Genomic DNA, 407,651 nt, shown 5'->3' on the forward strand with positions numbered 1-407,651 from the left:
GAACAGCTGATTTGCCTTACTGCTTTAAAATCCCTCTTCCATTTCGCCGGATTCTTCTCTTTCTTCCTTGTTGTCGCGGTTGCGTTGGTTGCCTTCGCGGTTTATACGGTATGTAAAGCCCACATACACCATCTGCGTCTGGCGCTTATTGCGGTTTATCATTTCAAAATCGGGACCATAGCTTAGGAAGTTAAACTCGCGGGTATCGAAAATATCGGTTACACGCAACGAAACGGTTCCCTGCTTCTTAAGCACATCTTTTTTTATGCCTAAGTCTACGCCATACATCTGCTCCATGCGCCCTTGTATGGTCACCATAGGAGCACGGTACTGACCTGACACCTGAATGGCCATGTCTTTCCAAACCGTCATGGTAGAGTTAAGCTTGGTGTTCCAGCTAAACTGGTTGTTGCTCAGTTCGGTATCGCCACGGCTATCGTTAAGCTCAGTACGGAAACCGGAAACACTGCCGTTTAAACGCCACCAATTCGTGAAAGAGTGTGTAGCCACCACTTCTGCACCATAGTTAGAGCCGGTGTTGAGGTTGATAAAGGAAGTAGTAGTAACGCCGGTTTCAGGGTTGAACTCCCGGAAACGCTGTACCTGGTTAGAGGTACGCCGGTAAAAAAGAGAGGTGTTAAGCGAGGAGTTCTCCCAATAGCGAAGATGCCCCAGCTCCAGCGAATTAATAAACTCCGGGTTGAGCCTTGGGTTCCCGAAGCGGATGTTGAGGGGGTCAGTATAATCGATAAAGGGGTTCAGGCTTCGGCTACGGGGCCTGTTAATGCGACGGCTGTAGCTAAACTGCACTTTGTTATCCTGGTTAATGTCGTGCGTTACAAAAACACTCGGGAACAAGCTGAAGTAGTTGTTGCGGTACACCTCCTGCTGCGTGCGCTGATCGGAGGTAGTAAGAGTTTGCTCGGCGCGCAGCCCCACCTGGTAACTTAAGCTGTTCCATTTGCTGCTGAAATTGCTGTACAAGGCATGCACCTGCTCGTCGAACACAAAGTGGTTGCTGCGCAGTTCATCATTTGCCCATTGCCCAAAAGTGTTGTCGAAGTTGAAGAAGGTATTGTCGGTGTCCATGCGCTGAATAGAGGTGCGGTAGCCGGCCTCCAGCTTCGTTTCTTCCGAAATAGGGTGCACGTAGTCTGACTGCAGCACAATGCGCCGAAACATATTGTCGGCTGCGGTACGCTGGAGCAGCGGAAGCCGGTCTGCCACCTCATACTGCTCTTCAAAATTGCTGAACTCATCCTCCAGGTGGTTGGTATAAATAAAATCGGCTGTCAGCTCCTGCCCTTTACGCTCAAACGTCTGGCGGTAGCCCAGCACGTAATCCATCGAAAAGTCTTCTTCGCGGTCGGCGGTGGTGCGGGTCTGGGCTGAATCTAAGGCCAGACTTTGGCCCAGGAAGCGATACAGAATTCGGTTAGTGCCCCGTTCCTTGCTGGTGCGGAGCAGGGTGGAGGCAGAGAGGGTGTGCTTCGGCGTCAGGTAGTAATCTGCTCCGAAGCGGATGTTGTGCGACACGTCGAGGTTGGTTCTCGTCTGGTCCTGATCCAGAAAGCTGAGCCTGTCGGGTGTGGTGCTGTTGGGGAAGTAGGTGGTACGGAAACTGGAGCTATTGCCTGGTCGGTTCTGTTGCCTGAAATCGTAGCCCCCGTTTAGCGATAGCTTGTTGTGGCGGTAGTTCAGGTTAAGGGAGGTGTTGTAGTTGTCGTAGGTGCCGGCGTTCAGCGAGACTACTCCGTTCATGCCGGAGGTTTTGTCTTTTTTCAGAATCAGGTTAATAATGCCCCCTGTGCCTTCCGGATCGTATTTAGACGATGGGTTGGTAATGATCTCGACACGGTCTATCATGTTGGCAGGTATCTGATCAAGGCTAAGGTTGGCAAGGGCGGTGCGCTTACCGTCTACCAACACGGTTACATTGCTGCTGCCACGCATGCTCACGTTACCGTCTATGTCTACCTCTACAGAAGGAGCGTTTTGCAAAGCTTCTGCCACAGAACCGTTTTCGGCGGCAATATCCTGGCTGATATTCACTACCTTTTTATCCAGCTCAAACTGCACGAGCTCCCGCTGCGACACTACCTCCACGGCTTTCAGGGTGGTGGCTCTGGGGTTCATGCTAATGGCGCCCATTGTTGCCTCTGGCGCCTCCTGCGATACGGAAACGCTCGAGAACCGGGTGGGGTAGCCCACAACTGTGATGCGCATAAGGTAGCGCCCAAAAGGCACACGCTCTATTCTGAAGAGACCGTCGAAGTCGGTGTTGGCACCTGTTACAAGGCTGGAGTCTGCAGGCGTTAATAAGACCACGCTAGCCATGCCCACAGGTTCTTTGGTGCTGCTGTTTATGACTGTGCCTGACACACTGCCTGTTTGCTGCTGTGCAGATAAGAGATGCGGAGTGCTGGCAAGAAGGCAGAAGGTAATAAAAGTATAAATCAGTTTCATAGGAATGTATGCTGGTAAGCTCAATGGGAGAGCTATGGGTTTAACACGTACTGCAGGGCGAAGTAGGAGCAAAGGCGCAAATTCAGCCGGAAATCAACCTGAACAAAAAAGGAGATTGTATTCTTGCTGTCGAACTTATGTAAGTAAGACAGGAATACCATCCATAAGTTTAACGGGAGTACCTCTATTTTGTGATATTTATTGGTAGCCGCCGTGTTTGTTCCCGTGAAGCAGGGAAAGAGCTTAGTGGCAGGAGCAGAAAAGCAGCAGAAGCTCTTTTAGAAGATAGCGAAATAGAAGAAAGCTTAGCTATAGTCTACCTGCTCTGGCTGCTACTCTTAGCATGTGGAAGGCAGGAGTAACAGCCAGAGCAGGTAGACATAATAAGATTGTATGTATTGGAAGAGGTATTTAACGAATAGATTTGCTCAGGAAGTCCCACACGACCACACCAGTGGCTACTGAAATGTTGAGCGAGTGCTTGGTGCCAAATTGCGGGATTTCCAGCACCGTATGCGAGAAGCTTACCACTTCCTGCTGCACCCCAAACACCTCGTTGCCCAGCACAAATGCATAATGCTGCTCCGGCTCCGGCACGAACTTATGCAGCATGATGCTGTTTTCGGCCTGCTCCACCGACACGATTTTATAGTCCTGGGCCTGCAGTTGCTTTACCAGTTCCAGCGTACAAGGCACATGCTCCCATACCACCGACTCCGTGGCGCCCAATGCGGTTTTTTCTATATCGCGGTGGGGTGGGGTGCCGGTAATGCCACAGAGGTAAATCTTCTCCACCATAAAGGCATCAGCCGTTCTGAAAACTGATCCTACGTTGTTCAGGCTCCGCACATTGTCCAGGATCAGCGTGAGCGGCAGTTTTTTCTTATTCTTAAAGTCCTCCACCGAGTCGCGGTTGAGTTCATCCATTGAGAGTTTTCGCATCTTAAAACACAGGCTTCTGAAGACAGTGGTGTCAATATCTAAAACACATGCCTTCTCTTCTTTAAAATCAAGAAGCTGCCACAGTAAACAGCCTTCTGTGCAAAAGTCCGAGGAACAGCTGAGAATTCATAATCTTGTTTTTGAGACACTGGGTGGTGCGGAGCTTCCGGGGAGCAAAATTGCCTCCGGAAGGCCATTTCCATTCGAATAATTTCCCATAAAATCCCCGGTTTTCATTCCGATGCTCTTGCGAGCCTGTTATCTTTGTAAACCAGGCTGTGCAAGAGCAGCCAACAATCAATAGAAAACAACCAACAACTAGTAGCATGAAAGGTGGAGAAAACAGTACCGTTACCCCGTTGATGAAGCAGTACAACGCTATTAAGGCGAAACATCCGGGGGCGATGCTGCTTTTCAGGGTGGGCGATTTTTACGAAACCTTTGGCGAAGACGCCATCAAGGCCAGCAAGATTCTCGACATTGTGCTGACCAAGCGAGGCAACGGCTCTGCCTCCGAAACGGCTCTGGCCGGTTTCCCGCACCACTCTCTCGATACGTACCTGCCCAAGCTGGTGCGAGCAGGGGAGCGGGTAGCCATCTGCGACCAGCTCGAAGATCCGAAGTCGGTGAAGGGCATTGTGAAGCGGGGTGTGACGGAGCTGGTCACGCCCGGCGTGTCGTTTAACGACCAGGTGCTGGAGCGACGCAGTAACAACTACCTGGCGGCCATTCATTTCGGCAAAAAAGAAACTGGCATTTCCTTCCTCGATATTTCTACGGGTGAGTATATGACCGCCCAAGGCGACAAAAGCTATATTGGGAAGCTGCTGCAGAGCTTTTCGCCGGCCGAAGTGCTGTTCTGCAAGCGCGAGAAAGAAACCTTTTTTGAAAACTACGGCCCTGACTTCCGCTACTATGCGCTGGAGGAGTGGGTATTTGCCCACGACTTTGCCTACGAGTCGCTTACCCGTCACTTTGGCACCACCTCGCTTAAAGGCTTTGGTGTGGAAGGCATGTCGGCAGCTATTATATCAGCAGGTGCTATTCTGCATTATCTTTCCGAAACGCATCACAAGGAAGTCAGCCATATTGCCACGCTTTCACGGCTCGAAGAAGACAAATACGTGTGGCTGGATCGGTTTACGGTGCGCAACCTGGAGCTGGTGTACCCGCAGCACCAGGAGGGGGTGCCGCTGATACACGTGCTCGACCAGACGGTAACGCCGATGGGGGCAAGGCTGATGAAGAAGTGGGTGGTACTGCCACTGAAGGATGTGGCACAGATAAGACGACGCTTGAACACCGTGGAGGCGCTGACGCAGCACAGCGAACTGCTAGGCGAGCTGACGCACCACCTGAAACAGATAAACGACCTGGAGCGCCTGATCTCGAAAGTGGCCGTGCGCCGCGTAAACCCCCGGGAGCTGATGCAGCTGGTAAAAGCCCTCGATGCCATTGAGCCGATACAGCAAAGCCTGGCGATGAGCGATATACCGGCCCTGCAGAAGCTGGCGGCACAGCTGGCCCCCTGCGATGGGCTGCGGCAGGAGATCAAGAAGATTCTGCGCCCTGACGCGCCGATGCTCACCAACCAGGGCAACATGATAAACGAGGGGGTGCACGAGGAGTTGGATGAGCTGCGAGCCATTGCTTTCTCAGGCAAAGATTACCTGGCACAGCTGCAGCAACGCGAAATGAAGAACACTGGTATCAGCTCGCTTAAAATTGCCTATAATAAAGTGTTTGGTTACTACCTGGAGGTAACGCACGCGCACAAAGACAAAGTGCCTGCCTCCTGGATACGGAAGCAGACGCTGGTGAATGCGGAGCGCTACATTACCGAGGAGCTGAAGACCTATGAGGAGAAGATTTTGAATGCCGAAGAGCGCATCTACACCATCGAGTTCAGCCTTTTTAACGAGTTGGTGCTCTACGCTGTGGATTTTGTGGCGCAGGTACAGCAGAATGCCCGCGTGGTTGGTATTATCGATTGCCTCAGCTCTTTCGCCAGCATTGCTTTAACAAACAATTATGTGAAGCCGGAGGTGAGCGATGCACACGTGCTCGACATCAAAAAAGGTCGTCACCCGGTGATAGAGAAGCAGCTGCCACTGGGCGAGAGCTACGTGCCCAACGATATCTACCTCGACAACGAAGAGCAGCAGATCATCATTATTACGGGGCCTAACATGGCGGGTAAAAGCGCCCTGCTGCGCCAGACGGCCCTGATTGTGCTGATGGCCCAGATCGGTTCTTTTGTGCCCGCAGAGGCTGCCTCCTTAGGTATTATCGACAAGATCTTTACACGGGTGGGCGCCTCGGATAACCTCTCCAAAGGAGAATCGACGTTTATGGTGGAGATGACGGAGACGGCCAGCATCCTGAATAACCTCTCGGACCGCAGCCTGGTGCTGATGGACGAAATCGGTCGCGGCACCAGCACCTACGACGGTATTTCCATTGCCTGGGCCATTGTGGAGCACCTGCACAACCATCCCAAATGCAAAGGCAAGACTTTGTTCGCTACCCACTACCACGAGCTCAACCAGCTGGCCGAAGACCTACCACGCGTGAAGAACTACAATGTGTCGGTGAAGGAGGCTAATGGCAAGATCCTGTTTATGCGCAAGCTTGTGGAAGGCGGCAGCGAGCACAGTTTTGGTATACATGTGGCGCAGATGGCCGGTATGCCGAACAGTGTGGTGCTGCGGGCCAATGAAATTATGCACCACCTGGAGCAGGATAAAATTTCTCACCCGGAGCAGCAACCCGACATGCAGGCGGTGCCGAAGAGCAGCTACCAGCTCAGCATGTTCGAAGCTCAGGACCCGCAACTGCAGCGCCTGAAGGAAACGGTAGAGCAGCTCGACATCAACACCATTACCCCGGTAGAGGCGCTCCTGAAGCTAAACGAGCTGAAATTATTGCTCGAAAAGAAAAAAAGAGACAGAGTTCGGTAAGGAAGGCAGAGGGTTGTAAAGCTCTTTCTGCCTCCGGAAGCCTATTTTGATTAGAATAATTTGGCCAAGACCAGGCCAGGTTAACCAAATGTTTCCGGGGTGTGAAATTTTTCTGCCTGAAAATCAATGAGAAATGAAAAAGTAAAAGTTTTTTTTGCGCAGGTCCTTGACAAGTGAGATTTTGTCTATATCTTTGCATCACTAAATCACTACAACGGTTTAGGGAATGACTAAAAGCGGGAGTAGCTCAGTTGGTAGAGCGCGACCTTGCCAAGGTCGAGGTCGCGAGTTCGAACCTCGTCTCCCGCTCAAATAAATGCTAAGATAAAGACGTTGTGCTGAACAACGTCTTTATTTTTTGAAGAAACCACTTCGGACGTTGCTCCGAATGGCTGCCGGGATGGTGGAACTGGTAGACACGCAAGACTTAAAATCTTGTGAGCGCAAGCTCGTGCGGGTTCGATTCCCGCTCCTGGTACAGAACCCCTCAAAAAGGGAAAACAAAACAAAAGAAAAGAAAAACCCGCTTTAAACACTGTTTAGGTGGGTTTTTTCATTTTCAGCCCTTTCTTACTTTCCTTTGTTTAGCTCATGTTTTGTTACTTTTTGTTACTCGTTTGTTACTCGGGCAACATAGCCTATCAACTATTTTATTATATTTGATAATAAGAGAATACAAAAGCATAGCAAGTGAAAAAGAAAGCCACCAAAGAACCTGTAAGGCTAAGAGAGAAAAAGCTGAACAATGGCAACCTGAGCCTGTACCTGGATTACTACAATGCAGGAGAAAGGCAGTATGAGTTTTTAAAGCTCTATCTGATGGATAAGCCAAAAACAGCCTTAGACAAACAGTCTAATCAGGCCACTTTAGAACTTGCACAAAGAATAAAGGCCAAAAGAACAGAGGAGGTGCTGCTGGGAAACTTTGACCTGCAATCAAAGAGCCTGAGCGCAACCGATTTTATAAAGTTTTATCAGGCCTACATCACGACTTATACCAAAGCCGATAACAGGGTACTATCTGCCAGCTTAAACAAATTTAAAACCTACCTGAAGGAGGCACACGGCAAAGAAAAGCTATCCTGTAAAGACCTTACCCAAAACCTGGTATTAGGCTACAAAGATTATTTAGAAACTAAGCTGACAGGTGAAAGCCCACAGACTTACTATAACCGCTTCAAGAAAGTGGTAAAGCATGCCATTAGGGAAAATCTGTTTTCTAAAAGTCCACTGCCTGAAAATATAAAGTTCAAAGGCGGGGGCATGAATAAAGGGGTGCTGAGCCTGGAGGAGGTAAGCCTGCTATCTAAAACAGCATGTGGCAGCGAGGTAATAAAACGGGCCTTTCTGTTTTCCTGCAACACAGGTTTAAGGTTTGGAGATATTAAAGCCCTGCAATGGCAGGATATAAGCGGTACTGAGCTAGCCATTAAACAGAATAAGACACAGGAGGTAAACCGGCTTAGCCTTAATCAGAATGCTTTAAAACTGGTAGGGGAGAGAGGCAACGGCAAAGACCTGGTATTTCCTTTGCCCTCTTTTGAAGGCTCAGCCAAAACTATAAAGAATTGGGTAAAGCGGGCGGGCATAGATAAGCGGATTACATGGCACAGTGCCCGCCATTCCTTTGCTACCAATATCCTGCTCTTAGGCTATGACATTAAAACCCTTTCCAAGCTCTTAGGGCACACTTCTATACAGCACACTCAAAGTACCTCAGCATTGCAGATGAGAGAAAGACACAGGCTGTAAACGCTTTACCGGACTTGAATTTTTAGATATGCCTAATAGAAATTATACTTATCAGGATTGGGTTGAGGGGAAAATACAATACCATAACTTTACAGTTTTCACAATTATTGAAGGGTTTGCTGAGGAGGATCTACACAAGATTTTAACAGAACAAACAATAGCCTATCTAAAAGGTTTGTCTAATGCATTTGAAACAATAAAAACAAATTTCAAAGGTCATTATGAAGAATCACTTTTAAAAGAAAATTATCTCAATGAATATATTCAAAATTTAGAAAGGATATTAGAGTTAATAAAAGTCAACCATGACATTATCATAACTCAAGCTTTAAATACTATGCAGGATGGAAGGTTTGGTTTAACTAAGGCTGAAGTCGATAAATTTAACTCTTCTGAAGTATTTGATAAACAGATGCAAATTTTGTTAGTCAATTTTGAACATGTATTTGATGAAGAGGAACCCGAGCTAGAGGAGGAAGATAAAGCGCCATTTATGTATATACTCAGGGCAAATTTTTACAAATGGTTACTTTGGTTTAGAGAGCAAGAATCATTAGTTAAATATGAGCCTGGAGTAAATCTACAATCTGGTGGTGACGTTTTAAACTATACAGTTAAAAAGTTATTAGGAGATAAGAAAACCTATGAATGGCAGGGTAAGCCAGAAGAACCTATAACACTTTATAGCTTACTAATAAAGGATGGGTATTTACCTGCTGAAACAGATTTAAAAAATTTCAAGGCCTTATTTTCAGGTAAGAATATAAACAGCATTGAACCTTTACAATGGCTTAAAAATAAAAATCTTTTAGCCTACCTAATAGATCAGCTATATGATATGGGTAAACTGCCTGATGATACAAATTACTGGAGCATTGCAGAGGCCTGCTTTATTCACACTAAAAACTTAAAGCAACAGAGGATAAACTACCAGAATAACAAACAAGGTAAACCAAAAGGCTACAGTAAAATAGATGCTTTGCTTAAACAGTTTACTAGCACTTTACCAGTAAACCCTCAGTAAACACCGGTCTATTCTTTTACTTTCCCGCTTTGCCTTTCTTTACATTATCAATTGATATTTAAAGGAAAGGCCTTTCCATTTCACAAATTCTTTAACATAAGAAGAAATGGAATTACAACATTTAGAGGAAAGACTAAGGAACATAGAAACATTGCTCCTTAGCCAGAAGATTGTATTGAATTTTGATGAGGCGGCAAGCTATACCGGCTTATCTAAAAGCTACCTGTATAAGCTAACATCTACAGCGGGTATACCTCATTTTAAGCCACAGGGTAAGCACATCTACTTTAATAAGGCTGAGGTAGATCAATGGCTGCAAAGGAACCCTACAAAGCCCTTAGATCAGGCTGATATAGAGGAGCAGGCACAGACTTACATCACGCTCAAAAAGATGGGAGGTGTAAGATGATAGCAGCCTATTATAAGTTTGAATGCCTATCAGATAGGCTTAAGCTCCTTAACAAGATCAGAAGCAAAGCCAGATTAGACTGTACTGCCTGCACCAACCCTACAGGTTATGCAGGATTGAAAGACTTTGTTAATCACAAAGGGCAAAAGTACCTATTTAAAATACCTGCCAGAGAGTTTGTAAAAGCCAATAGCAAACGGTTAGCTGAATGGGCCTTAACCAATGGTAAGTACAACTTATCTAGTATCTACTTTGAGGATACAGATTTTCCAGAGTATGGGTATGGCTATCCTAATGCTAACAGGCTACTAAGTAACAAAGAGCCTAACCCGCTGTTCCCTTACAGGAACGATTGCTATCTGTTTATAACCAATGCAGACCTAACCCAGATAGAGGTACTTGTTTTTCTGAATGGCAGGAATCATGTATCAGGGTATTACCAACGGCTGATAGATGGTGATTTAGATAAGGAGCTGCAAAGCCTCAGAGCACAGGCTAAGCTGTTCTATAATTATGAAAGTGCTTTATAGTAAGTGGTACACATTGATAGATTTTATCAAAAGCAATGTATGATACTACTAAGCTATTCATAAGCCAGGAGCAGGCAGGCAGTAATTTAGTAGACTGCCTGCCCTACCTTACCAACCTATCAGAAACCTATAAGCAGCAAAGCGGGCAAACCTATGTTACAGGCAACGCAGGAAATTTAAGAGTATGTGTATCAGGGTATGGTATAAGCATAGCAGGCAGTTTACCCAAATTCTATGCTGGTACTAACCTGCACACCCTGAACAGAGGAGATTGTAAGCGGGCATTTGAAATGATGGCCGATACATTGCACCTGCCTGTACAGAAAGCCAATGTATCAAGGTTAGATTTTGGACTGAACCTGATAACCCAATACAAGCCTGAGCTATACTATCCTTATTTAGGTCAAAGCAGCTATTATAACCGCCTTACACAGCCAAAGAGTATAAGCTATCAGAATAAACTTAGGAGTAAGAAGTTTTACAATAAAGTTGCAGAATGTAAAAGTACTGGTGTGGCTATACCAGAAGTTTATCAGGATAAGCACCTGCTAAGGTATGAGGTGTGCTATATGCAACGCCTGCCAAAGCAGTTTAACCAGGCAATCATAACACCGAACACCCTGACAGATGAAAGCTTTTATATGGGTATGTATGATCGTTGGTATAAAGAGTATAGTGTAATAGAAAAGAAAGGGTTATTAAATATGGATACCAGAAAGATAAACACCCCTGATGATTACTTAAAGCAGCTATTAGGTTTAGCAATACAGGAAAAAGGCTTAGAGGCAATCCTACATCATGTGGAGGTACTAAGAGAGCAAAACACCTTTAAACATGCTGCCTACTATTCAAACCTTAAAAAGGCGCTCAAGCAGCTATCTAATAGCAGCACCTATTCAGAAACGCCTGAGCTGCTACAGGAGCTAAATAAGAAAGTAGCCAGAGCAAAGCAAAGTTATAGGTAGGGCAAAAGCAGCTAATAACTTAGCAAAACTTAACATTTGCTCATGTGTAGGGGGGAGGTTAGTTACTTTTCCTGCTCCTAAAGCTATACCGCATGGTAAGCCCTTGTGTGTGCGTGCAATGGTGAAAGTTTTTTTATGGCAGGGGGACATCTGCTTAAGTCCTAGCCTGTAAAATCTTATACCGCATAATAAGGGTTTTTACCTGTAGCCAACAAAAAAGTAAAGGGGGTACAATAACAGTGAAAAAACAGTGAAAAGCAGTCAAAGTTCCCTAAGGATTTAGGTTTTAATTTTCAGCAAAACACCTGCAAAATGGCAAAATTTCCAACATTCCCGACCTTGTATGATAATGTAATAGCCGTTTCTATAATGAAGCTCAGAGAGTGGGGCTATCTAAAGCCAGATCAGTATAAAGCAGGTACTTTAAGCTGGAGCACCAACGGCAGAGAAACAGGCAGTATAAGTATTAAGGTAAACACCTGCACCGATGGCCCTTACCTGGAACTGAACTACAAGCACAGAGATAAGCCGATAAACTATACAGTAGATTTGGTTTCTGTGCCCTCTAACATAGGTAAGGGGGTGGTGTGGTATTTCCTTTGCCCTCATACCGGCAAGCGGTGCAGAAAGCTTTATTCTGTAGGTGAACGGTTCCTGCACCGTGAAGCCTTTAGGGGCTGCATGTATGAAACCCAAACCTACAGCCACAAAGCCAGAACCCTAAACAACCTGTTTGATAAACTTTATGGAGTAGACAAACTCTATATGCAGCTAAGGCAAAAGCATTTTAAAAGCCACTATGCAGGCAGGCCGACAAAGAAGTATTTGAAACTCATGCAGAAGATAAGGGAAAGCGAGCGGTTTACTTATAGGGAGAAGGAGCTACTGTTGATGGCATAAATCTCCTGTAAGAAAGTGATCATCACAATTTACTATAGCTTAGTTGCTTCAATATTGTTAGTATGCTAATAGAATTGTCTTTATATATTGACAATCTAATGCTAGAGTTTCCTCGTTTTTAATACTGATTTACAATTTTAGCCGCTTTTCTAGCTCCTTTGCAAAGTGTGCTGAAAAAGTATTTGCACCACGTGTATTTAGATGGTTTTGATTATAGAAATATTCTGTGCTTTCACAAATACTTGAGTCTGTATAATCAAAGAATAATCCCGGATCTGCAAGAGTACTTATTTGCTGTACAACCTCTTTTAGGTTAGAAAAGTGTCTTTGTCCAGAGACATGCATTGGCATAAATACAACAATGACTTTTCTTTCCCTACTGTTCAATTGTTCTTTTAGTATTTTGAAGTCATTTAAAAGCTCAGGAGAGAGTTTGATCTTTTGAACGTGTGCAGGCTTGGCTGTATCTGCGTTCCATGCTGCTTTATGAGGAACAAAACCAAATAATGAATCTACAGGAGTTCTCGAAGTTAAGTGACTTCTTAAGCCAAGTAGTGCGTTCTTATAGTATGTATGTGTATATTGGGTGAAAGCATAAAAAGGTATAGATTTTACCTTATGCACATTTTCATTATCAATCTCATAAAGAGATTGATAAATATTGTCATTATTGATAAAAGCATAAAATCTGCTTGGCTCTGTAAGTTGATTAGTCTTGATGAAGTCAAAATATGTTATGCCAAAGACAATATACTTAGCATTTTCTGAAAAAGCATTTACTTCCTTTACTAAGCCCTTGTACTGTTGAAATCTAGTTCCATCAACAGCGCCATTGAAAGAATAAAGCCCTAGTTCTTGACTTAATAATGGAGAATTAAAACCTACCTCAGCCACTGATGATCCAAAGACCATAAGGTCTGGATCTACTTTGTGTAACATAATTTGATTTATTTTCCCTGTTTGGGCATCAGTTGAATGCTTAACTCCCCACTTCAAGGTGTAGTCAATTGTGGTTAATAATATAGCAAAAATGCCTAAAAATAGGAGAGGCTGTACAAATGGAAGATATTTCATATTAAAATTGGAAATAGATGAACTCATTTGTCTCGAAATAGCCAAAGATTAGAATTGAGAGTAAGAGTATATAAAAGCTTGTCCAGCGGATGACAAGAGGAAAACGATTAAAAAATATGGCCGGTGAATGCTTACTTCTTGTTAAAAATTCTAAACTAATGAAGAAAAAAACGCCGCTGCACACCATTAGAAACTTCCACTGTGGTAATCCAAGATAGAGAGATTGCCCTCTTATTAATTTGTAAACTTGAGGGTTTTCAAGATTTAGATGCTTTATAATATACAAAGCATCGCTGATGTTGTTGGCCCTGAAGAACACCCACGCTAAGCACACCAAGGAGAAAGTAGTGGCCACTTGAATGATCCTGTAAAGGCCTTGGTACTTGTCAAGTCTTAAAATTTGCACCAGCAAATCTCTCTTCTTTGCCGTCATAAGCCCAAAGACCTGGTAGAAGCCATGCAGGGCACCCCACACGATGAAGGTCCAGTTGGCCCCGTGCCATATGCCACTAACCAAGAACACTATAAAAATATTATAGTACCAGCGCCACTTCAGTACCCTGTTACCACCAAGAGGAATATAAAGGTAGTCGCGGAACCAAGTGGAGAGGGAGATGTGCCAGCGGCTCCAGAACTCCCTGATGGACTTGGAGAAATAAGGTCTCCTGAAGTTTTCCATCAGCCTAAAGCCCATCACCTGCGCCGCGCCAATGGCAATATCAGAGTAGCCCGAGAAGTCGCAGTAGATCTGGAAAGCAAAGAACACGGTGGCGATGATAAGAGGGACACCCTCATAGTCTGTCGGGTTGTTGTACACCTGGTTCACCATCACGGCCAGGCGGTCTGCGATCACTACTTTTTTGAACAATCCCCAGGCCATCAGCTTCAGGCCATCTGTAACGCGCTGATAGTTGAACTCGTGCTTTTCCCTAAGCTGACTTAGCAGGTTCCCCGCCCTCTCAATCGGCCCCGCCACGAGCTGAGGGAAAAAGGTGACAAAGAGGGCAAAGATGCCAAAGTGTTTCTCAGCCTTGATCCTGCCATAGTACACATCTATCGAGTAGCTCATAGTCTGAAAGGTGTAGAAGGAGATGCCCATCGGCAGGAGCAGCTCAAAGGCAGGCGCGGCATAGGCTACATCCAATACCTCAGCCAAGTCCTTGGCGGCGGCGTTGAAGAAGTTGTAGTACTTGAAGGTGAACAGGATGCCCAAGTTAGACAGGAGGCTGAGCCACAGCCACGGTTTCCTTTTTGCCCTGTTCTCCTCACTGTGCCTGTCCATCATGTTGCTGCACAGGTAATCGATGAGCGTGGAGATGACAAGGATAATGGCATAATCCGCGCGCCAGAACATGTAGAAGGTGTAGCTGGCAATGAGCAGAACTAACCACCTGAAACGATGTGGGAACAGGAAGTATAGGAGAACTACTGTCGGGAAAAAGACAAGGAACTCGAATGAGTTGAAGAGCATAGGAAAATACAATAAAACAACTGCAAAATTGAGGTAATAATATTTTAAATCAAAACACCTTAATCTAAAGAGGAAAAAATTTATCTCACATCGAGTTATCTACCCAAAAATGTAGAAGTTATAAATGGCCTTTATTTCTATCAATGTTTCAAGTACCTAACTTTATCAGATCGGAACACGAGCGCCTTGATAAATAAGATTGGAATGGTAGGACTAGATAAAACTTGATATTCACGCATATTAATAGAGGTAATAAAAAACAGTATTTTCTGTTACTCTATGCATTTTTGTTACCAGTTTGTTACTCGTTACTCAGAACATGAATATAAAATACTGATAGATAATCACATGCTGGAAAGATTGTGTACCCGCTCCTGGTACAGAATACTTTAAAAAAGCCGATTATACTCCAAAGTATAGTCGGCTTTTTTATTTTCCACTAAAATATAAACCATCTGATAATTAACTATATTTAGAAGAAAATCTTAACAGCTTTAGCCGGTGCGTAAAGAATTGCAAAACCAGTTTGGTAAGTTGTATTATGTGGTGGGGTATCAGCAGAGCCGTGATACTATCAACACCATCTGGCACGGCTATGCTTCTAAAAATGGTATAAAAAAGGCGTGGGCTGTAGGGCTGGAATTGCTGCAGGAAACGAAAAGCCCTTATAAGCTCAACGACAACACCAGCCTGACTGGTCCGTGGAGCGATACGATAGAGTGGCTGAGCAAAGAATGACTGCCTAAGGCTTTGGAGGCAGGGCTGCGGTATCTGGCACATGTGGCCACGCCAGGGTCCTTTGGCGCAGAAGCAGGCCAGGTGATGCAATTTGGTGAAATAGGCCAACAACTTACTTATGCCATGTTCGATAATCGAATGGATGCCCTAATCTGGCTAAAGTCCTGCCAGGAAAAGGAAAGTAGGTTGTCTGGTTCAAAATTATTCTAATCAAAATACCCTTCCAGAGCTAAACTTGGTTTTGTCGGCCTTAGCTTAGTTCAAGGATAGATCTCTTACGTATAATTTCGCGTCCCTTTGTGACTTAGGCCAATTCTGCTGCTTATCTTGCTTCATGATCTTCGACTTCCGACTAAAAGTGTTTTATACCGTTGCCCGTAAGCTTAGTTTTACTAAGGCCGCTAATGAGCTCTTTATAACACAACCTGCCGTTACCAAACATATAAATGAACTAGAGCACCAATTGGGGGTGGGTCTGTTTAAGCGGCAAGGTAACAGTATTTCTATTACCCCGGCAGGGCAAATACTGCTGGAGCATGCACAGAAAATATTCCAGATTTATGCTACTCTGGAGAATGATCTGGTGCAACTAACTAATACTTCTGGTGGCAACATTCATATTGGGGCTAGTACTACGCTGGCCCAATACGTGTTGCCTAAAATCCTGGCCTTGTTCAAATCCGCTCACCCGGCCATACAATTTACCTTTACCACCGGCAACAGCGAGCAGATTGAGCATCAACTTATTCATGAGAAAGTAGATATTGCTATTGTGGAAGGCATTTCGCACCACCCGCAGATTATGTACGAGCCTTTTGTGAAAGACGAGATTGTGCTGGTGACGCGTACCAACGGCAGGTTTGCCAAGAAGAATGAAATAAAGCCTGAACACCTACTCTCGATGCCGCTCATATTCCGGGAACACGGATCTGGTACGCTCGACGTTATTTACAAAGAGCTCTCTAAAGCCGGTATTCACCCCAAAGACCTGCTCACCGAAATCCAGCTCGATAGCACCGAGAGCATTAAGCAGTACCTGCTCCATGCCGACTGCGCTGCCTTTCTCTCCATTCACTCTATAGGGGAGGAGCTGCAACAGAACAAACTCAGCATTATCGATATAAAAGGCATCGATATTTATCGCACCTTCCAGTTTATTACACTGCATGGACAAACTTCAAAAATGGCTCAAATTTTTAAGCGCTTTTGTGTGAGCCAGTATAACCTAAAGTAATTCCGGATTAGGTATTGTAATTGGTAAAGCAGCAGCTAAAGCAGGAGATTTGTAGTGTTAAATTAGTCTGCAAAGCCATGAAGGTTATAGTTAAGTGTCCGGAGGTATTACGATATGTTGCGTTTGCGGCGGTTTTGATAGTGTGTATGGCGCCTGTTGTAAGTGCCCCAGTGGCGCTAGTGCTAGGCTTTGGCTTTTCGTTTCTGTTGGGGCATCCGGCCCCGCACCTGAACCAGAAGGCTATTAACTGGTTGCTCAAAGCATCGGTAGTAGGCCTAGGGTTCGGTATAAATGCTACTGGTGCGCTGGCGGCAGGCAAACAAGGTTTTGAACTTACACTATACTCTGTGCTGGTAACTTTGGTGCTTGGTGCGCTTATCGGGAGGTTTCTGCACCTGGCTCCAAAAGTATCGCACCTAATTGCATCTGGCACGGCTATTTGTGGCGGAAGCGCTATTGCGGCACTGGCTCCGGTGCTGCGGGTAAACGAGAAGGAGATGTCGGTGTCGTTGGGCACAGTTTTTCTGCTGAACGCAGCCGCACTGCTTGTTTTTCCGGTGCTGGGCCATTGGCTGCACCTGAGCCAGTTTCAGTTCGGCCTGTGGAGCGCCATTGCCATACACGATACCAGCTCGGTAGTAGGAGCAGCCAGTGCCTACGGCGCTGAAGCTTTGGAGGTAGCCACTACCGTAAAACTTGCCCGTGCCTTATGGATTGTGCCTGTTGCCTTTGTTTCTTCATTTGCTTTCCGGACGGGCAACCGCCAAGTGCAGCTGCCCTGGTTTATCGGGTTATTTGTGGCAGCGGTGCTCTTTAATAGCTTTGTGCCGGGTGTTGCGGCACTGGGGGAGCAGGTGGTGTGGCTCTCGAAAGCGGGCCTTACGGTGACGTTGTTTCTGGTAGGTGCCGGTCTGTCTGTAGATAAGATAAAAGCAGCTGGCTGGCGGCCTCTGTTATTAGGTCTTATGCTTTGGGTGTTGGTGGCGGCTGTATCGCTTTGGGGTATTCTGCTGCTCTAGTGGCTGAATCAACTTGTGAGTAGTGATTATGTGGACTTACTTAAACAACAGCTATTCTTTTGTCATTCTGGAAGAATTTCTTGTGGGCGAGAGGCACAAGCAGCGGCTACTGGCTTGGAAGTCTAAGTTTGCATAGCTGCTACTAATGCTGTGACTGCAATGTGAAGCTATTGTATTGCCTGAGTCTTGGTTCTTTTTGTCTTGATACAAAAAGAACCAAAAAATCAAGACGATTTTGAACTCGCTGAACTGCTCAAACAAAAAATCGTCTATTGGTGCACCTGGCAAAGGTGTTCGCTTCGTTGCTACCTGCCGCAAAATTGTTGGATTGGCAGTTCCTGCACAATTCAAATTATTCTAATGAAAATGGCCTTTCGGAGCTTTTAAGGCAGTTAGGCTATCGGACCAGTTCCTGGGTTTTGTTGGCGTCTATGGCTATTAAAATGAAGAGCAGGATGGTGAAGGACCACAAGGAGGAGCCGCCGTAGCTGAAGAAAGGCAACGGAATACCTACTACCGGAGCCAGGCCAATGGTCATGCCCACGTTCACTAAAAAGTGGAAAAAGATAATGGAGGCTACACAGTAGCCATAGGTGCGACCAAAGATGGATTTTTGGCGTTCGGCTATCGTTACAATCCGGATGAGCAGCAGCATGAACAGCGCAATTAAGACGGTGCTACCAACCCAGCCATGCTCCTCGCCGATGGTACAGAAAATAAAGTCAGTGCTCTGCTCTGGCACAAAGTCGAATTTTGTTTGGGTTCCCTCCAAAAAGCCTTTGCCCCAGAACCCACCGGAGCCAATAGCAATTTTAGACTGCGTTACGTTCCAGCCAAAGCCAAGCGGATCGGCTTCAGGGTTTATAAGGGCTTTAATACGGTTCTGTTGGTGAGGCTGCAGAATATCATTCACAAAATAATCTACACTAAACACCATACCCACGATCAGGAGCAGCAGGGCGAGCATGGTTTTAAAGCGCTTCAGCAGGCGGTAATCCAGCCAGGTAGCTAATGCCATGAGAGCTGTAATGCCAATTATCAGGTACAGCTTTGGCACCAGCAGCGTCATGATAAAGATAAACGCCGCGGCCCCTCCAATTATCAGAATCAGAGGCGACATACCCTCACGGAAATAAGCCAGCACAAAGGCAGCAAACACGAGCGCAGAGCCTGTCTCGTTCTGAAGTACTATAATGGCAGGAGGTACCAGGGTGATAGCAGCCAGAATCATGTGATCTTTAAACTGCTGTTGCCGCAGGTTAGCTCCGCTCAGAAACTTAGAAGCGGCCAGCGCAGTGGCAAATTTGGCAAGCTCTGCCGGCTGCAGGCGCACGCCACCGCCCAGGTCGAGCCACGACCTTGATCCGGCAATGGGGTTGGCTACGGCCAGTGTAAAGAGCAGCAGCAGAATGACAAAGCCATAAATAGGATAAGCGAGGTGCTCGTATATCTTATAATCTACGACCAACATCATAATAATAAGCAGCACTGATGTTCCCATCCAAAGCAGCTGCTTGCCCGAGTTAATATCAAAACTGAAAATGTTCACAATATTATCAGGGCTGTACACAGCGGCGTAGATGTTCATCCAGCCCAGGCCCACGAGCAGCAGGTATAGCAGTATTGTAATCCAGTCAAGGTTGCTGGTGATCCTGCGCGTGGTGCGCTTGCTGCTGGGCGTTACTACTTTGTATTTAGAAGAAACTCTTGGCTCCACACCCATTGCCTAGTTCGATTTGATGTTCATGTATTCCCGGCTCAACACCCATTTCTCCTGTTCCTTAATGGTGACGGTGTCAGTCAGGTACTTTTCAATCATTAAGCCTGCTATTGGAGCGGCAGACTGGCCTCCCCACTTTCCGTGCTCCACATACACGGCTATGGCAATTTTAGGTTTTTCTTTAGGTGCAAATGCCACAAATACGGCATGGTCGGCCCCCTGCGGGTTTTGTGCCGTACCTGTTTTTCCGCAAACCGTTATGCCTACCTTCTGCAGGTTGGCCCTACGGGCTGTACCCGCCTGCACTACTGCTGTCATGCCTTCTATAATGGGTTCAAAGTGTTTGGCATCAACGGTGGTGTAGTGTTTTTTCTGATATTCAGGCAAGGGCTCTCCGTCTTCGCCCACAGCCCTGATAATATGCGGATCTATGTAATAGCCTTTGTTGGCAATAGTTGCCATAAAGTTAGCCATTTGCAGTGGCGTTACCCCCAGTTCTCCCTGGCCGATGCTCAAAGAGTAAATAGTAGAGAACTTCCAACGGTTTTGGCCATAGACCCGGTCGTAAAGGGCAGGGGAGGCTACAATGCCAGTTTTTTCGTTTGGTAAATCGATGCCCAGCTTTTTGCCAAAACCGAAGCTCAATACCTGCTCCCGCCAATCTGCCAGGCCAATAGATGTATCGCGGAACGTGTTTTTAGACTTGCCCTGGTTTATTAGCGCCCGGTAGGCCTGGTAAAAGTAAGGGTTGCAAGAGTGCTGAATTGCCCCATACAAATTGAGCGGTGAGGGGTGGTTGTGGCAATTCACCAGCGATTTTATACAAGCGTACTGCGTGTTAGGGTTTATTACGCCTGCTTCGAGGGCAATGAGTGCCTGAGTCAGTTTAAAAATAGAGCCAGGAGGATTGCGGTCAGCCATAATCGGGCGGTTGAACATAGTTTTGTCCTTGTCGCTCAATAGGGCCATGTAATTTTTGCCGTATTCCTTGCCGGTAAGCAGGTTCGGGTCGTAAAAGGGTGCAGATATATAAGCCAGGATTTCGCCAGTGGCCGGTTCTATGGCTACTATACTTCCTTTAGCACCGTTCATCAGATACTCCCCATAAGCCTGCAGATCCAGGTCGATGGTACTTACCAGGTTTTGTCCTGCAAGTGCCAACGTATCGTAGGCGCCATCTTTAAAAGAGCCTTTCTCGATGCCGCGCACGTTCACCATTTTATATTTAACGCCGCGCTTGCCCATCAGAAACTTCTCGTACTCCAGCTCAATGCCGCTCTTGCCAATGTAGTCGCCGGGGCGATAGCCTCTGTAGGAGGTGTCGGCCAACTGGTTCGGACTTATTTCGGCAATGTAGCCGAGCGCATGCGAAAGGCTCTGGTGCGGATAGCCGCGCATGGTACGGGCATTAATATAAAAGCCGGGGAAATCGATCAGGTTGTCCTGTATCTGTGCAAAGTCTTCGGTGCCGAGTTTCTGGAAGAAGATTGATGGTTTTCCCCAGGAATAAGCCCTGGCCTTTTTCATGCGTTCGCGTGCATCTTCGAGCGTTATGTCGAGCAGCTGGCAGAGGCGTAGCGTATCTATTTGCTTTGCCTCCTTGGGCACCACCATCAGGTCGTACACGGGTGTGTTCTGCACCAGCAACTGCCCGTTCCGGTCGTAGATCAGCCCACGGAACGGGTATTGGATTATGGTTTTGATGGCATTGGTCTCAGCTGCCTGTTTGTAGCTGCTGTCCACCACCTGTATGTAAAACAACCTGATGGCGTAGACGATGCCTACTACCAGGAAGATAGTTTGTATGACGTACTTTCTGTTTTCCAAATAATTCATCTATTCGCTCTCTTTACCGAGAAGAAAAGAAGTTGAATAATTAACATGCCCACTGTGGTGTAAAGTGAGCTGGTTAAAATTTTTATGACCGTAAACCATGCCTCCTGTAACGTAAACACCTCCAGGAAGAACACAAAGGTATGATGGACCAGGATCAGGATAAAGGCATAAGCCAGAAACCATCGCCACCCCATCAGGTGTATGTTTACTGTGTCGTTGGTGTCATAACCATCCCGTGGCGTGAGAAGGTTCAAAACTGGTGCCCTTAAAAAAGCGAGCAGCACACTGGCACCGGCATGTATGCCCATGGTGTCATAAAAAATATCTACCGAAAAGCCCGCTATAAATCCAAGCAGCAGAATCCAGGTGCGGTTGGTGTAGATGGGGAGAAACAGCAGGAAAGCCACATAAATAAAACAGAAAGCGGTGGCATATAACACCAGGCTGTCCATGAGCAGCACCTGCATGGCTACAAACAGTACAAACTGCACAATATGTATTGCTCCGAACTTACTCGTCATGGGGAGGTATTCCTGCGTTATTTTCTAAAGTTTCCCGCTCCTCACGTTGCGGACTTTCTACTACATATACATAAGACAGCTGCGCAAAATCCACCGATAGCTGCACCTTAATGGTATAAAAGCTCCTGTCCGGCTCCTGCTCCACATTGCTGATGGTACCAATCATAATACCTTCCGGAAACACTGTTGCAAAACCGCTGGTAACAATGGTGTCGCCTATGGCAGGTTTAATGTGAAGCGGAATATAGTCCAGGATAGCTGTGCGGTAGTCGCCACCAGTCCATTTAATGGTACCCATGGTGTTGTCTTTCTTTATTTTAGCCGAAATCAGCATCTGGGAGTGCAGCAGAGAGGTTACGGTAGCAAAATGCTCCGAAACTGTTTTAATGCGGCCTACAGCACCGTTAGAAGCTATAACGCCCATGCCGGGCTTAATGCCATCGGCACTGCCGACAGACAGCGTAAGATAGTTATTGGTACGCCTGATGGAGTTGTTAATAACCCGGCTCGCATGCAGAACAAACGGATTAGACATGGTGGTGTCGGAGGCGGTATAAAGCATGCCTGAAAGCTCTGCCGTGCTATCGCCTTGTTCTGCCATCCTTTGTCGCATGAGCTCCTCGCGAAGATTGGCATTTTCGCTGGCAAGCATGCTGTTTACAGAGGCTAGCCTGAAATAGTCGGTCACGCTGCTTTGCACCTCCAGCACCCGACCTACATAGGTGCTGGCGGAGTTAAAGAATGCGGCACCCTGGTAAGTGTTGTAGCGCACAACCATGTACACGCAAAGTATCTCCAGCAACACGAACACCAGGAACGCACGGAACCGATATATAAAAGCAAAGAGATTCCGCATGAGCGCCTGTTACGTCAGCAGTACGTTTTTAAAGCCTTCGATGTCTTTTATGGCAGCTCCTGTGCCTCTTACTACTGCTCTGAGTGGGTCTTCGGCAATATGAATGGGTAGTTTGGTTTTAGCAGCCAGGCGCTTGTCAAGTCCCCGCAGCAGGGCACCACCACCTGTCAGGTGAATGCCGTTGTCGTAGATGTCGGCAGATAACTCGGGCGGAGCAATTTCCAGCGCCTTCAGCACTGCTTCTTCGATCTTGGAAACAGACTTATCGAGGGCGATGGCGATTTCCTGATAAGTTACCTTTATAACCTTTGGAATACCAGTCATCAGATCGCGGCCACGGATTTCGTAGTCGGCCGGAGGGTTTTCTATTTCAGTAAGAGCAGCGCCTACTTCTATTTTAATTTTCTCGGCCGAGCGCTCTCCTATCAGCAGGTTGTGCTGGCGGCGCATGTAATCCAGAATGTCTTTTGTAAACACATCGCCTGCCACTCTGATAGACTGATCGCACACAATACCGGAAAGGGCAATAACGGCAATCTCGGTGGTGCCACCACCAATATCTACGATCATGGAGCCGATGGGCTGCTCCACGTCTATGCCGATACCAATGGCGGCTGCCATTGGCTCCTGTATCATCCACACCTCTTTGGCGCCGGCGTGCTGAGCAGAGTCACGAACGGCCCGTTTCTCAACTTCTGTAATGCCCGACGGAATGCAGATAACCATGCGGTGCGAGGGCTGAAACAGCCGACGACCCGTATCGATCATCTTAATCATGCCCCGGATCATTTCTTCTGCCGCGTGGAAATCGGCTATTACACCGTCTTTTAGGGGGCGGATGGTGCGGATGTTCTCGTGTGTTTTTTCGTGCATCTGCATCGCGTTCCGGCCGATGGCAATTACTTTGCCACTGGTGCGGTCTACCGCGATGATAGATGGTTCGTCAACTACAATTTTATCGTTATGGATGATTAAGGTATTGGCCGTACCCAAATCTATGGCTATATCACTAGTCAGAAAATTAAAAAGTCCCATCTTAAAGAAGTGCAGGCATGCAGATACCTCTGTTATATTTAAAAGATACGATGTTCGTAAACAAAAACTTGCGGCAAAATTAGTGAAATTAAGCGGAATTAATAACCAACATTGCTTCTGGCGCTTATTTATTAATTATTTCTGCTAAGGGATAGCTGTCATTGCCGCCGCTTTTTGTTCAGAAGGGGGGACCTTCTCTGAAAAATTCTATTTCTGATCAATCATAAAACGAGCGCTCTGCTGAAGGCCTGGGTCCTTCCTGACTACAAAGCCCTCTGGAAGAGGTTTTTCATTAGCAGAATTTGCTGGTTTGGGTTTGGAGAGGCAAGGATATGAATTTGGGGAAATAAAAACGTGTGTTGCTATTTAGAGAGTTATAGGTGGTACTACAAGACACTAAACTGGCCACAGTGAGTGAAACTGCTGGTAAAGGAGCTTGTTGTGCTGCAGTTTTTGAAATTGATCAGGTATGCAGCGCATACTTTACCTTATAAGAGCCTGGTTAGCCTGGATACTAGTTCAGAAACCTCTTTTGTGGCAGTATTACAATCTGCTCTAAATATGCAGGAACAGATGCCATGAAAGAAAGCGAAACAGCCGCTTTGGTGGGTGCCATAAAAGAATCGCCCCTCCCGGCAGCAGGGCCAGGAGGGGCGACAGAATAGTATTTTGATTCTTGAAATTAGTGTTTGAAATGGCGAACACCCGTCATGACCATGGCCATGTTGTGCTCATCGCAATAGGCTATTGAATCTTTATCTTTAATAGAACCGCCTGGCTGTACTACTGCTTTTATGCCTGCCTGGTCGGCGATCTCTACGCAATCCGGGAAGGGGAAGAAGGCATCAGAAGCCATAACAGTTTTGCTTACATCGAAGTTAAAGCTTTTTGCTTTCTCAATGGCCTGGCGCAGAGCATCTACGCGCGAGGTCTGGCCTACGCCGCTGCTAAACATCATTTTATCAGTAGCCAGCACAATGGTGTTAGACTTGGTATGCTTGCACACTTTAGCAGCAAACACAAGGGCTTTTTTCTCTTCGGCTGTTGGTTCGCGTTTGGTAACAGTGGTAAAGTTGGCCTCGGTTTCTGTTTTCAGATCTTTGTCCTGCTCAATAACACCGTTCAGGAGCGTTTTAAATTGCTTTGTAGAGAGCTCTACCGGCTTTTGCTTCAGCAGGATGCGGTTTTTCTTGGAGCGGAGCAGTTCCAGGGCGTCTGCCTCAAAGTCTGGCGCAATAAGTACTTCAAAAAACAGCTTGTTCATTTCTTCGGCGGTGCCGAGGTCTACGGTTCTGTTGGTGATGAGCACCCCGCCAAAGGCAGACACAGGGTCAGAAGACAGCGCCAGCAAATAAGCCTCTTTAATGGTGTCGGCGGTGGCGCAACCGCAGGCATTGGTATGCTTAAGTATGGCCACGGCAGGTTCTTCGAACTCAGCACCAAGGGCTACAGCCGCATCTACGTCTACCAGGTTGTTGTAAGAAAGCTGCTTTCCGTTCAGCTGCTCAAACAGGTCTTCTAGCTTGCCAAAGAAAGTGCCTTGCTGGTGCGGGTTCTCGCCGTAACGCAGCGGTGTGGCCTGGCGTACGCTTTGCTTAAACACCTGCTCCTGCCCACCCTGGTTCAGGTAGTTAAAAATATGGGTATCGTAGTGCGAAGAAATATCGAAGGCTTTGGCGGCAAAACGCTTGCGGTCTTCGAGGGTAGTGGCGCCATCTTTTGCCTGCAGCAGCTCAACCACCTCGTCGTACTGGTCGCGCGACGACACAATAAGCACATCTTTAAAGTTTTTGGCAGCAGCGCGAATCAGGGAAATGCCACCAATGTCAATTTTCTCGATTACGTCGGCCTCAGCTGCGCCCGATGCTACGGTTTCTTCGAAGGGGTACAGGTCTACTACCACCAAATCGATGGGCGGTATCTCAAATTTCTCCCGCTCAGAAAGATCGGAGTCGTTGTCGCGGCGGTGCAGAATGCCTCCGAACACTTTAGGGTGCAGGGTTTTTACACGACCTCCGAAAATAGAAGGATAAGCAGTTAGGTCTTCTACGGCAACTACAGTAGCACCTTGTTCTTCCAGAAAAGTTTGTGTGCCACCAGTGGAGTAGATCGTAACACCGTTTGCCTTTAGTAGCTCTACAAGCGGCTCCAGACGATCTTTGTAATAAACTGATATAAGCGCGGACTTAATTTTGGTAGTATCCATATTGTTAAATGCGTTATTTTTTCTTCTTTTGGTTTTGCCAGGTTAGGGAAGGAGGCAGCAGCCGGTATTACTGCTTGAGCAAAAGCTCCTCCACCACCTTTGGCAGGTGTTCATGCTCCAGCTGCAGCACGCGGGCTGCCAGCTCTTCGGGGGTGTCGTGGGGCAGCACCGGGCATCGGAACTGGCTTACGAGGTCTCCTTTATCATACTCCTCGTTCACGAAGTGGATGGAAATACCCGACTCGGGCTCCTTTGCCTGCACTACTGCCGTGTGCACATGTATACCATGCATGCCTTTGCCGCCATAATTGGGCAGCAGGGCCGGGTGTATATTTATGATTTTATTCGGGAAGGCCTGTACAATGTGCTGCGGCACCAGCCACAGGAACCCGGCCAGCACAATCAGGTCGGGTTTAAACTCCTGAAGTTGCTGCAGTACTTTATCGGAGTTAAAAAAGTCTTCTCTGGAAAAGAAAAGAGCCGGGACATTAAATGTCTCGGCTCTTGTTAGGGCATACGCATTCGCTTTGTTAGAGAAAAGTGCGGCCACACGTATGCTGCTGTGGTGCTCGAAGTACTCCATCAGGCGCTGTGCATTGCTACCCGAACCCGAAGCGAAAATAATTATATTCTTTTTATCTGGTTGTGCCAAGATTACAAGTCATGAATTTTGGCGCAAAGATAGTGTTTATCTTTTAACATTCTTCATCTGTGGATTGGGAGATTTTAAGATTTGGCAAAGGCCATACTGCAACAGGAGCCGCAAAAGCCTCCGGAAGGGCCATTTTATTAGCAGAATTCGATTTCAGGTTGTTAGCTGTTGATTGTTAAATGGCTTAATGGGCAAATTGTTAGATGGTTTGTTCGTGTAAGAGTAGTAAGGCCCCGCCGCGTACGCAGCTCCTACAAGCATCTGGGCGAAGCAGAGCAAACGTAAAGCACCTGTTTCAAGGTAAATCTAACATCTAAAGTCTAGCATCTAAAATCTTCAAAAAGCCTCCGGAAGGCCTTTTTCATTAGAAGAATCAGCTTGCTTATTGCCCGCTGCTTTTTGTTTTAAAGGACCAGGTAAAGCGGAAGCTGGCTACCTGGTCGCCAGCTTCGTCGGTGCCGGTGGAGGTGGCGGTAACGATCTGGCCTTCGCCAGTGATTTTGGCTCTTTCTACCGTTTGGCATATCTGCTCCCCGTCTTCACACCGAAACGTGATTTTCCCGACTGCCTTTTTGGTGAAACTAGCCTCCATGTGCACCAGCAGCATAGAGATAGCCGGCTGGGCCTGATGTATGTGCAGCAGGCAGAGCACCCCTGTCGAGAGTTCGGCGGCCATGCTCAGGCAGGCAAAATAGATAGACCGAAACGGATTTTTATTCAGGTACTTAAACGGTATGGTGGTGGTGGCTTCCGTTTGGGAGAGGGTGGCAATGCGTACCTCTGCCAGGTAGGCCATAGGCAGCTTGGCCAACATGAAAAGCCGCATTTTGGCGGGGGAGGTAATCTTTTTTATGAAAACCTCTTTTGCATTGGGTGAAGGCATAAGACCAGGTGTTACACATACAAAAATGCAGGCCAAACAGCCGCTGCTAACATGGTACGTCGTCTGCCAGAAAAAGCAACAGTATAGCCTTACGAATTTGCCACCTGCTGGCTACAGGCTTTGCAGAGCCCCTCGGCAGAGAAGTGCAGCTTATCTACTTTATAACCTGATGGCAACTGCATAAGTGGAATGTGTACTTCGCTAATGCAAAAGGTTTGGTTGCAGGCGGTGCAGCTAAAGTGGATGTGGTTGTCGAAGTGCTGGTGCTGCGTACAGGCCTCCTGACAAAGCGCATATTTAATGGCTCCGCTTATATCGTTTATACTGTGCAGCAGTCCCTTCTCCTTAAAAGCATACAAGGTGCGGTAAATGGTTACGCGGTCGTAGCGGTCGTTCAGGGTCTGCTCAATGTCGGCGTGTGCCAGGGCGTGGTCGTTGGTCAGGAATAAATCCAAGACGTCCAGCCGGCACTTCGTGTTCCGAAGTCCGTAGGTCTTGATCAGTTCTTGAGCTTGTTTCATCATGTGTTTAAGAGGCCTTCTTTGCAAATATACGAGCATTCGCGGAGGCCTGAAAAGTCTTTGTTCATTCTGTATGAGAAAGTTGCGGAAACAACTAATTTTTTAACATAAAAAGATTGCACTTAATTCATACACATACAAAAAACCCTCGTATAGGAGGTTTGATATATATAGGCACAAAGCATTGAAAAAGTATTCCATTGCTGGACTTCTATCGTTTTTTACATGTAGGATAATTATTATAGGTTAAATTTTTAAATTCTGATTGAATGATGACAAATTTACGTTCCTTTTCTCTCTCAGCGGTCCTGCTGCTGATCTTTTTAGTAGGCTTTGTACCGGCAACCATCGCGCAAAGCGTTACTTCAACCCTTAACGGAAGAACATTTGATGTGCGCCAGCAGGTAACATTCGATGTGGCAACAACTCAAGGTACGGCTCCGGCCAATACCAATGTTAAGCTGCGTTTTACTCTGATGGGTAACAACGCTACAGTGTTGGGTTCTAAAATTCAGATGCAATACATGGAAGGCACCACTTGGACGAACCTTCCTTTTACAGACGGAGTGGCTACGTTAGGCCCAGATGCTGGTTTTGCCCTGACAAATGCCACCAGACAGTTTAGAGCTACTTTCGAGGCTGCCGGTAAACTTGGTTTCAGAGTGGACATTATACCGGCTGCAGGCGGAGATCCTCTAGCAGGAACCGACGTTATATTTGACGTAAATGCTATTTCGGCGCCTACCTTAAATACCTCGCTCGACCAGTATGATCCCGGTGAGATCACATCTGGCCGCAACAGGGAGTTTAGAATATACTACTCAGCCGGCGATAGAACTGCCGATATGGTTTATATTAAATATGTATTTGCCAATCCTGCGCAACGCGATAAAGTGCGTTTATATATTGCCCCTGACGAAACGGTAGAGCCTCTCCAGTTTATTGAGTTTACCAAAGACGAGGAAGGCAACTTCCTTTACCAGCCTGAAGGTGGTTTTCCGCTTACAGGAACCTCCACCAGCCAAGCTCATATGCTGATGCGGGTATTTTTTGCAGAAGCCGGTTCATACACTTATAACGTGCATCTTGTGCATATAACAACTGGGGTGGTAGTAGCCACAAAAGAAGAGACAGTCATTATATCGGAAGGGGCCGCTATCTCCAGCACGCTGAACAATAAAGAAAATGTGGCGAAAGAAGTTGATACAGATTTTGCAGTAACTATAGCACAAGGCGGAGAGGCGGATGGTCCTGTTCGCATCAAATTTACGTTAGACAATCCGGAGCAGGCTGGTGCAGTAACCCTGATGGCAGAAACAGCAACGCCAGGCGAGTATGCTCCTTTGGTGCCTGTAGATGGTGCTCTGTGGTATGGTCCGGAAGCTGGCTTTGCACTGGCAAACTCCACAATTAACTTCAGAATAAAGTTTGCGGAGGCTGGTACATATAACTACAAGATGGAGCTGGTTAAAATGACAAGCAACCGCCGGGTACTAGCTGTAGCCGAAGAAACGATAGAGGTACTGACAGTTGCCAGTGCAAAAGATAAGATCGAGAATAGCCGGATCGTTACTTACCCAACCGTTTCTAACGGTGCTGTAAGAGTAGAGCTTGGCAATGTCCGCGATGCTCAGATAGCGGTGGTAGATATGCTAGGCAAGACTGTAATGACGATCGACCGTGCCAGTGGTACCGCTGAAATTAACACCATGCGCCTTGCCAATGGTATTTACTTTGTAAGAGTAATGAAAGGCAGTGAAGTAGCTGTGAGCCGCTTTATTGTTAGATAAGTTGTTTTGTGTTTCGATAAGTAAAAAAGGCCGGGGCTTTCCCCGGCCTTTTTTTATATTCTTTCCTGCGTTACGAAGCATTCAGGGCAAGCGACTTTATGGTTGGCTTCTCTCCATGCTTTATCATCCAGGAATAGTCGTGTGGGCGAGATCTGTCAGAAGCAGCTACTGGCGGTGTGATCTGCGTTGGCACAGGACCTGTTTTATCCTACGGCACGGATACCAATTATTCTAATGTAAATGACCTTCCGGAGGTGTTTACGCTAAAAATTGCCAAGGGGGATTAATTTACGAGCAGCATTGATAGAATGCCGGTGAGCATCAGAAACTTGCCTAAGTTGCTAAGGTAGGTGAAGTCGCGTTTGCGGTCGGCACGTACCAGTTTCACCAGAAACCAGATACCTGGCACAAACGCCAGCAACAGCATGTAAACCTCAAAATAAACGCTGGTAGTAGGATGAAAGACAACCAGCAGAATAAAAGCCATGAAAATAGCGATAATAGGGTACAGCACCAGTTTGGTGTTGGCAAGCCCGGCCACTATGGGTAGGGTGCGGCAGTCAAAAGAGGCGTCGCCTTTTACATCTTCCATGTCTTTTACTATTTCCCTGATGAGCGAAATGATAAATGCAAACACAGCATACCCAATCGTAATTTTGTTAAGCTTATCGGCATAAACGGCTACTATAAGTAACATAGAGGCGCCCAATAAAGCTATAGCGATGTTCCCGATAAGAACCATTCTTTTAAGCTGGGCAGAGTAACCCCACAGCAATAGCACAGCCCCCAGGTTTATAAGCCCTACTGGCAGTGAGAGGTAGAAGCCCATCAGCACCCCTAGCGTAGACAGCAGGAAGTGCCAGCCCATGGCAGGCCGCCTCCTGATGGATTTGCCAATAACCAGCCGTTCCGGTTTGTTGATGGCATCTATTTTAACATCGTAGTAGTCGTTTATAATATAGCCTGCAGCAGCCACAAATACCGTGGAGAGGGTAAGGACCATAAAGCCTACATCCAGTAAGCGGCTCCAGTTTATCTGCCGCGAGAGAAGACATGCCTGTACCAGCGCCTGACACAGTATGATCAGGATAAGGTTCGGAAACCGGATAAGACTCAGAAACTCTTTCAAGGCGGCCTTTAAGATAAAGAGGTGTATGCGCTACAAAGGTAAATCAGGCACAACTGCATCACAAGCTATTTTAATGCTCATAAAAAAAGCCCCTTCAAAAAGGAGCTTTTCTCTAAACGGATTGTATAGTTCTTCTATAACCTTTGAATGTTTACGGCATTAACACCTTTCTTTCCTTCTTGTGTATCGAAGGCAACACGGTCATTTTGTTGAATTTCTAATCCATTTAATCCGGTAACGTGCACAAAGTAATCTTCGTTTGTCTCGTCTTCAGTAATGAAGCCGAAACCTTTTGATTCAATAAAAAACTTAACTTTTCCTGTTTTCATAAAAAAAATAAATTTAATAATTATTAACTGCGGGTAAAATTAGAATAAAAAACTATATATGCAAGCACTTATAGACAAAAATTTGCATTGCGTTAAGAAAATTTATAACAAAGCTACCATGCATCCTGCGCCTTCATTACCTTTTCAATCAATTCCCGTACTGCACCTTTGCCTCCGTCTCTAGTAGAAATAAAAGTAGCAATGGCTTTTATGTCGTCGGCAGCATCGGCGGGGCAGGCTCGTAAGCCGCATCGCTGCATTACTTCAAGGTCTGGCATGTCGTCGCCCATATAGGCAACTGTGGCAGGGTTAATGCCTTGCATATACATGTAGTTTTCAAATACATCTACTTTGTCTTCTACTCCCAAAAAAATGTCTTCTATATCCAGCGACTCCAGCCTTATTCGCACTCCAGGCTCATTTTTGCCTGAAATAATTGCTACATCGTATCCCTGGCGTATGGCGTGCCGAATGGCAAAACCATCTTTAATATTAAAGGCGCGCACCTGCTCCCCATCGGCAAAAGCATATAGCAAACCATCGGTAAGTACGCCATCTACGTCAAACACAAAAGTATTGATGCGTGTAAGATCTGGTTGAGTAATAGACATGTGAAGAAAATTAAGGTGTTGAGACTGGAATAAGGTGAGACAAATACAGGTTTTACGATACTAAGGTATTGACTATTTAGTGCTTAGCCTGTGGCACTACTGCTATATAGGGCAAGTTAAATTTTTTTAAAAAAACGCAAAAAAATAAAGGTCCTTTACTGGAAAGAACCTTTAAAAACAGAGAATTTCTCTGATAAATACTGTGCTGAAGAAAGCAACAACCAGGAGTTACCTATTCGTTGTTGTCGCGCCATTCATACACCCATTTTGCCTGAATCTGCTCTAGGTGACCTTCGTTTGCTTCTTCGCGTTTGCCTTCGAAGTTGGGTAACGAGAGTACCCATTCAATTAGCTCGGTAAACCGGATGCGGTAAATTTTTGATTCTGTAAAATCATCGCCGAACTTTTCGTACAGGGCCATGGCTACATCTTCGTGGTCGGCCCAATGCATGGGTGGTTCATAGCTCTTGTTCATATATTTTTTATCTTTAATGTAAAATCCGAAACTACTCTTTTAAAAAATGGCGGTTTAGTGCCCCAGAAAATCCTGCTCTGGAATGGTTACTACCAGGTCTTCGTTGCCTTGCACTACACACTGGCAGGCCAGGCGGGAGTTCAGGCGCGGATCTATAGCCCGGTCTATAAAGTCTTCTTCCTTATCTGTAATTTCAGGCAGGTCGTCCATGCCAGCTTCTACATATACATGGCAGGTGCTGCAGCCGCATACGCCGCCACAGTTATGTTGCAGTTTTATATTGTTGTTCAGGGCCACGTCCAGCACCGACTCGCCTTCTACTGCCGCGTGAGTTTGGTCTGGAGAGCCGTCAGCAAACTTAAACGATATATTAATAACTTTCATTTGTCTTGGTTTTAGACTGCAAAGTTATGAAACACGTGGCCGGAATCAAAACCGGGCTTTTTCATAGCTCCATCTTATACTGTGACTTGCGTCCTGTAGATGCGCTGGCCAACTATTATTCTTGTTGCTGGCTGGCCTGAGCCTCTATGCTTTGGCTTATAATCTTATAAATCTGGCTATATAAAGGCTGCTGCTGCAGGAGTGCCAGGTGTTCGGCCAGCACATTGTGATCGCCTCGCACAGCCGGGCCTGTTTGCACGGTAAAAGGAGGAAAAGCCGCAGCCTTGTCAATAGTTTCGTGTATGAGTGGTTGAAGGAGTGTATGGGGCAGGTTTGCCTGGCGGAGCAGTTCTTGGCTGATGCCAAACAGATGGTTTGTAAAGTTGCAGGCAAACACAGCCGCCATGTGCAGTTGCTTGCGGGCAACCGACGACACCACGTGTACCGTTGGGCTCAGGCTGTGCGCCAGTTCCTCCAGTTCCTGCAGCGTTTCTTTATCTGGTGCTTCTACTAAAATTGGAATGCTTTTAAAATCAACTGGTTTTGCTTTAGAGAACGTTTGAAGCGGATAAAAGACGCCGGTTCTAAGATTTAGTTGCTGCCCCAGCGCTGTTAGAGGCTGCGACCCGGAAGTGTGCACCAGCAGGGTGTTTGGGGGTAATTGCAGTTGCTGAGCTATCTGCGCCAGCACGGCATCCGGCACGGCCAACACAGCCAGGTCTATGGAGGTATTATGCAGGTCGAGATGCGGCAGAGGAGTAGCAGTTGGTAAGGTAGCTGCCAGTTCCTCTCTATGAGCAGCTGTGCGGCTATATACATAGCTGATCGTATGACCTGCCGCCGCTAATGCCTGCCCTAGGTGCCAGGCCACGTTTCCGGCCCCAATCATGGCAATCTTTTTACTGCTTTGTTGCATAGGTTTGTTTTTCAGGAGCTAAAATAAACATTTTGGCTGTAGCAAGAGCAGTAGCTATTGTGTCTGCAGCGGGAGGCTCAGAATTTGTGCTCCCAATCTGTTTCTTCTAAGCTGAATATTTCGTTTACTGTGCTATTAAAAATGGCAGCTATCTTTAGTGAAAGCAAAGTGGAGGGCACAAATTTTCCTATTTCAATGGAGTTAATCGTTTGCCGCGATACGTTTACTTTTTCTGCCAGATCTGCCTGTGTCAGGTTCATTTTTGCCCTTTCGACCTTAATCAAATTCTTCATAAACAGGGTTAAACTTTAAGCAGGTATGTTCTTACATAAAAAATGGAGACAGCCAGGGCAAAAACTAAAATACTGAAATGGCTGATCATTTCCAGCTGCCAGCTTATCAAGCCTTTTGTAAACATATACCCGGTTAGGTGCGCCGCTATAAAAGCCAGTAAAAAGGCAATAGTCATGGAGCTGAAACGAAGGCTGGAAGATCGCTCGTCTTCTGTCTTTTCTTTGGATATGAAGACAAAAAACAGGCCCATCAGCAGAGGAACTTCTGCACCAGGTGTACTATCTAGCAACATGGTCGGAATGCCGAGAGCTACTAAAGCAATCCCGGCATATTTTAAATAATGCGATGTTAATAATGGAGAGGCCATAGCAAATCTGTTTAAGTGGATGATGTACTGAATGTACAGATTATTTGTCAAAATGTCAATTTTGTTTTACATATTAATTGAAAAGGTTTTTCATTCTGTCATCCTGAAAGGATCTTGTGGGCGAGAGGCAAAAGCAATGGCTACAGGTAATAGGGCAGTCTTAGATTGTATAACTACTACAGCTGTGGCAGTAACATCTCAGTTAGCACCTTTGGCAAAGGTTATTGCCCTTTAGTTTTCTGTCGAGGCTTTATTTAAAAGTTTAGGTAGCTTCTGTATAACCCAAATTATTCTAATAAATCTGGCCTTCCAGAGCTTTCCCTAGCAATATATGGCCTAGAGTTTTTCTACAAACAGCAGTGTTTAGAGGCATCCACAATTTTGAATTGACTAGGCACATTTGGCGCACCGGCTCAATTCTTCTAATGAGATTAGGCTTCCAGAGCTAAAAAGTGGCTTAGGTGAGTTGGTAGTTTAGTTGTTAGACACAAAAAAAGCCCTTGCCATAGTAGCAAGGGCTTTCGAAAAACCAAGTAGTATTAAGCTACCTGAGCTCTTGGTTTATTTTTCTGTTTTGCCGTTGGGGCTTTACCACCGTCACCGCTGCCTTCCTGCTTGCGTCGCACAATGGCCATTACAAAACCAATAGACATTACAATAGTACCTATCCAGAGAATGTTAACAAACGGCTTCTCCATGGCCTTCAGAATGATCCAGTCTTTTTGAGAGGCGTTTACACCAATCGTAAATGTGTTCTTTTCTGTGTTGATGTTCATGAATGTAATACGCAGACCCAAGTCTTCGATGGTTTCCGGCACGCGGCCCATCATCTGGTCTTTAATCATGAGCACAGGGTGCGCGTGGTACTCTTTCCGCTCACCAAGTATTTTCATGTCGGCCTGAACAGCCACATCGCCAGCACCCATTTCTACACCAGGTACTTGTGGTATGCGTTCTATGCCGTTAAATATAGCCACATAGTCGTTTAGAATAAGTGTGTCGCCTGCCGAAACTTCATGTTCCTGCAGTTGCCCCCATTCTCTTTCTTCCGGTGCTATAGACGAAACATGTGTGTACAAGTCTTTGTCGGCAAAGTGCTGGATGTCAGGAGAAGCAAGCAGTCCCATGTTTTCGTTTACCTGAGCCCTTGGATAAAGCGTAAAGGATTCTTCTTCGTTGCTGTATTCTACCTCGAAAAAGGTGTTCTCAGGTGAGTGTAGCTCCAGAGTATCGCCTGTTTTGTAGTACACCTTGTCTTTCGTTCTGATGTTGCCGCGTGCAATGGCTACGTACTCGTCGTCGGTGCGGAAAAGAAGCTCTTTGCTTACATAGCCGGGAACACCTTTAACTTCCATAAACTGACCGTGGTAGCTCACTTTGTATTTGCCCATTTGCGTGGGAGCGTTACGCCATAGCAGCACGTTGTCGCGGTTAATTTCGTCAGGGAACTCACGGGAGTAAAGCAGTCCGGAGCTATTCTGAGAAATAATATTAGAGTAGCCGGAGGAGAACAGGATACCGATCAGCATGAGGGCAATACCAATATGCGCCACAGCTCCTCCCGAGAGGCTAACTTTCTTCTGAGCCAAACCTGCTATAATACTACCATTAGCCAGTACAGCAAACAGTGCAGTTACGAATAATACAATGTAAACCGGGTTATCGAGTTTGAAGGCAAACACATCAAACTTATTCGAAAGAATGATAACGAGGCTGGAGAGCAGCAACGTGAACATGAGCGGCAGTGTTATAGCATCTTTAAAGCTATTTTTGTTTGCCTTTTTCCACCACAGCAGCTGCCCTACACCAGTTAACACGGCAATAGCCACGCCTGCCCACAACTGGAACTTGGTGTAGTGCTCAATTTGATCGGCAGGTAGCGCCGCATTAGATTCGATCCCGATAAAGCCCAGGAAGGAGTTGTAAACCGGTATAGACGTAGTAGCCAGCACCTGAAAACCTGCCAGACAAAGCACTGCTGCTCCAATAAACACCCAAAACTCTGCACTGTAAGTAGAAAGCTCTTTTTCAGTGGAAGGAATTTGTTTCCAACGGTATACTAACAAGGCAATAGCTAGTACAGTAAAGGCAGCTAGGTAAGTGAACAGCTGACCAGAAAGACCTAAGTCAGTGAAGGAGTGCACAGAGGCGTTACCTAAAATACCGCTTCGGGTCAGGAAGGTTGCGTACAGAATGAGCAGGAAAGAGGTAATAACCAGAACAAAGGATGCGCTCAAGCCTTGTTTGCTGCGGCGGAAGGCGATCATAGTATGAATGGCGCCTACCAGCACCAGCCACGGAATATAAACAGCGTTCTCAACAGGGTCCCAGTTCCAGTAGCCACCAAAGTTCAGGGTTTCGTAGGCCCAGTAAGCTCCCATCATAATACCAATACCTAACGATACGGCCGCAAAATGTGACCATGGCAGGGCGTGCTTTACCCAGTCAGTAAACTTGCCTTTCCAGAGGCCTGCAATTGCAAAAGCAAATGGAACCAGCGTAGCGGCAAATCCCAGGAACAGCGTAGGCGGGTGAATCACCATCCAGTAGTTTTGGAGCAAGGGGTTCAAGCCAGTACCATCGGTTGGCACAAAGTTCGGATCCATTTTAAACACAGGCGCATCGGTCATAAAGTCGCGCATAAGTATAAAAGGAGAGGAGCCAAGCTTAAAGTTGCCAATCACAACCCCTAGAATCATGGAGGTCAGGAAGATTTGCACAAAAGAGAAGATAGCCATAACCGGCGCTTCCCAGATTTTGTTTTTGCGGGAGGAGCGCATGAGTACCAGCCCCAGTGCCACATGCCAGAATGTCCAGAGCAGGAAAGATCCTTCCTGGCCCTCCCAGAAGCAGGAGATCATGTAGTAAACCGGCAGGTGGTTAGAGGAGTGGCTCCAGGCGTAATAATATTCGTAGCGGTGCTCGTAAATAATATTGAATAAGCAGAAGATAACAGCTACTACAGCAAAGGCGTGGACGTAAAAAGCGCCTCGGGCCAGGTTGCGCCAGCTGGTATCACCTGAGGCTTCGGCTTTTTTGCCGGAAGCCATAAAATATGCATAGGAGGCTACTATAGCTGCCACAAAAGCAACGATTACACTTGCATGGCCAAGGTCCCCGATCAGCGTATTTATCATTTTGATTAGTTAAGAGTTAAAAGTTAAAAGTTAAGAGTTGTTTAATAGAGAGCTAAGAGGAGGAGAGGTGGTCATATCTAAAGTTCATGACCAAAACTCAAAACTTTTAACTCATAACTCTTAACCAAATTAAAGGCTTGCTGTCACTTCCTTCTCTACATACTTAGAAGGACATTTTAATAAGATCTTATCGGCTACGAACACTTGGTTTTGCATATTGCCGGTAATAACCACTTGCTCCGAACGCTCAAAGTCCTGTGGTTTGGGCTGGAAATAAACTACCCGCTGCTCTACCCGGTTGGTGTCTACTAATGTAAAGGTGAAGTAATTAGGATCTCTTGTGGGATCGTATTGCATGCCCACTATATGACCTTGAGCATCCTTCTTGAGTCGACCCACTACGTGTACCTTAGTGTCATCGCCATCATTTGCACGCTCAATGGCCTCGCCAAAAGAAACGTAGGTACTGGCGTCGCCTGCTGTTGACATAATAATGCCAATTGCCATGGCGATTACGATCATCCCGATGATATGTGACTTTTTCATCTGTCTTTGGTTAGTTGGTGCTCTTGCTCCGATTGCTTAACACCTGGAATTATAATTTAAATCCATGGTGGGCGGCATTTTTAATTAATTATTGCTGTATTGTTAGCCTCTTTCTGGTTTCTGTTAAAAGGTCTGTTACCAAGTGAGGAGTGGAGGAGATCAGGCTTATTGGTTACCGGTTTACTACCTCGTCTTTCACCTGCCGCTCCAGCTTACTGACTTTGCGGTCCAGCGAAATGAGGTAGATAAGCACGCCCCCCAGCAAGGTGAGTATAACTACTACCACCACGTAAATTTTTCCGTCGCGGCGCAGCACATCAGCCATTTCTACCTCTGGTTCGGCTATAATGGTAGTGCCTTCGCTTTGTGCAGGTTGAGCCTGCACGGTGGCTCCGGCACCTAACCAGGTTCCCAACAGCAGGAACCACAACGATAGTATTCTAAGCAATTTCATATAAGCGTTGTCTGAGTATTTCAAGTCTTGATTTAATGTTCACAATCCAGATGCCAAGGAGTGTCCAGCCCAGTACGGCCGGGTAAAATACCAGGCGCAGGCGGCTGTCGAGGTCATAGGCGTTAAAGCCGGGGTTACCACCGTTACCCGGATGCAGCGAGTCGGTGAGGCGGGGCAGGATGAACAGCAGCGGAATAAGAGCTGCAAAGGCAAAAATGTTGTACACAGCGCTAATGCGGGCTCGTTGCTGCTGTTCCGCAAATGAACTGCGCAGCACCAGGTAGGCAAAGTAAATAAGTAAGCCAATAGCGGCTCCGTTTTGTTTAGGGTCGTTGCTCCAATATTCGCCCCAGGTAAAGCGGGCCCACTCCATACCGGTAACAATGCCCAATACGCCAAACAAAATGCCCACCTTAGCCGATTCGTAAGCTATTATGTCGTTTTTGATAGACGGGTCGCGGAGGTACTTAATAGAGTACACCACCGACACGAGTAAGATCAGGATCATGCCAAACCACATGGGCACATGAAAGTACAGGTTCCGAATGGTTTCGTTGAGGATAGCCAGCCTTGGCACCTCCGAAAGCAATCCTGCCACCACCGAGAACACCAGCAGCAGCACCGTCAATATTTTCCACCAGTTCTTCATTTCAGATGTTAGATGTTAGCCATTAGATGTTAGACAACGAGAGCTCTTATGTTTAGCTTCTTCTGTACTACCCTAATTCCTTCATCTTTTTTTCTATCTTTCAGTTATAATTGTATTCTTTAGTAACAGCTTTTCTGCTTTTATCTTCTATTTCAGAACAACTTTCTGAAAGAAGCCTCGCCTCAAGTTTATCTCAATTCCTTATTTCAACTATCTATAATCTAATTTCTAGTATCTACTGTCTTATTAAGAACGCCAAAGGTACGGGAATAAGATATAAGAAACAGTGACCACTATCATGTTTATAGCCAGTATCGTGAACAGTTCGTCGAGGCTGGCGCTACGGTCTAACCCATCGATTGCATTTTTAGACATCTTGATGAGCATGAGCAACATAGGGACTATAACCGGGAAGCTTAGCACCGCCATCAGGGTACCGTTGTTGGCTGCCTTAGAAGCTATTCCTGAGATCATAGTGAGTGATGTAGAAAAGCCTATAGCCCCCAGCAAAATAGTAAGCAGGAACATAGGCACATCCTGCACCGGGTTTCCCAGCACAAAGGCATAGAACACAAAGCAGATCAGGGCCAGCACCAGCATGAGGCAGCTGTTATACAAAATTTTCGACAGGATAACCCCTTGCGGACTTACAATGGAATAGAAGTACAGTAAACGCCCTCTGTTTTCTTGGACAAAGCTTTTAGCGATAGCATTCACCGATGTAAAAAGCAGAATAATCCAAAGTACTGCGTTCCAGACTGGCACCGTGAGCACATTGGAGCGGAGTCCAAAGCTGAGGTAGCAGACAAACACCGTGCTGCCTACGTACAGGAGCATGCCGTTAAACGCATACTTCTGCCGCATTTCCAACAGGAAGTCCTTCCGCATCAGGAACAAAATCTCTTTTAGCAGCACTTTTTGTAAATTTTTACAAAGTTACAACACAAAAGTATGCTTTCTTACTTTTTATGCTAAAATCGGCATTGGGCAGTAGGTTTGGGTAGTGTTTGAGCTGAAACTCAGCTTTTGTAGGATTTTAATAAGTGAAGGCTGTGCAGTAGTCAATTTATTGTTGCTCTAACTTCTTTCTTTCATGCCTTTTGGGAGGGGGTTATGGGGGAGAGGCAAGAGCAGTGAGCTTTTTGGTCTAAGTCGGCATAGTGGCTTTTCCTGCTGTGACAGCGGAATGAAGCTATTGCATAGCTGGCTTACTTGTTCTTTTTGTCTTGATACAAAAAGAACCAAAAAAATCAAGACGATTTTGAACTCGCTGAACGCTCAAACAAAAAATCGTCTATAAGTGCACCAGGCAAAGGTGTTCGCTTCGTTGCCTCCTGCTGCAAAACAATATTTAAGAATGCTTCAGCGAAATTCTTCTAATGAAATGACCCTTCCAGAGGCTTTGTCTAGATTTTAGATCCTAGACTTTAGATACTAGATTTTTTCTGAAGCTGATTTTAAGTTTCGATCTGCTTCGGCCAGACGCTCACGGGAGCTGCCCACACTGCTAGAAGGTTTTACAAACGCATTTTCACATCTTTAAATTATCAAATGAAGAAGTATCACATCTGCACATTGCCACTTTAGCATATTAACAAAGGCCTTCCGGAGGTGTTTGCGCTCAAAAAAGAAAGGGGCGCTCGCAATGGCAAGCGCCCCTTTCTTTTTAGTCTTTCTTTTTCTTCTTCTTTTTGTGGCGGAGCACTTTGGCGTCGCGGTAAAAAATAATTTCTTCGGCAATGTTGGTGATCTGGTCCCCGACACGCTCTATTTTTTTAATGATTGAGAATAGAATCAGCCCTTCGTTAATTTTAGAAGGGTCTTCCATCAGGGTTTTAGCTATAATGCCGTCTGCCTTGGCGTAAATTTTATTTAAAACCTTATCGCGTTTAATCAGCTGCTTGGCTAGTTCTGTGTCGTCGTTCAGAAGGGCTTTGCGGCAGTCGGTAAGCATGGCTTTGGCTTCGTCGTACATTTCGGTGGTACGGGTTTCAGCAAAAAGCTGGGCATCCAAAGGAGAACTTAGTTTTTGTACAAAGTAAGCAATGCCTTCCGAGTCGTCGCCAATGCGCTCTAGGCTGGCGTTTATTTTAAGTGTTGCCAGCATCAGGCGCAGATCAATGGCCACGGGCGTGAATAAGGCCAGCACGTTTTCGCTCATCCGGTCGATCTTTACATCGTAATCATTCACCTTTTTGCCCAGTTTTATCACTTGTTTAGCCAGCTCGTGGTCTACAGTGGCCATGGCTTGCTGTCCGCTCTGAAACTGATAATCTACCAGATCCCACATCTCCAGCAGCTTTTCTTTTATGCGCTTAACTTCTATATCTATATGAGACATTGTTTTGAATTTTGAATGAGAGAATGAGTGAGTGAATTTTAAATGTTTGAATGAATGATTGGGAGAATTTCATTCTCGAGCATAAGATGAAAGGGTAAAACTGATGTGCATTTCAAAATTTATACCTACTCACCCATTCACTCAATCATTCATTCAAAACTAAAAGACTACCCAAACCGGCCTGTGATATAGTTTTGTGTACGGGTATCTTTGGGACTGGTAAAGAGAGTTTTTGTTTTTGCGAATTCTACTAGCTCACCCATGTAAAAAAAGGCAGTATGGTCGCTTACTCGGCCGGCCTGCTGCATGTTATGAGTTACTATTATAATGGTGTAGTCTTTCTTGAGCTCGTAAATAAGCTCTTCTATTTTAGCTGTGGAAATAGGGTCGAGGGCGGAAGTAGGCTCATCCATAAGCACAACAGAAGGCGAAATGGCCAGAGCGCGGGCAATACAGAGACGCTGCTGCTGCCCCCCCGAAAGTGCCAGTGCCGATTTGTGGAGCTTGTCTTTTACTTCGTCCCAGAGGGTGGTTTGGCGGAGCGTTTTCTCTGCTGTTTCCTGCAGCAGGTTTTTGTCGTTTATCCCCTGAATCTTGAGGCCATAGATTACATTCTCGTAGATGGTTTTCGGAAAAGGGTTAGGCTTCTGAAACACCATGCCCACTTGTTTGCGCAACTCATCTACCCTTACTTCTTTTTTGTAGATGTCCTGGTCATCGAGCAAAATCTGGCCTTCTATCCTGAAGCCGTCCACATAGTCGTTCATGCGGTTGAGGGTACGCAGAAAAGTAGACTTTCCGCAGCCCGAGGGACCGATGAAAGCTGTTACCAGATTTTCTTCCATGGCCACGTTGATGTTTTTAAGGGCCAGAAAATCGCCATAGTAGGCATTTAAATTAATTGCCTCTAGCTTGTTATTTTTTTTGCTCATGGTGCTCTATTACCACTTTATACGCTTCTGCCACTTGTGGCGAAGGTAAACAGCGATTCCGTTTAAAATAAAGGTAATGAATAATAAGACAATAATGGCGGCTGCAGCATTGGTGGTAAACGCCGCCTGCGGCCTCGAAATCCAGTTAAATATTTGAATGGGCAACACCGTAAACTCATCCATAGGCGAGGCAGGAGCAAAAGGCACATAGGCCAGGGCGCCTATTACAATAAGCGGCGCTGCTTCACCAACTGCCCGTGAGAGTGCTAAAATCACCCCGGTCAGGATTCCGCCAAAAGAGGCCGGTAATACCTGGTGCCACACTGTTTGCCATTTAGAGGCTCCCAGGGCAAAAGAGCCGTCGCGGATGCTCCTGGGTACTGCTTTTATAGCCTCGCGTGTGGTTACAATGACAATGGGCAGTATGAGGAGCGAAAGCGTGAGTGCACCTGCCAGCAAGCTGCCTCCCAGGGCCATTAACCGCACAAAAATCTCGAGCCCCAGCAAACCATAAATTATGGAGGGCACGCCGGCCAGGTTGGCAATGTTTATTTCCAGCAGAGTAGCCATGCGGCTTTTCTTGCCATATTCTTCCAGGTAAATACCTGCGGCTATGCCCAACGGAAAAGCAATAACGGTGGTCATGAGCAGTATCCAGAGGGTACCGATCCAGGCGGTGTAAATGCCGGCCCGGTGTGCTCTGCGCGAGGGCAGGTTGTTCAGGAACTCCCAATTAATGCGGCCAAGGCCATCTATCAAAATATCGATTAAGAATATTGCCAGTACGGCCAGCCCTATAAAGGTGCAAAAAATGCCGAATACCTGAAATGCCTTATCTTTTAGCCTGTTTCTGTCTGAGTTAGTCATATTTCTCCTGGTATTTCCTTTTGATCCAGAAACTGATATTATTAAGGGCAAACGTGAACACAAAGAGCGTAATGCCTGCCGCAAAAATGGTTCGATACTCCAGTGAGCCGTGCGGCACATCGCCCAAGCTTACCTGCACAATGTATGTGGTGATGGTCTCGATAGGTACCAGTGGGTTCAGCGTGAGGCGGGGCTGCTGGCCGGCCGCAATAGCCACGATCATGGTTTCGCCAACAGCGCGCGATATGGCCAGGATAATAGATACCAGAATGCCTGATGAGGCAGCAGGCACCATCACGCCAAAAGAGGTTTGGAGGCGCGTTGCACCCATGCCGTAAGCCGCTTCGCGCAACGATTTGGGCACGGCGCTTATGGCATCCTCGCTAAGCGAAGAAATCATTGGGATAATCATAATGCCCATGACCATGCCTGCCGATAAGGCGTTGAAACCTGCCAGCCCCGGTATAATCTGCTGCAGAGCAGGTGTAACTACTGTAAGGGCAAAAAAACCATACACTACTGTCGGGATGGTGGCCAGGATTTCGAGCAAGGGCTTAATAATGGCTCTGAATCGGGCATCGGCATACTCGTTTAAGTAAATGGCAATGGTTAGCCCGATTGGGAGTGCTACGGCTATGGCAATGGCTGTGGTCAGGAAGGTGCCAGACACCAAAGGCAGAATACCAAACCGTTTTACATCGAACAGCGGTGTCCATTCGGTGTCGGTTAGGAATTCTACTACAGACACTTCGGAGAAAAAAGCCAGCGACTCCGATAGCAGCACCCAGATAATACCTATCGTAACCAGTATGGTGATGGCTGCAGATAGCCAGAGCAGGCTTTCTATTATTTTTTCAGATATTTTCACACGTTGTAAAGGCTAGTTGTCAGACTTTCTGAATTTGTAAGGAGGTATATATTCAACTTGAATTAATCTTTTGTGCTTTTAAAGCAACCTGGGCACAATTTACCATCTGAAGCAAGCAATTATTCTAATTAAAAGGGTCTCCCAGAGGTGTTATAAGCTGTTTTTGTGCCTGGTTGGCCGCTTTCTCCCAGTTAATATAAAATGGTTATGGTTGCTTTTTGCGAGCTTCTTCTACAAAGGCGGCCAGTTTCTCCTGTTCCTCTTTGTATTTCTCTGGTGGCATTGGAATATAACCTACTTCTTTACTTAATTCCGGCACCTGCTCAAAATAGAACTGCAGAAAATCTACTACGTGCTGCTTTTGTGCTGCAGTAGAGTTTACATAAATAAAGAGGGGGCGGGAGAGAGGGGCATAGGAGCCATCTTTTACGGTTTCTATGCTAGGCATAATGGCACCTGCGCCATTGCTGTCGTCTTCGTCGTTGATAGGAACAGCCTTTAGTTTGGCCTTATTCTCTTCGTAGTAAGCAAACCCAAAAAAGCCCAGGGCATAAGGGTCTGTGGCAACGCCCTGCACCAGCACATTATCGTCTTCACTGGCGGTGTAGTCGCCGCGGCTGGAGTGGCTCTTACCCACAATGGCTTCCGTAAAGTAATCATATGTACCAGATTCCACACCGGCACCATACAGGTGAATTTCCTGGTTAGGCCATTCCGGCCGTATCTGGTTCCAATGGGTAATTTTGCCTTGCGCTTCTGGCTCCCATATCTTTTTGAGTTCAGCAGCGGTCATGTCTTTAACCCAGGTGTTGCGTGGGTTCACCACCACCGTTAGCCCATCGTAAGCCACCGAAAGCTGTAGAAATGCAATGTTATTGGCGTGAGCATCGGCTGCTTCAGACTCTTTTATGCTCCTGGAGGCATTGCTGATATCTATTTCGCCGCGCGAAAATTTCTTAAAGCCACCGCCCGTGCCCGATACGCCAATGGTAGTGCGCACATTAGGAGCGGAGTAGCGGTATTCTTCGGCCACAGCCTCTGTAATAGGGTATACTGTGGAGGAGCCATCGATAGATATATTGCCGGTGAGACTGAAATCAGCGTCCTCTTCGTATTTAGGTCCGCAGGCGCTAAAAAGTAGCAGGTTGCTGAAAAGCAGCGCCGCCAATGGCCTTACAAATTGTAGTTTAATTTGCGCCATAAAAATGGTGGGTGAATTTTTGTAGAGATTAGTTTTAAAAGAAGCGTTTGTGCCTAATGTCCGGAATTTACTACTCTGATACTCCTAAGTATGCCAAGTAGTTATGTATAGGTGGGCTGTTTGTCGGGATCTTAGCGTTAGAGGTGCTACTTTTAGGTAATTGTTGCCTGGTAGTGGGTATTTTATTGTTTGTTATCTTATTAAGAATTTTGCCTTTAGAGCAAACTGTAGGTTGCGGCACAAAAGCAGCAAAAGTAGTCTTACTGCTTTCGTCCTCAAGTTTATGCAAGTTAAATTATGCTAATCAAATTGCCCTTCCGAAGCCTTTTCGTGGCTTATTTGGTTAGGGGTAATGTTAGAAGTTAAACTGAGCCTGCAGCCTTAGCCTGTTACCAGCCTGTCTGTTAAAGTTGTTGCCGGTCATATCGCCTGGGCCGTTGTAAATGGTAGTGGCGTTGCTGATGCTTCTGTCGCCTATGCTATAGTCGGCCACCAGTTCAAAGTTTTTGAAAGGCTGCCACTCTGCTCCAATTTCTGTTTCATACACCCGGTGGGCAGTGGCATCGCGCTCGTGCTTTTTACCGCCCTGGTAATACTGTACTTTCACAAACGGAAGCAGCAACTGGTCGCCAATCTTTATTTTATAAATGGTTTGCGCATAACCACCTTTCAGAGGCTTTACCATTACCGATTTTGTGGCAGCATCGTACTCCGGGCCACGGCCAATGTTGTACTCTGCCTGAAAGCCGAGTGGTTGCGGAAAAATAGAGATAGAGCCTGCCACACGCTGGTCGGTGTATTCTGGCAATACGGTAACACCAGTAGAAACCTGATCGGGAGTAACCACATATTTGCCAGTGTAAGCTTGAATACCAGGTTCTATAAACTGTCCGCTGGGGAGCTTAAAGGGATAGGTCATGCGGGCCACCATGTGCAGGCTGTTGTTCGCCTCCGGACGGTTGGCAGTCTGGCCGTTGTAAACACCAAACCCGAACATACCATAATCGCCAGCGCCTTTGTACTCGGCATTTGCCAGTTCGTTCAGGCGGGCACGTATTTCAGGAGGAGTCCAGTAAAAGAATACACCTAAGTCGCGTTCATTAGCCACGGCGCTGTTAAGGGCATCGTTTCGGTCGAGTACAATACGGTTGCTGCTCGACTGCATATTTTCGAAACCATACGGCACCTTGCTCTGGCCTATGCGCAGCCTGAAAGCTTTCTCTTTGTCTAGCGCTACATCAAAGTAGGCATCGCGGAGTTGTACGAAGTTGAGTTTATCAGAGCCCGGTGCCGAAGCAAGATCAGGTTGTATATAAATAAAAACCCGCTCGTGCACATTGCCACTGAAAACAAGGCGAGCCCTTCTGATAAATATACCACCGCCTTCGCCAAGCGATTTGTCGCATTGGTCGCACTTAAGCAGGGGGTTGGTTTCTAAGAGGCGGTTATATCGAACCTGCGCGTAACCACGCAGGTTAATAATTTCTGACCAGTTCTTTTTTTTGGCGGCACCCTCTTCAGGTGCCTTAGCGGCTTGGGTAACAGATTGAGTGGTGTCTGATTGAGCAGAGGCCGTGGTAGTGGCTCCGGCAATATACACCATTCCTATCGCAAGGATAGTATGTACTATCTTCCTTAAATTCATTGTGGGTGAGATTTATTGTTTATTTTATCCTGCTGCGGGGTCCAGTCGCGTCAGTAATAAATCTAAAGCTGCATCAGCTAGTCAGGCTGTTATAGCTTTGGTGGCACAAAGGTCTCACTCCATTATTAGTTGTTTGTTACCTCAATGTTATCTTAATGTTAAGCTTCTGCAGGAGGAGCTGTAAAAGGGTTTGTTTTAGCTTGTAGGTTAATTCTGAATGAGTTAAGTGAGTAGCTGCAAAAGCGATGGTAGGTTTGCAGTATAGTTGCTACTAATTAGGAATTTGCTGATAAGGTACATACCGCCACTCATAGGTGGCTTTGCTGTATTTCAGTCGGTCATCGGGCCATTCTACAAAAGCACGGTTATCTGCGTAGCTTTCTATGCTTCCTGTTTTTACCATTTCGGAAAACAAAGCTCTGCCTTTTTCTCTTATTTCTTCAGCTTCCAGAATAGGTGTGTTGTATAATTCCTCGAAATCGATGATGCGGCCTCTGCTGTTTTTGCGGAAACGGCCGCCAACTCCTCTTTGTACAGGGCCTTTTGCACTTCTGGCAGGACGGACCATGAAAAAGTAGTGGGTGCTGTCGTCGGCGATGTAATACCTGTCCAGCTCATATTTAGGAAGAAAACTGATGTAGTGCTTCCGGTATATTGGTTTAAACCGGTTGAGTCCACTCACATTTTTGGGAGGAACTCCAACATAAGTAATAAGGTTTGCTTTGAGCGTATCCTGCTGTTGCTGTGTAGGGTAGTAATTTGTTACCTGGTATTTGGGATCTGTAGAACAATTGGTAAATAGGATGGTAATAAAGATAAGAAGTGCAGCAGTTAGAGTCGGTGCTACTAGTTTCATACGGTATTAAATTGGTGAGAAGGATATTGGTAAAACAACAAAAAGCCGGATTTAGCCCGACTTTCTGTTGTTAAAGAATTAATTTATTACTTAAGATATTCTCTGGTGGCGGCATCCCATGCAGCCCAACCTTCTGTCCAGTCAACGGTGCCAAATGCGCCACGGTATTCTACAGATTCAAAACCTGTAAGCTCAGCAAAGCTGGCACCGCTCATTAACATTGAGCCAGCCGTAGGCGTTACCTTAGGAGTACCTAATTCAAACAGGCTGCCATCTATACCGGCATCTTGCCATTTAGCTAGCATTTGGTTGTTTTTGTCAGCTGCCATAAACCAGGCGTTGATATCGAAATCGGCTTGGTTGGTAGTTAAGGCTTTACCTCTAGGTGCATTTGGGTGCTGTGCTACTGAGCCATCTGCCGATGCAGAACCATAGCCGTTGCCTCCCCATCTGTCTACACCAGCAAGAATGGTGTTTTTAACCTGAAGTTCATTGTTGGTAGCATTTTGAACTGTAGAGCTACCGTCAATGTAGATACCGTTTGGATATCCGGTGATGAAAGAATTATAAATTTTGATTTTCGTGTTTCTGCGAAGGTGAGCACCATTCTGGAATTGTGTATGCAGGGCAGTGGCAGTAGTTGCCTTACCACCTAAAATGGTTGCATTAGAAACCTGAGGAGCAGTAAAAGGTGTGTTAGTTGAGCCGTCGCCGTCGTTATCAACTTCGAAGCCATTAGAGCCAGACTGGTCAGCAGCTCTTGGGTCACGAACTCCTAAGATAAACTGCAGGCGGCCTGTGTAACCGGCATCCATATCAAAATCGTCGTCAAGACCTCTGTAGGCGATCAGGTTTTTAGCATTAACAGTACCACCGAACCACTCAAACGAGTCGTCGAGGCCATAAGAGCACATAATGTTCTCTATTTTAGTGCCACGGCCTACGCTACCCATTGTTAATGAGTTAACCTCTTGGTTCGGGTTGATCGGAATACCTGCATACTCGATTCTTACATAAGTAAGTTCACCAGAATTGTCGTCGTCGTTAGTGCCGCCATAAAATGCGCCGTAGCCTCCTTCAAGTTCGCCTACACCAGATGGCAGGTTGTTATGCGCAAAACCGCAAATTACTACACCACCCCAGTCACCTGGCTCACGTAAGCCTGGTGCACGCTCAGATGTAAATACAATAGGTTTCTCCTTTGTACCTTTGGCTATGATCTTACTGCCACGTTGTATTATAAGAGTGCCTTTGCTTTCTCTGTCGCCAATAATTACAGTACCAGGCTCTATAGTTAAAGTAGCTGTAGCCGTTGGCTGCCCTGTAACAACTGGATCTGTTCCAACCCTTACATAACCGTTCAGTCGATAGATCTTATCTGCTGTCCAGGTGGTATTCTGTGTAATATTGCCTGCCTGAATTTCAACAATCTCGCCTGGGCCATCAACTCCTGGTGTAATTTCTTCTACATCGTCGTCTTTACAGGCTCCTAAACCGACTGCAAGAGCTATAAAGCATACTTTCGAATAGGTCGCTAGTCGCTGCATGAAGTCTGACTTGCGCGCATTCGTTGTTTGTGAATTTTTCATTTTGTTGGTTATTATATTGGCTTTTGTGATAGCTAAATTACCTTGGTTATATTAAGAGGATGTTACCTCAACAATACTATACTGTTAATTCTGTGGATTAAAGCTGGCGCTTGCCGAAGCTGTAGCTGATACCGATATTGATGAGCTGGCCTGGGTGGAACCGTGCAAAAACCTGATCTGTTTTTCTGTCTAGTTTACCGTCTTGGTTGCCATCCTGCAGCAGGAGCGACTCTTGGTTAAAGATGTCGACAATACCAATCTTAGCCTGGAAGTAAGGAGTGAATTGTTTGCTTACAGATATATCCAGTACGCTTCTTGGCATCTCGTATATATCAGGGTACTGCTCTGTACCTACTATAAATATGCGGCGACCGATAATGTTGTAGTTAAGGTTCACCTGTATTCCGGAAGCAATGTTGTTGTAGAAAAGGCCGGCATTGGCAATGTATCTTGACTGGCCCTGCAGCGGGCGGTTGTTCGACTGGCCTAATGTTCTGGGGTCATCACCTAACTCTACTTCGCTGGAAATGTAAGAGGCATTCATCAGGAGGCTTAAATCATCCAGAAAAGACGAGTTAGATAAACCTGCGAATGATTTTTTTACATCTACTTCAACGCCGCGGCTATAGGCACTTTGCGCATTCAGGAAGCCAAACACCTTAGCACCACCGGAACCACCTTGTCCGAAGAGAGCTACACGTTCTATGGCATCTTTGAATTGCTTATTAAACACGCCTACACTTATCAACTCGTTTGCCGAAGGGTAAAGCTCCCAGCGCAAATCCATGTTCTGGATGCTTGCAGTCCTTAAACCTGGTTCGCCTTTGATGGTAGAGTTGAAGTTGAAGTCGTAGAAGCTGAATGGCGCTAACTCTCTGAATTCCGGTCTGTTTACTGTAAGGCCATACGCTGCTCTTATCAGCATCTTATCGGTGAGGTTGTAAGAGACGTTTGCAGACGGAAGAACTTTGGTAGTGGTGTTGTTTGTGTCTTCCCCGTTCAGCTTCATAATATTGTTCTCGACACGTGCCCCTACTACTGCTGTTATTTTAGTGCCAACAGGAAGTGTTAAGGAGGTATAAGCCGCAGACAGGGTATTAGAAGCTTTGTAGCTATCAGTAGGGTTAGATTGCTCGTCGATCTTTAAACCTGTGGTATTGTTAATGTTTTCCGGCAAGAAAATCTGCTCCAGTGGCAAACGCCAGAGAGGGTTTTCTTGCTCATAGCCGGCAGAGCTACCAGCTACATAGCCAATGTTCCGGGCCTGAAAGTTTCTGCTTTTGTTTTCGAAAAACAGTCCTGCATTCAAAGTCGGTTTTATAGCCGCAAACACCGAAGAAGATGAACCAAGGTCAAGTTTCTGGCTGTAGTTTACTGCACCGCTCACACTGTTCTCATTCATTTCGGAGAAGAAGCGGCCTAAGAAATCCGGTGATACACCTCTACCTACATAGAGAATCGATTCTTGTTGCGGATCGTCTCCTGCCTCCAATTGAATATCACGACGGTACCGGCGGTAATCTGGCTGGTCACTTCCGGAGTGGTTGTAGGCTAGGGTCCAGTCTAAGGTTCGTGTATCTCTAAAGTCACTGTCAACGCTTAAAGTGTGCTTGCCTGTTAACTGGCCAACATACATGTTTCTGAATATCTGGTCGAACGCGCCGTTTTCAGGAATGTAGTTGAACTCACGGTGCAGGCCAGTACGGTCAACAAACTGAGTGGTGCTTAGCTGGTTAAACAGGTTCTTGAACTCAATTGTATTTTGATTATTGAAACGGAAAGCCCAATTATGGATGAGGCCTGTTCTGATGTTCTGAGTATACTGCACATCGTCGTAGTGGTAAATAACATCAGGCTGATCATTTATAAAGTCGTATCGGTTGTGGTCGTTACGGTCGATGTTAAATGTTGTAAGGGAGTTGCTGTAGTTTATGGCTGTAATATTACCTACTTCAATATCGCCGATGTTAAATCTTTTGTTATAGGTTAAGCCAATGCGCTGATCCGGAATAGCTACACGTTCTCTGGGTGCCCAGTTGTTTCGGAGCGATCTGCCCCATTTTTGTAGTTCATCTGGCGAGTTTATACTTCTCACATTGTTAGGGAAGCCGTTTGGTAGGTTTAAGTAGCCATCGTTAAAGCCAGTCCAGTGTAAGTTGCCAGTTTCTTGCTGTTTAAAGGTGTTAAAAGTAGTGCCATTGCGTATGCCAATGGAGTAATCGAGCACTACGCTAGATTCTGGGGGAATGCTTTTCGTGAATATTTTTACAGCGCCACCGGCAAAGTCTCCAGGAAGCTCAGGTGAAGGGCTTTTGTAAACAAAAATTCTGTCTATTTGAGAGCTAGGTACTGTGTTGAAGGCAAAAGACCGCACATCTGTTTCCATGCTGGGTGCGAAGGTGTTGTTCAGGAGCACACTGTTATAACGGTCACCAAGGCCACGCACCATAATAAAACGGTCGTTGAGAATGGTAACACCCGGAACCCGCCTTACAACCTGCGCCGCATCCCTGTCTTGGGAGCGGGCTATTTGCTCGCCGGAAATGGCACTTACCACCATTTTGGCCTCACGCATTTCTGCCAGAACGGCCGCGTCTGTGTTGCGAATTTTTTCACCTATTACTACTACCTCCGAAAGGCTGGCGGTGTTCTGCTCCAGTATGATATTAGATGTTGCCGTTTTACCCGCTGTTACCACAATACTTGGAATGGTTTTGGGGCTATAAGAAAGGCTGCTTATTTCTAAGGAGTACGTTCCGGCCGGAACATTGTCGATGCGGTAACTACCGAAAACATCTGTGGGAGCGCCAAAGCTGGTGCCAGGTATCTTTACGATAGCACCGATAATCTCTTCATTTGTTTCGGAGTCTTTAACGGTGCCTTGGATGCTGCCAGTCTGAGCCTGCACCAAAGTAAAACTCATGAAGAAAAGAACTGTTAATGTGGTGAGAATTTGTCGCATATTAGTCTAGTTTTAATGCGACAAAGGTAGATGCGTTATGTTATCTGAATATTAATAATAGATTATGTTTGAATTATGGTTTATATATTGTGTTGGAATAGTTATATAAAAACCCAACTATTTGGTAAACAGTAAATTAAATACAACGGGTCTTTCTGTCTATCATATTAAAAGAGGTTACAAAAGCACAATCCTGACTTTACATTGAGCCTGTAAGAATACATAGCAGATAACAATATCATAATTTTTGAATAACTTCTTGTTAACCTTCTATCGATAGCTTTGCAGCATATATTAATCCTTCCTCAGAATATCTAGATCTGAAAGCATTGATTGCAAATTTATGGGTGAGAAGTAATGCTGCAATCGTAGTGGAGTGGCTTAGTCTCCCACTCTACGGAGAACCCGCCGAAAGGCGGGTTCTTTTTTCATCGCCTCCAATCGTTATCAGCAAAGGCTTATTCTCATTTATCTTACTGCTTCCTGCTTTTTGTGTAGCCTGCATAGTCTTATCAGCCCCCTGTGTGTTAAAGCAAAAAACTGCTCCGGAAGAGCATTTTCATTTAAGTAATTTCGAGAGGCAAAGTGTGGCACTCTACTTTCAAATTCTTCTAATGAAAACGCCCTTCCGGAGCAGTTCTGTTAAGAAAAATGGCTTGGCCTAAATAAGCTTTGCTGGCGCTAAGTAACCTTCTTAAAAATCGGACATAGGTGCACCGCCTCCACAGCCTCTTAGCAGAAAGAAAACAACTACTACCAGTACTATTAAAACAAGGCCGCCCATTCCGCAGCCGCCTCTTCCTCTTCCTCCACCCCGTCTGCCGCCTCCTAATAGCCTGCTCAACAGAAAAAACTTTAGTAATCCTCTTAGCATAGTTTTATGTTATTGCATTATTAAAATGTTCTTATAGCATTGCGCCTGCTACTCCAGTAAAGCCGGGCCGTTGCAATGAATAAAGAGTACGCAACATAAAAGGGAGCGTTGCCAGAGTAAGTACTTACCATGGCAACGCTCCCTTTTTAGTCAGAGCTCCGCAAATGCAAAAACTAGCTAATCGGCACCTTTCTCAGGACAGCTTCTATAAAATCTTTTGTTTTAATGTTGTCGGCTTCGGCTTCGTAATTAAGTATGATGCGGTGGTTCATTACATCATATGCTACGTCTTTTATGTCTTCCGGTAATACGTAGTCGCGTTCATCGAAGTAGGCCACTGCTTTAGCTGCGCGGTTTAAGGCAATACTGGCTCTGGGCGATACTCCAAACTGAATATAATCCGCAAACTCGTTTAGGTCGTATTCGGCCGGGCGGCGGGTGGCAAATACCAGTTCTATGATGTACTTCTCTAGCGTCTCCGAGATCTGCACCTGGTTAATTTCGCTTCGTATCGCAAATATGTCTTCTTTAGAAAGAACCTTGGCTACCGTATCATTAAACGACATGTTGGCCATGCGACGCATAATTTCAAGCTCATCGGCCTTTTTGGGGTAGTCTATGTATACTTTCATCATAAACCGGTCTACCTGCGCCTCCGGTAGCGGGTAAGTTCCTTCGTGCTCCACAGGGTTCTGTGTGGCCAGCACCAGAAAGGGCAGGTCCAGGCTAAAGGTAGTTTCCCCAATAGTCACCTGCTTCTCCTGCATGGCCTCCAGCAAGGCCGATTGCACTTTGGCAGGAGAGCGGTTCACTTCGTCTGCCAGAATCAGGTTTGCGAAGATTGGCCCCTTTTTTACCTCAAACCGTGAGGCATTCTGGTTATAAATCATGGTGCCGATCAGGTCGGAGGGGAGCAGGTCGGGCGTGAACTGGATGCGCTGGAAATCGAGGCGCAGCACTTTGGAGAGAGAGTTAATCGTTAGAGTTTTAGCCAGGCCAGGTACTCCTTCCAGCAAGATATGTCCGCCGGTAAACAAACCGATCAGCAGCCGGTTCACCATATAAGATTGACCAACCACCACTTTCCCCATTTCACTGAATACCTGTTTAATCTTCTGCTGATGGGCTTTTACGTTATCCTGGAATAGTAAATCTTCTGCTGGCATGTTTGCTGCGGTATCGGGTAAAACTTTTTAAAGATAATGATAATCGGGCATCTAAACCAACTACGAGATAGGAGGGGCAAAAGTATAGAGCAAAAAAAAACGCCTTGAGGCGCTGAAAGGATAACGGTATCAGTTGAAGTAGTGGCAGATGGTAAGGAGGCGAAACGGATCAGGCTGCCATGTCCTGGCACTTGTGTGGTGCCGTAGATTCTTGTGGGTTGAGTTTACTCATTCTAACTTTTTTTGCCTGGCGAACCATTTCTATGAGCTTTTCAAGCTGCGACTCCTCCACATCTATCGGTAACACCATAGTAGTAGAGGTAGACTTAATATGGATGCGGCGGTAGCGGGTCATTACATAAAGCATAATGAAAAAGCCACTTATTAAAGCAAATGAATCATTTATATACACGAATAGGGCAGCCGCAATGCTCAATCCGAGGTAAAGCTCCTTTCCTGTCGTTTTTATTTCCCAATCAGTAATGTCTTCCAGCATAATAGAGGTACTACCTCTAAAATCCCAAGGCTCGCGATTCTGTATAACCCGATGGGTGGTAAGGGCAAGCTTTTTATCTATCGTTTGAATAAGGTATTGCTCTCCATGAATAAGCCTGTTGCGGGCTATACGCGATGGAGCGTAGAGTTTGTTGATTTTATGAAAATGTATTGGCGATAGTATCACAAATTATTTTTTATTTACTCTTATGATCCACTAAGTCATTAAATGGTTGCAAGCAATAAAGAATAATGTAAAATAATTCTTAAGCCGAAAGCGTGCTGCCAGTTAAATTATACATGCTAAGAGTAGACTTACCTTTTGCCCTGACTATACAAATGGTTTTTTATCATGTATTCAGTAAGCGGTGCTAATAAAGAATCCATACAATTGCTCTGTCGCAGCTTACATGAAAGAAGGTCTTGCCTGTTGAAACACAAACAGACAATTACAAAAGAAAGTACATAGCCTAAAGGTAGGCTAATTTTTTTTTATATGAGTTGTTTTGGAATTTAAATATAAATTATGTTATTAATTCAATTCCAGTTAAGGTTATTCCAGCTTTAAATTACCTACTATATTTAAAAACTAACCTCTAAGCTACTTGTAGCTTAGAGGTTAGTTAACTATGCCGATAAATAAAGATCTCCCTCATGGCCATGTGCACGCTGGTTCTTGAAGCGAGCAATGTCAGATTGCATAGCTGTGTAAATCTCCAGAATTTCTTCCGACTCTTCTGTTAAAGGCTTTATGTGTTCTGAGAGCAACTTGGCTGCCAAAGGGTAAAATTTAGAATCATCGGTGTTGGCGGCCTTCACTTTAAAATTGCTGACAGAAGTTTCGAGTTTTTTAAGAATAGGAAACTGCGCCTTATACTCCTGAATAGTGTCACGAAGTTTCTCCCTTATCATGAGGTATAGATCTTCCTCAAACGTCATCCCAAAATCATCGTCCTCTTCCTCATCGTCGAAGCTGAAATTGGCATCCTCATCAAAGTCAAAATCGTCTTTCATAGTAGTCTAAAAGTTAGTCAGGTTGATATTACGAGTTTAAAGGCTCTTTGTGTCGATGAACTAATATATTTTAATGGAATTACTTTCGTGCTTACAGTACCTGTCTGCTAACTAACATGCATATTTAATATTTCAAACGCATATATACAATAGATATGACGCTAAAATAGCATAAGGAATTCACTAATAAATACTTAAAGGCAGTTATTTCTTTCCTGTTTCAGGCAAAAAGATATGTTCCATAGCCTGAAAGAGCTGAGTTTCAGGCTATGGAATTGGTTGTTAGGCAAATTTTCGTTCTATCAGGTGCAGCAGCTTGCTTACATGTTCCTGCTTTTTGCTCCAGTCGTACTTTGATGCCAGTTCCTGGGTCACATAACGTTTGGCCTCTTCAGGGTGGGCATACTCATCCAGCTGTTTTATGGCCTGGTAATAGGTCATGTTGTCGCCATCGAATAGCTCATTTATAAAACTGAATCGCTGGTTTATGGAGATGGAGTTTTTCAGCGACTCAATTTTTCGGTTGCTGTGCGAGTCGGCTAGCGAGGTTGCTGCAGTGCCTTTGTAAAAGTTCTCGTTCAGGGTTGGCCGTTCGGCTGTTTTAAACCGCTCATTCAGGCTGTTCTGGCCTTGAGCAGGCTTAACTGCTGTTACCGTTGGGGCAGAAGCTTCACGCTGAGCAGTATGTATAGGGGCTACCACATCCTTTTCTTCCAAGGGAGCTGCTGGTGTTGGCTTTGCCTCCTGTGGCGGTGCGGACACGGCGATTGTGAGCAGATCCTGCTCGCTTATCGGCAACAGGGTATTAAACTTAGGCAGTACCTCCTGCAGTGGTGTACGGCTGTTTACATTTGCGTTTATGTAGAGCCTGAACCGGCTCAGAATATAGTCGCGATCGCGGTTAGAGGGCGATAGGGTATCTATAAAGCCGGCAATAAGCGGCTTGTCGAGGTCTATGTATTTCAGGTTGTCCTGGAGTTTAGGCAGGGTAATTTCTTCCTGTATACGCAGAAACTTTTCCTCAAAAACAGTAGCCGGTGCAAGCACCATTAAAAACGTGTCGTAAATAGCCTTCTGCAGCAGCGGTTCAAAGGCATTGCGTTTCATCAGAATCTTACGCGATACTACATTCATAAAGTTCACCAGCGCCTCCTTTACATCCTCGTGCTCATAGTCGAAGTACGGGCTGCGCAGGTTGGCCATTTCGTGGTGCCATTTCATCAGGAGCTCCTTTATCACAAAAAGATTCACCTGTTTGATAGTGGTAAAACCAAGAAGCTGAGGGCCGTTAACAGTGTCGTGAGAGGCAAAGTGGCGGTCGCAAAGCAGATTTGCCAGGTCTTTGCTATAACGCTCTAGGTGTAATTGATTATATTTGTCTTCCATTTTAGGTTTACATTCTGCTGTAAACTGTAAATATAGAAATAATATGCCAAAGTTGACTGTGCAAAACCTGGCACATAAAGAGGTGGAAGTGGCAAGCGGACAAACCATTTTTCAGGCCTTGCAGCAGGCAGGCATAGACTGGATGCATGCCTGTGGAGCCAAGGGCCGCTGCACAACCTGCCGCCTGGTTGTAACCGAAGGAATGTCGCAATTTGGCACCCTTACAGCAAACGAAACCCGCTACCGCGACAACGGCCGGCTAAAGGAAAATGAGCGACTTATGTGCCAGGCTACTCTCCAAGGCGATGCCTCTGGGCGGGTGCCGCTGCAAACACAGCTGCCACACCTGCGCTACGCAGAATCAAGCTAGGAACGGAGGCAAAGCAGAGGTAAATAAGTAAGCCCCGTGTCTGAGCTCAGAGCACCAGGCATGCTTTCTGACCTCCGGAAGGGCATTTTCATTAGCAGAATTTGGTTGCCGATTGTTAGGTGATGATTGCTGAATGGTTTAATGGCTGACAGGTAATAGCTTGTAAGGCGTCGCAGCGTGCGCAGCTCCTGCGAATGTCTGGCCGAAGCAGATCGAAACTTAAAATCAGCTTCAGAAAAAATCTAGTATCTAAAGTCTAGGATCTAAAATCTAGACAAAGCCACTGGAAGGCCATTTTCATTAGATTAATTTGCAGGAAGTAAAAATTGAGCAATAGCTCGTCGTTGTTTACAATCCAGAGTTAAAAAGCTGGAATCTAAAATCTTTTAGCAGATGTTTATAGAACCGCGCGTTGGCAACGAAAACCACGCACACAGGAGGGGGTGGATTGAAGTAATTTGTGGGTCGATGTTCTCCGGTAAAACGGAGGAACTGATTCGCCGCCTCAACCGGGCAACCATTGCAAAGCAGAAAGTGGAGATTTTTAAGCCAACCATAGACAAGCGCTACCACGAGGTAGATGTAGTGTCGCACAACGCCAATGCCATTCGGTCTACGCCCATCGATTTTGCCCAGGATATGCTGTTGCTCGGCGGCAGCTGCGATGTGGTAGGAATAGATGAGGCTCAGTTTTTCGATAATGGCCTGGCAGAAGTTTGTGTAAAACTGGCTAATAGCGGCGTACGGGTAATAGCTGCCGGCCTCGATATGGACTACCTTGGTAAACCGTTTGGTCCTATGCCCGACCTAATGGCCGTAGCAGAGTATGTAACCAAGGTGCATGCCATTTGCGTGCAGTGCGGCGACATTGCCACTTACTCTTTCCGAAATGCAGTATCGGAACAGCAGGTGCTGCTGGGCGAAACAGAATCATATGAAGCCCGGTGCCGGCACTGCTTTCTCGAAGGCAGAAAAGCAATAAAATAACAATTCAAGCCCAGGTACGGCCTTTGTCGAACTGTGGCTATACTATTTTTTTGATTTATCTGTTACTTATCTACTTGGGCGGCCTTGTAAATTATTTGTGCTGATGCATTTACCATTTCAGGCAGAACATGTTTACCTTTAGAAGTGCAAAAAAGGTTCTGCATGGCAAGGGGCACAAGCCAAAGTATGCGCATGCTTTTTAAGCAGTAGCCAGGCCAGGAATCCTGCTGAGCAGATATTACGCAGCCAGAACCAGAGATGAAGAAATTTTTACTGAATACTAAAGTTAGGCCCTTGCTCCGGCTCCCGTTTCAGGTGCTCATGCTCCTTAGCCTGCTGTTTGGCAGCTCTGGCGCATTGCAGGCGCAAAGTAGGTTAGCCATAGGAGCCTGGCAGGTGCATGTGCCGTATCAGCAGGGAAGAGCCATTGCCGAAACGCCAGATTACGTATATTGCGCCACCGAAAGAGGCCTTTTCTTTCTCGATAAGGAGTTTAACTCCGTCCAAACGCTCTCCAAAGTCGATGGCTTAAGCGAGCAACGCATCAGTTCGCTGCGCTACGACAACGATACCAAAACCCTGGTAATCGCCTACACCAATACCAACATCGATTTACTGCGCGGCAACCGCATCATTAACATCAGCGATATTTTCAGGAAAACAATTGCCGGCGAAAAGACTATACGGCATATTTATATTCATAATAAACTGGCTTACATTTCCTGCAGCTTTGGAGTAGTGGTGTTGGACCTGGTAAAGCTGGAGATACGGGATACCTACAGTAACCTGGGCCCAGCTGGCGAAATGTTGGATGTAACAGCCACGACCATTCTAAGAGACAGCATTTACATAGCTTCAGACAAAGGAGTACTTGCCGCAAAGCTAAGTGGCACCAACCTGCTGGATTTCAACAATTGGAAAAGCCACAATAATGGGTTGCCCTGGCAAGGAGTGGCCACAACTGTTGTATCGTTTAACAACAGCGTGGTAGCCGGAACTGCCGAAAACGGTTTGTTCAGGTGGGGCGGCAATACCTGGGTGCCAATAGCTACCGCTCCGGTTACAGATCTCCGCAGTTTAAGGGCAACAGCAACCTACCTGGTAGCAACAGCTGGTGCCGGAGTTATGCTACTGAATACTGCTGGCGAAAGCACTACGGTAACGAACGATCTCCTGCGTGTACCGCAGGAAGCACTTGTAGGCGAAGGAAATAACTTGTGGGTGGCAGATGGTATAAACGGTCTCGTGAAAAGTTCTGTAACAGGAGCAGAACTGGCTGCTTTTGCTCCCAATGGCCCTTACTCTGGTAATAGCTTCAGAGTATATGCTGTAAATGGCCTGGTGTATGTGTTGAGCGGAGGCTATAGCGAGTCTTACTTGCAGAGCGAGCTATACGATGGCTTTTTCGAGTACCGAAACGGGGAGTGGAAAAACTTCAACAGCTATATATATCCCGATAGAAACCAATATCCTGGCGGAAAAGATCTGGTAACTGCCGTCTACAACCCAGTTACAGACAAAATGTACTTTGGCAGCTTTGGCAATGGCTTGCTGGAGTGGAATGGCTTAGGGCAATCTAAGCTTTATAACGGGCATAACAGCACCCTGGTAAGTGCCAGCAGTGCCGAAGATAAAACACAGTATGTGCGTGTTACGGACCTTGGCGTTGACCGGGAGGGTGTATTATGGGTTACGAACAGAAACCACCAGGTTGGAGAACCTAGCCTACATGCACTTTACCCTGATGGGCGCTGGGAGGCGTTTAACCTGCAGGTTCCGGATGCCTCGCGGTTCGACCAGTTGCTCGTAGACGACTACGGCAACAAGTGGCTTTCCATAACCAGGCGTGTTTTTACCCAAGCTGGCCTCTATGTTTTTAACAGCCAAACCAATGAGCGAAGACACGTTTCGACGGGAGCAGGCACGGGAGGTTTGCCCGATGGTTTTATATACAGCATGGCCAAAGACCTGGATGGCGCAATCTGGATAGGAACTGCTGCCGGTGTAGGTGTTTTCTACAACACGGATCCCCGCACCATTTTTTCGAACCAGACTTTTGATGCCTACATTCCGATTATTAACAGAAGGCCTCTTTTAGATGGACAGACCGTGCGCTCTATTGCAGTAGATGGAGCCAACCGCAAATGGATGGGAACCGATAACGGGCTCTGGCTCTTTTCTCCTGATGGCGATAGCCTGGTGCATCATTTTACAGCTCAAAACAGCCCGCTCCCATCAGACAAAGTGCTGTCGGTGGCGGTGGAGCATAAAACCGGCCAGGTGTTTGTGGCCACCGATGCCGGAATAGTGTCTTACAGCGCAGGTGCCACTATTACCGAAGGTACTCCAAATTGTGCCACTGTTTTCCCAAACCCGGTAGAGCGCAGCTTTAGTGGTCTTATTGGTATTTCGGGACTGCCAAACAATGCAAGTGTGCGTATAACCGATGTGGCAGGTTCGCTGGTGTACAAAACACAGGCCACCGGCGGCACTGTAACCTGGGACGGACGTAGCTACAATGGCAAGCGAGTAAAAGCGGGCGTATACCTAGTTATGAGCTCCGATCGTGATGGTGCGCAAGCCTGCATCAGTAAAATAGCCGTACTCGAATAAATGCTGGTTAAAACTAGAGGTATTGTCCTGAATTATATCCGGTTCCGGGAAACCTCCATTATCGCTAAAATATACACAGAGCAGCTGGGTGTGCAGTCGTACATCGTAAACAGTGTGCGCAAAAAAAACAGCGGCTCCCGCATCGCCTTGTTTCAGGCCTTCACCTTGCTCGATATGGTGGTGTACACCTCGCACAAGGGCGGAATAACACGCATTTCTGAATACAGGTCGGCATATCCTTTCATCTCCATTCCTTTCGACATCCGGAAAAGCAGCATTTTGCTTTTTCTCTCAGAAATGGTATCGCGCACGGTAAAGGAGGAAGAAGAGAATCCGTCGCTGTTTGCTTTTTTGTACCAGTCCATCATTCATTTTGATGAGCTGCAAACTGGTTTCGAGAATTTTCACCTGGTGTTTTTGTTGCAACTGAGCCACCACCTGGGCTTTGGCCCGAGCTCCGGTGCCGAAATCGTAGAGCAGGTGGCTTTTTCATCGCATGCAGCAGGAGCAGCAAATGCGCCTACCGTGCTGGCGCTGCAGGTTTACGAAACCTTCTTCGATCAGTTAATGCGAACTCCCAATCAGGCAGGTATTCCAAACGGTAAAGTAAGGCGGGAGCTCCTCTCGGTGCTAATCCGGTATTACCAGCTGCACGTAGAGAAGTTGGGCGAAATTAAATCGCTGGCCGTACTCTCGGAGGTGCTGTCGGAGTAGGAGAGGGGGGAAGGCACCAATTGACATGATTGCTTCAACAGAGGCCGCAAAAAAAAAGAAGAGGCCACTCCAGGAGCAGCCTCTTCTTTTTGATTTTAAATATGTTGTACTACCGCTTTCTCAATACCTTCATCTCAAATATGAGCACCGCGTTGCCTGGAATAGAGCTGTAGCCACGAGGGCCATAGCCTAAATGAGAAGGAATATACAAAAAGGCTTCTTCTCCTGGTTTCATTAGTTGCAGACCTTCATTCCAACCTTGAATTACTCCATTAGGCCCAGTTGCTCCTACTGTTACACTAAAAGATGAACCACGGTTATAGGAGTTATCAAACTCATTGCCGTATATGTTCCTTCCAATATAATGCACATCAGCTATGTCGCCTACCTTGAGCAGGTCGCCTGTACCGGGTGTAATGTTCAGGTAATAAAGCCCGCTTTCGGTTCTTACAACCTTGGTTGTATCTACATTGTTCGCCCTGAAATACTGCCGGATCACCTGCTCATCTTTTATCTTCTGTCCTTCAGTATCGAACACATAAGGATTTTGAGGCTCTTTACATGCCGAAAAGGAAGCAGCAACAAGTAGAAAGAAGAGCGCTTTTAGTAAAATGCTTTTCTGGCTGGTATTGGTTAAAAGGGATAATACACGCATATTAAAAAAGTATTTATTGTTTCTCTACATCAACTAGCTCAATATCGAAGCGCAGGATAGAGTTGGCCGGCATGTCTGGGCCTTGCTCACGTGCACCGTAAGCTAATGGCGAAGGAATAAGCAACGTAGCTTTGCTGCCTTCTTTCAGCTGTGCAATGGCATCGTCCCAACCCGGAATTACCTGTCCGCGACCTAACGGGAATTTGAAAGGATCGTTCCCTTCAGAAGTTTCGAGCTGCTTACCGCTCAGGTTAGACAGCTTGTAGTGTACTGATACCAGGTCACCTGCTGCTGCCTGCGGGCCTTGGCCAGCTTGTGTTACAGTGTAATATACGCCAAGCGGCGACTTTTGCACATTAGATAACTTCTGCTCCTGTACATACTTCTGAATAAGGGTGCTGTCGGTTTTCAGCTGGGCCACCATGGCACTATCAGATTTCAGGTTTTTCAGCATTTCGGCATGTTCCTGCTTCTGCATGTTTTCCATTACTTCCTGCTGGTAAGCCTCGGCCTGGTCGCGGTTCATAACGCGGTCTACTTTAACAAAGTAAGTAAGATCAGAGCCTTGCTTTATAAATGGAGGAAGCGGTTGCTTGTAAGTATGCGCAAAAAGAGAGTCTGCATTAATCTTGAAAACAGCACTGTCACCGTCAGAAAGCATCATCAGGGCTTCTTCTAAGCCGCCTTTCATGCTTGGCTCCACAATAGGTAGCATGGCCGGGAAAGCAGGCTTTTGAGTACGTGTGTCTACCAGAACAGAGTCTTCGGCATTTTTCAGAGTCATATGAAAAGAGATGATCTGACCCATGCGGGCGCCGGAGGTGTCGGTGTCGGCTACTTTGCCTTTTGCCTCATATTCCCCTTTGTCATTTAATTTATAGATTTTGTATTTCAGTCCGTTTGCTGAAGTCTGAAATTCATCTTTTTTGTTACAAGCCTGGAACAAAAGTGCACCAGCTATAACTGGCAACAAAAGTTTGGTTTTAAATAGCATTGCTTATAGGTTGAAAATTATTTGTTTTAATTGTTGCTGCTAAGCAGTTCGTTTTTATAAAGTGGGAGCAGGCTCTCGAATTTTGCTACAGTGGCATCCAACGATTCGTAAGATATGCCGCCGGCCGCGTTGCGGTGGCCGCCTCCGCTAAAGTGCTGGCGCGCAAATTCGTTTACCGAAAAATTGCCAACCGACCGGAACGACATTTTTATCGCTTGGCTCCGATCTATAATGATGGCAGCAAACACAATGCCTTCAATAGACAGCGCAAAATTTACAAGCCCTTCAGTATCGCCGGTTTTGGAGTCGTATGCCTTCAATTCTTCAGCCGTAATGGCAAAATAGGCCGTGTTGTACTCGCGTAGCACCACCAGCTTGTCTTTTAAGGCATAACCCAGAAAGCGCAGGCGCAGTTCCGAGGAGCTGTCATAAATAAGGCGGTGAATGTTAGAGGTATTTACTCCTATATGCAACAGGTCGGCAATAATAAGGTGCACGTTTTTGGAGGTGCTCGGGTGGCGGAAAGAGCCGGTGTCGGTCATAATGCCAGCGTATAGGCACTCACCAATTTGAGTATCTATCATGTCGGCATCGCCCATGGCCTTAATCAGGTCGTATACCAGTTCGGCGGTTGCGGCGGCAGCGCTGTTAGAGTAGTCCAGGTCGGCAAAGTTCTCGGGTTCCAGGTGGTGGTCTACAAGTACTTTTTTGCCTTCGGCTTGCCGAATATACTCACCCATTTCATTAATGCGGGAGAGAGCCGAAAAGTCGAGGCAAAAAATCACCTGCGACTCAGAGATGATGCGGCGCACCAGGGCGTCATTCTTATCGGAGTACACCAGCACATCTTCGTTGCCATGCATCCAGGCCAGAAAGTTAGGGTAATCGGAAGGGGTGATCACCGTTACGCGATGCCCTTTCTTTTTAAGGTAGCCTGCCAGACCCAGCGATGACCCCAATGCATCGGCATCCGGTTTGTGGTGTGTTGTGATCATCACCTCTTTAGGCTCTTTTAAAAGCTCTTTTAGAGCATTAATATCGTGCATACAGCCAGTTATAACTCCTCTGATTAATAAGGAAATAAGTTACAAATTTGAGAATAAATAACTTCTAATGCAATTAAATTGCTCCTACAGGCTCTTTTACACGCTTATTTTATGGCCCGCCGGCATCTTACCTTTGTGTAAAGTAAACGCCAAAACTAGGTTACTATTGGTAGAATTCACTACTTTTGCAGCGCTATTGGGCAGGCACCAAAACGAGTATCTACTTAAAAATTATAACGAATAACAGAAATGGCAGGAAACAAAACATTTACCATGATTAAGCCAGATGCAGTGGCTGAAAACCACATTGGCGGTATCACTAAAATGATGGAAGAAGGCGGGTTCCGTGTAGTAGCGATGAAAAAAACGCAACTGACTGAGGAGCGTGCCGGACAATTCTATGAAGTGCACAAAGAGCGTCCGTTCTACGGCGACCTTGTAAAGTACATGTCGTCTGGACCAATCGTGGCCATGATTCTGGAGAAAGACAATGCTGTAGAAGATTTCCGTAAGCTGATAGGCGCTACAAACCCTGCCCAGGCAGAAGAAGGCACCATCCGTAAGGTATATGCCAAGTCTATAGAGGCAAACGCTGTACACGGTTCCGATTCTGATGAGAATGCGCAAATAGAAGGCGATTTCTTTTTCGCTGCTGACGAGCGTTTCTAGTCAAAAATAAGGTACATAAAAAAGCCCACTGCACCAGGTTGTGCAGTGGGCTTTTTTATGTACCTTATTTTAAAAATATAACGCAGCTATGAAACATCTCTACTGCCTGGTAACCTTCCTGCTGGTACTGCCCTTAGGTAGTTGCCAGACAACAACTCCCGAACCAGACTTCTCCGGAGTGCAAAACCTAAATTTCACCATCACAGCCAAATCGAACCTTCTGCTCAGTGCCGATGCGATTTCGGTTCATCCCACCATTTTCCAGGATATGGTATATGTAGATGTAAGTTCGCTCGGGAACGACCCGGTGGTGGTGTATGTGTCGGATGAAAAGGGGAAGTACAGCAAGAAAATAGAGTTGCCACAAGGAGCAGGCGAATACCACACAATGATTAACTTCCAAGGCATGCCAAAAGGCATTTATGTGAGCGAAGTGCATTTCAACGGTAAGGTGAGCCGGTATAGGTTAGTAAAAGCAAATTAGCAGGATGAGAACGATTTTAACCATACTGGCCCTGACTATTTCGGTGATGACCTACGGACAGCAACTTAACTGGGGCCTTACAGGCAGAGCAGGCGCAGTAGCAACCAGTACTAAAGCCAGCCAACCAGTCGCGAACGCACCTGGAGCAGACTACACCTATAAAACAGGACTACAACTAGGAGTAGGAGCTTGGGCAGAAGTATCGGCAGGAGAAAGAGCTGCTATACAACTCATGCTTTTGCCAACCATCAGGAGGCAGCATGCCGGCGAAATTTATGTGCTGGACCCAAACCGGAACCCCATGGCCGATGCCAAATCGATTAACCTAAGCCTGATGGCGGCCATTAGTGCACTTTACCTGCACCAGCTCACCGACCGGTTTTCTGTTGGTGCAGGCATAGGCACTAATGTGCACCTGCAAACCAAAACAAAGGTGCACTTAGATGGCGCGCTTTTTATAGGAGGCGAAGACGTAAACGAAGTTTACAATAATTATAGCTACAGGCGCTTCCCGGTTTACTTGCCACTAGAGCTGCAGCTAAAGCTAACTGAAACCACGGCGCTTGTGGGGCAGTTGCAGGTAGGGGTAAGTAACAAACTGGCTGCTTCCGAAACTGACTTTAAAGAGCGGGATCGTGTGCTGCAGCTAGGCCTTAACTACAGGCTACACTAACACTAGAGGTATTTTGCACTCTTTTAGCTTTGGAAGGTAATTTTAATTAGAAGAATTCAGTAGCACCAATCCATTTAAACAGGCAGCGGCAGGCTCTTCTTATGTGTAGAGCCTGCCGCTGCCTGTTTTGCTACAAAGCGCTTACCTCGGAATTACAAACTGCTGGCCTGGTTTAATCAGGTCGGGGTTAGAGCCGATAGTAGCTTTGTTTGCTTCGTAAATCTTTTTCCAGGCGCCAGCATCACCATAAAACTTCTTGGCAATTTTAGAGAGTGAATCGCCGCCCGAAACAGTGTACACATCCTGCTTTGGGGCTTCAGCCTGTGGGGCTGCTTGTGGAGCCGGTTGTGTAGCAGCCGGAGCTGCCGCCGGTTGAGGAGCTTTGGCCGGAGCACGTTTTATTGGCTCTTCTTTTCCTTTCTTAAAAAAATCACTTAGTCCCATATGTAAAATAGCTTAAATCAAAATTATACGATTAAATGTACAGGTTTTGTCCTGTTACATACTTGAGTAATACGCCAACTTTTGTAGTTGGTTCTGATGAGGTATGGTTCAGGCAAAGTTGTGTGCTCGTACTAACTTAATCGTAGTTTTACCCGTAATCACTCACAGCCTGTACTGCTTAGGTGGCTGCAGGCAAAAGTTATATTACTAAACTTGCTAACTATGGAAAATTTGAAATCAAGAATGAGCCAATTGTATACTACTTTGTTTGCCATGCTAATGCTGGTGATGGTAAGCTGTGGTGGAAACGAGAAAGTAGGCACACAAAATATGATATCGGGTAACAGCAGCAAAACCTGGAAAGCCGAGAAATCACTTAATGCCTCCGGCGATAAAGAAAAGCTGACAAAAGAAGAGAAGGCGGAAACTATGCAGTTTTACTCCGATGGCAGATTTGCCCTTGGTGGCGGCGGTTCGCTGCAAACAGGCACCTGGTCGTTTGATCAGTCGGCTAAGCGGCTTTCGCTGCAGTTTCAGGGAGACGATGTATCGGAGAATTTTGATGTTGAGCAGCTCACCGAAAAAGAGATGCGCCTGGTAGGACAAGATGGAATCAAAATGGAGCTAAAGGCCCAGTAATACGTATAGCACAAATCAAAAGAATGAAGCAGCGGCTGGCAGAAATGTTAGCCGCTGTTTTGCGTTTGTACAGGTTTGCCAGCATTAACAGTATGGCGGTTCTGTTAAAACACCCCTTGCGTAACTAGTCCTTATTTTACCTCCGGAAGGCCCTTTTCATTAGAAGAATTTTTAAGAAAGCTAATCCCAGAAAATGTTTTGCAGCGGGAGGCTACAAAGCAAATACCTGAGCCAGGTGCACCCATTGACAATTTTTTGTTTGAGCGTTCAGCGAGTGGGGGTGGAGGTGCCCCCTTTAGACAAAATCGTCCTGATTTTACTTGTTCTTTTTGTATCAAGGCAAAAAGAACAAGTAAACAGGCAATGAAACTGCTTCACCCCGCTGTCACAGCTATGCAAGTGCTATACGAACTTAAACACAAAAAGACAGCTATTGCTCATACTTCTCGCCCACAAGATCCCTTCAGGAAGACAAAAAGAAGTAAGCGGTTGTGCTACTCACTACCACACAAATACCAAAGGATACTTGCTGCTGGCGCGGCATTTTATTTAGAGAGCAGGTGGCGAAGTGAGAGCAGGCCCAAAACAGGGCCAATAGCCAATATAGGTAAAACAGCATGCGGCGGAAATGACCTGAGCAGGTGCGCCATCAGCTGTATGCTGCCAATGGTAATGGCAAAGCCGATAGAAATGACCACCGTAATGGCGGTACCAACCAGGTGAATCGGAGCTGTTTGGGCTGTAAGCGTAGAAAGCTGTGGTGAGTCTCCGGCCGCCACTACACCCCAAGCCAGCAAAAACAGCAGGATGAGTACTGGGGCCTGGGCCTGTAGCACCACCACCGATAGCAGGCAGCACAAGCCCGACAGCAGAAGCTGCCAGAAAGCTACTTTGCTGCTCCCCCAGCTTTGTGACAAATAACCTCCGCCCACACAGCCAATAGCGCCGGCGGCTATTACGGCAAAGCTCCACATAGAAACCTGCTCCGCCGGCAGGTGCGGCAATGCAAAAGCAATAATAAAAGGAGCAAATGCCCAGAGTGTATACAACTCCCACATGTGCCCGAAATAACCAAAGGCAGCATTACGAAACGCCCGATCGCGGAAAGCGAGCAGCAGGTTAGCAGCCTTGAAAGCAGCGCCCTTTTTAAGGTAAGGCCCGTCAGGAACGAATGCATACATGAGTATACCACCGGTAGCTGCCAGTCCGCTTACCAATAGCAGGAGCATGCGCCAGGGAAGTAACGTATCAAAGGCCCTTAAGAAATGCGGAAAGGCTGTGCCCACCACCAGTGCCCCCACCAGGTAACCAATAGCTCTGCCCAGACCCTGGCTGTACCAGCCAGCCGCTATCTTCATACCAACCGGGTAGATGCCTGCCAGCAGGAAACCTGTAAGCGCGCGTAGCACCAACACACTTGCCAGGCTACCGGCAACGACCGGCACCAGCGCATTGGCGCCAGCGCCGAGCAGCGCGCAGAGCAGAAACAGGAGTCTTGGAGAAATTCTGTCGGCCAACGAAAAAAAGGCAAAGAACAGCGTACCGAAAATAAACCCCAGCTGCACGGCGGATGTCAGTGGACCCAGCGCTGCATCCTGCAGGTTCATAGCCTGTTGTAGTTCCGGCAGCACCGCGTTGCCGGCAAACCACAGAGAGGTGCCGGCAAACTGCGAAAACACAATGGTGGGTAAAATGCTTCTGGGGGTAGAGGCTCTCTGCAAAGTTATAGGTGCATAAAAACGGAACGATGATACTGACCTTAAAGCATTTATGCCTGACTGCCCGCGTAAATGGTTTCGGCGAATTTCTGCAAGGCCTGTTGTGTTTCGGTTTTGCGTTCAAACATGCCCATATGGCCTGTTTGGCCCAGAAAATGCACGGTGCTATTGTAAGGCAGGTGGCATTGCTCCAGCGCTTTTTCCAGCGGTACGGCACCGTCTTCTTTTCCAAAGATAAACTGAACCGGTATGGCTAGCTCCTGCAGCACCTGCGTGCGATCGGGGCGGTCGCGCATGGCTGCCAGTGCGCCTGTTATAACTTTTTGTGGAGTCTGTTTGCCGATGGTTTTCATCAGTTCAATTTCGTTTTTTAACTTTTCGCGGTTGCCTCTGAAAAACAGTGGTTCAATAAACGGGTTGATAAAATTATCGACCCCATGCTGCTCTACATACCCTATGGTCTTGTTGCGGTTTTCTTTTTTCTCGTCGGTATCGGGTAGGGCGGAGGAGTGGAAGAGGCAAAGGCCCTTGAGTCGGTCTTCGTATTTTTCGGCAAAAGCCATGGTTACATAACCGCCCATAGAGTGCCCCACCAGCAGGCATTGCTGCACCCCCAGCTCATCGAGTTGCTGTTTTACGTCTTCGGCCATGCTCTCCATGCTGTAGCTGCTGTTGTTTTGGGTATTATTGCCGTGGCCGGGCAAATCGAGGGCTATCACGCGGAAGTGTTGTTGCAGGGGCTGCGTAAAAGCCTCCCACACCTGCTTGCTCTCGCAGAAGCCATGCAGAAATACAATGGTATGGCCTGAGCCAGTGTCGGAGTAGGTTTTGTTTTCCATAGTGGTGATGTTCTTGAAAGTGTAAATTAAAAAGATTTCTGCAGAAATAGCAGGAGCCTCTTGCAGGTTACTGCTATGGACTCATCCTGAGCTTTGCCAGCTTCAGACAGAATTCTGCTAATGAAAATGGCCTTCCGGAGGGAAAAAATGGCTTTCTACCTCTGGGTACCAACAGTGCCTTTCCTAAAACCAGAACCGCCAGCACTTCTGCAGTGCTGGCGGTTCTGGTTAGTTTATAACTCAGTCAAAGCTTTATAAGCTCTTATAATTATGTTTTTAGATTTTAATTTTTACACGAGCGGCCACCAATTCCCGTACTGCTGCTTCAATGGCAGCAGGGTCGAAACCAGCTTCGTGGTGCAGTTCTTCCTGTGAGCCATGCTCAAATATTTTATCGGGCATGCCAAGGCGTTTTACCTGGGCGGTATAGCCATTATCGACCATAAACTCTAACACGGCACTGCCAAAACCACCTTGCAGACAGCCATCTTCAACGGTTATTACTTTGTCGTATTTGCTAAAGATGTGGTGCAGCAGCTCCTCATCTAGTGGTTTGGCAAAACGCATGTCGTAATGACCAGGCGTAATACCTTCGAAGCTTAGCTTTTGGCAAACGCTTACCGCATAATTGCCAATATGGCCAAAGGTAAGCAAAGCTACTTCTTCGCCTTCCTGTACGGTGCGGCCTTTCCCAATCTCAATTGCCTCCAGCGGGGTGCGCCACTGTGGCATTACACCTTCGCCACGTGGGTACCGAATGGTAAATGGTCCTGCCCCTTCCTGAGTGGCTGTAAACATAAGGTTGCGTAATTCCTGCTCATTCATGGGAGCCGAAACTACCATGTTCGGAATGCACCGCATAAATGCAATGTCGTAAGCACCGTGATGTGTAGGGCCATCTGCTCCTGCAAAACCTGCGCGGTCGAGACAGAAAACCACCGGGAGGTTCTGCAGGCACACATCGTGCACTACTTGGTCGTAGCCACGCTGCATAAACGTGCTGTAGATGTTGCAAAACGGAATAAGACCTTGTGTAGCCAGGCCTGCAGAAAACGTAACCGCATGTTGCTCGGCAATGCCTACATCAAAAGCACGATCAGGCATGGCCTTCATCATGATATTGAGCGAGCAGCCAGATGGCATGGCAGGTGTTACACCCATTACCTTCGGGTTCTGCTCGGCCAGCTCTACAATGGTGTGGCCGAATACATCCTGGTACTTAGGAGCCTGAGGTGTGTCGTACTGCTTCTTGTATATTTCGCCTGTAATTTTATCAAACAGGCCAGGTGCATGCCATTTAGTTTGTTCTTTCTCGGCCTGGGCAAAGCCTTTGCCCTTGGTCGTCAGAACATGCAGTATTTTAGGTCCTGGTATATGCTTCAGGTCGTTGAGGACAGAAGTCATATGGTGGATGTCGTGTCCATCTATAGGTCCGAAGTAGCGGAAGTTCATGCCTTCGAACAGGTTACTCTGTTTCATAAGAGCCGCCTTTACGCCGCTTTCTACCTTAGACAGTATTTGCTGGGCATTAGGACCGAACTTGCTTATTTTACCGAGTATGTTCCATATTTCATCCCGCATTTTATTATAGGTGCGGGAGGTGGTAATATCGGTGAGGTATTCGCGGAGGGCACCTACATTGGGGTCTATGCTCATGCAGTTGTCGTTGAGCACTACCAGCAGGTTGGCGTTGGCTACGCCAGCATGGTTAAGTGCTTCAAAGGCCATGCCGCCGGTCATAGCGCCATCCCCGATTACAGCTATATGCTGTCGTTTGTTTTCGCCTTTGTACTGCGAGGCTACCGCCATGCCCAGGGCTGCTGAAATGGAGGTGCTGGAATGGCCTACGCCAAAGGCATCGTACTCGCTCTCTTTGCGTTTAGGAAAGCCGGAAAGGCCGCCGTATTTGCGGTTTGTATGAAAAATATCTCTGCGACCAGTTAAGATCTTATGGCCGTAAGCCTGGTGGCCCACATCCCATATCAACTGATCGTAAGGTGTGTTAAAAACATAATGGAGCGCTGTTGTGAGCTCTACCACACCCAGGCTGGCACCAAAATGCCCGCCATGAATGGAAACCACGTCTATGATATATTGGCGCAGCTCCTGACATACTTGCAACAATTGCTCCTCCTTCAGTTTCCTGAGGTCGGCAGGTTTGTCTATGGAGGCAAGCAGCTCTCCTGGTTTAAGAATCATAGAATTGTCTTTATAGACTGCTAACAAATAATTTCAGCAAAAGTTTGCGCTGGGCAGGCTTCGTTTGTATGGCAGTAATCTACTTTTATAGTCAAAATGTAAAGTTAAATAAATTTAACAATATGCCATTCTTAAAACTGTCTTTCCTCTTGCAGTACTTTTTAATCCGGCCGGCCAAAGCAATGTGTTTCAGTAGCTTTTGGCTAACAAATGTTAAAGTATACAGGCCTTGTGGCATAATAGTTTAAATCCTGAATTTTAAAAGAACTCCCACTGTTACGAGAGCCGGTTGCTACCGTTATACTGAAATTACTTATTTTTGTAGCAAGTGTAGCATGTTACGCTTAAATAAAAGCTATATAGGTGAGTTTCGAGATAAAATTACCGTTGTTTGAGGGGCCGTTCGACCTGTTGCTCTTTTTTATTGAACGTGACGAACTGGACATTCATGATATTCCTATCTTCCAGATAACAAATGAGTTTGTAGGCTACATACGGCAACTGGAAAAGCTGAACATTGAGGTCGCCAGCGATTTTATTCTGACGGCGGCTACACTTATGCGCATTAAGGCCAAAATGCTGCTGCCGCGCACCGAAAAAGACGAAGAAGGCAACGAAATTGATCCGCGCCAGGAGCTGGTGCAGCACCTGCTCGAGTACAAACGGTTTAAAGACATTATACCCGACCTCAGCACCATGGAGGAGCAACGCCTGGCCCAGGAAAACCGTGGTAACATAAACGAGGAGCTGCAGCAGATTGCCAATGCCAACCACTTCGAGTATGAGTTGCAGGACCTGAGTCTTTACAAGATTATGCGCGTGTTCGACAAAGTAATGCGTCGCTTTGAAGAGGAGCAGAACCACCCCCGGCACACCGTTATTACCTATCCCTATACCATCGAAGACCAAAAAGAGTATATCCTGCAGGCAATAAAAGCACGTCAAAGCATGTCTTTTTCAGAAGTTATTTCCGCTTTTCCTAATAAAATTGGTATGATTTTTAACTTCCTGGCCATACTGGAAATGCTGCAGCTCAACCTGATAGGCGTAGAAGTTGGCGATGGCTTTAACGACTTTGTACTTAAGGTAGCAGCGGGAGAAGCAAACCAAGTAACAGAACTGCGCTTGTAGGAACACGTTATACTGTAAAACTGCTGGGTAGCCAGTGTTTCTCAAATCAGAATCTTTTAGTTTCTTTGCCTGCCACTTACAAGTAGTTGCTGTCGTAGGCAGGTGACCACTACACCTACATGGACCAGAATAAAAAGACAATACTCAAGAGTTTCAGCCCTGTTAAAGTCCTGATCCCGGTTTTGCTTGGTCTGGCGGCTACAGCCTGGCTTTTTATTAAGGACGATCGGCTGAGCGAGCTGAAGGGCATAACGCAGGCGCACCCAGGCTGGCTTCTCGCCGCCGTGCTCGTGCTCATTATCCGCGACCTGGGCTACATGTACCGCATCAGGAGCCTCACCGATAAGTTTTTGACCTGGCGCAACAGCCTGGATGTAATTATGCTCTGGGAGTTCGCTTCGGCTATAACACCCTCGGTGGTAGGTGGTACTGCTGTAGCTACTATTATCCTGAACAAAGAAGGCATACCCCTTGGTAAGTCGCTGGCTTATGTCATGTTCACGGCTGTGCTCGACAACATGTTTTTTATTGTGGCGGCGCCGCTGGTGCTGCTAGCTACACAAGGGCAGGTTTTCCCCACTTTCGATCTGGAGCCTTCTTTTGCGGCGAACTTGCAAATGGCTTTTTACATTAGCTATGTACTTATTGCTGTGTATACCCTCATCATGATCTATGCGCTGTTTGTAAGGCCTCGAGCGTTTAAGTGGCTTCTGCTAAAAGTAACCTCCTGGGGTTTTCTGCGCAGATGGCGGGTAAATGCTTTTCAGCATGGCAACGAAATTATGTGGGCATCACAGCAGCTCAAAGGCAAAGATTTCAACTACTGGGCCCGTGCCATTATCTCTACCGTGTTTGTGTGGAGCGCCCGTTATTTCCTTCTCAACTGCCTGATCGCTGCCTTTACTGATGTAACAATTGGAGAGCATATGCTCATTTTGTCGCGCAACCTTATCTTCTGGATTGTAATGCTTGTGGCGATAACTCCGGGTGGGGCAGGTATTGTAGAAATGGCTTTCCCGAGCTTTTTCGGCAGCTTCCTGGGGCGCTTCAGTACTATTGTGGTAGTGTTATACCGTTTAATTACCTATTACCCTTACCTGCTACTGGGCTCTGTTTTTCTGCCAAGGTGGGTAGCAAAAGTATTTGGCAGAGCAGTAGCAGAGAAGGAGTTGCGCCACTAAGCACCACTCCGGGCCAGCATGGCAACCAAATTATTCTAATGAAATAGGCCTTCCAGAGGCAAATGTGGGTGTTTTGTCCCTATAGTGGTCACGATAAGTTTCAGCTATGCAAGTAATTGTTGTAGGAGGAGGAATAGGTGGTTTATGTGCGGCACTTGCGCTTCAGAGAAGTGGCATAACGGCTACCGTATATGAGGCAGCTCCGGAACTGAAGCCGGTGGGCGCAGGGGTAGGCCTGGCTGCCAATGCGATGCAGGGCCTTTCTCGTTTGGGAGTGGCAGAGGCAGTGGTAGCACGGGGCAAGCAACTGGAGGCGCTTAATATTTTTGATGAGCGCGGCAACATCATCAGCAACATGGATACCCGCCCGCTGAGCAAAAAATATGGCCTAAACAACTTTGTTATACACCGGGCCGACCTGCATGCTGTGCTGCACCAGCACCTGCAGCCTGGCTCGCTCTACCTGAACAAGCGTTGCCTGCAAGTGCAGCAGCAGGGGGAGCAAGTGGTGGTAACCTTTACCGATGGCTCCAAGGCAACTGCCAATCTGCTTATTGCCGCAGATGGCATACACTCACTTATACGACAACAGCTCTTGCCGCAGCACCAGCCCCGCTATGCCGGTTACACTTGTTGGCGTGGCATTGTCGAAAATCCGGGTGTGGCCATCAACAACATGATTTCTGCTGAAACCTGGGCACCTCAGGGGCGGGTAGGCATTGCGCCGCTGCAGCACAACACCATTTACTGGTACGCTTGTATAAATGCACCCGCTCAAAATGAACATATGCGCCAGCTTACACCGATGCAACTGGCGGAGCATTTCCACGATCTGCCGCCTGCTATACCGGCCATACTGGCTGCCACAAAGCCTGAACAACTCATCTGGGGCGATATTGCCGACCTGAAGCCGCTGAAGCAGCATGTTTACGGGCGCGTGGTATTGCTGGGCGATGCGGCGCATGCCACCACGCCTAACATGGGCCAAGGCGCCTGCCAGGCTATAGAAGATGCCGTGGTGCTGGGGCAATGCCTGCAGCAGGAGCAGGATGTTGCCTTTGCCTTACATCATTACCAAAAACGCAGAATAGCCCGCACGTCCAAAGTTATCCGATTGTCACGTATACTGGGGGAGGTGTCGCAGTGGGAGAACCTGCTTTTGCGCCAGGTGCGCAATTCCGCGTTCCGGTTCTCGCCAAAAGTGCTCACGCAGAGTCAGATGGAATGGTTGTATCAGGTAGATTTTTAAGAATGGCTGCCTACAACTCTGCTTTAGAGGGTGGGAGAGAAGACAGCAGGTGCTACGAAGATGGAAACTTATCTGGACTAGAACTCCTAATTATACCTCCGGAAGGGCATTTTCATTAGAAGAATTTAATTCTTGCAACAGCTCATAAAAAATATATTGCGGCAGGCAACAACAGAGTGATCACCTCTACCAGGTGCACCATTTGAGGCTCCACTGTTTGAGCGTTCAGCGAGTTTGGAGCATCTTGATTTTTTTGGTTCTTTTTGTATCAAGACAAAAAGAACAAAGACACTTGCAATGAAATAGCTTCACTCCACTATCCCAGCAATAGCCGCAACTATGTTATCTTAGACTGACATTGCAGTTGCCTCTCGCTCACAAGAACCTTATACAGGATGGCAAAAGTGGAGTGAATCTAGCGTCAAGAATTTATAAATTACCGCACAACTTGAGTTAAAATGTTGCTGATGTTAGCACTCGGCGTCTAATACGTTCTTAACGTCAATCTTATCTATATATGGGTCTAGCACGGCCACTGCATTTGCCGATTTCTTAAACGTGCTGATGACCTGCGCCTCCTTCCCGGCCCAAAGCTCCACAAACAAACCATTTAAGGAGTAAAGAGTTACCTGCCATCCGTTGTAAGTTCGTCGGGCCAGCAAGGTTCCGTCTTTCGCTAAAGATTCGGTCTGGCTTCGTAGCGGAAGCCTCTCAAACATCGAATATTCCAAAGTGCTAAACAATTATCGTCCGTTATAAATAAGTTTGAAGGCGGGAAATTAGTTTCATTTTTGGCTTTCTTACATACTTATCTGCTTCGGATTTGCCGTGCATGCCGCTCCTGCAGCATGGAGTTATGGCTTGGCCAGTTTACAGTTTAGCTTACAGGTTGTTTTTTCTTTTTCAGGCTGCTTACCAATGCCACTACTTTGGCAATAACAGCACCTATTACCAAACCTGCTATAGCACAAGCCAGTGCTTTGGCAATCCAGGCCAGAACCGGTACATTTTCCAGCGCATGCTCCAGGTTATGCAGCGCGTGGCTTGTAAAAGGAATGCCATGTGCAATAATTTCTGCTCCTACCCACAACATAGCCACTGTTCCGATATACCCAAGTGCCTTTAAGAAACCAGGCATAATTTTAACCAAACCCTGCCCAAATTTCCTGACCTGCGGATGGTGATTTTCTTTGGCCATGTGCATGCCAATATCATCGGCTTTTACAATAAGCCCTACAAACCCATAAACAGCAATGGTAATAAAAATGGCCACAGCCAGCATAACGGCTATCTGAGTTGTTAACTCTTTGTCGGCTACCGTAGAATACGTAATAGCTACAATTTCCGCAGAAAGAATAAGATCGGTACGGACTGCTCCTTTTACTCGTGTTTTCTCTAATTCTTCGGGTGTAATTACCTCTACTTCTTCGCTGGAATGAGACTGGTCATCAGCATGGTGTTTGCTAAACATGGAATGCACTTTTTCATAGCCCTCGAAACACAGAAAAGCACCCCCTACCATTAAAATTGGACTTATAGCCCAAGGCGCAAAGAAACCAAGTAGGAGGGCTGCCGGGCTAAGTAAGATCACCTTGTTGAGCAGCGACTTTTTTGCGATCTGGTATATAATAGATAGCTCCCGCTTAGGGTCCAGGCCCACTACATATTTAGGGGTAACAGCAGTATCGTCTATAACAATACCTGAGACCTTACCTGTGGTCTTTGCCACCTGGGCAGGTACATCGTCTAAGCTGGCCGCACTGACTTTTACCAGGGCAGCTACGTCATCTAATAAAGCGAGAAGTCCGGAAGCCATTGATTGCTATTTTAGGTTTATTTGCCTGCTACTAAACAAGAAAAGTACCTTGCCATAACGGCCCCGGTGCTTTAAAGTTTAATATGCAATACATAGCAAGTAAAGCATAATTTGCCGGACTTATACTACTAAGAGAGCATCAGTAGAAAAATTTTCAGTGTAAAGTACCTGAATAATGAGGCTGTGTTTTTTTTGCGCCTGGCACAGTGCCAGAAGGGATTGCCAGGAAAGCGGAATAAAATCGGATGTGGAAAGAGAGATTTATCTGCCCTAATAAGCGTTGAACTGACAGAGAAGTGGGTTATACCGGTGAATTAAACAAAAAAGCTGCCCTGTTTCCGAGGCAGCTTTTTTGTTATTAAAATGTTGTTGTTCCTTAAAACTGACACCAAAAGGTTTAACTTCTAAAATTAAACAAGCTCGTGCTTCATCAGGTACTCTGCAATTTGCACGGCGTTGGTAGCGGCACCTTTGCGAAGGTTATCGGCTACAATCCACATGTTAACGGTGCGAGGCTGCGTTTCGTCCAGGCGAACACGGCCCACTAACACTTCGTCTTTGCCATGGGCATCTTTTGGCATAGGGTACTCCAGGTTCTTCACGTTGTCTACTACTTTCACGCCTTCTGTCTCGTTCAAGATGCGGTAGATGTCGTCCAGAGAGAAATCTTTTTCAAACTCCACGTTTACCGACTCAGAGTGACCACCCATTACTGGTATGCGCACTGCTGTAGCCGTTACACGAATAGAGTCATCGCTCATGATCTTCTTAGTTTCGAGGATCATTTTCATCTCTTCTTTGGTGTAGCCATTGTCCTGGAACACGTCGATGTGTGGCAGCACGTTCAGGTCGATAGGGTATGGGTATGCCATATCGCCTTCTTTGCCGGCACGCTCGTTCATGAGTTGGTCTACAGCGTTTTTGCCTGTGCCCGTTACCGACTGGTAAGTGCTTACCACAATGCGTTTGGCCTTCAACTCCTGGTGCAGGTTGTTCAAAGCCACTACCATTTGAATAGTAGAGCAATTGGGGTTAGCTATAATTTTATCTTCTTTGGTCAGTTCTTTAGCATTAATCTCCGGCACCACCAGCTTTTTGCTAGGGTCCATGCGCCAGGCAGAAGAATTATCTACTACCACGGTGCCCACTTCGGCAAATTTAGGAGCCCACTCTGTAGATGTGCTGCCACCAGCTGAGAAAATCGCAATTTGCGGGGCAGCCGCAACTGCGTCCTGCATCCCGATAACCTTTATCTGTTTACCCTTAAACTCCATCTGTTTACCAACAGATCTTTCTGAAGCAACTAACAATAATTCATCCACCGGGAAGTTTCTTTCTTCCAGCACTTTCAAAATTTCGCCGCCAACAAGTCCTGTGGCGCCTACAACTGCTACTTTCATGTTTAAAGTTTATAAATAAATAGATAAATGGTTTTTATGTGTTAATGTAATGGATGTAGTTTTAGTTTAATATAGAGCTATGTTTTTGGCAAAACGCCAGTACTTTAATCTTATCTGTTTTAGAACTTCAGTTCCTCCGCCAATTTAAATTTTGGCACTATAACCTTACAGGTTACCATACCAAAATTACACCGTCTCCCGTAAAAGTCCCAAAGCAAACAGCTTTTCTTTATAAGCTATCTTTAGCGTGCCTATCGTTGAGCGAGCAGGTCGGGCTTTCGCCTGTACTTCTCGCCCCTGCAGGCTGGGGGCGTGCGGGTTGCAAAGTAAATAAGTTTTCATCACAAATCTACACATGAAACAAACTTTACTCATTCTCTTTCTGCTATTTCCATATTTTTTGAGCGCCCAGCTCCTCGAAACCTTCTCAGATGGTAACTTAAGCCATAACCCCACCTGGTCTGGCAACACCGAGAGCTTTATAATTAATGCGGCGGGGCAACTGCAGAGCAATGGTCCCGCCGTTACGGGCTCTACGCTGGTACTCACCACACCATTGCAGGCCGTAACTGGTACGGTATGGGAATTTTGGGCTAACCTGCGACTAGCCACCTCCTCCGGAAACTACGCCGATATTTTCCTCATCTCCGACTCCGATGACTTGAGCGGCAACAACAGTGGCTATTTTGTGCGCATTGGTGGCACCCCCGACGAGGTAAGCCTTTTCAGGAAAGACAGGGGCAGCAATCCTGTTTATGTGATAAACGGACAAGACGGCACCATTGGCAGCAACACCAACAACGTAGTGCGGGTGCGGGTAACGCGTAGCATCAGGCAGGAGTGGCACCTGGAAATTGATCTGACGGGGCAGGGACAGAGCTATGTGAGCCAAGGCACCGCCACCGATGCCACCTACACCCGCTCCGGCTACTTTGGTATTCTGCTCCGCTACTCCTCCGCCAACAGCCGCAACTTTTATTTCGACGATATTCGCGTAACTGACACTGCTCCGCCTGTTTTAGAAGCTGCCCAAACATTGAGCCCAAACCAGTTGGAACTACGCTTTAACGAGCCGCTGGCTCAGCAGCAGGCCATCAGCACTGCCAACTACACCCTTAACGGCAACCTGCAACCCACAGCTGCTACTCTAACCGAGGCTGGTACGGTGCAGCTGCAATTTAGCCAGTCCTTCAGCTCGGGCACCAACATCATCAGTATTGCTAATCTCTCCGACCTCTACGGCAATACCCTGGCAGAGCCGGTGCAGAGTAGTTTTTCTTTTGTGCTGCCTCCGGTGCTGCCCGGTTACAACGAGTTGCTGATTACCGAAATTATGGCCCGCGAATCTCCGGCTGTTGGTTTACCTGCTCAAGAGTACATAGAACTTTACAACCCCACCAACCGGGTACTAACGCTGCAGGGAATCCGGTACTCCGATGCCACTTCTACTACCACGCTTCCGAATGTGCAATTGCAGCCGGGGGAGTATGCGGTGGTGGTGCCGAATAACCAGGTGCAGCACTTTACACAGTTTGGCCGCGCCATCGGCATCAGCAATTTCCCGAGCCTGAACAATACCGGCGAACTGTTGCAGCTCCGACAGCCCAATGGCCGCCTGATCTATGCCGTCAGTTACAGCGATACCTGGTACAAAGACAACACCAAGCGCAACGGAGGCTGGAGCCTGGAGATGATAGACGTAGGCAACCCATGTGCAGGCATCGATAACTGGATGGCTTCTACTGATCCGCGAGGTGGCACACCGGCTCAACCAAACGCTGTTGCCACTTCTAACCCCGACACTACACCGCCCCAGCTTTTAGATGTAACAGCCACTGCCCCCGACAGGCTTCTGCTCCGCTTCAACGAGCGGCTCGACAGCGCACAGGCAGCAACGGTTGGCCGCTACAGTCTTAGTCCGGCTCTTGGGGTTGCCAATGCACAGGTGCAAGGGCCATTGTTTACTGATGTGGTACTGCAACTGGCAAGCCCACTACAGGAGCAGCAGCTGTATAGGTTGTCGGCAACCGGCATGGTAGACTGTGCCGGGAACCTGAGCAACCAGCCCTTGCACGCAAGCTTTGCTTTGCCCTCTGTGCCTGAACCTGGCGACGTGGTTATAAACGAGGTGCTTTTTAACCCACGCACAGGAGGCGTAGATTTTGTGGAACTCGTGAACCGCAGCAGCAAGTACCTGAACCTGCAGAACTGGCAACTCGCCAATGTCAGCAACGACAGCGTAGCTAACCGCCGCACCATTACAGGCGCCAACTACGTGCTGGCACCGGGGCAGTATGTGGTGCTCACCTCTAATCCTGAAAACATCAAAATGAATTACCCTGCTGGCCGCGAAGAAACATTTTTGCGTATGGCCAGCCTGCCGGCTTACCCCGATGCGGCCGGTACAGTGGTGGTGCTGCAACCCAATACCCGCATTGCTGATCGCTTCGATTATAACCAAAACATGCACTTTGGCCTGCTCGATGACCTGAATGGTGTGTCATTGGAGCGGATACGGCTGGAGGGACCAACCACTGGCAGTAATTTTCATTCGGCTGCCAGTGCCGTAGGCTATGCCACTCCCGGTTACCTGAACTCGCAGGCGCAGGAACAAATGGCGGCAGCCAACATTTTTAATGTAGAGCCTAAAGTATTTACACCCGATGGCGATGGCCTGCACGATTTTACCACCCTTAACTACAGCACCGATAAAACCGGCTTTATGGCCAACATCACCGTTTTTGATGAGCGAGGCCGCGAAATTCGTAAGTTGGTTCGGAATGAGTTACTGGCTACCAATGGCTTTTTTCGATGGGATGGCTTACGTGAAGACGGTACCAAAGCCGCTATCGGGTACTACCTGCTCTACATAGAGCTCTTCGACCTGGAGGGCCGAAAAAGTGTGCACAAGGAGAAGGTGGTAGTGGGAGGAGTGTTCAATTAGTTAAGAGTTAGAAGTTATGAGTTAAGAGTTCTAAATGGGAAAGTCACTCTCAGTAAAACCATTTAACTATCAACCAAATCAGATTATTCTAATAAAAAAGGCCTTCCAGAGGCTGATTTACATCCGGAAGGCCTGGGGTGACAGGTTCTGTTTTAGTTACTAGTGCTCTTGTATCCAAGGAATAATTGATTCCAGCATAGGTATAAAGGCGGTGCCGTGCGTGCCACCTTTTATAGGAAAGAATTCTACTTGTTTGGCACCTCTGGCTTTAAAGCCATAAAAGGTGTCTTTTGAATTCTGGAAGGGTACAATATCGTCGGCGGTGCCATGGTAGAGCCTGGTAGGGCTTTGAGGTGTCCAGTTAGTGAGGCTGTTGTCCTGCAATGCCCTTTTGAGGGTTTGCTCCCCGTTTGCTTGCAACAAGCCTTGGTAGAAAGATGGTGTAAACAGCTTTTGGGGGTCGCGCGGCAGTTCACGGTTAATCATACTACCGCTGTTGCTTCCGTTAAACAGGTTCGGCAGCTTTGTCGCATACGGCTCCTGGAACATCTCGGGTAGCGGGCGCTGCCAGTTATTGGTCTGGTTGTAAGCCTGCAGCACGTAGGCCAAGTAGGCAGGATAAGTATACTCTTTACCGGAAGTAATGTCGCCCAGCATAGAGGTTAAGTCATAGCCTCCAGCGCCTGCCGCCGATGCCGTAATTTTCAGGCCATGAGCAGGGTTCGTTTCAATCTCTTTCTGTGCTGCCAGTGTAACATAGCCTCCTTCTGAATAGCCTACCAGAAACAGCTTGTCGTTAGCGGCGATCTGCTGCTCCTCATAAAACTCTTTTGCACCTTTTATCATATCTACTACAGCCAGGGCAGAGTGCTTTTGGTCGTAATAAGGGTGAAACAGGTTCTGGGATTCTCCAAACCCAAGAAAATCGGGAATAAGCGTAATATAGCCAGCTGAGGCAAACAACTCAAACCCGGAAAGACCGGAGAAGTGTGTAGGTGCTTCGTTGTGTGCGAAAATGGTACCGTGTTGCGCACTCAGCACTGGAGCCGGTTCAGCCATGCCAACCGGTACACACACCAGGCCAGAGGCATTAACTTGTTTGCCCTGGTAAGTAGTTTTATACACTAGCTTGTAAACCGATACACCGTACTTTACCTCCTTCTGGTAAGCTGAGTACTGGTGTTTGGGTAACAGCGTTTGCAGGGTGTTCAGTGGAACAGAAAGCAGCAGCGTAGACGACACATAATGAGCAGGCTGCGTATCGGTTGCTACAGGCGCTGGTTCACTGGCTGAGGTGTTGCAGCTTGTAAAAGAGAAAAAGCTACTTATTAGAAAAATATAAAGTGCAAGTATTTTTATCACGTTTCTACAGGTTCAGGTTGTTTGACTGTTTATAACATCCTAGACCCTATAATCGTGCCATTTGCCTGCTGATGCTGCAGAATACTTTTAAGGCATTTTAGCATGCGGCAATCTTGCCTATTTGCTATTTGGAGTGGGCAAAGCAGCAATAAACTTAGCCATGTACAGGTGGAAAAATTCCTGCTTCTGCTGTTTATTCGGTAATAGATCTTTGGAAGGCAGCAGGAGAGGAGGCTGACAAACTTCTTTTAAGGCAATTATGCTATTGTATCTGTACGACTGTTGGCTCCCAAAAAGTACTTCTTCCAGTTTTATTCTTTTTGTCATCCCTTTGGGGTCTTGTGGGTGAGATCCGTAAGCAGTGGCTAATGGCGTTGGAGTCTAAATTCGCATAGTTGCTGTCTCAGCTTTGGTAGCATCGTGGAGCTGTTGCATTGCCAGCTTCCTTGTTCTTTTTGTCTTAATACAAAAGAACCAAAAAAATCAAGACGCGAAATACTCGCTGAACGCTCAGGCAGTTTAGCGTCATTAAGTGCACCTGGCTCAGGTCTTCTCTTCGTAGCCTGCTGCCGCAAAACCTTGTTTTTAGTTAGTTTTAACTGAAATTGTTCTAATTAAATTAATCTTCCAGAGGCTTGAGAAAGGCATACTGCCTTAGGCTTGCTGAACAAAGCATCCCTCTTTTAAGCCATATTTTTTTGGCGGAGCGAGGCTACAGCATTATGCTAATGAAAATGGCCTTCCAGAGCATTTAATGTCCTGAAGTATATTATGACTTTGCTTGTGCGTTGGCCTTTATTGTGTCTGAATTTCGCCAGCTGACCAGTACAAGAGTGTTTTGGCTTTGGCATATTTGGCGCGAAGGGCAAATAATTTAAGCTGGGCCTCCATATATTTTACTTCGCGAGAGTTTACCAGAAACAGAGAACTCTCGCCGCTTTGAAAGCGGGCGACCTCACCCTGGCGCAGTATTTCGGCGTTGGCCACCATTTGCTCCTGCAACCTTATTTGCTCTTCCAGCGACAGCCATTCGTTAAAGGCTGCCAGTAATCCGTTTTCTACTTCGCGCACGGTTTGCACAAATTCCATGCTGTTAACCTGTTGCTTGGCTTTGGTGAGCTGCAGTTTGCCACGCTCCTCCCGTAGAAAAATAGGCAGACTGAAACTCATTCCGAGCTTATAATTTGCATTCATATGCTGACGGTCGAACATGTCGGTGTTTCGGTAGAAGTCATTTTGCAGCACGTTGTACTCCACATTTAGCTTTGGTTTGAGCTTATCGGCGGCAAACTGCTGTTCTATTTGCAACTGTTCTCCCTTCAGGCTGAGTTTGCGCAGGTCGGGGTGATTCACCTTGGCAATTTCAAGCAGTTGGTTCAGGGAATCTTGTGGCAGGGAAGTTAGTTCGCTCCCAGTAAGCGATGGTACTGTGCTTTCCTGTAGCTCCAGGGGTACCTCATTGTCGGCCCAAAGGTGTGTAGCTGCCATTAGGCGGGCATTGTTATAGTTGAGCTGTGCCTGTTGCAGCATTACCTGCCGGTTCTGTACCTCTGTTATCGCCTCTACTGTGTCTATAGCGGCAAGATCTCCTTCCTGCACCCGTGTCCGGACCGCCTTTAACCTAAAATCGGCCAGTTCCAATGCTTCCTCAATCAGCTGTACCTCACGGTAATACTGCAGCCAGTCCCAGTAGTCTTTGGTTACCTGCAGCAGCAGTTTATTTATCAGCTTTACACGGTCGGCCTCTGCAATTTGCTGCATCAGGCGGGCCTGGCGCACAGTGGCACGGCGGGCATCTATAAACAAGCCCTGGCCCAGAGGCACCGAAATGCCGGCAAAACTAAGTCCATCGGGAGGAGTGCTGCTTTCCGGGTTCAGGTAGTTGCCGGTTGTTTGGTCGTAGCCGGCAATAAGCTCAGGCCCGAACCACAGCGGCACACGCAAAGCATTGTTCCAGAGGGTGTAATACTCTTTTCCGCCAAATTCTTTCTTGTAAAGTTTGCTGCTGATAATGGGATCAAAAGCACCACGGGCCATCCGCAGCTCCTGCCGCGCCTGCTCCGTAAGCAAGGCTGCCTGAGAGGCCACCGGGTGATATTGAAGCACCAGCCGGTGGAAGTCCTGCAGCGTAAGCTCCTGTACTGTATCCTGTGCTGCCTGCGCCTGGCTTTTGCCGGCGCTCAAGAGCAGGAAGACCAGAACTGGCAGCCATATCCGTTTAAGAACTATATTTTTCATCTCTGACTTGTTAGTCATATTTTCCATCTGTATCAGAAGACTTCTTGCTTTCGCTGCCTGTAGTACTGGTGTCGCCGGTATAGTCTGCCGGGAAGCTATTGAGCTGACGCCATATTTCGTACCAGATAGGCACTGTGTTTAGCATGGCCCAGCCATATACACCAGACCCTACCCGCAGGGCATCTGGCCAGGGTTCCTGGTCCGGGTCTGGTACTACTAGCATGCGGTATTGGCCGTTGGTGCCGGTGTTATCTAAAACAGCCACAATGCCACCAAAGGTACCAAAACTAGCACCCGGCCAGCCAGAGAATACCAGGGCCGGCCAGCCTTCAAACTGTAACCTGATGTCGTCGCCGGGTTTGATAAGAGGTAGGTCGAGCGCTTTTACATACAGCTCTGCAGCCATTTGTGAGTTATAAGGCATGATGGTGGCAAGAGGCTCTCCTTCTTTTATGGTTTCGCCTATACCTGCTTTAAGGGTTCGCACCACGTTACCATCTTGCGGGGCCACAATGTGGTAGTACTGGCTGCGGACTTGTGTGCTGCTCAGCTCACTTTGCAGTTTGCTTACCTCCGCCAGGGTTCCGTAGAGGTAGGAGCGGGTAGAGCTGAGTTCTGCTTCTGCCTTCGCAATTTTATCGGCATATTCAGCTTGCAGAGAACTTAACTCAGTACGGGCATTTTGCAGCTCGGCACGGGCCGCATCAAATTTGTTTATGCCCGAAAGCAGCTTGGCTTGCGACTCCTGCAGTTTTAACCGCCTCGCCTCCAGTTCGGTAAGCGATTTAAGGCCTTGGTTGTAGAGGGTCTCCTGCCGGGCAAACTGTGCTTCGGCAATGGCCAGGTCGGTGCGTTGGGCTACTACATCCATGCTGTCGCTCTGCAGCTTTAGGCGCGCCTGTTCTACTTTGTTGCGGCCTTTCTGCAAACTAAACACAAGACCTTCACGGAGTGCTTTTATCTGCTCCTGCATGGCCTGCATTTTTGCCTCGGTTGCGGTGGCTGCATCGCGTTTGGCCTCGGTTTGTTCTCCCAGCCTAATAATCAGGTTAGGGTCCATGTATTTTTCTTTTATTTCCGAAATGCTCACAATGGTATCGCCTTTTTTTACAAAGGCGCCTTCCATGATGTGCCATCTCTCTATTCGACCGGCTATGGTCGCTTGCACCGTCTGTGGCCTATCCTGAGGTGTAAGGGCGGTTAGGGTGCCTTCTGAGCGAATGTTCTGGGTCCAGGGCAGAAAGAGACTAGCTACTACAATGACAAATATTGCCCCAATCCAGTAGGTGAGAATACGGCCCTGGCGTGGGGTGTTCACCTGCGACATGGCAGACAGATGCTGGTACTCGGCCTGGTGCTGATCTTTTTTTACTTCTGTGGCCATTGTTTAATAGGTTACGTCTGTAAGTTCTTTCATAATATCGAGTTTGCGCATTTCCTCGAAGCTGCCTGAGGCTACCAGCTTGCCATCCTGCAGCAGCAGGGTGCGGTGGCAGAGCTGCATCACATCTTTGTCGTTAGATACCATTATTATGGTCCAGTCGAATTCAGCGCTAGTGAGTAGCCGCAGGAAGTGCATTTTATCTGCTTTTGGCATGCCAACCCAAAAATCGTCTATGATGAGCAGGCGTGGACGCTGCACTACGCTGCGTGCCATTACGATTTTGCGGGCTACACTGCCTGGCAAACGCAGGCTTCCTCCTGTTAAGGTGGTATGGAGCCCATCAGGGAGCGAATGCACAAAAGGCGACAGCCCGGAAAGCTCAATCGACCAGAGCACATCTTCCAGCGGCAGGTCCCGGCCCAGAGTAATGTTTTCGAGCAATGTGCCATCAAACACCTGCTCCTTAGACATGTTATCGCCAATAAGGCTACGCAAATTGCCTATGTGCAAATCGCGCAACGAAACATTGTTATAAGCAATACTACCTTTGTAAGAGGGGTACAGCCCCAGGATAAGGCTTACCAAAGTGCTCTTACCAGAGCTATTGTAGCCTGAAAGACAAATATGTTCCGATGAGTTTACCTCGAAACTAACATTGTCTATCACATTTTTTCCGGAATTTGGAAATCTGTAGGTCAGGTTGTCTATTTTTAATTTAAAGCCTCCGGACAGTGGCATGTCGCTTAGCTTGAGTCCTTTTGGCTCCTCCAGGGGCAGATCTGTTACTTGGCCAAGTTTATCGAGGCTTGTTAGTACATCATATACTGTATCGAGCTTAATGATTAATTTTTCTACCGCTGTCATAATCAAAATGATTACGATTTCAGAAGCTACAAACTGCCCTATGTTGATTTCCCGTTGCACCACCAGTATACAACCTAGTGTCAACAAGCCGCCGGTTATAAATGTTTTAAAACCCACAAAGCTGAAGTACTGCGTCATGAGCACACTAAAGTGCTCTTTCCGCACTTTCAGGTAACTGTTTACATAGCCATTGGTGCGCTCCATAGGCAGGTTGGTGTGGCCTACTAGTTTAAAGGTACTCATGGAGCGGGCCAGCTCCTCGAGCCAGGCGGCAGTTTTGTATTTGTACTTAGATTCTATAATGCTGGTCTCAACACCTTTATCGCCTGTCCACCAGATGATGGCGACAAGCGTTATGATCAGAATAAAGCCCAGAAAAATAAAGTAGGGGTGGTAGAGCGAAAGCAGAATAAGGCCAAATACAATCTGAATAGCCGCAGTCGAGAAATCTGTGAGGATTTTGGCCAGGCCTTTCTGCAGGGTTACTACATCAAAAAAACGGTTGATCAGCTCTGGTGGGTAATATTTGTATAAAGCTTCCGGTTGTATACGCGGAATACGAAAAGCAAAGTCGAAGGCGGTGCGTGCAAATAATCGTTGCTGAATGTACTCTACCAGCCATAGCTGCATTACCTGTAAGCCTCCTACAATCAGTAAGGCAACTACAATAAGCGCGATGAGCACTACTACTGAAACCGAAATTTGACCACTAGACACAAAGCCAATGATGCTCTGAATGCCAAGAGGGAGCGAGAGGCTGATAAGTCCAGCCGCCATAGCATACACATACAAGTAAATAATCTCTCTTTTCTCAAGAGATAACAAGTTCAGGAAGCGTTTTATTGGCCTAATGCCTTTTTTGTTGCTGCTCATCTTATTTTGTTAGTTAACCTTAGGTGGTTCAATAGCAGAAAAAACAAGGTGTTTCAGAAACACCGAAGTTTCGCCTTCTATATGCTTTGCTCCGCAAATTTCGGTGAGGGAAGGCAGGTGGTGAGCAAAAAATATTTGCTGGTGAGCCGCCTCTAATACCGTGCTCATAAGCGCGTGCGGGTAAGGATAGCCAGGATTAATGTCCTGTACCATGTGTGCCAGCCGGTCGCAGAGCCGTTTAAACTCCAAAAAGTAGCCTTCCTTGTTTTCCGTGTCAACTTCTTTGGTATGATAAACTTTTGTTGATTCGGCTGTTACGATGCGGTAAAGCATACGCTCGTCTATATAATCTACAGATGGATCGTCTGCTCTTCCTGCCGTAGTGAGTGCCACCATGGCACGGGTCAGGCGCTCGCGCGGGTCGTCGATGTTCTGTATCCGAAAGGTAACGCTGTAGTTGAGCCAGGCCCAGTACCACGACACCAGGTATACCAGCAGTTTATGCTTGTTTTCAAAGTATCGGTATACAGAAGCCTCCGTAGATCCTATCTCAGCTGCCAGCTTTCTGAAGGTAAAGTGCTCAAACCCGAGTTCATCTATCAGCCTTACACTCTCACTAACAATTTTCCGACCTAACTCGGTACTCTCCGGCTCCCGCAGATAAGATTTGTGTGTTAGCTTAATATTGATGCTTGTTGTTGTCATGCTGCTTTAAAGCAAAGCCATTCTATTATTTCTGGATGCAAAGATAATAAAGTTGTTATTTGTAATAGTAATGCTATCATAAAAGTTTCACTAACTATCAAAAAAACTTTTTAATGCTTATTTAAGTGATTATTTCGTATAAATATGGTATGAATTTTATATTTAATTTGCTTATTCTTTAGCTTAAAATACAGCCGCCATGACAACCATAACAGAAATTGCCCCGGATGTTTACAGGATCAGTGTATTTGTACCTGATTACAACATGCAGTTTAACCACTTCTTAATTAAAGATGAGGAGCCTATGCTATACCACGCTGGTATGCGCATGATGTTCCCGCTGCTGCAGGAGGCGGTGGCGCGGCTAATAAAGCCAGAGCAATTGCGCTGGGTAGGCTTTAGCCATTTTGAAGTAGATGAGTGCGGCGCTTTAAACGATTGGCTGGAGGTTGCTCCCCATGCACAGGCCGTTTGCAGTGAAATTGGCGCTTTGGTGAATATGAGCGATTTTGCCATTAGACCGGCCAGGGGCCTGAGCAGGGCTGATGTGCTGGAAACGGGCCGTTATCGCTACCGGTTTATTCCTACTCCTCATCTACCACATGGTTGGGATGCCGGTGTGCTCTTCGAAGAGAAGTCAAAAACCCTTTTCTGTTCCGACCTTTTTCACCAGGATGGTAACGGGGTGGCTTTAACTGAGCACGACATTCTGGGAGAGGTGCGCGCCTCGTTGCGGGCCGGACAATCTTCTCCCTTACCAGATTATATGCCGTATACCTTTAAAACCAAAACCATGCTGGCTGAACTGGCCAGCCTGCAACCCGATACATTGGCCATTATGCATGGCTCTTCTTTTAAAGGCCAGTGCAAACAAGCCTTGCTGGACCTAGATAACATAATGAAAGAAGAGCTCGGGGAAGAAAGAATGGAGGCGAAGAGCTAGGGTGCTGTGTGGAGCAGGCGGCAAAACGCAGCAGATGCCAAAAAGAAGCATTACCTTTGTAACCTGCCACTGCCTATGGTACTATATTATAAAGGCAGCAGCCACGCATAAACACCGTTACCATGAAGTTTGAAGACTACCACATCTCCGATGAAATAAAGAAAAGCCTGAGCAAACTGGGCTTCGTAAAGCCAACAGATATTCAGTTTAAAGCTATACCGCCCATTATGCGCGGAGAAGATGTGCTGGCTATTGCCCAAACCGGCACCGGTAAAACCGCTGCCTTTGCCATACCCGTGCTCGACTTGTTGCAGTACGACAAAAACAGGCGGCGCGAAGACGGTATAAAATGCGTGGTAATGGTGCCCACCCGCGAGCTGGCATTGCAGATAACAGAAGTCTTCAATCAAATTGGGCGGCATACCCGCGTAAAAACATTTTGTGTATTTGGCGGGGTAGAGCAGGGGCCGCAAATAGAGAAGCTGGAAGCTGGCATAGATGTGCTGGTGGCCACACCTGGCCGCCTTTTCGACCTGGTAAGCCAGGGCCATATTCGATTGCACCGCGTGGAAATTCTGGTGCTCGACGAGGCTGATCACATGCTCGACCTTGGCTTTATTAAAGACATTCGCCAACTGATAACCAAACTGCCGCGCAAGCGCCAAACGCTGTTTTTCTCGGCTACCATTAACGAAACTATTAAGGAGCTGGCTTATTCGCTCGTTAACAAGCCGGTGCGTATTCAGATATCTCCTAAAGATCCTGTGTCTAAAAATGTAGACCACTCTGTGATGTATGTGGAGATGGATGACAAGCGGTTTTTTCTGGAGCGCATCGTAAAAGAAAATCCCGAAAAGAAGATTTTGGTGTTTGTGCGTACCAAAGTGCGGGCCGAGCGCGTGCTAAAGGCTATGGAGCGGGTAGAAATTACCAGCATGACCATCCACGGCGACAAAGAGCAGAAAGATCGCCAGAATGCTATGAAGCAGTTTAAGAAAGGCGACGTAAAGCTTTTGATAGCCACAGACGTGAGTGCACGCGGTATTGATATACCTAACGTGGATTATGTGGTAAACTACGACCTGCCAGATCAGCCGGAGAGCTATGTGCACCGGGTAGGCCGCACAGGCCGTGGCACTCAAAAAGGCATTGCAGTAACCTTCTGCAGCCCGGAGGAAAAGCCGATACTGGATGAGATACAAACCTACCTCACCAAAGACATTAAAGTGCTAGAAGTTAACCGCAACGATTACGAAGCTACCATCGATTTTAGTGCCGCCGCCACCTACGACTGGAAGGGGCTCCTGAAAGAGGCAGAGGAAAAGGAGGCCCTGGCTAAAATAGAGAAATCTAAACGAGCCAAGAAAAAGGCGAAAGGCAAAAAGAAGTAAAGGCAACGCTTCTGATGGCCTAAGCCCTTGAGGCTGAAGTGCTCTTTATGCCTCCGGAAGGCCTAATTCATTAGCAGAATTAAAGTGCTGCTTGTTTAATGGCTAAATTGTTAAAGGGTTGGCATAAAAAGGAGCACGAAGAACTCGTAGCGCACGCAGCTCCTGCGAGTGTCTGGGCAAAGCAGAAACTGAGTAGCAGCCTGAGAAAATCTAGTATCTAGTGTCTAACATCTGTAAAAAACCTCTGGAAGACCAAAATCATTAGAATAATTAGTAGCGATAAGGATTAGGCTATTTGCCGGAGTAGTCTTTAGCCTGCTTCTCCATTAGCCGCTCTATCCAGAAAATCAGGAGCAGGGCTACCAGGTTAATGCCAATAAATTTCTGGCCAGTTTCGGAGCCAATGCTGAACTGGAAAGAGGAGAGCGCCATGCGGAACTTTACTGTCCAGGAGCCCACCATGTCGAGCCCGAAGCCGAGGCGTAAACCTGCTACATATTGAAAGCTGTAGGCACCAAAAGAAAAATAGAGTACCTGCAGCACTTGGTTTACAAGCGAAAGCGTGAGCCCTCGCCTTGGCCGGCGCCACAGCAAAACACCACACAAAATCGAAAAAGCATAGAGCCCGCCTGCAAACAGCGACAGGCGCAGTACAGGAACAGTTAGCACCAGGTCTCCCCGGAAGAGCACCCACAGGGTGAGTAGAATGCCTGCCACACCGCCCACTAGCTGGTAAAGCGCCAGTGCTCTCAACTGATTTTGTGTTTTATTTCGCACTATACCTAATCGTTCAATACTTGTTTAAACAGCAATTAAGCCTCAAAGGTAAAAAAATGCTGAGAGATTAGGCTTATTGTGTATTTATAAATGTCTGGGTAAAGCTGGCAGCACTGTAGTGCTCTGGCTTAGACTGAGGCTGTTTTCCAATAACGTAGTGCAGGCAGGTTTACTTAATGGTGCGGAGGGTCGATTGTACAAAGCCGTTGTCGTAGCAGTGGTTGCTTTCTACCTGCAGTTTCTGTTCCTGCACTCCTTCTGCAAAAAGCGGAATGCCTTTGCCGAGCAATATCGGAATGTAAGTCAGAATAATTTCGTCGAGGAGGCCGGCGTTGAGTACGAGCGTGTTTAGTTGTCCGCCGCCAATTAACCAGATATCTTTGCCGGGTTGCTCTTTTAGCTCCTTTATAAAAGTAATGGCATCGGTGCTTACAAATTTTACGAACTCTGTGTCTTTGTTTTCAGATGATCTCGAAAACACATAGTTGGTTTTGTCGGGGTAAGGGAAAGGCATATCGAATCCTAACACAGCTTTGTAAGTACTGTTGCCCATTAGGGTTGTGTCGATGGTTTCTAGGAAGCTGCTATAGTGAAAGTCTTCGCCGGGTAAGGCAAATTCCGCATCATGAAGCCACTCCACGTTTCCATCCGGGCGGGCAATATAACCATCGAGACTGGCGGCTATATATAAAATAATTTTTCTCATTATTCGGTTTTCATAATTGTTAGGGGTTTGTTAGTATGAACATAGAGATTTGCAGCTGCGCTCGTACCATTGTACCCCATTCTGGGGCCAAAAGCTACAGCACATAAAGCTGGCTGCCTAGGGTGGTTCTTATATTTTGCCTTCTGCCTGCAGCTTTTTTACTACCTTTTCGGCTACCTGCTTGCCCAGTTCCTGCCCCATCTCCATCGACTCTTCCATAATTTGCGGAATAGCGGTAATGGTTTTTTTGCCCACAGGTGTCTGGTAAAATTTTATCAGCTCCTTTACTTCCTCATGGCTATAGTGCTTGTCGTAGATAGGAGCAATGTTGTTCATAATCAGTTCCGTATTAAACTGTTTCTGAAACTCGGTAAAAAACTCTTCCGGTATGTTGGGATTGCTGCTTTTAAGTGCCTGCATATTGGTATTAAGGGCCTGAATGCCCAGTTCTGCGGCTCCGGTAATTTCTAAAAGTCGTTTAATGTCTTTTGCTTTGGCGCTGTCTTGGCCATAGGCGTGGCAGGAGAGCAGGAGCACTACAAGCACAGTAAGAAATGTTTTCATAAAAGCGGATAAAAAAGTTTCATATGATCTGCTTCTGTGCCCGTAGTTGGCATAAAGAACTTATCAAATTAAAACATTTTTTTTATAAAATTTCATGATTTATTTTCTTTATTAAGGCAGGAGAAGCCGAAATAATTTAATAGAAAAATAAAATGAAGTGTGGGGCCAAATCAGGAACAACTGCTTGCGCGAATCTTTTTACTCAACCAAATATACCCTCTCTTGCGCCTGTGAAGGTCAGTTATTAAAGCATTTTAATTTAATTAGATGTAGTGGCTGGCTTTTTAGCTTTCCGGAGCACTTTGAGGTATGCTATAAGGTGGTCCATTTCTTCTTCTGAAATAGTATTCTTTTTAAATGCTGGCATGGAGCCCAACCCTTGGCGGATCTGAAGGCGCATGGCCATGCCGGGGGCAGGTTTGTTGTTAATGGCTGGTCCTAGCCCAGCTTCGCCGCCTGGGTGGCATTTCTGGCAATATGCATGGTACACCACTTCGCCTGCTGCTATAGCCGGCTCCGAAACAGGTACGGGCGCAAAATGGGGCTCGCCTCGTTTGGCAGTGCCACAGGCCAGTACAAATACCAGCAAAACAAGTAAGGCTTGTGCGGCTGCTCTCATGGTTGTGCTGTTCGGGTTATCTTCCATACTACTCCAGTGTTTTGCTGTGGCTCCGGTCCCTGCTTCGTCATTTTCATTATACCAAAATCCACCACGTATAGCGCCTGGCCATCCGGAGAGAACTTGGCTGCTATAGGACGCTCCAGGCCACCGTTGCCCAGCTTTGAGGCAGGTCCGTTTTTCTTGCCTTTGTTTACGGCAAAATCTGACATCACACCTGTGTTCACATCTACACGCACTATTTTATAACCCACTGGTGCCATTACTTTGCCTACATCAGGCGCCATGTCGCCAAATTGTGCTACAAATGCCTGTCCGCCAAAGCCAAAAGAGGCGTTTCTGCAAAAGTCGAAGCCGTTGGAGGAGGAGTGCACACCTAAAGTAGCAGCTGGCGCAGGAGGCTGGTTTGGGTGGTGGGCCAGGAGAGGGGCAGGTGCTTTATCTCCTGGTTTCTCGAACCGCTTGCCGTTAAAGGGCTTGCCACCAGCAAAATCGGGCCAGCCGTACCACCGGCCGGGCTCTATGGCCCAGAGGTAATCGCCGGTGCCCCACACAGGTCGGCTGCCCCTGCTGTCGTAGCTGTTGTCGGTTACAAACAGGGTACCGTTTTGGGCGAAGGCAAGGCCATAGGGGTTTCGTAAGCCCCATGCCACCAGTTCCAGCGGGCCACCCGTTACCGGCAGGCGCATAATGGCACCCGAGCAAGGCAGCTGCCCCTGTACCACCTGACCGGCAGTAGTAGCGGTGCCAAAGGGAACATAAGCGCCGGTAGATGCTTTATCTGAGGCTGCTTCTGTGAGCGGGTTGTCGCTTTCGAAGTTCTGGCCTTTGAGTACAATGTCGGCACAGGGTATATCGTGGAAATCAGGATAGCGCTTTAGCCAGCCATAATGGTAGTTATCGGGGCCGGCTATGGCTGCATTGGTAGCAGTGCCTTGCCCGAAGTAGAGGTACCCATCTGGCCCAATTACCGGGCTGTTGGTATGATGATCGCCACGGCTTGGCAAATTATCTACTAAGGTGCTAAGGCTGCCATCCGGGGATATGCGTAAAATTTTGCCTCCTTCCAGTTCTCCGCCCTCAGCTACGTAGAAGTTGCCGTTATAGAAAGTCACGCCGTTCCAGGGGCCGTTTTTGTCGCCGGTAGCAATCGTTGTGGTTTCGCCGGCAGGGCCGATGCGCAGCAGCCTTGGTGGCAGCCAAACTTCACCGTACGAGTAGCCTGCCTCTAGCACATGCACCTGCCCCTGTTCGTCAGTAGTTACGCTTGTCGGGAAGGTGAGGCCGCTGGCAATGGCTTCGATCCGGTACCCGGCGGGAAGGGCAATGTCGGTGGGTTGTATGATTCTGGTATTGGAGGAGGTGGCACCTTGCCCGCCGCCTGATGAGGGCGAGAGGCGATAGCAGCTTAACAGTAATGCCGGAGATAATAGCAGGAGTAAGCAGCGATGAAATCTGATTTGCATATGACAGCTGAAAAGTATAACTTATACCACTTTAACTACCTTACGATAGCACTTTTTTTAAGTTAACTTGTATCAGCACCTGTTTTCTGCTCCCGATAAACCAGTACTGGCACGCAAACGCTACCTGCTGGAGGCGGTGTGTTGGGTAGCAGGCCTTACAGCGCTGGCATTAACAGATCCTGAGGAAAAGCATTTGTTCAGCTTTTGCCCCATGAGCTGGTTCTGGGAGGGTGGCTGCCTGGGTTGTGGGCTGGGGCATGCCATTGGCTTTTTGTTCAGAGGAATGCTGCTGGCCTCGTGGCAGGCACATCCGTTAGGCATTCCAGCTTTGTTTATGCTTGTTTGGCGCGTTTTCGTTCTCTTAAAAAATTACCTGTTTCTTCGATCTTTCCACCTTACCTAAAATAAAATTATGATTAACATTTTAAACCTGATGCCGGAGCTGGAACCTGATGAACTGGCTTTTATTCAAGGTATTACCCGAAACATGACGGAAGATCAGATAAAGCAGTTCGTGGTTATTTACCGCTCACGCAGAAGAGAGCCGATGTTGATTCTGGCTACCACGCTGGTTGGTTTTTTTGGTGTGGCTGGCATTCAGCGGTTTCTGACAGGGCAAATCGGTATGGGAATCCTGTATTTCTTTACGGCCGGACTATGCTTTGTAGGTACTATCGTAGATTTGATAAACTATAAGCGTTTGGCGTTCGAGTATAACATAAAAGAAGCGCAAAAGGTACAAGCGATGATTGGCGCTTATTAACCTATTTGCCTTTAACAAGCAAAGCCCTTCCAGTTGAATATCGGCTCCGGAAGGGCTTTTTTATTTGAATAATTCAGTTGTGCGGTAGCCGACCGAAATTCATATTCCTCCTTTTGTTATTCTGAAAGGATCTTGTTGGCGAGAGCCATCAGCAAAGGCAATGAGCTTTTTGGTTTAAGTTCGCATAGTTGCTTTAATTGCTGTGACAACAGCTCCAAATCCAAGGCCCCTTCCCCTAATAGTTTAGCGTCAATCTGTGCACTTGGCAAAGGTGTTTGCTTCATAGTCTCCTGCCGCAATAAATTAGTAAAATCAGTTACTGTGCAACTTAGGTTATGATAATTACTCCACAATTTGAAAAGGGAGTTAGCGTACCCGCACAAAGCTGGTGCGGAAGCTTTGGTTGCTGTCGTCCAGCTGCAGCAGGAAGAAGCCGGCGGGTAAATCGGCAATCTGTACCCGTATTTCTGCGTTGCTTTGGAGAGATTGCCGACTCACTAGTCTGCCGGTGCTGTCGTAAATGGTGGCGGAGGTGGGAGCAAACTGCAAATCTGATACAAAGAGGTAGCCCTGGCTAACCGGGTTCGGGTAAACTTTTTGTGTGGTTAGCTGCCCCTCAGGCACCGACAGAGCCAGGTTTCGTTCAATTTTAAGCACTGTCTCCGGAATCCAGCGATTTGGGTCTATCTGAATACCGGTCACTTCGCCTGTTACGGCTATTTTATGCTCCATCAGCGGCTGGTTGTGCGGCAGCCTTACCAACTGGTCGCCGGTGGTGGTGCTGATGAGGTATTCGACATCGAGGTTAAAAAATGGCGTTACTTCAGAACTGCTGCTTTGCTCGGATACCAACAGCAACTGGTCGCCGAGCTGGTTCCACTCCACGGCAAACTGCGGGTGGCCTTCCCCTTTGTACCATTGCTCAAAAAAGTAGCCGAGGTCCATGTCTGCTGTTTCTTCGAGTACGCGTTGCAGATCAGCGGTGGTGGCGGCTGTGTTGCGGTGCTGGGTCTGGTAATTTTGCAGTGCCCGAAAGAACAGTTCGTCGTTGTTAAGCACGTAGCGCAGCAGGTGAACTACAGCCGCACTTTTCTGGTAAGTAAGCCTGTAGTCGAAAATACGGCTTACGATGGTCGTGTCGGGTACAAAAATGCTGCCGCCCGGCTGCTGCAGTACCACATTGTGTGCATTCTGAATCCAGTTGGCAGCCACGGCTGGGTTAAATTGCTGCAAGGCCAAATATTCGGAGTAAGTGGCGAAGCCTTCGTTCAGCCAGATGTCCTGCCAGGTGGCACAGGTTACGTTATCGCCAAACCACTGGTGGGCTAACTCGTGCGCGGTGAGGGTAAAGGTAAAGGTGCTTTGCGTAGTCATGGTCTGGTGCTCCATACCGCCACCCATAGGTGCCATGCTGTGGCCGTATTTCTCGGTGGCGAAGGGGTAAAGTGTAAACAGCTCCGAAAAATACTCCAGAAACGGCACTGTTAAATCTATCTGCGACTTAAAGGCATCTAAGGCACCGCCCCGGTATACATAGTTCAGGATGGGCACAGGAGCTGCGGCCCCTGCAGGGTTCGCGTAAAGCAGGTACTCTTCGTAGTTAGAAACCGCCACCGATATAAGATAATAGGCAATAGGATATTCCGATTTCCACTCGTGGCGTTTGCGGCCGTCGGGCAGGTCGACAACACGGGTAAGCAAACCGTTAGATCCTACTTTGTTGTCGGCGCTGGTGGTGATAAACACATGCACGGAGTCGGCTTTGTCAGTTAGTACTTGCTTGGTAGGCCACCATTCGTAGGCAGAGTAGGGTTCGCTCAGGCTCCATGTTACCTGGTTTCGCCAAACTGGTTCGGTGGCGGAACTAAAGCCGCTACCTATAGCGGCATTACCCACCGGAGCGGTGCCCCGGTAATACACAACAGCTGTAAGCTTATCAGGGGCCGAGACCGGAGTAGCGAGCTTAACCGATACCTCTCCGGCAGAGCGACTGATGCTGGTCTGCCGGCTGCCGTTAACCACCACAGAATCGATCTGGTAAACCTGGTGCAGCTCAAATGCAAAGGTATCTAGGCGAGCGGTGGTGAGGTGGGCAATGGTGGTTACGTTGCCTGCAATGGCCGTGGTGTTTCGCTCCAGCTCCAGATCCAGCTTGTAAAAAGTGACATTATATTGGTTCATGCGCTGTACATGGCCTGGCGCTGCTATGGCTTTGCGTTCTAAGGACCTTATCCGGCCAAGAGAGCAGACTTCGGCATCCTGAGCATGAGCTGGCAGCCAGCAAGCTAGTAGTAGCAGGAACAGAAAAGGAAAGAAGACAAAGTTTTTCATACAGGCAGGGTTTTGTCATTCAAACAGGCTCTCTACGAAGGTGTTAACTGCTGTTACGCAAGTTGGAAGCGAAATGCTGTAGCAGAGTCTTCACTTTTAAATTATTCTAATGAAAACAGCCTTCCGGAGGCAAAATGAGCTGCTAGCAGTTAGGTGCCAGTACTCTGCTTTTGTACTTCGTTGTTAAGTTGCTATGCTCAAGCTTGAGGTAACCGGCAAAAGCATGCAAAGACTAATTTTATTTTCAGGATGCGGCATATTGTGCTAATTTAAGGGTTTGTAACAGAAAAGTGTATGGCGGTATTTACGATTAGCGAAATTAATATTTACCCTATCAAATCATTAGGTGGAGTAAGTCTGCAGCGGGCGCAGGTGGAGGAGCGTGGTTTCCGGCACGACCGGCGTTGGATGCTGATCGATGCCGACAACAACTTTCTGACCCAGCGGCAACATGCGCAGATGGCTTTGCTGCAGGTGGCATTGCAGGAGCAGGGGCTGGAGATAAGCCATAAGCAAGGGCTGTTGGAGCCACTGCTGGTACCGTTTGGGCAAACAGAGGGACCTGCCTTGCAAGTTCAGATCTGGGACGATACCTGCACTGCTTTGGAGGTTAGTGCTGCTGTAAGTGCCTGGTTTACCGAGGCGCTGCAGATGCCTGCCAGGCTCGTGTACATGCCCTCTGACTCGGAGCGGAAAGTAGACCCCAACTATGCGCAGGAGAACGAGATTGTAGGCTTTGCAGATGGTTACCCGTTTCTGCTAATCGGGCAAGCCTCGCTCAACGACCTCAACAGCCGTTTGCAGGAGCCTGTACCCATGAACAGGTTCAGGCCGAATCTGGTCTTTACGGGTGCTGCCCCTTTTGCCGAAGATGAGTTCGATAGCTTTAAGATCGGCCAAATCAGTTTCAGAGTATCCAAGCCATGCGCCCGCTGCATTGTAACTACCATAGACCAGGCCTCTGCCGAAAAAGGTGCGGAGCCCCTGAAAACGCTGGCCACTTACCGGGTTATAAATAAAAAGGTAATGTTTGGTCAGAACCTGGTGCACGAGGGAGCAGGCGAACTGCAGCTAGGCGATGAACTTGTTGTAGAGAAGTGGAAATAAGCTGCACTGCTGTAAGGAGGGTGATCGCTCTTAGAAAACACTATATTAAACATTTTGCTTGTAAGGGAGTTTTTTCAGATATTGAAATTTAGATTTCTTTCAGCTTTCTGACAGCCCTTAACAATTGTACTTGTTACATAAAGGAGGAACCGTAATGCGGGAGAAGCCGAAGGCTCAACAGGCATCATGCCTTTAATAGGTGAAAACTGCTCCGGAAGGCCTTTTTTATTAGAATAATTGTGAGGGCTCATTTCATGAATAAAAAATTACTTCATTTCCTGATAGGTGCAGGCTGTTTTGCATCGGGTGCCTTTGCCATGAAGACAGCGGAAGATGCAAAGCTTACTGTAAGCATGCTTCAAAGTGCACAGCAGCTGATCGGCCTTCGGTTTACCGATGCAAAACTCGACACGGCTATTTCGGATTTGGAAGACTACAAACAGGGGTATGAGCGAATCAGGCAGCAACCGCTGACAAACGATGTGGCCCCCGCCCTCATCTTTAATCCTTTGCCAGTAGGGTTCACCTTCGATCAGAAAAAAGAAAAGTTTGAAGTTAAAGCGCCCAAAGGTGTAAAGTTGCCCGCTGACAAACAGGAGCTGGCCTTCTACAGCGTGCCGCAGCTGGCAGAACTGATCCGCACAAAGCAGATCTCATCGGTAGAGCTAACCACTTTCTTTCTGCAACGCCTGAAAACCTACGGTCCTACGTTAGAATGCATCACCACCTTAACAGAGGAGCGTGCTTTGCGGCAGGCGCGGTTAGCTGATCAGGAAATCAAAGCTGGTAAGTACAAAGGCATGCTGCATGGCATTCCGTTTGGAGTAAAAGACCTGCTGGCCACCAAAGATTATAAAACCACCTGGGGCGCCATGCCTTACAAGGACCAGCAGCTAGACCTGGATGCCACAGTGGTTCAACGCCTCGAAGCAGCAGGAGGGGTTTTAGTAGCTAAGACCACGCTAGGCGCACTTGCCATGGGTGATGTGTGGTATGGTGGCAAAACCCGTTCTCCCTGGGACATAAAACAAGGCTCGAGCGGCTCTTCAGCAGGATCTGCCTCGGCGGTAGCAGCTGGTTTATTGCCCTATGCCATCGGAACCGAAACATTGGGCTCTATTGTGTCGCCATCTACGGCATGTGGTACTACTGGCCTGCGACCAACATATGGGCGCGTGAGCCGCCACGGAGCCATGGCGCTAAGCTGGTCTATGGATAAAATAGGACCCATTGCCCGTTCTGCTGAAGACTGTGCCATTGTGTTTAATGCCATTTACGGTCCCGATCCTAATGATTTGTCGCTGCACGATGCTCCCTTTAACTACAATGCCAATATTAACCCCAGGAAACTTCGGGTGGGGTACCTGAAAAAAGATTTTGAGCGGGATTATGAGTTCAAGGAAAACGACAGGCAAGTTTTGGAGGTGCTGCGTAAAGCGGGCATAGAGCTGGTGCCGCTGGAGCTGCCAAACATGCCGGCCAGAGACCTGACCATGGCCATTGCCGTAGAAGGAGCTGCCGCCTTTGATGAATTGACCCGCAGTGGCCGCGACAGCCTGTTGGTACAGCAGCATAAAAATGCCTGGCCCAATATATTTCGGGCTGCCAGGTTTGTGCCGGCAGTAGAGTACCTGCAGGCGCAGCGGGTGCGTACCCTCCTAATACAGCAAATGCACGAGCGCCTAAAAGAGGTCGACGTGTATATCAGTCCCTCGTTTAGTGCTAACCTTACCATCACCAATCTTACCGGTCATCCTTGCGTGGTGGTGCCCACGGGCTTCCAGGAAAATGGCATGCCTACCACCATTACGTTTATGGGGCAGCTTTTCGGGGAGGCGAAAGTGCTGGCCCTGGCTAAATTTTTTCAGGACCTAACCCCCCACGAGGAGCAACATCCGGCTCTGGCTTTTAATAAGGTTACCAAGTAAGACTTTTATATATTTGTGTCTGTTGCACATGCCGTACGTGCTGCGGCCACAGAACTTGCTCCCATACTTTACACCTACATCAGTTCTATTTTACATTATGTTATTAAACAGAATTACCCTTGCCATTGTCTCCTTGCTTTTAATTAACCTAGGTGCAGCGCAGGCACAAGAGGGGCAAATGGCCCTGAGTGTTGAAAAAATCATGCGCGACCCTAAGTGGATGGGGACCTCTCCGAGTAATATCTTTTGGTCGGAAGATGGCCGAAAAATCTACTTCAACTGGAATCCTGAAGGCCACCGCCGAGACTCGCTTTACAGTGTGGCAACCGACGGAAAAAACATACGCAAAGTAAGTGCGCAGGAGAGGCGCAATCTGCCCGCCACCAATGGTCGCTACAACCGGGCAAAGACCAAGAAAGTGTACGAGAAAAATGGCGACATCTTTCTGCTTGACATAAAATCCGGCAAAGTGCAGCAGCTAACAAACACAGTGGAGCACGAAACAAGCCCTTCGTTTAGTTTTGATGAGCAAAAAGTAGTGTTTCTGAAAGAGAACAACATGTATGCGTGGCAGCTTCAGAATGGCCAGCTAACACAGCTCACTGACTTTCGGAAAGGTAAAAAACCAGCCGACGGTGAAAGTAAAGACTCTCAGAAGAAATTCCTCCGTGAGCAGCAACTGGAGCTGTTCCAAATAGTGCGCGAACGCGATGCCGACAAAAAAGCGACGGAGAAGCAGGCAAAGTTAGATAATCCTAAACGTCCGAAGGAAATTTACATAGAGGAAAAAACCGTAAACAACATCGTTTTAAGTCCGGACGAGCGGTATATCACCTATCGCCTGGTTAAGCGGCCTGCAGATGCCAAAGTCGCCATTGTGCCAGACTTTGTAACAGCCTCCGGCTATACCGAAGATATTAATACCCGCACCAAAGTGGGCGATGCACAAGTGGCGTCTGAGTTCTTTATCTACGATAATACGCGCGACACAACTTTTGCGGTGCTGATGCATAACGTAGCCGGAATAGATGAGCAGCCTGCTTACCTGAAGGAGCAGAAAGGAACTGCAACAGAAGACGCAGGCAAAGGAGTTAAGCCAGCCATTCGTGCCACAACCTTATATGGCCCTTACTGGTCTGATAACGGCAAAAATGCCGTGGTAATAGCTCGTTCTGCTGATAACAAAGACCGCTGGATTCTTTCGCTCGATCCTGCTACCGGCAAGCTAGGCTTACTGGATCGCCAACACGATGAGGCTTGGATAGGAGGTCCTGGTATAAGCTACGGCCCTGGCGATATTGGCTGGTTTCCCGACAATAAGCACATTTGGTTTATTTCCGAAGAAAGTGGCTATGCTCATTTATATAAATGTGATACCCAATCTGGCAAAAAGCAGGCCTTAACCAGTGGCAAGTTCGAAGTTTCTAACGTATCACTTTCGCGTGATAAAAAGAGCTGGTACTTTATTGCCAACAAAGTTCATCCTGGGGAGCAGCACTTTTACCGTATGCCGTTGCAGGGAGGAGAAATGCTGCAACTTACTACCATGCCTGGTTCCCACGAAGTAACCCTTTCGCCAGATGAGAAGACACTAGCAGTACGGTACTCCTATACCAATAAACCTTGGGAACTTTACCTACAGGACAACAGGAAGAATGCCACTGCGCGGCAGATAACAGCATCATTATCAGAAGAGTTTAAATCCTACAACTGGCGCGATCCGGAAGTAATTGCTTTTAAAGCACGTGATGGAGCTGATGTTCATGCCCGGGTATATAAGCCAGCCACAGCTCAGGCTAATGGACCTGCCGTAATTTTTGTGCATGGTGCGGGCTATCTGCAAAATGCGCACAAGTGGTGGAGCTCCTACTTCAGGGAGTACATGTTCCATAACTTTCTGGTGGACCAGGGATACACAGTCTTAGACATCGATTACAGGGGCAGCGCCGGCTATGGCCGTGATGTGCGTACAGGTATCTACCAGTTTATGGGCGGAAAAGACTTAACGGATCATATAGATGGAGCCAAGCACCTGGTTGAAAAATATCAGGTAGATCCAAAACGTATTGGAATTTACGGTGGCTCCTATGGTGGCTTTATTACACTTATGGCTATGTTTACAGAGCCAGATGTATTTGCAGCAGGGGCTGCGTTACGTTCTGTTACAGACTGGGCCCATTACAACCACGGCTATACTTCCAATATTCTGAACACACCGCAAACCGATAGCCTGGCCTATGCCAAGAGCTCGCCCATTTATTATGCAGATGGATTGAAGGGAGCATTGCTCATGTGCCATGGCATGGTAGATACCAACGTACATTTTCAGGACATTGTACGGCTCTCGCAACGGCTCATTGAGTTGGGTAAAGATAATTGGGAACTGGCGGTTTACCCTATAGAAGATCATGGATTTACGGAGCCAGCCAGCTGGACAGATGAGTACAAACGTATTTATAAGTTGTTTAAACAACATTTAATGCCATAACAGTAGTTGTATATTGCTATGTTTAATTAGAGGTTTATGCACATCATTAAAATTTGTGCAAAATTATTTAGAGGGCAACCTCATGCTTAAGTGAAACAACTTCTTCCTGAAAATGCAATTTTTGCAATAATATGTCTGCTTAGATGCTCTTATTTGCAAATAATAAATTTTTGGGGAGAAGTTTTTTTCTGCTAAATATTAAGCAGAGGTAACCTGAGAATATTTTTCCCGTAAAGCTAATATCCATCCCGTTATTTTGCCTTTTTTTAGTCCTATAAAGGCTATAAGGATTAGGAGAGATGCTTCTTTCATTACTTATATAATAAGTGTTATTTATTTTTTAAAAAGAATGTTAAAATTGACCCCGCGGCTTTTATGCTTTTGATGTCAAGTTTTACAACAGAATCATATTGAAAGTAAGTAGATAGAATCTTTTAGTTAACGATTAAACAGTATTTTTCTGAATAATGTAATATTTGCAATAATTTTTTTATGAAAATCTTGGTTTTGTTGCGAGTTCATTAATTCAAGAAATACTGAATATCAATCAATATTCTTTGTGTAGTTATAATTAAAATTATTTAACTATGAAACACATGTTACTCTTGGTGAAATTTCCTGGTTTAGAAAACTTCTTTTCTCCTTACTGATCCCATCTACCACAATAAATTGTTTCTTCCAGAGAAAGGATAATTAAATTTTATTACTAAGTATGCTGAGTGAGTAAATCAGCAGTATCCACGTTCGGAAGAACCTGAAAAATAGTGTGGTATACTGCTGATATTTATGCAGTTGCTTACCTATAGATTCTTTTAGAGCTGACTAATATCAGAATAAGAACCTGGCTCCATTCCAACATTGACTTATCCTATCTAAAGGATATTTTCATTATAATACAATAATAAAAAGAAGAGGCATTAATTGAACTAATATCTTAATTTACTACAAGGTATAAACAAAAACTTACTTTAAGCTGGTTTTAAAGTTCATCTGAAGCCTAACCATCAAAAGGTGTATGGGCATTAAAGTCTTTTGTATACTCCTCTGTCAAGCCTCAGCTGTAGCTGCCCATGAGGCTTGTTTATAACTAAATATTTGCATAGTTATATATTTTAATGATTCTCATTATAGTTTTCAGTTTAGTAAAGCTGCTTCTTATCGAACAGCTGTGGTTTCAATCTATTTCTTCATCTAAACAATCGTTAAATGAAAAGAATTTTATGCTTATGCCTTGTGTTGGTGGCTGTGCTGCTGCAGGAGGCAATGGCCCAAAGTAGGACCGTAACTGGTACAGTTACAGATCAAGCTACGAACGTGGGCCTACCAGGAGTTAATGTTCTGGTAAAAGGGACTACTATAGGTACAGCTACGGATATTAACGGCAATTACTCATTAACTGTGCCTGCCGAGGCTACTACACTGGTATTTCGTGCCATTGGCTATACTGCAGTAGAGCGTAGCCTTGGTGTAGCTACCACTATCGACGTTTCTTTAAGCGTGGATGCCACCACGCTGGGAGAAGTAGTAGTAACAGCTTTAGGTATTGAGCGCAACAGGAATGAACTTGCCTACTCTGCGCAGCAGGTTAGTGGTGAGCAAGTTACCCGCGTTAGAAGCTCGGATTTTGTTAGTACACTTTCTGGTAAAGTTGCGGGGCTCGATATCCGCTCAAATAACACCATGGGAGGTTCAACCAACGTTGTGATTCGCGGCTACTCCTCCATTACAGGTAATAACCAGGCGCTTTTCGTGATAGACGGTGTGCCCGTAAGTAATGCGAACACGAACACCAATGCCAAAATAGCGCAGCAAAATCCTCAGTATGGTAATCAGCAGTCTGGTGGCATAGGTACTGACTTTGGAAACGCCGCAGCCGATATTAATCCGGATAACATAGAGTCAATTAACGTGCTAAAGGGTTCAGCGGCAACAGCCTTATACGGTTCTCGTGCAGCAAATGGAGTAATTATGATTACCACCAAGAAAGGCGCAAAAAATAGCCTGAACATTAATATAAACAGTGGTGTTACCTGGAGCCGGATCGACAAAAGCACATTTGCCAGATATCAGAAAGAGTATGGTGCAGGCTATTTCGATGCTTTTCGTACTTCCAGAGATTTAGGAAGTGGGGTTGGTCCTGTGGTGCGTTTTCAGGACGATGCTTCTTACGGACCAGCTTTTGATCCGAGTCTGTTGGTTTACCAGTGGGATGCTATTGACCCCTCTTCTCCTAATTATGGCAAAATGACCCCTTGGGTGGCGGCAGAAAATGATCCTAGCACCTATTATGAGACAGGCGTTAACTCGAACCAAAGTATTGTGTTAAGCGGTGGTGGCGACAAAACAACCTTTAACTTAGGCTATACCCGTAACGACATAAAAGGAAACCTGCCAAACAGCTCTATCGACAAAGACCTGATTAACTTTACCGGAACATATGAAGCTACCAGCAAACTAACCGTAAGTGCATCGGGTAACTACTCCCGTGTTGTGGGTATGGGAAGGTACGGCACAGGCTATAACGGACGTAACCCGAACCAGCAGTTCAGGCAGTGGTGGCAAACCAACGTAGACCTGAAAAAACAGAGAGAGGCTTATTTTAGAAATCGCAGAAATGAGACCTGGAACTGGAATAGCACCAACACAGGCCCTATTTACTCCGACAATCCATACTGGACCCGCTACGAAAACTATTCTAACGACAGCCGCGATAACTTTTATGGCTATGCCTCCGCCACCTATAAGTTCACCGACTGGTTTAGCGTAATGGGTAGAGCTACCTTTAACACCACAGCTGACCAGCAGGAAGAACGTGTGGCCATAGGCTCTGCCGATTTAAGCCAATACACCCGGTTTAACAGAACTTTCAATGAATCGAACTTCGACCTGTTCCTTAACTTTAACAAGAATATATCCGATGACATCAGCTTTACGGGTTTACTCGGTACAAACCTTCGCCGCGACCGTATGGCCTCACTTCGAGCCAGTACAAACGGAGGGCTGGTGGTGCCAGGTTTTTATGCGCTGTCGAACACAGTTAACCCAATAAACCCGCCACTAGAAGAACTGGAAAGAAGGGGTGTTGATGGTGTTTTTGCAAGCGCAAACTTTGGCTTTAAGGAAATGGTGTTCGTAGAATTGGCAGCTCGCCAAGATAAGTCCACAACCTTGCCGCTTAACGATAATACCTATTTCTACCCGGCTGCCGCTGCCAACTTCGTTTTTTCTAATGTATTGAAAACATCTTGGTTGTCGCATGGTAAAATTAGGGCAAACTATGCCGAGGTTGGCAACGATGCACCACCATTGAGCTTATACGATATTTACTCCGCTCAACCAGGTTTTGGTTCTATTCCTATATTTTCGCTCCCAAATATCAAAAACAATCCGGGCTTGTTGCCTGAAAGAAAGAAAAGCTTTGAGGCTGGTTTAGAGGCAGAATTCTTTAATAGCTTATTCGGCTTTGATCTTACTGTTTATAAAGAAAATACAGTAGATCAGATTCTGCCGGTAAGTACATCTGCTGCCAGTGGGTATACCCAGCGATTTGTAAACGCCGGAAATGTAGAAAATAGAGGCATTGAAGTTTCTGCCTTTATATCACCCGTTCAAACTGATAACATTACCTGGACTATGAATCTGAACTTTGCACGCAACAGAAACAAGGTGCTAAGTTTATACGAAGATGTGGAGAATATCCCGTTGGCAACCTTCCAAGGAGGTGTGTCGAGCAACGCTGCTGTGGGGCAGCCTTATGGAGTGCTTAGAGGAAACGATTTTGTTTACATAAACGGACAGAAAGTTGTTAACTCCGACGGGTACTATATGTTATCTAGCCGCGCAGATCTTTTTATTGGCAACCCAAACCCCGACTGGATGGGAGGGTTTAACAACTCACTTAGATTTAAAGGTGTTACGCTTTCCTTCCTGATAGATGTTCGTAAAGGCGGCGATGTGTTTTCGCTGGACCAATGGTACGGCGAGGCAACAGGTTTGTATCCTGAAAGCGCTGGTTTGAATGATAAAGGTAATCCTTCTCGTCTGCCTGTTGAAGAGGGCGGCGGGATTTTGTTACCAGGTGTAAAAGAAGATGGTAGTCCGAACGATATTTATGCTGAAAACCAAGACGGTGACGGACTAACCCCTTTTGGCTACGCCGCCAATAACTATGAAGGCGCGCCTAGAGCAATGTATGTGTACGATGGTAGCTTTGTTAAACTGAGGGAGGTGGCTCTTTCTTATGCCCTGCCACAAAGTGTTGTTAGCAAAATCGGATTTGTAAAGGGTATTGATCTGCAATTGATCGGCCGCAACTTATGGATTATCCATAAAAACATGAAGTATTCTGATCCGGAAGAAGGGTTGAGCTCTGGCAACGTGAGAGGATACCAGAGTGGTGCATATCCAGCTATAAAAACATACGGATTCAATGTTAGATTAAATTTTTAATTGCTAAAAGATGAAGAAAATCCTAATAAGCATATTGTCGCTGGTACTAATGGTATCATGCGTTGATGATCTGGATGATTATAATATTGACCAGAAGCAACCTACAACTGCTCCCCCGGTTACTTTATTTACCGGAGCACTTAAAAACCTGACAGATGTTTTGACAACTCCTAATGTGAATACAAACAACATTCGTTTTTACGTGCAACACTGGACGTCAACTCAGTACCTTGATGAGCCACGTTATAACATGACTTCCCGACTAATTCCTCAAAACTACTGGCAGGCACTGTACCGCGATGTGTTGGCAGACTTAAGAGAGTCGAAAAGATTAGTGCAGGAAACTGAGGTAATTCCTACCTATCCACAGGAAATGAAGGACAATCAGTTGGCACAGATTGAAATAATGGAAGTGTATACCTGGTCTGTGCTGGTAAATTCGTTTGGAGATGTGCCTTATTCTGAAGCCCTCGATCCGACTAACTCTTTGCCTGCGTACGATGATGCCCAGACCATTTACAACGATCTGATGGTTCGCCTGAACATGGCCTTAGGTATGATAGACACTGAGGCTGCAGGTTTTGGAACTGGCGATGTGCTTTATTCAGGTTCAATGGATAAATGGTCGAAATTCGGCAATTCCTTAAAACTTAAATTGGGCATGGTACTGGCTGATGTTGACCCAACACAGGCAAAGGCTTTGGTAGAGTCTGCTGCACCTCTTGTGTTCACCAGTAACGACGATAATGCCAGATTCCCTTACTTACCCTCAACGCCTAACAACAACCCTATTTCTTCGAATGTAAAAGGGCCGCTTACAACCAGGGAAGATTTTGTAGCTGCGAACACACTCGTAAATGCTATGAATGAGCGGAACGACCCAAGAAGACCGCATTACTTCTCACAAGTGAATGGGCAGTTTATTGGTGGAGAGTATGGTTTCCCAAATACTTACACTTCTTTCTCTACAGTAAGTCCTAAAATTGCTGCGCTTGATTTCGAGGCGTTGTTACTGGATTATTCAGAAGTAGAGTTTTTATTGGCAGAGGCTGTTGAAAGAGGGTACACAGTGCCAGGCGGAAGCGCAGCAGATCATTACAACAAAGCTGTTACTGCCTCTATTGAGTATTGGGGTGGAACCACTGCCGAAGCAACAGCGTATCTGGCGCAGCCAAGTGTAAATTATGCATCGGCTCCTGGTGACTGGAAGATGAAAATCGGTACGCAGAAGTGGATTGCCTTATACAACCGCGGGTATGATGCCTGGTTAGAATGGAGAAGACTAGATGCTCCAACTTTATTGCCACCGGCTGTAGAAGGTGCTGGCACCTTGAGTATACCTACTCGACTAATCTACCCTATAAACGAAGGTACGCTAAACGGCCCTAATCGCGAAGCTGCCGCAGCAGCTATAGGGGGGGATGATCGGACGACTCGTCTCTTCTGGGATGTGCAGTAACATAACCTAGTAACATCTATTTAAAAGCCACCGGTAACCGGTGGCTTTTTTTTGCCCAGCAAGCAAATAAGCTGGTTGCCTCATTTCGGCTAACTTCCTTTATAGTATGACTGTTTTAGATCGTGTTACAATCAGGTTTTTTTAAAACATAGTTTGATCAGGAAGCTTATGTGAGGAGCAGGGCTCGAAAGGCTATCATAGATGTTTTTTCTAGCTATATCAACTATATGCATAAAAGCTAAGGCGGTTTAACAGCTGCAGTTGTATTAGTTGCAGCTGTTTTTAAAATAGATTATATTTTTTAGAAATTCTGAAATGATCAGAGACTGGTACTGCGGCTGGTGCATAACACAAAGCATGCTGACCTTACAATGCGAAAACTGATTATAAATTACAAGAGATTTTAGTTTGCTGATGTTGCTAGCGGAATAGCATGCTAATGGATCTACAGTTTTTGACACTAACACCTTTATTTGCTAAATAAGCATGTTTTATATTTATATAATTATAAATGTGATTTATAGGGCACAAATAAAAGTATTGTGTATAGACTATTAGCAGAGTTTTGAGTGATCCACGAAAAATGGTCTTTATCAAAAATGGCCCTAGAAATAAAGGGTGGTATGGACCCTGTTATCAACAATTCTCTGTATGAGGGTGTTAAAATATAATGTAAAACAGTTATAACTTGTTGATTAAACAATTTTTCACTCTTAAAATAGGTGCCGACATCATCAACCTTAGTATATTTGATGCAAATGCTACTTGTGCTAATAGTGGAATAATTTTATTACTGTTAACGAAGTTATAAACCTCAACATTGTGCTATGTATTATTTCGTGGCTTGAGGTGGGATTGCACTGATTTTTAACAATTTTTTATATTTTGGTTCGGTCTGATTGTCAACGCTTTACAATTTCTTAATATATAACCCTTTTTTCCCTCTCTAATTAGATCTAAAGTAAGCGATTCGTTTCAGTATAAAATTATATTATTTTAGAAGTAAAAATGAAATAACAAACGTTAGTTATTTAGGAATTGCTTAAAAATTAACGTTTGTATTTGAAAATTTTTGAATTTTCAGTCTGTGACAAAAAAATTATTAATAAGTTTTTAAATTGGTTATTGCTTTATATATTTGAAAAATAAACTATCCTATCTTAAACATTTTACAATCTAAACAACTCAAGTATGAAGAAGAGTATACTACTCAATTTCATTTTTGTGTTTGCGCTTGTCGTTCAGGCGTTTGCACAGGGTCGGACAGTTACAGGTACTGTAACTGATCAGGCCACGGGGCAGGGACTTCCCGGTGTCTCCATTCAAGTAAAGGGTACGACGACAGGTACTGCTACTGACATTGATGGCAATTTTTCTGTTGCTGTGCCTTCAGAGAATCCTACTCTTATTTTCCGTGCTATTGGTTACCGATCAGTAGAGCGTGCGGTTGGTGATGCTTCTACTGTATCTGTTGTACTTTCTGTAAACGCAGAGCAGCTGAATGAAGTAGTAGTGACAGCACAAGGTATTGAAAGAGATATACGCTCGTTAGGTTATGCCACACAAAGCGTACAAGGAGATGCTGTTGCACAGCGTTCTGAGCCAAACGTTCTTAATACCCTGCAAGGTAAAGTAGCAGGTGTTAACATCACTAGCTCATCTGGTGCTCCTGGTGCTTCTACTAACATCAACATCCGTGGTATCACTTCTTTCAATGGTAGCAATCAGCCACTCATTGTAGTAGACGGTATTATCTTTAGCAACGATGTAGACAATTCGCAGAACACTCTGTTTGGTTCGCAGCCATCTAGCCGTCTTTCTGATATCAGCCCTGAAAGCATTGAGTCTATCAACATTCTGAAAGGACCTGCTGCATCAGTACTATATGGTTCAAGAGCATCTGCCGGTGTAATTGTAATCACAACCAAGAGCGGCAGAGGTATGAAAGGTAAAACAGAAGTTACTTTCAACTCATCTGTTAACTTTCAGAACATTGCTTTCTTGCCAGAACTTCAGAACCAGTACGGCCAGGGAACTCAGAATAACTACGTAAATAACTCTACGAATTCTTGGGGTCCACGTTTTGGAACTCCTGGTTTAGAAAATGTAACTACAGTTTGGGGAGAGTCGGTGCCTTATCAGGCTTACCCAAATAACATTAAAGATTTCTTCCAAACAGGTAAACTTCTTCAAAATTCACTTAACATAGCTGGTGGTGACGAGAACAACAACTTTGCCACCTCTCTTTCCAGCACATTGCAGGAAGGTGTTGTTCGTGAAAGCGGTTTCGACAGACACAGTGTACAAGTAGGAGGTAACTCTAAACTGAACAATGGTATTAAAGTTGGTGGTACTGTTACGTATGTGAAGACATCGCAAAAAGGTGCTACTATGGGTAATGGAGGTAGTGCATTTGGTCAGATTACCCGTGTGCCAAGGAGCTTCAACTTAATGGGTATGGATCACCTAGATGAATTTGGTAGAAGCGTTTACTTTTTAGATGGGCAAAATCACCCACTTTGGAGTCTAGAGAATGAGTTCTTTGAAAGCAATGTTGACCGTGTATTTGGTAATCTTTCTATAGGATATGATTTTACAGATTGGTTGAATGTAAGCTACCGTGTAACTGCTGATACATACACTGACACAAGACGTCAGGTGTTAAGAATAGGCTCTGCAAGAGCCCCACAAGGCCAAATCGATCAAGACTTAAGAACAAGATCAGAACTTAATGGTGACTTACTCATCACTGCTCGTAAAAACGACATCTTTACAGAAGGACTAAATGCTAGCTTATTGCTTGGCCAAAATATCAACCAGCGATCTAACAAAGAGTCTGGCGTAGTTGCAGAATCTTTAACTGTTCCTGGTGGTTTTGATAACGTAAGCAGCGGCCGTGTATTCAATAACTCTTATGAGGAAAATTTCAGAAGAAGACTGATAGGACATTACGGACAGTTATCGTTAGACTATAGATCTTACTTGTTCTTGGAACTTTCTGCCCGTGTTGACCAGTCTTCTACTTTACCTGCAGCTAATAATGCCTATTTCTACCCATCTGCTGCGTTAAGCTTTGTGCCTACAGAAGCTTTCAATATTGAATCAGACATTCTTTCTTATGCTAAAGTTAGAGGTAACATAGCGCGCGTTGGTCGTGATGCAGACCCTTATTTATTGCAAACATTCTACACTCGTTCAACCTTTGGTAATAACTTAGCTAGTATCAACTTCCCTATTTCTGTAGGAGGAACAAGTATCCCTGGTTTCCAAGTTGATTCTAGAATAGGTACAATGAACCTAAAGCCTGAATTTGTAACTTCTTATGAAGCAGGTTTAAACTTAGGTTTCTTCAACAACCGTGTTGGTGTAGACTTTACCTACTTTAATGCTACCAGTACAAGTCAAATTTTTAACGTAGCTATTTCAAATGCATCTGGTTTCGATACCAGAACTACCAATATTGGCGAGATGAGAAACAGAGGTATTGAGCTTCAGTTATCAGGTACGCCAATCAGAACAAGTGACTTTGAGTGGGATATTATGGTAAACTTTACACGTATCCGAAACAAGGTACTTTCTATTTCTCCTGGTGTTGACAACTCTACTATTACTGGTAACTCATTTATTGGTATTGCTCCTTCTATCGCAGTAGGTTACCCTTACGGTGTGGTTATTGGTACTGCTAATGCCAGAAATGATGCTGGAGAACTTTTGGTAAATGGTTTGACCGGTGCCTTTGTACCTGGTGTAGCGGGTCAAGTTATATCTAACCCACAAAAAGATTATGTTGCAGGTATTACAAACACTTTTAGCTACAAAGGGATTAATTTGTCTGCTCTGTTTGATATAAATAAAGGTGGCCAGATCTACTCTTTCTCTCAAGTAGATTTACGACAAGGTGGTCATGCTGAAAGAACCGGTGTTGATCGCGATCAGCCACGTATTTTACCTGGTGTTATTGCCAATGCTGACGGGACTTACCGCCCTAATAACATCCAGGTTTCTTCTCAAGCTTACTGGACTAACTTAGGTGGCCTTGCTTCTGAAGGTGCTGTATTTGATGCTACCGCTTACAGATTAAGAGAAGTTTCTTTATCTTATTCTCTGCCAGCTAACTTGTTAACTAAAACTCCATTTGGTGGTGTTACTCTGGGTGTAAGCGGAAGAAACTTATTACTATATGCTCCAGGTTTCCCTTCAGATCCTGAGATCAACACTCAAGGTGCCGGTAACATCCAGGGTATGGACATGAACGGTATACCAACAACTAAAAATTACGGTATTAACCTTCGCGTAACATTTTAATTAAAAGGACCTATATGAAATTTTCATTGATAAATAAAAATATATTAGTCGGGGTAACACTTGCTCTTTCGGCATCATTAGTCTCTTGCAAAGACTTCTTGGATATCAACGAAACTCCGAATTCTCCTCTAGCAGTTCCTCCTACTACACTGCTTCCAACTGGTTTGGCTGGATCAGCATTTGCTAATGCAAACGAGTTGAACCGTTTTACAAGTGCCATTATGAGTGTAACAGCAGGAGTACTTGGGAGTCCAGCAACTTATGACATTTATAATACTAATGGAGCTGATTTTGGTAACCAATGGCGTTTTGAAATCTATGGCGGCGCTTTAGTAAATTACAATGAATTAATTAAAGCAGCCGAATTGGAGGGCTCTCCTGCCTATATAGGGATAGCTAAAATCATGAAGGCTTATACCTACTCTATAGCTACTGATGTTTGGGGTGATGTTCCTTATTCTGAAGCCTTGCAAGGAGATGCCAATACCCAGCCTGCTTTAGACTCACAGCGTGATATTTACTTAGGAAATGAAGCGGAAGGAATTCAAAGCTTGTTTGATTTGGTTAAAGAAGGTTTAGCTGATCTGGAGCTGGAAAGTGCTACTAAACCAGGAACAGATGATCTAGTGTATGGTGGCAATATGGATTACTGGAAACGCGCTGGAAATACGCTATTGCTTAAACTTGCAATGCAAATAAGCAGAGTTGAACCAAATGTTGCTAAACAAGTTATTTCTGATGTAATCGAAGGAGGAAGTTACATTGTGAGCAACGAACAGAACTTAGCTGTGAAATTTGGTGGTCAAGTAGGTAGTCAGAATCCTATCCACACTTACACTAATGTGTCTTCATTTCGTAATGATCAAATGATCAGTACCCGCTTTCGTACGCTGCTTCAAGATATGAAAGATCCACGAGACACATTGTTTATTACACGACCTACTGGGGAATTTGTAACAATTGATAATGGTTTCAGAGGTACAGCTCCTGCTGCTGCTAACCGATCAAAGTTTGGAACATTCGTAACAGGTGGTGACGGATCAGCACCTGTACGCTTACTAACTAACTGGCAGCGTGCTTTCATTTTAGCTGAAGCTGCAATCCGTTTAGGAACTGCCGGTGATGCTCAAGCACTTTATGAAGAAGGTATCAGAGCATCAATGGCTGCTGCTGGTGTTACTACAGCTAATATAGACGCTTATTTTACAGCTAACCCAACTGTTGTAACATTGGCAGGAACTGATGAGGAAAAAATTGCTCAGATTATTACTCAGAAGTACATATCCATGGTAGGAAATGGTGTTGAACAGTGGAACGACTGGAGAAGAACCGGTTATCCAACGCTTGCGCCTCACCAAAACGCAGTTGGTATAGATGGTACCAGACCAGTTAGAGCACAGTATATCGACCAGGAAGTGGCCCGTAACCCGAACTTCCCAGATAATATATACTCTAATGTTCGAGTATGGTGGGATATTGATTAATTATAACTAATAATTAAAGAAAAAGATGAAAAATATCATAATCATATTAATGCTTTTAGCCACTGTTACGCTATCTTCTTGCGATAAAGAATACGGTGTGTTTAACAGCGATAATAGACCTGCAGTGCCTATAACTTTTCCTGGTGCAACTACTTACGGGTTTAACCCTTATATCACGCATTCTATATCAGGAGGTGGAAATATTACTTTCACACTTTCTATTCCAGAAAACAGTGGTAGAACAATCAGAGAGATTACGAAAGTAGTAGGAGGTGCAACTGCTATTAACGCTGGTACTGTAAACAATGCAGTAGTTGGTGGCACTGGTGCTACTGCTGCCTATAACACTGCTGCAATTCCTGGAAACGGAACTACAGCTACGTTTACAACTACACTGGAAGAGTTTGCTGCTAAGACAGGTGAAGCTGCTAAAACAGATGCAAATAAACTAATTAAGCCAGCTGGCGAACTTGCTTTCATGTTCCTGGTAACGCTGGATAATGGTGAAACGATCATACCAGTACAGGTTAGAGCTAGACTAGTGCAATAGTTTGCTTTAGTTATTACAAAGTAAAAAAGGCTGCCCCTAAAGGGCAGCCTTTTTTACTTTGTAATAAGTTTTCCTTGCTTCAGAAGTAGGTTATCAGGCGCCTTAAGTTCTAACTATAGAATATATTATCTTGTAACTAATTGTTATAGGTTGTCATATAATTATTATATACATTACTTATCTGATAAACTTTACGTATATTATCTAAGTTATAAATTATTTAAGTATTTCTGGCTTCTAGGTATAAACCAGAAAGGTATTTTCTCGTAAAGCAGATTTTCACCTCCCGCTACTAGTCTATTACTGATATCCCAAGTCGCCTTTGCCTGAGTTAAATAATTCCGTATTTATCAGATAAACCAGGCAAAGTGAGTTTTTGTAGAGATCATAATGCTGATGTACTCACTGCAGTTCTAATTTAGGTAAATAAAACATGTTCGCATGTCCATTACTTAGGAAGCAATCTTAATTCTTGTCTCCCGCTCATTTTAATACCGTGTTCGGACCTAAAGCGCCAATAGTGTAATGGCTTTAATAAAAGCTTTTTAAAATTGCCTACTGCTATTGGAGAATTTCCTATCCTTAATTCAAAATACTATACTTTTTTATCTATATGTACTAATATGAAGAAGAGTGTACTGCTCAATTTCATTTTTGTGTTTGCGCTTGTCGTTCAGGTGTTTGCACAAAGTCGAACAATTACCGGAACTGTAACGGATCAGGCTACAAGGCAAGGCCTTCCAGGAGTATCTGTTCAAGTTAAAGGGACTACAATTGGAACCGCTGCCGACATAGATGGCAACTTTTCTCTAAGTGTTCCTCCGGAGGGATCTGTACTGGTTTTCCGGGCTATAGGCTACCAGGTATTGGAGCAGGCAATAGGAGATGCCTCGGTGGTAAATGTAAGCCTCATAGTAGATGCAGAACAGTTGCAGGAGGTTGTGGTTACAGCGCTTGGCCGCAGGGAAGAAGAACGAACTCTTGGATATGCTACGCAGCAAATAAATTCTGAATTGCTAACTCAAGGGCGTGATAGAAGTGCCTTAAATGCATTGCAAGGCAAAGTTGCCGGAGTAAACATCCAAAGCCAGGGTGGAGGGCCAGGTTCCTCTACTCGTGTTGTTATTCGTGGTGCTAAGTCAATTTCGCAAAACAACCAGGCTCTGTTTGTTATAGATGGAATTCCTATTGATAATAGCTCTCCCAACAGTACGCCCGGTGTTGGTGATAACCTTAACAATGGGGTCGATGCCGGTAACCGCGCCAATGATATTAATCCAGATGACATTGAATCAATTAATATTCTAAAAGGACCGGCAGCCGCTGCGCTTTATGGTGCCCGGGCTGCCAACGGAGTAATTATGATTACTACCAAATCCGGAAGGAATACTAACAGAAAGGCGGAGGTCAGCTTTGTATCGTCTTATCTGATTGAAGACGTGCTCCGGTATCCTGCCTTTCAGAACCAATACGGACAAGGATTTTTTGGTGGGCCAGATCTGTTGGAAAACACCAGTTGGGGACCACGATTCAATGGCCAGCTATTGCCATGGGGGCAGGTAGTTAACAATCAGCAAAAAGTTAAGCCTTATGTGGCATTGCCGGATAATATAAAAGAGTTTTTTGATTATGGTTCTAACTCAACCAATAGTTTGTCTTTATCAGGTGGTGGCGAGAAGGCAACCTATTATGCTTCTTATTCTAATACGCAGCAAAAGGGCATTGTGCCTGGTACAAAGTATAACCGTAACACGCTTGCCTTTAGAGGTTCTGCTACTTTGGCTAACAACTTTACTTCTGCTGTCTCTATAACCTACACAAAATCTAATGGCGACTTTGCCATGACAGGCCAGGGAAATTCAGTATTTAACCAGATTGTTCAGACGCCGCGCGACATTCCGGTTCGGGAGCTAGAGGACTTAACAAGTCCATTTAACGATGAAGAAGGCTTTTACTCCCCTTATACCATAAACCCTTATTGGGCTGTAAGAAACCAGACGTACAAAAACGATGTAGATCGCATGTTTGGGAATGTTACATTAGGTTACAAAGTAAATAACAACTTAAACCTGACTTACCGTATAGGTACCGATTTCTTTACTGACCGCCGCAAGCAGTTCTTGGCTATTCGGGATGTAGTGGGGCAGAATGCATCTACGCGGGATAACGGTATGTATACAGAGAGGCAGATCTATAACCGGGAAACAAACTCTGACCTGATGATTTCTTATAGCCGGGATCTAACAGAGAATCTAAGTTTGGAGGTATTAGTTGGGAATAACATAAACCAGAGGTCTGGAGATGATTTATTTGCACAGGCAGATGCGCTGGCGAATAACCAGTACCAGTCGCTAAGCAATATTGTTGGAACACCACTGGTAACCAGTACCCGAGAAATGCGCAGGTTAGTGGGGGTGTATGGCTCTGCTAAGTTTGGCTATGGAAACTATGTTTGGTTAGAGTTCACCGGCCGTAACGATTGGTCGTCCACACTTCCAATAGGTAACAATAGCTTCTTTTACCCATCCATAAACCTGGCATTTGATGCCGCTTCAGCTTTGAATTTAAATGAATCTACTCCTATAAATTTTGCTAAGCTTCGGGCTAACTATGCCAATGTAGGTAATGATGCCCTGCCTTACAGTACGCGGTCTGTTTTCGTGTCTGGTAATATTTCAGATGGTTTTGGCGGTACAGATCTGAACTTCCCGTTTGCCGGTATACCAGGTTTTGAGGTAAGCAATGTGATAGGAAACTCCCAGCTAAAACCAGAGAACACTAGTTCCTGGGAGATTGGAGCAGATTTGCGGCTTTTCAACGAGCGCGTAAGAATAGATGCTGCCTACTACGATTCTAAGTCTACAGACCAGATTATAAATGTACCTCTTTCTTTTGCAACAGGGTATGGGTCTGCTTTTCTGAATGCAGCAACTGTTAGAAACAAAGGGATAGAACTATTGGTAGGAGGCATGATCATTGAAACAAGCGACTTCTCCTGGGATTTAAGTGTAAACTATACTAAGAATAAGAACGTGGTAGAGGATGTGTATGGCGGTAATGAAATTTCGTTGGGAGGTTTAATTGCTGCATCGCTCATGATCACAGAAGGTATGCCGTATGGCATGTTTAAAGCAGACGACATTAGGCGAGATCCACAGGGGCGGATTGTAGTAAATGAAACAACAGGCAGACCACGCGTGGCAGATGAACCTACCTACCAGGGCAGCATTCAACCAGATTGGCAAGGGGGGCTTGTAAATACGATGACCTACAAAGGGATTAGGCTTTCTGTAGTTTTGGATACACGCCAGGGAGGAAAAATATATTCCCGCACACGCGCCACTCAACGTTTTGCAGGTACTGCTCCTGAAACACTGTACAACGACCGCCAGCCATTTATTATTCCGAACTCTGTGGTACAGGTAGGAACAACAGGAGAGTACATAGAGAATACCACACCAATTACCAACGACAACCTCTACGATTATTGGGGAAACCTGCCGGAGGGGTCGAACATCATTGATGCCTCTTTTACAAAGCTGCGGGAAGTAAGCTTATCTTATAAGCTGCCTGCTGCCATAACTGAAAAAACCTTTTTCGGCAATATAGAGCTGGGTGTATCTGGCCGTAACCTGATGCTGTGGACTCCTGAAGAGAATACTTATATCGATCCGGAAGTGAGCAACTTTGGCAATGGTAACCTGCAAGGCTATGATTATAGCGGTACGCCTTCTACTCGTTCCTGGGGTGCTAACATCAGAGTCACTTTTTAAGACAATCGAATCAAAATCATGAAAAGTAAAAGATATATACTGGCTACTGTATTAACAGTTTTTCTAAGCCTCACGTCTTGTGACAATTTTCTGGATATAAATGATGACCCCAACAACCCTCCTTCATCTACACCTGCACTAACGCTGCCAGCCGCGCAAGGTGAAGTTGCCTATATCTTGGGGAACCAGTTTCAGTTCCTGGGCAATTTTTTCGCGCAGCACTGGACGCAGGCCGGAGGTGCAAACCAATACTGCGACTTGGAGCTGTATCAGATGACAACTTCAGACTACGACACGCGCGTGTGGGCGGAACTGTACGCGGGGGCACTTAACGACTTTAGATATATTGCTGATCAGGGCGAAGAGGGAAATAGTCCGAATTATGCTGCCATAGGCCAGATCATGCAGGCCTATACTTTTCAGGTAATAACAGATGCCTGGGGCGATGTACCGTTTACGTCAGCGCTCGAAGGCATACAGAACCTGAACCCTGAGTACCAGACGCAGGAAGAAATTTATAATAGCCTGATTCCATTGCTCGATGAAGCCATTGCTAAAATTGATAATAACGCTCCTACTCCAGGGAGCGATGACCTGGTATTTGGCGGCAACATGGACCGTTGGAGAAGGTTTGCCAACACCCTAAAACTCAAAATATTTATCCGGCAAACCTATGTGAGGCCTTCTGTGGCCAGTGCAGGCATACAGGCAATGTATGCAGCAGGTGCTGAGTTTCTTGGAATGGGAGAAACAGCGGCTGTTGCGTTTGTGAATCAGACGCAGAACAGAAATCCATTCTTTCAGACACAGGTCACTTTTAGAGGGGGCGTAGACGTGGTAGCCAGTAATACCGCCCTTAATTATCTGCAAACAACTGGCGATCCAAGACTCGACAATTTTTATGCGCCGGCACAGACAGGTACAAATGCAGGCACTTTTGTAGGTTTTGATCAGGGCGTGGAATGTACGCCAGCCAGGACCGGTGCTCAATCGAACACTGTTTCTAAACCGGGGCCTGCTGTTGCAAGTGCCACCACAGCTGTTCCTTTTATTACGGCAGCTGAAAGCTATTTTCTGCAGGCAGAGGCCGCAGCCCGGGGCTGGACAAACGGAACCGGTAATGCAAGCGAATTGTATGCACAAGGTATTAGAGCCTCTTTTAATTATTTAGGCGAAAACGTTGCCGGAGTAGATGCCTTGCTGCAGAACCAAAGCGTAGCCTACCCTGTAGGTGCACCTGTGGAGGAGCAGGTAGATCGGATAATTACTCAGAAATGGTTGTCGTTTAATGGTACGCAAGGGTTCGAAGCCTGGACAGAATATAGAAGAACAGGATATCCAAGTTTTATAGAACTATCAGCGGCAGCTTCAGAAAACGTGATTCCAAAACGGATACTTTATCCGAACACAGAATCTATCCGAAACCAAAGCTACCCGGGCCTGAAGGAAATTTCAGTTCCGGTTTGGTGGGATGTTAAAGACTAATGTTAAACTCTTTCTGTCTGTAAAAACATGAAATACGAAAATAAAATAATAGTATCGGCTCTGGTGCTATTGTCCTGTTTCTCCTTGTTGGGTTGCGACAAAGATGATGACACAGCAAATATTTCCTTTATTACATCCTATCCAGACTTCGAGATGACAGGTGGGACAGTTTTTTTGGTGAAAGGCGAAGAATACGTTGAACCCGGCGTAGTGGCAAGCGAGGGTGGTGAAAATATTCCTGTTACGACTTCTGTTGTTGGAAGCCCCTATATTGATCCTGCCCAAACTGATCCGTCTCTGGTAAGCTATACAAACTCCATAGATACGAATGTGCCAGGTATATATATTATTACTTACTCGGCTACAAACTCAGATAATTTCTCAGCAAGCACCTCCCGTACTGTATTTGTGTTAGACGCTGCTCCGGATCCTTCTGTTGATCTTTCCGGCCACTACACGAGTGGTACTTCTCCTGCGTCTGATATCACCAAAATTGGCGATGGTGTTTTTTATGCGACCAATTTTTGGGGAGGAGGCAGTACCGTGGTACTGGACGGGTATATTCTCACTTCTGATGGCATAAATTTAAATGTGCCAATGCAAGAGAGCCTGGTGCCGATATACGGGTACGGTACGCGCCTGGCAGATGGCACCCTGGATTTGCGCATGACGAGGCCAACTTTTTCACCTCCTCTTATCGATCAGGTAAAAGTCTGGGAAAAAGAATAAGTACAGTGGAGGCATCAATTGCAACATTAAATCCTGACATATGAAAATCAAGAATTTACTTATACTCCCTATATTACTCTCCGTCGGTTTTCTGGCCGCTTGCGACGACGACGATGATCCAAAAGTGGAATACACCTCTACCTACCCGGTTTCTGGCGACTGGACAGTAACGTATAAAGTAGAAACCAGTCCCGGTGTTTTTGAAGATATCTTTGATATTGGCGAAACAGAACTGTTAATTTATAATACTGCAGAAAACAATGGGCAGCAAATCTGGATAGATGATCATGGTAATTTCTGGACCTTTAAGGTGAAAGCAAATGTAGATATGGCAAGCCTGACCTTCTCAGGTAATGAATTAATTAATCAGGAATATGCCTCACAAGTAACAATTGCTGACGGCAAGGTGATGAAGGACGCCACTATGGTTAGTGGAGCAAGAACTGATAGCATTTACTTTAAGGTCTCGTTCAGCGACGACGAAGAACCCTATGGTACCATTTATCATGTGTCCGGCCACCGAGGTACAGGTTTTGAATAACTCGGCTATGCCAGAGCAGGAATTATGGGTTTAACTTTTCCTAATGGTTCCTTCTCTGGCTACTGGTTAATTGCTAACATAGATACCTTGTTGGCAATAAATCCTAATTATTCTAATGAAAATGGCCTTCCGGAGGCATTTATGGGAATCAAGAACCAAGGTCTCCTACTAATAGCTTGCATTCTAAACTAAAACCCTATGCCTTAGGGAGGCCTTTGTTAAATGTATCATAGTTGCCTCTCAGGCATAATTCCGGTAAGCGCTACATATTCTTTAGGCATTCATTAGGCCTCAAGGTTCTGCAGCGGAGGCTTATTAGATGCCTGCATAATACACCCAGTTTAAGAAACATCCAGAGGAAAAATAGTCTATAATGCCTCCCGAAAGCTATTTTTATTAGAATAATTTATTCTATTCATGTACTGGTAGATCCGTTAGAACCTGTAGCCCAAGGCTGCTCCGTCGTAGCGGTACCCCATAAAGTTGCCCATAACAGGAGCAATGGACAATCCCATCTTGTTGGTTTTCTTGTGAAGTTGAGGAACCAGGATACCTGCTGCTGCACCCAATGTATATCCTATTATGTTATCGCTCAGGAAGTGTTTGCCTGCTCTTAAGCGCAGGTAGCCTACAGTAGCAGGCACAGCAGCAGCTGCAGCCCAAACATAAGGTCTTGCAGGCGAATCGGGGTTAAAGTCATGGAATATCTTGGCAAAGAAGAAGCTAGCACTGGCAGAAGCAGCTGTATGACCTGCATAAAAGGAGTTTCTGGAGTTAGCCCGCATCTTCTCCGCCATATCTACATCGGCACTGTAAATCATAGGGCGGGTACGAGGGTTTAAGCCGTTTGTCATGGTAAACAGTGCGCCAGTTACGGCCATAGTTTCTACATACAAGGCGAATACCTGGCCAGCATTGCTCCTGATATTATCGTTCATTACCCATAGAAAAGGCATGGCGAACGACGTATAAAAAGGTATGTCGCTTAAAGTTTTAGCCTGCTCAGAGTCCCATCCAGCCGAAAACCGGTCAAAGCTGTTCACATCGTTTCGGTTTAGCTGGCCTATTTGTTCCTGCGTTAAGCCTGCTTTATCCTGCATTAGAGTTAAGCCATAATAACTAAGGCCCATGCCAACAGCCGTAACAGGTCCGTCTACTTTCCAGTTGGTTTTATAAGGTGAGTTATCCTGTGCCTGAAGAGAGAAACCACATGTTAATAGTAATAAGAGTAGAAGTATGTTCAATTTCATGATAATGTCATATATATAGTGAATTTAACGTTTGTGGAACGTGTAAAGAATAAAAAAGTTTATAGAAGAAGTCTTGGGAGGAATGCTAATGCTTGAATTACAGAGGTAAGGTGTTATGAACCAAGAGACAGGTGTGATGAAAGCACAATAATAAGAGAACTGAAGAGGTGCGACAAGAAGGCATAGCATCTTTTATCTGTTAGATTAGTATGAGTAGATAGTTAAAAGATAAAGGCAGAATATTTAATAAGAATCTTAGTAAGATAATAGGAATGACTATGACTATAAAATGTTTAAAGTCTGCTTTAATTGTTATAGCTTTGCATATCCTGCGAAGTGAGAACCTTGTAGTTGTTTAACAGTTTTAAATTATTTGATAATGCCATATTTATTTACTTCTGAGTCCGTATCAGAAGGACACCCAGATAAGGTAGCTGACCAGATATCAGATGCCTTAATTGATAACTTTTTGGCTTGGGATTCTGATTCCAAAGTAGCCTGTGAAACACTGGTTACAACTGGTCAGGTAATTTTGGCAGGCGAGGTAAAATCTAAAACCTACCTGGATGTGCAGCGCATTGCGCGCGACGTAATCAGGAAGATTGGTTATACCAAGTCGGAATATATGTTCGAAGCAAACTCATGCGGTGTGTTATCTGCTATTCATGAGCAATCGGCAGACATAAACCAAGGTGTGGATCGTGTGAACAAGCAGGAGCAGGGTGCCGGTGACCAAGGCATGATGTTTGGCTATGCCACCAGCGAAACCGACAATTACATGCCGTTGGCGCTTGACCTGGCTCATAAAATTTTAATTGAGCTGGCTGCCATTCGTCGTGAAGCTACTCAGATTGATTATCTTCGCCCCGATGCCAAATCACAGGTTACTATCGAGTACAGTGATGATCATAAGCCCATCCGCATCGATTCTATTGTGGTATCTACGCAGCACGACGACTTCGACACAGAGGAAGCCATGCAGCAAAAAATACAGCGCGATATTGTTGAAGTACTGATACCAAGAGTGAAGAGCCAGCTGAAAGAGGAACTGCAGGCGCTCTTTACTGACAAAATAACCTATCACATTAATCCGACTGGCAAGTTCGTAATAGGTGGCCCGCACGGCGATACAGGCTTGACCGGTCGTAAAATTATTGTAGATACCTACGGTGGTAAAGGTGCACATGGTGGTGGTGCTTTCTCAGGCAAAGATCCATCAAAAGTAGACCGCTCGGCCGCATATGCAACACGCCATATTGCAAAAAACATGGTGGCAGCAGGAGTAGCTGACGAGGTGCTGGTGCAGGTTTCTTACGCCATTGGTGTGAAAGACCCAATGGGCATTTACGTAAACACCTATGGCACAGCTAAAGTAGATCTTTCAGATGGTGAAATAGCGAAGTTGATAGGAGAGGTATTTGACATGACGCCTTATGGTATAGAAACACGCCTGAAGCTACGGAATCCTATTTATTCTGAAACAGCAGCTTATGGCCACATGGGCCGTAAGAATGAAACTGTCACCAAAGTGTTTGAAGGGGCAAACGGAGAGAAAAAGGAAGTGGAGGTAGAGTTGTTTACTTGGGAAAGCCTTGACTTTGTAGACAAGATCAAAGACGCTTTTAGACTGTAATATAATCCTTTTAATAAAAAAGCCCTTCCTGGAGAGAAAATGATCGTTTTCAGCTCCGGAAGGGCTTTTTCATTAGAAAAATTGGTTTCAGAATATTAGAAGAGAAGTTTTATCTACCATAAAAACAGCGAGGCTGCCCTTTCTTGGGCAGCCTCGCTGTTTTTATGGATTTACAGCTCTTAGTGAGCCAATTGCTTTTCTTTGAATTTTTTGAGTTGGCGACGCATGGCATCTACAGCGGCATCAGCGGCAGCCTCGAAAGACGGCGCATTCTCTTGCGAGAAAAGGGTGCTGCCTGGTACAAAAAGTTTAATTTCTACGGTCTTCGTATCGCTACCGTCTGTATTATTATGCTTCAGAAACACTTCACCTTCCACAATGCGGTCGTAAAACGTTTCTAGTTTATTTACTTTCTGTGTCACAAATTCGGTAAGCTGAATGTCAGCATCGAAATGGATGGAATGCATCTGTAGCTTCATAGTTATAAAAATTAAAAGTTTAACTTATGCCTTTGGGTGAGCTTTCTCGAAAATTGATTTAAGCTTTTCTATAGAATTATGTGTATACACCTGCGTGGCCGCAAGGCTGGCATGCCCTAATAAATCCTTTATCGCATTGAGGTCAGCACCCTTGTTTAAAAGATGCGTGGCAAAGGAGTGCCTGAGCACATGTGGGCTATTATGTTCTGAGGTAGTGATCAAGCTAATGTATTTCTTTACAACACGATAAATAAACTTCGGATATAAAGGCCGTGCTTTAGATGTAACGAGCAGTTTTTCGGAATTGTTATCCGGGATGGCGCTTTTCTTCGCCGCCAAATATAGTTCTATAGTAGTATGAAGCGAGTCGTTGATCGGGATAATCCGCTCTTTATTGCCCTTGCCAAGCACCCGCACCGTGCGGGCATGCAAGTTTACATCTTGGTGTTCAATTCCGATTAGTTCAGCCAAACGCATGCCGGTGCCATACAGAAATTCCAGGATCAGCTTGTCGCGATGTCCTTCAAAACTGTCTTCAAACTCAAATGTATCCAGTAGGTTGTTAAATGGTTGTTCCGGCACAAAGCCAGGCAATTTTTTCGAAGCCTTGGGGGCTTTTATGCGGAGCATGGGATTTACCTGTATGCGCTGCTGCGACAACAGAAATCTGTAATAGGAGCGAAGGCAGGCTATTTTGCGGTTAATTGAGCGTGCCTCCAGGTGCTTTTGCACTAGCGAGAGGAGCCATGACCTTATGATGGCATGATCAGCCTCGGCCGCATCAGTAATCTGATACACCTCTTGCAGGTATTCTGCAAATTGGCCAAGGTCTGTATGGTAAGAGGTAAGCGTATGAGGGCTGTAACGCTTCTCATACTGCAGGTATTTGAAAAATAAATCCATAAATTAGTGCGCTGGGCAGTACACTAATTTATGGAAAAATATCTATAGTACCAGTAAAGACTAGTAGTTATCTTGAGCGAAAAGTGTTTGCTTGTATTTAGCTCTTTCTTTCTGCTTTCTCTTGGAAACAGACGGCTTCTCAAAGAAAGTTCTAGCTCTCAGTTCTTTAAGAACACCAGTTCTTTCAAATTTCTTCTTAAATCTTTTTAAAGCGCGGTCTACCGACTCGTTGTCTTTTACGTTTACAATAATCATATTTTTTTATTTCTTCTTCAGATATTAGGGTTGCAAATTTACGCAAGGTTTTACTTAAAAATCAATAGATTGGCAAAATATTTTAGCCTACCTATACAATTTAATCCTTACACTAGGCTAATTGGCCTAATAGCAACTTTATTCAGACGGTTTTTTACTAATTTGGTTACTTCAGAATGGCTCTGGCTATAACAAGTTTCTGTATTTCGCTGGTTCCTTCGCCTATGGTGCACAACTTTGCATCGCGGTAAAACTTTTCGGCCGGATAATCTTTGGTAAAACCGTAGCCTCCAAAAATTTGCAGCGCTTCGTTGGCTGCACGCACTGCCACCTCCGAGGCATAGTATTTGGCCATTGCCGATTGCTTATTTACATCGAGCCCCCGGTTTTTCATGTCGGCGGCCTGGTAAGTTAGCAACGAGGCTGCCTCAATTTCGGTAGCCATGTCGGCTAGCTTAAATGAAATACCCTGAAACGACGAAATAGGTTTGTTAAACTGCTGTCGCTCCTGCGAGTAAGCCAGCGCCGCCTCACAAGCTCCCTGCGCAATGCCAAGCGACAAGGCCGCAATGGATATACGGCCACCATCCAATACTTTCATGGCTTGTATAAAGCCCTCTCCTACGTTTCCAAGCACCTGGTCCTGGTGCACACGGCAGTCCTGAAAAACAAGCTCTGTGGTTTCGGAGGCGCGCATGCCCATTTTGTCTTCTTTGCGGCCTGCGCTAAAGCCGGGAGTGCCTTTTTCAATTATGAAGGCGGTCATGCCCCGCGAGTCGCCAGTTTCGCCAGTACGCACGATCACAACAGCTACCTGCCCCGATTTTCCGTGTGTAATAAAGTTTTTAGCCCCATTAAGTACCCAGTAGTCTCCATCCTGCACAGCCACCGTGCGCATGTTGCCGGCATCTGAGCCCGTGTTGGGCTCGGTCAGGCCCCAGGCACCAATCCACTCGGCACTGGCAAGCTTAGGCAAGTACTTTTGTTTCTGAGCTTCGTTGGCAAACTGCAGGATGTGGCCGGTGCAGAGAGAGTTGTGGGCTGCCATGGAGAGGCCAATGGAGCCATCTATTTTAGAAAGCTCAGCAATGGCCGTTACGTACTCCAGGTAACCGAAGCCGGAGCCGCCGTACTCGGTAGGTACCAGTACCCCCATCAGCCCCAGTTCTCCAAGCTGTTTAAAAACGTCTACCGGAAACTCCTGGCTCTCGTCCCACTGGCGCATGTAAGGCCGTATGTGTTTGGTGCCAAAGTCCCGGATCATGTCAGCGATCATCCGCTGATTTTCTGTAGTCGATAGTTCCATTTGATCTGATGTAGTTTAAGTGTAGAGGCAGAATGAGCGTGTGCCTGCAATTTATTTCTGGACTATACATTTTTATGGCCAAACCGTGCCGCAGAAACATTTTTGGAACAACTTTAGCAGTCAGAAATAAAATACAACCAAGCCCTGGTCGCGTATATAACGGCAAGGTGCTCAGGCTTGTTTAGCCGTTTTAAAAATTAACGTAAACTGCTTCATCTTGTAGTAAGTATAGAGGATATTAAAAGAATTAGTCCTTTATATTACTGGTGGGCTTAAGGACTGCGAATAGATTTTGCTTATTTTGGCAAAACGTATAATTGCGATATATTACATATATATTTGCGTAATGGTAACAACCTTACAGTAAAGTTTAATTTCGCTTTACAAACAATTTCTTTCTGTTTGAATTTGTGGCGAAACGGCTTTAAAAGACAATGTCTGTATAAAGTTGGATGCTTTTATTGGCCTGCCGGTATGCAATGGTTTTTTGCACCCTTATGTGCAGGTGAAGCTGGTGTTGGTACACTAATATTGTTAGATGATACAGTTTTTAAAAGACTTATTTGGTGCTGCTGTGGAGGAGGCTTCTCTGGCATGCCTTGAAGTGGATATGCATTCCCATATCCTGCCCGGCCTCGACGACGGTGCAGAGAACCTGGAGCAGTCGCTCGAGTTGGTAAGGGCCATGCATGCGCTGGGCTACAGAAAGCTAATCATGACGCCGCACATTATGAGTGACTTTTATAAAAACACACCAGCCGGTATCAGAAAGCAGCTCAAGTTGTTGCAGGATGCCGTGGCCGAAGCTAAAATTGAGATGGAACTTGCCTGTGCCGCAGAACATTATCTGGACGAAGGTTTCATCAAAAAGCTGGAAGCAAAAGAGGAACTTCTTACCTTCGGCGAAAAGTACCTGCTGTTCGAAACATCGTTCCTGAACGAACCTCTTAACCTGAAGGAAGCTGTGTTCCTGATGCGAACACAAGGGTATAAGCCGGTGCTGGCGCACCCGGAAAGATATTCCTATTTTCATGGGAAGTATAACGAGCTGATATCGCTGCGCGAAAAGGGCGTGCTCTTTCAGATTAACATGAACTCGCTGGTAGGGTACTATTCCGGATCAGCCAGAACCATTGCCGAACGGCTGGTAGACGATGGCATGGTAGACTTTTTAGGAACCGATGCACACACCATGAAGCATATTGCTTCTTTGCAGAAAGTATTAAACTGCAAATATATTCATAAAGCGCTGGCTCTGAAGCTGCGTAATAACCAACTGTAAGCACCCCCTGATATTTTGGCTATGACGGTATTTGTGACAGGTGGCAGTGGCCTGCTAGGCAGCTATTTAATTCCGGCGCTGGTGGCGCAGGGGTATGTTGTAAAAGCGCTCTACCGTGGCAGCATACCGGCCATAGCAGGAGGTAGAGACGTTACCTGGCTTGAGGGGGATGTTCTGGACCCTAGCCTGCTGCGTGAGGCGCTGAAAGGCGTGCAGTACGTGTTTCATAGTGCCGGACTGGTATCGTACGCCCCTCAGGATGAAGAACTGCTGAAGCAGGTAAACGTGGAGGGAACCGCTAATATAGTAGATGCCTGCCTGGAAGCTGGTAACATAAAGCTCTGCCACGTTAGCTCCATTGCGGCCATCGGGCGTTCCAAAACTGCTCCGGTGCTCTCAGAAAAAAATAAATGGGATCAGGCGGAAGAGCATTCGGCCTACGCCAGCTCCAAATATTTTGGCGAGCTGGAAGTGTGGCGTGGCGTGGCAGAAGGCCTGAAAGCGGTTGTTGTAAACCCCTCTGTTATACTAGGCCCCGCAGACTGGGGCCGCAGCAGCACCCGGCTGTTTAAATATGTATTCGACGAAAAACCATTTTACACAGTAGGAAGTGCTAATTTTGTGGATGTGCGCGATGTAGTGGACGCCATGATAAAACTGACTTTCTCGGATATTTCGGCAGAAAGATTTATATTAAACGCAGAACAGATGGAGTATAAAACATTCTTTGAGCAGGTGGCGCGCTGCTTCGGTAAGAAGGCTCCATCCCGAAAGGTTATACCTGCCCTGGCAGAGGTAGTTTGGCGACTAGAGCATGCCCTTGCTCTGGTTACCGGCAGGAGGCCCTTGATCACCAAAGATACGGCACGGGTATCGGGCAAAAGCCATTTGTTTAGCAACGAGAAAGTAAGACAAGCCATAGATTTTGAGTTCAGGCCATTGGGGGAGACCATTGCCTGGTGCTGCAGCCAACTGCTTTTGGCTGGTAAGCGCTCTGAAACAGCAGAGGCACTCTAAACTATTTGCTGTCATAAAATGTAATAAGAAAAAGCTGCTTTTAGGGCAGCTTGTTGGATTTTGGAGATGAAAGAAAACTTTGATGAACACAGCGAGGAGCTGGAGCTGATACAACGCTTTGAGCAGATGCTGGGAAGTAGTGAAACTGCTTTTTTCGACCTCAACGACTTTGAATATATAATTGACCATTACACGGCCAATTTCGATTATAAAAAGGCAATTCTTGCCTGTGACTCCGCGCTTGCCCAGTATCCTTTTTCAAACGAGCTACTGATAGACAAAGCGCAGTTGCTGGCTATGTCCGGCAGTTTTGATGAGGCGCTTACGCTTATTGAGCAGGTAGCAGAAGTAGAAATGCAGAACCCCGACGTGTTTCTGACCCGCGGTATCATTTACACCCAGCGTGGCGATTACCGCGATGCCATAGACCAGTTTAAAAAAGCTTTGGCCTTTGCCGAAGACCGCGACGATATCTACTTTAATATTGGCCTTGCTTATCAAACCTGGGGCAAGTTTACCTCGGCCATTAAGTACTATAAAAAGTGTATTGCCCTAAACGTAGAAAATGAGGCGGCTATGCAAGAAGTCGTTTACTGCATGGAGATTACCGGCAGCATGCGCGAAGAGCTTCCTTTTTTTCAGGAGTTTGTAGATGCCGATCCTTACTCGTATGTAGCTTGGTTTAACCTGGGCAATGTGTACAACAAGCTGGCTAACTACGACAAAGCCATTGCCGCCTACGACTACTCCACCATTATAAAGCCCGATTTTATTACGGCTTATAACAACATGGCCAACGCCTATGTGTTTTTGGGGCAGTATACCAAGGCTATTGAGGCTTTTAATGCTATGTTGGAGCACGGCACGCCATCGGCCGAAGTGTACTGCAATATAGGCGAGTGCTACGAAAAGCTGAGCCAGTGGGATTTGTCGCGGAGGTATTACCAGAAATCCATCGACCTGGATCAGACCATGGATGAAGCCTGGTTCGGCATTGGCATTATTCTGGATGCGCAGGGAAAATGGTACGAGGCAGTGCATTTTTTCAGGAAGGCAGTAAACCTCTACGAAGACAGCGTGGACTATTGGGTAGCCCTGGCCGCAGCAGAGTATCATGTAGGGCATGTGGTATCGGCGCTGGAGAGTTATGAGCGCGCCGCCGAAATTCAGCCCGGCGACAAAGACATTTACCTGAACTGGTCTATCATTTTGTTTGAGCAGGGAAATTTCGAAGAGGCCACCGACATTATTTTAAATGCCATAGAACTGCAACCAGACGAAGCAGAGCTATATTATAGGGCTTGCGCCTACATGCTTTCTGCAGGAAAATACAAGGAAGCGTATAATTATTTGGAAAATGGTTTAATTTTGGATTTCAATAAACACAAATTGCTGTTTGAGTTCTTTCCTGAGCTCGAGTCGCAGCGTGCTTTAGCCCGATTAATTGACCAGTACCGCAAATAGAACTAAATGAATTATACCCTTAAAAACGTGCCTCAGCGCGAGCCGAAACCTCGTGAGAGGGGTTTTACCATGGCAATGGACAAAGGCCTGAGCATTCGTGAAGTAGAAGACTTCATAGAAGTAGCCGGCGAGTATGTTGATATTGTAAAACTTGGCTGGGCTACGTCTTACGTAGTGCCTAACCTGCAGAAAAAGCTGGATGTTTTTAAAGCGGCCGGTATTCCTGTTTACTTTGGAGGCACGCTTTTCGAGGCATTTGTTATTCGCAACCAGTTCGACGATTACCGGCGGGTGCTCGACAAATATAACATGACCTTTGCCGAAGTATCGGATGGTTCGTTAGAGATGGATCATGATAAAAAATGTGAGTACATTCGTACGTTGGCCGAGCAGGTAACGGTGCTGTCGGAGGTAGGGTCTAAAGACGATGCCAAGATTATTCCGCCTTACATGTGGATAAACCTGATGCAGAAAGAGCTGGATGCTGGTGCTTGGAAAGTAATTGGCGAAGCCCGCGAAGGTGGCAACGTAGGCCTGTTTCGATCTACAGGTGAGGTAAGAAGCGGTTTAGTAGAGGAAATTCTGACGAAGGTGCCTTTTGAGAAAATACTTTGGGAAGCACCTCAGAAAGCGCAGCAAGTGTGGTTTATTAAACTGCTGGGAACAAACGTGAACCTGGGCAACATCGCACCAAGTGAAGTGGTGCCGCTGGAAACTATCCGCCTTGGTCTGCGTGGCGACACCTTTTCCCAGTTTTTAGATTCAGATACCACCAGCCTGATATAGGAGATTATTATAAAATATCAGTTTAAAAGAATAAATTGCCCGTCGGAATAAGGACGGGCAATTTTTTTGTGGTCTTATGCTGCTTTTGCCTTGCTTGTGGAGGAACACCTGAACAGCCAATTTTCTGCTTGGGTGAGCAAGAATGGGCTCAGTTGCTTTTTCCAATGCTTGAATAATTAGGAATCCTTGGCTTGAGGCAGCTGAAAAAGTCTCCGGAAGGCCATTTTCATTGGAATAATTGCCATTTGGCGCAGCAAGTAGGCAAACATGTTTTTATTTCAGGAAAGTCAACTATAAGGTCAGCAAATACAAACTAAATAGGCCTCGCGCCTAAGTTATATGACAAATACATCATCTATCAAGAACAGGAAATATACCGACTCGAAAAGCAGGTCGCTTAAAGAGTATCTGTTGCTTTTCTCTAAAGGCGCCATGATGGGAGCTGCCGATGTAGTGCCAGGTGTGTCTGGTGGTACAATTGCTTTTATTACGGGTATCTACGAGGAGTTGCTGGGTTCTATCCGGTCAGTAAACGGAGAGGCTGTGCGCCTGCTGTTTAGGTTTAACCTAACTGGTTTCTGGAAGCATATTAACGGTACTTTCCTGCTGGTGCTCGTATCAGGCATTCTTTTTTCGGTGGCTTCCTTGTCGCGGCTTATCCTGTACCTGCTCGATAAGCATACGGAAATGCTGTGGGCCTTCTTTTTCGGGCTGATAGTAGCCTCGGCCGTAGTGGTAAGTAAAAAAATAACCCGTTGGAGCGCCGGAGTTATAGCGGCCGGTATCATTGGCACCGTGGCCGCTTATTTTATTACGGTGATGTCGCCTACGCAAACACCGGAAGCTTACTGGTTTATTTTCCTGTCGGGTGCCATTGCTATTTGCGCCATGATTTTGCCTGGTATTTCAGGTAGCTTTCTGCTGGTGCTGCTGGCTAAGTATGAGTTTATTCTGAATGCTGTAAAAGAACTGCGCGTAGATGTGGTGGCTACTTTTGCCGTAGGTTGCGTGGCTGGTATTCTGGCTTTCTCGCACGTGCTCAACTTTATGCTCAAGCGTTTCCATAACGTAACGGTAGCCTTGCTTACAGGCTTTATGGTAGGATCGCTGAACAAAGTCTGGCCCTGGAAAGAGACTATCCAAACCTACACCGACCGGCATGGCGTGGTAAAACCGCTGGTGCAGGAAAATGTGCTGCCAACCGATTACCTGCAGGTAACAGGGCAGGAACCGTACTTGCTGTATGGCGTGTTGCTGGCAATAGTAGGTTTTATGCTCGTTTACCTTATCGACCGCCTCACCTCCGACAATACCAAGCAGGTTTAGTTCTGATCTCGTCAGGCCGTTTCATTAAACAAGACTGTACAATGCGAAAATTTGGATTAATAGGGCGTAAGCTAGGGCACTCTTTTTCAAAGCGGTATTTCACCGAAAAGTTTGAGCGCGAAGGTATAACAGGTGCCGCATACGAGTTGTATGAGCTGGCCGAGATACCGGAGTTTCCTGAACTGCTTCATCGGGAGCCGGAACTGGTGGGGCTAAATGTAACAGTACCTTACAAAGAAGTGGTTATTCCTTTTCTGGATGAACTTGATCCTGCCGCTGCCGCTATTGGTGCCGTAAACACTATTTGGGTAGAAGGTGGTAAAACAAAAGGCTATAATACAGATTTCATTGGCTTTAAGCAGACGCTGGAGGAGTTTTATCCGGTAGCGCAGCAGGGGCAGGCCTTGGTGCTGGGCACCGGTGGTGCGGCCAAGGCTGTATTAGCTGCGCTCGATGCCCTCGGTATTGGCTATAAAATAGTGTCGCGGAGCGCCAGTACCAGCGCTATGGCATACGAAGCAGTAGATACAAAGCTGCTTTCAGAGTATCAGCTTATCATCAACACAACGCCGCTCGGCATGTACCCGGCTACAGATGCTTGTCCGCCACTGCCATACGAGTCGCTTACGCCGGCCCATTACCTCTACGACCTGGTGTACAACCCGGAGCAAACGTTGTTTATGCAAAAAGGAGCACAAGCCGGTGCTCAGGTTACAAATGGCTTGGCTATGCTTTACCAACAGGCAGAAGCCGCCTGGAGCATCTGGAATACCAGACAAGCCTAAAGCTTTTTGCGCCAAAAGGCGTCCGGAAGAGCATTTTCATTAGAATAATTTGGTTGCCGGTTGATGATTGTTAAATGGCTTAATGATTAAATTGTTAAATGGGTGCTTGAGGATAAACCGTAAGACCTCGCGGCGTGCGCAGCTCCTGCGAGCGGTTGGGCAAAGCAGCGAGAAGGTAGAGCTACTTAAGTAAAATCTATCATCTAGTATCTTTAATCTCAAAAAAGCCTCTGGAAGGCCATTACCATTAGAATAATTTGCACTCTAGAGCCTTATGGACAGCATAAGGAGAACATCTTGATTTGTCCTGTGTTATTTTTTAAGAGTCTGTGTAACATTTCTTTCCTCTTTCTGCGTACCAGTTAGAAAGAAAGATACTTTATGATGCACTTAGATACTCTTAAACATAAAACGCAGGAATTTAACACTTCCATTTACGCCATTTACTTATCTTACCGCGACAGCCGAGTAGGCTGGCCGGTGCGCCTGCTACTGGCATTTGTAATAGGATATGCCATTAGCCCGATTGACCTTATTCCCGATCTTATCGTGTTGTTTGGATTCCTGGACGATGTAGTGGTGGTGGCCCTGGGGCTGAGCCTTTCCTGGCAAATGCTGCCGAAGGACGTGGTAAACGAAGCGCGCCTCCAAGCTTATGAGGTTATGAACAAACCCGAATTTAGCGAGGGGCATCGCATTATTGGCTATGCCTGGATACTGGCTGTTACTGTATTGGCTGTGTTTGTGTACAAAATACTTTTCCTGAACATGCTATAACATCACTTCAAGATTAAGCTTAGCTGCTTAACCTTCTTAGAGTACTAAAAACGCCCGGCTTCGCTAGGAAGCCGGGCGTTTTATTTTAAAATCAAAAAAAACAAGTTTGTATAATTATTCTTTTTAATATAATATAAAAAGGAAAAATTATTGTTGATTTCTATACTAATTTAGTATATTTGGAAGTTCCTGCTATTGATGCGACAAAAAGCATAGAATCCCCATAAATTTCAGAATAAATTTCAGAATATTTATTTGATCACTTGCAACCCTTTGCTCCTAATATGGCTCATAGGTATGTAAGTCGTAATGAAGGCCGCATTTGAAACTTTTTAGTAAGCCAAAGTCAGACGAGGAGAAACTCTTGGAGGGGTGCATTGCCGGTAAGCGGGAAATGCAACGGAACCTCTATGACCTCTACTCTAAAAAGATGATGGCTATTTGCCTTCGCTATGCACCTACAAACTTTGAAGCCGAGGATATTATGCAGGAAGGGTTTGTAAAGGTTTTTGCCAATATTCAGAATTTTAAAAAGGATTGTCCACTGGAGTTCTGGATCAGACGCATCATGATCAATACTGCTCTGAAACATTTGCGGCAGAAATCGCTGCTTACCGTTTCACATGAAACGGAAGAAGTTGCCAGCATCAGCTCCGACACCTATAACCTGACCGGCTATAGCTTGGACGAACTGATGGGTATCATCCAAAGCCTGGCTCCCCGTTACCGGATGGTATTTAACCTGTACGCCATCGAAGGGTACAATCACAAGGAGATCGGCGAGATGCTAGGCATCTCGGAAGGAACTTCTAAATCGCAATACTCACGTGCCAGAGCCATATTGCAGGATATGCTGGCGCGACAGGAACATAAAATTAAAGAGCATGTCATCAGCAAATAAACAAGAGCGCGGATCACTGGAAGAGCAGTTCCGGAGCCGGATGCAAGACGCTGAGGCTTTGCCTACTCCGGACCTTTGGGCGCGGATAGACCATGACCTGACGGTAGCTGAGAACAAACGCTATAAAGAGCGTTTTGTCATGTACCGGCAATTAGCTGCCGCCTGTTTTGTGCTGTTTATGCTGGCCGGTGCTTTATGGTACTTCCAGATAGGCAACCAGGCTATAGAGCCTGTAGGAACTACAGACCCACAAATGGCCGCTAACAGCACCAGCACCCGACCAGATGCAACAGCTAACAACGAGCTTACCACAGAAACAACCGTGCCGGCACAACCTCAGGCGCAGGCAGGAGCTATTGCCGCTGTAGAGCAAGACAACACGAAGCTAGCACCTGCGTCTGCCGAAGAGAGTTATAAAAGCAGGACAGCAACAGGAAACGGCACTGCACAACGAGCAGCGGCTGTAGCTCCACCTAAAGCCCGGCAGCTACAGCAGGAGGGGGGCAATGATCTTGGCCAGCCAACCTATGCCTCCGCAATAGAAGCAGAACAACCAGCCGAACTGCAGGAAATATCCGTGCTGCCAATTGTTCCCGATACCAAAAATACAACATCAAAAGTGCAGTCGGTGGTGGTGCGGCAGCGGTTGCCGCAGGAGAAAAGCCTCTCGTTGCCCGAAGCACTACAAGCACCTGGAGAGCCGCAATATAAAACACTAGCTGCCGCCTCCATGCTGGAAAAAGACGAAAAAGAGAATGCGGTGGAGAAGTCGATTGGCAAATCCAGCGATAAGAAACAAGCCTATGCTAACGCCTCCGACAGCCGCTGGAGTGTAGGCATGGCTTCAGGGCCTTCCTACTTTAACCAGAACATAGGCCTGCCAGAGCAGATGATGCCAGCTGTTATGCATAACAGCTTTGCAGCTACCGGCCCGACTGCCGATGCTTTTTCAGCCAGAAACATGGAATCTGCCCGCGAAGAGTACGATGAAAACACTGATGCCGCCTTTTCTTATGGTATGGAAGTACGCGCAGGTTTTCGGTTAACCAAAAAGCTGAAGCTGCTGTCGGGGCTGGGGTTCATCCAGAACTCAGCACGTACCAAAACCAGCTTCATTTTCAGGCAGTTCTGGTATAAACCCACTACCCGTGAGCCCTACGAGTTGGTGTCTACCATCTTTATGCCATCGCTTACTAATGGTTTCTCGCCAGACTCTATAGCAGTGGAGCAGACAAACCCGTTTTATGTAAATTACCAGTACCGCCAGATTACGGTACCAATTGGGTTGCAATATGAAGGTGAAATTGGCAGTAAAGGCTGGCACTGGTATGCTTCCGGTGCGCTGGCTGCTAACTTCTTAACAGAAAGTAAAATTTCCACCACTTCCGATAAAATACCAGATTTTAGCTATAACAATAACAAAGGAGAAGTGTCGCCATTCCGGAAAGTACAGTTCTCGAGTAATATTGGGGCAGGCATAGGCAAGCATATAACTGAGTCGGTCTCAGTGGTGGTGGGACCTGAGTTCCGCAGCTATTTAAGTTCTATGCTGGCTAACCCAGACCAGGCACTGGCGCCACAAGGCAAACCCTACTCTATTGGTGTAAACCTGGGCGTGCAGTACATGCTGGGGCAGAATAAAAAATAAAAATTTTAAGACGCTTGCAACCAATAGGTTCTTAACCGGATCATAAAGATAAAGAAGGGGCTACCAGCCAGTACCTGTCAATTTTAAAGCTATGAAAACGATACTTGACTCTTTTGTCGCATTGGCAGAAGCCGCAAACTTAAACCTGCTTGGTTGGTATCTGCTGTTGGCCCTCCTTTTGTTCTCCGTGCTGCAAGCCGGGTAATTTCTTTAGAGCAGCTGGTACGGCTACAGTAATTTCAGCTGTTTCCTTCTAAGCTTTTTACTAATTTTTATGATATCAACTCAACCTAAACAAACCGTATATAAAACCGGAGTTTTACGGTTACTACTATGAGAAAAACCGCTTACTGGCTTTTTGCAGCCATTATTTTAACACTAGGTGTTTCGGGATGCATGGAAGGCGACGACGTTAGACCAGCATTAATGTCTGAGGAGGTGCAGCTGGCAGTGCAGGGCAAGTGGAGCATAGAACGCATTGAGTCGCAACTCTGCCGCGACAACAACTGTACTTCCGAAAGTTACACCGGCAATACCACGGATTACTTTGAGTTTAGAGCCGACAGTGCCTTTCTGGTGCGTTTAGACGCTTATAACAAATCTTACAACACTGCTTATAAATTAAATTACCGCGTTAACCCAGGTTTTATTCTGCTTAACTCAGGCTCCTGGAATGGCCGTTTCGAGGTAAAAGAAGTGAAAGCTTCTAAAATGGTGCTTATTAACTCTTTTACAGGCCAGGATCCTAAAGCTATTTTTACAGACACATATTACCTGTTCCGATAAATAAAGTTATATCCTGCGCATTGTAATGCCAGCTAAAACAACCTGCATGAACAAGAAATTAAGAAGCTCTATGGTGGCTTTACTGCTTGTATTAAATGTTGCATGCGATCGGAAGGATGATTTAAATGGATACGAAGTCCGCTATAAGCAAAGTTTAAGCAAGTGGCAGGAGGTTAAAATGCAGCAAGGTAATTCATATACTTACAACGTTAACTTCGTGTCGTGGTCAGGTTTTGGCAACACAACTAAAATAACAGTAGAGAATGATCTCGTGACCGGCAGAGCCTACCAGGCCTTCAGAATAAATGAAACGAATGGGGAAAGGGAAGTGATAGGTTCTTATACTGAAAACCAGTCTACCTTAGGATCGCATGATACTGGAGCGCCCCTTCTTACTATAGACGATTTGTACCAAAGCTGTGCTAGAGATTACCTGGTAGTTGATAAAAAGAAAAATATGATTTATTTCGAGATGGATGCAGCTGGCTTACTCCAGGTGTGTGGCTTTGTACCCGAAGACTGCATGGATGATTGCTACGCCGGCATCAGAATTGATTCGCTTGTATGGTTATAAACTTTTGCTCCCCCTGCCCATAATTGCTGCCAGCCGTGCTACAATGGCAGCGGCCTTAAGTTGGATAATAAACTGCTGCGCCATTACCGTTTTGCGCCATTAGTACAAACTAAAACTATGAAACCTACTTTTTACCTAGCATTGCTCTACCTCTGCCTGTCGTTGGTGGTAATCAGCTGCTCAGAGAACGAGCCTGAACCTGTCGCCTGTATGCAGGCTGAGGTAGTACACGCTGATTGCGAAACCGGGTGGTATGTGCTGCGCCTTCTAAACGAAAGCTCTACCAGCCAAGGGCATAGTGGCCGCTTTATAGGGCAAATTCGTGGAGGTTTGGTAACAACAGATAACTTGCCCGAAGCTTATAAACACAACGGCATGCGGCTGGAGTTGGCGCTGGAACTCAATGCCGAACTCAGCCCCCGTTGCATGGCGACCTCTGTCATGTACCCGGCAGTACGCGTTACGCATATTTGCTCCGGCAACTCAGATAAGCACCTGCATCTCCAGCCAACTGTGTCGCAGGCGAATCGCTTGTTATCTAGAATTGCCTACTTAATTGCATAGCAAATACACATTGCTTAAATCCATCTGCGCAAATTCTTCTAATCAAACTGGCCTTCCGGAGGCTTTTTTCCAACATAAATAACTAGGGTTTCAGGCAAAAGAACATCCTGGTTTTCTGAAAACGATTTGTGATTAGGGTGATGTAGTTTCTAAAAGCTTGCCGGGAACGGCAAGCTTTTTTTATGCAGGTGCCTTGTTAGCCAAGGCCAAAGGTCGCGGACTGGTAGATACGGACGGATTACCCTATAGCCTTGAAGCCTAGAAAATTCTCTGGAAGGCGTTTTTTATTGGGAAAATTTAGCTGGAAGTAATTTTTATAAGGTATTGCGGCAGGAGGCTACAAAGATGATACACCTGCCAGATGCACCATGTGACGCTAAGCAGTCCGAGCGTTAAGCGAGTTTTCGCATCTTAATTTTTTTGGTTGTTTTTGTATCAAGACCATAACCGTCAGGCTAAGAATTAAATAGTTATGTTAATGCTATTGTAGGTAGTCCAGGTGCACTTTTTTAGGTCACTCTGTGCCTGTCGAAGAAACTAGTGGAATAGACTTTATGGCATGACGAGCGTAGCAAGAAATGCCTTAACCAGCCTCCTTGTATCCCTTAGTTCCTTCGACAAGCTCAGGACAACTCTCTTTTGTAAGCTTAGCCTGACGGCTATGGTATCAAAACAATAAGAAGAAGGAAGCAGGCAATACAAAAACTCCGATGCGCTATCACAGCTGAAACAGTTACTATGCAAACTTAAACGACCAAGCCAGTAGCCTTTGCTCATGGTTCCGCCCAAAAGATCCTACTAGGATGACAAAAGGAGGGAGAGGCAAAAAGCGAGTGAATTTATTTACAGTGGCAAATGACAACAAAATTGGAGTAACAACCTGCTTTGCTATTTTAATTAGCACAAACTGAGTAAAAGCTAAACTTACCTGCACCATTTGGTGTTATACTGTATCTTTACACTTCGTAAAAACAACGCATGAATTTTCAGCTAACATCAGAATTTCAGCCTACTGGCGACCAGCCTAAAGCCATCGCCCAACTCACGGAAGGATTAAACCGGGGGGAACATGCGCAGGTGTTGCTGGGTGCCACCGGTACAGGTAAGACCTTTACCATGGCCAACGTCATAAAAAACGTGGAGAAGCCGACGCTGGTACTTTGCCACAACAAAACACTGGCCGCACAGCTGTATGGCGAATTCAAACAGTTTTTCCCTAACAATGCCGTCGAATATTTCATCTCCTATTACGACTACTACCAGCCGGAGGCATACATTGCTTCTTCGGATGTGTTTATAGAAAAAGACCTCCAAATAAACGAGGAGATAGAGAAGCTGAGGCTGCACACAACCTCTGCGCTGCTTTCGGGCAGGCGCGATGTTATTGTGGTGGCGTCGGTATCCTGCATCTACGGTATTGGTAACCCCGAGGAGTTTGGTAAAAATGTACTGCACCTGGCACCAGGGCAGCGGTTTAGCCGTAACAACCTGCTTTATACCTTTGTACAGATCCTATACAGTCGCACCGAAGCCGAGTTCACACGTGGAACATTTCGGGTAAAAGGCGATACGGTCGATATTTATCCGGCTTACGCTGACTTCGCGTACCGTCTTTATTTCTTTGGCGATGAGTTGGAGCAGATTCACCGCATCGATCCGGCATCAGGTAAAAAGCTATCTGATGAGCAGGCCATAACCCTTTACCCGGCTAACCTCTTCGTTACCGGCAAAGATACCCTGAACCAGGCCATACACGAAATACAGTACGACATGGTGGCGCAGCACGAGTACTTCCTGAAAGAAGACCGGCCTGTAGAAGCCAAGCGTATCAAAGAGCGCACCGAGTTCGACCTAGAAATGATCCGTGAACTAGGCTATTGCTCGGGCATTGAGAACTACTCCCGCTACTTCGATCGCAGATCTCCCGGTGCGCGCCCATTCTGCCTCCTCGATTATTTCCCGGATGATTTCCTGATGGTGATCGACGAGAGCCACGTAACTATACCGCAGGTGCGGGCCATGTGGGGCGGCGACCGTTCCCGTAAGGTGGCGCTGGTGGAGTATGGTTTCCGGCTTCCGGCTGCCATGGATAACCGCCCGCTTACTTTTAACGAGTTTGAGAGCGTTATGCACCAGGTGGTGTTTGTTAGCGCCACGCCCGGCGACTACGAAATTCAGAAATCAGAAGGCGTGGTGGTGGAGCAGATTATCAGGCCAACTGGCTTGCTTGATCCGGAGATAGACATAAGGCCAAGCGCTAACCAGGTAGACGATCTGCTAGATGAAATAGATGAGCGCATTAAGCGGAAGGAGCGGGTGCTGGTAACCACGCTGACCAAGCGTATGTCGGAAGAGCTTTGCAAATACATGGAGCGACTCAATATCAAAGTAAAATACCTGCACTCCGAAGTAAAAACACTCGACCGGGTAGAGATACTGCGGGAGCTGCGCATGGGCGATATAGATGTGCTGATAGGTGTGAACCTGCTCCGCGAGGGGCTGGACTTGCCGGAAGTAAGCCTGGTAGCTATTCTGGATGCCGACAAAGAAGGTTTTCTGCGCGACCAGCGCTCGCTCATTCAGACGATGGGCCGTGCTGCCCGTAACGCCGGTGGCCGTGTGATTATGTATGCCGACCGCATGACTGGCTCCATGCAACGCGCCATCGACGAGACAAACCGCCGCCGCGCCACGCAGATGGCCTATAACATAGAGCATGGCATTACACCGCGCACTATTCTTAAATCGAAAGAAGAAATATACGACCAGACTTCTGTGGCCGATGCGAAGAAGCGGGAAGTAAAAATGTATGTTGGTCCGGAGGAAGTATCGCTGGCAGCAGAACCGATCGTGCAGACCATGAAACGCGACGAACTGGAGAAGCTGATCAAGAAAACAGAGAAGCAAATGGAAGCAGCCGCTAAAGACCTAGACTTTTTGCAGGCCGCCAAGTACCGCGACGAACTAGCCGATTTGCGCAAGCTGCTCAAGTCGAAGCGAGATTAAAGTTTTTTGAATAGCGAAAGCCGCAACCTTAGGTTGCGGCTTTTTTTTTGTTGCTCCTCTGGCAGTAGCTTCTAGTTTGCTTTTTAATGAGCTGTATCATAGCTTCGGCTTCGCTTAAACCTGCCACCATGAACAAATTCTCACAATTTTTATTTGCCACTGCCTTAGGCTTTCTGGTTTCGTGCCAGTCCTCAAATTCCAAAACCGAAGCTGATAATGCCGAGGCAACTTCTATATCCGCCGAAAGTTATGGTACGTATGTAGCTGCTTTAGCTGCCGATGAACTGGAAGGCCGCAAGCCATTTACCAGTGGTGAGAAAAAAACACTCGATTACCTGCAGCAGGAGTTCAGGGCGCTGGGGCTGGAGCCCGGCAACGGCGATAGTTTTCTGCAGGAGGTACCCATGGTAGAGGTAAGCACTACCGCTGCACCAACCATGACAATTACCGGGGCTAAAAACATGCAGCTGCAGGGGCTGCAGGATTATGTAATCTGGACCAGGAGAACAGAGGTGGCTATTTCGCTGCAGAAAGAAGATGTTGTGTTTGCCGGTTTTGGTATAGTAGCCCCGGAGTACAACTGGAACGACTATGCCGGTCTCGATGTAAAAGACAAAGTAGTGGTGGTTTTTGTAAGCGACCCGGGTTTTTACTCCCAGGACTCTACTTTCTTCCGGGGCAAAACTATGACCTACTACGGCCGCTGGACCTACAAATTTGAAGAAGCCGCGCGGCAGGGAGCAAAAGGATGCCTGATTATACACGATACCGCACCGGCTGGCTATGGTTTTCAGGTGGTGCAGAATAACTGGAACGCCTCTAAGCTCTACCTGGACCCACGCGGCAAAAAAAAGTATAACTGTGCCATGGAAGGCTGGGTGAGCAAGCCAGTGGCAGAGCAATTATTTGTTGCAGCCGGCATGCAATATGCGTCGGCTTTGGCGGCAGCTGGCAAAGCCGGTTTTAGGCCCCAGGCCATGAACCTGAAGCTAAGTACCTCTATGGCTGTAAAGACTAAATTCGACAAAACGTACAATGTTATCGCTAAAATAACAGGCGCAGCCAGTCCAGATGAAGCCATTATCTACTCCGCCCACTGGGACCACCTGGGCATAGGCAAAGCCGATGAAAAAGGCGACAGCATTTACAATGGCGCTGTAGACAATGCCACTGGTGTTGCCAGCCTCCTCGAAATTGCCAAAGCATTTAAAAGCCTGCCACAGAAGCCGGAGCGCAGCGTTGTATTTCTGTCGGTAACGGCAGAGGAGCAGGGGCTGTGGGGATCTGACTTTTATGCCGAAAACCCGGTTTTTGCCAAGGAGAAAACTGTGGCTAACATCAACGTCGATATGCTTATTCCGTCTGGCAAAACAAAGGATATTGTGTTGGTAGGAAAGGGGCAATCGGAGTTAGAAGACATCCTGGCCGAGGAAGCTGAGAAAGTAGGACGCTACGTAGCCGACGAAGCCACGCCCGAAGCAGGTCTCTACTACCGCTCCGATCATTTCAACTTCGCCAAAATAGGTATTCCTGCTATGTTTACAGCAGCTGGCATAGACGATGCGGAACAGGGAAAGGAGTTTGGCAAAAAGCAGCAGGAAAATTACGTAGCCAACATCTATCATAAACCTTCCGATGAATACAGCACCGATTGGAAATTGGATGGTGCCGTGGAAGACATGAAGCTTCTTTTTAATGTAGGCAAACGCCTGGCGAGTTCTGCAGTATGGCCCGGCTGGAAAGCAGGATCTGAGTTTAAAGCAGTAAGAGAGGCTTATAAAAAGTAAATTATTCTAATGGAAATGCCCTTCCGGAGTCAAAAACATACCTTTTAGCTCCAGAAGGGCATTTTGTGTTTTATCTCCCCGCCTTCAGTCGATCCTCCGTTTTAGAGTATCCTTTATTAAATTTTACATAGTTTATCAGTTGGTTTATGTTTTTGATAAAAGCCTGGGTGGAGATGTAGAGTTGATCGGAGGGGTCGCGAAAAGGCGAAGTATCTGTTTCGTCTCCTACAAAAGCATCGTGGTACTGGTCGGTTGGGTTCTGCTTCCTGCCTTCGCCAGTGTAAGGATGACTGATAGAAGCATGTTTTACTAGCCAGCGGTTTTGGTCGTCGAGGGTACTGATGAGCTCACTTACCTGGCCCTCGGTAGGCAATTGGCTTGAGGAGTAGCGGTTGAGGCTGTAGAACGTCTGGGGGGTGCCTGATTCAGTAAAAGCCGCTACCTTAAGCGGAGAGTTTTTAGTGGCTTCTTCAGGAGGTAAGGCTTTTAAACGTTTGTATTCTGCTTTCAGGCGGTCGAGGTCGAGTGTTTTTTTTCCACGGTAGTGCGAGAGCAGGTTTTTGTCGTCGTAGTCGTAATAGTAGTAGCCGTACTTTACATTAGACCCTTTGCGGTGCACAAATACCGGCTTGTTCGTATCAATCTCTACAAAAGTAGGATGGGTGTATTGGTTGTTATCAGTCATCTTTTTCGGTAACCGCGTTTTCTCCAGCCACTCTATGGCATCCGGAATGCGGGTTAAATATTTCGACTCGCCGGTGTACTCGTAAAAGCGCAGCAGGAGCATGACGTTGCCGTAGGTAGTGGTAGGTAGCAGCATGGCCGGCTCGTAGGTGCGGGCACCGGCTGGCTCCAGGTTCATGTTGTATTGTTGGGCCCAGCCACCGCTGCCGTGCTGCGAGATCAGGTAAAAGTTCATGCCGCGTTTTATCGGCTCCAGAAAGCGCTCTTCGCCAAGGGTCAGGTAACACTGGATCAGGAAATTGATGTTTTCCCAGATCACATCATCGTTAAAAGTAAAAAAAGAAGAATAGTCAGGCAGACCGTTTTTGTTGAAATCGTATTTGAGGGGGTAACGCTGCGGCCAACCTCCCAGCGGGTACTGGCTTTCCAGAATAAAGGAAATGGCCTTGTCTAATGCCGGTTTGTATTCCGGTGCCATTTTCGTGAGATACATGCGCAGCAGAAAACGGGCTGCATCGGAGGTAATATCGTCGTCGAAGGTGGCGTTGCCGTAGTAGTGCTGAAATTCCTCCAGGCGCCAGCCATTTTTGCCGATGGTGTTGTACCATTGCTTCAGCGACCTATCCCCGGCAAAATCGATCATGTAGTTCCAGCCACCCTCTTTACTCTGCCCCCAGACAATGGCCGCTGTTGCCTTTGCTGCTGCCTGGTAATAATACTCATCGCCGGTGGCCTGGTAGGCATCTAAAAAAGTGTGGCCCATACTTACTGTGCCCGGTCCCTGCAGCCACACCATAGTTTTGTAGGCTTCCATTTCTCCCCAGCGCCGTGATAAATCCGGCATGTAAAACCACACGTAGCCACCGTTGGTGCTTACCTTATCCACCATGTATTTTGATGATCGTAGCATGGCATCTTCTGCTGCCTCTACTAAACGAGGCGTTTGTGCTATGGTGGCAGTAGGCAATAGCACTACCACGGCAAAGATGGTAAACCAGCCTGTTAATTTCCGTATTGTCATAATCTTATAAGAAAAATAGGAGGATTAAAATGCGCTTGCATGGGTACCGCTTTTAATTTACAAAATAACTAACATTAGTTATAATATGATTTTAAGTTTTCCTGCTCAAAATGCCTCTAAGGTATGTGGGATTATAGCTATGAATTACTACAGAAAAATTTAGAGGCGAATTATTCTAATGAAAAAGGCCTTCCAGAGGAGATTTGATCTTGGACCGACCTAGGGTAAGGGTTCAAAACAGCGAGATAACATAGCAGTACAACCTCAAGAAGCTGTTCTAAAACTGCTGGTAATCAGGCTTACGCGAAGTCATTTTTAATTTTCAATTAGACTATGTGATAGCTTAAGAAAGTTGGGCAGTAAACCAACAAGCAGCTACCTAAACGTGTTGCTGCTTGTTGGTTTACTGCCTGTTAGTTGTAATTCGGGTTTTGCTTTAACTGCGGGTTTGCTACAATCTGCTGGGCCGGTATCGGGTAAAGTCCTCTCCAGCGTGGGGTAGTGGTGGTTTTAAACTTCCAGGTCGAGTCGAAGTAGGAACCGAACCGGATCATGTCGCGGCGTCTGTGTCCTTCCCATATAAATTCGCGGGCTCTTTCGTTCTCCAGGTCCTGCAATGTCAGCGACTGTAGTTCTGAGGCATTGCTTCTTCTGCGCACCTGGTTTACCAAAGTTAAAGCCTCACCGTTGTTACCTGACCTGAAAAGAGCTTCGGCTTTCGTTAGCAGCACGTCGGAGTAACGCATCAGCACAATGTCGTTGCTGGCGTTGTTGCCCACAAAGTTGCCATCTGGTATGTATTTCAGCACTCTATAGCCTTCGTCGAGCGTTGCGTTGCGGAAATCAACAAACGGAATGAGCACCAGTTGCTGCTTGGTGGCCGGGTCTATCAGCGGCGAACCGTCAGGGTACGTCTGCGGACCATGAATGATGTAGTTACGCCGCACATCGTTTTGCTCATAACGCTCCAAAGCTACCTCGAAGGTGCTGAAACCACCTGCTGGCGCAAACGGCAGATTATAACTCAGCTGGTGCAGCGGGTGCAAGGCGCCACGAACATAAGAGTTACCGCCGGCATTCAGGGCAGCATCAACAGAGAAAGAAGAAACCAGCTCGCGGGAGGTGTGGTTGTTGCCGGCAAAACTGGTAATGAACTGAGGCTCCAGAATATATTCCCCTGAATTAATAACCAAGTTGGTCATTTCTATAGCATCCTGCCAGCGAGGCGTGCCGGTAAATACTTCGGCATTGAGGTACACAGAGGCCAGAGCTGCCTGAATAGCTTCTTTCGTAAAGCGAGGGTAATAACTGGCCCGGTTTACGTCCTTTATAGAAGGGAGGTCGGCTATGGCCAGTTTCATTTCTGCTTCCACAAAGTTAAAGACCTCTTGCCGCGTGTTGGTAGTGGGCAGGTTGTTAGGGTTAATGCGGGCTTCGGTAAAAATGGGCACATTGCCCCAGAAGTCCATGGCGTAAAAGTAGGCATAGGCACGCAGAGCTCTTGTTTCTGCTATTAATGGCGTCAGGTCGGCGGCGCGCGGCGACTCTTCCAGGCTTTCCATAACAGCGTTGGCGGCTCCTATTACACCAAATACCGTTCCCCAGGCACCATTGTTCTGCGTGTTCTGTGGCAACACATTGTGCACTGTAAACTCATGGTGAACACCGCCATCGAACCAGCCACCGTTTGTTCTGGCTGCAATTATAAACTCATCGGTCCCGTTTTCTGATAGGCGCCAAACCGTAAGATAATTCGGGAATGCCGCCATGCGCTGGTAAACGCCTACCACCGACGATAAAGCTTCTTCTTCGGTTTTGTAGTAATTATCGGGCGAGAGGCTTCCGAACTGCTCCTCATCCAGATCAGAGCAACCCACAAACGATACACATGCGAGCGCTACCAGGTACTTTATTTTCGAGATATATCTTTTCATAAATCTGAGTCTTGCTAAGTTAGATTAAAAGGTCACGTTTGCGCCAAAGCTGATGGTGCGGGCTCTTGGGTAACCCAGGTAATCGATGCCAAGTGGTGCTACGCCACCGCCGGTTACATCGGAGTTCACCTCAGGGTCGAGGCCGGAGTAGCCGGTGATGAGCAGCAGGTTTTGGCCAGTCATAAACACGCGGGCATTGCTCAGGAAGCCAATGCTCTCCACATTAATGTTGTAGCCAAGTGTCAGGTTGTCGAGGCGTACAAAAGAGCCATTTTCGATCCAGCGCGATGAGTAATTCTTAGGCTGGTTGCGGGCAACACCAGCATCAATGGCACTAGCCAACACGTTTTTGCCGGGCAGGTTGTTCAGGTAAGACAGGTTCAGCGCTGTCAGGTTCAGTACATCGTTGCCCTGCGAACCTCGAATGTTGAACATCAGGTCAAGGTTTTTGTAGGTGAAGGTGTTGTTAAAGCCGAAGATAAAGTTAGGCTGCGCATTGCCGATAATGCTACGGTCTGGCCCGAACTGCTCCACGCCATTCTCCACACCAAGAAACGTGCGGCCATAAAAGGCACCCAACGGCTGACCAGGTGTAATAAGCTGCGCATTATTGCCAGACAGACCGGAGCCCTGCACTGGTGCAAACGGTATTTCATCGGTGCTCCAGGTGTCGTTAGAGAGGCTGAGGATTTTGTTTCGGTTGGCGCTCAGGTTCAGGTCAGTTCTCCAGGAGAAGTTGCCTTTGTCGAACACGCGGCTCCCGATCTCAAACTCGAAACCTTTGTTCTCCACACTGCCTACGTTTGCCAGTTGCGTGCTCACCACCGATGGCGATGGTATTGCAAAGCGCAGCAGCAGGTCTGTGGTTTCTTTTCTATAATAATCTACTTTACCATAGATGCGGCCACTCATAATCTGGAAATCGACACCAACGTTAAGCTGTGCAGTTTGCTCCCATTGCAGGTTGGGGTTAGCGTACTGCTGTGGCAGCACAATGGTGCGCCGTACGCCACCTACCACATAGCCTTGGGTGCTGGCACCCAGTGTGGTAATGGAGTTAAGGTTTCCAATTTCCTGGTTGCCGGTAACGCCATAGCTGCCCCGTAGTTTCAGGTCGCTTATAAAGCTACTGGGGAAAAAGTTTTCTTCAGAGATTCTCCATGCCACAGAGGCCGACGGGAAAATGCCCCATTTATTACCCGATCCGAATCGGCTGGAGCCATCGCGACGAACCGTGGCTGTTACCAGGAACCTGTCAGCGAAGTTGTAGTTAATGCGGCTGTAGTAGGAGATGAGCTTATTGCTTTCTTTGTAAGTGCTCAGTTCCAGGACATTGCTGGCAGCCTGCAAACTGTTCCATTTAAAAGCATCGGAGATGAAGCCAGTGGCACGCGCTCTTATACCTTCATCGGCAAAGTACTGAAACGAGTAACCTGCAATGGCATTAATAGAGTGTTTGCCAAAATCCTTCTGAAAGTTAAAAGTCGTCTCCAGCAAGTTGGTCCAGTCTTTTGTAGATTGGGTATTTGCTAAACCATTTACACCTGCTCCAAGGGGGCTGGCTTTGTAAATGTAGGAATTCCGGCTGTTATCCTGGTAGGTATGGCCCAGGTTGAGGTTCACACTCAGCGGCCCTACAATCTGGTAGGTGGTAGAGAGGTTGCCTAAAAAGCGCCTGGCAATACGTTGGTCGTCTATTTCATCGGCGTAGGAGATCGGGTTTACCGTGAACAAGCTGACGTGGTTAAACTCGCCCTGCTCGTTGTACACCGGGAAAGTCGGGTTAAACACATAGGCATCGTAGAGCATATTGGTGCCGCTCTCGCCACCTACTGTGTTAGAGATAGGAGCCGTTTGGGAGTTGATTTGCCCGGCCGTTACCCTCAGGTCGAATCCAAGTTTGCCATCCAGGGCGTTGTGATTTACGTTGACGCGGGCGTTTAACCTGTCGAGGTCGGAGCCTAGCACCACACCCTCTTGCGAGCCATAGCCAAGGGAGGCGCGGTATTGTGTGTTGGCGCTACCACCGCTCAGCGAAAGATTGTGGTCGTGGGTGATGGCGGTTCTGAAAATCTCATCCTGCCAGTTCATATTCGCGCCAAGGTCGGTTATTGTAAGGCCGAGGTCGCTGGTAGCCTGGCGGTACTCGTCGGCGGTAAGCATATCGAGCCTGTTCGGCACCGTGGAAATGCCTACCAAGGCGGAGTAGCTGGTTTGGGTACGGCCCTGAGCACCTTTTTTAGTTGTGATAACAATAACACCGTTTGCACCCCTGGAGCCATAGATAGCAGTGGCAGAGGCATCTTTCAGCACTGTTACCGATTCAATATCGTTCGGGTTCAGCGTCATGAGCGGGTTTACGGGTTCCTGGTCAAAAATATCGCCAACGTTGTTTTGCCGGGTGCTGGGTGCCGTGGCAATAGGTACACCATCTATTACATAAAGCGGCTCGTTAGACCCTGTAACAGAGGTGCCACCCCTGATTCTGACTGTGTTGGAGCCGCCTGGCTTACCGGAGTTCTGCGAAATTTGCACACCCGACATTTTACCCTGAATGAGCTGCTGCGGGCTTTGCTGTGGACCTTTGTTAAAATTTTCGGCACTAACGGAAGTTACCGAGCCGGTTACGTCTTTCTCTTTCTGTGTTCCATAACCTACGACCACCACTTCGTCCAGTGCTTTGGCATCGGTTGCCAACGTTACATTAATAGTGGAGCGATTGCTAACAGAAACCTCCTGCGTCTGGTAACCAACAAAAGAAAAAACAAGCGTTCCGTTTCCGTCAGGCACGGTAAGGGAGTAACTGCCATCTATAGAGGTAGGGGTGGCTATGGTGGTACCTTTTAATAATACCGTTACGCCTGGTAAGCCTTCGTTCTGGGCATCTGTTACTCTACCTGTAATCGTTAGCTGTGTCTGTGCCGGTGGGTTTAGGTTCTCGCCTGAAGCAGGATTGACTGCGTTTGCAGCCCGGGCGGTAAAAACAAGCAGTACCTGCATCAGGAGAAGCAGCAAAGCTCCTCTCGGTATTACTCCTAATTCGTAGTAAGAATTTTTTTTCATAAAGTTAAGAGTGTTTAGTTAGACAATAGGTAAGGTAATGGCTGATTGCAGATGGAGTGGTAAGCGTAAGGTATATGTTGAGTATTATCAGATAAGGTTATAACTGAAGCCGCCATACCTGGAGTAGGAGGCAGTATGGAAAGTAATGAGAAGAATGGTTGTTGAAACAAAAAAGCTTGCGGTAAGGGCACGGCATTGGTAGAAATTGCCATGGGAAGGATACTCAACCAAGGTGCTGCTTTCTGCATGATTATCAGGCTTATGGTAGGTTAATTAAGCTGAAACTTCCTAACTGGAGTTCTCCTTAAACATAAATAAAAATAACGAATATTAGTTAGTTTAATTAAAAGAAATTTATATATGAATTTCTGGTTATAGGTTCGAGGTTTTAACTTAAATTAACTATTGTACCCTTCAGAGGCAGCAGAGGCAGTTTTTGCAAGTATTTTATCTGCTAGGTATTTGCAGATAAATAATAGAAGTAGCGAGACACAAAAAAAGGCACCACTTGTTTTGGTATTACAAGCCTAAGCTTTTAAAGTGCTTTTTTAGCTCTGGAAGTACAAATTGATTAACATAATTTGCGGATGTATTTTTTTAAGTTTCAATGAGTGCACGTCTCCTCTTCTTGAGAAGCCTGCGGATTTTTAAACTTTGTGCGCTCATAGGTGGGGCTGTAAAGGGTCAGACGAAAGCCTTCAGGGCTAAGCGTTATGAGCGGTTTCAGAGGAGCTGCTCCGGGCATTGTGTTGCCAGCTTTTACATTCGTATTCATCCTTGGGGAGAGGTAAAGACTTGGCGTTATTTGGCCAAAATCTTTCCAGAAGGCCATTATTATTAGCAGAATTTACCTCATCGTGGCACCTTAGGCTTCATATATGCGGCAAAATTGACTGTTTGGTTAAAATCATTAAGCTGTTGTGCCCATACCTGCTTTGGGATTTAAATCTAAACTAGCATTGCTTGGAAGTGCTCTTAAGCTTAGGCCCAAAGCGCAGAAAAGGTCAATGCTTAGTTTCTTTTGAAATTCAGCGTGTAACCGGTGGTCCATTCTATAAAGTCGGCTTTACCACCATGTGCTTTGATAGAGACTCCTGCAAAAAAATCTTTATATACATTGTATCGCACACCTATTCGCAGGAAATATGGAGTGTTTTCGCCGGTAAATTTATTTTGGTGGAGGTAGTAGCCCGCATTGCCATTAATATACATGCGCGAAGTGAGCAAGTGATCGATGTAAAAGGCAGGACCACCGGAAAAAATTGCACTCAGCTTGCCTGCTTCCTCACTGGCCACCACAGGGTCGTTCGCAGCAGCAGAATAGAAAACGTTTGCGCCAGCTCCCATACGCCACTTATATCCAAAGAATTTACTCCAGAAAATACCTGCTGTCGATTTAAAATAAATGTTTGAATTATCTCGGTCTAATTGCTTTGCACCCAAGGCATAGCTCAGGTGTAACTGATGCTCTTTTGAATTGACCGGTACAGCTCGTTTGGTAAAATCTATTGCCCGGTTATCAGGAATGTAGGTGAGCGCGAATGTTAGTGGCAAAAGGTTGATACCTGTATTTGGTAAACGCAAAGCGCCATTTGAGAAATGATGAAACGTAATGCCTGCTCCCAATTGCAAATGCTTGTTGAGCATATAATTTGCTTGTGTTCCGAAATCTATAAAAACATTGTTTTTGCTGCCTATAATGAGGTTTAAAGGATTTTCGTCTTCATTATAAGGGTTAAAACGCCCCGATAAACCAAGCGAAATGCGGTAATTAAAATTCCAACGGCGATGCTCCCTTGGACTGATGGGAATGGAGACAAAGCCATAGGCAGCAAACGGATTACCAACATAGTCCAGGCCAAAGGTGCTGGAATACAGCCCAAACCCATAAACCGGGTAGTTGTACAGTTGGTGGTACAAGTCACCACCCTGCTGTGTTTGCCAGCCAATTTTGAGATTGAGCGCATTGTAATAGGCATCGGCAAGAGACTGTATGGTTCTGTCGTTTCTGGCAATAACACCGCCACTTTCGTGTTCCAGTTGAATAATGATTTTTTTCTTATCTGAAGAAGAAGTTAAGCTATCTGGCTGGGTCCAGAACCGCGGGTGCACCTGCGCCTGCAGGCTATATGGTAAAAGAAAGAAGACGTTGAGAAGGAGGAAAATGCTTGTTTTAGATGAGGAAAGAACGCGTAAAGTTGAATAGAGCGACATGTAGCATTAAAAAATATTGGACTATAAGGGTTAGCTCACAAAAAAACGGAAGTCTACCCTTAAAGTCCTTGCTATAATTGATTGAATGTGAATTAGTATAAAGCTGATGAACAGGTTCTGTTTTGATGCACAAGCTGTTTGAGTGCACAATTTACTACTTTTATACTGGTGCTTTTTTAATTTATTTCTAGTCGGCCCGGGCTTTGCAGTTTTAATAATGCTTTTTGATGCGTATAGAAATCCATATGATATGTTCCACATTCACACTACATATATATCAGGTGGTCTGGAAGGTGAGGCCATTACTGTAACAGCAGCAGCCAATTATCCTCACTTGGTTTTGTGATAACTGTGCCTTTTTTCAGTCTTTTGGGAAGTACTGCTGCCTGCGTTTCGCCGGTGCGGGGATCGAACCAAGTTCCGGTGTATACCTTTTTAGCTAGTTTCTGTTGCAACTGCATGCCGGAGCCGCTAAGAGAATAGAATAGCACTGTCTGCTGCTTAGGGTCGGATAGCGTCCAGTTCTGCGACGCGTTTGCCAGTACACCATCCTGTGGGTTCAGGTGCATCAGTTTATCGGCGAGGAAGGTTTTTACAAAAGCATCTAAAGGCGTGGCATCTACTATTCTTCCTTGCCGGTGACCAGCGGCTGGGTTAACGGTAAGCACCTGCGCCGCTCCGGCCATCAGTGCCGGAATAGGACCAACATCGTTGTGCCAGGCTACAATGGCTTTCTGCGGAAACTTGTTGCGGTATTCGCGTACTTGGCGGTAAGCTTGCTCTGGTGTGGTCGGGTCAGGGAAGTCCAGCCCTTTGTTGAATTTCTCCCGCACCATTTCCCGAAAAGCCAGATTCTTTCCGCCTTCCGGAGCCCAAAGTGTGCCATCGGGAAGGTACTGCCAGTAGCGCATGTCTATTACAGCTATTTGTTTATTAAGCTCCGGATCGGCCAGAATAGCATCTGTAATATCCTTGCTGGTGCCAATTACCAGCCGCACCTGCTGGTTATGCTGTTTCTCCCACTCTGCCACGGTTTGCTGAAAGAACTGCTGGAACACGAGCGGCCCGAAAAACTGGAAACCAGTACCGAAGATAATGTTCTCTGTCGTGCCTAACTGGTCGAGCACGTGCAGGATGTAAGCCCGGTGCAGTTCGCGTAAATGCGGATTGGCCGGGTCGTAAAATTCGTTGGCCAGATGAATACGCTTGTTCTCATCCAAAGGCGGCGGCTCAGGTAATCCGGTGGTATTGATGTTGTTAGCAGGCCGCCACGGAAAATCGACCCAATGGGCGCCTACTTCGAGTAGGTTGTGCGTGTTGTAGAGGTGGTGGTAGAGCACAATGCCGTGCTGGTCGCTTAGTTTGGCAAATTCTCGGAGCCGCTTAAAATACCAAGGGTTGTACTTGGTAAGGTCGTACTGGCTCAGGCCATCCCAGGCTCTGCCACGGCCACTCCGCTCCCAGGGTATTTCCAGAAAAGGCGCCCACACATATGCATCTGGTCGCTCTGCCAAGGTATGGTCGTCGCGGCGACGGTCGTACCACAGGCCGGGAGGACCGCTCTGGTAGAAAGGCGTTCCTTGCTGTACTACGCGCGCTGCCAGTTTGGGCAGGTTCTCGGTATGACCTGGTCCTTCGCGGCCTGGCATAAAGCGGGTGATGCTCACGCCGCCATCTAAGGCATTGCCTGGAGCAGGGTGCCCCAGCCACCAGGCATCGTTTACGGCACCTCCCCACATAGCCTTACCTGCCACTACAAAACGGCCATTCACAATTTCAAGTGCTTGTGTAGGCGGTGCAGTCTCAGCGGGTGCTGCAGGAATCTGAGCGGCGGTAAAGGCCGGTAGGTCGGCTGGTGAAACTGAAGTTGCTGGAGAAGCAGCTTTTAGAGCAGCAAGTGCTTGTCTGCCTAATCGGGCAGCCAGTTGCCGTTCGTAGAGTGGCTGCGGTGCCGTTACAGCAAGTACAGGTGCTTCGGCCGGTCCTTTAGCCTGTATATCGGAAGCTTTGCAGTTCCAGATAAAAGAGTTGGCTGCTGTCCAGCCTCCACCTTGTGTGCTGTTGAGGTCGTAGGTGAGATGAATGCCCGCCCCATTTATCTGCACCTCTTCGTACAGCACACCTGATGCCCAACTTTCGAAAGTGCCACTATAGCCGTGGGCATTGGTGGCGGTACAGCGCAGAAACACGTTAGGTCCGGCAGCGGTAAGAGCCGCGGCAAAGTCGTTGAAGCCGGCATCGGCAGTACAGTTTTGCACCAGCGCCTGCTGGCCCTCTACCAAAAAGCTAAATCTGCGGTAACCTCCGATCTCTGCCACCGGTTGCTCGCTCCGGCAATTTGCCACGGTTACACGCCTCGCACCCGGACCGGTATGCACGGCAGAAGAAGCAAAATGGCGAGCCGTTACGTTCCGTACCCACGCGTCCTCCACATGGTTCAGAAAAACACCAAACCAGGCATGCGATTCGTCTTTCGGATTAGCTTTGTTGAAAGTGCTTTCCAGCAGCAAGTTCTCCAGCCCCACCCGCTGCACCGGCTCCTGAGCTGTCACTTTCGCTACAGTGCCGGAACCATAGCGTTTTTCAAGTGCTGTGGTGATGGGCGCATCCAAGGCAATCTGTTTCTTAGTTATATCGATGGCGGTAATCCGGCGGTGCCAAACCAAATCCCGTGAGCCAGCTGGCCAGCGAAGGCGCAAATCGGCAAAGGCACCTTTTATGGTATCACCGCCAACAGCCGTAATCCACTCTTTGGTGCTGGGTCTGGTTACAATCACCAGATCTCCTACCTGTAGCCCCTGCACTTTTTCTAGCGTTAGAATTCTTCCACCTGCCGCTACCATATCGTCCGTTACAGCTATAGCCACATTGCCTTTGGGTGCCTCCGCATTGCCCACTACAATTAAGGCACGCCTGTCGGTGCCAGTGGCTACCAGCGTGGTGGCATTGTTGCCGCTGCCACGCACTACAATGCCGCTGGCTTTTACCTGTAGCTGCCCTTCTACCAAAAAGCGGCCCACTGACAGCTGCAAAGCTCCCCTAAGCCCGTTGGCCTGAGCTGGCAAGGTGGCGAGTCGGTCTATGGCTGCCTGCAGCAGTTTGGTGTCGTCGCCACCTGTTGGACTCACCGTGAGCACCGCTGGCACAGCCGGTATGGCGACTCCGCCACCACCGTAGCCTGCATAAGAAAAATCTATGGCAGGAGTAGGGGCCTGTGCCGTAGTCGGCTTTGATTGAAGAAACAAGACAGGAATTAGAAAAAGTAAGAACAGTTTGTTTAAATGCATGGGCTTGAGGTGTTGCTTTTGCCGTTAATGGATGTTGCGCAAAAAAATACTAGATATAAAACATTCTTTCCTAAGGAACTGCAATGTATCAAAAGCTCATCTGGTAAGGCACATCAACTTTCGGGCAGCTGGTTTGAGCTTGTAGTTTGCAATTTGCATAATGTAAGTACGAGCTACAAGCTACAAGCTCGCACCAGCAAACCATTGCGTTAGCTCAGGTTTTGGCTTCTGTAAAGAAAGCTTCAAATAGAGTACCGCTTTTACGGTTCTATCATCACCTGATAAGTTACAGAATGATTCTGTTAGGACTCTATTTTTCTGAATGTTTTGTTCAGGAAGTTGAGCGTGTACTGAAAAGTTGATTCGAACCAGGGGTGTAGCAGCCAGAACGGATGTGGCGTATCGGGTATGGTATGCTCTTCGGTGTAAATGTTATGCTTGTTCAGCTTCTGAATCATTTCGCCGCGGCCAGCATGGTAGTAGGGGTGCATGCTGTTGATGAAGAGCGTGGGGACGGTATTTTTTCCGGCGTGTGTCAGTGCCGAGGCTTCATTCTAATTATCTGAGTTTTCTCCGTAGCTACCGCTCAGCCACCAGCTGGCAGCACCGGCTTTACCTTCTCTACAAACGGATACTTGGGTTTAACCTTTACATAGGTGCTATGTACGGTAAAGGAGGTGTCGCGCGGCACAACAGGTTGCTGGGCTGCTGCCAAGTAAGGCAGTAGCAATAGGAGAAGTATGATTTTATACTTGCTAATCATCCAACTGAACTGTATAATTAATAATTCTTTTTATAGACTGCTTAATTTGTTATAAACTCAAATTATTCTATTGAAAATAGCCTTCCAGACCTTTTTTGCTGTGGAAGTGCTAAGAGGTTAGGGTGTGCGTGTAAGAAAACGGAAAACATATAAAAGGCTGGTTTCCAGGGTCCTTGTCACCTTAACAGCCAGCCTTTTATATGTTTGCCTGTTGGTTTTGCTACTCCTAAATAGTACTGCATGAGCAAGGTTGTTTTTCCTGATTATTAGCCGGTGTGGTATAAGGCACTTTTATCATATACAAAGAAACTGTTTGTATGAGTCACCTCTGTTTTTTAATTCTGTGCCTTGCTGTAATAGGGTAGTTGTAAGGTAGAAAAGGCACAATAGCTGGCGGTTTGCGTACTAACTTTGTACTTCAACTTATAGCTTGTGAACGAAGACAAATTTACTTTCCGGCCTGGTACGCCAGAGGATGCAGATATGCTGGCTGATTTGGGATGGCGTACTTTTGAGGAAGCGTTTGGGTCATATAATAACCCGGAAGACATGCTTGCCTACAAACCTACTATGTATAGCCCCGAGCTTCAGGCAGAGGAGCTGACCGAAGATGTTACGGAATTTATAATAGTAGAAGCCGACGAAGTACCGATTGCCTACATGAAGCTGAACTGGGATGAAGCCCCTGAAAAGATAAGAGGTCGCAGACCAATGCAGATAAGTCGGTTGTTCCTGCTTCAGAAATGGGTAGGCAAAGGCCTTGGCGACAGGTTAATGCAGATGGCGCTGGAGCGGGCAAAGCGAAGAGGACATCAGGTCGTGTGGCTAACGGTGTGGTCTAAGAATGAGCGTGCGCTGCGCTTTTATCACAAACATGGCTTTAGAAAGGTAGGAGAGCTGGATTTTTATCTGGGAACAGAGGTGCAACTCGATTACTATATGCAGCGGGAAGTGTGAGGCTAATTCTGCTTACTAAAAAGCAGCCATTGCTGCTCTCTAATTCTTAAAAAATTTGCTTATCGTCTGATCTGCCTTAAGCTTATATTTTTGCGGCAGTTGTAATAAAAACTGAACTACTTGTGGCTCCAGTACGAATAGCCTTTGGAGATAGGAGGGTTTGTGAGTTCAAAAGGCTGGTTAAACCCTGGTCTGCCCCAGATAAGGGGCAGAACCAGGACCAGGTAATTTTTCATAGTTTTAAAAAGGTTGGGAGAGTGTGGTGCAAAAAGCAGGGCTTAGGTGTTGCCTATGCCAGCTGCTTTGTATATGTAAGAGCCGCATATGCCGAACAGGGTTGCAAGCACCTGAAAAAATATTTAATAAAAAGATAGATGGGAACTACAGTTCTGGCAATAAAAGCAACGAAGCAAGCAGTAGATAGCAGATTATTCTAATGATTAGGCCTTTTCAGAGGCCTAATGAGCACTTAGGTGCCTAGGGGTGCAGGACTTTTTTCTTTTTAAGCTACTGTGGCACGAACGTACTCGCTCGCGCCACAGTAGCTTATGACCAAAATAATAAATCCATCCTCATTGCTTTCCAATAACCGAAGTTAAAAAGGTTATAGGGTAGGGTTTAGCCAAGGAGCTGCAGCAGGCAGCGTAGATGATAACCTCAGTGCCAAAACAATTTCAATCACTCACTCACTCAAAATTTCCTTACAGCAACAGCATTCCTTTTTCGCGTAGAGTAAACCAGGCGGGGGAGTTCAGGAATTCAGTGAAGCTAAGGTGCGCATCGGCCGGATAACTTTCTTCCAGTTGTTTTAATGTAACGGTTCCCTGCTCCTCTGCGCAAAGTTCCTGTATAATGTCGAATAGCCATTGCCCAATAGCGGCAGTTGTTTTTACTTCAAAATCTTCGGCTTTTTCGTAGAACGTGAGCACGCTTCGTTCCACTGTTTCACCTTTTCTCGCCATCATGGTAAAATCGATAACAGGAACGTGCCCCAGCCACACCACACGAGCATTTTTGCGTTCTGCGTCTGCTTTGCCTGGTGCCGCTATGGCTTTGTAAATGAGGTCGCGCGACAGCTTAGTGCGAGGCACTTTAAAATCGAACCAGAACGAAAGTGGCTCATCCAGCGCCACTCCATGCATGTAATTGTAAATAGCCTTTGCCAGACCTGCGCCAAACAGTTCATGGTCGGTGCCCTGCGGGTCTTCGTGCCACAGATCGTTGTCGGCAAAGTCGCCTGCTTCAGGGCCTATTTTTACCACACCATATTTCTCAGGGTTTTTGCCAACCGGGCTGTGGGCTGTCATGCTAAAGCGGTGCCAGTAACCCGACTGTATCACATTGTTCTGAAACAGCTGCCGCACCACCTCCAGCGAGTCGATGGTTTCCTGGGCAGTTTGGGTGGGGAAGCCGTACATGAGGTAGGCGTGTACCATAATACCAGCCTGGGTAAAGCCATCGGTTACACGGGCTACCTGGGCAATGCTCACGCCTTTCTCCATCAGGGCGAGGAGGCGGTCAGAAGCAACTTCCAAACCACCAGACACGGCTATGCAACCAGACGCAGCAAGCAGTCGGCACAGGTCAGGAGTAAAAGTTTTCTCGAAGCGGATGTTGCCCCACCATGTTATTTTTACGCCACGCCTGATCAGTTCCAGCGCCAGATCGCGCAGTGAGGCAGGGGGAGCTGCTTCGTCTACAAAATGGAAGCCGGTCTGGCCGGTTTGTGAAATTACTTGCTCAATACGGTCTACGAGTACAGTAGCTGGAGCTGCCTCGTAGCGCGAAATATAGTCGAGGGTGATGTCGCAGAAAGAGCAGCGTTTCCAGTAGCAGCCGTGGGCAATAGTAAGCTTGTTCCAGCGCCCGTCGCTCCAAAGCCGGTGCATCGGGTTTATCACATCAATTACTGACAGGTACTCCGTTAGCGGCAAATCGCTGTAGTCTGGCGTGCCCAATTCTACGTGCGGAATGTCTTTGTCGAGGCAGCCGTTGATGTACTCTACTTTTCCGTTGAGCAGCAGGAAGGTGCGCTGCAGAAAATCTACCTGGCGCTGTCCCTGCAGGTGCTCCAGCAACTTTAGCCAGGGCCCTTCGCCATCGTCGAGCGTAATAAAATCGATATACTTAAATATGCGTGGCTCGCGCAGGCTGCGGAGTTCCGTGTTAGGGTAGCCACCGCCCATCAGAGTTTTGATGTGGGGGTATTTTTCTTTAATGTGTTTTGCCAGCAGCAGACCACCGTACAAATTGCCTGGAAACGGTATGGAAAAACCTACCACATCTGGCTGTACTGCCTGCAGGCGCTCCTCCAGCAATTCCAGCAGCATTTCGTCCACGAGGTTAAGGGGGCCTTGCAGCGCCTGCTCCAGCGGGTCGAACGAGGTGGCCGACATGGCTAATTTGTCTGCGTAACGGCTGAAAGCGAAGTAGGGGCAGATCGTTTCCTTTATCAGGTCGCCCAGGTCTTCGAGGTAGAGGGTGGCCAGGTAGCGGGCGCGGTCGGTAATGCCCATGGTGCCAAAGGCCCAGTCGATATCCTCTACCTGGTCGAAACGTGCCGCCTCAGGCAAATAGCGGCTGTAGCTGATCTGCTGGGCCAGGGTATTGTCTTTGTTCTGCAGAAACCGGATGACCGGCTCAATAGTCTGCAGGTATTCCCGCTTCAGGCGCAGCATGCGCAGGCTATTATCCGAAAGTTCAAAATCACCTGCTTCTATGGCTTTAAAAATCCGGCTGAGGCCTGTGCGGGAGAACATGCGTAACACCAGCTCAATGCCAAAGTCTGCCTGTGCCACAGCAAAGCCACGCCCAGTTAGAAAACCCTTTATGTAGGCTGTAGCCGGATAGGGCGTGTTGAGCTGCGTGAGTGGTGGGGTCAGGAGCAGGATAGTTGGATTCTTCAAAGCAAGTCTTAAAAATAATGTTGTAACGCAGGAACCAAAAAAGTTACTGCTGCTGTTTCTCTTTCACTAACAGCAATCCTATGCCACAGGTTCATATGCAATTATTTACAGGTATTTTGATAAGGTGAAAAACTCAAATAAAATTAAGTTCTGGGGAACCTTATTGATGCCGGAATGATTGTACCTGAGCAAGAAATCAATTATTCAGTTATATTTGTAATTTCTGCAAAATTAGAGAATAGATTGCTTTTATCTCAACTTTCCAACTTTTATCCACTTCAAATTTATTTCATTTTTCTTTCATGAAAAAAACATTGCAATTATTCGTAATGGCTGTGCTCATGCTGGGTGCCGCTTCTTGTGACCTTGTAGAAGACCTTGTTGTTGTAGATAAGGCAGGAGACACAAAATTTACTTTTGATGTGAACGAGGCTGCAGGTACACAGGCTTTTTCCAGAATTAAAAAAGTAGACATGAGTGTTCCTGCTGATCAAAAGAGTCTGATTAAAGAGGCTAAGATTAATAGCATTACAGTTCGGGTACCATCTTTTACAGGAACAGAATCACAAATTTTGTCTGATTTAGAGTTGTTTTATGTTGCTACTGGTGCGACAGACACGTTAAGAGTAGGTACAATAGCAGATATAGATTTGTACCTACTAAATAAGGAAGAAAGGATAGCCTTTGTAGCGTTTGATGACAAGGCTCGTGACGATATGAAATTAAAAGAAATTCTAGCTGCCGACGGGTCAGTTACATTTAAGCTTGTAGGTAAAAATAATTCAAAAAAAGCTATTAAGACCAGACTTGAATTTACCGTTAATGCTACCGTAACAGCTCAGCCTTTAGCAAAAAATTAAGTAGATTGTAGATTATGTATCAAGAGCGGCCCGTGTTCAGAAGAACCCGGGCCGCTCTTGGTTTTATCAAATCTGAGTACAGTGACCAAACCAAAAATGTGATGCTGACTCAGAAGCAGTTGCTGCTACCAAACCTTGTTTTGCCTCTGTTAATGGTAATATACCGGCGGTAGAGAAGCAACTCTTACTTTTTCAGGTCCCTCAATTTATTTACAGCATAATTTACACCTGGTACTATGCCAAGGGCTGTAACGGCAATCAGCATAAACAGCACGAAGAAAGAGCGGAACCACCTTGTGAAAAAGTCGGATGCTATGCCGAAGGTGTACAGCTCCATGGCCGAAGCCAGCAGCAGACTCAGGATAACAATGACCAGCAGCTTCAGTTTAAGTTGCTGTGGTGTGAAAGACTTTTTCATGGGCAACGGTTCTATGTGCTGCAAAGGTACTGCACAAGTGCCTGCTTTTATAATCAGGAGTGTCCTTTTTCTGCTTCCTCTTCTTCGGTAGTGCTTGTTGGTGCAGAGGGCGAAGGATTTTGTTCCTTTCCCTTATTATTTTCTAAATCTGACTTTACTTTTTCTACATCCGAAGAATCGTCTTTGGTGTTTTCCTGCATTGGTTTATTATCGTGGGTATTTTGTTTCATGGCTGGTTTTGTTAAAGTGTACAGTCTGTTTTACATACGTTTAGCGGGGGCAACAGATACATCGCTAACTCTAAAGGCGCTGTGGTCGTACACGGAGAACAGCTTGTTTGCCTCTGGCAGATGAGCTGAAATAAAACGTTCATCAAAAGAGAAAACAAAACTATGCATACATCAAACATAAAGACGGCCCTGCTGGCAGGCACATTTGTTGCCTTTTCGGGATTAGGATTATCTGCTTGTAACACAGGTACAGATGCAGGTGAAACAAACGTAGAAAGAAGTGAAATAAGAGAGACGGAAGAAACCGCAAGACAGAGCCGCACTTCGCGCGACACAGCCGATTTTGAGCACCACTATGACCACACCGACCACCCCGATAGCGTGGCTCTCGGCGATGGTGCCTATAACCAGGATGGTAAGAGAGATAAAAGAGGAGAGTAATAGCGATATGATCTACCTCATTTAACTGTGTGTAGAGCTGTCTGCCTCAAAAAGAAAGAGGATCCGGAACCGCATTTTATATCTGTGGTTCCTGATCCTCTTTCTTTGAACTGGGATATGAAATTATCCTAATGAAATGGCCCTTCTGGAGGCTTTTTGAGAAATTATGGCTAATAGGCTGTGGCTCTGGGCGCTCAAGGCCACGGGGCCTCGTCTTTGGCCATCGTCTCTACTAATCTAATTGGTAAGCAAAAGCTAATAAGCAATAACACGCAACACCCTAATTCTTCTAATAAAAAGTGCCTTCCGGAGGCTATTTTTGATTTTAGACGCTAGACCTTTACTTTGTTAAGAGTTAAAAATCATTCACGCCTTCAAAAACCACTCAAAGATTTATAATCCTATCTGAAAACGAAGCCGTTGGGGGCAATGCCTACGCGGAAAGAATCTACTACAGCGCCAGTAGTGTTATAGCGAACTACCCAATCATCGGAACTATAGTTTGGTGCTGTGCCAATGTAGATGTAATTGCTGGCAGGGTCTACGCCTATACTATTAGAGCTTCTGTTAATGAGAGGGGTTGAATTTAAGGTGTTAGTGCTTATATCCTGTTGATGGATTTTGCCGTTGTAGCTGTATAAAAGCTTGTCCTTGGAACTGTTGATGGCCAATCTGCCAGAAGAAGCCGTGTTGCTGGCAAAAGTAAGGGTGTTGGTAACTGTGTTACTACTTAAGTTGATTTTGGCAAGTGCTCCGGCTGTATGCTGTGACTTGTCTACTCTCCAGTCTTTCATACCAGAGCTAAGCGCCCAAAGATTATTATCTCGGTCAACAACTAGGTAGCTTGGTCCGTGTGTAACAGGAATGGTGGTTTCAACTGCATCGGAAGAAGTGTTTATTACACTTATAAAATCACCATTAGCATGACCTACATATACTTTGCCTCCAGCTATTATCAATTGTTCCGGGTTTACACCTACTTCAATAGTTTTGGTTACAGTTAAGGTATTTAGGTCTATAACAGCCACTCTGCCATTATTATCGAAGCTTACCCATTCGGTAACATAGGCTTTTTGGTTGTCAAGGGCAGCAAAATAGCGGGGCATCTCCAGCCCACTTATTTCTCCTTCGGCCTTGAAGGTGTTGGCATTGGCCACCACTACTTTTTGGCTATTGTTCATCACCATGTAAGCGCGGTCATTGTAAACAGCAATGCTTTGTAGTACATCTCCCAGTACCTGTCGATCATTCTCTTTGCTGAAAATGTTGTTCTCAACGGTGCCATTGTTGCGGTTATAGTAGCTTACAGAGGCGTTGGAAGCCGTAAAAGCACCTTCGTTAGAAATAAGGACAGCATTCTCAGCATAGGTGCCTTTTGGCCTGGAGGCTTTATCTTCGCAACTGCTCAGGGCAAGCGTGCCAGCTGCCAGTGCAGTAGTCATAAAAATGCTGCGGAAAGAAGTAAATCTTTTCATTGTTTAAGGTTTAGTATAGTTTAGTTATGGGATTATAAAGCGAAGGTTGAGGGTGTAGGCACGCGGCGGCATGGCTCTGTTGACCATGGTCTGATACTCAGTGTTGGTTACATTGTCGGCGCGCAGGGTGCAGTGGAGGCTGCCAGGGCCAAGATTAAACTGCCGACCCAGTGCCAGCCCCAGCAAGGCAAAGCCAGGCATGCTGCTGGAGTTGTTGTTATTTGTAAAGCGCTCGCTATTATAGAGCAGGTTGCCGGTAAAGGTCCACAAGCGCCAGGCGGCATCGGTGGAAAAGGTAACCTTGTGCAGCGGCACGTAGGGCAGTTGCCTGTTTAGCTCAGCGGCGGAGCCCTCATAAGACTTTATTTGCTGGGTGGAGGTAAGGGCGTAGCCAAACGAGAGGCCTGGCCGGAATTCACCTACCACGGTAGTGGCTCTGCTGCTCAACTCCAGGCCCTGCGAACGTACCTTATGCAGGTTCAGCGGTGTCCAGTACCCAAACCCAGATTCTGCCCAAAGCACCCAATTATCTACGAGCATATAAAAACCAGTAGCTTCCGACTCCAGCGTAAAATTGCCTTTGCTGTAGGTGTGGCGCAGACCACTTTCGGCTTGCCAGCCTTCCTCCGGCTTCAGCAGCGGGTTGCCGCCTGGTCTCCAGAAACGTTCGTTCAGAGTTGGTACCCGATAACTGCCCGATACATTTCCTTTTAAGTAAAACTGGTGTTCTCCTAAGTTCATGAACTGCCAGTTGGCTCCCAGAGTAGGAGTAGGTACCGGGTTGTAGCCTTTTATAAACGCTTGGCGCAGGTTCAGGCTCAGGGCCAGCCGTGGGGTGGGGTCGTAGCGGAAGAGCAGAAAGGCAGCAGCACGGTCTTCTGAAACCTGGCCACCGTAGCCTTGCACATCGGCTGCAAAATGTTGCAGGCTTAGGCCGCCCCGCAGGCTCCAGCTCTGGCCATAGGTATAGGTTTGCTCCGCTTGCAGCTGATAGGTGTTAATGTCGGTTACAGAATTGTTGCTAACATCTGTGTAGTGCAGGAAATCAGAAAAATAGGCTGCTTTTACCGTTGTTTCGCCAATGCGGCTGGTATACCCGAACTCGGCCATCAGGCGCAGGTTCTTATCGAGTTGCTCTGCTTTGTTGGCGGCTGCTCCCATGGCGGGTTGCAGTTGCCGGTGGGTGTAGGTGTACCAGCTCCGGAAGGCAAGGTAACTTCTGGGTGCCAGCTTCCACTTTAGGTCCTGTGTTAGCCCTTTCTGTTGCACCCGTGCATGCTCCTGGCGTGTTTCTGGTGCTCCAAAGCGGCCAAGGTCGTGGTAAGTGAAGTTGTTCTGCGCCTCCTGCCAATAGCCGCTGGCTCCCACAGTTAACTTGTTGCTGCTGTAGCGCACGGCGGCGTTGCTGAAATAGCGCCCAAAGCTGCCAACTTCCTGTTGCAACTCCGCCCCAATTCCTTTTCCTGCTTGTTCCGGAGATTGAAGCAGCACTGCGCCCCCAATGGCACCGTTACCGTAATGGGCTCCTGCTGCTCCATGTTGCACTGCCACACTCCCGATTCCGCTTAAGGGCAGCGTGGCAAAATCGTTCTGGCCCAAAGAGGGCATGGCAATATTAAGCCCGTTCCAGAGTACAGCGGTGTGCGAAGCAGAAGTGCCCCTGAAAGAGACACTGGAGATGCCGCTGGCTCCATATGTTTTGAGGTACAGGGGAGTGCGGGTCTGTAAGGCTTCGGCAAGAGTGCCGGAGGCATAAGTGCGCAGGTAGCTGCTGTCTAGAGTACTTACCCGACTACCGGCCGCAAAAACCTCGGCTGGTTTGCCAAACACCTCCACCGCTTTTAGCTGGTAGATAGAGGTATCCTGCTGCGCCCTTGCTATTACGGCAAGACAACAGAAAACCATCAAAAAAAGTACACCACGAATGGTAAATTGTTCCACTATACATCCGCTTAAATCCCGAAGCATGCAAAAGGGGGTACAGTGGCAGGAGTAGCTAACGCAGGTGAAGGCGCTGGCCGTGCCGCTTTTTTCCCGAAAGCATACGACTATTCTAATCGAACTGGCAGGTCTCCTGGCTCTCTTCAGTTAGTTCGCCTTCCCATCCTGGTTGCAGGACAGTGGCTGTGGTTGTGAACTAACCCTTTGTCGAAGATTACAGTTGCGGGAACAGCGCAGGTATTCCACCTGCTTCCCTTTTAAGGCTCGTGCTACGGCAGGTAGTAGTACAAGCCACCAATCTGGGTGCAAAGGTAGGAAACTGTTCTGATTTAAACTGAAATTAAAATTGATGCGAGGCATAGCCTTGTGCCTCAGCAGGCATTAAATACCTCTGGAAGGCTGTTTTTATTAGAAGAATTGAGTCGGTTGTTGATTGCTAATTGTTGAGCTGTTAGTTTTTGATGATTTCTAATTATTAAATGGCTTCATGGTTGTTTGGGAGGGGGGGAGCTTTGGATGAGTGAGACAACAATGTTCCTCAATCAAATCATGGACCCCTGACTCAAAAACTCCCAAACTCTTCTGAAGGATATTTTTATTCTAATAATTGCTGCCTTGTTGATAGTTGGTTTGCGGGATTCTGATGGAGTGAATCAGTGTATGAGAGAAGAGGACTTGTTTCTGAACCAAACTACTATAACATCCTGATCATCGTTTTTCCGTCATTTCAAATTTTTTAATTTGGCGAAGCTATATCAAACACAAGTGGCTAAGTGCAGTATACAGGAGCTAAAACAAAAACAGTTCAAATGATAACCGGAGAAAAGCTTCCTCTTTCTTTTTATACCCGCCCCAACGTGGTGCAAGTGGCGCAGGATCTGCTTGGCAAATACCTCTTCACGAACATAGGCGGCATGCTTACAGGAGGCAGAATTGTAGAGACAGAAGCTTATTCAGGAGAAAACGACCGCGCCTGCCATGCTCACCTTAACCGAAGAACGCAGCGCACCGAAATTATGTACCAGCAGGGCGGTGTGGCTTATGTGTACCTGGTGTATGGCATCTACCATCTGTTTAATATCATTACGAATGTAGAAGGCAAAGCCGATGCCGTGCTCATACGTGCCATAGAACCCACACATGGGTTGGAGGAAATGCAACTCCGCCGAAATATGCCTGTTGTTAAACCAAATCTGACCGCTGGGCCTGGCGTGATGAGCATTGCCCTCGGCATCAGCAAAAAACACTACGGCACTAACCTGACAGGCGATATTATTTGGGTTGAAGATAGAGGAGAGCAGGTACCTCCAGAGAAGATATCCATTGGCCCGCGCATAGGCATAGATTATGCCGGAGACGATGCCCTACTGCCCTGGCGCTTCTGGCTAAAAGAAAACAAATGGGTGAGCCGTAAAAAGTAATTCCCATTTTATTGGATTAAATATCTATTGGAGAATCAGAATTACCGCACCAAAGTTAATCATAGGAAGGGTAAACAAACTAACTTGTTATTCTGTTAAACCAGTTGAAAAGTAAGACGCGAAATCAGTGCCTTGCATGGAAGTATTTTAGGCACAACAAGATAGCAAGTGGCCAAATTGTGCTTAACCATTGGGCATGGTTGCGCGTTCACCTATTTATTATCCACTAAAAAAGAAAAAAAGCATGGTAAAAATTGCACCTGTTTTAGCAGCATCACTTCTTATATTAAATGCCTGCAATAGCGGCACAAACGACGCAAGTAAACAAGAAGCCATCGGGAACGAGGCACCGGGCCAACCTGTAGAGACCAGAGAGCAGGATGCTGGTTATGAGCCGGCGTTTCCGGGCCAAACCCGTGCACCAGGCGTTAAAACAAATACGGCCTATGAAGTTCGGGTGCTGACCGACCAGCTAAAAAAACCTTGGGGCATTACTACTCTACCTGACGGTCGTTTCCTTATTACAGAAAAAGAAGGAACTATGCGCCTTGTGTCGCAGGATGGGCAGGTAAGCGAGAAAATAACGGGCATACCAGAAGTGGACGCAAGAGGCCAGGGTGGGTTGCTAGGGCTGACCCTCGACCCAGAGTTTGCCTCTAATAGAACCATATACTGGGCTTTTACAGAGAAAAGAGAAAACGGGAACTTAACATCGGTGGCAAAAGGAATGCTCTCCGCCGACGATAAACGCATAGAAAAAGCATCAGTCATTTACCGCGCCACACCAGTTTACGATGGCGATAAGCACTTTGGAGGTCGTGTTATATTCGATAAAGAAGGTAATCTTTACCTGACTACCGGCGAACGTTCCGATAAAGAAACACGTCCGCAGGCACAGGACCTTAATTCAGGATTAGGTAAAATAATCCGCATTACCAAAGAGGGCAAACCTGCTGCCGGTAATCCGCAAACAGGTTCCAGGCCTGAAATTTATTCCTATGGCCACCGCAACGTGCAGGGTATCGACTTCCATCCTGAAACAGGAGCGCTTTGGGTTTCTGAAATGGGCCCTCAAGGCGGAGATGAGCTGAACCTGGTGGAAGCTGGCAAAAATTATGGCTGGCCAGATATTACCTATGGCATCGAGTACAACGACGATAAAATAAGCGGCGGAGCTACGCAGAAAGAAGGAATGGAGCAGCCCGTTTATTTCTGGGACCCTGTTTTATCGCCAAGTGGCATGACGTTCTACAGAGGCGATGCTATACCGGAATGGAAGAACAATTTGTTTATTACCGGACTCAACAGCCACCATATAGCACGCATTGTGCTCGAAAATAACAAAGTAGTGGGCGAGGAGCGTATTGCAGCCGATCAGCAGCAAAGGTTCAGAGCCATAGCAGAAGGCAATGACGGAGCACTCTATGCCGTAACCGATGAAGGTAAATTGTATAGAATTGGCAAGTAAGTAACAACACCGGATCAACATTAAGATTTATAAATTAGCAACATAAAATCTATTGTCCCTTTTGTCATCTTGTAAAGATCTTGTAGGCGAGAGTCATCAGCAGTAGCTACTGGCTTGGTTGTTTAAGTTCGCATAGCTGCTGTTCTTGCTGTGACCTCATAGTGAAGTTGTTGTATTGCTGTTGTCTTTGTTCTTTTTGTCTTGATACAAAAAGAACCAAAAAAGTCAAGACGATTTTGTCTAATGAGGGCCATTCCCCCAACAAAAAATCGTCAACGGGTGCACCTGGCAAAGGTATTTGTCCTATAGCTTACTGCCTCAATACATTGGTTTAGGTTAGCCTTCCGCTAAATTATTCTAATGAAAAAGGCCTTCCGGAGGTGTTTCTAAGTTTTTTGAGTCAAGGGTCTTGGAACAGTTTAAGATTAGGCTTAGTACCTCATTCAAAATCCTCTCATTCAACAACCACCAACAAAAGGCTACTTATACAAAAAGTATGGAAAGAAATATAGAGGTTTTAGTTTTTGCCAAAGTACTGTATTTGCCTTTGCCCAAAATTATTTTATAAAATACTACTATATGTTAGCCCTTGTGTTTTTTGGCAAGGTATTTATTCTATATAAATAAAGGATAATACTATTAAAGATACAAGGTAATGGAAGCACTAAAAAAGTTGCGGACACTATGCCTGATGGCATTGGTAGCCGTTAGTTTGCTAGGGGCTGGCGAAGCAGTGGCACAGGGCGGTGCGGTCGTTTCGTTCCAGACCTTTTACGATGAGCTGGCACCGTATGGGCGCTGGATTCATAACCCTGCACATGGGTATGTGTGGGCACCTAATGTAGAGCCAGGGTTTCAGCCTTATGCTACTCGCGGCCACTGGGTGATGACGGAGTTTGGCAACACATGGGTATCGGACTACCGCTGGGGATGGGCTCCGTTCCACTACGGCCGCTGGCTGTACGACGACTATTATGGTTGGCTCTGGGTTCCGGGCCACGAATGGGGCCCTGCCTGGGTGCACTGGCGAACCGGTGGCGACTACTATGGTTGGGCGCCTTTAGGGCCAGGCATGTATGTAAATGTTTCGTTTAACATACCCATGGCACATTGGGTGTTTGTGCCCCGGCGTTATATTACCAGCCCACGCATCTACAGATACTGTGTGCCCCAAACCCATGTGGTAAACATTTACCATAACACCACCATTATAAACAACTACTACACCAATAGCAACCGCACCTATGTGTACGGCCCGCGCACTCACGATATTGAGCAGCATACCCGAAAAAAAGTGCAGGTGTACCAGGTAAATAACGACAGCCGACCTGGCCGCCCGGTGGTAGACAGAAGTTCAGTGAGAATGTACCGACCTGAAGTAGCATCTGAAAGACCAGCACGTAACGAGGCGCCTACTCGTGTGGTAACCAGAGAAGCTGGCCGACCAGATCGCAGCACAGTAGGCAACGCGCCAGAAAGAGTTGAAACAGGACAGCGGGTAGAAGGCAGAAATAATGCGACTCGTGAAAACCTGACCGGCACAAGGCCTGAGCGGGGAGGCAATGCAACAGGCAACACGCCTATAGAACAAATAGATACAGGTAGTGCTCCTGAAAGGGAATTAAACAGAACCTATCAGCCAGAAATGCAAAGGCCAAGCCGAAGTTCCGGAACAGGAAATACTACCCGGCCTGAGGGTGTTATTAGAAACGAAGGGGAACAGCGTATTATCAGAAGTCCTCAAGCCTCTCCAGGCACACGCGAGCAAACACCGGCCAGGCAAATGGAGAGTCGTCCGAACATGGAAACACCTACTCGCAGAGAACAGCCAGCCATGCAGCCACAGCGACCTCAACGGCAGGAGCGGCCTGTTATGCAGCAGCCAGCCCCACAACGGTCGGAGGAGCCTCAACGTTCTGTACAGCCTCAGCGAACAGAGCAGCTTCAGCGGTCGGTTCAGCCACAGCGTTCAGAGCAACCGCAACGATCTGTGCAGTCGCAAAGCCAGCCGGAGCCGCAACGACCAACGACAGCACCAACGCAACGGCCACCTGGTGGAAGTGGGCGCCCAACAAGAGGCCAGTAAGCGTAAAGCAGCTACCTAAAAACAAGAGCCGCACCTGCTAAAGGTGCGGCTCTTGTTTTTAGGTAGCTGCTATGGCTAGCATTATTTTTGTTTCTCTTCGTCTTGCTCGTTATCGGTGCGGTTTTGAGGCGTATAGTTATTAGCGCCTTTGTCGCCTTCTGAATTTTTTTCCAAGCTGTTAGACGTATCCTTTTTGTTGGCTTTGCTGGTGTCAGAAAGGTTGGCTTTGTTTTCTTTATTTTCTTTATCGTTATTCATGATGTTTTCATTTTGGTACAGGTAGTTTATACGAACTAAGTATGAAGCAGTTGGCTTTACTGTTGCTTCTACTGTAGGTCTCTTATTTTCTCAGATCGTTCTGCTCTGCTTTCCTGCTCTGGTTAGCTCCCTGAATAGAGGGCATAGCTCCTCCGCTCATTTGGGTATCTGTTGGATTAGAGGTGGTATCAGCATCCGGTGGTGTGGGAGGTGCAGTCGGTTTATTTTTGGCTGCTTTGTTTGGTTCTGCTTGCTGCTGTTTGTCTTTCATAGGAGTTTTTATTAGAGGTATACCTACTTTTACGTATCAAACACGCAGCGGTAATACCTCTTCTCCTGAAACAAGGCATAAAAAGTAGAAGGGGCCTGTGAGCATTTATTCCCAGCTCCAAATGTCGGGGGCTGTCTCAAAAAAAATTTTTGATCACTCTTTTATTGATGCCTCTTTTCCTTTAGTTAGGTGCCCTAAGCACAGCAATAGCTAAGGCTTTTCGCAGATCAGCACCACTGGTTTCTGGTGCATATCAGTGGTAAAGAACAAGTATTTTTTCCCACCCTCTTTTATGCCTGTCTTGCGTCTAATCTCTGCCACACTCTCAGGGAAATTGCGAGCGGTGATATTTGCTTTTTTATCAGGTAACAGGCGGAGTAACTCTTTTTTGTTATATCGATTGGTGCTGAGGCAGCGGAAGATGCGGCCAGGAAACTGAAGTAGGAGAGAATTAGAAGTATATAAGTGGCTGTTGGGGTGTAGTTTTTCCAGTTGGTATGTTTGCGCCAGATATTTGTAAGCACCTGCTTTCAGAATAGCTGTGTTAGGCTCGTAAATATACGCTTTTGCATCGGCATAGCTTACTGCTGCAGCTTGTTCCTGCTCTTCCGAAAACGATATGCTTTGCACCTGCCCGCCTGGCAGCAGATTTACAGCGGTTATCTCAGGATGAGTTTCGGGAGTATTTTTTAACAGGTAAAGCACCTCTTTACACTCGTTCTGCACAGCCACTACCCAGACCTTTGTAACCAGTTGCAGTTGCTGCAAGGCAAGGTCAATATCGAGCATGGGCGAGGTTTTTAGAAACACGGCATGCGCTTTTTGCAGCAGTGTAGGCAGCAGGTGTAATACATCTGGCTCGCAGTCCTGCAACAGGTGCACCCGCTCATCGCGTCCTCCACGCCGGGCTGGATCCAAGTACATCACATCTGCCAGCCCATCAAAATTTTGCAAAAAACTATCGGCCGTGGCAGGCACTGCTTGTATGTTGTGGGCCTGTAGCAAGGCAAAATTGTGAGCTGCCACTTCCGATAAATCCTGCTGCTGCTCTACATGCAGCACGCGGGCAAAGTTTTTGGCAAAAAAGTAGCTGTCAACGCCGAAGCCTCCGGTGAGGTCTATTAGTAACTGGCCGCTCACCAGGGAGGCTTTATAGGCAGCTGTAGCCTCAGATGAGCTTTGCTCCACTGATAGCGCCACCGGAAACACAAGATCCGGATTTGCAACCCAGGCAGGAAGTTTAGAAGCAGCCTTTTGTCGTGCCTGTATTTGCTGCACCAGCTCCAGTACCGGCAATGCCGGGTAGCGGCTGGCCTGAAGCATCAGGCGAGATACTTGTTCCTGTTGATGCTCTTGTATAAACTGCTTTTCTTCCTTTGTAAAAAGTCGCATTGGATGGGGCGCGTTATAAAATAGGTGTTAGGTTGCTAGGTAAAACAGATTAGCCTAGCTGCCTTTGCAGTAGTTGGTTTAGGCTAAGTTACTCAAGATGTATAAAAGAACTGCTTGCAAATATATCAAATAGAGGCAGGGTTCTGTTTCGTAACCGTAGCTTTAAGTCTGCCACAGCGTTTACTCCTGTAGATGCCGGTGTTAACACTGTGGTACTTGCTGTTGCAAATATAACATTGGAAAGCAGTGCCAGATATATAGTGCTTGCGCAGGGCTTTATAAACTCTGAAGCTGGGCATAATAATAGCGAAGGAGCAGGCGCTAGTAAAAACAACAAAATGTTAGTTTGAAATTATTCTAATGAAAAAGGCCTTCCAGAGGCATTTGAGACTACAAAAAGTAAAGCACTGCCTAGTTACATGTCATAATATCATTTATTTGTACTGCAGAAACAAGAGCGTTAGTCCTTATTATGCTGGCGTTTTGGTGTATGTGCAGGCTTGGTGGCACGTGTGGGCATAGGGAATTATTTTTTGCTGCTTTTAAGGATCTGTTAATTGATAGTTGTGGGCTAAGGTAGTGAGTAATAAATTGACATTCAGTCATCTAGTAAAATGTCTGTTGCCTTGTTTAACCTGATTATCTGGAGTTATCCACGTAGTTTTATATGAATTGAGCAACTAATTGCTTAATTTTGTGTTATCAGATGAAAACATATTAACATGATTGATACACAACTTTCTTATAAAGTAAAAGATATTTCGCTAGCCGAATGGGGCCGGAAAGAAATAAGACTCGCGGAGGCAGAAATGCCAGGCCTGATGGCAATTCGTGAAGAATATGGCCCAAGCAAGCCACTTGCCGGAGCTCGTATTGCAGGTTGTCTGCACATGACAATACAGACGGCTGTGCTGATTGAGACATTAGTAGAATTGGGAGCCGAAGTTACCTGGTCTTCTTGTAATATTTTTTCTACCCAGGACCATGCAGCGGCTGCCATAGCTGCAGCAGGTATTTCTGTTTATGCCTGGAAAGGAATGAACGAGCAGGAGTTTGACTGGTGCATTGAACAAACGCTATTCTTTGGCGAAGACCGTAAGCCCCTGAACATGATCCTGGACGATGGTGGCGACCTGACCAACATGGTGCTGGATAAATACCCGGAACTGGCTGCTGGAATTAAAGGCCTCTCTGAAGAAACAACTACAGGTGTACACCGCCTGTACGAGCGCGTTAAAAATGGCACGCTGCCAATGCCTGCTATCAACGTAAACGACTCTGTTACAAAGTCAAAATTCGATAACAAATACGGTTGTAAAGAATCGTTGGTAGATGCGATCCGTCGTGCTACTGACGTGATGATGGCTGGTAAAGTAGCGGTAGTAGCTGGTTACGGTGATGTTGGTAAAGGCTCTGCGGCTTCGCTTCGTGGTGCTGGTGCCCGGGTTATTGTAACAGAAATTGACCCTATTTGTGCGCTGCAGGCTGCTATGGATGGCTTTGCTGTAAAGAAAATGGTAGACGCTGTGAAAGAAGCTGATATTGTAGTTACTGCTACGGGTAACTATGGTATTATCGGAGAGCAGCATTTCCGCAGCATGAAAGACAAGGCTATTGTTTGTAACATCGGTCACTTCGACAACGAAATAGACATGGCTTGGCTGAACAACAACTATGGTCATACCAAAGACACCGTAAAACCGCAAGTCGACCTGTACAACATAGAAGGCAGGGACGTTATTGTGCTGGCAGAAGGCCGTTTGGTAAACCTTGGCTGTGCCACTGGTCACCCGTCATTTGTAATGTCTAACTCTTTCTCGAACCAGACTTTGGCTCAGATCGAACTTTGGACTAACAGAGAGGCTTACGAAAATAAAGTGTATACGCTTCCTAAGCACCTCGACGAAAAAGTAGCGAACCTGCACCTTGCTAAAATTGGTGTGGAACTCGACGAACTGACACCTGAGCAGGCTGCTTACATTGGTGTTGAAGTTCAGGGACCTTTCAAGCCTGAGTACTATAGATACTAGTCTTTAGTTGAGACTCAGAATAATCAAAAAGCCGGTGCAAACGCACCGGCTTTTTGTATTTATAGAATTCTTTTAATAAAAACGGCCTTCCAGAGCTCTTTATCAGAAATCAGAGTCAAGGGCTAGATTATATTAAACCTCGACATAAGTGTTTTTTTATACGATTTGCCAATCGGAATATCGCCTTTTGAGAAAACCACAGAGTTTTCTTCCAGTGCTTCTATTTTATCGAGGTTGGCGATGTAGGAGCGGTGCACACGTACAAAGTTCTGCGCCGGCAGCTTGTGCTCCATGTCTTTTAAGGTGGAACTTACCAGGTATTTTTGGTCAGCTGTTACAATAAAAGAGTAGTTGTCGTAAGCCTCTACCCACAGAATATCGCTGTAAAGCACTTTTATGATGCGGTGCTTCACCTTTACAAAAATATAGTCGGTGGCAATTTCCTGTTCCTTATGGCTGGTAGGAGCAGGTGCATCTTCTGTTTCTTCGGCCTTATGGTCGTGCTTGTACAAGGCAATTTCGATGGCCGATCGTAAACTTTTTAAGTCGAATGGTTTTACCAGGAAGCCATCTGGCTCTGTTTTCTTGGCTCTGTCTATAGTAGCTTTGTCGGCATAGGCAGTTAGGAATATAAACGGGATTTTGAATTCATTTTTAATGCGCAAACCAATATCAATACCATCGGCTTTGCCGCGGAGGTTAATATCCAGCAGAACGAGGTCAGGTTTAGTATCCCGAATCATATTGATGGTTTCTTCCCCTGAATCAATAGCACACGTTTCGTAACCCAACTCCTCTAAGCAGGCAGCCAAGTCCTCTGCAATGATTACCTCATCCTCTGAAATAAGAATTTTAGGTTTAGTCATAATATTATGTTCTTACATGTATTATCTACGTAAGGTTATATATTAAAATATAAAGTAGATGTTGCACCTTGCTCGTTCCGCAGCTCCAGCTTCCCGTTCAATTTTTTTATCAGAGAGTTTACTAGTCTCAAACCAAAAGAAGTCGCACTTTTAGGATCAAAATCTGTTGGCAGGCCAATCCCATTATCTGCAATTACCAGTTTGTGTGTAGTAAGCGTGTTTCGTGTAAGCCGTATGTGCAGCCACCCTTTTTGCCCGTTTGGGAATGCATATTTTAACGTATTGGAAACTAGTTCGTTTACGATAAGACCCAGCGTAATGGCTGAATCTATGTCAACTTTTAAATGCGGAATATCCAGCTGCAGGGCCACTTGCTCAGGTTTTGTACCAAAAGAAGAGTAGAGTCCATCGCAAATGCCTTTAAAATAAGTGGCAAGATCTATTTCAGCCAGGTCTTCGTGCTGGTACAGGCGCTCGTGCAATATGGCCATGGACTGTACCCTGTTACGCAGGGCCCGCATTACCTGTATAGACTCCGGGTCGTGTACATGGCGAGTCTGCAGATTTAATAAACTTATAACAATCTGGAGATTATTTTTTACACGGTGATGAATTTCCTTTAAAAGCGTTTCTTTTTCTTTGTTTTTTTCTTCGAGTAAGCGGGTGCGGTGCTGTACCCGTAGCTCGAGCAGTGAGTTTTGCTTTACCAGGTTTCGTTCGCGAAGGCGGATAAGGGTAATAAAAGCCCCTGCCATAGCCAATAGCAGCACCCCAATAAACCACTCGCGTTTCCAGACGGGAGGAGCAACTGTAAAGGCATAGCTAACGGCAGTAGGTGTCCAGTAGCCGTCGTGGTTACGTGCCATTACCTGAAAAGTATAATCGCCAGGGCTCAGGTTGGCGTAGGAAGCATAATTTTTTGCTGTTATAGCAGACCAGTTGTCCTGGTGGCCGAGCAACCGATACTGGTACCGTACGTTTTCGGGGTTGGTAAGAGAAATTCCCTGATAGCTGAAAGTAACGTGGTTCTGGTCGTAACGGAGACGCAGATCCTGGGGCAAGCCAGTGGCAGTATCGGTTTGAAAGCCGAGCTCCTGCCACTTAGCGGATTGCATAAACAACTCTACAGAAGTTATATAGGTGTTGGGAGACACTGTGTTGCCTTTTTCGAGCTGAGAGTTGTATTGGGTAAGGCCGCGGGCAGTGCCAAACCATACCGCTCCATCGGGAGTTTGCGTAATAGTGTTGCGGCTCACTTCTCTGCCTCTAAAACCCTCGTTGGCAGTATATATTTTAAACTGAAGCTGTTGTCGCTGCTGAAAGGGAGTGAGTTCAGCCTTTAATACACTACGGCTGGTACCTGCCCACAGCACGTTCCGGCTATCTACAAACAAGCTCAAAATGCTCTCGTCGGCAAGTCCATTAGTGAAATGGTGAACTCTGGGTTGTTGCTGCTCAAAACGTAAGGTTAAAATTCCCTGGTCGTAGCTGCCAAAGTAGAGGTTGCCAAGCGAGTCTTCGGCCATGGTGTACACGTCACGAAACTTAAACTGCTCCAGCTCCGGTGCTTCTTCCATTATACCGTTTTTCTCTCTGAATATGCCATTTTCGGCTGTCGCCCATAGGTTGTTCTGATTGTCGAGATGCAGTAAAAATACCTTTCCCATTACCTGCTTCTCCGGAGTTGAGAACCTGCCGTTGGTATAACTGGCAACGCCTCTGGCTGTGGCAAACCATATAGTCCCTTTGTTATCGGTAAGGCTGTGAAAAACTTCGTTTGCGGGCAAACCGTCTTTTGTTGTGTAATGCGTAGCCCGATTTGGCTGTATTTCATAGAGGCCATTGCTGGTGCACACCCAAATCTGACTCTGATTGCTGGTACGGATGTCGTACAATATTGTGCCTTTGGGCCAAAGATCTTCCTTGAGCCAGTGCAGTTTTTGCTCTTGCATAAAAGCGGCATGTCCATCTTCGGTGCCAAACCACAGTTTGTCTTTTGCATCTTGCGATAGGGCAGTTACCCTAAGTTCTTTGATAATGCCAAAGTCGAAGTAGTGCGTAAACCAGGGGGTGCGGTACTGCTGTAGCCCCTGCCCATCCGTCCCGATCCAGATGTTCCCTTCAGTATCGTTGAGAAGGGTGGTAATATGATTTGTTTTGAGGCCGTTGTTCTTGGTAATGTGGTCGAACTTGTTTCCGTTGTATTTCAGAATGCCTTCCTGTCGAAGACCAATCCAAACATGCTGGTCAGCGTCTTGGGCAAAGCAGGTCACGTCTGGCTGCTTAATGCTGGCAGGTAGGGTTAAAGGCTCAAACTGGCCTTCCCTAAAAATAGACACACCTTTGCTGGTGCCAATCCAGATGCTCCCGTCTTTTTGCTGCTGCATAGAGTTTACCTGGTTGCTGGGTAGCTGGTTTGTTTGTGCTGTTACTGGAATAACACGTTGCTTACTGCTCACAAATAGGCCAGCAGCAGCGCTACCTGCCCATACCTCTTCGGCTGCAGTGCATAGCACAGAGGTATAAGCCTGCGAGGGAAACTGTTCGGCTCTTACAAAGGCAGGTCCCTGGTTATAAAAGATGCCCGCCTCTGTGGCTGCCCAAACCTGCCCTTTGGCATCTTCAGCCAACGCGTAAACAGTACCCACGCTTGGAGCATTGGTAAACAAAACGGGCTTGAAGCTCTGCCCATTGTAAACCATGATGCCGCGCCTGGCCGTGCCAATCCAAATTTGCTTGTGGCTGTCTTGCAACAGGCTGGTAATATGGTTACTGCTCATGCCCTGGCGCTTGGTATAGGTAGTAAACGACAGCCCGTTAAATTGGCTTATGCCACTACGGGTGCCAAGCCAGAGTTGCCCCTTATGGTCTTGCAGCATAGCATTGACCTGCGATTGTGGCAAGCCGTGTTCCTGTGTCCAGTTACGGAAATTGTATTGCTGCGCCAGCCCCAGACCAGGACAACAGGAAAACATAAGTAGCCATAGTAGCCACCTTGTTATGTGCCCTTTGCAGCGGCTGTTTTGCATTCTACAGTATATAGGTATGTGTTTAGTTTCATAGAAGCACTATAACTACTGTTTAGTCATACGGCTAAAAGACTATATAGTAATTTAAGTTCTGAACTAATTGTGAGGTACTTAGCTTCGGGAGATAAAATAGAAATTAATTGCTTCTTTTCTAAATTATTCTAATGAAATAACCTTTCCTGCAGTTATTCTACTACTATTTAGTCTTGCAGTTCCTGATGTTAGAATAGTTTTCTCAGTGATTACCGACCTGCCGTTGCTCTATAGAAATGTCGCTCTTGGCAATTAATTAGCCCTTTTATCTCCGGAAGGCTGTTTTTGTTAGAATAATTTAGAAACAGCGGCTTTCATTAACTTGCTGCGTCTGACAAAAGAGTGTACTGCTGCAGACTGGCAATAATTCTTTTTAAGTATACAGGCGCGGGTAAGGTAGAAACGAGAAAAAAACTTAATTATTTTAGTTAGCCACGTAACCTCATGTAAAAAGTCTGCGTATAAGTGTTTGGCTAAAAGTTGAAGATTAAATTTATATCGTAAATTTATTTTCGATAAGGAAGTCTCTCTGGAAACGGAGAGACTTTTTTTTGTGCCTATCCAAAAAACTTTATAAGGTGGAGACAGTCCTGGTGTTGTAATATGCCCAATTATAAGCTGGCGAATTGGTATAAACACCCAGAATTTGTTCCTTTGCTGCCAGAGCTTTTAATAACAGATGAAAGTAAACCTATCCGTTGTCATCATCACTTTTAACGAGGAGTTGAATATTGGCCGCTGCCTGGATTCGGTGGCAGAAATAGCAGACGAAATAGTGGTTGTCGATTCTTTCTCAACAGATAGAACAAAAGAAATATGCCTGGAGCGGGGGGTAAAGTTTGTAGAAAGGATTTTTGATGGTTATGTAACGCAGAAAAACTTTGCTAATTCACAAAGCAGTTTCCCGCACATACTATCTCTGGACGCGGATGAGGAACTGACGGACGAATTAAGGCAGGAGATAAAGGTGCTGAAACAAAATTGGAACAAAGACGGCTACTATTTACCGAGACTCACTAATTACTGCGGCACCTGGGTGCAGCACGGCGGTTGGTACCCGGATAAAAAGCTTCGACTTTACGACAGAAGACTAGGGAAGTGGGAGGGGTTGCTGCTGCATGAGGAGTTTAAAACCACCAATCCTAAATCAGTGGGCGTGCTGCAGTCTAACCTGCTGCACTACTCTTATCATAGCATAAAGCAGCATCTGGATCAGGTCAATTTTTTTACAGAAATAGCCTTAGAAGAGATGAAGCGTAGAAATAAAACTACTTCGGTGCTGACCTTGCTCGTAAAGCCGCCCTTTAAATTCCTGAAAATGTATTTTCTGCAGCTGGGTTTTCTGGATGGATTTGCCGGTTTCTGCATATCCGTTATTTCCTCCTATGCTGTATTTGTGAAATATGCAAAGCTTTACCTTTATAACAAGACCAGAGCCTGATGAAGACTATACTCATAAGCAGACCTGATGCTATAGGCGATGTGGTGCTCACATTGCCTATGTGCGGCTGGTTAAAGCATGTGCTTCCTGGTTGCCGGATTTTGTTTCTGGGCTCAACTTATACTGCTCCCGTAGTTGCCTGTTGCGAACATGTAGATGACTTCATCAATGCCGATGAATTACTGGCACTGCCGGAGCAAGAACAGGTAGCGTTATTAAAGGCCAAATATATCGAAGCAATTATACATGTGCTTCCTAATAAGGCCATTGCCCGGCTCGCGAAGAAAGCTCGGATTCCATTGAGAGTTGGGACACGTAACAGATGGTTCCATTGGCTTACCTGCAATCGGCTGGTGGCCCTGAGCCGGAAAAATTCTGATCTTCATGAAAGCCAGCTAAACCTTTTGTTGCTTAAGGGGCTAGAGGTCAATGATTTCCCTGCTTTTTCAGAAGTACATCAATATGTAGGTTTTACTAAAGTAGGTGCTTTGCCAGGTTGGGCACAAGAAGTATTGCATCAAAAGCAAACAGAGAAACTTAATATTATTCTGCATCCAAAATCTAGAGGCAGTGCGCGGGAGTGGGGTATGCAGCATTACGGCGAACTGGCTCGGCAACTACACCGCCTGGGGCATCGCGTATTTATAACGGGTACAGCCAAAGAGGGAGAGCTAATTAAAGATTGGCTACAGGAACATGCTGCTTTCGTTACAGACATGACCGGTCGTTTTGCACTGTCAGAGTTTATAAGTTTTACAAAAGCGGCAGATGGTATAGTGGCTGCCAGCACTGGCTCCCTGCATATTGCAGCGGTCGCGGGTGTGCATGCCTTAGGACTGTATGTACCTATGCGGCCTTTGCACCCCGGGCGTTGGGCACCACTTGGCACAAAAGCCGAATACCTAGTTAAGCCCGTAGGCTGTAACGACTGCCGAAAAGCACCCAATACCTGCCATTGTATAAATGAGGTAAGTCCTGGTGCGGCTCTAAACCGTATATTAACTTGGAAGTCCCATATTGGATAGGATATATAGATACTTGTATTGAGATATATCAATGACAGGTAACTTTTTTGCGCCAATTTTGTATGTAGTCCTATATAAGTGTCCTTTGTTAAGGATATATAAAAAAGGGGCATATCTTTGTAAATAAGATATGCTTGATTCACTTACGCAAGTACAAACTTTAATTAAATGAGCGAGCAAACAGGTAAACAACTTAGTAAAGAGGAAAAAGATGCACGGTTTGAGGCCGAGCTACTTCCTGTATTGGCCCCTCTGTACAACTTTGCCTACAGACTGACCTTAGATGAGGATGATGCCAATGATCTGGTGCAGGAAACATATCTAAAGGCATATCGCTTTTTTGATTACTTCGAACAAGGAACTAATGCAAAAGCATGGCTGTTCCGAATCCTGAAGAACTCCTTCATTAACGAGTTCCGCAAAAAAAGTAAACAGCCCGCAAAAGTAGATTACAGCGAGGTAGAAGGATACTACAACACCGACGACGTAGAGGGAGAGGGAGGCGTTGCCACCACAACCGATATGCGCACCGAGAGCGTTCAGGACCTGATAGGAGACGAAGTAGCCAGTGCCCTGAATGCATTGCCTGTCGATTTCAGGACTGTTATTATTTTGTGCGATCTGGAAGGGTTTACCTATGAAGAAATGGCTAAGATTTTGGATATACCGATCGGAACGGTACGATCCAGGCTGCACCGTGCCAGGAATTCTCTGAAAGAGAAGTTGGAGGAATATGCGAAAAGCATGGGATATAACAGTTAAACCAAAAATATTTTAAGAGTTTGAAGTTAAGATGGAAACAGAATTTACAGAAGTGTACCAGAGAATGTCTGACGAAGGCAAGGAGACAGAGTGTGAGAAGGTAGCAAATATCTTAGATCTCGTTATAGATGGAGAAGCAAGTTCCGATGAGCAGCACTATTTCAATTCCCATATTGAAGAATGTGTCTCCTGCTTTGAAAGCCATCAGAAACAAAAGCTTCTGAAAAGCATTATTAGTGGGCATTTAAAGCGTGTTATCGTTCCTGAGCAGCTTGCCCATTCAATTAAGGTCAGAATCCAAGAAACTGTATAACACCCCTAATGCAAGGAAAAATTATCATCTTTTCGGCCCCCTCCGGTGCCGGCAAAACTACCATTGTAAAGCACCTGCTGCAGGTGAATCCTAAATTAGACTTTTCCATCTCGGCCTGCACCCGCGACAAACGCGGCCGCTCCGAGGAAAACGGGAAAGACTATTATTTTATTACACCCGAAGACTTTAAAAAAAGAATAGAAAACGACGAGTTTGTGGAGTGGGAAGAGGTGTATGAAGGCGCCTTTTACGGCACTTTGAAATCTGAGATAGAACGCATTTGGGCGAGCGGCAAATATCCGATACTGGATGTAGATGTTAAAGGAGGACTAAGTATAAAAGAATTTTACAAAGATAATGCACTGGCTATTTTCGTAAAGCCACCCTCAATAGAGGAACTGGCTAAGCGACTGACTGCCCGCAACACCGACTCCACTTCCAGCATATCGAGTCGGGTATTTAAGGCTGAATTTGAACTCCGTTTCGAAAACAAATTTGATAAGGTTATTGTGAACGATAATCTGGAGGAAGCCTTCGCCAAGGCCGAGAAACTGGTAGCAGAATTTTTGGATACAGAGCAGGCATAGCATGAAGGTTGGGCTCCTCTTCGGCTCTTTTAATCCGATACACATCGGGCACATGCTGCTGGCGAACTTTATGGCAACTAACACCGACCTCGATACGGTTTGGTTTGTAGTATCGCCGCAGAATCCATTCAAACAAAGCAACACACTGCTGCACGAGTTCGATCGGCTGCACATGGTGTCTCTTGCTATCGGCGACAACCCTGATCTGGGCGTGTCGAACATAGAGTTTCAGATGCCCAAGCCGAGTTATACCATCGATACGCTAACTTACCTGCAAGAGAAGTACCCGAGCTATGAGTTTGTGCTGATAATGGGCGAAGACAACCTGGTTGGCTTTCCGAAGTGGAAGAACTATGAGAGTATTCTGAACTACCATCGGGTATATGTGTACCCCCGCTCCGGTTCTGCCACCACCGACCTTACCACAACGCTTCCGAACATTACCTTTGTAAAGGCTCCTGTGCTCGATATATCAGCCACCTTTATCAGAGACTGTATCAGGCAAGGGAAATCGGTGAGGTATATGTTGCCCGATGAGGTAGCAGCTTATATAAAGGTTCATAAACTTTACTTATAATGCCACCATCAAAGGCCCGGCAGCTTCTAGGAAGCTGCCGGGCCTTTTGCTTTGCAAACCGCACCTGCATTGTATAGAACGAACCTTATAGCGAGGGGCATCAAAATATCTCCCGAAGGGCATTTTTATTAGAATAATTAGAGACGATAGGCTATAGGTGAAGGAGGAAAGTACTTATTTAATTTAGTTAATGGGCAGTAAATGTAAGTACGCTCTGGTCCGTGTTATAAGAAAGTCCGTTTAAGTTTATTGGCTTGAGCATAACATACTTAAGCGTAAAACGAATTTACACCCAATATAAATAACAATGAAAACCTATAAAGTATTAAAAACCGCAGATGCTGAAGCTTTTGAGACCAATCTAAATGAGTTGGCAAAGGTGGGCTGGAAGGTAGTTAATGCTAACCTGGCTTTTGCCGGAGACGCAGACAACACAACCATTTATTTTGCCTTACTCGAAAATGCACCCATAGATGATGAACTAAAACAGCTAATAGAAGAGAATACAGACGAAATAGAGAGTCTTGGCCTTAGTCCATCTGCTAACTAAGCCTAAGAACTTAAGAGCAAAAATCGCCTCCAGAAGCTGTTTTTTATTTGAATAATTTGTGAAAAGGAAGAGAGCTAGAATAAAAAGAGGCGGTCCTCATGCAGCATTGCATGGGGCCGCCTCTTTTTATTCTAGCTACTAAATATTATGTATCTCGTTGAGAAAAATTAATTTAATAAATGCTGCTGCAACTCCAGAAAGATTCAAAAGTTCTTATCGGGGTGCTATTTGCTGACGGTGTTTTAAAGAATATTTCATAGGGGCACCTCTTAGTATAAATAATGATAACTTTAGATATAGGGAGCCTTTGTAAAGCTTACGAAAGTTTTTGAAGAAGTATAAACCTTTAAAGAGTAGGTAAGCCAGGTAGTTGTTGTGCTTTCGATGGTAGTAGAGTAGCGAAATATAATACTCTTTTTCGATATCATAACTGCGGGAGGTGCTTTGGCCCATGTGGTGAACGAATTTGGCTTCTGGTACCAGGTAACAGCTGTATCCCTTGTCTTTTAGCTTGCGGGCCAGGTCTTCTTCTTCGCAGTAGAGAAAGTAGTTCGTGTCTAAGCCACTTACTTCCGACAACTTTTTATAATCTACAAATAGGGCGGCTCCTGTTAAAAGAGGAACTTTTAAAGGCTGTGTATAAGTCGCCTTCTTTTTAGGATACGACTCTTTATTGAACAGTCGCACTATACCTGAGCCAAATAATTTCAGGCTAAGTTCAGGCAGATAGTTAAACGAGTGGTGAGGCGAGAGATCTGTGTTAAACATTTGTCCACAAGCTATGGCAGCCTCAGGATGTTGTTGCATAAAATCATACAACATGCTGAGGTTATCGTTAAGTAGTTCACAGTCGTTGTTCAGGAAAAAATAATATCCTGCCTGAGCATGCTGTAAACCAAACATGTTGCCACCAGAAAACCCTAAGTTTATTTTGCTCCGGTAGATACCAACTTTATTGTTGTCTTTCAATGCCTCTTGTAAATGCTCATATGCCGCAATCTGAGAGTTATTGTCTACCACCACAATTCCATATTCAAAGCTTTCTGGTGTTTTTTCCAGAATGGAATTAATACAACTAATGGTGAAGTCAGTTGAGTTATAATTAATAATAATAACAGCTACTTTTTTCATGAAGAAAGGGTTGAGCAAGAGCAGACCTTAATATATTAGGTAATAGAGGAAAGCATTATACTCTTGCAAAGTTTTTACGCAAATCTACCTAGGCAAAAATAAGTACAGTTTATAAATGCCCTCTGCGGCCTGCTGTAATGCGTAAATTGTATAGATGGTGTGATTCCTTTTCGCTGAACTTAGTTATACTTAAATTCAATGAGACAAAGGTGAAAGTATATATGGTGATATTTATTAAAAAATAGTGCTTTGAGGTAGGCCATTTTTCAGGCATCGTAACACCAATAAAACAAACAGGAAGTCATTCAAAAGAAGACTTCCTGTTTGTTGTCAGAACTCTAAAGAAGATTTATACCGTCATGATTTCGGCTTCTTTCTTCACCAGCAGTTCATCTATTTTAACGATGTACGTATCAGTCAACTTCTGTACTTTCGTTTCTGCATCACGTACTGCATCTTCAGATGTGCCTTCTTTCTGCAACTTGCGTAGCGAGTCGTTCACATCTTTGCGAATGTTGCGGATACTGATTTTGCCGGCTTCAGTCTCGTTCTTTACCTGCTTTACCAAATCACGACGTCTTTCCTCTGTAAGGGGCGGAATGCTTAGACGGATGCTATCGGCATCATGCATGGGGTTGAGGTTCAGGTCACTGTTTTTAATTGCTTTACCAATCTCTGCCACCATATTCTTCTCCCAAGGCTTAATAATAAGGGTGCGGGCATCAGGTGTAGATATATTAGCTACCTGAGAAACCGGGGTAGGAGAACCGTAGTAATCTACCCGAAGATCTTCCACCATAGCCGGTGAAGCTTTGCCGGCACGTATCTTAGTCAGTTCTGCGGCAGTGTGCTGAACTGCTTTTTGCATAGACTCCTCTGCTTCGCTGAGGTAAAACTGAATTTCTTCCGTCATATCAATTTTATCTTAAAGTTCTTCTGATGAAACTAATTGTCTGTACTCTGCCCTGTTTTAAGTCAGAGTAGTTTGTAAGTAACGTCCTATTCAGGTTTAACAGCTAGCCCTAAACAACTTCGTCCATACTTACCAATGTGCCTATTGGCTCTCCCTGTACCAGGCGCTTCAGGTTGCCGCCTTTGTTCATGTCGAATACGATAATAGGCAGATCGTTTTCTTTACATAAGGTAAAGGCTGTCATGTCCATTACGTTTAGGCCTTTTTCAAATACCTCTTTAAAGGAGATGTTCGAGTAAAATATAGCATCGGGGTCTTTTTCAGGGTCAGCTGAGTAAATACCATCTACACGCGTACCTTTTAGCACGACATCGGCCTCCACTTCAATTGCCCGTAAGCTGGCTGCAGAGTCTGTTGTAAAATAAGGGTTTCCTGTGCCGGCTCCAAAAATAACCACGCGTCCTTTTTCGAGGTGGCGCACAGCTCTTCTGCGTATATAGGGCTCGCAAACTTGCTGTATGTTCAGGCCGGAAAGAAGCCGGGTAAATACGCCAAGCTTCTCCAACGCGCTCTGTAGAGCCATGCTGTTGATAACCGTGGCCAGCATGCCCATGTAATCGCCCTGCACACGGTCCAGGCCTACCTGCTCTGCCTGCACCCCTCTGAAGATGTTGCCTCCTCCTATAACGACCGCCACTTGTACTCCAAGCGCCGAAACTTCTTTAATTTCTTGGGCATACTGCATTAATCTGTTAGAATCTATGCCGTATTGTTGTTCCCCCATCAGCGCCTCACCGCTAAGCTTTAGCAATATCCGTTTATACTTCACGATTATATGTGTATTTATGATTTCAAAAGATCATGTTGTGTACGGGCGTTATGCTGCCCGGCTGGCAACATCTATAAAATTAAAATAAAATCAGCACTTGATTTTTCTCCACGTTCTGGCGTACAGCCACTTTTACTTCTTTTACTACGCCGTCGCCCGGCGATTTCAGAATATTTTCCATCTTCATCGCCTCCAGAATCATAATCGGGTCTCCCTTCTTTACTTCCTGCCCCGGCTGCACTTTAATCTCAAGTATAAGGCCAGGCATAGGAGCTTTTACATCGTTTATTTTCTGAGCGTTAGTATTGGCCATTCCCATTTTGTCAAGCAAGAGGTCGAACTGGTCTTTAACACTGACAGTTTGCACCACACCGTTTATTTTGAGGATAAACGTTTTAGCCTGGTAATCTGCCTCAACAAGTTCAGCAGTATAAGACTTATTGTCTTTCAGGATGTGAAAAGTGTTTGGTCCGATAGGGGAGATGTCCCAGTTGAAAGGTGTTCCGTTAAGATGTACTGCATCTTTCTGTATCGTAACCTGCCATGTTTTGTCGTTAGCGGTTTTTACCTGGAGCATCGTGTAAATCTGGTTTCGGAGCTTAAAGATAATTGAATTATCAGAGTATTTTTAGAAATTGGAGCCAAAATTAAATCAATATACTATGAATCAAAGATTTTTGAGTGTTGTTGGCATGGCCGCAATGGTCGCTTTCTCGGCTGGTTGCAGCACTTCTAAAAGCATAAAAACCCCTACTGAAAACAACATTGTAATAACCGATACAGCCCCAGATACTGCAACTGTGCCTGTATGGGCTCCGAAGAAGCATAGTTTTAATCCCTCGCGTACGCGCCACCACGACCTGTTGCACACCAAGCTTCGCCTCCGCTTTGATTGGGAAAAACAGCATGTACTGGGGCTGGCTGAGCTTACCCTGAAACCGTACTTTTATCCGCAGCAGCAGCTGGTATTAGATGCCAAGGGCTTTGATATTCATAGTATCCACCTGATGAAGGGTTTCGATGGCACGCCTCTAAAATACGCTTACGACGGCATGAAGCTTACCGTTGACCTTGGCCGTATCTTTACCCGCGACGAGAAATACGTTATTGAAATCGACTATACCGCCAAGCCCAACGAGCTTGCCTCTGGTGGCAGTGATGCCATAACCGACGACAAAGGCCTCTATTTTATAAATCCGTTGGGTACCGAACCCGATAAGCCACGCCAGATCTGGACCCAGGGAGAGACTGAAGCCAGCTCGGCTTGGTTTCCGACCATAGATTCCCCAAACGAGCGCATGACTCAGGATATTTACCTTACTGTTGATACAAAGTATACTACTCTCTCCAACGGTTCCTTTATCTACTCCAGGCAAAATGCAGACGGCACTAAAACAGATTACTGGAAAATGGAACAGCCGCATGCCCCTTACCTGGCCATGGTAGCGATTGGGGAGTTTGCGGTCGTGAAGGACAAATGGCGCGACAAGGAAGTGAACTACTATGTGGAGCCAGCCTATGCACCTACTGCCAAGAAAATATTTGGGCACACGCCAGAAATGATGGAGTTCTTCTCTAAGAAATTAGGAGTTGATTTTCCGTGGGTAAAATATTCGCAGATTGTGGTGCGAGACTTTGTGTCTGGTGCCATGGAAAACACCACTGCCTCCGTTTTTATGGAGGACCTACAATTGACCGAACGTGAACTAATAGACAAAGACTGGGAAGGAATTATTGCCCACGAGCTTTTTCACCAGTGGTTTGGCGACTATGTAACTACTGAATCTTGGGCAAACCTGCCCCTGAACGAATCATTTGCCAATTATTCGGAATTTTTATGGGCAGAGTATAAGCATGGTGCCGATGCCGCTGCTTACTTGCAGATGGAGGAGCTGAGTCAGTACCTGGCCGAATCTGAGACAAAACGAGAGCCGCTTATCCGCTATTACTATGGCAACCGCGAGGAGATGTTCGACAGCCATTCCTACGCAAAAGGTGGAAGGGTGCTGCACATGCTCCGCAAATATGTTGGCGACGACGCTTTTTTTGCCTCTCTTAACCACTACCTAACAAAGCACAAATTCTCCGATGTGGAAATAGCAGAGCTGCGTATGGCATTCGAAGACGTGACAGGCGAAGATATGATGTGGTTTTTCGATCAGTGGTTTATGAACCCAAGTCACCCAGAGCTGAAGGTGCAGCATAGCTACTCCAATGGGCAGCTTAATATACAGGTGACGCAAACTCAGGACACTGCCTATGCGCCTGTTTACCGCCTGCCTCTGAAGGTGGCTGTTTGGGCACAAGGAAAGCGCACTGAGTACCCTATAGAAATAAACAAGGCCGCTCAAACATTCCAATTTACGGTACCGACACAACCTCAAGCTGTTGTTTTTGATAGTGAGCAGCAGCTGTTAGGAGTTATAAATCATAACAAGTCTGATGCTGAACTGATATACCAGTACAACAATGCAAAGGAACTGAGGTCTCGCTACGAAGCCTTGGTGAAGCTGGAAGAGAAGCTGGAGAATACGGAAGTTCAAAAGTTAATGCTGACAGCGCTGAAAGATGAGTTCTGGTACATCAGGAGCTTAGCAGTAAATGCCCTAGTTGGCCTAGATACAGAAGCTGCAGGGGCTTTTGCTGACGATGTAAAAGAGATTGCCCGTGCCGATAAGAAAAGCTCTGTACGTGCCGATGCTATACTAGCGCTGGCAACCTGGGGTGGCGATGACCTGGTGCCGATGTATGAGCAGGCTATGGCAGACAGCTCATACCAGGTAGCAGCAGCTGGTATATTGGCTTATGCAGGTACCGGCGCAACCGACACAAAAGCTAGGCTAGCTAAACTCGACAAAGAAAAGAATGAAGATGTGGTGCTTTCGCTGGCGGCATACTATGCGGTGCAAGGAGGAATGGATAAGTACGATTGGTTTTTAAAGCAGGTAAAACAGAGTAGAGGGACTGGGCTTTACTACTTGCTGCAGAGCTTTAGCGCGTTTTTAGCTGCCAATGAGCAGGCAAACACACCTGAAGTAATAAAAATTTTAGGAGACATGGCGCTAAATCATAATTTGTACTATGTAAGGCTTGGAGCTTACCAAGCTTTGGCGGTTATGTCTGATCGTCAGGAGGTAAAGGAGCTGCAGGAAAAAATAAAACAGAACGAAAAAGATGAAAGGCTGCTTAATATGTATAGCAGGTAAGGGTGGTTTAGAAAAAAAAATAAGTTTTTTTTAGCCGAATAGTTGACTGTAAAAGAAAAGTAGTTAATTTTGCATCTCCTTAGAACGAACAGCGGGTTAAACGCAAAAAGTTCTGAGGAGATGTTCTGCTAAATTTTGTATTGAATTAGCAATTGGGGAGATTCCAGAGTGGCCAAATGGGACGGACTGTAACTCCGTTAGCGCGAGCTTTCGAAGGTTCGAATCCTTCTCTCCCCACATTTTAAAAGTCAGGTAATGGCTTGTTTGGTTTTGAAGCGGGAGTAGCTCAGTTGGTAGAGCGATAGCCTTCCAAGCTATAGGTCGCGAGTTCGAACCTCGTCTCCCGCTCAACTCAGATGGTGCTGTCCGGTTGGATTTATGGAAAACAAGGAAAAGGAATTTCATGCGAATGGATTTCCTTTTTACTATAGGTTCAGTTTGTGGTTCTTAAAGAGTTGAAGGCCGACGTAGCTCAGGGGTAGAGTACTTCCTTGGTAAGGAAGGGGTCGTGGGTTCAATTCCCATCGTTGGCTCAAAGTCCGTTACGTGTACATTTAAAACACAAAACACTTAAACGTTTTAACCTTAATTTAAATCATACAATGGCTAAAGAAACATTTGACCGTTCCAAACCGCACGTAAATATCGGTACTATTGGTCACGTTGACCACGGCAAAACAACTTTGACTGCTGCCATTACTACAGTATTGGCTAAGAAAGGTCTGGCTACTCTTCGTGACTTCTCTTCAATCGATAACGCTCCTGAAGAAAAAGAAAGAGGTATTACTATTAATACTTCACACGTTGAATATGCAACTGAGAACCGTCACTATGCACACGTTGACTGCCCAGGTCACGCTGACTACGTGAAAAACATGGTTACAGGTGCTGCTCAGATGGACGGTGCTATTCTGGTGGTTGCGGCTACAGATGGTCCTATGCCACAAACTCGTGAGCACATCCTTCTTGCTCGTCAGGTAGGTGTTCCTCAACTGGTTGTGTTCATGAATAAAGTGGACATGGTTGACGATCCAGAACTTCTTGAGCTTGTTGAGATGGAAATCAGAGAGTTGCTTTCTTTCTATGAGTTCGATGGTGATAACATCCCAGTAATTCAAGGTTCAGCTCTTGGTGGCTTGAACGGAGATGACAAGTGGGTGAAAACTATTGAAGAATTAATGGCTGCTGTTGACAGCTTTATTCCAATTCCTGCTCGTTTAACAGATCTTCCATTCCTGATGCCAGTTGAGGACGTGTTCTCTATCACTGGTCGTGGTACTGTTGCTACAGGCCGTATCGAGCGTGGTGTAATTAACTCTGGCGAGCCAGTTGAGATTCTTGGTATGGGTGCTGAGAACCTTAAGTCTACTGTTACTGGTGTTGAGATGTTCCGTAAAATTCTTGACAGAGGTGAAGCTGGTGACAACGTAGGTCTATTACTTCGTGGTATAGAGAAATCTGATATCCGTCGTGGTATGGTTATCTGTAAGCCAGGTTCTGTGAAGCCTCACGAAGAATTTAAGGCAGAAGTTTACGTTCTTTCTAAAGAAGAAGGTGGCCGTCACACTCCATTCTTTAACAAATACCGTCCGCAGTTCTACTTCAGAACGACAGACGTAACTGGTGAAATCATTCTTCCAGAAGGTGTAGAAATGGTTATGCCTGGTGATAACATCACAATCACTGTAAAGTTGATCAACAAAGTAGCTATGGAGAAAGGCCTTCGTTTCGCTATCCGTGAGGGTGGTAGAACAGTAGGTGCTGGTCAGGTTACTGAAGTACTTGTTTAGAAAAATAAAACCCGTTCTTAAGAATATTTTTTAAGAACGGGTTTGTTTTTGTAAATAGAATGAATAACTTTGCACTCCATTTCAAAAGTGGCGTGCATTTTTTTACGGGTGTAGCTCAATTGGTAGAGTAGTGGTCTCCAAAACCATTGGCTGGGAGTTCGAGTCTCTCCACCCGTGCAACTTTAAAATCAGTAAAGCGAAGGCAATGAGTAATATTAAAAGCTATATAAACGAAACAGTAGAGGAGATGAGAGACAAAGTCTCATGGCCTTCTTATTCTGAGTTGCAGAATAATTCTGTGCTTGTGTTGATAGGCTCTTTGGTATTTGCTCTGGTTGTAGGCGCTATAGATTTTGTTTTCGATAGCTCGCTAGAGTGGTTTTACAACCAATTTTAATAAGTAGCTATGGCTGATTTAAAATGGTATGTAGTGCGCGCGGTAAGTGGTCAGGAAAAGAAAGCAAAAGCTTATCTGGAGAATGAAATCATCCGTCAGCATTTGGAAGAATATGTTCCACAAGTGCTGATCCCAGCCGAGAAGGTGTATGAGATGCGCGGAGGTAAGAAACGAATCAGAGAGCGTAATTTCTTTCCAGGATATGTGCTGGTAAATGCAGATCTTTCTCATGGTGAGGCAGAGCATATTATTATCAGTACTCCAGGAGTAATAGGTTTTCTAGGTTCCAGTGAAGGGGCTCTTCATAAGAAACCGGTTCCGTTGCGTCAGTCAGAAGTGAACAGGATCCTTGGGACCGTTGACGAAGCAGAGGAGCAAACAGAGGTGCTGGATACGCCATTTATTGTTGGAGAGTTAGTGAAAGTGATGGATGGTCCTTTCAGTGGATTCTCAGGTACGGTAGAAGAGGTATTTGAAGAACGTAAGAAACTGAACGTGATGGTGAAGATCTTCGGTCGAAATACACCGGTAGAACTGAACTACATGCAAGTAGAAAAAGAATCGTAGTTTAATTTAAATAATGGCAAAGGAAATAAAAGGTTACCTGAAAATTCAGGTAAAGGGAGGTGCTGCGAACCCATCGCCACCGATTGGACCTGCACTTGGTTCTAAAGGTCTTAACATCATGGAATTCTGTAAGCAATTTAATGCCAGAACCCAAGATAAGCCAGGACAAGTGTTACCAGTATTGATTACAATTTATGCAGACAAGTCCTTCGACTTCGTTATTAAAACGCCCCCTGCACCTATATTGTTAATGGATGCTGCTAAAATTAAGGTAGGTTCTAAAGAGCCTAATCGAAACAAAGTAGGTTCAGTTACATGGGATCAGGTAAGAGAAATTGCAGAAATTAAGATGCCTGACTTGAATGCGTTCAAACTGGAATCAGCTATGAAAATGGTAGCTGGAACAGCACGCAGCATGGGTATCACAGTTTCTGGAAATGCTCCGTGGAACGAATAATAACAGTTAAAGGATAATGGCGAAGATTTCAAAAAACAGAAAAGCAGCTTTAGCCAAAGCTGACTTATCAAAAGAGTATTCTTTAACAGATGCGGCTTCAGTTGTAAAGGATATTACCTTTACAAAATTTGATGCCTCTGTTGATATAGATGTACGCCTAGGCGTAGACCCCCGCAAAGCAGATCAAATGGTGAGAGGTATTGTTACACTTCCTCACGGTACTGGTAAACAAGTTAAAGTATTGGCTTTAGTTACTCCTGACAAAGAGCAGGAAGCGAAAGATGCTGGTGCTGACTTTGTAGGCCTTGACGACTATATTCAGAAAATAGAAAAAGGCTGGACTGATATTGATGTTATCATCACTATGCCAGCTGTAATGGCTAAAGTTGGTCGTTTAGGTAGAATATTAGGTCCTCGTAACCTGATGCCTAACCCTAAATCTGGTACAGTAACGCAAGATGTTGCAAAAGCAGTAAAAGAAGTAAAAGCTGGTAAAATCGATTTCAAAGTAGATAAGACTGGTATTATCCACACTAGTGTAGGTAAAACTTCATTTACAGCTGAACAACTTGCTGCAAACGCTGCTGAGGTTATCTCAACTCTAAACCGTCTGAAACCATCATCAGCGAAGGGTACTTACATCAAGAGCATTACATTGTCCAGCACAATGAGCCCGGCCGTAATCGTTGACAAGAACGCAACTATCTAAGAACATGACCAGGGAAGAAAAAGAAATAATTGTACAGGATCTGAGCGAGAAGTTAGCGAACACTAACTATTTCTATATCACAGATGCTTCTACCATGTCTGTAGCTAGCATCAACCAATTCAGACGACTCGCTTTTGAGAGAGGTTTAGAATATAAAGTTTATAAAAACTCTCTGATTAAGAAAGCGCTCGATACTTTAGAAGCCGACACCACAGCTTTAGAAGGTGTATTAAAAGGTTTTTCTGGTATTGTGTTTTCAACTGAAGCAGGCAATGCTCCAGCTAAACTGATTAAAGATTTTAGAAAGAAAGGTAATCCTCTTCCATTATTGAAGGGCGCCTATATCGATGCAGGTATTTATGTTGGCGATGATCAGTTAGACGCCTTAACCAATGTTAAGTCTAAATTTGAACTCATCGGTGATGTTATTGGTTTACTTCAATCACCAGCTAAAAATGTTGTTTCAGCATTACAAAGCGGTGGAAGCAAATTGGCAGGTATCTTGAAAACTTTATCAGAAAAAGAATAATTTAAAAACGTAATCAATAAGTAACTTTTAATTTCAATAAAAATGGCAGATTTAAAAGCATTCGCTGAGCAGTTAGTAAACTTAACTGTGAAAGAAGTTAATGAACTAGCTACAATCCTTAAGGACGAATACGGTATCGAGCCAGCTGCTGCTGCTCCAGTGATGGTTGCTGGTGGTGGTGCTGCTGAAGGAGGAGCTGCTGCAGAAGAAAAAACTTCTTTTGACGTTATCCTTAAGTCAGCAGGTGCATCTAAACTAGCAGTTGTTAAACTTGTAAAAGAACTGACTGGTCTTGGTCTGAAAGAAGCGAAAGAATTAGTAGACAGCGCTCCTAAGGCCTTAAAAGAAGGTGTAGCTAAAGACGAAGCAGAATCACTGAAAAAATCTTTGGAAGAAGCTGGTGCTGAAGTAGAGGTTAAATAATCTCACTTTATCAACATACCGAAAACAGGTAGACCTGGCAAGTTCGTCAGGTCTTTTCCTGTTTGTATATGGATTCAAATTTTGAATCCTTTTTTTGCACATAATGTTTCAACATTAATGTGTTTAGGTCAAAATGTAAACGTTAAAATTCAATGTCTTTGGCTAAGAATAAAACGAAAGAGCGAATCAATTTTGCTTCTATAAAGCATGTAATCGACTATCCTGACTTTTTAGATGTTCAGTTGCAGTCGTTTCAGGACTTTTTCCAGCTGGAAACTCCAGCAGAAAATAGAGCTCAGGAAGGTTTGTTCAAAGTGTTTGCTGAGAACTTTCCTATATCTGATTCACGAGAAAACTTCGTTCTGGAGTTTATCGATTATCATATAGATCCTCCAAAATACTCTGTTGATGAGTGTATCGACAGGGGGTTAACGTATTCTGTGCCACTTAAGGCTAAACTTCGCCTTATTTGCAACGACGAAGATAACGAAGATTTTGAAACTATTGAGCAGGAAGTTTTCCTTGGAAACATTCCTTATATGACCGAAAGAGGCTCCTTTGTGATCAATGGAGCTGAGCGTGTTATTGTTTCTCAATTACATAGATCTCCAGGTGTTTTCTTTGCGCAAAGTAAGCATACAAACGGTACAAAACTATATTCTGCCAGAATTATTCCGTTCAAAGGTTCTTGGGTTGAGTTTGCAACAGACGTCAATAACGTAATGTATGCCTATATCGACCGTAAGAAGAAATTCCCTGTTACTACTCTATTACGTGCTATTGGTTACGGAACAGACAAAGATATATTAGATCTGTTTGGCCTTTCCGAAGAAATGCCTGCAACCAAGGAGAACTTAAAAAATGCCGCTGGAAGAAGACTCGCTGCAAGGGTATTAAGAACCTGGACAGAAGACTTTGTAGATGAAGACACAGGTGAAGTAGTATCTATCGATAGAAACGAGGTTCTTTTGGAGCGTGACTCTGAAATTACTGCCGAAGATATCAATATCATTTTAGATTCAGGTGTACAGTCGGTGATCCTACACCGCGAGAATGTTAATATCGCGGATTATGCTATCATCTACAATACACTTCAGAAGGATAACTCAAACTCTGAAAAGGAGGCGGTAGAGCAGATTTATCGTCAGCTACGTAACACAGAGGCTCCAGATGAAGAAACAGCACGGGATATTATTCAGAAGCTGTTCTTCTCAGATAAACGTTATGATTTAGGAGAAGTTGGCCGCTATAGAATCAACAAGAAACTAGGTCTTGACTCAAATTGGGATGCCAAGGTACTTACGAACGAAGATATTGTTCTGATTGTGAAATACCTAATTGGTCTTATCAATTCTAAAGCAGTTGTAGATGATATTGACCACTTAAGTAACCGTCGTGTAAGAACTGTAGGCGAGCAACTCTATGCTCAGTTTGGTGTTGGTCTTGCACGTATGGCACGTACTATTAAGGAGCGTATGAATGTGCGCGATAACGAAGACTTCAAGCCTGTTGATTTGATCAATGCACGAACACTGTCTTCTGTTATTAATTCCTTCTTTGGAACGAACCAATTGTCTCAGTTCATGGACCAGACAAACCCTCTTGCAGAAGTAACACACAAACGTCGTGTTTCCGCTCTCGGGCCAGGTGGTCTATCAAGAGAGCGTGCTGGTTTTGAGGTACGTGACGTTCATTATACCCACTATGGCCGTTTGTGCACAATTGAAACGCCAGAAGGTCCAAACATTGGTCTGATTTCTTCACTATGTGTGCATGCGCGTGTGAATCATATGGGCTTTATTGAAACTCCTTACCGCAAGGTAGAAGAAGGTAAAGTTAACATAGATGGCACTGTAGAGTACCTTACTGCTGAAGAAGAGGATACTCACCATATTGCTCAGGCAAATGCCATAATAGATGAGAACGGTAACTTTGTTAACGACAGAGTAAAAGGTCGTTTTGAAGGTGACTTCCCGGTTGAGGAGCCGAATACTTATTCTTATATGGACGTTGCTCCTAACCAGATTGTATCTGTAGCTGCGTCACTTATTCCATTCTTGGAGCATGATGATGCTAACCGTGCCCTGATGGGATCGAACATGCAACGTCAGGCCGTGCCACTGTTAAAGCCTCAGGCTCCTATAGTAGGTACAGGTCTGGAAAGGCGTTCTGCTATAGACTCAAGAGCACTGGTAATTGCAGAAGGTGATGGAGAAATCGATTTCGTTGACTCTACAAAAATCGTTGTGAAATACGATCTGACAGAGGAAGAGAAACTGGTTGCTTTTGATGCAGAGTACGTTACTTACAAACTGATCAAATTCAGAAGGACGAACCAAGATACTTGTATAAACCTGACTCCTATCGTGTACACTGGTCAGCGTGTAACGAAAGGTCAGCCTTTGTGTGAGGGTTATGCTACTAACAACGGTGAATTAGCACTTGGAAGAAATCTTCAGGTTGCTTTCATGCCTTGGCAAGGATACAACTTTGAGGATGCTATCGTAATTTCAGAGAAAGTTGTTCGTGATGATGTGTTTACTTCTATTCACATAGAAGAATTTGAGCTGGAAGTACGCGAGACAAAACGAGGTGAAGAAGAGTTAACTTCTGAAATTCCAAACGTAAGTGAGGAAGCAGTTAGAAATCTTGATGAGAATGGTATTATCAGAATTGGTGCTGAGGTTACAGAAGGAGATATTCTAATCGGTAAAATTACTCCTAAAGGTGAAACTGATCCAACTCCGGAAGAGAAACTGCTTCGGGCCATTTTCGGTGATAAAGCAGGTGACGTGAAGGATGCCTCGCTTAAAGCACCACCGTCATTAAACGGTGTTGTTATAGAGACAAAGCTTTTCTCAAGACCTAAAAAAGATAAAAACCTTCGGGCCAAGTCTAAGAAAGAGGTTGAAGAGTTGAAGGTGAAGTATTCTAAAGATTTAACAGCTATCAAAAATGTGATGGTTGATAAATTAGTGGCTTTACTGGAAGGTAAAACAACCAACGGCATCAAGCATAAATTTGGAGATGAGATCTTGACCAAAGGATCAAAATTCTCCAGAAAGAACATAATTGAAGCGCTTTTCCCTGAAAAGAACCCATATAAAGACGAGAGTAATTACGCGGTTCCTGAAGAGGTGAATATGTTCAAGGATTTGATCCTTGAGAATTGGACGGAGGATGAGAAGGCTAATAGCATGTTGGTGGAGCTTGTTAAAAATTATAACAAGCGTCGTAACATTACCTCTGCACATTTCAAACGTGAGCGATTCACTTTAGAAGTAGGAGATGAGCTACCAGCTGGTATAGTTCAACTTGCCAAGGTTTACATCGCGAAGAAGCGCAAGCTGAAAGTAGGTGATAAAATGGCGGGACGTCACGGTAACAAAGGGGTTGTAGCCAGAATTGTACGGGAAGAGGATATGCCATTCCTGGAGACAGGAGAGCCTATGGATATTGTGCTGAACCCACTAGGTGTACCTTCAAGGATGAACATTGGTCAGATTTATGAAACTGTACTTGGATGGGCTGGTAAAAAATTAGGAAGAACATATGCTACTCCTATTTTTGACGGCGCTACCGAAGAACAGGTTTCTGCTGAACTGGCAGAGGCTGGGTTACCTCATTTCGGTCGTTCGTACCTGTTTGATGGTTTATCCGGCGACCGGTTCGACCAACCTGTTACAGTAGGTGTAATTTACATGCTGAAACTTGGTCACTTGGTAGATGATAAAATGCACGCCCGTTCTATAGGACCATACTCCCTTATTACGCAGCAGCCACTTGGTGGTAAAGCGCAGTTCGGTGGTCAGCGTTTCGGTGAAATGGAGGTGTGGGCACTTGAGGCCTTCGGTGCGTCGAACGTTCTCCAAGAAATCCTCACAGTAAAATCAGATGATGTGATTGGTCGTGCGAAAGCTTATGAGGCCATTGTGAAGGGTGATGTATTGCCAAAACCAAATATACCGGAATCATTTAACGTACTGATTCATGAGTTAAGAGGTCTGGCATTAGAAATCACGTTGGAATAATAAAATGCACTAAGCGCTGCGGCAAAAGCCAAAGCGCTTAGTGCACTTTATACTGTATAGCTGTGTAGCATATCATTGTATCGACATTATTATAATAATATGGCATTTGCAAAAAATAAAAAATTAACTCAGGACTTCTCTAAAGTAACGATAAGCCTTGCTTCGCCAGAGTCGATTCTGGAGCGTTCAAATGGAGAGGTAACAAAGCCTGAGACCATCAACTATAGAACCTATAAGCCTGAGATGGGCGGATTATTCTGCGAAAGAATATTCGGACCTGTTAAGGACTGGGAATGCCACTGCGGGAAGTATAAAAGGATCAGATATAAAGGCATTATCTGCGACCGATGCGGTGTAGAAGTGACTGAGAAAAAAGTTCGTAGAGAACGCATGGGCCACATAGAGCTTGTTGTACCTGTAGCGCATATTTGGTACTTCAAGTCTCTTCCAAATAAAATTGGTTATTTGTTAGGTTTACCTACAAAGAAGCTTGACCAGATAATTTATTACGAAAGATATGTAGTTATTCAACCAGGTATGCTGGCAGAAGACGGCGTGAATGTGCTTGACTTCCTGACAGAAGATGAGTATCTGGATATGATAGATAAGCTCCCACGCGAGAACCAGGTTCTGGATAACAATGATCCAAATAAGTTTATCGCTAAAATGGGTGCGGAAGCCCTTCAAATGCTGCTTGAGCGTACGAACCTCGATGACTTGTCATATGAGCTTCGTCATGCAGCAGCTCATGAGACTTCACAGCAACGTAAGGCAGAAGCTTTAAAAAGACTGCGTGTTGTAGAGGCATTCCGTGATGCTACCACAAGAATCGAAAACAGACCAGAGTGGATGATCATTCGCATGGTGCCTGTTATACCACCAGAGCTTCGCCCACTTGTTCCTTTGGACGGTGGCCGATTTGCTACATCCGACTTAAATGACCTATACAGACGTGTTATCATCCGTAACAACCGCCTGAAGCGTCTTATTGAAATCAAAGCACCTGAAGTAATTCTTCGTAACGAGAAACGCATGCTCCAGGAGGCTGTTGACTCACTGTTCGACAATTCACGTAAAGTGAACGCTGTGCGTGCAGAAGGTAACAGGGCACTGAAGTCACTCTCTGACATGCTGAAAGGCAAGCAGGGGCGTTTCCGTCAGAACTTACTTGGTAAGCGTGTTGATTACTCAGGACGTTCAGTAATTGTGGTTGGTCCTGAACTGAAACTTCATGAATGCGGTTTGCCAAAGAATATGGCTGCTGAGCTTTTCAAGCCTTTCATTATCCGTAAGCTGATCGAAAGAGGTATAGTTAAGACAGTAAAATCTGCTAAGAAGATAGTGGATCGTAAAGACCCTGTTGTTTGGGATATCCTGGAGAATGTGCTTAAAGGCCACCCAGTACTTCTTAACCGTGCTCCTACACTCCACAGATTAGGTATACAGGCATTCCAGCCAAAGCTGATTGAAGGAAAAGCAATTCAGCTGCATCCATTGGTGTGTACTGCATTTAACGCTGACTTTGACGGTGACCAGATGGCGGTACACGTTCCACTTGGACCTGCTGCCGTACTGGAAGCCTCTATGCTGATGCTGGCATCGCACAACATCCTAAATCCTGCTAACGGTGCTCCTATTGCTGTACCTTCCCAGGACATGGTACTTGGCTTATATTATGTATCGAAAGGAAAGCGTAGTACAGAGCACGAAAAAATTGCTGGCGAAGGCATGAGTTTTTACTCAGCTGAAGAAGTAATCATTGCTATCAATGAAGGTAGACTTTCCAAGCAAGCTTACATAAAAGTAAGAACGAAAGTTAAAGATGAGAAAGGTCAGTTAGTTACAAAGTCAATTGAAACAGTAGCTGGTCGTGTTATCTTCAACCAGTTTGTACCGGAAGAAGTAGGCTTTGTAGACGAATTGCTTACAAAGAAAAAATTACAGCAGATTATCTCTAGAGTCTTCAAGGAAACGGGTATGGCCCGCACTGCGCACTTCCTAGATGATATAAAAACGCTTGGTTTCCAGTCGGCTTACAAAGGTGGTCTGTCAATGGGACTCGGTGATATTCAGATACCTGCTGAAAAAGATAAGCTGGTAAACCAGGCTAAAAAAGAAGTAGATGCTGTTTGGGCTAACTACTCTATGGGTCTAATTACAGATAATGAGCGCTACAACCAGGTGATTGATATCTGGACTCGTATCAACAACCAAATTACAGAAACGTTGATGCGTCGTCTGGAGAATGATGACCAAGGCTTCAACTCTATCTTTATGATGATGCATTCCGGTGCCCGTGGTTCCAGAGAGCAGATTCGTCAGTTAGGTGGTATGAGAGGTCTAATGGCTAAGCCTCAGAAATCTCTTCAAGGTTCAGTAGGCGAAATCATTGAAAACCCAATTCTTTCAAACTTTAAAGAAGGTCTGGATGTTATTGAGTATTTCATCTCTACACACGGTGCTCGTAAAGGCCTTGCAGATACAGCCCTTAAAACTGCAGATGCTGGTTACCTAACTCGTCGTCTGGTAGACGTGTCGCAGGATGTAATTGTAAATGAAGAAGACTGCGGTACTTTAAGAGGTCTGGAAGTAAGTGCGCTGAAAGACAACGAAGATATTGTAGAATCGCTTTCTGAGCGTATTCTTGGACGTGTAACAGTGCATGATGTATATGATCCTATTACAAATGATCTGATTGTTGAGTCTGGATCTGAAGTAACAGAAGAGGTAGCACGTGCTATTGAGAATACAGCTATTGAAACGGTGGAGATCCGCTCTGTGTTAACCTGCGAGTCTAAACGAGGAATTTGTGCTAAATGCTATGGCCGAAACCTGGCAACAGGATTTATGGTGCAGAAAGGTGAGGCAGTAGGTGTGATAGCTGCTCAGTCCATCGGAGAGCCTGGTACACAGTTAACATTACGTACATTCCACGTAGGTGGTACTGCATCGAATATTGCGGTAGATGCTACTATCAAAGCTAAATTCGCTGGTAAAATTGAATTCGAAGATGTTCGTACAATTGATACCATCAACAACGAAGGTGATTTAGTGAAGGTAGTAATGGGCCGTTCAGGTGAAGTCAAAATTGTTGATCCTAATACCGGTAAATTGTTTATTAGCAACCACGTGCCTTATGGTTCATTTATAGTGGTGAATGATGGACAAATGGTGGAAAAAGGAGACCAGATCTGTAGCTGGGATCCATATAACGCCGTTATTCTTTCAGAGTTCGATGGGGTAATTACATACGAGTCAATTATAGAGGGTGTCACTTACCGAGAGGAATCTGATGAGCAAACTGGTTACCGTGAAAAGGTAATCGTGGATACTAAAGATAAGACGCAAAACCCTGCTATCATAGTTAATCCTGCAAACGGTGAAGCCAAAGGTTATAACATTCCGGTTGGTGCTCACTTAACAGTTGAAGACGGTGAGAAGATCAAAGCTGGTCAGATACTTGTGAAGATTCCACGTGCCATTGGTAAAACAAGAGATATTACAGGTGGTTTGCCGCGCGTGACAGAATTGTTTGAAGCACGTAACCCGTCTAATCCGGCAGTTGTGTCTGAGATTGATGGTGTAGTAACATATGGTAGTGTGAAACGTGGTAACCGCGAAATTTACATTGAGTCGAAAGATGGTGTGAAGAAAAAGTACATGGTGCCACTTTCAAAACATATCCTGGTGCAGGATAATGACTTTATCAGAGCCGGTATGCCTTTATCAGATGGAGCAATTACGCCTAACGATATCTTAAGTATACAAGGACCTGGTGCCGTACAAGAGTACCTAGTAAATGAAATACAAGAAGTTTACCGTTTGCAAGGTGTAAAAATCAATGATAAGCACATTGAGGTGGTTGTACGCCAAATGATGCAAAAGGTAGTTGTATTAGAGGCTGGTGACACAAGCTTCTTGGAACATCAGGTGGTTGACAAAATTACCTTTATGGAGGAAAACGATCGTATTATCGACATGAAGGTGGTAGAGGACGCTGGCGATTCAACTAATCTAAAACCAGGACAAATTGTTTCTGCTCGAAGACTGCGAGACGAAAACTCTAGCTTGAAGCGAAGAGACTTGAAACTAGTAACTGTTAGAGATGCACAGCCATCTGTATCAAGACCGACACTTCAAGGTATCACACAGGCATCCTTAGGAACGCAGAGCTTTATTTCGGCTGCATCATTCCAGGAGACAACTAAAGTGTTGAGTGAAGCGGCTATCAAAGGTAAAGCAGACGAATTGCTAGGTCTTAAAGAGAACGTTATTGTAGGACACTTGATACCAGCTGGTACCGGTTTAAGAGAGTACCAACGACTTATAGTTGGAAACAACGATGAGTATGAATCATTAATAGAATCAAAAAAATCTGCATCCAGGTCTAAACAGCAGGAGTTGCAGAACAAATAAGCATAACAATGGCAGAGGATCTTCAAAATCAGAACCAGATAAATATTGAACTTACGGAAGAAATTGCCGAAGGTCAATATGCCAACCTGGCCATGATTGCTCATTCGAGTAGCGAATTTGTGATTGATTTTATAAGACTCATGCCAGGTTTGCCAAAGGCAAAAGTTAAATCAAGAATTATTATCACCCCAGAGCATGCTAAAAGATTATTGGCTGCTCTGGCTGATAATATTCAAAAATTTGAAGCAAGCTATGGCGAAATTAAGCAGGCGAATGAGGCTCCATCTTTCCCAATGAATTTTGGAGGAACAATAGGCGAAGCCTAAATCACTAAGAATTAATGAATTAAAATTTGAAAATGCAGAGAGAAATTAATACCTTTGCAAACCAAATTTTTGAGTAGAAATATCGATAATTAACAGATTGTAAATGCCTACTATACAGCAATTAGTAAGAAAGGGAAGAGAGAAGTTAACTTCAAAATCTAAATCTCCTGCCTTAGATTCATGTCCTCAAAGACGTGGCGTATGTACTAGAGTATATACAACTACTCCTAAGAAGCCAAACTCCGCTATGCGTAAAGTAGCCAGAGTAAGACTTACAAACGGAAAGGAAGTAAATGCTTACATCCCAGGTGAAGGACATAACCTTCAGGAACACTCTATAGTGTTGATTAGAGGGGGTAGAGTAAAAGACCTTCCAGGTGTTCGTTACCACATTGTACGTGGAGCCCTGGATACTGCCGGTGTTAGCGGACGTCTGCAAAGCCGTTCTAAATATGGGGCTAAACGACCAAAACCAGGTCAACCAGCAGCCGCAGCAGGTAAAGGTGGTAAGAAAAAATAATTAATAGTTTTTAATACAATGAGAAAAGCAAAGCCTAAAAGTAGAGTTCTCCTTCCTGATCCAAAATATAAAGAGACCCTGGTAACACGTTTCGTTAACTATTTAATGGAAGACGGTAAGAAAAGTGTTGCATATGGTATCTTCTATGATGCTGTAGATCTAGTAGAGCAAAGAACCAAAGAAAGCGGATTAGAAACCTGGAAGAAAGCATTGAATAACATCATGCCGAGCGTAGAGGTGAAAAGCCGTAGAGTTGGGGGAGCTACATTCCAAGTGCCGACTGAGGTTCGTCCGGACCGCAGAGTATCTCTGGGTATTAAGTGGATGATTTCTTACTCTCGTAAGAGAGGTGAGAAAACCATGAAAGATAAATTAGCTGGTGAAATCATTGCTGCTGCTAAAGGAGAAGGTGCTGCCGTTAAGAAAAAAGACGATACGCACAGAATGGCAGAAGCGAATAAAGCATTCTCACATTTCAGATTCTAATAATGGCAAGAGATTTAAGATATACTAGAAATATTGGTATAGCGGCGCACATTGATGCTGGTAAAACAACAACAACCGAGCGTATTCTATACTATGCAGGGGTAAGCCATAAAATAGGTGAGGTTCATGATGGCGCAGCTACCATGGACTGGATGGAACAGGAGCAAGAAAGAGGTATCACCATTACGTCTGCTGCTACTACCGTTAATTGGAATTACAGAGGCGAAAAATACCACGTTAACGTAATTGACACTCCAGGCCACGTAGACTTCACTGTTGAAGTAAACCGTTCACTGCGTGTATTGGATGGTCTTGTGTTCTTATTCAGCGCAGTAGATGGCGTAGAGCCGCAGTCTGAAACTAACTGGCGTTTAGCAGATAACTATAAGGTTGCTCGTATCGGGTTTGTTAATAAAATGGACCGTTCAGGCGCCGACTTTTTGGCTGTTTGCAAGCAAGTAAAAGAGATGCTTGGCAGTAATGCTGTTGCACTTCAATTACCAATTGGTGCTGAGGATAATTTCAAAGGCGTAGTTGATTTGGTAAACTTCCGTGGTATAGAATGGAATGAGCACGATAAAGGTATGACCTTTACTGAAGTGCCAATCCCAGAGGATATGCTGGAAGAAGCTGAAGAGTATAGAGAAAAGCTTTTAGAAGCAGTAGCCGAGTACGATGAATCTTTAATGGAGAAATACTTTGAAGATCCTAGTTCAATAACGGAAGATGAAATACTTACTGCTCTTCGCGCTGCTACAATCGATCTAGCAATTGTGCCAATGTTGTGTGGTTCTTCCTTTAAAAACAAAGGGGTGCAGACAATGCTGGATTATGTTATGGCACTTATCCCATCTCCATTGGACCGTGATAACATCAAAGGTATCAATCCAGATACAGAGGCAGAAGTATCACGTAAGCCTAGTGTAAATGAGCCATTCGCCGGTCTAGCATTTAAAATTGCAACAGACCCTTATGTTGGCCGTCTTTGCTTTGTAAGAGCCTATTCTGGGGTTTTGGAATCAGGATCTTATGTTTTTAATACCAGATCTAATAACAAAGAGCGTATCTCCCGGATTTTCCAGATGCATGCTAATAAGCAAAATCAGATTGATAAGCTGGAAGCAGGAGATATAGGTGCAGTTGTAGGCTTCAAGGATATCAAAACAGGTGATACATTGTGTGACCAAAGTGCCAAGATAGTTCTTGAGTCAATGGATTTCCCTGAACCGGTTATTGGCTATGCAATTGAGCCAAAAACTCAGGCTGACTCTGATAAAATGGGTATGGCTATTGCTAAACTTATTGAGGAGGATCCAACGCTACAGGTGAATACTGATGAGGAAACAGGTCAGACGATTCTTAGAGGTATGGGTGAGCTTCACCTGGAGATTATTATCGACAGGATGAAGAGAGAATTCAAGGTTGAGTTGAACCAAGGAGCACCTCAAGTAGCCTATAAAGAAACAATCACTAAATCTGTTGAGCATAGAGAGGTGTTCAAGAAGCAATCTGGTGGTCGTGGTAAATTTGCAGATATCGTGTTCGAAATGGGCCCGCGTGAAGATGGTAAACCAGGACTTGAGTTTGTAAACGCCATTGTGGGTGGTGTGATTCCGAAAGAATTCATCCCAGCTGTTCAAAAGGGTTTTGAAGAAGCCATGAAAAATGGTATTCTGGCAGGTTTCCCAGTTGATTCGATGAAAGTGCGTTTATTCCATGGTTCTTACCATGATGTTGACTCCGATGCATTATCCTTCGAACTGGCAGGTCGTCAAGGCTTCAAAGAAGCAGGTAAGCAATGCGCACCGAAGCTCCTAGAGCCAATTATGTCTGTAGATGTAGTAACTCCAGATGAGTATACAGGTCCTGTAACTGGTGACTTGAACAGAAGAAGAGGTTTAATGAAAGGTATGGATACAAAAGGAACTGCTACGGTAGTTAAAGCTGATGTTCCACTTTCTGAACTGTTTGGTTATGTAACAGACTTGCGAACCATTACTTCAGGTAGAGCTACTGCGTCACTTACTTTCTCACATTATGAGCAAGTACCACAAAACCTGGCAGATGGTATCATTGCAAAATTAAAAGGAACTGCAGCTAAATAGTAGTAGAAATAATGAATCAAAAAATTAGAATCAAACTCAAGTCTTACGATCATAACCTGGTTGACAAATCTTCTGAGAAGATTGTTAAGGCAGTTAAAGCTACAGGTGCTATTGTAAGCGGACCAATTCCTCTTCCAACAGAGAAAGACAAATTCACTGTTCTTCGTTCACCACACGTGAACAAGAAATCTCGTGAGCAGTTTCAGCTTTGTACATATAAGCGTTTAGTAGATATTTACTCTACAAGCTCAAAAACAGTTGATGCATTAATGAAGCTAGAACTACCTAGTGGTGTTGATGTAGAAATCAAAGTTTGATAAATCTCACATAGAAAAGAAAAAGAGAACCGAGAAATCGGTTCTCTTTTTTTTAGTACATGATTGATAATAAATATTTTAAGTAAAGGTTGCAAAGGAAAATAAAATTTCACTATCTTTGCACTCCCTTAGCGAAACTGAAGGGAAACAAAATATAATTTCCATCTAAATAAAAAAGTCGAATGCCTGGAATTATCGGTAAAAAAATCGGAATGACAAGCCTCTTCACTACAGATGGTAAATACACGCCAGTAACGCTTATTCAAGCAGGACCGTGTGTAGTTACTCAAGTGAAGACAATAGAGACTGACGGCTACCAAGCTGTGCAGTTAGGCTATGGCGAGAAGAAGCTGAAGAGAGTAACGAAAGCGGAAGCAGGTCACTACAAAAAAGCTAATACCTCTCCTAAAAAGAAAGTAGCAGAGTTTGATGCAGAAGGATTATCCTTAAATCTTGGAGATCAGGTTGATGTGAATCTTTTTGTAGAAGGAGAATTTGTGGACGTAGTTGGTACATCAAAGGGTAAAGGTTTTCAAGGCGTTGTGAAACGTCACAACTTTGCTGGTGTTGGTGGTCAGACTCACGGTCAGCACAACAGAGCGAGACACCCAGGATCTATTGGCGCTTGTTCTTGGCCTTCAAGAGTATTTAAAGGCATGCGTATGGCAGGTAGAATGGGTGGTAACAGGGTTACGATCCAGAACTTAACTGTATTACGTGTTATTGCAGATAAAAATCTGTTAGTTGTTAGTGGCTCTATACCAGGTGCCAAAAATTCTTACGTGTTAATTGAGAAATAAAATGGAGCTTTCTGTATTTAATATCAAAGGTGAAGATACAGGTAGAAAGGTAACCCTTTCTGATGCTGTATTTGGTGTTGAGCCAAATCAGCATGCTATGTATCTTGACGTGAAGCAGTATCTGGCGAACCAGAGACAAGGGACACATAAAGCAAAAGAGCGAAACGAAGTAGCTGGTTCTACAAAGAAAATTAAAAAGCAAAAAGGTACAGGTGGAGCCCGTGCTGGTAGCTTAAAAGCTCCTCACTTTGTAGGTGGTGGTAGAGTGTTTGGACCAAGACCAAGAAACTACTCTTTCAAACTTAATAAGAAGTTGAAGTCTGTTGCCAGACTTTCTGCTCTTTCTCTGTTGGCACGTGACAATAAAGTGGCATTAGTAGAGTCTTTCTCGCTGGAAGCTCCTAAGACAAAAGAGTTCAGAGGGATCCTTAACAACTTAAAGGCAACAGGTAAGACTCTTCTTTTGACTTCAGCAGTAGATCAAAATATTCTTCTTTCGAGCAGGAATCTTCCTAAAGTGAAAGTATCTACTGTTACTAATGTTAATACTTATGATCTTCTTAACACCGAGAAACTTTTATTGGTGGAAGATTCAGTAAATAATTTAGAAAACCTCTTTAGCGCTAAATAATGAACGTTCTTAAAAGACCGCTTGTAACGGAAAAATACGCTGCCATGAACGAGGTTGGTAAGTATGCTTTTGAGGTAGCTAAAACTGCCAATAAGGTTGAAATCAGAAAGGCAGTAGAGAAACTTTATGGGGTTACCGTTGAGAAGGTAGCGACCATCAAAACGCTCGGCAAGTTAAAAACAAAGCACACTAAGTCTGGTGCAGTAACAGGCCGTACGGCATCTATTAAAAAAGCAATCGTGACCGTGAAAGAAGGTGATATTATCGACTTTTACAGCGGCATATAATTTTAATACACAATGGCTTTAAAAAAATTAAGACCGACAACACCAGGTCAAAGGTTTCGAGTAGCCCCAGCGTTTGATGAAATCACAACCGCTACTCCGGAGAAATCTTTGTTGGCACCTATAAAAAAATCTGGTGGACGTAACAATTCTGGACGTATGACAATGCGCTACCTTGGTGGTGGTCATAAGCAGAAATACAGAATTATCGACTTCAAAAGAACAAAACATGGCGTACCTGCAACTGTTAAAACAGTAGAGTACGATCCGAACAGAACAGCACGTATTGCGCTATTGCATTATGCTGATGGTGAGAAAAGCTATATTGTAGCTCCTGCTGGAATACAGGTAGGTACTATAGTTGTTTCTGGCCCTGGTATTGCTCCAGAAGTAGGTAACTGCCTTCCTTTAGCAGAAATTCCTCTAGGTACAATTATTCATAACATCGAGCTTCAGCCAGGTAATGGTGCTGTTCTGGCCAGAAGTGCTGGATCTTATGCACAGTTAGTGGCTAGAGAAGGTCGTTATGCAACTATCAAACTTCCTTCTGGCGAATTGCGCATGGTACTAGTTACATGCCAAGCTACTGTTGGTACAGTGTCTAACTCGGATCACATGAATGTGAAACTAGGTAAAGCAGGTCGTAACAGATGGTTAGGTAAGCGTCCAAGAGTTCGTGGTGTAGCTATGAACCCAGTTGATCACCCTATGGGTGGTGGTGAAGGTAAGTCCTCAGGTGGTCACCCAAGATCGCGTAAAGGCTTATACGCTAAAGGTTTAAAAACAAGAAAGCCTAAGAAGTATTCAGAACAGTTTATAGTTAGTAGAGGAAAGAAAAAATAAATGGCTAGATCATTAAAAAAAGGGCCTTATATTGACTATAGGCTTGAGAAAAAAGTTGGTGTGTTGAACGACTCTGGCAAAAAGTCAGTTATAAAAACCTGGTCTAGAAGATCGATGATCTCTCCAGATTTTGTAGGTCACACATTTGCTGTACATAACGGGAATAAATTTATTCCAGTTTATGTTACTGAAAACATGGTAGGACATAAGTTAGGCGAATTTGCCCCTACCAGAAACTTTAGAGGTCACGTTGCTAAAAAAGATAAAGGCAGGAGATAATAATGGAAGCAGTAGCAAAATTAAATAACGTGCCTACTTCTCCTCGCAAAATGAGATTAGTGGCAGGTTTAATACGCGGTAAAAGCGTAACAAAAGCACTTGGATTACTTAAGTTTGAACCTAATTCTGGTGCAGAACGAGTTGAGAAACTCCTTCTATCAGCATTAGCAAACTGGCAGCTGAAGAACGAAGATGCTCGTGTTGAGGATGCAAATCTTTATGTGAAAGAGATCTTTGTTAATGAAGGCAAAATGCTAAAACGTCTTCGTCCAGCACCTCAGGGTCGTGGTCATAGAATCAGAAAAAGATCAAATCATGTGACAGTAATCATCGATAGTTTAACCGATGAGCAACTAGAACAGCAGTCAAAGAAATCTAAAAAAGCCACTAAGTAAGAATTATGGGACAGAAAGTAAATCCAATCGGTTTTCGACTCGGAGTTATCAAAGGTTGGGATTCAAACTGGTATGGCGGTAAAGATTTCGCTGAGAAACTGGTTGAAGACGAGAAAATCAGAAAATACATTTTAGCACGTATCCCTAAAGGCGGTATTTCTAAAATCATTATTGAAAGAACTCTTAAGCGCATTACTATTACAATCAATACGGCTCGCCCAGGGGTGGTGATTGGTAAAGGCGGACAGGAAGTAGACAAAATCAAAGAGGAACTTAAGAAGCTTACAAATAAAGATGTGCAAATTAACATCTTTGAAATTAAGCGTCCCGAGTTAGATGCAAAATTGGTTGGAGAGTCAATTGCCCAACAATTGCAAGCTCGTATCTCTTTTCGTCGTGCTATGAAGCAAGCTATTGCTTCTGCTCTGCGTGTTGGTGCTGAAGGTATCAAAGTGCAGGTATCAGGCCGCTTAGGTGGTGCTGAAATGGCAAGAACGGAGCACTATAAAGAAGGAAGAACTCCTTTGCATACGCTCCGAGCCGACATTGATTATGCTCTTTCTGAGGCGCAGACTGTATACGGAAAGCTAGGGATCAAAGTATGGATCTTTAAAGGTGAAGTTTACGGTAAAAAAGACCTGACTCCGAACGCTGGAATTGAAAGCAAAGGTGGACCTAGTTCACAAGGTGGTGACCGTGGAGACAGACGTGGAGGTAACCGCAACAAAAAAGATGGTGCCGGTGCTCCAAAGCGCAACAACAAGCGTCGTCAATAATTGATTGATAACATTAATTTATTTTAGAAATGTTACAGCCTAAAAGGACTAAATATAGAAAAATGCATAAAGGCCGCGTGAATGGTCTGGCTCATAGAGGCAGTACTATTTCGTTTGGTTCCTTTGCAATTAAATCACTGGAAGCTTCTTGGATCACGAGTCGTCAAATTGAATCTGCTCGTATCGCAATGACCAGAGCCATGAAACGTGAAGGTCAGGTTTGGATAAGAATTTTCCCTGACAAGCCAATTACTAAAAAACCTGCTGAGGTTCGTATGGGTAAGGGTAAAGGTTCTCCAGAATATTGGGTAGCTGTTGTTAAACCAGGTACGATTATGTTCGAATCTGACGGAGTAACCTTAGAAGTTGCAAAAGAGTCTTTAAGACTTGCTGCTCAAAAGCTTCCGGTAAAAACAAAATTTGTAGTACGTAGAGATTACGTTGAGAAATAGTTATGAAAAATTCAGAGATAAAGGCTTTATCTTCAGAAGAGCTGAAAGAGAAGCTAAGCGCTGAGAGCTCTAATATGCAAAACCTGCGTTTTGCACATGCCATATCTCCACTGGAGAACCCAATGAGAATACGTGAGACTAAGCGTGTAATCGCCAGACTGAATACAGAGATTCGTCGTCGTGAATTAGAAGCTAACTCTTAATTACTTAAATGATCATGGAAGAGAGAAATCTTAGAAAAGAAAGAAGTGGTAAGGTTGTTAGCAACAAGATGGACAAATCTATCACTGTACTTGTGGAAAGCAGAATGAAACACCCTATGTATGGTAAATTCGTTAGCAAGTCCACAAAATTCATGGCTCACGACGAAAAGAATGAATGTAACATTGGAGACACTGTTCGCATTCAAGAGACTCGTCCGCTTAGCAAGAACAAGAACTGGCGTTTAGTAGAAATTATAGAAAGGGCGAAATAAAATGATACAACAGGAATCAAGATTAACTGTGGCTGATAACAGCGGTGCCAAGGAAGTTCTTTGCATCCGTGTGTTAGGCGGAACTGGTAAGAAGTATGCTTCTATCGGTGATAGAATAGTCGTAACTGTAAAATCAGCTCTTTCTTCTGGTAACGTTAAAAAAGGAACTGTATCTAAAGCAGTTATTGTAAGAACTAAGAAGGAGGTTAGAAGAAAAGACGGATCTTATATCCGTTTTGATGATAATGCTGCTGTGTTGCTTAATGCAAACAATGAGCCACGTGGTACTCGTATCTTCGGACCGGTTGCACGTGAACTTCGTGAAAAACAATTTATGAAAATTGTTTCGTTAGCACCTGAAGTTCTTTAATCCCTAATTCAGAATCAATAATGAATAAGAATAAACTTCATGTAAAAACTGGCGATACAGTTAAAGTAATTGCTGGTGACGAACGTGGCAAAACAGGCCGCATTGTTTCTGTTAATATTGAAAAACAGAAAGTAGTAATCGAAGGTTTAAACCTGGTTACAAAACATACTAAGCCAAGCGCTAAAAATCCGCAAGGTGGAATTTCAAAGGTAGAAGCTCCAATACATGCGAGCAATGTAGCAATAGTGGATCCTAAATCAGGCGAAACTGTTAAAACTGCCAGAAGAAAAAATGGCGAAGGTAAAACAGAGCGTTATTCTAAAAAGACAGGAGAGGTAATTTAATATGGCTACTGCAAGATTTAAAGAAATATATCAGAAGGAGGTAGTACCTGCCTTGAGAGAAAAGTTCCAGTACAAGAACGTAATGCAGGTGCCAAAGCTTACCAAAATCTCCATTAATAAGGGTATCGGAGCTGCTGTTGCGGACAAAAAACTTGTTGATATTGGTGTAGAAGAACTTACTACCATCACAGGTCAAAAAGCCGTTGCAACAATTGCTAAAAAATCTGTTTCGAACTTCAAGTTGCGTGAAGGTATGCCAATTGGAGCCCGCGTTACATTAAGAGGGGAGAAAATGTATGAATTTTTGGATCGTCTTCTAACAATTGCGCTTCCTCGTGTACGTGACTTCAGAGGCGTTAATGATAAAGGTTTCGACGGCCGTGGCAATTATACACTCGGTGTTAAAGAACAAATTATTTTCCCTGAAATCAGTATTGATAAGATCAAAGCTATAAGTGGAATGGATATCACTTTCGTAACGACAGCTCAAACTGACGAAGAGAGTTATGAACTTCTTAAAGCGTTTGGTATGCCTTTCACTAATATCAATAAATAATCACAATGGCGAAAGAAGCAATAAAAGCAAGAGAGCTTAAAAGACAGAAATTAGTAGCCAAATTTGCTGCTAAAAGAGCTGAACTTAAAGCTAAAGGAGACTACGAAGGATTAGATAAACTGCCTAAGAATGCATCTCCTGTTAGATTACACAATCGTTGCAAGCTTACCGGGAGACCTAGAGGCTACATGAGGAAATTTGGTATTTCGCGTGTTACTTTCAGAGAGCTCGCTTCTGCTGGTAAAATTCCTGGTGTAACTAAATCTAGCTGGTAAAATTTGCGACAAGATTACGAAAATTGAAAAATATTTTTGTATCTTTGCGGCTCGCTTATAAAAAAGCAATTATTAAAAGTATGAACTCAGATCCAATAGCAGATTATTTAACTAGACTCAGAAACGCTATCAAAGCGAATCATCGGGTTGTTGAAATACCATCTAGCAATATCAAAAAAGAGATTACGAAAGTACTGTACGAGAAAGGATATATTCAAAGTTACAAATTTGATGATTCCGGAGTACAAGGTACCATCAAGGTCGCTCTGAAATACAATCCTAGCACTAAGCAATCTGCTATTGTGAAACTAGAGAGGATAAGTAAGCCAGGGCTTCGTAAATATGCCGGTCATGATAACCTTCCTAGAGTTTTAAATGGTCTTGGTATCTCTATCTTGTCTACATCTAAAGGTGTTATGACTGAGAAAGAAGCCAGAGACCAAAATATAGGTGGTGAAGTTTTGTGTTACGTTTATTAATTAGGAGGATAGACAATGTCACGTATAGGAAAATTGCCAATCAACCTGAGTAATGGTATTGAAGTTTCAGTTTCTGATCAGAACCTGGTAACTGTAAAAGGTCCTAAAGGTACTTTATCGACTCAGGTTGATAAAGATATCATAGTAAAACAAGAAGAAAACCAAATTATTGTTGATCGTCCTACAGAGCAAAAGCGACATAAAGCAATGCATGGCCTTTATCGTTCCTTGATTAACAACATGGTAGAAGGTGTAACTAAAGGATATCAGGAGAAGCTGGAACTTGTGGGTGTAGGTTACAAAGCTGCTATGCAAGGTAAGGTTCTTGAGCTATCCCTTGGTTACTCTCACAATATTTTTATGACTATGCCTGAAGAAGTATCAGCAACTGCTGTTACGGAAAAAGGTAAAGCTCCAGTTATTACATTGGAGAGCAACGATAAGCAACTGATTGGTCAGGTTGCTGCCAAAATCAGATCACTGCGTAAAGTAGAACCTTACAAAGGTAAAGGTATCCGCTTCGTTGGTGAAGTTGTAAGAAGAAAAGCTGGTAAGACAGCATCTAAATAATCATCATCATGTCTGCTAAGAAAGTACAAAGAAGACTCAGAATTAAGCAAGGTATCAGAAACAAAATTTCTGGTACCGCTGAAAGGCCAAGACTATCTGTGTTTAGAAGTAATAAGTTTATTTATGCACAGCTAATTGATGACACTACTGGTGTAACACTAGCTGCTGCCTCTTCAGCTAAACTTGATGATGCTGCTAAAGCCAACGTTGAAACCTCAGGTAAAGTAGGTAAAGCAATTGCTGAGAAAGCACTTGAAAAAGGTATTACACAAGTTGTTTTTGACCGTTCAGGATATCTTTACCACGGCAAAGTTAAATCATTGGCAGAAGGTGCTCGCGAAGCAGGTCTTAAATTCTAGAAAGTTATGATAAAGAATAATATTCGTAGTGTGAAGGCTAGCGAAATCGAGCTGAAAGAAAAAGTAGTAGCTATAAACCGCGTAGCCAAAGTAGTAAAAGGTGGTAGAAGATTTAGCTTTGCTGCCATAGTTGTTGTTGGTGATGGTAACGGTGTAGTAGGCTATGGCTTAGGCAAAGCTAATGAAGTAACGGATGCTATTGCCAAAGGTATTGATGATGCTAAAAAAAATCTGGTTAAGGTTCCACTCTATCATCATACTGTACCTCATGCCATGGAAGGTAAGTATTCTGGTGGTTTTGTTTTAGTTAAGCCAGCTGCAGCGGGTACTGGTGTAATTGCCGGTGGTGCAATGCGTGCTGTTTTGGAAAGTGCTGGTATCAAAGACGTACTTTGTAAGTCAAAAGGATCCTCTAATCCACATAACGTGGTAAAAGCAACTTTTGATGCTCTTTCTAAAATGCGCGATCCATTGGCTGTTGCTCAGCAACGAGGTGTTAATTTACAAAAGGTATTTAACGGTTAAGGGAGATGGCAAAAGTTACTATAACTCAAGTAAAAAGTATTATAGATAAACCGAAGAACCAAAAGCTAACAATACAAGCTTTAGGTCTTGGTAAAATCAGCAAATCAGTAACTGTTGAATTAACTCCTCAGATAGCTGGTATGGTTAACAAGGTTCAACATTTAGTAGAAGTAAAAGACATATAACATGTATTTAAGTTCATTACAACCTGCAGAAGGATCTGTAAAGACCAGAAAGAGAATTGGTAGAGGTACTGGTTCAGGTAGAGGTGGAACTTCTACAAGAGGTCACAAAGGTGCTAAATCACGTTCTGGATATTCTCAGAAATCAGGTTTTGAAGGTGGTCAGATGCCACTGCAAAGACGTGTTCCTAAGTTTGGTTTCAAGAACATTAATAGAGTAGAATTTAAAGCCATTAATCTAGATGTTCTTCAGTCTCTTATTGAGTCTACTGAAGCAAATGTTCTCGACTTTGAATTTTTCAAATCACATGGATTAGTGTCTAAAAATGACAGAGTGAAGATTTTAGGTAGAGGTGAGATCATTAAGGGTGTGGAAATTCATGCACATGCGTTTTCTCAATCAGCTACAGAATCTATAGAAAAAGCAGGCGGTAAAACAGTAGCTTTATAAATATTCGTATGAAGAAGTTTATAACAACATTAAAGAACATTTTTGCTATTGAAGATTTAAGGATTAGAATTCTTAATACCTTAGGTTTCATAGCTATTTTTAGATTAGGTTCTTTTGTTGTTCTGCCAGGCATAGATCCTAACCAACTTAAAGCTAATACAGGCGGGTTATTCGGCTTGTTGGATACTTTCTTAGGTGGTGCATTTAGCAATGCATCCATCTTTGCGTTAGGTATCATGCCTTACATATCAGCTTCTATCGTATTGCAGCTATTGACTATAGCCGTTCCTTATTTTCAAAAAATGCAGAAGGAAGGGGAATCTGGTCGTAAGAAAATTAACCAGATTACCCGAGTTCTCACCATTGTTATTACCCTGGCTCAAGCGGTTGGGTTTGTAGCTACCATTAACTCGGAAGCTATTGCGATAAACACGACTCTGTTCACCGTCCTTTCTATGATTGTTCTTACCTCTGGTACCATATTCTGTATGTGGCTAGGTGAGAGGATTACAGATAAAGGTATAGGAAATGGAATTTCAATGCTTATAATGATTGGTATCATCTCCAGGTTCCCAGGAGCTTTAGTAGCAGAGTTTATTTCTAATCAAGCATTTGTGTTTTTAATTGAATTAGCTGTTCTGTTCTTTGTTGTGATGTCTGTTGTGATGCTTACACAGGCAATTCGCAGGATTCCAGTTCAATATGCTAAGCAAGTAGGAGGGAGCTCTCTATACTCCGGCCAGCGTCAATTCATTCCAATGAAAGTGAATGCGGCAGGTGTAATGCCAATTATTTTTGCTCAGTCTTTGATGTTCCTTCCATCTATGGTGGCATCTATTTGGGCTGATACTAATGAAACTGCTAACTATATAGGTTCTACTTTCTCGGATTTTACTTCATGGCAGTATAATCTTGTATTTGGTTTGATGATCTTGATATTCACTTATTTCTATACAGCAATTAGTGTAAATCCAAACCAAATTGCAGATGATTTGAAGAGAAGTGGTGGATTTGTTCCTGGAATAAAACCAGGAAGAGCAACATCAGAGTATATAGATGCTATTTTAACTCGAATTACACTACCTGGCGCCATTTACCTTGCCTTAGTAGCTATATTTCCTGCAATAGCAATGTTGTTTGGAGTAACAAGAGAGTTTTCACAATTCTTTGGCGGTACATCTCTGATCATTATGGTGGGTGTAGTTTTGGATACCTTGCAGCAGATCGAGAGTTATTTACTAATGAAACATTATGATGGCATGATGAAATCTGGAAAGCTGCGAGGTCGAACGGAGAATATTGCCATGGTATCCTGATAAATGGTTTATTACAAGAACGAAGAAGAAATTGAGCTACTTCGCCAGAGTGCTTTGATTTTAAGCAAAGCACATGGCGAAATAGCTCTTCTTATAAAAGAAGGTGTCACAACTGCGGCTTTAGATCGTAGAGCTGAGGAATTCATTAAAGATAATGGGGGGCAGCCCTCTTTTTTGAACTATAATGGTTTCCCTTACAGTTTATGTATTTCTGTTAACTCCACAGTTGTACATGGAATGCCAAGTAAATATGCCTTAAAAGATGGAGATATTATTTCCGTAGATTGTGGTGTTTTTTACAAAGGTTTTCATAGTGACTGTGCTTATACACATGGAGTAGGTAATCTGGCTCCTGAAGTAAAAGATCTTCTCACGGTAACTAAGGAGTCTTTGTATAAAGGAATTGAGAAAGCAGTTGTAGGATCGAGAATTGGAGATGTAAGTTTTGCAGTGCAACAACATGCCGAAAGTCACGGTTATACTGTAGTTCGGGAATTAGTAGGGCATGGCTTAGGACGAAATCTTCATGAAGGCCCAGAAGTTCCTAACTATGGTAAACGAGGTCAAGGGCTTAAACTTCAGAATGGTTTAGTTATTGCTATTGAACCAATGATCAATTTAGGTGCAAGGCAAATTGTTCAGGAAGATGACGGCTGGACAATCAGGACCAAGGATAATAAACCTTCTGCCCACTTCGAGCACACGGTAGTGGTAAGAAAAGACAAAGCAGAGATTTTAACAACTTTTGATTATATACAACAAGTTAATAACTAATAAATGGCGAAACAATCCTCTATCGAACAAGACGGGACTATTGTAGAAGCATTATCTAATGCAATGTTCCGGGTAGAGCTCGAAAATGGTCATCAGGTTGTTGCACATATTTCCGGTAAAATGAGAATGAATTACATCAAAATTTTACCAGGTGATAGGGTTAAACTGGAGATGTCTCCATATGATCTTACTAAAGGCAGAATTGTTTATCGATATAAATAAATACAATGAAAGTTAAAGCATCAGTTAAAAAGCGTAGCGCTGATTGTAAAGTTATCCGCCGTAAGGGGAAACTTTATGTTATCAACAAGAAGAATCCAAGATATAAACAAAGACAAGGATAATTAAAGAAGTATGGCTAGAATAGCAGGAGTAGATATTCCGGATAATAAAAGAGGTGAGATTTCATTGACGTATATCTTTGGTATAGGTCGAAAGTTGTCTCAGGCAATTCTTACTAAGGCCGGGGTGGATCTTGACAAAAAAGTAAAAGACTGGACTGAGGATGAAGCCAGCGAGATCAGAAATATTATAGCAGCTGAGCACAAAACAGAAGGTGTGCTTCGTTCTGAAGTGCAATTGCACATCAAGCGTCTGATGGATATTGGTTGTTACAGAGGTTTAAGACACCGTAAAGGTCTTCCCGTTCGTGGTCAGCGTACCAAGAATAACACCAGAACTAGGAAAGGTAAGCGTAAGACAGTTGCTAACAAGAAGAAAGCTTCTAAATAATATTTGATCATGGCTCAGAAAAGAAAAGATAAAGCTAAGAAACGTGTAGTAGTTGTTGAATCAACTGGCCAGGTACACATTAAGGCTTCTTTTAACAATATTATTATCTCAATAACCAATAATGCAGGACAAGTAATATCTTGGGCTTCTGCTGGTAAAATGGGTTTTAAAGGTTCTAAAAAGAACACTCCTTACGCTGCACAAATGGCAGCTTCAGATTGCGCTAAGGTTGCTCATGACCTGGGTATGCGTAAAGCTGAAGTTTTTGTTAAAGGCCCTGGTGCAGGTAGAGAGTCCGCTATCCGTACTGTGCAAAATGCAGGTATTGAAGTAACTACTATCAAAGATGTTACTCCTCTACCACACAACGGATGTCGTCCTCCAAAACGCAGAAGAGTTTAATTTATCTCATTACGATTAATTAATTATGGCAAGATATACTGGTCCTAAAAGCAAAATCTCCCGCAAATTCAACGAAGAGATTTTTGGCCCAAGCAAAGCATTAAAAAAGAAAAGCTATCCTCCTGGGCAGCATGGTCGTGGCAGACGCAAAAAGCAGTCTGAATACGCTGTACAGCTGGCTGAGAAGCAAAAAGCAAAATATATCTATGGAATGCTGGAGAAGCAGTTTGCGAACTTATTCGACAAAGCACATAGAAAAGGTGGTATCACTGGTGAGAACCTTTTAGTATTACTGGAGTCTAGATTAGATAACACAGTTTATCGTTTAGGTATTGCTCCTACTAGAAGATCTGCTCGTCAGTTTGTACTTCACAAGCATATTACAGTGAACGGTGAAATTGTTAACATTCCTTCTTACAGCTTAAAAGTAGGTGATGTAGTGGCAGTTAGAGAAAAATCTAAATCTCTTGAGGCTATTACTACAAGCCTTACTGTACGTAATGCACGTGCGTTTAGCTGGTTGGAGTGGGACGGTGCCCAAATGGCTGGTAAATTTGTGTCTGCGCCACAACGCGACCAGATACCTGAGAAAATTCAGGAGCAGCTGATCGTCGAGCTTTACTCTAAGTAAGCAGCTTAATCAATTTTTAACCTTTAACACTGCAAGTATGTCAATATTAGCATTTCAAATGCCAGAGAAAGTTGTAATGGAAAAAGCCGACGACTTTCATGGTTTATTTGAATTCAAGCCGCTTGAAAAAGGTTACGGTGTAACCATCGGTAATGCTCTGCGAAGGATCCTGCTTTCTTCATTAGAAGGATATGCAGTTACTAGCATACGCATACCTGGTGTACTGCATGAGTTTTCGTCTGTTGAAGGCGTTGTTGAGGATGTTTCTGACATTATCCTTAACATGAAGATGGTTCGCTTCAAAAAAGTAAGCGACATGGTGGATGATAAAATCACCGTTACCATCAGTGGTAAAGATACTTTCACTGCTGGCGATATCGATAAGTTTACATCCAGTTTTGAAGTATTGAATCCTGATCTTGTTATCTGTAACCTCGATAAGAACATGACTTTAGAGGTGGAGCTTACTGTTCAAAAAGGCCGTGGTTACGTGCCAGCTGAAGAGAATAAGCCTGCAGATCAAATCTTTGGACTTATTGCCATCGATGCTATTTTTACTCCAATCAAAAACGTGAAGTTTAGCGTTGAAAACACTCGTGTGGAGCAAAAGACGGATTACGAAAAACTTGTGCTTGATATCCAAACTGATGGATCTATTCATCCGGAAGATGCGTTAAAAGGTGCCGCCAATATTTTGATCCAGCACTTTATGCTCTTCTCTGACAATACAATGACTTTTGAAACAGCTAAGCCTGAGGAAGAAGAAGTTGTAGATGAAGAACTGTTGCATATGCGCAAAGTTCTGAAGACTTCTCTTCAGGATATGGACTTATCTGTTAGAGCATATAATTGCCTTAAAGCTGCAGACATTAAAACTCTTGGCGATTTGGTAACGCTTGATATCTCTGATATGATGAAATTCCGTAACTTTGGCAAGAAGTCTTTAACAGAGCTTGAAAACCTTGTTCAGGAAAAGGGCTTAACCTTTGGAATGGACCTTTCTAAGTACAAATTAGACGAAGATTAATAATCATACGGCATAATTCCCGATCCCTGTTCAGGTTGATCGACGGTATGCACGTGCACAATTTATAATAATGAGACACGGTAAAAAAGTAAATCACTTAGGAAGAACCGCTTCACACCGTAAGGCAATGCTGTCTAACTTGGCAGCATCCCTTATCATGCACAAGCGCGTATCAACTACAGTAGCTAAAGCTAAGGCACTTCGCAAGTATGTGGAGCCTTTGCTTACAAAATCTAAAAGCGACACTACGCACTCCAGAAGAACTGTTTTTGCCTATTTGCAAGACAAGGAGTCTGTAAAGGAACTTTTTGATATAGTATCCGAGAAAATTGCTGCCAGACCAGGTGGTTATACCCGCATTCTGAAAACTGGTTACAGACTTGGTGACAACGCAGAAATGTGTGTGATTGAGTTAGTAGACTTTAACGAAGACATGCTGGCTGCAACTGCTGCAACGGCTGCTGGAGCTAAGAAAACTCGTCGTCGTGGTGGTAAGAAAAAAGGAACTGAAGGAACAGAGGCTGCTGCTGATGCTACTTCCACTCCTGAAGTTGAATCTACTAATGATGAAACTAAAAGTGCAGAATAAGCATTTTTATAAATAATTTGAAAGGGACACGGCGGAAGTCGTGTCCCTTTTTTATTTTTGCATGAAATAATAAAGATGAAGAAACAAACAACCACCGATGCAATCCTTCTTTTAGAAGACGGAACCGTTTTTAACGGCAAAAGCCTGGGACTTATTGGAACAACTGGAGGCGAGTTGTGCTTTAACACGGGAATGACCGGCTATCAGGAAATTTTCACCGACCCATCCTATTTCGGCCAGATCGTAATAACCACTGTATCACATGTGGGGAATTATGGTGTGCAGGCTGAAGAGGTTGAATCTGGAAATGTTCAGATAAAAGGCTTGGTATGCAAAGACTTCTCTCATTTCTTCTCTAGAAATACAGCAGAAGGCTCTCTTCAGGAATATTTTGAAAAATCTGGTATTGTTGGAATCTGCGAAATAGATACAAGAGCGCTTGTGCGCTACATTCGCGATAAAGGTGCGATGAATGCCGTTATTTCTTCTGAGACTACTGATTTGGAAGTTCTGAAGGAGAAATTAAAAAGTGTTCCTAACATGAAAGGCCTGGAGTTGTCTTCTCATGTGAGTACAACTTCTGATTATGAGGTAAAACCGGAGAATGCAAAATATAGAGTAGCTGTTCTAGATTTAGGTATTAAAAAGAATATAATTAATAACTTAGTGTCGCGGGGCTGCGAAATAAAGGTATTCCCTTACAATACGCCATTCGACGAAATGGAGAAATGGAATCCTGACGGGTATTTTATCTCTAACGGCCCTGGTGATCCGGCTGCAACTACTGAAGCTGTATTGAGTGTTAAAAGAATGTTGGAAGATGAAAAACCTTTGTTTGGAATATGCTTAGGACATCAGGTACTGGCGCAGGCAAATAACATCCCTACTTACAAAATGCACAACGGCCACAGAGGTCTCAACCACCCAGTAAAAAACCTAATTACCGGCCGTTGCGAAGTAACTTCTCAGAATCATGGTTTTGTGGTAGATGGGGAGGCTCTTAAAAATCATCCTCAAGTAGAAGTAACACATATCAACCTAAATGATAATTCCATCGAAGGTATTCGTGTGAAAGGTAAACCAGCCTTTTCCGTACAATATCACCCTGAGTCATCTCCAGGTCCGCACGACTCTGAATACCTCTTCGATGACTTTGTTGCATTATTAGAACAAAATAAGTAAAACTTAAAAACGAAAACCATGAGCTTAATCACTGACATCAAAGCGAGACAGATATTTGATTCAAGAGGTAATCCTACGGTAGAAGTAGATGTAATAACAGAAACTGGTGCACTTGGTCGTGCTGCTGTTCCTTCCGGAGCATCTACAGGTGTGCACGAAGCAGTTGAGCTTCGTGACAACGACAAAAGCAAGTACATGGGCAAAGGCGTATTACAGGCTGTGAAGAATGTAAACGATAAAATTGCCGAAGAACTGGTAGGATTCTCTGTTTATGAGCAAAACCTGCTCGACAAGATCATGATCGAGTTAGATGGTACTGCGAACAAAAGCAATTTAGGTGCTAATGCCATTTTAGGTGTTTCATTGGCAGCGGCTCGTGCTGCTGCGCAGGAGTTGAACATGCCACTTTACCGCTATGTAGGTGGTGTGAATGCCAATACGCTTCCTGTGCCTATGATGAACATCCTGAACGGTGGTAGCCATGCTGATAACTCTATCGACTTCCAGGAGTTTATGATTATGCCGGTTGGTGCTTCTTCTTTCTCCGAAGCGCTGCGTATGGGTACAGAGGTTTTCCATCATCTGAAAAATGTACTCAAGAAACAAGGACTTTCTACTAACGTAGGTGATGAAGGTGGATTTGCACCAAACATTGCTTCTAACGAGGATGCTATTAAAGTGGTAATTCAGGCTATCGAAACAGCTGGTTACAAGCCAGGCGACGATTTCATGATCGCTATGGATGCTGCCAGCTCTGAGTTTTACAATGCCGAAACTGGTCATTATCACTTCAAAAAATCTACTGGCGATAAGCTTACTTCTTCTGAAATGGTTAGCTTCTGGGCTGATTGGGTTAAAAAATACCCAATCATTTCTATTGAAGACGGTATGGCAGAAGATGACTGGGATGGCTGGAAGCAGCAGACAGTTGCTATCGGAGACAAATGCCAGCTGGTAGGTGATGACTTGTTTGTAACCAACGTAACGCGTCTGCAGCAGGGCATAGATCAGAATATAGCAAACTCTATCCTGATCAAAGTAAACCAGATCGGATCGCTTACAGAGACTATCAACGCGATTAACCTGGGCTTACGCCATGGGTATAAGAGCGTAATGAGCCACCGTTCAGGCGAAACAGAAGACAATACTATTGCTGACTTAGCAGTAGCATTGAACACAGGTCAGATTAAGACTGGTTCAGCTTCTCGTTCTGATAGAATGGCCAAATACAATCAGTTGCTTCGTATAGAAGAAGAACTAGGTGAAACAGCTTATTTCCCTGGAAAGAAGTTCTAATTACCGAACCTGAAAAATAAATAAGGCTAAGGCTGTGGGTTGTAAGGCTCACAGCCTTATTTTTGTATAAGTACCAAAAGTAGAGCGAGCTATGAAGAGGCATATACCTAAATTTTTCCGGAATTTTTATTTTGTAACCACGGCACTTTTTTTGGTTTGGATGTTCTTCTTTGATTCGAATGATTTCATTACGCAGTATCGCATGAGTAAGCAGCTTAGCGAGAAAGAGGAAGAGAAACAGTACTACCTCGATAAGATAGAGGAGGTTGAGAAAGACCGTCGGGAGCTGATGAGCAACCCGGAACTGCTCGAAAAATTTGCACGTGAAAAATACCTGATGAAGCGCCCTGGCGAGGATGTCTTTATTATTGTGCCTAAAAAGAAAGAATAACCCTTCTGTGGCCTAGACCCTTTGATTCCCAAAATACCTCCGGAAGGCTCATTTCATTAGCGGAATTTAAGTGCTGGTATTGGCCGAACTGTAATTATTAAAAAGAGAGGAAGACCTTGCAGCGGCCGCAGCTCCTGCAAGCGTATGGGATAAGCAGAACGAAAGAAGAGTACCTGCCTGATAGAAATAAAATCAAGTATCTAGCGCTTAAAATCTCTGAAACGCCTCCGGAAGGCCTTTTTCATTAGCATAATTTTGTGGTTGCTTTGTTTTCAGCTGAAAGGGTGGAATCCGCAAAGCACCCGTTTCTTTGCAACATAGTCTGCAACCAACCAATTCCTCCTCAGCAAAAAGCACCTTCGCGGCCCTGTCTTTTCCTCTGCAAACCTCACTTCCCAAATTATTTGTAACTTTACACCATCATGCTGTTGCTTAAGTAGTAGCGGCTTCATATATACAGATACTATGGCAAAAGTTGCAATAAACCTTTCTACGGGCGCGCTTCAACAAGAAGAGGTAATTGTAGGAATAGATTTGGGAACCACCAACAGTCTGGTTGCCTATATACATCCCGAAGATAAAAAAGCGATCGCGATCAATGACCAGGGGCGTGGCACCATTGTGCCGTCGGTGGTGCATTTTCCTAAAAGCGGTGAGGTGCTGGTTGGAAACGAGGCAAAAGAATATCTTATAACAGACCCGGCTAACACTATTTATTCTGTTAAACGCCTGCTGGGCAAATCTTACAAAGACCTGGGTGAGCACAAAGAATATTTCGGGTACAAAATAATCGACGACGACAGCGAAGGCTTGGTGAAAATCAGGGTAGGAGACAGGTTCTTTTCCCCTATAGAGCTTTCGGCTGAAATACTGAAGGAGCTGCGCGAGCGGGCAGAGCACTCTTTAAAAACACCTGTGAACCGGGCCGTTATTACCGTGCCTGCCTATTTTAACGACTCTCAGCGTCAGGCTACCCGCGATGCAGGCAAACTGGCTGGGCTGGAGGTGCTACGCATCGTTAACGAGCCAACAGCGGCCGCTTTGGCCTATGGTATTGGTATTGACCCTGCCGAAGAAAAAACAGTAGCTGTGTACGACCTTGGCGGCGGCACCTTCGATATATCTATTCTCAGTATTCACCAGGGCATTTTTGAAGTCCTCTCCACCCACGGCGACACCTACCTGGGAGGCGATGACATGGACCGCGCCATTATCAACCATTGGATAGAGGAAAACCAGCTGCTGGCCGATACTGTAAACACCGATAAGAACCTGTCGCAGGAGTTGCGCCTGAAAGCGGAGGAAGCCAAGAAAGCTCTTAGTTCGCAGGAAGTTTATACTAGCAGTATTCTCGGTAAAATCAATTGCCACCTGGAGCGCCATACCTTCGAAACCTTGATTGCCCCCATTGTGGCTCGCACCATCGAGAGCTGCCGCCAGGCCATGGCCGATGCAAAGCTAACAGCCGAGCAGATAGACGCCGTTATTATGGTAGGAGGGTCCACGCGTGTTCCGTTGGTGTATGAGTCGATTTCCGGTTTCTTCGGAAAATCCGCAAACAACACGCTTAACCCCGACGAAGTAGTAGCACTGGGAGCAGCCATCCAAGCCGACATATTGGCCGGAAACCGTAAGGACATTCTCCTGCTGGACGTAACGCCGCTTACCTTAGGCATAGAAACCATGGGTGGCCTGATGGATTCCATTATTCCCCGCAACTCAAAAATACCGACCAAAGCAGGCCGTCAATACACTACTTCGATAGATGGGCAGGTAAACATGAAAATATCAGTCTACCAGGGAGAGCGCGATCTGGTAAAAGAGAACCGTAAACTAGCCGAGTTCGATCTGAAAGGGATTCCTGCCATGCCGGCCGGTTTCCCGAAAGTAGATGTTAATTTCATCCTGAATGCCGATGGCATTTTAAAGGTAGAGGCAGTGGAGCTACGTTCTGGGGTGCGCCAGGAAGTAGAAGTAAAGCCGCAATATGGTCTTACCGATGAGCAGGTGGAACAGATGCTGATGGACTCCATTACCCACGCCCGCGATGATGTTTCTGCCCGCATGGTAATAGAGGCCCGCACCACCGCCGAGCAGATGCTGTACCAGGTGGAGCGCTTCCTGGAGAAAAACGGGGAGCACCTGACTGAAGAAGAAATAACCCTGACCAGAACCAACGTGCAGAAGTTGAGAGATGCCTTGCCAACCAACGACAAGGACACCATTCTGCGAGCCGTAGATGTGCTGGAGGAGCAGACCAGCCCCTTTGCAGAACGTGTTATGCAGATCTCTATCAAAAAGGCGATGGCCGGAAAGAAGATAGAATAAACCACTTGTTTTAAATGTTAAAAGGCTTTCCTCTCGGTGTGCAGCACCAGAAAGGAAAGCCTTTTTTATGGATATGACTTCCAGAATTATTTTAATGAAAGTACCCTTCCGGAGGTAATTTGGAACTAGACAGGCCGAGGGTTAACTGAAAAGCTTAAGCACATACTGGAGCAGGTTCACGTTGAGATAAAGCAGCGTAATGGCCACGATGATTCCTACCAGCACACCGGCGTAAGGAGCATCCTGTTCGCGCACCTGCCTTATACCCCAGTACACATACGCGACCAGGGCCAAAGCGCCATAAACCAACAAAAGCACCTGCACCCCTACCAGCACCTGCACCGTGGCAATGCGCCAAAAATAGTTAGTAGCCAGCCAGACTACATTTAGCAGCCAAACCAGCAGGAGCATAAAAATGCTGCGGTTGGTGGAGCTAAGCCCCAGCCTGATCAGAAGCTTGCCTGCTGTGCCAGTTGCCATTGCCAAAACCTAGAATTGCACACTAAATCTTTTCCCGAGCTCCTCCAGGTCGCGCTGTACAGGCGCTAGCAACGGAATGCCTTTTTTAAGGCGGCTAGCTGTTATTTCGCGTTCCGGGTCACCGGGAATCAAAACTGCTTTCTGGCCCTTCTTTACCTTTGCGTTTCGGAAAGTGGCAATCCAGTTATCCATGTGTTGTTTAAACTCCTCGGCCGGACGGAAAGCATCTACGCGCATGGCACCCAAAAAGTGACCAATGCCTTGCCCCACCAGGTTATCGGCTACTGGCAAAAAGCTTACAAAAGGAGGTACCCAAGGGCCATAGTTCGCACCCGACAGCACCGCCGAAAAAATATCTACCACCGATGAAAGCGCGTAGCCTTTGTGGCTACCATGCAGTCGGTCGCTGCCCAACGGCAACAAGGCGCCTCCCTCTTTCAGGGCATGGGCGTCTCTTGTAGCCTCACCATCGCTGGTCTGGATCCAGCCTGTAGGGGCTTTCTTCTCTTTGCGCTGCAGAATCTCCAGCTTACCATTGGCAGCTGCGGCTGTTGCCAGGTCGGCTACAAAAGGTGGCTGATTTTGTGTAGGTATGGCTACCGCAATAGGGTTAGTGCCAAGCATGCGCTCGGTCGAAAAAGTAGGAGCAACCAGTGGCGAGGCATTCGTCATGCTAATCCCAATCATATCGTGCGAAAGGGCCTGCATGGCATGGTAGCCGGCAATACCGTAGTGGTTGGAGTTTTTTACTGAGACCCAGCCAGTTCCCACTTTCTCCGCCTTAGCAATGGCAATATCCATAGCACGTGGAGCTACCACAAGGCCCAGACCTGCGTCGCCGTCTACGGTGGCGGTGCTGGGCGTTTCGTGCACTACCTGTATATTGGGCTTCACATTTATACGCCCCGCCTCCCACAGCCTCACATAACCACTAAGCCGGGCTACGCCATGCGAATCAACGCCTCGTAAATCGGCCTCTAAAAGTACAGTGGTGGCTAGTGCTGCATCGGCAGGAGGGCAGCCCATGCTCAGAAATATGTTCTGGGTGAAATCAAATAATTGTCGGTAAGAAAACATAGTGTTATAAGGGTGCATTTCAGCATGCAAATTAATAATTATTTACACTGATCAGGCAGTAGTCTGAAGATCTTCCTGTTAGTCGATAGAAATTGCCTGTTCTTCTAGGAGAATCTGGTTTTTTATATATTTATAATATAAACTGCAGATGTGGAACAGATTTTGTCTTTTGCTCAGGTAGTTAAAGACCATCACCATGAAACAAGCTCTACTTCTGACCTGGCTATTTCTGACTGCAGCCGTGCTGCAGGCGCAGACAAAGCTGGCATTCGATGAAACCCTGCCAGAAGCCTACCTGATTAAAAAAGGAACCAGCAGCTCCACCAGCCAAAACAATATTAACAGTATGGTTAACCTGCTGCAGGGTAATGTTACCACCCAAACCGGCGGCAGACCAAACCGTGTGCCGGAGTTCGTGGTGCGGTTCAGCCAGCATGCCCGCATTACCGACCAAGGAGATAAACTGCATGTAAAAGTGCTGCTTAATAAGTTTTCGGTAACAGGCAATGTAAACTACAAAGGCTTTGATATCGGCAAGGCACTCTACCCTGAAAAACTGACCTATAAAATTAAACATCTGCAGGGGCAGCAAGTGCTGAAGACCTACACCGGAACCCTTCCTCTGGATAGGGAAGAGGTGATACTGCTGGATGTAACCGTGCCAGACACAGCAACAGGAGCCAGCTACAAACTGGTGGTAGAAGAAAAGGAGCTGCAGTACTCTGGCAACAGCCTGAACAGGTTGCAGGAGCACTTGAACCTGATTCATGAGTATTATGCAGCAGATGCCACGCTTAATACAGTGCAGCAAAATTTAAATAAAATCAATCCCGGTGATGTAGATCGCATTATGCAGCACGATCGTAATCTGCGCGATATAGAATCCATCTTTGCCTCCTTACATACAGGAGCCTTCTACAAAAAACTGAACCTGAAACAAACCGACCCGCTACACCTGATCATTCGTTTAGACCGATTTGAACAGCAAATGTCAGAAAGTCGCAAAGCTATTGCTTTTGCTATTTCTACCCTCGATCAGCAGTTTTATAACAAAGGTATCAGTCTGATGAGTAGTGGCAACAGACGTGCTGCCCAGGAGTATTTTCTACGCTCTGTGGAAGTGAACCCTAACTTTGCGCCTTCGCACCTGGAGCTGGCCCGCATCGATTTTATGAATGGCCATATAGGGGAGGCAACTGCCAGAACAAAAGACTTGCTTACTAAAATGCGCATCGATCCGCAAACGCAGCACCAGGCCTTAGGACTTGCCCACGACATTTACAGCACCTATATAAACGAAGGTAACCACCTCACCAGCCGTGGCGACTACCGTACTGCCATGGCCGCCTATGCTGATGCCCGGGCCATGTGCAGCACCATAGGAGGGGTGCGCTGCAACATGCCTGCCCTGAACGATGGTGAGGGGCAGGCAATATATGGTGTTTACAGAAGCATAATAGACGAAGGCAAGCGCCTGCTGGCTGCCAACAACCTGCAGCGTGCAGAAAAGGTGGCAGGCGCGGCAATGGCTTTTCAGCGGCAATACGATTTTGTGCTACACGATGCACCGGAGGCCTTAGAACTGCAGAGCCAGGTGAAATACCAATACTATGTGCTTTTCATCGACAAAGGAAAAACCTACCTGAACGAGCGCAACTTTGCTAATGCCCTCAGCCAGTTTGAGGCGGCACTGGAAATGGAGCAGCAGTATGGTTTTCAGCGGGTGCCGGAGTTAGGGCAACTGGCGCAGCGGGCGGCAAAACCTGTGTTGCTGGCTAACCTGAACCAGGGCTATGAGCGGGCTGTTAGCAACAGGCTCACCGATGCACGTGCTGTGGCTTCGGCTGCCGTTGCCATGCAGGCACGCTATGCACTGGAGCACGATGCAGAGGTGCTAAGCAAGTACAACCTGCTGCGCGACCGCATCTCTACTCAGGAATGCATCAACAGTCAGACAGCTTACGATGGGCATATTCAAAGAGCAAAAGAACTTATCCGCGACAAAAAATATCTGGCTGCCGACAAGGCCTATGCCGCCGCTCTTCATGCTGCCGAGGCAAATACGCAATGCGGTGTTGCTACCTATTCGGCATTAGATGGACGGACAGAAATAGCCGCTGCTGTTACCTACCAGCGCATGCAAGAAGACATAAACCGTTTTGTTGCCAGCACCAGGTACATCGAAGCAATTGAGCGCTACAATGAGTCAGAAAAATATTACCTGGCCAACCAGGTAAACCGATTTGGTCTGAACCATATTTCCTTGCTGAATTTTGCGAAGAACAACACCAAGCAACCTTTTACCGCTGCTGTTGCTAATTATTTTGCATCGAAAGGAGAAGAAGCCATTAGTATTCAGCTGCTAACCACGCTGCTGGACAAGGGCTATGGCACCGGTAAAACCAAAAAGCTGCAGCAACAAATTGGCATGCAACTCGCCCTGAAGGATGTGCAGCTAAATGTGCAGGAAAATGCTAAGCTGGCTGCCGCAAAACACACCCAAAATCACAAAAAGCTAAAGCAACTGGCCAAAGCCTACGAGAAGGAGCGCAAGCATTTGGCGAAGGGTTAAGTTTTTAATTTTGAATGAGGGAGTGAGTGATTTTTTCTAAACATTCTCTCATCCTCTCATTCAAAATTTACTCATTCCCTCATTCAAAATTAAATCCAGCACCCCTTCCTTTAGGGCAAATGCCGAAACCCGTATTTCCTCTAACTGATACTGCTGTAGCACAAAGTCGATTACAATGCCTGCCACCACAATCATATCGACGCGCATTTCCAGCATACCGGGTATGGCCAGGCGCTCGGAGTGGTTCTTATGGAGCAGTTGCTGGTAAATTTGGTAAAAATCAGATAGTGCCAGGGCAGAGGCGGGTGGGGGAGAAGCTTCTTTACGCCAGGAGTTGCCCTTGCTCTGCGCATCTATGTCGCAGAGTGTATCGAAAGTGCCGGAGGAGCCTACTAGCACAGTTGGTTTATGTAAGGCAACAGCCTCCGTGAGCGGCTGCAGTTTTTCCTGCAGGTATGCTTTCTCAGCGGCTACACTTTCCGGAGCTATGGGGTCTTGCAGGAAGAACTTGTCCATGAGGCGCTGTGCCCCAATTTCAAAGCTTCTTTTCCAGAAAATGTTATGCGCATTACAGATAATAAACTCTACACTGCCACCGCCTATATCTATAATCAGCGCGGTCGATTCATCTAACACACCGGCTGATCTTACACCGTAGTAGATTAGCTCTGCTTCGCGGTCGCCGTCTATTACTTCTACCAGTATGTTTGTCTGTTGCAGAATATCCTGCACAAAAGCCTCTCCGTTGGCAGCGCTGCGCACCATGCTGGTCGCCATAGCCCGTACTACCTGCACCTCATGCGCATCTATCTGCCTCCTGAAATCTTTTAAAGTATCTAAAGCGCGTGCATAGGCAGCAGGGGCAATAGCTCCGTTGCTGATGCCCCCCTGGCCGAGGCGCACCGGCAGCTTCGTCTTTACCAGATCTTTTAGCGAGCCATCTGCACCTACCTCCGTTATCTGCAGGTGAAAGGTGTTGGTGCCCATATCGATAAGAGCTATTCGTTTATTCATTTCTGAAGTGAGAGAATGAGTGGTTGAGAGAATACAATGTCTACTAAAACACTAAATAGTATTTGCCGTGGCCGGGCGAAATTATTGTAATGAAAAAGCCCTTTCAGAGAAAAAACCGGCAAAATCAGCCAAGGGGTAGCCTCGAAAATAGAATCTCCTATTACACTTGCATCTGAAATCTATAATCCATCATGTAACTCAGGATTTAAACCTGAAAAACGTGCCGAGTGGCAGTTTGCGCTCTCCCTTGTCCTGCAGGTAAATTTCGCCTAATTCTTCGTTTTTGATCTGCTCGCCAAAGGTCTGGTGCATCAGGTTCTCCAGTATCAGAGCTGAAAAGCCGAGGGAGTACAGGTTTATGAGCAGGAAGTAATCGGTTTTATCGAGCATCTGGTGGCAAAGCTTTATGAGTTCATTCAGCTCGTCTTCCAGTTGCCACTTTTCCCCGTTCGGGCCACGGCCATAGGCAGGTGGGTCCAGTATAATGCCGTTGTAAGTGTTGCCGCGCTTCACCTCACGTCGTGCAAACTTCATGGCATCTTCCACAATCCAGCGAATGTTGTCGAGGTTGCTGGCTTCCATGTTGTCGCGGGCCCAGAAGTTTACTTGTTTTATAGAGTCGAGGTGCGTAATGTCGGCTCCGGCTGCTTTGGCTGCCAGGGAGGCGGCACCGGTGTAGGCAAACATGTTCAACACTTTTGGCGGCTTGGTTTGCAGGCTGCGGGTGGTATCGTAAATAAACTGCCAGTTAGCATCCTGCTCAGGGAACAGCCCCACATGCTTAAACGAAGATAGCCCCAGCCGGAAGCGCAGCTGCATATCTTTGTACTGGTAGTTGATGTGCCACTGCTCCGGCATTCCTTTTTTCAGCTGCCACTGGCCCTTCTCCGAGCTGCCTTTGTCGCGCTTAAACACAGCCTGCGCCAGACGCTGCCACTCCTGCTCTGGCAGGTGCTTGTCCCAGATTGCCTGCGGCTCCGGCCGTGCCACATAATAAGCTCCAAAACGCTCCAGCTTTTCGAAATTCCCAGAATCTACTAGTTCGTAATCTGGCCAGTTTTCGGATGTTAAAAAGGAATACATATCTTTGTGAATTATTTCTGACAGTGTGCAATATTTGGTAAAAGTACTACTATTACCTTGAACCTGAAAAAATGCACGCAACAGCTGTTTTAATTGTTTCAAATTTATGGCAATAAGCTTTTTTAAATATCAGGGTACGGGCAACGATTTTGTGATGGTTGATAACCGGAAACATAACTTCCCTGCCGAAGACGAGCAATTGGTAAAAAACCTGTGCGACCGCCGCATGGGAGTGGGGGCCGATGGCCTTATTCTATTACAGGATCATCCGAGCTACGATTTTGAGATGGTGTACTACAACGCCGATGGCAGGGTAGGTTCTATGTGTGGCAATGGTGCCCGTTGCACGGTTCGTTTCGCCAGACACTTAGGCGTAATCGAAGATGTGGCTTGCTTTTTGGCAGCTGATGGCGAACATCAGGCCAGTGTGGAGCGCGATCTTATTCATCTGAAAATGAATGATGTAAACGGCGTAGAGCGAATCGGAGACGATTATTACCTAAACACCGGCTCCCCGCACTATGTACGATTTGTAGACGATGTGCAGGCACTGGATGTGTACAAAGAGGGCAAAGCCATTCGGTACAACGAGCGTTTTGCAGAAGTAGGAACGAACGTGAACTTTATCCAGCAGCTTTCGGAAAACGAATTTTTTGTGCGCACCTACGAGCGTGGTGTAGAAGACGAAACACTTTCCTGTGGTACCGGTGTTACAGCCTGTGCGTTGGTGGCAGGTTTGCGTGGCATCAAAGGGCCGGTTAAAATCAAAACATTAGGTGGCGACCTTGAAGTTAATTTTCAGCACGAAGCAGATAACTTCCATCATATTCACCTGATCGGACCGGCCAAGCAAGTATTTACCGGCACCGTCGCGTTATAATTAGTTACTGTAAATCCAGATCGATATGTTGCTAAAGTCAGCCCATGTTTACCTTCGGGCTTTAGAACCTGTAGATCTGGATTTTTTATTTGACCTCGAAAACGACACTAGTGTGTGGCAGGTTGGCAATACCCTCATGCCGTACTCCAGGTTTGTGCTGGAGCAATACCTCGAAAATGCCACTCAAGATATTTTTACGGTAAAGCAGCTGCGTCTTGTTATCTGCACCCACCACCACAGAGCCGTGGGGGCCATCGATCTTTTCGATTTTGAGCCGCAGCATCAGCGCGCAGGAATTGGCATTGTGGTTTCCGGAGCCGAACGTGGTAAAGGATATGCGGCTGAGGCACTAAAGGTATTGTTAACGTATTGCCAACAGATTCTGCAACTCCACCAGGTATACTGTTCGGTAACCGCCTCAAACGAAGCAAGCCTGCACCTGTTCAAAAAAGCTGGCTTTACAGAAATAGGAGTCCGGAAAAATTGGCTGCGCACACCTGCTGGCTGGCAGGATGTAATCGAATTTCAGAAGTTGCTCTAGAAAAGGCACAAGACTTTTTCAGCAGAAGGTTTTTGAGTCTAGAGACTTAAGTAAATTTAGATTGCGCGACAATTCTATTTAATTGTATTGCGGCAGGCAATTACAGGGCAGAAAAGGCAGCCAAGTGCACAAATTGAAAATAAACTGTTTGAGCGTGCAGCGAGTGGGGGTAGGGGCCCTTGATTTTTATTTTCTTGATTTTTGGTTCTTTTTGTATCAAGACAAAAAGAACAAGTAAGCCAGCTATGCAATAACTTCAGCCTGATGAAGAGGTAAACAGCAGCTATGCGAACTTAGAATAAACTGCCAGTAGCAGAAGCTATTGGATCTCGCCCACAAGATCCCTTAGGGATGACAAAAAGTGTAGCTGAAGAAGAAAAGAAATCTGCTACCACACAACCTGAATTATTCTAATGAAAATACCCTTCCAACGGATTTTTACCTTACTTCAGGCTAAGGCTCTTTAGCCCGGAAACTTTCCCGCCAAACATAAATCTCTCGGTTAGAGAACTTCTGCCACATTGCCCCATGTTACCAATATTGTCAGGAGAGAGGCAAGCCCCTGCAAATGAAAAACAAGCAGGGTTTTTTCTTTCGGAAAATCTGACAGTTGTCAGCAGAAATCGCAACTTGGTATTGTTTTCGTACTGATAGTAAGATATATCAGAAAAACACCTTATTTTTGACGATATTGCGATTAAAGATATTCATTTAAATACTCCTATAGAATGCTTGATTTTTTCGGTAAAACCGTTGCGAAACTATTCGGAACAAAATCCGACAGAGATATAAAAGAGGTTGTACCTTACGTAACCAAGGTGAACGAAGAGTTTGCCAAACTGGCCAGCCTCACAGATGACCAGTTACGCCTGAGAACAACCGAGGTAAAGGGCATCATCGATGAGCGCTTAAAGCCGATAGATGATCAGATTGCTGGCCTGCATAAGCGTGTGGCAGATGAGCCGCAACTAGACATTGTGCAGAAAGAGAATATTTTCTCTGAAATTGATGAGCTGGAGAAGAAACGTAACAAAGAGCTGGAGGTAGTACTGCTGGAAGTGCTGCCAGCCGGTTTTGCTATTGTTAAAGAGACAGCTCGCCGCCTGAAGGAGAACAAACAATTAGTGGTAACCGCCACCGACATGGACAGAACCATAGCGGCCCGCAAACCAAACGTGCAGATAGAAGGCGACAAAGCCATCTGGGCAAACAAATGGCTGGCTGCCGGCAACGAAGTTACCTGGGACATGCTGCACTACGACGTGCAGCTGATAGGTGGTGTGGTATTGCACCAGGGTAAAATTGCGGAGATGGCCACTGGTGAGGGTAAAACATTGGTAGCAACTCTTCCGGCCTTCCTGAATGCACTTGCTAAACGTGGTGTGCACGTGGTAACGGTAAACGACTACTTGGCTAAGCGTGACTCTGAATGGATGGCGCCGCTCTTCGAATTCCACGGTCTGACCATCGACTGCATCGACAGGCACCAACCTAACTCCGAAGCCCGCCGCAATGCCTACCGAGCCGACATTACCTATGGCACCAACAACGAATTCGGTTTCGACTACCTCCGCGACAACATGTCCAGGGAGCCGCAGGACCTGGTACAGCGCAAGCACCATTATGCCATGGTCGATGAGGTGGACTCTGTATTGATTGACGACGCTCGTACCCCACTTATTATTTCTGGTCCGGTACCTCGTGGCGATGAGCATGAGTTCTACCAACTGAAGCCACGCATTGCTATGCTGGTGGAGGCACAGCGTAAAGTGGTCAACAATTTTCTGACAGAAGCTAAGCGCCTGATCAAAGAAGGAAATACCCAGGATGGCGGTCTTTCGCTTTTCAGAGCGTATCGCGGTCTTCCTAAAAGTAAGCCGCTGATCAAGTTTCTGAGCGAAATGGGGAACAGGGCTGTTATGCAGAAAGTAGAGAATCACTACCTGCAAGATAACTCCCGCATGATGCCGGAGGCCGATGAGCCGCTATACTTCACTATCGATGAGAAGCATAACCAGATAGAACTAACCGAGAAAGGCATCGACCTTATTACCGGCCAGGGCGAAGATCCGAACCTGTTTATTTTGCCAGATATTGGCATGGAGATCGCCAACATCGAAAACAACAAAACCCTGAACGAAGAAGAGAAGCTGCATGCGAAAGAAAAGCTGATCGCCGACTTCCAGGAAAAAACCAAGCGTGTGCACACTATTAACCAGTTGCTAAAAGCTTACACGCTGTTTGAAAAAGACACGGAGTACATTGTAACGCCCGACCACAAAGTTAAAATTGTAGATGAGCAAACAGGTCGTGTAATGGAAGGCCGTCGTTACTCCGATGGTTTGCACCAGGCTATTGAGGCGAAAGAGAACGTGAAGGTAGAGGATGCCACCCAGACCTATGCTACGGTTACACTGCAGAACTACTTCCGTATGTACCACAAATTAGCTGGTATGACCGGTACTGCCGAAACAGAGGCAGGTGAGTTCTGGGACATCTACAAACTGGATGTGGTGGTTATACCAACCAACCGCCCTATTTCCAGGAAGGATGAGCACGACAAGGTATATAAAACCACCCGTGAAAAATACAATGCCGTAGCCGACGAAATCGTAGAGCTTACTCAAAAGGGTCGTCCGGTACTGGTAGGTACTACTTCGGTAGAGATTTCGGAGCTGCTAAGCCGCATGCTGACGCTTCGTAAGATTAAGCACCAGGTACTGAACGCGAAGATGCACCAGCGCGAAGCTGAGATTGTGGCCGAAGCTGGTAAGCCAGGTACTGTAACCATTGCCACCAACATGGCCGGTCGTGGTACCGACATTAAGCTGGCTCCTGAGTCTAAGGCTGCCGGAGGTTTGGCGATTGTTGGTACAGAACGTCACGAATCCAGACGGGTAGACCGTCAGCTTCGTGGTCGTGCCGGTCGCCAGGGTGACCCAGGTACTTCTCAATTCTTTGTGAGCTTGGAAGATAACCTGATGCGCTTGTTCGGTTCCGACCGTATTGCCCGCCTCATGGACCGCATGGGCCTCGAAGAAGGTGAAGTGATTCAACACTCCATGATTACCAATTCCATAGAGCGTGCGCAGAAGAAGGTAGAAGAGAATAACTTCGGGCAGCGTAAGCGCCTGCTGGAATACGACGACGTGATGAACGCACAACGTGAAGTTGTGTACAAGCGCCGCCGTAATGCCTTATATGGTGAGCGTCTGGAGCTTGATATCTGGAACATGATCTACGACATCAGCGAAGACCTGGTAGTTAATTTCAAAAACACGGTCGACTACGAGAACTTCGAACTGAGCATTATCCGCATTTTTGGCTATAACACTGCCATTACGGAAGATGACTTTAAAGCAACGCAGGCAAACAAACTGGCCGAGCGATTGTATAATGAGGCTCTGAGCCACTACCGCACTAAAAACAAGCAGATAGCGGAGCAGGCTTACCCGATCATCACCGATATTTACCAGAACCGTGGACCGATGATCGAGAACGTGGCAGTGCCATTCACCGATGGCAAGCGCCAGTTGGCAGCTGTGGCGAACCTTACCAAAACGTATGAGTCGCACGGTGCAGAACTGATCCGAGCCATGGAGAAGATTATTACGTTAGGTACCATCGACCAGGCCTGGACCGACCACCTGCGTCAGATGGATGACCTGAAGCAGACAGTGCAGAATGCTGTGTACGAGCAGAAAGACCCGCTCTTGATTTACAAGTTTGAGTCATTTGAGCTGTTTAAGCGCATGATTGGCAAGGTAAACGAAGAAACTGTTTCGTTCCTGTTCCACGCCTTTATTCCGATTCAGGCACCGGAGCAGGTGCAGGCTCCTCGTCCGCAACCTAAGCCTAAGGCACCGGTACTGCATGAGCAGAAAGAGGAGGTGCACTCATCGTTGGAAGGCAGCGATGGTTCTACCTCTATGCCAGCGCCAGAACCACAACGCGTTATGCCAGCTCACTCCCAAAAAGTAGCAGGTAGAAACGATCGTGTGAGCGTGCAATACAGAGACGGCCGCGTAGTAAAAGACGTTAAGTTTAAAACGGTGGAGAAAGATCTGCTGGATAATAACTGTGTTATAATAGAAGAATAAGATGCCATCGCAAAAAGCCACTATGCCCAGTTGGGTGTAGTGGCTTTTTTGTTTTCATAAAGCCGATGGCACTATGTATGGCTACATGTATAGCTCCTGAAGGCCAAAAACGGTAGCATAATTTAAGAAAACATGTCCGGATCCGATTTAGCTTCTTATATCGATCATACTATACTCAGACCTGAGGCAACCGCCGAGCAGGTAGAGCAGCTGTGCCAGGAAGCCAGTTTTTATGGTTTTGCGGCAGTGTGTGTAGCGCCCTGTTATGTGCAGTTGGCACAGAAGCAGCTTGGCCCGGGAAGTTTGGTGAAGGTGGCTACCGTGGTAGGCTTTCCACTGGGTTACCAGCACCACAAGGTAAAGCTCCTTGAAACACACCAGGCCATTGAGGACGGTGCCAATGAAATAGATGTGGTCATGAACCTGTCTGCTTTCAAATCAGGAAATTACCAGGAAGTGCAAAATGAATTGGAGGACCTGGCCAAGTTCTGCCATCTGAAGGGAGCTGAGCTAAAAGTAATTATAGAAACCGCTCTGCTCACAAACGAAGAAATTGTAAAAGCCTGCGAACTTTGTGCAGCAGCCGAAGCAGATTATGTAAAAACATCGACTGGTTTTGCGGCAGCCGGTGCTAAAGTAGAGCATCTAGAACTTATGCGGCGTTCGTTGCCGCAGCATATCAAGATTAAGGCGTCTGGCGGCATCAAAACATTTGCCGATGCCGAAGCGTTAGTCAATGCAGGAGCGGACCGCTTAGGTTGCTCTGCCAGTATTCAAATTGTAAAGCATGAATAAAGTAAGTAACCTGCTGTATGCGCTGCTCTTTTTGCTGTTAACAGCATGTGGCGCCAGTTCCCGTACCAGCACCAGCGATGCTGGCAAAGTAACAGGCAAAACCAGAGTAGCCGAAGACCTGAGCGAGTACCGCCCAACTTACCCTGAGGCAGATATGGCAGGCGGTGGCGGTGCTGCTCCTTTAACGCCCACCAGCCATGTCAATAATAAGGTAGCCGCCCTGATGGATACAGTGGCCAGCGTTAACAGAAGTGTGAAATATGCCCAAGGCTATCGCATTCTGGCATACAATGGCTCAGAACGTCAAACTGTTATGGATCTTCGAAAAGCTATAATAGCCCGTGTTCCGCACGAAAAGGATTACCTGACATACCAACAACCCAACTTTAGATTAAAAATTGGCGATTACTTTTCTCGCATAGAGGCCCAACAAACTCTTAATCAGATCAGAGACTTGCTTCCCAATGCACAGATTGTTACAGATCAGATTAATATTAATAAATAAAGTAATCAGAAGCAGGTTTTGTTTTGAATATTATAAAAACGTTGTGATTTATCGTATGGATAACACAACGTTTTTTTATTTTGCAGTAAATGCTTAAATATATACTTTCAAGACTAGGCGAAGGGCGATAAAGGCAAATTTTTCTAATAGAATTGCCCTTCCAGAGGCAAAAATGCCCGTATCGGATCCAAGCCTTGAGTAAAGTAAATAACTAAGCACCTGAAGGCAGTAGCCTCATTAGCTCTAAGCCGGAATAGATGTGGCTCTTCCGGATCACTTACAAATTTCACCAACCCCTATGTCATTGTTAGCAGAAAAAATAAAGGAACTTGCCCGCACTTACGCCCCCCATACAATAAACCAACGACGGCACTTGCATGCCAACCCGGAGCTGTCTTTTCAGGAGCACAACACAGCAGCTTATGTAGAGCAGGAACTTAATAGCTTAGGCATCGCTACAACCCGGCTGGCCGAAACAGGTGTGGTAGCTGTAATCGAAGGAAAAAATCCTGCCAGTAAAATTGTCGCCCTACGCGCCGATCTGGATGCACTGCCAATAGTGGAGCAGAATGAGGTGGAGTACAAATCTAAAAATGAAGGAATAATGCATGCCTGTGGCCACGACGTGCATACGGCATCGTTGTTGGGAGCAGCCCGTATTTTGCAGCAAGTGCGGGAGGAGTTTGAAGGAAGTATCAAATTAATCTTTCAGCCGGGTGAGGAGAAGTTTCCGGGTGGGGCATCTGTTATGATAAAAGAAGGCGTGTTGCAGCAGCCTGCTCCGGAGAGTATTATGGGGCAGCATGTATTCCCGATGCTACCAGCCGGTAAAGTCGGGTTTCGCTCCGGCATGTACATGGCCAGTGCCGACGAAATTTATATCACCGTAAAAGGCAAAGGAGGCCATGCCGCCATGCCCGAACAAAACATAGACACCGTGCTCATGTCAGCGCACCTGATTGTAGCGTTGCAGCAGATTGTAAGCCGCCACGCCAGCCCTAAAATTCCAACGGTACTATCTTTTGGGAAAGTGGAGGCAATGGGCGCAACCAATGTAATCCCGAATGAAGTAAAGATACAAGGCACTTTCCGCACCATGGATGAAACTTGGCGGAAGGAAGCACATAAGCGAATTAAAAAGCTGGCAGAGGGCTTATGCGAGAGCATGGGCGGCAGCTGCGACATCGATATTAAAAACGGATATCCTTACCTGAAAAACGACCCGGAGCTTACTGGTCGTGCCCGTGGGGCGGCAGAGGCTTACCTTGGAGAAAGTAATGTAGTGGACCTGGACCTGTGGATGGGGGCAGAGGATTTTGCCTATTACTCGCAGGAAGTGGCTGCCTGCTTCTATCGCCTTGGCACCCGTAGCGATGAACGCGGAATTACTTCATCTGTTCACACCCCCACCTTTGATATTGCCGAAGAAGCCTTGGAAACAAGTATTGGTTTAATGGCTTGGCTGGCTCTGCAGGAATTAGAAAGTTAGTTGTAACCATCGTTTTTGATCTCTAAACTAGAACTTCTTGAGCACGTCCGAAGTCTTAGAATATCAACTGCCTTCTGGCTTGCTGGGTCGCAAGCACACATTGCGCCTTACACCGGAATACGTGGCGTATGAGGCTGGCAACAAAAAGTCGGGTCTTTTCACTAAGGTAGAGAAAGACAGCATTGCAGATATCAGGCAGGATATGAACTGGATTATCTGGTATAGGTTTTATGTGGGGTGTGAGTTCAAGATCGATATTAAGACCAACGACGACAACGTGCTGAAGATTAACTTTACCAGCTATTTTAATAAGACAGGAACTTATATTCAGTTATACAACGAAATCACAGATCACCTTCTCAAGTATTTTCTAAATGAGAAGGTGATGCTGCATGTGCAACAGCTTCAAAAAGGCAAGGTAGTGGAGTTGCAGGAGGCACGGTTATCGAAACAGGGAATTGCACTAGCTGCGGAGGAAACACTGCTAACCTGGGAAGAGGTGCGAGTAAAGCTTTATCCTAACTTCTTTGTCATTTATAAGCACGATAATCCTGAGATATACAAACAAGTGTATTACTATGCCTGGGAAAGCGAAGTATTGCTGGGCGTTATAGAGCATATAATAAACGACGAGGAAGCATCTATAATAGCAGAATGAAAAAGCTGATACACCTTATTATCCTGAGCCTTCTTCCTTCTTTCGCCTTTTCCCAGAGCAAGGTTACAAGCTCTTCAGCTTTTTGGCCGGAATGGCAGCTAACGTCTAGTGTAGGCGAGGCCGGTATTTTATTTTTCCGGAACCATTACCGCATTAACGCCGATGCCCGCTTTAACGACCTGGCTAGTGCCGGCCCCTTCACTAGCTTTGAGCGGGTGCAGTTAACTCTTGGTTACGAACATGCTTTTACAGATCACTGGCGCGGTGGTGCCTTAGTGAGGTATGCTATTGAAAATTATCCGAAATCTTTGTTTTATACGGCCTTTCTGAGGCACTATGGCAGCATAGGCAGTTTGTTCTTTAACAAGCAGGGCATGTTCGAGTATGTCGCACAGGAAAGTCAGGACCCTTTTGGCCGTTACTCGTTAGCCGCAGAACTTGGCAAACGAATAGCAGTAGGAAAAAAATACCTGACTCCGGCTTTATCTTATGAGTTGCTGCTGCGGAGAGAATTTGGTGAGCAGGCAACTACGGCAGATGAACGCACCATCGACCGCACCAGGCTTCGGCTGAGTATAACCTATGAGCTTACCGAACAGCTGCGCTTCACGCCCTTCCTGATGCGCCAAACAGATTATTATTATGTACTAGTTCCTCCTAAATACGATGAAAACAACCAGTTGATAGAAAACGGCTATACCACCAAGCGTAATAGGATTTCTCCGATAATTGGTCTGGAAGTGAAATACAATATCAACAGCCCCGCAAATCCTGCCAGTTTTACTTATTAATGCATTATAAAGCTGAAAGTAAGTCAGCTGCTTACCTAAAATTTATGCAAAGTTATGACATTATTTCATGAATTTATAAGATAATTAGAATGGCATGTTTTTTACTGTATGTTGAGTGTTAACAATGTAAAACACAACATAAAATATAGGAGGTAATATTATGGCACTTACAAGAAACAGTGGCCTTCAATATGATATGCCACAATCATTCAGCTCAATGTTAGACAGATTCTTTAATGAATCTTTGAACACAAGAAGCGTTTCAGCTTTTACTCCTTATGTAGATGCCTGCGAAACCGACAAAGGCTTCGAATTGGAGTTAGCGCTGCCAGGATTACGTAAAGAGGATATCTCCATAGATTTTCAGGAAGGTAAACTCACCATTTCAGGGGAGCGCAAGCTGGAGAAAAAAGAAGACAATCGCCGTTACCATATGATCGAGACACAGTATGGCTCTTTTACAAGAACATTCTACCTGCCAGATAATGTGAATCCCGATCAGATTAAGGCGCAGTTAACAGACGGTATTCTGCATGTGTCTGTTCCGAAAGACGAGCAGAAAACCATGAAACGGCAGATTAAAATCAGTGCCGAAACTGACTCTAAAAGCACCCAGAAGCAGAAAAGAGTAGCAGAGGTCTCTGAAAATGGTGCTGCTGTTAACTCATAATTCAAACTGAATAAAAGAGGGGTCGAAATTTCTGGCCCCTTTTTTGTTTAGTTTAAATTACGTATACTAGTAGTTAGTAGAAGGCGCGCAGTAGGGTTTACAGCAGTAAAAGTCTCCGGAAGGCCTTTTTTATTAGAATAATTGCTGAAGAACCCAACCTGTTAATCTTTCTGAAAAACAGCAGCATAAGTGCCCTATACTATCGTATAAGATAGAAGCGTTATAGATTTTATAATATAGGCCATTTTCAATATTAATAACCAATAAAGTATTTTAAGATATTCATGAAGACGAAACAGTTTATTGTTGGCTTAACGCTTTCTGCCATGATGGGTGGCGGTGTTGCCGTTGGCAGCTACAAGCTGCTCGAGAACAACACGGCTCAGACTGCAGGGCAGAAAGAGGAGGTGCAATACCCCAATGTACGCTACACCAGTAGCATGCGCAGCAGCGAAATAGCCGTTCCCGAAGGACTTAATTTTATAAAGGCTGCCCAGGTTTCTACTCCGGCAGTAGTACATATTATGACAGAGTATAAAACACGTACTGCCGACCGTTATAATAGTCCTATGGAGCCGTTCCTTCGCGAGTTCTTTGGCGATGGGTTTGGTGAGCGTGCGCCCCGCTCGCCACAAATGGGTTCTGGCTCAGGAGTTATTATTGCCTCCAACGGGTACATTGTTACGAACAACCACGTTATCGACAGAGCCGATAAAATACAAGTGGTATTAGACGACAAGCGTACTTTCGAGGCTAAATTGGTGGGCACAGACCCTACCACTGACATTGCGTTGCTCAAAATTGAAGAAGACAAATTGCCAGTGGTGCGTTATGGCAACTCCGATGAACTGCAGGTAGGAGAGTGGGTGCTGGCAGTAGGTAACCCTATGAACCTGACCTCTACCGTTACAGCCGGTATTGTGAGTGCGAAAGGGCGTAACATTAACATTTTGCGGACCAGCGCCAACAAAGACATGAGCATTGAGTCTTTTATTCAGACAGATGCTGCTGTAAACCCAGGTAACTCCGGTGGTGCGCTAGTAAACCTGAACGGTGACTTGGTAGGTATTAACACAGCCATTGCTTCGCAAACAGGTTCTTTTGCTGGTTATTCTTTTGCTGTGCCATCTGCTATCGTGAGCAAAGTGGTAGATGATCTCCTGAAGTATGGCGAAGTGCAACGTGCCTTATTAGGTGCATCTATTCAGGAAATAGATGCTAATTTGGCGAAAGAAAAAGGCTTGAAAACATTGAATGGTGTTTACATTGCTGAAGTACAGGAAAACAGTGGCGCTAAAGAAGCCGGCTTAAAATCTGGTGACGTGGTAACAGCTGTAAACGATGTTAAAGTTAGTAAATCGTCGCAGCTGCTGGAGCAGGTTGCCCGTTACCGCCCTGGCGACAAAGTAAAGGTAACCTACTTGCGCGATGGTAAAGAACGCTCCGCCAATGTAACGCTCAAAAACCTAAACAACAGCACCGAACTGGTAAAACGCAGCAATGCTAAAGCGGTTACCTTCGATGGTGCCAGCTTTGAGCCTGTGAGCAAGCAGGAAATGAGCAAACTAGGCATAGACGGTGGTGCTAAAATTTCAGGCATCAGCAATAGCAAGTTCCGCGATACAGGTATGAAAGATGGCTTTATCATCACTAAAATTGGCGATAGCATCGTAAACGTACCAGAAGACGTTGAAAAGCACTTGAAGAACTTCCAAAGTGGCGTAGTTTACATAGAGGGTGTTTATCCGGATGGCCTGAAAGCCTTCTACCCAATAGGTAAATAGCAGCTTGCGTTATGTAGTATAATAGAAAGCTTCCGCGTAATTGTGGAAGCTTTCTTGTTTTTATAGCTTTGTAAAGGACCTCATCTCAAAAGTAAAACTTATGAAACAGACCATAGATGCCCTCCCGATTACCAAAACCATGACCGACGTGCTGGAACAGCTGGGAGTAAAGGAAAAGAACCCTGCCTACAGCACAGGTTTGGTATGGGGCGGCCACAACGGAAAACAAACCAGGGAAATCTATTCGCCTGCCGACGGCAACCTGATTGCTGCTGTAACCATGGCAGATGCCGAAGCTTATGAGCAAGTGGTGAAGCAGGCGCAGGAGGCCTTTGCTTACTGGCGAAAGCAGCCTGCTCCCAAACGAGGTGAGGTTGTACGCCAGATCGGTAACAAGCTCCGCGAAAACAAGGAGGCCTTAGGTAAACTGGTAAGCTACGAAATGGGCAAGATTTTGCAGGAAGGCTTGGGCGAGGTGCAGGAGATGATCGATATCTGCGATTTTGCCGTGGGACTATCGCGGCAGTTGCACGGTTATACCATGCATTCTGAGCGGCCTGAGCACCGCATGTACGAGCAATATCACCCGATTGGTATTGTGGGCGTAATTTCGGCCTTTAACTTTCCGGTAGCTGTCTGGAGCTGGAATGCCATGCTTGCCGCCGTATGTGGCGATGTCATTATCTGGAAGCCATCGGAGAAAACACCGCTCACAGCCATTGCCTGCCAACATATAATTAAAGAGGTGCTGGCAGAGAATGAGTTGCCTGAAGGAATATTTAACCTGATTATCGGTGATGCGGAAATAGGAAGCCTGATGGCGCATGATACACGAATTCCGCTGGTGTCGGCTACAGGTTCTACGCGTATGGGCAAGAAAGTAGGAGAGGCGGTAGGAGCCCGTTTAGGTAAATCGCTTCTTGAGCTTGGGGGCAACAACGCGATTATTCTTACTGAGCATGCCGACCTTGAAATGGCGCTGCGAGCCGTGGTGTTTGGAGCCGTAGGTACCTGTGGCCAGCGCTGCACCTCTACCCGCCGGCTTATCATTCACGAGAAGATTTATGATCAGGTAAAAGAGCGGCTTTTAAAAATTTACCCTAACCTGCCTATCGGCCACTCTCTCGATAATACCACATTGGTAGGACCTATGATCGATAAAGATGCCGTACAAGCCTTTTTAAAGGCGCTGGAAGCAGTGCAGCAGGAGGGAGGCAAACTTATTGCCGGAGGCAAAGTTCTTGCCGGTAAGGGCTACGAAAACGGCACCTATGTAACACCTGCCATTGTAGAAGCAGAGAACCACTATGCCACGGTGCAAGAAGAAACCTTTGCACCAATATTGTACCTGATCCAATACAGCGGCGAGGTAGAAAATGCCATCGAGCTCCAGAATGGCGTACGGCAGGGGCTGTCGTCGGCCATATTCTCCACTAACCTGCTGGAGACAGAAGCCTTCCTCAGCCATTGGGGCTCCGACTGCGGCATTGCTAACGTGAACATAGGTACATCAGGTGCTGAGATAGGTGGCGCCTTTGGCGGTGAAAAAGATACAGGTGGTGGCCGCGAGTCCGGTTCCGATGCCTGGCGTGTGTATATGCGTCGCCAAACTAATACTATTAACTTTGGCAGGCAGCTGCCTTTGGCGCAGGGAATCAAATTCAATATAATGGATTAAATGGAATGGGCTGATTCGTTAATGTACTGATGTGCTAATTGGGAATTTCATCAGCAATACCTGGCAGTATAGTAACTACTATTTATGTTGTTCTAAAAAGGGCAAATTATGCTAATGAAAACGCCCTTCCATAGCGTTATTTGTGTGTTGAGGCCTTAGGGTGCATCAAGCTGATTTATAGTACCGACAGGAAAAGCTGGCTGAGAAGTCAGCTTTTCCTGTTTTTGTGCCTGTAGGCTTATACTGTAATTAGATGAAGTGGGCTGTAGAAACAGTAAAAAAGGCGGGTTCAAAAAAACACGGTAAATTTTTGCAACTTGATGCAACTTCTGGTCAATCTCTTTGTCTTTAGTGTGAATGTGGGAAAGAAGGAGGAAGAAGCGATAGAAAAACTGAACTGTCACCTGTAGAAGTGTAAAAGAATAATCCGGACAATCTTGGAAACACTCCGCTATCAAGATGTAAACACGCCCGTAATTGAGCGATGCAAGGCAGGTGATAACCGTGCGCAATATGAGCTGTATAAACTCTATGCCAAGGCTATGTTCAACGTAAGTATGCGCATTACAAACGATTATGCCGAAGCGGAAGATGCCTTGCAGGAGGCCTTTATCAGTGCTTTTAAAAACATGCACACTTATAAAGCGGAAGCCTCTTTTGGGAGCTGGCTAAAAAAGATTGTTGTAAATGCGGCCATTAATACCATCAGGAAGAGGAGGGAAGAAGTCGTGCCACTAGATGAAAGAATAGTGGGAGAGGTAGCCGACGAAGTGCACGAAGACGAAACAGTGTGGCAGGTGGAAAAAGTGCGCAGGGCCATACAACACCTGCCAGATGGCTACCGTGTGGTGCTGAGCCTGTATCTGCTAGAGGGGTACGACCACGCCGAAATAGGAGAAATACTCGGTATCACAGAGTCTACTTCGAAATCGCAATACAGCAGAGCCCGAAAGAAATTATTAGAGATTATGCAAGAGCCGCAACTAATGGCACACTAAGCATTTAAGTAAGACAATGTTATAAACATGAAAGATAGCCTCAAAGATTTTGTAAAGCAGAACCGGGAGGAATTCGATGTATTTGAACCCCGGCCTGAGCTATGGCAGGAGATATGCAAAGAACTGCCGGCAACCCAAAAAGAAGCCAAAATGATCCGGTTCACTTTTGGGGAGAACACCAGCTTTAGCACCGATTTTGCTTTTATGCGTATTGCGGCCGCCGTGCTGCTGCTGCTGGGCTGTGGCCTTACTTTGTTGCTCACCAAGCAGAATATGGGCACGAATGCTCGCACCGTGGCGGCGACAGAACAAGTGCCTATAAGCCGAATTGCTCCTGAACTGATAGAAGTAGAAGCTTACTACACCAGCCTGATCAATAGTAAGAAAAACGAACTGAGCGCCTACGACCTCAAAGTGCTGGGCCTGGACGAAGAACAGAGTATAGACCGTGAGCTGCAACGCCTCGACAGCAACTACAAAGAACTTAAAAACCAATTATACACTACTCCAAACACCGAAAAAGTAATGGGTGCCATGATCCAGAATCTGCAGATACGGATTGAGGTATTGAATCGCCAACTAGAGGTGCTGGAGAAAATTGAACAATTGCAACAAACGCAGCGAATAAATACCCAAAGCAATGGAACCACGAATCTATAAAATGTTTAAATTTTTCACTCTCCCGCTGTTGCTCATGCCTGGCCTGATGGTGGCACAACCAGCTTCGACCTGCGATCAGCTTACCAAATTGCAGGAATCAGTGGAGCCTCTCATAGCAAGCCTGAGCGACCTGCAGCACTTATCGGAGTTGTCGGAATTGAAGCACCTGGGCAACCTGTCTAAGCTGAGCGAACTACAGGCACTGAGCAATCTGGAGCATTTGGATGTTATCGTAAACAACCCGGAAGGTCCGATTCTGAGCGGGGCAGCAGCAGCAAATTTTGATTCCGAAAAACAGAGAACGGTTGAAAAAACGTACAAGGTTAGTAACTCCGATATGCTCTCTATTCAGAACAAGTTCGGCAAAGTACATGTAAACACCTGGAATCGGAAAGAAATACGTGTGGTTGTAACCATAATCAGCCGGGCCAGCAACGAGCAGAAAGCACAGGAAACTCTGGATAACATAAGAGTAACAGAAAGTCGGGATGGCAAAACCATAGCCTGGAAAACCGAACTCGCTCCAGTAAAAGTACAGGGCAACAACCAACGCAGCTTCGAAATAAACTATGTTGTTTCTATGCCCGCCGATAATCCATTAACAGTAACGAATAGTTTTGGCGATGTGTACCTGGCATCTTTTAAGGGAAAAGCAGATATAACTGTAAAATATGGATCTCTTAAAACAGGACAGTTGAGTAATGCATCTAACAGCGTAAAAGTGGCTTATGGATCTGCTAATTGCGGGTTTATTAACGGAGGAGCTGTAGACATTGCCTATTCTTCCATGGATTTGGAGGGCACAAACGGCTTGCAGGGTTCTTCTAAATTCAGCAGCATGAAAATTGGCAGCCTGCACCAAGACCTGGACATTAGTTTAAAGCACGGTTCATTGCGCGTAGATAATATCAGCAAAAGTGTAAATAGAATTAGCGTAGACGGAGGTTTCAGCCCTATTGCACTTAACTTCGATGACAATTCCTCTTTCAACTTCGATGTGAATGTGCAGTTTGGTAATTTTAATTTTGATAAAAACCTGGTCAATGTTTCTTCGCTCGAAAAAAGCCATACCTCTGCCGCCTACAAAGGCAAATATGGTAACGCAGCATCTAAAGCATCTGTTAACATTGTGTCGAAATACGGCGATGTGAAGTTCACAAAATAGATCGACCGCGTTACTTAAAACAACAAAGCCAGCCTCGTGTTGGCTTTGTTGTTTTAAGCCCTATACATATACATTTCAGCCCTCAGCAGGTTAGGCCTTCTTTTGTCTCCGGAAGGCCAATTTCATTAGAAGAATTGGTTGCTAATTGTTGATTGTTAAATGGCTGACCAATGATAGCTCAAAGAACTCGCAGCCTGCGAGTGTCTGGAAAAGCTGAAAAAATCAAACATATAAAGTCTAGCATCTAAAATCTCCAGAAACCCTCCAGAAGTCTGTTTTCATTAGAAGAATTTGTGAAGCCCCCTCGCATGCTGTCTGATTTTAAGCCAGAGATTAATTTTCAGCGTAATTGTTATCCCAAGATGTACTAAGAGATACTCACCGAAAGTTATATATTTGGCTATGGCATCAGATAAAACCGCTTTTAACTCTTCTAAAGCGCCGGAACCTGTCGGGCTTTACCCGCATGCACGCCGGGCAGGTAACCTGCTGTTCTTATCTGGCGTGGGGCCCAGACAGCGCGGCTCAAGCCAAATACCAGGCGTGGAACTCGACGAGGAAGGGAATATTTTAGCTTACGACATAGAAAAGCAGTGCCACGCGGTTTTTCAGAACGTGCGTTATATTCTCGAAGATGCTGGCTCAGACTGGAACAGCCTAGTAGACGTAACAGTTTTTCTGACAAACATGAAGGCAGACTTTGCGATCTACAACCGAATTTATGCTGAGTACTTTCAGGATAATCGTCCGTGCCGCACCACTGTAGAAGTAAGTAAATTGCCTACACCTATTGCCATTGAATTAAAGTGCATTGCGATTATTAATACTGCATAGGTGGGCAAGCATATGTGCTTTTAATAATATCGTACTATTTTTTAGCTAGTTAAAAATCTCATTAGTGAATCAAAAGAAGATCGAATATTTTACCGAACGCGCAAAAAGTTTAGAAGAGCAGGAACGCAAAGCAGCTTCTAAATTGGGGCTGGTATCGTGGCTGCGGGTGGCTGTATTTGTGGCAGGCGCTTTATTGGCCTGGTATTTTTTCAGCGCAGATCAGAATACAGCAGGTGCCATTAGCCTAGTGGTTGCTTATGTGCTGTTTGTTGTGGTTTTACGATGGCACACGCGCCTCGATTATACTTATAAGCAATACATGTTGCTGCGCCAGCTTAATGAGGAAGAGGCGGAACGTTTGGGAGGTAACCTTCAGAAGTTCGATGGTGGGGCCGCTTATATCAACGATCAGCACCCCTACACCTCCGATCTCGATATTTTTGGTCATAACTCTCTTTTTCAGTTAATAAATCGCTCTGTTTCGGGCATAGGCAAAAATAAGCTGGCGAACTGGATGCAAAAGGCAGCGCCGGTAAACGAAATACTAAAGAGGCAGTCTGCTGTTGGTGCACTGGCACAACCTGCGCAACTCGACTGGCTACAAAACTTTATAGCCAAATCGCGACACTATAAGCATACAGAGGCAGCAGCAGCTCATTTTATAGAGTGGCTACGGAAAAGTAATTTCTATAAAGAGCACCCTATCCTAAAGCTGCTCCTTTTTGTGCTGCCGGTGCTTACGCTGGGGGCCATCGTGGCCTGGTTTATGGGTTACTCAGGTTACATAGCAGCCAGCTTTCTGGCTGTGCAGTACCTGGTGAGCTTCAAATATACGGCCGCGCGCGATGAGTATTATGATAAAAGCATTGGCATGTACGAGGCTATCCGCAGCTACAAAGACCAGTTGCAACATATAGAGCCTGAGAAATTTAAAGATCCCTACCTGGAGGAGCTTAGAGGGCAGCTCTTCCACGATGGGGCCATGGTATCGGGCTGTATCAGCAAGTTGTCTACTATCATCGATTACTTTTCGTGGCGATTGAGCACACTTATGAGTTTTTTCCTGAATACTATCCTCATGTGGGATTTTTTCTGGATGTATAGACTAGAAAGCTGGAAACAGAACCGTCTGGACCAGGTAGAGCATTCTTTTGAGGTGCTGGCTACCTTTGAGGCGTTGGCAAGTATTGCTTCGTTTCAGGTGGCTAACCCCGATTATGCAGTGCCGGAGTTAAGCAGTGTGCCCTTCAAGTTCAAAGCAGAGGAGTTGGCGCACCCACTCATCTTTACGGTGAGCCGGGTGGCAAATAACTTCGAGATGCAGGGTGCCGGTAAAACGATGGTGGTAACAGGGTCTAATATGTCGGGCAAAACCACCTTTCTGCGTACGGTAGGCATCAACATCGTACTGGCATTAATGGGCGCACCAGCCTGTGCCGATAAGCTTAAAGTAGCGCCTGTGCAGGTGTACACTGCCATGCGCACTGCCGACAACCTGGCCGAAAACACGTCTTCTTTTTATGCGGAACTCAAGCGGTTGCGTATTCTCCTGCAAATGACGGAAGAGGAGCAGGAGCCTGTGTTTTATTTGCTGGACGAAATTTTGAAAGGTACTAATTCCCGCGACCGACACGCCGGCGCTATGGCCCTGATCCGGCAATTGCACCAGCGGAATACCTCCGGCCTCATCTCCACCCACGACTTGGAATTGGGAGCTATGGAGCAGGAGCTAACAGGAAGCGTAGAAAATTACAGCTTTAACAGCACTATTGAAGGCGATAAAATAATTTTTGATTATACCTTGCAGCGCGGTATTTGCCGTAGTTTCAACGCCAGCAAGCTCATGCAACTTATGGGCATTGCCATTGAGGAAGAAACAATATAAGCCTAAATAGGGCGACTATACAATTTAGAGGCACCATATAACAACTGATATAACAATGAGAGTAGTAGCAGATATTCCGCACCCTGATCTAAAAATTACCCTGCTGGCCTGGAACAGCAAATACTTAATTAAGTTTGAAAAAGGAGACTTTGAACAGACTTACAAAGTGAGAGAGATGGATGTAGTTGGAGATGAGGGAGCCAAAGCCCTGATAGACGAGGATTTTATAGAAGCAGTTGAACACCGGTTTTTAGCTATGCGCGATGCCTTTGTTTCTACTATGCGTAGGCATAATTGATTAAACGATATTAGTGTATGGTGCCAGCACCAGCCATGACATTAAATAAAAAAGGCCCGCTTTTGGCGGGCCTTTTTTATTGCAATTGTATAAGAAATTAACCGATAGCAACGCGCTTAAAATCAGTTACTTTCAGGCCTTTGCTAGTTTTCTCCAGTAACTGAGAAATGCTCAGAGATGAGTCTTTTACGAACTCCTGGTTCAACAGCGTATTTTCTTTGTAGAATTTGTTCAGCTTGCCTTGTGCAATTTTCTCTAACATAGCTTCTGGCTTGCCTTCAGCACGAGCTTGCTCTTTACCGATTTCTATTTCACGCTCAATGGTAGCAGCATCAACACCGTCTTTGTCAAGAGCGATAGGCTTCATGGCTGCAATCTGCATGGCAATGTCTTTACCAACTTCAGTTACATCAGTGCCGCTGGTGCTGTCAAGAGCTACTAATACCCCTAATTTACCATTAGAGTGGTTGTAAGCAACTACTTTCTCAGCAGAAACAGACTCGTAAGCTACTACGTCAATTTTCTCACCGATTTTACCCATCAGGTCAGTCAGGTGGTCTTGCAGCGAACGGCCATCAGCCTGAGGAGCAGCAAGTAGTTCTTCTTTAGTAGCAGCGTTAGTAGAAACAGCTGTTTCCAGAACTGTTTGTGCTAATGTCTGAAAGTCAGCTACTTTAGATACAGGCTCAGTTTCGCAGGCAACAGCTACTACTTTACCAGTAGAACCATCTTCGCTTACTTGCGTCAGCACGATACCTTCTGAGGTAGCGTTATCAGCACGTTTGCTGGCAATTTTCTGGCCTTGCTTTCTTAAAATATCTTTAGCCGCTTCAAAGTCGCCGTTTGCTTCTGTCAGCGCTTTTTTGCAATCCATCATACCGGCTCCGGTTTCCTGGCGGAGTCTGTTTACGTCTTGTGCTGTAATAGCCATGCTTTCTTATAATTAGAAATTAAAAATTATAAATTAGAAATTCTTTTGGTGAGAGAGACAGTATGTTAAATGATTTTTATCTTTTGAAATTCTACCATTTAATGACTTCTAAATCCCCTAAAACAAACTGAACATTGAAGCAGGTTCGCTCAATGTTCAGTTTGTTGTAATGGTGCAATAGGAGCGATTGACTATTGTTCGTCTGCTTCCTGCTTGGCTTTGATGCCTTCTTCTTCAGAACGCTTGCGCTCAGTCTCTTCTTTGTCTACTTTCCGCTCAGACAAACCTTCTTCAATAGCCTTACCCATGATAGACACGATAAGAGAGATTGATTTAGAAGCATCGTCATTTGCAGGAATAGGGAAGTCAACCAGCTCAGGGTTTGAGTTTGTATCGCAAACTGCAAACACTGGTAAGTTCAGCTTTTGTGCTTCTTTAACAGCAATGTGCTCACGCTTTACGTCTACTACAAACAGGGCTGCAGGTAGTCTGGAAAGGTCAGCGATACCACCCAGAACACGGTCAAGCTTCTCACGCTCACGAGAAAGCATCAGCTTTTCGCGTTTCGCCAGAGCAGCAGACTGGATAGGGTCTTTCATCATTTTGTCGATAGTCGACATTTTCTTTAAAGACTTACGAACAGTGGCAAAGTTGGTAAGCATACCACCTAACCAACGCTCTGTAACGTAAGGCATTTTAAGTCTTTTTGCTTCGTCTGATACGATTTCCTGTGCCTGCTTTTTAGTAGCCACAAACATAATCTTACGGCCAGACTTGGCGATGTTCTTGATCGCATTCGTAGCTTCCTCAAGAGAGGCTAACGTTTTGTTCAAGTCAATAATGTGGATTCCGTTCTTCTCCATGAAGATGTACGGAGCCATTTTCGGATCCCACTTGCGGGTAAGGTGGCCAAAGTGAACACCTGCCTCAAGTAATTCTTTATAATTAGTACTTGCCATCTTGTTGATACACCTTTAATATTAACGTTTACTGAACTGGAATGAACGACGCGCTTTGCGTTTACCGAACTTCTTACGCTCTACCATGCGAGGATCTCTGGTGATAAATCCTTCTTTACGGAGAGCTGACTTAGTCTCGGCATTCTCTACTACCAGTGCTTTAGATATAGCAAGTCTGAGTGCTTCAGCCTGGCCGCTTACACCACCACCTTTTAGATTGGCTTTTACATCGTATTTGCCAATTGAATCTAAGGTTTGAAACGGCTGATTCACAATAGTCTGTAATACTTCGTTAGGGAAGTACTGCTTTATATCTTTACCGTTAATAGTGATATTCCCTTGCCCAGGCGTCAGGTATATGCGCGCCACCGAGGTTTTTCTTCTACCAGATGTATTGATAACTTCCATTAATATTAGATGTTGAAGGTTAATTCTTTAGGCTGCTGAGCTGCAAATGGATGCTCGCTTCCTGCAAAAACATGAAGATTTCTGAATAGCTCACTGCCTAGTCTGTTCTTTGGTAACATGCCTCTAACAGCACGCTCTACCAAAAGAGTAGAAGATTTAGCCTTAAGCTCACGAGGAGAAGTTTTTCTCTGACCGCCTGGGTAACCAGTGTGTGTCAGGTAATACTTCTGATCCCATTTGCGACCTGAGAAACGAACCGCATCAGAATTGATAACGATTACGTTGTCACCGCAGTCAACGTGAGGAGTGTAAGAGGGTTTGTGTTTCCCCTTCAGGATCTTGGCAATTTCAGATGCCACACGACCCAAGTTTCCTTGCCCTGCGTCTACAATCACCCAGCCTTTGTTGGCTGTTTTCTTGTTAACGTACTGGGTTCTATAACTTAAATGATCCATTAATAGTGGTTGTAAGCGATTTATTAAAAATTATTATTATATTCTTCGGTTCCTGAAAAATGGTCACAAAGATACAAGTAGTTTTTTTGATATGCAATAGTACTCCTGAAATATACTGTGTAACAGGCAAATACTGCCTGAACCTTGGACCTCCGGAGACAAAAAACTCTTTGGAAGGCTGTTTTTATTAGAATAATCTGGTTGATTGCTGATTGGTAGGTGTTAGTTGCTATATGAACGATTGGCCGATTGAAGATTTAGAAATGGAGAGCGTAGGATTCTGCATGAGTGACCAAGCGAAGGACATCTACATACTAATATAGGTCAAGCGTTTGAAACCTGCCAAAACCCCTTGGAAGGCCTTTTTCATTAGAATAATTGCAATCCGGTGCTAGGCCACTGCCTTAGTAACTACCACCAACCGGTCGGTTATTCAGGTTTGCCTTTGTAGAAAATTTTGGTAGCCTGGTAGGGGCAGAAGAGGCTGCCGAGGTATCGGTGAGGGCTTGCATAAACGCTATCAGGTCCTGCTTTTCCGGCTCTGTTAAATGGAGTGGGTCGCCGGGCAGCGTTTGGTTTGGTACATTTAGCCCAAGTCCAATGCCTCCACCTAAATCATAAAACTCCACCACTTCTTCTAAGGTAGCAAAAGCACCATTGTGCATATACGGCGCTGTAAGAGCAGCATTCCGAACGGTTGGTGTTTTAAAGGAATGTTTCCAGGCATCTGCTGGTATTACGCCAGCTTTTCCTATGTCGCTGTCGAGGCTTGGGTGTGCAAAGTCGGCGGTGGCAGGTACACCTAACACTTCCGTTTCACTTTCGGTAAACCTGGGCGGTACGGTGCCATTAAACACCGGGGCAAAGTGGCATGTGCCACAGGCGGCTTTGCCCATAAACAGGTTAAAGCCACGTTTGGCAGAAGCCGAAAGCTGTTCCGTTTCATGCCGCATGTACCTGTCGAAAGGCGCGTTCAGCGCCACCAGACTTTGCACATAGGCGGCAATGGCGCGGTTAATGGTGGTTACGGTAAGCGGGTTACCAGACTGTTCAGAAAAAGCCTGCTTAAACAATTGCTTGTATGCTGGGCTTTGCTGAAGCTTTTTCTCTACCTCTTTATAATCGCCATGTAGCTCATCTGAGTTAGCCACTACACCCGGCACCTGGTCCTGCAAAAACTGGGCGCGGCCATCCCAGAAATAAGCTGTACTGAAAACAGAATTGAGCAAGGTCGGGGAGTTCCGTTTTACATTCCCTTTAAAATCGAAGGCTATGCTACGGGCAAGGCCATCGGCGAAGCCTTTCTGCGGGGAATGGCAACTGGCACAGGAACGCTGGTTATTTGCCGAGAGCACCGGGTCGAAGAAAAGCAGTTTGCCTAGCGCTGCCAGTTCCGGCTTCTGCTCTCTCCGGTCTTGCTTGGCATAATAGCCTGCCTGCAAAAAACTCTCGCTGAAGAGGCTGGTGGCAAGGTCATTTACAGGTTTAGTTGTAGAAGCTTGCTGTTGTAGGAGTTCCTGTTGCAAGGCAGTGAGCGCGGCATAGGCAGGATCGGCTAGTTCTCTTACAAAGTGTAAGCGGTCGAAGGACTCGAAGTGGGGGTGTTGCTGCAGGTAAGCGATGGCCTGTTGCAGTTTGTCGGAGGCTGTGTTGCTATGTGCTCTGGCTGCACCGGTGGTAGTTTGTCCGTATCCCTGCACCACCGCCAGCACTGGTTGCAGCGCAGTGGCAGTGTTTTCAAGAGCCTTGTCAGCGGCAGGTTCATCAAAGCCTGTAATGCCCATGGCCATTGCCCGTACCAGTTCCTCCTTCAGGCTTTCCAGAAGCTGTTTGTCGATTAGCGATAGCTTGGGCAGGCTAGTCGAAAACAGCAGAATGTTTTCTTCAAGGGTAAAGGCCAGCACCAGGGCTTCTTCTGCTGTTTCTTCCGTTAGGTCTTCTGCAAAAATTAATTCTTCCAGTACCTGTAATCCTTCTGGCGGAAAAGTTCTGAAAACCGGCTCGGCAAACTGCAATGTCTGATAATGCTGCTGTTCTACCACCACTCGTGGCAGCGGCGCACCGTTCAGGTTTTTGGCAATGTGGGGGTCCAGGTACTCCAGCAAATACTCTACTTGTTTATAGGCGGTTTCGGTCATGGCAAAGGCTGCCTGCACAGCTTGTACAGTTGCCTGTTTTTTCTGCAGAAGTTGCAGCGTGGCGGTGAGTTGCTTTGCCTGCTGCTGCAGCTGGCTTACATCTGCTACAAATGTCTGCTTTACCGTGCCTGCTACTTTACTGTAGGGCGATGGCTGGGTGGTGAAAGAACTGATGGCGGCGCAGAAGAACATGCCGACACTAAAAAGTAAAAGAGAAGACTTCAGGTTGGTTCTTTTAGTAAGTCTCTTGTTCATTGAAGCCAGGCTGAATTGGGTGAAATGCCAAAGAAAGCAGCTGCCTGTTACCTGAACATGATGCTAGGATTATGATGGTGTTACCACGACTCTCCGTATTTCATTTCTCAGTTATTCCCGCCCTGGCGAACTACGCAATAAATGCTGCCAATGTTACAGGAGTGTCAAGAAAAAGTTAATTAATCGTTACTTACATAAAATTAATGTGGTGTATAGCTAAATAACAATAAGATAAGGTGGTGCTAACCTGCAGGTAATGCATCCATGGTTGTTTTGGGAAATCAAAATAGTATGATAAACTAATACAGCTATGAACAAATTCTACAAAGGCTTGCTGTTAGCTGCTCTTGTTTCGGCAGGAACGTTCGGCAACCACACGGTACTGGCGCAAATGCAGTCCTACACCTACTCCGCGCGTATTGCTTCGAGCTCCGACGATGCAGAAGAGGCTGAATCGGGCCAGATGTACCTTAACAGCTCAGACCTGGAACTGGTGTACGACGATTACCAGAATGCAGGAAACCAGACAGTTGGTCTCCGGTTCCAGGGTGTTAACATTCCGGCCAATGCGGTTATTACAAGAGCCTATGTGCAATTTGCAGTAGATGAGTTACACTCAGCGGCTGCCAACCTGCTTATTAAAGGCCAGGCTGCCGATAATGCCGCTGATTTTACAACATCCAGCCATAACATTTCATCGCGCGCCTTAACGACTGCCGGTGTTACTTGGGCACCTGCTGCCTGGACAACTGTAAACCAGGCTGGTGCGGCTCAGGCAACTCCAGAGCTTAAAACTGTTGTGCAGGAGATCGTTAGCAGACCAGGCTGGCAATTCGGAAATGCTCTATCGCTGATTATTACAGGCACTGGCCGCCGTAACGCACACGCTTTTGATGGTTCTGCTGGCATGGCTCCACAACTGGTTGTTGAATTTCAGTCTGATAACATGCCCAAACCGGTTACTAATGTTACCTGCGACCCCGCCTCTTCCAGCACCATTGGTTGCTTTACTTCGGTAAAACCAACGGGCCAGACTCAGTTGATGACCATCCCGACAGAGACGCACACGTTTCAGTTGATCGCTAAAACAGGCCAGACCCAGTATACAGCTGGTGGTACCGGCACTATACCCGGCAACAACGACTTTACGGCGTATGTGGGTAAAAACGGAAGCAGCAAAGAAGGCTACCTCTCTATAAATCACGAAAACTCTCCCGGAGGCGTATCTATGCTGGATCTTAGCCTGAATGAGAAGACCATGTTGTGGGAGGTGAACGAAGTAAAGAAAGTAGATTTCTCACCGCTGGTACGTACAGTTCGGAACTGCTCCGGTGGTATTACACCGTGGGGTACTGTTATCACTTCTGAAGAAACAACAAGCTCAGGCAATGCGAACGGGGATGGCTACCAGGATGTGGGCTGGCAGGTAGAAATAGACCCTGCAACAGGAGAAATTGTTGATTACGATGGCGACGGTAAACCAGATAAGCTTTGGGCGCTTGGCCGAATGAACCACGAAAATGCCGCGATTGGCACCGATAGCGTAACAGTGTACCAGGCCGAGGACGGCGGAAGCAGCTGTGTGTATAAGTACATAGCCAACAAAAAAGGCAACCTGTCAGAAGGTACGCTTTATGTGCTTAAACGCGATAATGCTGCTGCCACTACAGGTACCTGGGTAGTAGTACCTAACACAACCAAGGCAGAGCGCAATAACACCGGTAGTCTGGCTGCCTCGGTAGGTGGCACCAACTGGAGTGGTCCGGAAGACATTGAATTTGGCCCTGATGGCAAGATGTACTTTACAGCAAAAGGAACCGGTATTATCTGGCGCTTTAAAGATAACGGTACATCTGTTTCAGAAATAGAAGCCTGGGTAACGCCTAAAATGTACCCAGTAACTCACAAAGACGGTGTGCAGAACGAGAACTGGGGAACTGGTATCGATAACCTGACTTTCGATGGCGAAGGAAACCTGTGGGCGCTCCAGGATGGCGGTCGTAACAACCTTTGGGTAGTGTACCCCGACCACACACCAGAGAAACCAAGCCTGAAATTGTTCATGACTACGCCAGCTGGCTCAGAGTCTACTGGTCTTACTTTCTCTCCTGATTTCCGTTATGGCTTTATCTCGTTGCAGCACCCTAGCAGTGGCAACACAGCTACCCTTACAGATGCTGCCGGAAACCCAGTGCAGTTTAACCGCGACGTTACGCTGGTGTTTGCCCGCAAAGAATTTTTAGGAGCCGAAGCTGTGGTGCCAACCTTTGAGTTAGGCGAAGACCTGACACTTTGCCAAGGCGACTCTGCTGTACTTACGGCTTATGAAGGAACCGATGCCGTTGTAAAATGGACAGGTGCTGCTTTGGCTGAAGAAATAGAAGGAGCTAGCTTAACGGTAAAAGCACCTGGTATGTATTACGCTACTGCCTATGCCAACAATGGCCGCACCTACACCGATAGCCTGGAAGTTTCCGTGGAGGAACTGGCAGTAGACCTGGGATACAGAATTCCGCTTTGCAATAAGTGCACCGTTACCCTCGATGCAGGCGCAGATTACAGCAGCTACCTGTGGAGCAACGGTGCAACCACACAGACACTCACTGTAGATACTCCGGGTACATACTCGGTAGAAGTAACCAGCGCCAATGGTTGCAAAGCTACAGGCTCTGTAGAGGTTATCAAGAAAAATGGAAATGGCAACGACCTGGTGCCAGTTAAACTGATACAAGTGTACCCAAGCCCGTTTGTAGATGGCACCAACATCAAAATCAGTATGCCGGAGCAGGCAACAGTGGTACTGGAAGTGCACGACATGAAAGGCAAACTGGTGCAGACCCTGTTCAAAGGTATCATGAAGGTAGGTGATCATAGCTTCGAGTTTACACCAACAACTCCATCTGAAAATGGTATTTACCTGGTGCGTTTCCAGGTGAACAACCAGAAATCTACAACTAAAATAGTGCAGGCTGAAAAGTAATCTCACATAACTATTTTAGAACCGAAGGCTACGGAATTTGTCCGTAGCCTTCTTTTAGTTAAAATCAGGTGCTGGAAATAAGTGAAGAATAGCGTATGAAAACATTTTTGAAAGCAGGCTTACTGGCCCTAGGACTAGCTTTTTGCCAAGCTCAGCCGGTGCAGGCGCAAAACAGGCTGCTGCCTCAGTCAGAGCTGGCTTCTGCCAAAATTTATTTTAATGTAGAAGAAGCGCTCCAGGAAAAGCAGCAGGTGTATGTACTCAACATCAGGCAGCAACAGTACTACAGCTTTACCCCCGACCTCTGCGACCTGGTGAACCTGCAGTTCGTTAATGCCATGAAAAACAAGATAGCAGAGCTGTCGCCGGAGGTAGGCAACCTACAGAACCTGCAGGAGGTGAACTTTAGGGAGAATGAGCTGCGGGAATTGCCTGCATCTTTCTTCGAACTCCGAAACCTGAAAACCATTGATTTTGGCTACAACCATTTCTCAGAGATGAGTGCAGGGTTCGGAAAACTTCGGAACCTGCAGGTGCTGCAGCTCAACCAGAACAAAATCGGGACAGTAACGCCAGAAGTAAAGCACATGCGCGCGCTCCAGATGCTCGACCTGAGCTATAACCACCTTGAGGCGCTTCCTGCAGAAATCGGGAAAGTCCGCAGCCTAAAGGAGCTGACACTAACGCAGAACCAGTTACGGCAACTGCCAGCCACTATTGGCCAACTGAAGACGGTGCAAAGCCTGGTGCTCGACTTTAACCAATTGTCTGAACTGCCAAAGCAGATTGGTAATCTTAAAACTCTGCAAAGTCTGTTGCTCGGCCATAATCAGCTGAAGGAGCTGCCGGAGTCGATAACGAAGCTGGAGAACCTGCAGTTGCTGGACCTGAGCTATAACCAGCTTACAACTATGCCCGCCAACCTCAGCAAATTAAAAAGCCTGCAAACCTTGCTGCTGGCAGAGAACAATTTTTCTGATGCTGAGAAAGAACGGATACGGCAGGCGCTACCAAACACCTTTATCCATTTCTAACAAAATAAATCTATGAACAAAAGCCGGAGCGGCTGCCCATCTCAAAGGCAGTCGCTCCGGCTTTCTTAATTTTAGACGCTAAACTTTTATTAGTTAAGAGTTTAAGGTTATGAGTTAAAAGTTAGGCAAAGTTTGAATACGTGCTCATCTTCTCCACTTCAATACTTTAAAATGCAGGACTAACCTACATCTCCACATTTCCAAATCTCCAAATTTTCTAATCTCCTAATCAGCAACTAACAATCAGCAATTAAATTATTCTAATGAAAACAGCCTTCCAGAGGTTTTATTGGAAAAATGTGCTAAGGGTTTAAGCCGTTTCTTACAACCTTCTGCTTTTGCCATCGTCTGTTTAATTTCAGCGAAGACTTAAAAACGAAGCCATGCAAGCCATACTTGTTAAAACACCCGGAGGACCGGAGCAACTGCAGCTAGGGGAATACCCAAAGCCGGAGCCAAAGCCGCACGAACTGTTGGTAAAAGTACATGCCACCGCTCTGAACCGCGCCGACACCTTACAGCGGCAGGGCAAATATCCGCCACCGGCAGGAGCCAGTCCGTTGCTGGGACTCGAGCTAGCAGGTGAGGTCGTGGCAGTAGGAGAGGAGTGTAAAACTTTTAAACCGGGCGATAAGGTATTTGGCTTGCTTCCGGGAGGTGGGTATGCTGCGTATGCTGTTATAGATGAAGCTATGGCCATGCCTGTGCCGGCAAACCTGTCTATGGAAGAGGCTGCGGCTATACCAGAAGTGTTCCTGACGGCTTTTCAGGCGCTGGTGTGGCTAGGCAAGCTGCAGGCCGGTGAGCGGGTGCTGCTACATGCCGGCGCGAGTGGTGTGGGTACAGCTGCCATTCAGCTGGCAAAAGCCATGGGCGCAACCGTGCTTGTAACGGCCTCAGCTGAAAAGCACCAGGTTTGCCTGGAGCTCGGAGCCGACAAAGCCATAGACTATAAAAACAGCTCTTTTAAAGAAGAAGTACTCCGCTACACCCAAAACGAAGGAGTAGATGTCATTGTGGATTTTATTGCCGGACCCTACTTCTCCGATAACCTCGATTGCCTTCGCACCGATGGGCGGCTGGTGATGCTGGCGACCTTAGGTGGCGGTAAAGTAGAAAACCTGGATGTGCGGAAGATTCTGGCAAAGCGCCTGCAGGTAACCGGCTCCACCCTCCGTTCCCGCTCACGTGCCTACCAGGTGCAGCTCACGCAGGAGCTAAGCGCCTTTGCTTTAGAAAAATTTAAGACCGGCGAGCTAAAGCCAGTTATCGATTCGGTTTACAGCTGGCAACAAGCAGCAGAGGCACACCGGCACATGGAAGGAAACAAGAACACCGGCAAAATTGTGCTCAAAGTGCTGGAGAATTCTGAATGAGAGGCTGAATTTTTAATTCCTAACGACATGAAGGCGAATTCCATCCTGCTGCTAGCATAGATGCTTCTATGATGTTTATATACTTAATGGTTTGTTTTTGTATAAGTTTGGTTAGTACGCACGAATTGGCACACGTTTAGATATCATACCTAACTTAGGTTAATGGTTTTTAGCCTGAGTTACAAATGTGCGCCATTGACTTTGTGTACATTATTAGCGGGCGTTACTTTATTTAAATTCAGGACTTTTTATATATATTTTTTTTTCAAGGTGATTAATGGTTGCTCCCTTTTCTATATGCAACTCTACTACTTCACCATTGGGTTGCTTTACTATAACAGCAACTTTTGCCCACTTCATAAGAATTGTTTCTTTGATCAAACCACTTGTAAGGATTTCTGTAGAAGTTTTTAAAATTAAATCTGGATTGATTATTATTTCATACTCATTAAGGTGATACGGCCACTTTGTATCCACAACATTCCAATTTTCATCAAATATGTAATAAGAAATTACGCCTTCTGCTTGTTCATGCTCTACATGTAGGAATTTCCCATGTAAATAAAATCTAACTTTATAGCCTTGTAAGATTTTTTCATAATAGCCATTGGGTTTGACTGTTTCAAAATCTTCTTTTTCTATGAAAATAGCTCCAGTACTCAATTGCTTATTAAGTTTCTTACCTGCTTCAGTTTCAGCATTGGTTTTCCAAGTCTGAAGAATGTCACTAGTATATTTTTGAGTATCTCGATCTATTAATCTTGAACAGCTTTGGCAAAGCCATATACCATTATCAATATCTTGTCTTTCTTGAGAGGTTAAACTCAAATTAAAACGTGGACCACCTTCAGCGGCCGCCGAAATATGTGCAGCCACTCCAATACTTGTAATATTATTCTTTTCAGAATTTGGACCAATCGTTGACATTCTACAATCAGGGTTAGAACATATAAAGCCAACTCTTTTAGCTAGTATATCTCTGGTTTTAGGTGAAAAATCATCTCTCATTAAGCTATTGATTTATAAAATGTGCTTCCTTTCTACTAGTTATGTCAAAAATAAAAATTATATTAATTTATTATCTTAATTATAAACTGCGATAAGATTTTGTCTTAAATCCTTGATTGTAATATATGGCAGGATAAACAATCTTGTTATGTTTATCCTGCTATATAGGGAGTGTACCTGTTAAAAGGTTTATTTATGTAAGCGTGATATGATATTTAAATATTTGTTATGGCTTATCCTCATTAGTTGATACTCATAAATCTCAAGTGCTAGTAAATGATAAGGTATGTTTTCAGAACCAATCTTATCAGGTCTCTACTGGTTACAAATCAGAAGAAATGATGCTAGCCAAACTTATATTAGATAAAGGCACCATCGCAATACCGTTATTCAAATTAAAAACACCCTATCCTGTAACAGCTGCTCCAACCAAAGCAGCTGTTACAGGATAGGGTGTTTTGTTATAGCAACTAATTCTAGACCTTAGCTATAAGCCTGCAGCTGCTTTACCAGCACGGCAAAATCTTTTGGGTAAGGCGCTTCGATCTTGATTTTTTCGTCGTTCAGGAGCGTGAAGCCGATGTTGAAGGAATGCAGGGCAAACCGTTTGATAAGTGGTTGCTCCTCTGTTTGCTGCTTTAAGTTAAATTTGCGCTTGAGGCTGCTCAGGTACAAAGGTTCTCCGCCGTACAACTCGTCCTGCACAATAGGCGCTTTTAAATAAGCTAGGTGCACACGTATCTGGTGCAGGCGCCCCGTTACCGGCACGCACTCCACGAGCGTATGGCGACTAAAGTTTTCGATAGTGGTAAAGTAAGTATCAGCTGGTTTGCCTTGCGGGGCGAGTTTAGCGACCCCTTTTGCACTTGGCATAATGTTTCGGCTTACAAGCTGGTCTTCGAACTTGTGCTGCCCCCACACCACCGCATGGTACACTTTATAAACCTCGCGCGCCTCAAACTGCATAGACAGGTGCCGGTATGCTTCCGGGTTTTTGGCCAACACCAGACAGCCCGAGGTGTCTTTGTCGAGGCGGTGGCAGGCCTGCAGGTCAGGGTTGTACTGCCGGGCAATTTTTAGAAGGTTAGTGGTGTTGGGCGTTCTGTCTTCTAGGGTAGCCAGAAAAGGTGGTTTGTTTACAACCACAAAATCTTCGTCTTCGTGTATAATCAGGTCTTTAAAAACCGGGTATTTCATCTTTTCTACTATAAAACCAGGCACAGCCTACAAACATGCTGTGCATTCCTGCAAAGATACGTAAATTTCAGATGCCCGATATTTTGTAATTGCTGAGTACTGGGCCGGTTACAACTACAGGTGTAAGGTTATCCCCTTCATTTGAAGCAAGTCCTCTCTACTAGTAGCTCCTGAAATATCTGTTTCACCTGTTTGGTCACATCTTTTTAAGGGTTTGTCACATTTATTTTCTTACCACAAAACTTACCTGTAAGATTGTAGCAAGAGAAACAGAAAACATGATGCAATACAGAAAAACAGAGTTTTGGGTAGTAACTGCCATTATCATCTTCCTTATTTTCAGCTTTGTGCAGGAGGCAGCGGCCGTGCTAAACGAATACGACTACAACGACATTCCTCACTATTATGGGTACCGTTTCTTTGAAAACGGATTGAGGTTCGACATGCTGCAACACCGGACTTACCCATTAATATCTTATTGCTTCATTATTTACTTCTCTTTCCTGCTCATCAACTTTTACATTTACCCTAAGCTGTACTCCAAAAAGGACATCACGCTAACCCTAGTGCTCGCCCTACTGTTGTACACCGCCGCTGTATTTTTGTTTTCTGTTACCGACACGTGGTACAAAGGGTATATGCAAGTGGGCTTCTGGTACTTTTTTTTGAAGAACCTGGTGCTGGTTGTGGTGTTGTTTGGCGGCATTGCGCTGTATATTTATTTAAAAGATACTGTTTTACGCACTTATACCATTCATACTGCCGGTAGCAAAACATTTGCTTCGGCCATAAAGCAGGAGGTGCGGGTGGTAGGAGGCATTTGGTTTGGTATTCTGCTGCTCTTTGTGATCTCTTTTGATGATAGTGAGGCACGTACTTTGGGAGCATTTTGGTTTGCTATGGTGCCTTATGCTTATTTGCTGTATGCGCTAAACAGGTACTGGCTCCTGCCGGAGTATGAGAAAGACAAAAAGCAGTTCTGGAGTTATTTTACCAAGCTGCTCTCTTACTCGCTACTGCTGTTCCTGCCCTTTGTACTGGTTTTCAGCGCGCTGATATATGAATTTGAGCCAGGTATGTTTGTGGCAAATTGGGTTGGGCAGCTGCTGGTAATGGGTACTCTTTCGTGGCTGGTGTACAGGCGCAATAGGCACGATGTGAACCAGCTAATTACCCTTAAAAAGGAACTAGGGCAAACCACGGCCGATCTGCAATTTCTGCGGTCTCAGATTAACCCGCACTTTTTGTTTAATTCCCTCAACACCCTTTACGGCACTGCCCTGCAGGAAAACAGCGAGCGTACAGCCCAGGGCATACAAATGCTTGGCGACATGATGCGCTTTATGCTGCACGAGAACCACCAGCACAAAATATTGCTCACCCGCGAGCTCGAGTACATGCGCAACTACATCGAGCTACAGTCGCTGCGGGTTTCTACTACCCCCGATATTGTGATCCAGACAAGAATAGAAGATGTGCTGGATGAGAAGTTTATTGCTCCTATGCTGCTTATCCCGTTTGTGGAGAACGCTTTTAAACACGGCATCAGCCTGAAGCAAAAGTCGTGGATTAAGGTAACGCTGCGTTACGACCAGGGCAAGCTGTACTTCGATGTTTATAACAGCACGCACAGCAGGCTGGAGCAGGACCCCGAAAAAGACAAATCGGGTGTGGGGCTGGAGAACGTGAAACAGCGCCTGGCCCTGCTGTACCCCGATCAGCACGAACTTGTAATAAGAGAGACTGCCGAAGAATTTTTTGTGCACCTTACCATCCAACTGTAGCGGCATGAAACTGTTGGCAACAAGAATAATTTAAACTGTATAGCATGAAAAGAATAAGTCAACTATTGATCCTCCTTGTGTCTTTAGTGGCAGGGAGTGTACTTGCAGGAAATTATAGTAGTGCAGGTACTCAAAATCATTCTTCCGCAGCATACGAAGCCGGTTTGGGTAGTAAGCTTTTTCAGTCAATTCTGATTCGGCCAAGGGTGTTTTCGGTTGCCTATGCGCAACTTCATGCTTTTTACATAGAATATAAAAACAGACTTAGCTTAACTGATGTATACTATAATGAGCTAAAAGGCGATGTTAGCAGTATTGCACAGCAGCATGTGTCGAGCTCACCTCAGGTGCTGCATACATCGGCTGCCGATGATGCTGTTCAGGATTTTGTGGTAGGTGCGAGCATCAAAACGTATCAGCTGCTTAGGGCCACCGCTCAAATAGTTTTTTTAGAAACCCGCAACTAAAAGAAGCGAAATAACAGGCAAACATGAAGGCAATTGCAATAGACGACGAGCCGATGGCGCTGGAGGTAGTGCGTTCGCATGCAGCCAAAGTTCCTTTCCTGGAGCTGGAGGCTTGTTTTACAGATGCTTTTAAGGCGCTGGAGTATCTGCAGAATGAGCCTGTAGACCTGCTGTTTCTGGATATTAAAATGCCCGATATTACCGGGTTAGAATTTGTGACCAGTCTGCAGAAAAAGCCGCTGGTAATTTTTACCACGGCCTACTCCGAACATGCCGTTATCAGTTTTGAACTCGACGCTATTGATTACCTCCTCAAGCCTTTCTCGCTGGCCAGGTTCGTGAAAGCTTGTAATAAAGCTCAGGAGCTGCTGCTGTTGCGGAGCCATACGGCCACTCCCAAAGATTATCTCTTTCTTAAAATCGGCTACGAACAGGTAAAGGTGCATTACAATGAAATATTGTATATGGAGGCCGCTGGTAACTATATTACGTTTGTGCTGGAGAGCAAGCGGCTGCTATCGCGCATGACCATAGCCGAACTAACCGAGATGCTGCCTGCCGATAAGTTTACCCGTGTTCACCGTTCTTACATTGTCGCCAAAGACAAAATCGACAAAATAGAACGCCACCAGGTTTGCCTCCAAGGCAACTATGTGCCTGTAGGGGCATCTTATCTGCAGCAACTGCAGGTATAGCGTTAACTCAATTCTTCTAATGAAAACGGCCTTCCGGAGGCTTTTCAGAGATTTTAGATAGCAGATGTTAGATACTAGACTTTTTTCTCCAACTGTTTACCTTCTAACTGCTTTGCCCAGACCCTCGCAGTAACTGCGCACGGTGGGAGGTATAATAGGTTATGCTAAATCAATTATTTAAAATTGTAACCTTCAAGCCATCAAACAACCAGCAACCAAATTCTTCTAATAAAGAAGGCCTTCCAGAGGTGTTTTATGCCGGATTTAGGTTTGGCTAGCTTATCAGGTTTTTGCTTTCAGGAGTTTAAAGCGGAGGGTGGTGCCTTTTTCTATTTCGCTTTTTACGGCGATAAAGGAGCGGTGTGCCTCTACAATGTGTTTGCAGATGGCCAAGCCTAGCCCTGTGCTGGTGGTATCGCGGGCGCGGCTTTTGTCGATGCGGTAAAAGCGTTCAAAAATCCGGTTTATGTGCTCTTCTGCTATGCCTGTGCCATCGTCTTTCACGGTGATGGTGTATCTTTTGCGATTCTCTGTAAAGGAGATCCAGATGTTTCCGTCTTGCCTGCCGTATTTTATGGCATTGTCTACGAGGTTTACAAAAACCTGGCAAATGCGGTTCCGGTCGGCATAGAGCATAATCTTTTCTCCCGGGTCAGCTTCCAGGTGAAGGGTAATGTTACGCGATGCTGCTTTTTGCTCCAGCTGCTCAAACACTTCCTGTACCAGCTCCACTGCATCGAAATTCTTTTTCTGCATTTTCACCACGCCCTTTTCGAACTGCGAAATACTGATCAGGTCCTGCACCAGGGTGTCGAGGCCATCAAGGCTTTTCGCTGCTTTCTGCAGAAACTTGTCGCGTACTTTCGGGTCGTCTACAGCGCCATCCATAAGGGTGTGAATAAAGCCTTGTGCGGCAAAAATAGGTGTTTTCAGCTCATGAGATACATCGGCCAGAAATTCGCGGCGCATGGCCTGCAGTTGCTTTAGCTCGTCTATCTCCTGCTGCTTGCCTTCAGCGAGTTGATAAATCTCGTCTTTTATTTTTTTGAGCGGATCGGCGGTGAAAGTGGAGCGGGTTTCTACTTTTTTAAAATCCTGTTTGCGGAGTTTTTCGAGACTGGTGTACAGATTTTTTATTTCGCGGAACACCAGCGCCTCGTACGACAGGTAAAATAGGAAAAAGGCCGAAATGCAAAAGCCAACCAGAGCTACCACTACTCCCTCTGCCGATAAGTATTCGACAAAAGCAAGAAAGGCGGTGAGCATTGCTGCTACCGCCAGTGAAATAAGAATGGCAAGCGTACGTGAGTTTAAATTCATGTAATTATTAGCGTAGCACAGTAACCCTGAAGATACTTATGTTACGCCAGAATAAAAAGTAAATTCAGAATAGATTAATAAAGCTTTCCCCTTATCGGAATAGGCCATTCCCATATGAATTATTCTAATGGAAATGGCCTTCCGGAGGTATTTTAAAGCTTTTTAGCTAAGGCTGCTGTATGGCAATCAGTCAGTGTTGAACTTGTAGCCTACACCTTTTATAGTTCTGATATTGTCTTCGCCTATTTTTTCGCGCACTTTCCGGATGTGCACATCTACGGTGCGGGCAATTACGTACACATCGCTGCCCCAGATGTTGTTGAGCAGCTCTTCGCGGGTAAACACTTTGTTGGGTGTGGCAGCTAAGAAAGCGAGGAGTTCAAACTCTTTTTTAGGAAGTGTTATTTTGGTGTCGCCTTTGTAAACGGCAAAAGAGGTGCGGTCTATGCGCATGCCACCAATTTCTATTACCTGGTCTTGTTCCTCCTGCTGGGCATCGCGGCGGGCAAAAGCAGCCAGGCGGCTAAGCAAGGCGCGGGGCTTAATGGGTTTGGTAATAAAGTCGTCGGCACCGGCATCAAACGCAGCTACTTCCGAAAATTCTTCGGAGCGGGCTGTTAGAAAGATAATATGCGTCTGACGGAAATCTGGCATTTCGCGGAGGAGTCGGCAGGCGGCAATGCCATCCATTACAGGCATCATCACGTCCATCAATATTACATCCGGTTTAAAAACGACGGCTTTGTCGATAGCTTTTTGTCCGTTTTCGGCTTGCTGAACTTCGTAGCCTTCTTTTGTTAAGTTATACTCCAGGAGTTCCACGATGTCAGGGTCATCGTCTACTACTAAGATCTTATAGTTTAATGCTGTTTGCACACTAACGCGTTGTTGTGGATGTTGCATGTTTAGTCTGGCTGTCTCCATCGCTTTTTTCTGTTTAGTAGAACAGTGGGATGTACTGCTTCTGTAACAAAGATACAGCAGTGTTAGCCAGAATATGATAGGTTTACCAAATCTTAATATTTTCTTAACATAGCGCCTTCGGGGCCTATTTTAAGATGTATAAAAAAGCCAGCCGCATGTGGCTGGCTTCGTTTAGTTTTTGGCCAGGTAAATTTTATGCTTCAGGTTTTTGTATTCGTATAGATCTACTTTAACGGACCCTACAAACATGTTGGCTTGGATAAGTACCGGTATTTTGTTGTTGTCGTCGGAGAGGTAAACCGAAATGGCGTCTTCGCCCTGGAACAGTTTGTTATTAGGCATTTTGGGTACCAGCTTTATGGCCTTTATGTTGCCTACTTTGGTGCTCACAGTCTCGCGCCCTTTGTAAGTAACAACCATGTCAAATACTTCTTCGTCAAAAAAGCCTTTCACACTAATTTTATCGCCTACGCGTAGTTTGTCGTAGTTCTGGGTGCGCAGAAAGTAAAAGCCGCTCACAATGTCCTGCACATTATCGGGTATTTTATGCGTACCAGTGTGCTTGTCTTTGTTGCGCTTCTTCATTTCCACCGATGCCGTTTTGGTGTGGTGGTTAAAGTCTACGGTTTCTTTTTTGCGGTAATTGCCTTCTTCTATGTTGCGGAATGAGCGTTGTGGCAATATAGCAGCTGTATCTATGTATGATTGCCAGGTGTCGCGTATCCTGATAAAGAAATCGAAGGAGTTAGTTGTTTTGCCATAAACGGTTGCCTTGTAGCACGGCCTGCCATTGATATATTGTATGGTAGGAGAGGTGTCTATTACAGCCTCTGCTGCCGTTATGGGGCCATAATGCACTTTGTACTTCAGTACTTCCCCTGTCGAGAAACTCTCGTTAGGAACGTGGCGTAAGGTATCGCTCATCACGAAGCCTGACAGCACAAGAAGAAGTAAAGCCATAACCAGGGGAATCTTATTCATACTTCGTGTTTTAAGGACGTTATATATCACAGAATCAACTATTATACCAAATGCTTTTTCCTTATTAACTAAAATAAGCACTTTTATTCTGCTATTCAACACCCACTAACGCAAAAAGGTGCTATGGGAGTAGCACCTTTTAATTTTTATTCTAATGTTGCGTCTGTAATTACTCGGCAGAAGTATCTTCCAGGGCAGCAGCTACTTTAGCTGGCTCGCCTTTTACAATAGCTCTGATTTTGCCTTCAATCTCATCCATCAGTTCTGGGTTGTCGAGCAAAATCTGCTTCACGCCATCTCGTCCCTGGCCTAATTTGCTGCCATTGTATGAGAACCAAGATCCTGATTTCTGCACAATTTCCAACTCCACGCCCAAGTCCAGAATCTCACCTACTTTAGAGATACCTTCGCCGTACATAATATCAAACTCTACTACTTTGAATGGAGGTGCCACTTTGTTTTTTACTACTTTAACCTTAGTACGGTTACCTGTAATGTTGTCGGCACCTTCTTTAATCTGACCTATACGGCGGATATCGAGGCGCACGGAGGCGTAGAATTTAAGCGCGTTACCACCGGTAGTTGTTTCCGGGTTACCGAACATCACACCGATCTTCTCGCGAAGCTGGTTGATGAAGATACAGCAGCAGCCGGTTTTGTTGATAGTACCGGTAAGCTTACGAAGTGCCTGCGACATCAGGCGGGCCTGCAAGCCCATTTTGCTGTCGCCCATGTCGCCTTCGAGTTCGCCTTTCGGTACGAGAGCTGCCACGGAGTCAATTACAATAATATCGATAGCGCCTGACCGGATCAGGTGATCTGCGATTTCAAGTGCCTGCTCGCCATTGTCTGGCTGAGAGATTAGCAGGTTTTCAGTATCTATACCGAGTTTTTCAGCGTAAACTTTGTCGAATGCGTGCTCTGCATCGATAAATGCTGCCAGACCGCCTGCTCTTTGTGCTTCTGCAATGGCGTGCATGGTAAGCGTTGTTTTACCAGAAGACTCTGGTCCGTATATTTCAATGACACGGCCACGCGGCAAACCGCCAATACCTAAAGCGATATCAAGCCCAAGCGAACCTGTAGAGATGGCAGGAATGTCCTCTACTTTGTTGTCGCTCAACTTCATTACGGTTCCTTTTCCGTATGTTTTATCGAGCTTGTCTATGGTTAGCTGCAGGGCTTTAAGTTTTTCGTTGCTTACGCTCATGTGTGTTTGATTAAATAGCTTTATATTGATGTGAAATTACGACTTTTGAAGTCAATTTACAAAAAAGCAAACAAGTAATTTGCTAATTATTTTAGCTGACCTTTGCTGCTAGTTCTTAACAAAAGCAGACAGTGTTTTGTCCCCGATTTACTAAATATTTATGCACTTTTTCAGGCTGGTTTTAACCATAATAGTATTGTTTAGTAGTAAGTTAGTTTTTGCCCAGCTAAATAACGATGCGCTGTTACAGAAAATGCCCGTAAACCCCGATAATGCTAATCATATTAGGATTAATGTGTTTGCTCAGGGCTACAACAAGAACAATGAGTACTTCAATAAAATTGCCGACGGCTACACTTTGATTGGCTATCACCTTAATCCCAAAATCTCCTATCAGCCTGCCTCTTTTGTGCGCATAGATGCCGGCCTACTCGCCTGGAAAGATTTTGGCAGCTCTGGCTATCAAAGCGTTCAGCCTACTTTTACGGTTAAAATACAGAAAGAGAACTGGGCTTTTTTATTTGGTACCTTAGAAGGTAACCTGAGCCATGGCTACATAGAGCCCCTCTACGATTTTGAAAAGGTTATTTTAGATAGAGTTGAGAATGGTTTGCAGTACCTACTTCATACCGATCGGTTTAAAATGGATGCCTGGCTCAACTGGAACAAAATGATTTATGTAGCCGACCCCGACCGGGAAGAAATAGAAGGTGGCATTAGCTCTGCTCTTACACTGCTAAACAAAGAAGGTAAATGGGGGCCAGGTCACACTTTTAATATTAGCCTGCCCATGCAGTTTACGGCGCAGCATAAGGGAGGGCAGATTGATAATAACAACCTGCCTTTGCTTACGGTAGCAAACGCTGCCGTGGGAATAGACCTGGAACAAAATTACCCTTTTGAGTTTTTAACGCGCCTGTACACCAAGAACTACCTGGTAGGCTTCAAAGATTTTTCAAATGAAGTGCTGCTGCCATACGAGAGTGGCACCGGTCTTTACCTGAACATTGGCGCCGACACCAAATACCAGGATGTAATGCTGAGCTACTGGCAGGGGAGTGGCTATGTAGCTGACTTGGGTGGAAGGCTCTACCAATCGGCCTCTACTACTTATAAAAACCCTGACTATCTGCAGCAAGAGCGCCGCCTGCTCATTCTACGGCTCATGAAAGACATTGAGATTCTGGAGAACCTGCACCTGACTTTGCGGCTGGAGCCTGTGCTGGACCTGGACTACCCGAAGTTGGAATTCTCCAACAGCCTGTTCCTAACCTTCGACACCGATTTTTTTGTAACAAAGAAGAAGTAAACCTTGCAAGCTATAACATCCTAAACCCTCTGGAAGGCTATTTTCATTAGAAGAATTGGTTGCTGATTATTGGTTGATGAATAGCTTAATTCGATTATGAGCAGGATAAAGACCTCGCAGCGTCTGCAGTTCCTGCGAGGGTATGGGCAAAGCAGTTAGAAGGTAGAGCAGTAGGAGAAAAAAGTCTAGTATCTAACATCTGGCATCTAAAGCCTCTGAAAAGCCTCCGGAAGGCCTTTTCAATTAGAATAATTCAGACGCTGGCAGTAGACTTGGCCTCTAGTAATTGCTGCTGGTTTTCGAAGTCGGGGAGGGTCATGCCGTAGTAGCTTAGGTCCAGCAACTCATTTGAGGTGGTTCCACGGTAGTCGTCGCGCAGCATGCCCTCCAGCCTGAAGCCTGCCTCTTCTGCCAACTCACCCATAAAAGCATTGGTCTCAGTGCAGCGTAAATACACTTTCTGCAACGTCAGGTTTTTAAAGGCGAAGGTGGTGATGGCCTGAAGTGCCTGGAGGGCATAATTTCTGGTGTCGGGCCACTCTGTAAAATACAGCCCTAGTTCGGCCTTTGGTGTTTTATAATCCAAGTTTAGTAACGTAACGTCGCCAATATAGGTATCGTGCTCTTTCAGCCACACACCAAAATCGAATACCTTGCGATTGTCCCAGTCGGTGCGTAGCTGGCGCATTTGTATACGGGCATCTTCCAGCACCTTTACCCGCGCCAGCCGGTTGCCAAAAGCCGGATTCAGTACCGCAGCATTCTCGATCAGCACCCGCAAAAAGTCCGGCTCGTCGCCTTCCTCATACGGCCGCAGCACGAGCTGGCTCGTTTCTATTCGTTCGTTAAATGGCTCCGATAGAATATTGTATAAATAGCTCATGGTGTTATTCCCCTAATTTATGTACAGACAGGCTTTTTAATTATTACGCTATTCAGCCTAAAAACGATAAGAACAGTGCAGCTTATTCGGGTTTTCTAACAAAGGAAATGGCTTGTCGTAAACTTAAAATGTGCCTTTTGCAATAAGCACACGAATAAACCTCAAGCTAGAAAACAAATGAAAAAAAGACTCGAAAACCAAGTGGCCATTGTAACAGGTGGGGGTAGTGGCATAGGTGAAGCCATTTGTAAAAAATTCGCTAACGAAGGTGCCAAGGTCGTAGTGGCAGGCTTCCCCGAAGACCCAGTAGAGGAAGTAGCAAAAGAAATTACTAAGGCCGGCGGTACGGCCGTAGCCTTTACCGGAGACCTATCGGTAGAAGCCAACGCTAAAAAATGTGTAGAGCTCACTGTAAAAGAATACGGCAAGCTGGATATACTCATTAACAATGCCGGTGTTTTTCCGGAAGTGAACCTGGTAACAGACTATACCGAAGAAGCCTTTGATTACATGTTCCGGAACAATAATAAATCTACTTTTTTAATGTCGAAGGCGGCGCTGCCGGAGCTCCAGAAGACGAAAGGCAACATTGTAATAGCCGGATCTGAGGCCGGTATGGTAGGAATACCGCAGAACGCAGCCTATGGTGCCACCAAAGCTTTTAACCATGCCTTTATGCGCGGCATGGCGGTAGAGCAGGCGCAGTTTGGTGTGCGATGCAACTGTGTAGGCCCCGGCCCTATAGATACCGCCTGGACCCATGCCAGCACCGGCCCCATGAACAAAGAAATGGAGAAAACGAACAAAATAGCCACACCCATTGGCAGGCGAGGAACTCCGGAAGAGGTAGCCAATGTGTACCTGTTCCTGGCATCTGACGAGGCTTCTTATGTAACCGGAGCCGTGTATATGGTAGATGGTGGAATTACCCTTGGCAAAGGGCCGATAGGCGAGAAAGCAGACGCATCTATGCAAAAGGAGCCGGAAGGGGAGCTTAACCTGAAGCATAAAATGGATGGCCACACTTCCATCAGAAAAGATCAGGAGTAGGACTTGACTAAAAATAAGTAAGGCCAGCGATGTGTACGTCGCTGGCCTTACTTATTTTATAGCTCCTGATTAGTTCAGGTATGGGTAAATATGGTGTTTTGGGCTTTTTAGCTGCTGCTGCTGCATCATGACCATGAGCGTGTGGGCAGTTTCGTTAAAGAACTCCAGCCTCCTGATCAGCATCTCCTTCTGTAGCACAGTGCCTTGCGGTGTTTTGATATAGGCTCTTTTATCTTCGAGTACATGGTGCATTACCTCCATGGCCTGGTCCTCGTGCTGCAGAAACCACTGCTGAAAATCTTCGAGGCGTTTAGCTCCGGTTGTAGCCGATGTGAAATTTAAGCCATGCAAACGCAGCACACCAGCCAGCATATCTACCTCCAGCGGAATAGAAACGTTGTAAGGCATGGTGCGGGTTTCGAGCTTGCTGTTAAACGCACCTATGATCTTGTTGATATTGTCTTTCAGACTAAAAAGTAATGCAGCCGCTTCCATACAGAGAAGTAAATTGTTTTCTTGATCAGAATTTCTGTTACAAAAATACACAGATAAATGAAGTAGCCAACATTAAAGATGCATGCGAGTATGATTACCTGTAGGCAACCCTTCTGTGATTCTAAGTATGAAGTGCTCTGGAAGGGGTATTTGATTAGAATAATTGGGAGAATACTCTAGCTTGTTGTTGTAAAGAATGCTTTACCTGCCTGCCCACAGAAAATAATTAAAGCTTACATCCAACGTTCTGTTGTTTTTAATCACATCAGCTTCTATTTGGCGACCAGTATGATCTATATAATTCAGGAACAGAACGTTGGTAAAGCCCTGATTATACCGGAAGTCAACACTTGCCTTTGCAGATAATTTATAATTTATTCCTGCTCCTGCTCCTGCATCAAAAGTATTATAACCATTGGCTTTTTTTACATTTCTGCTTCTCTTGCTGTTCTTATCATTAAAATAAACAGGCCCTAGAACTCCTACCTGTGGACCGAGATAAAAAGAAACTTTAGGAGATAAATTATAGCCAAACAATACCGGCAGATTTACATAGTAGAAACTTCCGGTTGTTCGTGGGGCATCGTTTAGCTTATATCCTTTTACGGAGAGAAATAATTCCGGCCTTACATAAAACTTTTCATTGAGGTTCCGTTGCGTAATCAGGCCAAGTATGTATCCTAATTTTGGTTCCGTTTTAGTGTTTGCAGGAATTATGTAGTCTTTATTTATGGTAGTGGTTGCCAGATTAGCACCTGCTTTTATACTGAAAAGAGTTTGGCCGAAACCAGTTTGTATGGCCAGAAAAGACAAAAGCATGAGTATAACGACCTTCTTCATGTTGTACTATGATCTTTGATATTCTGATGCCAACCTTACTGGCGCAAACTCAAATTGGCAGATCTTTTACAGCAAGTCCTGGATCAGCTGCTCCACAGTTACGCCTTCTGCCTCAGCTTTAAAGTTGCGGACAATCCGGTGGCGCAGAATTGGCAAAGCCACAGCCTGCACATCTTCTATATCGGGAGAGTATTTTCCATTGAGAAGGGCGTTGCACTTGGCACCAACAATAAGATGCTGCGATGCACGCGGGCCTGCGCCCCACTCCAGGTATTGGTTAGCCTTAGGAGAGGCATGAGGTGTGTTAGGGCGTGTTTGGTGCACCAGTTTTACTGCATACTCTACTACGTTATCTACTACCGGTACGCGGCGCACCAGCTGCTGGAATGCCAGAATTTCATCGGCATGTAGAATTTTGTTGAGTGATGTTCTAAGTGCGCCAGTGGTATTTTTTACAATTTGCAGCTCCGACTCGTAACTTGGGTAGCCAAGTGTAATGTTAAACATAAAACGGTCTAGCTGCGCTTCTGGCAGGGGATAGGTTCCTTCCTGCTCAATAGGGTTTTGCGTTGCCAGCACGAAGAAAGGCCTTGGCAGGTGATAGCGTTTGCCTGCTACGGTTACGGAGTACTCCTGCATCGACTCCAGCAGGGCGGCTTGTGTTTTGGGAGGCGTACGGTTAATTTCATCGGCCAGTACGATGTTGGCGAACACCGGGCCTGTTACAAATTTAAAGTTGCGGTCCTTGTCCAGTGTTTCGGCACCTACAATGTCGGTAGGCATCAGGTCTGGCGTAAACTGCACCCGGTTAAAGGTCATGTCTAACGACGAGGCAATTGTCTGTATCAAGAGTGTTTTTGCCAGCCCCGGCACGCCTACCAGCAGGCAATGCCCCTGACAAAAAACAGCGGTAAGCACCAGCCGCACTACCTCATCCTGCCCTACAATTACTTTTGAAATCTCAGATGTAAGCTCCCGGTAAGAGCTGTATAGTGCATCGGCTGCTTCTTTGTCAGAAGAGTATTGCTTCATGTGATTATGGCTAAGTAAAGGTACAAAAATTGGTTGCCAGATCCGGAGGTGGAGCTAGTACAGCAGCTTTGCCAAGCCTAATGCACTTGTGCGTTTTTACCGAGACCTACTGGTTTACGGATTGTAATATCTGGCAGCTCTGGAATTCCGGATCGATTTGGATGTATACGGTATCTAAATTCTTTTTGAACCAGGAATCTACAGCTTTTCCTCTTTTTTCTTGTATGGCCGCATTCGATATCTTCTGATAGTCGTCGCGGAGGTTTGCCAAATGGGGAACAGTTTTAGATTTTAGATAAATAATCCGTACCGCGTCTACGCCTTCCGGGGTTTTGTAAGCAATTGGCTTAGATATCTCGCCTACCTGCATTGTATCTATCACAAAGAAAATAGCGGGGTCTACCTGCTCCATCGGAAAATATGTGTCGCCGGTAGAACGGTTCGACATCATGCCGCCATTGTCTTTGGTGTTTTTATCGTCAGAGAACTCTTTAGCGGCTTTGGCAAAGGTCATGCTGTCGTTTACGATCAGCGTACGGATACTGTCCATTTCGGCCATGGCTTCCTCTACGTTAATAGTGGCAGTAGCCGGTTTAATAAGGATATGCCGCGTATTAAACTCTTGGCCTCTTTTCTCGATGAGCTGTATCAGGTGAAATCCGAACTGCGACTCCACCACGTTAGACAGCTGCCCTGGCTCCAGTTTTAAAGCTGTAGCCTCGTACTCCGGTACAAGTTCTTTTCTCTTAAAAAAGCCAAGTTCTCCACCTTCTTGTGCCGATCCTACGTCGTCGGAGAATTGTTTGGCTAGTGTTGCAAAATCTTCGCCGGCCACAATACGGGCTTTTATTTCTTCCAGCTTCTGCCTTGCGATGGCTTTTTGCTGCTTACTTACCTGCGCATACTTCACGATCTGGCCTATTTCTACCTCACTCGAAAAGTAGGGTAGGCTGTCGCGAGGAATTGCGTTAAAGTAATTGCGGATTTCTTTGGGAGTAACTGTTATTTTCTCGTAGATCTGGCGTTGCATTTTGGCCACCACCAGCTGGTCGCGGATACTGCGACGCAGGTCGTCTTTAAGTTGCTTTAGGGTTTTGTTGTAGTACTGCTCTACCCGCTCTACACCACCTGCCTGTTGCACAATGTAATTTACCCGCTCGTTCAGTTCACCGTTTACCTGCGATTCTTCAACTGTAACAGAGTCTATTTCAGCTCGGGCCAGCAGCAGTTTGTCCTGGACCATCGACTCGAGTAGTTCGCATTTCAGCCCTGGCGCATCTTGTTGCTTAGACTGGGCCAGGTATTGCAGATAAGTAAACTCCAGCTCTGACCTAAGTATAATGTGGTTATCTATTTTGGCAACAATGCCATCTATTTTCTTCTGCACCGGCGATTGGGCAAAGATAGTGGCAGGAGCCAGCAGGCAACAAATCAGCACAAAGGCAAATCCGGCTGCTACATGTTTTAATTTCTGGATATAAATCATTTTGTGCAATGCGCTTCTAAAATAAACGCAAAATTTACTCTTTTATTCTGTGTTTCGGAAATATAGATAAGCTTATTCCGTAATCAGCTTGCTTATTTCTGCCTGGTTAACAGATACGGGGTATTTCTCACGCAACTGTTTTATCCATTCCTGCTCCAGGTAATTCTGGTAATCAGATGTTACCACGCCTCTTACTTCGCTTAGCTGCTTGGGCTCCGGCGCCAATATGTTATTTATGATAATCAGGTATTCGCGGCCGTTCTGCTGGGTGGTATAAGTCCCTTTTTCCCACTTCACCTGGTCCAGCGCTTTGTTCTCACCTTTCTGGAACTTCTTCTCCGTAATCTGCACGCTCAGTGGGTTTTCTTTGTTGAAGTTTTCTGCCAGTACGTTCAGGTCTGAGGAGTAAAGCGTAAACGAAGCGCGTCTGTTACGACGACGGCCTGTTTCTGTATTATCAGGGCCGGCCTGTTTTGTTTTGCCGAGTGCCAGGGTGCTAACTTGTGCTGCCGGCACACCTTTACCTGCCAGGTAGGTGCTTACCGCCTGGGCACGCTTCTGTGCCAGGTCTTTACTGGCAGCATCTTCGCGGGAATCGGCATGGCCGTTTACTACCAAGCTTAAGCGCGGGTTGTTCTGTAGGCGTGTGGCCAGTTCATCTAGTGCAGCAGTGCCTTCTTTTGCCAACTCCGCTTTGTTAGCAGCGAAAAGTACATCGGCTGGTTTGTTGCCTACTTCATATTTTCGGTCTGCCAGCTGTTTTTGAACAGCAGCTAAAATTTCTTTGCTGGCCGCGCTTACTACAGTTGCCTCTGCACGTTGCCCCCATTGGTATTTTTCTTTGTTCTGCTCAAAATATGCCTTCAGGCCGGTTGTGTCTTCTACTGCCTTAGACCATACTTTTTCGTCCATGAGTTGGAACAGCAGAATACCGTCGTGGTACTCCTGCACCAGCATGCGGTAATCGGTGTGCTTGTTCTCAAGATTAGCTTTTTCGTAGTCTATCAGGCTTTTATTAACAAAGGCTTCGTAAAGCAGGTTCATGTGGTGAGCAGCAGTGCCTTTTGTGCGCGGGCGTTGTTCTGTTTTTACATAATCGTAAAAGTCTCTTATTTTGTAGGGTTTGCCTTGAATGGTAAACAAGGTGGTATTTACTGCTTTGTCGGCTGCATCAAATGTCCAGGTGGCTTGCAGCAGGTCGTCGTTTGCTTTACTAAGGGCTATGTCTTTTGCTGCTGCATCTTCCGTGAAATTGTTTTCTGTTCTAATGCGCTTCAGGAAAGCTGCCTTGTTTAACTCAGATCGGGAATCTTTCGCTACTCTGTTTCGCAGCGATTGCTCCATATCTTCATAAGGGGGTAAACCTTTTTTCTCTATTAGCTTAATGATGTGCCAGCCATACGGAGTAGCTACCGGAGGAGCAATTTCTCCTTCTTTTTTCAGTTTGAAGGCTACATCCTCAAAAGTCGGAATCATACGGCCGGTCCCGAACCATGGTAGTTCACCTCCGTTCGCTGCTGAATTGGCATCCTCAGAAAACTCGGCTACCAGTTTATCCCAGTTCTCGTTGCGTTGCACGCGTTTATAAATGGCATCTATGCGTTGCTTGGCTGCAAGGGAGTCTGCTTTAGGCATGCCAGGAGTAGAGCGCACCATAATGTGTGCTACTTTTACCTCGCCCTGTGCCGGACGTACCTCATTTACTTTAATAATGTGGTAGCCAAAGCGGGTGCGCACTGGCTGCGAGATTTGGCCAGGTGCTGTTTTGTAGGCAGCATCTTCAAAGGGATACACCATTTGCATGGCTGTAAAATAACCCAGGTTGCCACCGTTTTCAGCGGCAGAGGGATCTTGAGAGTGCTCTCGGGCCAGCTTGCTGAAATCTTCGCCGGCTGTTGCTCTTTTGTGTAATTCTAAAATCTGGTTGTATGTTGCCAGCGTATCCTGCGGGTCAGCGTCTGCTGCTACCGACAGAAGAATATGGGAGGCGTTTATTTCTTTCTTCAGGCGCTCGTATGCTTCCCGCACCAGATTGTCTGTTACGCTTTTTTCTGTTAGGTAGGGCTGTGCGAGTTGCTCTTTGTAGCCTTCCAGCTCTTTTTTGAAAGCAGTGGTTGTGTCGAGCCCACGGCTCTCTGCTTCCATCACCTTCAGCTTAAAATTAGAATATAGCTCCAGGTATTCGCTTATACTCTCTTTGCTGTAAGCATCGTCGTTGCCGCTGTTGTTTTTGTCGTAAACGTACCTGAACTCCGACGCATAAATAGGTTGGTTGCCTATAGTTGCAATAACAGGTTCTTTGGTGTCGATCTTCTTAGATGCGGTACAACCGGCCAAAAGCAGGGCTGCCACCGCAACAAGTAGGGAATTGCTGCGCATAGAAAGATTTAATACAAACTTTAAAGTTAATTCCTGATTCAAGGAATGCAATTTTAGTTATTTTTTCTGACAGATGGACTAAAATCTGTCAGCATAATCAACTTGCACTTGAATTTGTTCCGAATAACGCCTAAAGGTTTGTAAAAGTGTGGCAGGCAGTACTATTTAATTTTTTTGTAAAGCAGGCAAGTGTTCTGATCACCTATGGTTTTGAACTCTACTTTATCCATGATGCGGTTTACAAGGGCAAGGCCAACCCCGCCCTTTTTCCCAACCCGAACATGCTCCTGAAGGTCCGGTTCCTTGTATTCTGCGCGTTTAAAAGCTAGGCCTCTATCTGTAATCTCGAACCGCACCACATTTCGCTGCTCCGAAATAGCCAGAGAAATGAATTTGGATGGGTCTTCGCTATTAGCATGGATGATCAGGTTGGCGCATATTTCATCTACGGCCAGCACGATCTGGTTCATCTGGATATCTGTTAGCTGTAGCGTAAGCAGATGCTCCATGACAAAATCACGGATAAGCTTCAGGTTTTTTTTTGTGCAGTTTACGCGGATTGAATTATTCATCTGCAATCGTCATTGCTTCCTCATAATTAGATACAATGGTCATTAAAAGATCCAGACCGAGTATCTCAAAAACATTACGCACTTTGTCCTGCATGTTAAAGAAAATAAGCTTTATTTGAGCGTCTTCGAAGCGTTGCAGGTGTGAGATAAATACACCAAGACCGGCAGAAGAAATATAATGAAGGTTCTCGCAATTAACCAGAATCTTGCTGAACTTCATTATTTCGGGGTTAGAGAGCTCCTCATCTAAAATAACAGAAGAGCTGGCATCTAATTCACCATCGAGGGTGATGATAATTGTGGAGTCTTTGATTTCGTTTGTAATTTTCATCGCATTCTGTACGTCTCAGTTAAACTGTTTGTTGGTCAGCCTTAAATTTAATAACAAGTAAGGTCTGGTCGTCATATATCGTATTAGGACCAGTAAAGTTCTGTAAATCGTTAATTATGGCGCATTTGATGTCGTCGGCTTCCATATGGTAACATTGCTCCAGCATGTAGCGAAGCCGTTCTTCGCCATACTCATCGTTGCTGTTTTCGGCTCGCGCCTCTATAATGCCATCGGTGTAAATGACCATTACATCACCAGGGTTATAGTCGTAAAACATCTCCCGGATGTGGTTTTTGTAACTCTGGTCGCGTATGATGCCTAGACCCAGACCGTCTGTCTGGAAATAAAAGGTGTCCTGCATCATGGCGTTATAATAGAGCGTATGGCAGTGGCCGGCACGGGCAAACACAAAGCCCTTCATACGGTAATCTATAATGTAGAGCGACGAGGTTATAAATGAAGTTCGCTCCAGGCAACGACTCAGGGCACTATTGGCTTGCCGCATAAACTCGCTGGGTGCCATATCCTGCTGCATCAGGCCATGGAATATACCTTTCATCTGAGCCATATGGAAGGCTGCGGTAATTCCTTTGCCCGAAACGTCGCCGATTATAATGGCTATTCTTGATTCGCTTAGTTGCAGGAAGTCGTAAAAGTCGCCTCCTACCTCTTTTGCAGCCAGCGCGTGGGTACTAATTTCAAACCAACTATCGCTTGGGAACGTCTTTGGTATCAGATTTTCCTGTACGGTGCTGGCTATTTTAAGTTCCTCCTTGTAACGCTCATTTTGTAGCGATTCAGCTACCAGGCGAAGGTTTTCGATGGTAAGCGTGGTCTGATTGGTGAAGGTTTGTAACACGTTCACCGTTTCCCTATCAAAGCCGTTTTCAATGTCTTTGAGCAGGTACAGCGTGCCAAACTGGTGTTTCAGCGATTTAATGGGGAGCACCACCATAGACTGCCAAGGTAGCTCCAGTTCTTTAAAGCCAGGGTTGCGGTCGAGGTTGTTGTTGAGGTGGTCGGCGTCGTAGTTGTAAGCAGCCAGCAAGTGACGGAGGCGCTGAATTTGGTCATCTGTAATGTTAAGCATATGCGAGATCTGCTTCTCGCTACCTTTTTCCAACTCCAGCCAGCCGGCTGTGGCAGCGGAGGCTTTAATGGTGCTATCGAAAAGGGTGTCGTACACCTGCTGTTCACTTTGCCCTTGTTGTATACTTTGGCTCAGCCGCTGGAAATTAAGGAGGTCTTCGCTCTTCTGCTCAAAAACGCTGGAGGTAGGCAGGCTGAAAAGCGCAACCAGAAAGGCCGCCAACCCATACAAGCCAACAAACAGCATGACTAGCACCAAAAAGCCTACTGCTGTGTAATCGGCGGCAAGTTCGGGGCTGTTCTTAAATTCATAGAAGAACCACTGAAAGATATAGCAGCTCAGCAGAATTGCGCCCAGTAGCACCAGCGACCGGCTTTTCTTGTTAAAATTAAGATAGGCTACCCACTTCAGGTTGGTACATAGAAACAAAATGTAAAATACCAGCAGTGCCAGCAAGGGCAGAAAAATATAGCTGGTATAGTCGAAGTTGAGAAGCGTGAGCAGTAGAGTGCCATACAACAAGAGTTCAAACCAATCCCAGGCTATTTGCAGAAACCTGTTTTTGTGGTAGAGCAGCAACTGACGCCATACATACAAGCCTTTGCCCAGGAAAATGACAAGTAAACCAAAAAAGGTATGGTAGACCAGGTGAAGCAGCAGGTTAGACCGTAGGTTTATGAAATCGGTAGAGAGCACATAGCCTATATAAATAGCCATAGCAATATAAGCACCTATGGCGGCCCTCATAAAGAAGTTCCAGAGGTAAGCCACAAAGTCGGCCTTTTTCAGGCTCAGAACACTTATGCGCTGGCAAAAGAAAACAGAAACGATAAAGATTACTACCAGTATGTTATGAATAAAAGGTAGCAATGGCTCTGTTATCTCCTGTTGTTGCCGGCTTTCGGCCGAGAGCAACAGGTTAGCCAATAGCAGCACCCAACTTATTATAGCTGTGGTAATCAGTAAAAATCTCGTATTTGTTTTATTTAGCATAAAACGGAAACCCGTGTTTTGTTTTAGCTGCGACAGAGTTTAGTTATTAGGAGTCTTAGAATCTGGGAAAGGTAAGAAAAATTTTCTCTCTTTAGCCAAGGTGTCTGGATGAGTTTTTATAACACCTTGCATAACGTATTATTACTGCCAGAGGTTAGTCCTTACCTCTAAATATTGTAGTTGGAGCTAAATAGGCCTAAAAACAACTCCTGAAGCCATTTTAGAATTAAATAAAATTGCCTGGCACGCTCTTAGCGCAACCGGAAGAGTTGCAGGAGTATGCCAGGCAATTAAAAAAATATTTAGGGGAGGCGGACTGGCTTGTGTTGCTGTACGCCTTCCGGTATCAATTAGCGGCTGTAGTTAGGAGCCTCGCGCATAATCTGTACGTCGTGCGGATGGCTTTCGCGCAGACCTGCTCCAGTTATTTTTACCATTTTGGCCTTTTGCAAATCCTCTATAGAACCTGTGCCACAGTAACCCATACCGGCTCGTATACCACCCACCAACTGGTAAAGCACTTCAGATACATGTCCTTTGAACGGCACCTGCCCTACAATACCTTCTGGTACCAGTTTTTTAACATCTACTTCGCTGCTCTGGAAATAGCGGTCTTTTGAACCTTCTTCCATAGCCTCAACAGAACCCATGCCGCGGTAAGTCTTAAACTTACGACCTTCGTAAATAATCATCTCGCCAGGGGCCTCTTCGGTGCCAGCCAGTAAAGAGCCGATCATAACGGTGCTTGCGCCACCTGCCAGTGCCTTTACAATATCTCCGGAAAACTTAATGCCACCGTCGGCAATTACAGGTACGTCAGTTCCCTGCAGGCCTTTTACTGCTTCCATTACAGCCGATAGCTGCGGAACACCAATACCGGCAATTACACGGGTAGTACAGATACTGCCTGGGCCTACACCCACCTTAACGGCATCGGCACCGGCGTCGGCCAGGGCTCTGGCTCCTTCGGCTGTTGCTACGTTTCCGGCAATCAGCTCCAGGTCGGGGAACTGAGTTTTTATTTCGCGTACTTTATCGAGCACTCCTTTGGAATGACCGTGTGCAGTGTCTATGCTGATCACATCTACGCCAGCCTCAGCCAACGCTTTAATGCGGTCCATCACATCGGGGGTTACACCCACGGCAGCGCCCACGCGCAAACGACCAAATTCGTCTTTGCAGGCGAAAGGGCGGTCTTTTTTCTTCAGGATGTCTTTGTAGGTTATCAGGCCAACAAGTTTGCCGTTTTCATCTACCACAGGCAGTTTTTCGATCTTGTACTGCTGTAGTATATCTTCGGCTTTGGCCAGGTCGGTGCCTTTTTCGGCTGTTACCAGGTTTTCGGTGGTCATAATGCCGGCCACAGACTGTGTCAGGTCTTTCTCGAAGCGCAGATCACGATTCGTGATAATGCCAGTCAGTTTGCCGTCGCCATCAACGATTGGGATGCCACCAATTTTGTTTTCGTTCATTATGCGAACGGCATCGCCCAGTGTAGCAGTTTGCTCTAGTGTAATGGGGTCCAGAATCATGCCGCTTTCAGAGCGCTTTACTTTGCGCACTTGTGCTGCCTGTTTCTTTATAGACATGTTTTTGTGTATGAAACCAATGCCGCCTTCCTGCGCCATAGCTATGGCCAGATCCGCTTCGGTAACCGTGTCCATAGCGGCCGAAAGAAGCGGAATGTTTATCCTGATGTTGCGCGTCAGGCGGGTAGAAGTGTCAGTATCTTTGGGGAGCACCTCGGAGTAAGCCGGGAGCAAAAGCACGTCATCGTAGGTGAGTGCTTCGAATAAAATTTTAGACTGATCAGAGATCATGGCAAATAATTTAGGGGTCCTTATTTGCCGCGTAAAACTACGAAATGTTTTTGACTATAGAAAGGCTTTTGAATTAAAAAGCTGAAGAGGTTTAATGGCACCTGCAATCACAAGAGGTCAACCCAAGGCCTAACATGAGTAATTTAGCCTCTGGAAGGCCTTTTTCATTAGAAGAATTGGTTGTTTTCGCCATTCCCTGCTTTATCACCTTCACCTTTTAACTTTCTAATTCTAACCTCTCTAACTTTATACCTTTAATACACTTTCATGGTAGCGTCTATTTCGGTAGCCCAGGCATGGATGCCGCCTTTCAGGTTCAGGAGGTTCTCGTAGCCGTAGCGCTGGCTAAGGTAGTTTATAGCTTGGGCGCTCCTAAACCCATGATGACAGATCACCACCACCGGTACGTCCTGTGGAATTCTGCTTACCTGCTTTGGAAGCTCCCCAAGAGGTATCAGTTCGCCGCCGAGGTTGCAGATCTGGAATTCAGCTGGCTCTCGCACATCTACCAGTTGCAGCTTACCCTGGTGTGCCATTCTCGCCTTCAGCTCCTGTACAGTTATTTCGTTCATAAATAGTAATCGTGCTCGATTTAGAATAACGTAATTTTGGCTCTTAAAATTGGATTCGCAAACTTAGCATCTGATATTTTTGTTTTCCGCGTTATTCATTATTTAATGGATTTTTCATTTCTCTTCCCTTCTGCTACCCAAGCTGCTTTAGCGCAACCTTTGCTCTTTGCCTCTGCCGATCCGGGTTTTGCCCAAATCTGGATTCAATTTGTGGAAGGGATACAACAAACCTCCCTGTTAGAATACGTGGCAGTGGTGGCAGGTATTGCCAGTGTATGGTTTTCTAAGAAAGAAAACATCTGGGTATTTCCGGTAGGTCTCGTTAGCACGCTTATCTATATTTACCTCAGTTTTAAATATGATTTAATAGGGGAAGCCAGCGTAAACATCTATTATTCTGTTCTCAGTATTTACGGCTGGATTTTGTGGGCCAGACGGAACAATACCGATGAGCATGTGCTGCACATTACTTTCTCCTCCAGAAAGCAATGGCTGCAGCAGCTAGGCTTTTTTGTGTTGCTGTACTGCCTTATTTATTTCTGCCTGGTGTACCTGCGCGATGCCTTTTACCCGGGCGTAATTCCGTGGGCCGATGCGCTGGCCAGTGCCACCGCCTATACCGGCATGTGGTTAATGGCAAGGAAAAAAGTGGAAAGCTGGTGCTGGTGGATTGGGACTAATATAGCCTCTGTGCCCCTTTATTTTGTAAAGGGGCTGGTGTTTACGTCGGTGTTCTATTTTATTTTGCTCCTGATGGCCTTTGCCGGGCTTGCCGCCTGGAAAAAGAAAGCGCTTGTGCCGGAGCCAAACCTTACGGGTGCTTAATATGGTGTTTCTGCGCCACTGGGTACAGCTGACTACCTGTATACTACCCTGATCGGTTCCTGGTCTATTTAGACTTGGCGACGGCAACAAACGCGAGAAGTCTATCAGATCTTGTACCCCTCTAGCTTCTTCTGATCTGGCGTAGCATAGGTAGCCTAAAGAAAAATGTAATCTTCTTATTTTCCTGTCTGTGGTGCGCTTTCTGTTACTCGAAAGTGCGGTGCAAACTTTCTTGTTTTTTCCTGATTCCAACAGAGATAAAACATATTTTCTATCTTTCTTATCTTTAACTAGTTATATTTTTAAAAATGCTTTTTTATTGTTGATACCGGTTAAATGAATTGAGAAAACAGGCCTACAGGGAGCTATGCCAAAGAAGTGTTGGTAAATTTTTTGCGATTGTTCAACCAGAATTTATTATATTTAGGAAAGTCAATCCATACGGCCTTAGCTTACGTACATGTGGTATAGGCTCAAAAGGAAGAGATTCTTTTAGAACTCGCATTACAACTTGTGGAACCCCTAAACATGCAAAAAAATGAAGCAGCGGAAATTAGAATTGCCCGAAGAGTTGAAGTATGTGAATCGGCTTAAATGGGGATATGAGTCGCCCGATGAAAGCCCTAAGCGAGTGTATTTTAGGCAGTATGGCGATAAAAGGCCTAAAGAATTGAATGTTTATAATTTCTATGGATACAGTTTTTCCGAAAATTAAAAGTTTTACTTACTAAGTGGCAGCGAAGCTGTAAATCTGTTAGGATTTACAGCTTTTTTTATACGCGCCTTAGAACTACCACAGAGCTTCGCTATATGTTAAATTCTATGTGCCGCGTATTACTCTGAAGCAGCATGTGTTAATTTTTATACTTTTGTCCTGATCTTCCATTTAATTTTATTTAAATAATGCTCCGGCATGCTCAAAATTTCAGTTACCGGTCCTGAGTCTACAGGAAAGTCTACTATATCCGAAAAGCTGGCGCAGCATTACAATACCGTGTGGGTGCCGGAGTATGCCCGTACTTACATAGGTAACTTAAACCGCCCCTACACCCTAACCGATCTCGAAGCCATTGCCAGGGAGCAACTGGCGCAGGAGGCGCAACTGGAGCGGCAGGCTAACCATAACTTGCTGTTTGCCGATACCGACCTGTTGGTGCTGAAAATCTGGAGCGAGAATGCCTTTGGCCAATGCCCCGCCTGGATCCTGGACCAACTGCAGCAGCACAAGTACAACCTTTACCTGCTCATGGGCGTTGATTTGCCGTGGGAGCCGGATCCGCAGCGGGAGCACCCACACCTGCGGCAGCATTTCTACGATCTGTATAAAAAAGAGCTGCAGCAATTGCAGGTGCCTTTTGTAGAGATCAGCGGATTGCAGGAGGAGCGTTTCCTGATGGCCCGGCAGTACATAGATAAATTAATCAGAAACGCAGAGATGAAAATCTAACCTGATTGTACCTGGATTACTTACCGCGTCTTAAAATTTAGCTTATGTTACATTATATTCAGAACGATAACTACAGCGTTGGCATCGATAGCGAAGGTGCTGAGCTAACCCATTTTATCAAGCTTGATGAGCAACTGGAGCTGATCTGGCAAGGCAATCCTGCTATCTGGGCTGGCCGTGCCCCTAATCTTTTCCCTATTATTGGGGAACTGCCAAACAACGGGTTTGAGGCCAAAGGTAAACGTTTCCACATGAAACGACACGGCTTTGCCCGGAACAGCGAGTTTGAGCTTGTGGAGGAGCACACCGACAAGCTGGTTTTTGAACTGAAGCAGAATGAGGACACGCTGGCGCAGTATCCGTATAAGTTCAGCCTCCTGATCGCCTACAAACTGATGGGCAGCAAGCTTGAGGTCACTTACCTGGTCCGCAACGACGACGGCGAGGCGCTTTACTTTTCGGTAGGTGGCCACCCTGGATTTAATGTGCCGCTTTACCCGCAGGAGCAGTACACCGATTACTTTATTGAATTTGAGCAGGAAGAAACTCTAAGCCGTTACCTGCTAAACGAGCAGGGCCTGCTAACCAACGATACGGAGCGTGTGCTGGAGCAGGAGCGCGTGCTGCCCCTTCACCACGACTTGTTTCAGAAAGATGCCTTGGTGTTTAAAAACACAAAGTCGCAGCGGTTGCAACTGGCCAGCCGCACCAACCCGCTGCGCCTCGAAATCTCTTTTGAAGGATTCCCTTACCTGGGCATTTGGGCAAAAGCAAACGGAGCTCCGTTTGTGTGCATAGAGCCCTGGTGCGGCGTTGCAAGCAGCGAAGGCGACACAGGTAAACTCGAAGAGAAAGAAGGAATAGAGCACATTGCCCCCAAACAGGCCTTCGAAAGAACTTTCAGCATTGAAGTGCTCTAGATAGCCCATGTCATTCCAAAGCCCTCAGAGCCTCTGGAAGGGCATTTTCATTAGAAGAATTTGATTGGTTGTGAGATGGCTTAATGGTTAAATTGTTAAATGGTTGACCAAAGGTCTCTGGCAGAAGCAGAAGGAAGGTTGAAGTCCAGCCTCAGAAATAAAATTTGTTTATCTGGTATCTGAAATCTCTAAAATTTGCCTTAAAAAGAATCCCCGGTTGATGCTGATCAGCCGGGGATTTAAGTTTGTAGTCACTGTAATGAAGGCTCCGGAAACTTGGGGACCTTAATTCTTCTGAGGTCATATTCAGGTTCAAAATCATTGATAGGTAATGATATGCCTGGTGGGAGGTCCAAATCTGGTAAGTCATCGCCAATTGGTTCGCCCCCATCATCGTCGTTATCGGTAGATGGCGGCACGTCGAATTTTTTGTGTGGCGAGAATGCGTAATACGCCAGTATAGATAGTAAGGCAAACGTATAAAGTAGACTGATCATCATCACATTTCAACTTAAAAAATAAAAAATCGAAAACCGACACGTGTTGCCTCAAGCTCTTAAGAAGCTGAGGACTAAGTGTCTGTTTATGATTTAGAACGTACTTTTGGGGTAAGTGGTTTTTATCTTTACTTAAAAAAAATAGCTGCTGCCCCCTTGCTGTAGTCATAGCTCCTTGAATTGCTGCTGAAGCACCTTTGCATTAACCAGAATAAGGAAGTACTTTTGTGGCAGTTTAGGGGTGCCTTTAGAATTACGGGCTGAGATCATACCCATTGAACCTGATCCGGGTAATGCCGGCGAAGGGAAAACGGAGGAAAACTATAATACAGGTGGCTAACCCCTGGCCAACCTCAGTGTTTTACCTATTTCTTTTATTTTACCTCATGAAGTATTTTTTAATTGCGATGGCTGCTATGCTGTTGCCATTGCAGTTGTTTGCCCAGGCTAACCTGAGCGGGCACATTACCAATGCCGTTCAGAGCGAAGCCTTACCAGGCGCCACTGTGCTTATAAAAGAAGCAAATAGCCTGGCCACCACTACCGACCAAAACGGCTACTACGAGTTCAGCAATTTGCCAGTTGGGGCAACGTACACTGTGCAGGTTACTTTTGTGGGCTTCGACTCCGAGGAGCGGCAGGTAAGCCTTAACGCCAGCCGCCGCCTCGATATTGGGCTGAACCCCAGGAGCGTGCACACCTCCGAAGTAGTGGTAACAGCTACCAGAGCTACCGAGAAAACAGCCACAACCTACACCAACGTAAGCAAAGAGGAAATTGCAGAGCGCAATTTCGGGCAAGACATCCCGTACCTGCTTGACCAGACACCATCTGTTGTGGTGAACTCAGATGCAGGGGCGGGAGTGGGGTACACAGGTATCCGGATACGGGGTTCCGACATTACCCGCATCAATGTAACCGTAAATGGCATCCCGATAAACGATGCGGAGAGCCATGGCGCCTTTTTTGTGAACATGCCGGACCTAGGTTCCTCGGTGCAGGATATACAGGTGCAGCGAGGTGTAGGAACATCAACCAATGGAGCAGCCGCTTTCGGAGCCAGCATCAACATGAGTACACTGGGGTTGAACAGAGAGGCTTATGCGGAGGCGCTTAACACATACGGCTCCTATAACACCAGGCGCCATAGCCTCTCGTTTGGCTCCGGTCTCCTCAACGATAAGTTTACCGTAGATGCGCGCCTTTCTAAAATCTCTTCGGATGGCTACGTAGACCGTGCCTTCTCCGACCTGAAATCGTATTACCTGGCAGTAGGCTACCACGGCAAAACCAGCACCCTGAAGTTTGTGACCTTTTCGGGGGTAGAGCAGACCTACCAGGCCTGGAACGGCGTTCCGGAGGAGATGCTGGCTACCAACCGCACCTACAACTCCCTCACTTACGATAACGAAACGGATAATTACCAGCAGGACCACTACCAGTTGCACTACTCCAAAACCTTCGGCAGCAACTTCGACTTTGGCGGGGCGCTGCACTTTACCAGGGGCAAAGGCTACTACGAACAATACCGGACCAACCGCAAATTCTCAGACTATAACATTGCACCAGTTGTCATTGGCGACACCACCATTACCCGATCAGACCTGATCCAGCGCAAATGGCTCGATAATTATTTCTATGGAGCCACTTACGCCTTTAACTACTACTCCAACGACCGCAGGCTGGTAACAACAGTTGGCGGAGGAATAAACCAGTACGACGGCGACCACTTTGGCGAAGTGATATGGGCGCAATATGCCTCCAGCAGCAGCATCAGGCACCGGTACTACGATAACAATGCCGTTAAAACAGATTTCAACATCTACACAAAAGCCACTTACCAACTAAGTCAGAAGCTGGGGCTGTTTGGGGACCTGCAGTTCCGTACCATCGGCTACAGCGTTGAGGGCCTTGACGACGACAGGCGTGACGTAAGCCAGGAGGCAGATTTCGCTTTCTTTAACCCGAAGGCGGGGGTTACCTATGCCCTCACCGACAACCAAACCTTCTATACCTCGCTTGCAGTCGGAAACCGCGAGCCGGTACGCTCCGACTTTACAGACCAATCGGATGTAGACAGGGAGCGTGGCATCAGGCCGCAGGCCGAACGGATGTACAACCTCGAAGCTGGTTATCGGCTACGTGGTACTACAGGCGGAGTAATGGAGTCTACGCCAGGCTACCGGTACTCCCTCGATGCCAACGTGTATTACATGGATTACCAGAACCAGCTGGTGCTGACCGGGCAGCTAAATGATGTGGGCAACGGCCTTCGCACCAACATCAAAGACAGCTACAGAGCAGGCGTTGAGCTGGCTGGTGCTGTAAGCCTTGGCGAGTTTATTGAAGTACGCAGCAACCTGACCCTAAGCCGCAACAAGATCCGCAACTACACCGAAACAGTGTATATCTACGACGAAGACTATAATGTAGAAGGTATTGTGGAGAATGAGTACAAGGAAACAGATATTTCCTTTTCACCGGCCGTTATCTCTGGCCATTCGGTAGAGGTGCAGCCGGTGCGTGGGTTCAAAGCGGCATTGCTTTACAAAACAGTAGGCAAGCAGTACCTAGACAATACCTCCAGCAACGACCGTAGCATAGCTGCTTACCAGGTGCTGGACCTGCGCCTACGCTACACACTAAAGCCTCAGTTTATGCGCGAAGTGGAGCTGGCCCTGCTGGTAAACAACCTGCTCAATAAAAAGCACGAAGCCAATGGGTACACCTGGAGCGAGATGTATGCCGGCGACCCTGGCCGCTACGACTACAACCACTACTACCCGCAGGCCACCCGCAATTTCCTGCTTTCGCTGGGCCTGAAGTTTTAGAATCACCCATTTTTGAAGAAGAGCCTCATCAAGTTATTGGTGAGGCTTTTTTTTATGGATTATATGTCTGAATTCTTAATTTGTTGCTATTGCTCATTCGCATTTTACGTACTGTTATAAAGGAAGAAACAGCAATTGCCAACGATCAATCAACAACTACAGCATGGCCTACCAATCTACAGGAGCACCCGATTATTTCAACATAGATGATTTGCTAACCGAAGAGCACAAGCTCATACGGCAAACCATGCGCGATTTTGTGAAGCGGGAAATTTCGCCTAACATAGAACAATGGGCCCAGGAGGCGCATTTTCCATCAGAAATTGTGCAGAAGTTCGGCGAAGTAGGCGCTTTCGGTCCTACCATCCCGGAAGAGTATGGCGGCGGTGGCCTGGACTACATCAGCTATGGGTTAATAATGCAGGAGATAGAACGTGGCGACTCCGGCATGCGCTCTACCGCCTCGGTGCAGGGCTCGCTGGTGATGTACCCCATTTACGCCTACGGCTCAGAAGAACAGCGAAAAAAATACCTGCCCAAGCTGGCGAGTGGCGAGTGGCTGGGCTGCTTCGGTCTCACCGAACCAGACTTTGGCTCGAACCCAGGCGGCATGAAAACCAACATAAAAGACATGGGCGACCACTACCTGCTGAATGGAGCCAAAATGTGGATATCTAACTCACCGGAGTGCCAGGTGGCGGTGGTATGGGCCAGAAACGAACAAGGTCGCATAAAAGGTCTTCTTGTGGAGCGTGGCATGGAAGGTTTTTCCACACCCGAAATACACAACAAATGGAGCTTGCGAGCCAGCTGCACCGGCGAGCTGGTGTTCGATAACGTGAAGGTGCCAAAAGAGAACGTGTTTCCGAATGTAGATGGTTTACGAGGCCCGCTCGGCTGCCTCGACTCCGCCCGCTATGGCATTGCCTGGGGAACCATAGGAGCTGCGATAGATTGTTACGAATCAGCCAGGAAGTATGCACTGGAGCGGGTGCAGTTCGACAAGCCAATTGCCAGTTTTCAGCTTATCCAGAAAAAGCTGGCCGAGATGCTCACCGAGATCACCAAAGCACAGCTGCTGGCCTGGCGCCTCGGCACACTTAAAAACGAAGGAAAAGCTACAACACAGCAAATCTCTATGGCCAAACGCAATAACGTAGACATGGCCCTGCAGGTGGCGCGGGAGGCAAGGCAGATACACGGTGGCATGGGCATTATAGGCGAGTACCCCATTATGCGCCACATGATGAACCTCGAATCGGTGATTACTTATGAAGGCACGCACGACATTCACCTGCTCATAACCGGAGCCGATATTACCGGCATCCAGGCATTTAAATAAAGCCATTTTTGGCACAGATGATAGTGCTTTAACCTAAGCCTGATCTTATTCTTTTTTCACTGGAAGGCTGTTTCCATTAGAATAATTGTAGCCTGTGGGAATCCTCATGTATGGAGACCCTGTGAGAAGAGGCAGAAGCTATGGAGCGAGTAATAAACTTGTTTAGTTAGTGTGCATCTTATACTCTTGACGGGCAAAACTCAATTTATATTTTGCTAATCATATTAGATTTATGGTTAAAATGTATAAAATTATTAGCAAAATTAGTTAAATTCGTACTCAGATATGGAGCGAAAGCAACGCCTAAACTGTTACCTTTAAGTACAGCCATAGCTGCTTAACAAGAATAGAGTAAACGATGAGAGAAGATTATATCACTGGTGATAAAGAAAGCCTAACGCCAGCTGAACGTGATATAGACAAGGCACTGCGCCCGCTCAGTTTCCGCGACTTTACCGGTCAGGCAAAAATTGTGGAAAACCTGAGAATATTTGTGCAGGCTGCGAAGCGTAGGGGAGAGGCATTAGACCACGTGTTGCTGCACGGCCCTCCTGGTTTAGGTAAAACCACACTGTCGCATATTATCGCTTCTGAGCTGGATGCCAACATCAAAATGACTTCTGGTCCGGTACTCGATAAACCAAGCGACCTGGCAGGTCTGCTCACCAACCTGGAACAGAACGATGTGCTTTTTATAGATGAAATACACCGCCTCAACCCGATTGTGGAAGAGTACCTGTATTCAGCTATGGAAGATTACAAGATCGACATAATGCTCGACTCCGGGCCCAATGCACGTTCTGTTCAGATTAGCCTGAACCCGTTTACCCTGATTGGCGCTACTACACGTTCGGGCTTGCTTACTGCCCCTTTGCGCGCGCGTTTCAGCATTAACTCCCGGCTGGAGTACTACGATGCGGAGCTCCTTACTACCATTGTAAAGCGATCTGCAGCTTTGCTTGGTGCTCCTATACATGCTGAAGCGGCCTTTGAGATTGCACGTCGTAGCCGCGGTACGCCTCGTATTGCCAACAACCTGCTGCGCCGTACCCGCGACTTTGCCCAGGTAAAAGGCGATGGCACTATTACCGTAGATATTGCCAAGTTTGCCCTTAACGCCTTGGATGTGGACCATAATGGCCTCGATGAAATGGACAACCGTATTCTGCTCTGCATTATAGATAAGTACAAAGGTGGCCCGGTGGGTATTTCGACTATTGCCACTGCTTGTGGCGAAGAGGCCGAAACAATTGAAGAAGTTTACGAACCTTTCCTCATTCAGGAGGGGTATATTAAGAGGACTGCGCGCGGCCGTGAAACTACCGAACTTGCGTATAAGCATTTAGGTAAAATTCCGCCGCAGCAGGTAACAGGGGGTAGCCTTTTTAGCCAACCAGAAGTTTAAGTAAACTGTTTGTAATAAGTGTTAAGAAGCAGGCTTTGTGGCCTGCTTTTTTGTTTTATATAAGCTGGTGCAGTTCAAGTTTTCAGTACTTCGGTAGTAAAATGTTTCAATAACATGAAAGCAAACGTTTAGCTATCAGTTGAAGTAAGTAACTTATAGGAAGTATACCCTTGGCAGTAAAATGTCAATATTTCTTCTGAAGGGGTTTTCCATTAGAAAAATTGCTGATTGTACTGTAGCTGACAAAAATTCATTTTTACATGTACCACCTCCCCTTTTTGTCATCCTGAAAGGATCTTGTAGGCAAGGTCCATTAGCTGTAGCTACTGGCTTTTTGGTCTAAGTTAGCATTGCTGCTGTTCTCTCTTTTACTGCAGCAGGTTACTATTTCATAGCCTGAGTCTTTGTTCTTTTTGTCTTGATACAAAAAGAACCAAAAGAATCAAGACGCGGAATACTCGCTGAACGCTCTTTAAAGAGGGCCCCTACCCCCAACAGTTTAGCGTCAAAGGGTGGACCTGGCACAGGTGTTCACTCTGTAGCTTACCGCCGCAAAACATTGTTTTTGGTTAGTTTTCGGTGAATTATTCAAATGAAAATGGCCTTCCAAAGGATTTTAAGACAAATAATGACCCAGGGTAATTTACGCTGACATATTAGTTGGTGTAGATTAGCTGCAGCAGGTAGCAAAGTACAAATGTGTAAACGGATTTATTTTAGCTTAATTTTGTTCATATAACATCCTACAACTAAAGCAGGAGCGGTAATCAATTGACAAAAGACCAACAGACATACCTTATAAAGCAAAAGGCGCAGGAACTGGGCTTTATGTATTGTGGCGTATCTAAAGCAGAGTTTCTGGAGGAGGAGGCGCCGCGGCTGGAGCGCTGGCTCAACCAGAACATGCACGGCCAGATGGGCTACATGGAAAACCATTTCGATAAGCGCCTGGACCCGCGTCTGCTCGTAGATGGCGCTAAATCGGTGGTATCATTGCTGCTCAATTATTTTCCTGAAGAAAAGCAGCCGGAAGAGGACAATTACAAAATATCGAAGTACGCTTACGGCACCGACTACCATTTTGTAATTAAAGACAAACTAAAGGAGCTGCTGCACTACATCAACGAAGAGATAGGAGAGGTAGGAGGCCGGTGCTTTGTAGATTCTGCACCGGTTATGGACAAAGCCTGGGCCAAAAAAAGCGGCTTGGGCTGGGTAGGCAAAAACAGCAACCTGATTACACCGCAGGTTGGCAGTTTCTATTTTATAGCTGAGCTTATCATAGATCTGGAGCTCGCTTACGATGGTCCTATTAAAGATTACTGCGGCTCGTGCACCCGGTGTTTAGATGCCTGCCCCACCAATGCCATTGTAGCACCTTATGTAGTAGATGGCAGCAAGTGCATCTCCTATTTTACTATAGAGCTGAAAGACCAGCTGCCGCAGGAAATGAACGGCAAGTTCGGCAACTGGGTGTTTGGCTGCGATATTTGCCAGGATGTGTGCCCCTGGAACCGATTCAGCAAACCACACCAGGAGCCAGCTTTTGCACCGCATCCGGAGCTGAAAAATTTAAAAAAGGCCGATTGGCAGGAGCTGACGCAGGAGGTATTTTCGCAGTTGTTCAAAAAGTCTGCCATAAAAAGAGCAGGCTTTAAAGGCCTGCTCCGGAATATTAAATTTGTACAAGGTACGACCAATGAGGAGAGCTAAATTTTAGCTTTAGCAAAAACACGGTTCAGGATGCGCAGATACATTCCTGAGAATTTTTCGTAACACCATTGCTTTAATTGCTTAATCTCCTCTACTACTAGAACTTTAAAAGCTTTTCGCAGTTCTTTTTCAAACAGCGACTTATCGAAACTGACTTTCAATAAGATGGTTTTAACGTATTCTAACATTGCATTTGTAGATATATGAATTGTATTACCAAATACGTGTTTTTACCTAAAAAGTACGACTTTTATTAGGCGATTTCATTGAGGTAAAGATATAAAAAGAAGATTAAAAGTTCAAGACAAACTAACTAATAGTTGTAAGTTTCGAGTTTACAGTCTATTACTGTTTGCTTTAGGGCGAACAAAAGGATGAGAACTATGTGAAAATTCAGAGGCAGCAAGGCAAAGATAATTTTAGTGCTGCTAGCTGTAGCTCCTGTGCCTGTAGATATGTGTAAAAGTGAGCTGTGCATTAGCTACAAAAATCAAAAAATCAGTCTTGAAAAGCTTACCACAAGCGCCTCGCTGTGTCCTGAAAGTACAGCAGCAAAATACCTTATAAGCAAGAGGAGCAACAGGAGCTGGCTGAAGAGTGCAATAAGTTTTTATCTTTGCTGTTCTTATTTTTATTTACAGGTACTTATTTTTGCCAACTAAGGAATTCATGCGCTTTATCATCCTCTTTACTATGTTTCTACTAGCCATTGTGTTGCCTGTTGCAGCACAGCAGGTTAGCATTGAGCTAGGTAAAAGCAAGTTGCCAATAAACCAGTACTTTACCATTTCGGTTAGCCTGCAGGACCAGGAGTTGAAAGATATTTCTGCTTTTCCTGATATTGAAGGGTTTAAAAAAAGCACAAAGTTCTCGTCTACCAAAACGATTATAGTGGGAGGTAAGACTACGGTTATACTTAGCATTACCCAAAACTATGCGGCATTTGAGGAGGGAGAGTTTGAGCTGAAGCCATTCAGTATGAAAGTAAACGGGCAGACAGAGCAATCGAAGGGAACCGTTATACAGGTATTGCCCATGGCAGCCACAGGTCTACAAAACCCGCTGCTACCCGACCCCGCCGCCGATGCCGACGAAGAAATAGAGGCTGAGCAGGAGTTTGTGGATATGGAGGATAATGCTTTTTTGACACTTTACACCAGTAAGAAAGAGGTTTTTGTAGGCGAAGCAGTAGGTGTGGTGCTTTATTTCTATCTGGCTAACGAAGACCAGCGCCTCCTCGATTTCCATGATTTTGCCAACCAACTCACCACTATTCTAAAGCAGCTCAAGCAGCCAAACGTGTGGGAAGAGACATTTGAAATAGGAGAGATTACGCCAGAGCAGGTTACAATTTCAGACAAACCGTTTCTGCGCTTTAAACTCTACGAGGCTGTGCTGTACCCGCTCAACAAGGAGCCACTGGTATTTCCGCAGCTGTATCTAAAAATGATTAAATATAAAGTAGCCAAAAACCCTAACCTGTTGGCCGAAGACAGACTGGAAGGCTACAAGAACTTCAGAGCCCGGGAGCGCGTCGTGCACGTAAAGGAGCTGCCTCCACACCCTCTCCGCGATGTAGTGCCGGTTGGCGTTTATGCTTTAACGGAAGGTGTTTCTAAGAGTACCTTATCGGTGAATAAGAGTATGAAGTACCAGTTCGAAATTACGGGTGAAGGAAACCTGGCCGCTATTATGGCGCCTAAGCCAGAGCAGGGAGGTGGCCTGGAGTTTTACCCACCGGACCTTAACCAGAGTATTACCAAGCGCGATGGGCGTATTACAGGTGCTGCCACATTCACTTATCCGGCTCTGGCTAAGCAACCTGGATATTACAGCCTTAGCGATGCCTTTGAGTGGGTGTTTTTTAACCCCGAAAAAGCTGTGTACGATACTTTGCGTTCTCAAATGGTAGTGCGTGTAACCGGCGAGAGCGACAGCGACGATTTAATTTTGTCAAGAAATTTGGGCCCGTTTTACAATATCATTGAGAATGAAGAAAATACTTTGGTAAGTTTACATTATGTAGACGAGATTAAGCGCTACACCAACATTATTCTGCTGGTGCTACTGGTGGTATCGGCATTTGTATTTTTTAAGAAATAAGCAGAAATGAGCAATTCTTACGGAAAGCTTTTCCGGATAACTACATTCGGAGAATCGCATGGTGCCGCAGTAGGCGTAATAGTAGATGGCTGCCCTGCAGGTATTGATATTACCGTCGAAGAGATTCAGCATGCCCTGGATCGCCGCCGCCCTGGCCAGTCTAACATCACCACTCCCCGCAAGGAAGAAGACAAGGTGACTATCTTATCTGGTATTTTCCAGGGTAAAACACAGGGTACACCAATTGCCATGGTCGTAAACAACAAAGACCAGGCTAGCCACGACTATTCGCACATAGAGCATGCCTTCCGGCCTTCGCACGCCGATTATACTTACACAGCAAAATATGGCACCCGCGACTACAGAGGCGGCGGCCGCAGTTCTGCCCGCGAAACGGTTGCCCGCGTTGCTGCTGGCGCCCTTGCTGCCAAAATGCTGCAGCACTATGGCATTACGGTAGCGGCTTACGTGTCGCAGGTAGGTAGCATAAAAGTGCAGCAGGAATACACAGACCTTGACCTGGGCCAGATCGACTCCAACATTGTGCGCTGCCCCCACAGCGACACCGCCTCCGAAATGATTAAGCTCATAGAAGATGCCCGCGACAGCCTCGATACCATTGGAGGTGTAGTGAGCTGTGTTATAAAAGGAGTGCCTGCCGGTTTAGGAGAACCTGTGTTCGATAAATTGCATGCAGAACTTGGCAAAGCTATGCTCAGCATTAATGCCGTAAAAGGATTTGAGTACGGCAGTGGCTTTGAAGGCGTAAAGATGAGAGGCTCGCAGCACAACGACCAGTTTTTTACCGATGAGGCCGGAAACGTGCGTACTAAGACAAACCGCTCCGGCGGCATACAAGGCGGTATTTCAAACGGACAAGACATTTACTTTAACGTTGCCTTTAAGCCGGTAGCTACCATCCTGCAGCCTCAGCAAACCATAAACGACGAGGGAGAAGAAATAACATTGAAAGGCAAAGGCCGCCACGACCCTTGTGTTTTGCCAAGAGCTGTACCTATTGTAGATGCTATGGCTGCCCTTGTTATAGCAGATTTCTTGATGCGCCAAAAAGCAAATAAGCTTTAGTGCATCAGGAGCTTCTTTTGGATGGAAAAGGTGCGGGCTTAGCGAAAAGGTTTTAACCCATAAATTCCAAGTTAAGCCTCTGGAAGGACATTTTATTAGAAAAATCATTTTCGCTTGCCGAGCGAGCATCTTTTGAAAGATAGTAATGCCTGTAAAAGAAGAAGGGCCGGGTTCTGTTAAGAACCCGGCCCTTCTTCTTTTACAGAATAATATTAAAATAACCGCAGATGCACCACCAGGAACCAAACCAGAATAAGCACTGGCAGCAGGAACGGAATAGAGAACCGGAGGATATAGGCAAAGAAAGAAGGCATTTTAATGCCAGCACTTTCTGCAATGGCTTTCACCATAAAGTTAGGGCCGTTACCGATGTAGGTGAAGGCGCCAAACAGTACCGCCGAAAGCGAGATAGCTTCTAACAGAATAAGGGTAGAAGGATCAGCTCCGGTACCCGTGGCAAACTGCCTAACCTCCACCACACTGTTCTGTGCCATGTCGTATTTAGCCATTGCCAGCGACAGGAAGTTGGCATAAGTCGGAGCATTGTCAAGGAAGCCAGATAAGGAACCAGTAGCCCAATATAAGAACGTTGGTGTAATGTATTGCGCGAACTGTGGCGATGAGGCAATCTCTGCCGAAAGCTGCAAGGCTGGCATCATGGAGAAGAAGATACCAAAGAACAAGAACACTACCTCCAAGATCGGGTGAAAGTTGAATTTGTTTCCGGCCAGTGCTGTTTTGTTGGAGTAACGATAGCAAAAGAAGGCAGCTCCCAGCTGTATAATTTCACGCAGGTAAGAGAACCTGTTGCCATCATAGTAGATGTGCGGAATGTCTTCGATCACATTTGGGTCAAGGAAAATAGCCCCAATGATAATGGCGAGCCATACCAGGTTACGCTTGCCACTGATGTAGAACTCCGTTTTAGCCTCGTTTTTAGCCACTACTTCGGGGCGAGGTACAAAAGCCTCTTTATTGCGTCTGTCGATAAGGAAGAACACGAGGCAAAGCAGGGCAATAGATAGAATCCAAGGCACAAAGAGGTGTTGCAGTGTCCAGAAGAACGGCACCCCTTTCAGGAAACCGATGAACAGGGGCGGGTCACCTAGCGGCGTAAGCAAACCACCCGCGTTACTTACAATAAAGATAAAGAACACGATCTGGTAGGGCTTGATGCGGTGCACATTCAGGCGAATAAATGGCCTGATAAGCAGCAACGATGCTCCTGTGGTACCAACAATGTTAGCTAGAGCCGCTCCTATTGCCACCAGTACCACGTTCATGAGCGGGGTGGCATTGGCATTGATATTGATGTAAATACCGCCTGCGGCTATATAAAGCGCACTGAGTAGAACGGCAAAAGCAAAGTACTCAAAGAAGGTGTGAATGGGCATGTGCACGTCGTGCAGCACAAACAGGTAATAGGCCAAAACAGTAAGACCGAGTGTTACGGCCACTTTTTTGTAGTTGTGTTCCCAGAAATGACCAAATAGAATTGGTCCGCTGGCAATCATCGCGATCAGGATAAGAAACGGGATAATTAGAAAACCTGGCACCGCTGGATGCGCCTGAGCCAGTATTGTGAAGTTTTGGAGCATGTTAAATATGCGGTCTTATGGCTGAACAAAAAATTTAACAGTTGCGCAAAGTTACATTTTCTGGTCTAAATAGCTACGGTTAAACCTACATAATACAATTGATATGCTGCTTAATCTTTGGAAAGAGGGTAGGTCTCGGACTTCTCATAAATAATAAGTAATTTTGGAAACTTTAAAACAAGTACAAAAGTTTTAATATTAAATAGCGTATTCTATGACAGAAAATAAAGAAAAGGTAGTTTCAGTATACGCTGAAGCTAACCCTAACCCAGAATCAATGAAGTTTGTGATGAATGTAGCGTTTTTGCCTGACGGCCAAAGCGTAGATTATCCAAACCTCGAGAGTGCCTTAAACTCGCCATTAGCACAGGAGCTTTTTAACTTCGATTATGTGTCGCGCGTGTTTATTGCCAGCAACTTTGTTACCATTACCAAAAGCACTTCTATAGAGTGGGTAAAGCTTATTCCTGAGTTGCGTGCCTTCCTGAAGTCTTATGTAGAGGCAGGCGGCCCAATTTTTACGGAAATGCCGGTTGCTAGAACAGAAAACACCGCCGGAGCCGATACAACCCCTGAAGATGCTGAGTTATCGCAGAAAATCATTGACCTGCTTGAGAACTATGTGCGTCCGGCTGTTGAGCAGGATGGTGGTAATATTACTTTTAAATCGTATCATGATGGTGTGGTAACTGTTTACCTGCAAGGCTCATGCAGCGGCTGCCCATCTGCTACCGTTACCTTAAAGGCTGGCATCGAGAACCTGCTGAAGCGTATGGTTCCTGAGGTTAGAGAAGTTGTAGCTGACGGAATTACGATCTAATCATACACTTTTGTCAAACAGAAAAGTCCTGCTTTCATCCGAAGGCAGGACTTTTCTGTTTATTGTGCTAATGTAGGTGCTGCCCAGTTGCAGACTACTATTTGTTGTCTTTCCTTATTTCGTTCAGCTTTTACCTCATCCCTTTCTTATCTTGTAGGGTAGAGGCAGTAGCTATTGCTGTCTAATTTTGCATAGTTGCGGCTATTGCTGTAACAGCGGGGTGAAGCTATTTCATAGCTGAAGTTCTTGTTCTTTTTGTCTTGATACAAAAAGAACCAAAAAAATCAAGACAATTTTGAACTCGCTGAACGCTCAAACAAAAAATTGTCAATTTGTGCACCTAGCAAATACACTTACCCGGTAGCTTCTTGCTGTATTATTTTTTGAGCAATTGCCTGTATAACTCGAATTCTTCTAATGGAATTGACCTTCCAGAGGCTTTTTGATTCATTTTGGATATGGAATTTAACCTTTTTCCTGATGCTGACTTTCGTTACTTCATACGATTCGCTCCAACTTTCACAGGAGCTGTACATTCTTTAGTGATCCTGGTCATCTTCAAATTTCAAAATTCTCAAATTACCACATTAAATAGATTCTTCTAATCAAAATGGCCTTCCGGAGGGGTTTATTGCTTTTGGATTGCCTGGGCAATGGGCTAAAAGCAAAACCGGCTACCCTGTATGAGTAGCCGGTTTTGCTTTTAGTAAGGTTAAGCTGCTGTTAAGGCAGTAATTCAGATTAACGAGCTGTTTGTGCCTGTGGCGTTGATTTTAGTGAGGCAGCTGGTTCTTTTTTCTCTTTCATAGTATCTACTACTACTGGTGTAGCAATGAACAAGGAAGAGTACGTACCAAACAGCACTCCAATAATCATGGCCAGTGAGAAGCCGCGCAGTACTTCACCACCGAAGATAAACAGTACCAATACTACCAGGAATACAGTAGATGAGGTAATGATGGTACGGCTGAAGGTGCTGATCAGGGCTGGGTTTACCAAATCTTTCAGCGGGCTACGTGGGTTGTCGTTCATGTATTCACGAACACGGTCAAAGATTACCACGGTATCGTTAATAGAGAAACCAATGATAGTCAGAACCGCTGCAATAAACACTTGGTCCATTTCATAAGAAATGCCAAACATATCTAAGATCGCAAATACAGCAATAATCATAAGGGCATCGTGCAGCAAAGCTATTACACCGCCCAAGCTGAACTGCCACTTTCTGAAACGAAGCATCACGTACAGGAAGATACCCACCAGCGCCAGCAGCACTGCTACTAAAGCCGTTTTCTGAATGTCGTCTGCCATAGTAGCACCTACTTTAGAAGAGCTCAGAATCTCAGGGTTCAGGTTGTTGTATTGCTCTAAGCCTTGTACCAGCGCTGTTTTTACTTTCTCGTCAGCTTCAATGCTTTCGTCGTCGGCAAGCCAGCTGGTAATTATTTTAACGCGGTTAGTAGCTCCGAAAGTTTTTACCTCGGTTCCAGCCGATTGGAAATCGTCTACAAGAGAAGAACGGATCTCAGATGCCGGAACAGCCGAGTCGAACTCAACTACATACGAGCGGCCACCTTTAAAGTCAACACCTAGGTTCGGGCCACCATTTACTACGAGTGCAACAATACCTAAAAGCAACACGGCAATAGAAAAAGAGTAAGCCGCTTTTCTGTATTTCATCACATCAAACTTGATGTTGCTGAACAGCTTGTCGGTAAGAGCAGTGGAGAATGCCAGTTTTCCGCCCTTTTTGAAGGTAGCTTCCACAAACAGTCTAGAAATAAATACTGCTGTGAAGAACGATGTTACGATACCAATCATCAGGGTGATAGCGAAACCTTTTACCGGGCCGGAACCGAAGTAATACAGAATAAAGCCAACCAGGAAGGTTGTAACGTTCGCATCCAAAATGGTCATAAATGCCTTGTCGTAGCCTTTGTTGATTACCTCGCGCATGCTCAGGCCTTTGCGGGCTTCTTCGCGCATACGTTCAAAGATCAGTACGTTCGCATCTACGGCCATACCCAGGGTAAGCACAATACCAGCAATACCAGGCAGTGTAAGGGCTGCATTAAACTGCGCCAGCACACCTAGAATAAAGAAGATGTTGAACACCAGGGCAAGGTCGGCAATAAGACCACCACGGCTGTAGTAAGCCACCATAAAAATAACTACCAGCAGCAAACCTGCCAAAGTAGAAATCAAGCCTTGGTTAATAGCTTCCTGACCCAGCGAAGGACCTACAATAGCCTCTTCCACGATGCGGGTAGGAGCTGGCATTTTACCGGCTTTCAGAATGTTAGCTAAATCTTGTGCTTCTTCTACCGTAAAGTTACCGCTGATAGAAGAGTTGCCTCCTGTAATTTCACCTTTAACAACAGGTGCAGAATATACGTTGTCGTCGAGTACGATGGCGATCTGGCGCTCTACGTTAGCAGCTGTCAGACGAGCCCATTGCTTGGCACCCGCCGGGTTCATGTTCATGGTAATCTCAGGGCGACCAGATTGGTCGAAATCCTGACGGGCATCGTTAATGGCATCGCCACCAAGAGGTGCTTTTCCGCCACGTCCTTTCTTAACGGCGTAGAACTCTACAAACTCCTGGCGGTTGTCGCCTGTAATTGGCTTCACGCTCCACAGGAACTTCATGTTAGAAGGGAAGATAGAGCGAACTTCTGGGCTTGTCAGGATATCGTTTATTTTGGCTGTATCGCGGACGTTGGCACCTAAGCCACTTGGCATCATGGTGAACAGGCGAGCCAGCACGCTGCTTTGCTCAGCAGCCAATGAATCAAGGCCATCGGCGGCAGGAGTAGTCTGGGCCAGGGCAGTAGTATCGGTCGTGCCAGTTGTAGTGTCAGTGGCGGCTGCCTGAGCCAGCACATCTTCTGTTTGTGGAGCTACTGTAGCTGCCGGGGCTGCAGCTTTGTTAAGCGCATCTTGCTGTGCAGCAGCTGTAGTGCCTAAATTTAACTTGCCGGCTTTCTCCTGCGCTGTTAAGTAGTCGTTGAGTTTTGCAAAGTAAGGAGAGAATTCTTCCGGAGTCCATACTTCCCAGAACTCCAGGTTAGCCATGCCAGATAGTAATTTACGTACACGGTCAGGGTTATCTACACCTGGTAATTCGATCTGAATACGGCCGCTGCCTTTCAGGCGCTGGATGTTAGGCTGGTTTACACCAAATTTGTCGATACGGGTACGCAGGATGTTAAAAGAACGGTCAATAGCGTCTTCTACCTCACCATCTATCACGTTTAGTACTTCGGCGTTAGACGATTCGTAGCTGATACGGCCACGGTTAGAGGAGTTAGAGAAGATGCGGCTTAATCGGCCGGTAGGATCTACTTCGCGGTAAGCTTCGCCGAACAGAGTGGTAAAGCTCTCCTGGCTGTTTTTCTGCAACTCCTGCGCGCGGGCAAGGGCCTTTAAAAAGTTAGGGTCTTTGCTGTTGCCAGATAAAGATTTGATGATTTCTACAGGAGATACCTCCAGCACCACGTGCATACCGCCTTTAAGGTCTAGACCGAGGCCAAGCTCCTTGCTGCTCACCTGCTCGTAGGTGTAGTTCATAAAAACGGGCTCTCTCCAGATCGAGTCCAGATAAGTCTGTTGTTTCGCCAGGTCTACGTTGCCTTGTGCATCAGTAGCATAAGCAGCTGCGTCTTTCTGCACATTGCGCGAGATCAGCGAAAATGACAGGTAGTAAAGGCAAAGCGCCGATACCAGAATTGTCAGGACAATGATTAAATTTTTGTTCCGCATTGGTGAATGATAAATTTAAGTATAGGTAAGTATAAGATTATAAACAGATAACCAAGCCTCTTGCTGCTTTCATAAACTACAAACAGGGGCATAGTTGTTCCGCAGTGCACGGAAAATCAGGAAAATAGAAAGGAAGGATAGCCTGGCTAAGGAGCGTTAGGCTGAATAGTAACAGGAAAAAGTTGCGCCACAAAACCATTGCCGGGAGGGGCAAGGCCGGAAGATTTCATTTCTTCATCGGCAGGAAGCACAAACGACTGCGCCGGAGCTGGTATAATAGCCTGGTGCAGGTTAAGTGCTACAAAAGAAGTAGTAGCCTCTAAAGATACCTTCTGCTTCACCACTGTTTTAGACTCTTTATCAGGAGCAGTGGCCAGCTTGGCAGTGGCTGCAGGTGTAGTTGCCTTTGCCGAAGCACTATACGCTATCACTTCCTGCCCGTTGAGCATAAGCGCCCAGAGCAGTGTAAGAGACATCAGCAGATGCCTTACATGACAGCAAATAGTTTTAGGTTTAGACATATAGTTACAAATGTAAGTAAAACCACACAAGTATCATGATATCAGCATCAAGTTTTTTATCTTTTGCAGGAGACAGGTGAGTGATGAGTGTTTTTGCTAAGCTATAGACACATCTTTGGTGTTTTTTGTGCCCGTGTGTAGCTGGTTTTTATATGGTTTCAGATAACCAAAGGTATCAAGTCTATTCTGCTAAGTTTAATCTTGTTAAGCTATGAAGCAGGTTTCTCAGGATTTTTTTGTCTACGTTCGCATCGTTGCTTTTGCTGCTGTGACCTCAGAGTGAAGTTGTCGTCTTGATTTTTTTGGTTCTTTTTGTCTTGATACAAAAAGAACCAAAAAAATCAAGACGATTTTGTCTAAAGGTGGCCCTTGAACCCCCACTCGCTGAACCCTCTTTAAAGAGGGCCCCTTCCCCAACTAAAATCGTCAAGGGTGCACCTGGCAAAGGTGTACGCGCTGTAGCTTCTTGCTGTACTTCTATTATGAGAGCAGCTACCTCAAAAATTAATTCTTCTAATGAAAACAGCCTTCTAGAGGTTAAAATAGCTTTTTAGTGCTAAGGGGTGGTAGGGTTGCTGTATCTGCTGGTTTTACCTGTTTACCTCAATAAACCGTTTGATGTCGTGTTTTTTTCCTATCAGAATCAGGATGTCGGAGGGATAGATGATGGTTTCGGCTTTGGGTACGCCTATGATGTGCTCTACCTGGGTTGCCTTTCCGTCCAGAATCTCTTCGAAGGCACGCTTGATGGTGATCAGGTTGAGGTTGTATTTCTCGCGAAGAGATATTTTGGCAATGCTTCGGTTAGCAATGCCACGTGGTGTGTTAATTTCCACGATTTCGTAGTTGTCGGGGAGGGGAAGGAAGGTGCGGATGCTGGGTTGCAGCAAGCGTTCTGCCACTGTTTTGCCTACCTCACCCTCTGGGGAAAGTATTTCCTGCACGCCCATTTTTTCCAATATACGGCGCTGCTGCTTGTTAGAGGCTCTGGTTATAACCCGTTTAATATTTAGCTCCTGCAGGTTAGCCGTGGTAATAAGCAAAGCCTCAAAGTCTTCGCCAATAGCTACCACCACGGCATCCATGTCCTGCACGTTTTGGGCTTCGAGGGCACGGATGTCGGTAGAGTCGAGGGTTACAGCGTAGGCTACATCGTCTTTTATATCCTGCACATGGTCCTCGTTATTGTCTATGGCCAGCACTTCTGCGCCGCGCTCTGCGAGTGTGCGGGCAATAGAGTTGCCAAAAATACCTAAACCGATTACTGCGAACTTATGCCTCATGGCTGTATTTTAGAATTCAGAAAAGTAGTAAGTACTTGCAGTCCTTTTTCGAACTGGTTATTATTGGGAACGATGATGTCGGCATCGTGTTTATACGGCTTAATGTACTTTTCGTAGGTAGGCGCCACGTGATTGGTGTAGCGGTAGAGCACATCGTCGAGGTCGTATCCGCGTTCAATGCGGTCGCGGGTAATGCGGCGCTGAAGCTTAATATACTCTTTGGCATCGATGTACACTTTCAGGTCCATCAGCTTGGCTACTTCTTCAAAGTAAAAAACAAATATGCCTTCTACTACCACAATAGGGGCTGGTTTAAACTCCAGCTGCCTCGGTACCACACCGGGATTGTTAAAGGTGTATTCGGTGCGGTAAACGGTTTCGCCCTGGCTCACCTTACGTACATCTTCGGCATAGGCATCGTCGTCTATGCAGGAGGGGAGGTCGAAGTTGATAACACCGTTTTGGTCTTTTGTCTGGTACTCGCGGGGTTTATAATAATTGTCCTGTGATATCAGACTGATGTGTTCCGGCGAGAACGATGACAGTAGCTTGTTCAAAAAAGTCGTTTTTCCTGAAGCACTACCTCCTGTAATCCCGACGATATATGGCTTTTGCATAGGAAGCTTTAGTTTCAGGAAGCAAAATTAAGATTTTACTTAGAAACAGGCTACAGACACAGCTTATAATTTTAGTTCGCCTGTTGCTGTTTTTTCAGAAACTCCACGAGCTTGGCAATGGCCCTGCCTCTGTGGCTGATGCTGTTCTTTTGAGCGGTACTCATGTGGAAAAATGTTTGTGTGTATCCCTCCGGCACAAAAACAGGATCGTAGCCAAAGCTGGTCTCACCGTTCCAGTCTTCTGTTATACGGCCTTCCACTATGCCTTCGAACTGGTGCTCCTGCCCGTTCAGGTACAGCGTAATAAATGTACGGAAGCGGGCTTTGCGGTTTTCTTGCCCCTGCAGTTGCTGGAGCAGGTGTTGCATATTGTCGGTGTCGCTGCGTTGCGGACCGGCATATCGGGCAGAGTATACACCTGGAGCGCCGCCTAGTGCTTCCACTTCCAGGCCAGTGTCGTCGGCAAAGCAATCTATCTGGTAATTTTCCCACACATAAGCTGCCTTTTGCCGCGAGTTTCCTTCCAGTGTGTCCTGGTCCTCTGCCAACTCTTCCAGGCAACCAATGTCCTGTAGCGTGAGCAGGTGGTAACTCCCCTCCAGCATATGACTCACCTCATGCAGTTTTTTAAGATTGTTGGTGGCAAAGCAAAGTTTTTTCATGTTTTAAAGGCTAGGTTGTAGATAGTAGATAGTAAATTATCAATATTAGACTTTTTCTAAAGCTGGTGTGTTTCTTTTTATTTGTTCTACTCAAATGCTTGCAGAAGCTGCGCGCTCGGCAAACTCTTCTCAATTAGCCATTTAATTTTCCAACACTCGGCAACTAACAAGTTGCAGCCTGAATTCTGCTAATGAAAATGGCCTTCCAGAGGCTTTTTTGAAATTTTTTGGGCAGGGCTATTTAAAAAAGGTCTAGAGGGTTAGAACGTTAAAAGAACTGCTGTTGGTTTTGTTTCTCTTTCCCTCCATCACTCCTTAAACAGCTAAGCTAGCCGATCTGGTTTTAATGGGTTTCTGTTGCTCCTGCTGCCCAGCATTTCATACCTACACAACTTTCTAAATTAACCTCTCTAACTTTAAATTAAATACGCTGCTACTTCGTCTTCTTGCAGCACCACGCTAATGTGGTTGCGGAGTGTGGTGGCCAGAGAGTAGCCGGTGTAGGTGGCGGCTACAGGAAAAAGGGTGTGGCTGCGGTTTACGAGCGTGGCGATTTCTATTTTGCGCGGGTTGTATTGCAGAAAAGCAGCCAGGGCATAAGTCAGAATCCTGCCGGTGTTCAGCACATCGTCTACAAGCACAATAGGCTTGTCTTTCAGGTCGATGCTCTCGGGCTGCAGCTGCACCGGTGTAGTGGCCGGAGCCGCCTTGTTTATGGAGGCGCGTATAAGTGTAACAGCTATGGGCGAAATCTTTTGCAGCTCCCTGGTGAGCATTTCGGCAAGTGTGTAGCCTGTCTGGTCGATGCCGGCCAACACGAGCTCCTGCTCCTCAAAGTTCTGCTCGTAAATCTCATAGGCCATCCGGATGATCTTTTGCTCGATCTGAGATTTGTTCAGTATCTGGTTTTGTTGCGGGTGTGTCATCTTTTTTAGGGCTGTTGGTTAGGTGGCTTAGGCCAGGCTAGCTTTGGCAAAATTAAAATAATATTCGCAGTAGGCACATGTTTTAGGTAAACAACAAAATAATTTGGTTAATAGCGTATTACTTTAAAAAATTCTTGTTAATTTTGCAGTCCGATTCAGAATTAAGGTTAATAAACGTTTATAATAATGAGAAAAGGCATTCACCCAGAATACAGAAAGGTGGTTTTCCAGGATACTTCCAGTGATTTCAAGTTTATCACTCGTTCTACTATGAGTTCAAACGAAACCATCACCATGGAAGACGGTGTTGAATATCCGGTTATCAAAGTGGAGGTTTCTTCTGCCTCTCACCCTTTTTACACTGGTAAAAACATCTTCGTGGACACTGCAGGTCGCGTTGAGAAATTCAACAAGCGTTACAAGAAATAAGCGTTTTTTTAACAGAACGTTTAAAAGCAAAGTCTTTTCGATAATATCGGAAAGACTTTTTTATTTTTGTGCTTATGAATGTTGTTCTCTTCGATGATCCAGGCATACGGCAGTCGCTGTTGCCGCTTACTTTTACCAGACCTGTAGCCGACATACGCATAGGAATCTTAACGATTGCTGAAAAATGGCGCACCTACATGGGGGACGAGGTTTCTTACCTCACGCAGCCATACCTGCAAACCAAGTTTAAGCGACAAACAGCATCTAACCAACTGTTCCTAAACGGGGCCGTGTGCCCTCATGTGGAGCTGGTACGGCTCATCAGGCAGCTAAACGTGGGAGAGGGGCTGTCTTACCGAGGCATGCTGGTTGCGTTACACACCCATGGGGAGCAGGTGCAGCAGGCAGATGACCTGCAACTCTTGGCCCGATCAGTAACGGAAGTGGAAAACTGCACCCTTATAAAGGAGGTGTGGGATATTTTTCTGCAGAACCCAGAACAGATTGAGCAGGATTTTGCATTGGTTACCGCGGGCCGCCAAAGCCGACCTGTGCACGATGTACATACAGCTGTGTACTGCGAGAGAAACATATTTATAGAAGAAGGTGCCAAAATTAGAGCAGCCGTGCTGAATGCCGAAACCGGGCCTATCTATATCGGTAAAAATGCGCAGGTGCAGGAGGGGGCACTTATTGCCGGGCCCTTTGCGCTATGCGAAGGCAGTGTGGTAGCCATGGGAGCCAAAATGCGTGGCAAAACCACGGTAGGACCTTTCTCTAAAGTAGGTGGCGAGGTAAGCAACTCGGTTGTTTTTGGTTATTCAAACAAAGGGCACGATGGCTATATGGGCAATTCGGTGCTGGGAGAGTGGTGCAACCTGGGAGCCGATACCAATACCTCGAACCTCAAAAACAACTACGCCGAAGTAAAACTCTGGAACTACCCCAGCAACAGTTTTAAAGGCACAGGCCAGCAATTTTGTGGACTTATTATGGGCGACCATTCCAAAAGCAGCATCAATACCATGTTTAACACGGGCACAGTGGTAGGCGTAAGTGCTAATGTGTTCGGGCCGGGTTTTCCGCCAAACTTTGTGCCGTCATTCTCGTGGGGAGGGGCAGCCGGTTTAGAGACCTACCGGTTAGATAAAGCCCTGGAAGTAGCAGAAAGAGTTATGGCGCGCCGTGGTATTGCTCTTGACGAAACCGAGCAATCTATTTTTTCAGAAGTTTTTGAACATACAAAACAATACCGGTAGCCCTAGCCTCCAGATGGCTAAAAATACCTCTGGAAGGGCTATTTTATTTAAATAATTTGGTTATTTATTGTAAAATGGATGTCTTGTTAAATGGTTATTTAACCGAAAGAATAAATTCTGGTTTCATAAACCAACCATAAAACAGGTAAACCATTAGGCAACAAATAACCAGCAACTAACAACCAAAAGAAAGTGCAGTTTTCGCAGATTATAGGGCAAGAGGAAACCAAGCAGATGCTGCTGAACTCGGTGCAGCAAAACCATGTGGCGCACGCGCAGCTGTTTCTGGGGCAGGAGGGAAGCGCGAATCTGGCACTGGCGCTGGCGTATGCCACCTATATTAACTGCGAAAACAAGCAAGCCCATGATTCATGTGGAACATGTGGCAGCTGCACTAAAATGAACAAGCTCGTGCACCCCGATTTTAATTTCGTGATGCCCGTAACCAGCACCAGAACCGTTACCAAAGATGTGCTGAGCCAGAAGTTCCTGACGGAGTGGCGCCAGTTTGTGCTCGCTAACCCCTACCAGGGGCTAAACGAGTGGATGCAGTTTATAGGTGCCGAAAACAAGCAAGGCATTATTTCGAAGGAAGAAAGCCGCCAACTGGTAAAGCTGGTGTCGCTGAAGGCATTTGAAGGCGACTACAAAATTGTGCTTATCTGGCTTCCGGAGCTTATGCACACCACCGCCGCCAACGCCTTACTGAAGTTGCTGGAGGAGCCACCCGTAAAAACACTCTTTTTGCTGGTGTCGCAGTCGGCCGAGAAGCTGCTAGCCACCATTACCTCCCGCACTCAGATTGTGCAGGTGCGTACTTACTCAGAAGAAGACGTAATCGCTTACCTGCAGCAGACCTTCAATACCGAACCTGCCGCCGCTTACCAGATTGCACAACTGGCCGAAGGCAGTTTAAATGCCGCCACTAAGCTTACCACCGAAATCAGCAGCGACTATTTCGTATTTTTCCAAGAGTGGATGCGCTCCTGCTATGGCTACAAATTTGCAGAGATAGTGGAGCGTATGAGCGAAGAGTTTCAGAAGCTGGGCCGCGAGAACCAAAAGAACTTTCTGCTCTATGCACTGAACCTGTTCCGGAAGGTGATGCTCTATGGCATAGATACCGCGCTGGTGACCTACATGCCACCCGCTGAGCAAGACTTTTTAGAGAAATTTTCAAAGCTGATAACACCACGTAATGCCGAGCTGCTGACGAAAGAGCTAAACGAGGCGCATTATCATATCGAGCGAAACGCGAACCCTAAAATGGTGTTTGTAGACAGCTCTATACAAATTGCAGGTTTCCTGCGAAACTAACATTTAAGCACATGCAAACTATTCCCATATCTAAAACCATACGTATCGGCACAAGAGGCAGCAAACTGGCCTTATGGCAAGCTAACGCCACCGCCGATAAACTTACAGCCGCAGGTTTTGCCACCGAACTGGTTATCATCAGTACCAAAGGAGACCAGGTGCTGGATAAGTCGCTCGACAAAATTGGCTCTAAGGGTGTATTTACCGAAGAGTTGGAAGTAGGCCTGCGCGATGGCTCCATCGATATTGCCGTGCACAGCGCCAAAGATGTGCAGTCTTCTATTCCGGAAGACCTGGAATTGCTGGCATTTATGGAGCGTGAGCAGGTAAACGATGTGCTGCTGTCGTTCGACCCTGATTTTAAACTCACATCCGAAAGCAAGGTATTGATTGGCACTTCCTCTACTCGCCGAAAAGCGCTCCTGAAGAAGTATTACCCACAGGTAAGTACTGCCGAATCGAGGGGTAACCTGCAAACACGCCTGCAGAAGCTCGAAAACAAGCAGTTCGACGTGTTGCTGCTGGCCTACGCCGGTGTGTACCGCATGGGTTACGATAACCTGATCGTGCACACCTTCCCCGAAACGCAGTTTGTGCCAGCCGCCGGTCAGGGAAGTGTGGCTATAGAGTGCGCCAGGAGCTTAGAGCCGGAGGTGAAAGAGCAGCTGAAAGCCGCACTCGACCACGCCGATACCCATGTGTGTCTGTTGGCAGAACGTGCTTTTTTGCGTACCATGGAAGGCGGCTGCAGTATTCCGTCGTTTGCACTGGCTACTCTCACAGCCGATGGCCTGCAGATAGAAGGCGGCCTTGTAAGCCTCGACGGCCAAACCCTGCTGCAGGAAACCATGACGGCTACTCCTTCTCAAGCCGAGGAACTGGGCGTGCAACTGGCAACCTCTATCCTGAGCCAGGGCGGCAAAGAGATCTTAGAGAGCATTAAAGCAGAGCGAAAAGATTAATTTGGTCTGGTTTATAGCCTAAAAAGCGGTGCCCTAATAAGCATCGCTTTTTTTATGCCCGGCAATAAAGCTAAAAGGTGTTAAATCTCTTCTTGAGGGCCATTTTTATTAGAAGAATTTCCTGACCAAGACCCTGTACCCCTGATTTAATAGTATAACTTCAGTGATATATAGCATAATTTTAAGTGCTATTCTGTTTATATGGTTATATTGGACAGACAAGCGAATTATATAGGTTTAGTGGGTAGTTGTATGCAGGCATTAAGTTTAATTTCAATAAAAAGGATATGAACTTTGACTTTGCAGAGTAAATAAATCCTTCCTTAGAAAACATGACTTCTCTAGAGCAATAAGAATAGCAGAGACAGCATTGTAAAATATGCAAACAACTAAATTTTAGTCAATATTTGGTGCAATCTCAGGTCTCATTACGCTTAGAACTTAACTGTATAATCCGTTGTGCTACGATATATAAATTGCTATGACAGTAAAAGAATCACTATTAATAACCTTACCTATAATGATTTCGGTTGTGACATTTGGTCAGAGTACCGAAAAGCATCCGATTGATGTTAGAAGCGAAGCCTGTCATGATAAAGCTGAAAACCAAACAACCATGGGCATGACAAAATGCGAGCAAATAGCAGCAGAAGAATGGGATGCAGAGTTAAACAAAGTTTATAAGATGCTGATGGGCATTCTCGGTAAGGGAGAAAAAGAAAAGCTTAAAGCCTCTCAACTCAAATGGATCGAGTATCGAGATAGGGAACTTGACTTTTCAGGAACTTTATATAAAAACTTGCAAGGAACAATGTGGATAACTGCTGCTGCAGGTAGACGTCGTGAACTAATACGTGAGAGGGTTCTTGCGCTGAAAGATTACTATGACACAATTTCTACTGATCATTAAAAAATATGAAAACAAAGTTACTGGGGCCGACGATTTGAAGAGCAGGAACTTGTAAAGCTGGAGCAATGATTTGTATTCCGTATTGCCTCAGAACGCTATAAACAATTGCTTCACGATAAGCCCGATTTAGTTCAGCGAGTACAGTTGGCTCATATTGCTTCTTACCTGGTAATAAACCAAGTAAGCTTAAGGAGCATCAGGTCAGGAATCAGACAGTAGTCACACATTATTTAAATTTGTTAAATGTTCCTCCTCTTCACTCCCAGACCTTTGTAAAGAAGGAAAGAAATGAACTGGATTCTGTTAATTTTAGCAGGATTATTTGAGGTAACTTTTGCTACTTGCTTAGGCAATGCCAAAGAAACGACAGGCAATGAAATGTATTTGTGGTACATAGGGTTTCTTATTGCATTAACAGTAAGTATGTGGCTGCTTATAAGAGCAATTCTTTACCTGCCGATTAGAACAGCCTATGCCGTCTGAACAGGTATCGGAGCGGTAGGAACAGCTTTGGTGGGCATTTTGTATTTAAAGGTCCCGCAAGCTTCCGGAGAGTCTTCTTTCTCATAACACTGGTAGGTTCTATCATCGGACTTAAAACAGTATCTCATTCAAAATAAAGCTCAACAACATGCTCAAAAAAGGTAAAATGAATTAAATTAAATCCTGCCCAGCATTAGAAACTTTTATTCTTTCCGGAAATGGAAGGACGATGAGCAGGACAGGCAGTAGGGAAGAATTTTTGCTGACGGATGGCTCAGGCATCGTTATAAATTTAGGTAAGCCTGATAAACCAATAATGGCTTAGGACACGGTAAAACATATTGGTAAGTCAAAGAGCTTACTGGAACCCTTTCATACACGACAAAATGAAAAAAGTGATTTTAGATTTGGCAGTAACCTTAGACGGTTTTATTGAAGGTCCGAATGGAGAAATTGACTGGTGCATTCTGGATGATGATATGGATTTTGAAGGTTTTATTGCAAGCGTTGATACCATATTTTACGGCAGAGTAAGCTATGACGCTTGGGGCAATTTTCAACCAGGCTCAAATGCCAGCCAAACAGAACAACTGCTCTGGCAGGAAGTGCATGCAAAAAAGAAAGTTGTTTTTTCCAGCCAGAATAGGCAAGATGAAAAAGCCACCTATATCAGTTCTGACATAGCAAATAAGGTAGCAGAAATTAAAAATCAGGGTGGTAAAGATATTTGGCTCTATGGAGGCGCAAGTCTCATTAAAACCTTTATCAGTTTGAGCCTGATTGACATATACAGAATATCAGTACACCCCATTGCCTTAGGAAGCGGAAAACCCTTAGTTGATAACCTGAAAGAACGACTAGAACTGAAATTGATCAAATCCAACAAGTTCAAATCGGGGGTGGTACAACTTATCTACGAACCGGCAAAAACTACAAAAGGTTAGCTGCAGCTACCATTTAATGAGTAGCTGCAGCCATTGTGGCTAACGGCATTCATATCTAAGCGAAAGGGCAAAAGCAAGCACACCAGGAGCTGTGCTTATAACTTGCAGTGTAAATAGCTGAGTTACCTGGTAGTGCTACAAGTGCAGGATAGAGAAGCAGCACCTTGTCTCATATACTTTTATGTTTTTATTTTTGCGCATTGTCCCAAATTAATACTTGCTTTGGTCCATCACCTTTTTAGTACAGATAACTCTACCTTCTACATGATTAAAATAATAAGAACAGATTCTACGAACCAGGATTTTATAGAGCTGGTAAAGCACTTGGACGCTGATTTAGCGATTAGAGATGGCGAAGACCATTCGTTTTACGACCAGTTTAATAAGATAGATAACATAAAGCATGCGGTAGTTTTGTACCAGCACGAGAAACCAGTTGGCTGTGGCGCCATAAAAGAGTATGCTCCCAACATTATGGAAGTAAAACGAATGTACACGCTGCCCGAGAGCAGAGGCAAAGGCCTGGCTACTTCCGTGCTGGCAGAGTTAGAAAAATGGGCTACTGAGCTGGGTTATCAGAAATGCATTTTAGAAACAGGTAAAAAACAACCAGAAGCCATTGCGCTTTACCACAAGAGCAGCTACAGACTTATACCCAATTACGGACAGTATGCTGAAGTTGAAGACAGCGTGTGTTTCGAAAAAGAGCTGATGTAGTAAACTATGTAGCCAGTGCCAACTTTAAAATTATTCTAATGAAAATGCCCTTCCGGAGGCTTTAAGGCGCAAAAAGTCTTAAGGACTTATCTGATTATGACCTTGTGCGTGGTTGTGTTTTTACCTTGCTCTACCTGCAGCACGTATATGCCGGCGGCTAAGCCCCTGACGTCCAGGCGCACCTGCTCCGATGCCAGGTTACTGCGCTGCTGCACTACCTGCCCTAGCGCATTTAATAACCTGAGTTGAGTACCACTGGCGGTAACTCCGGGTTTTAGTTCTACAGTTAAGTAGCCCGATGCCGGATTAGGGTAGAAAGTAAATGGTTGCTCCTGCGCATTGGGCAGGCTGGCGGTTTGGTCAGTTAATTTCGCAATGCTGGTGTTGCTGCCATACAAAATAACAAACAATTCACCACTGCGACTCTCCGCAAAACCCGACACGGAAGCAGGTGCTGTTAGCAGCAGCTCATTTTCGCCGGCAGTGCCGTCTTCGTTTAAGGTGAGAGCCCAGATGCGGTTTGTAACGTAGTCGCCGTACACATATTTACCCTGCAAGCTGGGCGCTTCTTCGCCACGATACACAAAGCCACCTGTTATAGACCGGCCTATACTGTTATCGCTGTTATACTCGTAAATGGGAGCTGTAAGGCCTTCCATGGAACACTCCGCAGTGGTGGGGTAGCAAAGTGTGCCTTCCATGATATTCCAGCCATAATTGCCGCCACTGGTAATCAGGTTAATTTCTTCCCGCTCACTCTGGCCCACATCGGCCGCATACAAAAATCCGGTTTCGCGGTCGAAACTGAATTTCCAGGGGTTGCGGAGGCCATACGCGAAAATCTCCTGCCTGTAACCTTCGGTGTTACCTGCAAACGGGTTGTCTTCCGGTATGCTATACCCCATTTCGCCGCTGGCGCTGTTTACATCGATGCGCAAAATTTTGCCGAGCAGGCTGGCCCTGTTCTGGGCGTTGTTCTGCGGATCACCGGCACTGCCACCGTCGCCAGTTGCTATATAGAGGTAGCCATCAGGGCCAAAAGCCAGTTTACCACCATTGTGGTTGTTGAAAGGCTGATCGAAGGTGAGCAGCACCCTTTCAGAGGCAGGGTCAGCTACCATAGGGTTTTGGGTGCTGCGGGAGAAGCGGGAGATGCGGCTTTCCAAATCGCCGGTGGTGTAGTTTACATAAAAGAAGCCATTGTCGGGGTAGTCCGGGTGAAACGCCAGGCCCAGCAAACCACGTTCGCCGCCTGAGGTTACACGCTGGGTTATGTCCAATAAAACAGTGCTGGCTGTGGCTTGTGCCGGGTCTTCCGGGAAAGCGTAAATAACACCAGCCTGCGTTACAGCATAAAGCTGGTCTCCATCCGGGTGATCAGGGACTAGCTCCACCAGATTTGTGAAAGACAAGGCAGGATAAACATCTTCCTGAAGTTGATACTGCGCGCTGGCAGTGAAGGTGAGCAAGAGCAGTATACAAAATGTAAAAGTATTTTTCATAGTAAAGATTTGAGGTGGATTATAGAAATTATATACTAAAAACTATACGTATAAAAAATCGCAATAGCTTGACTATGAGTGAATGATAAAGAATGTATTAGAACAATCCCAATTACTGTACCCGGGAAATTACCTCCGGAAGGACCATTTCATTAGAAGAATTTGCATGTGCGGTAGCTATTCATAAATAATGTATTGCGGCAGGAGGCAACGATGAGAACACCTGAGTCAGGTGCACAAGTTGATGATTTTTTGTTGGGGGAAGGGGCCCTCTTTAAAGAGCGTTCAGCGAGTGGGGGTGCAGGGGCCTCCTTTAGACAAAATCGTCTTGATTTTTTGTTCTTTTTGTATCAAGACAAAAAGAACAAAGACTCCAGCAATGTAATAACTCCAAGCTGCTGTCACAGCTGGTAAAGCTACTATGCCAACTTAGACTAAAAGCCTCTACTCACTGCTTTCGCCTCTCCTCCACAAGATCCTTTCAGTAACTGAACAGAATAACATTACGATATGGCAAAAAGAGGGGAGAGAGTAGCTATAACTTTACTAGCATAAAACAGAAGTAGTAGCCTAGGCCAGAGCTGCAGCTTATGCGCCAATAGATGAGAGAAAAGAACTTAAAATGCAGGGTTAGGACCTGTCTTCCGCCTAAAATTTGGATTAGAGCAAAAAAAGGTAAAACTTAAAGTTTCTTTTACAATAGTTTATAGCAGTATGTTCGGAAACAGAAGATTGAAACAACTCCTATTCCTCGTTCTGATGTTGGCAACAGGGCCTGCCACGGTACTGGCCCAGAAAAACCTAAAAGGCAAAGACCAGCTCATTACCATTACCACACCCCAAGGCGAAATGAAACTGGTGCTCTTCGACGACACCCCGCTACACAAAGCAAACTTCCTGAAGCTGGCAAAAGAGGGCTTCTATACCGGCACCACCTTTCACCGCATTGTACAAGGCTTTATGATACAGGGCGGAGACCCTAACTCCAAAAGCGGCGATCGCAACAACATTGGTACCGGCAACCCCGGCTACACCATTCCCGCCGAAATTCTACCTAAATACAAACATGTTCGTGGGGCTGTGGCAGCTGCCCGTATGGGCGACCACCTAAACCCTAAAAAAGAATCGAGCGGCTCGCAATTTTACATTGTAGAAAACCACCGCGGCACACCCATGCTCGACGAGGCCTACACAGTTTTCGGGCAGGTAATAGATGGCTTGGATGTAATCGATAAAATTGCAGCACAACCCAAAGGAGCCCGCGACAGACCTATTTCAGACATCACCATGGAAGTGAAAGTGGAGGAAGTAAAAAAGAAAAAGATCGCTAAAAAATATAAGTATTCTTATTAGGGCTTCTTCTATCTAAAAATTAGAAATGGCTGGCATGCCTGGAGTACCCTGGAACTTTGGCAGCGCTCCATTGCCAGAATATATACATTCTGTAGATAAATCATTTAGCCATTAAACAATTAAGCAATTAAAATGAAGAAAATACTGATCACAGGCTCTAACGGACTGCTAGGCCAAAAGCTGGCAGAACTACTGTTAAACCGAACTGATGTGGAACTGCTGGCCACCAGCCGTGGCGAGAACAAACTGGCTACTCTTTTTCCAGCGCTGCCCTTTGCCTCTATGGATGTAAGTGTGCAGGAGCAGGTAGAGCAGGTGGTGAGCGAGTTCCGGCCAACCCACATCATTCATACTGCCGCCATGACCAACGTAGATCAGTGCGAAACCGACCGCGATGGTGCTATGCAACTTAACTACCATGCAGTGCAGTATCTGGTAGCAGCCAGCGAGAAATACAACGTACACCTGATACACCTCTCCACCGATTTTATTTTTGACGGCGAGGCTGGCCCATACACCGAAGAGGCAGAAGCAAATCCGATCTCCTTTTACGGTGAAACCAAGCGGCTTGCAGAAGAGGCCGTTAAACAGGCTAAATGTAAATGGGCTATTTTACGCACTGTGCTTGTATATGGCGTAGTGCACGACTACGGCCGCACCAACATTGTGCTCTGGGTGCGCGATAGCCTGCGAGCCGGCAAGCAAATTAAAGTAGTAAACGACCAGTTCCGTACGCCCACTCTGGCAGAAGACCTGGCCATGGGATGTTGGCTGGCTGCCCAACACGATGCCGAGGGCATCTACAATATTTCTGGAAAAGAACTGCTCACTCCATACGACATGGCGCTGATGGTCGCCGACTATTTCAGCCTCGACAAAAGCCTGATAGAAAAAGCCGATGCCACCACTTTCACACAAACAGCCAAACGCCCGCCTCGCACAGGTTTCGACATAACCAAGGCCGAGAAAGACCTAGGATACAAGCCACACTCATTTGAAGAAGGCATTCGGATGGTGGCGGAACAGGCAGAAGTATAGCGTATTTTTTTGCTGTTTTTCTAAGATACTCCCTTTAAATAATGCGTCAGGCTTGCTGAAGCTGTAAAACATTGCTTAAATTGGAATCTTTGAAATACCTGTACTTCACTAAACGCAACTAATCTTAACAACATCTACCTTTTTATATGAGTGCTAACAAAGAGTCGTGGGGGTCACGAGTGGGTCTCATTTTAGCCATGGCCGGAAATGCGGTGGGTCTCGGTAACTTTCTTCGGTTTCCGGTGCAGGCCGTACAAAACGGAGGTGGCGCCTTTATTATTCCCTATCTGGTATGCTTTCTGGTAATGGGCATCCCACTTCTCTGGATCGAATGGTCGATGGGCCGCTTTGGTGGCAAATCCGGACACCACTCCACGCCTTTTATTGTAGATACCATGGGCAAAAACCGCCTATGGAAATACATTGGTGTATTCGGTATCTGGACTAATATTGCCGTTGCCGCTTACTACTGCTACCTCGAGTCCTGGACACTTTCCTACGTTTTCCACTCCGTTATAGGCACGTTCAGCGATCTGGACCAGGAGGGAGTCTCAAACTTCTTTAATGAGTACGTAACCTTAGGCGTTTCTACATTGGGTGTGCCCTTCGAACCTATTGTTTTCTTCGTGATCTGCCTGCTGCTCAACACCTGGATTCTGTCGCAGGGGCTGGCATCGGGCGTAGAGCGTGTAGCTAAAATTGGCATGCCCATGCTTATTTTGTTCGGCGTTTTCCTGGCGTATAAGGGTTTTACCATAACAGCAGGCGAGAACGGTGCCATAAACGACAGCTCCGTTGGCCTTAACTTCCTCTGGACACCTAACTTCGATAAGCTCTGGTCGCCTTCGGTGTGGCTGGCAGCGGCAGGGCAAATCTTTTTTACACTTTCGGTTGGTATGGGCACAGTCCAATGCTACGCCTCTTACGTGCGCCCTAAAGACGATATTGCACTCAATGCTATGTCGGCCGGTTGGATGAACGAGTTTGTGGAAGTGGTGCTTGGTGGCGCCATTCTGATTCCTATTTCCATTGGTTACCTGGGCATAGACCGGGTAACGGAACTGGTGCAGAACGGTGGTCTTGGGCTTGGTTTTCGAACGCTGCCTTACCTGTTTTACCAGTGGGGCGATGTGTTGGGAGCCGTGGCTGGTGTTATGTGGTTTGGCCTGTTGTTCTTTGCTGGCATTACCTCGTCGCTGGCTATGGGTACTCCCTGGATTGGTTTTCTGCAGGACGAATTTAACTGGCGGCGCAAATCAGCTGCCTGGTCGTTTGGATTTATTGTGTTGGTGCTGGGTATGCCAACAGTTTTGTTCTTTGAGTATGGTGTGTTCGATGAATACGATTACTGGGCCGGCACGGTATCGCTGGTTGTTTTTGCCTTATTCGAGTCTATTCTTTTTGCCTGGATTTTCGGGATGGACAAGGGCTGGCGCGAAATTACATCAGGATCCGATATTAAAGTGCCGGGCATCTATCGGTTCATCATTAAGTTCATAACCCCTCTTTTGTTGCTGTGGGTGTTCCTGGGGTCTTTATTTACGCCAAAGGGTGGCGATTGGGCAGAAGCACTGAGCGGTAATTGGGTGCTGGACAATAGCTCTATTGTAAACAAAATAAAAAACAGTGGCCTGAAAGAGCAGATTGCGGCAGCCACCGATCCGGCACAGATAGAACAGCTGCAAGACACTATGTTTTTTGTAAATGCCTCGCGTATTCTATTGCTGGTTGTATGGCTTACACTGGCCCTGCTGGTGTACATTGCGTATAAAAAAAGAGTTAGAGAAGGAAGAATATAAACAGCCATGAATACATCTGCCCTAATTGTAATGCTATCAACCATAATTCTGGTGTCTAGCATGATGATTTATTTCTTTACAAGAGTGCTTACTGCGCCACCCCGGCCAGAACCAGATTCTTACCTCGCTAACGACGATGAACCAGGTCGCGAACCTGCTCCGGTAAAAAAGTAAACGGTCTAGATGAAGAAACTAAAGCGCCTGATCCGCCGCCACTTGGGCTTTTCGCAGGGAGAAGTAAACGGATTTTTGTTGCTGATAAGTTTACTGGTGCTGTTTACGGCAGCAACCATATTGTACGATACATTTCTTTTTCCTGCACCTGCTGCTGCCGACCTAAACAGAGAGCAGCAGGTGCTTGATAGCCTGGTGGCCCAGCTGGAGCTCCGGGATGAAACACGCCGCAACACGTCACAGTTTAAACCACCGGCTGTTGCCTTAAAACCGTTTAATCCCAATACCTTGTCGGCGGAGCAGTGGCAGGAACTGGGGCTCCCAAAGTTTCTGGCGCAACGTATTCTCAACTATCGCCAGAAGGTTGGCGATTTCACACATAAGGCGGAAGTACAGAAAATTTATGGTTTACCCGACTCGGTGTACCAGCAGCTTCGCCCGTACATACAACTGCCAGACGAGCGGCCCAGTAAGTACGGCAACCGCAGCCGCGATATGGCGGCCACACCCGATCGTCCTGCTGCAGGTTTCAACCGCGAGTACCCTCGCCGCGAAAAATTCGTGCTGGCTCCCTTCAACATCAACACTGCCGATACTACGCAGCTGAAGCAGATCAGAGGTATTGGCAGCAAACTCTCAGCCCGTATTGTAAAATACCGCGATGGCCTGGGCGGCTTCCGCGACATGGGGCAGCTGCGGGAGGTATTTGGCTTGTCGCCGGAGGTGGTGGATAGCCTGCAAAAGTACAGTTACGTGCAGCAGGGATACATGCCTCACAAGACAGTGGAGCTCAACACCGCTACTGCCGACCAGCTACGTGTGCACCCTTACATTTCGCCTAACCTGGCGCGAGCAATAGTTGCATACCGCGAACAGCATGGACCCTACAAGCAGGTAGAAGATATTCAGAAGATAAAAATTGTAAACCCGGAGCTGTACGAGAAGCTGCGGCCATATCTTACTTTGTAAGTACTAACCTCGCTGTATGCGCAGATCATGCGAGCATTCTTCGGATTAGCAGGAGCTGTTGAACGGGAATTCTTCTAATGAAAATAGCCTTCCAGAGGGTTTTTCTGCCGTAGTTACTCAGACCTCATAGGAACTGCACGCGCTGCGAAACCGAAACTTTACTTTTTCTCCTCCCTCAGAAAAACCCGGTACACCGCCGACAAGTCTTCTTCACCGAAACCCTGCTCTTTTGCCTGTGCATACAGCTCTTTGGTGGCATGCAGCGAAGGGAGCGCCACGTTCTGCTCATAGGCGGTAACGCCAGCCAGGTGCAGGTCTTTGTGCGCCCACTCCAGCGGAAACTGCGGCGAAAATTCCCGGTTCAGGAGTTTCTGTTGTTTTAGCTTGAGGAAGGGGGCAGCAGCCGGGCCATCCAGCAGTGTCTGGCAGAGCATTTCTTCTGAAATACCAAGTGCAGTACCTAGCCGGAGAGCTTCGGCAAAAGAAGCCATGGCTTGTGCCAGCATCATGTTGTTCACCATTTTCATGCTGGAGCCTTGTCCGTGGCTACCTACATGCACCACTTCTTTGCCCATCAGATTCAGCAGTTCCCGCACCTGCTCTACATCGGCCGCATCGCCTCCTATCAAAAAAATCAGTTCTCCTTTTTCAGCAGGCACCAGAGAGCCAGACACAGGAGCGTCTAAAAAGCGCTGTCCCATTTTTTTTGCATGGTGCGCCATTTTCATGGTGAAGGAGGGATTAACGGTGCTGCAGTTCACCCACAGTGAATTGCCCGGCAAGGCCTTCAGGAAACCATCGGGTCCAATGGCTACTTCTTCTACTGCCTCCGGTGTAGAGAGCATGGTAAATACCAGCCGGCACTGCTGTGCCACCTCCTCTGGTGTTGTGGCACGGGTAGCACCTTTTGCCACGAGCTCATCTGCACACGACTGGGTGCGGTTATACACTACCAGTTCGTGCCCTGCCTGCTGTAGATGCGCCGCCATCCGGCTTCCCATAATGCCAAGTCCTATAAATCCGATTTTCATGTAATGTTCCAAAATGATTTGTTGTTTGTACGCAATTTGCTTCACCAGGCTCAATTATTCTAATAAAACGGGTCTTCCGGAGGCTTCCTAAAGGAATCCTGTGCTAGGGTTGGAGCTGATTAGATAGCTGGTTTTTGTTGGTTCTATTCCGTTTATCTGGCTATATTGGATGGATAAACGGAATAGTTCCGTTTATACCGTAGTTACCTGTAAGTTGAATAAATGAAAAAGTGGATTGCAATCTTACTTTTAGGGTTGATTTCGTGCAAGCCAACAGAAAATACGCTGATCGGCAAGTATGAAAGGTATTGGGATTTTGAAAATTACTCTTCTTTGCAGCTGAATCCAGATAACTCGTTTGTACTTAAGGGGCAGGAAGGACTGATTTGGATGAAAACTGCAGGTACCTGGAGAGTGGAAGACAAGTACCTGTACTTAAACAGTTATCCTGCCACTACATTAAACCAACCTTCTACCGTTGTGTCAGAAGAGTTTGTCAAAGGTGACTCTATACTAATTACCGTAGTTGACGATGAAAACAATTTCCTGCCCGGTGTTCCAATTTTGACATATCGTGCAGGCGACACAGTAGGGGCTGATTATACTAAAGCTGACGGAAGGGCTGTCATTGTAAATCAGCCATTTGATAGTATAACTGTTAGCTATATTAGCTTTTCTCCCTTCACTTATACTGGTGAAAGTAATCAACTGGAGATCAAGATGGGGAAAGATGAAATAGCACCTTTTAGGATTGAAAATGAGAAGTGGCTAATAAGAGGTAGTTCGATTCTCGACCCAAGATTTGAAGGTGAGCAAAGGAAGAACAAGTACAAAAAGAAAACCAGCAGGTAACAAGGTATAGCAGTAATGCTTCGGCTTCACCACATCATCTGCTATACAAGCCGTTGCCAGTAATAGGAACTATAAAAAGATGAAAATAAATAATCTAAAGTGACTTGGTATAATCTGATATTCTTCCACGTCTTCAAACGCTACTATAAAAGCGGAAGGTATAGGAACGATATTCCTTGGCTTACTGCCTCTGCAATAGTGGGTATGCCCAGCCTACTTTATCTCTTTACGATTACTGCCTTAGCTTACTACTTTGCTAAAGGAGAAATGCCTGAAGTTGATAAGAAGTATGCTTTGCCTTTAGGCTTTGCTTTTTTAGCTCTTAATTGGCTTTGGTTTATTGGTGGTAACAAATACCTGGAAATATTTCACAATTTCAATGAAAGGTATTTAAGGGATAAGTTCACAGAAACACTATCATGGGTTTATGTCTTCGGGGCTTACTTCGTGTTTATTCTGATGATTCTTAGTTTAAAGATTTACTAGTAAGATGGGTTATAGATTTAATCTTTAGAAAAACAAAAAACTCCTTCTGGAAACAAAGTTCATAATATAGGCTTCAGCTACGCCTTGCCCACATTATGCACAAGTAACGTTATGCGCAAATTTTGAAAGACAGCTATACCAAAAGTAAACTTAAATGAAAAGTCGAAGTCCAAAAAATCATAAAAGCTTCCAATATAACTATGACAAGAAGAGGATAACGGAAGTTGACTTTGACATTCTTGAAGAGAATGGAAAGAAAGTAGTAAAAAATATTATCTTGACATCTAACTGGCGTGTTTATTACCCTAAGAATCCAAAAATAAGAATTTCTGCTCAAGGTGAATATGGCTTTTTTGAAGACGGTATTTTGAGCACTAATGGCGACATTCAACAAATCATAAAACGAATTCATCAGATGGTTGAAGAAGCCACAGATTAAGAAAACGATAAAAACTTGTTAAAGACTTACCTTGACTTAGAGACTCTATTTTTGAGAAAATTTAAAAAATCAGCGCATAACGTTAGCAGGCATTCCCCCCATATTAACTATTAACTTCTTCCGCTAACGTTGCTACGTATCCCTATTGTATCCCTTGCAAGACCGGATTTCAATTGACGCTCTAAAGCTCGTGGTGCATTCTGGTTGGAATGTAGAGAGCCCTTCTCCAGCAGGAGGGCTTTGAGGTGACTTCAGTGGTGGCTCTACGGAGACCCCGATCTGGATACTTTCAAGACCTAAAGTACATTCCCCTGGGATCATTTTTCTTTCACTTCATTCCTCACAGCTATGAAAAAAAGAAGCACGCCTATGGAGATTGTCAACCAACATGCTGCCGGTATTGATGTGGGCAGCCGCTCGCACTTTGTGGCCGTGGGCCAGGAGCCAAGTGATGTGCGGGAGTTTGGCGTTTATGAATCTGACCTGCGGGAACTGACCAGGTGGTTGCACTCGCAAAAAATAACCACCGTGGCCATGGAGAGCACGGGCACCTACTGGCAGAACCTGTTCACGGCCCTGCAGCAGGCAGGCCTGGAGGTGCTGCTCTGCAGCGGCAAGTTCACCAAGAACATCAAGGGCCGCAAAACAGACGTGCAGGACTGCCAGTGGATCCAGCGGCTGCACTCTTTGGGGCTGCTCTCAGGCAGCTTTTTGCCTAACCAGGCCACCGAGGAGCTCAGAACCTACTGTCGCCACCGCGCCTCGCTGCTGGAGACGGCCGCTGTCACCACGCAGAAGATGCAGAAGTACCTGCGCCTTTTGAACCTGCGGCTCGACGTGGTGGTGCGGGACGTGACGGGGCAGACAGGCATGGCCACTATCGAGGCCGTCTGCCGGGGGGAGACGGATCCCGACAAGCTGGCCTGCTTCCGCCACGGGAACTGCCGCAAGTCAAAAGAAGAGATTGCCCAGGCTTTGCACGGCAATGGTCGCCGGGACCTGCTCTTCGCTCTGTCCCAGGAGCTAGACATGTATAAGGTGCTGCAGGAAAAAATAGTTAGCTGTGACCAGGCCATTGAGCAACTGCTTAAGGTGCAGATAGACTCTGTTGAGGGAAAGCGGGAGCTGAAGACAGATCCCAAGCCCTACAAGCGGGTCAACAAGAACGCCCCGCAGCAGATGGACCTCAACCAGCTGGCCTTCCAGTACTATGCCGGGGTGGACCTGCTCCGAATAGAGGGGGTGAGCCACGCGACGGTGATGGCGCTCATGAGTGAGGTGGGCGCTGAGGGAATAAGAAAGTTTCCCACGGCCAAGCAGTTCACCAACTGGCTCAAGCTCTGCCCCAACACCAAGGTGAGCGGCGGGCGGGTGCTCAGCTCTCATATTCCTAAGGGCAGCAACCGGTTGAAGATCGCCCTGCGGAACGCGGCCAATGTGATCGGCAACCTAAAGGAGACGCACCTGTCGGACTTCTTCAGACGGGTGTCCTTCCGGAAGGGCAGGCAGGCGGCCGTGAGCGCCACGGCCCGCAAGCTGGCCGTCATCATCTGGCACATGCTCACTTACCGCGTGCCCTACAACCCGCCCACCCAGTACCTGTTTCTCGATGAGAAAAGAAAGCTTAAGCTCGTGCAGCGGATAAAGAAAAACATCGCTAAATTAGACCTCAAACCTGAAGTATTGGGCTTCGCAACTGCCTGAAAAATAAACGTTAGTCAGGATTTGAAATGAATAAACTCAAAGAAATAGTTGAATCCCTTGCAAGGAAAATCAATGCTCCTGACTATGTTTTGCCGACATACAGCAAATCAGAGGACTTTGCCCGACCACACATAGAGAAGCACGGAAGTGAATATCATTGGGTAGTAGTTGAAAGGGGGCAAGAATTTGAAAGAAGAAAAACTGCAAATTTGAAAGAACTTCTTTTTTGGATATTTGACTCTGTAACTTTTGTAATGGCGACAAAGAAAGAAGTCGAAAATAGAATAGATAATGAGGATTTCAGAATTCAGTTATTTAAAATTCAGGAAGAATTAATAAGAGAAATCGATTCTGACTACGAAAAAAGATTAGAAGAGAAGCACTCCAAGCTTCTAAGAATGAATAATTAAAACAGCACGCCAACAAAGTTTAGCAGTACGGCTTGCTGACGCTGCACCATTCTGCTACACGAGCACGTGAGCGGTCAGACTAGAAAGCCCTAATTGAATATTTTGATACAGATAAAATTGTGTAAGCTCCCCCATATATTGAGCCATTCTAAAGTTGCTTTTTCAATTTACAATTTCTTCCAATAAATAAGCAAGAGCTCTGAAGTTGAGGGCCTGATGTGGCCGGTGGCAGTTGTAATCCAGCCTTCATTCCTCTGCTTTTTCTCTCACCTCAGTTAAAGTTCTGAACACGTAGGCCTTGAGCAGCTCTCTTCTGATACTGCCGTTGCAGCGTTCCACATAAGCGTTCTGCATCGGTTTTCCGGGCTGAATGAAGACCAGGCAAACCTTGTTTTCCCTGCACCAGCACTCCAACTTGTTTGGGATGAACTCCGGCCCGTTGTTGATACGTATTATTTCCGGTAGCCCCCTGAACTCCTTCAGATACTCCAGCACTCGAATCAGGCGCAGAGCAGGAATAGACAAGTCAGCATCTATAGTGAGGATTTCCCTGTTGTAGGCATCAACAATGATCAAGAGGCGGAGTCTCCTGCCGTCCCAGAAACTATCTGACATGAAGTCAATTGACCACTCCTGACTGATCCTCTCTGGCTGGAACAGCGCCTGTTTTACCTGGGCCGGAAGCCTTTTCCTGTGCCTTCTCCTGCTATTGAGCCTGAGCTGACTGTAGACCCTGTACACCCGCTTATGGTTCCAGCCATGGCCCATCTTGCGCAGCCTGTAGAAGCACTGCCAGGAACCATTGGAAAGTGGCAGAACTTCAGGTAAGCCTACATATGTCTAACCCCCAAATCGAATAAATGATCCGATCGATCCCATATTGGCTAGGGCAGGAGCACTTAGCGCCAAGAAAATTTGTGCCGACAATGCTGGTCTGGAAAACCCAATGATTTCACCGATAAATGGACGCTTTGATGGAATTCCAAGCACAGTACCATTTATTGCCGAAAATGACATAACTTACCCCGACCAGTTATTGCTCATTCAAAAATTAAGGGAGGCGAAAGTTGACGTTCGTACATTTATCGGTTGCAACATGCCTCATATTTGGCCATTTCTTCCGGTAATGAAAGAAGCAAAAGTAGCTTTGAGAGAAATAAAATACCAACTAAAAAACTAACCACATTGTATTCCTGTGAACGCCTACCTTGCAAATCGTGCTTGAAGAGCAGCAGGTTTCTATGCGCTGTGATGAGCGTTAGCAAATGTAAAAAATGAACAGGTTGATAGTAGCAACAAGCATTCGGAATTAACACATATAAATAAACGCCCCAGTATGAAGTACTTTTTCAACCTTCTCATTTTATTTTTTACAGTTTTGGGTGCGACGGCGCAATCGCATATGAAGTTCAACTTAGGTTTTGCAGACAGCGTCAAGTCCACTGTACTGAATGAGCAACGGCATTTGCTGGTATACACGCCCTATGCGGGCAAACAGATAAGAGCTACCTCCACCCAGACCTACCCTGTTCTGTATGTGTTAGACGGGGAAAGCAATTTCCGCTCTGTTGCAGTAACCGTTGAGCGTTTGGCACAACTGGGCCTTTGTCCGCCTATGATAGTGGTGGGCATAGCTAATACCAATAGAAGCCGGGATCTGACGCCAACGGCTGTGGCAAATAATACAAGCGGTGTGCATAATTCTGGAGGCGGCGAGAAATTTCTTTCTTTTATAGCAAAAGAGTTAATTCCGCACATAGACTCAAATTACCCAACTGCACCTTATAAACTCTTATGGGGACATTCTCTGGGCGGATTAATGGTAATGCAGACAATGGTTCATCATAAGGACATGTTCAACGGCTACATTGCCATAGATGCAGCTATCTGGTGGGACAAGCATCGGGTTCTGGATGAAAGCAAGGCAGCGCTTGGGAAGGATGGATACGAGGGCAAAACGCTGTTCCTTGCCATGGCGAATCGTATGGAGAAGGGGGTAGACACCACGACGGTGCAATCGGATACCACCGAGCAGACTGAACTTATCCGGTATAACCTTGACCTGGTCCGCCATATTCGCAGACACCCAGGGAATAAACTAAGGTTCAGGCACGCGTATTACGAGAATGAATCCCACAACACAGTCCCGTTCATTGCCTCCTATGATGCGATCCGCTTCCTCTTTGATTACTATGCTTTCCCAACAGGGGAGTTCCAGATTAACCACCCCAATCTGCCATCGCTGATCACGGAACATTACCGGAGGGTATCCAAAGAAATAGGTTACCAGATACTCCCCGGTGCCACCTTGGTCAACAACCTGGGATACTATGCTTTGGGCCAGAAGAAATATGATGTTGCGCGGCAACTGTTTAGCATGAACGTACTCAATTATCCTAAGGATGCGAACCTCCAGGACTCTTTTGGGGATTATTACAAGGCTATAGGAGATAAAAAGAACGCTGTTGCCTACTATAAAAAAGCACTGTCTATCACAGAGATACCAGAAACCAGAGCTAAGCTGAACGAATTAACAAAGAAGAAATAATTTTATACGCTCTTTCAATAACGCTTAAAATTTGAATGCCTCAAAAAATAATAAGCAACTAGAAGAACGGTTAATTGATACTACTTATGCCAATGTTTCAATGTGTAATTCTTATAGCTTAAATAAAACGTTTGTTTGCTAACGGCCTCCGCCGCAGTTTACACGAGGCTGTTGTGCAATATTTGTATAAAGCTGAAGCATTGAAGATTAATAATACATAAAAATTAAAATATTAAGGGAATAAGACTTTACACCTCAACACCTAAAGGATTAAAGCCATACTACGAAACTGAAGTTGCTAATTACCGAAAGGAGTACATTAACGGAAACTTAAAAAGTGCCTGGAATCACTTGGAACGAGCCCATATACTTGGGTAGAAGTATCCTAATTCCCATAGTTATGTTCATTGGAAGATGCTTCAACTCGGATTTAAAACAAAAAGTGCAAAAGAAATAATCGGACAAATACTAAAATTAATTTTTGGCGGAGTAAAATCATTTATTGGAATAATTCCTGTTGGAAATCCAGGAGGGGCTAATGTCCAACCATTGAAACCATTTCCAATAGAAAAGGATGTACAAGAAATTTTTATCAAGACAGGCGTAACAATAGAGATAGCTCATGGCATGTAAAACAATAATTTTAGGATTTTCGCCCGTTAGTCAAGTCCTTCTCAGGTTGAAAGGAAAGTACTTCAGGAATTGTCACAAGCCAGATGCTAGCCCGTTACTAAAGATTACTTCTATAGTAAGTGTGAGATTGTAGGTGGCCAGATCATATTTCTTGATAAGCGGTAAAGCAAGACTATTTTCCAGATACGATAACCATAGTTGTTGATAAAATACTATCAGGGTTAGATAATGGCAAGCCAGTAGCAGACTTTGTGTCATTCTTTGATATTAAGAAGAATGAAATATAAACGAATTACAACACAGCAGATATGTAAAGATTTGGCTTGGCCTCGCATACATTATGTACTAACACGATGGTGGTAATAATTTAAAAGAATGGTTGATACTAAGCTCAGATTTACCTGGAATAGGTTAATACAATTCAATTGGGTATTCGGATTGATATTGTTATTAGCCATTTGTGTGCCTAGGTTTTGGTTGGTACTGAATGCGAATATGACTGGAAACTATGGTAACATAAGTGCTGTTATGGCCATTTCTGCCCTAATTCCTTTCATTTTTTTGTCCAAAGAGGGAAGAAAACAAATAGGGGTGACTAAGCCGAAGAATTATGCTTGGATTTTGTATTCGTTCCTGGCAGGCATTACAATCAGCACGATAATTTTTGTGTTGGGATATCTGTTATACACAAATACGCTGAATAATTGGTACGTGTATATCGGAAGGTCCTATAATATAGCTACTGACTTAACTGCTCAGGACAAGCTAATTTATTTTATAGTTTTTGCTGTTACCGGGATGTGCGTTAGCCCAATTGGGGAGGAGTTGTTTTTTAGAGGAATTGTGCATTCAAGTTTCAGCACAAGTTTAGGAGAAAAGAAAGCCACTATAATAGATAGCCTCTCATTTGCCTTAACACATCTAGCTCATTTTGGCATTGTCTACATTTCTGGCAGCTGGAAATTCCTCTTTATTCCATCCATACTGTGGGTGTTAGGAATGTTCATAACAAGCTTAGTTTTTATTCAGTGTAAAAAAGAGACAGGCTCTATAATAGGAGCTATTGCTGGTCATGCAGGTTTTAATCTGTCTATGATATATTTCATCTTTTATCAGCTATAAAAAATACAGCTACCAAAATTGTGTAACCGTTATCCTTCGGCCTTGGACGTAGTTTATATTAACTGTTGGTAGTATTTATAAAGCTCAGCACCTGATGGCACGAGAAGCACTATTTTTAGCAGGATTTATCATTATGAAATTTCTGTTGCAGTATATCCTGGTCAGCCCTGAATATGATCTGCAACGCGATGAATACCTCCACCTTGACCAGGCAAACTATCTGGCGTGGGGTTATTTATCCATCCCTCCCATGACTGCCTGGATAGCCTTCCTCATCAAGCTACTGGGCAACGGCGTGTTTTGGGTTAAGTTTTTTCCTGCCCTGTTTGGTGCCTTAACTATTCTCATCGTTTGGAAAGCGATAAAAGAGCTTAACGGCAATTTAGTTGCGCTGATTTTAGGGGCAACCGGCGTTTTGTTTTCCGCTCTGCTAAGGCTCAATACACTCTATCAACCTAACTCATTGGACGTGCTCTGCTGGACGACGCTTTACTTTGTTGCTATTAAGTATATAAATACAAATAAGCCAAAGTGGCTATATATTGGGGCGATTGTATTTGCCATTGGTTTTCTGAACAAGTACAACATCTTCTTCCTACTGCTAGGCCTTTTCCCGGCAATCGTAGTGACCGAACAACGTGAGGTGCTGGGCAAGAAGCACCTCTACCTGGCCATGCTATTGGGACTGTTGCTTATCCTGCCAAACCTCTTATGGCAATACCTTAATGGGTTTCCGGTTATGCATCATCTGAAGGAACTGGCTGAAACACAGTTAGTAAATGTGGATACGTGGTTTTTTTTGAAATCGCAGCTGCTTTTCTATGTAGGCTCTTTGTACGTTATCGTGGCAGCCCTGTATGCCTTATTGTTTTACAAGCCTTTCAGTGAGTATAAAGCCTTTTTCTGGGCTATTGTTTTTACACTCGCAATTTTTATCTATTTCAGAGCCAAGGATTATTACGCCATCGGACTGTATCCCATTTACATCGCTTTCGGTTCAGTTTTTCTTGCCGACATATTGAAAACGGGCTGGAAAAGATATTTGCAGCCCGTTGCCATTGCCACTCCAGTCCTGTTCTTTATTCCGATGTACAATTTTGCGTTTCCCAATAAAAGCCCGGAGTACATCCTGCAGCATCAAAAGCAGTACAAGGATCTGGGAATGCTTCGGTGGGAGGACGGTAAAGACCATGCACTGCCCCAGGACTTTGCCGACATGCTCGGGTGGAAAGAGCTGGCTCACAAAGTGGATAAGATTTATTCAGGTCTTCCTGAACCAGGTAAAACACTGGTGCTCTGCGACAATTACGGGCAGGCCGGAGCCATCAATTACTACACCAACAAGAATATCAGGGCTGTCTCTTTCAATGCTGACTATGTCAACTGGTTTGACCTCGACCAGCCTTATGAACATCTGATAAGAGTTAAAAGCTATACAGGCAGGGACAGCGAATTAGAAGAAACCAGTCCGTATTTCCATACTTCACTCGTGTCGGACTCCATAGAAAACTCATTTTCGAGGGAATACCGAACCACCATTTACACTTTCATAGGGGCTAAAGTAAACATCAACAAAAGAATACAAGCAGAAATTGATGAAACAAAAAACTACCGCTGACCGCCTGTAGAAGAAGAGAAATTAAAGATCGGTGCCTTCTAGGCATTTATGTATAACCGGAGATAAAGGGCTTTTGATCTGCAGATACCCATAGAATCATCTAATATTTAAAAATATACTACAAAATATTTAATGTTTATGATGCCGTATTAAGTATAAATAATTTAATCACTACTACCAACCACACCTAAACTTTAGCTGTGCCACAGTTTAGCCCAACAGTTATGTGGTATGTTAAAAGTTTCAATCCAATCAAGTTGACAATCTATGACTCCAACTGAAGCAAAAAGAATAGGAAGCCGACAAGGATTGATTGCGGTTGGGCTGGGAGTTGCAATTGCTCAGCTCATTATGACTTTGATGATTTCTGCCGATAAAGGTATTGTTAAAGCATACTCTTGGTTTACGGATACTAATTACTGGGTGAACATTTTGATAGGAGTATTCATCATGTTCGCCTGTGGCCATTTATATGGACAACTTGCAGGGAAGTTAATTCTAATAAAGAAATGAAATTACATTCTGACAGATACTTTTGTTGGGCCTGCAGTCATACTAACCACCACATTCTTTGCAAGTTGGACAGGGTTTATTCGGAAGGTATTGATAACATTGGAACACAAGGCAACCCATTCTTCGATTATATATTTAAGCCGATGTATTCGGTGTTAATATTCGGGCTACTTCCAGTATTGTTGGTCGGAATTTGGTTTGGAAGACAGATAAAAAATAGAGAAAATAAAAACACGGCACCCAACAACGTGTAACCGTCAGCTACTGCCGACGGCCCAGCCATCATTTACACAAGTCCATGAGGGTTCAGGATAAAAAAGAACACAGCGAAAAAAGTCAAATAACAACGTAATAATGAGCCAAATCAAAACTCCCCCTTATGATAAATTTCCGTTTGTTTCCAGTGACAAAATATCGTTACGACAGATTCTGGATTCAGATATTAGCGATCTTATAGAAATTTCATTTTATGACTCTGTTCAAGCCACAACGTTGGAAGAAGCATTAGAAATGAACTCGAGAATCAATAGGGACTATGAAGACGGCAATTCAATTCATTGGGGTATTGTAGAAAATATAACCAACAAGATGGTTGGAACCTGCGGATACTATCGTGGTTTTGACAAAGGAAAAGGCGAACTTGGTTGTGTTTTATTGCCTCAATTCCGTGGACAGGGGTTGATGACTTCTGCTATGTTATTAGCAATTGAATTTGGAATAAGGAATATTGGGTTAAATCGAATCTGGGCGCTAACAAGTCAGGGTAACGAGAAGGCAATAAAACTTCTTGAAAGACTCGATTTTAAAAAAAATGAAGTTCTGGATAAGAATGAAGTGGAATTTGAATTAATAACACAATCAAGGTAATATGAAATGTAAGCCCGAACCGCTAACAGCCGTTTCTCAAAAGCGAGAGCGTCCATTTATGACAGTGAAGTGCTAAATTCAGGCTCTGTATAGCTAATTGAGTTCTGTGCTGAAAGCCCCGCCTTTGCAAAGCGGTAAAATGCTAGCGGAAATTTTAAAACCTTTGTGTTTAATGTAAAATGAATTTTCAAAACATCATTCCCGACACATCGATTTCACTGTTTGTGAAGAATATATGGGTGTTTGAAAATGAAGATAGAAACATAAAAACCAATTTACCATTCTTTGCAGATGGCTACCCCGGATTGATGTTTCAGAAAACTGATAACGGATTAGCCGTAAATCCACACAACAAGAGAATGCCAGAGATTTTTCTTTATGGGCAAACTCTTAAACCTATTGAACTGGAGATATCTGGAGCCTATATCATTATCATTTTTTAGCTTTATCCTTTCGTTATAAGAACTTTTTTCAATGTAATTCCACAAAGCATCAACGATAGCTGTTATTATTTAGATGATGCTATGGGAGTCAACATTGCCGATCTTACCAATAAGTTATTATCCAGCAAAACCACGGAACAAAAAATTGAGATTATTTCTAAGCTACTTCTATTGTATTTTGAAAAGAAAAAGCAAAACCTTGACTTTGAAATACGTCAAGCCTTAGAGAGTATTATTCAAGCAAGAGGGCAGGAGAGCATGCGTTTGGTTGCCGAAAAGTTAAACCTTAACATCCGTACTTTTGAACGTAGGTTTCTTCATGAAACAGGACTTTCTCCTAAACAATTTGCCAAAATCATTCAATTTCAGGCCTCGCTGGAACAACTTACAATAAAGGATTATACCAAGCTTACCGATATCGTTTATCAAAACGGCTTCTCTGACCAATCCCATTTTATAAGAGTATTCAAAGCCTTTACGGGCAAAACACCAAAAATATTTAAGAAATAAAAAGACTGTCGCTTTTATTCTATTTCATCAGGTTTGCCTTTTGCAATTTTGTATCATAAACTTTAAAAATAGAATAAAATGAAAGCAATAATTTTTGGTGCCACAGGCACTGTTGGTATTGAAATCGTAAAGCAAGCATTAGTAAAAGGTTATGAAGTAACAGCCTTTGTCCGCGATCCCGAAAAAATAAGAAATCTCCAACACGCCCATCTTTCTATTCGCAAAGGTGATGTAATGAACCTAAGCGAGGTAGAAAATGCTGTACAAAATCATGATGTAGTCTTGTGTGCACTAGGTGATGGAAAAGTAGGCAAAGTACGAGCATTGGGAACACGAAACATAATTGATGCAATGAATAAAGCAGGTCTTAAAAGGTTAATTTGCCAATCAACGCTTGGTATGGGCGAAAGCTATGGAAACCTGAACTTCATCTGGAAGCATATTATGTTTGGGATGTTGCTAAAAAAAGCATTTCAAGACCACCAGTTGCAGGAACAATACATACTGCGCAGTAACCTGGATTATACAATCGTTAGACCAAGTGCATTAACAGACGGTGTAATTACAAACGGGTATAAAATTGGCTTTGATGGAGATTTCAAAAAGCTCAACCTCAAAATAGCACGGGCTGATGTTGCGGAATTCATGTTACGGCAACTACAAACAAATGAATTTCAAAAGAAAGCAGTTAGTATATCTAATTAAACATCAAAGAAGTAAGGTCTCAAGCAGCATAATTATCATAACAGCATTAATGGCAATTCTTTCCTTACCTATTTTATTGCTGCTTCAGCAAAATGGCAGCTTTTTGCAGCACGTCGCGTTCGCTCCTAAAGGCCAGCATCGTTTTAGCCTGATCTAGCGGTACCCACCGCGCCTCATTTACCTCCCAGTCATGGTCTTCTGTTTTACCTGAAAGGTACTGTAGCAGAAAGAAGTGCACAAATTTATGAAAGCGGACCTTCTTCCCGCCCTTGCTGCCTACGTACCAGTACTCGATCGTATGAATTTTTTGAATCAGTTTGGTGGCAATACCAGCCTCTTCCTGCACTTCGCGTACAGCGGTTGCTTCGGGTGTTTCGCGTGAGTCAACCAGACCTTTGGGGAGTTGCCAACGTTTTCCCGAGCCAACAGAGATAAGGGCGACCTCTGTGCCCGCGTTAGTTGTACGGTAGGCTACACCGCCAGCCGATACCTGTTCGTGCGTTGGCAGCTTCGGACCAGCAGGGAATAAATTTAGCTGTTGGGTAGGCACCTTCTTTGCCATATTGTTTCCAAATAAATAAGCTTCTTTAGAAGAGAATAAGTGTCTTTCTGGTACGAAGGAAACAGCCTGAAGGTAGCAGCCAGAGGATTAATTAAGAATTGCTTAAATTATGAGATAAGGTAAGCTTCTGCAGAATCAGCAACTGCAGAAGCTATTAAAAGATTATTTCAGTTGAACTAAACTGCCTGTTGTTGCTGCACCTATGTTTGCTGAACTATTTTGAACAAATGACAAACAACTAACAACTTACTTCACACCTCCAAAAGCAGCAAAGCAAAGATTCTTATGGAGCACCTCTGTTCTGGTAAAGCCAACCTGCTTCATCAGTTCCAGCTGGTAACTAACTGGCCGCGGCGAGTCTTCCTTTTCAATATAAGCCAATACATGCTCCCGGTAAGCAGCTCCACCTACTGTTTCCAGGTAGTCGCCATACTTGCTCCAGAACATGCCATCCACTTCCTCCACCTCATGGCTTACCAGATCCGAAATCCAGAAGCTGCCGCCAGGTTTCAGGGCTTTATATAGCTTAGTAAATACCATTTCCCAATCGACATCGTCGCGGAGGTGGTGCAGTGCCGCTCCGGCTAGAATAATGTCATAGTGTTCTGCTGCTAAATTGAGGTCACGCATATCTGCCTGAATAATCCTGACTTCTCCTGTAGTTTCCGTAGCCACACGTTCCTGTGCTTTCTGCAGCATCGGCAGGCTAAGGTCTACCAACGTGCAGCTCAGGTTTGGGATTTTGCTTAGTATTTTGAGGGTATAGTTGCCGGCACCGCAGCCCAGGTCGAGCATAGCAGTGGCTTTGGGGTTTACACTTTGCGCAGCCGATGTAATCAGCTCCAGCGTCAGCGGCGCATCCAGCGTAGACTGTTGGCCCGTGTCGAGGTTAGCGAAACGTTCCACATCATGATCGAACCGTTTCCTTATTTCTTCTACAGTCGATTTGTTTGCATAACCTGTTGCCATTGCTTTTGGTTTTAGTTGGTTAAATTACAGGTACAAGTATAGGTGCTGCTGCGAAAGGTGCTAAATCATTTTTGAGAATATTTACAAAAGCTAAAGGAGTGGGAATTGTGTTTAAATTATAACCTAAAGGTGGTTTAAATAAAACTTCAGGCTGTTAAGCTGCCATATGGCAGGGCTTAGGCATTAGTGAGTAAGCCTAAAAGTCTAGAAATATATAATTCATTGTGCTATCCTTACCAATTGTTATCTATCTTCTGTTTAATGAGAGGTACTTCTGCTTTTTCAAGCAGGTGTTTTACAATGGCCTCGTACGTTGTGTCGGCAGCTGTATTTAAAGATGTGTGTGTATGCCAGGTTTTCCCATTGCTAAAAACAATGGCATAATGAGGACGTTCAACTTCCTCATTTTTTGAGTTTAATATTTTGTTGTAGTGCGTAATCGACTGAATGTCCTGTACCTGATATTGGTCTGGCTGAAGCTGAAAGAAGTCATTTAGTATAATGCTGTTCTCTTTTACTTCAACATACCAGTTCAAGCCCAAGAATGAAAAGCATATACCAGCTGCTGTACACAAAGCACATAAAGGCCGCAAAATGGCAAAGCCATCATAACCATGTTTTCTATTAGTATACTCAAGGTAAGCTTCATATTCATCCTGTAACAGGATGCGATATAGTAAATTCATTGGTGGTATTATCAAGCCACAGCCAAAGCACAAGCCAATCACTAACCAGAAATCATTTGATGGGTAAATTCCAAAATCGACTATTCTATCCTTCGTAAAGAAATGCTGTATATCATTTCCTAGTAAATAGACAAAGTAGCAGATCCAGCTTACAAATAGGAAGAGGGGGATAAGTGAGAAAACTTCAAGAATATTGTACTTGTACCTATTTACAAGAATAAGTTTATCATAATTTGTTATGGGCTTGGCCTTGTGAGGTGCAATTAGTTGTATTATAAAAAATACAACTGCCGAAAGTAATGTAGTAAGCATGATGTGCTGTGAAGTACGTTTCTTGATCCTGACAAATGCAAGGATATATTGAATTTATAAGTTTTGAGTTATAATTCCTTCTTCCAACTCAATCATTTTCCTGCTATCTTGCTTACACCCTCTCCTGCTGCTAGTATGTAATGCAGAGCGGTAATTTATAGCATGCAACATATCCTTAAAAACTATCGTCGCCGCCTCTTAAACCTGAGCTCCAGCAACCGGGCACTGGTGTTGTTGCGCCTATCCAAAGAACAGCACCTCGATGTGCAGGAATTGGATTTTCTGAATAGCCAACCTGCCTTCCATATTATTCAAAGTTTGCTGAGTGGCAAAAAGAAAATGACGCTCTGCCCTTATGCCGACAGCCGCTACGCCCCTGTGGCACCGGTTAGCAGGAGGCTGCGCAACATCAGGCGTAAAGCAGAGATGATTTTTGAGGAGCGCGGCAGCAAAGAGTTGTATGTCGGCTGGCCCTTCGTGCACGGTCAGTTCCCTGATGGCACCGTGGTGCGATGTCCGTTGCTGTTCTTCCCGGTGCGGCTGCAGGTAAATGCAGCGCAGGATTGGGAACTGCAACCTGACGAAACACAGCAGGCGCAACTGAACCAGAGCTTTCTGCTAGCTTACGCGCACTACATGGGCACCCCGCTGGTAGAACCGCTCACCGAGCTCGACCTGGATACCTTGCCACAGGAGCCACTGGCCTTCCGTACGGCTATCTACGAGCTGCTGAAAGAGCACCAACTAAAAGTATATACCGGCCGCGAGTTCTTCACCGATAAACTTATTCCTTTCAGAGACTTCAAAAAAGCAGATTTTGAGGAAACACTGAAGCCGGGGCAACTGTACTTGGAGCAGGAGGCGGTGCTGGGTGTTTTCCCGCAGGCAGCCTCCTTTCTGCTGGCCGATTACGATGCCATGCTGGAGCAGGAGCAATGGCAGGAGATGGAAGATTTATTTGTGGCCTCAGAGGATGTCAGAAGCACCAGCACACAGGCGCAGCATACGTTTACCATGTTCGAGATGGATGCCTCGCAAGAGGCGGCCCTGCAGCGCGTAAAAAGTGGCGACTCGGTGGTGGTGCAGGGGCCGCCGGGAACAGGTAAATCGCAACTTATCTGCAACCTGGTGTCGGATTTTACGGCGCGGGGCAAAAAGGTGCTGGTGGTGAGCCAGAAGCGGGCGGCGCTCGATGTGGTGCACCAGCGGCTAAGTACTGGTGGTATGGGGCATTTTGCCGCCCTCGTACACGACATCAACACCGACAGGCGCAGCATTTACAACCAGCTGGCGCAGCAGACAGAGCAGCTGGAGGAATATAAAAAACAAAACCTTGCCCTCAACAGCATCTACACCGACCGCGCTTTTCTGGAAGTGGGCCGGAGTATAAATCAAAGCATGCAAAAGCTGGAGGCATTTAAAGAGGCGCTGTTCGATGTGAGTCGCTGTGGCTGGTCGGCCAAAGAACTGTATTTGAAAAGCAGCCTCAGCAAGCCGCACCTCTCGCTGGGGGCCCATTTTAAAAGCTTTACAGCTGCCACCATGCCCGATTTTCTTCCTCGCCTGAAGCAGTACCTGCAGCAGGCGCAGGTGTTCGAGCAGCCAGATTTTGTGCTGAAGGAGCGGCACAGCATGCAAGGCTGGGGATGGCCGCAGCGGCAGGAGCTGGAGCAACACATCTCATCCTTTACAGAAAATTACCGGCAACTACAGCAGGAGATTGGCCAAAGCAGCGGCTATGCCTTTTCTTTACACGACCTCCCTAAGCTTAACCAGGCGCTCCCAACTATTACGGCGCTCCGCGAGCTGCTGAAAGAGCCTGATGCCATTTTGCCGCTGTTGCACCCGCTGCTTACCGCTAAGCTGAACACAAAAGAACTGAAGCGCCAGGCGCAGCAGCTCTACGAAATGTATCAGGTATGTCCGGCACCCGATGCCACCATTCCTGCCGATCAGTTGGAGACGGTGCAGGCAGCGATAAAGACATATGAGGCGCAACAGGGGCAGCTGCTGAAAAGCATCGGTTGGGTCTTTTCCCCAGATAAAAAAACACTGAAGCAGGCGCTGGCGCGGTATAACTGGGAGCTGAACGAGGCGCATATAGCTCAATTGCAGGAGCGCCTGACCCAACGACAAAAGGCTGAACACCTGATGCATCAGCTCAATAACCAGGTGCCGGTTTTGCTTAAAATAGAGGAACATCCTACGCCAGTGCTGCGGAAACTAGAGGCACTGGAACAGGCATTAGATGTATATAACTTACTGCAGGAGTTGCAGGAAGAAGTGGTGCTGCACCAGCGTATTTGGCAGGAGGTAAGCCTGTCGGAGCACCTGGAGGTGCTGGCGCAGCTCATCAACAAAGTGAACAAAAGCTACAAAACCTGGCTGAAATGGCTGCCGGAGCCGCAGGTGCAAAAGCTGGCGGCGCAGGAGGCTTATGCCGGGCAGTTATTGCAGGCACTACAGCAGCATTTCGAGCAGCTGGTGTCTTACGATACCTTGTGGGCTGGGTTTTCGGAAGAGGAGCAGGCGGTGATAAAGCTGCTGGTGGCGCACAAGGTGCCTGCTGGCGCAGCAGGAGAAGAGCTCTTTCTGAATAGCCTCTACCTGGCCTGGCTGCACGAACTGGAGCAACAGCAGCCGGAGTTGCGAATGCCTTCTAATGGGGAGCTACAGTGGCTGGAAGAGGAACTCCAACGCCAGCTAGCCGAGAAAGCCCGCCTCACGCAGGAAATCGTGCTGTCGAAGCTGCGGGAACAGACCTACCAACACATGGAGTATAACCGCCTCGGCAATGCCGTAACTTACCGTCGGCTGCAGGCGCAGGTAAACAAAAAACGGAGCCTGTACCCGATCCGGAAGCTGTTTGAGCAGTTTGGGGAGGAGATGCTGAATTTAATGCCTTGCTGGCTGGCCTCGCCCGAAACGGTGTCTGCTGTGTTGCCGCTGCAGCCGCTCTTCGATTTGGTTATTTTTGATGAAGCGTCGCAGTGCTTTGCCGAAACAGGTATCCCGGCTATCAGAAGGGGGCTGCAGGTGGTGGTTGCTGGCGATGAGCAGCAGCTAAAACCATCGGATCTGTACCGTGCCCGCTGGAACCCCGAAGAGGAGGAAGCTGAAGAACTGACTGCCGAATCGCTGCTGCAGCTTTGCGGCCTGTACCTGCCCCAGACTATGCTCACCCAGCACTACCGCAGCCGCTACCCCGAACTGATTGAGTTTTCGAACCGTCATTTTTACAAGCAGAAACTGGAACTGGTGCCGCACTTTGCCGACATGGTAGCCGCACCGCCGGCAGTCGAGTTCCGGCATGTGCCGGGCGTGTGGCAAGACAACGCTAACCTGCCCGAGGCGGAGGAGGTCGTGCGCCTGGTGCTGGACTACCTGCAGATGGGACAGCAGGAGGTAGGCGTTATCACGTTTAACTACGCGCAGCAGATGCTGGTGCAGGATCTGTTAGAAGATACGGCTTATCAGAAGGGGCTGGTGGTACCTCCATCAGTCCTGGTAAAGAACATCGAAAATATTCAGGGCGATGAAAAGGATGTAATTATTTTGTCGGTGGGATACGCCCCGGATGCGCAGGGTAAGGTGGCGATGCAGTTTGGCAGCCTGAACCAGGCCGGTGGCGAAAACCGATTAAATGTGGCGGTAACAAGGGCGCGGCAGAAAATCGTGCTGCTCAGCAGCCTTCTGCCCGAGCAACTGCAGGTGGAGCAAACACTGCACCCGGGGCCGAAGCTGCTGAAAGCGTACCTAATTTATGCCCGGCAGGTGAGCCAGGGGCAGTTCCGATATGAGCCTAAGCAAGCTTTTGTACCGTATCATACGGTCTTGCTCAAAAATATTTTGCAGCAAGCGGTAGGGGTGGAGCAGCAGGGCAAAACAATCCAAAGCAACTTTCCTTTCGCAGACCTTACAGTATTGCAGCAGTCGCAGCTAAAAGGCCTCATCCTCACCGATGATGACCTGTACTACGGCCAACTTTCGGTGCGGCAGAGCCATGCCGATGTGCCCCGGCTGCTGCAGGCACGCGCCTGGCCTTACCAAAAGGTGTATAGCCGGGAGTATTGGGCAGCTCCGCAGGCGGTGGTAGAACGGCTGGGGGAGTGGTAGCTGCCATTGTGTTTTTGGAAATACTGCTGCCTTTCATGCAAAGTACTCCGGAAGGCTATTTTCATTACAATAATTTTAATCTGACCTGTTGGTTCTAAAGGCTCGGTTTCGGTTATAGAAAGCAATTATTCAAATGAAAAAGGCCTTCCAGAGCATTTGTAGTTCGACTGAGCACTAGGGCGATTCTAGCTATTTCAGCCTGCATGGGGCTAATACACCGCAGGAATCTTTATATTTGGGGATAGCAGCGAAAGAGCTACCAGATCTTAGTTAGTCCTCATGAAAGAAGTCATTATTGTAAAGCTCTTTGCGATTTACGTATATGTGCAGAGTCTTTTTTGTGGCTGCGTGCCCGATAAAGTAAATAATGATTTTGTGCGGCTTCGGAAGGATTATAAAGTAAAAGTGCAACGGGTTGGCCGGCTCGACAAAAGTATTTCGGAGAGTTCCGGATTTGCCCGCGCCTCCGACTCCACTTTTTGGACCCACTCCGATGCCGGCGGACCTGGTGAACTCTACCGGTTTAACCTGACTGGCGAGCTGTTACAAACTATACAACTGCCGCTCCGCAACCAGGACTGGGAGGAGCTGGCGCAGGATAAAGAGGGCAATCTGTTTATAGGCGACTTCGGCAATAACAACAACACCAGGCGAAACCTGCGCATATACCGGGTGCAGCCAGAAGCAGAGCAGCAGCCAGATACCATTCAAATTAGTTTTGCAGATCAGTTAGAATTTCCGCCCCCGCGAGGGCAGCGCCACTTCGACATGGAAGCCTTTTTTTATCACAACGATTCGCTGCATCTCTTTTCTAAAAGCTGGCCTGTGAGTTCTAAAAAGCAAACCAGGTTATATCAAATGCCAGCTCAAAGCGGCACTTATAGCCTGCAGCCACAGCAGGCATTACGGTTACATTCTTCTATAACGGCAGCAGATATAGAGGAAGAAACGCAGGAAAGTTTTGCTTTGTTTGGCTACGGTCGCCTGTACCTGTTTCGGTTAGAAAGCGGAGGCAAAATATCTTTGGATGGTCAGCGATATTGTCTTCCGCTCGGCCGCACTGGCCAGGCTGAAGCTTTGCTATACTTGTCGCGGGAGCAGGTGCTGGTAGGCAATGAAAAAGGAAAATTATGGGTTGTTTCCTTCAAGAAGAGAGAATAGCAGAAACTTTGGCTATGAGTTTATTTGTATTTCTGGGTTAGAACCTGGAAAGGGTCTGTACCCGTGTATTTCTCTAGATGCTAGTTTATATTTATAAGCTTTCAATTATTCTAATGAAAATGGCCTTCCAGAGTCTTAAACGCATGTTTAAGCCTTGGGAGCCAAGTTGAGGCAATTAAAAAGCCTCCTCCTGTAGCAGGAGGAGGCTTTTTAAATATATGACTAACAACAGTGCTTGTTAGTCCATGTCAGGGTTTCTGTAGCGATCGCTGCGTCTGCTCAGGAAATTGCCAGAGTCGTTGCTGTTGCGGGTACGATCTTGATTACCTTGGCTACCCTGGCCGCCCTGCTGGCTGCCTCGATAGTTCTCACGCGACGAGGATCCCTGGTTGTCGCTATAATAGGAAGTGCGGCTGTCCATTGAGCCATAACGGCTTTGGTCGCCACCGCGGCCACCTTGGTTGTAGCCCCCTTCGCTATAGTCGCTCTGTCCATAGTTGTTTCTGGAACCGCCGTAGCCTGAGCCAGAACCAGACGATCCTGATCCGGAACCATAGCCGGAAGAGCCATAGCCTGATGAACCTGATCCGGAGCCGTAACCAGAAGTTGAACCGTAGCCGGAGCCTGAGCTACCGTAGCCTGAGCCGCCGCTCATGCCACCATGGTTTCTGCCTTCGTTAGAGCCTGAGAATCTGGAACCAGAACCGTAGTCTGGCTGGCCGTAGTCGCTGCCTTGCGAGCCATAGCGCGAAGAACGGTACTCATCGTTATAAGAGCCGCCTCTTGAGCCTTGGCCACCCTGGCTACCATAGCCACCCTGCATGTTGCGCTGAGAGTTATAACCTCTTGATGATCCAAAATCGTCATCGTCATATTCTCTCATGCCTCTGGAAGAAGAGTTTCTGCTATAATCGCCTAAAGAGTCGAAATTGCTGTTGTTGTTGCCATAGCCTCTCTGGCCCGAGCCACCATAGTTAGAGTGGCCGTAGCTGGAGCCACCGCCACCATAGCTACCACCTTCGCCATAGCGGCTACCCTGGCTGTAATCGCCGGTTGCGCCTGCGCTAAAGTTACCGGAAGATCCGTATCGGCTGCCGGAAGAGGAGCCATATTCATCTTGTTGCTGACCACGTCGGGAGCCGTAGTTGCCTTGGTCATAGCTATCGTTGCTGTGCGACCTGCCGGCATAACCGCCGCCACTCATGCCGCCGCTGTTAAAGCCTTGACCGCTTCGGCCGCTGTCGTAGCTACCGTAACCGCCTTGGCCTGAGCTGCCTTGTGTACCGAAAGCACCGGAAGCTCCGCCATAGATGTTGCCACCCTGGCGGTCGCCTTCTCTGTCCTGGTCGCCACCTTGCATGCCTCCTCTGGATGCACCGAAATCCTGATCTTGGTAGCGTACGCGGTTGCCTTCCATGCCGCCCTGGTTGCCATAATTAAAGCCGCCTTCAGACCCATAATCTTCTTGTGAGCTGCCGCTGTTGTAGCCACCCCTCGAAGAGGAGCCAAAGTTATCGTTGCTGCTGTTTCTGAAATTACTGCCTGAGCCGTATCCACCGCCATAAGAGCTTCTGTTCTCTTCGGAACGATAATTGCCCTGGCTGCCATAGTTGCCTTGGTCTCCACTGCTACTGTAGCCACTGCTGTTGCCGTAGCCACGTTGCATGCCACCACCTTGCGATGAGGAACCATAGTCGCCCTGATAGCCGTAGCCACTCTGGCCGCCATAGTTGCTGTTTTGCGAACCATAGCCATAGCCTCCCTGACTACCATAGCCGCTTCTGCCGCCCTGGTTGCTGCTGCTGTTGTAGTCCTGGTCCGAATCTCTGTTCTGCGAGCCTCTGCCTTCCTGGCCGTATTGCTGAGAGCCACTGTTTTGCCCACTGCTACTCATTGAGCCATAGCTGGTTCGGGATTGATCGTCGCTGCTGTTTTCGCTGTCGTTGTTTATATTAGATGAAGACGATGAACCGCCCGACGATTTAGAAGAAGACGCACCAGATGAGGTAGCTTTGCCGCTTTTATTGTCGGATGTTTTAGCATCTTTAGATGAGCCTGATTTTGCTTTAGTCGAGGATGATTTAGAACCTGACGAATTAGAGCCCGATGCATTTGAACCAGATGCATTAGAGCTTGGTGAAGAAGATTTGCTGCTTCCGCTTTTATTTGCAGACGACGATCCGGAAGATGTGCCTGAAAGTGAAGAAGTGCTTTGGTCTGATAAGCCGGAGCCGGTAGTGGATGAAGGGTTTCCTCCTCCCATGCTACTGCCTGATATATTTAAGTCTGTTTTTGAAGAAGAAGTCCCCTGATTGGAATCGCTTCCCGATTCAGTGGATGAAGGGTTTTGATTCTGGTTTTTTTCGTTGTCTTTCATAGTGCTGATCTCCTCAGTTTTTGGTTTGTAAGAATTGTGTTTGTTTATAGTAGGTGTTTTTCCAAATGTGATATTGGGTTTACTTCTTAATCAGTGTAGAACAATCCTTAAAAGGGGCTTATTGTTATTTTTTAAGGATAACAGACCACTATTGCTATACGAACTACAAATTAGAGGGTTTTTAATCTGCAGGTGCGCCTTGGTTATAGGATCCGAAAATTGAGGAATGGATGGGGACTGTAAGTTATTAAAACACCCAATATTTGTTGATGGAACAAATGTTAGCTATTTTTTTTGTTTAAATACCTTTGTAAGGGGTTGATTTACTTGTAGATGTGAAAAAATGAGGAATGTACGAAATAGCAATATAGGTCTAATTTATTTTATTTCATATACTAAGAAATTCGAAAGTTATTTTTACCTTTGATTCATTATTTAATTAATTTATTATCATGAAAACAGGTAAAGTTAAATTTTACAACGTGTCTAAAGGATTTGGATTCATCGTATCAGACGAAAACAACCAAGACATCTTCGTTCACCAAACAGGTTTGATCCACGAAATCCGTGAGAATGACCGTGTTTCTTTTGAGTTGAAAGAAGGCAAAAAAGGACTGAATGCAATTAACGTAGAGAAAATCTAATTTCTCCAGTTAAAGATATATACTGCCCTTTCTGGGCAACATTCACCTATTTTAACCCGCTCTATGTATAGAGCGGGTTTTTTTATGTCTTATCCGGATCGCTTTTCTCCTGGTTTAGTTCTTCGCCTTTTTCCAGCCCTTCCTTAATCAGTTCGCTTGCTTCCTCATGTTCTTCCGGAGCAGCCACAGGGTGTTCCTGCTCTGCCTCTTCCTGTGGCTCATAGTTGAGGGTAATCAAAATTGGGAAATGGTCAGAGCCGAATTTACTCAGCCTCTTTAGATCTATCAACCGGAAGGTGGGGTCGTAAAAAATATGGTCGAGCGGGTAGCGGAATAAGGGAATAAAGGCGTTGTAGGTATTATAAAATCCACGTCCTACCCGAGGGTCAAGCATGCCACTTATGTTCTTGAAGAGCTTAGTGGTGCCAGACCAGGCAACATCGTTTAGGTCGCCGGCAACTATAGAGGGGTAGGAGGTCGCTTTAGCTTGCTTTGCCACAATAAGTAGTTCAGCCTCTCTGGTTTCGGTGTTTTTCATCAGGCGCGGGGGCTGTGGGTGCACCGTAAAAAAGTCGAACTTAGGACCGCCCGGCAGTTCCACCACTGTATAAAAAGAAGGAATACTGTCTTCTACTAAGTACCTGACTTCACTGTCGTGCAGTTTAAGTTTACTGTAGAGCATCATGCCATAGGTATTCTCGAGCGGTTTTTTTATAGAGTATGCATATTTGGTCTCTAAGTCCTTTTGCATATAGTCGTGCCAAGCAGCATTTGGTTCATTAATTACCACTATATCCGGGTCGTTGGCCAGTACCAGATCCAGAAACTTTTGGTATTTGGTATTGGTCATGCGCACGTTGGCAATCATAATGTTGAAGCTGTGGCGCGGCTGCTTTTCCTCAGACTTAAGAGCTTCTATAGAAGCCAGGGGCGTGAAAGGAAATATATACCTGGCTTCGTTTAAGATGGCTACTCCCCACAGTGCCACCAGGACAATTTCTGGAGTGTTGCTAACGCCATAGCACACCAGAAACAAAACCGTAGTGATGGTTAGAAACAAGGCAACGTGTACTCTCGGGAAATCCAGCACCCTTATCCACCATAAAGGAGAATTTATAAGCGGTAAAAAGGAAAAGAGTGTTAAAATAGATCCTGCAATAAGTAGAGTCTGTTTCATACAAAGGGTGTTTAAAAAATTTAATGCAGCATCATATGCTGACATGCAGGTGCAGTTCTAATTATTCAAATGAAAAAGGCCTTCCGAAGCATTTTTGCCACGGATGGCACTTAGGGTTTTGTTTGGTTTACTGCAACTCGGTTTTTCCAGGCATAGCCACTTCTGCACATAAAAGTGACCAATTTGGTAACTCTCTCCGTCCACTTTTCTTGTAAAAAAATAGGAACGTAACATGCTTGTGTTAACCCGGCCTGGTTGTGCCGAATGTTTTTTAGTTTGTTTAATATGACCCTTGTACGTGCAGGTTGTATTTGAGATGTGGAGAGTTAAGGTGATTTTTTTTAATTCAGAAGGGCCGCAGAAAACAAGGCTTCAGCAGCAGGATTATTACTCTTAATAGCATAAAAATAGCTTGAAAAAGGAAAGATAAAAGCGCTGCACCTTCTGCAAAAGAGAAGGCGCAGCGCTTTTATGGAGTGGATTTTAATTACCAGTAAGTATGAAACAAGACCGACAACAAATTTAGACAAAAGACAATTTCTGTCTAACGGCTTCTGTCTACTTGCTTTTTTGAGCTACCCGAACACCAACGGCCAGTATGTTAGCCAAAGGATCTCGGCGCATATATTGAGTGAGCTTTAATTTGTAAGTTCCCACTTTACGAAACGACACATCCTTTATGGCCAAAGCCTGCAGATCGAATATGTTGCTAGAGCCTTTGCCTAGTGGTTTGCCTGTTTTGGGGTCTAACAATTTTAGCTCATGTAGTGCCGCTGAGTGCTGGAGACTATCTGGCCCCAGAAGTTGGTGTTGCATATAGAGGTTATAAAACTCATACGACAACGAGTACCGCACATTAAAATATATATCGTAACGCTGCGTAGTATCCTGGATTTGAAATTCAAAATCCTGGTGATTGTCTACATACCAGTTGCCTTCCGGCAAATCTACGTTCTGCTCATATACACGTGCCGGGTCGCAGCTCGCCAGCGAAAAAAACAGAAGAGCCGCCATCCATAAAGCAAGTTTATGCATTGGTGCCTGGTTTTGGTTGATCAGGTTTTTTGCCTTTATTAAATGGTCTTCGCGGCTTTTGCTTGCGCGGCTGTTGTGAAGCATCGCCGGAGGCAGTTTGGGCCGGTTGCGCATTCTGAACAGGCTGAGCGGCTTGTTTTGGAGCGTTACCACCTTCAGTTTTGTTTCTGTTTTTCTGATGAAACGGTTTCTGCTTACGGTGTTGTGGTTGCTCGCCGGCTGCTCTGGGCTCTGCTGCGGAGGCAGGAGCCGGTTTAGCCGTAACAGCACCATCCGGATTCGTTTTCTTTTTCTTCTTTTTCTTCTTTTTACCTGATTTAAATTTGTCGTCAAGACGCTCCAGGTTACCTTCTACCTGCGTTACAAATTCGTTTTGCTTTGGTTCTGGAGGTGCTTCCTGTAGCAGGAATTCTACCACGGTGCCTTTTGCATTCAGCTCCTGAATTTCTTGTACTCGTGAAGCCGGCACCGGATACCAGTTATTGTCGCCCCTGAAGCCAAACCACATCATCTTTTTGAATATGTCAGTTTTCTGCAAGATTGCATCGCCTTGCTTTGTCTGAAGTGGCCGGGAAACAGTAGGTATGTCTTTTAAGGCTACCATATAAGTTTCCAACTCATAATTCAGGCAGCATTTCAGGCGGCCACATTGCCCCGAGAGTTTGCTTGGGTTAAGCGAAAGGTTTTGGTAACGAGCAGCTGTGGTAGACACGCTTTTAAAGTCGGTGAGCCAGGTAGAGCAGCAAAGCTCGCGGCCACAGGAGCCTATTCCTCCCAGTCGGCCCGCTTCGTGGCGCAGGCTAATCTGGCGCATCTCAATCCGGATCTTAAACTCCTCAGCTAGTTTTTTAATCAAGTCCCTGAAGTCTACACGGTCGTCGGCAGAATAATAGAAGGTAGCCTTAGACTTATCGGCCTGGTACTCGACATCTGAGAGCTTCATTTTGAGGCGCAGGTCCTGAATGATTTCACGGGCACGGTACATGGTAGTGCCTTCGAGGTCGCGCACTTCATTAAACTTCTCCATGTCGCGCTCGTTGGCTACCCGGTAAATGCTTCGGATTTCCTCGTTATTATCGACCTTCTTCTTCAGCATTTGCAATCGCACCAACTCGCCTTTCAAAGACACATGGCCTATGTGGTGCCCGTTTGGCACATCTACCACTACGGGGTCGCCTGTAATGAGCTCTACCCGATTCGGATTCCTGAAAAAGTCTTTGCGACCACCTTTAAAGCGTACTTCTACAATATCAAACTCCTCAAATGCTGTTGGTAAGTCCATATCACTTAGCCAATCAAACACGTTTAGCCGGTTGCAACCTCCTGTGCTGCAACCTCCGTTACTTTTGCAGCCGGCTGGGCTGCTATCAGCGGTGCTGCTCTTGGAGCCGCATCCGCCACTAGAACATGAACTACATCCCACAATTATATCTCCTATATATTAGCCAGGCTAACGGTTGTTTTCTTTTTTTGATAATTAACAAATATACTAAAATTTTGAGCTTTTGATTTCTCACTTACTTTTTCTGCTCCCGAAAGCAACAGTGTTCAATACAAATTGGTGCAATTTTTTTCGATAGCTATGAATATCGCACAAGGAGAATGTGGATATTTTTTTGTACAGTCACCAAAATTATAGTTTAATTTTAGGCGATGCTTCGAAAATTACTATCAGATGCGGCCATTTATGGCTTGGCGGCCCAAGTGCCCAGGTTAGCGGGGGTGCTTACACTGCCAATTGTTACGCCGCATTTAACCACTGAAGATTATGGTATTGCAGGAGTAGTGGTAGCTTTAGTAGCGGGTTTAGGGTTTTTACAATATTTAGGACTGGCCGTGGTTATGGTCAATTCATTTGTGAATCATCCCTTACGATACAAATGGATTTGGCGGCAGTTGCATGGATTTATTTCTATCTGGACCTTACTCTACGGTTTGCTTTTGGCTTTAGTCATTTATTTAGTGGTGCCCGTTGGGGCAGTAGGCAACAAAATACAGATAGCGCTACTTTTTGCAGTGCCAGTCATGTTTTTCTCAGCTACAGAAGTACAATCGAATGTATTTTTCCAACTTTCGCAAAGACCATTACCTATTGCTATTCGCTCGTTCGTTGTAGGCTTTGTTGTACTGGCTGTTAATGTTTACAGCATAAGCTACTTAAAATTAGGCTATCTAGGTTGGTTCTACGGACAGTTTTTCGGCACAGTGGTAGGCTTTCTCTTCAATGCCTATTTTGTTTATGCTTCGGAGCACTTATGGCCAATCTTTAATTTTAAATGGAACAGGATCAAAAAATCGTTACGAATTTCTATTCCTGTTATTCCCCATCATATGTCTTTTTTTCTATTAGATACTTCTGATAAACTTGTAATGGGGATGCTCCGGGTGGCACTGCCAAAGATTGGATTGTATAATGTCGCCTCCAATTTCGGTAGCTACTTTGCCTCTGCCAGCAGTGCTGTTGTGCAGGCGGCAACGCCTATTTACATGCAGTACTATTCCCGCAAAGGAGATAAAGAGGCTGCACACCAGGTTCGACGTATTACCTTTTCATTACAAACACTTTTTATGGTGGTTACATCTTTAGCTTGTATTTGGATGAAAGAGGTGTTTAAAGTTTTAATAAAAAATGATTCGCTACAGCAGGCATATCCGATAGCAATTGTTATTCTGATGGGGTACAATTTTAGGCCTTTGTACTTAGCAGTTATCAATCATTTAAATTACCTGGAGCATACTGATAAATTTTGGAAAATATCAACTGTGGCGGGAGTCGTAAACGTAATATTAAACTTTTTACTAGTCCCTATTTACGGATATAAAGCTGCAGCTTTTACCACTTTTGCATGTTTAATGTATATGGGGTATGGAGGGTTTTACCTTAAAGAATATAAAAAAAGTGCTTTGATCAATTTCTATCCGATGCTATGGTTAAGCCTTAATATATTGTTGTTGGTAATGGTGTACTATTTAGTGACGGTTGCATTTCTTTATAAAGTTTTAGTGACAATAGCTATTTCTGTTGTTGGTATAACAAGTATCTATGTATTGCAGAGGAGAACAAATGCAGTATGAAACACCTATTTTATATACATAGTTATATAACTTATTATGTAAGTCTGGAGATTGTTAAGTATAAAGAAATTCCTTTTCCTGATTGTGTATTTATGTATGGAAGAGGTTTTGAGCCTTCTACCAATTCAAAAGCGGGCACTGAAGTTCATCTTCCCTATCATCATTATCCTCACAATACATTTTTTTTAGAAAGGCAATTTTGGAAAAGTTGGAGTAAACTAAGAAAATTTGATGCCTTCCTCTTTAAGTTGAATAATGGAGACAAATTTCATCTTTATACTAATCAGACTGGTTTGGATTTCATAAAGCTGATTCTTAGTCACGCGAAGTGCCAAGGCTACTCCTTGATAGAGGAAGGACTTTATTCTTACTATACTTTTGATATCATCAACAAGGTAATATGCCCCCCGGTTGGCCGCCGAAGTATGTTTTATGAATTGTTGATCCGTGCGAATTTTGGCCGGAGGCTAAAACAAAAAAGATACTTCATGGAATCGGGATATGAAGCTGTATACGGTATTCACCCAAAAGCTTTTCCTGGATTCAGGAACAGACATATACTTCCTTTCCCATTTGGCACAGTAGCCGATGAGTCATCTACAAATAAGCAAGCAGTATTGATACTTGATTCTTTATTAGATTATGGTGTGATTCGTGAGAAAGTTTTTTTAAATGCGTTGCAGAAGGCATTAGATTACTTCGCGAAGTATGGAATTGAAAGGCTATATATTAAGTTTCATCCCAAGCAATATCGGAATCCAGATCGTTTAGCACAGCTAAAAAAGGTCCTTTCTACATCAAAGAAGGCAATAGCTATTTCTGAAATAGGTCAGAAACAGAGCTTGGAACTTTTGGCCGCGGATGCCTCAATAAAGAACCTAGACTTTTATGTCTTCTTAAGTTCAGCAGCCCTATATGCCACTCTTTGTGGCAGAAATGCGTATTCTTTTGCTTATTTTATTGCAGAAGAAGATCCTGGATTTCTCGATCGCATAAACACAGTGCCACAGATTTTTAAAGATTTGGTCAACTTTATAGGTAAGCCAAAAGATTAGTACTGTTAGAGGAATCCTAGGTTAAACCGCATAGAGCTGCACTCTCGTGAGCCATTCTCTACCAGCATGATCTAAAAAGTGACACCGCTTGTCCCTTCATGAATGGAGCGGATGAAGCCGGGGGAGAGATCTTGTGTGCCGAAAATTCAGAATAATAACAAATACACTCATCTGATACCCTTTTCTAGATCTGTCGTGTAAAAGCAAAAGCTTAGGATATAAAACCTGCTGTTATATCCTAAGGAGGGGCTATAATTAAGTATCTTTTTTATACCTGTTTTAGGCGTTTTGTGCCGCGAGAATGCCGAACATGTATGATTTTCGAATAGAGTTTAGTGCCATGCAGGACACAGCAGGATATTCATTAAAAGATAGTTATTACATTTGTTGTATATAAAATAACAAATGTAAGTTAGCATAAAAAAGTACGGCTAACTTCATCAGGCTCCTTTTAACCCCAGTCCTCCACAGGACCAAATCACCAGGAAAGTTTCATTTTCTGAATCAGCCTTCCAATACTTCCTGCCACTAATTCTTCAATATACACTTAACCCATTCTTGCATGAAAACAATTTACTTAAATGTTCGAAACATGCTTTTTCTGCATGTTCTGCTGGCGCTCTTTCTGCTTCAGCACTCATCCATTCAGGCGCAAACACTCGCTTTTCCGGGGGCAGATGGTTTTGGGCGTTATGCGCCCGGAGCGAGAGGGGCAGCCTCTCAGGAAGTGTATGTGGTCAGTAATCTCAACGACAGCGGCCCCGGCTCTTTTAGAGAGGCAGTGAGCCAGCCAGGCCGGTTCGTAGTATTTTCTGTTGGCGGCATTATCCGCTTAAACTCACCCGTAGTTGTTTCTCCTAATACCACCATTGCAGGCCAGACAGCACCCGGTGATGGGGTTGTAATTTATGGCCGCCGGGTAAGCTTTTCGGGTGCTGATAACACGATTGCCCGTTATTTAAGAATCAGATTAGGTAACAATGCCGGAGCTGGTCGCAACGAAGATGCCTCTGGTATTGCCAATGGCGCTAACATGATTTTTGACCATATGTCTTTTTCCTGGGGCTTAGACGAAGTGTTTTCTATAAACTGGGACGGAAAAGGAAACGAGCCTACTAATATTACCATACAAAACACCATTATTGGGCAGGGGCTACACCGCCACAACCACTCGGCCGGCGGCTTAATGGAAACGCCCAATGGAAAAATCAGCCTGCTGAAAAATTTGTATATCAGCAACAAAACGCGTAACCCTAAAGTGAAGGGCGTAAACGAGTTTGTGAACAATATCGTGTACAATTACGGCAACGATAATAATCCGATGGGCCATACCATTAGTGGCGATGGCTATATTATGGGAGGTTCGGGCGCTGTGTCTGAAGTTAATATTATCAATAATTACTTTGTAGGTGGCCCGCTTACACCAACTAGCAGGAGCACACCTTTTTCGAGAGGAACCGGTACGTTTAACCTGTATGGGGCAGGCAATTATTTCGACAATAATAAGAACGGTGTACTGGATGGTACTTTGGTGCCTTACAATGAATCAGGCTATCCGGGTATAAGCGAAGATGGCTTCAGAACACAACCTTATGCCTACCCCATGGCAACCCCTACATTTACCGCAGAAGAGGCGTATGAGTGGGTGATTAACACCGTTGGGGCTACCTACCCTTACCGCGACCAGGTAGATGCATTGATGGTAGACGAAGTGGCATCACGTGGAACAAAAGGACTGTACGTGTACCTGGAGAGCGACTTGCCACTTGCAAACGGAGGATTGGGGGAAGTTTTTGGCGCACCTGCCCCACTCGATACAGATGGTGACGGCATACCTGATGCCTGGGAAGATGCACATGGCCTTGATAAAAATAACAAGGAAGATGCAGTGGCTTATAGCACCGAAAGCCCAGGTTACTTAAACATAGAAGTTTATATCAACTCTTTAATAGACTCACCTGCCCCGGTGTTTCTGAAACCACCAACAGAGGTAACACTTACAGCCACTTCCGTAGAAGAACCTGCCTCCAGCACGGTGGTCATCAACTGGAAAGACAACTCAGAGGACGAAGTTAATTTTGTAATTGAGCGCTCCTCCGATGGTAGCAACTTTACTGTGGTGGCCGAACTGGCTGCCAACACCACCTCTTATACTGATACCGAAGGACTGATTCCGAATACCACCTATTATTACCGCCTGAAAGCTGTAAACGAGGAGGAGGTTTCAGATTATAGTGTGGTGGCCACCGTGCAGACACCGCCCATACCTACGGCTCCGGCAGTTGCCTCAGCCCCGGCCCCGGCCAATAACTATCAATACGCCAGCCTTAGCAATGCGGCACTTACCTTAACATGGGCCGGAAGCGACAATACGACCACCTATGATGTGTACTTCGGCACTACCGCAGAAAACCTTACCAAACAAGGTGAAGTAGCCTACACAGCAAACCCGATCTTTACCTTAACAGACCTTGCCGAGAATACAACTTACTTTTGGCGCATAGACGCCCGCAATGAAAAAGGTACTACGGCGGGCACAGTATGGACATTCCGAACTGCCAGAACCATTCCAACTGGAGTAGTGGGGCATTGGGCATTCGACGAAACAACATCAGAAAACGATCAGATTCTGGATTCATCGCCTTATGAGAACCATGGCGTGCTGGGGCTTGATGGAGAGGACCAGAATATACGGGTAGCAGGCAAAGTAAACACCGCCCTCGACTTTTCCACTGCTGCCGCCGATATGTATGCAGTAAGCATACCAAATGAAGATCAGTTGTTTCTGGACCAAAGCTCTTTCTCGCTTTCTTTCTGGATGAAAGCAAAAGCAGACATGCTGCCGCAAAACAATAATTCCAGCGCCTATCTGCTGGCTAAAGGCTCCTTCACCAGAAACGAAACAACAGGCGCGACCGGCAAGCGCTTTAACATCGAATTCAAAAACAAGCAGTTCCGATTTGCTATAGACGATGACAACGATGCCAACGGAGGAGGTAAAGATGAGTTGCAGACAGATGGCACACCTTTCTTTACTGAGGAATGGGTGCATGTGGTGGCTATCAGAAACGTAGAAACTCAGCAACTGCAGCTATACCGCAACGGCACGTTTGTGAGCGAAGTAGGCATTACCAAAGCGCTTTCGGGTATTGGCGAGGCAAGTGCACTCATCCTTGGGAATATAGGGGAACTGGAGTTTGAGGCAACTTCCGCTACGCCTGCTCCCTACAAAGGGATGCTCGATGAGCTGAAGATTTTCAACTACGCCCTGTCGCCGATGCAGGTAATGGAGCAGTACCACATAAGTCCGCTTCCTTTGCAGACCTTATCGCCGACTCCTGCACATGAAAGCCGTATAACTAGTGCCAACAGCACTACCTTAGCTTGGGAAGGTGGCTTAAACACCACTGGTTATAAACTCTACTTTGGCACAGACAACACCAACCTGACTTTCTTGGCAGATGTACATGTAGATAATAATGGCTACCAGGTAGATGATCTTACAGCTAATACTGTTTACTATTGGCGTGTAGATGCAGTAGGAGACGGAGGCACAACCACCGGTACAGTTTGGTCTTTTACAACAGCTGCCTTCGAAACTGGTCTGGTTGGCCACTGGAAACTGGATGAGACAAGTGGCATTGAGGCGGCAGATGCCAGCATCTACCAGGCTACCGGTATCCTCACCGGCATGGACGATGCTACCTGGACCACGGGCAAGCATCAGGGTGCATTACAGTTTGGCAACCCAGCCAGTACAGGTGGTATTGTGGTGCCGGACGCCGAGCAGTTCAGGTTCGACGAGAATGCCTTCTCCATCTCCATGTGGGTGAAAATTCCGGCCAACACCTATGTGTATTCAGCCACAGACGGCAAAGACACTTACCTTATTCATAAAGGAACATTTGAGCCAGGCACCGGTAAATGGTACGGCATCCAGTTAAGAGATGGAAAGCTGACATTTGCCATAGACGATGGCAGAACTAAAACAAACATCGATGTAAATGTAGCTGGCGACCCTTACAACTTCTTTAACAACGAGTGGCGGCATGTAGTAGCAGTAAGAGACATAGAAGCTAAGCAGATCAGGTTATACATAGATGATGTACTGGCAGGTTCCAAGAGCTACACCACGCAAGGCATAGGAAAGGCCGATCCGCTCCTCATCGGGAATTCTACAGAGAACAAACCTTATCGCGATGTAATGGATGATGTTCGCTTGTACAATTATGCTTTATCAGAAACTGAAATAACTGCTCTGTTCAGTCAGGTACTTAGCTCCAGCCTACAAAGCTCCGTTTCCGGAAGCAATTTGAATACTTACCCGAACCCGCTTTCCGGCAAAGCAACAATAGAATTTAAGCTGATGCAGCAAGGCGACTATACTCTTGAAATTTACGACTTAAAAGGTGCTTTGGTGGAGCGAGTTGCTGCGGGCAAAGCAGAGGCCAACAAGCCGTTTGCTCATGAGTTTAATGCCAGCAACTACAACTCCGGTGTGTATGTGGTAAAACTGACAACTGAGAAGGAAGTGGTAGCTAGAAAAATTGTAGTGCAGAAATAAAAAGCAGGCACTTATTTTTTAGTTGCAAAAGCAGAGATAGCAAAAGCCAGCTGTTGACAGAAAGCCCCGATGTTTTACGGGGCTTTCTGCTCTCTCTGCCAGCAACACAATTAAAATCCCAGGTACTACGCTGGTTTTATAGAACAGCAAATGCAGGCAATACTTGTTGTACCTGTTAAGGAAGCACCCCTTACCGGATACAGCAGGATACTTATTAAGCTAACAATCAGTAGTTTTAAATGGGGCAGGAAAAGGCCTCTTTTGTAGTACAACCTGCATTTGAGTACCAAATTACTATGGATAGAAGAAAATTTCTGGGTGTCGCTGCTGCGTCGCCATTCTTATTTTCATTTGCTCACTTGGCAGAACAACATGCTGCTGTGGCAAGTCATGGAGGTAAAGCCTCGGACTTTAGCAAGAGGCTGAAGCCAGTAGGTCGCGTGCTCGAAATGGAAGGCTATTATGTGTGGGGCACCAGTCCGATTATTGGGCCCGATGGCAAAACACATGTCTTCTTCTCGAGGTGGGCGGCAGAAAAAGGGATGGGTGGCTGGATTAACAGCTCAGAAATTGCACACGCCGTAGCCGATACGCCTGAGTCTCCGTTCAAGTTTGTTTCTACAGTGCTGGCTCCGAGAGGAGAGGGCTTCTGGGATGGCACCACCTGCCACAATCCACACATCAAGTTCGTAGATGGCAAATATTGCCTGTTTTACATGGGCAACTCCAACCGCAGAACCAATACCAAACGTGTTGGCTTGGCCATAGCAGATTCGCCTTATGGACCCTGGCAGCGCCCCGATAAACCGCTTGTAGAAGCAGGACCCGAAGGAGCCTGGGACGACCACTGCTCCTCTAACCCCAGCTTTGTGAAACATCCCGATGGCAGGTATTTTCTGTACTACAAATCGTGGAACACATACGAATATGAAAACTATACCGATCCCAAAATAAGAGGTAACCGCAAATATGGGCTTGCCATTGCCAAAAGCCTGCAGGGCCCTTACACCAAATACAAAGGCAACCCGATAATAGATTACTCCGGTCATGGCAACAACATTCAGGCAGAAGATGGCTATGTGTGGCAGGAAGATGGGAAGTTTAAAATGGTGATGCGCGACATGGGCATCTTTAACCACCAGTACGGCCTGTACCAGGAGTCGCCGGATGGTATAAAATGGAGTGAGCCTGAAATTGCCTACTACAACACCGATCACTACTTTAAACAACCACCGGCCCAAAAGCACCTCTCGAAGTATGGGCGTTTCGAAAGACCGCAATTGCTGCTGCAAAACGACCGGCCCACGCACCTGTTCTTAGCCTCCCAGGGAGGAAAATATATGACATCGAGTGCTTTTGTATTTCAAATAGAGCCAAAGTAACTACCAGCATGTACAGCAGGCAGAACTACGCTATTTAAAATTTTAGAGGATGGCCCTAGAGGCTCGGAAGGCTTTTTTGCATCCGGAAGGCCCCTTTTATTAGAATAATTTGAGGAGTAGGGGCAAATAAAAATTAGAAAAAACGAATGGCTCGCCAAAGAAGCGAACACAGGAAAGGCCAGGTGACTTAGGCCCTGTGCCATATGTCTCATTTATGCCTCGGGAAGGGGTATTTCATTAGAACAATTTGATAAAAGATAAACAAACCTTATTATACAAACCTGATATGAGAAAAGGCTCGGCCAATACCATTAAGTTTGCTGTGGTTTCAGCCATGGCAATTCTTTGGGGATGCAGCGTTTCGGATAACACCACCGGTGCTGACCCTGGTAAAATAGACCGGCAGGCACTAGTGACCCGCCATAACGTGACGCTCACTCAACCAGATACACTGGCATCGCTCTCAGTAGGCAATGGCGATTTTGCATACACCGTTGACGTATCGGGGCTGCAGAGTTTCTACCAGGACTACGACAACGGCGTGTCGCTGGGAACACAGTCGCAGTGGGGCTGGCACTCGGTGCCAACCGACCAGAACTACACGCTCGAAGATGTAGCCCGCTACGACACGGCTGCAGACGGCCGGGTAATTCCGTTTCCGGTGCAGCACAAAGGCACAGGCCGCAAGGTAGATGCCATGAACTACCTGCGCACCAACCCGCACCGCCTGCACCTGGGTATTGTAGGGCTGGTGCTGCTAAAAGAAAACGGAGAGCAGGCCGCCATGCACGAGCTCCAGAACATCAACCAAAACCTGAACCTCTGGACCGGTAAAATAGAAAGCAAGTACGAAATTGAAGGCGTGCCGGTAACGGTGGAGTTGTTCGGGCACCAGGAGAAAGACGAGATTTCGGCGCGTGTTACTTCGCCGCTTATAGCCAAAGAGCGCCTGAAGGTGTTCTTTAAATTCCCGTACGGTGCCGACTGTCATGTGTGCCCCGGTTACGACTGGGAAAAACAGGACAAGCACACCACCACCCTGGCCATGTCGGAATCTGGCGCTAACCAGGTGCAGCTAAAGCGGCAGCTTGATACCACAGTGTACTACACCAACGTGCGCTGGGACAAGAAAGGCCAGTTCACCGAGAAGGAAAAACACCATTTTGAGTTGATCCCGGCCAGTAACAACGAAAGCCTGGAGTTCAGCGTGCTTTTTAGCCAAAAGCAGACAAAAAATTTGGCTGACTTTAAGGAGACACAAGCCAGCAGCGAGAAAGAATGGAAGCGGTTCTGGACAGAAGGCGGCGCGATAGACTTTGCAGGCTCTACCGACCCACGGGCGCATGAGTTGGAGCGGCGGGTTATCTTGTCGCAGTACCTCACCAAACTGCAGTGCACCGGCGACTTGCCCCCACAGGAAACCGGCCTTACCTTTAACAGCTGGTACGGCAAACCGCACCTCGAAATGCACTGGTGGCATGGCGTGCACTTCGCCCTCTGGGACCGCCTGCCTTTGCTCGAGAAGAGCCTTCCCTGGTACACCAAAGTGCTGCCGAAAGCCCGTAAAACAGCGCAATGGCAAGGTTATGAAGGCGTGAGGTGGCAGAAAATGACTGACCCTTACGGTGCCGAAAGTCCATCGAGCGTAGGCCCATACCTGATCTGGCAGCAGCCGCACATTATTTACTTTTCAGAACTGATTTACCGGCAGAACCCAACAAAAGAAACACTCGAAAAATACAAAGAGCTGGTGTTCGAGACCGCCAAGTTTATGGCCTCTTTTCCCACTTACAGCGAAAAAGACCAGAAGTATCATTTAGCTGCCCCCATTATTCCTGCACAGGAATTGTTCCCGGCTAAGGAAACCAATGACCCGCCGTTTGAGCTGGCGTACTGGCACTTTGGGCTGTCGGTGGCGCAGGAGTGGCGCAAGCGTTTGGGCATGCCCGAAGACAAAAAGTGGCAGGACATCATCAACAAGCTTGCTCCGCTGGCTATAAAAGATGGCCTATACCTGCCAAGTGCTACGCATCCGCAAGCCTACACCGACGATTTCTACCGCCGCGACCACCCGGTAGTAGTAGGCGCTTATGGTTATCTGCCTTTGAGCGCCAAAATCGACACGGCCATAATGATGAACACCTACAAAGAGATAGAGCAGAAGTGGCAGTGGGAAACTACCTGGGGCTGGGATTACCCCATGATGGCGATGAGTGCCGCCAGATTAGGCGCTCCTGAAAAAGCCATAGATGCCCTGTTCATGGATACCCAGAAAAATACCTACCTGCCAAACGGCCATAATTTCCAGGACGAGCGACTGCGTATTTATCTGCCTGGCAATGGTGGCCTGTTAACAGCCGTAGCCATGATGGCAGCAGGCTGGGACGGTGCTCCCGACAAAGTAAACCCCGGCTTCCCGGACGATGGAACCTGGAAAGTAAGGTGGGAAGGACTGCACAAAATGCCGTAGGCTGCAGCAGGGCTGTGCCAAATTAGAAATTCAAAATTAAAAATCAGGAATTAATTATGAATTAGGATGGCACGAGCGTCTTCGCTGGCGCTATGAACAGATAAAGAATGCTAACCAAAAACAACCTACTTCTGCTATGGCTACTGCTGTTAACGGCAGGATTCGCCAAAGCCCAGCAGCCAAACACTGGCAAAATCTCCACAAACCTGAAGTGGTCGGAGCGGATGGCACTGTCTATCATCAAAAATAACCCGGAGCCCTGGATGATCGAGTTTTCGAAGCAACCGGTCTGGAGCTATCCGCAGGGGCTTGTGCTGCACGGGTTTGAGAAAATCTGGCGGCAGGACCAAAAGCAGCACCAGCATTACTTCGACTACATAAAAGCTTACGCCGATAAACTGATTGATGAGAAAGGAAATATCAAGACCTATGATGCCACCAACTTCAACATAGACATGATGAACTCCGGCAAAATTCTTTTTAACCTCTATGAAGTAACCAAAGACGAGAAGTATAAGATAGCCATTGAAACGTTACGGGAGCAGATGAAGTGGCAGCCACGCACCACCGAAGGCGGCTACTGGCACAAACTGCGCTACCCCTGGCAGCTGTGGCTCGATGGTGCCTACATGGGGTCTCCGTTCCTGGCGCAGTACGGAAAAACTTTCGGCGATAAAACCGCCTTTGATGATGTGGCTAACCAACTGCTGCTAATGGAGAAGCATCTCCGCGACTCCAAAACCGGCCTGCTGTACCATGGCTGGGACGAGAGCAAACTTCAGCCCTGGGCCGATCAGCAAACTGGTCGTTCACCAAACTTCTGGGGCCGTGCCATAGGCTGGTATGCCATGGCTATTGTAGATGTACTGGACTTCCTGCCACAGGACCACCCGAAACGCAAAGATGTTATCGGCATACTACAGCGGCTGGCACCGGCGCTGCAAAAATACCAGGATGTCAAAACTGGCTTGTGGTACCAGGTGGTGGACCAGGGGAACCGCGAAGGCAATTACCTCGAAGCCTCTGCCTCTAGCATGTTTGTGTACGCACTGGCAAAAGGGGCTAACAAAGGCTATCTCGATAAAAGCTTCAGACAAGTAGCTGAAAAAGGTTTTAAAGGCCTTACCGAACAGCTGATAAAAGTGCAGCCAAACGGCGAAGTAAACCTGACGCAGGTGTGTGCTGTGGCTGGTCTAGGGGCAGGTCGCGATGGCTCCTACGAGTACTACGTGAACGAAAAAATACGCACCGACGACCCAAAAGGCACCGGCCCCTTTGTACTGGCAAGTCTGGAGCTGAACAAATAAGGTATTATAAAGACAAATGAAGTGGGATACAGCACCTTAGGTTTTTTACAGATCATTCTTTTCGTTTCCTCTTACAGGGAACTAACAATATGTTTGGTATGATCATTTTCTAAAGGTTAACAAATTTAAAGATCCTGGATTTTGGAGCAAACTTCTTTCAGAAACAAATTAACCAAATAAAACCGGCTCTCTAAAGAAGTATGCTTCTATTGGTGCTGCTGCTTCTAAGTGCGATTTATAACTTCAATGATGTAAGTATAATAGAGTATCAAAAATTTTTCTATAACTAATGTTAGTTATTTAAATAGGTGTTATAAGGCACATTACATTATAAGTATCAAAATCATAAGAAAGTATGAAACAAAAAAACTCCTTCACTAAAACATTCGGCACTCTGACACGTGCTGCCTTACTTTCATCAGCCATTTTTATCTCAAATGATCTGGCGGCACAGCAACTGGCATTTCCGGGAGCCGAAGGGTTTGGGCGGTTTGCTACAGGCGGCAGGGGCGGGGAGGTGTACCGTGTCACCAATCTGAACGACAGCGGCCCAGGATCTTTTCGTGATGCGGTGAGTAAACCTAATAGAACGATTGTGTTTGATGTGGGTGGTGTAATCCGGATAAAGGAGCGCATCATTGTTTCTTCTGATATTACCATTGCCGGGCAAACGGCTCCCGGAGACGGCATTACCATTTATGGCAACGGCCTATCTTACTCCAACGCCAACAATTCTATTACCCGCTACATCCGAATCCGGATGGGTAAAGTAGGCGATGATGGCAAAGACGCCATCGCAATTGCATCGGGGCACGATATCATTTTTGACCATGTGTCGGTATCGTGGGGCAGAGACGGCACATTTGACCTGAACGGTGACGTTAGCAATGTGACGCTGCAAAACTCCATTATTAGCCAGGGCCTGCAAACGCACTCTACCGGCGGCTTAGTGCAGTCTACTGGTGGGGTTTCTATCCTGCGTTGCCTCTACATCGATAACCATACCCGTAACCCTAAGGTAAAGGGCATTAACCAGTTTGTGAACAATGTTGTTTATAACTGGGAGGTTGGTGCCTATATTCTGGGAGGCTCTGCAGGTCGATCTGATGCGAATATTGAGGGAAATTACTTTATCAGTGGACCAGGATCTAAAACTTCCCCACCATTTTCCAGAGCAACCGAAACGTTCCATCTTTTTGCAAAAGACAACTACTACGATGCCAACGTAAATGGCAAACTCGATGGAGCGGCAGTCGCTAAAGCTGACTACGGCCCCGTTACCTGGAAAGAAAAACCATTTGATTTTCCGAAAGTAACTACCCTCACGCCGCCGCAGGCCTACCACAGAATTATAGCTGATGTAGGCGCATCGTTGCAACGCGACGAAGTAGATAAGTTTTTGATAGATGAGTTGCAATCGCTCGGCACCAAAGGCAAAACTATTAGCGATGAAATGAGCCTGCCTACCGCAGGTCCGGGTGTGGTAAAAGGCGGCAAATCCCTGACAGACTCAGATGGCGATGGGATACCCGATGCCTTGGAGAAGAAAAACAAACTAAATCCTAAAGATCCCACCGACGGCAGCATCATAAATAAAGACGGTTACTCTAACCTCGATAAGTACCTCAATAGCCTCGCAGGGAAAGATGCCGTGTAACCCCAAGCTGTAAAAGTATTAAAATAGCTCCGGAAGGCCATTTTCATTAGAATAATTTGAATGATTAGAAGGTATGAAATTTCAGAAATGTAAAGCTGAATAGAGCTTTGCGTTGGCTGTGCATTCTGAAGAAATATGAGAGAGAGGTGCCTGATGCACCGGCAGTTTATCTTGTCATACCTCAGACACAATTTTTGATAAACCCAGAATAACAATATTCGGCATCTATTGCCTATCCCCAAAAAAGCCGAAAAACCCTCCGGAAGGCCCTTTTCATTAGAATAATTCTGATTGCCAATCCTATAAATTCTAAAAACAAACTTAAACCCATGAAAGCATGAGAAAATTCGACCCAGAAAATGTATCCGCTTCAGGTAAACCAGTAGGTGTTGGAACGAGCAGTTCCGTTCGCTTCCGCTATGTTTTTGCCTCTAGTATGTTCGCCTTTTTATTGTTGCTGGTGCAGTTGTCTTACGCCCAGAAGCGGTATGTAGAAAAGCTAAACCGCGGCGTAGTTGCCGTTCGGACAAGTCCTGAATCTGTGTTTGTGAGTTGGCGTATGCTGGGCACCGACCCAGGAAGTGTAGCCTTTAACGTGTATCGTGGCGAGACCAAACTAAACGATGAACCCCTTACTACCTCCACCAATTACGTAGACAATACCTCCGACAATGGCTCTTACCATGTGCGTGCCGTAATAAAAGGAGAGGAGCAGGCTCCCTCTGAGGCGGTTACTGCCTGGGCTGGCGAGTACATGAGCGTGCCGCTGCAGCGCCCCGAAGGTGGCACCGTAAATGGCAGTAGCTATACCTACTCCCCTAACGATATATCGGTAGGAGACCTCGATGGCGACGGCGAGTACGAGCTGATTGTGAAGTGGGACCCTTCCAATTCTAAAGACAATTCGCAGAACGGCCATACAGGCAAAGTTTTTCTCGATGCTTATAAAATGAACGGAACGCACCTGTGGCGCATCGATTTGGGCTGGAACATACGTGCCGGAGCACACTACACGCAGTTCCTGGTATACGATTTCGACAGCGATGGCAAAGCCGAGGTAGTATGCAAAACTGCAGATGGCACCATAGACGGTGCCGGTATTGTAATTGGAGATGCAGCGGCAGATCACCGGAACGCGAATGGCTATATTCTGACCGGCCCGGAATTCCTGACCGTTTTTAATGGCGAAACAGGTGCCGCCATGGCTACCACAGATTATTTGCCGGGCAGAGGCAACGTGTCGGCCTGGGGCGACAACTACGGCAACCGCGTAGATCGGTTTCTGGCTGGCGTAGGCTACTTCGATGGCGAAAAACCAAGCATACTGATGACACGCGGCTACTACACCCGCAGCGTACTTGTGGCCTGGGACTGGCGCGGTGGCCAACTGACCCAGCGCTGGACTTTTGATAGCGACACCCCCGGCAACAGCGCCTATGCCGGGCAAGGCAACCACAGCCTCAGCATTGCCGATGTAGACGGCGATGGCAAGGACGAAGTAATATACGGCGCGATGGCAGTAAACCACGATGGCACCGGCATGTATTCTACCGGGCATAAACACGGCGATGCAGCACACGTTTCGGACTTGGACCCTGACCGGCCTGGTCTGGAGGTATATTCAATTCACGAAACAGCGGCTACGCCTGGAGCCTCTATGTGGGATGCCCGCACCGGTGAAATTCTCTGGAAAACAGCCAACGCCGATGTAGGCAGAGGCGTGGCAGCCGATATTTCGGCGGAGCACAGAGGAGCAGAGGCCTGGGGCTTTGGAGGAGTGCGCAATGCGAAAGGCGAGGTAATTTCAACCAGCAACCCTGCCTCCACAAATTTTGCCATTTGGTGGGACGGCGATTTGCTCCGAGAGTTGCTGAATGACAACCGGATAGACAAATATGGTGTGGGCCGACTTCTAACAGCCACAGGAGCAGCCTCCAACAATGGCACCAAAGCAACGCCTAACCTGCAGGCCGACCTTTTTGGCGACTGGCGCGAAGAATTTATTTTGCGCGATGAGAGCAATACCAGCCTCCGCATTTACACCACCACTATTCCTTCCAAATACCGTCTTTACACGCACATGCACAACCCGCAGTACCGTGTGGCTATTGCCTGGCAAAATGTAGGTTATAACCAGCCCCCGCACGTAGATTACTTTCTGGGTGATGGCATGAACCTGCCGCCTCAGCCGGAAATACGACTGGCCGGTACCTCCGAGGTGCCCGAAAACACCAATAGCCTGCTGCCGCCCTCGCACCTGCGAGCCACAGAGATTGCTTTCGAATCTATAAACCTGTCGTGGCAGGATAATGCCGAGAACGAAACCAGCGTGCTGCTCTACCGTTCGCTCGACGAAGAAACCTTTACGCTGCTGGCTACCTTGCCTGCCAATACCACCACTTACCTTGATGAGGAACTCACTCCTGATACCCGGTATTATTACCGCTTGCAGGCCACTACCGCTGACGAAAGCTCTGCTTTTAGCATACCAGTAGCTTTTAGCACCAGGGCGGTGCCAACGCCTCCGGCTGCACCATCTGCACCGTCGCCGGCTGATGGCTCTACCTACGCCGAAACCGACAGGTTAAACCTGCGCTGGACCGGAAGCGACAACACCGACACTTATAAAATTTATTTCGGCACAACCGCCGATAACCTGCAACACCTGGGCGATGTAACAGCTACTGCTTCCGAAATTATAACAGTGGCCAGTAACACCACCTACTACTGGCGCATAGATGCTGTAAACGAAGTAACTACCACCGCTGGACCTGTCTGGTCTTTTACGACACAGGAGCTGAACCAAACCGGTATCCGCGGCGATTGGCGTTTCGATGCAACCAGCGGCACCGAAGTGACCGATGAAAGTGAGTATGCCAACCACGGCGAAGTGAAGAACATAGAGAACCATGCATGGGTAGAAGGCCGACTGGGCAATGCCATCGACCTGGCCAATGCGGAGGCAACAAGTCATGTGCACGTACCACACCAGCAGCACCTGTTCTTCGATGTTAACTCCTTTACCGTATCGCTTTGGGTGAAAGCTCCTGCACAAACGGAGCAGTCTTACCTGTTTCATAAAGGTACCTTCGCCCGAGACGAGGCAGCAGGTGCCACCGGGCAATGGTTCGGGTTGGAGGTAAAAGACAACCTGATCAGATTTGCCGTTGACGACGATATTACCAAAAGCGAAGTAGGGACTAACAATGCCACTTTCTTCAACAACGAGTGGGTGCATGTGGTAACCGTGCGTGATGTAGAGAACAAAAAACTGCGCATCTACCGCAATGGGGTTCTGGCGCAGGAGGTTAACGATAATACTAACACCGGCATTGGTCAGACAGAACCACTTATCATCGGCAACAACAGTAACCTGGAAACGCCATTTAAGGGAATGCTCGATGAATTTAAGATCTTTAACTACAGTTTGTCGGAGGCTGAAATTATGGCGCTTTATAACAACACCGTAACAAGCACAGCGACAGAGGCAGCCAATGCACACATGCTCCAGCTGTACCCGAACCCCGCCACCGACAAGCTTAACCTAGCCTTTACCCTGGATAAGCAGGAGGAGGTAACCATTACGGTGTATGACCAACTACATGGCCGTAAAGTGCAGCAACTGGTAAGTTCCACTATGGCAGCCGGAAGCTACAGCCTGCAGCTCAGTGCCAACGATGCACGTTTCAGTAAACTTGCTGCTGGTGTGTACCTGGTAGTGCTGCAAACTCCTACCCACCGCGTTGTGAAGCGTCTGGTGAAGCAGTAGAACTTATAGTATAAAAAAAGAGGCAGGTCGTTTATGATGGCCTGCCTCTTTTTTGTTTTGTGAGTAGTGGAGCATATATATGAAGTATGTTCGGTAGTCCGCTTATAGTTATCTGTTAAATTGCCTTTCTGAAAGATAATTTGAACGAAAATTTACGTTTGCTACTGGTTTATACTTGAATTGAGTTCAAAAAATGTCCGGTTTGAATATGCTCTGCGATACATGGTATTAATAAATTACCAGTTATTAACAGAGTCGGCTTCTGCACTGAGAAATTTATTCATGACTTTAAATAATTGCAGGAGATGGCCCTGCTGTATTTAGAGGTTTTGCAAAGCTGTGAGTAGGCAACTGAAAAGTTAAACAGAAGTTTACACGTGTTGTTAGGTATTTACAAATATTGAGGCGTATTCTTGTTTATTATTACGTCTTCAAGTAAATACTGTAACGAACCCTTCTCCATATGAATTTTCGGCTTCTACAAATAGCGTGGACTCTAATTATTCTATTTTTACCTGCCGTTACGGTGTATGCTCAATCCAAAAGCTCCCAGGCTTCTATCCTGGATACGGCTCGATTGTCGTCCAGCAATTATACATTGCTGTTTGGGCAGGGATTCCTAACGTTACTTAACCCTACAAACGGAGAGCACATTTGGAAAGGCGAATGGAAAGGCAGCGACATACCGGAATACATAATATGTAGTTCGGATGGGAAATGGCTTATTATGAGTTCTTGTGAATCAGGATCTACTATAGTATATCCTCTTTACTCAACTGAATATCTGCCAATAGAATTACCCTTATCAACCTACCATGTGACCTTTAGTACAGACGGTAGCCAGGCATATTTTTTACACGACAAAACCTTTTGGAACTCCACACTGTCCTTGTACTCTACTGCTGGCTGGGAGCTTTTAAGGGAGAGAAAGGTGACTGACTACACCCTGGAGCTCGCCATAAACCGTAATGATAACATTCTGATCGCTTCTACCCAAAACAAGCTCATCAAGACCATGGATCCCCACTCCCTGGAGGTGCTGCATGTAGAATGGGAGTTGGAAGCGCTGGATAATTTGATTTTCCATCCCGTTTCCCCTACCATATATGCGGGCATCACTTCTGAAAAAGGTATACAGGTTAGGGATTTAGCTACAGGCGAGGTGATGCTATCGCTACCACCCATGGTCATTCCATTTGCAGACATTCACTTTACAAAAGATGGTAGTTATCTTTTAGCCTTTAATGTGGCTGGGCAATTGCTTGCCTGGAATTTAGAAAACAACGAGATAGGCTATACAATTGATATACTTGGGCATTGGGTGGCCGAAGGAAAAAACGATGTAAAAATTATACACGACGAAAGTATATTTGGATTAACTGATGCGGCCAGTATTCACCAACTTAGCAGAAAGTCAATAAATATGACACATCCTGACTTTGTGGTTAGCTCCAAAAAGAAAAACCGTATTGCTCCCCTTCCGATTGTAGGTTATTCGGCAGAAACCCGACTTTTTTTGGGCCTCACCTTAGATATAGTTCTGGACAACCCAAATCACATCACACCCACTTCCAGGTTTTCGAGGCCTTCTACGGTAATGCCTATCTTTTTTTACGGGTTCAGTGGTATCTGGTCTGCAGGGGTTAAAAGTGAGTTTTACCATATTGATAAATGGTATTTCTACAACCACCTCAATTATGTTCGTAACAATCAATCTGCCTATTTTGGCATGAGAAACCAGGTTACTGATATAGATGCTATCCGCTACAGCAACAACTTAGCCAACTGGCAAGGAGCAGTATCCAAACTAATAATGGACCAATTTCTTGTCGGGCTGAGGTACGAGATACGCAAAGAGAGTCCTTTACAGCTGCGCGACACTCCTAATTCTCCGATCCGGGATTTAGAAGGCGGTTTTATGGCCGGAATTGGTCCGGTCGTTAGGTGGGACACCCGCAACAGTATTATCTTCCCATCTTCAGGACAATCCTTGGAGGTGTCCTATATGCACTACGGGAACTGGTTGGGTGCCGATTATTCCTTTAATAGCTTTATGCTGGACTTCCGGCAGTATGTACCCCTGTCCGGTATTTCGTCGGGTAGCGCATTGGCCTTGCAGCTGCATTATCATAATGTGTATGGGGGAGAAACGCCATTTTTTATGCTTCCGTACTTGGGCGGAGATCGGCTGATCAGAGGAGCCTGGCGCAATCTGTACCTGGAAAAGCAGTCTATTATGCTGCAGACAGAACTGCGTTCCGATTTCAGTCGGGCGGATCCTCGGTATGGTTATGTCGTATTTGCCGGGATTGGTGATGTGGCAGCAAATTTCTTTAGAAGTTATAATCCTGAAATCATCGGTGTAGGAGGAGTAGGTCTAAGGCAGCAACTGGTTCCCAAGCTTAAACTGCAGAGCCGGTTGGATTTTAGCTATAGCACCCGGGGAGACTGGGGCATACTTGGTGGCATTGGGGTGTCTTTTTGACCTGAATAAGAAAGAGTGCTCCAATTTAATTTTTAGAGATATATGGCCTCTGCAAAAGGAGCACGAATTTGCCTCTTCTTCACCTGCCGCTCCTGGTCTTCAGAACTTTCAGTGGGAGTAATCCTGGCTTTGTTAACTCAAATTCCAGAGCAACTTGCTACCTCAACATGAAGGGTGTATTTTGCAGGCATAGTAGTGTTTGCCGCTACAAATAGATAAAACCATTTTCTCACAACCAAACCATACCTTATGAACCCCCAGGTTACAGAATACATCAACAGCGCGTCAGCCGAGCAGAAAGAGATGATGGAAGTGCTGCGGCAGCTGATTCAGGAGAGTGTGGCTGGCGTAACAGAAGAGTTTAAGTGGAGCCGACCTGTGTTCAGAACCAGCAAAGACTTTACTTATTTCAAAACAACAAAAGCGTACCTGACCTTAGGGTTTTTCGATTTTACAAAGCTGAACGACAAACACAATAAACTACAAGGCACAGGCAAAGATATGCGGCACATAAAACTCAAAAAAATGAGCGACATAGACCGCGAGGAACTGCAGGAGTGGTTTAGAACTGTAGCGGTGTAGCAGCTGTTTTTGCTTTTTCATCTCCCTTCCCACAGGATATAGCAGGATGCAAAGGTTGGATGGTTAAGCTATCTTCGGAATAACAAACATTTGTACATGTTTTGCATCCGTGTTAGAACCTTATTTTCTGAAATATCTTCCCATTAGAAGCATGAATACATTTCTCCAACGTTTTACCTTGCTGTTAATACTATTGAGTTTGCCTCTTATCAGCCAGGCGCAACAAACGGATGCAGGTAAAATCACCTCAAAATTAAATCAGCAGCAAGACACCTTTACCTTCTCGACCGATAAGGCTGATGTAATGCTGGAGTTCTGCACCGCCGACATGATCAGGGTGCGCACCAGTTGGGACAGGGAGTTCGAGAACGAAGAGTCTTACATGCTGACGGGGACTAATTGGGGGCCGATAAAAGTAGATGTAAAGAAGAAATCGAAATTTTTTGAACTGAGCACCGATAAGTTGCTGGTCCGCCTGAACAAGTCGCCGTACAGCATCGAGATATTTAACAAGCAGGGCGATTTGCTTTCTTCGGAAGTGGTGGCAGAGGCGGCAGGAGGTGCTTACAAGGCCGATAAAGTAGTAGGCACACGCAAAAAGCTAATGCCCGATGAACACTTTTTCGGCTTTGGTGAGCGCATGGACTTTACAGACCAGCTCGGTAAAGAAGTGAATCTGAATGTAGGCCGTGGCACCAAAAGGCCGCATATTATTGGGGCCTACAACGTAATGGAAGCAAATTACGCGCCGGTGCCGTTTTTTATGAGTACCAGAGGCTACGGCATTTTTCTGCACAACCCCTACGCCACCCGCTGGGACATGGGCAACTCCCGCTCCGACTCCTATGCCTTTGAGGCCGCTAACGGTGAACTCGACTACTACTTTATCTACGGCCCGGACTTCCCGGCTATTCTGAACCATTACACCAACCTTACCGGCAAAGCACCGCTGTTGCCACGCTTTGCTCACGGGCTGCACGTGGGCACCTACAGCGGCGGCACCTGGGGGCATACTGAGCATTCGTCTACCGAGTATGTGGTGGAGCTGGCCCGCAAGTACAGAGCCATGGGCATTCCTGTTGATATTCTGCATCTCGACTCTACCTGGCGTATGTTCGGCAAGAGTGGGGGCAATGGTGCCACCTCTTATGAGTGGCGCGAAACCATGAAGAACCCGAAAAGCATGTTCGACCAGCTATACGCCATGAACCTGAACATGGTGGGCCTGCATATTCGGAGTCGCTTCGACAACGGTATGGAAATTAACCTGCTCGACCAGGCCCGCGAAAAAGGGTTTGTATACCCCGAAGAGAACAAGCCAGGGGAGATTGTGAACTTCTTCGATGAGAATGCCATAGACTGGTGGTGGGATAATGCCGTGATGCGGATTGCCTCTATTGGTGCCAAATTCCTGAAAACCGACGAAGGCAGCGCCTTTGGCCGCGTAGCCAACGAAAGCGACAAAGTAGGCCCGACCGGCGAACGGGCGCAGCGCCTGCACAACATCTTCCCGCTGGTGTACGCCAAGGCTCCTTACGAGCGCTTCAGCAAGTACAACAACATGCGTGGCATGAACCACACCCGCGAAGGCTATGCCGGAATTCAGCGTTACCCTTTTATCTGGGCAGGCGACTGGCCAAGCGAGTGGCAGTACTTTGGACCTGTTATGAAAGCAGGTATCAACATGGGCCTCTCCGGCGTAAGTTACTGGACCCACAACATGGGCGGTTTTGAGCACAAAGCCGATCCGGAGCTGTATATCCGGTGGGTGCAGTTCGGCATGTTCAGCCCAGTGGCGCACGTGTTCGGCATGGACCACCCCGGCTACAAAGAGCCCTGGAACTACGGCGACGAAGCTCTGGCTAACTTTACCAAATACGACAAACTGCGCTACCGCCTGATCCCGTACATCTACAGCAGCGCCTTTAAAACGTATCAGACGGGCGTGCCGATAATGCGGGCGCTGGTGATGGAGCATCAGCAGGATGTAAACACCTATGCCGTAGAAGATCAGTATATGTTCGGCGACAACATGCTCATTTGCCCTGTTACCACCAAGGAAGCCAAAACCCGTGTGGTGTACCTGCCGGAAGGGGAGTGGGTGGAGTACTGGACCGGCAACAGGTTCCAAGGCAAAAAGCATTACAACATCGTAACGCCACTCGACCAATTGCCTATTTTCGTAAAGGCAGGTTCTATTATCCCGATGCAGGACGAGGTGCAGTTCGACGACCGTAACCCCTGGGGCGACATCACGTTCGATATATATCCCGGAGCGGCGGCTTCTTTCGATCTTTTTGAGGATGATGGTTTAAGTGAGGAATACAAGCAGGGCAACTACAGCATCACCACCGTTAGCGCCAACACCTCCGGCAACAGCACCGCCATAAAAGTAGGAGCCGCTACAGGCAAATACCAGGTGCCGAATAGAAACTATATCCTGAAAATACATCAGGAGAAAGCGCCAACAAACTTGCAAGCCGGATTAAAAAAGCTGGCTACTACCACTGCTGCCAAGTTTGGCGAGGCAGGAGCCGAAGGCTGGTATTACGACCAGGAGGCGAAGCTGCTGTGGGTGAAGTCGAAGAAAGCGGCAAACGAAGAGCTGGTGGTTACTGTTTCTCACTAAAAGCCTTGAGCCTGAAAGAGCAGAAAACGACTTGGAAGGCCATTTTCATTTAAATAATTTCAGTTGGTTAGTTATTGTATCTAAGAAACCAATGAAATCAAAAGAGCCTGTGATTCAGAGAAATTTCCATAAACAAAGAAATCTACCATCTATATGAAAAACATAAAATTCATGCCTGCTGCTATAAAGGCATTTTGCGCAGCTGCTATGTTGGCAGTTGTAGGCGGTTATTCGGCGCAGGCCCAGCAGGCGCAGAACAGCACGGCCGAAGACGAAAAAGTAATTCGGAAAGTAGCCGATTACATTCTGAGTGAGGCGAGCTTTCAGTTTGTGGGGGAGAAGGACAACAAAGTGTATGCGACTACTGCTGCTATTCCGAAAGATGTGGAGGTGAAGTTCAGCAGCAAGTATGGTGAATGGCACTACACCAACGGCGTAATAAATATGGCCATGATGAACATGACTGATTTTACAGGAGATAAAAAGTACGCCGATTTTGCAGCAAAGCACGTAGCTTTTGGGTTCGACAACTATAAGTTCTTCCAGAAACGCTTCAAGAACGACCGGCGCCACTACCAGTACCCCTTCGGGCAACTCTGGACTATGGAAGAGCTCGACGATTGTGGTGCCATGGGAGCCAGCATTATTGAGGTGTATGGCAACGTGAAGCGCAAAGAATACAAAGAATACATCGACAACACCGCCCGCCACATTACCGAGCGGCAGGAACGGCTGGCTGACAAAACGCTGGTGCGCAAGTTTCCGCAGCAGATGACGCTGTGGGCCGATGACCTGTACATGAGTGTGCCGTTTCTGGCGCGCATGGGCAACCTGACCGGCGACCGCAAGTACTTCGACGATGCCGTGCACCAGATCCTAAGCTTCGATAAGTACCTCTGGCTCGAAGAAAAGGGCCTTTACTACCACTGCTACTATTCTGACTCTAAGAAAAACGGCGTAGCGCACTGGGGCCGCAGCAATGGCTGGTTGGTGCTGGCGCAGGTGCACCTGTTAGAGTACCTCCCGAAAGATCATCCTAAACGCCAGGAGGTAATCAATAACCTCGAAAAGCAACTGATCGGACTCTCACGCTACCAGGACCAGAACGGCCTCTGGCACCAGCTCCTCGACAAGCACGACTCATACGCTGAAACCTCTGCCTCGGCTATGTTTGTGCAAGGGGTTGCCGCCGCCATCAACAACGGCTGGCTCGATAAAAGATTCGCTACCATTGCCATTACCGGTTGGGAAGGTTTGAAGAAAGAAATGATCGAAGAAGACGGGCAGGTGAAAGACATCTGCGTAGGCACCGGCATCCGCAACGACCTTGTTTTCTACTACACCCGCCCCGCCCGCCCGAACGAGAAGCATGGCGTAGGTTCTGTTATAGATGCCGGTATAGAAGTAATTAAGCTTAAAAAAATGCTGGCGCAAGCCAATTAAGGTCTAGGCATAAAATTACAAAAAAGCCTCCGGAAGGGGATTTTCATTAGAAGAATTTGCATGAGGCCTCCAACCCACCCCAATCAGCGAAATATCAAAAGAAAAGTACAGCAGCCATGGCTGTAGTATAAATAAATCTGCCCTTTTAGCTGGTTCCAAACTTTATATAAGAACCAGCTAAAAGGGCAGATAATAAGCGTTTTAAGTAATAGAAAGCTAGAGTACCTTTATGGCATTGAACAAGTCGGTACCAGCTTTTTCCTGTCCTTTGGCTGTAGCATGAAGCCTGTCTTGCGGAATGCGCTCGTAGCTTTTGGTTTCGATAAGGGAAATAGTGCGTTTATCGGTGGAGGCACGTTTTGCTTTCGCTGTATTTACGACACGGCCATGTGGCATATCCTCTACGTCTTCAAACACTTTAAAAATGACTCTTTTGGTATTTGCCAAGTATTCTATCTCGTCCAGCGCAGCAAAGAAAGCAGTTTCATTCTCTTCATATACTCTTGCCTTTTCAGAGTAAGTACCGTCGGCTTCGCCTTGCCACCAGCTCAAGGTTTTAAAATTGGGAGATTTGCCCATCGCTACCATTGCTTTCCGAGCCCTTTCTATTTCTGCGGTGGCTTTCGGGAGCAACTCCTTCGATTCAGGGTGCCAGTCTTGTATTTCAGGATCGTTGGATTTAAAAAGTTGGGAGTTGCCGTAGCCTACGACTACAAAATAAACCTCCTTCTTCTTATAGTCCTTAAGCAATTTGGCTGCGTTCACAACTGGCCCAAACATGCCCTCAGCTGATTGCGTGTTTACACCAGCTGTAATGATCTCGAACCTGCCGCTTGCTTTGTTAAAAATGAAACAGCTATCTAAGGGTGCCCGCAGTTCTTTTGGCAACTGGTAAGCATGAGCAACACCTAAACTGTTCGATTGACCCATAATAATATGTACATCTACCGATTCTCCAGGTGTGGAGTCTTCGTCTTTGCAGGAGGTAAATAAAATAAAGGTAAAAAGCAGCAGTAACTGGTAAGCACTATAATTTTTCATTTCAGTTTGAGTGTTAGATTAGAAAACGCTTATAGTATTAAATTTGCTTTTGCAGGGGGAGGATCAGGGGTACTTGGCACTTTAAATTCAGTGCTTTCTATACTAAAACTAGTTCTATATAGAAAGCAAGGTATATAACGCTTTTTTTATAAATAGGTTGTAGGTGGGCGATGTAGAAATTTTTAATATTTTGGCTTCCGCTTTATATGCCATTGTTATGAAAAACTATTGTTTGTTAGCCTTTAATAAATAAATTCTTCCTAGAAGATTCTTTTAGTTTGGATAACAACTATTCTGGTATATTACAATCTCATACTAAGGGCAAAGATGCTTGAACCGGTTTCTGGCACGATATTTTAGCTGATGCCATTGCTTTATCAATATTTGATTTATGAAATATATTTTAACTAAGAGTCTGTTTTTGCTGCTAATGGGAGCGGCCATTGCTTCTTGTTCTTCCGCCAGGAAACAAACCGGAAGTAACGGAAAAGTTATTATTCTGGAAGATGGAAGAAATGCACGTGTGGGCGGCGTTAAAAAAGATAACGGCTTGCATAAAGGTTGGTACAAAAATCCTAACAATCCGCACCACCCGCGTACAACTAACCCAGGGCATACCAAGAAAAATGCGCCTGGAAAATCTAAAAACCATGCTGGTAACGGAAAAGGTAAAAAAGGAAAGTAAGTTTAAAAGGGGGGGCAACAAAGGCCTCCCTTTTTAGTGACACACTAAGCCTTTGCTGCTGAGGCTCGTATAATGGCGTATGACTGAGCTCAACACACGATATACACGCACGCCTCACTCCGAAAAACTGAAGTGGGTAGACCGCATTACCAAAGTTATGGATAACCAGTTTCGGTTTCCGGGTACGAACTGGCGGTTTGGCCTCGACCCTCTGCTGGGCTTGTTTCCGGGGGTGGGCGACCTGGCTTCTTTTTCAGTATCGGCTATGCTGATCGTGACCATGGCCCGGCATGGTGCCAGTGGCAAACTGGTTACGCTGATGCTACTCAACAGCGCCCTCGATGCCTTAATAGGAAGCATTCCGCTGCTTGGTAGTATTTTTGACTTTGCTTTTAAGGCCAACGAGCGTAATGTGCGCATGCTCCGTAACCATTATGAGCAGGGTAAGTATCAGGGCAGTGGCAAAGGCGTTGTAATGGGAGTGCTGGTGGCGGTGCTGGTGCTCATTATGCTTATGATCTGGCTGATGTGGCAAATTATTTCCTGGTTTTATCAGCTGTTGGCAACTTACCTTTAAGCTGCTACAGACGGCCCATGGCTTTGGCTACTTCCAGTGCCTTAAGGGCACTAGCTTCTTTGTCTTTTATTTCCAGCATCAGGTCCATGTCCAGGCCTTCGGTTTCTGATAGAAAATCGTGGAAAAGTTGCTCCTCAATGTGCTGCACATGTTTGCCTTTACGCTCACCGTGAGCCTGGGAACTGTAGTCCATCATCAGCAGCCCGTCTTTCTCCTGCCAGGTGCTTGCCGCCATCTGTACGGCTTCGGCCATAGGTTCGCCATTACTCAGGCATTCATGATGAAAATTGTCAAATATAATGGGCATACCGGTTAGCTCGTGCAGGTACATACAGTCCTGGAGGCTGTAAGTGCGGTCATCATTTTCTACACAAAGACGTGCTTTTACTGCATCTGGCAGCATGGTATGGTACACCTCTGCAAAGCGGCTCAACGCCGATGGTTTATCACCATAAGCACCTCCTCCATGTATCTGGAGTTTAGCAGTAGTATCGAGGCCCATCAGGTCCATTATACTCCCTTGGTACTCCAGTTCGGCAATGCTGTTGCGCACAGTCTGTTCATTAGGCGAATTTAGCACCACAAACTGGTCGGGGTGCATAGAAATACGCATTTGGTTATTTTTAATGTACTCGCCCAGGCGCCGGAAGGTCATCTGGAAATGCTCCTGCCAGTTATAAGAGTTAACTGCATGAGAGGCAAATGGTACTAGGCCGGAGCTTAGTCTGAAAAACAGCAGGCCGTTTGCTACATTATACTCCAGAATGCGGCGGAGGCAAGCCAGGTTCTGCTCTACTAGCGTAATCAGACGCTCTTCTGAGTAAGAAGCCAGCCGGAAAGTCTTGGAAGAGGTGCAATCGAGCTGCTGGTTTATGCAAGGGTAACCGATTTTCATAAGGATGTTGGTTGCTAAACCTTTTACTTTACGATATCGGTGGCTGATTTGATGGAAAAAGAGCGCTATTTGTAGCCCGTATTATCTTTAAATAAGCGGTTATATTCTTCTTTTTCTTCCTGCGCCTCCTTCAGTATCCTTTCCATTTCGAGTTGCAGAAGCATTTCTTGTAGTTTGGCACGTTCTTTTCCTTCTTTCGAAAACATTTCGTAAAGCATAGAAATAGGACTGTTAACAGACGGTGGAGCGGCTGGTGCTGCTGGCGGGATATCTACAGGTGGCTTGTAAGAAGGATTTTTAACGTAATTCGGGTCGGGCCGCTTCATATTTCGGATAGCACGCTCAATCATTTCCTGCGAGGGCCGGTTGGTTACTTCTACTTCGCCAAGCATTACACTGTCTTCCTGCATTACAATTGTAACCCGCATCTCCGACACAGGCAGGTTGCGCGGCAGGTACAAAATCGTTTTATAACCGATAGCCCGTATCAGCAAAGTATCCTGCGATTCAATATCAATCAGAAAAGTGCCTTCATCATCAGATACAACGCCGGTAGTGCTGCCTACGCGTTGCACACTGGCGCCTGGTATGGGAGTGGTTTTGTCTGGCTGCAGGATGGTGCCGCTAACCCTTACAGTTTTCTGAGCAGAGGCACTCAGGCTACAAAGTAGCAGCAAAATGCAAAACAAGTAAAGGAAAGGGTGTCGGAACATGAACTTTTAAATGGACTTGCTTTCTAAAACGTTCTCACTATCATTCAATACGCCAAAAATAACAAAAAAGTATTTCCTCTCTAAACTATTCTGTACAATGGTTACCTGCTGTTAGGCCGTATTGACACATAGTAGCACTCAAAAAAAGCCTGTAGCAATAATGCTACAGGCTTTCCATGGAAAAAGTAGAATGAAACTGTTTTAATCTTTTTGTTTCACTTCTGTTTTATCTCCTATATCTTTTGTTTTCACTTTGTCATCGCTCACACTGGCTGCATCTGATTTGTGCGAAATATGATCATACTTAGAGCGGTTCTGCTCAAATTTCTTAAACTGCTGATCAGTTAAAACCGCTCTTAAGTCTTTGTCAGCATCTTCAATAATGGTGCTGCGCATTTCGGTTAGTTGAGCTTCGTTCTCCCCGGCTTCTGGAGCATTGGCCGTATTGGTGTTTTGCATTGGGTCAGTCATAGATCCGTCTACCTCGCTTTCAGCCTGACCACCCATACGGTTGGTGGCGCTTACGTTATAAGACTCATCTATGTCACCAAGCATTTTGTCTCGCTCCAGAAAAATAGCGGCTACTTTTTCCTTTGTAGTTTTATCCAGTTTTAAGTCAGCAGCCATTTTAGAAGAAATCTCCTGGGAGCGCTCCATATGAGCCTCTTCCGTGTTTGCTTCCAGTCCACCAGTACTGGTTATGCCATTATCCTCAAAATCATTAACATGATTAGGGTTAACATATTCTTTATCGTTAGCATCTGCTACTTCCTGAGTAGTTCCACGGTCTTCGGTACAAGATGCAAATAGTATAGAACTTGCAAAGCAGATAGAATACAATGTCTTTTTCATATCTTCTAATGTTTTTGTCTTTAAATAAAAGCAACACGAACTGTGGTAATTGCAATAAATTAATTTGTGTTGCTGATGATTTTTACGAACGCAGAAGCATTAGGTTTAACAGGCGGTGTATCTGTAAAGATGATGGGAATAGGAATATTTCAATCTGGTTGGTGATTTTCGTTTGTTTATGCTGTACTTATATGGTCTGGTGGCTTAGGGTAAACTATGCATTTGCTTTGGTGTAAAGGGCTTTTAAGGAAGTGTTGATGAAATTTATTAATTGTACTTTAAACGAGCAGAGGCAGCCGTTTGGCTGCCTCTGCTAATCATTATAATCAGGAAAAATTAAGCTCGTTTCAATTCAAAGACGGTTATCTCTGGTAAAAAACCTACTCGGCCTGGGTATCCCAGAAAGCCAAGTCCGGTATTAACATAGAGATATTGTTTTCCTTTCTGGTATAAACCAGCCCATTGCTTATATACATACTGCACAGGGCTCCATTTCCAACCCGGAATGTTTACGCCAAACTGCATACCGTGCGTGTGGCCAGACAAGGTAAGGTCAATATCAGGAAAGCCTTGGTTTATCTGACCGTCCCAGTGCGAAGGGTCGTGTGAGAGCAATACTTTGAAAGGAACATGTTCAGTACCCCGGTAAGCTTTGCTTAAGTCTCCGTATTTAGGGAAGCCTGCCCGATTGCCCCAGTTCTCCACACCCAGCACCGCTATATGCTCCCCGTTTTTTTCTATGAGGCGGTTTTCGTTGAGCAGCATTTGCCAACCCATTTGGCGTTGTGCTGAGATCAGGGTTTGGAGATTACGCTTTTTTGTTTCAGGACTATCCCATTGCACATAGTCGCCATAGTCGTGGTTACCCAGCACTGAGAAGACACCCGATTTTGCACGTATGTTCTTAAGCGTGTCGAGGTGGCTTTCCAATTCCACGGCCATGTTGTTTACCAGATCACCAGTAAAAAACACAAGATCGGCTTCCTGCTTGTTTATAATATTTACAGCTTCTTTCAGGGGTTCTGTAGTTACAAAACTGCCCGTGTGCAGATCCGATATCTGCAGCATTTTGTAACCATCGAAAGCAGCAGGCAGATTAGGGAATTTCAGCGTGATACGCTTTACCCGGTAATCATAAGCTCCTTTTACCATGCCATACACAAAAGCAGAGAAAGGCAGTGCCGCTATAACCAAACCCATCTGGCTCAAAAATTTACTACGAGAGGCGTCAAACGGCACGTCGCTGCTGGCGGTGTTCCAGACAATTTTTCCGATTCGCACGGCATCGTCAGTGAGCAGAAAAAGTACCACTACCAGTTTAGAAGCAAAAATGCCAAACAAGGTGCTGGCCAGGTACATTTTAGTTGGGCTTATGCTGGAGCGAGGGGTGTTAGTGGCCAATAAAATAGTAACAACCGTAATGGCAAAAACCGACCAGTAAATAATGTATATAATTTTCTGTGTAGTGGGTGCAAGTGCCTGCGAGACCGTTTTTATAGCCTGAAAAACGTACAAATCAACTAATAACAGAAGTAAAATAATTATTCCTAATGAGAACATGCGTTGCATAATATGTATGTAGATAACCAGTTTTCAGAATACGTCTGGCTATTTCTTGAGTAATAAAATGTTAAGTAATTAGAGCGATAATTTTACCTACTGAACAACTTAACGTACAAAAGGCAAAAAGTCTAAGCTCTACGATCAAAATGTGTACCGATTATGGATAAACATGCCGAAATAGCAGACAATTCGACTTACCAGCCATCGCTCAACATAAAAGGATGGGCCGAAGAAGACAGGCCCCGCGAAAAGCTATTGTTAAAAGGCAAAGCAGCCCTGAGCGATGCCGAATTAATTGCCATCCTGATCGGGTCTGGTACGCCCAAGCTCACTGCCGTAGATGTTGCCAAGCTTATTTTAGCTGCTGTTAACAACGACCTCAACGAGCTGGCGAAGCTATCGGTTAACGACCTGAAAAAGCACAAAGGAATTGGCGAGGCAAAGGCTATTGCCATAGTAAGTGCCCTGGAGCTGGGCCGCAGACGAAAAGAAACCCTGGCTACTGCCAAAACCAGAATTACCTGCTCCACCGACATCTACAACTACATAAAACCACAGTTGCTCGACCTGCCGCACGAAGAATTTTGGGTTATTCTGCTGAACCGCGCCAACATTGTAATGCGAAAAGAAGCAATCAGCACAGGAGGGGTGGCAGGCACGGTGGCAGATCCAAAAATTATTTTTAAAAAGGCGTTGGACCAGCTGGCCAGTTCTGTTATTCTGGTGCACAACCACCCATCCGGCAACCTGAAGCCCAGCGCAGCCGATATTTCCCTCACCAAAAAAATGAAAGAAGCTGGCACACTGCTCGACCTGCCCATTCTCGACCACATCATCTTTACCGACAACGACTACTACAGCTTTGCGGATGAAGGCCTGCTTTAGCAACCTATGGCCGAGATGGGATAGAATACCTATGGAAGGCCATTTTCATTAGAAGAATTGAGTTGAAAGCTTTCCTTGGTTATTGTATTGCGGCAGGAGGCAACGAAGCGAACACCTCTGCCAGGTGCACAAAATGAGACGCCACTGTTTGAGCGTTCAGCGAGTTTGGCGGGTCTCGATTTTTTTGGTTCTTTTTGTATCAAGACAAAAAGAACAAAGACTCCTGCAATGAAATAGCTGTAGGCAACTATGGCAGCAACACCTGCAGCTATGCGAACTTAGGCTACAAAGCCAGTGGCAAAAGCTGATGCCTCTCGCCCACAAGATCCTTTCAGGATGACAAAAGGAGAAAGAAGTAATTAATAGAGAGTTATGTGCGACCGCACTAATGAGTTAGCATCATAGTAACTTCCTGAATTGCCACCATTTGTGCTGGATAGACTCTGGAGATGCTACTAATCCTCCTCCTCCAGAATCTCCTTTACACGACCCACTTCACCTGTTTCCAGTCTTACTTTTATGCCATGCGGGTGTTGGCTGGAGTTGGTTAAAATGTCTTTAACATAACCTTCGGTTAAGTCACCGGTTCGTTGGTCCTGCTTCATGACAATGGCTACAAATAAACCGGGCTTAATGTCAGCTCTTCTTGTTCCGTCCATAGGGGCAAATGCTAGTTTGTTGTACTGATACAGTTTCTGGAAGCAAAGATACCTTTTTAGGTCTAAGGTTAAAATACGCTGAAATGCCTCCGGAAGGCCGGTTTCATTAGAAGAATTTGTTCCTTGTATCAGTACGGCTTAAGCAAAGACGCTCTAGTTAATGTGTGTGCTGGGTACTAGTGTTTGGTTGGTTCTGCCGGAAACTGAGGGTGTGCAGGTAAGGCGATTGTATTGTGCCCTGCAATAAAGCAGCCCGTAAAGAAGCTCTTCCTGCCTCTGTTACTACAATGCCTGCCGCTGTATCTAAAACCAGTGCTCCTTTGTACCTGGTTAAAAAGAAGGCATAGGCCTTGGAGCTGTTCTGCTCCGTTGCCAGCAAATAATAAGCTTTGTTCACTTTCAGAATCTGCAAGTCTTCGAAATACACCTCTGCCGCTGTGTTTGCCTGCATATATTGTTTAAAGATATCGCCTAAGTCTCCGTTGCAAATCTGTAACTGGCCGCGTTTGTTTGTGATCTCTACCAGAGGGCTTGGAGAGAAAGCAACGGCAAGTTGGGTACTAAAGCATAAAGTAAATGAAACAAATACGAGCAAGGTCCGCAGCTTTACCATATAACTTATATTTAGTTATTGAATGAATTAATAAAAGATTAAATTATTTAGAAGTTTAAAAAAAACAAATGAAACATGAAATATGCTAATTATTAGAGCAATTTGCAAGTGGGATAAGTAGCTTAGTAAGTGGAGCACAAATTATTTGTGCTGCCAAAAACCAGATAAACGCTGCGCCTTTTCCCTGTTTATAGTATATTTCGATATTAGTAAGTTAAGAGAGCTGCCAGAAGTTCATTTTAAACAGAAAAGATAAATATGAAGAAAGTGTTCAACGTCGGCCTGATAGGATTTGGCTTATCGGGTAGAGTTTTTCAGGCACCCTTCCTGACGTTGGTCGAAGGCTTTAACCTTAAAAAGATCCGGGAAACCCGCGAAGAGAATATCCGGATAGCCACGGCCAAATACCCTGATGCCCAGATTGTAGCCCATGCCGATGATATCTTTCAGGATAGCACCATAGACCTTGTCATTATAGCTTCCTCCAGCTATACCCATCATGAGTTGGCAAAAAAAGCCCTTCTGGCAGGTAAGCATGTGGTGGTCGAAAAGCCTTTTACCACTACCACTGCAGAGGCAGACGAATTGATACAACTGGCAAAGGAGCAGCAAAAAATCATCAGCGCCTTCCAGAATCGCCGCTGGGACAGCGATTTCAAAACCGTAAGAAAAGTGATTGAGAGTGGCCTGTTGGGGAATTTAGTGGAGTACGAAGCTCACTTCGACCGCTTCCGCAACTTCCTGAAGCCCAATACCTGGAAAGAAGAAGACCTGCCTGGCTCCGGTATGCTTTACGACCTGGGGTCTCACCTCATCGACCAGGCGCTGTGTCTGTTTGGCCTCCCACAGGAGCTGTCGTGCGAGCTTAAAATTCAGCGGGAAGGAGGAAAGGTGATCGATAATTTCAGGCTGGTGCTGCAGTATGAGGGCCTGCGGGTAATATTGCGTGCCGGTATGTTGGTGCGCGAACCCGGTCCGCGCTACACCTTGCTCGGCGACCAGGGCTCTTTTCTGAAGTTCGGGCTAGATGTGCAGGAAGAAACGCTGGTGGCTGGCATTTACCCCGAAGATAAACCTGCCGATGAGTGGGGCAAAGAACCTGAAGAGCTCTGGGGTCGAATCAACACCGATTACAAAGGTATGCACCTGCTTGGCAAAATAGAAAGTGAGCGTGGCCACTATAAAGGCTACTACGAAAACCTGTACAAGGCGCTAATAGGAGAGGAGGAGCTGGAAGTAAAGCGAGAGCAGGCTCGTAATACCATTCGGGTTATAGAAATGGCCGTAAAGAGTAGCCAGGAAAAGCGTACCTTAAAATTTGAATAATATTGCCCGCTTTGGGGCAGAAGCCCGGCCTTATGAGTAGCCTGAAAAAGCTTCTCGTAAGGCCGAGCTTCTTTTATTTATGGCTTCGGTTAATTATTCCGCAATAATTCCTTAATGTTTTCCTAACATGCAGCCGCTACCTTTCTGCTTTCACCCATTTTAGTAAAACAGAGACTATGTTACAGTATGTGAAAGGCTGCCTGTGGGTATGCCTGCTGCTCTGCATGCCGTGGCTAACCTGCCAGGCCACCAATGTTCCAGCTCCTGCTACGCCCGAGAGTACACAACAGGTAAACCGCCTCACAGAGCTGGCAGACCAACTTTACTCAGGTCATCCCGATTCTGCTTATGTACTGGCGCACCAGGCTCTTCAGCTATCCGATAAGTTAGAGTATGCGCTTGGCCAGGCCAACAGCCACCAACTTATAGGGCTAGTGCTCTACCACCAGGGCGTTTACAACCAATCGCTCAGCAACCTGCTGCAAGCCGAAAAAATATACCTGGAGCTGCAGCACGAGGAGCGGCTAGGAGAAAACTTAAACTACCAGGGGTTGGTGTATTATGCCATTCGCCAACCAATACTTTCGCTCAGGCACCACCAGGAGGCACTGGCGCTTTACGAAAAGCAGGAGAACAAAAAAGGAATTGCCTACTCCTTTGGCTGCATCGGGCGCCTGCACGAAAAGCGGCAGCAATATGAGCTGGCTCTGGAGTACCAGCAGCGGGCGCTGGCCCTTTACGAGCAGCTGGAAGATAAATCTGGTACTGCCACCATTCTGGAAAACATCGGCAGCATTTTAGAAGATAAGGAGCAGTACGAGGAGGCGCTACAGTACTTCAACCGCTCGGTAAAACTAAGCGAGACAGCCGGCGATAGCCTGGCCATGGTAGTGGGCCTGAACAATATTGGCGACATTTACCGTAAAACCGGCCACTACAGCCTCTCTGTTGACGTTACGCAGCAGGCGCTGGAACTGGCTACTCGCCTCGGCGACCGTTATCAGATCAGCAGTGCCCACAAAGACCTAAGCCAGGTGTACAGCCACATGGGCCACTACAAGGCTGCTTACGAGCACCTCGAAACCTATAGGCGGCAGCACGACGAAATTTACAACCAGGAAACCACCCAGCAGATTGCGCTGCTACAGTCGCTGTTCAACGTGGAACAGCAGAACAATGCCATCCAGATACTCGAAAAGCAGCAGCAGCTCAACAAGGTTATAAAAATCGCGCTGGCAGTGGGGCTGGTGCTAATGGCGCTACTGGGTTTTGTAGTTTTTAGCAGGCAACAGCTTAAAATAAAGCGCAACAAAGAAGCAATGGAGCAGCAGCAGGAGATGCACGCTGCCCAGCACAAGCTTATGGAGGCGGAGCTGGAAAATACGCAGCTTCGCGAAAAACAGCTGCAGCACGATCTTCAGATTCAGGTTAAGTCGCTTACGGCCCACACCCTCCACCTGATCGGCAAAAACCAAACCCTCGATGAACTCAAGACAAAACTGAACGAAGCCCTGCAAGACGACCAGAAGGCGCAGCGCCGAAAGTTCAAAAGCTTGATTAACCAGATAGATTATGACCTGGTGCAGGACAAAGAATGGGAAGACTTCAGAGGAACTTTTGAGCAGGTGCACCAGGACTTTTTCGACAAGCTGCACCTGCACGCCCAGGAACTTACCGCCTCCGAAACACGCCTGGCTTCACTCATTAAACTCAACCTGCCTTCCAAAGAAGTAGCTACCATACTGGGTATTTCGGCCGACAGCCTGCGCGTGGCACGTTACCGCCTCAAAAAGAAGTTGCAGTTACAGCAGGAGGATAGTTTGAGTAAGTTTATACTTAATCTCTGAGTAGCAATTTGTTAACATACGCTTAATGTTTTACAAGTGTTTGATTTTCAGTCTAATGAATTGATGTTTTAGCTTTTTGTTGCTGTTTTGTTAACGCTCTTTTGGGTGCTTGTTGCTTTTTTGTATACACTGGTGGCTTGCTATTGCCTAGGTAGCCAACCTAGTTTTGTCAGGTCTTTGGCGCTCACACAAAACCCTGCCAGATACAAAAGAACAACCGCGTTAACTTATGAAAAACCTTACGAGAATTTTGCCGCTTGCCCTCCTGTTGAGCACCGTAGCCTGCAACAAACAAAACACACATACTACTGTTTCTGCAGATCCTATCGCGGCTACAGCTGATGATGTAATTAAGCCGGCCGTGATAACCGACACCGTACGCCACGACACCGACGATCCTGCCATTTGGGTAAATGCAGCGAACCCTTCAGAAAGCCTTATTATAGGAACAGATAAAAACGAAGACGGTGCCTTGTATGTGTTCGACCTCCAGGGCAAAATAATAGAAGACAAAGTAGTGCGAGGCCTAAAGCGCCCCAACAACGTAGATGTTGCCTACGGCTTTATGCTCAATGGTCAACCCACCGACATAGCTGTGGTAACAGAGCGTATGACACATAATCTGCGCATCTACACGCTACCCGACATGAAGCCAATCGATAATGGCGGTATTCCGATGTACGAAGGCGAAACTGCAGCAGAGTACCGCGACCTGATGGGTATAGCAATGTACACAAACCCAAAAACCGGTGATATATACGCTATTGCAGGTAGGAAAACCGGCCCCACCGATGGCACCTATCTGTGGCAATACCTGCTGCAGGACAACGGCAAGGGAGGCGTAAAAGCAACTGTCGTTCGCAAATTTGGCAATTACAGTGGCATAAAAGAAATAGAAGCCATTGCCGTAGATAATGAACTAGGCTATATCTACTACTCTGATGAGGGTACGGGCGTACGCAAATACTTCGCCGATCCGGCCAAAGGAAACGAAGAGTTAGCGCTTTTTGCCACCACGGGCTTTGGTAAAGATCACGAAGGCATCTCTGTTTACAAGATCAACGATGGCACTGGCTACATTCTGGTATCTGACCAGGCTAATAATCGTTTCCATGTGTTTCCAAGAGAAGGCTCAGCCGGTAACCCGCACCAGCACGACCTGCTTAAAATAGTAAATGTTTCGACCCTCGATAGCGACGGATCTGATGTAACCAGCACTTCGATGGGCGGCAAGTTTAAGAATGGCTTGTTCGTAGCTATGTCGTCAGACAAAACTTTTCAGTATTACCGCTGGGAAGACATAGCAGGCAAAGACTTAAAAGTGGCTCCCAACGGAGATGCCAGTTCCATGGCTAAATCTAAATAAATACAAGCCGCAGTACTTTTTAGATCACTCATTTACCTTCCCGATGAATTATTTGAAGCAAAAGAGCCTTTCTTGTATGCTGCTGCTATTGCTGTGTCTGGCTGCTACGCCAGCCTGGGCAGCTACAGTAAAAGGAAAGGTGCAGGATACACTGCGGGAGCCGCTGATAGGAGCTAACGTAGTAGTGCTAAACAGCAACAAATACGCCAGTGTAGGCCTCGACGGTTCTTACCAACTCACCGACCTGCAACCGGGTACCTACACCTTATCGGTAGGGTATGTAGGGCACCAGACTCAGACGAAGCAGATTACCATACGGGAACAAAACGAAACGCTTACACTTGATTTCAGGCTGGAGCACCAGTCTAACGAACTGGGCGAAGTGCAGGTAACAGCACAGGCTCCACGCGGCACCGAAACAGAGGCAAGGCAGCTGGAAAGGCTATCGTCGAACACCATTAACGTGGTTTCTGCCAAAGCCATCGCCTTGTCGCCTGATGTGTCGGTGGCGAATGTGGTGCAGCGGGTTTCGGGGCTAACGGTAGAGCGCAACAGCAACGGCGATCCGCAGTACGCCATCGTACGCGGCATGGACAAGCGCTACAGCTACACCCTCGTAAACGGCATTAAAATACCCAGCCCTGATAACAACAACCGCTATGTGCCGCTCGATATTTTTCCGGCTGCCCTGCTCGATAGGTTGGAAGTATATAAAAGCCTTACCGCCGACCGCGAAGGCGATGCCATTGCCGGTGGCGTGAACATGGTTATGAAAAGTGCGCCTGCCTATCGGGAACTGAAGGCAGACCTGCAGGTAGGTTACAATTACATAAACCTGCAGGAAGGTTTTAATCAATTTAACACAGATGTTATTAAAACCGCCTCTCCCCGCGAGCTCTACGGCCCGGGTTACCAGGCGCAAACCGGCGACTTCACCCGCAAAAATCTGGAGGTGGAGAACGTAAAACCACTGCCCGATGTGCTGGGCGCCATCTCCTACGGTAACCGCTATTTTAACGATAAGCTGGGCCTGATGCTGGGTAGCAGCTTCCAGAACACCTACCGTGGCACCAAAAGCATCTGGTTCGATGCCGAAACAGAGCGTTTCGGAACCAACCAGCCTGCCCTGCGGGAACTGCAGGAGCGGCACTATTCTACTCAGCAGATTCGCTTCGCCAACCACGGCCGCCTCGACTATCGCTTCAGCCCAAAGCATAGCCTGAACCTCTACACAGGCTATTACAACCTGACCAATAATGAGGCTCGCGAAATAAAAACCATTATGATGGATGGGCGAAACTACAATCCGGCAGCAGGCAACGCTATTCTGGCTTACAGCACCCGTACCCGTGCCACCCGCCAGCACATCCTTAACGCCACGCTGCAGGGCGAGCACCAGTTACTGGCCCCGCTCCAGCTCGATTGGTCTGCAGTTTATTCCGATGCTGGCAGCAAGCGCCCCGACAATGCCCGGTTCAGCCGCAACGGAGAACTCCGGGACTTTGTGGAGCAACCAGTAAATGTAGAGCGCAGGAGCCCCAGGCAGTGGGAAAGCAACTCCGACACCGATCTGAGTGGCTACCTGAACCTGCAGATCAAGCCGGCCAGCTGGAACGATAACCTGGTAAAGATCGGCGGCATGTACCGCAGCAAAGACCGCGACAACTCTTTTAACCGCTACCTCTTCGACCCAAACCCTGGCCGCCAGGTGCAGGGAGAGCACTGGAATACTTTTTCGGAGGTGCAATGGGACGTGGTAAACCCATCGGGTAGTGCCAGCGACGAGCTGAACTACAAAGCCACTGAAAACATTCTGGCTTATTATGCCCTCAGCCAATTTAGCCTGGCGCAGCTCAATGTTAATGCCGGCTTACGAGTGGAGCATACAAAGCAGGGGTACACCCTCAAAACGCCAAAAGAATTCCAGACACCAGACAGTAGCCAAACCTACACCGATCTGCTGCCAAGCCTGAGCCTGAAGTACAGCCTGAGTTCCACTATGAACCTACGCTTTAACTATTACAAAGCCATATCACGCCCAGGCTTTTTCGAAGTGGTGCCTTATGTAATGGAAGAAGATGGCTATAACGAAGTAGGCAACGCCAACCTCAAACGCGTTCGCTCCGACAATGCAGACCTGCGCTGGGAGTTATTTCCAACAGCGGTAGATCAGTTACTGGTAGGTGCTTTTTACAAGCGCATTCAAGACCCGATTGAGTATGCAGTGGTACGGGAAGGCATCAACAACGAGCCTGTAATCAAACCCGGCAACTACGGCACCGCTGCCAATTTTGGTCTGGAGCTGGATTTTTTTAAGTATTTCAGTCGCATTGGGCTCAAAGGAAATTACACCTACACCCACTCCCGCATCAGCACGGTTAAGGCCTTACGTACCCGCGAAGATCCGAACGACCCCACCAGCCAGCTAACTGTAATAAACGTGGAACAGGCAAGGCCAATGCAGGGGCAGGCAAACCACATTGCCAACCTTTCGCTCCTGTACAAAGACCAGCAGCACGGCCTCGATGCCCAACTTGCCTTTGTGTATACCGGCGAGCGCCTCGAAACCATTTCTCCTTTCCTCGACAACGACATGTACTCAAGGCCCATTACGCAGGTAGATTTTTCGGTGGAGAAACGTGTCTCACCGAATGTGGAAGTGTTTGTAAAGGCACTGAACCTGCTCAACGCACCTTATGAGGTCTACATTAAAAAGCCAGTGTACCAGGAAGAAGGAAACACCATTGCCTATCCGCACCAAGGCAAGATGAACAGCCAGACCCTCATCCGGCGCGACGAATATTTCCAGTCGGTACGTGTTGGGGCAAGGGTAGTTTTTTAGGAAAAAGGCTCTGGAAGGGCAAAATCATTAGAATAATTGATAAGGCTAGCCTGCTGAGAAGCAACAGGAACAGACCCAAAGAAGCGCTACGGCTTTTACATCATTAAAAGATAATGGGTGGCAAGGAAGGAGAAGCCTTCTTGACAAGCCATAAACAACACTGCCACAGATGCTGCAAGTTATTTTGAGCCAGTTCAGTTACAAATTCAACAACAACCATTTATACCAATCACCTAAACCAAAAAAGAAATGCAAACCACACGAAAGCTTTTTACAGCCCTCTTGCTTGCCCTAACGATCTCGTTTTCGGCTTGCGATAAGGAGGATGACACACTTCCTACAGCCCCGCAGATAACTTCGGAGCTAGCCACGTTACCCGTGCAACAAGACGAAGCCAAAGCATTCACTGTAACCATTTCTGCAGCAGGCAAAATTAAGGATGTAACGGCTACTGCTACAGCTGGTACCGTCAGCATCAGCGAGTTGGTGGGAGTGGGGCAGAGCACCGGTTCGGCCAAAGTGAACTACCAAGCACCTGGCACCCTGGGGAGCAACACTATATCAGTGGTGGTAACAGACCAGCAGAACCAACAGAAGAAAATTGATATTACTGTGGATGTTAACGAAGTGCCACCAGTTATAGTAGCAGGAGGCGAGGTAGAAGGTATATGGGAAGCTGGCCGTACATATGTGGTGCGTGGCAGCCTTACTGTGCCTGCCGGCAAGTCGCTTACGGTGCAGGAAGGTGTAACAGTGATTGTGGAAGGAGACGGGACGCAAGGCGGTTCTCCGGAAATATCAGTACGTGGTAATTTCTATAGCTACGGTACCGCTGAAAGACCTGTGCTCTTTACGGTTCCGGCTGCTCGTCGTACTAAAGAAAACATGTTTGCTGGCTTATGGGGTGGCATTGCAGGTACCATGCAATCGCAGGAAATGGTGTTGCTGCATACCCGCATAGAATACGTGGGTGCTCCTGCACCAGAAAATAGCCCACTTGTTACGTCTGGCGAATTAGATGCAGGAGATCCTCTGTACGGGCTGTACTTCACGAATCCGAACGGTAAATTTGTGATGCAGTTTTCTACCATTGCTTTCTCTAAAGACGATGGCATGCGCATTAACCAGGGCAATTTCCTGATCACGAACAACACCTATATTTACACGGGTGCAACCGGTGGCGAATCGCTCAACATAAAAAGCGGTTCAGTTGGCGATGCCGCCTTCAATGTATTTTACCAGGCTGCGACCAACGGTATAAAGTGCTCTAACTCTGATGATCGTTCGCCACAAACGGATGTGAACATGTACAACAACACCTCGGTTAACTGTGGCTGGAGACAGACCAAAGCAGGCAGAGGTGGTTCTATTAACCTGGAAAAAGGTGGTCGTGGCAAAGTAATGAACAACCTGGTGGTAAACTGCCGGTATGGAGTGCGCTTCCCTAAGGCACCAGACAACCCCGATGTAACTAACTCTACTGCAGGATATAACTATTACTTCGGAAATCATGCTGATATTGCAGCCGAGTTTTATCCATCTACCGGCTCCATTGCCAAAGGCCTTTTTGAGACAGGAAACGATGTAGCGGGTGCCGCTAACGAAAACAACCCGATGTTTGCCAGCTTTAACGTAGGAGCTTTTGACTTGAACAAAGCCAAAAATGCAGCTGATTTAGAACTGCCCGCTGCAAATCTTAATTTCAAATTACAAGCTTCTTCTCCGGCTCTGGGCAAAGGAAAAACAACCTTTACGCCACGTCTTTCAGCGTTGAGCGTAGGCGGAAAGTCATATGCTGCTCCTGCTCCTGCTAATTATGTAGGCGCGTTCGGTAACTAAGTATACCAAGCTCGAGCTGCTTTAACACAAACAGCAGTTGCTCCTGAACAGGGCAGCTGCTGTTTTTTATTTTCAGAGAGCCTTAACTTTTTCGACCTTATAGCTTGGATACATGCAGGTTGCGGAGCATCGATGTTTTTTTGTTCTGGTGCTCCTGCATCCGTTTCAGAATGTCGTCGAGCATTTCGATGGCCTGTATTACGTAAGGTCCTTTGTTCAGCATCACACAGTCTGCCCGTTGCGACATGGCGGCATCTGTAATCTCGGCCCGCGATGGACGGCCTTTTTTTGCCAGGTTCTCCAGCACCTGCGTGGCCCACACCACCGGCATATGGGCTGCCTCGCATAGCCACAGAATCTCTTCCTGTACCTCGGCCAGCCGTTGCCAGCCACACTCTACGGCCAGGTCTCCACGAGCAATCATAATGCCGGCCGGGTAACTTTTCATAGCGGTCAGAAGCAGGCGAGGCAGGTTCTTAAATCCTTCTTTGGTTTCTATCTTCAGCATAATGGCCACATTTTCTGCTTTTAATCTGCTGAGCTCTGCTTGTACTGCTTCTACCATAGCCGTATCGTTTACAAAAGAGAGGTTTACGATGTCGGCATGCCGGGCAACAAAGGCCAGGTCTTGCCGGTCTTTTTCAGTAAGCCCTTTTATGCGTAGTTTACTTTCTGGCAAGTTTATGCCTTTGTCGGCTATAAGCTTGCTGCCTGTGGGGCTGGCATAAGTTATTTTTACAAGCAGCTTCTCTTCTGTTACGGTTTCAATAATGCCTTCAATCTTCCCATCGTCGAACAAAATAGGCTGGCCCGCTTTTGCCTGCGAAAAAACCTCTGGCAGTGTGCAGGGGATATGAGCTGGTTTAATAATGTGGCCGGATGCATCAAATTGCGCAGGCTCTCCCGGCTCCTGCTCTCTGGTCAGTTCCAGAAAATCATCCTTCTTCAGGACAATTGGCAGCTCAATAGTGGGCAGCTCTCCTACAACAGTTGTTTTTTCGGCCACGGTATCATTTTTAAGGCTGAGCTCGGTACCCGCCGCTACATAGGAAGTTTTGAAAAGGTGCGCCAATACACCGTTCTTTTCCTTTTGCACAACGGTGAGGCTGCGTTTACGGCTGCGGGAATCTTTAAAAATGATCTCATCGCCTACCTGCAGTTGCTCCAGCCATACCATAGGTACAGGCAGTTTGGCATTTGTGTTTGAAGGAGATGGGGCATCGGCAGGGGACAACCAAACGGTGGCAGGCGAACTTAGCTGGCCCTGCATGTCCTGTATTGGTTGTATAACCACTAGTTGTGGCCCAGGTTGCAGCGGGCCGGTGCGGAGCTTGGGGCCCATCAGGTCCATTAATATTTTGCAACTTACGCCTTGCTCTTTTTCTGTCTGCCGGATATTCCGAATCATCTTTGCCCAGGTAGCAGCATTGTCGTGGGCACAGTTAATGCGGGCGCAGTCCATGCCGGCTTTTAGTAGTCTCCCCACCAGTTTCTGGTTAGAGGCAAACTCGCTGGAGAAGGTAACCATAATGCGGGTGTGCCGGTCTACTGGCTTAGGACCGAGCAAACTTTGTGTATGTTGCGTTAAAATTTCCTGATCTTCCCTGAAACTTACCGGCGGCTTCCAGTCATGCTGCTCACAATGGAGCAGGTAGCAGAGCAGGCTATGCACTGCCTGCAGACTCGCCAGCACATGTCCCTCAGCCCGACCCAACGATGATAGCCCGATTTCGGCTAGTTTCTCCTGCAGCTCCCGAATGTCGTGCTGGCGAAGGGCCAGGTAGTGCAGCAGGTTTCTGGCGCTCTTGCGGAAAGCCGGGTGAGTTTGTGCTATTACCGGTGCGAACTTTTGCTCCAACTGCAGCGCCTCGGTGTGCAGCGTGCCGAGCTGTGCCATCATGTGCGATAATTGTTCCTTGTCTGGACGCATGAGGTTAGGGAAAGATTTTATTACTCAGAAAATGAAGGAATTTGCAATTATAAGGCCTTGTAGTTAAGTTTTTTACGTGTATCCCGCAAAATCAACCAGGTTTAGGCACAGATTTGATGCTGCCTGTGCAGTTGCTATTGCCGGTGCACAGGCAGCATGTGAAGTTCCATGTTTCTTGCCTTATATAAAGATGAAGCATTCCTGTCAAGTCAATTTAGCCTTAGGCTTTCTCAACCTAAAATGCCCCTGGAGGTCTGTTTTTATTAGAATAATTTAATGGTTCGCTCCTCGGGCGATCGTGCCAGCAGGAGAGGGCGGTGCTGAAAGAAATACAGTACCTTGAGTTTTACTTATCTCCAAGGCATGCCTACTCTCCAAAAATTTCCGAACTTTGCAGTGTAACAATTTTCACGCATGCAACGACCATTCAGGCTGGTGATACTGGCAGGCATCTTACTGGTGCTGTTTTACTTTGTAAAAGAATCGTTCTTCAACGAAGACAATTATATTAAGCCCCTGCTGAAAGAGCGCGAAGACAAGGACCTGACGTTCAGGAGCCGTGACAACAGTCCTTTTGAAACAGAAGACCGGCAAAAGTTTAAAAACCTGGTGTACTATGAGCCAAACATCGGCTACCGCATTAAAGCCGATGTGGAGCCGCTGGCAAAGAAGGACACCCTGCACATGCCCATGACCAATGGTAGCACCGAAGCCTACCTGCGTTATGCCATTGCCCGGTTCGAGGTAGAGGGACAGCCGCAGAAGCTCACGCTCTACAAAAAAGTGGCAAAAGAAGATGAGGAGCAGTTTTTTGTGCCTTTCACCGACAAAACTAACGGTTTTGACACTTATGGCGGTGGCCGGTATCTGGACATTCCTTTTAAGGAAGACGCCAAAACCGTAGTGCTCGACTTTAACCGCGCCTACAGCCCCTTCTGCGCCTTCAACCCCGAGTACGTTTGCCCCGTGCCTCCGCGCGACAACCACCTCTCCATAGCCATTCCGGCAGGCGAGAAAGCGTATGAGCATAAATAGAAACTAGATGGTAGGTATTAGATGCTAGATTTTAGATTGAAGCGGTGTAACGGTAGATTTACGTGTTTTAACAGTGCTTCTGCTTTTCAAAATTTTATGTCCAGGAGCATCTATAATCTAATATCTAGAATCTAGCATCTAAAAAAAGTGTTAATTTTGAAAAATTGTGGCTGCTGAGGCTGCGCATACAACATCAATACAGAACAACATGCTGATTTCATTAGACTGGCTTAAACAACTCATACAAATAAATAAACCGGCAGAAGAAGTAGGCGAACTGCTGACAGGCGCAGGCCTGGAAGTCGAAAGCATCCATACTGTTGAAGCGGTGCCAGGTGGACTGGCGGGTATCGTGATAGGAGAAGTGCTCACCTGCGAACGCCACCCCGATGCCGACCGCCTGAGCATTACCACTGTAGATATTGGTGCAGAAGCTCCTGCCAATATTGTATGCGGTGCGCCTAACGTGGCAGCTGGTCAGAAAGTAGTAGTGGCTACCGTAAACAGCACGCTTTACCCTTCCGGTGGCGAGCCATTTAAAATAAAGAAATCGAAGATCCGGGGAGCAGCCTCAGAAGGTATGATCTGTGCCGAAGACGAAATTGGTCTGGGTACTTCGCATGCCGGTATTATGGTGCTCGATACCGACTTGCCAAACGGCACTCCGGCTGCCAACTACTTTGGGTTGAGTTCTGATGAAGTGTTCGAAATTGGCTTAACGCCTAATCGTGCTGATGCTGCCTCTCATTACGGTGTGGCCCGCGACTTGCAGGCCCTGCTAAAAGTGCCTGTGCAACTGCCTGATGTTAGTGCTTTTACTGTTGCTAGTACATCACGTGCTATTGCTGTGGAGGTAGAGAACACCGAAGCTTGTCCGCGTTATGCCGGTGTAACGGTAAGCGGCCTGAAAGTAGGCCCGTCGCCGGAATGGCTGCAAAAGCGACTACGTGCTATTGGTTTGTCGCCGATCAACAACGTGGTAGATGTTACTAATTATGTGCTGCACGAGCTGGGCCAGCCACTGCACGCCTTCGATGCTGACAAAATTTCGGGCGGTAAGATTGTGGTGAAGAATCTGGCAGAAGGCAGCACCTTTGTGACGCTGGATGGGGTGGAGCGAAAGCTGAAAGCCACCGATCTGATGATTTGCAACGCAGAGGAGCCGATGGCCATTGGCGGCGTGTTTGGAGGAAAAGAATCGGGTGTATCAGAAGAAACAACTGCTATTTTCATTGAGANAAAGCCACCGATCTGATGATTTGCAACGCAGAGGAGCCGATGGCCATTGGCGGCGTGTTTGGAGGAAAAGAATCGGGTGTATCAGAAGAAACAACTGCTATTTTCATTGAGAGCGCCTACTTCTCGCCCGACACCGTGCGCCGCACTAGTCAAGCCCACAGCCTGAAAACTGATGCCTCTTTCCGTTTTGAGCGTGGCACCGACCCGAACATGGTGCTCTATGCCCTGAAGCGGGCGGCCCTGTTGGTGCAGGAGGTAGCAGGCGGTGAGGTAACATCAGAGATTGTAGATGTTTACCCAAACCCGATCGACAACACAAGCCTCAGCCTGAGCATAGACCGCACGCACCGTTTAATTGGTAAAGAAATAGGCGCAGAGCGAATTAAGGAGATCATAACAGATCTAGGGATAGAAGTAACAGCCGAAACCGAAACGCACCTGGAGCTGTCGGTGCCGCCGTTTAAGGTGGACGTGAAGCGGGAGGCCGATGTGGTGGAGGAAGTGCTGCGCATCTACGGTTTCAACAACATCGAGGTAAGCGAACATATGTCAGCCTCCTTCCTGGCCAGTTTCCCGAAGCCGAACCCGGAAGAGATTACACAAACCATTCTGAATTACATTGCTGATAATGGTTTCCGTGAGATCATTACCAACTCCATTACCAACTCCCGCTACTACAACGAGGCGGAGCAGGAGAGCCTGGTGCGGGTGCTGAACTACAACAGCGAGGACCTGGATGCGCTGCGCCAGACGCTGGTGTACTCTGGCCTGGAAGTATTGCGCCGCAACATCAACCGTCGCCAGAAAGACCTGAAAATGTTTGAGCTTGGCAAAACATACGAGCTGGCAGAGGACAAGCATAAGGAAAGCACCAAACTAGCCTTGTTCATGACCGGCAACAGTAGTGCTGAGAGCTGGAAGCAACCCAATGCCAAAGTTGTTTTTCACGATCTGGCGGGGCTGGTGCAGAACGTGCTCAACAAATTGAACGCGGGCAACTTTACGGTGCAGCCGCTGCCGGAGAACAAGCTCATGCGCCAGGGCATTTCCTACACCAAAAACGACACGGTTATAGCCCAGATCGGACTATTGGAAACCAGCGTAACGAAGCAGGTGGAGGTAAAAGAGCCGGTATGGTATGCAGAGCTGAACTGGGATTACCTCCTGAAGAAGTACCGCAGCAACCTGGTGGCTGAGGAGTTGCCGAAGTTCCCGGAAGTGCGACGTGACCTATCGCTGGTGCTCGATAAGCAGGTGACCTTTGACCAGGTGAAACAAATTGCCCTGCGAACCGAGCGAAAGCTGCTGCAGGACGTAAACGTGTTCGATGTGTACGAAGGAGATAAGATAGAAGCAGGCAAAAAAGCCTACGCCATCAGCTTCACCCTGCTCGACAAACAGCAAACCCTCACCGACAAAGTGATAGACAGCACCATGAGCCGCCTGATGCAACAATTGGAGAAACAGTTGGGAGCGTTTATCAGGAAATAAGAAGTTACAGCAGTACGAGCTGGTGCGAGCTTTTAGCTCGTACTGCTACTTTTACTTGGAAAAACAATTGTGTGCTTAAAAGACCAAACAACTGTAGTGCAAGCTTCAAGTTCGCACCAGTACAATAAGAATAGGCGCATCAAAAGCAGCAATACCTGCAGAATGCAAAAAGTATTAACAGAATCATAAGAAATAATGTTACCTTTTCAGCTATGGCAAAGGATAAACAACTGCAACAACTCCAGTCTATTGAAGACAAACTACGCAAGCTTATAGCAAAGCATGCGGATGCGCAGCAGCGCCTGGTAAAGGCGCAGGAAGAGGTGAAATTCCTGGAAGCATTGGTGGAAGAAAAGGATCAGCAAATAAAAAATTTTAAAAATCAGGAGAATATTGTTAAAATTGTAGAAACAATGGCAGGTAACACTGCAAACACGACAGAGTTAAAGCTGAAGTTAAACGAGTATATCAGAGAAATAGATAAGTGTATCGCTTACTTACAGGATTAGCCCGGTGAACGTGCAGGAGCAAAATAACGAGAATTAGTGCAAGCAACTCTACGAACAACAGGCAAACTTAATAAACCAGAACCATTAACATAAATCGCACCGGATGGCAGAATTAGCAATTAAAATTCGCATCGCTGAACGCGAGTATCCGATGCGGGTAAAAGAAGAAGAAGAGGAAAGGCTTCGGGTGGTTGGTAAGCTTTTAAACGAGCGTTTACGCTTTTTTAAAGAACAATTTGGCATACAAGATAAGCAGGACTTGCTCGCTATGGTAGCTTTCGAAACCATGGTAGACAAGCTAAAGCTGGAAGAGGAGAAAGACAGTCATTTCTCTGAAGTGGGCCAAAAATTGAATACTCTGGATGATCTTTTATCATCAGCTAAATAATACAGTTCTTACCTATAACGCATTTAATTTTTTGCTTGAGCCATCTGCTTTTTATAAGATGGAGATACTTTTTGAGAAAGTAGCCGGAGCATTTTTTAGGGGCAAACTTAGATAAAGGACTGTTACAATGTCCTGTAGCAGGTGCTGCTATATGTTTTTATCACCATAAAAGCTTATAGATATGCCCGATATTATTTACATTTTACTTACAGCCATTGTAGCGCTCCCGGTGGGCATCTACATTGGCAGGAACTTGCTTCAGAAAGTCTATAAAGACCAGGAAGAAGCTGCCTGTTTGAAGGCCCAGAACATTATTCGCGAGGCAGAAATTAATGCGGAAAGTGTTAAAAAGGACCGTATTCTGGAGGCAAAAGAGAAGTTTCTGCGCCTGAAGTCTGAGTTCGAAGAAGAATCGAACAAGAAGAAAAACATCATTATCCAGAACGAGAACAAGGTAAAGCAGCGTGAGCAGCTTGTTACAAAGCAACTGGAGCAGATTAAACGCCGCGAAACTGAGCTCGACAAAGAGAAAGAGGGGCTGGCAGCACAGCAGGAAAAAGACAAGGAAACCCTGCAGGCACAACTGGAGCAGCTGCGTAAGCGCAAAGAAGAAGTAGAGCAGCAGCACGAAGAGATTATAGGCCAACTGGAGCGCATTGCAGGTCTGACTGCTTCTGAGGCACGCGAGCAGCTGGTAGAAGCCCTGAAAAGCGAAGCCCAGACCAAAGCCTCTTCTTACGTGAAAGACATTGTAGCCCAAGCCAAACTCACCGCTACAAAAGAAGCCAAGAAAATCGTTATCGAAACCATTCAGCGCACCGCTGCCGAGCATGCCATTGAAAACTGCGTATCGGTGTTCAACATCGAGAGCGACGACATCAAAGGCAAGATTATCGGTCGTGAAGGCCGTAACATCCGTGCTCTGGAGGCCGCCACTGGTGTAGAGATTATTGTAGACGACACCCCTGAAGCCATTATTATCTCTGGTTTTGATCCGGTTCGCCGCGAAGTAGCTCGCCTGTCGCTGCACCGCCTGGTGGCCGACGGACGTATCCACCCGGCCCGTATTGAGGAGGTGGTAACCAAAACCCGCAAGAACATCGACGAAGAAATTATCGAGATTGGTGAGCGTACTGCCATTGATTTGGGGATACATGGGCTGCACCCTGAGCTGATCAAGATGGTAGGTCGTATGCGTTTCCGTTCATCTTACGGTCAGAACCTGCTGCAGCACTCGCGTGAGGTGGCAAACCTTTGCGCTACTATGGCAGCAGAGCTAGGCCTGAACGTGAAACACGCCAAACGCGCTGGTCTGCTACACGATATTGGCAAGGTTACACCGGATGAGCCGGAACTGCCACACGCTATTATCGGTATGGAGCTGGCGAAGAAATATAAGGAACATCCTGATGTTTGCAATGCCATTGGCGCTCACCATGATGAAGTAGAAATGACGGCCATGGTATCGCCATTGGTACAGGCCTGTGATGCTATTTCAGGCTCCAGACCAGGTGCCCGTCGCGAAATTATGGAATCTTATATCAAGCGTCTGAAAGAACTGGAGGAAGCCGCTGTTTCTTTCGACGGTGTGAATCAGTGCTATGCTATTCAGGCCGGCCGTGAGCTGCGCGTAATGGTAGATTCTGATAACGTGTCGGATGAGAAAGCAGCACAGATTTCGTATGATATCTCCCAGAAAATAGAAAAAGAAATGCAATACCCGGGTCAGATCAAGATTACAGTAATCAGAGAGATGCGGGCGATCAGTTATGCAAAGTAAGTAATTGGTTTAATTAAGGTTAAAGCGCCTGCTGCATCTTTTGTAGCAGGCGCTTTTGTTTTACAGGAACTACGTTTATGACCCAGGAGCGTGCGCCGCTCCTGCAAGCATCTGATCTGCAACAAAGCTTCATCTGTCAGAAATCAGACTATAAAGAAAAATGGTTTTGATGGTGAGGTAGCAGCAGCATAACGTTAAGGAAGGCCTTTTTCATTAGAATAATTGGTAAGCTAACGTGAACTCGGGAATTAAGCCAATGTTCTGGCGAGGTTAAACTTTTTGTTTTTGTGGTCGAGAAAGGTGTAGGCGGTCAGACCTGAGAGGATGTGGACCAGGGCGTTGATGGGGTTTCGGT

The 407,651-nt window shown here is 45.9% G+C and carries 350 protein-coding genes, 6 tRNA genes, 3 pseudogenes and 2 riboswitches; of the genes and pseudogenes, 214 read left to right on the top strand and 145 right to left on the bottom strand.

The genetic code is table 11. The features are described from left to right. Nucleotides 1-24 precede the first annotated feature (24 nt). Both ACMA1I_RS00785 and ACMA1I_RS00790 read right to left on the bottom strand, forming a co-directional pair. Nucleotides 25-2,466 carry a TonB-dependent receptor domain-containing protein gene (locus ACMA1I_RS00785; protein ID WP_337066324.1) on the bottom strand — a complete coding sequence of 814 codons (2,442 nt, stop codon included), beginning with the start codon at nucleotides 2,464-2,466 and terminating at the stop codon, nucleotides 25-27. A 411-nt stretch (nucleotides 2,467-2,877) separates the two neighbouring features. Continuing rightward, entirely contained in the window at nucleotides 2,878-3,408 is a 531-nt protein-coding gene (locus ACMA1I_RS00790) for an RNA methyltransferase (RefSeq protein ID WP_337066325.1), read from the bottom strand. Nucleotides 3,409-3,734: 326 nt separating this feature from the next. Here ACMA1I_RS00790 and mutS point away from each other — a divergent pair, with 326 nt between their 5' ends. From mutS to ACMA1I_RS00835, 9 genes are all read left to right on the top strand, one after another. Beyond that, nucleotides 3,735-6,368, top strand: coding sequence for a DNA mismatch repair protein MutS (gene mutS, locus ACMA1I_RS00795; RefSeq protein ID WP_337066326.1), 2,634 nt, complete (start codon nucleotides 3,735-3,737; stop codon nucleotides 6,366-6,368). A gap of 236 nt (nucleotides 6,369-6,604) precedes the next feature. Beyond that, nucleotides 6,605-6,677 (top strand) — tRNA-Gly (locus ACMA1I_RS00800). 85 nt (nucleotides 6,678-6,762) lie between these two features. Further along, nucleotides 6,763-6,846: transfer RNA gene (locus ACMA1I_RS00805), tRNA-Leu, on the top strand. 212 nt (nucleotides 6,847-7,058) lie between these two features. Next, nucleotides 7,059-8,120 carry a site-specific integrase gene (locus ACMA1I_RS00810; RefSeq protein ID WP_337066327.1) on the top strand — a complete coding sequence of 354 codons (1,062 nt, stop codon included), beginning with the start codon at nucleotides 7,059-7,061 and terminating at the stop codon, nucleotides 8,118-8,120. Nucleotides 8,121-8,148: 28 nt separating this feature from the next. After that, the gene (locus tag ACMA1I_RS00815) at nucleotides 8,149-9,144 is read left to right on the top strand and encodes a hypothetical protein (RefSeq protein ID WP_337066328.1); all 996 of its coding nucleotides are present in this window, start codon (nucleotides 8,149-8,151) and stop codon (nucleotides 9,142-9,144) included. Between the two features lie 106 nt (nucleotides 9,145-9,250). Continuing rightward, nucleotides 9,251-9,553 (top strand): helix-turn-helix domain-containing protein, encoded by a 303-nt coding sequence (locus ACMA1I_RS00820; RefSeq protein ID WP_337066329.1) that lies wholly within the window; start codon nucleotides 9,251-9,253, stop codon nucleotides 9,551-9,553. 116 nt (nucleotides 9,554-9,669) lie between these two features. Further along, on the top strand, nucleotides 9,670-10,083 hold the full coding sequence (locus tag ACMA1I_RS00825) for a hypothetical protein (protein WP_337066330.1): 414 nt from the start codon (nucleotides 9,670-9,672) through the stop codon (nucleotides 10,081-10,083). A gap of 35 nt (nucleotides 10,084-10,118) precedes the next feature. Further along, nucleotides 10,119-11,048: a phage/plasmid replication domain-containing protein gene (locus ACMA1I_RS00830; RefSeq protein ID WP_337066331.1), complete on the top strand. Its 930-nt coding sequence runs from the start codon at nucleotides 10,119-10,121 to the stop codon at nucleotides 11,046-11,048. Nucleotides 11,049-11,360: 312 nt separating this feature from the next. Then, nucleotides 11,361-11,948, top strand: coding sequence for a hypothetical protein (locus ACMA1I_RS00835; protein WP_337066332.1), 588 nt, complete (start codon nucleotides 11,361-11,363; stop codon nucleotides 11,946-11,948). A gap of 129 nt (nucleotides 11,949-12,077) precedes the next feature. On the opposite strand, the gene ACMA1I_RS00840 is transcribed toward ACMA1I_RS00835, so the two are convergent. Both ACMA1I_RS00840 and ACMA1I_RS00845 read right to left on the bottom strand, forming a co-directional pair. Next, complete coding sequence (locus ACMA1I_RS00840) at nucleotides 12,078-13,049, bottom strand: hypothetical protein (RefSeq protein ID WP_337066333.1); 972 nt, start codon at nucleotides 13,047-13,049, stop codon at nucleotides 12,078-12,080. Next, a complete protein-coding gene (locus ACMA1I_RS00845; RefSeq protein WP_337066334.1) occupies nucleotides 13,024-14,493 on the bottom strand; it encodes an MBOAT family O-acyltransferase in 1,470 nt (489 codons plus the stop codon). The genes ACMA1I_RS00840 and ACMA1I_RS00845 overlap by 26 nt, the downstream gene beginning before the upstream one ends. Before the next feature lie 501 nt (nucleotides 14,494-14,994). Here ACMA1I_RS00845 and ACMA1I_RS00850 point away from each other — a divergent pair. The 3 genes from ACMA1I_RS00850 (at nucleotide 14,995) to ACMA1I_RS00860 (ending at nucleotide 17,484) form a co-directional block, all read left to right on the top strand. Beyond that, complete coding sequence (locus ACMA1I_RS00850) at nucleotides 14,995-15,231, top strand: hypothetical protein (RefSeq protein ID WP_337066335.1); 237 nt, start codon at nucleotides 14,995-14,997, stop codon at nucleotides 15,229-15,231. 334 nt (nucleotides 15,232-15,565) lie between these two features. Continuing rightward, a complete protein-coding gene (locus ACMA1I_RS00855) occupies nucleotides 15,566-16,465 on the top strand; it encodes a LysR family transcriptional regulator (RefSeq protein WP_337066336.1) in 900 nt (299 codons plus the stop codon). 77 nt (nucleotides 16,466-16,542) lie between these two features. Then, complete coding sequence (locus ACMA1I_RS00860; RefSeq protein ID WP_337066337.1) at nucleotides 16,543-17,484, top strand: YeiH family protein; 942 nt, start codon at nucleotides 16,543-16,545, stop codon at nucleotides 17,482-17,484. A gap of 397 nt (nucleotides 17,485-17,881) precedes the next feature. Here ACMA1I_RS00860 and rodA read toward each other — a convergent pair whose 3' ends face one another. The 9 genes from rodA to ACMA1I_RS00905 all read right to left on the bottom strand — a co-directional run bounded on the left by rodA (nucleotide 17,882) and on the right by ACMA1I_RS00905 (nucleotide 27,717). Further along, a complete protein-coding gene (gene rodA, locus ACMA1I_RS00865; protein WP_337066338.1) occupies nucleotides 17,882-19,207 on the bottom strand; it encodes a rod shape-determining protein RodA in 1,326 nt (441 codons plus the stop codon). Nucleotides 19,208-19,210: 3 nt separating this feature from the next. Further along, nucleotides 19,211-21,040, bottom strand: coding sequence for a penicillin-binding protein 2 (mrdA, locus tag ACMA1I_RS00870; RefSeq protein WP_337066339.1), 1,830 nt, complete (start codon nucleotides 21,038-21,040; stop codon nucleotides 19,211-19,213). After that, nucleotides 21,037-21,561 (bottom strand): hypothetical protein, encoded by a 525-nt coding sequence (locus ACMA1I_RS00875; RefSeq protein WP_337066340.1) that lies wholly within the window; start codon nucleotides 21,559-21,561, stop codon nucleotides 21,037-21,039. The genes mrdA and ACMA1I_RS00875 overlap by 4 nt, the downstream gene beginning before the upstream one ends. Continuing rightward, nucleotides 21,551-22,417, bottom strand: a complete 867-nt coding sequence (gene mreC / locus ACMA1I_RS00880) for a rod shape-determining protein MreC (RefSeq protein ID WP_337066341.1) — start codon at nucleotides 22,415-22,417, stop codon at nucleotides 21,551-21,553. Before mreC ends, ACMA1I_RS00875 begins: the two co-directional genes overlap by 11 nt. A 9-nt stretch (nucleotides 22,418-22,426) precedes the next feature. Beyond that, nucleotides 22,427-23,452 carry a rod shape-determining protein gene (locus ACMA1I_RS00885; protein WP_147922292.1) on the bottom strand — a complete coding sequence of 342 codons (1,026 nt, stop codon included), beginning with the start codon at nucleotides 23,450-23,452 and terminating at the stop codon, nucleotides 22,427-22,429. 682 nt (nucleotides 23,453-24,134) lie between these two features. Beyond that, a complete protein-coding gene (gene purH / locus ACMA1I_RS00890; RefSeq protein WP_337066342.1) occupies nucleotides 24,135-25,658 on the bottom strand; it encodes a bifunctional phosphoribosylaminoimidazolecarboxamide formyltransferase/IMP cyclohydrolase in 1,524 nt (507 codons plus the stop codon). Between the two features lie 67 nt (nucleotides 25,659-25,725). Continuing rightward, the gene (purN, locus tag ACMA1I_RS00895) at nucleotides 25,726-26,310 is read right to left on the bottom strand and encodes a phosphoribosylglycinamide formyltransferase (protein ID WP_337066343.1); all 585 of its coding nucleotides are present in this window, start codon (nucleotides 26,308-26,310) and stop codon (nucleotides 25,726-25,728) included. A 382-nt stretch (nucleotides 26,311-26,692) separates the two neighbouring features. Further along, nucleotides 26,693-27,193, bottom strand: a complete 501-nt coding sequence (locus ACMA1I_RS00900; RefSeq protein ID WP_337066344.1) for a PaaI family thioesterase — start codon at nucleotides 27,191-27,193, stop codon at nucleotides 26,693-26,695. Between the two features lie 89 nt (nucleotides 27,194-27,282). Next, on the bottom strand, nucleotides 27,283-27,717 hold the full coding sequence (locus tag ACMA1I_RS00905) for a Fur family transcriptional regulator (RefSeq protein ID WP_337066345.1): 435 nt from the start codon (nucleotides 27,715-27,717) through the stop codon (nucleotides 27,283-27,285). Nucleotides 27,718-27,983: 266 nt separating this feature from the next. On the opposite strand from ACMA1I_RS00905, the gene ACMA1I_RS00910 reads away from it, so the two are divergent. Next, nucleotides 27,984-29,504, top strand: a complete 1,521-nt coding sequence (locus tag ACMA1I_RS00910) for a T9SS type A sorting domain-containing protein (protein WP_337066346.1) — start codon at nucleotides 27,984-27,986, stop codon at nucleotides 29,502-29,504. Between the two features lie 70 nt (nucleotides 29,505-29,574). Here the strand turns inward: ACMA1I_RS00910 and ACMA1I_RS00915 are convergent, their stop codons facing one another. The 28 genes from ACMA1I_RS00915 to ACMA1I_RS01050 form a co-directional block, all read right to left on the bottom strand. After that, nucleotides 29,575-29,697, bottom strand: a complete 123-nt coding sequence (locus ACMA1I_RS00915; protein ID WP_337066347.1) for a hypothetical protein — start codon at nucleotides 29,695-29,697, stop codon at nucleotides 29,575-29,577. Between the two features lie 90 nt (nucleotides 29,698-29,787). Continuing rightward, nucleotides 29,788-30,633: a geranylgeranylglycerol-phosphate geranylgeranyltransferase gene (locus tag ACMA1I_RS00920; protein ID WP_337066348.1), complete on the bottom strand. Its 846-nt coding sequence runs from the start codon at nucleotides 30,631-30,633 to the stop codon at nucleotides 29,788-29,790. A 134-nt stretch (nucleotides 30,634-30,767) separates the two neighbouring features. Further along, on the bottom strand, nucleotides 30,768-30,962 hold the full coding sequence (locus tag ACMA1I_RS00925; protein WP_337066349.1) for a cold shock domain-containing protein: 195 nt from the start codon (nucleotides 30,960-30,962) through the stop codon (nucleotides 30,768-30,770). 113 nt (nucleotides 30,963-31,075) lie between these two features. Continuing rightward, a complete protein-coding gene (locus ACMA1I_RS00930) occupies nucleotides 31,076-31,573 on the bottom strand; it encodes an HAD-IIIA family hydrolase (protein ID WP_337066350.1) in 498 nt (165 codons plus the stop codon). Nucleotides 31,574-31,805: 232 nt separating this feature from the next. Continuing rightward, nucleotides 31,806-32,048: a Fe-S cluster assembly protein IscX gene (gene iscX, locus ACMA1I_RS00935; protein ID WP_337066351.1), complete on the bottom strand. Its 243-nt coding sequence runs from the start codon at nucleotides 32,046-32,048 to the stop codon at nucleotides 31,806-31,808. A 54-nt stretch (nucleotides 32,049-32,102) separates the two neighbouring features. Next, entirely contained in the window at nucleotides 32,103-32,432 is a 330-nt protein-coding gene (locus ACMA1I_RS00940) for a 2Fe-2S iron-sulfur cluster-binding protein (protein WP_337066352.1), read from the bottom strand. Nucleotides 32,433-32,547: 115 nt separating this feature from the next. After that, nucleotides 32,548-33,348 (bottom strand): Rossmann-like and DUF2520 domain-containing protein, encoded by an 801-nt coding sequence (locus ACMA1I_RS00945; RefSeq protein ID WP_337066353.1) that lies wholly within the window; start codon nucleotides 33,346-33,348, stop codon nucleotides 32,548-32,550. Between the two features lie 77 nt (nucleotides 33,349-33,425). After that, nucleotides 33,426-33,641 (bottom strand): helix-turn-helix transcriptional regulator, encoded by a 216-nt coding sequence (locus ACMA1I_RS00950; protein ID WP_337066354.1) that lies wholly within the window; start codon nucleotides 33,639-33,641, stop codon nucleotides 33,426-33,428. An 8-nt stretch (nucleotides 33,642-33,649) separates the two neighbouring features. Next, nucleotides 33,650-34,009, bottom strand: a complete 360-nt coding sequence (locus tag ACMA1I_RS00955) for a hypothetical protein (RefSeq protein ID WP_337066355.1) — start codon at nucleotides 34,007-34,009, stop codon at nucleotides 33,650-33,652. A 539-nt stretch (nucleotides 34,010-34,548) separates the two neighbouring features. Then, nucleotides 34,549-37,146 carry a cytochrome c biogenesis protein CcsA gene (gene ccsA / locus ACMA1I_RS00960; protein ID WP_337066356.1) on the bottom strand — a complete coding sequence of 866 codons (2,598 nt, stop codon included), beginning with the start codon at nucleotides 37,144-37,146 and terminating at the stop codon, nucleotides 34,549-34,551. Nucleotides 37,147-37,275: 129 nt separating this feature from the next. Continuing rightward, nucleotides 37,276-37,692 (bottom strand): cytochrome c maturation protein CcmE, encoded by a 417-nt coding sequence (locus tag ACMA1I_RS00965; protein ID WP_337066357.1) that lies wholly within the window; start codon nucleotides 37,690-37,692, stop codon nucleotides 37,276-37,278. 172 nt (nucleotides 37,693-37,864) lie between these two features. After that, nucleotides 37,865-38,146, bottom strand: a complete 282-nt coding sequence (locus ACMA1I_RS00970) for a CcmD family protein (protein WP_337066358.1) — start codon at nucleotides 38,144-38,146, stop codon at nucleotides 37,865-37,867. Next, nucleotides 38,133-38,795 carry a cytochrome c biogenesis protein CcsA gene (gene ccsA / locus ACMA1I_RS00975; protein ID WP_337066359.1) on the bottom strand — a complete coding sequence of 221 codons (663 nt, stop codon included), beginning with the start codon at nucleotides 38,793-38,795 and terminating at the stop codon, nucleotides 38,133-38,135. Before ccsA (ACMA1I_RS00975) ends, ACMA1I_RS00970 begins: the two co-directional genes overlap by 14 nt. A 246-nt stretch (nucleotides 38,796-39,041) precedes the next feature. Then, complete coding sequence (locus ACMA1I_RS00980) at nucleotides 39,042-39,683, bottom strand: heme exporter protein CcmB (protein ID WP_337066678.1); 642 nt, start codon at nucleotides 39,681-39,683, stop codon at nucleotides 39,042-39,044. A 778-nt stretch (nucleotides 39,684-40,461) separates the two neighbouring features. Continuing rightward, nucleotides 40,462-41,136, bottom strand: a complete 675-nt coding sequence (gene phoU / locus ACMA1I_RS00985) for a phosphate signaling complex protein PhoU (protein WP_337066360.1) — start codon at nucleotides 41,134-41,136, stop codon at nucleotides 40,462-40,464. A gap of 167 nt (nucleotides 41,137-41,303) precedes the next feature. Then, on the bottom strand, nucleotides 41,304-42,068 hold the full coding sequence (gene pstB / locus ACMA1I_RS00990) for a phosphate ABC transporter ATP-binding protein PstB (protein ID WP_337066361.1): 765 nt from the start codon (nucleotides 42,066-42,068) through the stop codon (nucleotides 41,304-41,306). Between the two features lie 9 nt (nucleotides 42,069-42,077). Further along, nucleotides 42,078-42,935, bottom strand: a complete 858-nt coding sequence (pstA, locus tag ACMA1I_RS00995) for a phosphate ABC transporter permease PstA (protein ID WP_337066362.1) — start codon at nucleotides 42,933-42,935, stop codon at nucleotides 42,078-42,080. Continuing rightward, on the bottom strand, nucleotides 42,928-43,803 hold the full coding sequence (pstC, locus tag ACMA1I_RS01000) for a phosphate ABC transporter permease subunit PstC (RefSeq protein WP_337066363.1): 876 nt from the start codon (nucleotides 43,801-43,803) through the stop codon (nucleotides 42,928-42,930). Before pstC ends, pstA begins: the two co-directional genes overlap by 8 nt. 205 nt (nucleotides 43,804-44,008) lie before the next feature. Beyond that, the gene (locus tag ACMA1I_RS01005) at nucleotides 44,009-45,004 is read right to left on the bottom strand and encodes a PstS family phosphate ABC transporter substrate-binding protein (protein WP_337066364.1); all 996 of its coding nucleotides are present in this window, start codon (nucleotides 45,002-45,004) and stop codon (nucleotides 44,009-44,011) included. A 355-nt stretch (nucleotides 45,005-45,359) separates the two neighbouring features. Beyond that, nucleotides 45,360-46,649 (bottom strand): porin, encoded by a 1,290-nt coding sequence (locus ACMA1I_RS01010; protein ID WP_337066365.1) that lies wholly within the window; start codon nucleotides 46,647-46,649, stop codon nucleotides 45,360-45,362. Between the two features lie 271 nt (nucleotides 46,650-46,920). Continuing rightward, nucleotides 46,921-47,505, bottom strand: a complete 585-nt coding sequence (locus ACMA1I_RS01015) for a hypothetical protein (protein WP_337066366.1) — start codon at nucleotides 47,503-47,505, stop codon at nucleotides 46,921-46,923. Between the two features lie 86 nt (nucleotides 47,506-47,591). Then, nucleotides 47,592-49,094: an Ig-like domain repeat protein gene (locus tag ACMA1I_RS01020; RefSeq protein ID WP_337066367.1), complete on the bottom strand. Its 1,503-nt coding sequence runs from the start codon at nucleotides 49,092-49,094 to the stop codon at nucleotides 47,592-47,594. 97 nt (nucleotides 49,095-49,191) lie between these two features. Then, the gene (locus tag ACMA1I_RS01025; protein ID WP_337066368.1) at nucleotides 49,192-52,056 is read right to left on the bottom strand and encodes a TonB-dependent receptor; all 2,865 of its coding nucleotides are present in this window, start codon (nucleotides 52,054-52,056) and stop codon (nucleotides 49,192-49,194) included. Nucleotides 52,057-52,750: 694 nt separating this feature from the next. Beyond that, nucleotides 52,751-52,930 (bottom strand): hypothetical protein, encoded by a 180-nt coding sequence (locus tag ACMA1I_RS01030; protein ID WP_337066369.1) that lies wholly within the window; start codon nucleotides 52,928-52,930, stop codon nucleotides 52,751-52,753. 173 nt (nucleotides 52,931-53,103) lie between these two features. Further along, nucleotides 53,104-54,096 carry a MoxR family ATPase gene (locus tag ACMA1I_RS01035; RefSeq protein ID WP_337066370.1) on the bottom strand — a complete coding sequence of 331 codons (993 nt, stop codon included), beginning with the start codon at nucleotides 54,094-54,096 and terminating at the stop codon, nucleotides 53,104-53,106. Nucleotides 54,097-54,265: 169 nt separating this feature from the next. Beyond that, nucleotides 54,266-54,778 carry a hypothetical protein gene (locus ACMA1I_RS01040; RefSeq protein WP_337066371.1) on the bottom strand — a complete coding sequence of 171 codons (513 nt, stop codon included), beginning with the start codon at nucleotides 54,776-54,778 and terminating at the stop codon, nucleotides 54,266-54,268. 440 nt (nucleotides 54,779-55,218) lie between these two features. Continuing rightward, nucleotides 55,219-55,605 carry a hypothetical protein gene (locus tag ACMA1I_RS01045; protein ID WP_337066372.1) on the bottom strand — a complete coding sequence of 129 codons (387 nt, stop codon included), beginning with the start codon at nucleotides 55,603-55,605 and terminating at the stop codon, nucleotides 55,219-55,221. Between the two features lie 282 nt (nucleotides 55,606-55,887). Then, nucleotides 55,888-56,991: a hypothetical protein gene (locus ACMA1I_RS01050; protein ID WP_337066373.1), complete on the bottom strand. Its 1,104-nt coding sequence runs from the start codon at nucleotides 56,989-56,991 to the stop codon at nucleotides 55,888-55,890. Between the two features lie 43 nt (nucleotides 56,992-57,034). Between ACMA1I_RS01050 and ACMA1I_RS01055 the strand changes: the two genes are divergently transcribed. The 4 genes from ACMA1I_RS01055 (at nucleotide 57,035) to recO (ending at nucleotide 61,675) form a co-directional block, all read left to right on the top strand. After that, the gene (locus ACMA1I_RS01055) at nucleotides 57,035-57,361 is read left to right on the top strand and encodes a 2Fe-2S iron-sulfur cluster-binding protein (RefSeq protein WP_337066374.1); all 327 of its coding nucleotides are present in this window, start codon (nucleotides 57,035-57,037) and stop codon (nucleotides 57,359-57,361) included. Between the two features lie 393 nt (nucleotides 57,362-57,754). Next, nucleotides 57,755-58,348 (top strand): thymidine kinase, encoded by a 594-nt coding sequence (locus tag ACMA1I_RS01060; protein WP_337066375.1) that lies wholly within the window; start codon nucleotides 57,755-57,757, stop codon nucleotides 58,346-58,348. Nucleotides 58,349-58,606: 258 nt separating this feature from the next. Beyond that, nucleotides 58,607-60,961, top strand: a complete 2,355-nt coding sequence (locus ACMA1I_RS01065) for a hypothetical protein (protein ID WP_337066376.1) — start codon at nucleotides 58,607-58,609, stop codon at nucleotides 60,959-60,961. Continuing rightward, nucleotides 60,962-61,675: a DNA repair protein RecO gene (gene recO / locus ACMA1I_RS01070; protein WP_337066377.1), complete on the top strand. Its 714-nt coding sequence runs from the start codon at nucleotides 60,962-60,964 to the stop codon at nucleotides 61,673-61,675. A gap of 109 nt (nucleotides 61,676-61,784) precedes the next feature. On the opposite strand, the gene ACMA1I_RS01075 is transcribed toward recO, so the two are convergent. From ACMA1I_RS01075 to ACMA1I_RS01085, 3 genes are read right to left on the bottom strand one after another with little or no spacing between them, the layout of a single operon-like run. Next, nucleotides 61,785-62,330, bottom strand: a complete 546-nt coding sequence (locus tag ACMA1I_RS01075; RefSeq protein WP_337066378.1) for an FKBP-type peptidyl-prolyl cis-trans isomerase — start codon at nucleotides 62,328-62,330, stop codon at nucleotides 61,785-61,787. 13 nt (nucleotides 62,331-62,343) lie between these two features. Then, nucleotides 62,344-63,324, bottom strand: a complete 981-nt coding sequence (locus ACMA1I_RS01080; protein WP_337066379.1) for an FKBP-type peptidyl-prolyl cis-trans isomerase — start codon at nucleotides 63,322-63,324, stop codon at nucleotides 62,344-62,346. A 26-nt stretch (nucleotides 63,325-63,350) separates the two neighbouring features. Then, a complete protein-coding gene (locus ACMA1I_RS01085) occupies nucleotides 63,351-64,370 on the bottom strand; it encodes a bifunctional oligoribonuclease/PAP phosphatase NrnA (RefSeq protein WP_337066380.1) in 1,020 nt (339 codons plus the stop codon). Nucleotides 64,371-64,619: 249 nt separating this feature from the next. Here ACMA1I_RS01085 and ACMA1I_RS01090 point away from each other — a divergent pair, with 249 nt between their 5' ends. The 3 genes from ACMA1I_RS01090 (at nucleotide 64,620) to ACMA1I_RS01100 (ending at nucleotide 66,196) form a co-directional block, all read left to right on the top strand. After that, on the top strand, nucleotides 64,620-65,039 hold the full coding sequence (locus ACMA1I_RS01090; RefSeq protein WP_337066381.1) for a nucleoside-diphosphate kinase: 420 nt from the start codon (nucleotides 64,620-64,622) through the stop codon (nucleotides 65,037-65,039). A gap of 88 nt (nucleotides 65,040-65,127) precedes the next feature. Continuing rightward, nucleotides 65,128-65,523, top strand: a complete 396-nt coding sequence (locus ACMA1I_RS01095) for a hypothetical protein (RefSeq protein WP_337066382.1) — start codon at nucleotides 65,128-65,130, stop codon at nucleotides 65,521-65,523. Between the two features lie 4 nt (nucleotides 65,524-65,527). Continuing rightward, complete coding sequence (locus tag ACMA1I_RS01100; RefSeq protein WP_337066383.1) at nucleotides 65,528-66,196, top strand: hypothetical protein; 669 nt, start codon at nucleotides 65,528-65,530, stop codon at nucleotides 66,194-66,196. 141 nt (nucleotides 66,197-66,337) lie between these two features. On the opposite strand, the gene ACMA1I_RS01105 is transcribed toward ACMA1I_RS01100, so the two are convergent. Beyond that, on the bottom strand, nucleotides 66,338-66,640 hold the full coding sequence (locus ACMA1I_RS01105; RefSeq protein ID WP_337066384.1) for a LysM peptidoglycan-binding domain-containing protein: 303 nt from the start codon (nucleotides 66,638-66,640) through the stop codon (nucleotides 66,338-66,340). A gap of 222 nt (nucleotides 66,641-66,862) precedes the next feature. Between ACMA1I_RS01105 and ACMA1I_RS01110 the strand changes: the two genes are divergently transcribed. Next, entirely contained in the window at nucleotides 66,863-67,279 is a 417-nt protein-coding gene (locus tag ACMA1I_RS01110; protein WP_337066385.1) for a hypothetical protein, read from the top strand. 545 nt (nucleotides 67,280-67,824) lie between these two features. On the opposite strand, the gene ACMA1I_RS01115 is transcribed toward ACMA1I_RS01110, so the two are convergent. The 3 genes from ACMA1I_RS01115 to dxs all read right to left on the bottom strand — a co-directional run bounded on the left by ACMA1I_RS01115 (nucleotide 67,825) and on the right by dxs (nucleotide 72,035). Then, entirely contained in the window at nucleotides 67,825-69,000 is a 1,176-nt protein-coding gene (locus tag ACMA1I_RS01115; protein WP_337066386.1) for an MFS transporter, read from the bottom strand. 47 nt (nucleotides 69,001-69,047) lie between these two features. After that, the gene (locus tag ACMA1I_RS01120; RefSeq protein WP_337066387.1) at nucleotides 69,048-69,836 is read right to left on the bottom strand and encodes an alpha/beta hydrolase; all 789 of its coding nucleotides are present in this window, start codon (nucleotides 69,834-69,836) and stop codon (nucleotides 69,048-69,050) included. A gap of 276 nt (nucleotides 69,837-70,112) precedes the next feature. Next, nucleotides 70,113-72,035 carry a 1-deoxy-D-xylulose-5-phosphate synthase gene (gene dxs, locus ACMA1I_RS01125; protein ID WP_337066388.1) on the bottom strand — a complete coding sequence of 641 codons (1,923 nt, stop codon included), beginning with the start codon at nucleotides 72,033-72,035 and terminating at the stop codon, nucleotides 70,113-70,115. A gap of 363 nt (nucleotides 72,036-72,398) precedes the next feature. Between dxs and ACMA1I_RS01130 the strand changes: the two genes are divergently transcribed. From ACMA1I_RS01130 to ACMA1I_RS01140, 3 genes are all read left to right on the top strand, one after another. Next, complete coding sequence (locus tag ACMA1I_RS01130) at nucleotides 72,399-73,166, top strand: segregation and condensation protein A (protein ID WP_337066389.1); 768 nt, start codon at nucleotides 72,399-72,401, stop codon at nucleotides 73,164-73,166. Nucleotides 73,167-73,285: 119 nt separating this feature from the next. Then, nucleotides 73,286-74,347: a lysylphosphatidylglycerol synthase transmembrane domain-containing protein gene (locus ACMA1I_RS01135; protein ID WP_337066390.1), complete on the top strand. Its 1,062-nt coding sequence runs from the start codon at nucleotides 73,286-73,288 to the stop codon at nucleotides 74,345-74,347. Nucleotides 74,348-74,453: 106 nt separating this feature from the next. Then, a complete protein-coding gene (locus ACMA1I_RS01140; protein ID WP_337066391.1) occupies nucleotides 74,454-75,596 on the top strand; it encodes an FAD-dependent monooxygenase in 1,143 nt (380 codons plus the stop codon). Nucleotides 75,597-76,066: 470 nt separating this feature from the next. Here the strand turns inward: ACMA1I_RS01140 and ACMA1I_RS01145 are convergent, their stop codons facing one another. From ACMA1I_RS01145 to ACMA1I_RS01160, 4 genes are all read right to left on the bottom strand, one after another. Next, a complete protein-coding gene (locus ACMA1I_RS01145; RefSeq protein ID WP_337066392.1) occupies nucleotides 76,067-76,315 on the bottom strand; it encodes a hypothetical protein in 249 nt (82 codons plus the stop codon). Between the two features lie 158 nt (nucleotides 76,316-76,473). Next, entirely contained in the window at nucleotides 76,474-77,412 is a 939-nt protein-coding gene (locus ACMA1I_RS01150) for a DUF808 domain-containing protein (protein WP_337066393.1), read from the bottom strand. Nucleotides 77,413-77,822: 410 nt separating this feature from the next. Beyond that, the gene (locus ACMA1I_RS01155) at nucleotides 77,823-78,812 is read right to left on the bottom strand and encodes an aspartate-semialdehyde dehydrogenase (RefSeq protein WP_337066394.1); all 990 of its coding nucleotides are present in this window, start codon (nucleotides 78,810-78,812) and stop codon (nucleotides 77,823-77,825) included. A gap of 186 nt (nucleotides 78,813-78,998) precedes the next feature. After that, nucleotides 78,999-79,154, bottom strand: a complete 156-nt coding sequence (locus ACMA1I_RS01160; RefSeq protein ID WP_337066395.1) for a hypothetical protein — start codon at nucleotides 79,152-79,154, stop codon at nucleotides 78,999-79,001. A 13-nt stretch (nucleotides 79,155-79,167) separates the two neighbouring features. On the opposite strand from ACMA1I_RS01160, the gene ACMA1I_RS01165 reads away from it, so the two are divergent. After that, the gene (locus tag ACMA1I_RS01165; protein ID WP_337066396.1) at nucleotides 79,168-81,756 is read left to right on the top strand and encodes a lamin tail domain-containing protein; all 2,589 of its coding nucleotides are present in this window, start codon (nucleotides 79,168-79,170) and stop codon (nucleotides 81,754-81,756) included. A gap of 159 nt (nucleotides 81,757-81,915) precedes the next feature. Here the strand turns inward: ACMA1I_RS01165 and ACMA1I_RS01170 are convergent, their stop codons facing one another. The 6 genes from ACMA1I_RS01170 to ACMA1I_RS01195 all read right to left on the bottom strand — a co-directional run bounded on the left by ACMA1I_RS01170 (nucleotide 81,916) and on the right by ACMA1I_RS01195 (nucleotide 89,182). After that, complete coding sequence (locus ACMA1I_RS01170; RefSeq protein WP_337066397.1) at nucleotides 81,916-83,118, bottom strand: alpha/beta hydrolase family protein; 1,203 nt, start codon at nucleotides 83,116-83,118, stop codon at nucleotides 81,916-81,918. 117 nt (nucleotides 83,119-83,235) lie between these two features. Then, entirely contained in the window at nucleotides 83,236-83,445 is a 210-nt protein-coding gene (locus ACMA1I_RS01175; protein WP_337066398.1) for a hypothetical protein, read from the bottom strand. Nucleotides 83,446-83,913: 468 nt separating this feature from the next. Further along, nucleotides 83,914-85,356 carry a TolC family protein gene (locus ACMA1I_RS01180; protein ID WP_337066399.1) on the bottom strand — a complete coding sequence of 481 codons (1,443 nt, stop codon included), beginning with the start codon at nucleotides 85,354-85,356 and terminating at the stop codon, nucleotides 83,914-83,916. A gap of 10 nt (nucleotides 85,357-85,366) precedes the next feature. Next, complete coding sequence (locus ACMA1I_RS01185) at nucleotides 85,367-86,740, bottom strand: HlyD family secretion protein (RefSeq protein WP_337066400.1); 1,374 nt, start codon at nucleotides 86,738-86,740, stop codon at nucleotides 85,367-85,369. Nucleotides 86,741-86,743: 3 nt separating this feature from the next. After that, entirely contained in the window at nucleotides 86,744-88,477 is a 1,734-nt protein-coding gene (locus ACMA1I_RS01190; protein ID WP_337066401.1) for a peptidase domain-containing ABC transporter, read from the bottom strand. A 9-nt stretch (nucleotides 88,478-88,486) separates the two neighbouring features. Beyond that, the gene (locus ACMA1I_RS01195) at nucleotides 88,487-89,182 is read right to left on the bottom strand and encodes a TetR/AcrR family transcriptional regulator (protein WP_337066402.1); all 696 of its coding nucleotides are present in this window, start codon (nucleotides 89,180-89,182) and stop codon (nucleotides 88,487-88,489) included. 199 nt (nucleotides 89,183-89,381) lie between these two features. Here ACMA1I_RS01195 and ACMA1I_RS01200 point away from each other — a divergent pair, with 199 nt between their 5' ends. Continuing rightward, a complete protein-coding gene (locus ACMA1I_RS01200) occupies nucleotides 89,382-90,125 on the top strand; it encodes an MBL fold metallo-hydrolase (protein WP_337066403.1) in 744 nt (247 codons plus the stop codon). Between the two features lie 122 nt (nucleotides 90,126-90,247). Continuing rightward, a complete protein-coding gene (locus ACMA1I_RS01205) occupies nucleotides 90,248-91,516 on the top strand; it encodes a DEAD/DEAH box helicase (protein ID WP_337066404.1) in 1,269 nt (422 codons plus the stop codon). Nucleotides 91,517-91,807: 291 nt separating this feature from the next. On the opposite strand, the gene ACMA1I_RS01210 is transcribed toward ACMA1I_RS01205, so the two are convergent. The 5 genes from ACMA1I_RS01210 to ACMA1I_RS01230 form a co-directional block, all read right to left on the bottom strand. After that, nucleotides 91,808-92,293, bottom strand: coding sequence for a hypothetical protein (locus tag ACMA1I_RS01210; RefSeq protein WP_337066405.1), 486 nt, complete (start codon nucleotides 92,291-92,293; stop codon nucleotides 91,808-91,810). A gap of 169 nt (nucleotides 92,294-92,462) precedes the next feature. Beyond that, nucleotides 92,463-92,999, bottom strand: a complete 537-nt coding sequence (locus ACMA1I_RS01215) for a dihydrofolate reductase family protein (RefSeq protein ID WP_337066406.1) — start codon at nucleotides 92,997-92,999, stop codon at nucleotides 92,463-92,465. Nucleotides 93,000-93,128: 129 nt separating this feature from the next. After that, on the bottom strand, nucleotides 93,129-93,563 hold the full coding sequence (locus tag ACMA1I_RS01220; protein ID WP_337066407.1) for a DUF2059 domain-containing protein: 435 nt from the start codon (nucleotides 93,561-93,563) through the stop codon (nucleotides 93,129-93,131). Between the two features lie 259 nt (nucleotides 93,564-93,822). Then, entirely contained in the window at nucleotides 93,823-94,209 is a 387-nt protein-coding gene (locus ACMA1I_RS01225; protein WP_337066408.1) for a cytochrome c, read from the bottom strand. Further along, nucleotides 94,179-95,648, bottom strand: a complete 1,470-nt coding sequence (locus tag ACMA1I_RS01230; protein ID WP_337066409.1) for a glucose dehydrogenase — start codon at nucleotides 95,646-95,648, stop codon at nucleotides 94,179-94,181. Before ACMA1I_RS01230 ends, ACMA1I_RS01225 begins: the two co-directional genes overlap by 31 nt. A 67-nt stretch (nucleotides 95,649-95,715) precedes the next feature. Here ACMA1I_RS01230 and ACMA1I_RS01235 point away from each other — a divergent pair, with 67 nt between their 5' ends. Further along, the gene (locus ACMA1I_RS01235; RefSeq protein ID WP_337066410.1) at nucleotides 95,716-96,051 is read left to right on the top strand and encodes a DUF2752 domain-containing protein; all 336 of its coding nucleotides are present in this window, start codon (nucleotides 95,716-95,718) and stop codon (nucleotides 96,049-96,051) included. A gap of 9 nt (nucleotides 96,052-96,060) precedes the next feature. Continuing rightward, on the top strand, nucleotides 96,061-96,411 hold the full coding sequence (locus ACMA1I_RS01240) for a TM2 domain-containing protein (RefSeq protein ID WP_337066411.1): 351 nt from the start codon (nucleotides 96,061-96,063) through the stop codon (nucleotides 96,409-96,411). A gap of 116 nt (nucleotides 96,412-96,527) precedes the next feature. On the opposite strand, the gene ACMA1I_RS01245 is transcribed toward ACMA1I_RS01240, so the two are convergent. Beyond that, the gene (locus ACMA1I_RS01245; RefSeq protein WP_337066412.1) at nucleotides 96,528-96,695 is read right to left on the bottom strand and encodes a hypothetical protein; all 168 of its coding nucleotides are present in this window, start codon (nucleotides 96,693-96,695) and stop codon (nucleotides 96,528-96,530) included. Nucleotides 96,696-96,777: 82 nt separating this feature from the next. Next, nucleotides 96,778-98,742 (bottom strand): M1 family aminopeptidase, encoded by a 1,965-nt coding sequence (locus ACMA1I_RS01250; RefSeq protein ID WP_337066413.1) that lies wholly within the window; start codon nucleotides 98,740-98,742, stop codon nucleotides 96,778-96,780. Nucleotides 98,743-99,036: 294 nt separating this feature from the next. Between ACMA1I_RS01250 and ACMA1I_RS01255 the strand changes: the two genes are divergently transcribed. From ACMA1I_RS01255 to ACMA1I_RS01310, 12 genes are all read left to right on the top strand, one after another. Then, nucleotides 99,037-99,849: an MOSC domain-containing protein gene (locus tag ACMA1I_RS01255; RefSeq protein WP_337066415.1), complete on the top strand. Its 813-nt coding sequence runs from the start codon at nucleotides 99,037-99,039 to the stop codon at nucleotides 99,847-99,849. A 254-nt stretch (nucleotides 99,850-100,103) separates the two neighbouring features. Then, nucleotides 100,104-101,777 carry an amidase gene (locus ACMA1I_RS01260; protein ID WP_337066416.1) on the top strand — a complete coding sequence of 558 codons (1,674 nt, stop codon included), beginning with the start codon at nucleotides 100,104-100,106 and terminating at the stop codon, nucleotides 101,775-101,777. Nucleotides 101,778-101,874: 97 nt separating this feature from the next. Then, the gene (locus tag ACMA1I_RS01265) at nucleotides 101,875-104,265 is read left to right on the top strand and encodes a prolyl oligopeptidase family serine peptidase (protein WP_337066417.1); all 2,391 of its coding nucleotides are present in this window, start codon (nucleotides 101,875-101,877) and stop codon (nucleotides 104,263-104,265) included. A gap of 1,206 nt (nucleotides 104,266-105,471) precedes the next feature. Beyond that, a complete protein-coding gene (locus ACMA1I_RS01270; protein ID WP_337066418.1) occupies nucleotides 105,472-108,714 on the top strand; it encodes a SusC/RagA family TonB-linked outer membrane protein in 3,243 nt (1,080 codons plus the stop codon). 10 nt (nucleotides 108,715-108,724) lie between these two features. Then, nucleotides 108,725-110,173: a SusD/RagB family nutrient-binding outer membrane lipoprotein gene (locus ACMA1I_RS01275; RefSeq protein ID WP_337066419.1), complete on the top strand. Its 1,449-nt coding sequence runs from the start codon at nucleotides 108,725-108,727 to the stop codon at nucleotides 110,171-110,173. Between the two features lie 1,191 nt (nucleotides 110,174-111,364). After that, nucleotides 111,365-114,478 (top strand): SusC/RagA family TonB-linked outer membrane protein, encoded by a 3,114-nt coding sequence (locus ACMA1I_RS01280; protein WP_337066420.1) that lies wholly within the window; start codon nucleotides 111,365-111,367, stop codon nucleotides 114,476-114,478. 14 nt (nucleotides 114,479-114,492) lie between these two features. Further along, nucleotides 114,493-115,962: a SusD/RagB family nutrient-binding outer membrane lipoprotein gene (locus tag ACMA1I_RS01285; protein WP_337066421.1), complete on the top strand. Its 1,470-nt coding sequence runs from the start codon at nucleotides 114,493-114,495 to the stop codon at nucleotides 115,960-115,962. A 25-nt stretch (nucleotides 115,963-115,987) separates the two neighbouring features. Continuing rightward, nucleotides 115,988-116,512 carry a hypothetical protein gene (locus ACMA1I_RS01290; RefSeq protein WP_337066422.1) on the top strand — a complete coding sequence of 175 codons (525 nt, stop codon included), beginning with the start codon at nucleotides 115,988-115,990 and terminating at the stop codon, nucleotides 116,510-116,512. 623 nt (nucleotides 116,513-117,135) lie between these two features. Beyond that, complete coding sequence (locus ACMA1I_RS01295) at nucleotides 117,136-120,285, top strand: SusC/RagA family TonB-linked outer membrane protein (protein WP_337066423.1); 3,150 nt, start codon at nucleotides 117,136-117,138, stop codon at nucleotides 120,283-120,285. Between the two features lie 18 nt (nucleotides 120,286-120,303). After that, nucleotides 120,304-121,770 (top strand): SusD/RagB family nutrient-binding outer membrane lipoprotein, encoded by a 1,467-nt coding sequence (locus tag ACMA1I_RS01300; protein ID WP_337066424.1) that lies wholly within the window; start codon nucleotides 120,304-120,306, stop codon nucleotides 121,768-121,770. 27 nt (nucleotides 121,771-121,797) lie between these two features. Continuing rightward, the gene (locus ACMA1I_RS01305; RefSeq protein WP_337066425.1) at nucleotides 121,798-122,499 is read left to right on the top strand and encodes an immunoglobulin-like domain-containing protein; all 702 of its coding nucleotides are present in this window, start codon (nucleotides 121,798-121,800) and stop codon (nucleotides 122,497-122,499) included. A gap of 40 nt (nucleotides 122,500-122,539) precedes the next feature. Next, on the top strand, nucleotides 122,540-123,040 hold the full coding sequence (locus ACMA1I_RS01310) for a lipid-binding protein (protein WP_337066426.1): 501 nt from the start codon (nucleotides 122,540-122,542) through the stop codon (nucleotides 123,038-123,040). A gap of 434 nt (nucleotides 123,041-123,474) precedes the next feature. On the opposite strand, the gene ACMA1I_RS01315 is transcribed toward ACMA1I_RS01310, so the two are convergent. After that, nucleotides 123,475-124,290, bottom strand: a complete 816-nt coding sequence (locus ACMA1I_RS01315; RefSeq protein ID WP_337066428.1) for a phosphatase PAP2 family protein — start codon at nucleotides 124,288-124,290, stop codon at nucleotides 123,475-123,477. Between the two features lie 379 nt (nucleotides 124,291-124,669). On the opposite strand from ACMA1I_RS01315, the gene metK reads away from it, so the two are divergent. After that, nucleotides 124,670-125,923 (top strand): methionine adenosyltransferase, encoded by a 1,254-nt coding sequence (gene metK / locus ACMA1I_RS01320; RefSeq protein WP_337066429.1) that lies wholly within the window; start codon nucleotides 124,670-124,672, stop codon nucleotides 125,921-125,923. Between the two features lie 179 nt (nucleotides 125,924-126,102). Here the strand turns inward: metK and hpf are convergent, their stop codons facing one another. The 4 genes from hpf to ACMA1I_RS01340 all read right to left on the bottom strand — a co-directional run bounded on the left by hpf (nucleotide 126,103) and on the right by ACMA1I_RS01340 (nucleotide 128,866). Next, the gene (hpf, locus tag ACMA1I_RS01325) at nucleotides 126,103-126,402 is read right to left on the bottom strand and encodes a ribosome hibernation-promoting factor, HPF/YfiA family (protein ID WP_337066430.1); all 300 of its coding nucleotides are present in this window, start codon (nucleotides 126,400-126,402) and stop codon (nucleotides 126,103-126,105) included. A 24-nt stretch (nucleotides 126,403-126,426) separates the two neighbouring features. Continuing rightward, nucleotides 126,427-127,305 (bottom strand): tyrosine-type recombinase/integrase, encoded by an 879-nt coding sequence (locus ACMA1I_RS01330; protein WP_337066431.1) that lies wholly within the window; start codon nucleotides 127,303-127,305, stop codon nucleotides 126,427-126,429. A gap of 60 nt (nucleotides 127,306-127,365) precedes the next feature. Then, the gene (rpsU, locus tag ACMA1I_RS01335) at nucleotides 127,366-127,560 is read right to left on the bottom strand and encodes a 30S ribosomal protein S21 (protein WP_147923065.1); all 195 of its coding nucleotides are present in this window, start codon (nucleotides 127,558-127,560) and stop codon (nucleotides 127,366-127,368) included. A gap of 166 nt (nucleotides 127,561-127,726) precedes the next feature. Continuing rightward, nucleotides 127,727-128,866 carry an acyl-CoA dehydrogenase family protein gene (locus ACMA1I_RS01340; RefSeq protein WP_337066432.1) on the bottom strand — a complete coding sequence of 380 codons (1,140 nt, stop codon included), beginning with the start codon at nucleotides 128,864-128,866 and terminating at the stop codon, nucleotides 127,727-127,729. A 538-nt stretch (nucleotides 128,867-129,404) separates the two neighbouring features. Between ACMA1I_RS01340 and ACMA1I_RS01345 the strand changes: the two genes are divergently transcribed. The 14 genes from ACMA1I_RS01345 to ACMA1I_RS01410 all read left to right on the top strand — a co-directional run bounded on the left by ACMA1I_RS01345 (nucleotide 129,405) and on the right by ACMA1I_RS01410 (nucleotide 145,569). Continuing rightward, complete coding sequence (locus ACMA1I_RS01345) at nucleotides 129,405-130,148, top strand: tyrosine-protein phosphatase (RefSeq protein ID WP_337066433.1); 744 nt, start codon at nucleotides 129,405-129,407, stop codon at nucleotides 130,146-130,148. A gap of 21 nt (nucleotides 130,149-130,169) precedes the next feature. After that, nucleotides 130,170-131,165 carry an NAD-dependent epimerase/dehydratase family protein gene (locus tag ACMA1I_RS01350; RefSeq protein ID WP_337066434.1) on the top strand — a complete coding sequence of 332 codons (996 nt, stop codon included), beginning with the start codon at nucleotides 130,170-130,172 and terminating at the stop codon, nucleotides 131,163-131,165. A 66-nt stretch (nucleotides 131,166-131,231) separates the two neighbouring features. After that, entirely contained in the window at nucleotides 131,232-132,629 is a 1,398-nt protein-coding gene (locus ACMA1I_RS01355) for a tetratricopeptide repeat protein (RefSeq protein WP_337066435.1), read from the top strand. Between the two features lie 6 nt (nucleotides 132,630-132,635). Further along, nucleotides 132,636-133,415 (top strand): phosphosulfolactate synthase, encoded by a 780-nt coding sequence (locus ACMA1I_RS01360; RefSeq protein ID WP_337066436.1) that lies wholly within the window; start codon nucleotides 132,636-132,638, stop codon nucleotides 133,413-133,415. A gap of 339 nt (nucleotides 133,416-133,754) precedes the next feature. After that, nucleotides 133,755-134,741: a DUF368 domain-containing protein gene (locus ACMA1I_RS01365; RefSeq protein WP_337066437.1), complete on the top strand. Its 987-nt coding sequence runs from the start codon at nucleotides 133,755-133,757 to the stop codon at nucleotides 134,739-134,741. Nucleotides 134,742-134,782: 41 nt separating this feature from the next. Beyond that, nucleotides 134,783-135,526: a shikimate dehydrogenase gene (locus ACMA1I_RS01370; RefSeq protein WP_337066438.1), complete on the top strand. Its 744-nt coding sequence runs from the start codon at nucleotides 134,783-134,785 to the stop codon at nucleotides 135,524-135,526. 381 nt (nucleotides 135,527-135,907) lie between these two features. After that, a complete protein-coding gene (locus ACMA1I_RS01375; protein ID WP_337066439.1) occupies nucleotides 135,908-136,303 on the top strand; it encodes a YkvA family protein in 396 nt (131 codons plus the stop codon). A 322-nt stretch (nucleotides 136,304-136,625) separates the two neighbouring features. Then, nucleotides 136,626-137,204 (top strand): RNA polymerase sigma factor, encoded by a 579-nt coding sequence (locus tag ACMA1I_RS01380; protein WP_337066440.1) that lies wholly within the window; start codon nucleotides 136,626-136,628, stop codon nucleotides 137,202-137,204. Next, nucleotides 137,188-138,852: a PorT family protein gene (locus tag ACMA1I_RS01385; RefSeq protein WP_337066441.1), complete on the top strand. Its 1,665-nt coding sequence runs from the start codon at nucleotides 137,188-137,190 to the stop codon at nucleotides 138,850-138,852. The genes ACMA1I_RS01380 and ACMA1I_RS01385 overlap by 17 nt, the downstream gene beginning before the upstream one ends. Nucleotides 138,853-139,185: 333 nt before the next feature. Beyond that, nucleotides 139,186-139,638: a lipocalin family protein gene (locus ACMA1I_RS01390; protein WP_337066442.1), complete on the top strand. Its 453-nt coding sequence runs from the start codon at nucleotides 139,186-139,188 to the stop codon at nucleotides 139,636-139,638. 46 nt (nucleotides 139,639-139,684) lie between these two features. Then, nucleotides 139,685-140,212: a hypothetical protein gene (locus ACMA1I_RS01395; protein WP_337066443.1), complete on the top strand. Its 528-nt coding sequence runs from the start codon at nucleotides 139,685-139,687 to the stop codon at nucleotides 140,210-140,212. 117 nt (nucleotides 140,213-140,329) lie between these two features. Continuing rightward, nucleotides 140,330-140,776 carry a hypothetical protein gene (locus ACMA1I_RS01400; protein WP_337066445.1) on the top strand — a complete coding sequence of 149 codons (447 nt, stop codon included), beginning with the start codon at nucleotides 140,330-140,332 and terminating at the stop codon, nucleotides 140,774-140,776. Between the two features lie 978 nt (nucleotides 140,777-141,754). Continuing rightward, a complete protein-coding gene (gene uvrB / locus ACMA1I_RS01405) occupies nucleotides 141,755-143,782 on the top strand; it encodes an excinuclease ABC subunit UvrB (RefSeq protein WP_337066446.1) in 2,028 nt (675 codons plus the stop codon). 128 nt (nucleotides 143,783-143,910) lie between these two features. Further along, nucleotides 143,911-145,569, top strand: a complete 1,659-nt coding sequence (locus ACMA1I_RS01410) for a M28 family metallopeptidase (protein WP_337066447.1) — start codon at nucleotides 143,911-143,913, stop codon at nucleotides 145,567-145,569. Nucleotides 145,570-145,639: 70 nt separating this feature from the next. On the opposite strand, the gene ACMA1I_RS01415 is transcribed toward ACMA1I_RS01410, so the two are convergent. From ACMA1I_RS01415 to ACMA1I_RS01445, 7 genes are all read right to left on the bottom strand, one after another. Then, nucleotides 145,640-147,274 (bottom strand): pectate lyase, encoded by a 1,635-nt coding sequence (locus ACMA1I_RS01415; protein WP_337066448.1) that lies wholly within the window; start codon nucleotides 147,272-147,274, stop codon nucleotides 145,640-145,642. 413 nt (nucleotides 147,275-147,687) lie between these two features. After that, on the bottom strand, nucleotides 147,688-149,208 hold the full coding sequence (locus tag ACMA1I_RS01420; RefSeq protein ID WP_337066449.1) for a RagB/SusD family nutrient uptake outer membrane protein: 1,521 nt from the start codon (nucleotides 149,206-149,208) through the stop codon (nucleotides 147,688-147,690). Nucleotides 149,209-149,232: 24 nt separating this feature from the next. After that, complete coding sequence (locus ACMA1I_RS01425) at nucleotides 149,233-152,271, bottom strand: TonB-dependent receptor (protein WP_337066450.1); 3,039 nt, start codon at nucleotides 152,269-152,271, stop codon at nucleotides 149,233-149,235. 1,011 nt (nucleotides 152,272-153,282) lie between these two features. Beyond that, the gene (locus tag ACMA1I_RS01430) at nucleotides 153,283-154,485 is read right to left on the bottom strand and encodes an acyloxyacyl hydrolase (RefSeq protein ID WP_337066451.1); all 1,203 of its coding nucleotides are present in this window, start codon (nucleotides 154,483-154,485) and stop codon (nucleotides 153,283-153,285) included. Nucleotides 154,486-154,787: 302 nt separating this feature from the next. Next, on the bottom strand, nucleotides 154,788-157,772 hold the full coding sequence (locus ACMA1I_RS01435) for a DUF6298 domain-containing protein (RefSeq protein WP_337066452.1): 2,985 nt from the start codon (nucleotides 157,770-157,772) through the stop codon (nucleotides 154,788-154,790). 302 nt (nucleotides 157,773-158,074) lie between these two features. Further along, complete coding sequence (locus ACMA1I_RS01440; protein ID WP_337066453.1) at nucleotides 158,075-158,263, bottom strand: hypothetical protein; 189 nt, start codon at nucleotides 158,261-158,263, stop codon at nucleotides 158,075-158,077. A gap of 95 nt (nucleotides 158,264-158,358) precedes the next feature. Further along, on the bottom strand, nucleotides 158,359-158,535 hold the full coding sequence (locus ACMA1I_RS01445) for a hypothetical protein (RefSeq protein ID WP_337066454.1): 177 nt from the start codon (nucleotides 158,533-158,535) through the stop codon (nucleotides 158,359-158,361). 432 nt (nucleotides 158,536-158,967) lie between these two features. On the opposite strand from ACMA1I_RS01445, the gene ACMA1I_RS01450 reads away from it, so the two are divergent. After that, a complete protein-coding gene (locus ACMA1I_RS01450; RefSeq protein WP_337066455.1) occupies nucleotides 158,968-159,492 on the top strand; it encodes a GNAT family N-acetyltransferase in 525 nt (174 codons plus the stop codon). A gap of 701 nt (nucleotides 159,493-160,193) precedes the next feature. Here ACMA1I_RS01450 and ACMA1I_RS01455 read toward each other — a convergent pair. Next, nucleotides 160,194-162,398, bottom strand: a complete 2,205-nt coding sequence (locus ACMA1I_RS01455) for a B12-binding domain-containing radical SAM protein (protein WP_337066456.1) — start codon at nucleotides 162,396-162,398, stop codon at nucleotides 160,194-160,196. A gap of 302 nt (nucleotides 162,399-162,700) precedes the next feature. On the opposite strand from ACMA1I_RS01455, the gene ACMA1I_RS01460 reads away from it, so the two are divergent. Next, nucleotides 162,701-163,258: a hypothetical protein gene (locus tag ACMA1I_RS01460; RefSeq protein WP_337066457.1), complete on the top strand. Its 558-nt coding sequence runs from the start codon at nucleotides 162,701-162,703 to the stop codon at nucleotides 163,256-163,258. A gap of 184 nt (nucleotides 163,259-163,442) precedes the next feature. On the opposite strand, the gene ACMA1I_RS01465 is transcribed toward ACMA1I_RS01460, so the two are convergent. The 3 genes from ACMA1I_RS01465 to ACMA1I_RS01475 are packed head-to-tail and all read right to left on the bottom strand — an operon-like array spanning nucleotide 163,443 to nucleotide 164,074. After that, nucleotides 163,443-163,676: a DUF2798 domain-containing protein gene (locus tag ACMA1I_RS01465; protein ID WP_337066458.1), complete on the bottom strand. Its 234-nt coding sequence runs from the start codon at nucleotides 163,674-163,676 to the stop codon at nucleotides 163,443-163,445. 53 nt (nucleotides 163,677-163,729) lie between these two features. Next, nucleotides 163,730-163,906: a hypothetical protein gene (locus tag ACMA1I_RS01470; RefSeq protein WP_337066459.1), complete on the bottom strand. Its 177-nt coding sequence runs from the start codon at nucleotides 163,904-163,906 to the stop codon at nucleotides 163,730-163,732. A 30-nt stretch (nucleotides 163,907-163,936) separates the two neighbouring features. Next, nucleotides 163,937-164,074 (bottom strand): hypothetical protein, encoded by a 138-nt coding sequence (locus ACMA1I_RS01475; protein WP_337066460.1) that lies wholly within the window; start codon nucleotides 164,072-164,074, stop codon nucleotides 163,937-163,939. Here ACMA1I_RS01475 and ACMA1I_RS01480 point away from each other — a divergent pair. After that, on the top strand, nucleotides 164,069-164,347 hold the full coding sequence (locus ACMA1I_RS01480; RefSeq protein WP_337066461.1) for a hypothetical protein: 279 nt from the start codon (nucleotides 164,069-164,071) through the stop codon (nucleotides 164,345-164,347). The two genes, ACMA1I_RS01475 and ACMA1I_RS01480, sit on opposite strands and share 6 nt — an antisense overlap. Before the next feature lie 401 nt (nucleotides 164,348-164,748). Here the strand turns inward: ACMA1I_RS01480 and ACMA1I_RS01485 are convergent, their stop codons facing one another. Continuing rightward, nucleotides 164,749-165,822 carry a DUF5074 domain-containing protein gene (locus ACMA1I_RS01485; protein ID WP_337066462.1) on the bottom strand — a complete coding sequence of 358 codons (1,074 nt, stop codon included), beginning with the start codon at nucleotides 165,820-165,822 and terminating at the stop codon, nucleotides 164,749-164,751. A 24-nt stretch (nucleotides 165,823-165,846) separates the two neighbouring features. Beyond that, a complete protein-coding gene (locus tag ACMA1I_RS01490; RefSeq protein ID WP_337066463.1) occupies nucleotides 165,847-167,763 on the bottom strand; it encodes a TonB-dependent receptor in 1,917 nt (638 codons plus the stop codon). Between the two features lie 105 nt (nucleotides 167,764-167,868). Further along, nucleotides 167,869-168,077, bottom strand: a riboswitch (cobalamin riboswitch). A 495-nt stretch (nucleotides 168,078-168,572) separates the two neighbouring features. Between ACMA1I_RS01490 and ACMA1I_RS01495 the strand changes: the two genes are divergently transcribed. The 3 genes from ACMA1I_RS01495 (at nucleotide 168,573) to ACMA1I_RS01505 (ending at nucleotide 172,738) form a co-directional block, all read left to right on the top strand. Then, nucleotides 168,573-169,184 carry a DNA-3-methyladenine glycosylase gene (locus tag ACMA1I_RS01495; RefSeq protein WP_337066464.1) on the top strand — a complete coding sequence of 204 codons (612 nt, stop codon included), beginning with the start codon at nucleotides 168,573-168,575 and terminating at the stop codon, nucleotides 169,182-169,184. Nucleotides 169,185-169,428: 244 nt separating this feature from the next. Further along, nucleotides 169,429-170,652 carry a PQQ-dependent sugar dehydrogenase gene (locus ACMA1I_RS01500; protein ID WP_337066465.1) on the top strand — a complete coding sequence of 408 codons (1,224 nt, stop codon included), beginning with the start codon at nucleotides 169,429-169,431 and terminating at the stop codon, nucleotides 170,650-170,652. A gap of 655 nt (nucleotides 170,653-171,307) precedes the next feature. Beyond that, on the top strand, nucleotides 171,308-172,738 hold the full coding sequence (locus tag ACMA1I_RS01505) for a DUF6600 domain-containing protein (RefSeq protein WP_337066466.1): 1,431 nt from the start codon (nucleotides 171,308-171,310) through the stop codon (nucleotides 172,736-172,738). A gap of 81 nt (nucleotides 172,739-172,819) precedes the next feature. Here ACMA1I_RS01505 and ACMA1I_RS01510 read toward each other — a convergent pair whose 3' ends face one another. The 3 genes from ACMA1I_RS01510 to ACMA1I_RS01520 form a co-directional block, all read right to left on the bottom strand. Beyond that, nucleotides 172,820-172,996 (bottom strand): hypothetical protein, encoded by a 177-nt coding sequence (locus ACMA1I_RS01510; RefSeq protein WP_337066467.1) that lies wholly within the window; start codon nucleotides 172,994-172,996, stop codon nucleotides 172,820-172,822. A gap of 82 nt (nucleotides 172,997-173,078) precedes the next feature. Further along, on the bottom strand, nucleotides 173,079-173,267 hold the full coding sequence (locus ACMA1I_RS01515; protein WP_337066468.1) for a hypothetical protein: 189 nt from the start codon (nucleotides 173,265-173,267) through the stop codon (nucleotides 173,079-173,081). 210 nt (nucleotides 173,268-173,477) lie between these two features. Further along, nucleotides 173,478-174,659 carry a THUMP-like domain-containing protein gene (locus tag ACMA1I_RS01520; RefSeq protein WP_337066469.1) on the bottom strand — a complete coding sequence of 394 codons (1,182 nt, stop codon included), beginning with the start codon at nucleotides 174,657-174,659 and terminating at the stop codon, nucleotides 173,478-173,480. A gap of 722 nt (nucleotides 174,660-175,381) precedes the next feature. Here ACMA1I_RS01520 and ahcY point away from each other — a divergent pair. Further along, nucleotides 175,382-176,689 carry an adenosylhomocysteinase gene (ahcY, locus tag ACMA1I_RS01525; RefSeq protein WP_337066470.1) on the top strand — a complete coding sequence of 436 codons (1,308 nt, stop codon included), beginning with the start codon at nucleotides 175,382-175,384 and terminating at the stop codon, nucleotides 176,687-176,689. Nucleotides 176,690-176,811: 122 nt separating this feature from the next. On the opposite strand, the gene ACMA1I_RS01530 is transcribed toward ahcY, so the two are convergent. Together ACMA1I_RS01530 and ACMA1I_RS01535 are read right to left on the bottom strand one after the other, a co-directional pair. Continuing rightward, nucleotides 176,812-177,555: a LytR/AlgR family response regulator transcription factor gene (locus tag ACMA1I_RS01530; protein WP_337066471.1), complete on the bottom strand. Its 744-nt coding sequence runs from the start codon at nucleotides 177,553-177,555 to the stop codon at nucleotides 176,812-176,814. Nucleotides 177,556-177,590: 35 nt separating this feature from the next. Further along, a complete protein-coding gene (locus ACMA1I_RS01535) occupies nucleotides 177,591-180,530 on the bottom strand; it encodes a two-component regulator propeller domain-containing protein (RefSeq protein WP_337066472.1) in 2,940 nt (979 codons plus the stop codon). Between the two features lie 766 nt (nucleotides 180,531-181,296). On the opposite strand from ACMA1I_RS01535, the gene ACMA1I_RS01540 reads away from it, so the two are divergent. The 7 genes from ACMA1I_RS01540 (at nucleotide 181,297) to ACMA1I_RS01570 (ending at nucleotide 185,872) form a co-directional block, all read left to right on the top strand. Beyond that, entirely contained in the window at nucleotides 181,297-182,058 is a 762-nt protein-coding gene (locus ACMA1I_RS01540) for a glycosyltransferase family 2 protein (RefSeq protein WP_337066473.1), read from the top strand. After that, nucleotides 182,058-183,083 (top strand): glycosyltransferase family 9 protein, encoded by a 1,026-nt coding sequence (locus tag ACMA1I_RS01545; RefSeq protein WP_337066474.1) that lies wholly within the window; start codon nucleotides 182,058-182,060, stop codon nucleotides 183,081-183,083. Before ACMA1I_RS01540 ends, ACMA1I_RS01545 begins: the two co-directional genes overlap by 1 nt. Before the next feature lie 168 nt (nucleotides 183,084-183,251). Further along, complete coding sequence (locus ACMA1I_RS01550) at nucleotides 183,252-183,845, top strand: sigma-70 family RNA polymerase sigma factor (protein ID WP_147920462.1); 594 nt, start codon at nucleotides 183,252-183,254, stop codon at nucleotides 183,843-183,845. Nucleotides 183,846-183,876: 31 nt separating this feature from the next. Then, complete coding sequence (locus ACMA1I_RS01555; protein ID WP_337066475.1) at nucleotides 183,877-184,158, top strand: zf-HC2 domain-containing protein; 282 nt, start codon at nucleotides 183,877-183,879, stop codon at nucleotides 184,156-184,158. An 8-nt stretch (nucleotides 184,159-184,166) separates the two neighbouring features. Continuing rightward, a complete protein-coding gene (gene gmk, locus ACMA1I_RS01560) occupies nucleotides 184,167-184,745 on the top strand; it encodes a guanylate kinase (RefSeq protein WP_337066476.1) in 579 nt (192 codons plus the stop codon). A 1-nt stretch (nucleotide 184,746) separates the two neighbouring features. Then, nucleotides 184,747-185,322 carry a nicotinate (nicotinamide) nucleotide adenylyltransferase gene (nadD, locus tag ACMA1I_RS01565; protein WP_337066477.1) on the top strand — a complete coding sequence of 192 codons (576 nt, stop codon included), beginning with the start codon at nucleotides 184,747-184,749 and terminating at the stop codon, nucleotides 185,320-185,322. A gap of 307 nt (nucleotides 185,323-185,629) precedes the next feature. After that, nucleotides 185,630-185,872 carry a hypothetical protein gene (locus tag ACMA1I_RS01570; protein ID WP_337066478.1) on the top strand — a complete coding sequence of 81 codons (243 nt, stop codon included), beginning with the start codon at nucleotides 185,630-185,632 and terminating at the stop codon, nucleotides 185,870-185,872. A 213-nt stretch (nucleotides 185,873-186,085) separates the two neighbouring features. Here ACMA1I_RS01570 and ACMA1I_RS01575 read toward each other — a convergent pair whose 3' ends face one another. The 4 genes from ACMA1I_RS01575 to ACMA1I_RS01590 all read right to left on the bottom strand — a co-directional run bounded on the left by ACMA1I_RS01575 (nucleotide 186,086) and on the right by ACMA1I_RS01590 (nucleotide 189,322). Continuing rightward, nucleotides 186,086-187,003, bottom strand: a complete 918-nt coding sequence (locus ACMA1I_RS01575; RefSeq protein WP_337066479.1) for a glycosyltransferase family 2 protein — start codon at nucleotides 187,001-187,003, stop codon at nucleotides 186,086-186,088. 349 nt (nucleotides 187,004-187,352) lie between these two features. Then, complete coding sequence (frr, locus tag ACMA1I_RS01580) at nucleotides 187,353-187,916, bottom strand: ribosome recycling factor (RefSeq protein WP_337066480.1); 564 nt, start codon at nucleotides 187,914-187,916, stop codon at nucleotides 187,353-187,355. 109 nt (nucleotides 187,917-188,025) lie between these two features. Further along, entirely contained in the window at nucleotides 188,026-188,745 is a 720-nt protein-coding gene (gene pyrH, locus ACMA1I_RS01585) for a UMP kinase (protein WP_337066481.1), read from the bottom strand. Nucleotides 188,746-188,824: 79 nt separating this feature from the next. Continuing rightward, nucleotides 188,825-189,322, bottom strand: a complete 498-nt coding sequence (locus ACMA1I_RS01590) for a biotin/lipoyl-containing protein (protein ID WP_337066482.1) — start codon at nucleotides 189,320-189,322, stop codon at nucleotides 188,825-188,827. An 85-nt stretch (nucleotides 189,323-189,407) separates the two neighbouring features. Between ACMA1I_RS01590 and ACMA1I_RS01595 the strand changes: the two genes are divergently transcribed. From ACMA1I_RS01595 to hscA, 52 genes are all read left to right on the top strand, one after another. Continuing rightward, nucleotides 189,408-191,951, top strand: coding sequence for a M1 family metallopeptidase (locus ACMA1I_RS01595; protein WP_337066483.1), 2,544 nt, complete (start codon nucleotides 189,408-189,410; stop codon nucleotides 191,949-191,951). A 154-nt stretch (nucleotides 191,952-192,105) separates the two neighbouring features. Next, a tRNA-Tyr gene (locus ACMA1I_RS01600) sits at nucleotides 192,106-192,188 on the top strand. Nucleotides 192,189-192,226: 38 nt separating this feature from the next. Continuing rightward, nucleotides 192,227-192,299: transfer RNA gene (locus ACMA1I_RS01605), tRNA-Gly, on the top strand. Nucleotides 192,300-192,412: 113 nt separating this feature from the next. Beyond that, a tRNA-Thr gene (locus ACMA1I_RS01610) sits at nucleotides 192,413-192,484 on the top strand. A 69-nt stretch (nucleotides 192,485-192,553) separates the two neighbouring features. Next, nucleotides 192,554-193,741, top strand: a complete 1,188-nt coding sequence (gene tuf / locus ACMA1I_RS01615; protein ID WP_337066484.1) for an elongation factor Tu — start codon at nucleotides 192,554-192,556, stop codon at nucleotides 193,739-193,741. A gap of 104 nt (nucleotides 193,742-193,845) precedes the next feature. Further along, nucleotides 193,846-193,918 (top strand) — tRNA-Trp (locus ACMA1I_RS01620). Between the two features lie 28 nt (nucleotides 193,919-193,946). Next, a complete protein-coding gene (gene secE, locus ACMA1I_RS01625; protein WP_337066485.1) occupies nucleotides 193,947-194,138 on the top strand; it encodes a preprotein translocase subunit SecE in 192 nt (63 codons plus the stop codon). A gap of 9 nt (nucleotides 194,139-194,147) precedes the next feature. Beyond that, nucleotides 194,148-194,705 carry a transcription termination/antitermination protein NusG gene (gene nusG, locus ACMA1I_RS01630; protein ID WP_337066486.1) on the top strand — a complete coding sequence of 186 codons (558 nt, stop codon included), beginning with the start codon at nucleotides 194,148-194,150 and terminating at the stop codon, nucleotides 194,703-194,705. 13 nt (nucleotides 194,706-194,718) lie between these two features. Further along, on the top strand, nucleotides 194,719-195,162 hold the full coding sequence (gene rplK, locus ACMA1I_RS01635) for a 50S ribosomal protein L11 (RefSeq protein ID WP_337066487.1): 444 nt from the start codon (nucleotides 194,719-194,721) through the stop codon (nucleotides 195,160-195,162). 16 nt (nucleotides 195,163-195,178) lie between these two features. Further along, nucleotides 195,179-195,871 carry a 50S ribosomal protein L1 gene (gene rplA / locus ACMA1I_RS01640; RefSeq protein ID WP_337066489.1) on the top strand — a complete coding sequence of 231 codons (693 nt, stop codon included), beginning with the start codon at nucleotides 195,179-195,181 and terminating at the stop codon, nucleotides 195,869-195,871. Between the two features lie 4 nt (nucleotides 195,872-195,875). Continuing rightward, the gene (gene rplJ / locus ACMA1I_RS01645) at nucleotides 195,876-196,400 is read left to right on the top strand and encodes a 50S ribosomal protein L10 (RefSeq protein WP_337066490.1); all 525 of its coding nucleotides are present in this window, start codon (nucleotides 195,876-195,878) and stop codon (nucleotides 196,398-196,400) included. Between the two features lie 42 nt (nucleotides 196,401-196,442). Further along, on the top strand, nucleotides 196,443-196,823 hold the full coding sequence (gene rplL / locus ACMA1I_RS01650) for a 50S ribosomal protein L7/L12 (protein WP_337066491.1): 381 nt from the start codon (nucleotides 196,443-196,445) through the stop codon (nucleotides 196,821-196,823). Between the two features lie 152 nt (nucleotides 196,824-196,975). Then, the gene (rpoB, locus tag ACMA1I_RS01655) at nucleotides 196,976-200,854 is read left to right on the top strand and encodes a DNA-directed RNA polymerase subunit beta (RefSeq protein ID WP_414703854.1); all 3,879 of its coding nucleotides are present in this window, start codon (nucleotides 196,976-196,978) and stop codon (nucleotides 200,852-200,854) included. Between the two features lie 99 nt (nucleotides 200,855-200,953). Further along, entirely contained in the window at nucleotides 200,954-205,270 is a 4,317-nt protein-coding gene (gene rpoC, locus ACMA1I_RS01660; RefSeq protein WP_337066493.1) for a DNA-directed RNA polymerase subunit beta', read from the top strand. Nucleotides 205,271-205,278: 8 nt separating this feature from the next. Further along, nucleotides 205,279-205,596 carry a DUF3467 domain-containing protein gene (locus tag ACMA1I_RS01665; protein WP_337066494.1) on the top strand — a complete coding sequence of 106 codons (318 nt, stop codon included), beginning with the start codon at nucleotides 205,279-205,281 and terminating at the stop codon, nucleotides 205,594-205,596. Between the two features lie 103 nt (nucleotides 205,597-205,699). Continuing rightward, entirely contained in the window at nucleotides 205,700-206,116 is a 417-nt protein-coding gene (gene rpsL / locus ACMA1I_RS01670; RefSeq protein ID WP_115565639.1) for a 30S ribosomal protein S12, read from the top strand. Between the two features lie 18 nt (nucleotides 206,117-206,134). After that, complete coding sequence (gene rpsG / locus ACMA1I_RS01675; RefSeq protein WP_337066495.1) at nucleotides 206,135-206,602, top strand: 30S ribosomal protein S7; 468 nt, start codon at nucleotides 206,135-206,137, stop codon at nucleotides 206,600-206,602. 2 nt (nucleotides 206,603-206,604) lie between these two features. Next, entirely contained in the window at nucleotides 206,605-208,707 is a 2,103-nt protein-coding gene (fusA, locus tag ACMA1I_RS01680) for an elongation factor G (RefSeq protein WP_337066496.1), read from the top strand. 11 nt (nucleotides 208,708-208,718) lie between these two features. Beyond that, nucleotides 208,719-209,024 carry a 30S ribosomal protein S10 gene (gene rpsJ / locus ACMA1I_RS01685; protein ID WP_007654312.1) on the top strand — a complete coding sequence of 102 codons (306 nt, stop codon included), beginning with the start codon at nucleotides 208,719-208,721 and terminating at the stop codon, nucleotides 209,022-209,024. A 182-nt stretch (nucleotides 209,025-209,206) separates the two neighbouring features. Then, entirely contained in the window at nucleotides 209,207-209,824 is a 618-nt protein-coding gene (rplC, locus tag ACMA1I_RS01690) for a 50S ribosomal protein L3 (RefSeq protein ID WP_337066497.1), read from the top strand. A gap of 1 nt (nucleotide 209,825) precedes the next feature. Further along, nucleotides 209,826-210,455: a 50S ribosomal protein L4 gene (rplD, locus tag ACMA1I_RS01695; RefSeq protein ID WP_337066498.1), complete on the top strand. Its 630-nt coding sequence runs from the start codon at nucleotides 209,826-209,828 to the stop codon at nucleotides 210,453-210,455. After that, complete coding sequence (gene rplW / locus ACMA1I_RS01700; protein ID WP_337066499.1) at nucleotides 210,455-210,742, top strand: 50S ribosomal protein L23; 288 nt, start codon at nucleotides 210,455-210,457, stop codon at nucleotides 210,740-210,742. The genes rplD and rplW overlap by 1 nt, the downstream gene beginning before the upstream one ends. Nucleotides 210,743-210,754: 12 nt before the next feature. Continuing rightward, nucleotides 210,755-211,582 carry a 50S ribosomal protein L2 gene (gene rplB / locus ACMA1I_RS01705; protein ID WP_337066500.1) on the top strand — a complete coding sequence of 276 codons (828 nt, stop codon included), beginning with the start codon at nucleotides 210,755-210,757 and terminating at the stop codon, nucleotides 211,580-211,582. Next, on the top strand, nucleotides 211,583-211,861 hold the full coding sequence (gene rpsS / locus ACMA1I_RS01710; protein ID WP_337066501.1) for a 30S ribosomal protein S19: 279 nt from the start codon (nucleotides 211,583-211,585) through the stop codon (nucleotides 211,859-211,861). It begins immediately after the preceding gene. Nucleotides 211,862-211,863: 2 nt separating this feature from the next. Further along, nucleotides 211,864-212,256 (top strand): 50S ribosomal protein L22, encoded by a 393-nt coding sequence (gene rplV, locus ACMA1I_RS01715; RefSeq protein ID WP_337066502.1) that lies wholly within the window; start codon nucleotides 211,864-211,866, stop codon nucleotides 212,254-212,256. A 5-nt stretch (nucleotides 212,257-212,261) separates the two neighbouring features. After that, nucleotides 212,262-213,032: a 30S ribosomal protein S3 gene (rpsC, locus tag ACMA1I_RS01720; protein ID WP_337066503.1), complete on the top strand. Its 771-nt coding sequence runs from the start codon at nucleotides 212,262-212,264 to the stop codon at nucleotides 213,030-213,032. A 29-nt stretch (nucleotides 213,033-213,061) separates the two neighbouring features. Beyond that, on the top strand, nucleotides 213,062-213,484 hold the full coding sequence (gene rplP / locus ACMA1I_RS01725; protein WP_337066504.1) for a 50S ribosomal protein L16: 423 nt from the start codon (nucleotides 213,062-213,064) through the stop codon (nucleotides 213,482-213,484). A 2-nt stretch (nucleotides 213,485-213,486) separates the two neighbouring features. Next, entirely contained in the window at nucleotides 213,487-213,687 is a 201-nt protein-coding gene (rpmC, locus tag ACMA1I_RS01730; protein WP_337066505.1) for a 50S ribosomal protein L29, read from the top strand. An 8-nt stretch (nucleotides 213,688-213,695) separates the two neighbouring features. Next, nucleotides 213,696-213,959, top strand: a complete 264-nt coding sequence (gene rpsQ / locus ACMA1I_RS01735; RefSeq protein WP_337066506.1) for a 30S ribosomal protein S17 — start codon at nucleotides 213,696-213,698, stop codon at nucleotides 213,957-213,959. Between the two features lies 1 nt (nucleotide 213,960). Continuing rightward, complete coding sequence (rplN, locus tag ACMA1I_RS01740; RefSeq protein WP_147920494.1) at nucleotides 213,961-214,329, top strand: 50S ribosomal protein L14; 369 nt, start codon at nucleotides 213,961-213,963, stop codon at nucleotides 214,327-214,329. Between the two features lie 20 nt (nucleotides 214,330-214,349). Next, nucleotides 214,350-214,673, top strand: a complete 324-nt coding sequence (rplX, locus tag ACMA1I_RS01745) for a 50S ribosomal protein L24 (protein ID WP_337066507.1) — start codon at nucleotides 214,350-214,352, stop codon at nucleotides 214,671-214,673. A gap of 1 nt (nucleotide 214,674) precedes the next feature. Then, on the top strand, nucleotides 214,675-215,229 hold the full coding sequence (gene rplE, locus ACMA1I_RS01750; protein WP_337066508.1) for a 50S ribosomal protein L5: 555 nt from the start codon (nucleotides 214,675-214,677) through the stop codon (nucleotides 215,227-215,229). A gap of 5 nt (nucleotides 215,230-215,234) precedes the next feature. After that, on the top strand, nucleotides 215,235-215,504 hold the full coding sequence (rpsN, locus tag ACMA1I_RS01755) for a 30S ribosomal protein S14 (RefSeq protein WP_337066510.1): 270 nt from the start codon (nucleotides 215,235-215,237) through the stop codon (nucleotides 215,502-215,504). Between the two features lie 80 nt (nucleotides 215,505-215,584). Next, a complete protein-coding gene (gene rpsH / locus ACMA1I_RS01760) occupies nucleotides 215,585-215,983 on the top strand; it encodes a 30S ribosomal protein S8 (protein WP_337066679.1) in 399 nt (132 codons plus the stop codon). 15 nt (nucleotides 215,984-215,998) lie between these two features. Continuing rightward, nucleotides 215,999-216,553, top strand: coding sequence for a 50S ribosomal protein L6 (gene rplF, locus ACMA1I_RS01765; protein ID WP_337066511.1), 555 nt, complete (start codon nucleotides 215,999-216,001; stop codon nucleotides 216,551-216,553). 8 nt (nucleotides 216,554-216,561) lie between these two features. Beyond that, on the top strand, nucleotides 216,562-216,912 hold the full coding sequence (rplR, locus tag ACMA1I_RS01770; RefSeq protein WP_337066512.1) for a 50S ribosomal protein L18: 351 nt from the start codon (nucleotides 216,562-216,564) through the stop codon (nucleotides 216,910-216,912). Between the two features lie 6 nt (nucleotides 216,913-216,918). Further along, nucleotides 216,919-217,437, top strand: a complete 519-nt coding sequence (gene rpsE / locus ACMA1I_RS01775) for a 30S ribosomal protein S5 (RefSeq protein ID WP_337066513.1) — start codon at nucleotides 216,919-216,921, stop codon at nucleotides 217,435-217,437. Nucleotides 217,438-217,442: 5 nt separating this feature from the next. Further along, on the top strand, nucleotides 217,443-217,622 hold the full coding sequence (gene rpmD / locus ACMA1I_RS01780) for a 50S ribosomal protein L30 (RefSeq protein ID WP_147920502.1): 180 nt from the start codon (nucleotides 217,443-217,445) through the stop codon (nucleotides 217,620-217,622). 1 nt (nucleotide 217,623) lies between these two features. After that, entirely contained in the window at nucleotides 217,624-218,070 is a 447-nt protein-coding gene (gene rplO / locus ACMA1I_RS01785) for a 50S ribosomal protein L15 (RefSeq protein WP_337066514.1), read from the top strand. An 8-nt stretch (nucleotides 218,071-218,078) separates the two neighbouring features. Next, nucleotides 218,079-219,386 carry a preprotein translocase subunit SecY gene (secY, locus tag ACMA1I_RS01790; protein ID WP_337066515.1) on the top strand — a complete coding sequence of 436 codons (1,308 nt, stop codon included), beginning with the start codon at nucleotides 218,079-218,081 and terminating at the stop codon, nucleotides 219,384-219,386. Nucleotides 219,387-219,389: 3 nt separating this feature from the next. Then, the gene (gene map, locus ACMA1I_RS01795; protein WP_337066516.1) at nucleotides 219,390-220,160 is read left to right on the top strand and encodes a type I methionyl aminopeptidase; all 771 of its coding nucleotides are present in this window, start codon (nucleotides 219,390-219,392) and stop codon (nucleotides 220,158-220,160) included. Nucleotides 220,161-220,163: 3 nt separating this feature from the next. Beyond that, entirely contained in the window at nucleotides 220,164-220,382 is a 219-nt protein-coding gene (infA, locus tag ACMA1I_RS01800; protein WP_025609076.1) for a translation initiation factor IF-1, read from the top strand. Nucleotides 220,383-220,387: 5 nt separating this feature from the next. Beyond that, a complete protein-coding gene (ykgO, locus tag ACMA1I_RS01805) occupies nucleotides 220,388-220,504 on the top strand; it encodes a type B 50S ribosomal protein L36 (protein ID WP_034256541.1) in 117 nt (38 codons plus the stop codon). 10 nt (nucleotides 220,505-220,514) lie between these two features. After that, nucleotides 220,515-220,892 carry a 30S ribosomal protein S13 gene (gene rpsM, locus ACMA1I_RS01810; RefSeq protein WP_147920506.1) on the top strand — a complete coding sequence of 126 codons (378 nt, stop codon included), beginning with the start codon at nucleotides 220,515-220,517 and terminating at the stop codon, nucleotides 220,890-220,892. Between the two features lie 9 nt (nucleotides 220,893-220,901). Then, on the top strand, nucleotides 220,902-221,294 hold the full coding sequence (rpsK, locus tag ACMA1I_RS01815) for a 30S ribosomal protein S11 (RefSeq protein ID WP_147920507.1): 393 nt from the start codon (nucleotides 220,902-220,904) through the stop codon (nucleotides 221,292-221,294). Between the two features lie 25 nt (nucleotides 221,295-221,319). After that, on the top strand, nucleotides 221,320-221,925 hold the full coding sequence (gene rpsD, locus ACMA1I_RS01820) for a 30S ribosomal protein S4 (protein ID WP_337066517.1): 606 nt from the start codon (nucleotides 221,320-221,322) through the stop codon (nucleotides 221,923-221,925). A 37-nt stretch (nucleotides 221,926-221,962) separates the two neighbouring features. Further along, on the top strand, nucleotides 221,963-222,952 hold the full coding sequence (locus ACMA1I_RS01825; protein ID WP_337066518.1) for a DNA-directed RNA polymerase subunit alpha: 990 nt from the start codon (nucleotides 221,963-221,965) through the stop codon (nucleotides 222,950-222,952). A 70-nt stretch (nucleotides 222,953-223,022) separates the two neighbouring features. Further along, complete coding sequence (gene rplQ / locus ACMA1I_RS01830; protein WP_337066519.1) at nucleotides 223,023-223,541, top strand: 50S ribosomal protein L17; 519 nt, start codon at nucleotides 223,023-223,025, stop codon at nucleotides 223,539-223,541. Between the two features lie 75 nt (nucleotides 223,542-223,616). Beyond that, complete coding sequence (gene carA, locus ACMA1I_RS01835) at nucleotides 223,617-224,723, top strand: glutamine-hydrolyzing carbamoyl-phosphate synthase small subunit (RefSeq protein ID WP_337066520.1); 1,107 nt, start codon at nucleotides 223,617-223,619, stop codon at nucleotides 224,721-224,723. Nucleotides 224,724-224,741: 18 nt separating this feature from the next. Next, the gene (gene eno / locus ACMA1I_RS01840; RefSeq protein WP_337066521.1) at nucleotides 224,742-226,019 is read left to right on the top strand and encodes a phosphopyruvate hydratase; all 1,278 of its coding nucleotides are present in this window, start codon (nucleotides 224,742-224,744) and stop codon (nucleotides 226,017-226,019) included. A gap of 91 nt (nucleotides 226,020-226,110) precedes the next feature. Next, nucleotides 226,111-226,410 (top strand): septum formation initiator family protein, encoded by a 300-nt coding sequence (locus ACMA1I_RS01845; RefSeq protein ID WP_337066522.1) that lies wholly within the window; start codon nucleotides 226,111-226,113, stop codon nucleotides 226,408-226,410. Nucleotides 226,411-226,875: 465 nt separating this feature from the next. Next, nucleotides 226,876-228,738 carry a Fe-S protein assembly chaperone HscA gene (gene hscA / locus ACMA1I_RS01850; RefSeq protein WP_337066523.1) on the top strand — a complete coding sequence of 621 codons (1,863 nt, stop codon included), beginning with the start codon at nucleotides 226,876-226,878 and terminating at the stop codon, nucleotides 228,736-228,738. 141 nt (nucleotides 228,739-228,879) lie between these two features. On the opposite strand, the gene ACMA1I_RS01855 is transcribed toward hscA, so the two are convergent. Beyond that, nucleotides 228,880-229,218, bottom strand: coding sequence for a hypothetical protein (locus tag ACMA1I_RS01855; RefSeq protein WP_337066524.1), 339 nt, complete (start codon nucleotides 229,216-229,218; stop codon nucleotides 228,880-228,882). A 9-nt stretch (nucleotides 229,219-229,227) separates the two neighbouring features. Beyond that, nucleotides 229,228-230,295, bottom strand: a complete 1,068-nt coding sequence (locus tag ACMA1I_RS01860) for an Ldh family oxidoreductase (protein ID WP_337066525.1) — start codon at nucleotides 230,293-230,295, stop codon at nucleotides 229,228-229,230. A 196-nt stretch (nucleotides 230,296-230,491) separates the two neighbouring features. On the opposite strand from ACMA1I_RS01860, the gene ACMA1I_RS01865 reads away from it, so the two are divergent. Further along, on the top strand, nucleotides 230,492-232,867 hold the full coding sequence (locus ACMA1I_RS01865; protein WP_337066526.1) for a hypothetical protein: 2,376 nt from the start codon (nucleotides 230,492-230,494) through the stop codon (nucleotides 232,865-232,867). A 60-nt stretch (nucleotides 232,868-232,927) separates the two neighbouring features. On the opposite strand, the gene ACMA1I_RS01870 is transcribed toward ACMA1I_RS01865, so the two are convergent. Together ACMA1I_RS01870 and ACMA1I_RS01875 are read right to left on the bottom strand one after the other, a co-directional pair. After that, entirely contained in the window at nucleotides 232,928-233,881 is a 954-nt protein-coding gene (locus ACMA1I_RS01870) for a phosphatase (protein ID WP_337066527.1), read from the bottom strand. A gap of 198 nt (nucleotides 233,882-234,079) precedes the next feature. Next, complete coding sequence (locus ACMA1I_RS01875) at nucleotides 234,080-234,964, bottom strand: class I SAM-dependent methyltransferase (RefSeq protein WP_337066528.1); 885 nt, start codon at nucleotides 234,962-234,964, stop codon at nucleotides 234,080-234,082. A gap of 106 nt (nucleotides 234,965-235,070) precedes the next feature. Between ACMA1I_RS01875 and dapF the strand changes: the two genes are divergently transcribed. The 17 genes from dapF to ACMA1I_RS01960 all read left to right on the top strand — a co-directional run bounded on the left by dapF (nucleotide 235,071) and on the right by ACMA1I_RS01960 (nucleotide 254,695). Beyond that, nucleotides 235,071-235,844 carry a diaminopimelate epimerase gene (dapF, locus tag ACMA1I_RS01880; protein WP_337066530.1) on the top strand — a complete coding sequence of 258 codons (774 nt, stop codon included), beginning with the start codon at nucleotides 235,071-235,073 and terminating at the stop codon, nucleotides 235,842-235,844. Between the two features lie 25 nt (nucleotides 235,845-235,869). After that, nucleotides 235,870-236,385, top strand: a complete 516-nt coding sequence (locus ACMA1I_RS01885) for a GNAT family protein (protein ID WP_337066532.1) — start codon at nucleotides 235,870-235,872, stop codon at nucleotides 236,383-236,385. Between the two features lie 728 nt (nucleotides 236,386-237,113). Beyond that, complete coding sequence (gene secA / locus ACMA1I_RS01890; protein WP_337066533.1) at nucleotides 237,114-240,485, top strand: preprotein translocase subunit SecA; 3,372 nt, start codon at nucleotides 237,114-237,116, stop codon at nucleotides 240,483-240,485. Nucleotides 240,486-240,617: 132 nt separating this feature from the next. Continuing rightward, entirely contained in the window at nucleotides 240,618-241,280 is a 663-nt protein-coding gene (gene deoC / locus ACMA1I_RS01895) for a deoxyribose-phosphate aldolase (RefSeq protein ID WP_337066535.1), read from the top strand. Further along, nucleotides 241,273-241,785 carry a sporulation protein gene (locus tag ACMA1I_RS01900; RefSeq protein ID WP_337066537.1) on the top strand — a complete coding sequence of 171 codons (513 nt, stop codon included), beginning with the start codon at nucleotides 241,273-241,275 and terminating at the stop codon, nucleotides 241,783-241,785. The genes deoC and ACMA1I_RS01900 overlap by 8 nt, the downstream gene beginning before the upstream one ends. 298 nt (nucleotides 241,786-242,083) lie before the next feature. After that, entirely contained in the window at nucleotides 242,084-243,274 is a 1,191-nt protein-coding gene (locus ACMA1I_RS01905; protein WP_337066538.1) for a M20 family metallopeptidase, read from the top strand. Nucleotides 243,275-243,311: 37 nt separating this feature from the next. Then, on the top strand, nucleotides 243,312-243,932 hold the full coding sequence (locus ACMA1I_RS01910; RefSeq protein WP_337066539.1) for a hypothetical protein: 621 nt from the start codon (nucleotides 243,312-243,314) through the stop codon (nucleotides 243,930-243,932). Next, nucleotides 243,929-244,723 (top strand): hypothetical protein, encoded by a 795-nt coding sequence (locus ACMA1I_RS01915; RefSeq protein ID WP_337066540.1) that lies wholly within the window; start codon nucleotides 243,929-243,931, stop codon nucleotides 244,721-244,723. The genes ACMA1I_RS01910 and ACMA1I_RS01915 overlap by 4 nt, the downstream gene beginning before the upstream one ends. Before the next feature lie 217 nt (nucleotides 244,724-244,940). Further along, nucleotides 244,941-245,393 (top strand): Hsp20/alpha crystallin family protein, encoded by a 453-nt coding sequence (locus ACMA1I_RS01920; RefSeq protein WP_337066541.1) that lies wholly within the window; start codon nucleotides 244,941-244,943, stop codon nucleotides 245,391-245,393. Nucleotides 245,394-245,677: 284 nt separating this feature from the next. Next, on the top strand, nucleotides 245,678-247,177 hold the full coding sequence (locus ACMA1I_RS01925; RefSeq protein ID WP_337066542.1) for a Do family serine endopeptidase: 1,500 nt from the start codon (nucleotides 245,678-245,680) through the stop codon (nucleotides 247,175-247,177). Between the two features lie 100 nt (nucleotides 247,178-247,277). Next, nucleotides 247,278-248,855, top strand: coding sequence for an aldehyde dehydrogenase family protein (locus ACMA1I_RS01930; protein WP_337066543.1), 1,578 nt, complete (start codon nucleotides 247,278-247,280; stop codon nucleotides 248,853-248,855). Between the two features lie 437 nt (nucleotides 248,856-249,292). Further along, nucleotides 249,293-249,853 carry an RNA polymerase sigma factor gene (locus ACMA1I_RS01935; protein WP_337066545.1) on the top strand — a complete coding sequence of 187 codons (561 nt, stop codon included), beginning with the start codon at nucleotides 249,293-249,295 and terminating at the stop codon, nucleotides 249,851-249,853. 27 nt (nucleotides 249,854-249,880) lie between these two features. Continuing rightward, on the top strand, nucleotides 249,881-250,513 hold the full coding sequence (locus ACMA1I_RS01940) for a hypothetical protein (protein ID WP_337066546.1): 633 nt from the start codon (nucleotides 249,881-249,883) through the stop codon (nucleotides 250,511-250,513). A gap of 1 nt (nucleotide 250,514) precedes the next feature. Next, the gene (locus tag ACMA1I_RS01945; protein WP_337066547.1) at nucleotides 250,515-251,678 is read left to right on the top strand and encodes a hypothetical protein; all 1,164 of its coding nucleotides are present in this window, start codon (nucleotides 250,515-250,517) and stop codon (nucleotides 251,676-251,678) included. Nucleotides 251,679-252,080: 402 nt separating this feature from the next. Further along, nucleotides 252,081-252,512, top strand: coding sequence for a RidA family protein (locus ACMA1I_RS01950; protein ID WP_337066548.1), 432 nt, complete (start codon nucleotides 252,081-252,083; stop codon nucleotides 252,510-252,512). Between the two features lie 64 nt (nucleotides 252,513-252,576). After that, a complete protein-coding gene (locus tag ACMA1I_RS01955) occupies nucleotides 252,577-254,397 on the top strand; it encodes a MutS-related protein (RefSeq protein WP_337066549.1) in 1,821 nt (606 codons plus the stop codon). Between the two features lie 55 nt (nucleotides 254,398-254,452). Further along, nucleotides 254,453-254,695, top strand: a complete 243-nt coding sequence (locus tag ACMA1I_RS01960) for a hypothetical protein (RefSeq protein WP_337066550.1) — start codon at nucleotides 254,453-254,455, stop codon at nucleotides 254,693-254,695. Nucleotides 254,696-254,792: 97 nt separating this feature from the next. Here the strand turns inward: ACMA1I_RS01960 and tsf are convergent, their stop codons facing one another. The 5 genes from tsf to ACMA1I_RS01985 all read right to left on the bottom strand — a co-directional run bounded on the left by tsf (nucleotide 254,793) and on the right by ACMA1I_RS01985 (nucleotide 259,841). After that, nucleotides 254,793-255,626, bottom strand: coding sequence for a translation elongation factor Ts (tsf, locus tag ACMA1I_RS01965; protein ID WP_147920537.1), 834 nt, complete (start codon nucleotides 255,624-255,626; stop codon nucleotides 254,793-254,795). A 191-nt stretch (nucleotides 255,627-255,817) separates the two neighbouring features. Then, complete coding sequence (gene rpsB / locus ACMA1I_RS01970; protein WP_337066552.1) at nucleotides 255,818-256,585, bottom strand: 30S ribosomal protein S2; 768 nt, start codon at nucleotides 256,583-256,585, stop codon at nucleotides 255,818-255,820. 21 nt (nucleotides 256,586-256,606) lie between these two features. Further along, the gene (gene rpsI / locus ACMA1I_RS01975; RefSeq protein ID WP_147920539.1) at nucleotides 256,607-256,993 is read right to left on the bottom strand and encodes a 30S ribosomal protein S9; all 387 of its coding nucleotides are present in this window, start codon (nucleotides 256,991-256,993) and stop codon (nucleotides 256,607-256,609) included. A gap of 5 nt (nucleotides 256,994-256,998) precedes the next feature. Then, nucleotides 256,999-257,448 (bottom strand): 50S ribosomal protein L13, encoded by a 450-nt coding sequence (rplM, locus tag ACMA1I_RS01980; RefSeq protein WP_337066554.1) that lies wholly within the window; start codon nucleotides 257,446-257,448, stop codon nucleotides 256,999-257,001. 404 nt (nucleotides 257,449-257,852) lie between these two features. After that, complete coding sequence (locus ACMA1I_RS01985) at nucleotides 257,853-259,841, bottom strand: cytochrome-c peroxidase (RefSeq protein WP_337066555.1); 1,989 nt, start codon at nucleotides 259,839-259,841, stop codon at nucleotides 257,853-257,855. Between the two features lie 310 nt (nucleotides 259,842-260,151). Here ACMA1I_RS01985 and ACMA1I_RS01990 point away from each other — a divergent pair, with 310 nt between their 5' ends. The 3 genes from ACMA1I_RS01990 to ACMA1I_RS02000 all read left to right on the top strand — a co-directional run bounded on the left by ACMA1I_RS01990 (nucleotide 260,152) and on the right by ACMA1I_RS02000 (nucleotide 265,231). After that, nucleotides 260,152-262,821: an alkaline phosphatase PhoX gene (locus ACMA1I_RS01990; protein ID WP_337066556.1), complete on the top strand. Its 2,670-nt coding sequence runs from the start codon at nucleotides 260,152-260,154 to the stop codon at nucleotides 262,819-262,821. A gap of 95 nt (nucleotides 262,822-262,916) precedes the next feature. Then, nucleotides 262,917-263,855, top strand: a complete 939-nt coding sequence (locus ACMA1I_RS01995) for a leucine-rich repeat domain-containing protein (protein ID WP_337066557.1) — start codon at nucleotides 262,917-262,919, stop codon at nucleotides 263,853-263,855. Between the two features lie 383 nt (nucleotides 263,856-264,238). Next, on the top strand, nucleotides 264,239-265,231 hold the full coding sequence (locus tag ACMA1I_RS02000) for an NAD(P)H-quinone oxidoreductase (RefSeq protein WP_337066558.1): 993 nt from the start codon (nucleotides 264,239-264,241) through the stop codon (nucleotides 265,229-265,231). Nucleotides 265,232-265,459: 228 nt separating this feature from the next. Here the strand turns inward: ACMA1I_RS02000 and ACMA1I_RS02005 are convergent, their stop codons facing one another. After that, nucleotides 265,460-266,239: a hypothetical protein gene (locus ACMA1I_RS02005; protein WP_337066559.1), complete on the bottom strand. Its 780-nt coding sequence runs from the start codon at nucleotides 266,237-266,239 to the stop codon at nucleotides 265,460-265,462. A gap of 483 nt (nucleotides 266,240-266,722) precedes the next feature. Next, a complete protein-coding gene (locus ACMA1I_RS02010) occupies nucleotides 266,723-267,436 on the bottom strand; it encodes an RluA family pseudouridine synthase (protein ID WP_337066561.1) in 714 nt (237 codons plus the stop codon). Nucleotides 267,437-267,714: 278 nt separating this feature from the next. Between ACMA1I_RS02010 and ACMA1I_RS02015 the strand changes: the two genes are divergently transcribed. From ACMA1I_RS02015 to ACMA1I_RS02025, 3 genes are read left to right on the top strand one after another with little or no spacing between them, the layout of a single operon-like run. Then, a complete protein-coding gene (locus ACMA1I_RS02015) occupies nucleotides 267,715-269,220 on the top strand; it encodes a sensor histidine kinase (RefSeq protein ID WP_337066562.1) in 1,506 nt (501 codons plus the stop codon). 44 nt (nucleotides 269,221-269,264) lie between these two features. Beyond that, nucleotides 269,265-269,687, top strand: a complete 423-nt coding sequence (locus ACMA1I_RS02020) for a hypothetical protein (protein WP_337066563.1) — start codon at nucleotides 269,265-269,267, stop codon at nucleotides 269,685-269,687. 23 nt (nucleotides 269,688-269,710) lie between these two features. Beyond that, complete coding sequence (locus ACMA1I_RS02025) at nucleotides 269,711-270,382, top strand: LytTR family DNA-binding domain-containing protein (RefSeq protein ID WP_337066564.1); 672 nt, start codon at nucleotides 269,711-269,713, stop codon at nucleotides 270,380-270,382. A gap of 282 nt (nucleotides 270,383-270,664) precedes the next feature. On the opposite strand, the gene ACMA1I_RS02030 is transcribed toward ACMA1I_RS02025, so the two are convergent. The 4 genes from ACMA1I_RS02030 to recA all read right to left on the bottom strand — a co-directional run bounded on the left by ACMA1I_RS02030 (nucleotide 270,665) and on the right by recA (nucleotide 274,817). Continuing rightward, nucleotides 270,665-271,702: a sensor histidine kinase gene (locus tag ACMA1I_RS02030; RefSeq protein ID WP_337066565.1), complete on the bottom strand. Its 1,038-nt coding sequence runs from the start codon at nucleotides 271,700-271,702 to the stop codon at nucleotides 270,665-270,667. Between the two features lie 186 nt (nucleotides 271,703-271,888). Next, a complete protein-coding gene (locus tag ACMA1I_RS02035; protein ID WP_337066680.1) occupies nucleotides 271,889-272,605 on the bottom strand; it encodes a response regulator transcription factor in 717 nt (238 codons plus the stop codon). 192 nt (nucleotides 272,606-272,797) lie between these two features. Next, nucleotides 272,798-273,607: a DUF3108 domain-containing protein gene (locus tag ACMA1I_RS02040; RefSeq protein WP_337066566.1), complete on the bottom strand. Its 810-nt coding sequence runs from the start codon at nucleotides 273,605-273,607 to the stop codon at nucleotides 272,798-272,800. Between the two features lie 169 nt (nucleotides 273,608-273,776). Then, nucleotides 273,777-274,817, bottom strand: a complete 1,041-nt coding sequence (gene recA, locus ACMA1I_RS02045; RefSeq protein ID WP_337066567.1) for a recombinase RecA — start codon at nucleotides 274,815-274,817, stop codon at nucleotides 273,777-273,779. A gap of 196 nt (nucleotides 274,818-275,013) precedes the next feature. Between recA and ACMA1I_RS02050 the strand changes: the two genes are divergently transcribed. Then, the gene (locus ACMA1I_RS02050; RefSeq protein ID WP_337066569.1) at nucleotides 275,014-276,126 is read left to right on the top strand and encodes a hypothetical protein; all 1,113 of its coding nucleotides are present in this window, start codon (nucleotides 275,014-275,016) and stop codon (nucleotides 276,124-276,126) included. A gap of 253 nt (nucleotides 276,127-276,379) precedes the next feature. On the opposite strand, the gene ACMA1I_RS02055 is transcribed toward ACMA1I_RS02050, so the two are convergent. Then, complete coding sequence (locus tag ACMA1I_RS02055; RefSeq protein WP_337066571.1) at nucleotides 276,380-277,009, bottom strand: GNAT family protein; 630 nt, start codon at nucleotides 277,007-277,009, stop codon at nucleotides 276,380-276,382. A gap of 177 nt (nucleotides 277,010-277,186) precedes the next feature. Here ACMA1I_RS02055 and ACMA1I_RS02060 point away from each other — a divergent pair, with 177 nt between their 5' ends. Next, nucleotides 277,187-278,059, top strand: a complete 873-nt coding sequence (locus ACMA1I_RS02060; protein WP_337066572.1) for an SDR family oxidoreductase — start codon at nucleotides 277,187-277,189, stop codon at nucleotides 278,057-278,059. A gap of 69 nt (nucleotides 278,060-278,128) precedes the next feature. Here the strand turns inward: ACMA1I_RS02060 and ACMA1I_RS02065 are convergent, their stop codons facing one another. The 10 genes from ACMA1I_RS02065 to ACMA1I_RS02110 form a co-directional block, all read right to left on the bottom strand. After that, nucleotides 278,129-278,554, bottom strand: a complete 426-nt coding sequence (locus tag ACMA1I_RS02065; protein ID WP_337066573.1) for a hypothetical protein — start codon at nucleotides 278,552-278,554, stop codon at nucleotides 278,129-278,131. A gap of 201 nt (nucleotides 278,555-278,755) precedes the next feature. Further along, the gene (locus tag ACMA1I_RS02070) at nucleotides 278,756-279,394 is read right to left on the bottom strand and encodes a porin family protein (protein WP_337066574.1); all 639 of its coding nucleotides are present in this window, start codon (nucleotides 279,392-279,394) and stop codon (nucleotides 278,756-278,758) included. 66 nt (nucleotides 279,395-279,460) lie between these two features. Next, nucleotides 279,461-280,426, bottom strand: coding sequence for a MoxR family ATPase (locus ACMA1I_RS02075; protein ID WP_337066575.1), 966 nt, complete (start codon nucleotides 280,424-280,426; stop codon nucleotides 279,461-279,463). Between the two features lie 106 nt (nucleotides 280,427-280,532). Next, on the bottom strand, nucleotides 280,533-281,912 hold the full coding sequence (locus ACMA1I_RS02080) for a peptidylprolyl isomerase (RefSeq protein WP_337066576.1): 1,380 nt from the start codon (nucleotides 281,910-281,912) through the stop codon (nucleotides 280,533-280,535). Nucleotides 281,913-281,984: 72 nt separating this feature from the next. Next, nucleotides 281,985-284,291 (bottom strand): peptidylprolyl isomerase, encoded by a 2,307-nt coding sequence (locus ACMA1I_RS02085; protein WP_337066577.1) that lies wholly within the window; start codon nucleotides 284,289-284,291, stop codon nucleotides 281,985-281,987. A gap of 161 nt (nucleotides 284,292-284,452) precedes the next feature. Then, complete coding sequence (locus tag ACMA1I_RS02090; RefSeq protein ID WP_337066578.1) at nucleotides 284,453-284,863, bottom strand: ATP-binding protein; 411 nt, start codon at nucleotides 284,861-284,863, stop codon at nucleotides 284,453-284,455. Continuing rightward, nucleotides 284,856-285,194, bottom strand: coding sequence for an STAS domain-containing protein (locus ACMA1I_RS02095; RefSeq protein ID WP_147922165.1), 339 nt, complete (start codon nucleotides 285,192-285,194; stop codon nucleotides 284,856-284,858). The genes ACMA1I_RS02090 and ACMA1I_RS02095 overlap by 8 nt, the downstream gene beginning before the upstream one ends. 19 nt (nucleotides 285,195-285,213) lie before the next feature. After that, nucleotides 285,214-287,277 (bottom strand): GAF domain-containing SpoIIE family protein phosphatase, encoded by a 2,064-nt coding sequence (locus ACMA1I_RS02100; RefSeq protein ID WP_337066579.1) that lies wholly within the window; start codon nucleotides 287,275-287,277, stop codon nucleotides 285,214-285,216. Between the two features lie 350 nt (nucleotides 287,278-287,627). After that, nucleotides 287,628-289,097 carry an IMP dehydrogenase gene (gene guaB, locus ACMA1I_RS02105; protein WP_337066580.1) on the bottom strand — a complete coding sequence of 490 codons (1,470 nt, stop codon included), beginning with the start codon at nucleotides 289,095-289,097 and terminating at the stop codon, nucleotides 287,628-287,630. Nucleotides 289,098-289,351: 254 nt separating this feature from the next. Beyond that, nucleotides 289,352-289,669: a rhodanese-like domain-containing protein gene (locus tag ACMA1I_RS02110; RefSeq protein WP_337066581.1), complete on the bottom strand. Its 318-nt coding sequence runs from the start codon at nucleotides 289,667-289,669 to the stop codon at nucleotides 289,352-289,354. A gap of 105 nt (nucleotides 289,670-289,774) precedes the next feature. Between ACMA1I_RS02110 and pnuC the strand changes: the two genes are divergently transcribed. The 3 genes from pnuC (at nucleotide 289,775) to ACMA1I_RS02125 (ending at nucleotide 292,861) form a co-directional block, all read left to right on the top strand. After that, nucleotides 289,775-290,494 (top strand): nicotinamide riboside transporter PnuC, encoded by a 720-nt coding sequence (gene pnuC, locus ACMA1I_RS02115; protein WP_337066582.1) that lies wholly within the window; start codon nucleotides 289,775-289,777, stop codon nucleotides 290,492-290,494. Nucleotides 290,495-291,407: 913 nt separating this feature from the next. Then, nucleotides 291,408-291,941: an ATP-binding protein gene (locus tag ACMA1I_RS02120; protein WP_337066583.1), complete on the top strand. Its 534-nt coding sequence runs from the start codon at nucleotides 291,408-291,410 to the stop codon at nucleotides 291,939-291,941. A 44-nt stretch (nucleotides 291,942-291,985) separates the two neighbouring features. Beyond that, on the top strand, nucleotides 291,986-292,861 hold the full coding sequence (locus tag ACMA1I_RS02125; protein WP_337066584.1) for an aldose 1-epimerase family protein: 876 nt from the start codon (nucleotides 291,986-291,988) through the stop codon (nucleotides 292,859-292,861). A gap of 251 nt (nucleotides 292,862-293,112) precedes the next feature. On the opposite strand, the gene ACMA1I_RS02130 is transcribed toward ACMA1I_RS02125, so the two are convergent. Next, on the bottom strand, nucleotides 293,113-293,361 hold the full coding sequence (locus ACMA1I_RS02130; RefSeq protein WP_147922172.1) for a hypothetical protein: 249 nt from the start codon (nucleotides 293,359-293,361) through the stop codon (nucleotides 293,113-293,115). 224 nt (nucleotides 293,362-293,585) lie between these two features. Continuing rightward, nucleotides 293,586-293,683: riboswitch (TPP riboswitch) on the top strand. A 61-nt stretch (nucleotides 293,684-293,744) separates the two neighbouring features. Here ACMA1I_RS02130 and ACMA1I_RS02135 point away from each other — a divergent pair. The 4 genes from ACMA1I_RS02135 to queG all read left to right on the top strand — a co-directional run bounded on the left by ACMA1I_RS02135 (nucleotide 293,745) and on the right by queG (nucleotide 300,649). Then, nucleotides 293,745-296,189: a TonB-dependent receptor gene (locus ACMA1I_RS02135; RefSeq protein WP_337066585.1), complete on the top strand. Its 2,445-nt coding sequence runs from the start codon at nucleotides 293,745-293,747 to the stop codon at nucleotides 296,187-296,189. 163 nt (nucleotides 296,190-296,352) lie between these two features. Continuing rightward, complete coding sequence (locus tag ACMA1I_RS02140; RefSeq protein WP_337066586.1) at nucleotides 296,353-297,531, top strand: acyl-CoA dehydrogenase family protein; 1,179 nt, start codon at nucleotides 296,353-296,355, stop codon at nucleotides 297,529-297,531. 358 nt (nucleotides 297,532-297,889) lie between these two features. After that, a complete protein-coding gene (gene ruvB / locus ACMA1I_RS02145; protein WP_337066588.1) occupies nucleotides 297,890-298,936 on the top strand; it encodes a Holliday junction branch migration DNA helicase RuvB in 1,047 nt (348 codons plus the stop codon). Nucleotides 298,937-299,707: 771 nt separating this feature from the next. Next, a complete protein-coding gene (gene queG / locus ACMA1I_RS02150) occupies nucleotides 299,708-300,649 on the top strand; it encodes a tRNA epoxyqueuosine(34) reductase QueG (RefSeq protein WP_337066590.1) in 942 nt (313 codons plus the stop codon). Here queG and ACMA1I_RS02155 read toward each other — a convergent pair. After that, a complete protein-coding gene (locus ACMA1I_RS02155) occupies nucleotides 300,646-300,837 on the bottom strand; it encodes a hypothetical protein (RefSeq protein WP_337066591.1) in 192 nt (63 codons plus the stop codon). The genes queG and ACMA1I_RS02155 overlap by 4 nt on opposite strands. 481 nt (nucleotides 300,838-301,318) lie before the next feature. Between ACMA1I_RS02155 and ACMA1I_RS02160 the strand changes: the two genes are divergently transcribed. Both ACMA1I_RS02160 and aroC read left to right on the top strand, forming a co-directional pair. Then, complete coding sequence (locus tag ACMA1I_RS02160; RefSeq protein ID WP_337066592.1) at nucleotides 301,319-302,752, top strand: BatD family protein; 1,434 nt, start codon at nucleotides 301,319-301,321, stop codon at nucleotides 302,750-302,752. 6 nt (nucleotides 302,753-302,758) lie between these two features. Then, on the top strand, nucleotides 302,759-303,838 hold the full coding sequence (gene aroC / locus ACMA1I_RS02165) for a chorismate synthase (RefSeq protein ID WP_337066593.1): 1,080 nt from the start codon (nucleotides 302,759-302,761) through the stop codon (nucleotides 303,836-303,838). Between the two features lie 212 nt (nucleotides 303,839-304,050). Here the strand turns inward: aroC and ACMA1I_RS02170 are convergent, their stop codons facing one another. Continuing rightward, the gene (locus ACMA1I_RS02170; RefSeq protein ID WP_337066594.1) at nucleotides 304,051-305,436 is read right to left on the bottom strand and encodes a sodium:proton antiporter; all 1,386 of its coding nucleotides are present in this window, start codon (nucleotides 305,434-305,436) and stop codon (nucleotides 304,051-304,053) included. Nucleotides 305,437-305,650: 214 nt separating this feature from the next. On the opposite strand from ACMA1I_RS02170, the gene ACMA1I_RS02175 reads away from it, so the two are divergent. After that, nucleotides 305,651-306,256, top strand: coding sequence for a NifU family protein (locus ACMA1I_RS02175; RefSeq protein ID WP_337066595.1), 606 nt, complete (start codon nucleotides 305,651-305,653; stop codon nucleotides 306,254-306,256). A 741-nt stretch (nucleotides 306,257-306,997) separates the two neighbouring features. Here ACMA1I_RS02175 and secDF read toward each other — a convergent pair. The 6 genes from secDF to ACMA1I_RS02205 all read right to left on the bottom strand — a co-directional run bounded on the left by secDF (nucleotide 306,998) and on the right by ACMA1I_RS02205 (nucleotide 314,027). Further along, nucleotides 306,998-310,018, bottom strand: coding sequence for a protein translocase subunit SecDF (gene secDF, locus ACMA1I_RS02180; RefSeq protein WP_337066596.1), 3,021 nt, complete (start codon nucleotides 310,016-310,018; stop codon nucleotides 306,998-307,000). A 146-nt stretch (nucleotides 310,019-310,164) separates the two neighbouring features. Further along, the gene (locus ACMA1I_RS02185) at nucleotides 310,165-310,539 is read right to left on the bottom strand and encodes an RNA methyltransferase (RefSeq protein WP_337066597.1); all 375 of its coding nucleotides are present in this window, start codon (nucleotides 310,537-310,539) and stop codon (nucleotides 310,165-310,167) included. Nucleotides 310,540-311,129: 590 nt separating this feature from the next. Then, entirely contained in the window at nucleotides 311,130-311,822 is a 693-nt protein-coding gene (locus tag ACMA1I_RS02190; RefSeq protein WP_337066598.1) for a TrkA family potassium uptake protein, read from the bottom strand. Continuing rightward, nucleotides 311,819-312,439: a uridine kinase gene (gene udk / locus ACMA1I_RS02195; protein ID WP_337066599.1), complete on the bottom strand. Its 621-nt coding sequence runs from the start codon at nucleotides 312,437-312,439 to the stop codon at nucleotides 311,819-311,821. Before udk ends, ACMA1I_RS02190 begins: the two co-directional genes overlap by 4 nt. 71 nt (nucleotides 312,440-312,510) lie before the next feature. After that, entirely contained in the window at nucleotides 312,511-313,101 is a 591-nt protein-coding gene (locus ACMA1I_RS02200; RefSeq protein ID WP_337066600.1) for a non-canonical purine NTP diphosphatase, read from the bottom strand. A 416-nt stretch (nucleotides 313,102-313,517) separates the two neighbouring features. Then, nucleotides 313,518-314,027, bottom strand: coding sequence for a phosphoribosyltransferase family protein (locus ACMA1I_RS02205; RefSeq protein ID WP_337066601.1), 510 nt, complete (start codon nucleotides 314,025-314,027; stop codon nucleotides 313,518-313,520). Nucleotides 314,028-314,213: 186 nt separating this feature from the next. Here ACMA1I_RS02205 and ACMA1I_RS02210 point away from each other — a divergent pair, with 186 nt between their 5' ends. From ACMA1I_RS02210 to ACMA1I_RS02245, 8 genes and pseudogenes are all read left to right on the top strand, one after another. After that, entirely contained in the window at nucleotides 314,214-314,456 is a 243-nt protein-coding gene (locus tag ACMA1I_RS02210; protein ID WP_337066602.1) for a type B 50S ribosomal protein L31, read from the top strand. 74 nt (nucleotides 314,457-314,530) lie between these two features. Further along, a complete protein-coding gene (locus ACMA1I_RS02215; protein WP_337066604.1) occupies nucleotides 314,531-315,715 on the top strand; it encodes a GlmU family protein in 1,185 nt (394 codons plus the stop codon). 192 nt (nucleotides 315,716-315,907) lie between these two features. Further along, nucleotides 315,908-317,032: a DNA polymerase III subunit delta gene (locus tag ACMA1I_RS02220; RefSeq protein WP_337066605.1), complete on the top strand. Its 1,125-nt coding sequence runs from the start codon at nucleotides 315,908-315,910 to the stop codon at nucleotides 317,030-317,032. 11 nt (nucleotides 317,033-317,043) lie between these two features. After that, a complete protein-coding gene (gene hemC, locus ACMA1I_RS02225; protein WP_337066606.1) occupies nucleotides 317,044-317,994 on the top strand; it encodes a hydroxymethylbilane synthase in 951 nt (316 codons plus the stop codon). 481 nt (nucleotides 317,995-318,475) lie between these two features. Then, the gene (locus tag ACMA1I_RS02230) at nucleotides 318,476-318,904 is read left to right on the top strand and encodes a lysozyme inhibitor LprI family protein (protein ID WP_337066607.1); all 429 of its coding nucleotides are present in this window, start codon (nucleotides 318,476-318,478) and stop codon (nucleotides 318,902-318,904) included. A 288-nt stretch (nucleotides 318,905-319,192) separates the two neighbouring features. Continuing rightward, nucleotides 319,193-319,524: pseudogene (locus ACMA1I_RS02235) on the top strand (DMT family transporter). 249 nt (nucleotides 319,525-319,773) lie between these two features. Further along, on the top strand, nucleotides 319,774-320,331 hold the full coding sequence (locus ACMA1I_RS02240) for a dihydrofolate reductase family protein (RefSeq protein ID WP_337066608.1): 558 nt from the start codon (nucleotides 319,774-319,776) through the stop codon (nucleotides 320,329-320,331). Between the two features lie 264 nt (nucleotides 320,332-320,595). Next, complete coding sequence (locus ACMA1I_RS02245; RefSeq protein WP_337066610.1) at nucleotides 320,596-321,048, top strand: GNAT family N-acetyltransferase; 453 nt, start codon at nucleotides 320,596-320,598, stop codon at nucleotides 321,046-321,048. 86 nt (nucleotides 321,049-321,134) lie between these two features. Here the strand turns inward: ACMA1I_RS02245 and ACMA1I_RS02250 are convergent, their stop codons facing one another. Further along, entirely contained in the window at nucleotides 321,135-322,550 is a 1,416-nt protein-coding gene (locus ACMA1I_RS02250; RefSeq protein WP_337066611.1) for a PQQ-dependent sugar dehydrogenase, read from the bottom strand. A 759-nt stretch (nucleotides 322,551-323,309) separates the two neighbouring features. Between ACMA1I_RS02250 and ACMA1I_RS02255 the strand changes: the two genes are divergently transcribed. The 5 genes from ACMA1I_RS02255 to ACMA1I_RS02275 all read left to right on the top strand — a co-directional run bounded on the left by ACMA1I_RS02255 (nucleotide 323,310) and on the right by ACMA1I_RS02275 (nucleotide 327,883). Further along, entirely contained in the window at nucleotides 323,310-323,903 is a 594-nt protein-coding gene (locus ACMA1I_RS02255; RefSeq protein ID WP_337066681.1) for a peptidylprolyl isomerase, read from the top strand. A 132-nt stretch (nucleotides 323,904-324,035) separates the two neighbouring features. Next, entirely contained in the window at nucleotides 324,036-324,941 is a 906-nt protein-coding gene (locus tag ACMA1I_RS02260) for an SDR family oxidoreductase (protein ID WP_337066612.1), read from the top strand. A 146-nt stretch (nucleotides 324,942-325,087) separates the two neighbouring features. After that, nucleotides 325,088-326,740, top strand: a complete 1,653-nt coding sequence (locus ACMA1I_RS02265; RefSeq protein WP_337066613.1) for a sodium-dependent transporter — start codon at nucleotides 325,088-325,090, stop codon at nucleotides 326,738-326,740. A 30-nt stretch (nucleotides 326,741-326,770) separates the two neighbouring features. Further along, on the top strand, nucleotides 326,771-326,914 hold the full coding sequence (locus ACMA1I_RS02270) for a hypothetical protein (protein WP_414703855.1): 144 nt from the start codon (nucleotides 326,771-326,773) through the stop codon (nucleotides 326,912-326,914). Between the two features lie 9 nt (nucleotides 326,915-326,923). Further along, a complete protein-coding gene (locus ACMA1I_RS02275; RefSeq protein WP_337066615.1) occupies nucleotides 326,924-327,883 on the top strand; it encodes a ComEA family DNA-binding protein in 960 nt (319 codons plus the stop codon). Between the two features lie 158 nt (nucleotides 327,884-328,041). On the opposite strand, the gene ACMA1I_RS02280 is transcribed toward ACMA1I_RS02275, so the two are convergent. Beyond that, nucleotides 328,042-328,914, bottom strand: coding sequence for an NAD(P)-dependent oxidoreductase (locus ACMA1I_RS02280; protein ID WP_337066616.1), 873 nt, complete (start codon nucleotides 328,912-328,914; stop codon nucleotides 328,042-328,044). Between the two features lie 222 nt (nucleotides 328,915-329,136). On the opposite strand from ACMA1I_RS02280, the gene ACMA1I_RS02285 reads away from it, so the two are divergent. The 5 genes from ACMA1I_RS02285 (at nucleotide 329,137) to ACMA1I_RS02305 (ending at nucleotide 332,805) form a co-directional block, all read left to right on the top strand. Continuing rightward, the gene (locus tag ACMA1I_RS02285; RefSeq protein WP_337066617.1) at nucleotides 329,137-329,766 is read left to right on the top strand and encodes a hypothetical protein; all 630 of its coding nucleotides are present in this window, start codon (nucleotides 329,137-329,139) and stop codon (nucleotides 329,764-329,766) included. A gap of 99 nt (nucleotides 329,767-329,865) precedes the next feature. Next, entirely contained in the window at nucleotides 329,866-330,252 is a 387-nt protein-coding gene (locus ACMA1I_RS02290) for a hypothetical protein (RefSeq protein WP_337066618.1), read from the top strand. Between the two features lie 154 nt (nucleotides 330,253-330,406). Beyond that, the gene (locus ACMA1I_RS02295; RefSeq protein WP_337066619.1) at nucleotides 330,407-330,691 is read left to right on the top strand and encodes a hypothetical protein; all 285 of its coding nucleotides are present in this window, start codon (nucleotides 330,407-330,409) and stop codon (nucleotides 330,689-330,691) included. 348 nt (nucleotides 330,692-331,039) lie between these two features. Next, the gene (locus tag ACMA1I_RS02300) at nucleotides 331,040-332,395 is read left to right on the top strand and encodes an IS110 family transposase (protein ID WP_337066620.1); all 1,356 of its coding nucleotides are present in this window, start codon (nucleotides 331,040-331,042) and stop codon (nucleotides 332,393-332,395) included. Nucleotides 332,396-332,421: 26 nt separating this feature from the next. Continuing rightward, nucleotides 332,422-332,805 carry an Imm63 family immunity protein gene (locus tag ACMA1I_RS02305; protein ID WP_337066622.1) on the top strand — a complete coding sequence of 128 codons (384 nt, stop codon included), beginning with the start codon at nucleotides 332,422-332,424 and terminating at the stop codon, nucleotides 332,803-332,805. 246 nt (nucleotides 332,806-333,051) lie between these two features. On the opposite strand, the gene ACMA1I_RS02310 is transcribed toward ACMA1I_RS02305, so the two are convergent. Next, nucleotides 333,052-333,573, bottom strand: a complete 522-nt coding sequence (locus ACMA1I_RS02310) for a DDE-type integrase/transposase/recombinase (protein WP_337066623.1) — start codon at nucleotides 333,571-333,573, stop codon at nucleotides 333,052-333,054. 112 nt (nucleotides 333,574-333,685) lie between these two features. Between ACMA1I_RS02310 and ACMA1I_RS02315 the strand changes: the two genes are divergently transcribed. From ACMA1I_RS02315 to ACMA1I_RS02360, 10 genes and pseudogenes are all read left to right on the top strand, one after another. After that, entirely contained in the window at nucleotides 333,686-333,985 is a 300-nt protein-coding gene (locus tag ACMA1I_RS02315; RefSeq protein ID WP_337066624.1) for an alpha/beta hydrolase, read from the top strand. Nucleotides 333,986-334,207: 222 nt separating this feature from the next. Further along, nucleotides 334,208-335,353 (top strand): alpha/beta hydrolase-fold protein, encoded by a 1,146-nt coding sequence (locus tag ACMA1I_RS02320; RefSeq protein ID WP_337066626.1) that lies wholly within the window; start codon nucleotides 334,208-334,210, stop codon nucleotides 335,351-335,353. A gap of 240 nt (nucleotides 335,354-335,593) precedes the next feature. Continuing rightward, nucleotides 335,594-335,986, top strand: a pseudogene (locus ACMA1I_RS02325) (DUF3703 domain-containing protein). A gap of 495 nt (nucleotides 335,987-336,481) precedes the next feature. Continuing rightward, nucleotides 336,482-337,108 (top strand): CPBP family intramembrane glutamic endopeptidase, encoded by a 627-nt coding sequence (locus ACMA1I_RS02330; protein ID WP_337066627.1) that lies wholly within the window; start codon nucleotides 336,482-336,484, stop codon nucleotides 337,106-337,108. A gap of 133 nt (nucleotides 337,109-337,241) precedes the next feature. Continuing rightward, nucleotides 337,242-338,726, top strand: a complete 1,485-nt coding sequence (locus tag ACMA1I_RS02335; RefSeq protein WP_337066628.1) for an ArnT family glycosyltransferase — start codon at nucleotides 337,242-337,244, stop codon at nucleotides 338,724-338,726. A 267-nt stretch (nucleotides 338,727-338,993) separates the two neighbouring features. Next, nucleotides 338,994-339,239, top strand: a complete 246-nt coding sequence (locus ACMA1I_RS02340; RefSeq protein WP_337066629.1) for a hypothetical protein — start codon at nucleotides 338,994-338,996, stop codon at nucleotides 339,237-339,239. 354 nt (nucleotides 339,240-339,593) lie between these two features. Beyond that, nucleotides 339,594-340,106 carry a GNAT family protein gene (locus ACMA1I_RS02345; RefSeq protein WP_337066630.1) on the top strand — a complete coding sequence of 171 codons (513 nt, stop codon included), beginning with the start codon at nucleotides 339,594-339,596 and terminating at the stop codon, nucleotides 340,104-340,106. 179 nt (nucleotides 340,107-340,285) lie between these two features. Then, nucleotides 340,286-340,549 carry a DUF6597 domain-containing transcriptional factor gene (locus tag ACMA1I_RS02350; RefSeq protein WP_337066631.1) on the top strand — a complete coding sequence of 88 codons (264 nt, stop codon included), beginning with the start codon at nucleotides 340,286-340,288 and terminating at the stop codon, nucleotides 340,547-340,549. 81 nt (nucleotides 340,550-340,630) lie between these two features. Beyond that, entirely contained in the window at nucleotides 340,631-341,059 is a 429-nt protein-coding gene (locus ACMA1I_RS02355) for a helix-turn-helix domain-containing protein (protein ID WP_337066632.1), read from the top strand. Nucleotides 341,060-341,137: 78 nt separating this feature from the next. Then, nucleotides 341,138-341,764 (top strand): SDR family oxidoreductase, encoded by a 627-nt coding sequence (locus ACMA1I_RS02360; RefSeq protein WP_337066633.1) that lies wholly within the window; start codon nucleotides 341,138-341,140, stop codon nucleotides 341,762-341,764. A 73-nt stretch (nucleotides 341,765-341,837) separates the two neighbouring features. Here the strand turns inward: ACMA1I_RS02360 and ACMA1I_RS02365 are convergent, their stop codons facing one another. The 3 genes from ACMA1I_RS02365 to ACMA1I_RS02375 all read right to left on the bottom strand — a co-directional run bounded on the left by ACMA1I_RS02365 (nucleotide 341,838) and on the right by ACMA1I_RS02375 (nucleotide 344,293). Beyond that, nucleotides 341,838-342,326, bottom strand: coding sequence for an NUDIX hydrolase (locus ACMA1I_RS02365; RefSeq protein ID WP_337066634.1), 489 nt, complete (start codon nucleotides 342,324-342,326; stop codon nucleotides 341,838-341,840). A gap of 246 nt (nucleotides 342,327-342,572) precedes the next feature. Continuing rightward, nucleotides 342,573-343,295: a class I SAM-dependent methyltransferase gene (locus ACMA1I_RS02370; RefSeq protein ID WP_337066635.1), complete on the bottom strand. Its 723-nt coding sequence runs from the start codon at nucleotides 343,293-343,295 to the stop codon at nucleotides 342,573-342,575. Nucleotides 343,296-343,528: 233 nt separating this feature from the next. Continuing rightward, complete coding sequence (locus tag ACMA1I_RS02375; protein WP_337066636.1) at nucleotides 343,529-344,293, bottom strand: hypothetical protein; 765 nt, start codon at nucleotides 344,291-344,293, stop codon at nucleotides 343,529-343,531. Nucleotides 344,294-344,455: 162 nt separating this feature from the next. Between ACMA1I_RS02375 and ACMA1I_RS02380 the strand changes: the two genes are divergently transcribed. Next, complete coding sequence (locus ACMA1I_RS02380; protein WP_337066637.1) at nucleotides 344,456-348,409, top strand: AAA domain-containing protein; 3,954 nt, start codon at nucleotides 344,456-344,458, stop codon at nucleotides 348,407-348,409. 279 nt (nucleotides 348,410-348,688) lie between these two features. Continuing rightward, nucleotides 348,689-349,570: a hypothetical protein gene (locus ACMA1I_RS02385; RefSeq protein WP_337066638.1), complete on the top strand. Its 882-nt coding sequence runs from the start codon at nucleotides 348,689-348,691 to the stop codon at nucleotides 349,568-349,570. Nucleotides 349,571-349,808: 238 nt separating this feature from the next. On the opposite strand, the gene ACMA1I_RS02390 is transcribed toward ACMA1I_RS02385, so the two are convergent. Beyond that, nucleotides 349,809-351,947 (bottom strand): hypothetical protein, encoded by a 2,139-nt coding sequence (locus ACMA1I_RS02390; RefSeq protein WP_337066639.1) that lies wholly within the window; start codon nucleotides 351,945-351,947, stop codon nucleotides 349,809-349,811. 452 nt (nucleotides 351,948-352,399) lie between these two features. On the opposite strand from ACMA1I_RS02390, the gene ACMA1I_RS02395 reads away from it, so the two are divergent. Next, on the top strand, nucleotides 352,400-352,591 hold the full coding sequence (locus ACMA1I_RS02395) for a cold-shock protein (RefSeq protein WP_147923731.1): 192 nt from the start codon (nucleotides 352,400-352,402) through the stop codon (nucleotides 352,589-352,591). Nucleotides 352,592-352,673: 82 nt separating this feature from the next. Here the strand turns inward: ACMA1I_RS02395 and ACMA1I_RS02400 are convergent, their stop codons facing one another. The 3 genes from ACMA1I_RS02400 to ricT all read right to left on the bottom strand — a co-directional run bounded on the left by ACMA1I_RS02400 (nucleotide 352,674) and on the right by ricT (nucleotide 356,085). Beyond that, nucleotides 352,674-353,768, bottom strand: a complete 1,095-nt coding sequence (locus ACMA1I_RS02400; RefSeq protein WP_337066640.1) for an endonuclease/exonuclease/phosphatase family protein — start codon at nucleotides 353,766-353,768, stop codon at nucleotides 352,674-352,676. 558 nt (nucleotides 353,769-354,326) lie between these two features. Next, the gene (locus ACMA1I_RS02405) at nucleotides 354,327-354,803 is read right to left on the bottom strand and encodes a gliding motility lipoprotein GldH (protein ID WP_337066641.1); all 477 of its coding nucleotides are present in this window, start codon (nucleotides 354,801-354,803) and stop codon (nucleotides 354,327-354,329) included. Beyond that, on the bottom strand, nucleotides 354,796-356,085 hold the full coding sequence (gene ricT / locus ACMA1I_RS02410) for a regulatory iron-sulfur-containing complex subunit RicT (RefSeq protein WP_337066642.1): 1,290 nt from the start codon (nucleotides 356,083-356,085) through the stop codon (nucleotides 354,796-354,798). The genes ACMA1I_RS02405 and ricT overlap by 8 nt, the downstream gene beginning before the upstream one ends. A gap of 371 nt (nucleotides 356,086-356,456) precedes the next feature. Between ricT and ACMA1I_RS02415 the strand changes: the two genes are divergently transcribed. The 12 genes from ACMA1I_RS02415 to ACMA1I_RS02470 all read left to right on the top strand — a co-directional run bounded on the left by ACMA1I_RS02415 (nucleotide 356,457) and on the right by ACMA1I_RS02470 (nucleotide 381,221). After that, the gene (locus ACMA1I_RS02415) at nucleotides 356,457-357,878 is read left to right on the top strand and encodes a hypothetical protein (protein WP_337066643.1); all 1,422 of its coding nucleotides are present in this window, start codon (nucleotides 356,457-356,459) and stop codon (nucleotides 357,876-357,878) included. Beyond that, a complete protein-coding gene (locus tag ACMA1I_RS02420) occupies nucleotides 357,875-358,933 on the top strand; it encodes a polysialyltransferase family glycosyltransferase (RefSeq protein WP_337066644.1) in 1,059 nt (352 codons plus the stop codon). The genes ACMA1I_RS02415 and ACMA1I_RS02420 overlap by 4 nt, the downstream gene beginning before the upstream one ends. 562 nt (nucleotides 358,934-359,495) lie before the next feature. Beyond that, nucleotides 359,496-363,497, top strand: a complete 4,002-nt coding sequence (locus tag ACMA1I_RS02425) for a LamG-like jellyroll fold domain-containing protein (RefSeq protein WP_337066645.1) — start codon at nucleotides 359,496-359,498, stop codon at nucleotides 363,495-363,497. A gap of 296 nt (nucleotides 363,498-363,793) precedes the next feature. Then, on the top strand, nucleotides 363,794-364,879 hold the full coding sequence (locus tag ACMA1I_RS02430) for a glycoside hydrolase family protein (RefSeq protein ID WP_337066646.1): 1,086 nt from the start codon (nucleotides 363,794-363,796) through the stop codon (nucleotides 364,877-364,879). Between the two features lie 286 nt (nucleotides 364,880-365,165). Further along, complete coding sequence (locus ACMA1I_RS02435) at nucleotides 365,166-367,349, top strand: hypothetical protein (protein WP_337066647.1); 2,184 nt, start codon at nucleotides 365,166-365,168, stop codon at nucleotides 367,347-367,349. Between the two features lie 107 nt (nucleotides 367,350-367,456). Next, entirely contained in the window at nucleotides 367,457-368,656 is a 1,200-nt protein-coding gene (locus ACMA1I_RS02440; RefSeq protein WP_337066648.1) for a glycoside hydrolase family 88 protein, read from the top strand. Nucleotides 368,657-369,011: 355 nt separating this feature from the next. Beyond that, on the top strand, nucleotides 369,012-370,313 hold the full coding sequence (locus ACMA1I_RS02445) for a pectate lyase (protein ID WP_337066649.1): 1,302 nt from the start codon (nucleotides 369,012-369,014) through the stop codon (nucleotides 370,311-370,313). A 337-nt stretch (nucleotides 370,314-370,650) separates the two neighbouring features. Then, a complete protein-coding gene (locus ACMA1I_RS02450; RefSeq protein WP_337066650.1) occupies nucleotides 370,651-374,082 on the top strand; it encodes a LamG-like jellyroll fold domain-containing protein in 3,432 nt (1,143 codons plus the stop codon). Nucleotides 374,083-374,899: 817 nt separating this feature from the next. Beyond that, the gene (locus ACMA1I_RS02455) at nucleotides 374,900-376,567 is read left to right on the top strand and encodes a BamA/TamA family outer membrane protein (RefSeq protein ID WP_337066652.1); all 1,668 of its coding nucleotides are present in this window, start codon (nucleotides 374,900-374,902) and stop codon (nucleotides 376,565-376,567) included. A 249-nt stretch (nucleotides 376,568-376,816) separates the two neighbouring features. Beyond that, nucleotides 376,817-377,149 carry a DUF1801 domain-containing protein gene (locus ACMA1I_RS02460; protein ID WP_337066653.1) on the top strand — a complete coding sequence of 111 codons (333 nt, stop codon included), beginning with the start codon at nucleotides 376,817-376,819 and terminating at the stop codon, nucleotides 377,147-377,149. 151 nt (nucleotides 377,150-377,300) lie between these two features. Continuing rightward, nucleotides 377,301-379,778, top strand: coding sequence for a glycoside hydrolase family 31 protein (locus ACMA1I_RS02465; RefSeq protein WP_337066654.1), 2,478 nt, complete (start codon nucleotides 377,301-377,303; stop codon nucleotides 379,776-379,778). Between the two features lie 153 nt (nucleotides 379,779-379,931). Continuing rightward, entirely contained in the window at nucleotides 379,932-381,221 is a 1,290-nt protein-coding gene (locus tag ACMA1I_RS02470) for a glycoside hydrolase family 88 protein (RefSeq protein ID WP_337066655.1), read from the top strand. 216 nt (nucleotides 381,222-381,437) lie between these two features. Here ACMA1I_RS02470 and ACMA1I_RS02475 read toward each other — a convergent pair whose 3' ends face one another. Next, nucleotides 381,438-382,262: a sialate O-acetylesterase gene (locus ACMA1I_RS02475; RefSeq protein ID WP_337066656.1), complete on the bottom strand. Its 825-nt coding sequence runs from the start codon at nucleotides 382,260-382,262 to the stop codon at nucleotides 381,438-381,440. 391 nt (nucleotides 382,263-382,653) lie between these two features. On the opposite strand from ACMA1I_RS02475, the gene ACMA1I_RS02480 reads away from it, so the two are divergent. Then, the gene (locus tag ACMA1I_RS02480) at nucleotides 382,654-382,947 is read left to right on the top strand and encodes a hypothetical protein (RefSeq protein ID WP_337066657.1); all 294 of its coding nucleotides are present in this window, start codon (nucleotides 382,654-382,656) and stop codon (nucleotides 382,945-382,947) included. A gap of 79 nt (nucleotides 382,948-383,026) precedes the next feature. Continuing rightward, nucleotides 383,027-383,524 carry a DUF4112 domain-containing protein gene (locus tag ACMA1I_RS02485; RefSeq protein WP_337066658.1) on the top strand — a complete coding sequence of 166 codons (498 nt, stop codon included), beginning with the start codon at nucleotides 383,027-383,029 and terminating at the stop codon, nucleotides 383,522-383,524. A gap of 4 nt (nucleotides 383,525-383,528) precedes the next feature. Here ACMA1I_RS02485 and uvsE read toward each other — a convergent pair whose 3' ends face one another. The 4 genes from uvsE to ACMA1I_RS02505 form a co-directional block, all read right to left on the bottom strand. Continuing rightward, nucleotides 383,529-384,419, bottom strand: a complete 891-nt coding sequence (gene uvsE, locus ACMA1I_RS02490) for a UV DNA damage repair endonuclease UvsE (protein WP_337066659.1) — start codon at nucleotides 384,417-384,419, stop codon at nucleotides 383,529-383,531. 65 nt (nucleotides 384,420-384,484) lie between these two features. Next, nucleotides 384,485-385,132: a carboxypeptidase-like regulatory domain-containing protein gene (locus ACMA1I_RS02495; RefSeq protein ID WP_337066660.1), complete on the bottom strand. Its 648-nt coding sequence runs from the start codon at nucleotides 385,130-385,132 to the stop codon at nucleotides 384,485-384,487. Between the two features lie 201 nt (nucleotides 385,133-385,333). After that, nucleotides 385,334-385,984: a hypothetical protein gene (locus tag ACMA1I_RS02500; protein WP_337066661.1), complete on the bottom strand. Its 651-nt coding sequence runs from the start codon at nucleotides 385,982-385,984 to the stop codon at nucleotides 385,334-385,336. A 336-nt stretch (nucleotides 385,985-386,320) separates the two neighbouring features. Then, nucleotides 386,321-387,544, bottom strand: a complete 1,224-nt coding sequence (locus tag ACMA1I_RS02505) for a metallophosphoesterase (RefSeq protein ID WP_337066662.1) — start codon at nucleotides 387,542-387,544, stop codon at nucleotides 386,321-386,323. 162 nt (nucleotides 387,545-387,706) lie between these two features. On the opposite strand from ACMA1I_RS02505, the gene radC reads away from it, so the two are divergent. Beyond that, complete coding sequence (gene radC, locus ACMA1I_RS02510; protein WP_337066663.1) at nucleotides 387,707-388,432, top strand: RadC family protein; 726 nt, start codon at nucleotides 387,707-387,709, stop codon at nucleotides 388,430-388,432. Nucleotides 388,433-388,887: 455 nt separating this feature from the next. Here the strand turns inward: radC and ACMA1I_RS02515 are convergent, their stop codons facing one another. Both ACMA1I_RS02515 and ACMA1I_RS02520 read right to left on the bottom strand, forming a co-directional pair. Beyond that, nucleotides 388,888-389,091, bottom strand: coding sequence for a YwbE family protein (locus tag ACMA1I_RS02515; protein ID WP_337066664.1), 204 nt, complete (start codon nucleotides 389,089-389,091; stop codon nucleotides 388,888-388,890). A gap of 157 nt (nucleotides 389,092-389,248) precedes the next feature. Beyond that, nucleotides 389,249-389,704 (bottom strand): hypothetical protein, encoded by a 456-nt coding sequence (locus tag ACMA1I_RS02520; RefSeq protein WP_337066666.1) that lies wholly within the window; start codon nucleotides 389,702-389,704, stop codon nucleotides 389,249-389,251. Between the two features lie 258 nt (nucleotides 389,705-389,962). Here ACMA1I_RS02520 and ACMA1I_RS02525 point away from each other — a divergent pair, with 258 nt between their 5' ends. The 5 genes from ACMA1I_RS02525 (at nucleotide 389,963) to ACMA1I_RS02545 (ending at nucleotide 398,924) form a co-directional block, all read left to right on the top strand. Beyond that, nucleotides 389,963-391,030: a Gfo/Idh/MocA family oxidoreductase gene (locus ACMA1I_RS02525; protein WP_337066667.1), complete on the top strand. Its 1,068-nt coding sequence runs from the start codon at nucleotides 389,963-389,965 to the stop codon at nucleotides 391,028-391,030. Nucleotides 391,031-391,206: 176 nt separating this feature from the next. Beyond that, nucleotides 391,207-392,877: a tetratricopeptide repeat protein gene (locus ACMA1I_RS02530; protein WP_337066668.1), complete on the top strand. Its 1,671-nt coding sequence runs from the start codon at nucleotides 391,207-391,209 to the stop codon at nucleotides 392,875-392,877. A 229-nt stretch (nucleotides 392,878-393,106) separates the two neighbouring features. Continuing rightward, the gene (locus ACMA1I_RS02535; protein ID WP_337066669.1) at nucleotides 393,107-394,243 is read left to right on the top strand and encodes a phytase; all 1,137 of its coding nucleotides are present in this window, start codon (nucleotides 393,107-393,109) and stop codon (nucleotides 394,241-394,243) included. A 43-nt stretch (nucleotides 394,244-394,286) separates the two neighbouring features. Further along, nucleotides 394,287-397,085 (top strand): TonB-dependent receptor, encoded by a 2,799-nt coding sequence (locus tag ACMA1I_RS02540; protein ID WP_337066670.1) that lies wholly within the window; start codon nucleotides 394,287-394,289, stop codon nucleotides 397,083-397,085. Nucleotides 397,086-397,334: 249 nt separating this feature from the next. After that, nucleotides 397,335-398,924 (top strand): hypothetical protein, encoded by a 1,590-nt coding sequence (locus ACMA1I_RS02545; protein ID WP_337066671.1) that lies wholly within the window; start codon nucleotides 397,335-397,337, stop codon nucleotides 398,922-398,924. 97 nt (nucleotides 398,925-399,021) lie between these two features. Here ACMA1I_RS02545 and ACMA1I_RS02550 read toward each other — a convergent pair whose 3' ends face one another. Then, nucleotides 399,022-400,854: a pyruvate kinase gene (locus ACMA1I_RS02550; protein ID WP_337066672.1), complete on the bottom strand. Its 1,833-nt coding sequence runs from the start codon at nucleotides 400,852-400,854 to the stop codon at nucleotides 399,022-399,024. A gap of 414 nt (nucleotides 400,855-401,268) precedes the next feature. Between ACMA1I_RS02550 and ACMA1I_RS02555 the strand changes: the two genes are divergently transcribed. The 5 genes and pseudogenes from ACMA1I_RS02555 to rny all read left to right on the top strand — a co-directional run bounded on the left by ACMA1I_RS02555 (nucleotide 401,269) and on the right by rny (nucleotide 407,296). Further along, nucleotides 401,269-401,889, top strand: coding sequence for a DUF1684 domain-containing protein (locus tag ACMA1I_RS02555; protein ID WP_337066673.1), 621 nt, complete (start codon nucleotides 401,269-401,271; stop codon nucleotides 401,887-401,889). Between the two features lie 208 nt (nucleotides 401,890-402,097). Beyond that, nucleotides 402,098-404,619: pseudogene (pheT, locus tag ACMA1I_RS02560) on the top strand (phenylalanine--tRNA ligase subunit beta). A gap of 212 nt (nucleotides 404,620-404,831) precedes the next feature. After that, nucleotides 404,832-405,128, top strand: coding sequence for a hypothetical protein (locus ACMA1I_RS02565; protein ID WP_337066683.1), 297 nt, complete (start codon nucleotides 404,832-404,834; stop codon nucleotides 405,126-405,128). A 103-nt stretch (nucleotides 405,129-405,231) separates the two neighbouring features. Further along, nucleotides 405,232-405,516: a cell division protein ZapA gene (locus ACMA1I_RS02570; protein ID WP_337066684.1), complete on the top strand. Its 285-nt coding sequence runs from the start codon at nucleotides 405,232-405,234 to the stop codon at nucleotides 405,514-405,516. Nucleotides 405,517-405,697: 181 nt separating this feature from the next. Further along, the gene (rny, locus tag ACMA1I_RS02575) at nucleotides 405,698-407,296 is read left to right on the top strand and encodes a ribonuclease Y (RefSeq protein ID WP_337066685.1); all 1,599 of its coding nucleotides are present in this window, start codon (nucleotides 405,698-405,700) and stop codon (nucleotides 407,294-407,296) included. Nucleotides 407,297-407,651 lie beyond the last annotated feature (355 nt).

Origin of the sequence: Pontibacter sp. 13R65 (assembly GCF_047525655.1) — a bacterium.
Taxonomy (GTDB): domain Bacteria; phylum Bacteroidota; class Bacteroidia; order Cytophagales; family Hymenobacteraceae; genus Pontibacter.

Excerpts from the sequence above, each read along its gene's own strand:
- ACMA1I_RS00785 (WP_337066324.1), bottom strand. The coding sequence starts at position 2,466 with ATGAAACTGATTTATACTTTTATTACCTTCTGCCTTCTTGCCAGCACT.
- ACMA1I_RS00790 (WP_337066325.1), bottom strand. The coding sequence starts at position 3,408 with ATGCGAAAACTCTCAATGGATGAACTCAACCGCGACTCGGTGGAGGAC.
- mutS (WP_337066326.1), top strand. The coding sequence starts at position 3,735 with ATGAAAGGTGGAGAAAACAGTACCGTTACCCCGTTGATGAAGCAGTAC.
- ACMA1I_RS00815 (WP_337066328.1), top strand. The coding sequence starts at position 8,149 with ATGCCTAATAGAAATTATACTTATCAGGATTGGGTTGAGGGGAAAATA.
- ACMA1I_RS00820 (WP_337066329.1), top strand. The coding sequence starts at position 9,251 with ATGGAATTACAACATTTAGAGGAAAGACTAAGGAACATAGAAACATTG.
- ACMA1I_RS00830 (WP_337066331.1), top strand. The coding sequence starts at position 10,119 with ATGTATGATACTACTAAGCTATTCATAAGCCAGGAGCAGGCAGGCAGT.
- ACMA1I_RS00835 (WP_337066332.1), top strand. The coding sequence starts at position 11,361 with ATGGCAAAATTTCCAACATTCCCGACCTTGTATGATAATGTAATAGCC.
- ACMA1I_RS00840 (WP_337066333.1), bottom strand. The coding sequence starts at position 13,049 with ATGAGTTCATCTATTTCCAATTTTAATATGAAATATCTTCCATTTGTA.
- ACMA1I_RS00845 (WP_337066334.1), bottom strand. The coding sequence starts at position 14,493 with ATGCTCTTCAACTCATTCGAGTTCCTTGTCTTTTTCCCGACAGTAGTT.
- ACMA1I_RS00855 (WP_337066336.1), top strand. The coding sequence starts at position 15,566 with ATGATCTTCGACTTCCGACTAAAAGTGTTTTATACCGTTGCCCGTAAG.
- ACMA1I_RS00860 (WP_337066337.1), top strand. The coding sequence starts at position 16,543 with ATGAAGGTTATAGTTAAGTGTCCGGAGGTATTACGATATGTTGCGTTT.
- rodA (WP_337066338.1), bottom strand. The coding sequence starts at position 19,207 with ATGGGTGTGGAGCCAAGAGTTTCTTCTAAATACAAAGTAGTAACGCCC.
- mrdA (WP_337066339.1), bottom strand. The coding sequence starts at position 21,040 with ATGAATTATTTGGAAAACAGAAAGTACGTCATACAAACTATCTTCCTG.
- ACMA1I_RS00875 (WP_337066340.1), bottom strand. The coding sequence starts at position 21,561 with ATGACGAGTAAGTTCGGAGCAATACATATTGTGCAGTTTGTACTGTTT.
- mreC (WP_337066341.1), bottom strand. The coding sequence starts at position 22,417 with ATGCGGAATCTCTTTGCTTTTATATATCGGTTCCGTGCGTTCCTGGTG.
- ACMA1I_RS00885 (WP_147922292.1), bottom strand. The coding sequence starts at position 23,452 with ATGGGACTTTTTAATTTTCTGACTAGTGATATAGCCATAGATTTGGGT.
- purH (WP_337066342.1), bottom strand. The coding sequence starts at position 25,658 with ATGGATACTACCAAAATTAAGTCCGCGCTTATATCAGTTTATTACAAA.
- ACMA1I_RS00900 (WP_337066344.1), bottom strand. The coding sequence starts at position 27,193 with ATGCCTTCACCCAATGCAAAAGAGGTTTTCATAAAAAAGATTACCTCC.
- ACMA1I_RS00905 (WP_337066345.1), bottom strand. The coding sequence starts at position 27,717 with ATGATGAAACAAGCTCAAGAACTGATCAAGACCTACGGACTTCGGAAC.
- ACMA1I_RS00910 (WP_337066346.1), top strand. The coding sequence starts at position 27,984 with ATGATGACAAATTTACGTTCCTTTTCTCTCTCAGCGGTCCTGCTGCTG.
- ACMA1I_RS00925 (WP_337066349.1), bottom strand. The coding sequence starts at position 30,962 with ATGAAAACAGGAAAAGTTAAGTTTTTTATTGAATCAAAAGGTTTCGGC.
- ACMA1I_RS00930 (WP_337066350.1), bottom strand. The coding sequence starts at position 31,573 with ATGTCTATTACTCAACCAGATCTTACACGCATCAATACTTTTGTGTTT.
- iscX (WP_337066351.1), bottom strand. The coding sequence starts at position 32,048 with ATGAACAAGAGCTATGAACCACCCATGCATTGGGCCGACCACGAAGAT.
- ACMA1I_RS00940 (WP_337066352.1), bottom strand. The coding sequence starts at position 32,432 with ATGAAAGTTATTAATATATCGTTTAAGTTTGCTGACGGCTCTCCAGAC.
- ACMA1I_RS00945 (WP_337066353.1), bottom strand. The coding sequence starts at position 33,348 with ATGCAACAAAGCAGTAAAAAGATTGCCATGATTGGGGCCGGAAACGTG.
- ACMA1I_RS00950 (WP_337066354.1), bottom strand. The coding sequence starts at position 33,641 with ATGAAGAATTTGATTAAGGTCGAAAGGGCAAAAATGAACCTGACACAG.
- ACMA1I_RS00955 (WP_337066355.1), bottom strand. The coding sequence starts at position 34,009 with ATGGCCTCTCCATTATTAACATCGCATTATTTAAAATATGCCGGGATT.
- ccsA (WP_337066356.1), bottom strand. The coding sequence starts at position 37,146 with ATGATAAATACGCTGATCGGGGACCTTGGCCATGCAAGTGTAATCGTT.
- ACMA1I_RS00965 (WP_337066357.1), bottom strand. The coding sequence starts at position 37,692 with ATGAAAAAGTCACATATCATCGGGATGATCGTAATCGCCATGGCAATT.
- ACMA1I_RS00970 (WP_337066358.1), bottom strand. The coding sequence starts at position 38,146 with ATGAAATTGCTTAGAATACTATCGTTGTGGTTCCTGCTGTTGGGAACC.
- ccsA (WP_337066359.1), bottom strand. The coding sequence starts at position 38,795 with ATGAAGAACTGGTGGAAAATATTGACGGTGCTGCTGCTGGTGTTCTCG.
- ACMA1I_RS00980 (WP_337066678.1), bottom strand. The coding sequence starts at position 39,683 with ATGCGGAAGGACTTCCTGTTGGAAATGCGGCAGAAGTATGCGTTTAAC.
- phoU (WP_337066360.1), bottom strand. The coding sequence starts at position 41,136 with ATGTCTCATATAGATATAGAAGTTAAGCGCATAAAAGAAAAGCTGCTG.
- pstB (WP_337066361.1), bottom strand. The coding sequence starts at position 42,068 with ATGAGCAAAAAAAATAACAAGCTAGAGGCAATTAATTTAAATGCCTAC.
- pstA (WP_337066362.1), bottom strand. The coding sequence starts at position 42,935 with ATGACTAACTCAGACAGAAACAGGCTAAAAGATAAGGCATTTCAGGTA.
- ACMA1I_RS01005 (WP_337066364.1), bottom strand. The coding sequence starts at position 45,004 with ATGGCGCAAATTAAACTACAATTTGTAAGGCCATTGGCGGCGCTGCTT.
- ACMA1I_RS01010 (WP_337066365.1), bottom strand. The coding sequence starts at position 46,649 with ATGAATTTAAGGAAGATAGTACATACTATCCTTGCGATAGGAATGGTG.
- ACMA1I_RS01015 (WP_337066366.1), bottom strand. The coding sequence starts at position 47,505 with ATGAAACTAGTAGCACCGACTCTAACTGCTGCACTTCTTATCTTTATT.
- ACMA1I_RS01020 (WP_337066367.1), bottom strand. The coding sequence starts at position 49,094 with ATGAAAAATTCACAAACAACGAATGCGCGCAAGTCAGACTTCATGCAG.
- ACMA1I_RS01025 (WP_337066368.1), bottom strand. The coding sequence starts at position 52,056 with ATGCGACAAATTCTCACCACATTAACAGTTCTTTTCTTCATGAGTTTT.
- ACMA1I_RS01030 (WP_337066369.1), bottom strand. The coding sequence starts at position 52,930 with ATGCTAAGAGGATTACTAAAGTTTTTTCTGTTGAGCAGGCTATTAGGA.
- ACMA1I_RS01035 (WP_337066370.1), bottom strand. The coding sequence starts at position 54,096 with ATGCCAGCAGAAGATTTACTATTCCAGGATAACGTAAAAGCCCATCAG.
- ACMA1I_RS01045 (WP_337066372.1), bottom strand. The coding sequence starts at position 55,605 with ATGAAAGACGATTTTGACTTTGATGAGGATGCCAATTTCAGCTTCGAC.
- ACMA1I_RS01050 (WP_337066373.1), bottom strand. The coding sequence starts at position 56,991 with ATGGAAGACAAATATAATCAATTACACCTAGAGCGTTATAGCAAAGAC.
- ACMA1I_RS01055 (WP_337066374.1), top strand. The coding sequence starts at position 57,035 with ATGCCAAAGTTGACTGTGCAAAACCTGGCACATAAAGAGGTGGAAGTG.
- ACMA1I_RS01060 (WP_337066375.1), top strand. The coding sequence starts at position 57,755 with ATGTTTATAGAACCGCGCGTTGGCAACGAAAACCACGCACACAGGAGG.
- ACMA1I_RS01065 (WP_337066376.1), top strand. The coding sequence starts at position 58,607 with ATGAAGAAATTTTTACTGAATACTAAAGTTAGGCCCTTGCTCCGGCTC.
- recO (WP_337066377.1), top strand. The coding sequence starts at position 60,962 with ATGCTGGTTAAAACTAGAGGTATTGTCCTGAATTATATCCGGTTCCGG.
- ACMA1I_RS01075 (WP_337066378.1), bottom strand. The coding sequence starts at position 62,330 with ATGCGTGTATTATCCCTTTTAACCAATACCAGCCAGAAAAGCATTTTA.
- ACMA1I_RS01080 (WP_337066379.1), bottom strand. The coding sequence starts at position 63,324 with ATGCTATTTAAAACCAAACTTTTGTTGCCAGTTATAGCTGGTGCACTT.
- ACMA1I_RS01085 (WP_337066380.1), bottom strand. The coding sequence starts at position 64,370 with ATGCACGATATTAATGCTCTAAAAGAGCTTTTAAAAGAGCCTAAAGAG.
- ACMA1I_RS01090 (WP_337066381.1), top strand. The coding sequence starts at position 64,620 with ATGGCAGGAAACAAAACATTTACCATGATTAAGCCAGATGCAGTGGCT.
- ACMA1I_RS01095 (WP_337066382.1), top strand. The coding sequence starts at position 65,128 with ATGAAACATCTCTACTGCCTGGTAACCTTCCTGCTGGTACTGCCCTTA.
- ACMA1I_RS01100 (WP_337066383.1), top strand. The coding sequence starts at position 65,528 with ATGAGAACGATTTTAACCATACTGGCCCTGACTATTTCGGTGATGACC.
- ACMA1I_RS01105 (WP_337066384.1), bottom strand. The coding sequence starts at position 66,640 with ATGGGACTAAGTGATTTTTTTAAGAAAGGAAAAGAAGAGCCAATAAAA.
- ACMA1I_RS01110 (WP_337066385.1), top strand. The coding sequence starts at position 66,863 with ATGGAAAATTTGAAATCAAGAATGAGCCAATTGTATACTACTTTGTTT.
- ACMA1I_RS01120 (WP_337066387.1), bottom strand. The coding sequence starts at position 69,836 with ATGGAAAACAAAACCTACTCCGACACTGGCTCAGGCCATACCATTGTA.
- dxs (WP_337066388.1), bottom strand. The coding sequence starts at position 72,035 with ATGATTCTTAAACCAGGAGAGCTGCTTGCCTCCATAGACAAACCTGCC.
- ACMA1I_RS01135 (WP_337066390.1), top strand. The coding sequence starts at position 73,286 with ATGGACCAGAATAAAAAGACAATACTCAAGAGTTTCAGCCCTGTTAAA.
- ACMA1I_RS01140 (WP_337066391.1), top strand. The coding sequence starts at position 74,454 with ATGCAAGTAATTGTTGTAGGAGGAGGAATAGGTGGTTTATGTGCGGCA.
- ACMA1I_RS01145 (WP_337066392.1), bottom strand. The coding sequence starts at position 76,315 with ATGTTTGAGAGGCTTCCGCTACGAAGCCAGACCGAATCTTTAGCGAAA.
- ACMA1I_RS01150 (WP_337066393.1), bottom strand. The coding sequence starts at position 77,412 with ATGGCTTCCGGACTTCTCGCTTTATTAGATGACGTAGCTGCCCTGGTA.
- ACMA1I_RS01155 (WP_337066394.1), bottom strand. The coding sequence starts at position 78,812 with ATGAAAGTAGCAGTTGTAGGCGCCACAGGACTTGTTGGCGGCGAAATT.
- ACMA1I_RS01160 (WP_337066395.1), bottom strand. The coding sequence starts at position 79,154 with ATGAAAACTTATTTACTTTGCAACCCGCACGCCCCCAGCCTGCAGGGG.
- ACMA1I_RS01165 (WP_337066396.1), top strand. The coding sequence starts at position 79,168 with ATGAAACAAACTTTACTCATTCTCTTTCTGCTATTTCCATATTTTTTG.
- ACMA1I_RS01175 (WP_337066398.1), bottom strand. The coding sequence starts at position 83,445 with ATGACAAAAAGAATAAAACTGGAAGAAGTACTTTTTGGGAGCCAACAG.
- ACMA1I_RS01180 (WP_337066399.1), bottom strand. The coding sequence starts at position 85,356 with ATGAAAAATATAGTTCTTAAACGGATATGGCTGCCAGTTCTGGTCTTC.
- ACMA1I_RS01185 (WP_337066400.1), bottom strand. The coding sequence starts at position 86,740 with ATGGCCACAGAAGTAAAAAAAGATCAGCACCAGGCCGAGTACCAGCAT.
- ACMA1I_RS01190 (WP_337066401.1), bottom strand. The coding sequence starts at position 88,477 with ATGAGCAGCAACAAAAAAGGCATTAGGCCAATAAAACGCTTCCTGAAC.
- ACMA1I_RS01195 (WP_337066402.1), bottom strand. The coding sequence starts at position 89,182 with ATGACAACAACAAGCATCAATATTAAGCTAACACACAAATCTTATCTG.
- ACMA1I_RS01200 (WP_337066403.1), top strand. The coding sequence starts at position 89,382 with ATGACAACCATAACAGAAATTGCCCCGGATGTTTACAGGATCAGTGTA.
- ACMA1I_RS01205 (WP_337066404.1), top strand. The coding sequence starts at position 90,248 with ATGAAGTTTGAAGACTACCACATCTCCGATGAAATAAAGAAAAGCCTG.
- ACMA1I_RS01215 (WP_337066406.1), bottom strand. The coding sequence starts at position 92,999 with ATGAGAAAAATTATTTTATATATAGCCGCCAGTCTCGATGGTTATATT.
- ACMA1I_RS01220 (WP_337066407.1), bottom strand. The coding sequence starts at position 93,563 with ATGAAAACATTTCTTACTGTGCTTGTAGTGCTCCTGCTCTCCTGCCAC.
- ACMA1I_RS01225 (WP_337066408.1), bottom strand. The coding sequence starts at position 94,209 with ATGGAAGATAACCCGAACAGCACAACCATGAGAGCAGCCGCACAAGCC.
- ACMA1I_RS01230 (WP_337066409.1), bottom strand. The coding sequence starts at position 95,648 with ATGCAAATCAGATTTCATCGCTGCTTACTCCTGCTATTATCTCCGGCA.
- ACMA1I_RS01240 (WP_337066411.1), top strand. The coding sequence starts at position 96,061 with ATGATTAACATTTTAAACCTGATGCCGGAGCTGGAACCTGATGAACTG.
- ACMA1I_RS01245 (WP_337066412.1), bottom strand. The coding sequence starts at position 96,695 with ATGAAGCAAACACCTTTGCCAAGTGCACAGATTGACGCTAAACTATTA.
- ACMA1I_RS01250 (WP_337066413.1), bottom strand. The coding sequence starts at position 98,742 with ATGAAAAACTTTGTCTTCTTTCCTTTTCTGTTCCTGCTACTACTAGCT.
- ACMA1I_RS01255 (WP_337066415.1), top strand. The coding sequence starts at position 99,037 with ATGGCGGTATTTACGATTAGCGAAATTAATATTTACCCTATCAAATCA.
- ACMA1I_RS01260 (WP_337066416.1), top strand. The coding sequence starts at position 100,104 with ATGAATAAAAAATTACTTCATTTCCTGATAGGTGCAGGCTGTTTTGCA.
- ACMA1I_RS01265 (WP_337066417.1), top strand. The coding sequence starts at position 101,875 with ATGTTATTAAACAGAATTACCCTTGCCATTGTCTCCTTGCTTTTAATT.
- ACMA1I_RS01270 (WP_337066418.1), top strand. The coding sequence starts at position 105,472 with ATGAAAAGAATTTTATGCTTATGCCTTGTGTTGGTGGCTGTGCTGCTG.
- ACMA1I_RS01275 (WP_337066419.1), top strand. The coding sequence starts at position 108,725 with ATGAAGAAAATCCTAATAAGCATATTGTCGCTGGTACTAATGGTATCA.
- ACMA1I_RS01280 (WP_337066420.1), top strand. The coding sequence starts at position 111,365 with ATGAAGAAGAGTATACTACTCAATTTCATTTTTGTGTTTGCGCTTGTC.
- ACMA1I_RS01285 (WP_337066421.1), top strand. The coding sequence starts at position 114,493 with ATGAAATTTTCATTGATAAATAAAAATATATTAGTCGGGGTAACACTT.
- ACMA1I_RS01290 (WP_337066422.1), top strand. The coding sequence starts at position 115,988 with ATGAAAAATATCATAATCATATTAATGCTTTTAGCCACTGTTACGCTA.
- ACMA1I_RS01295 (WP_337066423.1), top strand. The coding sequence starts at position 117,136 with ATGAAGAAGAGTGTACTGCTCAATTTCATTTTTGTGTTTGCGCTTGTC.
- ACMA1I_RS01300 (WP_337066424.1), top strand. The coding sequence starts at position 120,304 with ATGAAAAGTAAAAGATATATACTGGCTACTGTATTAACAGTTTTTCTA.
- ACMA1I_RS01305 (WP_337066425.1), top strand. The coding sequence starts at position 121,798 with ATGAAATACGAAAATAAAATAATAGTATCGGCTCTGGTGCTATTGTCC.
- ACMA1I_RS01310 (WP_337066426.1), top strand. The coding sequence starts at position 122,540 with ATGAAAATCAAGAATTTACTTATACTCCCTATATTACTCTCCGTCGGT.
- ACMA1I_RS01315 (WP_337066428.1), bottom strand. The coding sequence starts at position 124,290 with ATGAAATTGAACATACTTCTACTCTTATTACTATTAACATGTGGTTTC.
- metK (WP_337066429.1), top strand. The coding sequence starts at position 124,670 with ATGCCATATTTATTTACTTCTGAGTCCGTATCAGAAGGACACCCAGAT.
- hpf (WP_337066430.1), bottom strand. The coding sequence starts at position 126,402 with ATGAAGCTACAGATGCATTCCATCCATTTCGATGCTGACATTCAGCTT.
- ACMA1I_RS01330 (WP_337066431.1), bottom strand. The coding sequence starts at position 127,305 with ATGGATTTATTTTTCAAATACCTGCAGTATGAGAAGCGTTACAGCCCT.
- rpsU (WP_147923065.1), bottom strand. The coding sequence starts at position 127,560 with ATGATTATTGTAAACGTAAAAGACAACGAGTCGGTAGACCGCGCTTTA.
- ACMA1I_RS01340 (WP_337066432.1), bottom strand. The coding sequence starts at position 128,866 with ATGGAACTATCGACTACAGAAAATCAGCGGATGATCGCTGACATGATC.
- ACMA1I_RS01345 (WP_337066433.1), top strand. The coding sequence starts at position 129,405 with ATGATACAGTTTTTAAAAGACTTATTTGGTGCTGCTGTGGAGGAGGCT.
- ACMA1I_RS01350 (WP_337066434.1), top strand. The coding sequence starts at position 130,170 with ATGACGGTATTTGTGACAGGTGGCAGTGGCCTGCTAGGCAGCTATTTA.
- ACMA1I_RS01355 (WP_337066435.1), top strand. The coding sequence starts at position 131,232 with ATGAAAGAAAACTTTGATGAACACAGCGAGGAGCTGGAGCTGATACAA.
- ACMA1I_RS01360 (WP_337066436.1), top strand. The coding sequence starts at position 132,636 with ATGAATTATACCCTTAAAAACGTGCCTCAGCGCGAGCCGAAACCTCGT.
- ACMA1I_RS01365 (WP_337066437.1), top strand. The coding sequence starts at position 133,755 with ATGACAAATACATCATCTATCAAGAACAGGAAATATACCGACTCGAAA.
- ACMA1I_RS01370 (WP_337066438.1), top strand. The coding sequence starts at position 134,783 with ATGCGAAAATTTGGATTAATAGGGCGTAAGCTAGGGCACTCTTTTTCA.
- ACMA1I_RS01375 (WP_337066439.1), top strand. The coding sequence starts at position 135,908 with ATGATGCACTTAGATACTCTTAAACATAAAACGCAGGAATTTAACACT.
- ACMA1I_RS01385 (WP_337066441.1), top strand. The coding sequence starts at position 137,188 with ATGTCATCAGCAAATAAACAAGAGCGCGGATCACTGGAAGAGCAGTTC.
- ACMA1I_RS01390 (WP_337066442.1), top strand. The coding sequence starts at position 139,186 with ATGAGAAAAACCGCTTACTGGCTTTTTGCAGCCATTATTTTAACACTA.
- ACMA1I_RS01395 (WP_337066443.1), top strand. The coding sequence starts at position 139,685 with ATGAACAAGAAATTAAGAAGCTCTATGGTGGCTTTACTGCTTGTATTA.
- ACMA1I_RS01400 (WP_337066445.1), top strand. The coding sequence starts at position 140,330 with ATGAAACCTACTTTTTACCTAGCATTGCTCTACCTCTGCCTGTCGTTG.
- uvrB (WP_337066446.1), top strand. The coding sequence starts at position 141,755 with ATGAATTTTCAGCTAACATCAGAATTTCAGCCTACTGGCGACCAGCCT.
- ACMA1I_RS01410 (WP_337066447.1), top strand. The coding sequence starts at position 143,911 with ATGAACAAATTCTCACAATTTTTATTTGCCACTGCCTTAGGCTTTCTG.
- ACMA1I_RS01415 (WP_337066448.1), bottom strand. The coding sequence starts at position 147,274 with ATGACAATACGGAAATTAACAGGCTGGTTTACCATCTTTGCCGTGGTA.
- ACMA1I_RS01420 (WP_337066449.1), bottom strand. The coding sequence starts at position 149,208 with ATGAAAAGATATATCTCGAAAATAAAGTACCTGGTAGCGCTCGCATGT.
- ACMA1I_RS01425 (WP_337066450.1), bottom strand. The coding sequence starts at position 152,271 with ATGAAAAAAAATTCTTACTACGAATTAGGAGTAATACCGAGAGGAGCT.
- ACMA1I_RS01430 (WP_337066451.1), bottom strand. The coding sequence starts at position 154,485 with ATGTCGCTCTATTCAACTTTACGCGTTCTTTCCTCATCTAAAACAAGC.
- ACMA1I_RS01435 (WP_337066452.1), bottom strand. The coding sequence starts at position 157,772 with ATGCATTTAAACAAACTGTTCTTACTTTTTCTAATTCCTGTCTTGTTT.
- ACMA1I_RS01440 (WP_337066453.1), bottom strand. The coding sequence starts at position 158,263 with ATGCACCCCTACTACCATGCTGGCCGCGGCGAAATGATTCAGAAGCTG.
- ACMA1I_RS01445 (WP_337066454.1), bottom strand. The coding sequence starts at position 158,535 with ATGATTAGCAAGTATAAAATCATACTTCTCCTATTGCTACTGCCTTAC.
- ACMA1I_RS01460 (WP_337066457.1), top strand. The coding sequence starts at position 162,701 with ATGAAAAAAACATTGCAATTATTCGTAATGGCTGTGCTCATGCTGGGT.
- ACMA1I_RS01465 (WP_337066458.1), bottom strand. The coding sequence starts at position 163,676 with ATGAAAAAGTCTTTCACACCACAGCAACTTAAACTGAAGCTGCTGGTC.
- ACMA1I_RS01470 (WP_337066459.1), bottom strand. The coding sequence starts at position 163,906 with ATGAAACAAAATACCCACGATAATAAACCAATGCAGGAAAACACCAAA.
- ACMA1I_RS01480 (WP_337066461.1), top strand. The coding sequence starts at position 164,069 with ATGCATACATCAAACATAAAGACGGCCCTGCTGGCAGGCACATTTGTT.
- ACMA1I_RS01475 (WP_337066460.1), bottom strand. The coding sequence starts at position 164,074 with ATGCATAGTTTTGTTTTCTCTTTTGATGAACGTTTTATTTCAGCTCAT.
- ACMA1I_RS01485 (WP_337066462.1), bottom strand. The coding sequence starts at position 165,822 with ATGAAAAGATTTACTTCTTTCCGCAGCATTTTTATGACTACTGCACTG.
- ACMA1I_RS01495 (WP_337066464.1), top strand. The coding sequence starts at position 168,573 with ATGATAACCGGAGAAAAGCTTCCTCTTTCTTTTTATACCCGCCCCAAC.
- ACMA1I_RS01500 (WP_337066465.1), top strand. The coding sequence starts at position 169,429 with ATGGTAAAAATTGCACCTGTTTTAGCAGCATCACTTCTTATATTAAAT.
- ACMA1I_RS01505 (WP_337066466.1), top strand. The coding sequence starts at position 171,308 with ATGGAAGCACTAAAAAAGTTGCGGACACTATGCCTGATGGCATTGGTA.
- ACMA1I_RS01510 (WP_337066467.1), bottom strand. The coding sequence starts at position 172,996 with ATGAATAACGATAAAGAAAATAAAGAAAACAAAGCCAACCTTTCTGAC.
- ACMA1I_RS01515 (WP_337066468.1), bottom strand. The coding sequence starts at position 173,267 with ATGAAAGACAAACAGCAGCAAGCAGAACCAAACAAAGCAGCCAAAAAT.
- ACMA1I_RS01520 (WP_337066469.1), bottom strand. The coding sequence starts at position 174,659 with ATGCGACTTTTTACAAAGGAAGAAAAGCAGTTTATACAAGAGCATCAA.
- ahcY (WP_337066470.1), top strand. The coding sequence starts at position 175,382 with ATGATTGATACACAACTTTCTTATAAAGTAAAAGATATTTCGCTAGCC.
- ACMA1I_RS01530 (WP_337066471.1), bottom strand. The coding sequence starts at position 177,555 with ATGACTAAACCTAAAATTCTTATTTCAGAGGATGAGGTAATCATTGCA.
- ACMA1I_RS01535 (WP_337066472.1), bottom strand. The coding sequence starts at position 180,530 with ATGTTTTCCTGTTGTCCTGGTCTGGGGCTGGCGCAGCAATACAATTTC.
- ACMA1I_RS01540 (WP_337066473.1), top strand. The coding sequence starts at position 181,297 with ATGAAAGTAAACCTATCCGTTGTCATCATCACTTTTAACGAGGAGTTG.
- ACMA1I_RS01545 (WP_337066474.1), top strand. The coding sequence starts at position 182,058 with ATGAAGACTATACTCATAAGCAGACCTGATGCTATAGGCGATGTGGTG.
- ACMA1I_RS01550 (WP_147920462.1), top strand. The coding sequence starts at position 183,252 with ATGAGCGAGCAAACAGGTAAACAACTTAGTAAAGAGGAAAAAGATGCA.
- ACMA1I_RS01555 (WP_337066475.1), top strand. The coding sequence starts at position 183,877 with ATGGAAACAGAATTTACAGAAGTGTACCAGAGAATGTCTGACGAAGGC.
- gmk (WP_337066476.1), top strand. The coding sequence starts at position 184,167 with ATGCAAGGAAAAATTATCATCTTTTCGGCCCCCTCCGGTGCCGGCAAA.
- nadD (WP_337066477.1), top strand. The coding sequence starts at position 184,747 with ATGAAGGTTGGGCTCCTCTTCGGCTCTTTTAATCCGATACACATCGGG.
- ACMA1I_RS01570 (WP_337066478.1), top strand. The coding sequence starts at position 185,630 with ATGAAAACCTATAAAGTATTAAAAACCGCAGATGCTGAAGCTTTTGAG.
- ACMA1I_RS01575 (WP_337066479.1), bottom strand. The coding sequence starts at position 187,003 with ATGAAAAAAGTAGCTGTTATTATTATTAATTATAACTCAACTGACTTC.
- frr (WP_337066480.1), bottom strand. The coding sequence starts at position 187,916 with ATGACGGAAGAAATTCAGTTTTACCTCAGCGAAGCAGAGGAGTCTATG.
- ACMA1I_RS01590 (WP_337066482.1), bottom strand. The coding sequence starts at position 189,322 with ATGCTCCAGGTAAAAACCGCTAACGACAAAACATGGCAGGTTACGATA.
- ACMA1I_RS01595 (WP_337066483.1), top strand. The coding sequence starts at position 189,408 with ATGAATCAAAGATTTTTGAGTGTTGTTGGCATGGCCGCAATGGTCGCT.
- tuf (WP_337066484.1), top strand. The coding sequence starts at position 192,554 with ATGGCTAAAGAAACATTTGACCGTTCCAAACCGCACGTAAATATCGGT.
- secE (WP_337066485.1), top strand. The coding sequence starts at position 193,947 with ATGAGTAATATTAAAAGCTATATAAACGAAACAGTAGAGGAGATGAGA.
- nusG (WP_337066486.1), top strand. The coding sequence starts at position 194,148 with ATGGCTGATTTAAAATGGTATGTAGTGCGCGCGGTAAGTGGTCAGGAA.
- rplK (WP_337066487.1), top strand. The coding sequence starts at position 194,719 with ATGGCAAAGGAAATAAAAGGTTACCTGAAAATTCAGGTAAAGGGAGGT.
- rplA (WP_337066489.1), top strand. The coding sequence starts at position 195,179 with ATGGCGAAGATTTCAAAAAACAGAAAAGCAGCTTTAGCCAAAGCTGAC.
- rplJ (WP_337066490.1), top strand. The coding sequence starts at position 195,876 with ATGACCAGGGAAGAAAAAGAAATAATTGTACAGGATCTGAGCGAGAAG.
- rplL (WP_337066491.1), top strand. The coding sequence starts at position 196,443 with ATGGCAGATTTAAAAGCATTCGCTGAGCAGTTAGTAAACTTAACTGTG.
- rpoB (WP_414703854.1), top strand. The coding sequence starts at position 196,976 with ATGTCTTTGGCTAAGAATAAAACGAAAGAGCGAATCAATTTTGCTTCT.
- rpoC (WP_337066493.1), top strand. The coding sequence starts at position 200,954 with ATGGCATTTGCAAAAAATAAAAAATTAACTCAGGACTTCTCTAAAGTA.
- ACMA1I_RS01665 (WP_337066494.1), top strand. The coding sequence starts at position 205,279 with ATGGCAGAGGATCTTCAAAATCAGAACCAGATAAATATTGAACTTACG.
- rpsL (WP_115565639.1), top strand. The coding sequence starts at position 205,700 with ATGCCTACTATACAGCAATTAGTAAGAAAGGGAAGAGAGAAGTTAACT.
- rpsG (WP_337066495.1), top strand. The coding sequence starts at position 206,135 with ATGAGAAAAGCAAAGCCTAAAAGTAGAGTTCTCCTTCCTGATCCAAAA.
- fusA (WP_337066496.1), top strand. The coding sequence starts at position 206,605 with ATGGCAAGAGATTTAAGATATACTAGAAATATTGGTATAGCGGCGCAC.
- rpsJ (WP_007654312.1), top strand. The coding sequence starts at position 208,719 with ATGAATCAAAAAATTAGAATCAAACTCAAGTCTTACGATCATAACCTG.
- rplC (WP_337066497.1), top strand. The coding sequence starts at position 209,207 with ATGCCTGGAATTATCGGTAAAAAAATCGGAATGACAAGCCTCTTCACT.
- rplD (WP_337066498.1), top strand. The coding sequence starts at position 209,826 with ATGGAGCTTTCTGTATTTAATATCAAAGGTGAAGATACAGGTAGAAAG.
- rplW (WP_337066499.1), top strand. The coding sequence starts at position 210,455 with ATGAACGTTCTTAAAAGACCGCTTGTAACGGAAAAATACGCTGCCATG.
- rplB (WP_337066500.1), top strand. The coding sequence starts at position 210,755 with ATGGCTTTAAAAAAATTAAGACCGACAACACCAGGTCAAAGGTTTCGA.
- rpsS (WP_337066501.1), top strand. The coding sequence starts at position 211,583 with ATGGCTAGATCATTAAAAAAAGGGCCTTATATTGACTATAGGCTTGAG.
- rplV (WP_337066502.1), top strand. The coding sequence starts at position 211,864 with ATGGAAGCAGTAGCAAAATTAAATAACGTGCCTACTTCTCCTCGCAAA.
- rpsC (WP_337066503.1), top strand. The coding sequence starts at position 212,262 with ATGGGACAGAAAGTAAATCCAATCGGTTTTCGACTCGGAGTTATCAAA.
- rplP (WP_337066504.1), top strand. The coding sequence starts at position 213,062 with ATGTTACAGCCTAAAAGGACTAAATATAGAAAAATGCATAAAGGCCGC.
- rpmC (WP_337066505.1), top strand. The coding sequence starts at position 213,487 with ATGAAAAATTCAGAGATAAAGGCTTTATCTTCAGAAGAGCTGAAAGAG.
- rpsQ (WP_337066506.1), top strand. The coding sequence starts at position 213,696 with ATGATCATGGAAGAGAGAAATCTTAGAAAAGAAAGAAGTGGTAAGGTT.
- rplN (WP_147920494.1), top strand. The coding sequence starts at position 213,961 with ATGATACAACAGGAATCAAGATTAACTGTGGCTGATAACAGCGGTGCC.
- rplX (WP_337066507.1), top strand. The coding sequence starts at position 214,350 with ATGAATAAGAATAAACTTCATGTAAAAACTGGCGATACAGTTAAAGTA.
- rplE (WP_337066508.1), top strand. The coding sequence starts at position 214,675 with ATGGCTACTGCAAGATTTAAAGAAATATATCAGAAGGAGGTAGTACCT.
- rpsN (WP_337066510.1), top strand. The coding sequence starts at position 215,235 with ATGGCGAAAGAAGCAATAAAAGCAAGAGAGCTTAAAAGACAGAAATTA.
- rpsH (WP_337066679.1), top strand. The coding sequence starts at position 215,585 with ATGAACTCAGATCCAATAGCAGATTATTTAACTAGACTCAGAAACGCT.
- rplF (WP_337066511.1), top strand. The coding sequence starts at position 215,999 with ATGTCACGTATAGGAAAATTGCCAATCAACCTGAGTAATGGTATTGAA.
- rplR (WP_337066512.1), top strand. The coding sequence starts at position 216,562 with ATGTCTGCTAAGAAAGTACAAAGAAGACTCAGAATTAAGCAAGGTATC.
- rpsE (WP_337066513.1), top strand. The coding sequence starts at position 216,919 with ATGATAAAGAATAATATTCGTAGTGTGAAGGCTAGCGAAATCGAGCTG.
- rpmD (WP_147920502.1), top strand. The coding sequence starts at position 217,443 with ATGGCAAAAGTTACTATAACTCAAGTAAAAAGTATTATAGATAAACCG.
- rplO (WP_337066514.1), top strand. The coding sequence starts at position 217,624 with ATGTATTTAAGTTCATTACAACCTGCAGAAGGATCTGTAAAGACCAGA.
- secY (WP_337066515.1), top strand. The coding sequence starts at position 218,079 with ATGAAGAAGTTTATAACAACATTAAAGAACATTTTTGCTATTGAAGAT.
- map (WP_337066516.1), top strand. The coding sequence starts at position 219,390 with ATGGTTTATTACAAGAACGAAGAAGAAATTGAGCTACTTCGCCAGAGT.
- infA (WP_025609076.1), top strand. The coding sequence starts at position 220,164 with ATGGCGAAACAATCCTCTATCGAACAAGACGGGACTATTGTAGAAGCA.
- ykgO (WP_034256541.1), top strand. The coding sequence starts at position 220,388 with ATGAAAGTTAAAGCATCAGTTAAAAAGCGTAGCGCTGATTGTAAAGTT.
- rpsM (WP_147920506.1), top strand. The coding sequence starts at position 220,515 with ATGGCTAGAATAGCAGGAGTAGATATTCCGGATAATAAAAGAGGTGAG.
- rpsK (WP_147920507.1), top strand. The coding sequence starts at position 220,902 with ATGGCTCAGAAAAGAAAAGATAAAGCTAAGAAACGTGTAGTAGTTGTT.
- rpsD (WP_337066517.1), top strand. The coding sequence starts at position 221,320 with ATGGCAAGATATACTGGTCCTAAAAGCAAAATCTCCCGCAAATTCAAC.
- ACMA1I_RS01825 (WP_337066518.1), top strand. The coding sequence starts at position 221,963 with ATGTCAATATTAGCATTTCAAATGCCAGAGAAAGTTGTAATGGAAAAA.
- rplQ (WP_337066519.1), top strand. The coding sequence starts at position 223,023 with ATGAGACACGGTAAAAAAGTAAATCACTTAGGAAGAACCGCTTCACAC.
- carA (WP_337066520.1), top strand. The coding sequence starts at position 223,617 with ATGAAGAAACAAACAACCACCGATGCAATCCTTCTTTTAGAAGACGGA.
- eno (WP_337066521.1), top strand. The coding sequence starts at position 224,742 with ATGAGCTTAATCACTGACATCAAAGCGAGACAGATATTTGATTCAAGA.
- ACMA1I_RS01845 (WP_337066522.1), top strand. The coding sequence starts at position 226,111 with ATGAAGAGGCATATACCTAAATTTTTCCGGAATTTTTATTTTGTAACC.
- hscA (WP_337066523.1), top strand. The coding sequence starts at position 226,876 with ATGGCAAAAGTTGCAATAAACCTTTCTACGGGCGCGCTTCAACAAGAA.
- ACMA1I_RS01855 (WP_337066524.1), bottom strand. The coding sequence starts at position 229,218 with ATGGCAACTGGCACAGCAGGCAAGCTTCTGATCAGGCTGGGGCTTAGC.
- ACMA1I_RS01860 (WP_337066525.1), bottom strand. The coding sequence starts at position 230,295 with ATGTTTTCTTACCGACAATTATTTGATTTCACCCAGAACATATTTCTG.
- ACMA1I_RS01865 (WP_337066526.1), top strand. The coding sequence starts at position 230,492 with ATGAAACAAGCTCTACTTCTGACCTGGCTATTTCTGACTGCAGCCGTG.
- ACMA1I_RS01870 (WP_337066527.1), bottom strand. The coding sequence starts at position 233,881 with ATGAATAAACGAATAGCTCTTATCGATATGGGCACCAACACCTTTCAC.
- ACMA1I_RS01875 (WP_337066528.1), bottom strand. The coding sequence starts at position 234,964 with ATGTATTCCTTTTTAACATCCGAAAACTGGCCAGATTACGAACTAGTA.
- dapF (WP_337066530.1), top strand. The coding sequence starts at position 235,071 with ATGGCAATAAGCTTTTTTAAATATCAGGGTACGGGCAACGATTTTGTG.
- ACMA1I_RS01885 (WP_337066532.1), top strand. The coding sequence starts at position 235,870 with ATGTTGCTAAAGTCAGCCCATGTTTACCTTCGGGCTTTAGAACCTGTA.
- secA (WP_337066533.1), top strand. The coding sequence starts at position 237,114 with ATGCTTGATTTTTTCGGTAAAACCGTTGCGAAACTATTCGGAACAAAA.
- deoC (WP_337066535.1), top strand. The coding sequence starts at position 240,618 with ATGTCCGGATCCGATTTAGCTTCTTATATCGATCATACTATACTCAGA.
- ACMA1I_RS01900 (WP_337066537.1), top strand. The coding sequence starts at position 241,273 with ATGAATAAAGTAAGTAACCTGCTGTATGCGCTGCTCTTTTTGCTGTTA.
- ACMA1I_RS01905 (WP_337066538.1), top strand. The coding sequence starts at position 242,084 with ATGTCATTGTTAGCAGAAAAAATAAAGGAACTTGCCCGCACTTACGCC.
- ACMA1I_RS01915 (WP_337066540.1), top strand. The coding sequence starts at position 243,929 with ATGAAAAAGCTGATACACCTTATTATCCTGAGCCTTCTTCCTTCTTTC.
- ACMA1I_RS01920 (WP_337066541.1), top strand. The coding sequence starts at position 244,941 with ATGTTAGACAGATTCTTTAATGAATCTTTGAACACAAGAAGCGTTTCA.
- ACMA1I_RS01925 (WP_337066542.1), top strand. The coding sequence starts at position 245,678 with ATGAAGACGAAACAGTTTATTGTTGGCTTAACGCTTTCTGCCATGATG.
- ACMA1I_RS01930 (WP_337066543.1), top strand. The coding sequence starts at position 247,278 with ATGAAACAGACCATAGATGCCCTCCCGATTACCAAAACCATGACCGAC.
- ACMA1I_RS01940 (WP_337066546.1), top strand. The coding sequence starts at position 249,881 with ATGAAAGATAGCCTCAAAGATTTTGTAAAGCAGAACCGGGAGGAATTC.
- ACMA1I_RS01945 (WP_337066547.1), top strand. The coding sequence starts at position 250,515 with ATGTTTAAATTTTTCACTCTCCCGCTGTTGCTCATGCCTGGCCTGATG.
- ACMA1I_RS01950 (WP_337066548.1), top strand. The coding sequence starts at position 252,081 with ATGGCATCAGATAAAACCGCTTTTAACTCTTCTAAAGCGCCGGAACCT.
- ACMA1I_RS01960 (WP_337066550.1), top strand. The coding sequence starts at position 254,453 with ATGAGAGTAGTAGCAGATATTCCGCACCCTGATCTAAAAATTACCCTG.
- tsf (WP_147920537.1), bottom strand. The coding sequence starts at position 255,626 with ATGGCTATTACAGCACAAGACGTAAACAGACTCCGCCAGGAAACCGGA.
- rpsB (WP_337066552.1), bottom strand. The coding sequence starts at position 256,585 with ATGGCAAGTACTAATTATAAAGAATTACTTGAGGCAGGTGTTCACTTT.
- rpsI (WP_147920539.1), bottom strand. The coding sequence starts at position 256,993 with ATGGAAGTTATCAATACATCTGGTAGAAGAAAAACCTCGGTGGCGCGC.
- rplM (WP_337066554.1), bottom strand. The coding sequence starts at position 257,448 with ATGGATCATTTAAGTTATAGAACCCAGTACGTTAACAAGAAAACAGCC.
- ACMA1I_RS01985 (WP_337066555.1), bottom strand. The coding sequence starts at position 259,841 with ATGAACAAGAGACTTACTAAAAGAACCAACCTGAAGTCTTCTCTTTTA.
- ACMA1I_RS01990 (WP_337066556.1), top strand. The coding sequence starts at position 260,152 with ATGAACAAATTCTACAAAGGCTTGCTGTTAGCTGCTCTTGTTTCGGCA.
- ACMA1I_RS01995 (WP_337066557.1), top strand. The coding sequence starts at position 262,917 with ATGAAAACATTTTTGAAAGCAGGCTTACTGGCCCTAGGACTAGCTTTT.
- ACMA1I_RS02000 (WP_337066558.1), top strand. The coding sequence starts at position 264,239 with ATGCAAGCCATACTTGTTAAAACACCCGGAGGACCGGAGCAACTGCAG.
- ACMA1I_RS02005 (WP_337066559.1), bottom strand. The coding sequence starts at position 266,239 with ATGAGAGATGATTTTTCACCTAAAACCAGAGATATACTAGCTAAAAGA.
- ACMA1I_RS02010 (WP_337066561.1), bottom strand. The coding sequence starts at position 267,436 with ATGAAATACCCGGTTTTTAAAGACCTGATTATACACGAAGACGAAGAT.
- ACMA1I_RS02015 (WP_337066562.1), top strand. The coding sequence starts at position 267,715 with ATGATGCAATACAGAAAAACAGAGTTTTGGGTAGTAACTGCCATTATC.
- ACMA1I_RS02020 (WP_337066563.1), top strand. The coding sequence starts at position 269,265 with ATGAAAAGAATAAGTCAACTATTGATCCTCCTTGTGTCTTTAGTGGCA.
- ACMA1I_RS02025 (WP_337066564.1), top strand. The coding sequence starts at position 269,711 with ATGAAGGCAATTGCAATAGACGACGAGCCGATGGCGCTGGAGGTAGTG.
- ACMA1I_RS02030 (WP_337066565.1), bottom strand. The coding sequence starts at position 271,702 with ATGAATTTAAACTCACGTACGCTTGCCATTCTTATTTCACTGGCGGTA.
- ACMA1I_RS02035 (WP_337066680.1), bottom strand. The coding sequence starts at position 272,605 with ATGCAACATCCACAACAACGCGTTAGTGTGCAAACAGCATTAAACTAT.
- ACMA1I_RS02040 (WP_337066566.1), bottom strand. The coding sequence starts at position 273,607 with ATGAATAAGATTCCCCTGGTTATGGCTTTACTTCTTCTTGTGCTGTCA.
- recA (WP_337066567.1), bottom strand. The coding sequence starts at position 274,817 with ATGAGCGTAAGCAACGAAAAACTTAAAGCCCTGCAGCTAACCATAGAC.
- ACMA1I_RS02055 (WP_337066571.1), bottom strand. The coding sequence starts at position 277,009 with ATGAGCTATTTATACAATATTCTATCGGAGCCATTTAACGAACGAATA.
- ACMA1I_RS02060 (WP_337066572.1), top strand. The coding sequence starts at position 277,187 with ATGAAAAAAAGACTCGAAAACCAAGTGGCCATTGTAACAGGTGGGGGT.
- ACMA1I_RS02065 (WP_337066573.1), bottom strand. The coding sequence starts at position 278,554 with ATGGAAGCGGCTGCATTACTTTTTAGTCTGAAAGACAATATCAACAAG.
- ACMA1I_RS02070 (WP_337066574.1), bottom strand. The coding sequence starts at position 279,394 with ATGAAGAAGGTCGTTATACTCATGCTTTTGTCTTTTCTGGCCATACAA.
- ACMA1I_RS02075 (WP_337066575.1), bottom strand. The coding sequence starts at position 280,426 with ATGAAGCAATACTCTTCTGACAAAGAAGCAGCCGATGCACTATACAGC.
- ACMA1I_RS02080 (WP_337066576.1), bottom strand. The coding sequence starts at position 281,912 with ATGATTTATATCCAGAAATTAAAACATGTAGCAGCCGGATTTGCCTTT.
- ACMA1I_RS02085 (WP_337066577.1), bottom strand. The coding sequence starts at position 284,291 with ATGCGCAGCAATTCCCTACTTGTTGCGGTGGCAGCCCTGCTTTTGGCC.
- ACMA1I_RS02090 (WP_337066578.1), bottom strand. The coding sequence starts at position 284,863 with ATGAATAATTCAATCCGCGTAAACTGCACAAAAAAAAACCTGAAGCTT.
- ACMA1I_RS02095 (WP_147922165.1), bottom strand. The coding sequence starts at position 285,194 with ATGAAAATTACAAACGAAATCAAAGACTCCACAATTATCATCACCCTC.
- ACMA1I_RS02100 (WP_337066579.1), bottom strand. The coding sequence starts at position 287,277 with ATGCTAAATAAAACAAATACGAGATTTTTACTGATTACCACAGCTATA.
- guaB (WP_337066580.1), bottom strand. The coding sequence starts at position 289,097 with ATGATCTCTGATCAGTCTAAAATTTTATTCGAAGCACTCACCTACGAT.
- ACMA1I_RS02110 (WP_337066581.1), bottom strand. The coding sequence starts at position 289,669 with ATGAACGAAATAACTGTACAGGAGCTGAAGGCGAGAATGGCACACCAG.
- pnuC (WP_337066582.1), top strand. The coding sequence starts at position 289,775 with ATGGATTTTTCATTTCTCTTCCCTTCTGCTACCCAAGCTGCTTTAGCG.
- ACMA1I_RS02120 (WP_337066583.1), top strand. The coding sequence starts at position 291,408 with ATGCTCAAAATTTCAGTTACCGGTCCTGAGTCTACAGGAAAGTCTACT.
- ACMA1I_RS02125 (WP_337066584.1), top strand. The coding sequence starts at position 291,986 with ATGTTACATTATATTCAGAACGATAACTACAGCGTTGGCATCGATAGC.
- ACMA1I_RS02130 (WP_147922172.1), bottom strand. The coding sequence starts at position 293,361 with ATGATGATCAGTCTACTTTATACGTTTGCCTTACTATCTATACTGGCG.
- ACMA1I_RS02135 (WP_337066585.1), top strand. The coding sequence starts at position 293,745 with ATGAAGTATTTTTTAATTGCGATGGCTGCTATGCTGTTGCCATTGCAG.
- ACMA1I_RS02140 (WP_337066586.1), top strand. The coding sequence starts at position 296,353 with ATGGCCTACCAATCTACAGGAGCACCCGATTATTTCAACATAGATGAT.
- ruvB (WP_337066588.1), top strand. The coding sequence starts at position 297,890 with ATGAGAGAAGATTATATCACTGGTGATAAAGAAAGCCTAACGCCAGCT.
- ACMA1I_RS02155 (WP_337066591.1), bottom strand. The coding sequence starts at position 300,837 with ATGTTAGAATACGTTAAAACCATCTTATTGAAAGTCAGTTTCGATAAG.
- ACMA1I_RS02160 (WP_337066592.1), top strand. The coding sequence starts at position 301,319 with ATGCGCTTTATCATCCTCTTTACTATGTTTCTACTAGCCATTGTGTTG.
- aroC (WP_337066593.1), top strand. The coding sequence starts at position 302,759 with ATGAGCAATTCTTACGGAAAGCTTTTCCGGATAACTACATTCGGAGAA.
- ACMA1I_RS02170 (WP_337066594.1), bottom strand. The coding sequence starts at position 305,436 with ATGCTCCAAAACTTCACAATACTGGCTCAGGCGCATCCAGCGGTGCCA.
- ACMA1I_RS02175 (WP_337066595.1), top strand. The coding sequence starts at position 305,651 with ATGACAGAAAATAAAGAAAAGGTAGTTTCAGTATACGCTGAAGCTAAC.
- secDF (WP_337066596.1), bottom strand. The coding sequence starts at position 310,018 with ATGCGGAACAAAAATTTAATCATTGTCCTGACAATTCTGGTATCGGCG.
- ACMA1I_RS02185 (WP_337066597.1), bottom strand. The coding sequence starts at position 310,539 with ATGTCTAAACCTAAAACTATTTGCTGTCATGTAAGGCATCTGCTGATG.
- ACMA1I_RS02190 (WP_337066598.1), bottom strand. The coding sequence starts at position 311,822 with ATGAGGCATAAGTTCGCAGTAATCGGTTTAGGTATTTTTGGCAACTCT.
- udk (WP_337066599.1), bottom strand. The coding sequence starts at position 312,439 with ATGCAAAAGCCATATATCGTCGGGATTACAGGAGGTAGTGCTTCAGGA.
- ACMA1I_RS02200 (WP_337066600.1), bottom strand. The coding sequence starts at position 313,101 with ATGAAAAAACTTTGCTTTGCCACCAACAATCTTAAAAAACTGCATGAG.
- ACMA1I_RS02205 (WP_337066601.1), bottom strand. The coding sequence starts at position 314,027 with ATGACACACCCGCAACAAAACCAGATACTGAACAAATCTCAGATCGAG.
- ACMA1I_RS02210 (WP_337066602.1), top strand. The coding sequence starts at position 314,214 with ATGAGAAAAGGCATTCACCCAGAATACAGAAAGGTGGTTTTCCAGGAT.
- ACMA1I_RS02215 (WP_337066604.1), top strand. The coding sequence starts at position 314,531 with ATGAATGTTGTTCTCTTCGATGATCCAGGCATACGGCAGTCGCTGTTG.
- hemC (WP_337066606.1), top strand. The coding sequence starts at position 317,044 with ATGCAAACTATTCCCATATCTAAAACCATACGTATCGGCACAAGAGGC.
- ACMA1I_RS02230 (WP_337066607.1), top strand. The coding sequence starts at position 318,476 with ATGACAGTAAAAGAATCACTATTAATAACCTTACCTATAATGATTTCG.
- ACMA1I_RS02240 (WP_337066608.1), top strand. The coding sequence starts at position 319,774 with ATGAAAAAAGTGATTTTAGATTTGGCAGTAACCTTAGACGGTTTTATT.
- ACMA1I_RS02245 (WP_337066610.1), top strand. The coding sequence starts at position 320,596 with ATGATTAAAATAATAAGAACAGATTCTACGAACCAGGATTTTATAGAG.
- ACMA1I_RS02250 (WP_337066611.1), bottom strand. The coding sequence starts at position 322,550 with ATGAAAAATACTTTTACATTTTGTATACTGCTCTTGCTCACCTTCACT.
- ACMA1I_RS02255 (WP_337066681.1), top strand. The coding sequence starts at position 323,310 with ATGTTGGCAACAGGGCCTGCCACGGTACTGGCCCAGAAAAACCTAAAA.
- ACMA1I_RS02260 (WP_337066612.1), top strand. The coding sequence starts at position 324,036 with ATGAAGAAAATACTGATCACAGGCTCTAACGGACTGCTAGGCCAAAAG.
- ACMA1I_RS02265 (WP_337066613.1), top strand. The coding sequence starts at position 325,088 with ATGAGTGCTAACAAAGAGTCGTGGGGGTCACGAGTGGGTCTCATTTTA.
- ACMA1I_RS02270 (WP_414703855.1), top strand. The coding sequence starts at position 326,771 with ATGCTATCAACCATAATTCTGGTGTCTAGCATGATGATTTATTTCTTT.
- ACMA1I_RS02275 (WP_337066615.1), top strand. The coding sequence starts at position 326,924 with ATGAAGAAACTAAAGCGCCTGATCCGCCGCCACTTGGGCTTTTCGCAG.
- ACMA1I_RS02280 (WP_337066616.1), bottom strand. The coding sequence starts at position 328,914 with ATGAAAATCGGATTTATAGGACTTGGCATTATGGGAAGCCGGATGGCG.
- ACMA1I_RS02285 (WP_337066617.1), top strand. The coding sequence starts at position 329,137 with ATGAAAAAGTGGATTGCAATCTTACTTTTAGGGTTGATTTCGTGCAAG.
- ACMA1I_RS02295 (WP_337066619.1), top strand. The coding sequence starts at position 330,407 with ATGAAAAGTCGAAGTCCAAAAAATCATAAAAGCTTCCAATATAACTAT.
- ACMA1I_RS02300 (WP_337066620.1), top strand. The coding sequence starts at position 331,040 with ATGAAAAAAAGAAGCACGCCTATGGAGATTGTCAACCAACATGCTGCC.
- ACMA1I_RS02305 (WP_337066622.1), top strand. The coding sequence starts at position 332,422 with ATGAATAAACTCAAAGAAATAGTTGAATCCCTTGCAAGGAAAATCAAT.
- ACMA1I_RS02310 (WP_337066623.1), bottom strand. The coding sequence starts at position 333,573 with ATGGGCCATGGCTGGAACCATAAGCGGGTGTACAGGGTCTACAGTCAG.
- ACMA1I_RS02320 (WP_337066626.1), top strand. The coding sequence starts at position 334,208 with ATGAAGTTCAACTTAGGTTTTGCAGACAGCGTCAAGTCCACTGTACTG.
- ACMA1I_RS02330 (WP_337066627.1), top strand. The coding sequence starts at position 336,482 with ATGACTGGAAACTATGGTAACATAAGTGCTGTTATGGCCATTTCTGCC.
- ACMA1I_RS02335 (WP_337066628.1), top strand. The coding sequence starts at position 337,242 with ATGAAATTTCTGTTGCAGTATATCCTGGTCAGCCCTGAATATGATCTG.
- ACMA1I_RS02340 (WP_337066629.1), top strand. The coding sequence starts at position 338,994 with ATGACTCCAACTGAAGCAAAAAGAATAGGAAGCCGACAAGGATTGATT.
- ACMA1I_RS02345 (WP_337066630.1), top strand. The coding sequence starts at position 339,594 with ATGAGCCAAATCAAAACTCCCCCTTATGATAAATTTCCGTTTGTTTCC.
- ACMA1I_RS02350 (WP_337066631.1), top strand. The coding sequence starts at position 340,286 with ATGAATTTTCAAAACATCATTCCCGACACATCGATTTCACTGTTTGTG.
- ACMA1I_RS02355 (WP_337066632.1), top strand. The coding sequence starts at position 340,631 with ATGGGAGTCAACATTGCCGATCTTACCAATAAGTTATTATCCAGCAAA.
- ACMA1I_RS02360 (WP_337066633.1), top strand. The coding sequence starts at position 341,138 with ATGAAAGCAATAATTTTTGGTGCCACAGGCACTGTTGGTATTGAAATC.
- ACMA1I_RS02365 (WP_337066634.1), bottom strand. The coding sequence starts at position 342,326 with ATGGCAAAGAAGGTGCCTACCCAACAGCTAAATTTATTCCCTGCTGGT.
- ACMA1I_RS02370 (WP_337066635.1), bottom strand. The coding sequence starts at position 343,295 with ATGGCAACAGGTTATGCAAACAAATCGACTGTAGAAGAAATAAGGAAA.
- ACMA1I_RS02375 (WP_337066636.1), bottom strand. The coding sequence starts at position 344,293 with ATGCTTACTACATTACTTTCGGCAGTTGTATTTTTTATAATACAACTA.
- ACMA1I_RS02380 (WP_337066637.1), top strand. The coding sequence starts at position 344,456 with ATGCAACATATCCTTAAAAACTATCGTCGCCGCCTCTTAAACCTGAGC.
- ACMA1I_RS02385 (WP_337066638.1), top strand. The coding sequence starts at position 348,689 with ATGAAAGAAGTCATTATTGTAAAGCTCTTTGCGATTTACGTATATGTG.
- ACMA1I_RS02390 (WP_337066639.1), bottom strand. The coding sequence starts at position 351,947 with ATGAAAGACAACGAAAAAAACCAGAATCAAAACCCTTCATCCACTGAA.
- ACMA1I_RS02395 (WP_147923731.1), top strand. The coding sequence starts at position 352,400 with ATGAAAACAGGTAAAGTTAAATTTTACAACGTGTCTAAAGGATTTGGA.
- ACMA1I_RS02400 (WP_337066640.1), bottom strand. The coding sequence starts at position 353,768 with ATGAAACAGACTCTACTTATTGCAGGATCTATTTTAACACTCTTTTCC.
- ACMA1I_RS02405 (WP_337066641.1), bottom strand. The coding sequence starts at position 354,803 with ATGCATAAACTTGCTTTATGGATGGCGGCTCTTCTGTTTTTTTCGCTG.
- ricT (WP_337066642.1), bottom strand. The coding sequence starts at position 356,085 with ATGGACTTACCAACAGCATTTGAGGAGTTTGATATTGTAGAAGTACGC.
- ACMA1I_RS02415 (WP_337066643.1), top strand. The coding sequence starts at position 356,457 with ATGCTTCGAAAATTACTATCAGATGCGGCCATTTATGGCTTGGCGGCC.
- ACMA1I_RS02420 (WP_337066644.1), top strand. The coding sequence starts at position 357,875 with ATGAAACACCTATTTTATATACATAGTTATATAACTTATTATGTAAGT.
- ACMA1I_RS02425 (WP_337066645.1), top strand. The coding sequence starts at position 359,496 with ATGAAAACAATTTACTTAAATGTTCGAAACATGCTTTTTCTGCATGTT.
- ACMA1I_RS02430 (WP_337066646.1), top strand. The coding sequence starts at position 363,794 with ATGGATAGAAGAAAATTTCTGGGTGTCGCTGCTGCGTCGCCATTCTTA.
- ACMA1I_RS02435 (WP_337066647.1), top strand. The coding sequence starts at position 365,166 with ATGAGAAAAGGCTCGGCCAATACCATTAAGTTTGCTGTGGTTTCAGCC.
- ACMA1I_RS02440 (WP_337066648.1), top strand. The coding sequence starts at position 367,457 with ATGCTAACCAAAAACAACCTACTTCTGCTATGGCTACTGCTGTTAACG.
- ACMA1I_RS02445 (WP_337066649.1), top strand. The coding sequence starts at position 369,012 with ATGAAACAAAAAAACTCCTTCACTAAAACATTCGGCACTCTGACACGT.
- ACMA1I_RS02450 (WP_337066650.1), top strand. The coding sequence starts at position 370,651 with ATGAGAAAATTCGACCCAGAAAATGTATCCGCTTCAGGTAAACCAGTA.
- ACMA1I_RS02460 (WP_337066653.1), top strand. The coding sequence starts at position 376,817 with ATGAACCCCCAGGTTACAGAATACATCAACAGCGCGTCAGCCGAGCAG.
- ACMA1I_RS02465 (WP_337066654.1), top strand. The coding sequence starts at position 377,301 with ATGAATACATTTCTCCAACGTTTTACCTTGCTGTTAATACTATTGAGT.
- ACMA1I_RS02470 (WP_337066655.1), top strand. The coding sequence starts at position 379,932 with ATGAAAAACATAAAATTCATGCCTGCTGCTATAAAGGCATTTTGCGCA.
- ACMA1I_RS02475 (WP_337066656.1), bottom strand. The coding sequence starts at position 382,262 with ATGAAAAATTATAGTGCTTACCAGTTACTGCTGCTTTTTACCTTTATT.
- ACMA1I_RS02480 (WP_337066657.1), top strand. The coding sequence starts at position 382,654 with ATGAAATATATTTTAACTAAGAGTCTGTTTTTGCTGCTAATGGGAGCG.
- ACMA1I_RS02485 (WP_337066658.1), top strand. The coding sequence starts at position 383,027 with ATGACTGAGCTCAACACACGATATACACGCACGCCTCACTCCGAAAAA.
- uvsE (WP_337066659.1), bottom strand. The coding sequence starts at position 384,419 with ATGAAAATCGGTTACCCTTGCATAAACCAGCAGCTCGATTGCACCTCT.
- ACMA1I_RS02495 (WP_337066660.1), bottom strand. The coding sequence starts at position 385,132 with ATGTTCCGACACCCTTTCCTTTACTTGTTTTGCATTTTGCTGCTACTT.
- ACMA1I_RS02500 (WP_337066661.1), bottom strand. The coding sequence starts at position 385,984 with ATGAAAAAGACATTGTATTCTATCTGCTTTGCAAGTTCTATACTATTT.
- ACMA1I_RS02505 (WP_337066662.1), bottom strand. The coding sequence starts at position 387,544 with ATGTTCTCATTAGGAATAATTATTTTACTTCTGTTATTAGTTGATTTG.
- radC (WP_337066663.1), top strand. The coding sequence starts at position 387,707 with ATGGATAAACATGCCGAAATAGCAGACAATTCGACTTACCAGCCATCG.
- ACMA1I_RS02515 (WP_337066664.1), bottom strand. The coding sequence starts at position 389,091 with ATGGACGGAACAAGAAGAGCTGACATTAAGCCCGGTTTATTTGTAGCC.
- ACMA1I_RS02520 (WP_337066666.1), bottom strand. The coding sequence starts at position 389,704 with ATGGTAAAGCTGCGGACCTTGCTCGTATTTGTTTCATTTACTTTATGC.
- ACMA1I_RS02525 (WP_337066667.1), top strand. The coding sequence starts at position 389,963 with ATGAAGAAAGTGTTCAACGTCGGCCTGATAGGATTTGGCTTATCGGGT.
- ACMA1I_RS02530 (WP_337066668.1), top strand. The coding sequence starts at position 391,207 with ATGTTACAGTATGTGAAAGGCTGCCTGTGGGTATGCCTGCTGCTCTGC.
- ACMA1I_RS02535 (WP_337066669.1), top strand. The coding sequence starts at position 393,107 with ATGAAAAACCTTACGAGAATTTTGCCGCTTGCCCTCCTGTTGAGCACC.
- ACMA1I_RS02540 (WP_337066670.1), top strand. The coding sequence starts at position 394,287 with ATGAATTATTTGAAGCAAAAGAGCCTTTCTTGTATGCTGCTGCTATTG.
- ACMA1I_RS02545 (WP_337066671.1), top strand. The coding sequence starts at position 397,335 with ATGCAAACCACACGAAAGCTTTTTACAGCCCTCTTGCTTGCCCTAACG.
- ACMA1I_RS02550 (WP_337066672.1), bottom strand. The coding sequence starts at position 400,854 with ATGCGTCCAGACAAGGAACAATTATCGCACATGATGGCACAGCTCGGC.
- ACMA1I_RS02555 (WP_337066673.1), top strand. The coding sequence starts at position 401,269 with ATGCAACGACCATTCAGGCTGGTGATACTGGCAGGCATCTTACTGGTG.
- ACMA1I_RS02565 (WP_337066683.1), top strand. The coding sequence starts at position 404,832 with ATGGCAAAGGATAAACAACTGCAACAACTCCAGTCTATTGAAGACAAA.
- ACMA1I_RS02570 (WP_337066684.1), top strand. The coding sequence starts at position 405,232 with ATGGCAGAATTAGCAATTAAAATTCGCATCGCTGAACGCGAGTATCCG.
- rny (WP_337066685.1), top strand. The coding sequence starts at position 405,698 with ATGCCCGATATTATTTACATTTTACTTACAGCCATTGTAGCGCTCCCG.